At 52.4% G+C, this 461,373-nt stretch carries 379 protein-coding genes, 3 tRNA genes, 24 pseudogenes and 1 riboswitch (2 of these 407 only partly in view); of the genes and pseudogenes, 196 read left to right on the top strand and 210 right to left on the bottom strand.

Annotated features, from left to right (window positions below; all coding sequences use genetic code 11):
* Together murQ and tadA are read left to right on the top strand one after the other, a co-directional pair.
* Nucleotides 1-635 carry the 3' portion of an N-acetylmuramic acid 6-phosphate etherase gene (gene murQ, locus O1Q98_RS06645; protein ID WP_125260327.1) on the top strand. 319 nt of this gene lie to the left of the window's left edge, so 635 of the gene's 954 nt are visible here — the last part of the coding sequence; its start codon lies off the left edge, out of view; it ends in the stop codon at nucleotides 633-635.
* 39 nt (nucleotides 636-674) lie between these two features.
* Nucleotides 675-1,178 carry a tRNA adenosine(34) deaminase TadA gene (gene tadA, locus O1Q98_RS06640; RefSeq protein WP_125260326.1) on the top strand — a complete coding sequence of 168 codons (504 nt, stop codon included), beginning with the start codon at nucleotides 675-677 and terminating at the stop codon, nucleotides 1,176-1,178.
* 17 nt (nucleotides 1,179-1,195) lie between these two features.
* On the opposite strand, the gene mltF is transcribed toward tadA, so the two are convergent.
* A complete protein-coding gene (gene mltF / locus O1Q98_RS06635) occupies nucleotides 1,196-2,653 on the bottom strand; it encodes a membrane-bound lytic murein transglycosylase MltF (RefSeq protein ID WP_125260325.1) in 1,458 nt (485 codons plus the stop codon).
* A gap of 273 nt (nucleotides 2,654-2,926) precedes the next feature.
* Here mltF and purL point away from each other — a divergent pair, with 273 nt between their 5' ends.
* The 5 genes from purL (at nucleotide 2,927) to glnB (ending at nucleotide 11,686) form a co-directional block, all read left to right on the top strand.
* Nucleotides 2,927-6,814 carry a phosphoribosylformylglycinamidine synthase gene (purL, locus tag O1Q98_RS06630; protein WP_205744280.1) on the top strand — a complete coding sequence of 1,296 codons (3,888 nt, stop codon included), beginning with the start codon at nucleotides 2,927-2,929 and terminating at the stop codon, nucleotides 6,812-6,814.
* A gap of 901 nt (nucleotides 6,815-7,715) precedes the next feature.
* Entirely contained in the window at nucleotides 7,716-9,155 is a 1,440-nt protein-coding gene (locus O1Q98_RS06625; protein WP_125260324.1) for a sensor histidine kinase, read from the top strand.
* A complete protein-coding gene (gene qseG, locus O1Q98_RS06620; RefSeq protein ID WP_125260323.1) occupies nucleotides 9,152-9,928 on the top strand; it encodes a two-component system QseEF-associated lipoprotein QseG in 777 nt (258 codons plus the stop codon). Before O1Q98_RS06625 ends, qseG begins: the two co-directional genes overlap by 4 nt.
* On the top strand, nucleotides 9,925-11,262 hold the full coding sequence (gene glrR / locus O1Q98_RS06615; RefSeq protein WP_125260322.1) for a two-component system response regulator GlrR: 1,338 nt from the start codon (nucleotides 9,925-9,927) through the stop codon (nucleotides 11,260-11,262). Before qseG ends, glrR begins: the two co-directional genes overlap by 4 nt.
* 85 nt (nucleotides 11,263-11,347) lie before the next feature.
* The gene (gene glnB, locus O1Q98_RS06610) at nucleotides 11,348-11,686 is read left to right on the top strand and encodes a nitrogen regulatory protein P-II (protein WP_125260321.1); all 339 of its coding nucleotides are present in this window, start codon (nucleotides 11,348-11,350) and stop codon (nucleotides 11,684-11,686) included.
* Between the two features lie 303 nt (nucleotides 11,687-11,989).
* Here the strand turns inward: glnB and pemA are convergent, their stop codons facing one another.
* From pemA to hmpA, 5 genes are all read right to left on the bottom strand, one after another.
* Nucleotides 11,990-13,090: a pectinesterase PemA gene (gene pemA / locus O1Q98_RS06605; protein WP_125260320.1), complete on the bottom strand. Its 1,101-nt coding sequence runs from the start codon at nucleotides 13,088-13,090 to the stop codon at nucleotides 11,990-11,992.
* Nucleotides 13,091-13,172: 82 nt separating this feature from the next.
* Nucleotides 13,173-14,831, bottom strand: a complete 1,659-nt coding sequence (gene paeY / locus O1Q98_RS06600) for a pectin acetylesterase PaeY (RefSeq protein ID WP_125260319.1) — start codon at nucleotides 14,829-14,831, stop codon at nucleotides 13,173-13,175.
* An 86-nt stretch (nucleotides 14,832-14,917) separates the two neighbouring features.
* Nucleotides 14,918-16,075, bottom strand: coding sequence for a polysaccharide lyase (locus tag O1Q98_RS06595; protein ID WP_125260318.1), 1,158 nt, complete (start codon nucleotides 16,073-16,075; stop codon nucleotides 14,918-14,920).
* Nucleotides 16,076-16,653: 578 nt separating this feature from the next.
* A complete protein-coding gene (locus tag O1Q98_RS06590) occupies nucleotides 16,654-17,829 on the bottom strand; it encodes a polysaccharide lyase (RefSeq protein WP_333482124.1) in 1,176 nt (391 codons plus the stop codon).
* Between the two features lie 588 nt (nucleotides 17,830-18,417).
* Entirely contained in the window at nucleotides 18,418-19,596 is a 1,179-nt protein-coding gene (hmpA, locus tag O1Q98_RS06585; protein ID WP_125260316.1) for an NO-inducible flavohemoprotein, read from the bottom strand.
* A gap of 341 nt (nucleotides 19,597-19,937) precedes the next feature.
* Here hmpA and glyA point away from each other — a divergent pair, with 341 nt between their 5' ends.
* The 5 genes from glyA (at nucleotide 19,938) to O1Q98_RS06560 (ending at nucleotide 25,502) form a co-directional block, all read left to right on the top strand.
* The gene (glyA, locus tag O1Q98_RS06580; protein ID WP_125260315.1) at nucleotides 19,938-21,191 is read left to right on the top strand and encodes a serine hydroxymethyltransferase; all 1,254 of its coding nucleotides are present in this window, start codon (nucleotides 19,938-19,940) and stop codon (nucleotides 21,189-21,191) included.
* A gap of 122 nt (nucleotides 21,192-21,313) precedes the next feature.
* Nucleotides 21,314-22,468 (top strand): 3-phenylpropionate MFS transporter, encoded by a 1,155-nt coding sequence (locus O1Q98_RS06575; protein WP_125260314.1) that lies wholly within the window; start codon nucleotides 21,314-21,316, stop codon nucleotides 22,466-22,468.
* A 42-nt stretch (nucleotides 22,469-22,510) separates the two neighbouring features.
* Nucleotides 22,511-23,176, top strand: a complete 666-nt coding sequence (locus tag O1Q98_RS06570; protein WP_125260313.1) for a DUF1007 family protein — start codon at nucleotides 22,511-22,513, stop codon at nucleotides 23,174-23,176.
* Nucleotides 23,167-24,210 carry a nickel/cobalt transporter gene (locus O1Q98_RS06565; RefSeq protein ID WP_125260312.1) on the top strand — a complete coding sequence of 348 codons (1,044 nt, stop codon included), beginning with the start codon at nucleotides 23,167-23,169 and terminating at the stop codon, nucleotides 24,208-24,210. The genes O1Q98_RS06570 and O1Q98_RS06565 overlap by 10 nt, the downstream gene beginning before the upstream one ends.
* 170 nt (nucleotides 24,211-24,380) lie before the next feature.
* The gene (locus tag O1Q98_RS06560; protein WP_125260311.1) at nucleotides 24,381-25,502 is read left to right on the top strand and encodes an ABC transporter substrate-binding protein; all 1,122 of its coding nucleotides are present in this window, start codon (nucleotides 24,381-24,383) and stop codon (nucleotides 25,500-25,502) included.
* A gap of 142 nt (nucleotides 25,503-25,644) precedes the next feature.
* Here the strand turns inward: O1Q98_RS06560 and O1Q98_RS06555 are convergent, their stop codons facing one another.
* The 4 genes from O1Q98_RS06555 to suhB form a co-directional block, all read right to left on the bottom strand.
* Nucleotides 25,645-26,433: an ABC transporter ATP-binding protein gene (locus tag O1Q98_RS06555; protein WP_125260310.1), complete on the bottom strand. Its 789-nt coding sequence runs from the start codon at nucleotides 26,431-26,433 to the stop codon at nucleotides 25,645-25,647.
* Nucleotides 26,430-27,512: a FecCD family ABC transporter permease gene (locus tag O1Q98_RS06550; RefSeq protein WP_125260309.1), complete on the bottom strand. Its 1,083-nt coding sequence runs from the start codon at nucleotides 27,510-27,512 to the stop codon at nucleotides 26,430-26,432. Before O1Q98_RS06550 ends, O1Q98_RS06555 begins: the two co-directional genes overlap by 4 nt.
* 9 nt (nucleotides 27,513-27,521) lie before the next feature.
* Nucleotides 27,522-28,646: an ABC transporter substrate-binding protein gene (locus tag O1Q98_RS06545; protein ID WP_125260308.1), complete on the bottom strand. Its 1,125-nt coding sequence runs from the start codon at nucleotides 28,644-28,646 to the stop codon at nucleotides 27,522-27,524.
* 165 nt (nucleotides 28,647-28,811) lie between these two features.
* Entirely contained in the window at nucleotides 28,812-29,615 is an 804-nt protein-coding gene (suhB, locus tag O1Q98_RS06540) for an inositol-1-monophosphatase (RefSeq protein ID WP_125260307.1), read from the bottom strand.
* Nucleotides 29,616-29,745: 130 nt separating this feature from the next.
* Between suhB and trmJ the strand changes: the two genes are divergently transcribed.
* The 11 genes from trmJ (at nucleotide 29,746) to sseB (ending at nucleotide 38,886) form a co-directional block, all read left to right on the top strand.
* Nucleotides 29,746-30,483: a tRNA (cytosine(32)/uridine(32)-2'-O)-methyltransferase TrmJ gene (gene trmJ, locus O1Q98_RS06535; protein WP_125260306.1), complete on the top strand. Its 738-nt coding sequence runs from the start codon at nucleotides 29,746-29,748 to the stop codon at nucleotides 30,481-30,483.
* Between the two features lie 149 nt (nucleotides 30,484-30,632).
* Nucleotides 30,633-31,127 (top strand): Fe-S cluster assembly transcriptional regulator IscR, encoded by a 495-nt coding sequence (gene iscR / locus O1Q98_RS06530; protein ID WP_125260305.1) that lies wholly within the window; start codon nucleotides 30,633-30,635, stop codon nucleotides 31,125-31,127.
* Nucleotides 31,128-31,205: 78 nt separating this feature from the next.
* Nucleotides 31,206-32,420: an IscS subfamily cysteine desulfurase gene (locus O1Q98_RS06525; RefSeq protein ID WP_125260304.1), complete on the top strand. Its 1,215-nt coding sequence runs from the start codon at nucleotides 31,206-31,208 to the stop codon at nucleotides 32,418-32,420.
* A gap of 24 nt (nucleotides 32,421-32,444) precedes the next feature.
* Nucleotides 32,445-32,831: a Fe-S cluster assembly scaffold IscU gene (gene iscU, locus O1Q98_RS06520; RefSeq protein ID WP_125260303.1), complete on the top strand. Its 387-nt coding sequence runs from the start codon at nucleotides 32,445-32,447 to the stop codon at nucleotides 32,829-32,831.
* A gap of 26 nt (nucleotides 32,832-32,857) precedes the next feature.
* A complete protein-coding gene (gene iscA / locus O1Q98_RS06515; protein WP_125260302.1) occupies nucleotides 32,858-33,181 on the top strand; it encodes an iron-sulfur cluster assembly protein IscA in 324 nt (107 codons plus the stop codon).
* Between the two features lie 251 nt (nucleotides 33,182-33,432).
* Entirely contained in the window at nucleotides 33,433-33,951 is a 519-nt protein-coding gene (hscB, locus tag O1Q98_RS06510; RefSeq protein WP_125260301.1) for a co-chaperone HscB, read from the top strand.
* Nucleotides 33,952-34,144: 193 nt separating this feature from the next.
* Nucleotides 34,145-35,995 (top strand): Fe-S protein assembly chaperone HscA, encoded by a 1,851-nt coding sequence (hscA, locus tag O1Q98_RS06505; protein ID WP_125260300.1) that lies wholly within the window; start codon nucleotides 34,145-34,147, stop codon nucleotides 35,993-35,995.
* 1 nt (nucleotide 35,996) lies between these two features.
* Nucleotides 35,997-36,332, top strand: a complete 336-nt coding sequence (gene fdx, locus O1Q98_RS06500) for an ISC system 2Fe-2S type ferredoxin (protein WP_035343545.1) — start codon at nucleotides 35,997-35,999, stop codon at nucleotides 36,330-36,332.
* Nucleotides 36,333-36,344: 12 nt separating this feature from the next.
* Nucleotides 36,345-36,545, top strand: a complete 201-nt coding sequence (gene iscX, locus O1Q98_RS06495; protein WP_125260299.1) for a Fe-S cluster assembly protein IscX — start codon at nucleotides 36,345-36,347, stop codon at nucleotides 36,543-36,545.
* A 99-nt stretch (nucleotides 36,546-36,644) separates the two neighbouring features.
* Entirely contained in the window at nucleotides 36,645-37,940 is a 1,296-nt protein-coding gene (gene pepB, locus O1Q98_RS06490; RefSeq protein WP_125260298.1) for an aminopeptidase PepB, read from the top strand.
* A 148-nt stretch (nucleotides 37,941-38,088) separates the two neighbouring features.
* The gene (gene sseB / locus O1Q98_RS06485; protein WP_125260297.1) at nucleotides 38,089-38,886 is read left to right on the top strand and encodes an enhanced serine sensitivity protein SseB; all 798 of its coding nucleotides are present in this window, start codon (nucleotides 38,089-38,091) and stop codon (nucleotides 38,884-38,886) included.
* A 40-nt stretch (nucleotides 38,887-38,926) separates the two neighbouring features.
* Here the strand turns inward: sseB and sseA are convergent, their stop codons facing one another.
* Nucleotides 38,927-39,778 (bottom strand): 3-mercaptopyruvate sulfurtransferase, encoded by an 852-nt coding sequence (gene sseA / locus O1Q98_RS06480; RefSeq protein ID WP_125260296.1) that lies wholly within the window; start codon nucleotides 39,776-39,778, stop codon nucleotides 38,927-38,929.
* 390 nt (nucleotides 39,779-40,168) lie between these two features.
* On the opposite strand from sseA, the gene ndk reads away from it, so the two are divergent.
* The 10 genes from ndk to O1Q98_RS06430 all read left to right on the top strand — a co-directional run bounded on the left by ndk (nucleotide 40,169) and on the right by O1Q98_RS06430 (nucleotide 50,243).
* Nucleotides 40,169-40,600: a nucleoside-diphosphate kinase gene (gene ndk / locus O1Q98_RS06475; protein WP_125260390.1), complete on the top strand. Its 432-nt coding sequence runs from the start codon at nucleotides 40,169-40,171 to the stop codon at nucleotides 40,598-40,600.
* Between the two features lie 177 nt (nucleotides 40,601-40,777).
* Nucleotides 40,778-41,956, top strand: a complete 1,179-nt coding sequence (rlmN, locus tag O1Q98_RS06470; protein WP_205744279.1) for a dual-specificity RNA methyltransferase RlmN — start codon at nucleotides 40,778-40,780, stop codon at nucleotides 41,954-41,956.
* Nucleotides 41,957-42,178: 222 nt separating this feature from the next.
* Nucleotides 42,179-42,937 (top strand): type IV pilus biogenesis/stability protein PilW, encoded by a 759-nt coding sequence (gene pilW, locus O1Q98_RS06465; protein WP_269975705.1) that lies wholly within the window; start codon nucleotides 42,179-42,181, stop codon nucleotides 42,935-42,937.
* Entirely contained in the window at nucleotides 42,927-43,889 is a 963-nt protein-coding gene (gene rodZ, locus O1Q98_RS06460; protein WP_125260295.1) for a cytoskeleton protein RodZ, read from the top strand. Before pilW ends, rodZ begins: the two co-directional genes overlap by 11 nt.
* Before the next feature lie 32 nt (nucleotides 43,890-43,921).
* Nucleotides 43,922-45,043: a flavodoxin-dependent (E)-4-hydroxy-3-methylbut-2-enyl-diphosphate synthase gene (gene ispG / locus O1Q98_RS06455; protein ID WP_125260294.1), complete on the top strand. Its 1,122-nt coding sequence runs from the start codon at nucleotides 43,922-43,924 to the stop codon at nucleotides 45,041-45,043.
* Between the two features lie 170 nt (nucleotides 45,044-45,213).
* Entirely contained in the window at nucleotides 45,214-46,488 is a 1,275-nt protein-coding gene (gene hisS, locus O1Q98_RS06450; RefSeq protein ID WP_125260293.1) for a histidine--tRNA ligase, read from the top strand.
* A 13-nt stretch (nucleotides 46,489-46,501) separates the two neighbouring features.
* Nucleotides 46,502-47,122 carry a YfgM family protein gene (locus O1Q98_RS06445; RefSeq protein ID WP_125260292.1) on the top strand — a complete coding sequence of 207 codons (621 nt, stop codon included), beginning with the start codon at nucleotides 46,502-46,504 and terminating at the stop codon, nucleotides 47,120-47,122.
* Between the two features lie 10 nt (nucleotides 47,123-47,132).
* Nucleotides 47,133-48,314 carry an outer membrane protein assembly factor BamB gene (gene bamB / locus O1Q98_RS06440; RefSeq protein ID WP_125260291.1) on the top strand — a complete coding sequence of 394 codons (1,182 nt, stop codon included), beginning with the start codon at nucleotides 47,133-47,135 and terminating at the stop codon, nucleotides 48,312-48,314.
* 130 nt (nucleotides 48,315-48,444) lie between these two features.
* A complete protein-coding gene (gene der / locus O1Q98_RS06435) occupies nucleotides 48,445-49,938 on the top strand; it encodes a ribosome biogenesis GTPase Der (protein WP_125260290.1) in 1,494 nt (497 codons plus the stop codon).
* 68 nt (nucleotides 49,939-50,006) lie between these two features.
* Nucleotides 50,007-50,243 (top strand): zinc ribbon domain-containing protein, encoded by a 237-nt coding sequence (locus O1Q98_RS06430; RefSeq protein ID WP_125260289.1) that lies wholly within the window; start codon nucleotides 50,007-50,009, stop codon nucleotides 50,241-50,243.
* A 108-nt stretch (nucleotides 50,244-50,351) separates the two neighbouring features.
* Here O1Q98_RS06430 and O1Q98_RS06425 read toward each other — a convergent pair whose 3' ends face one another.
* Nucleotides 50,352-51,401, bottom strand: coding sequence for a M4 family metallopeptidase (locus tag O1Q98_RS06425; protein WP_125260288.1), 1,050 nt, complete (start codon nucleotides 51,399-51,401; stop codon nucleotides 50,352-50,354).
* A 108-nt stretch (nucleotides 51,402-51,509) separates the two neighbouring features.
* Nucleotides 51,510-52,895, bottom strand: a complete 1,386-nt coding sequence (gene xseA / locus O1Q98_RS06420; RefSeq protein WP_125260287.1) for an exodeoxyribonuclease VII large subunit — start codon at nucleotides 52,893-52,895, stop codon at nucleotides 51,510-51,512.
* A 172-nt stretch (nucleotides 52,896-53,067) separates the two neighbouring features.
* Between xseA and guaB the strand changes: the two are divergent.
* Both guaB and guaA read left to right on the top strand, forming a co-directional pair.
* Nucleotides 53,068-54,532 (top strand): annotated as a pseudogene (gene guaB, locus O1Q98_RS06415) (IMP dehydrogenase).
* Between the two features lie 92 nt (nucleotides 54,533-54,624).
* On the top strand, nucleotides 54,625-56,202 hold the full coding sequence (gene guaA / locus O1Q98_RS06410; RefSeq protein WP_125260285.1) for a glutamine-hydrolyzing GMP synthase: 1,578 nt from the start codon (nucleotides 54,625-54,627) through the stop codon (nucleotides 56,200-56,202).
* A 449-nt stretch (nucleotides 56,203-56,651) separates the two neighbouring features.
* Here guaA and O1Q98_RS06405 read toward each other — a convergent pair.
* From O1Q98_RS06405 to O1Q98_RS06375, 7 genes and pseudogenes are all read right to left on the bottom strand, one after another.
* Nucleotides 56,652-57,584: pseudogene (locus O1Q98_RS06405) on the bottom strand (IS5 family transposase).
* A gap of 167 nt (nucleotides 57,585-57,751) precedes the next feature.
* Nucleotides 57,752-58,075, bottom strand: a complete 324-nt coding sequence (locus tag O1Q98_RS06400) for a PTS sugar transporter subunit IIB (RefSeq protein WP_125260209.1) — start codon at nucleotides 58,073-58,075, stop codon at nucleotides 57,752-57,754.
* Between the two features lie 133 nt (nucleotides 58,076-58,208).
* Nucleotides 58,209-60,266 carry a beta-galactosidase gene (locus O1Q98_RS06395; RefSeq protein ID WP_125260210.1) on the bottom strand — a complete coding sequence of 686 codons (2,058 nt, stop codon included), beginning with the start codon at nucleotides 60,264-60,266 and terminating at the stop codon, nucleotides 58,209-58,211.
* A gap of 228 nt (nucleotides 60,267-60,494) precedes the next feature.
* On the bottom strand, nucleotides 60,495-61,694 hold the full coding sequence (locus O1Q98_RS06390; RefSeq protein ID WP_125260211.1) for a glycoside hydrolase family 53 protein: 1,200 nt from the start codon (nucleotides 61,692-61,694) through the stop codon (nucleotides 60,495-60,497).
* A gap of 5 nt (nucleotides 61,695-61,699) precedes the next feature.
* Nucleotides 61,700-62,590 carry a sugar ABC transporter permease gene (locus O1Q98_RS06385; RefSeq protein WP_125260212.1) on the bottom strand — a complete coding sequence of 297 codons (891 nt, stop codon included), beginning with the start codon at nucleotides 62,588-62,590 and terminating at the stop codon, nucleotides 61,700-61,702.
* A 10-nt stretch (nucleotides 62,591-62,600) separates the two neighbouring features.
* Complete coding sequence (locus O1Q98_RS06380; RefSeq protein ID WP_125260271.1) at nucleotides 62,601-63,908, bottom strand: carbohydrate ABC transporter permease; 1,308 nt, start codon at nucleotides 63,906-63,908, stop codon at nucleotides 62,601-62,603.
* 129 nt (nucleotides 63,909-64,037) lie between these two features.
* Nucleotides 64,038-65,270 carry an extracellular solute-binding protein gene (locus O1Q98_RS06375; RefSeq protein ID WP_125260213.1) on the bottom strand — a complete coding sequence of 411 codons (1,233 nt, stop codon included), beginning with the start codon at nucleotides 65,268-65,270 and terminating at the stop codon, nucleotides 64,038-64,040.
* Between the two features lie 359 nt (nucleotides 65,271-65,629).
* Between O1Q98_RS06375 and O1Q98_RS06370 the strand changes: the two are divergent.
* The 3 genes and pseudogenes from O1Q98_RS06370 to O1Q98_RS06360 all read left to right on the top strand — a co-directional run bounded on the left by O1Q98_RS06370 (nucleotide 65,630) and on the right by O1Q98_RS06360 (nucleotide 69,968).
* A pseudogene (locus O1Q98_RS06370) lies at nucleotides 65,630-66,741 on the top strand (ABC transporter ATP-binding protein).
* Between the two features lie 469 nt (nucleotides 66,742-67,210).
* Nucleotides 67,211-68,383, top strand: a complete 1,173-nt coding sequence (locus O1Q98_RS06365) for an aspartyl protease family protein (RefSeq protein ID WP_164513016.1) — start codon at nucleotides 67,211-67,213, stop codon at nucleotides 68,381-68,383.
* Between the two features lie 544 nt (nucleotides 68,384-68,927).
* A complete protein-coding gene (locus tag O1Q98_RS06360; RefSeq protein ID WP_125260216.1) occupies nucleotides 68,928-69,968 on the top strand; it encodes a pectate lyase in 1,041 nt (346 codons plus the stop codon).
* A 139-nt stretch (nucleotides 69,969-70,107) separates the two neighbouring features.
* Here O1Q98_RS06360 and O1Q98_RS06355 read toward each other — a convergent pair whose 3' ends face one another.
* From O1Q98_RS06355 to hutH, 3 genes and pseudogenes are all read right to left on the bottom strand, one after another.
* Entirely contained in the window at nucleotides 70,108-71,190 is a 1,083-nt protein-coding gene (locus O1Q98_RS06355) for an iron-containing alcohol dehydrogenase family protein (RefSeq protein WP_125260272.1), read from the bottom strand.
* A gap of 399 nt (nucleotides 71,191-71,589) precedes the next feature.
* Nucleotides 71,590-73,282, bottom strand: a pseudogene (gene hutU, locus O1Q98_RS06350) (urocanate hydratase).
* Nucleotides 73,283-73,295: 13 nt separating this feature from the next.
* Nucleotides 73,296-74,852 (bottom strand): histidine ammonia-lyase, encoded by a 1,557-nt coding sequence (gene hutH, locus O1Q98_RS06345; RefSeq protein WP_125260218.1) that lies wholly within the window; start codon nucleotides 74,850-74,852, stop codon nucleotides 73,296-73,298.
* Nucleotides 74,853-75,202: 350 nt separating this feature from the next.
* On the opposite strand from hutH, the gene O1Q98_RS06340 reads away from it, so the two are divergent.
* Nucleotides 75,203-75,349: a hypothetical protein gene (locus tag O1Q98_RS06340; RefSeq protein WP_269975703.1), complete on the top strand. Its 147-nt coding sequence runs from the start codon at nucleotides 75,203-75,205 to the stop codon at nucleotides 75,347-75,349.
* Nucleotides 75,350-75,418: 69 nt separating this feature from the next.
* Here O1Q98_RS06340 and O1Q98_RS06335 read toward each other — a convergent pair whose 3' ends face one another.
* On the bottom strand, nucleotides 75,419-76,183 hold the full coding sequence (locus tag O1Q98_RS06335; protein ID WP_125260219.1) for a YkgJ family cysteine cluster protein: 765 nt from the start codon (nucleotides 76,181-76,183) through the stop codon (nucleotides 75,419-75,421).
* A gap of 281 nt (nucleotides 76,184-76,464) precedes the next feature.
* On the opposite strand from O1Q98_RS06335, the gene hutC reads away from it, so the two are divergent.
* Nucleotides 76,465-77,232, top strand: a complete 768-nt coding sequence (hutC, locus tag O1Q98_RS06330; protein WP_240632808.1) for a histidine utilization repressor — start codon at nucleotides 76,465-76,467, stop codon at nucleotides 77,230-77,232.
* A gap of 207 nt (nucleotides 77,233-77,439) precedes the next feature.
* Here the strand turns inward: hutC and O1Q98_RS06325 are convergent, their stop codons facing one another.
* Nucleotides 77,440-78,804: a formimidoylglutamate deiminase gene (locus tag O1Q98_RS06325; protein ID WP_125260221.1), complete on the bottom strand. Its 1,365-nt coding sequence runs from the start codon at nucleotides 78,802-78,804 to the stop codon at nucleotides 77,440-77,442.
* Between the two features lie 253 nt (nucleotides 78,805-79,057).
* On the opposite strand from O1Q98_RS06325, the gene hutI reads away from it, so the two are divergent.
* A complete protein-coding gene (hutI, locus tag O1Q98_RS06320; RefSeq protein WP_125260222.1) occupies nucleotides 79,058-80,272 on the top strand; it encodes an imidazolonepropionase in 1,215 nt (404 codons plus the stop codon).
* Nucleotides 80,269-81,072, top strand: coding sequence for an N-formylglutamate deformylase (gene hutG, locus O1Q98_RS06315; protein ID WP_125260223.1), 804 nt, complete (start codon nucleotides 80,269-80,271; stop codon nucleotides 81,070-81,072). Before hutI ends, hutG begins: the two co-directional genes overlap by 4 nt.
* Before the next feature lie 33 nt (nucleotides 81,073-81,105).
* On the opposite strand, the gene O1Q98_RS06310 is transcribed toward hutG, so the two are convergent.
* Nucleotides 81,106-83,070, bottom strand: coding sequence for a methyl-accepting chemotaxis protein (locus O1Q98_RS06310; RefSeq protein ID WP_125260224.1), 1,965 nt, complete (start codon nucleotides 83,068-83,070; stop codon nucleotides 81,106-81,108).
* Between the two features lie 475 nt (nucleotides 83,071-83,545).
* Between O1Q98_RS06310 and folD the strand changes: the two genes are divergently transcribed.
* Complete coding sequence (gene folD, locus O1Q98_RS06305; protein ID WP_125260225.1) at nucleotides 83,546-84,415, top strand: bifunctional methylenetetrahydrofolate dehydrogenase/methenyltetrahydrofolate cyclohydrolase FolD; 870 nt, start codon at nucleotides 83,546-83,548, stop codon at nucleotides 84,413-84,415.
* A 3-nt stretch (nucleotides 84,416-84,418) separates the two neighbouring features.
* The gene (ybcJ, locus tag O1Q98_RS06300; protein WP_125260226.1) at nucleotides 84,419-84,631 is read left to right on the top strand and encodes a ribosome-associated protein YbcJ; all 213 of its coding nucleotides are present in this window, start codon (nucleotides 84,419-84,421) and stop codon (nucleotides 84,629-84,631) included.
* 171 nt (nucleotides 84,632-84,802) lie between these two features.
* On the opposite strand, the gene cysS is transcribed toward ybcJ, so the two are convergent.
* Both cysS and O1Q98_RS06290 read right to left on the bottom strand, forming a co-directional pair.
* Nucleotides 84,803-86,188 (bottom strand): cysteine--tRNA ligase, encoded by a 1,386-nt coding sequence (gene cysS / locus O1Q98_RS06295; RefSeq protein ID WP_125260227.1) that lies wholly within the window; start codon nucleotides 86,186-86,188, stop codon nucleotides 84,803-84,805.
* 264 nt (nucleotides 86,189-86,452) lie between these two features.
* Nucleotides 86,453-86,876: pseudogene (locus O1Q98_RS06290) on the bottom strand (DoxX family protein).
* A gap of 342 nt (nucleotides 86,877-87,218) precedes the next feature.
* Between O1Q98_RS06290 and ppiB the strand changes: the two are divergent.
* The 6 genes from ppiB to O1Q98_RS06260 all read left to right on the top strand — a co-directional run bounded on the left by ppiB (nucleotide 87,219) and on the right by O1Q98_RS06260 (nucleotide 93,658).
* Complete coding sequence (gene ppiB / locus O1Q98_RS06285) at nucleotides 87,219-87,713, top strand: peptidylprolyl isomerase B (RefSeq protein WP_125260228.1); 495 nt, start codon at nucleotides 87,219-87,221, stop codon at nucleotides 87,711-87,713.
* A 9-nt stretch (nucleotides 87,714-87,722) separates the two neighbouring features.
* Nucleotides 87,723-88,499 (top strand): UDP-2,3-diacylglucosamine diphosphatase, encoded by a 777-nt coding sequence (lpxH, locus tag O1Q98_RS06280; protein ID WP_125260229.1) that lies wholly within the window; start codon nucleotides 87,723-87,725, stop codon nucleotides 88,497-88,499.
* A gap of 210 nt (nucleotides 88,500-88,709) precedes the next feature.
* Nucleotides 88,710-89,219 carry a 5-(carboxyamino)imidazole ribonucleotide mutase gene (gene purE / locus O1Q98_RS06275; protein WP_125260230.1) on the top strand — a complete coding sequence of 170 codons (510 nt, stop codon included), beginning with the start codon at nucleotides 88,710-88,712 and terminating at the stop codon, nucleotides 89,217-89,219.
* Nucleotides 89,216-90,286, top strand: a complete 1,071-nt coding sequence (gene purK, locus O1Q98_RS06270; RefSeq protein WP_125260231.1) for a 5-(carboxyamino)imidazole ribonucleotide synthase — start codon at nucleotides 89,216-89,218, stop codon at nucleotides 90,284-90,286. The genes purE and purK overlap by 4 nt, the downstream gene beginning before the upstream one ends.
* Nucleotides 90,287-90,945: 659 nt before the next feature.
* Nucleotides 90,946-92,229, top strand: a complete 1,284-nt coding sequence (locus tag O1Q98_RS06265) for an HAAAP family serine/threonine permease (RefSeq protein ID WP_125260232.1) — start codon at nucleotides 90,946-90,948, stop codon at nucleotides 92,227-92,229.
* Nucleotides 92,230-92,287: 58 nt separating this feature from the next.
* Nucleotides 92,288-93,658, top strand: coding sequence for an L-serine ammonia-lyase (locus O1Q98_RS06260; protein ID WP_125260233.1), 1,371 nt, complete (start codon nucleotides 92,288-92,290; stop codon nucleotides 93,656-93,658).
* A 101-nt stretch (nucleotides 93,659-93,759) separates the two neighbouring features.
* Here O1Q98_RS06260 and O1Q98_RS06255 read toward each other — a convergent pair whose 3' ends face one another.
* The 5 genes from O1Q98_RS06255 to O1Q98_RS06235 form a co-directional block, all read right to left on the bottom strand.
* Nucleotides 93,760-94,209, bottom strand: coding sequence for a helix-turn-helix domain-containing protein (locus O1Q98_RS06255; protein WP_125260234.1), 450 nt, complete (start codon nucleotides 94,207-94,209; stop codon nucleotides 93,760-93,762).
* Nucleotides 94,210-94,426: 217 nt separating this feature from the next.
* On the bottom strand, nucleotides 94,427-94,993 hold the full coding sequence (locus O1Q98_RS06250) for a YolA family protein (protein WP_125260235.1): 567 nt from the start codon (nucleotides 94,991-94,993) through the stop codon (nucleotides 94,427-94,429).
* A gap of 222 nt (nucleotides 94,994-95,215) precedes the next feature.
* Nucleotides 95,216-96,025, bottom strand: a complete 810-nt coding sequence (gene pstB, locus O1Q98_RS06245; protein WP_125260236.1) for a phosphate ABC transporter ATP-binding protein PstB — start codon at nucleotides 96,023-96,025, stop codon at nucleotides 95,216-95,218.
* 101 nt (nucleotides 96,026-96,126) lie between these two features.
* Nucleotides 96,127-97,773, bottom strand: coding sequence for a phosphate ABC transporter permease PstA (gene pstA / locus O1Q98_RS06240; protein WP_125260237.1), 1,647 nt, complete (start codon nucleotides 97,771-97,773; stop codon nucleotides 96,127-96,129).
* Nucleotides 97,770-99,941 carry an ABC transporter permease subunit gene (locus O1Q98_RS06235; protein WP_125260238.1) on the bottom strand — a complete coding sequence of 724 codons (2,172 nt, stop codon included), beginning with the start codon at nucleotides 99,939-99,941 and terminating at the stop codon, nucleotides 97,770-97,772. Before O1Q98_RS06235 ends, pstA begins: the two co-directional genes overlap by 4 nt.
* Nucleotides 99,942-100,213: 272 nt before the next feature.
* On the opposite strand from O1Q98_RS06235, the gene ppk1 reads away from it, so the two are divergent.
* From ppk1 to O1Q98_RS06220, 3 genes are all read left to right on the top strand, one after another.
* Nucleotides 100,214-102,283, top strand: a complete 2,070-nt coding sequence (ppk1, locus tag O1Q98_RS06230) for a polyphosphate kinase 1 (protein WP_125260239.1) — start codon at nucleotides 100,214-100,216, stop codon at nucleotides 102,281-102,283.
* 4 nt (nucleotides 102,284-102,287) lie between these two features.
* The gene (gene ppx / locus O1Q98_RS06225; protein ID WP_125260240.1) at nucleotides 102,288-103,817 is read left to right on the top strand and encodes an exopolyphosphatase; all 1,530 of its coding nucleotides are present in this window, start codon (nucleotides 102,288-102,290) and stop codon (nucleotides 103,815-103,817) included.
* Between the two features lie 212 nt (nucleotides 103,818-104,029).
* Entirely contained in the window at nucleotides 104,030-104,248 is a 219-nt protein-coding gene (locus O1Q98_RS06220) for a YfgG family protein (protein WP_125260241.1), read from the top strand.
* Between the two features lie 160 nt (nucleotides 104,249-104,408).
* Here the strand turns inward: O1Q98_RS06220 and O1Q98_RS06215 are convergent, their stop codons facing one another.
* Nucleotides 104,409-104,837: a universal stress protein gene (locus O1Q98_RS06215; protein ID WP_125260242.1), complete on the bottom strand. Its 429-nt coding sequence runs from the start codon at nucleotides 104,835-104,837 to the stop codon at nucleotides 104,409-104,411.
* Nucleotides 104,838-105,049: 212 nt separating this feature from the next.
* On the opposite strand from O1Q98_RS06215, the gene O1Q98_RS06210 reads away from it, so the two are divergent.
* Nucleotides 105,050-105,415: a DUF4186 domain-containing protein gene (locus O1Q98_RS06210; protein WP_125260243.1), complete on the top strand. Its 366-nt coding sequence runs from the start codon at nucleotides 105,050-105,052 to the stop codon at nucleotides 105,413-105,415.
* 108 nt (nucleotides 105,416-105,523) lie between these two features.
* Here O1Q98_RS06210 and O1Q98_RS06205 read toward each other — a convergent pair.
* Nucleotides 105,524-105,611, bottom strand: a tRNA-Ser gene (locus tag O1Q98_RS06205).
* Between the two features lie 227 nt (nucleotides 105,612-105,838).
* Between O1Q98_RS06205 and yccA the strand changes: the two genes are divergently transcribed.
* Complete coding sequence (gene yccA / locus O1Q98_RS06200; RefSeq protein ID WP_125260244.1) at nucleotides 105,839-106,507, top strand: FtsH protease modulator YccA; 669 nt, start codon at nucleotides 105,839-105,841, stop codon at nucleotides 106,505-106,507.
* 154 nt (nucleotides 106,508-106,661) lie between these two features.
* The gene (tusE, locus tag O1Q98_RS06195; protein WP_125260245.1) at nucleotides 106,662-106,991 is read left to right on the top strand and encodes a sulfurtransferase TusE; all 330 of its coding nucleotides are present in this window, start codon (nucleotides 106,662-106,664) and stop codon (nucleotides 106,989-106,991) included.
* 67 nt (nucleotides 106,992-107,058) lie between these two features.
* Here tusE and yccX read toward each other — a convergent pair whose 3' ends face one another.
* On the bottom strand, nucleotides 107,059-107,337 hold the full coding sequence (gene yccX, locus O1Q98_RS06190) for an acylphosphatase (protein ID WP_125260246.1): 279 nt from the start codon (nucleotides 107,335-107,337) through the stop codon (nucleotides 107,059-107,061).
* Nucleotides 107,338-107,562: 225 nt separating this feature from the next.
* Here yccX and hspQ point away from each other — a divergent pair, with 225 nt between their 5' ends.
* Nucleotides 107,563-107,871 carry a heat shock protein HspQ gene (gene hspQ, locus O1Q98_RS06185; protein ID WP_125260247.1) on the top strand — a complete coding sequence of 103 codons (309 nt, stop codon included), beginning with the start codon at nucleotides 107,563-107,565 and terminating at the stop codon, nucleotides 107,869-107,871.
* A 76-nt stretch (nucleotides 107,872-107,947) separates the two neighbouring features.
* Here hspQ and O1Q98_RS06180 read toward each other — a convergent pair whose 3' ends face one another.
* Nucleotides 107,948-108,361, bottom strand: a complete 414-nt coding sequence (locus tag O1Q98_RS06180; protein WP_125260248.1) for a CoA-binding protein — start codon at nucleotides 108,359-108,361, stop codon at nucleotides 107,948-107,950.
* A gap of 239 nt (nucleotides 108,362-108,600) precedes the next feature.
* Between O1Q98_RS06180 and O1Q98_RS06175 the strand changes: the two genes are divergently transcribed.
* Together O1Q98_RS06175 and O1Q98_RS06170 are read left to right on the top strand one after the other, a co-directional pair.
* On the top strand, nucleotides 108,601-109,245 hold the full coding sequence (locus O1Q98_RS06175) for a DUF2057 family protein (RefSeq protein WP_125260249.1): 645 nt from the start codon (nucleotides 108,601-108,603) through the stop codon (nucleotides 109,243-109,245).
* A gap of 150 nt (nucleotides 109,246-109,395) precedes the next feature.
* Nucleotides 109,396-109,854: a methylglyoxal synthase gene (locus O1Q98_RS06170; protein ID WP_125260250.1), complete on the top strand. Its 459-nt coding sequence runs from the start codon at nucleotides 109,396-109,398 to the stop codon at nucleotides 109,852-109,854.
* Between the two features lie 134 nt (nucleotides 109,855-109,988).
* Here O1Q98_RS06170 and helD read toward each other — a convergent pair whose 3' ends face one another.
* Complete coding sequence (gene helD, locus O1Q98_RS06165) at nucleotides 109,989-112,046, bottom strand: DNA helicase IV (RefSeq protein WP_125260273.1); 2,058 nt, start codon at nucleotides 112,044-112,046, stop codon at nucleotides 109,989-109,991.
* A 156-nt stretch (nucleotides 112,047-112,202) separates the two neighbouring features.
* On the opposite strand from helD, the gene O1Q98_RS06160 reads away from it, so the two are divergent.
* Nucleotides 112,203-112,649: a YccF domain-containing protein gene (locus O1Q98_RS06160; protein WP_125260251.1), complete on the top strand. Its 447-nt coding sequence runs from the start codon at nucleotides 112,203-112,205 to the stop codon at nucleotides 112,647-112,649.
* Nucleotides 112,650-112,664: 15 nt separating this feature from the next.
* Complete coding sequence (gene yccS, locus O1Q98_RS06155) at nucleotides 112,665-114,881, top strand: YccS family putative transporter (RefSeq protein WP_125260252.1); 2,217 nt, start codon at nucleotides 112,665-112,667, stop codon at nucleotides 114,879-114,881.
* 23 nt (nucleotides 114,882-114,904) lie between these two features.
* On the opposite strand, the gene O1Q98_RS06150 is transcribed toward yccS, so the two are convergent.
* The gene (locus O1Q98_RS06150; RefSeq protein ID WP_125260253.1) at nucleotides 114,905-115,546 is read right to left on the bottom strand and encodes a TfoX/Sxy family DNA transformation protein; all 642 of its coding nucleotides are present in this window, start codon (nucleotides 115,544-115,546) and stop codon (nucleotides 114,905-114,907) included.
* A 218-nt stretch (nucleotides 115,547-115,764) separates the two neighbouring features.
* Between O1Q98_RS06150 and sulA the strand changes: the two genes are divergently transcribed.
* The 12 genes from sulA to trhP all read left to right on the top strand — a co-directional run bounded on the left by sulA (nucleotide 115,765) and on the right by trhP (nucleotide 134,317).
* Entirely contained in the window at nucleotides 115,765-116,259 is a 495-nt protein-coding gene (sulA, locus tag O1Q98_RS06145; protein ID WP_125260254.1) for an SOS-induced cell division inhibitor SulA, read from the top strand.
* Nucleotides 116,260-116,623: 364 nt separating this feature from the next.
* Nucleotides 116,624-117,688 (top strand): porin OmpA, encoded by a 1,065-nt coding sequence (gene ompA / locus O1Q98_RS06140; RefSeq protein WP_125260255.1) that lies wholly within the window; start codon nucleotides 116,624-116,626, stop codon nucleotides 117,686-117,688.
* 357 nt (nucleotides 117,689-118,045) lie between these two features.
* A complete protein-coding gene (locus O1Q98_RS06135; protein ID WP_125260256.1) occupies nucleotides 118,046-119,227 on the top strand; it encodes a NupC/NupG family nucleoside CNT transporter in 1,182 nt (393 codons plus the stop codon).
* Nucleotides 119,228-119,448: 221 nt separating this feature from the next.
* Nucleotides 119,449-120,690, top strand: coding sequence for an MdtA/MuxA family multidrug efflux RND transporter periplasmic adaptor subunit (locus O1Q98_RS06130; protein ID WP_125260257.1), 1,242 nt, complete (start codon nucleotides 119,449-119,451; stop codon nucleotides 120,688-120,690).
* A 20-nt stretch (nucleotides 120,691-120,710) separates the two neighbouring features.
* Nucleotides 120,711-123,839 carry an MdtB/MuxB family multidrug efflux RND transporter permease subunit gene (locus O1Q98_RS06125; protein ID WP_125260274.1) on the top strand — a complete coding sequence of 1,043 codons (3,129 nt, stop codon included), beginning with the start codon at nucleotides 120,711-120,713 and terminating at the stop codon, nucleotides 123,837-123,839.
* Nucleotides 123,836-126,922, top strand: coding sequence for a multidrug efflux RND transporter permease subunit MdtC (mdtC, locus tag O1Q98_RS06120; protein ID WP_125260258.1), 3,087 nt, complete (start codon nucleotides 123,836-123,838; stop codon nucleotides 126,920-126,922). Before O1Q98_RS06125 ends, mdtC begins: the two co-directional genes overlap by 4 nt.
* A gap of 138 nt (nucleotides 126,923-127,060) precedes the next feature.
* Nucleotides 127,061-128,476: a multidrug transporter subunit MdtD gene (gene mdtD, locus O1Q98_RS06115; protein ID WP_125260259.1), complete on the top strand. Its 1,416-nt coding sequence runs from the start codon at nucleotides 127,061-127,063 to the stop codon at nucleotides 128,474-128,476.
* Nucleotides 128,476-129,843, top strand: coding sequence for an envelope stress sensor histidine kinase BaeS (gene baeS / locus O1Q98_RS06110; protein ID WP_125260275.1), 1,368 nt, complete (start codon nucleotides 128,476-128,478; stop codon nucleotides 129,841-129,843). The genes mdtD and baeS overlap by 1 nt, the downstream gene beginning before the upstream one ends.
* A gap of 5 nt (nucleotides 129,844-129,848) precedes the next feature.
* Nucleotides 129,849-130,586: an envelope stress response regulator BaeR gene (baeR, locus tag O1Q98_RS06105; protein WP_125260260.1), complete on the top strand. Its 738-nt coding sequence runs from the start codon at nucleotides 129,849-129,851 to the stop codon at nucleotides 130,584-130,586.
* Nucleotides 130,587-130,712: 126 nt separating this feature from the next.
* Complete coding sequence (locus tag O1Q98_RS06100; RefSeq protein WP_125260261.1) at nucleotides 130,713-131,675, top strand: glutathione S-transferase family protein; 963 nt, start codon at nucleotides 130,713-130,715, stop codon at nucleotides 131,673-131,675.
* Between the two features lie 302 nt (nucleotides 131,676-131,977).
* A complete protein-coding gene (locus tag O1Q98_RS06095) occupies nucleotides 131,978-132,709 on the top strand; it encodes an LbetaH domain-containing protein (RefSeq protein WP_125260262.1) in 732 nt (243 codons plus the stop codon).
* A gap of 231 nt (nucleotides 132,710-132,940) precedes the next feature.
* Complete coding sequence (trhP, locus tag O1Q98_RS06090; protein WP_125260263.1) at nucleotides 132,941-134,317, top strand: prephenate-dependent tRNA uridine(34) hydroxylase TrhP; 1,377 nt, start codon at nucleotides 132,941-132,943, stop codon at nucleotides 134,315-134,317.
* A gap of 214 nt (nucleotides 134,318-134,531) precedes the next feature.
* Here trhP and psiE read toward each other — a convergent pair whose 3' ends face one another.
* The 8 genes and pseudogenes from psiE to O1Q98_RS19770 form a co-directional block, all read right to left on the bottom strand.
* On the bottom strand, nucleotides 134,532-134,939 hold the full coding sequence (psiE, locus tag O1Q98_RS06085; protein ID WP_125260264.1) for a phosphate-starvation-inducible protein PsiE: 408 nt from the start codon (nucleotides 134,937-134,939) through the stop codon (nucleotides 134,532-134,534).
* Nucleotides 134,940-135,168: 229 nt separating this feature from the next.
* Nucleotides 135,169-135,972 (bottom strand): bifunctional hydroxymethylpyrimidine kinase/phosphomethylpyrimidine kinase, encoded by an 804-nt coding sequence (thiD, locus tag O1Q98_RS06080; RefSeq protein WP_125260276.1) that lies wholly within the window; start codon nucleotides 135,970-135,972, stop codon nucleotides 135,169-135,171.
* Entirely contained in the window at nucleotides 135,972-136,100 is a 129-nt protein-coding gene (locus O1Q98_RS06075; protein WP_269975704.1) for a hypothetical protein, read from the bottom strand. Before O1Q98_RS06075 ends, thiD begins: the two co-directional genes overlap by 1 nt.
* A 35-nt stretch (nucleotides 136,101-136,135) precedes the next feature.
* A riboswitch (TPP riboswitch) is annotated at nucleotides 136,136-136,239 on the bottom strand.
* Between the two features lie 77 nt (nucleotides 136,240-136,316).
* The gene (locus O1Q98_RS06070) at nucleotides 136,317-136,796 is read right to left on the bottom strand and encodes a VOC family protein (RefSeq protein WP_125260265.1); all 480 of its coding nucleotides are present in this window, start codon (nucleotides 136,794-136,796) and stop codon (nucleotides 136,317-136,319) included.
* 165 nt (nucleotides 136,797-136,961) lie between these two features.
* Nucleotides 136,962-137,981 carry a DUF2891 domain-containing protein gene (locus O1Q98_RS06065; protein ID WP_125260266.1) on the bottom strand — a complete coding sequence of 340 codons (1,020 nt, stop codon included), beginning with the start codon at nucleotides 137,979-137,981 and terminating at the stop codon, nucleotides 136,962-136,964.
* Nucleotides 137,982-138,073: 92 nt separating this feature from the next.
* Nucleotides 138,074-139,060, bottom strand: coding sequence for a DUF979 domain-containing protein (locus tag O1Q98_RS06060; protein WP_125260267.1), 987 nt, complete (start codon nucleotides 139,058-139,060; stop codon nucleotides 138,074-138,076).
* A complete protein-coding gene (locus tag O1Q98_RS06055; RefSeq protein ID WP_125260268.1) occupies nucleotides 139,057-139,779 on the bottom strand; it encodes a DUF969 domain-containing protein in 723 nt (240 codons plus the stop codon). The genes O1Q98_RS06060 and O1Q98_RS06055 overlap by 4 nt, the downstream gene beginning before the upstream one ends.
* Before the next feature lie 356 nt (nucleotides 139,780-140,135).
* Nucleotides 140,136-140,285 (bottom strand): annotated as a pseudogene (locus O1Q98_RS19770) (transposase); the annotation flags it as partial.
* A 588-nt stretch (nucleotides 140,286-140,873) separates the two neighbouring features.
* Between O1Q98_RS19770 and O1Q98_RS06045 the strand changes: the two are divergent.
* Entirely contained in the window at nucleotides 140,874-141,344 is a 471-nt protein-coding gene (locus O1Q98_RS06045) for a hypothetical protein (protein ID WP_125260269.1), read from the top strand.
* 86 nt (nucleotides 141,345-141,430) lie between these two features.
* The gene (locus O1Q98_RS06040) at nucleotides 141,431-142,300 is read left to right on the top strand and encodes a hypothetical protein (RefSeq protein ID WP_125260270.1); all 870 of its coding nucleotides are present in this window, start codon (nucleotides 141,431-141,433) and stop codon (nucleotides 142,298-142,300) included.
* A gap of 132 nt (nucleotides 142,301-142,432) precedes the next feature.
* Here the strand turns inward: O1Q98_RS06040 and O1Q98_RS06035 are convergent.
* A pseudogene (locus O1Q98_RS06035) lies at nucleotides 142,433-142,567 on the bottom strand (integrase core domain-containing protein); the annotation flags it as partial.
* A 163-nt stretch (nucleotides 142,568-142,730) separates the two neighbouring features.
* Here O1Q98_RS06035 and O1Q98_RS06030 point away from each other — a divergent pair.
* Nucleotides 142,731-143,839, top strand: a pseudogene (locus tag O1Q98_RS06030) (IS3-like element ISKpn20 family transposase).
* 295 nt (nucleotides 143,840-144,134) lie between these two features.
* Here O1Q98_RS06030 and O1Q98_RS06025 read toward each other — a convergent pair.
* The 8 genes from O1Q98_RS06025 to O1Q98_RS05990 form a co-directional block, all read right to left on the bottom strand.
* A complete protein-coding gene (locus O1Q98_RS06025; RefSeq protein WP_278143204.1) occupies nucleotides 144,135-144,566 on the bottom strand; it encodes a hypothetical protein in 432 nt (143 codons plus the stop codon).
* A gap of 58 nt (nucleotides 144,567-144,624) precedes the next feature.
* Nucleotides 144,625-145,392, bottom strand: a complete 768-nt coding sequence (locus O1Q98_RS06020) for a DUF3750 domain-containing protein (protein WP_125260278.1) — start codon at nucleotides 145,390-145,392, stop codon at nucleotides 144,625-144,627.
* Nucleotides 145,393-145,512: 120 nt separating this feature from the next.
* Nucleotides 145,513-147,012, bottom strand: a complete 1,500-nt coding sequence (locus tag O1Q98_RS06015) for an alginate lyase family protein (protein WP_240632813.1) — start codon at nucleotides 147,010-147,012, stop codon at nucleotides 145,513-145,515.
* A 686-nt stretch (nucleotides 147,013-147,698) separates the two neighbouring features.
* Nucleotides 147,699-148,769, bottom strand: coding sequence for a phenylacetate--CoA ligase family protein (locus tag O1Q98_RS06010; RefSeq protein WP_125260280.1), 1,071 nt, complete (start codon nucleotides 148,767-148,769; stop codon nucleotides 147,699-147,701).
* Nucleotides 148,757-149,926, bottom strand: a complete 1,170-nt coding sequence (locus O1Q98_RS06005; RefSeq protein WP_125260281.1) for an MFS transporter — start codon at nucleotides 149,924-149,926, stop codon at nucleotides 148,757-148,759. The genes O1Q98_RS06010 and O1Q98_RS06005 overlap by 13 nt, the downstream gene beginning before the upstream one ends.
* Complete coding sequence (locus tag O1Q98_RS06000) at nucleotides 149,919-150,881, bottom strand: ATP-grasp domain-containing protein (protein WP_125260282.1); 963 nt, start codon at nucleotides 150,879-150,881, stop codon at nucleotides 149,919-149,921. Before O1Q98_RS06000 ends, O1Q98_RS06005 begins: the two co-directional genes overlap by 8 nt.
* A complete protein-coding gene (locus O1Q98_RS05995) occupies nucleotides 150,878-151,837 on the bottom strand; it encodes a methyltransferase (RefSeq protein WP_125260283.1) in 960 nt (319 codons plus the stop codon). Before O1Q98_RS05995 ends, O1Q98_RS06000 begins: the two co-directional genes overlap by 4 nt.
* Nucleotides 151,831-153,063, bottom strand: a complete 1,233-nt coding sequence (locus O1Q98_RS05990) for an aminotransferase class I/II-fold pyridoxal phosphate-dependent enzyme (RefSeq protein WP_125260284.1) — start codon at nucleotides 153,061-153,063, stop codon at nucleotides 151,831-151,833. The genes O1Q98_RS05995 and O1Q98_RS05990 overlap by 7 nt, the downstream gene beginning before the upstream one ends.
* A gap of 454 nt (nucleotides 153,064-153,517) precedes the next feature.
* On the opposite strand from O1Q98_RS05990, the gene O1Q98_RS05985 reads away from it, so the two are divergent.
* Nucleotides 153,518-153,706 (top strand): hypothetical protein, encoded by a 189-nt coding sequence (locus O1Q98_RS05985; RefSeq protein ID WP_164513020.1) that lies wholly within the window; start codon nucleotides 153,518-153,520, stop codon nucleotides 153,704-153,706.
* 60 nt (nucleotides 153,707-153,766) lie between these two features.
* Nucleotides 153,767-154,690, top strand: a complete 924-nt coding sequence (locus O1Q98_RS05980; RefSeq protein ID WP_125261335.1) for an IS5 family transposase — start codon at nucleotides 153,767-153,769, stop codon at nucleotides 154,688-154,690.
* Nucleotides 154,691-154,882: 192 nt separating this feature from the next.
* Here O1Q98_RS05980 and O1Q98_RS05975 read toward each other — a convergent pair whose 3' ends face one another.
* On the bottom strand, nucleotides 154,883-156,103 hold the full coding sequence (locus O1Q98_RS05975; protein WP_240632806.1) for a maltoporin: 1,221 nt from the start codon (nucleotides 156,101-156,103) through the stop codon (nucleotides 154,883-154,885).
* Between the two features lie 316 nt (nucleotides 156,104-156,419).
* Between O1Q98_RS05975 and O1Q98_RS05970 the strand changes: the two genes are divergently transcribed.
* Nucleotides 156,420-157,493 carry a LacI family DNA-binding transcriptional regulator gene (locus tag O1Q98_RS05970; RefSeq protein WP_125260207.1) on the top strand — a complete coding sequence of 358 codons (1,074 nt, stop codon included), beginning with the start codon at nucleotides 156,420-156,422 and terminating at the stop codon, nucleotides 157,491-157,493.
* 174 nt (nucleotides 157,494-157,667) lie between these two features.
* Here O1Q98_RS05970 and O1Q98_RS05965 read toward each other — a convergent pair whose 3' ends face one another.
* From O1Q98_RS05965 to O1Q98_RS05950, 4 genes and pseudogenes are all read right to left on the bottom strand, one after another.
* A complete protein-coding gene (locus O1Q98_RS05965; protein WP_125260206.1) occupies nucleotides 157,668-157,856 on the bottom strand; it encodes a YjfB family protein in 189 nt (62 codons plus the stop codon).
* 261 nt (nucleotides 157,857-158,117) lie between these two features.
* On the bottom strand, nucleotides 158,118-159,239 hold the full coding sequence (locus tag O1Q98_RS05960) for a ribosomal protein uL16 3-hydroxylase (protein WP_125260205.1): 1,122 nt from the start codon (nucleotides 159,237-159,239) through the stop codon (nucleotides 158,118-158,120).
* Between the two features lie 109 nt (nucleotides 159,240-159,348).
* Nucleotides 159,349-160,456 (bottom strand): annotated as a pseudogene (locus O1Q98_RS05955) (IS3 family transposase).
* A gap of 197 nt (nucleotides 160,457-160,653) precedes the next feature.
* The gene (locus O1Q98_RS05950) at nucleotides 160,654-161,805 is read right to left on the bottom strand and encodes a hypothetical protein (RefSeq protein ID WP_125260058.1); all 1,152 of its coding nucleotides are present in this window, start codon (nucleotides 161,803-161,805) and stop codon (nucleotides 160,654-160,656) included.
* A gap of 229 nt (nucleotides 161,806-162,034) precedes the next feature.
* On the opposite strand from O1Q98_RS05950, the gene O1Q98_RS05945 reads away from it, so the two are divergent.
* Nucleotides 162,035-162,580, top strand: a complete 546-nt coding sequence (locus O1Q98_RS05945; protein ID WP_125260059.1) for an NADPH-dependent FMN reductase — start codon at nucleotides 162,035-162,037, stop codon at nucleotides 162,578-162,580.
* A gap of 75 nt (nucleotides 162,581-162,655) precedes the next feature.
* Here the strand turns inward: O1Q98_RS05945 and cobA are convergent, their stop codons facing one another.
* From cobA to fdhE, 8 genes are all read right to left on the bottom strand, one after another.
* A complete protein-coding gene (cobA, locus tag O1Q98_RS05940) occupies nucleotides 162,656-163,486 on the bottom strand; it encodes a uroporphyrinogen-III C-methyltransferase (RefSeq protein ID WP_125260060.1) in 831 nt (276 codons plus the stop codon).
* Nucleotides 163,487-163,512: 26 nt separating this feature from the next.
* Nucleotides 163,513-166,161 carry a nitrate reductase gene (locus tag O1Q98_RS05935; protein ID WP_125260061.1) on the bottom strand — a complete coding sequence of 883 codons (2,649 nt, stop codon included), beginning with the start codon at nucleotides 166,159-166,161 and terminating at the stop codon, nucleotides 163,513-163,515.
* The gene (gene nirB, locus O1Q98_RS05930; RefSeq protein WP_125260062.1) at nucleotides 166,158-170,321 is read right to left on the bottom strand and encodes a nitrite reductase large subunit NirB; all 4,164 of its coding nucleotides are present in this window, start codon (nucleotides 170,319-170,321) and stop codon (nucleotides 166,158-166,160) included. Before nirB ends, O1Q98_RS05935 begins: the two co-directional genes overlap by 4 nt.
* Before the next feature lie 12 nt (nucleotides 170,322-170,333).
* The gene (locus tag O1Q98_RS05925; protein ID WP_125260063.1) at nucleotides 170,334-171,128 is read right to left on the bottom strand and encodes an ABC transporter ATP-binding protein; all 795 of its coding nucleotides are present in this window, start codon (nucleotides 171,126-171,128) and stop codon (nucleotides 170,334-170,336) included.
* 10 nt (nucleotides 171,129-171,138) lie between these two features.
* On the bottom strand, nucleotides 171,139-172,080 hold the full coding sequence (ntrB, locus tag O1Q98_RS05920; protein ID WP_125260064.1) for a nitrate ABC transporter permease: 942 nt from the start codon (nucleotides 172,078-172,080) through the stop codon (nucleotides 171,139-171,141).
* Nucleotides 172,081-172,092: 12 nt separating this feature from the next.
* On the bottom strand, nucleotides 172,093-173,403 hold the full coding sequence (locus O1Q98_RS05915) for an ABC transporter substrate-binding protein (RefSeq protein ID WP_125260065.1): 1,311 nt from the start codon (nucleotides 173,401-173,403) through the stop codon (nucleotides 172,093-172,095).
* A gap of 503 nt (nucleotides 173,404-173,906) precedes the next feature.
* Nucleotides 173,907-175,193, bottom strand: a complete 1,287-nt coding sequence (locus tag O1Q98_RS05910; RefSeq protein ID WP_125260066.1) for a nitrate regulatory protein — start codon at nucleotides 175,191-175,193, stop codon at nucleotides 173,907-173,909.
* Nucleotides 175,194-175,504: 311 nt separating this feature from the next.
* On the bottom strand, nucleotides 175,505-176,431 hold the full coding sequence (gene fdhE / locus O1Q98_RS05905) for a formate dehydrogenase accessory protein FdhE (protein ID WP_125260067.1): 927 nt from the start codon (nucleotides 176,429-176,431) through the stop codon (nucleotides 175,505-175,507).
* Nucleotides 176,432-176,852: 421 nt separating this feature from the next.
* Here fdhE and O1Q98_RS05900 point away from each other — a divergent pair, with 421 nt between their 5' ends.
* Both O1Q98_RS05900 and O1Q98_RS05895 read left to right on the top strand, forming a co-directional pair.
* Nucleotides 176,853-178,163 (top strand): MFS transporter, encoded by a 1,311-nt coding sequence (locus O1Q98_RS05900; RefSeq protein WP_125260068.1) that lies wholly within the window; start codon nucleotides 176,853-176,855, stop codon nucleotides 178,161-178,163.
* Between the two features lie 313 nt (nucleotides 178,164-178,476).
* Nucleotides 178,477-180,174: a methyl-accepting chemotaxis protein gene (locus O1Q98_RS05895; RefSeq protein WP_125260069.1), complete on the top strand. Its 1,698-nt coding sequence runs from the start codon at nucleotides 178,477-178,479 to the stop codon at nucleotides 180,172-180,174.
* Between the two features lie 114 nt (nucleotides 180,175-180,288).
* Here the strand turns inward: O1Q98_RS05895 and fdoI are convergent, their stop codons facing one another.
* From fdoI to O1Q98_RS05800, 19 genes are all read right to left on the bottom strand, one after another.
* On the bottom strand, nucleotides 180,289-180,924 hold the full coding sequence (fdoI, locus tag O1Q98_RS05890; RefSeq protein WP_125260070.1) for a formate dehydrogenase cytochrome b556 subunit: 636 nt from the start codon (nucleotides 180,922-180,924) through the stop codon (nucleotides 180,289-180,291).
* Nucleotides 180,911-181,810: a formate dehydrogenase subunit beta gene (gene fdxH / locus O1Q98_RS05885; RefSeq protein ID WP_125260071.1), complete on the bottom strand. Its 900-nt coding sequence runs from the start codon at nucleotides 181,808-181,810 to the stop codon at nucleotides 180,911-180,913. Before fdxH ends, fdoI begins: the two co-directional genes overlap by 14 nt.
* A 15-nt stretch (nucleotides 181,811-181,825) precedes the next feature.
* Nucleotides 181,826-184,876, bottom strand: coding sequence for a formate dehydrogenase-N subunit alpha (gene fdnG / locus O1Q98_RS05880; RefSeq protein ID WP_125260072.1), 3,051 nt, complete (start codon nucleotides 184,874-184,876; stop codon nucleotides 181,826-181,828).
* Nucleotides 184,877-185,549: 673 nt separating this feature from the next.
* On the bottom strand, nucleotides 185,550-186,941 hold the full coding sequence (locus tag O1Q98_RS05875) for an aminotransferase-like domain-containing protein (protein WP_278143694.1): 1,392 nt from the start codon (nucleotides 186,939-186,941) through the stop codon (nucleotides 185,550-185,552).
* A 70-nt stretch (nucleotides 186,942-187,011) separates the two neighbouring features.
* Nucleotides 187,012-187,743: a glutamine amidotransferase gene (locus O1Q98_RS05870; protein ID WP_125260074.1), complete on the bottom strand. Its 732-nt coding sequence runs from the start codon at nucleotides 187,741-187,743 to the stop codon at nucleotides 187,012-187,014.
* A gap of 125 nt (nucleotides 187,744-187,868) precedes the next feature.
* Nucleotides 187,869-188,378 carry a YlaC family protein gene (locus O1Q98_RS05865; protein ID WP_125260075.1) on the bottom strand — a complete coding sequence of 170 codons (510 nt, stop codon included), beginning with the start codon at nucleotides 188,376-188,378 and terminating at the stop codon, nucleotides 187,869-187,871.
* Nucleotides 188,379-188,499: 121 nt separating this feature from the next.
* Nucleotides 188,500-190,812, bottom strand: coding sequence for a carbamoyltransferase HypF (gene hypF, locus O1Q98_RS05860; RefSeq protein WP_125260076.1), 2,313 nt, complete (start codon nucleotides 190,810-190,812; stop codon nucleotides 188,500-188,502).
* 368 nt (nucleotides 190,813-191,180) lie between these two features.
* The gene (hypE, locus tag O1Q98_RS05855; RefSeq protein WP_125260190.1) at nucleotides 191,181-192,209 is read right to left on the bottom strand and encodes a hydrogenase expression/formation protein HypE; all 1,029 of its coding nucleotides are present in this window, start codon (nucleotides 192,207-192,209) and stop codon (nucleotides 191,181-191,183) included.
* Nucleotides 192,209-193,324 carry a hydrogenase formation protein HypD gene (hypD, locus tag O1Q98_RS05850; protein WP_125260077.1) on the bottom strand — a complete coding sequence of 372 codons (1,116 nt, stop codon included), beginning with the start codon at nucleotides 193,322-193,324 and terminating at the stop codon, nucleotides 192,209-192,211. The genes hypE and hypD overlap by 1 nt, the downstream gene beginning before the upstream one ends.
* Complete coding sequence (gene hybG, locus O1Q98_RS05845; protein WP_125260191.1) at nucleotides 193,308-193,598, bottom strand: hydrogenase maturation factor HybG; 291 nt, start codon at nucleotides 193,596-193,598, stop codon at nucleotides 193,308-193,310. Before hybG ends, hypD begins: the two co-directional genes overlap by 17 nt.
* 2 nt (nucleotides 193,599-193,600) lie before the next feature.
* Nucleotides 193,601-194,875: a hydrogenase nickel incorporation protein HypB gene (gene hypB / locus O1Q98_RS05840; RefSeq protein WP_125260078.1), complete on the bottom strand. Its 1,275-nt coding sequence runs from the start codon at nucleotides 194,873-194,875 to the stop codon at nucleotides 193,601-193,603.
* 64 nt (nucleotides 194,876-194,939) lie between these two features.
* Entirely contained in the window at nucleotides 194,940-195,281 is a 342-nt protein-coding gene (hypA, locus tag O1Q98_RS05835) for a hydrogenase maturation nickel metallochaperone HypA (protein WP_125260079.1), read from the bottom strand.
* A complete protein-coding gene (hybE, locus tag O1Q98_RS05830; RefSeq protein ID WP_416232424.1) occupies nucleotides 195,274-195,783 on the bottom strand; it encodes a hydrogenase-2 assembly chaperone in 510 nt (169 codons plus the stop codon). The genes hypA and hybE overlap by 8 nt, the downstream gene beginning before the upstream one ends.
* Nucleotides 195,784-195,829: 46 nt before the next feature.
* Nucleotides 195,830-196,330: a HyaD/HybD family hydrogenase maturation endopeptidase gene (locus O1Q98_RS05825; protein ID WP_125260081.1), complete on the bottom strand. Its 501-nt coding sequence runs from the start codon at nucleotides 196,328-196,330 to the stop codon at nucleotides 195,830-195,832.
* Nucleotides 196,330-198,036: a hydrogenase 2 large subunit gene (gene hybC, locus O1Q98_RS05820; protein ID WP_125260082.1), complete on the bottom strand. Its 1,707-nt coding sequence runs from the start codon at nucleotides 198,034-198,036 to the stop codon at nucleotides 196,330-196,332. Before hybC ends, O1Q98_RS05825 begins: the two co-directional genes overlap by 1 nt.
* The gene (hybB, locus tag O1Q98_RS05815; protein ID WP_125260083.1) at nucleotides 198,014-199,213 is read right to left on the bottom strand and encodes a Ni/Fe-hydrogenase cytochrome b subunit; all 1,200 of its coding nucleotides are present in this window, start codon (nucleotides 199,211-199,213) and stop codon (nucleotides 198,014-198,016) included. The genes hybC and hybB overlap by 23 nt, the downstream gene beginning before the upstream one ends.
* Complete coding sequence (hybA, locus tag O1Q98_RS05810; protein WP_125260084.1) at nucleotides 199,200-200,216, bottom strand: hydrogenase 2 operon protein HybA; 1,017 nt, start codon at nucleotides 200,214-200,216, stop codon at nucleotides 199,200-199,202. The genes hybB and hybA overlap by 14 nt, the downstream gene beginning before the upstream one ends.
* Before the next feature lie 3 nt (nucleotides 200,217-200,219).
* Nucleotides 200,220-201,347 (bottom strand): hydrogenase 2 small subunit, encoded by a 1,128-nt coding sequence (gene hybO / locus O1Q98_RS05805; RefSeq protein WP_125260085.1) that lies wholly within the window; start codon nucleotides 201,345-201,347, stop codon nucleotides 200,220-200,222.
* Nucleotides 201,348-201,889: 542 nt separating this feature from the next.
* On the bottom strand, nucleotides 201,890-203,482 hold the full coding sequence (locus tag O1Q98_RS05800) for an ABC-F family ATPase (RefSeq protein WP_125260086.1): 1,593 nt from the start codon (nucleotides 203,480-203,482) through the stop codon (nucleotides 201,890-201,892).
* 197 nt (nucleotides 203,483-203,679) lie between these two features.
* Here O1Q98_RS05800 and O1Q98_RS05795 point away from each other — a divergent pair, with 197 nt between their 5' ends.
* Nucleotides 203,680-204,561 carry a PhzF family phenazine biosynthesis protein gene (locus O1Q98_RS05795; protein WP_125260087.1) on the top strand — a complete coding sequence of 294 codons (882 nt, stop codon included), beginning with the start codon at nucleotides 203,680-203,682 and terminating at the stop codon, nucleotides 204,559-204,561.
* A 566-nt stretch (nucleotides 204,562-205,127) separates the two neighbouring features.
* Here O1Q98_RS05795 and nuoN read toward each other — a convergent pair.
* The 14 genes and pseudogenes from nuoN to lrhA all read right to left on the bottom strand — a co-directional run bounded on the left by nuoN (nucleotide 205,128) and on the right by lrhA (nucleotide 221,817).
* Nucleotides 205,128-206,585, bottom strand: coding sequence for an NADH-quinone oxidoreductase subunit NuoN (nuoN, locus tag O1Q98_RS05790; RefSeq protein ID WP_125260088.1), 1,458 nt, complete (start codon nucleotides 206,583-206,585; stop codon nucleotides 205,128-205,130).
* A 6-nt stretch (nucleotides 206,586-206,591) separates the two neighbouring features.
* Nucleotides 206,592-208,128: pseudogene (nuoM, locus tag O1Q98_RS05785) on the bottom strand (NADH-quinone oxidoreductase subunit M).
* A gap of 92 nt (nucleotides 208,129-208,220) precedes the next feature.
* Nucleotides 208,221-210,071, bottom strand: a complete 1,851-nt coding sequence (gene nuoL / locus O1Q98_RS05780) for an NADH-quinone oxidoreductase subunit L (protein WP_125260090.1) — start codon at nucleotides 210,069-210,071, stop codon at nucleotides 208,221-208,223.
* A complete protein-coding gene (gene nuoK, locus O1Q98_RS05775; RefSeq protein ID WP_125260091.1) occupies nucleotides 210,068-210,370 on the bottom strand; it encodes an NADH-quinone oxidoreductase subunit NuoK in 303 nt (100 codons plus the stop codon). Before nuoK ends, nuoL begins: the two co-directional genes overlap by 4 nt.
* Entirely contained in the window at nucleotides 210,367-210,918 is a 552-nt protein-coding gene (gene nuoJ / locus O1Q98_RS05770) for an NADH-quinone oxidoreductase subunit J (RefSeq protein WP_125260092.1), read from the bottom strand. Before nuoJ ends, nuoK begins: the two co-directional genes overlap by 4 nt.
* 10 nt (nucleotides 210,919-210,928) lie before the next feature.
* Nucleotides 210,929-211,471, bottom strand: a complete 543-nt coding sequence (gene nuoI / locus O1Q98_RS05765) for an NADH-quinone oxidoreductase subunit NuoI (RefSeq protein WP_012769140.1) — start codon at nucleotides 211,469-211,471, stop codon at nucleotides 210,929-210,931.
* Between the two features lie 16 nt (nucleotides 211,472-211,487).
* Nucleotides 211,488-212,462, bottom strand: a complete 975-nt coding sequence (nuoH, locus tag O1Q98_RS05760) for an NADH-quinone oxidoreductase subunit NuoH (protein ID WP_125260093.1) — start codon at nucleotides 212,460-212,462, stop codon at nucleotides 211,488-211,490.
* Nucleotides 212,459-215,185, bottom strand: a complete 2,727-nt coding sequence (gene nuoG / locus O1Q98_RS05755) for an NADH-quinone oxidoreductase subunit NuoG (RefSeq protein WP_125260094.1) — start codon at nucleotides 215,183-215,185, stop codon at nucleotides 212,459-212,461. Before nuoG ends, nuoH begins: the two co-directional genes overlap by 4 nt.
* A gap of 113 nt (nucleotides 215,186-215,298) precedes the next feature.
* Entirely contained in the window at nucleotides 215,299-216,648 is a 1,350-nt protein-coding gene (gene nuoF, locus O1Q98_RS05750) for an NADH-quinone oxidoreductase subunit NuoF (RefSeq protein ID WP_125260095.1), read from the bottom strand.
* On the bottom strand, nucleotides 216,645-217,175 hold the full coding sequence (gene nuoE, locus O1Q98_RS05745) for an NADH-quinone oxidoreductase subunit NuoE (protein ID WP_205744275.1): 531 nt from the start codon (nucleotides 217,173-217,175) through the stop codon (nucleotides 216,645-216,647). The genes nuoF and nuoE overlap by 4 nt, the downstream gene beginning before the upstream one ends.
* Nucleotides 217,176-217,177: 2 nt before the next feature.
* Nucleotides 217,178-218,977 carry an NADH-quinone oxidoreductase subunit C/D gene (gene nuoC / locus O1Q98_RS05740; RefSeq protein ID WP_125260096.1) on the bottom strand — a complete coding sequence of 600 codons (1,800 nt, stop codon included), beginning with the start codon at nucleotides 218,975-218,977 and terminating at the stop codon, nucleotides 217,178-217,180.
* A gap of 115 nt (nucleotides 218,978-219,092) precedes the next feature.
* A complete protein-coding gene (locus O1Q98_RS05735) occupies nucleotides 219,093-219,767 on the bottom strand; it encodes a NuoB/complex I 20 kDa subunit family protein (RefSeq protein ID WP_125260097.1) in 675 nt (224 codons plus the stop codon).
* 18 nt (nucleotides 219,768-219,785) lie between these two features.
* Nucleotides 219,786-220,226, bottom strand: a complete 441-nt coding sequence (locus O1Q98_RS05730) for an NADH-quinone oxidoreductase subunit A (protein WP_125260098.1) — start codon at nucleotides 220,224-220,226, stop codon at nucleotides 219,786-219,788.
* 640 nt (nucleotides 220,227-220,866) lie between these two features.
* The gene (gene lrhA / locus O1Q98_RS05725; protein WP_125260099.1) at nucleotides 220,867-221,817 is read right to left on the bottom strand and encodes a transcriptional regulator LrhA; all 951 of its coding nucleotides are present in this window, start codon (nucleotides 221,815-221,817) and stop codon (nucleotides 220,867-220,869) included.
* Nucleotides 221,818-223,130: 1,313 nt separating this feature from the next.
* Between lrhA and O1Q98_RS05720 the strand changes: the two are divergent.
* Nucleotides 223,131-224,349: pseudogene (locus O1Q98_RS05720) on the top strand (pyridoxal phosphate-dependent aminotransferase).
* Nucleotides 224,350-224,415: 66 nt separating this feature from the next.
* A complete protein-coding gene (gene yfbR / locus O1Q98_RS05715) occupies nucleotides 224,416-225,015 on the top strand; it encodes a 5'-deoxynucleotidase (RefSeq protein WP_125260101.1) in 600 nt (199 codons plus the stop codon).
* 29 nt (nucleotides 225,016-225,044) lie between these two features.
* Here the strand turns inward: yfbR and O1Q98_RS05710 are convergent, their stop codons facing one another.
* The 4 genes from O1Q98_RS05710 to yfbV form a co-directional block, all read right to left on the bottom strand.
* On the bottom strand, nucleotides 225,045-226,877 hold the full coding sequence (locus O1Q98_RS05710) for an SLC13 family permease (RefSeq protein WP_125260102.1): 1,833 nt from the start codon (nucleotides 226,875-226,877) through the stop codon (nucleotides 225,045-225,047).
* Nucleotides 226,878-227,038: 161 nt separating this feature from the next.
* Nucleotides 227,039-227,695, bottom strand: a complete 657-nt coding sequence (locus O1Q98_RS05705; RefSeq protein ID WP_125260103.1) for a sugar phosphatase — start codon at nucleotides 227,693-227,695, stop codon at nucleotides 227,039-227,041.
* A 55-nt stretch (nucleotides 227,696-227,750) separates the two neighbouring features.
* Nucleotides 227,751-228,245: a YfbU family protein gene (locus O1Q98_RS05700; RefSeq protein WP_125260104.1), complete on the bottom strand. Its 495-nt coding sequence runs from the start codon at nucleotides 228,243-228,245 to the stop codon at nucleotides 227,751-227,753.
* A 136-nt stretch (nucleotides 228,246-228,381) separates the two neighbouring features.
* The gene (gene yfbV, locus O1Q98_RS05695) at nucleotides 228,382-228,837 is read right to left on the bottom strand and encodes a terminus macrodomain insulation protein YfbV (protein ID WP_205744276.1); all 456 of its coding nucleotides are present in this window, start codon (nucleotides 228,835-228,837) and stop codon (nucleotides 228,382-228,384) included.
* A 173-nt stretch (nucleotides 228,838-229,010) separates the two neighbouring features.
* Between yfbV and O1Q98_RS05690 the strand changes: the two genes are divergently transcribed.
* The 3 genes from O1Q98_RS05690 (at nucleotide 229,011) to pta (ending at nucleotide 232,913) form a co-directional block, all read left to right on the top strand.
* Complete coding sequence (locus O1Q98_RS05690) at nucleotides 229,011-229,346, top strand: hypothetical protein (protein ID WP_125260105.1); 336 nt, start codon at nucleotides 229,011-229,013, stop codon at nucleotides 229,344-229,346.
* Nucleotides 229,347-229,432: 86 nt separating this feature from the next.
* Nucleotides 229,433-230,635, top strand: coding sequence for an acetate kinase (gene ackA, locus O1Q98_RS05685; protein ID WP_125260106.1), 1,203 nt, complete (start codon nucleotides 229,433-229,435; stop codon nucleotides 230,633-230,635).
* 136 nt (nucleotides 230,636-230,771) lie between these two features.
* Entirely contained in the window at nucleotides 230,772-232,913 is a 2,142-nt protein-coding gene (gene pta / locus O1Q98_RS05680) for a phosphate acetyltransferase (RefSeq protein ID WP_125260107.1), read from the top strand.
* Between the two features lie 129 nt (nucleotides 232,914-233,042).
* Here pta and yfcD read toward each other — a convergent pair whose 3' ends face one another.
* Both yfcD and yfcE read right to left on the bottom strand, forming a co-directional pair.
* Nucleotides 233,043-233,666, bottom strand: coding sequence for an NUDIX hydrolase YfcD (gene yfcD / locus O1Q98_RS05675; protein ID WP_125260108.1), 624 nt, complete (start codon nucleotides 233,664-233,666; stop codon nucleotides 233,043-233,045).
* 91 nt (nucleotides 233,667-233,757) lie between these two features.
* Entirely contained in the window at nucleotides 233,758-234,309 is a 552-nt protein-coding gene (gene yfcE / locus O1Q98_RS05670; protein WP_125260109.1) for a phosphodiesterase, read from the bottom strand.
* 333 nt (nucleotides 234,310-234,642) lie between these two features.
* Between yfcE and yfcG the strand changes: the two genes are divergently transcribed.
* Together yfcG and O1Q98_RS05660 are read left to right on the top strand one after the other, a co-directional pair.
* Nucleotides 234,643-235,272, top strand: a complete 630-nt coding sequence (yfcG, locus tag O1Q98_RS05665) for a GSH-dependent disulfide bond oxidoreductase (protein WP_125260110.1) — start codon at nucleotides 234,643-234,645, stop codon at nucleotides 235,270-235,272.
* A gap of 263 nt (nucleotides 235,273-235,535) precedes the next feature.
* Nucleotides 235,536-236,444, top strand: a complete 909-nt coding sequence (locus O1Q98_RS05660; protein ID WP_125260111.1) for a TIGR01777 family oxidoreductase — start codon at nucleotides 235,536-235,538, stop codon at nucleotides 236,442-236,444.
* A gap of 99 nt (nucleotides 236,445-236,543) precedes the next feature.
* Here O1Q98_RS05660 and hisP read toward each other — a convergent pair whose 3' ends face one another.
* The 14 genes and pseudogenes from hisP to pdxB all read right to left on the bottom strand — a co-directional run bounded on the left by hisP (nucleotide 236,544) and on the right by pdxB (nucleotide 250,198).
* On the bottom strand, nucleotides 236,544-237,317 hold the full coding sequence (gene hisP, locus O1Q98_RS05655; RefSeq protein ID WP_125260112.1) for a histidine ABC transporter ATP-binding protein HisP: 774 nt from the start codon (nucleotides 237,315-237,317) through the stop codon (nucleotides 236,544-236,546).
* 22 nt (nucleotides 237,318-237,339) lie between these two features.
* Nucleotides 237,340-238,053: an ABC transporter permease gene (locus tag O1Q98_RS05650; RefSeq protein ID WP_125260113.1), complete on the bottom strand. Its 714-nt coding sequence runs from the start codon at nucleotides 238,051-238,053 to the stop codon at nucleotides 237,340-237,342.
* Nucleotides 238,046-238,736, bottom strand: a pseudogene (locus tag O1Q98_RS05645) (histidine ABC transporter permease HisQ). Before O1Q98_RS05645 ends, O1Q98_RS05650 begins: the two are co-directional and overlap by 8 nt.
* A gap of 71 nt (nucleotides 238,737-238,807) precedes the next feature.
* Nucleotides 238,808-239,587, bottom strand: coding sequence for a lysine/arginine/ornithine ABC transporter substrate-binding protein (locus O1Q98_RS05640; protein ID WP_125260115.1), 780 nt, complete (start codon nucleotides 239,585-239,587; stop codon nucleotides 238,808-238,810).
* A gap of 399 nt (nucleotides 239,588-239,986) precedes the next feature.
* On the bottom strand, nucleotides 239,987-240,556 hold the full coding sequence (locus tag O1Q98_RS05635) for a UbiX family flavin prenyltransferase (protein WP_125260116.1): 570 nt from the start codon (nucleotides 240,554-240,556) through the stop codon (nucleotides 239,987-239,989).
* A gap of 165 nt (nucleotides 240,557-240,721) precedes the next feature.
* Nucleotides 240,722-242,239, bottom strand: coding sequence for an amidophosphoribosyltransferase (gene purF / locus O1Q98_RS05630; RefSeq protein WP_125260117.1), 1,518 nt, complete (start codon nucleotides 242,237-242,239; stop codon nucleotides 240,722-240,724).
* Nucleotides 242,240-242,269: 30 nt separating this feature from the next.
* Nucleotides 242,270-242,761, bottom strand: a complete 492-nt coding sequence (gene cvpA / locus O1Q98_RS05625; RefSeq protein ID WP_125260118.1) for a colicin V production protein — start codon at nucleotides 242,759-242,761, stop codon at nucleotides 242,270-242,272.
* 211 nt (nucleotides 242,762-242,972) lie between these two features.
* Nucleotides 242,973-243,896 (bottom strand): cell division protein DedD, encoded by a 924-nt coding sequence (dedD, locus tag O1Q98_RS05620; RefSeq protein ID WP_125260119.1) that lies wholly within the window; start codon nucleotides 243,894-243,896, stop codon nucleotides 242,973-242,975.
* On the bottom strand, nucleotides 243,886-245,172 hold the full coding sequence (folC, locus tag O1Q98_RS05615; protein WP_125260120.1) for a bifunctional tetrahydrofolate synthase/dihydrofolate synthase: 1,287 nt from the start codon (nucleotides 245,170-245,172) through the stop codon (nucleotides 243,886-243,888). Before folC ends, dedD begins: the two co-directional genes overlap by 11 nt.
* Before the next feature lie 79 nt (nucleotides 245,173-245,251).
* Nucleotides 245,252-246,160, bottom strand: coding sequence for an acetyl-CoA carboxylase, carboxyltransferase subunit beta (gene accD, locus O1Q98_RS05610; protein WP_125260121.1), 909 nt, complete (start codon nucleotides 246,158-246,160; stop codon nucleotides 245,252-245,254).
* A gap of 233 nt (nucleotides 246,161-246,393) precedes the next feature.
* Nucleotides 246,394-247,056, bottom strand: a complete 663-nt coding sequence (locus O1Q98_RS05605; protein WP_125260194.1) for a DedA family protein — start codon at nucleotides 247,054-247,056, stop codon at nucleotides 246,394-246,396.
* Nucleotides 247,057-247,133: 77 nt separating this feature from the next.
* A complete protein-coding gene (truA, locus tag O1Q98_RS05600; protein WP_125260123.1) occupies nucleotides 247,134-247,967 on the bottom strand; it encodes a tRNA pseudouridine(38-40) synthase TruA in 834 nt (277 codons plus the stop codon).
* The gene (locus tag O1Q98_RS05595) at nucleotides 247,967-248,977 is read right to left on the bottom strand and encodes an aspartate-semialdehyde dehydrogenase (protein WP_125260124.1); all 1,011 of its coding nucleotides are present in this window, start codon (nucleotides 248,975-248,977) and stop codon (nucleotides 247,967-247,969) included. The genes truA and O1Q98_RS05595 overlap by 1 nt, the downstream gene beginning before the upstream one ends.
* Before the next feature lie 81 nt (nucleotides 248,978-249,058).
* Nucleotides 249,059-250,198 (bottom strand): 4-phosphoerythronate dehydrogenase PdxB, encoded by a 1,140-nt coding sequence (pdxB, locus tag O1Q98_RS05590; RefSeq protein WP_125260125.1) that lies wholly within the window; start codon nucleotides 250,196-250,198, stop codon nucleotides 249,059-249,061.
* 239 nt (nucleotides 250,199-250,437) lie between these two features.
* On the opposite strand from pdxB, the gene flk reads away from it, so the two are divergent.
* Nucleotides 250,438-251,721, top strand: coding sequence for a flagella biosynthesis regulator Flk (gene flk / locus O1Q98_RS05585; protein ID WP_125260126.1), 1,284 nt, complete (start codon nucleotides 250,438-250,440; stop codon nucleotides 251,719-251,721).
* 109 nt (nucleotides 251,722-251,830) lie between these two features.
* Here the strand turns inward: flk and fabB are convergent, their stop codons facing one another.
* Entirely contained in the window at nucleotides 251,831-253,051 is a 1,221-nt protein-coding gene (gene fabB, locus O1Q98_RS05580) for a beta-ketoacyl-ACP synthase I (protein WP_125260127.1), read from the bottom strand.
* Between the two features lie 159 nt (nucleotides 253,052-253,210).
* Between fabB and mnmC the strand changes: the two genes are divergently transcribed.
* The 4 genes from mnmC to O1Q98_RS05560 all read left to right on the top strand — a co-directional run bounded on the left by mnmC (nucleotide 253,211) and on the right by O1Q98_RS05560 (nucleotide 257,362).
* Complete coding sequence (mnmC, locus tag O1Q98_RS05575; RefSeq protein ID WP_125260128.1) at nucleotides 253,211-255,265, top strand: bifunctional tRNA (5-methylaminomethyl-2-thiouridine)(34)-methyltransferase MnmC2/FAD-dependent 5-carboxymethylaminomethyl-2-thiouridine(34) oxidoreductase MnmC1; 2,055 nt, start codon at nucleotides 253,211-253,213, stop codon at nucleotides 255,263-255,265.
* A gap of 143 nt (nucleotides 255,266-255,408) precedes the next feature.
* Nucleotides 255,409-256,242 (top strand): AraC family transcriptional regulator, encoded by an 834-nt coding sequence (locus tag O1Q98_RS05570; protein ID WP_125260129.1) that lies wholly within the window; start codon nucleotides 255,409-255,411, stop codon nucleotides 256,240-256,242.
* 80 nt (nucleotides 256,243-256,322) lie between these two features.
* Nucleotides 256,323-257,051 carry an AzlC family ABC transporter permease gene (locus tag O1Q98_RS05565; RefSeq protein WP_125260130.1) on the top strand — a complete coding sequence of 243 codons (729 nt, stop codon included), beginning with the start codon at nucleotides 256,323-256,325 and terminating at the stop codon, nucleotides 257,049-257,051.
* Nucleotides 257,048-257,362: an AzlD domain-containing protein gene (locus O1Q98_RS05560; RefSeq protein ID WP_125260131.1), complete on the top strand. Its 315-nt coding sequence runs from the start codon at nucleotides 257,048-257,050 to the stop codon at nucleotides 257,360-257,362. Before O1Q98_RS05565 ends, O1Q98_RS05560 begins: the two co-directional genes overlap by 4 nt.
* A gap of 115 nt (nucleotides 257,363-257,477) precedes the next feature.
* Here the strand turns inward: O1Q98_RS05560 and O1Q98_RS05555 are convergent, their stop codons facing one another.
* From O1Q98_RS05555 to O1Q98_RS05540, 4 genes are all read right to left on the bottom strand, one after another.
* Complete coding sequence (locus tag O1Q98_RS05555; protein ID WP_125260132.1) at nucleotides 257,478-257,903, bottom strand: organic hydroperoxide resistance protein; 426 nt, start codon at nucleotides 257,901-257,903, stop codon at nucleotides 257,478-257,480.
* 69 nt (nucleotides 257,904-257,972) lie between these two features.
* A complete protein-coding gene (locus tag O1Q98_RS05550; RefSeq protein ID WP_125260133.1) occupies nucleotides 257,973-258,602 on the bottom strand; it encodes a glutathione S-transferase family protein in 630 nt (209 codons plus the stop codon).
* Between the two features lie 26 nt (nucleotides 258,603-258,628).
* A complete protein-coding gene (locus tag O1Q98_RS05545; protein WP_125260134.1) occupies nucleotides 258,629-259,306 on the bottom strand; it encodes a type 1 glutamine amidotransferase domain-containing protein in 678 nt (225 codons plus the stop codon).
* 40 nt (nucleotides 259,307-259,346) lie between these two features.
* Nucleotides 259,347-260,765, bottom strand: a complete 1,419-nt coding sequence (locus O1Q98_RS05540) for a coniferyl aldehyde dehydrogenase (protein ID WP_125260135.1) — start codon at nucleotides 260,763-260,765, stop codon at nucleotides 259,347-259,349.
* 277 nt (nucleotides 260,766-261,042) lie between these two features.
* Here O1Q98_RS05540 and O1Q98_RS05535 point away from each other — a divergent pair, with 277 nt between their 5' ends.
* Nucleotides 261,043-261,948, top strand: a complete 906-nt coding sequence (locus tag O1Q98_RS05535; RefSeq protein WP_125260136.1) for a LysR family transcriptional regulator — start codon at nucleotides 261,043-261,045, stop codon at nucleotides 261,946-261,948.
* 94 nt (nucleotides 261,949-262,042) lie between these two features.
* On the opposite strand, the gene O1Q98_RS05530 is transcribed toward O1Q98_RS05535, so the two are convergent.
* The 6 genes from O1Q98_RS05530 to prmB form a co-directional block, all read right to left on the bottom strand.
* Nucleotides 262,043-262,318 (bottom strand): YfcL family protein, encoded by a 276-nt coding sequence (locus O1Q98_RS05530; RefSeq protein WP_125260137.1) that lies wholly within the window; start codon nucleotides 262,316-262,318, stop codon nucleotides 262,043-262,045.
* 53 nt (nucleotides 262,319-262,371) lie between these two features.
* Complete coding sequence (locus O1Q98_RS05525) at nucleotides 262,372-262,950, bottom strand: elongation factor P hydroxylase (protein ID WP_125260138.1); 579 nt, start codon at nucleotides 262,948-262,950, stop codon at nucleotides 262,372-262,374.
* On the bottom strand, nucleotides 262,950-263,750 hold the full coding sequence (locus tag O1Q98_RS05520) for a sulfite exporter TauE/SafE family protein (protein WP_125260139.1): 801 nt from the start codon (nucleotides 263,748-263,750) through the stop codon (nucleotides 262,950-262,952). Before O1Q98_RS05520 ends, O1Q98_RS05525 begins: the two co-directional genes overlap by 1 nt.
* 3 nt (nucleotides 263,751-263,753) lie before the next feature.
* Nucleotides 263,754-264,584 carry a penicillin-insensitive murein endopeptidase gene (gene mepA / locus O1Q98_RS05515; protein ID WP_125260140.1) on the bottom strand — a complete coding sequence of 277 codons (831 nt, stop codon included), beginning with the start codon at nucleotides 264,582-264,584 and terminating at the stop codon, nucleotides 263,754-263,756.
* Between the two features lie 149 nt (nucleotides 264,585-264,733).
* On the bottom strand, nucleotides 264,734-265,819 hold the full coding sequence (gene aroC / locus O1Q98_RS05510) for a chorismate synthase (protein WP_125260141.1): 1,086 nt from the start codon (nucleotides 265,817-265,819) through the stop codon (nucleotides 264,734-264,736).
* Nucleotides 265,820-265,950: 131 nt separating this feature from the next.
* The gene (gene prmB / locus O1Q98_RS05505) at nucleotides 265,951-266,883 is read right to left on the bottom strand and encodes a 50S ribosomal protein L3 N(5)-glutamine methyltransferase (protein ID WP_125260142.1); all 933 of its coding nucleotides are present in this window, start codon (nucleotides 266,881-266,883) and stop codon (nucleotides 265,951-265,953) included.
* A gap of 188 nt (nucleotides 266,884-267,071) precedes the next feature.
* On the opposite strand from prmB, the gene smrB reads away from it, so the two are divergent.
* The gene (gene smrB, locus O1Q98_RS05500) at nucleotides 267,072-267,623 is read left to right on the top strand and encodes an endonuclease SmrB (RefSeq protein ID WP_125260143.1); all 552 of its coding nucleotides are present in this window, start codon (nucleotides 267,072-267,074) and stop codon (nucleotides 267,621-267,623) included.
* 85 nt (nucleotides 267,624-267,708) lie between these two features.
* On the opposite strand, the gene sixA is transcribed toward smrB, so the two are convergent.
* From sixA to O1Q98_RS05480, 4 genes are all read right to left on the bottom strand, one after another.
* Nucleotides 267,709-268,230: a phosphohistidine phosphatase SixA gene (gene sixA / locus O1Q98_RS05495; RefSeq protein WP_125260144.1), complete on the bottom strand. Its 522-nt coding sequence runs from the start codon at nucleotides 268,228-268,230 to the stop codon at nucleotides 267,709-267,711.
* Nucleotides 268,231-268,945: 715 nt separating this feature from the next.
* Entirely contained in the window at nucleotides 268,946-271,138 is a 2,193-nt protein-coding gene (fadJ, locus tag O1Q98_RS05490) for a fatty acid oxidation complex subunit alpha FadJ (protein ID WP_125260145.1), read from the bottom strand.
* On the bottom strand, nucleotides 271,135-272,451 hold the full coding sequence (gene fadI, locus O1Q98_RS05485) for an acetyl-CoA C-acyltransferase FadI (protein ID WP_416232425.1): 1,317 nt from the start codon (nucleotides 272,449-272,451) through the stop codon (nucleotides 271,135-271,137). The genes fadJ and fadI overlap by 4 nt, the downstream gene beginning before the upstream one ends.
* Before the next feature lie 227 nt (nucleotides 272,452-272,678).
* Entirely contained in the window at nucleotides 272,679-272,975 is a 297-nt protein-coding gene (locus tag O1Q98_RS05480) for a YfcZ/YiiS family protein (RefSeq protein WP_125260147.1), read from the bottom strand.
* Nucleotides 272,976-273,354: 379 nt separating this feature from the next.
* Here O1Q98_RS05480 and fadL point away from each other — a divergent pair.
* Nucleotides 273,355-274,620: pseudogene (gene fadL / locus O1Q98_RS05475) on the top strand (long-chain fatty acid transporter FadL).
* Nucleotides 274,621-274,722: 102 nt separating this feature from the next.
* Here the strand turns inward: fadL and mlaA are convergent.
* On the bottom strand, nucleotides 274,723-275,484 hold the full coding sequence (gene mlaA, locus O1Q98_RS05470; RefSeq protein WP_125260148.1) for a phospholipid-binding lipoprotein MlaA: 762 nt from the start codon (nucleotides 275,482-275,484) through the stop codon (nucleotides 274,723-274,725).
* A 401-nt stretch (nucleotides 275,485-275,885) separates the two neighbouring features.
* Here mlaA and O1Q98_RS05465 point away from each other — a divergent pair.
* Nucleotides 275,886-275,960: transfer RNA gene (locus O1Q98_RS05465), tRNA-Arg, on the top strand.
* A 162-nt stretch (nucleotides 275,961-276,122) separates the two neighbouring features.
* On the top strand, nucleotides 276,123-277,298 hold the full coding sequence (locus tag O1Q98_RS05460; RefSeq protein WP_125260149.1) for a tyrosine-type recombinase/integrase: 1,176 nt from the start codon (nucleotides 276,123-276,125) through the stop codon (nucleotides 277,296-277,298).
* Here O1Q98_RS05460 and O1Q98_RS05455 read toward each other — a convergent pair.
* From O1Q98_RS05455 to O1Q98_RS05395, 13 genes and pseudogenes are all read right to left on the bottom strand, one after another.
* Entirely contained in the window at nucleotides 277,279-278,613 is a 1,335-nt protein-coding gene (locus tag O1Q98_RS05455) for a reverse transcriptase domain-containing protein (protein ID WP_125260150.1), read from the bottom strand. The two genes, O1Q98_RS05460 and O1Q98_RS05455, sit on opposite strands and share 20 nt — an antisense overlap.
* Nucleotides 278,613-279,176, bottom strand: a complete 564-nt coding sequence (locus tag O1Q98_RS05450; RefSeq protein ID WP_125260151.1) for an SLATT domain-containing protein — start codon at nucleotides 279,174-279,176, stop codon at nucleotides 278,613-278,615. Before O1Q98_RS05450 ends, O1Q98_RS05455 begins: the two co-directional genes overlap by 1 nt.
* Nucleotides 279,177-279,742: 566 nt before the next feature.
* Complete coding sequence (locus O1Q98_RS05445; RefSeq protein WP_125260152.1) at nucleotides 279,743-280,069, bottom strand: Ogr/Delta-like zinc finger protein; 327 nt, start codon at nucleotides 280,067-280,069, stop codon at nucleotides 279,743-279,745.
* A 303-nt stretch (nucleotides 280,070-280,372) separates the two neighbouring features.
* Complete coding sequence (locus O1Q98_RS05440; protein WP_125260153.1) at nucleotides 280,373-283,075, bottom strand: DUF927 domain-containing protein; 2,703 nt, start codon at nucleotides 283,073-283,075, stop codon at nucleotides 280,373-280,375.
* Entirely contained in the window at nucleotides 283,050-283,301 is a 252-nt protein-coding gene (locus tag O1Q98_RS05435) for a hypothetical protein (RefSeq protein ID WP_125260154.1), read from the bottom strand. Before O1Q98_RS05435 ends, O1Q98_RS05440 begins: the two co-directional genes overlap by 26 nt.
* Nucleotides 283,294-283,485, bottom strand: a complete 192-nt coding sequence (locus O1Q98_RS05430) for a hypothetical protein (RefSeq protein ID WP_125260155.1) — start codon at nucleotides 283,483-283,485, stop codon at nucleotides 283,294-283,296. Before O1Q98_RS05430 ends, O1Q98_RS05435 begins: the two co-directional genes overlap by 8 nt.
* A complete protein-coding gene (locus O1Q98_RS05425) occupies nucleotides 283,478-283,675 on the bottom strand; it encodes a host cell division inhibitor Icd-like protein (protein WP_019844048.1) in 198 nt (65 codons plus the stop codon). Before O1Q98_RS05425 ends, O1Q98_RS05430 begins: the two co-directional genes overlap by 8 nt.
* Before the next feature lie 113 nt (nucleotides 283,676-283,788).
* Nucleotides 283,789-284,031 (bottom strand): annotated as a pseudogene (locus O1Q98_RS05420) (ash family protein); the annotation flags it as partial.
* Between the two features lie 88 nt (nucleotides 284,032-284,119).
* Complete coding sequence (locus O1Q98_RS05415) at nucleotides 284,120-284,629, bottom strand: GPO family capsid scaffolding protein (protein WP_125260156.1); 510 nt, start codon at nucleotides 284,627-284,629, stop codon at nucleotides 284,120-284,122.
* 7 nt (nucleotides 284,630-284,636) lie between these two features.
* Nucleotides 284,637-285,635: a P2 family phage major capsid protein gene (locus O1Q98_RS05410; protein ID WP_019844051.1), complete on the bottom strand. Its 999-nt coding sequence runs from the start codon at nucleotides 285,633-285,635 to the stop codon at nucleotides 284,637-284,639.
* A 35-nt stretch (nucleotides 285,636-285,670) separates the two neighbouring features.
* Nucleotides 285,671-286,528, bottom strand: a complete 858-nt coding sequence (locus tag O1Q98_RS05405; RefSeq protein ID WP_240632799.1) for a hypothetical protein — start codon at nucleotides 286,526-286,528, stop codon at nucleotides 285,671-285,673.
* Between the two features lie 27 nt (nucleotides 286,529-286,555).
* Nucleotides 286,556-286,744 (bottom strand): helix-turn-helix transcriptional regulator, encoded by a 189-nt coding sequence (locus tag O1Q98_RS05400; RefSeq protein WP_278143142.1) that lies wholly within the window; start codon nucleotides 286,742-286,744, stop codon nucleotides 286,556-286,558.
* A gap of 788 nt (nucleotides 286,745-287,532) precedes the next feature.
* Nucleotides 287,533-288,324: an NPP1 family protein gene (locus O1Q98_RS05395; protein WP_125260157.1), complete on the bottom strand. Its 792-nt coding sequence runs from the start codon at nucleotides 288,322-288,324 to the stop codon at nucleotides 287,533-287,535.
* Between the two features lie 800 nt (nucleotides 288,325-289,124).
* Between O1Q98_RS05395 and O1Q98_RS05390 the strand changes: the two genes are divergently transcribed.
* Nucleotides 289,125-289,934 carry a 5'-nucleotidase, lipoprotein e(P4) family gene (locus O1Q98_RS05390; RefSeq protein ID WP_125260158.1) on the top strand — a complete coding sequence of 270 codons (810 nt, stop codon included), beginning with the start codon at nucleotides 289,125-289,127 and terminating at the stop codon, nucleotides 289,932-289,934.
* 121 nt (nucleotides 289,935-290,055) lie between these two features.
* On the opposite strand, the gene O1Q98_RS05385 is transcribed toward O1Q98_RS05390, so the two are convergent.
* Complete coding sequence (locus O1Q98_RS05385) at nucleotides 290,056-291,948, bottom strand: Svx/AvrXca family virulence/avirulence protein (RefSeq protein WP_125260159.1); 1,893 nt, start codon at nucleotides 291,946-291,948, stop codon at nucleotides 290,056-290,058.
* A gap of 140 nt (nucleotides 291,949-292,088) precedes the next feature.
* Nucleotides 292,089-293,945, bottom strand: a complete 1,857-nt coding sequence (locus tag O1Q98_RS05380) for an Svx/AvrXca family virulence/avirulence protein (protein ID WP_125260160.1) — start codon at nucleotides 293,943-293,945, stop codon at nucleotides 292,089-292,091.
* 526 nt (nucleotides 293,946-294,471) lie between these two features.
* Between O1Q98_RS05380 and fepB the strand changes: the two genes are divergently transcribed.
* Nucleotides 294,472-295,533: a Fe2+-enterobactin ABC transporter substrate-binding protein gene (gene fepB, locus O1Q98_RS05375; RefSeq protein ID WP_416232423.1), complete on the top strand. Its 1,062-nt coding sequence runs from the start codon at nucleotides 294,472-294,474 to the stop codon at nucleotides 295,531-295,533.
* A 20-nt stretch (nucleotides 295,534-295,553) separates the two neighbouring features.
* Here the strand turns inward: fepB and entS are convergent, their stop codons facing one another.
* Entirely contained in the window at nucleotides 295,554-296,822 is a 1,269-nt protein-coding gene (gene entS, locus O1Q98_RS05370; protein ID WP_125260161.1) for an enterobactin transporter EntS, read from the bottom strand.
* A 229-nt stretch (nucleotides 296,823-297,051) separates the two neighbouring features.
* On the opposite strand from entS, the gene fepD reads away from it, so the two are divergent.
* The 3 genes from fepD (at nucleotide 297,052) to O1Q98_RS05355 (ending at nucleotide 300,025) form a co-directional block, all read left to right on the top strand.
* The gene (gene fepD, locus O1Q98_RS05365; protein WP_125260162.1) at nucleotides 297,052-298,080 is read left to right on the top strand and encodes a Fe(3+)-siderophore ABC transporter permease; all 1,029 of its coding nucleotides are present in this window, start codon (nucleotides 297,052-297,054) and stop codon (nucleotides 298,078-298,080) included.
* 11 nt (nucleotides 298,081-298,091) lie between these two features.
* The gene (fepG, locus tag O1Q98_RS05360) at nucleotides 298,092-299,141 is read left to right on the top strand and encodes an iron-enterobactin ABC transporter permease (RefSeq protein WP_125260163.1); all 1,050 of its coding nucleotides are present in this window, start codon (nucleotides 298,092-298,094) and stop codon (nucleotides 299,139-299,141) included.
* 86 nt (nucleotides 299,142-299,227) lie between these two features.
* Nucleotides 299,228-300,025 (top strand): ABC transporter ATP-binding protein, encoded by a 798-nt coding sequence (locus tag O1Q98_RS05355; protein ID WP_125260164.1) that lies wholly within the window; start codon nucleotides 299,228-299,230, stop codon nucleotides 300,023-300,025.
* Nucleotides 300,026-300,177: 152 nt separating this feature from the next.
* Here O1Q98_RS05355 and O1Q98_RS05350 read toward each other — a convergent pair whose 3' ends face one another.
* Genes O1Q98_RS05350 through fes form a run of 3 tightly spaced genes read right to left on the bottom strand, consistent with a single transcriptional unit; the run spans nucleotide 300,178 to nucleotide 310,368 of the window.
* A complete protein-coding gene (locus tag O1Q98_RS05350; RefSeq protein ID WP_125260165.1) occupies nucleotides 300,178-308,724 on the bottom strand; it encodes an amino acid adenylation domain-containing protein in 8,547 nt (2,848 codons plus the stop codon).
* A 49-nt stretch (nucleotides 308,725-308,773) separates the two neighbouring features.
* On the bottom strand, nucleotides 308,774-309,010 hold the full coding sequence (locus tag O1Q98_RS05345; protein ID WP_125260166.1) for an MbtH family protein: 237 nt from the start codon (nucleotides 309,008-309,010) through the stop codon (nucleotides 308,774-308,776).
* On the bottom strand, nucleotides 309,007-310,368 hold the full coding sequence (gene fes, locus O1Q98_RS05340) for an enterochelin esterase (RefSeq protein ID WP_240632801.1): 1,362 nt from the start codon (nucleotides 310,366-310,368) through the stop codon (nucleotides 309,007-309,009). Before fes ends, O1Q98_RS05345 begins: the two co-directional genes overlap by 4 nt.
* 291 nt (nucleotides 310,369-310,659) lie before the next feature.
* Here fes and O1Q98_RS05335 point away from each other — a divergent pair, with 291 nt between their 5' ends.
* The 6 genes from O1Q98_RS05335 to O1Q98_RS05310 all read left to right on the top strand — a co-directional run bounded on the left by O1Q98_RS05335 (nucleotide 310,660) and on the right by O1Q98_RS05310 (nucleotide 317,895).
* Nucleotides 310,660-312,885, top strand: coding sequence for a TonB-dependent siderophore receptor (locus O1Q98_RS05335; RefSeq protein WP_125260167.1), 2,226 nt, complete (start codon nucleotides 310,660-310,662; stop codon nucleotides 312,883-312,885).
* Nucleotides 312,886-312,987: 102 nt separating this feature from the next.
* Nucleotides 312,988-314,196, top strand: a complete 1,209-nt coding sequence (locus O1Q98_RS05330) for an isochorismate synthase (protein ID WP_125260168.1) — start codon at nucleotides 312,988-312,990, stop codon at nucleotides 314,194-314,196.
* Nucleotides 314,193-315,821 carry a (2,3-dihydroxybenzoyl)adenylate synthase gene (locus tag O1Q98_RS05325; protein ID WP_125260169.1) on the top strand — a complete coding sequence of 543 codons (1,629 nt, stop codon included), beginning with the start codon at nucleotides 314,193-314,195 and terminating at the stop codon, nucleotides 315,819-315,821. The genes O1Q98_RS05330 and O1Q98_RS05325 overlap by 4 nt, the downstream gene beginning before the upstream one ends.
* 3 nt (nucleotides 315,822-315,824) lie before the next feature.
* A complete protein-coding gene (locus O1Q98_RS05320) occupies nucleotides 315,825-316,700 on the top strand; it encodes an isochorismatase family protein (protein ID WP_278143136.1) in 876 nt (291 codons plus the stop codon).
* A complete protein-coding gene (dhbA, locus tag O1Q98_RS05315) occupies nucleotides 316,697-317,455 on the top strand; it encodes a 2,3-dihydro-2,3-dihydroxybenzoate dehydrogenase (RefSeq protein ID WP_125260171.1) in 759 nt (252 codons plus the stop codon). Before O1Q98_RS05320 ends, dhbA begins: the two co-directional genes overlap by 4 nt.
* Nucleotides 317,455-317,895, top strand: a complete 441-nt coding sequence (locus O1Q98_RS05310; protein ID WP_125260172.1) for a hotdog fold thioesterase — start codon at nucleotides 317,455-317,457, stop codon at nucleotides 317,893-317,895. The genes dhbA and O1Q98_RS05310 overlap by 1 nt, the downstream gene beginning before the upstream one ends.
* A gap of 171 nt (nucleotides 317,896-318,066) precedes the next feature.
* Here the strand turns inward: O1Q98_RS05310 and O1Q98_RS05305 are convergent, their stop codons facing one another.
* Nucleotides 318,067-318,642, bottom strand: coding sequence for an RBBP9/YdeN family alpha/beta hydrolase (locus O1Q98_RS05305; RefSeq protein ID WP_125260173.1), 576 nt, complete (start codon nucleotides 318,640-318,642; stop codon nucleotides 318,067-318,069).
* 502 nt (nucleotides 318,643-319,144) lie between these two features.
* On the opposite strand from O1Q98_RS05305, the gene ypdK reads away from it, so the two are divergent.
* Complete coding sequence (ypdK, locus tag O1Q98_RS19765) at nucleotides 319,145-319,204, top strand: membrane protein YpdK (RefSeq protein WP_099048981.1); 60 nt, start codon at nucleotides 319,145-319,147, stop codon at nucleotides 319,202-319,204.
* Between the two features lie 259 nt (nucleotides 319,205-319,463).
* Here ypdK and O1Q98_RS05300 read toward each other — a convergent pair whose 3' ends face one another.
* The 12 genes from O1Q98_RS05300 to gspC all read right to left on the bottom strand — a co-directional run bounded on the left by O1Q98_RS05300 (nucleotide 319,464) and on the right by gspC (nucleotide 331,103).
* Entirely contained in the window at nucleotides 319,464-320,315 is an 852-nt protein-coding gene (locus O1Q98_RS05300; protein ID WP_125260174.1) for a prepilin peptidase, read from the bottom strand.
* A 189-nt stretch (nucleotides 320,316-320,504) separates the two neighbouring features.
* Nucleotides 320,505-320,993, bottom strand: coding sequence for a type II secretion system protein GspM (gene gspM / locus O1Q98_RS05295; protein WP_125260175.1), 489 nt, complete (start codon nucleotides 320,991-320,993; stop codon nucleotides 320,505-320,507).
* Entirely contained in the window at nucleotides 320,990-322,192 is a 1,203-nt protein-coding gene (gspL, locus tag O1Q98_RS05290; protein WP_125260176.1) for a type II secretion system protein GspL, read from the bottom strand. Before gspL ends, gspM begins: the two co-directional genes overlap by 4 nt.
* A complete protein-coding gene (gene gspK / locus O1Q98_RS05285; RefSeq protein WP_125260177.1) occupies nucleotides 322,189-323,277 on the bottom strand; it encodes a type II secretion system minor pseudopilin GspK in 1,089 nt (362 codons plus the stop codon). The genes gspL and gspK overlap by 4 nt, the downstream gene beginning before the upstream one ends.
* Complete coding sequence (gene gspJ / locus O1Q98_RS05280; RefSeq protein WP_125260198.1) at nucleotides 323,274-323,969, bottom strand: type II secretion system minor pseudopilin GspJ; 696 nt, start codon at nucleotides 323,967-323,969, stop codon at nucleotides 323,274-323,276. The genes gspK and gspJ overlap by 4 nt, the downstream gene beginning before the upstream one ends.
* A gap of 32 nt (nucleotides 323,970-324,001) precedes the next feature.
* Nucleotides 324,002-324,379 carry a type II secretion system minor pseudopilin GspI gene (gspI, locus tag O1Q98_RS05275; protein ID WP_125260178.1) on the bottom strand — a complete coding sequence of 126 codons (378 nt, stop codon included), beginning with the start codon at nucleotides 324,377-324,379 and terminating at the stop codon, nucleotides 324,002-324,004.
* A 13-nt stretch (nucleotides 324,380-324,392) separates the two neighbouring features.
* Nucleotides 324,393-324,932: a type II secretion system minor pseudopilin GspH gene (gene gspH / locus O1Q98_RS05270; RefSeq protein WP_125260179.1), complete on the bottom strand. Its 540-nt coding sequence runs from the start codon at nucleotides 324,930-324,932 to the stop codon at nucleotides 324,393-324,395.
* A 2-nt stretch (nucleotides 324,933-324,934) separates the two neighbouring features.
* Nucleotides 324,935-325,387, bottom strand: coding sequence for a type II secretion system major pseudopilin GspG (gene gspG / locus O1Q98_RS05265; protein ID WP_125260180.1), 453 nt, complete (start codon nucleotides 325,385-325,387; stop codon nucleotides 324,935-324,937).
* 33 nt (nucleotides 325,388-325,420) lie between these two features.
* A complete protein-coding gene (gene gspF, locus O1Q98_RS05260) occupies nucleotides 325,421-326,647 on the bottom strand; it encodes a type II secretion system inner membrane protein GspF (protein ID WP_125260181.1) in 1,227 nt (408 codons plus the stop codon).
* Nucleotide 326,648: 1 nt separating this feature from the next.
* A complete protein-coding gene (gspE, locus tag O1Q98_RS05255) occupies nucleotides 326,649-328,145 on the bottom strand; it encodes a type II secretion system ATPase GspE (RefSeq protein WP_125260182.1) in 1,497 nt (498 codons plus the stop codon).
* On the bottom strand, nucleotides 328,142-330,283 hold the full coding sequence (gspD, locus tag O1Q98_RS05250) for a type II secretion system secretin GspD (RefSeq protein WP_125260183.1): 2,142 nt from the start codon (nucleotides 330,281-330,283) through the stop codon (nucleotides 328,142-328,144). Before gspD ends, gspE begins: the two co-directional genes overlap by 4 nt.
* 1 nt (nucleotide 330,284) lies before the next feature.
* Nucleotides 330,285-331,103: a type II secretion system protein GspC gene (gspC, locus tag O1Q98_RS05245; RefSeq protein WP_125260184.1), complete on the bottom strand. Its 819-nt coding sequence runs from the start codon at nucleotides 331,101-331,103 to the stop codon at nucleotides 330,285-330,287.
* 1,177 nt (nucleotides 331,104-332,280) lie between these two features.
* Between gspC and gspB the strand changes: the two genes are divergently transcribed.
* Nucleotides 332,281-332,931: a type II secretion system assembly factor GspB gene (gene gspB, locus O1Q98_RS05240; RefSeq protein WP_125260185.1), complete on the top strand. Its 651-nt coding sequence runs from the start codon at nucleotides 332,281-332,283 to the stop codon at nucleotides 332,929-332,931.
* Nucleotides 332,932-333,014: 83 nt separating this feature from the next.
* Here the strand turns inward: gspB and gspS are convergent, their stop codons facing one another.
* Nucleotides 333,015-333,368: a type II secretion system pilot lipoprotein GspS gene (gene gspS, locus O1Q98_RS05235; protein WP_240632802.1), complete on the bottom strand. Its 354-nt coding sequence runs from the start codon at nucleotides 333,366-333,368 to the stop codon at nucleotides 333,015-333,017.
* A 218-nt stretch (nucleotides 333,369-333,586) separates the two neighbouring features.
* Nucleotides 333,587-334,810 carry an alanine transaminase gene (gene alaC, locus O1Q98_RS05230; RefSeq protein ID WP_125260187.1) on the bottom strand — a complete coding sequence of 408 codons (1,224 nt, stop codon included), beginning with the start codon at nucleotides 334,808-334,810 and terminating at the stop codon, nucleotides 333,587-333,589.
* A gap of 361 nt (nucleotides 334,811-335,171) precedes the next feature.
* Here alaC and O1Q98_RS05225 point away from each other — a divergent pair, with 361 nt between their 5' ends.
* Complete coding sequence (locus O1Q98_RS05225) at nucleotides 335,172-336,032, top strand: D-amino-acid transaminase (protein ID WP_125260188.1); 861 nt, start codon at nucleotides 335,172-335,174, stop codon at nucleotides 336,030-336,032.
* 72 nt (nucleotides 336,033-336,104) lie between these two features.
* Here the strand turns inward: O1Q98_RS05225 and O1Q98_RS05220 are convergent, their stop codons facing one another.
* Nucleotides 336,105-338,546 (bottom strand): DUF3772 domain-containing protein, encoded by a 2,442-nt coding sequence (locus O1Q98_RS05220; protein WP_125260189.1) that lies wholly within the window; start codon nucleotides 338,544-338,546, stop codon nucleotides 336,105-336,107.
* A 378-nt stretch (nucleotides 338,547-338,924) separates the two neighbouring features.
* On the opposite strand from O1Q98_RS05220, the gene O1Q98_RS05215 reads away from it, so the two are divergent.
* The 3 genes and pseudogenes from O1Q98_RS05215 (at nucleotide 338,925) to O1Q98_RS05205 (ending at nucleotide 340,972) form a co-directional block, all read left to right on the top strand.
* Nucleotides 338,925-339,001, top strand: a tRNA-Arg gene (locus tag O1Q98_RS05215).
* A 177-nt stretch (nucleotides 339,002-339,178) separates the two neighbouring features.
* Nucleotides 339,179-339,793 (top strand): annotated as a pseudogene (locus O1Q98_RS05210) (tyrosine-type recombinase/integrase); the annotation flags it as partial.
* A gap of 71 nt (nucleotides 339,794-339,864) precedes the next feature.
* Nucleotides 339,865-340,972, top strand: a pseudogene (locus tag O1Q98_RS05205) (IS3-like element ISKpn20 family transposase).
* Between the two features lie 11 nt (nucleotides 340,973-340,983).
* Here the strand turns inward: O1Q98_RS05205 and O1Q98_RS05200 are convergent.
* The 9 genes from O1Q98_RS05200 to O1Q98_RS05160 form a co-directional block, all read right to left on the bottom strand.
* Nucleotides 340,984-342,375, bottom strand: coding sequence for a sigma factor-like helix-turn-helix DNA-binding protein (locus tag O1Q98_RS05200; protein ID WP_125258096.1), 1,392 nt, complete (start codon nucleotides 342,373-342,375; stop codon nucleotides 340,984-340,986).
* 425 nt (nucleotides 342,376-342,800) lie between these two features.
* Nucleotides 342,801-343,397, bottom strand: a complete 597-nt coding sequence (locus tag O1Q98_RS05195; protein ID WP_125258097.1) for a hypothetical protein — start codon at nucleotides 343,395-343,397, stop codon at nucleotides 342,801-342,803.
* A gap of 156 nt (nucleotides 343,398-343,553) precedes the next feature.
* A complete protein-coding gene (locus O1Q98_RS05190; RefSeq protein ID WP_164512940.1) occupies nucleotides 343,554-345,464 on the bottom strand; it encodes a UvrD-helicase domain-containing protein in 1,911 nt (636 codons plus the stop codon).
* Complete coding sequence (locus tag O1Q98_RS05185; RefSeq protein WP_125258098.1) at nucleotides 345,451-347,748, bottom strand: AAA family ATPase; 2,298 nt, start codon at nucleotides 347,746-347,748, stop codon at nucleotides 345,451-345,453. Before O1Q98_RS05185 ends, O1Q98_RS05190 begins: the two co-directional genes overlap by 14 nt.
* Nucleotides 347,749-348,198: 450 nt before the next feature.
* On the bottom strand, nucleotides 348,199-348,810 hold the full coding sequence (locus tag O1Q98_RS05180; RefSeq protein WP_125258099.1) for an inovirus Gp2 family protein: 612 nt from the start codon (nucleotides 348,808-348,810) through the stop codon (nucleotides 348,199-348,201).
* Nucleotides 348,811-349,180: 370 nt separating this feature from the next.
* Nucleotides 349,181-349,558 carry a putative zinc ribbon protein gene (locus tag O1Q98_RS05175; protein WP_125258100.1) on the bottom strand — a complete coding sequence of 126 codons (378 nt, stop codon included), beginning with the start codon at nucleotides 349,556-349,558 and terminating at the stop codon, nucleotides 349,181-349,183.
* A gap of 9 nt (nucleotides 349,559-349,567) precedes the next feature.
* Nucleotides 349,568-350,101: a secretoglobin family protein gene (locus O1Q98_RS05170; RefSeq protein ID WP_125258101.1), complete on the bottom strand. Its 534-nt coding sequence runs from the start codon at nucleotides 350,099-350,101 to the stop codon at nucleotides 349,568-349,570.
* 105 nt (nucleotides 350,102-350,206) lie between these two features.
* On the bottom strand, nucleotides 350,207-350,419 hold the full coding sequence (locus O1Q98_RS05165) for a helix-turn-helix transcriptional regulator (protein WP_039503053.1): 213 nt from the start codon (nucleotides 350,417-350,419) through the stop codon (nucleotides 350,207-350,209).
* A 116-nt stretch (nucleotides 350,420-350,535) separates the two neighbouring features.
* Nucleotides 350,536-351,165 (bottom strand): inovirus Gp2 family protein, encoded by a 630-nt coding sequence (locus O1Q98_RS05160; RefSeq protein ID WP_125258102.1) that lies wholly within the window; start codon nucleotides 351,163-351,165, stop codon nucleotides 350,536-350,538.
* A 742-nt stretch (nucleotides 351,166-351,907) separates the two neighbouring features.
* Here O1Q98_RS05160 and O1Q98_RS05155 point away from each other — a divergent pair.
* The 9 genes and pseudogenes from O1Q98_RS05155 (at nucleotide 351,908) to vapC (ending at nucleotide 357,584) form a co-directional block, all read left to right on the top strand.
* Complete coding sequence (locus O1Q98_RS05155; RefSeq protein WP_278143113.1) at nucleotides 351,908-352,735, top strand: CopG family ribbon-helix-helix protein; 828 nt, start codon at nucleotides 351,908-351,910, stop codon at nucleotides 352,733-352,735.
* 133 nt (nucleotides 352,736-352,868) lie between these two features.
* Entirely contained in the window at nucleotides 352,869-353,735 is an 867-nt protein-coding gene (locus O1Q98_RS05150; RefSeq protein ID WP_125258104.1) for a GTPase family protein, read from the top strand.
* A gap of 97 nt (nucleotides 353,736-353,832) precedes the next feature.
* On the top strand, nucleotides 353,833-354,654 hold the full coding sequence (locus tag O1Q98_RS05145) for a DUF932 domain-containing protein (RefSeq protein ID WP_125258105.1): 822 nt from the start codon (nucleotides 353,833-353,835) through the stop codon (nucleotides 354,652-354,654).
* 30 nt (nucleotides 354,655-354,684) lie between these two features.
* Nucleotides 354,685-355,158: a RadC family protein gene (radC, locus tag O1Q98_RS05140; RefSeq protein WP_278143110.1), complete on the top strand. Its 474-nt coding sequence runs from the start codon at nucleotides 354,685-354,687 to the stop codon at nucleotides 355,156-355,158.
* A pseudogene (locus tag O1Q98_RS05135) lies at nucleotides 355,158-355,558 on the top strand (type IV toxin-antitoxin system YeeU family antitoxin). Before radC ends, O1Q98_RS05135 begins: the two are co-directional and overlap by 1 nt.
* A 25-nt stretch (nucleotides 355,559-355,583) precedes the next feature.
* Entirely contained in the window at nucleotides 355,584-355,904 is a 321-nt protein-coding gene (locus O1Q98_RS05130; protein ID WP_125258109.1) for a TA system toxin CbtA family protein, read from the top strand.
* A 118-nt stretch (nucleotides 355,905-356,022) separates the two neighbouring features.
* On the top strand, nucleotides 356,023-356,856 hold the full coding sequence (locus O1Q98_RS05125) for a DUF4942 domain-containing protein (RefSeq protein ID WP_278143107.1): 834 nt from the start codon (nucleotides 356,023-356,025) through the stop codon (nucleotides 356,854-356,856).
* A 93-nt stretch (nucleotides 356,857-356,949) separates the two neighbouring features.
* Entirely contained in the window at nucleotides 356,950-357,180 is a 231-nt protein-coding gene (gene vapB / locus O1Q98_RS05120; protein ID WP_125258111.1) for a type II toxin-antitoxin system VapB family antitoxin, read from the top strand.
* Nucleotides 357,180-357,584, top strand: a complete 405-nt coding sequence (gene vapC, locus O1Q98_RS05115) for a type II toxin-antitoxin system tRNA(fMet)-specific endonuclease VapC (RefSeq protein ID WP_125258112.1) — start codon at nucleotides 357,180-357,182, stop codon at nucleotides 357,582-357,584. Before vapB ends, vapC begins: the two co-directional genes overlap by 1 nt.
* 370 nt (nucleotides 357,585-357,954) lie before the next feature.
* Here vapC and O1Q98_RS05110 read toward each other — a convergent pair whose 3' ends face one another.
* Nucleotides 357,955-358,896, bottom strand: a complete 942-nt coding sequence (locus tag O1Q98_RS05110; RefSeq protein WP_125258122.1) for a carbon-nitrogen hydrolase family protein — start codon at nucleotides 358,894-358,896, stop codon at nucleotides 357,955-357,957.
* An 85-nt stretch (nucleotides 358,897-358,981) separates the two neighbouring features.
* Between O1Q98_RS05110 and O1Q98_RS05105 the strand changes: the two genes are divergently transcribed.
* The 4 genes from O1Q98_RS05105 to O1Q98_RS05090 all read left to right on the top strand — a co-directional run bounded on the left by O1Q98_RS05105 (nucleotide 358,982) and on the right by O1Q98_RS05090 (nucleotide 362,912).
* The gene (locus O1Q98_RS05105) at nucleotides 358,982-359,917 is read left to right on the top strand and encodes a LysR family transcriptional regulator (RefSeq protein WP_125258113.1); all 936 of its coding nucleotides are present in this window, start codon (nucleotides 358,982-358,984) and stop codon (nucleotides 359,915-359,917) included.
* A gap of 446 nt (nucleotides 359,918-360,363) precedes the next feature.
* Nucleotides 360,364-361,653, top strand: a complete 1,290-nt coding sequence (locus tag O1Q98_RS05100; RefSeq protein ID WP_125258114.1) for an arsenic transporter — start codon at nucleotides 360,364-360,366, stop codon at nucleotides 361,651-361,653.
* A 12-nt stretch (nucleotides 361,654-361,665) separates the two neighbouring features.
* A complete protein-coding gene (gene arsC / locus O1Q98_RS05095; protein WP_125258115.1) occupies nucleotides 361,666-362,091 on the top strand; it encodes a glutaredoxin-dependent arsenate reductase in 426 nt (141 codons plus the stop codon).
* 419 nt (nucleotides 362,092-362,510) lie between these two features.
* Nucleotides 362,511-362,912 (top strand): hypothetical protein, encoded by a 402-nt coding sequence (locus O1Q98_RS05090; RefSeq protein WP_125258116.1) that lies wholly within the window; start codon nucleotides 362,511-362,513, stop codon nucleotides 362,910-362,912.
* Nucleotides 362,913-363,090: 178 nt separating this feature from the next.
* Here the strand turns inward: O1Q98_RS05090 and O1Q98_RS05085 are convergent, their stop codons facing one another.
* Nucleotides 363,091-364,191, bottom strand: coding sequence for an MFS transporter (locus O1Q98_RS05085; RefSeq protein ID WP_240632700.1), 1,101 nt, complete (start codon nucleotides 364,189-364,191; stop codon nucleotides 363,091-363,093).
* Nucleotides 364,192-364,865: 674 nt separating this feature from the next.
* On the opposite strand from O1Q98_RS05085, the gene O1Q98_RS05080 reads away from it, so the two are divergent.
* Complete coding sequence (locus tag O1Q98_RS05080; RefSeq protein WP_125258117.1) at nucleotides 364,866-365,765, top strand: AraC family transcriptional regulator; 900 nt, start codon at nucleotides 364,866-364,868, stop codon at nucleotides 365,763-365,765.
* Nucleotides 365,766-365,914: 149 nt separating this feature from the next.
* Entirely contained in the window at nucleotides 365,915-366,829 is a 915-nt protein-coding gene (locus O1Q98_RS05075) for a LysR family transcriptional regulator (protein ID WP_125258118.1), read from the top strand.
* Between the two features lie 510 nt (nucleotides 366,830-367,339).
* Here the strand turns inward: O1Q98_RS05075 and O1Q98_RS05070 are convergent.
* Both O1Q98_RS05070 and O1Q98_RS05065 read right to left on the bottom strand, forming a co-directional pair.
* Entirely contained in the window at nucleotides 367,340-368,896 is a 1,557-nt protein-coding gene (locus tag O1Q98_RS05070; protein ID WP_125258119.1) for a diguanylate cyclase, read from the bottom strand.
* A gap of 354 nt (nucleotides 368,897-369,250) precedes the next feature.
* A complete protein-coding gene (locus O1Q98_RS05065; RefSeq protein ID WP_125258120.1) occupies nucleotides 369,251-369,649 on the bottom strand; it encodes an H-NS family histone-like protein in 399 nt (132 codons plus the stop codon).
* A gap of 442 nt (nucleotides 369,650-370,091) precedes the next feature.
* Here O1Q98_RS05065 and cspE point away from each other — a divergent pair, with 442 nt between their 5' ends.
* The 14 genes from cspE (at nucleotide 370,092) to O1Q98_RS04995 (ending at nucleotide 384,270) form a co-directional block, all read left to right on the top strand.
* On the top strand, nucleotides 370,092-370,304 hold the full coding sequence (gene cspE, locus O1Q98_RS05060; RefSeq protein WP_125258121.1) for a transcription antiterminator/RNA stability regulator CspE: 213 nt from the start codon (nucleotides 370,092-370,094) through the stop codon (nucleotides 370,302-370,304).
* 11 nt (nucleotides 370,305-370,315) lie between these two features.
* Nucleotides 370,316-370,519, top strand: coding sequence for a cold shock small protein YmcF (gene ymcF / locus O1Q98_RS05055; RefSeq protein WP_240632701.1), 204 nt, complete (start codon nucleotides 370,316-370,318; stop codon nucleotides 370,517-370,519).
* A gap of 141 nt (nucleotides 370,520-370,660) precedes the next feature.
* Nucleotides 370,661-371,769, top strand: a protein-coding gene (locus tag O1Q98_RS05050; RefSeq protein WP_423201725.1) for an IS3-like element ISKpn20 family transposase whose coding sequence is annotated in 2 segments (ribosomal slippage) — nucleotides 370,661-370,976 and nucleotides 370,976-371,769 — 1,110 coding nt in all. Because the reading frame shifts where the segments join, the coding sequence is not laid out codon by codon here.
* Between the two features lie 21 nt (nucleotides 371,770-371,790).
* On the top strand, nucleotides 371,791-372,666 hold the full coding sequence (locus O1Q98_RS05045; RefSeq protein ID WP_125260053.1) for a hypothetical protein: 876 nt from the start codon (nucleotides 371,791-371,793) through the stop codon (nucleotides 372,664-372,666).
* A 98-nt stretch (nucleotides 372,667-372,764) separates the two neighbouring features.
* Nucleotides 372,765-374,018, top strand: a complete 1,254-nt coding sequence (locus O1Q98_RS05040; protein ID WP_125260052.1) for a hypothetical protein — start codon at nucleotides 372,765-372,767, stop codon at nucleotides 374,016-374,018.
* Between the two features lie 172 nt (nucleotides 374,019-374,190).
* Nucleotides 374,191-375,495 (top strand): hypothetical protein, encoded by a 1,305-nt coding sequence (locus tag O1Q98_RS05035; RefSeq protein WP_125260051.1) that lies wholly within the window; start codon nucleotides 374,191-374,193, stop codon nucleotides 375,493-375,495.
* Between the two features lie 160 nt (nucleotides 375,496-375,655).
* Nucleotides 375,656-376,552, top strand: a complete 897-nt coding sequence (locus O1Q98_RS05030; protein ID WP_125260050.1) for a hypothetical protein — start codon at nucleotides 375,656-375,658, stop codon at nucleotides 376,550-376,552.
* Between the two features lie 99 nt (nucleotides 376,553-376,651).
* Nucleotides 376,652-377,902: a hypothetical protein gene (locus O1Q98_RS05025; RefSeq protein ID WP_125260049.1), complete on the top strand. Its 1,251-nt coding sequence runs from the start codon at nucleotides 376,652-376,654 to the stop codon at nucleotides 377,900-377,902.
* 175 nt (nucleotides 377,903-378,077) lie between these two features.
* Nucleotides 378,078-379,412: a hypothetical protein gene (locus O1Q98_RS05020; RefSeq protein WP_125260048.1), complete on the top strand. Its 1,335-nt coding sequence runs from the start codon at nucleotides 378,078-378,080 to the stop codon at nucleotides 379,410-379,412.
* A 63-nt stretch (nucleotides 379,413-379,475) separates the two neighbouring features.
* A complete protein-coding gene (locus tag O1Q98_RS05015; RefSeq protein ID WP_278143096.1) occupies nucleotides 379,476-380,066 on the top strand; it encodes a hypothetical protein in 591 nt (196 codons plus the stop codon).
* Between the two features lie 13 nt (nucleotides 380,067-380,079).
* Nucleotides 380,080-380,433, top strand: coding sequence for a hypothetical protein (locus tag O1Q98_RS05010; protein ID WP_278143094.1), 354 nt, complete (start codon nucleotides 380,080-380,082; stop codon nucleotides 380,431-380,433).
* Between the two features lie 107 nt (nucleotides 380,434-380,540).
* Nucleotides 380,541-381,764, top strand: a complete 1,224-nt coding sequence (locus tag O1Q98_RS05005; protein ID WP_125260046.1) for a hypothetical protein — start codon at nucleotides 380,541-380,543, stop codon at nucleotides 381,762-381,764.
* Between the two features lie 99 nt (nucleotides 381,765-381,863).
* Complete coding sequence (locus tag O1Q98_RS05000) at nucleotides 381,864-383,054, top strand: hypothetical protein (RefSeq protein ID WP_125260045.1); 1,191 nt, start codon at nucleotides 381,864-381,866, stop codon at nucleotides 383,052-383,054.
* Nucleotides 383,055-383,115: 61 nt separating this feature from the next.
* A complete protein-coding gene (locus tag O1Q98_RS04995; RefSeq protein ID WP_125260044.1) occupies nucleotides 383,116-384,270 on the top strand; it encodes a hypothetical protein in 1,155 nt (384 codons plus the stop codon).
* Between the two features lie 146 nt (nucleotides 384,271-384,416).
* Here O1Q98_RS04995 and O1Q98_RS04990 read toward each other — a convergent pair whose 3' ends face one another.
* Both O1Q98_RS04990 and O1Q98_RS04985 read right to left on the bottom strand, forming a co-directional pair.
* Nucleotides 384,417-385,193: a transporter substrate-binding domain-containing protein gene (locus O1Q98_RS04990; RefSeq protein ID WP_125260043.1), complete on the bottom strand. Its 777-nt coding sequence runs from the start codon at nucleotides 385,191-385,193 to the stop codon at nucleotides 384,417-384,419.
* A gap of 74 nt (nucleotides 385,194-385,267) precedes the next feature.
* A pseudogene (locus O1Q98_RS04985) lies at nucleotides 385,268-386,444 on the bottom strand (methionine aminotransferase).
* Nucleotides 386,445-386,866: 422 nt separating this feature from the next.
* Between O1Q98_RS04985 and O1Q98_RS04980 the strand changes: the two are divergent.
* Nucleotides 386,867-387,754, top strand: a complete 888-nt coding sequence (locus tag O1Q98_RS04980; protein WP_125260041.1) for a LysR substrate-binding domain-containing protein — start codon at nucleotides 386,867-386,869, stop codon at nucleotides 387,752-387,754.
* Here the strand turns inward: O1Q98_RS04980 and O1Q98_RS04975 are convergent.
* Nucleotides 387,745-388,776, bottom strand: a complete 1,032-nt coding sequence (locus tag O1Q98_RS04975) for a S66 family peptidase (protein WP_125260040.1) — start codon at nucleotides 388,774-388,776, stop codon at nucleotides 387,745-387,747. The genes O1Q98_RS04980 and O1Q98_RS04975 overlap by 10 nt on opposite strands.
* A gap of 361 nt (nucleotides 388,777-389,137) precedes the next feature.
* Here O1Q98_RS04975 and O1Q98_RS04970 point away from each other — a divergent pair, with 361 nt between their 5' ends.
* Nucleotides 389,138-390,739: a methyl-accepting chemotaxis protein gene (locus O1Q98_RS04970; protein WP_125260039.1), complete on the top strand. Its 1,602-nt coding sequence runs from the start codon at nucleotides 389,138-389,140 to the stop codon at nucleotides 390,737-390,739.
* Nucleotides 390,740-390,775: 36 nt separating this feature from the next.
* Here O1Q98_RS04970 and ggt read toward each other — a convergent pair whose 3' ends face one another.
* The 6 genes and pseudogenes from ggt to O1Q98_RS04940 all read right to left on the bottom strand — a co-directional run bounded on the left by ggt (nucleotide 390,776) and on the right by O1Q98_RS04940 (nucleotide 395,861).
* On the bottom strand, nucleotides 390,776-392,539 hold the full coding sequence (ggt, locus tag O1Q98_RS04965) for a gamma-glutamyltransferase (protein WP_125260038.1): 1,764 nt from the start codon (nucleotides 392,537-392,539) through the stop codon (nucleotides 390,776-390,778).
* A 224-nt stretch (nucleotides 392,540-392,763) separates the two neighbouring features.
* Nucleotides 392,764-394,032 (bottom strand): glycosyltransferase, encoded by a 1,269-nt coding sequence (locus O1Q98_RS04960; protein ID WP_125260037.1) that lies wholly within the window; start codon nucleotides 394,030-394,032, stop codon nucleotides 392,764-392,766.
* 421 nt (nucleotides 394,033-394,453) lie between these two features.
* Nucleotides 394,454-394,789: an Rz1-like lysis system protein LysC gene (lysC, locus tag O1Q98_RS04955; protein ID WP_240632786.1), complete on the bottom strand. Its 336-nt coding sequence runs from the start codon at nucleotides 394,787-394,789 to the stop codon at nucleotides 394,454-394,456.
* Nucleotides 394,719-395,039 (bottom strand): annotated as a pseudogene (gene lysB, locus O1Q98_RS04950) (Rz-like lysis system protein LysB); the annotation flags it as partial. The pseudogene lysB and the gene lysC, both read right to left, overlap by 71 nt.
* A gap of 29 nt (nucleotides 395,040-395,068) precedes the next feature.
* A complete protein-coding gene (locus O1Q98_RS04945; protein ID WP_125260057.1) occupies nucleotides 395,069-395,560 on the bottom strand; it encodes a glycoside hydrolase family 24 protein in 492 nt (163 codons plus the stop codon).
* Entirely contained in the window at nucleotides 395,547-395,861 is a 315-nt protein-coding gene (locus tag O1Q98_RS04940; RefSeq protein ID WP_125260035.1) for a phage holin family protein, read from the bottom strand. The genes O1Q98_RS04945 and O1Q98_RS04940 overlap by 14 nt, the downstream gene beginning before the upstream one ends.
* A gap of 699 nt (nucleotides 395,862-396,560) precedes the next feature.
* Between O1Q98_RS04940 and O1Q98_RS04935 the strand changes: the two genes are divergently transcribed.
* A complete protein-coding gene (locus O1Q98_RS04935; RefSeq protein ID WP_125260034.1) occupies nucleotides 396,561-397,847 on the top strand; it encodes a right-handed parallel beta-helix repeat-containing protein in 1,287 nt (428 codons plus the stop codon).
* Nucleotides 397,848-397,961: 114 nt separating this feature from the next.
* Here the strand turns inward: O1Q98_RS04935 and O1Q98_RS04930 are convergent, their stop codons facing one another.
* From O1Q98_RS04930 to O1Q98_RS04915, 4 genes are all read right to left on the bottom strand, one after another.
* Nucleotides 397,962-398,564, bottom strand: coding sequence for a cellulose-binding domain-containing protein (locus O1Q98_RS04930; protein ID WP_278143084.1), 603 nt, complete (start codon nucleotides 398,562-398,564; stop codon nucleotides 397,962-397,964).
* A complete protein-coding gene (locus O1Q98_RS04925) occupies nucleotides 398,557-399,306 on the bottom strand; it encodes a glycoside hydrolase family 5 protein (protein ID WP_278143081.1) in 750 nt (249 codons plus the stop codon). Before O1Q98_RS04925 ends, O1Q98_RS04930 begins: the two co-directional genes overlap by 8 nt.
* Nucleotides 399,307-399,785: 479 nt before the next feature.
* On the bottom strand, nucleotides 399,786-400,163 hold the full coding sequence (locus tag O1Q98_RS04920; RefSeq protein ID WP_125260032.1) for a cytochrome b562: 378 nt from the start codon (nucleotides 400,161-400,163) through the stop codon (nucleotides 399,786-399,788).
* A gap of 231 nt (nucleotides 400,164-400,394) precedes the next feature.
* Nucleotides 400,395-401,846, bottom strand: coding sequence for an EmmdR/YeeO family multidrug/toxin efflux MATE transporter (locus tag O1Q98_RS04915; RefSeq protein WP_125260031.1), 1,452 nt, complete (start codon nucleotides 401,844-401,846; stop codon nucleotides 400,395-400,397).
* Nucleotides 401,847-402,136: 290 nt separating this feature from the next.
* Between O1Q98_RS04915 and dsrB the strand changes: the two genes are divergently transcribed.
* Nucleotides 402,137-402,346: a protein DsrB gene (gene dsrB / locus O1Q98_RS04910; RefSeq protein WP_125260030.1), complete on the top strand. Its 210-nt coding sequence runs from the start codon at nucleotides 402,137-402,139 to the stop codon at nucleotides 402,344-402,346.
* Nucleotides 402,347-402,380: 34 nt separating this feature from the next.
* Here dsrB and O1Q98_RS04905 read toward each other — a convergent pair whose 3' ends face one another.
* Nucleotides 402,381-404,114: a methyl-accepting chemotaxis protein gene (locus O1Q98_RS04905; RefSeq protein ID WP_269975700.1), complete on the bottom strand. Its 1,734-nt coding sequence runs from the start codon at nucleotides 404,112-404,114 to the stop codon at nucleotides 402,381-402,383.
* Between the two features lie 1,232 nt (nucleotides 404,115-405,346).
* Between O1Q98_RS04905 and flhD the strand changes: the two genes are divergently transcribed.
* The 14 genes from flhD (at nucleotide 405,347) to O1Q98_RS04835 (ending at nucleotide 420,472) form a co-directional block, all read left to right on the top strand.
* A complete protein-coding gene (flhD, locus tag O1Q98_RS04900) occupies nucleotides 405,347-405,697 on the top strand; it encodes a flagellar transcriptional regulator FlhD (RefSeq protein ID WP_016940930.1) in 351 nt (116 codons plus the stop codon).
* Between the two features lie 2 nt (nucleotides 405,698-405,699).
* Nucleotides 405,700-406,278, top strand: a complete 579-nt coding sequence (gene flhC, locus O1Q98_RS04895) for a flagellar transcriptional regulator FlhC (protein ID WP_125260056.1) — start codon at nucleotides 405,700-405,702, stop codon at nucleotides 406,276-406,278.
* A 133-nt stretch (nucleotides 406,279-406,411) separates the two neighbouring features.
* On the top strand, nucleotides 406,412-407,299 hold the full coding sequence (gene motA / locus O1Q98_RS04890) for a flagellar motor stator protein MotA (protein WP_125260028.1): 888 nt from the start codon (nucleotides 406,412-406,414) through the stop codon (nucleotides 407,297-407,299).
* The gene (gene motB / locus O1Q98_RS04885) at nucleotides 407,296-408,450 is read left to right on the top strand and encodes a flagellar motor protein MotB (RefSeq protein WP_125260027.1); all 1,155 of its coding nucleotides are present in this window, start codon (nucleotides 407,296-407,298) and stop codon (nucleotides 408,448-408,450) included. The genes motA and motB overlap by 4 nt, the downstream gene beginning before the upstream one ends.
* Nucleotides 408,451-408,461: 11 nt before the next feature.
* Complete coding sequence (gene cheA / locus O1Q98_RS04880; RefSeq protein WP_125260055.1) at nucleotides 408,462-410,513, top strand: chemotaxis protein CheA; 2,052 nt, start codon at nucleotides 408,462-408,464, stop codon at nucleotides 410,511-410,513.
* A gap of 39 nt (nucleotides 410,514-410,552) precedes the next feature.
* On the top strand, nucleotides 410,553-411,050 hold the full coding sequence (gene cheW / locus O1Q98_RS04875; RefSeq protein WP_013318523.1) for a chemotaxis protein CheW: 498 nt from the start codon (nucleotides 410,553-410,555) through the stop codon (nucleotides 411,048-411,050).
* Nucleotides 411,051-411,166: 116 nt separating this feature from the next.
* Complete coding sequence (locus tag O1Q98_RS04870; RefSeq protein ID WP_125260026.1) at nucleotides 411,167-412,858, top strand: methyl-accepting chemotaxis protein; 1,692 nt, start codon at nucleotides 411,167-411,169, stop codon at nucleotides 412,856-412,858.
* Between the two features lie 721 nt (nucleotides 412,859-413,579).
* Nucleotides 413,580-414,452: a protein-glutamate O-methyltransferase CheR gene (gene cheR / locus O1Q98_RS04865; RefSeq protein WP_125260025.1), complete on the top strand. Its 873-nt coding sequence runs from the start codon at nucleotides 413,580-413,582 to the stop codon at nucleotides 414,450-414,452.
* On the top strand, nucleotides 414,452-415,504 hold the full coding sequence (locus tag O1Q98_RS04860) for a protein-glutamate methylesterase/protein-glutamine glutaminase (protein ID WP_125260024.1): 1,053 nt from the start codon (nucleotides 414,452-414,454) through the stop codon (nucleotides 415,502-415,504). Before cheR ends, O1Q98_RS04860 begins: the two co-directional genes overlap by 1 nt.
* Before the next feature lie 34 nt (nucleotides 415,505-415,538).
* Complete coding sequence (cheY, locus tag O1Q98_RS04855; RefSeq protein WP_035343013.1) at nucleotides 415,539-415,928, top strand: chemotaxis response regulator CheY; 390 nt, start codon at nucleotides 415,539-415,541, stop codon at nucleotides 415,926-415,928.
* Between the two features lie 9 nt (nucleotides 415,929-415,937).
* A complete protein-coding gene (cheZ, locus tag O1Q98_RS04850) occupies nucleotides 415,938-416,582 on the top strand; it encodes a protein phosphatase CheZ (RefSeq protein WP_125260023.1) in 645 nt (214 codons plus the stop codon).
* A 230-nt stretch (nucleotides 416,583-416,812) separates the two neighbouring features.
* Nucleotides 416,813-417,964, top strand: a complete 1,152-nt coding sequence (gene flhB / locus O1Q98_RS04845; RefSeq protein WP_125260022.1) for a flagellar biosynthesis protein FlhB — start codon at nucleotides 416,813-416,815, stop codon at nucleotides 417,962-417,964.
* Nucleotides 417,957-420,044 (top strand): flagellar biosynthesis protein FlhA, encoded by a 2,088-nt coding sequence (flhA, locus tag O1Q98_RS04840; protein WP_125260021.1) that lies wholly within the window; start codon nucleotides 417,957-417,959, stop codon nucleotides 420,042-420,044. The genes flhB and flhA overlap by 8 nt, the downstream gene beginning before the upstream one ends.
* On the top strand, nucleotides 420,044-420,472 hold the full coding sequence (locus O1Q98_RS04835; RefSeq protein ID WP_125260020.1) for a flagellar protein FlhE: 429 nt from the start codon (nucleotides 420,044-420,046) through the stop codon (nucleotides 420,470-420,472). Before flhA ends, O1Q98_RS04835 begins: the two co-directional genes overlap by 1 nt.
* Nucleotides 420,473-420,566: 94 nt before the next feature.
* Here O1Q98_RS04835 and O1Q98_RS04830 read toward each other — a convergent pair whose 3' ends face one another.
* The 3 genes and pseudogenes from O1Q98_RS04830 to flgA all read right to left on the bottom strand — a co-directional run bounded on the left by O1Q98_RS04830 (nucleotide 420,567) and on the right by flgA (nucleotide 422,123).
* Nucleotides 420,567-421,004 (bottom strand): flagella synthesis protein FlgN, encoded by a 438-nt coding sequence (locus tag O1Q98_RS04830; RefSeq protein ID WP_125260019.1) that lies wholly within the window; start codon nucleotides 421,002-421,004, stop codon nucleotides 420,567-420,569.
* Nucleotides 421,005-421,008: 4 nt separating this feature from the next.
* On the bottom strand, nucleotides 421,009-421,308 hold the full coding sequence (flgM, locus tag O1Q98_RS04825) for a flagellar biosynthesis anti-sigma factor FlgM (RefSeq protein WP_125260018.1): 300 nt from the start codon (nucleotides 421,306-421,308) through the stop codon (nucleotides 421,009-421,011).
* 145 nt (nucleotides 421,309-421,453) lie between these two features.
* Nucleotides 421,454-422,123 (bottom strand): annotated as a pseudogene (gene flgA, locus O1Q98_RS04820) (flagellar basal body P-ring formation chaperone FlgA).
* A 165-nt stretch (nucleotides 422,124-422,288) separates the two neighbouring features.
* Between flgA and flgB the strand changes: the two are divergent.
* From flgB to O1Q98_RS04760, 12 genes are all read left to right on the top strand, one after another.
* On the top strand, nucleotides 422,289-422,708 hold the full coding sequence (gene flgB, locus O1Q98_RS04815; protein WP_125260016.1) for a flagellar basal body rod protein FlgB: 420 nt from the start codon (nucleotides 422,289-422,291) through the stop codon (nucleotides 422,706-422,708).
* A 33-nt stretch (nucleotides 422,709-422,741) separates the two neighbouring features.
* Nucleotides 422,742-423,146: a flagellar basal body rod protein FlgC gene (flgC, locus tag O1Q98_RS04810; RefSeq protein WP_125260015.1), complete on the top strand. Its 405-nt coding sequence runs from the start codon at nucleotides 422,742-422,744 to the stop codon at nucleotides 423,144-423,146.
* A 12-nt stretch (nucleotides 423,147-423,158) separates the two neighbouring features.
* On the top strand, nucleotides 423,159-423,827 hold the full coding sequence (flgD, locus tag O1Q98_RS04805; RefSeq protein ID WP_125260014.1) for a flagellar hook assembly protein FlgD: 669 nt from the start codon (nucleotides 423,159-423,161) through the stop codon (nucleotides 423,825-423,827).
* A 67-nt stretch (nucleotides 423,828-423,894) separates the two neighbouring features.
* Nucleotides 423,895-425,094, top strand: a complete 1,200-nt coding sequence (flgE, locus tag O1Q98_RS04800) for a flagellar hook protein FlgE (RefSeq protein WP_125260013.1) — start codon at nucleotides 423,895-423,897, stop codon at nucleotides 425,092-425,094.
* A 21-nt stretch (nucleotides 425,095-425,115) separates the two neighbouring features.
* Nucleotides 425,116-425,871, top strand: a complete 756-nt coding sequence (locus tag O1Q98_RS04795; RefSeq protein ID WP_125260012.1) for a flagellar basal body rod protein FlgF — start codon at nucleotides 425,116-425,118, stop codon at nucleotides 425,869-425,871.
* A 26-nt stretch (nucleotides 425,872-425,897) separates the two neighbouring features.
* On the top strand, nucleotides 425,898-426,680 hold the full coding sequence (gene flgG / locus O1Q98_RS04790; RefSeq protein WP_125260011.1) for a flagellar basal-body rod protein FlgG: 783 nt from the start codon (nucleotides 425,898-425,900) through the stop codon (nucleotides 426,678-426,680).
* A 133-nt stretch (nucleotides 426,681-426,813) separates the two neighbouring features.
* Nucleotides 426,814-427,530 carry a flagellar basal body L-ring protein FlgH gene (locus O1Q98_RS04785; protein ID WP_164513012.1) on the top strand — a complete coding sequence of 239 codons (717 nt, stop codon included), beginning with the start codon at nucleotides 426,814-426,816 and terminating at the stop codon, nucleotides 427,528-427,530.
* A gap of 16 nt (nucleotides 427,531-427,546) precedes the next feature.
* Nucleotides 427,547-428,656: a flagellar basal body P-ring protein FlgI gene (locus tag O1Q98_RS04780; RefSeq protein WP_125260054.1), complete on the top strand. Its 1,110-nt coding sequence runs from the start codon at nucleotides 427,547-427,549 to the stop codon at nucleotides 428,654-428,656.
* Nucleotides 428,656-429,612, top strand: coding sequence for a flagellar assembly peptidoglycan hydrolase FlgJ (flgJ, locus tag O1Q98_RS04775; protein ID WP_125260009.1), 957 nt, complete (start codon nucleotides 428,656-428,658; stop codon nucleotides 429,610-429,612). Before O1Q98_RS04780 ends, flgJ begins: the two co-directional genes overlap by 1 nt.
* A 127-nt stretch (nucleotides 429,613-429,739) precedes the next feature.
* A complete protein-coding gene (gene flgK, locus O1Q98_RS04770) occupies nucleotides 429,740-431,659 on the top strand; it encodes a flagellar hook-associated protein FlgK (protein WP_125260008.1) in 1,920 nt (639 codons plus the stop codon).
* A 33-nt stretch (nucleotides 431,660-431,692) separates the two neighbouring features.
* Nucleotides 431,693-432,622 (top strand): flagellar hook-associated protein FlgL, encoded by a 930-nt coding sequence (gene flgL / locus O1Q98_RS04765; protein ID WP_125260007.1) that lies wholly within the window; start codon nucleotides 431,693-431,695, stop codon nucleotides 432,620-432,622.
* 525 nt (nucleotides 432,623-433,147) lie between these two features.
* A protein-coding gene (locus O1Q98_RS04760; protein WP_125260399.1) for an IS3 family transposase occupies nucleotides 433,148-434,268 on the top strand; the annotation gives its coding sequence in 2 pieces (ribosomal slippage) (nucleotides 433,148-433,406 and nucleotides 433,406-434,268; 1,122 coding nt in all).
* Nucleotides 434,269-434,626: 358 nt separating this feature from the next.
* On the opposite strand, the gene fliE is transcribed toward O1Q98_RS04760, so the two are convergent.
* Entirely contained in the window at nucleotides 434,627-434,950 is a 324-nt protein-coding gene (fliE, locus tag O1Q98_RS04755) for a flagellar hook-basal body complex protein FliE (RefSeq protein WP_125258963.1), read from the bottom strand.
* 346 nt (nucleotides 434,951-435,296) lie between these two features.
* Here fliE and fliF point away from each other — a divergent pair, with 346 nt between their 5' ends.
* The 17 genes and pseudogenes from fliF to O1Q98_RS04670 all read left to right on the top strand — a co-directional run bounded on the left by fliF (nucleotide 435,297) and on the right by O1Q98_RS04670 (nucleotide 448,170).
* On the top strand, nucleotides 435,297-436,997 hold the full coding sequence (gene fliF, locus O1Q98_RS04750) for a flagellar basal-body MS-ring/collar protein FliF (protein WP_125258964.1): 1,701 nt from the start codon (nucleotides 435,297-435,299) through the stop codon (nucleotides 436,995-436,997).
* Complete coding sequence (gene fliG, locus O1Q98_RS04745) at nucleotides 436,994-437,986, top strand: flagellar motor switch protein FliG (protein WP_125258965.1); 993 nt, start codon at nucleotides 436,994-436,996, stop codon at nucleotides 437,984-437,986. Before fliF ends, fliG begins: the two co-directional genes overlap by 4 nt.
* On the top strand, nucleotides 437,961-438,719 hold the full coding sequence (fliH, locus tag O1Q98_RS04740; RefSeq protein WP_416232411.1) for a flagellar assembly protein FliH: 759 nt from the start codon (nucleotides 437,961-437,963) through the stop codon (nucleotides 438,717-438,719). The genes fliG and fliH overlap by 26 nt, the downstream gene beginning before the upstream one ends.
* Entirely contained in the window at nucleotides 438,719-440,089 is a 1,371-nt protein-coding gene (fliI, locus tag O1Q98_RS04735) for a flagellar protein export ATPase FliI (RefSeq protein WP_125258966.1), read from the top strand. The genes fliH and fliI overlap by 1 nt, the downstream gene beginning before the upstream one ends.
* An 8-nt stretch (nucleotides 440,090-440,097) precedes the next feature.
* Nucleotides 440,098-440,538, top strand: coding sequence for a flagellar export protein FliJ (gene fliJ / locus O1Q98_RS04730; protein WP_125258967.1), 441 nt, complete (start codon nucleotides 440,098-440,100; stop codon nucleotides 440,536-440,538).
* Nucleotides 440,539-440,540: 2 nt separating this feature from the next.
* Nucleotides 440,541-441,902, top strand: a complete 1,362-nt coding sequence (locus O1Q98_RS04725; RefSeq protein ID WP_125258968.1) for a flagellar hook-length control protein FliK — start codon at nucleotides 440,541-440,543, stop codon at nucleotides 441,900-441,902.
* 132 nt (nucleotides 441,903-442,034) lie between these two features.
* Nucleotides 442,035-442,523, top strand: coding sequence for a flagellar basal body-associated protein FliL (gene fliL / locus O1Q98_RS04720; protein ID WP_125258969.1), 489 nt, complete (start codon nucleotides 442,035-442,037; stop codon nucleotides 442,521-442,523).
* Between the two features lie 5 nt (nucleotides 442,524-442,528).
* Nucleotides 442,529-443,545 (top strand): flagellar motor switch protein FliM, encoded by a 1,017-nt coding sequence (gene fliM / locus O1Q98_RS04715; RefSeq protein ID WP_125258970.1) that lies wholly within the window; start codon nucleotides 442,529-442,531, stop codon nucleotides 443,543-443,545.
* Nucleotides 443,538-443,957, top strand: coding sequence for a flagellar motor switch protein FliN (gene fliN, locus O1Q98_RS04710; protein ID WP_035340947.1), 420 nt, complete (start codon nucleotides 443,538-443,540; stop codon nucleotides 443,955-443,957). The genes fliM and fliN overlap by 8 nt, the downstream gene beginning before the upstream one ends.
* Nucleotides 443,957-444,382: a flagellar biosynthetic protein FliO gene (gene fliO, locus O1Q98_RS04705; protein ID WP_125258971.1), complete on the top strand. Its 426-nt coding sequence runs from the start codon at nucleotides 443,957-443,959 to the stop codon at nucleotides 444,380-444,382. The genes fliN and fliO overlap by 1 nt, the downstream gene beginning before the upstream one ends.
* Nucleotides 444,383-444,447: 65 nt before the next feature.
* Nucleotides 444,448-444,927: pseudogene (locus O1Q98_RS04700) on the top strand (flagellar type III secretion system pore protein FliP); the annotation flags it as partial.
* 72 nt (nucleotides 444,928-444,999) lie between these two features.
* Nucleotides 445,000-446,107, top strand: a pseudogene (locus O1Q98_RS04695) (IS3-like element ISKpn20 family transposase).
* 16 nt (nucleotides 446,108-446,123) lie between these two features.
* Nucleotides 446,124-446,354 (top strand): annotated as a pseudogene (gene fliP, locus O1Q98_RS04690) (flagellar type III secretion system pore protein FliP); the annotation flags it as partial.
* A 72-nt stretch (nucleotides 446,355-446,426) separates the two neighbouring features.
* On the top strand, nucleotides 446,427-446,696 hold the full coding sequence (fliQ, locus tag O1Q98_RS04685; RefSeq protein ID WP_125258973.1) for a flagellar biosynthesis protein FliQ: 270 nt from the start codon (nucleotides 446,427-446,429) through the stop codon (nucleotides 446,694-446,696).
* A 2-nt stretch (nucleotides 446,697-446,698) separates the two neighbouring features.
* The gene (gene fliR / locus O1Q98_RS04680; protein WP_125258974.1) at nucleotides 446,699-447,475 is read left to right on the top strand and encodes a flagellar biosynthetic protein FliR; all 777 of its coding nucleotides are present in this window, start codon (nucleotides 446,699-446,701) and stop codon (nucleotides 447,473-447,475) included.
* Between the two features lie 132 nt (nucleotides 447,476-447,607).
* On the top strand, nucleotides 447,608-447,742 hold the full coding sequence (locus tag O1Q98_RS04675; RefSeq protein ID WP_269975650.1) for a hypothetical protein: 135 nt from the start codon (nucleotides 447,608-447,610) through the stop codon (nucleotides 447,740-447,742).
* Between the two features lie 92 nt (nucleotides 447,743-447,834).
* A complete protein-coding gene (locus tag O1Q98_RS04670) occupies nucleotides 447,835-448,170 on the top strand; it encodes a hypothetical protein (protein WP_125258975.1) in 336 nt (111 codons plus the stop codon).
* A gap of 57 nt (nucleotides 448,171-448,227) precedes the next feature.
* Here the strand turns inward: O1Q98_RS04670 and O1Q98_RS04665 are convergent, their stop codons facing one another.
* The 3 genes from O1Q98_RS04665 to O1Q98_RS04655 form a co-directional block, all read right to left on the bottom strand.
* Nucleotides 448,228-449,685 (bottom strand): AMP nucleosidase, encoded by a 1,458-nt coding sequence (locus tag O1Q98_RS04665; protein ID WP_125258976.1) that lies wholly within the window; start codon nucleotides 449,683-449,685, stop codon nucleotides 448,228-448,230.
* A 292-nt stretch (nucleotides 449,686-449,977) separates the two neighbouring features.
* Nucleotides 449,978-451,120 carry a metallophosphoesterase family protein gene (locus O1Q98_RS04660; RefSeq protein WP_125258977.1) on the bottom strand — a complete coding sequence of 381 codons (1,143 nt, stop codon included), beginning with the start codon at nucleotides 451,118-451,120 and terminating at the stop codon, nucleotides 449,978-449,980.
* Between the two features lie 105 nt (nucleotides 451,121-451,225).
* A complete protein-coding gene (locus tag O1Q98_RS04655) occupies nucleotides 451,226-453,118 on the bottom strand; it encodes an alpha-galactosidase (RefSeq protein WP_125258978.1) in 1,893 nt (630 codons plus the stop codon).
* A gap of 382 nt (nucleotides 453,119-453,500) precedes the next feature.
* Between O1Q98_RS04655 and O1Q98_RS04650 the strand changes: the two genes are divergently transcribed.
* Both O1Q98_RS04650 and O1Q98_RS04645 read left to right on the top strand, forming a co-directional pair.
* Nucleotides 453,501-454,661, top strand: coding sequence for a M20 aminoacylase family protein (locus O1Q98_RS04650; RefSeq protein WP_125258979.1), 1,161 nt, complete (start codon nucleotides 453,501-453,503; stop codon nucleotides 454,659-454,661).
* 534 nt (nucleotides 454,662-455,195) lie between these two features.
* Nucleotides 455,196-456,128 carry a DKNYY domain-containing protein gene (locus O1Q98_RS04645; RefSeq protein ID WP_125258980.1) on the top strand — a complete coding sequence of 311 codons (933 nt, stop codon included), beginning with the start codon at nucleotides 455,196-455,198 and terminating at the stop codon, nucleotides 456,126-456,128.
* Between the two features lie 151 nt (nucleotides 456,129-456,279).
* Here the strand turns inward: O1Q98_RS04645 and O1Q98_RS04640 are convergent.
* From O1Q98_RS04640 to dgcN, 3 genes and pseudogenes are all read right to left on the bottom strand, one after another.
* Nucleotides 456,280-457,141, bottom strand: a pseudogene (locus O1Q98_RS04640) (D-amino-acid transaminase).
* Entirely contained in the window at nucleotides 457,141-458,151 is a 1,011-nt protein-coding gene (gene dgcA, locus O1Q98_RS04635; RefSeq protein ID WP_125258982.1) for an N-acetyl-D-Glu racemase DgcA, read from the bottom strand. The pseudogene O1Q98_RS04640 and the gene dgcA overlap by 1 nt, the downstream one beginning before the upstream one ends.
* An 11-nt stretch (nucleotides 458,152-458,162) precedes the next feature.
* A complete protein-coding gene (dgcN, locus tag O1Q98_RS04630) occupies nucleotides 458,163-459,155 on the bottom strand; it encodes an N-acetyltransferase DgcN (protein WP_125258983.1) in 993 nt (330 codons plus the stop codon).
* An 870-nt stretch (nucleotides 459,156-460,025) separates the two neighbouring features.
* Between dgcN and O1Q98_RS04625 the strand changes: the two genes are divergently transcribed.
* Nucleotides 460,026-461,373, top strand: the 5' portion of a protein-coding gene (locus O1Q98_RS04625; protein ID WP_125258984.1) for a sensor domain-containing diguanylate cyclase. Its footprint extends 221 nt past the window's final position; 1,348 of the gene's 1,569 nt are visible here — the first part of the coding sequence; its start codon is at nucleotides 460,026-460,028; its stop codon lies beyond the right edge, outside the window.

Genomic DNA, 461,373 nt, shown 5'->3' with positions numbered 1-461,373 from the left:
TTGTGGGGCTCATTGCAGGCGGGCCTGGCGCGTTATCAAAAGCGGTCGAGGGCGCTGAGGATTCGGCCTCTCTTGGGGAAGCTGATTTGGTGGCGCTGAATCTTAATTCGCACGATATGGTGATAGGTCTGGCAGCCTCTGGCCGCACGCCTTATGTGATTGGCGGTTTGCGTTATGCTCGTCGTCTGGGGTGCCGTACGGCGGCAATTTCCTGTAACCCGCAAGCACCGATTGCGCAGGAGGCCGACATTGCTATTTCGCCAGAAGTGGGTGCAGAAGTGCTCACCGGCTCAACCCGCCTGAAATCTGGAACCGCGCAGAAGCTGGTCTTAAACATGATTTCTACCGGTGCAATGGTGCGTCTGGGTAAGGTTTATCAAAACCTGATGGTGGACATGAAAGCCACCAACGTAAAGCTGATGGATCGCGCCTGTCGCATTGTCATGGATGCCACAGGAATAGACCGTCACCGCGCAGAACAGTATCTGGCGCAAACCGATTATGACGTCAAACCGGCGATTGTGATGGTGATAATGGGTTGTGATGCGCTTCAGGCCAGACAGCGGTTACAAGCCAGTAATGGCTATCTGCGCGAAGCGCTACGTGATGAGAACGCTGGGGATGAGAACGCGTGAGGTTTGTGATGCGCAGTGCAGGAGGAGTCAAAAGACATCATGAGTGAGCCAATGAACGATGATTTTTGGATGCGGCATGCTCTGATGCTGGCGCAGCGCGCCTGGGATGAGGGCGAAGTGCCGGTAGGCGCAGTGCTGGTGCAAGGGGATCGCATTCTCGGTGAAGGGTGGAATCGCCCGATTGGCCGTCATGATCCAACGGCCCACGCTGAAATTATGGCCCTACAGCAAGGGGGCGCAGTATTGCAAAACTATCGCCTGTTGGAGACGACGCTCTATATTACGCTTGAGCCTTGCGTGATGTGTGCTGGCGCGATGATCCATAGCCGGATTAGCCGTCTGGTCTATGGTGCCGCAGATGCAAAAACCGGTGCGGCCGGGTCACTGGTGGATATTTTGCGCCATCCGGGGATGAACCATCATATCGAGATTACCACTGGGGTCTTGGCGGAAGAGTGTGCCTCGCTACTCAGCCGTTTTTTCAAAATGCGCCGACAACAGCAACGCGAGGCGCGACGGGCGGCGCGCGAGTCAGCCGGTTGATTCCGTTAGGTGAGGTTTCAGTTGGGTGAGTGAGCAATGAGCCTGTCCGGTGGCACGGCCGGATAGGCGCTGGCCGTCAGTTGTTCCTGACGAGTGCGACTCTCTTTTTCAGACAAGTAACCGACCAGACTGACCATATAACGGCGGATATTCTCCACATAGTTATACGCTTCCTGACCACGCGCATAACCATTAGCGGTTTGGCTGTAATAGCGTTTTTGACTCAACATCGGCAGCCTCATTTTGACATCCGCCCAACTGTCTGGATTACCTTGTTGTTTTTCCGTCAATTTTCGCGCATCCATCATGTGGGCATATCCCATATTATAGGCCGCCAGTGCAAACCAAATGCGCTCATCCGGTGGAATGGAAGAGGGAACTTGCTGCACCATTTGGGCGAGGTATTTTGCGCCGCCACGGATACTCTCTTGCGGGTCAAGCCTGTCGTTGACATCCAAACTTTCAGCGGTATTCCGGGTTAACATCATCAACCCGCGCACGCCGGTTGGCGAGGTGGCCAGCGGGTTCCAGTGCGACTCCTGATAGGAGATGGCCGCCAGCAATTTCCAGTCTATTTCTCGGGCATATTTTTCAAATAACGGCCTAAAAACCGGCAGAGTGTTATCTATCGCACTTAAAAACACTGTGGTGTCCACATAATCAAAGCCGCCGACATGACCAAGGTATTTCTCTTCCAGCCTCGCCAGCGATCCGTCTTCGGCAGACTGGCTGAAAAAATCCAGCAACGCGGCGGTAACGCTATCATCGCGCCCCTGGCGGAGATACCAGGTAACGGGCTCTTCGTCACTGAGATCAAACGCAACGGCCAATTGCGGGTGGATACGTTGCATCAGGCCAATCGTAATGGAGTCTGCGATGGTGTAATCCAGTTTTCCTTCTGCGACCTGTTTGAGCAATTCCTGCTCTGACCGATCGGTGGTCAGTTCCCAATTCAATTGAGGATATTGCTGCGTTTTTAAATCGCGCAAGGTGGTGGCGTGGGCGGAGCCGGACAGTATCGTTAAGCTACCTTGAAGCTTATCCAAAGAGCCGGGGCGCGGCGTCCCCATGCGATAGACCAACTGCTGAGAGACTGAATAGTACGCCGGCCCCGCGCGAAAACGGCTTAACCGTTCACGGTTGTAAATCAGGCCTGCGGCCAGTAAATCAGCTTCGTCACGTGCCAGATCGTTAAACAGGTCATCGACATTTTGCCGCACCGATACCACCAGCTTTACGCCGAGGTAATCGGCGAAACGTTTGGCCAGTTCATAATCGAGTCCGGTGGGGGAGCCTTCGTTGCGGGTATAGGTCAACGGAGATATCACGGTGCTGATTCGTAGTTCACCGCGAGAAAGAATCTGCTTTAGCTGATCGTCTGAATGGCTGCGCCAGGGAATGTTTGGCCACAGCGCCAGCGTTAACAGCAAAGCGATAACCCCGATGAAAAAATAATTTATCGTTAAACGCTTCAATGAGTTGTCTCTCGGCGGCCTGTTGGCCTGTCTGTCTGTTTCGGCAGTTTTTTATGCGTTCTTTCCCAGAGCCGAGGCATTTTGCTTAACAAACCGCCAGTGTGCAACTGTTATTGGTTTGGCTACTGTTTAAGCGCACGTTTTCCGCAAAGTTTAACTATCGCTACGCAAACGGTTTCGTCACGCTTGACTATTCTCTATAATAGCGCGCGTTTCCCCCCTGTAGCGCCCTGACGCACTGTCTCCGGTGCCTCGAAGACGAGAGAAATTTAGATGATGGAAATCTTGCGTGGTTCACCCGCCCTATCGGCTTTTCGTATCAATAAACTGTTGACCCGGTGTAAGGAATACCATCTGCCCGTCAGCGACATTTACGCCGAATACGTCCATTTTGCCGATGTGAACGCTCCGCTAAACCATGAAGAACAATCACGGCTGAGTCGCTTGCTAAAATATGGCCCGTCGTTGGCAGAGCATGAACCCGGCGGTCGCCTGATTCTGGTTACTCCACGTCCCGGCACCATTTCTCCCTGGTCTTCAAAAGCCACGGATATCGCACATAATTGCGGTTTGCAGAAAATCCGCCGTTTGGAGCGTGGGCTGGCGTTTTATATCCATGCGCCGACCCTAAGCGATGTGCAGTGGCGAGATGTAGCCGCGCTATTGCATGATCGCATGATGGAATGTGTGTTTGATGACATGCAGCAGGCAAATCTGCTGTTCTCCCAACATCAGCCGGCACCGCTTAAACGCGTCGAAATTTTGCTTGAAGGCCGCACCGCGCTGGAAGCGGCGAATCTACGTCTGGGGCTGGCGCTGGCAGAGGATGAAATCGATTATCTGCTGGAAGCATTTACGACATTAGGGCGTAACCCGACGGATATCGAACTCTATATGTTTGCTCAGGCAAACTCGGAGCATTGCCGCCACAAGATTTTTAACGCGGATTGGATTATTAACGGTGAAAAACAGCCCAAATCACTGTTTAAAATGATCAAAAATACGTTCGAGCACACGCCGGAGCATGTGTTGTCTGCCTATAAAGATAACGCAGCGGTGATGGAAGGATCGGCCGTTGGCCGCTTCTTCGCCAACCCTCAGGGTGTGTATGAATATCATCAGGAAGATGCGCATATTCTGATGAAAGTGGAAACGCATAACCACCCAACGGCAATTTCACCGTGGCCGGGCGCGGCAACGGGCTCAGGCGGTGAGATTCGTGATGAAGGCGCGACCGGGCGCGGGGCGAAACCTAAAGCCGGGTTGGTCGGTTTCTCGGTGTCTAACCTGCGTATTCCCGATTTTATTCAACCCTGGGAGCAGGATTTTGGGAAGCCGGATCGCATTGTGAGCGCGCTGGATATCATGATGGATGGGCCGCTTGGCGGCGCGGCATTTAATAACGAATTCGGCCGCCCGGCGTTGACCGGGTACTTCCGCACCTATGAAGAAGTGGTCGATAGCCATAACGGTGTAGAAGTGCGCGGTTATCACAAGCCGATTATGCTGGCTGGCGGTATCGGTAATATTCGCAGTGAACATGTGCAGAAAGGTGAAATTAGCATCGGTGCCAAGCTGATTGTGCTGGGCGGCCCGGCGATGAATATTGGTCTCGGTGGTGGGGCGGCGTCATCGATGGCGTCCGGTCAGTCTGATGCGGATCTGGATTTTGCCTCCGTACAGCGTGACAACCCGGAAATGGAGCGCCGTTGCCAGGAAGTTATCGATCGCTGCTGGCAGTTAGGCGAGCAGAACCCCATTCTGTTTATTCATGATGTGGGCGCAGGCGGGCTGTCTAATGCGATGCCGGAACTGGTGAGCGATGGTGGTCGCGGTGGCCGCTTTGAACTGCGTGATATCCTCAATGATGAGCCGGGTATGAGCCCGCTGGAAGTGTGGTGCAATGAGTCGCAGGAGCGCTACGTACTGGCGGTTGCGCCGGAGCAACTCTCTCTATTTGATGCTATCTGTCGCCGCGAGCGCGCACCTTATGCGGTGATTGGCGAGGCCACGGAAGAGCAGCATCTCACGCTTAACGACCGTCACTTTAACAACAAACCTATCGACCTGCCGCTCGATGTCCTGTTGGGTAAAACGCCTAAAATGCTGCGCGATGTCGAGCGCAAAGACGTAGTGGGCACACCACTTAATCGTGACGGGATCTATCTGGCAGAGGCCGTTGAGCGCGTTCTGCACTTACCGGTTGTTGCGGAAAAAACCTTCCTGATTACTATTGGCGACCGTTCTGTTACCGGTATGGTGGCCCGCGATCAAATGGTCGGCCCTTGGCAGGTGCCTGTTGCTGACTGCGCTGTGACCACTGCAAGCCTGGACAGTTATTACGGCGAAGCGATGTCGATTGGCGAACGTGCCCCGGTTGCGCTGCGTAACTTTGCGGCATCTGCACGTCTGGCTGTTGGTGAGGCGCTGACCAATATTGCGGCGACGCAGATTGGCGATCTGAAACGGGTGAAACTGTCCGCCAACTGGATGGCCGCAGCGGGTCATCCAGGGGAAGACGCCGGGCTGTATGAAGCGGTACGTGCCATTGGTGAAGAGCTCTGCCCGGCGTTGGGACTCACTATCCCGGTGGGAAAAGATTCCATGTCGATGAAAACCCGCTGGCAGGAAAAAGGTGAAGAGAAAGCCATTACCGCGCCTTTGTCTTTGGTGATTTCGGCGTTTGCCCGCGTTGAGGATGTGCGCCATACCGTGACGCCAGAGCTGCGTACCGACAAAGATAACGTTCTGTTGATGATTGATTTGGGGGCAGGGCACCACGCGCTTGGGGCGACAGCCTTGGCACAGGTCTATCGCCAGTTAGGGCGCAAAACGGCCGATGTTCGCAGCCCGGCTCAACTGGCGGGTTTCTTCAATGCCATGCAGGCGCTGGTTGCGAAGCAGGCGCTGCTGGCCTACCACGACCGTTCGGATGGCGGCTTGGTAGTGACATTGGCTGAGATGGCATTTGCCGGGCATTGTGGCCTGAACGTTGACATCAGCTCGATGGGTGAAGACGCGCTGGCGGTACTGTTTAACGAGGAATTAGGCGCTGTTATCCAAATCGAAGCGTCCCGTCGCAATGAAGTCGAAGAGATTCTGGCAGAGCATGGTCTGGCGGCGTGTGTGCATTACCTCGGTAAGGCTGAGGCTGGCAACCATTTCGTTATCCATAGTGGTAAAGACGTGGTGTATCACGAAAGCCGTACCACGCTGCGTAGCTGGTGGGCGGAAACCACCTGGCAGATGCAGCGCCTGCGTGATAACCCACAGTGTGCCGATCAGGAACATCAGGCGAAGTCGGATGATAATGATCCCGGCCTTAATGTCGCACTGACGTTTGATTTGCAGGAAGATATCGCCGCACCGTTCATTAGCCGCCAGGCCCGTCCGAAAGTGGCCGTGCTGCGTGAGCAGGGCGTTAACTCCCATGTAGAAATGGCGGCGGCGTTCCATCGTGCAGGGTTTGATGCCATTGATGTGCATATGAGTGACTTACTGGCCGGGCGTCGTGATTTACAAGACTTCCAGGCGCTGGTTGCCTGCGGCGGTTTCTCGTACGGCGACGTATTGGGGGCAGGTGAAGGCTGGGCAAAATCCATCCTGTTCAACGAGCGGGTTCGCGATGAGTTCTCCGCTTTCTTCCTGCGTCCGCAAACGCTGGCGCTGGGCGTCTGCAACGGTTGTCAGATGATGTCGAATTTACGCGAACTTATCCCAGGGGCCGAGCATTGGCCGCGTTTTGTGCGCAATAAATCCGATCGCTTTGAAGCGCGTTTTAGTTTGGTTGAAGTGGCTAAGAGCGCGTCTCTGCTGCTGCAAGATATGGCCGGTTCACGTATGCCGATTGCGGTATCACACGGCGAAGGCCGCGTGGAAGTGCGTGATGAGAGCCACCTGGCGGCGCTGGAACAGCATCATCTGGTGGCATTACGTTATGTGAATAACTACGGTCAGGTCACTCAGGATTATCCGGCGAACCCGAATGGATCGCCGAACGGTATTACAGCGGTAACGAGCACAGATGGCCGTGTCACCGTAATGATGCCGCATCCTGAACGCGTGTTCCGTACCGTCAGTAATTCATGGCATCCGCAGGAGTGGGGTGAGGACAGCCCATGGATGCGAATCTTCCGTAATGCGCGCCGTCAGTTAGGTTGAAAGGTTAACCGCCTATTGCATACGCCACGTAATAATGCGTGCATACGTTACCGGTGAGGTTTGCCTGTGCGACACATCATCAAGGCATGATGATGTGTCATCCTCCTTGCTAGATGTGTCTAAACGTTGTCCGGGCGCGTTTACGATGGCGTTTGCGGTGATGGCCGTATCCGGTTGATTTAACCCTGATACGGCCACGTATGTCTTGCGTGATGACCCTGCGATTGTGCTGTCTCTAATTAGCGACATTACCGTACTTAAATGTCTCCAAAAGGTGACATTTAATTTCTTGATTTTCATTCGATTTAATCTGCTCTTCTGGCAGTGTCTTCTTTTGGCGACATAATCGCAGAGGCGTACGGCGGCGAGGTAAGCGTGGGGTGAAGAACTGGCCGACCAGATGCGTTGCTTTTGAGTATTTTCCATTAAAGATCATCTTGTTAAAATTATTCTTTAATGTTGGCATAATTTGTGCATAATATAGCGCGCTGCTCATTCAACTGGTTATGTTTGCATTGTGCTGTTGACGCTTTGCCCATAACGCCTGGAATGATGCCAAAAGATAAGGTGCCTATCGTCCAGCTTTTTGATAACTGCCTCAGGGCTTTATCACACATCGGGCGACACGTTGAGTGAGGCACCACCTATTCAGAGACCCGGCCAGACATCAGTGTGGCCGGGTTTTTTTTCGCGCGCGCAGCCCCATGTATTATGCGCAGTCTGCGTCTTCTCTGTACGTCATGCCTCATCGTGGTGCAAATCCGTTATGGTTGCAGCGAGAAATGCGGCAGGGTGCGCAGCGCTTGCCAATATTCTCTTCGGGGTCTTGTTGAGGTGGCGGCTAACCTGCGTACAATGGCTCGCTATCTTACGTGCTATGCATACACTGACAGGTAACGACATGATTTCGTTAAAAACATGGCGGATTTTCCCCCGATCTTTGCGCCAGTTGGTTGTGATGGCTTTTCTGCTGGTCTTGTTGCCTTTATTGGTGCTGGCCTACCAGGCATATGAAAGCTTGGATCATCTCAGTGAGCAGGCGGCGGGTATCAATACAACCACGCTGGCTGACGCCCGACGCAGTGAGGCGATGACAGGCATCGCCGTCAGTATGGAACGCAGTTACCGGCAATTTTGTGTGCTGGGCGATCAAACACTGGCGCAGCTTTATCAAAACCAGCGTAAGCAATATGCCCAGATGCTTGATGCACATGCGGCAATTCTACCCACGCCTGAGTATTACCGGAATTTACAACAGTATCTGGCGACGTTATCTGACATTCATTGCCAGAATACCGGCCCTGACCCGGCTGCTACCGCTGCGCTGGATGCCTTTTCTCGTACCAATGCACAAATGGTGCAGGCGACAAGAGACGTCATTTTTTCCCGTGGACAGCAGTTACAGCAGAATATTGCTGAACGTGGCCGTTTTTTTGGCTGGCAGGCGCTGGTGCTCTTTTTAGTCAGCGTGTTGTTAGTCATGCTGTTTACCCGCATGATTATCGGCCCGGTAAAGGGGGTTGAGCGCATGATTAATCGGCTCGGTGAGGGAAAGGTGCCTGGGCACCTCAGCCAATTTAGGGGGCCGACGGAAATTCGCTCGTTAGCCCAGCGTATTTTGTGGCTGAGTGAGCGATTGTCCTGGCTGGAGGCGCAGCGACATGAGTTTTTACGTCATCTTTCACATGAGTTGAAAACACCGCTGGCCAGTTTGCGTGAGGGGGCGGCCCTGCTGGCTGACGAGGTCGTGGGGGCGTTAACCGCCGACCAAAAAGAGGTGGTGGCGATTTTGGATAGCAGTAGCCGCCATCTGCAACAACTGATTGAGCAACTGTTAGACTATAACCGTAAGCTTGCGGATGCCCCGGCGGGACTTGAGCCGGTTGATATTGAAGACATTGTAACGATGGTGGTGGCTGCCCATAGTTTGCCTGCCCGATCCAAATGGATGCAAACGCACCTGCAATTAGATGCGAAGACGTGCCGCGCGGAAACGACGTTGCTGATGCGGGTAATGGATAATCTCTACTCCAATGCGGTGCACTATGGTCGGGAATCCGGTAACATTTGGGTCCGCAGTCACCAGGCCGCTGGGCGTGTATATATTGACGTTGCTAATAGCGGGACGCCGATTCCTGATTCAGATAAGAATTTGATTTTTGAGCCTTTTTATCAAGGTTCCCATCAGCGTAAAGGGGCGGTAAAAGGCAGTGGGTTGGGGCTGAGTATTGCTCAGGACTGCATTCGCCGCATGCAGGGCGAGTTAAAGCTGGTGACGGTGGAGTATGCCGATGTCTGCTTTCGTATCGAATTACCTTTGAATATTGAGACTTCACCATGATTGCACGGTTTCCTGCCTTTGTATGGTATCACGCGCTGGTCAGGCTGCTGATGAAGAGGCGCACAGCGCTGCGTCTCTTGCCGTTACTGACGTTGTCGATGGGGCTGGTTGGGTGTGTTGCACAGCCGGGATCGCCACGTGTAGAGCGCCGTGGGGTTGAGGTTGTCAATCCACCCAAAGAGCAGGTTGCAGATTATCGTACTATGCCATGCGAACGTTTGTGGCAACTGCATAATAGTGAAGCGATGAATAATGGTTTGTATTGGCTGCGAGCGATGGATTGCGCTGCCCGCATGACGCCGGTTCAGGCTCGTGAACAAATCCTGCTGGTGGGTGAAAACGATTGGAGCGGGTTATTTCGCCAGGCTATTTTGCTGGATAACGCGGGTACCACTGTACAGGAACGTCATCAAATTATTGACCAACTTAACCGCCACCGGCTGAATGTGCCGTCAACATTGTTGCCGCTGTTTCAGGTCTGGCTGGACAAACAGAATCTGATGATAACGCTTGATGATGAGCGCCAGCGTTTTTTGCGCATGCAGGAGAGCAGTGACAAGCAACTGGATGTGATGCGTGAACAGCAAGCACAATTACAGTCTCAATTGGAAACCACTTCGCGTAAGCTGGAAAACCTGACCGATATTGAGCGTCAACTCTCGTCTCGAAAAACCGTGTCGGGCGATTTGCCAGATGAAGGGCGCAGGCCCGTGAAGAATAGTGAGAGCGATGCGCCTGCGACAGCGGTGAAAAAAGGAATGAAAAGCGAATGACCACCCGAAAGTCTGCCAGCTTATTGTTAGTCGATGATGACCCTAGTTTGTTGAAATTACTGGGTATGCGTTTAACCAGTGAAGGGTTTAGCGTCACGACGGCAACCAGTGGTCAAGAAGCGCTACGATTGCTAGCGCGCGAAAAAATAGATTTGATCATCAGTGATTTGCGTATGGACGAAATGGACGGTTTAGCGTTGTTTGCTGAAGTCCAACGCAATCAGCCCGGCATTCCTGTGATTATTCTGACGGCCCATGGCTCTATTCCTGAGGCGGTTGCTGCAACGCAAAAAGGCGTATTTGGTTTTCTGACGAAGCCGGTTGATCGCGATGCTCTCTATCAGGCGATCGACGATGCGTTAAAATTATCGCCTCCGACGAGCGATGAGCACTGGCGTGCGGCGATTGTGACGCGAAGCCCCATCATGTTGCGTTTGCTTGATCAAGCCAAAATGGTGGCACAATCTGATGTCAGTGTGTTGATTAATGGTCAAAGCGGTACAGGAAAAGAGGTACTGGCGCAGGCGATTCATGCCGCGAGTCCAAGGGCCCGCCAGCCATTTATCGCGATTAACTGTGGTGCGCTGCCTGAACCGTTACTGGAGTCAGAGCTGTTTGGTCATGCCAAAGGCGCGTTTACAGGGGCGGTGAGCCAGCGAGAAGGGTTATTTCAGGCAGCGGAAGGGGGCACGCTGTTTCTTGATGAAATTGGTGACATGCCTTTGGCCTTGCAGGTGAAGTTACTGCGTGTATTGCAAGAGCGTAAGGTCAGGCCGTTGGGAAGTAATCGCGATATCGATATTAATGTGCGAATTATTTCTGCCACACATCGTGATTTGCCCAAAGCGATGGAGAAAGGCGAATTTCGTGAAGATCTCTACTATCGGTTAAATGTGGTTAGCCTGAAATTACCCGCATTGCATGAGCGTGCTGAAGATATTCCCTTGTTAGCTAATCACTTGTTGCGAGAGGCGGCCACACGCCATAAGCCGTTTGTACGCAGTTTTTCAACGGATGCCATGAAGCGGCTGATGGCTGCAAGCTGGCCTGGAAATGTGCGGCAGTTAGTCAATGTGATAGAGCAATGCGTTGCTCTGACAACCTCTCCGGTTATTGGCGATACGTTAGTTGGGCAGGCATTAGAAGGTGAGAATACTGCGTTACCAACATTTGTCGAAGCGCGTAATCAATTTGAATTAAACTACCTGCGCAAATTGCTACAGATAGCCAAAGGTAATGTGACGCAGGCGGCGCGTATGGCTGGGCGTAATCGTACCGAATTTTATAAGCTGCTTGCGCGTCATGAGCTGGACGCTAACGATTTTAAAGCATAGTGTTAATATATTGTGAATTGCATGATGGGCTATAACGTCACTGTACGGGGCTAGCCTATGACTGAGTGATAATTAGGATTTCACCATGAAAAAGATTGATGCGATTATTAAACCCTTCAAGCTGGATGATGTGCGAGAAGCGCTGGCGGAAGTCGGCATTACGGGGATGACAGTCACTGAGGTTAAGGGGTTTGGCCGTCAGAAAGGCCATACAGAACTGTACCGTGGTGCGGAATACATGGTGGATTTCCTGCCGAAAGTGAAAATAGAAATTGTGGTGTCCGATGATATTGTGGATACCTGCGTGGAAACCATTATGCATACCGCCCAGACCGGGAAAATTGGCGACGGCAAGATTTTTGTGTTTGATGTTGCCCGCGTGATTCGTATCCGTACCGGAGAAGAAGACGAGGAAGCTATCTGACCGTTTGTCGGGTAGCACGCAGGTGATTCCTGCACAGTTGAAAAAGCTCATGAATATCATGGGCTTTTTTTGTGGTGGGGAGAGCGGTGCTGGCTAACCGGTTTTGCGTGCATTCTCTTGGCTGGATAATCACAGATAAAATAAGGGAGGTGCAATGGCACCTCCCTGTTTATTACACCACTTTATGAACCTCGTTTTATGCGCCTCGTTTTCTGCACTGTTATGCATTTAGCGACGTATTAACGACATTCACCTCACGCGGGTTGAGTTGTTATCAGCCCGTATTTCCGCATGCAACGGTGATTAAGGCAGCGTTGGCGTCCAGTCACCCAATACTTTGCTCTGCGTATATTCCGCTGCCTGAGCGTCGCTTAATTGGCGACGAGCTGTACTCACCGCCGCTCCCGCACCATAGGATTTGTATTCAAAAAAGCGCGAGTCTTCAGGTAAGAAGTAGATAGTGTTGCCGTTTTTGTCTTTACCAGACATTTTATCCCAACCATAAATATGGTTATCCATGCTGGTATTCAGGAATACCGTCTGTCCGATAGCATTCGGATCGGCATAGCGACCATCAGAGAATGTGGTTGTAGGATGCCAGGGGCGTCCCAGACCGTAGCTTTTGGCTGATACGGCGTCACTTTCTTTGACTACGCGGCTGTTGGCGATAACTAAACCATACTTCTGATTGATATTGGTGCTAGGGGCAGTCAAATAGCCTGAGACATTACCGCTTTTTACATCCGCGCGATAGCGGGCAACCAGATCGCAATTGTTGATAAATGCCGTGCCGTCGCCAAAGATGAAGTCAACCGTACCGCTAATACGGCAATCAGAGAAGAAGCTACGACCGCCGGAGACATACAGCGTATCCTGATAGCCGACTAGGCTGATGTCTTTAAAATAGACCTTGTCACTGCCTTTCGTGACATACAGCGCGACGGCCTGCGTATCTTTTATCTTGGTGCTGTCGCTGTCGCTTTTGGCCTGATTTGCCGGGAAATCGAAGTCGTTGCGGATAGTTAATGACTGAGCGCTAAAGTCTTTAGCTGTAATCGTCACGGTGCTGCTGCCCGCAGTGCCCCATTTGGTGCCGTCAGATTTCAGTGTCCCTGCGGCTGTGCTGGCAGCGATGATCGTGCCACTGCGACTTTCCCCTTGCAGATGCAGGTTGTTGCGCGTAATGGTGAGGCGTTCGTTGTAGATACCGTTTTTCACCAGAATAACGAACGGTGTACTACCGGCCGGCGCGCTGGCAATTGCATCCGCGATGGTTTTGAAAGCCTTGCTGTCGCTGGATGACTTCGATACGACGGCATTGTACGTGGTGGCTGCCTGTGCCTGATGCACGCTGGCGGCGACAATCAATGACAGCGCCAGAGCGCCAGAGAGCGTTTTGATCATACACATATTCCTTTAATGGTAGAGTGACAGTGTCCGGTGCGTTATGCACAAGTAACGTCCTAAAAATCCTTGCGTGATGCCGCTATTTTCTCTCAATCGTACGCAATTTATCCGTCAGGCTACGTAGTGCCGCTGTTGCCCGAATTTGCCCGGCAACGATCGCGGCTACGGCCTCCGCGCCTTTTTGCTGAAAGTGGGTGGTATCGGGTTTATCAAGACTGCCGGCTTGATCGAGATAATAAGGGTAACGGGTCGGGTCTACTGCCAACCAGTATTGTTGCCATTGCTGCCCACCATTCTGATTAGCCAGCGAAAGCGTCTCTGTTTCTACATCCAGAAGCGGAATATTATTTTTGCTGGCGGTATCCCGGATGGTTTGAGTGTAGTCACCAATAAATGCGTAGCCACCGGCTTGATTTTGTTTCGTCAGATGGCTGTGAACGGCAGGAGTACCATTTTTTCCGTCAGCCGTTTTAACCCGAGCGGTAGGCGTGAGTAATACCGGGATAAGCTTATGCGACTTGGCATAGCGAATATAGCGCTCCAGTGACAGCTGGAACGACATGTCCGATTTCCCTGCCGGGTACTGAGGGTTGCCGTTCGCATCATTTGGATAGGTACACAGATTGGCAACATCTGCCGCGCCTCGTACCGCTTTCTTACTATCGCAGTTTTGGTCATTGTGTCCCATGCCGATAAATAAATAATCGCCGGGGCGCATAAACGGTTCCATCTGGCGGAACCATCCTTCGTAATAGAAATCGCGAGAGCTTCGCCCGGAGCGTGCGCCATTCACAATCGCCACACTGCTATCTGGCCGGAATTGCTGCTCAAACACCTGCCCCCATCCCATGCGAGGAAAACGGCCTTTCTCGTAGGTGGCAGCGGTTGAATCGCTCACGATAAATATGCGGGTACGCGCTTGCTCAAGCGCTTTGCGCTGTTGGCTGGCGCTGTCGAAATCCAGCACTTCATAACTTCCGGTCGGATTCAAACCGACAATTGGCCGAAAAGCGATATCCGTGAGCACCGCATGGCCCGCTAACCCGGTGTTATTGTCGTAATTACGCGCATGGTTAATCAGTTGCAGCACTCGGTTAAATGCAGGCGTCAGCGCGTCAGCATAGCTGAGAGGATCGAATGGGCCGGTAATCCCCGCCTGTTTTAATGCATCATCAAAGCCTAAGTGGAATTCGTGATAGGCCGTCTCCCAGGCAGATATCGTCACCGGGGACAGGCTTTCTGCGTCAATAAACTGTTGAGGGCCTATATAGCCTGCTGATATCGCTATGTCTGAGGTAATGCGATCGGTTAATGGGTTGATGTTAATACGGTTCTCAGAGCCGCTACGCAATGTGGTGGCCAGCGCGCTTAGGCATACAGCCCGCAATTGATTACTGCTAAGACAGTTTTGTCCACCTGCTTCTGTTGCAGAGAAACGTAACGGTGCAACCATGGAGGAAACGTCGGCGTAGAAACGCCCTTGAATATCCGTTTTGATTGTCCGCTGTGTACCGCGTTGGTCTTTAATGACCACTGTTGCCGGGAAACGGATATCGCGATAGGCCACTCTACCGCGTATTTGCGTGTTTTGCGCTAAAGTGACGATGTCAAAAGTCGGTTGAGCCGGAGCGGTGGTTATTGTCGGTGTGGTGCCCTCTGCCTGAACCAGCGTTGCTGGCAGGTAACACAATGATATGAGTAAGAGTGCATTGGTTGCGATACTCTTTTGTTTGCTCATGACGTCTCTCTCAATCTACACCGGGTGGTTAATGTGATGAAAAAACGGCCACTGTTATCAGTGGCCGGCGTGTATGACAGGTAAGATTACAGTTTGCCGTAACCCGCGCTGCTGACGATGCTGTTAGCCAGGCTGCTAGTCATCGTTTGAGCGCTATATTTGTACGGCAGAGTCGGTTTGTAAGCGGTCAGGCCACAGGTATCCAGTTTGGTGGTTGTGGAACCATTCACCAGAGAGCCTTTATCGGAGAATACCTTGCTGTTGAAGGCTTTCACGATGCTGCACTCAGGGTTCTGACCGTCAATGCTCTTCAGGTTAGAGAGAGTAAATGAGTTAGATTCAGACAGAATGCTGCCGCTGGTGCCCAGACCGAAGCTGTACAGGTACGGATAGACGCTGTGTTTTACATCACCCAGATAGACGTTGTTATAAGCATGGATGCTACCAAAGCGTACGCGTGGGGTACGTTCAGTTACACGATCAAACACGTTGTTGTGGAAGGTCACGCGCAGTTTGCCGGAGTCTTGTGAACCGTTAGTGTCGCTGTGGCCGATCAGGATAGTTTTGTCATGCAGTTCAAAGCGGCTGTTAGAGACGGTGACATAGTCAGAGCCTTTTTTGATATCCAGCGCGCCGTCATGCTGAACGTATTTTTCGCCATTTTTTGTGGTGTATTTGTCATCAGTGAAGCTACCATCACTGATGGTTACATGGTCAACCCAAACGTTAGTGGAGCTGTCGATAACTGCTGCATCCCACTCAGCGTTCCAGCCGTCACCGGTTTCATATTTCGGTGCGATGTCAACCGGTGTTTCAATATACAGGTTGCGCAGAATAACGTTGCTCACACCTTTGATAACCAGAGAACCGTTGGTGAATTTACCGTTACTGCCATCACCGATGATGGTGGTGTTGGACGGAATGCTGATCTGGCTACGTGCTTTCTGGTCGGCTGAGTCTTTATAAGCCTGACCGCCGCTGATATCAATCGGCCCGGTGATTTTGATGATTTTGGGTGATGCATCAGTGCCATTCAGCGCTTTTTTAAAGTCAGCGATAGTTTTTACTGGAACGATGGTTGCCGCTTTCGCGCCCCCGGTAGTACCACCGTTTTGCGTCGCCCAGCCAGTCGTTGCCGCATCTTTTTCTCCTGCCGCATAAGCGGTGGAGGCCATCAGCGCTGCTGTGACGACAGCGGCCAGTAAACTTTTGGTTCCGATAGAATGTACACGCGTGTTTTTCATAAACAGTGTCCTTGCGCTAAAAGCGCTTGTCCAATTAGCGGTGATTGAAAAATGTTTCTTCAAAAAATGAAATGCCATTTTAATAGATGGCAAGGTGGATTTTTAAGCATTTCGGGGTGACTGTTTTGTGACCTAAATCTCGTTATTTAAATAGTCATGTATAATTTTATTTAAAGTGTGATCGAACCCGGTAACTTTTGATTACAGTTATTGAATTAATTTTTATATTAATTTCAAAGAATTGAAATGGTGTTTTGGTCTGCCATAAGTAAAAAAATTAACAAATCATTCGATATTTTTTAAATAAATATTTATTAATGTGAAAGCCTGACCCGATATATCCTGATGTCACCGATATTTCCGCGAAGGTATTTGGGGTGTTACGTTGTATTGCTAAAAACGTTATACCAATAAAGGCTATAGCCGACAAAAAATTATCGATACCTAAGGTATTAGTGAGGCATGAAGGCAATTTGCGATAGGGCAGTATGAATAATTAAATCCATCCTTGATATATCGAATAAAAAACGGCTGCGTAATGCAGCCGTAAAATGAGAAATACGCTGAAAGCGGTGTGATTACAGTTTGCCTGAACCTGCATTGTCCGTAATTGACTGAGCCAGATTGCTGGTCATCGGCTGAACGGTGTAAACGTAAGGGATCTTGCTGGTATATGCGCTAAACCCACAGCCAGATAAGTCAACGGCGCTGCCATTAAACGTTGAGCCACTGTCAGAGAATATTGAGCCATTGAATTTCTTAACGACTTTACAGGCTTTGCTGGCGCTGAGGTTAGCAATGGTGAAGCTGTTACCTTCAGACAGTACGCTACCGCTTGTGCCAATACCGAAGCTATAAAGATAACGATAGACCGGATCTTTCGCGTCGCCCTTAAATACGTTGTTAAAGCTATGGATGCTGCCGTAACGGACACGCGGCGCACGCTCGGTCACTCGGCTAAAGACGTTGTTAAACAGTGTTACGCGCAGTTTGCCTTTGTCCTGAGCAGAGTTGGTATCGCTGTGGCCAATCAACATGGTTTTATCGTGCTGATCGATCACGCTGTTGGAAATGGTGACGTAATCAGAACCGCGTTTGATGTCGAGCGCGCCATCATGCTGCACATAGGTTTCGCCATCTTTCGTCGTGTACATATCATCGGTGAAAGAACCGTCGCTGATAGTGACATGATCAACCCATACGTGATGCGCGCCGTTGGTGATGTTCATCGCATCCCATTCGGCATTCCAGCCGTCGCCCGATTCATAATGGGGTTCAACATCAATTGGGGTTTGGATATACACGTTACGGACGATGACGTTATTGGTGCCGTCGGTACCATCAACAATCAGCGAGCCGTTGATGAATTTGGCATCAGTACCAAGGCCAAAAATCGTGGTATTGGCTGGAATCAGGATTTGGCTGCGGGCTTTCTGATCGGCAAAATCGGCGTAAGGCTTGCCACCGCTGATATCGATAGTGCCTTTGATTTGAATGATTTTTGCCGTGGTGCCAGCGCTCAATGCGTTGGTGAATTCGCTGATATTGGTAACAACCGAGATATTATCGTTAGTCGCCGCCGCACCACCGGTGGTTGTGCCATTTTGTGAGGCCCAGCCGATAGTTGGCGCAGCATCTCGTGCTTTCGCGTTAAGCAGCTCGGCGGCAGACGCGCCAGAAGCCATCGCCCCGGCAACGATCAGCGCCAGACATGTTTTACCTGCCAAAGAACATCCAGAGAATTTGTTCATCATCATTTTCCTTACTATAAGTCCTTGAGTCCTGGGTGGGTTGTTGAAAATAAATGCGTTATTGACGCTGTTATATTTTGATAACAGCTTTGCTTGTCTTTTCAATACCTTTTTGCCTATGCCTGTTTTAATGCTGAATGCGATAGCGGTGTTCTCAGGCATTTTTGCAAATAAAACGGGCGAATGAGCGTGTTCTATACCACCGCTGATTTTATATAAAATGAAAAACCTTATTTTTATATAAAACGCTATGCCGTGGCCGCCAATAAATACAGTTTGTCTGTCTTTGTTTCAATTTAATATTTTAATGAAACGATGTTTTAAGTGTAACATTGTGTTATTACCTTTTCCTTTTCTATATTTTGTTTTTTTGAAGTTCGTCAAGAATGTTTATAAAAACATTCATCATGTCAATGTATTGTGTATAGCGTGACATATTGCTATTTCTGAATTTTTTCCTGTAGATGAACAATAGAATAACCGCATTAGGTGGCGTGATAGGGTAACGACGGTTTTCATGTGGCGGGGTAGAAGATAATCCGGGCTATTGGCATAGCCCGGGCGTGCGCGGTGAAGAAATGCTATGGGCGTTTATTCAAGAATTTTATGTGGGCCGAAAGATTCATAGTGAATCTGTGAGCGGGGGACGCCTTGTTCGAGCAATTGCCGAACAGCAAATTGCATAAAGGCTACCGGCCCGCAGAGGTAGCAGTGCATGTCAGCGACAGGCAGCTTGACCGGTATGTCTGTTAACGCCATCAGGCCAGGGAAGAGGGACGCGTTGGGCGCAGCAGGCATATCACGATACCAGACGTATTGGTGCAGTTGCGGCAGAGCGATGCCGGTCACTTCGTTGGCAAAGGCATGGCTTTGCTTATTTTCACAGGCATGCAACCAAAAAATATCCGCCTGATGCTGCTGCTGTTTTAGAGCGTGCAGCATACTGAGCATCGGCGTCAGGCCGACGCCTGCTGAAATCAGTGCCACAGGAGTGGTGCCGGGAATGTCGAGAAAGAAATCACCGTGCGGTGCAGCCAGGTCGATAATATCACCTTCACGAATACTATCATGCAGATAGCCGGAAACCGTACCTTGCGCTTCGCGCTTAACGGCAATGCGATAGGTGTGCCCATTCGGTGCATGAGTCAGTGAATATTGACGAATTTCCTGATTGGCAAAGCGCGCATCGCGCAAATAAACGGCAATATATTGCCCTGGGCGGAAGTTGACAACCGCGCCGCCGTCCAGCGGTTCCAGAGTAAAACTTGTTATCACGCTGCTCTCTGTTTGCCTGGACACAACGCGAAAAGGCCGCGTTCCCTGCCATCCGCCGTTCTGAGCCGCACTGTGCTGATAAATAGCGCTTTCACGTTGGATAAAAACGTCTGCCAGCACCTGATAGGCTTTTCCCCATGCTTCCAGCACCGGTTGGCCTGGATTAAACATCTCATCAAGCGTTGCAAGTAAGTGTGTTCCGACAATTTGGTACTGCTCTGGCTGGATGTTAAAACTGGCGTGTTTTTGTGCAATGCGCTCTACGGCAGGCAATAGCGCAGGCAAATCTTCTATATGCGTAGCATAAGCGCAAATGGCGTTAAATAGGGCTTCACGCTGATCGCCATTACGCTGATTACTCATGTTAAAAATGTCTTTCAGCTCGGGGTTATGGTGAAACATACGTTGATAAAAGTGAGCCGTTAACGCAGGGCCGGTTGCAGCCAGCAGGGGAATAGTCGATTTGATAGTGGCGATGGTTTGTTGATCCAACATGGCTAACCTCATTTTATGGGTGGCTTATAAGTTGTATTTATAATGCATGTTATTGGATGGTAGGCCATCTGTAAATCTTTTCCAGGTGCACCCGGTGTAAAATTATGCTGATATGGCCGGGTGAGAGATGAAGAAATCGCAGGTTGCAGATGAGAAAATATCAGCCAGAATCATGCGGGATCTCTTGGTGAAAAGCCTTGTATTAGCTGAAGCTAATCGTTTGCGTAAAAACCTCTGTCAAGCCCTATCATCGCCACTCCAAAACGGTTTACACTATGTACCCACGGCCCTCTGGGGTGACTTTTCATAAAGAAGCAAGTTAGCTGAGTCAGGAGATGCGGATGTTAAAGCGTGAAATGAACATTGCCGATTACGATGCCGAGCTATGGCAAGCAATGCAGCAAGAAGTGGTGCGTCAGGAAGAGCACATTGAACTGATTGCATCAGAAAACTATACCAGCCCACGCGTCATGCAGGCTCAAGGGTCTCAGCTGACCAACAAATATGCCGAAGGGTATCCGGGCAAACGTTACTACGGCGGTTGCGAGTATGTTGATGTGGTTGAGCAATTGGCTATCGATCGCGCTAAAGAATTGTTCGGTGCCGACTATGCCAACGTCCAGCCGCATTCAGGCTCGCAGGCTAACTTTGCCGTGTACACCGCGCTGTTGCAGCCGGGCGATACCATTCTGGGGATGAACCTGGCCCACGGTGGCCACCTGACTCACGGTTCTCCGGTTAACTTGTCGGGCAAACTGTATAACGTCGTGCCTTATGGCATTGATGAAACCGGTAAGATCAACTACGACGAGATGGCCGAGCTGGCCCGTACTCACAAGCCGAAAATGATTGTCGGCGGTTTTTCTGCCTATTCCGGTATTGTTGACTGGGCGAAAATGCGCGAAATCGCTGACAGCATCGGTGCTTACCTGTTTGTTGATATGGCGCACGTTGCGGGTCTGGTTGCCGCTGGTGTTTATCCGAACCCGGTTCCACACGCCCACATCGTGACCACCACCACGCATAAAACGCTGGCGGGCCCGCGTGGCGGCCTGATTCTGGCGCAAGGTGGCGATGAAGAACTGTACAAAAAACTGAACTCAGCGGTATTCCCGGGCGGTCAGGGCGGCCCGTTGATGCACGTCATCGCCGGTAAAGCTGTTGCACTGAAAGAAGCCATGGAACCGGAGTTCAAAGCTTACCAGCAACAAGTGGCGAAAAATGCCAAAGCCATGGTAGAGGTGTTCCTGTCTCGTGGGTTTAACGTGGTGTCTGGCGGTACAGATAACCACTTGTTCCTGCTTGATTTGGTCAGTAAAAACCTGACTGGTAAAGAGGCGGATGCCGCGCTGGGCCGTGCCAACATTACCGTTAACAAAAACAGCGTGCCGAACGATCCGAAGAGCCCGTTTGTGACCTCTGGTATCCGTATCGGTACACCGGCGGCGACGCGTCGTGGTTTCAAAGAAGCCGAAGTGCGTGAACTGGCCGGTTGGATTTGTGATGTGCTGGATAGCATCAATGACGAAGCTGTGATTGAGCGTACCAAGCAGAAAGTGCTGGAAATTTGCGCCCGCTTCCCAGTTTATGCCTGATAGTTGTCGGTTACTGTCCGCTTATACGCTAACGCCAGCCTTCGGGCTGGCGTTTTCTTTTGCGACTTATCGTTGCGTCAGCAAAAGCCGTCTGACAGAGTAATGAGCAATAAGGGGGCAACATGGTTCTGCAATCAACATACTGGCTGGCACTTGGCTATTTTACCTATTTTTTCAGTTACGGCGTTTTCCTGCCTTTTTGGGGCGGCTGGCTTAAGGGCGAAGGTTTATCCGCTGAAGCTATCGGCGGCTTACTGGGAATAGGGCTGGCTGCACGTTTTATTGGGAGTCTGTTTATTACGCCGTTGGTGAATGACCCGGCGCGTTTGATTACCGCATTACGTGTGCTGGCGCTGTTATCGCTATTGACGGTTATCGGTTTTTGGTTCGGTAGCACCTGGCTTTGGCTGGTACTGGTGATGACCGGTTTTAACCTGTTCTTTGCGCCCTTGATGCCATTAAGCGATGCGCTGGCGGCGACCTGGCAAAAGCAAATCACACTCGATTATGGCCGGGTGAGGCTCTGGGGATCGATCGCGTTTGTTATTGGCTCTGCCGTCACCGGGCAGATGGTTTCCGTATGGGGGCATCCGGTGATTTTACTGGTACTGACGCTTGGTGTGTTGTCCATGCTGCTTGGCATGCTATTGCAACCCCATGTCATGCCGGGAGGACATAAGCGCGTACACGCGGCAGTGCAGCAGCCTGCTACGCCCTGGCTTATTTTGTTACGGGAGTCTGCCGTCTGGCGTTTATTGCTGTGTGTGGCGTTGTTACAGGGCGCGCATGCGGCTTACTACGGTTTTAGCGTCATTTACTGGCAACAGGCAGGGTACTCCGCTGCGGTTATTGGCTATTTGTGGTCACTTGGCGTGGTGGCTGAAATTATCGTGTTCGCGCTGAGTCGGCGGTTATTTCGTCGCTGGAGCGCATCCGGTTTGTTGCTGCTCTCTGCCGTGTGCGGTGTGGTGCGCTGGGGGTTGATGGGATATACCGTGTCGCTTCCCTGGCTGATAGTGATGCAGATTCTGCATTGTGGAACATTTACGGTTTGTCATCTGGCGGTCATGAAGTTTATTTCCGCCCGTCATGATGCCGATGTACTGCGGTTACAGGCCGCTTATTCGGCATTAGCCAGTGGGGGAGCCATCGCGGTTATGACGGTACTGTCTGGGGTTCTGTTTGAGTATCTTCAGGGCGGAACGTTTTGGGTGATGGCGGCATTATCGCTGCCGGTATGGGTATTGCGCCCCGTGGTGAAGGCACAAAGGGGGTAAACCGCGTGCTGTCGGCGATAGGTTAAACAGGTGAGACAAGAAATGTTACATTATAACAATTCGGGCTTTTCATTACGTTGGGTAAGCTATCTCTTGCTTGTCACTGGCGTGCTATGGGGGCCTCAGGCGCTGGCGCATCCACACAGCTTCATTGACATGAAAACGACCATTGAAGGGAGTAATGAGCAGATAACCGGGTTACGTATGACCTGGATAATGGACCCTATCACCTCAGCGGATTTACTGTATGACGCCGTGAATGCGAATAACACATCCGAAGTCTGGAAGAAATTGGCGGCGGAGGTGATGGCAAATGTGCTGGGGCAGCACTATTTCACGGATGTCTATCGTGAGGGCAAGGCCGTCAAATACCAGCCGATGCCAACGGAGTATCATTTGTCGCGTGAAGGTAACAAAGCGGTTTTAGCATTTGTTTTGCCGTTGGCCCACCCGCAGTCCCTCACCGGAGCACCGTTGCAAATTTCAACCTATGATCCGAGCTATTTTGTTGATATGTCTTATAAAGATGATAGTGCTATTCAACTCTCCCCGGCATTGAGCGGCCGTTGTAAAACGACGCTTGTCACACCAAAGCCGGATGCCTCACTTCAATCTTATGCTCAGGCGCTGGATAAAGATGCCCGACCGGCCAAAACGATTGAACTCGGCAAACAATTTGCCCAACGGGTAACGCTGCAATGCCAGTGATGTTGCCGTCGCGCTTGTACCGATACGCCCGGTTTATTTGGCCGCTGCTGCTGTGCTTCGCGCTGCTTGCGCTTGTCGTGTGGTTACTGGTGGCTTTCTGGCCGACAATTCTATTGCAATGTATGGCGTGGCAACGCGCGTTGCACCAGCAGATGGCCGAGCTATTGCAACATGTTCATGCCGATCCTCATCAGGCGGGTTGGACATTAATGGGGTTTAGTCTGGTCTATGGCGTTATCCATGCCGTTGGGCCGGGACATGGCAAAATGGTGATTACAACCTATCTGGCTACCCATCCTTCGCGGCTCAAAAGCAGCCTGCAACTGACCTGCGCAGCCGCCTTGCTGCAAGGCGGTATGGCGATTGGTTTAGTTACGTTAGTTTTGACGGTATTGCAATTATCCAGTCGGGTACTTCATGCCAGCAGTTTTTGGGTGGAGAAAAGCAGTTTTGTTTTGGTGATGGTATTGGGTGGGTGGCTGTGTCTGCGTGCGATGCGCCGCTTACTGGCGTTGTGCGCGCGTCGTCCCAAACTGCATATTCACCGGTTCATGCCGCTTGCAAGCGCGCATCCTGCCCGTGCGGTGACGGCTGCCGTGAGTTTACCGCGTCATGAGGCTGCGTGTGGCTGTGGTCATCAGCATGTACCAACCGCGCAGGCGCTCCATCAGGGCGATGGCTGGCGCACCCGAGCCATGGTGGTCTTGACGATGGGGTTACGCCCGTGCTCCGGGGCCATCATGGTGTTGCTGTTTGCCAAAGTGTTGAACGTGTTTGCCTGGGGAATGGCTTGCGCACTGGCGATGGCGTGTGGGACTGCGCTGACAGTTTCTTTGTTAGGCGTTGCGGTGCAGTGTTGTCGTCAGCTGTTTGAGCGCTTGAGCCAACATCGCACCCCCTCTCGCTGGCAACCGGTTATGTGGTCACTGCTGTCTTTGGCGGGGGGGATTATCCTGACGCTAGTGGGTCTGGCCCTCTATCTGACGACGCAGCCCGAGATGATGGGCGGCATTCGTCCTATCCTCGGCCAGTGACGGCCTGGCTATTCTGCTCTGTTTTCTCTGTCATTGATGATGGGCGCGTTTTTTCATCAAGATCTGATGCTTGAATGCAAAAAAGATTGCTCGAATCTGTGCGCAACTTTATTATTCACTTTGAATGATAATAACTCTCATTATCCATAAGAGACGCAGGGAATTAGAGAATGAAGAAATGGTTGTATGCCGTTGGCATGGTGTTTGGTCTGGCTTCAGCCGTGAAAGCCGCTCCGATAGTCATTAATGACGTGAGCGGCAGAACGGTAGAAATTAAATCAGAAGTCAAACGCATTATTTTGGGGGAAGGGCGGCAGATTTATTTACTGGCGGCATTTGATACTGAAGCGCCGTTCCAGCGCGTCGTCGGCTGGCGTGATGATTTGCCAAAAGCCGATTATGACGGCTATATCGCCTATGAAAATAAATATCCGCAGATCAAAAAACTGCCCACGTTCGGCGGTGCGAAAGACGGCACATTTAACGTTGAGCAGGCTGTAAACCTGAAGCCAGATTTGGTGCTGATGAATCTTGAGGCCAAAGCCGCGACCGATGAAGCCAAGCTTATCGAGAAGCTCAATGGGTTGGGTATTCCGGTCGTCTTTATCGATTTTCGTGAAAAACCGTTTGAGAATGCCGAGAAGAGCATCCGCATCATGGGGCAGTTGCTGGGAAAACCTGAGCGAGCCAATGACATTATCCAGTTCCGTCGTCAACAGATTGAGCTGGTGACAGAACGCCTGAAACACTATCAGGGGTCTCGCCCTAAAGTGATGATTGACCGTGCTGGCGGCTATGATGAAGAGTGCTGCATGTCATTTGGCGATGAAAACTTTGGCAAAATGGTTGAAGCGGCGGGGGGGACTAACATTGCCAAAGGGATTATTCCTGGTACGTTTGGCACCTTGAATCCCGAGCAGATTATCAGCGCGCGCCCTGACGTGGTGATTGTGACCGGGGCGAACTGGAAAAATTACAATACCGCTAACGGCTGGGTTGGCGTGGGCCCCGGTGCCGATGCAGCACAAGCGTTGCAACGTTTGCAGAAACTGATGACCCGTTCAGCCTTTAAAACCTTGCCGGTAGCCAGCAACGGTAATGCCCATGCCATCTGGCATCAGTTCTATGACAGTCCGTATCAGTTTGTGGCGATTCAGGTTATCGCAAAGTGGTTGCACCCTGACTTGTTTAAAGACATCGACCCAGATGCAACTTTCCGCACCTTCCATGAAAAATTCCTGCCGTTGCCGTACCAGCCGGGATATTGGGTGACGCTGCCAGCCAAACCCTGACAACACATCATGGCATCGCGACGTAGCAATAACGGCGTGATGTCATATAGCAAATAACAAATAGCAAATAGCAAAAAGCCCCGCTCTGGTAAGATGAGCGGGGCTTTTTTATGGCGGTTTGCTTTATGGCGGTTTGTGCTAATCAGAACGTGGGTTCGGCAACCAGCCCGTCAATCATCACTTGCGGTATACCGCGTGAGCAGCGTTCAATTCGCCCACGCACGCCGTAAACCTGCGCCAGACTCTGCTCGCTGATGACTTCGGCCGGCTCGCCATCGGCAATCAGCCTACCGTCTTTTAGCATCAGTACATGATCGCCGTGGCGCAGTGCGATGTTGATATCATGCACAACGACCACGGTGACGATATCGCGCTTGCGCGTTTCCTGACGTACCAAGTCCATGACGTGAAATTGATAATTCAGGTCGAGTGCGCTGAGGGGTTCATCAAGTAATAGCAATGACGGCTGGCGAATAAGCGATTGCGCCAGACCAACCAGCTGTTTCTGCCCGCCGGAGAGCTGATCAAGGTAGCTCATGGCCAGATGCTCGATACCCAACTGGCGCAGCAGCGTCATCACATCCTGCTCACTATCAGGGTGGTGCGCACCGCTGGCGCGCTGGGCGACGATAATTGATTCCAGCACGTGTAGATGCACGCCCGCCGGGAGCGATTGCGGCAGATACACCACTTTCTCGGCGCGCTTGGCGAACGGCAACTGCATCAGGTTATCGTCATCAAGCAGTAAATCGCCCTGGGCCTCACCTAAGCCCGCCAGCGCCCGTAGCAGGGTTGATTTACCGCTGCCGTTTGGCCCTAACAAAACCGTTATCTTGCCGCGAGGCAGCAGCGGAACAGACAATTGGTTAATGACGCGGCGTTTCGGATAACCGGCTGAAAACGTGGCGATAGATAAACCGTGACGGCTCATACGTTCCCCCGGTTGCGTAAAATAATGCTCAGGAAAAACGGCACGCCAACCAACGATGTGACGATACCCACAGGAATGATGACGCCCGGCAGTAAGTTTTTCGAAGCAACGGACGCCAGTGACAACACGAGTGCGCCGGTCAGGGCGCTGGCCGGTAAATAAAAGCGATGATCTTCGCCGAAAATAAGCCGCGCGATGTGTGGAGCAACCAGCCCGATAAAACCGATTGGGCCGACGAAGGCCACGGACAGCGCGGATAGCAGACTAATGCGCAGCAGTGTAGCCAGCCGCAGGCGGCGTACATTAATACCGAAGCTGATCGCGCGGTCTTCCCCTAAACGCAGTGCCGTCAGTTTCCATGCGCTCATCATCGACAGCGGCATCACAATCGCCAATACCAGTAGCAGTATCCCGAGTTTTTCCCAGGAAGAGCGTGCCAGACTGCCCATCGTCCAGAACACCAGCCCTTGTAACGTATCTTCGTTAGCGATGAATTGCAGAATCGAAACCAGCGCGTTAAAGGTAAACACCAGCGCGATACCAAACAGCACCACACCGGAAGTTGCCACCTTAGTCCAGCGGGTAATCCCGTCTAGCAACAAGGCGGCCAGCAGCGCGAAGACAAAGGCGTTAGCAGAAATAAACCATTGCGCCGGAACCCCGGGGATACCGATACCCAGGACAATCGCCAGCGCGGCACCAAACGCCGCCGCAGAGGAAACCCCAAGCGTAAATGGACTGGCCAGCGGGTTGTTGAGGATAGTTTGCATTTCCGCACCCGCTAACCCCAACGCCAGGCCAACCACCACCGCCATCAACGCATACGGTAGACGAATGTCCCAGACGATAACCCGGCTACCGGCATCGGCATTGGCCGGGTCCGTCAGGGTTTGCCACAGCACATGTAACGGCAAGCCCGAAGGGCCGAGCACAAAATCCAGCAGTAGCGACGCCACAATCGCCACCGCCAACAGGCCCATAATCATCAGGCGATGGCGAATAACATGGCGATAGCGGCTTATCGCGCTGTTTTCAGCCGTGCTGACACGGCTGAGGGAAGGTTCAGTGGTTACGCTCATGGATGATGATTACTCGGCCAGTTTGCGGGCAAAAATAAAGTTGCTGTCAGGCAATGTGGTGAAATGACGGACAATGTAGTGGTAAGTATCATCCGGGTTCAGGCTGGCAAACGCTTTTGGATAAACGGCTTTGGCCAGGTATTCCATGCCAACGATATTGTAAGGGTGATTATAGAAGTGGTGATAAACACCGTAGATTTGCCCTGACTTGATAGCCGGCACCTGATCAACACCCGTGCGGCTTAACAGCGCCTTGGCTTTATCCTGAATATCATCTGTGCTGGCACCATAGCCGAACGGCAGAATTTTACTGGCGCCGTTACCGCGTTTAGAACCGGTCATGATGTAAGCGTCCGGTTTTTCACTGATCACTTTTTCCAGCGATACAAACCCGGTAGCGCCTGGCAGCAGTTCTGAACCAATATTTTTCGCGCCAACCGCTTCCAGTAAACCGCCCCAACCATTGTGCGCGTGGCTAAAGCAACAGGCTTCGCTGTTACCGGCGATAGGTTCAATAAAGACTTTGGGTTTGCTGGTTTGCGCCGCCGTGGTTTTCTGGATATCGGCAAAATGCTGGCGATAAAAATCAGTATAAGCCTTGGCGTTATCTTCCCGATTGAGCACTTTACCAAGCAAATCAACGCTCACGGCGGTATTTTTTGCCGGGTCGATTTCGTAGTCAACAAACAACAGCGGAATGCCTAACGATTTTAGCTTGTTAACAACGCCGTTGCTTTCAAGCGACACCTTGGCGCGCAACTGCGCTACCATCAAATCCGGTTTTTTCGCCAGAATACTTTCCAGTTCGATATCGCCTTTGTCGCCAAAGCCCATATCCAGAATACCATCAGCCTGAGGCCATTTCCCTTTCAGCAATTCCCAGGTCGCGCTGTCTTGTTTTTTCGGCAAATTATTCCAGGCAATGACGCGGCTGAACGGATTATCCCGGTCGAGCAACGCCAGCGACATAATATCGCGCCCATCCTGTAACACGATACGCTGTGGTTCTTGTTGGATGGTAACGTTCTGGCCGTCAATGTCTGTCAGTGTAAGGGGATATTGGGTGGCAAAGCCGTTACAAGAGAGAGTGAGTGAGGTTGCCAATACCAGACGATGCCATGATTTTTTTAGCATAATTTTTCCTGCCATGAACCGCTATCGCGGGGGAAGCCCGCAGCAAATGAATGAGTTTAATAATTATTATCATATAAACTTAGGCATTTACTCAATAGGGAAGAGTTGTAAGGAAAAATAACAGTATGGGCATGTCACATCAGGCGACATGCCCATAAGGCGGGATTAGCGTTTTAACGCGTCACTCAATTGATCGCGGATGGTGGACAGCAGCGCTTTCACCACACGTGGATTGCCAGCAACAATGTTGCCAGAAGAGAATGAGTTATGGCCGCCGATGAAGTCGGTAACGATGCCACCGGCCTCACGCACCAGCAATTCACCTCCGGCAAAATCCCACGGTTTGAGGCCGATTTCAAAGAAGCCATCGACACGACCGGCTGCAACGTAAGCCAAATCCAGTGCGGCAGAACCGGTGCGACGGAAATCCGCGCACTGGCTAAACAGCGCTTCCAGCATGCGTAAATAACTGGCGCTGTGCTGTTTTTGTTTGAACGGGAAACCGGTAGCCAGAATCGTGCCGTCCAAATCGCGAGCGTTGCTGCCGCGCAGACGATAACCATTTAACTGCGCACCCTGACCACGGGTAGCGGTAAACAGTTCGTTACGCATAGGATCGTAGACAACGGCGACTTCTGTGCGGCCTTTGACGCGCACAGCGATGGAAACAGCAAAATGGGGAAGACGTTTAATAAAGTTAGATGTGCCATCCAGTGGATCGATAATCCATTGAACGTCATTATCTTCACCGGCCAGCTCGCCGCACTCTTCACCGATAATGGTGTGCTGCGGGTAGGCTTTGCGGATTACCTCGATAATCAGACGTTCTGCATCGCGATCAACGTTAGTGACAAAATCATTACTGCCTTTTTGACTGGCTTCGACGGCGTCAGGTGTTTCGTAGTTTTTAGCTATTAAATTACCGCCTTTACGCGCAGCGCGCACGGCGATGTTAAGCATCGGATGCATGGTATCGTCCACAAGAATGTTAAAGAACAGAAAACGGCGCGCAGTATAGCAGATTACGTCAGCAAGAGAAAACAGCAAAGTTTGTGTTAATATGCTGCGATATTTTTTCACTTCGCATGACAGAGTCCACATGTTAGAGAATATACGCATTGTGCTGGTGGAGACGTCCCATACCGGCAATATGGGATCGACAGCCAGGGCAATGAAAACCATGGGGTTAACGAACCTCTGGCTGGTCAACCCGCTGGTAAAACCCGACTCACAGGCGATTTCCCTGTCTGCCGGTGCCAGTGATGTCATTGGTAACGCGACGATTGTCGATACGCTCGATCAGGCGCTGGAAGGCTGTGGTCTGGTGATTGGCACCAGCGCACGCTCCCGCACGCTTCCCTGGCCGATGCTGGAACCGCGTGAATGCGGCGAGCGCAGTATTCAGGAAGTGCAGCATGCACCGGTGGCGCTGGTTTTTGGCCGTGAGCGCGTTGGGTTAACTAACGATGAGTTGCAGAAATGCCACTATCATGTCGCGATTCCAGCCAACCCTGAGTACAGTTCGCTGAATCTCGCGATGGCGGTGCAAATTTTGGCTTACGAAATTCGCGTCGCCTGGCTTGACTGGCAGCAGCAAGGGCAGCCGCCGCATGAAGAAAGCCCTTATCCATTGGTTGATGACCTCGAGCGTTTTTATCAACATTTGGAAGAGACACTGCTGCAAACCGGTTTTATTCGTCAGACCCATCAGGGGCAGGTGATGAATAAGCTGCGTCGATTGTTCACCCGCGCGCGCCCAGAAACACAGGAACTCAATATCTTACGTGGGGTATTGAGCGCCATCGGTAAAGCCGCTCCGCCAGAGGATAGCCACTGATCCGGTTGAGTGAAAAATAGTTGAGTTATTTACTCGGTTAAATAGTTGACTAAAATACTCGGGAATGTCAGACTCATCTTCGTGCTATGTATACTTGACTCATCATACTTGTCTTAATAATACATGTTTATCTTACGGATACCACTAACATGAGACTGACATCGAAAGGCCGCTATGCCGTTACCGCCATGCTGGATGTGGCGTTGCACTCAAAAGAAGGCCCGGTTCCGCTGGCTGATATCTCTGAACGTCAGGGTATTTCGCTTTCTTATCTGGAGCAGCTGTTTTCACGCCTGCGTAAACATGGCCTGGTTGCCAGCGTTCGTGGTCCGGGTGGTGGCTATCTGTTAGGTAAAGATGCCGCGCAAATCGCCATCGGTTCAGTGATTTCGGCCGTTGACGAATCTGTTGATGCTACCCGTTGTCAGGGTAAAGAGGGCTGTCAGGGTGGCGATCGCTGTTTGACGCATACCCTGTGGCGTGATTTGAGTGAGCGTATCAGCGAATTCCTCAATAACATTACGCTGGATGAGCTGGTCAATAACAAAGAAGTGTTGGACGTCGCGGATCGTCAGGATGCTGACACGCGCCGTACTGCTAATGGTCGCATACAAGAAACCATCAACGTCAACTTGCGTGCCTGAACGAAGTCTTGCGTGCCGAACGAAATAAAGAACAAAACGCCTTGAACGTTTTGATGTGATGTACGGAGTTTAAGAGCAATGAAGTTACCCATTTATCTGGATTATTCTGCTACTACGCCGGTTGACCCGCGTGTAGCGGAAAAAATGATGCAGTGTCTAACGCTGGATGGCACTTTTGGCAACCCGGCTTCCCGTTCCCACCGTTTTGGCTGGCAGGCGGAAGAGGCGGTTGATATCGCACGTAATCAGATAGCCGAACTGGTTGGTGCCGATCCGCGTGAGATAGTCTTCACGTCTGGAGCGACCGAGTCTGATAACTTGGCTATCAAGGGTGTGGCCAATTTCTATCAGAAGAAAGGCAAACACATCATCACCAGCAAAACTGAACACAAAGCCGTGTTGGATACTTGCCGCCAGTTAGAGCGTGAAGGCTTTGAGGTGACGTATCTGGCGCCACAGCGTAACGGCATTATCTCGTTGACTGAGCTGGAAGCGGCTATGCGTGAAGACACAATTCTTGTGTCTATTATGCATGTTAACAATGAGATAGGTGTGGTGCAGGACATTGCCACTATCGGTGAAATGTGCCGTAGCCGTGGCATTGTTTTCCATGTTGATGCGACCCAGAGCGTTGGTAAACTGCCTATTGATCTCAGCCAACTGAAAGTTGATCTGATGTCTTTCTCCGGCCACAAAATTTATGGCCCGAAAGGGATTGGCGCGCTCTATGTTCGCCGTAAACCACGCATACGTATTGAAGCGCAAATGCATGGCGGTGGTCACGAACGCGGCATGCGTTCAGGAACCTTGCCTGTACACCAAATTGTGGGAATGGGCGAAGCGTATCGCATTGCCAGGGACGAAATGGCGCAAGAATCTGCGCGTTTGCGTGCCCTTCGCGATCGGTTGTGGCATGGCATCAACGATATTGAAGAAGTGTACCTGAATGGTGATCTGGAACAGGGCGTGCCAAACATTCTCAACGTCAGCTTCAACTATGTTGAAGGCGAATCGTTGATCATGGCACTAAAAGATCTGGCAGTTTCTTCCGGTTCGGCCTGTACCTCAGCCAGCCTGGAACCTTCCTATGTGTTGCGAGCGCTGGGAATGAGCGATGAACTGGCCCACAGTTCAATTCGTTTCTCACTGGGTCGCTTCACCACTGAAGAAGAAATTGACTACACCATCGATCTGGTTCGTAAATCCATTGGCCGTCTGCGTGATCTTTCCCCACTGTGGGAGATGTTCAAATCCGGCGTGGATATCAACAGCATCGAATGGGCGCATCATTAATTCGCAAGAATCAGGACACATATTATGGCTTACAGCGAAAAAGTAATTGATCACTATGAAAATCCGCGCAATGTCGGTTCGTTCGACTCATCCGATCCGAATATCGGTAGCGGCATGGTGGGAGCGCCAGCATGTGGCGACGTAATGAAGTTACAGATCAAAGTGAACGAGCAGGGCATCATTGAAGATGCGCGTTTTAAGACTTACGGCTGTGGTTCGGCGATTGCTTCAAGCTCACTGGTGACGGAGTGGGTGAAAGGGAAAAGCCTGAACGAAGCGGAATCCATCAAAAACACACAAATTGCTGAAGAACTAGAATTACCGCCAGTGAAGATTCACTGCTCTATTCTGGCTGAAGATGCTATCAAAGCAGCGATTGCCGATTATAAAAGCAAACGCAGCGACAAATAACAGACAGACGAATTAGAGGTTTTGGTATGTCGATTACCCTGAGCGACAGCGCTGCGCAACGCGTCAACGCCTTTATGGCCAACCGTGGCAAAGGCGTCGGCCTGCGTCTGGGTGTGAGAACGTCCGGCTGTTCCGGTATGGCGTATGTACTGGAATTTGTTGATGAATTAAACGCTGATGATGTGGTGTTTGAAGACAAAGGCGTGAAGGTCATTATTGATGGTAAGAGTCTGGTCTATCTTGATGGCACGCAGTTGGATTTCGTCAAGGAAGGTCTGAACGAAGGCTTTAAATTCAATAACCCGAACGTTTCCAGCGAGTGTGGTTGCGGCGAAAGCTTTAATGTTTAACCGCAAGAATATCTAACCGCACGAATGTTTAATCGCACGGATTGATCACTGACGTTTTGCCGTGCCAGCCTCGCTGTTTTCACGACGGTGAAGCTGGTTTGACGGCTGGTAAACGTAACGTGTTGACACGATGTTCGCTGCGTTATTTGCATTTGCGCTGTTGGGGCGGTACAGATGCTGTGCCGCTTTATACAGCGTTGAAAGATAACGTGGCGGGCTCGCCTCGCTTGTCTGTAAACCCAGAGCGCATTATGGATTATTTTACTTTATTCGGGCTGCCAATTCGCTACAACGTGGATGGCAGCCTGCTTGCTTCCCGCTTTCAGGAATTGCAACGCCAGTTCCACCCTGACCGATTCGCTTCAAGCCCGGAGCGCGAGCGAATGCTGGCATTACAGCAGGCTGCGACTATCAATAACGCATATCAAACGCTGAAACATCCACTGAAACGCGCAGAGTATATGCTATCTTTGCACGGTTTTGATTTAGGTAATGAACAGCATACGTTGCATGATACTGCTTTTCTGATGGCGCAAATGGAACTACGCGAAGAGCTGGATGATATCGAACGTCGCCCTGATGCCGAGGCTGCGCTATCGGCGTTTGAGAAGCGCCTGCAAGCCATGATACGCGAACGCAGCGAACAGATGCAGTCAGCGCTTGATGCAATGGATTGGCCAAATGCAGCCGATATGGTGCGTAAACTGCGCTTTTTTGATCGGCTTCGTCAACAAGTTGAACAACTTGAAGAGCAGTGGCTGGAGCGATAAGTGTGCGCGCAGTGATGCTCTGAGTCATGCAACCGTTGCCGAATAAGCGATATACCATACAAAACGATTTACTATACAAGACATTACGCCAATATCATTTACGCCAATACAGTTTGGCGAAAGCCTGTTGATGTGACACCACCCCGGTGGACATGCGATAGACAGGCTTTCTGCTAATGGATGGAAGCTCAATATGGCCTTATTACAAATCAGCGAACCCGGGCTGAGTGCCGCCCCGCATCAGCATCGTCTGGCGGTGGGAATTGATCTGGGCACGACGCACTCTCTGGTCGCGACGGTGCGTAGCGGTGAAGCTCAAACTTTGCCTGACCATGACGGGCGTCATTTGTTGCCATCGGTCGTGCATTACGGCGCGGACGGGCAGCAGGTGGGCTGGCAGGCGCGTCAGCAGGCGGTGGTCGATCCGGTGAACACCATCAGTTCGGTTAAACGATTAATGGGGCGCTCGCTGGCTGACATTCAACAGCGCTATCCTCATCTGCCCTATCAGTTTGACGCCAGCGACAATGGCTCGCCGGTATTGCAGACTGCAGCCGGCCCGCGTAACCCGATTCAGGTGTCAGCCGATATTCTGACCGCGCTGACCGAGCGTGCCGAGGCGGCACTCAACGGCTTGCCTGATGGCGTTGTGATTACGGTTCCCGCTTATTTTGATGATGCCCAACGCCAGGGCACAAAAGACGCTGCGCGGCTGGCCGGGCTGCATGTGCTGCGCTTGCTCAATGAGCCGACGGCGGCGGCGATAGCGTACGGTCTGGACTCTGGTCAGGAAGGGGTCATTGCGGTTTATGACCTGGGTGGCGGTACGTTTGATATTTCGATTTTACGTCTAAGCCGTGGGGTGTTCGAAGTGCTGGCCACTGGCGGTGATTCAGCGCTTGGCGGCGATGACTTTGATAATCTGGTGGTTGAGTGGATTCGTGAGCAGGCCGGGATTACCGAGCGTGGCGATCATCAGCTACAGCAAGCGCTGCTCAATACGGCCATAGACACGAAAATTGCGCTAAGTGATGCCCCGCGCGTAGCGATAGCTGTCGCTGGCTGGCAAGGCGAAATGAGCCGTGAACAGTTCAATGCATTAATCGCGCCGCTGGTAAAACGTACCTTGCTGTCTTGCCGTCGCACGTTAAAAGATGCCGGTGTCGATGCCGATGAGGTCAAAGAGGTGGTGATGGTCGGTGGCTCGACCCGTGTGCCGCTGGTACGTGAGCAGGTCGGCGAATTCTTTGGTCGCACACCGCTTACTGCCATTGACCCAGACAGAGTAGTGGCTATCGGCGCGGCGATTCAGGCTGATATTTTGGTGGGGAATAAGCCTGACAGCGAGATGCTGCTGCTGGATGTGATTCCACTCTCTCTTGGATTGGAAACCATGGGCGGGCTGGTGGAAAAAGTGATTCCCCGCAACACCACGATTCCAGTGGCGCGGGCTCAGGAATTCACCACCTTCAAAGACGGGCAGACCGCCATGATGATTCACGTTTTACAAGGTGAACGTGAGTTGGTGCAAGACTGTCGTTCTTTGGGGCGTTTTACTTTGCGCGGTATTCCTGCGATGCCGGCAGGCGGCGCGCACATCAGAGTGACATTTCAGGTTGATGCGGATGGGCTACTGAGCGTGACGGCGATGGAGAAATCCACCGGTGTGGAAGCGTCGATTACCGTCAAACCCTCCTATGGATTGAGCGATGATGAAATCGCCACCATGATTAAAGATTCGATGCAGAATGCGCAGCATGATGTCGGCGCACGTATGCTGGCGGAGCAACGGGTGGAGGCTGCCCGGGTGCTGGAAAGCCTTGGCAGCGCGCTGGCATCAGATGCTGCATTATTAAGTGAACAAGAGCGGGCGGCGATTGATGCTGCCAGCCTGCAACTACAGCAGGCCGCACAGGGAACGGATGCTTCAGCCATTGAAGCAGCGATTAAAACATTAGACCAACAAACCCAGGAATTTGCGGCCCGTCGTATGGATGAGTCCATTCGGCGTGCGCTGGCGGGTCATTCTGTGGACGAGGTATAACATGCCCAAGATTGTTTTTCTGCCGCATCAGGATTTGTGTCCGCAAGGCGCGGTGCTGGAAGCGAAGCGTGGTGAAACCATTCTGGATGTCGCACTGCGCAATGGTATTGAAATTGAGCACGCGTGTGAAAAATCCTGCGCTTGTACAACCTGCCACTGTATTGTCCGCGAAGGATTTGATTCATTGGCGGAAAGTACCGAAGATGAAGATGATATGCTGGATAAAGCCTGGGGTCTGGAGCCGGAAAGCCGTCTGGGATGTCAGGCGCGCGTTACCGATGAAGATCTGGTGGTAGAGATTCCTCGCTACACCATTAACCATGCACGCGAACATTAATCGGAGTCATCTATGGGACTGAAATGGACTGATAGCCGCGAAATCGGTGAAGCGCTGTACGATCTTTATCCTGAGATTGACCCGAAAACGGTACGTTTTACCGATCTGCACCGCTGGATTTGTGAACTGGATGAGTTTGACGATGAGCCAGAAGCATCAAACGAAAAAATTCTCGAAGCTATCCTGTTAGTGTGGCTTGACGAAGCGGAGTAAATCGGGTGAACGGGGCTACCTTGCGGTGGCCCGTTTTCTCTTTTTTATCATAGCGATAATGGGTTAGTGCAACATAAGCAGACCCTTTATGGAGTAGATATGACAACTGAAGCGATGCTGATTACCCTTTCTCATCAGCCAGCGGACGCCCGCTGGGGTGAAAAAGCCGCATTAACGGCGAATGAGCAGGGGTTCACTATTCACCTGTCTGGCGAAAAACCGCAGGCCATCATTCAGCGTGCCGCCCGTAAACTGGATGGGCAGGGGATTCGGCATGTCAAACTGGCAGGAGAAGGCTGGAACCTGGAGCATAGCTGGGCTTTCTGGCAGGGGTTCCGTGGGCCGAAAGGCAAGCGCACTGTGGAGTGGGCAACGCTGGCGGATGATCAACAGCAAGAGCTGCAACACCGTTTGAAGATTGTTGATTGGGTGCGCGACACCATCAATTTGCCTGCCGAGGATCTTGGCCCTGAGCAGCTGGCCACTCGCGCGATTGACTTGCTGTGCAGCGTTGCAGGCGAAGCCATCTCTTACCGCATCACCAAAGGTGAAGACTTACGCGAGCAAAACTATAGCGGGTTGCATACTGTCGGGCGTGGTTCTGAGCGTCAACCTGTCTTGCTGGCGCTTGATTTTAACCCCACCGGCAAGGCGGATGCGCCGGTACTGGCGTGTCTGGTCGGTAAAGGCATTACGTTCGATTCCGGTGGCTATAGCCTGAAAGGAAGTAGCTTCATGGACTCCATGAAGTCTGATATGGGCGGTGCGGCGCTGGTAACGGGCGCACTGGCGCTGGCCGCCGCACGCGGGCTGAAACAGCGGGTCAAACTGTATCTGTGCTGTGCGGACAATATGGTCAGTGGCAATGCGTTCCGCCTGGGTGACATCATCCGTTATCGCAACGGAAAAACCGTAGAAGTCATGAACACGGATGCCGAAGGGCGACTGGTGCTGGCTGATGGGCTGATCGATGCGTCTGAGCAAAACCCACAGTGGTTGATTGATTGTGCGACGCTGACCGGTGCAGCCAAAACCGCGCTCGGCAACGATTATCACGCACTGTTCAGCTTCGATGATGCGATGATTGACTCTCTGATGCAAAGCGCGCGTCGCGAAGGCGAACCCTTCTGGCGCTTGCCGCTGGAAGAGTTCCATCGCCAGCATTTACCATCGAATTTCGCCGAGTTGAATAACGTCGCAGGTGCGGCCCACACTGCCGGTGCCAGCACAGCGGCGGCGTTCCTGTCGCATTTTGTGAAACATTATCAGCAAGGTTGGCTGCACATTGACTGTTCGGCGACTTATCGCAAGTCGGCGGTGGAACAATGGGCGGCAGGCGCGACGGGAGTTGGCGTACGTACGCTGGCGGATTTCTTGTTGAGCAAGGCGGGTTAATTCCCACGCCTGTTATCACAGTGAACAGGGCACTCATGTGCCCTGTTGTTTTATCTGACGGATGCGCCGGATGCCAGGCGGCGGCCAGCAAACGTATGCGGCCTGCTCATTCGTCCTGGCATTGGCGTAATCGATGATGAGGAATACGATGGAGTTTTCACCCCAAAACCGACTGGAAGAGGTACTGGTGCAGGCGACTTCGGAACCCGCGCACCGGCCTGAGTTTTTTCGAGAATTGCTGGAGGCGACGGTGTATGTACTGGGTCGCAGCGAAGAGGAGATTTTAACGGAACCCCGTTTGCTGGCTGGTAGCGCTTTACAGTTACAACACTGGGAAAAGCCGGATGGCAGCTCTGCGATTGTGTTTTTCTCTTCGCTGGCGGCCTTGCAGCAGGCAGTGGACAGCGAACAGGCGTTTCTGGCGTTGCCTACCCGGACTCTGTTTGAAACTACCCGAGGCGCCACGTTATTTCTCAACCCGAAGTTACCCTACGGTAAAGAGTTTTTACCCCAGGAAATTGACCATCTGCTCGCCAGCGAATCAGGTAATAGTCTGGCGCAACAGCAAATTCTTGATGGTGATGTGGCGTTAAAAATTAGCGTACCCGAAGCGCTGCCCGCGCAAATGACCCACTCGTTGACGGAGCTGTTTAAGAAGCACGGTTACGTGAAGCGCGCGTTTATCGCACATATTCAGGAGCCTGATGAAACCGAACCACATTGGCTGATAGGGCTTGATGCGCAGGGGGATGCGCTAGAGACGCTGATTCAGGAGGCGGGATTGGTTGCAACAGATACTCAGCCGGATGACCGACCGGTGGACTTATGCGTTGTCAGCGAAAATGAACCGGGTATCAGCCATTTTCTGATTCGCCATACCACGCCGTTTTATGAGCGTAAGTGGGGAAGTTTCCTGCGCGATTTTAAAAATAACGCACCAGCGTAAATAGGGGCACAGGGATTATCTCTGTGCCCACAATCAGTGATTATGCCGTTGCGATGGGGAGATCATGGCGAGCGCCCCATTCGCTCCATGAACCATCGTACAGCGAGACGCTGGGAGCATTAAGAGCGTATAGCGCCAATATCACGACCGAGGCCGTAACGCCGGAACCACAGCTGGCGATAATCGGTCGTTGAATATCCACCCCAGCCTGTTCGAATAGGGTTGCCAATTCATGGTTGGGTTTGAGTGCGCCATCGGCGACCAGCACATTCCAGGGAACGTTGAAACTGCCGGGAATGTGGCCGCGCCGCAGCCCCTCGCGGGGTTCATCCGTTTGTCCGAAAAAGCGCGCTGCCGCGCGTGCATCAACGATTTGCTCATTACCGTTTTGGCTAACGGCCAGCACCTCATCCTGTGAGCGTATTGCGCCGTGGGGATAGGGTTGTACCTGAAAAGTTGCTGAAGGGAGGGCGACATCGCCTTGTTGCAGGGGGAAACCTTGCTGCTTCCAGCCTGCCAATCCCCCGCTAAGGAGGGAAACTCTTTGCGCCCCGGCCAGCGTTAACATCCACCAGGCGCGTGGCGCGGAAAAGAGATTGCCTTCGTCGTAAATGATCAGATGTCGGTGTTCACTGAGGCCGAGCTGACTCAGCGCGCGGGCGAAGGTGGCGGCATCAGGCATCATATGTGGCAGCGATGTTTGCTGCTCGGAAAGCCGCTCAATATCAAAAAACACGGCATCCGGCAGGTGTGCAGCCCGGTACTCCGCATAAATATCTCGCGTTTCATCGCCAACTGGCAGCATGCGTGCGTCAACGAGCTGAATATCTTCATCATCAAGATGAGCATTCAACCAGGATGCACTGACAAATAAATCGGCTGATGTAGGCATAAAATCTCCCTTGAGCAGTAAGGCGGTTGTATTCAGTCTGGGGTAGAGGGTCATCAGAATACGCGACTTTGCCATATTCTGGCTGTGTGGTGGCTAAACATTTCTGATGTGAACGCAAGTATTGGCGCAGCATTGCGCTCAGGCCGTCATCACGATTGTTATTGTGTTATGAGCAATCGGGATAATTTTTTTTACGAAAATGTTATTTCCCCGGTGGGAAAGTTGCAGGTGTGCCCCTATAATCTGCGCCACCTTACTGAGGCGCAGAGAGAGTCGCTGCTTGTCTGGTGGATACGCATTACCGAACGCACAGGCGTGGGTAGTCGTCAGTCATCAACGTTCGCGCTCTATAACTTCTGCCATTCTCGAACACTGTTGGATGAGAAAACTATGACGATAGAACGTACCTTTTCCATTATTAAGCCGAATGCTGTTGCTAAAAACGCCATTGGCGCGATTTATGCCCGTTTCGAAAGCGCAGGTTTCACTATCATTGCCTCTAAAATGCTGCACTTAAGCCGCGAGCAGGCCGAAGGTTTTTACGCCGAACATCAAGGCAAACCGTTTTTCGATGGCCTGGTCGATTTCATGACTTCCGGCCCTATCATGGTACAGGTGTTGCAGGCAGAAAATGCTGTGCAGCGTAACCGCGATATCATGGGTGCAACCAATCCGGCGAATGCGCTGGCGGGTACGCTGCGTGCCGATTATGCAGACAGCTTTACGGCAAACGCGGTGCACGGGTCTGATTCTGTTGAATCAGCCGAGCGTGAAATTGCGTATTTCTTTAGCGCCGACGAAATTTTTCCGCGCAGCCGTTAATTCAGTGCCCAATCCTGCGCATTCAGTAAAAAATGCGGCTGAAGTAGCGCGGAGATTATAAAATTTGTACAATGCCGCGCCCCGGTTGAGCATGGCTCTGCCGGGGCGTTTCTTTCTGTTATTATCCATCATCCTTTCGCGCCACAACGTGTAACAACGAGGCCATGAGTCAACGCTATGTCAGAGCAAACTGTATCTCCTGCAATCGCCGTGTCCGATGCGATTACTGCTGCCCGTAGCGGCAATCAAAAAATCAACCTGTTGGATTTCAATCGTCAGCAAATGCGCGCGTTTTTTGCCGAACTGGGCGAAAAACCCTTCCGTGCCGATCAGGTGATGAAATGGATTTATCACTACTGCTGTGATGATTTTAACCAAATGACCGACATCAATAAGGTGCTGCGCGGTAAGTTACAAGAAATAGCGGAAATCCGTGCGCCAGACGTGGTGGATGAGCAGCGCTCCTCTGATGGTACGATCAAATGGGCCATTTTAGTCGATGGTCAACGGGTCGAGACGGTATACATCCCAGAGGAAGAGCGCGCCACGCTGTGCGTCTCATCTCAGGTCGGCTGCGCGTTGGAGTGCAAATTTTGCTCAACGGCACAGCAGGGGTTTAACCGAAATCTGCGGGTGTCCGAGATTATCGGCCAGGTGTGGCGTGCGGCTAAAATTATCGGCGCGGCCAAAGTCACCGGTCAGCGTCCTATTACCAATGTCGTGATGATGGGCATGGGAGAGCCGCTACTGAATCTGACCAATGTGGTGCCAGCGATGGAGATCATGTTGGATGATTTCGGTTTTGGCCTCTCTAAGCGCCGGGTGACGCTCTCTACCTCTGGCGTGGTGCCTGCGTTGGATAAGTTGGGTGACATGATTGATGTGGCATTGGCGATATCCTTGCACGCGCCGACGGATGAAATCCGTAATGAAATCATGCCTATCAATAAAAAATATAACATCGAAACCTTCCTGGCGGCTGTGCGACGTTACCTAGATAAATCCAATGCGAATCAGGGACGAGTGACCGTGGAGTATGTGATGCTAGATCACATCAATGACGGAACCGAGCATGCTCATCAACTGGCCGAGTGCCTGAAAGATACGCCATGTAAAATCAACCTGATTCCCTGGAACCCCTTCCCCGGCGCGCCATACGGTCGTAGCTCGAATAGCCGTGTTGACAGATTTTCCAAAGTGCTCATGGAGTATGGTTTTACCACCATTGTGCGTAAGACGCGTGGCGATGATATTGATGCCGCCTGCGGTCAGTTAGCCGGTGAAGTGGTAGACCGAACTAAACGCACGCTCAAGAAAAAAATGCAACGCGATACAATTGCAGTAAAAAGCGTCTGAAACCGATGCCAAATCAGCCTGCTTTCCCATGAAAGCAGGTGATTATTCCCCCTATGGGGCTTATCATACCGCTATGTTTCGGAGTCGGCCTTTCAGTGGGTATCTGCGAGTATCAGCAGACGGCCGCCTGAAAGACTCGGACTGCTGCTAAAACATCGCGTGTGAAACTGCGCTATGCTGTAGCGGCCTCAATCTGCCAGGATGGCATGAAGGGGAGTCAGAATGATAGGGATGTCGTGGCGCGTCGTGCGTTTTAGCCTCGTGAGCGTTGTCTTGATGGCGGCAGGATGTGCGCCGTTCTCATCGACGCCAGCAGGAGCGGGAGCAGCGCAAACGCGCTTACAACTGGGCCTGGAGTATCTGGCTCGCGATCAGGTTGAAGCAGCGCGCGATAATTTGCAGAAAGCAGAACGTCTGGCCCCAACCGATATACCGGTACAACTGGGCATCGCGCTTTATGAGCAGCATGTGGGCGATAATCAGGCAGCGGAAAAACGTTATCAGCACCTGTTGCAGCGCTCGCCCGCAAACGGCAGCGTATTAAATAATTACGGTGCGTTTCTCTGCCGTTTAGGGCAGTATGTAGCGGCGCAACGGCAGTTCGATGCGGCAGCGCAACTTGCTGATTACCATCATGTTGCTGATGCGCTTGAGAATGCAGGGTATTGTTTTCTCAACGCCGGGCGTACAACAGACGCAGCGCAATGGCTTGGTCGTGCGTTGCGATATGAACCGGGTAAAGGAAAACGGCTGCTGGCAGAAGCACGCAGTCGTTTTGATGCCGGGTATTATTGTCAGGCGCAGATGCTCCTGAAGGTTTATCAGCCACGGTTTGCGGCCAGCCCCGAAAGCCTGTGGTTACAGATTCGTTTCGCCGCGCAGGCTAAAAAGCATGACGATGTTGAACGTTATGGCAGGCAGCTGGCGCGAAGTTTTCCACAATCCAAACAGTACCAGCAGTTCTTAGCTAATGAATACTGAAGCCACCCAAGATAATACTGTAGCAACAATAGTGACCCCCGGTGAGCGTTTACGTGATGCGCGTGAGCGTTTAGGACTGACGCAACAGGTTGTTGCAGAGCGGTTGTGCCTAAAGTTATCGACCGTTCGAGAAATAGAGGAAGATAATACTCCTGCTGGCCTTGCGCCTACGTTCCTGCGCGGTTACATCCGTTCTTATGCCCGTCTAGTTCATCTTCCTGAAGAAGAACTGTTGCCGATGCTGGAAAAGCAGGTCGTGCCTAGCCGTGTGGCGAATGTTGCGCCGATGCAGAGTTTGGCGTTGGGCAAAAGCCGTAAAAGGCGCGATGGCTGGTTGATGTTATTTACCTGGCTTATCCTGATTGGGGTGTTAGGGCTGACGGTTGCCTGGTGGTGGCAGAATCATCAAGCCCAGCAGCAGGAAATCAACTCGATGGTGGATCACGCAAACGATCCGCAGAGCCGCAAAAGCGCGCAAGCCGCAGAAGATGTCGAGCCTGTTGATACCGATGACAATGCCCAGGTTGATGCGCCAGCGGCGGGTAATAATGCCGTGGCGACAAATGCGCCAGTGGCATCACCGGTAACGCCTTCTTCTGCCACAGCGCCATCTGCACCAACGGCGGCTGCCTCAGCCGCACCACAGCCTCTGTTAGATCAAGCTGCGACTACGCCAGCCAGTACGGTTGCTCAGGCAACCAACGAGCCCGGTGCTATCTCCTTGCGCTTCAATGCCGATTGCTGGCTGGAAGTGGTTGATGCGACAGGCAAGAAATTATTAAGCGGCGTACAACGTGGCGGATCGGCGCTGAGTTTATCTGGTCAGGCACCTTACCGTTTGAAGATTGGTGCCCCTGGTGCCGTACAGATTGATTTTCAGGGTAAACCGGTAGATCTAAGCCGTTTTGTGAAAAGTCATCAGGTAGCACGTTTGACGTTAACGGCTGAGTGATCTGTCGTACTGGCCATTGTGGAGAAGATGTCATGCATAATCCAGCGCCCATCAACCGCCGAAAATCAACCCGAATCTATGTTGGTAATGTACCGATCGGTGACGGCGCACCGATAGCGGTGCAATCCATGACCAACACCCGCACTACTGATGTTGAAGCCACCGTCAGGCAGATAAAAGCACTAGAGCGGGTAGGGGTGGATATTGTGCGCGTTTCCGTGCCGACCATGGATGCCGCCGAGGCTTTTCGGCTTATCAAACAGCAGGTCAATGTCCCGCTGGTGGCCGATATTCATTTTGATTACCGTATTGCGCTGAAAGTCGCGGAATACGGTGTCGATTGCCTGCGTATTAACCCCGGCAACATTGGCAACGAAGAGCGTATTCGCTCCGTTGTCGATTGTGCGCGCGATAAAAACATCCCGATTCGCATCGGCGTGAATGCCGGGTCGTTAGAAAAAGATTTGCAGGAAAAATATGGTGAGCCGACGCCGCAAGCGCTGCTCGAGTCGGCGATGCGCCATGTCGATATTCTGGATCGCTTGAATTTTCAGACATTTAAAGTCAGTGTCAAGGCATCGGATGTGTTCCTTGCCGTCGAGTCTTATCGCTTGCTGGCCGCCCAGATTCAACAGCCATTACACCTTGGTATTACCGAAGCCGGTGGTGCACGTAGCGGTGCGGTGAAATCAGCTATTGGGCTCGGATTGCTGCTTTCTGAAGGTATTGGCGATACGCTGCGCGTGTCACTGGCCGCAGACCCTGTAGAAGAAGTCAAAGTCGGGTTTGATATTCTGAAATCGCTACGTATTCGCTCCCGTGGTATCAACTTTATCGCCTGCCCAACCTGTTCTCGTCAGGAGTTTGACGTGATAGGCACCGTCAACGCGCTGGAGCAGCGTCTGGAAGACATCATTACACCGATGGATGTATCGATTATCGGCTGTGTTGTGAACGGGCCTGGGGAAGCGCTGGTATCAACACTTGGCGTCACCGGTGGTAACAAGAAAAGCGGTTTCTATGAAGATGGCGTGCGGCAAAAAGAGCGCTTTGACAACGATGATATGATAGCGCAACTGGAAGCGAAGATTCGCGCTAAAGCCGCAATGCTGGACGAGACGCAGCGTATTGCGGTCAATGTTGTAGAGAAATGAAGGCACTGCATAGGTGACGTGCCGAGCGTGCCGGTATCGGCTACAGGGCATGATACAGACGGCAGTACATTGAAGAGACGCGATGGTTGCTCCTATAATCGGGTCTATTTTTTGAAAACACATCATTATGTCGAAAATACACCATTTCGAATAACACATAGAGAATTGACGTGGCAAAGAATATTCAAGCCATCCGTGGCATGAACGACTATCTCCCGGCTGAAACGGCATTGTGGCAGCGTATTGAGGACAACCTGAAACAGGTGCTCCGTGGTTACGGTTATAACGAAATCCGTTTACCGATAGTGGAGCAGACCTCGCTGTTTAAACGCGCGATTGGCGAAGTAACCGACGTGGTCGAAAAAGAGATGTACACGTTTGAAGATCGCAATGGCGACAGCCTGACGCTACGCCCGGAAGGAACTGCAGGGTGTGTACGCGCCGGTATTGAACATGGCATTTTGTATAATCAGGAGCAGCGTCTTTGGTATATCGGGCCCATGTTCCGTCATGAGCGCCCCCAGAAAGGACGTTATCGCCAGTTTCATCAGCTTGGGTGTGAGGTGTTCGGTTTAAAAGGGCCGGATATTGATGCGGAGTTGATTTTGATGACGGCGCGCTGGTGGCGAGCGCTGGGCATTGATCAGCATGTTAGTCTGGAGCTCAACTCGATTGGTTCTCTCGAGGCGCGAGCTCGCTACCGCGAGGCGTTAATTGCTTTTCTCGAACAGCATAAAGATAATCTTGATGAAGACTGCCTGCGCCGAATGTACACCAACCCCCTGCGTGTACTCGACTCTAAAAATGCCCAGGTGCAGGCTTTACTGAATAATGCCCCGGTGCTGACAGATTATCTTGATGATGAGTCCCGCTCACATTTCAATGAATTGTGTGAACTTTTGACCCTCTCCGGTATCCCATATAAGGTCAACTCACGACTGGTTCGCGGGTTGGACTATTACAACCGCACGGTGTTTGAGTGGGTAACGACCAGTCTTGGTTCTCAGGGGACTGTGTGTGGTGGCGGTCGTTACGATGGTATGGTGGAGCAGTTAGGCGGCTCTGCTACACCAGCTGTAGGGTTTGCCATGGGGCTTGAGCGCCTGGTTCTGTTGGTGCAAACCGTTAATCCGACCTTTGCTGCGCAACCGGGTGTGGATGTCTACCTGATTTCATCAGGCAACGGCACTCAGCATGCTGCCATTCAACTGGCGGAGAAAGTGCGTGATGCGTTGCCCCAGCTAAAACTGATGACGAATTACGGTGGCGGTAACTTCAAAAAACAGTTCGCCCGTGCTGATAAGAGCGGTGCTCGCGTGGCGCTGGTACTGGGAGAAAATGAAGTCGCAGCCGGACAGGTCGTAGTGAAAAATCTGGTCACAGGCGAGCAGGAAACCGTGGCTCAAGCAGATGTAGCGGCGCGCCTCGTGGCGTTACTGGATTAAGGAGAAAGTCTGCGTGGAAGTCTATACCACTGAAAACGAACAGATTGATGCACTTCGCCGTTTCTTCATAGAGAACGGAAAAGCATTGGCTATCGGCGTTGTCTTAGGCATTGGCGCACTGGTTGGCTGGCGTTTATGGCAGAACCACCAGGAGAACAGCACGATGGCCGCGTCTGCTGCATATCAGCAGGTTACGGAGTCGTTGTCTGGCGGCACCGCTGAAGGGATAGCATCGGCAGAGCAGTTTGCCGCAGGCGATCATGGTAATTACGGCGCGTTCGCCGCGCTTGCTCTGGCTCATCAGTTTGTTGAGAAAAACGATGTCGCCAAGGCAGAGCAGCAATTGCGTCAGGCCCAAGGGTTGACGAAAGATGGCGACTTGCAGGCATTAATCGCGCTTCGGTTGGCCCGTGTTCAGTTACAGCAAAAAAAACCGGACGATGCGCTAAAGACGCTAGAGGCTATCAAGTCTGAAGGCTGGCTGGCTATGGTGTCGGATGTGCGTGGCGATGTGCTGGTAAGCAAAGGCGACAGCCAGGGCGCACGCGATGCGTACAATAAAGCCATGGCAGCGAAACCCTCCCAGGGATTGCAATCCCTGTTACGTATCAAACTGAATAATCTGCCCAGCTAAGAGGGACTTCATGCAATTGCGTAAAACACTGTTGGTCGGACTGGTTGCTGTCACTCTGCTGAGCGGCTGTTCGCTGTTTGATCGTGAGGAAGATGTTGTCAAAATGTCGCCTCTGCCGCAGGTGAACAATCAGTTTACGCCAACCAAAGTCTGGAGCCGTTCTGTGGGCGGTGGCGTTGGCGAGTTTTACTCGAACTTGCGCCCGGCATGGCAGGACAATCGTGTCTATGCGGCCGATAGACGTGGTACGGTGAAAGCGCTTGATCTCAACAGCGGCGAAGAAAAATGGCGGGCTGATTTATCACAAAAAACCAGTCTGCTGTCCAGCAATACACCGGCCTTGTTATCAGGCGGTGTTTCCGTTTCCGGCAACCATGTCTACGTAGGTAGCGAACGGGCGCAATTGTTTGCGTTAAATGCGGATGATGGCTCTGTGCTCTGGCAAACAAAAGTAGCCGGAGAAGTGTTATCACGCCCGGTGGTCAGCGATGGTGTGGTGCTTGTGCATACCAGCAATGGCATGTTACAGGCACTTGGCGAGTCAGATGGCACCATTAAGTGGACGGTTAATCTTGACATGCCAGCGCTCTCCTTGCGCGGTGAGTCGGCACCGGTTGCCGCGTTCGGTGCGGCTATTGTCGGTGGCGATAATGGCCGAGTCAGCGCGGTGATGATTAATCAGGGGCAGCTGATTTGGCAGCAACGTATTTCTCAGCCTAACGGTGCAACCGAAATCGCACGCCTGAATGACGTTGATACCACGCCGGTAGTTTCGGGTGATGTAGTTTATGCGCTTGGGTATAACGGCAATCTGACCGCGCTTGACCTGCGCTCGGGTCAGATAAGCTGGAAGCGTGAAATTGGCTCGGTGAATGATTTTATCGTTGATGGTTCGCGCATTTATCTGGTGGATCAGGACGATCGTATCGTGGCGTTGAATACCAGCGGTGGTGTGGTTGTCTGGAAGCAGGGTGATTTATTGCACCGCAATCTGACGGCGCCAGTGCTGTATAACGGCTATCTGGTGGCGGGGGATGCCGAAGGTTATCTCCACTGGATTGACACCACTGATGGGCGCTTTGTTTCCCAGCAGAAAGTGGACAGCTCGGGCCTGCTGAGTAAACCAGTAGTGGCCAGCGATAAACTGCTGGTACAAGCGAAAGGCGGTGAGGTTTACGCCTTTACTCGTTAACCCTTTCTGTATTCGGGCAGCCCGCTGCCCTGATAACGGCTCCTGATATTATCAGGGGCCGTTTCGTCTTTTATCATCAGCAGAGGAATCTGCTGTAACAAGTTGAATTATAAGCAATGAGGTTGTAACAATGATACCTGTCGTCGCGCTTGTCGGGCGCCCGAATGTGGGTAAATCCACGCTGTTTAACCGCCTGACGCGCACCCGTGACGCATTGGTGGCGGATTTCCCTGGGCTGACGCGTGACCGCAAGTATGGTCGTGCTGAAGTTGAGGGTAATGAGTTCATCATCATCGATACCGGTGGTATTGATGGTACTGAAGATGGTGTTGAAACCCGAATGGCTGCACAGTCGCTATTGGCGATTGAAGAGGCTGATATCGTGTTGTTTTTGGTGGATGCCCGCGATGGCTTAATGCCTGCTGACCACGCGATTGCCCAGCATCTGCGTACCCGTGAAAAAGATACGTTTTTGGTCGCGAACAAAATCGATGGTATTGATATCGATACGGGGATCGCCGATTTCTACTCGCTCGGCCTGGGTGATGTCTATCCTATTGCCGCATCTCATGGCCGGGGTGTGACCGCGTTGCTGGAGAAGGTACTGTTGCCATTTGCAACAGACCCGCAAGAAGAAGCCCGAGAGCTGACTGAAGAAGAAGCGAATGCGGCTTATTGGGCGGAGCAACTTGGCGAGCATGCAGAAAACGAGGGTGAGGAACCGCAAGATGAAGCCCCGAATTTAGAAGGGCTGCCTATCAAGCTTGCTATTGTCGGGCGGCCAAATGTTGGCAAATCGACGCTGACTAACCGCATCCTCGGTGAAGACCGGGTGGTGGTCTATGATATGCCCGGTACCACTCGCGACAGTATTTATATCCCGATGGAGCGCGATGGGCGTGATTATGTTTTGATTGATACCGCTGGGGTACGTAAGCGCGGAAAAATCACTGATACAGTTGAGAAATTCTCGGTTATCAAGACATTACAGGCGATCGAAGATGCCAACGTGGTGTTGCTGGTCATTGATGCCCGCGAGGGGATTTCCGATCAGGACTTGTCGCTGCTGGGCTTTATCCTCAATTCAGGGCGTTCATTGGCCATCGTCGTGAACAAATGGGATGGCTTATCGCAGGAAGTAAAAGAACAGGTCAAAGAAACACTCGATCTACGTCTTGGCTTTATTGACTTCGCACGCATTCACTTTATTTCAGCACTGCATGGCAGCGGTGTAGGAAACCTGTTTGAGTCGGTAAATGAAGCGTATGAATGTTCGACGCGTCGCGTCGGCACCGCAATGTTGACCCGTATTATGCAAATGGCGGTGGACGATCATCAGCCGCCGCTGGTTCGCGGCCGTCGCGTTAAATTGAAGTATGCACATGCAGGCGGCTATAACCCGCCGATCGTGGTCATCCACGGTAATCAGGTGAAAGATCTTCCCGATTCCTATAAACGTTATCTGATGAATTACTACCGGCGCTCCCTGGATGTGATGGGGACACCGATTCGCATTCAGTTTAAAGAAGGGGAAAACCCGTTTGCCAATAAGCGCAATATGCTGACGCCGAATCAGATGCGTAAACGTAAACGCCTGATGCAGCATATTAAGAAAAGCAAATAATCACTTATTGCAGAGTGACTCGAAGGCGGGAGAAATCCCGCCTTATTGTCGAGTAAAATAGGGAAAACATGATGTTAAGCGAGACCTATTGCCCGGCATGCCAGCAGCCTATGAGCGAAGTGGCCGAGGCGCAGTATCGGTGTGAGGGCTGCAAACGTCAGTATCAGCGGGCGTTGCTGTGCCCTGATTGCGCACAGCCGTTGCAGGTATTGGCTGGCTGTGGCTCAAAAAGCTATTGGTGTGCTAACGGGCATGGCTTGATATCACGCACGCGAATACACGTTCATTATCAGGATCTGGCATAACCGCAATAAGGCGCTGGCCGCATGTGCTGTGAGCCAGGCCATTTTCTGATGTGTACCGCCTGGAGAAACCTTCATGGTATTCGCATTGGATTTGCAAGCGGCCTTCCATTACTCCAGCTCATGCTCGTGCAGGATACCTGTGTCAATCCCTACCTGATGCCAGGAGCGAAGCACGGCTTCTGCAACGGCGGCATTAAAGCGCTTTTTCGCATGTTCAACCGTAAAGCGGGCAAAAATAGAGAAGTCAGCATTTTGCGGCAACGCTTTATCACACATTGCGTCATACCAAATATGACCCGTTTTTTCCCAGGCGTACCCTCCCAACGCAATCGCTGCGAGATAAAACGCCCGGTTCGGGATCCCTGAGTTCAGATGCACGCCACCGTTATCTTCACGGGTGTTGACGAAGTCACGCATGTGGGCGGGTTGCGGGTCGGTGCCGAGGAGGAGATCGTCATAGGCCGTGCCGGGGCGGGAGAGTGAACGTAACCCTTTACCATCAATCTCATCACTTAATAGGCCTTCTCCGATGATCCAGTCAGCCTGCTGTACTTTCTGATTGTGATGATATTGTTTGATCATTGAGCCGAACACATCCGCCAGCGATTCGCTCAACGCACCAGACTGGCGAAAATAGAGCAAACTGCTCTCGCTTTCGATAACGCCGTGCGACATCTCGTGGGCGATGACATCCAACGATGAGGTAAATCGATTAAATATTTTTCCGTCGCCGTCACCAAACACCATCTGCCTGCCGTCCCAGAACGCATTTTGGTAGTTCTTTCCGTAATGAATGCTACCAATAAGCGGCAGTCCTTTGTTATCCAATGAGTTACGGCCAAATATCTTCCAGAAAAAATCATGCACGATGCCCAGGGCGGTATAGGCTTCTTCTGCCGCAACATCGCCATTGCCGGGTTCACCCTCTTTTCTGACAAGGTTGCCGGGCAACGTTTGCTGGTGGCCAGCATCGTGAATTTCACGTAAGACCTGTGTGTCACTACGTTCTTCATGGGTCTCTGGGTGGGCGACCGCTGTTACCATTAGCGATTGGACGTGCATCAAAGTCTGTTGTGCGCACCGACGCTCTTCATCGGACCCGTTGTTGATAATACGATGCAATATATAGGGCGGAATGATGCTACGAGCGAACTTCATACTTCATCTCCTTATGTCTGGCTCAAATATGGGTTGCAACATATTATCAACATTGTTTTACCCTAATTGATGTACCACATTGATGACACGATAAGTATAGCCTAATCACTAAATATTTTTTATGCGCCTCGTTGAACGAGACTTGGTGGTTTCTTTTTTTATTTCAATCACCTGGCTTTCGACCCAACCATCATGCAGACGGGTTTTTAGTTTATCGCCCGGCGATATTTGCGCCGTTTTTTTCATCACCTGGCCATCAATGGTGGTGGTGACACTATAACCACGAGCCAGTGTCGCCAGAGGGCTTACTGCCTCCAGGTGTGAACAGGCCTCGCCAAAACGTTGTTTATACTCGTTAATCTGTTTTTCCAACGCGCGTTGTAGTCGATAATGGCACTGCTGTATATGCTGCTGTGCCCGGTGTACGCGAGGCTGTGGGGACTGTTGCATCAGGCGTTGATCAAAACGCTGCTGCTGCCGTTTTTGTAACAACAACTGGTGTTGAATGGCATCCTTCAACCGCTGTTTCATGCGGATAAGCTGCGTTTGCTGGCGCGCCAGGCGCAGTTGTGGATGCTGCTGATGTAACCGATGTTGTAAGCGAGCCAAGCGTTGCTGACGTTGCGCCAGATAGTAGTCGAAAGCCATCTCTAGCCGCTGGCGCTGCGCCTGAAGCTGTCTGAACAGTTCTTGCCGATCGCGACTGACCAATTCTGCAGCCGCAGAGGGGGTTGGCGCGCGTAAATCTGCTACAAAATCGGCGATGGTCACATCGGTTTCATGACCGACCGCGCTGACAATCGGGATGCGACTGGCGAAAATGGCATTGGCAACGTGCTCATTATTGAAGCTCCATAAATCCTCTAGCGAGCCGCCGCCGCGCCCAACGATAAGCACATCACATTCATTACGCCGGTTAGCCAGCTCTATCGCCCGAACGATTTGTGCCGGGGCCTCATGTCCTTGCACTGCCGTAGGATAAATAATTACCGGCAGTGACGGGTCTCGCCGCTTTAGAATATGGAGTATGTCATGCAGCGCCGCGCCGCTGGCTGAGGTAATCACACCAACCTGACGTGCCGGTTTTGGCAGCGGCTGCTTGTGCTGCACATCAAATAGCCCTTGCGCGGATAAGCGTTGTTTCAACTGTTCGAACTGCTGCTGTAGCGCGCCGTCGCCCGCTGGATGCATACTTTCAGCCAAGAGTTGATAGTCGCCACGCGGCTCGTAAAGCGTGAGTGTGGCGCGTACCAACACTTGTAAGCCATTCTGCACCTGAAAGGTGACACGCCGGTTACTGTTACGAAACATCGCGCAACGCACCTGGGCGCGTTCATCTTTTAACGTAAAGTACCAGTGACCCGAAGAGGGCTGAGAGAGGTTGGAGATTTCACCGGAAAGCCAGATCTGACCCATTTCTGCTTCCAGTAACTGTTTTACCGTCTGATTTAGGCGGCTGACGGTAAAAATAGCCGATGAAGGCAATGCGGACATTGTGACCCAGATCAAATAGAAAAACAGAGAGTTAATCAATCGATATTACCGGGCATCTGGGGGTTCGCAAGCATTTTTGTAAAAAAATACTGGAGGCAATCGATTTCGGCCTGTATAATGCCACGGCAATATTTTATCTAAAACCCATCCCAATTTCCGGTGAGATATTGCCATGCTACGTATCGTTAAAGAAGCCCTGACCTTCGATGATGTCCTTCTCGTTCCAGCCCACTCCACTGTTCTGCCCAACACGGCCGATTTGAGTACCCAACTAACCCAGCGTATTCGGCTGAATATTCCTATGCTGTCTGCGGCGATGGACACCGTAACAGAGTCTGGCCTGGCTATTGCACTGGCCCAGGAAGGCGGTATCGGTTTTATTCATAAAAATATGTCTATCGAACGGCAGGCTGAAGAAGTCAGCCGCGTGAAGCGTCATGAAAGCGGCGTGGTCGTTGATCCGCAAACTGTGACGCCTGAGAGTACGCTGCGCCAGGTAAAAGCCCTGACTGAACGCAATGGTTTTGCCGGTTATCCGGTTGTCACCAGCGGCAATGAACTGGTGGGGATTATTACTGGCCGTGATGTGCGCTTTGTCACCGATTTGGATCGTCCGGTCAGTGCGGTGATGACGCCGAAGGAACGTCTGGTCACGGTAAAAGAAGTGGGAAGCCCGCGATGTGGTATTGCAAAGAATGCATGAACGCCGCATCGAAAAAGCGCTGGTGGTAGACGATCAGTTCCGTCTGGTCGGGATGATCACCGTAAAAGATTTCCAGAAAGCCGAGCGTAAACCCAATGCTTGTAAAGACGAACATGGTCGTTTGCGCGTTGGGGCGGCGGTTGGCGCGGGTGCTGGTAACGAAGAGCGTATCGATGCGCTGGTGGCGGCGGGCGTCGATGTACTGCTCATCGATTCCTCACACGGCCACTCCGAAGGGGTGTTGCAGCGTATTCGTGAAACACGCGCCAAATACCCTGATTTGCAGATAATCGGCGGTAACGTCGCAACAGGCGCAGGCGCTCGCGCGCTGGCAGAAGCTGGCGTTAGCGCGGTTAAAGTAGGTATTGGCCCGGGTTCTATCTGTACGACGCGTATCGTTACCGGTGTCGGTGTGCCGCAGATTACCGCTATCGCTGATGCGGTTGAAGCGCTGGAAGGCACCGGGATTCCGGTCATTGCCGATGGCGGTATTCGTTTCTCCGGCGACATCGCCAAAGCCATTGCAGCAGGGGCCGCTTGCGTGATGGTGGGGTCAATGCTGGCCGGTACGGAAGAGTCTCCAGGGGAGATTGAACTGTATCAAGGCCGTGCATTCAAATCTTACCGTGGTATGGGCTCGTTGGGCGCGATGTCCAAAGGCTCGTCCGATCGTTACTTCCAGACAGATAACGCCGCCGACAAGCTGGTGCCGGAAGGTATCGAAGGCCGCGTGGCTTACAAAGGCCGCCTGAAAGAGATCGTTCATCAGCAAATGGGGGGCTTGCGCTCCTGTATGGGGCTGACCGGTTGCCCGACCATTGATGCGCTGCGTACCCAGGCGCAATTTGTGCGCATCAGCGGTGCAGGCATTCAGGAAAGTCACGTGCACGATGTCACCATCACTAAAGAATCGCCGAATTACCGCATGGGTTAAGCGCGTTACCGGCTGATTTAATACAACGAACCCGGTAAACTCGCCGGGTTCAATTTTTCTTTCGCTTCTATCCGTAGTGGAATACGCCTCTCATGACAGAAAACATTCATCAACATCGCATTCTTATTCTGGATTTCGGCTCGCAATATACACAACTGGTAGCCCGCCGCGTGCGTGAACTGGGCGTATACTGTGAACTGTGGGCATGGGATGTCACTGAAGCGCAGATTCGCGAGTTCAACCCGAATGGCATCATCCTTTCCGGCGGCCCGGAAAGTACCACCGAGTTCAATAGCCCGCGCGCGCCGGAATATGTTTTCCAGGCTGGCGTACCTGTGCTTGGCGTCTGCTACGGTATGCAGACCATGGCGATGCAGTTAGGCGGTAAGGTAGAAGGTTCCAGCGAGCGCGAGTTTGGTTATGCGCAGGTAGAGGTGAAAACCGACAGCGCGCTCGTTCGTGATATTCAGGATGCCGTCAGCACCAGCGGTGCGCCGCTACTGGATGTGTGGATGAGCCATGGCGATAAAGTCACTGCGATCCCGGCTGACTTTGTCACCGTTGCCAGCACCGATACCTGCCCTTACGCCATCATGGCGAACGAAGAAAAACGTTTTTACGGCGTGCAGTTCCACCCGGAAGTGACCCACACGCGCCAGGGGCAGCGTCTGCTCGAGCGTTTTGTGCGTGACATTTGCCAGTGTGAAGCGCTCTGGACGCCGGCCAAAATCATTGACGATGCGGTTGAGCGTATTCGCCAGCAGGTAGGTGACGATAAGGTTATCCTTGGCTTGTCCGGCGGGGTGGATTCCTCTGTGACGGCATTGTTGCTGCATCGCGCTATTGGTGAACGCCTGACATGCGTGTTTGTGGATAATGGTTTGCTGCGCCTGAACGAAGCCGAGCAGGTCATGGAAATGTTCGGCGACCAGTTCGGCCTGAATATTGTGCATGTTCCAGCGGAAAATCGTTTCCTGTCTGCACTGGCCGGCATTAGCGACCCGGAAGCCAAGCGTAAAACCATTGGCCGTGTTTTCATCGAGGTGTTTGATGAAGAAGCCGGCAAACTGACCGATGTAAAATGGCTGGCGCAAGGCACTATCTACCCGGACGTGATTGAATCGGCGGCGTCTGCCACCGGCAAAGCGCACGTTATCAAGTCTCACCATAATGTCGGCGGCTTGCCTGATGATATGGCATTGGGGCTGGTTGAGCCGCTCAAAGAGCTGTTTAAAGACGAAGTGCGCAAAATTGGTCTGGAACTGGGCCTGCCGTACAACATGCTCTACCGTCACCCGTTCCCGGGGCCGGGCCTTGGCGTGCGCGTATTGGGCGAAGTGAAAAAAGAGTATTGCGACCTGCTGCGCCGTGCTGATGCAATTTTCATTGAGGAACTGCACAAAGCCGAGCTGTACGACAAAGTCAGCCAGGCTTTTACCGTGTTCCTGCCGGTTCGTTCGGTTGGCGTGATGGGCGATGGCCGTAAGTATGACTGGGTTGTCTCACTGCGTGCTGTTGAAACCATCGATTTCATGACCGCGCACTGGGCGCACCTGCCGTATGATTTCCTTGGCCGTGTCTCCAATCGCATCATCAACGAAGTCAACGGCATCTCCCGCGTGGTGTATGACGTGTCTGGGAAACCGCCAGCTACGATTGAGTGGGAATAATCCCGAATCCCCTGTCCCGCATCTGGCTATGCCCGATGCGGGAGCATTTCCTCCAGCAATTTTCAACAAGACTCCGCAACTTGCATATTTTAAAGGGACGATCGTGCTTCACAGGAAGCGCATACCCTCGTTCCTCGCTGTTACCGTCAAACTTTGACTAATTCGGGAGAGGAGGCAACGTGTGTGGGGAGATATTGTCAGGCCGTTTCCAATCAGACTTCGTTATAAAAATTGTCACCTTCATACCATGGGCGATTTTCTAAAAGAAGCCACACAATTTCATTTTTCACCTCCGCTATTTTACCGCTTCATCGTTACGAACGTTTACGTTTTTTTTCGGGCGGGGGAAATAGGCTGATATTCCTTTAACCGGACAGAATAGCGTTCAATAATGGCTTTGTTGAATAAATCAGAGTTAGTCGACGGGATAGCTCTCGTCGGTTAACCCGTTATGCGATCCGGACGCTGTGCGGCATCCCCAACAACGTCATCCGGTTCAGTGCCTTGACCATTGCCATCGCTTCACCCACCTGCGCGTCATAGTCACGCAGGCTCAGATGGCTCCCCAGCAGGGTTTTAATGCGGAACATCGCCGTTTCTGCTACCGACCGCCGGTGGTAGCCCACTTACTTCCAGACGTCATTACTGCCGCTTAAGTACTGATTTGCCACAGCGTGGTTACGCTCATGGTACTTGTCCGGCCAGTATTGCGCCCCGCTTCGTGGTGGGATAAGTGGCCTTATTTTTTTCCGAAGTAACGCATCATGGCTGTAGCGCGTGTCATAAGCGCCGTCTGCCGAAGCTTCCCTGATTTTCCGGTGGGTCTGCTGAATCAACCCTGGCAGGGCCTGCGCATCGGTCGTGCCGCTGAGCGATAAATCGGCACAAACAATCTCGTGCGTCGCACTGTCTGCGGCCAGATGAAGCTTGCGCCATACCCTGCGTCGGTCAGCCCCATGCTGCCTGACTTTCCATTCACCTTCGCCCAAGACCTTGAGGCCAGTAGCATCGATGACCAGATGTGAGATTTCACCACGGGTTGGCGTTTTTATGCTGATGCTAACACTTTTTGCCCGTTTGCTGACCAGAGAGTAGTCCGGGCATCGAAGAGGCAGCGCCATGAGCGTAAAAATTGAGTCAACGAAGCCCTGTAACGCCCGTAGCGAAAGGTTAAACACGCGCTTCATCATCAGAACCGTGGTGATCGCCATATCGGTGTAGTGAAGCGGTCGGCCACGCCCCTCAGGCTGCGTACGGTCAGTCCATGCAGCAATGGCAGACTCATCAAGCCAGACCGTCATTAAACCGCGCTGCCGGAGAGCGTTATTGTAGGCTGACCAGTTGGTGATTTTAAACTTTTTGCTTTGCCATGGAAACCCGATGCTGAAACGACTGTAGCGATCAGATCCGCCAAACACTTAAAAGTTCGATTTATTCAACAAAGCCTAAAAGAATCATAAAAAAACTGGCGGGGAGAGATTCTCGCCCGCCCGATATCACTGTGTTATTCGTGTATGTCGAAAATAATTGTAACGATTATTTTAGCGCTTTATTCTCCTCCCCCATCACGAGAGAAGTGCTCCGTTAATAATTGACGTAGCGCATCGGATTGCTGACCAAATATCGCATGGACTTGCTGGCCGAGAATAATCACGCCCAATGCGCCTTCCTGCTGTAGCCCCTGTGAATCAACCAGTTTGAGGTTTTTCACCGTGACGCGCAGGCGGGTAATGCAGGCATCAACCTGTTCGATATTCGCCTGACCGCCAAAGCCATGCAGCAGGCGCTGAATATGCTGTTTCTCGGCCTCCGTAAACGCCGGGGCGGGTTTAGGCTGGCTAAAGTAACGGGTAAAGGCACGCAGCTTAATCATGGAGACACTCCTTGGCATGGTGTGATGAAGTCATAATGTGTGAAGTCATGGTGTGATGAAGTCATCGTGTGATAACGCAAATAGGATTGATAACGCCTGACGCGGGCGGCCAGGCGTGGTGAAGAAAGGGCAATCAGGCGAGACGGCGATGGAGCACCCGGCATCCCCAGGCGCTGAGGGCAATATCCGTCACCGGTTCACCGGTCAATTTATCGCAATAACCGACCGGCACCGCCACAGACTGCGGCTGGGCGCTGTAGTTACCGATAAAAATAAACTCCTCATCAGGGTGGCAGCGGCGCTGGGCGCTGACGCCCGGCGGCAACGCCACATCCAGCGCGCGCGGCAGCGCCAGCTCGCGGATAAGGGCGCTGAAGACATCGCGCTGGAATGCCAGATCGTTGCGTGACGTGACATACCAGGCTTTGCCTTCGCCGACATGATTGACGGTGACAGCCGGGCGACCGGCATAAAAATCATCGCAATAACTGGCTTGCGCCACCGCGCCTTCCAGATGAATAAGTTCACACAAATGGCGTGCCTGATAGGGCCCTTTGAGCCCCAGCGTGTTGCCAGCAACGCCCAGCACGCGGTTAAATTCCCCCTCCGCCAGGCAGTCAATCTCCTCAGCCCAGATGCCGAAAAGCGCGCGCAGCGGGCCGGGAAAACCGCCTAAATGACACAGGTCGCTTTCATTAACAATGCCGCTCCAGTAGGTCATCACCACCTGCCCGCCCTGACGCACAAACGCCTCCAGCCGTTCGGCAAAGCCGGGACGCACCATGTAGAGCATTGGCGCTATCAGTAGCCGGTAAGCGCTGAAATCCCCATCGGCGTTAATCACATCCACCGCCACGCCCTGCTCCCAAAATGGCCGGTAGTGTTCTGCCAGCGTTTTTTCATACTCCAGCCCGAGATTGCGCGGCCCTTGTGCATCATCCATTGCCCAGCGGCTCTCCCAGTCAAACAGGATAGCCACCTGCGCCTCAACCCGGCTGCCTGCGACATCGCCAAGTTTCGCGAGCATATCGCCAAGCGCCGCCACCTCGCGCCCGACGCGGGTATCGACATGCCCGACGTGATCGACCACCGCACCGTGGAATTTCTCTACCGAGCCCCGGCTTTTACGCCACTGGAAATACTGCACCGCGTCCGCACCATGCGCCACCGCCTGTAGCGAAGACAGAATATGCATGCCGGGTTTCTTCAGCTTACTCAGCGGCTGCCAGTTAGTGGTGCCGGGCGTAGACTCCATCAGGACAAACGGCTGCCCCTGTTTTAGCGAACGCATCAGGTCATGGTACATGGCGGTATAGCAGGCAAGCGTGGCGTCGTCTTTATCACGGTGCCACATCGGGTAACTGTCCCAGGAGATAAAATCCAGCACGCGCGACAACTGCCAGTAATCGTAGTCGTAGAAATACTCCATAAAGTTGGTGGTGGCCGGTAACGCCGGATTCACCCGTTTTAATGGCGCTATCTCCTCGGCGCAAAAATCCGTCGCCTGCGCCGTATTAAAACGCCGCCAGTCAAGGTTCAGGCCATGAATAGAAACCTCGCCGTGTGGCGCGGGCGATTCAATTTGTGACCAATCGCTATACGTGTGGCTCCAGAAATCGCTCCACCAGGCGTGATTAAGGGCGTCCAGTGTGACATAACGCGCCTGTAACCAGTGGCGAAACGCCTGCTGGCAGCGCTCGCAATGGCACTCACCGCTATATTCATTAGAGATATGCCAGCCAATCACCGCCGGGTGATGGCCATAACGTTCTGCCAGTAGGGTATTGATCTGCCGCACTTTATCGCGGTACACCGGCGATGAAAGGCAATGGTTATGGCGACCGCCATGTAACGCGTGTACCCTGTCGCGCCCCACCCGCAGTACCTGCGGGTAACGCTGCGACAGCCAGGCCGGGCGTGCGCCGCTCGGGGTCGCCAGAAACACGGATACGCCACGCTGATGCAATTTATCCAGCAGCGTATCGAGCCAGTCAAAATGGTATTGCCCCTCTTGCGGTTCGAGCTTTGACCAGCTGAAAATACCGACTGACATGACATTGCATTTCACCTGCTGCATCATCGCGATATCATCATCAATCACATCGGGATAATTCATCCATTGCTCTGGATTATAATCCGCGCCATGCAATAGCCCTTCAACCTTTGCAAACAAAGGCGGAAATCGTTTCATAGAACATCCTTAAGACATTATTCTTTGCGGTATATACCCGTCATCCTTCACGGTGCAGGTGCGTTGGCTTTCCTCGCTCCCCCAGTCACTGACTTGAGTAATTTCCTGGGGGTTCGCTGTGTCGCTGCCTTCCTGCCACTCGAATTATTTAGGGTATATTTATTGAATTTCAGGGTGCGGCGGCACGCTTATTCCTGGCACCGAATAAAATAAAAACCCGCTTTATGTTTATTTAAATATTTTAATAGAGGGCAACACCTCACCCTGACAATTAAATAGCGCCTGATTTTCACGGGCATTGCCTACTTTCCAATTATCATTGATGTAATTCATGCCAGCCTGTGTCGCCCAGGTATTTCCCGGCACCGTAATCCAGGTCGGCTCCCAATAAAACACGCCTTTGCCGCGCCGGTTGGGTACATCAATCACGCTTTGCATCAAATCACGCATGAAATCCGCCTGCCCCTGCACCGTCGCCGGGTAGCCGCCGTCTTTGGCCTCTTTGGCCGCGAAGCTGTTTTCTGCATTATCGCAATTCGCCAGGGTGTAGCCGTAAGCGGCCTCGACCACAATCACGTCTTTGTTATAGCGCTGGCTGATGTCATCCATATTGGTTTTCAGCGCGCTGATGGGGCCATTCCAATAGGTATACATCGACAGGCCAATCACATCGAAGGGCACGCCACGCTTGGTGATTTCATCAAACCACCAGCGGAAGGTGTCATTTTTCGTGCCTTCCGCCAGATGCAGCATGATTTTTACCTGGCCCGGTGAGCTCAGGTTCTCGCGTAAACCGGTAATCGCAGCATTGAGTAACCCGGCCAGCCGGTCAAACTCACCGCCACCCTGCCCCCAACTTTTCCCCTCCGGCCACAGAATGCCGCCATTGGCCTCATTGCCAATCTGTACCATATCCGGCAATACCCCTTCGCGCTTAAAGCGAGCGATGGTGTCGCGGGTGTAATCATGTACGGCGGTTTTGAGCGCCTCGTAAGGGAGGTTCGCCCAGGCTTTCGGCTTAAACTGTTTACCGGGGTCAGTCCAGAAATCGCTGTAGTGAAAATCAAGCAGCAACTTCATGCCCTGCGCCTTGGCGCGTTTAGCCAGCACCAACGTTGTGGCAAGGTCATTGTCACCGCCGCCATACGGGTTTCCGGCTGCGTCTTTGGGGTCAACCCACAACCGCAGGCGGATATAATTCACGCCGTTTTTCTTCAGCACGGCTATCGGGTCTGCCCGCTGGTGATTCTCGTCATAAAACACCGCGCCCTGCCGCTCCACTTCCAGCAGCGTAGAAATATCCGCCCCTTTGATAAAACCGGCCGGCGTATTGCGCAGCGGTTTAATCACCACCGATTCCGCTGCCATCAGCGGTGAGGTGGCAAGGGCAAGAGAAACAGCCAGTAATGCGGGTATCATCTTTTTCATGGTGATCATCCTTTGGTACTGCCCGAGGTCAGGCCGGAGACAAAATATTTCTGCAACATCAGGTACAGCAGGGCTATCGGCACCGCAATCAGCACCGCCCCGGCCGCATACGTGGTGTAGCTGGCGCCCATTTTTTGCGCCACCAGGTTATACAGGCCGATGGGCAGCGTGTATTTATCCGGGGTGCGCAAAATGGTGCTGGCGAGAATGAAATCCCCCAGCGGGCCGGTGAACGAGAACAGCGCCACCACCGCAATAATCGGTTTCGACAGCGGCATGATGATTTCAATAAAAATGCGGAAATTCCCGGCCCCATCCATACGAGCCGACTCATCCAAATCGCGGGGGATAGCGTCGAGATAGCCCTTCATCAGGTAAGTATTCATCGGGATCATGCCGCCGACATACACCAGCACCAGCGCCAGATGGCTATTGATAAGCCCCAGCAGTTGCGACAACACAAAAATGGCAATCAGCGCGGAAAATTGCGGGATCATCTGCAACAGCAGAAACAGCATCAGCCCGTTCTGCCGCCCTTTGAAGCGAAAGCGAGAAAAAGCATAGGCGGTAAAACTGACGCTTATCAGCGTCAGCACCATGGTCAGGAAGCTGATTTTCATCGAGTTCCAGTACCAGCTCAGGTAGTTAACCTGGCCGTTAAACAGGTCGGCATAATGCTGAAACGACAGGTTTTCTGGAATGATGGCGGTACTGAGCAGGCTGTTACCGGCATTGAGCGACGCGCCCACCGTCCAGACCAGCGGATAGATAATGATGACGGACACCATCATGATGACCAGCCAGGACAGCGTCAGCCGAATCGCTTTTTCACGCCGGATGCTGCCTTGATGTCGCCGAATAGACGAGCCCTGAGCGCTGGATTGAGATCTGAACATCGCGTTCTCCTTAAGCCATGTCATCATTTTTAAACGCGCGGCTGGCACGGAACTGCCACAGCGCCACCCCAACCACAAACACCGACAGCAAAATGGTGATAGTGGCGGCAATCGCATACTGCGATGACGACATCGTCAGCTTATAAATCCACGACACCAGAATATCCGTGCCTCCGGCATTCGAGCCTGCCACCGCCGGGCCGCCGTTGTTAAACAGGTAGATGATGTTGAAATTGTTAAAATTGAAGGTGTATTGGGTGATGATGATCGGCGCAATCGAATACAGCACCAGCGGCAGCGTAATGGTGCGCAACTTCGTCCAGTTGCTCGCGCCATCCATCGTGGCAGCTTCATACAAATCATCGGGAATGGCTTGCAACACACCGGTGGTCATGGCGAACACGAACGGAAAACCAAGCCAGGTTTGCATCATAATCAGCGCGGTTTTCGTCCAGAACGGGTCGGTCAGCCAGGCCTTGGGGCTGATGCCCAGCGCAGCCAGAATCGCATTATTGATAACGCCGAACGAGTCGTTAAACATCCCGGCGAACACCAAAATGGTGACAAACCCCGGCACCGCCCAGGGCAGAATAAAAATCGTGCGGATAAGCGGCTTAAAGCGCAAATCCTTCTGATTCACCAGAATCGCCAGCATCACCCCCACCGTGCATTGCAGCGTGGTGGCAAGCAACGTCCACACCACCGTCCACTGCAACACATCAAAGAACGTCGAGCGCCAGATGCTCAGGGTAAAAATGCTGACAAAATTCTTCACGCCAACCCACTCCACCAGTTTGGCCGGCGGGGTGTGGTAGAGGTTGTAGTTGGTAAACGCAATGGCAAAACCGAACAGAATCGGGAAAATCACCACAAACACCAGCAGGATAAAGCCCGGCGTAATCATCAGGTAAGGGAAGCCGTCACTGAGCAGTAAACGGTACTGCTGGCGCACGCTATGTAGCGCCAGCCCCGCATCGCGCCGCTTGCCATTGCGCCACGCATCGCGCCATGACAGTGCGTAAATCAGCACGCCAAATGCGATGATAATCAGGCTGATTATCCCCTCAGCCAGCAGGAAGATAGAGTTATCGCGCGGCACCTCTTCTCCCAGCGTATACACGCCCCAAAGCCCGGTGTGCAGAAAATCCTGGAAGACGCCCAGATAGCTGCCGAGCAGCACCAGAAACACCATCCCTTTCGCCCACTGACGATGGTAAAACTGCCCGCCGCCGGGCACGACTGCGCACAGCAGCGCCATCCAGGCGTGACGACTGCAATGCTTCTCCCCCGATAGGGGTTCGCCGGAACTGATAATCACACGCTGCTCCTTCTCATCACGGGAGGCGGCCCTCCCGTCTGCTATCGCCTGTTGCATGAGCGCATGGCGTTTGCCGACATCACCGTGGCTGGCATGGCGGCAAACCGCGCTCGTCAACCCGAGGCTCGCTTACTGGTTGCTGGCCTGCATCGCCTCGACCTGCATTTTGATTTGCTTAACGGCGTTATCGAGCGCGGCCTGTGGCTCTTGCTTACCCGTCAGGCTCAACTCCAGCGCGGCGTTGGCGGGGCTCCAGACTTCGCCCATTTCGGGAATGCCCGGCATCGGCACCGCTCTGGCAGACTGCACCGCCACGGCGCTGGCTTTCTCATCGTTTTTGATAAGGGGGTCGTCAATCATGCTTTTTTGCGGCGGAATTTCGCCGGTACGCTGGTAGCGCACCTTGACGTAGTTCGGCTGGTTGATGAACTGCATAAACTGCTGCGCCAGCGCTTTATCCTTGCTCCAGGTCGATACCACATAGCCTTTCACACCGAGAAACGAGCTCATCGGCTTGCCATCAGGCAGCGTCGGCAATGGCACGACGCCATAATGAATTCCGGCGGCTTCATAGGGCTGGAACGCCCAGGGGCCATTAATCACCGCCGCCGCTTTTTTCTCGGTAAACAGTGAATCGATGGCATTGAGCCCGTTATCACCGAGGATCCCTGACGGAAACAGCTTGTCGGCGTAAAATTTACGCAACAGCGTCACCGCTTCAACCGCGCCTGGTTTATTCAGGCCAATATCCAGCGGATTCAGCCCGCCTTTGTCGTTTTTGCCGAAAATGTACCCGCCCATCGGCCCGATAGCGCCCCAGCTGTAATAAATCTGATCAAACTTCGCCAGCAGGCCAAAGCGGTTTTGCGCCTGCTGCTGGCGCGAAAAGTCATACCACTCTTGCAGGCTGGTGGGCAGCTTCGTGACCAGCGCTTTGTTGTAGATAAGCACCAGCGTTTCCACCGCCTTGGGCAGGCCGTAGGTCTGGTTGTTCATGCGAAATGCGGCGATAGAGGCGTCGGTAAAGCTCTGCTGCGTCGCGTTATCTATCGTCAGCGGCGCTATCAGCCCCTGCACCATCGCGCCGCCGAGTTGATCGTTAGGGATAACCAGCACATCCGGGCCAATACCCGAAGGGCCATCGAGTCGCAGTTTCTCCAGTTGCTGGGCAAAGGGCATCTCCAGCACGTTCACTTTCACGTTGTACTGTTTTTCAAAATCAGCAATCGCATCCTTAATGCCATCGGACTTGCGGATATCTTCCCACACCGTCAGTTGTCCGGCGGCCTGAAGAGGAAAGGCCAACAGTGAGCTGGTGGCCGTGGCAGAGAACAGCAGGGCGGTAAGTAACTTGGTTTTCATTATCGACCTCTTGTGAAGGTATAACATTTTTATTTTTAAAAACCGGTGATAACACCTGAGATAATACATCATTGCCGCTATGACTGGGGGTTTTACCGCTCGTTTTTCGTCAATGATGATGTTATACGCTACGCTAATCATGGGGATGTGACGACAGGAAAGTGACTATTGTGTGATCACAATTGCAGAAATGAAACACAGCGGTATGGCGCTAAAAACAAGGTCGTTATAGTCGCTTTAAGGCAACAGCACTGTCAGTCGTCAAGAAAAAATTGTTATACGTAATACACTGACAGACCAACACGCCACGCGACCCGGTATCAGGTCACTGAATAGCACGCCCGGCAGAGGAAGAACGCATGTCCAGCATACGCTTGAAAAATGTCACCAAACGCTTTGGTAATACGGAAACGCTGCACAATATCAATCTGGATATCGAGGCCGGTGAGTTCGCGGTTTTTGTCGGCCCCTCGGGCTGCGGTAAATCGACCTTGCTGCGCATGATTGCCGGGCTTGAAGAGATAAGCGATGGCCACATTCTTATCGATAACGCCATCATGAATGACGTTGCTCCGGCGCACCGTGGCGTGGCCATGGTGTTCCAGTCTTACGCGCTCTACCCACACATGACCGTTGCCGAAAACATGGGCTACGGACTGAAAGTGAACAAGGTGCCCAAAGATCGCATTCGTCATCAGGTCGAGATGGTGGCCAAAACGCTGCAACTGTCGCACCTGCTTGATCGCAAACCCAAACAGCTTTCCGGCGGCCAGCGCCAGCGCGTTGCAATTGTGGCCGCGCCATCGTGCGTAACCCAAAAGTGTTTATGTTCGATGAACCGCTCTCCAACCTCGATGCCGAACTGCGGGTGGATATGCGCCTGCACATCGCACGGCTGCATCAGGAATTAAAAACGACGATGGTCTATGTCACTCACGATCAGGTCGAAGCCATGACGCTGGCCGATAAAATCGTGGTGATGAATGACGGCAAAGTGGAGCAATGCGGCTCGCCGATGGCGCTGTATTACAACCCGATGAATCGCTTTGTCGCCGGGTTTATCGGCTCGCCTAAAATGAATTTCCTGCCCGCGACCGTCGTCGCCTGGCAACCGGGCCAGTTGCAGCTCGCACTGACCACGGAAAAAATCGTCACGCTGAATATCGACACCTCGCCGCGCCAGGCCGGTGAGAGCATCACGCTGGGCATTCGCCCGGAACACCTCAATACATCCGGCACACAGCAGGCCACGCTGGATTTTCAGTGCGAAGTGGTTGAACGGCTCGGCAATAACACCTATCTGTTTGGCCAGTGCTATGGGCTGGATGGCGTGAAAATTTTGCTCCCCGGCGATGTGCAATTTAGCCCCTGGCAGGCGATTACCCTGGGTTTCGAGGCGCGCCACTGCATGATTTTTGATGCACACGGGCGGCGCGTCAGCGCAGACACGCCGGTGCCGGGGCTGCACTGATAGCCGACTGAGACGGGCAACCCGGCGGGCCGTGTTGCCTGCGGCATAACGACATAAGCAATAAGGGATTAAGGGATAAGGGAAGCGCAAGGAAGCCGCCGTAAACGGGCATGGATGCCAATTTACGGTATGTTCAAATTATGGCGCGCTTGAATTACGGTATGTTTGAATTACGGTATGTTTAAATTACGGTATATTTAATGTGACAGAGCGGCTATCCGGCGGGTCTCTTTCGGGCTACCCCCCTATAAAAACAAGAAACTCATTTTATTTATCATTATTCAACAGATTCTCCATCGCCTATCAACCGGTGCCACAATATATCCCCAACACACCAGAAAAGCCTGATAAAAATAAAATAAATTGACGCATAAGGAATTCATTAGCGAGAATTCCATTTATCATTTCACTATCAGATCAGCAATATTTAATGCCTATCCGTTATGTTAAACACAATAAAAATCAGGCTTTGACTCTATTATTAAGTCTTGCGATTTCAGGATGTTCCACGCCCCACCCCAACACCCAAACCGCCGTATCGCCCCGGCAACAATCGGCAATTCTCGAACAGCATATTGATGAGTCATTGATTATCCCGGTAGTCATCAACCATCAGGTTTTTCATTTTCTGGTTGATACCGGTGCCAGTTTTACCACCCTTGACAGCCGTCTTGCCAGCAAAATAACCAGGCCGCTATTAGCCACAGAAATCGCAGCGATTTATCGGGAAGGATTAACGCATATCAATACGGTCTATGGTCGCATCACACCTGAAAGCAACACCATTGTTAAGCCGATTCCATTTTCAATTGACACAGAAGACATTCGTGATAATGATATCTGGCTGGCTATCGACTTATCGCTATTTTCCCAGTCAATCGGCACCAGAATTGATGGTATTATTGGTATTGATACTTTCCGCAAATTTAACTGGCTGGTGAACAATCGGCAACAGCGGTTATTCATTAGCAAAGACGCGCCCGGCGCCGCCGCCTATCAAAAATGTACGGCATACGATAATCGCTATAATAAAATGCCGGTGCTCTGGTTTGATGTGGATGACTATGAATTGGCGCTGCACGTTGACACCGGCGCAGACGACAATAATATCTACATTGACGTCATCACCGCGCTGGAAAAAATAAAAGGGAAAGGTTCAGTCATCGCGAATAGCGTCAATACACCGGTCGTTGAAGCCAGCGGCATAGTGGCACAAAACAGTTACCTGTTAAAAGGCATAACGTTTACCGGCATGCCGCTTGGCGAAATAAATGCCAGTGTTAATCAGAACCAGCATGCTGCCGTCGGGATGGAATTCCTCTCCCGTTTCGATCGCTATGCTTTTATCCCCTCCCGCATGATGTTCTGCTACGATGCCCGCAGCCTTGAAAAACAAGAAATCAGAGAGCAGCGTTATATTGCCATTCGCTATCATGACGAACAGATTGAGGTATTCTATAACCAGGATGATGCGCTTAAAAAAACCGGGCTGCGCAACGGTGATATTTTGCTTAAAGTGAATGATGTGGCCTATGCACCTGCACAGATTCACCTTGTCAGGAAAATATTGAAACAAACACCGAAGGGTAAACTAAAGATGACTATCCTGCGAGATAATAAGCCGCGCGATATTTATCTTTAATACTCTCCTCAATACTTTCCTCAATACTCACCTCGCTAATGCCATCCTCACCCATGGCATCATTGCCAGCACTAGCGTTGTATTTAACAAGTTTTTAATTTTTCATTAACGCGAAATTATCATCACCACCGGGCAGATTGTGCTAGGAGTCTGGCGAGATATCTGCCCTGTTTCTTTACGAGCTGTTTCTTTACGAGCTGTTTTTCCGTCTTATTTCTTTCCATCCTATGTCGTTACGCTCTATTCCTTTGTGCCATAAACCTCATGATTAGAGTAAAAACGAATAAGGAAACCCGCTACCCACGATAATAAATAATCGCCACCGATTATTATTCAATGATATTAGGTTTATTGCCTTAGATAAATAAAACAAACGAAATAATCAACTGGCTATTTCAAAGCAAATTTTGTGATTTATTTCTATTACGTTTTTTATTTTTTGATCTATAGTAAAACGGATACTGTCAGGAAGTACCCGCTTTTATTTATTTTTCTCTCTCAATTGAATGAGAGTCAATATCTGTGGGATTTACAAGGAGATTGTATGTTTAAGTATGTATTGCCTCTGCTTGCACTCACGCTGTCTGCACCTTCTTTTGCTGCCAAAACCACGTTGATGTTGTCGCAAAAAGACAGCGTCAATTATCTCGGCTGGTCAACGGAAGAAGGTAACGTCGCGCGTCAGGAAGTTTACCGTGGTACAACCTCTAACGCCGATTTGCGCGAGCGCATTGCGGTATTGGATGCTGACACCCGTACCTTTCAGGACACCGGCACAAACAGCGGCATTAATTACTGGTACTGGGTGGATGTGGTAGGCACAACCCAAGAGCAAAGCCCGTCTAATGCTGTCACCACCGCACCGCAAAAAGGCCTGCTGCGCGCGGCACAAGCAGCCTCCGAGTGTAAACCCGGCGCGACGTTTGAGAACCGCAATGTGGACTGTGGCGGTGTCACCATCGGTACCAGTTGCCCGAATGACAGCGACAAACAAAAACCGCTGATCATTTTGAAAAATGCCTCAGTGAAAAACCTGCGCATTTCCGCCTCCGGCGGCGCTGACGGTATCCACTGTGAAAGCGGCAACTGCACCATCGAAAACGTGATTTGGGAAGACGTCTGTGAAGATGCCGCCACCAATAACGGCAAAACCATGACCATCATCGGCGGGATCGCGCATAACGCCAACGGCGGTTACGGCGGCAAGCCGGACAAAGTGTTGCAGCAGAACGCCAAAAACAGCACCACCGTGGTGAAAGGCAACTTCACCCTGACCGGCGAACACGGCAAACTGTGGCGCTCCTGCGGTGACTGCACCAACAACGGCGGCCCGCGTTTCCTGAGCGTTGACGGCCTGATTGTTAACGGCACCATCGGCAGTATTGCTGGCGTTAACCGCAACTACGGTGATGTGGCAACACTCAAGAACATCAAAATCAAAGACTATAAAGCAGGCAAACCGAAAGTTTGCGAAGAGTACATCGGCGTCGAGAAAGGTAACGGCGAGAGCAAGAAGTACAAAGAAGAGGATCAATGGAACACCGCCAACTGCAAAGTTAGCCGTTCGGATGTGACGAAACTCTGATAGTCAAGAATCGGCCAGTTATACCCTGTCCGATTAAACAACCGGGATTTCCTGACGTATCACCTTGATTTTTCTTCAACAGGCCGGGCATAAGCCCGGCCTGTACTATTGCTATAACGAGACTGTTACAACGAAACCGTTATGACGACACCGCCAGCGCTTCAACGCGCTGCATCGCCTGGTGTAACAACTCAGCGGTAACGGTAAACGGCATATTGGCCATATCGGGCGCGGCAACGGCGGCATCAATAATCGCCGAGCGTTCAGCAGGCGTCAGATCGGGGCAAATGGCGGCCAGCGTCAAGGGCACCGCACAGGCTTGCGCCAGTGCGATGGCGGCGCGCAGTTCATCATCGCTGCGTTGCTCTAACGCCAACAGGCATAAATTACCAAACCCGACCAACAGGCCGTGACCAAATTCGCGGGTTTTGTCACACACGGTAAAACCTTCATATAGGGCGTGAGCCGCCGCTGCATGCGCCCCGCTCGCCATCAATGAGGTCAGCCCGGCGAACAGAAAAATAGCATCCAGCACCTGATCCAGCGCGTCATTATGCTGGCCTTGCGCCACCGCCTCACACGCCGAAGCGCCATAGCGTTCAATCAGTTGAAAGCAGATTTGGCTATTCGCGCGCGATGAGGCAACAAACCCGCGCGTATCCGCGCCGCTCTCAATAGCACGAAATTCATACCACTTCGCCAGCGTATCGCCAAGGCCCGCCGCCAGCCAGCGCAATGGCGCTCGCGCCAGCAGCGCACTGTCGATAACCACCGCAGCCGGAGCAACCGGTAAGTGATAGAGGTCGTGAAAGTGGCCATCATCATGGTAGCGCACCGACAGCGGCGTCACAGCGGCACAGGTGGCGGCGATGGTCGGTAACGTCACCACCGCAATGCCGCACTGAAACGCCACCGCTTTACACGTGTCCAGCGCCTTACCGCCACCGACGGCCAACAGCACGTCACTGCCGGTTTCATGGACTCGGGCGCAGAGTCGCTCAATCTGGCTGACGCTACACTGCTCCCCCGTCCACTCCTGTGCGGTGAGCGTTAATCCCGCCAGTTCGAGTTGTTCGATAATCAGCGTCTGAACGCTGTCCAGCGCTTGATGCCCCCCGGCCACCAATACCCGGCTCCCCAGCCGCGCGCATATCGCACCTAATTGCTGGCTAACGCCAGCCCCGCGCACAACCGTGGCGGGAAAGAAAACCTGCTGCATGATAATTCCCTGACTGATGACGTAATAACAACAGCGATACCTCACCTGGGCACAACGGTGCAATGAACCGGCGCGGCCAGGCGGTGCCGCTTAACATAGCAAGAGGGTGGTACGGCCTGTCTCTGGCAAAGCATTACTATAAAAGGGGGCAACCGGTCTCATAGGATTATCTTATCCACACCCAATCCGACGCCGCGCCAAACAGCGATATTGTCTTGTCAATGGGGAAGTGTGTTGGGTCAGTGAAGAATCTCGTGCGGGATAAACGGTGTCATGTCTTTGCAGCGTCATCGCACGCACGACAAGGAGAGGGGCAAGCGCCACCTCTCCTTGACCTCTGGCTGGTGGCTAAACTATGGCTAAACTATGGCTAAACTATAAACCCTGACGGGCCCGCGTGTTCTATTTCACCAGCGGTAAATTCAACCGATGCGTTGCTGCACAGGTGGTAGCCGCCTCGTAACCGGCGTCGGCGTGGCGCATTACGCCGGTGGCCGGGTCGTTCCATAGCACCCGCGCCAGCCGGGCATCCGCCTGTTCGCTGCCGTCGCAGACAATCACCATACCGGCATGCTGGGAAAAGCCCATGCCGACGCCGCCGCCGTGGTGCAAACTCACCCAGGTCGCCCCGCCCGCCGTGTTCAGCAGCGCGTTGAGTAGCGGCCAGTCGGATACTGCGTCCGAGCCGTCCTGCATCGCTTCCGTTTCCCGGTTAGGCGACGCCACCGAGCCGCAGTCCAGATGGTCGCGGCCAATCACCACCGGCGCACTCAGCTCACCGTTACGCACCATCTCGTTGAAGGCAAGCCCGGCCAGATGGCGCTCGCCCAGCCCCAGCCAGCAGATACGCGCAGGCAGCCCCTGAAAGGCGATGCGCTCGCGCGCCATGTCCAGCCAACGGTGCAGGTGATGATTCTCCGGGAACAGCGCTTTCAGTTTGGCGTCGGTTTTGTAGATATCTTCCGGGTCGCCAGACAGCGCCACCCAGCGGAACGGCCCTTTGCCTTCGCAAAACAGCGGGCGGATATACGCAGGCACAAACCCCGGAAAATCAAAGGCGTTGCGTACCCCTTCATCAAACGCGCGCTGGCGAATATTGTTGCCATAATCCACGGTGGGCACGCCCATATGATGAAAATCCAGCATCGCCTGCACATGCACCGCCATGGACGCGTTGGCCGCATTCACCACCGCCTGCGGGTTGCTGATGCGCTCTTGTTGCCAGCGCGCCACGCTCCAGCCTGCGGGCAGGTAGCCGTTGAGCGGGTCGTGCGCCGAGGTTTGATCGGTGACGATATCCGGTTTCATGCCGCCCGCGTTGGCGCGCTTCACCAGCTCCGGCAGCACCTCGGCGGCGTTGCCGAGCAAACCGACCGAGAGCGCCTTTTTCTGCGCACAGGCTTCACCAATCATCGCCAGCGCCTCATCAAGCGTGTCGGCTTTAACGTCGAGATAGCGGGTACGCAAGCGAAAATCGATGCGGGACTCCTGACACTCGACCGCCAGCACGCAGGCACCGGCCAGCACCCCGGCCAGCGGCTGCGCGCCGCCCATGCCGCCAAGACCGGCGGTGAGTATCCACTTACCGCGCAGATCGCCCTGATAATGCTGGCGGCCCGCTTCGGCGAAGGTTTCATACGTGCCCTGCACGATGCCCTGCGCGCCAATATAAATCCACGATCCGGCGGTCATCTGGCCGTACATCATCAGCCCGGCTTTATCGAGCGCATGGAAGTGCTCCCAGTTCGCCCAGTGCGGCACCAGATTGGAGTTGGCTATCAAAACGCGCGGGGCATCGACATGCGTGCGAAACACCCCGACCGGTTTGCCCGATTGCACCAGCAGCGTTTCATCGGCTTGCAGTTGGCGCAGGCTGGTCAAGGATCGCGTCGAAGCACGCCCAGTTGCGCGCCGCTTTGCCGATGCCGCCGTACACCACCAGATCCTGCGGACGCTCGGCCACGTCCGGGTCAAGGTTGTTTTGGATCATGCGCCAGGCGGCTTCTATCAGCCAGTTTTCACAATGCAGTTCGCTGCCGTGCGGCGCGCGCACGATACGGGCAACAGCAGACGTCGTTGAAGAAGAGGTGGTCATGGCAGATTCCTTATCAAACAGCAGCCGGTTCAGCGGCATGGCTGGGTAACAATGCGCAGAGAACAGGCGGCCAGCATTCACCCGCCGCCCATTGGCGCATGCGCTCAATATCGCTTGCCAGCAAGCGGTCGCTATCCAAAAACGCGACCCGTTCACGAATGCGCGTCAGTTCCTCCTCCAGCAATAGCGAACTGTGCAACGGACGGTGAAAATCGATGCCTTGCGCGGCCGCCATCGCCTCAATACCCACCACGGTCGCCGTGTTAAAACACATCTCCCCAAGACGGCGCGCGGCGTAAGTCGCCATTGAGACGTGATCCTCCTGATTAGCCGACGTCGGCAGGCTGTCAACGCTGCCGGGGTGAGCCAGCGATTTATTCTCCGAGGCCAGCGCAGCAGCCGTCACCTGCGCAATCATAAAGCCGGAGTTCACGCCGCCGTCATTAACCAAAAACGGCGGCAGCCCGGAAAGGGAACTATCCAGCAGCAATGCCATACGGCGCTCGGAAATCGCCCCGATTTCCGCCACCGCCAGCGCGATGATGTCGGCGGCGAACGCCACCGGTTCGGCATGAAAATTCCCACCGGAAATCACCTCGTCCTCCAGCGGGAACACCAGCGGATTATCCGATGCGGCATTGGCCTCGATAGCCAGTATCTCAGCGGCATGACGCAAATTATCCAGGCAGGCGCCCATCACCTGGGGTATACAGCGAATCGAGTACGGGTCTTGCACCCGGCCACAGTGGGCGTGTGACTGCAAAATGCCACTCCCGGCCAGTAAGTTGCTGACCGCCGCCGCAACCGCAATCTGGCCGCGCTGACCGCGCGCCTGATGAATGCGGTCATCAAACGGTTTTACCGACCCTTTAATCGCCTCCAGCGACAAGGCCCCGGCCACCAGTGCCGCCGCAAACACATGTTCCGCCTCAAAAAGCCCGCGCAGCGCCAGCGCGGTAGAAACCTGCGTGCCATTTAACAGCGCCAGCCCCTCTTTGGGCTCCAGCACCAATGGCGCGACCCCGGCGTAATCCAGCGCCTCACGCGCCGAGACGTATTCGCCATTCACCCGCGCCTGTCCTTCGCCCAGCAGCAGCAACGACAGGTGCGCCAGCGGCGCTAAATCACCGCTCGCGCCCACCGAGCCCTTCTCGGGAATACAGGGCATGACGCCTGCGTTGAACAACGCCAGCAGCGTCTCAATCACCAACAGACGGACACCGGAATGGCCGCGAGCCAGGCTGATGATTTTGGTCGCCATCACTAAACGCACCACGTCATCGGGCAACAGCTTGCCAATGCCTACGCTGTGTGAAAGCACCAGATTACGCTGCAATTCAGCCAATCGCTGCGGTGCGATACGCGTTTGAGCCAACTTGCCAAAGCCGGTGTTGATGCCATAGACCACCCGGTCTTGACCGAGAATATGTTGTACCGTCTGTTGCGCCGCCCGTACCGCTGCACGCGATGGCTCATCCAGCGTTAGCATGACGCCGCCGTGATACATCACACGTAACGTCGCCAGACTGACGGCCCCCGGCGTCAGGCAAATGCATTGGGTTTGTGCCATATATCTCATCCTGTATAGACAAGTAAAACAAAAAGTGCGCCACAGCGATGGATGCCGCATCCTGTATCGTCCATGCCGCAGTCCGGGTGCTGTCACGCCAGATAACGTGCGGTTCAGCGTCAGCCATGTGCGCTGCCGCGCGGCGTGATGCCACCCAAACGCTGGCGTGATGTTTAAGGGTATAGTCGCTTGGCGCGGGAAAATCCACCGCGATACCGCCCGGTCTTCATCCGGCGGATACGACAGCGCCGCGCGCGCCACAGCGATGCGGGGCGAAAGCTACTCACTACTCATTAATCACTACTCACCGCCCGCCGTCGGCACCTAACTTGTCTATACAAGCAAGAGGCATGCCAGCAGCGGGCTCCAGCGCGATGCCGGCCAACAGGGGGACAGTCGGTGAGGGATTGACCAGCAAGCGCGAAGATAGCGCATTAAAGGGCGACAGCGGCACCCATTTGGTGCGCGCTGCCCGGCGTTCATCACGCCTGTTTTAGCATTTTTAGCATCGCCGCCGGGCGGGAAGGCGGGGTGTTGCAGGGGGACGTTGCAGGGTATTTTGCCCGTCAAGCGGCACTCAGGGCGATAAACCCATACAGTTGCGCAGGCCCGGTCAACGCCTGAGCGCCAGCCTGAGCCATCAATGCCAGCACCTCATCATTAGAGACATGGAATTGCCAGGCACGGCTAACGGCGGCGTCGGCGTGCTCTTGCGGGGTAAACTGCCCGGCCAGCGTTAACGCAGACATAAACGCAGACATATCCGGCAGATAGGCAGTAAAACCGTCGCCTTTTAACGCGCTGGTGTTGATGCCAAGCCAGTGGCAGATGGACGCCTTAATATTAATATCATCCCGGTCAGCCTGTCGGGAGCGTTCAATCAGCGCCTGCATCTCTTTATCAACCAGCTTATCGGAAACGATTAACGCCGCCCCTTGCAGCCAAGACTCCGGCGGGCAATCTTTGCTGATTTGCCGAAACGGAATGTGCGGATTGATCTCCATTGGATAAATACGACAAACCAGCGGGCGGTGCTCATAATCCCGGCAGCGCAATTCGTCATCCAGATAACGACACGGGCCTGGGTTATAAGCCGCGAAGGTAATGGCGATGTGGGCGCGAGTCTCGCCACTCATCACGTCGCAAGAGCGTGCCTGCGCGTGCTGGCGCTGTTCTGGCGCAATACCCAATCCATTTTGTAAAAACCCCTCAACCAGCACGATGATTTGCCCGCCATCCTGCCCCCATCGGGTGGCCTCCGCCAGCGTCAGGGGGACATGATGGCCCGTACAGCACTTGCCGCACCCCACACAAGAAAAAACAGTATCCATTGATGCATCACTCTTGTCTAAGCGCCGTCAATTCACCTCACTGACAGCGCGGCCTGATACCCTCAGCGCGGGCACAAAAACGGTTCGCCCAATATACTCAATGTCGCCACTGAACATCAGGGTTTCGTAAATATAAAATCAGGATTCTGTAAGCACTTCGCCGAATGCATCATACCGATGGCTCCTGGCATCAAGCCACACCATATGTGCGGTTTTCCAGGGTGCGGTTTTCTATACAGGGCCGGGCGTTGTTCGTTACACTGCGTTGATTGATGCAAAACATGTTCGAGGATAGTGATGTGATAGAGCAGCAAACCGCCGCCCAACTCGCTGCCGCGATGAGTGACACCCCGGCACCGATTTACCTGCGCGTCAAGCAGGCGATTATCAGCCAAATTCGCAGCGGAGTCTGGCAATCACACCAGCGCGTGCCCTCAGAAAGTGAGCTGGTCAATGAACTTGGCGTCAGCCGTATGACCATCAATCGGGCGCTGCGTGAGCTGACCAGCGAAGGGTTTCTGATGCGGATGCAAGGGGTCGGCACCTTTGTCGCGGAACAAAAAGCGCACACCGCTTTACTGGAAGTACATAATATTGCTGATGAAATTGCCGCGCGCGGCCACCACCATCGCTGCCGGGTGCTGTTGCTGGCAACGCACCACGCCGACAGCGAGCAGGCCATGCTGTTAGATATCGCGCCCGGCATGCCCGTGTTTCTCTCACATATCGTGCATTACGAAAACGATGTGCCGGTACAACTCGAACAGCGCTACGTCAATCCCTCACTGGCGCCAGACTACCTGCAACACGATTTCGCCAACGACACGCCACACAGTTATCTCAGCCGCGTCGCCCCGCTGACCGCAGGCGAACATCGGGTCGAGGCGGTGAGCGCCAATGCCGAACAGCGTGAATTACTGGCGCTTGGCGAGCAGGAACCCTGCCTGGTTATTCACCGCCGTACCTGGCACGGCTCCAGGGTGGTCACTGCCGCACGGCTGTTTTATCCGGGCTCTCGTTACCAATTGTTTGGCCGGTTTAGCGGCTAACTGGCCACAAAAGCCACAAAAGCCACAAAAAACGCAGGCGTATCCTCACGTTCACCGCAACGATAAAACGGGCCGGGCATGGTAAACCGGACACAGGGAAACCGGGAAACCCGATAGCTTGCCGACCTACCCGGTTATTTTCCCTGTGGCACGTTCGGCGACGGTGAGGACGCACCTCATCTGTCACCTCATCTGTCACCTCACCTGTCACCACACCTCTTGTAGCGACTGCATCAGCGTAATAAAACGGGCGTCATACTCCTCATCAAGCGCATGGCGGCCCTCCTCAATTACCGGTTTGCCTGCCACCCAGACATCCCGAATCTGTTGCCGGTCGCCAGCAAACAGCCAGCGATTTAGCAGTTGTTCATCGGCTATCCCCGACAGCATCGCGTCTTCACGCAAGACCAGCCAGTCGGCGCGCCAGCCTTCACTCAGTTGGCCGACCGGCACCCGACAGGCCTGCGCGCCACCGGCCAGCGCCTGCTGGTAAAGCACCTGCCCCACCACCGGTTGCTGCACCAGCGCAATACGATTGCGCGCGCGATCGCGCAGCCGCTGTCCATATTCCAGCCAGCGTAACTCCTCTTGCACACTGAGCGAGACATGGCTATCAGAGCCTATCCCCCAGCGGCCGCCCAGCGCCACATAACGATCCTGCGGGAAAATACCATCGCCAAGATTCGCCTCCGTGGTCGGGCATAGCCCCGCGACCGCCAGGCTACCCGCCAGTCGGCGCAATTCGTCATCATCCAGATGGGTGGCATGCACCAGACACCAGCGCGCATCGATTGCAAAACGGTTAAAGAGCCATTGCACCGGACGTTCACCGCAAAAGCGCAGACACTCTTCCACCTCCTGCTGCTGCTCGGCGATATGGATATGCACCGGCAGGCTGCTGTCTGTCGCTTCCAGCACATCCTCCATCTGGTTTTGGCTCACGGCACGCAGTGAATGAAAACACACGCCGTGGTTGAGCAACGGATAGGGTTGCACCAGTGCCGCCAGTGTCTGCTGCTGTTGCAGATAGCTATCGACATCCTGAATAAAGCGCGCCTGACCAGGCGTGGCCGGACGAGCGCCAAAGCCGCTGTAATGGTAGAGCACCGGCAGCAGTGTTTGCCCCATCCCCACCCGCTGCGCGGCCGCCAGCATATGGCGCAACATGTCATGCTGGCGATACGGTTTACCCTGCGGGTCATGGTGCAGGTAGTGGAATTCCGCCACCTGGGTGTATCCGCCTTTGAGCATGTCGATGTACAACCGGGTGGCGATAACCCCCACCTGCTCTGGCGTCAGGCTCGCCACCAGCCGATACATCCGCTCACGCCAGCTCCAGAAACTGTCCGGCGTGTGTCCGGCCACTTCCGTCAAGCCAGCCATCGCGCGCTGAAAAGCATGAGAGTGCAAATTGGCCATTCCCGGCAGCACAATGCCAGGCAAACGCTGGGCCCCTTGCGCCGACGCTCCGGCTGTCACCGACTGTAAATACCCTTGTTCATCAACGCTCAAGCGCACATCACGCGCGATGCCCTGCGGCAAGAGTGCGCGGGCGGCAAAATAATCGGCCATGACAAAGTCCTGTTAAACGTGAAGAAGCCTCTTGTATAGGCATAGCTATACGCCAAAGTGGGTGCCAGTCGGCATAAGGTTTTGTTATCTCTTATCGCCGCACCGTTGTCGCCATTGAACTGAAACCGCGCGCCGCCGCCACACAGAACACAGAACACAGAATAAGTAATGACAATGTCGCCAGCGCTTGCTGAAAATCGGCGCAGGCGTATAACTTGTCTATACAAGACGAGGGCAGCGGAGGCAAGAGCCGATGGCAACAGAGTGCGACAGTGTGTGGCTGGGGGCGGCGTTGGTCACGCTGCGCGACGGGCGTTATAACACGATAGACGATGGCGCAATCGCCGTCAGGGCCGGGAAAATTATCTGGCTGGGGCCGCGCCAGCAATTGCCTGATTTTAGCGCCGCCCACACCACCGATTTCGGCGGCGGCATCATTACCCCTGGCTTGATTGATTGCCACACGCATCTGGTGTTCGGCGGCAGCCGCAGCGCAGAGTTCGAGCAACGGCTTAATGGCGCCAGCTATGCCGAGATTGCCGCTGCCGGCGGCGGCATTCTTGCCACCGTCAACGCGACGCGTCAGGCCTCATCAGCACGCCTTTTTGATGAGGCGCACGCACGTCTTCGCCCACTGCTGGCCGAAGGCGTCACCACCGTTGAAATAAAATCCGGCTATGGGTTAGATATCGATAACGAGCTGAAAATGCTGAAAGTTATCCGTGAACTGGGGATGCGCCTGCCGGTACAGGTGGTGGCGACCTGTCTTGCCGCCCATGCTATCCCACCGGAATATTCTCAGCATCCGCAGGCGTGGATAAACGCCGTATGCCAAACGCTGCTGCCGCAGGTGGCTCACGGCCAATGGGCCGATGCCGTGGATGCGTTTTGCGAGCATTTGGCTTTTACGCCAGCGCAGGTCGAACAGGTCTTTGTGGCCGCGCGCGCACTCGGCTTACCGGTCAAACTGCATGCCGAGCAACTCTCGTCACTGCATGGCAGTTTGCTCGCCGCACGGTTTGGCGCACTCTCAGCCGATCATCTGGAGTACGCCACCGAGCAGGATGTGGCGGCGATGGCAAACGCCGGTACGGTCGCGGTATTACTGCCGGGAGCCTATTATCTGCTGCGCGAAACACAGCGCCCGCCGGTAGCGCTGTTGCGCCGCTATGGTGTACCGATGGCGGTTGCCAGCGATTGTAATCCGGGAACCTCACCGGCGCTGTCGCTCCGTCTCATGCTGAATCTGGCCTGTACCCTGTTCGGCCTGACGCCGGAAGAGGCGCTGGCAGGCGTTACCGTACACGCAGCCCGGGCTCTGGGGCTCAGTGATACACACGGCTCACTGGCCTGCGGCAACGTGGCTGACTTTGTTCACTGGCCGCTGGCTCACCCGGCGGAACTGGTTTATTGGCTGGGCGGCCAGCTTCCCTGCACCACGATTTTTCGCGGAGAAATACGCACATGACGCCATACACTTTTCTTGCTGGCGATAGCCCGCTATTGCTGAGTATTCCCCACGCGGGCACCGGGCTTACCCCCGAGGTCGCCGAGGCTCTCAGCCCGGCGGCACAGGCTTTACCGGATACCGACTGGCACATTCCCACGCTGTATGCATTTGCCAAAACGCTGGGTGCCAGCATACTTATCGGCCATTACTCACGTCTGGTGATTGATCTTAACCGGCCCGCCGATGACCAGCCTCTTTACAGCTCGGCCACGACGGGGCTGTTTCCTGATGTGTTGTTTGATGGCACCGCCGCATTTTTACCGGGTAAAACACCGTCTGCGGCGTTACGTCAGCGCTATTTGCAGCAGATTTGGCAGCCCTACCATCACAAGCTTCAGCACGAGCTGGCACGCATCAAACAGCAATATGGCTATGCCTTGCTGTTTGATGCCCACTCGATAGCGTCACGCATTCCGCGTTTATTTGATGGCCGGTTGCCGGATTTAAACCTCGGCAGCAATAGCGGCCTGAGTTGCCCGCCCTGGCTTGAAGCGGCATTGGTGGCGGTGTGTCAGTCGCAGTCGCGCTGGAGTTGGGTACTAAACGGGCGGTTTCGGGGCGGTTATATCACCCGGGCATACGGCCTGCCGGAACAGCATCAGCATGCCATACAGCTGGAGCTGGCACAGTGCAACTACATGGACGAGCAGCCACCGTTTTGCTGGCAGCCTGACAAAGCGCAAACGCTGCAACCCATGCTGGCGCAATTAGTGCAAACCTTGATGGCAACGGCGGAGCATCACTACCGTATCGGTTGATGCCCGCCGTGCCGGGTGACGTGGCAATGAATCTTAATACCTGCCCGCACGCCCTAGCGCCAATGGCTGAGACGCCCGGCCAGCCGTCGGCGCTGGCGTGTCGGAGACCACAAACTTATCGACCGTCTGTTTCATCTGATCGGCCTGCTGGTCAAGCAATTGGCTGGCGCTGGCGGCTTGCGAGACCAGCGCGGCATTTTGTTGCGTCACCTGCTCTAACTGGTTCAACGCCAGATGGACTTGTGAAACGCCTAACGCCTGCTCATTCGCAGCGGTCGCAATATCGCCAACAAAGTGCCTGACCTGCGTGGCGCTCGACATAATATGCTGCATGGTGTCGCTACTGCGCGCCACCAGCGTCACGCCCGTTTGCACCTGCTCGACGCTTGCAGCAATCAGTTCCCTGATGCGTTGTGATTCAGCGGCGCTGCGCTGCGCCAGATTACGTACCTCTGTGGCGACAACGGCAAAACCGCGCCCCTGCTCGCCCGCTCGCGCGGCCTCTACCGAGGCGTTGAGCGCTAACAGGTTGGTCTGAAACGCTATCGCATCAATTGCGCCGGTTATCTGCGACATCTGCTCGCTGGATTGGCGAATCAACGCCATCGCGTCACGGGCTTGCAGCGTCACGTTATCAGCCACGTTTATCTGCGCCTCCATGCTGGTCATCAATTCAGCCGCCTGATTCGCATAATCAGCCGTTTGCTTCACGGCGATGGTAATCTGCTCCATGCTGCTGGCAGTCTCCACCAGCGATGCCGCTTGTTCGTCAGTGCGCTGCGCCAGATCCTGATTGCCTTGCGTAATGTCGTGGCTGGCTTGCCCCACCCAATCGGCGCTCTGTTTAATGGTGACGACAATGTCTTCAATATTTTCCAGCGCGCGGTTATAAGCCCGATTTAACTGCGAGAGCTCATCATTGCCCGGCACCGTCAGCCGACAGGTTAAATCATTGCCCATGTCGTCAATGGTTTTTAATGTCGAGGTAATCTGGCGATAGATATTACGCGCCACCCATACCGCCAGCAGCAGGGCCAGCAGCACCGCGACCGATGCGCCGCCAATATAGCCATAGCCGCTCATGCGGGCTTGCTGCTCCAGACGAGCAGACCACCCCAACAGATCGGCCGACACGCTATCTTCAATCCCTTTTAATCTGTCGATACGCAGGCTCTGCTGTTTAAACCACTCATTGGCATCAATACCAAAACCACCGCTGGCAGCTTTGGCAAAAGCGGTATCACGCATTTTCAGCGCCGTTTGCACCGAAGGGTCATTCGCGATGTCCTGCATTTGCTGGCGCTGTAGCGGTTCGGCAAACTGGTTAAACGCCGTGGCATAAGCCATTTCCATACCAACCAGTTGACTAAACCGTTCGTACTGCCCGGGCGCAAAGCCGTCAACCGCAAACACTTCTGACAGCAACGCGCGCATGACACCGGCCTGCTCTTTCAAACTCAACAGGTTGTAGTACGCCACGACACGTGTAATCAGCCCGCCGTCTGTCACCTGATGGCTCATATCACCCACCACGCCAATCAGATCGCTGATGCTGGCCGTATACTGCCCGACCGCCTGAGTTGCCGGAATGGAGAACCCCTCTATTTGGGTACGCAGTGATGGCACCCCCTGCAAGCGCGGTTGTAAACGCTGCAAACGCGGCGCGAGCTCGCCGCCCGATGAAACCGACGACGCGCTCTGCCAGAACGCCGCCAGCGCTTTATCGGTCACGCCACGCTGCTCACGCAGCTGTTCGGCGAATTTTTGACCTTTACTGCCAATGTAACCGGCACTCATACCGCGTTCGCGCTGCAACTCATGTACAGCATTACCCGCGCGTTGAGCCAGGATGAGTTGCGTCGCAAACTGCGCCATGTCCTGTTCAACATGACGCCGCTCCAGCGCGCCCAGCGCTGCAAACCACAACAATGCGAACAAAAGCGGCATCAATGCCAGCGCAAATTTATAACGGATGGAAAGAGAGGAAAATCCAAGCATGTATCACCCCTGTTTTGCCCCAGAATGGGGAAATTCCAATAACGGCCACTATCGTCAAGCGGTTAACGGGCCATTAGGTCACTTAATGTTTTATCGTCACGAAAAGGCGAGAACTGTACCCCTTTAAAAGGAAACTGACATTTCATCTAAAGGAGTACATCCGTCTAAATGACAGGCAGTTACCACCATTTCAAGTATAGTTACCCGATTGCGCCTATTCGGAAAAATTCGCGACATGGCATCAATCGCACGTCGTCCGCCACATCTTTTTTGTCGCCTGTTTATCGATTGCTGGAAACGGCACGCATCAAGTCACAGGGCAATCGGGTGTTAAAATACGCGTTCAGACGGCGCTGGCAGCCCGGTCATTCAAACAAACCGCGTAATTAATCACGAGACAAAGCCTGACAGCCCGCACAGCTTCTGCCAAAATAGGCGCCATTCCCCTCGCATTAAAATGATGGATTTTCTGTACATGGTTGCAAAAATTATTGATGGTAAAACGATTGCGCAGCAGGTAAAAGACGAAGTTGCTGCTCGCGTCACCCAGCGCCTGGCTGAAGGAAAACGCGCGCCCGGACTGGCGGTTGTGCTGGTTGGTGATAACCCGGCGTCACAGATTTATGTCGCCAGCAAACGCAAAGTGTGTGAAGAAGTCGGGTTTGTTTCCCGCTCTTATGACTTTCCGGCGAGCACCACTGAACCCGAGTTACTGGCCTTGATCGATGAGCTGAATGCCGATGCCGCCATCGATGGCATTCTGGTGCAATTGCCTCTGCCTGCGGGAATCGATAACACCAAAGTGATTGAGCGCATTGCCGCCGATAAAGACGTGGATGGTTTCCACCCTTATAACGTTGGCCGCCTGTGCCAGCGCGCGCCGCTGCTGCGCCCTTGCACGCCACGCGGCATCGTAACGCTGCTTGAGCGTTACAACATCAATATGTTCGGCCTGAATGCGGTTGTGGTCGGCGCATCCAATATTGTTGGCCGCCCGATGAGTATGGAACTGCTGTTGGCGGGATGCACCACGACCGTCACCCACCGTTTTACCAAAGACCTGCGTCACCATGTCGAGCATGCCGATCTGCTGGTGGTGGCGGTCGGTAAGCCTGGGTTTATTCCCGGTGAGTGGATCAAACCCGGCGCTATCGTTATTGATGTCGGCATCAACCGGCTGGAAAATGGCAAAGTGGTGGGCGACGTTAAATTCGATGAAGCGCAGCAGCGCGCAGGGTATATTACACCGGTTCCCGGCGGTGTCGGCCCGATGACGGTCGCCACGCTGATTCAAAACACCTTGCAAGCATGCGAGGAATATCACGATACCTCTACTCAGGCCTAATACATGAGCATTTTTCACCTCGACAAACACCCGCACGTTGAACTGTGCGATCTGCTGAAATTACAGGGCTGGAGCGACAGCGGCGCTAGCGCCAAACTGGCGATAGCCGCAGGCGGTGTGACGGTTGACGGCCAGACCGAAACGCGCAAGCGCTGTAAAATCATCGCCGGTCAGGTGGTGCGTTTTAATGGACAAAGCGTGACCGTTCAGGCGTAACGCCGCACTCTGTCAGTGACAGCATGCCGTCACTGACAACCGTCAGAAACGTAAAAAGGCCCGTAAACGGGCCTTTTTATGCACTTTTTGTTCTTAATACGCTAAATACAGATTCTTGTTATGAGGCGAAGACCGGTAAGGCAGAACATGCATCACCTGGATATCATCGCCTTATTTACGCCGCCAGATAGTCCCCTGCGCACCGTCTTCCAGCACAATGCCCATTTCCGTCAATCGGTTACGCGCAGCATCTGCCAGCGCCCAGTCTTTCGCCTGACGTGCGTCATTACGCTGCTTAATTAGCGCCTCAATCTCTTTGACTTCGCCGTCATCAGCCTGAGCGCCTTGCTGCAAGAACGCTTCCGGCTCTTGTGCCAGCAAGCCGAGTACGCCAGCCAACTGGCGCAATGCCGCCGCGAGGCCACTGGCTGCCGCGACATCTTCCGTTTTCAGACGGTTGACTTCGCGCGCCATATCAAACAACACCGAATAGGCTTCCGGCGTATTGAAATCGTCATCCATCGCCGTGCGGAAACGGCGCTCAAATTCCTCGCCACCCGCCGCTGCTGACGTGACGTCGGTGCCGCGTAACGCAGTATATAAGCGCTCCAGCGAGGCGCGCGCCTGCCGGAGATTCTCTTCGGTGTAGTTCAGTTGACTGCGATAATGGCCAGAAATCAGGAAATAACGAATAGTTTCCGCATCATAGTGCTGTAGCACATCGCGCACCGTGAAGAAATTGTTCAGCGATTTGGACATTTTCTCCCGGTCAACCATCACCATGCCGGAGTGCATCCAGTAGTTGACGTAATCCCCGCCATGCGCGCAGGTAGACTGGGCAATTTCATTTTCATGATGCGGGAACATCAAATCCGATCCGCCGCCGTGAATATCAAAATGCTCGCCCAGTTGTTTGCAGTTCATCGCTGAACACTCGATATGCCACCCCGGGCGGCCATTGCCCCACGGTGACGGCCAGCTCGGTTCACCCGCCTTGGACATTTTCCACAGCACAAAATCCATCGGATTGCGCTTCACTTCGGTGATTTCAACCCGGGCGCCTGCCTTCAGTTGTTCCAGATCCTGACGGGAGAGCACGCCGTAGCCGGGCGCGCTATCAACACTGAACATCACATCGCCGTTTTGCGCGACATAAGCGTGGCGACGGGCAATCAGCTTCTCCACCAGTTCGATGATGTCGGTAATATGGTGGGTGGCGCGCGGCTCTTCATCCGGCGGCAGAATATTCAGCGCATTAAAATCGGTGTGCATTTCTGCAATCATGCGCCCGGTGAGTTGATCGATAGTTTCACCGTTTTCCGTTGCACGCTTGATAATTTTATCGTCGATATCAGTGATATTGCGCACGTACTTCACGTCATAGCCCAGATAACGCAGGTAGCGTGATACCACGTCAAATGCCACAAATGTACGGCCATGACCAATATGACACAGGTCGTAAACGGTTATCCCGCACACATACATGCCAACTTTGCCAGCGTGAATGGGTTTGAATTCCTCTTTTTGACGACTCAGGGTATTAAAGATCTTTAGCATCAGGGCATTCCATGGTGTTCACAAGCCAGGGGGTCGCAGGACGGGGTCATCGCAGGAAAGTGCGCAAAACGGTCTGCGGTACGCATCATTAATAAAATCAGTGCTTATCCGGTTTTCGGATCCAGCTGCGTATTGAAACCTGAACCCTGCGCTATTGCAAGCAAACGAACCGATTATTCGGCCATCATCGGCTATTCGTCATGCCATTGACGTAAACGTAAAAACCCGGCAATTGCCGGGTTTTTCATCGAGAGAGACGCCGTTTTAGCGCCAGCGCGGATTACTCATCACAGAGTATTTACCGCTGCCCAGCAGAGCAATGGCAATACCCGCAAAGAAATACACCGCAACACCCTCAATGCCCCAGGCACCGGTTTGTATCCAGCGTGAAAATCGCTTCAGGATGCGCCAACAGGAAGGCGACCAGCATGGTAAAGGAGAAAGACAGTGCCGCCGGGCGAGTCAGAATCCCCAGAATCATCAGAACCGGTGTAATCACCTCACCGACAAACACGCCATAGGCGATAAACCCCGGCAAGCCATGAGCAGCCAGCATTCCTTGAATAGCGCCGACACCTGCGATGAGTTTATGAACACCGTGAAACAACATCAGAATACTGAATGCCAGTCGCAAAACCAGCTTGCCGCCGTCCGGGTTGTCTAACAGCTGATTAATCCGGTCTAACATAATTTACCTACCTGTATAGTGAATATTGAATGAACAGTGCGTTAACGAGAGTGACTATCAACCGCAGTTAGAATAAATTTAGAAAGTAAAAAAACCTATCGAAATGAAAGCAATTATTGATTTAACGCAATAAAAATGTATTTCAAATAAATTCAAGTAAATAGATATATTTAAAGAGTAAATTTGAAATAAAATCGCCTGTCGCTAACAGCGAACGACCTCCCCCACCTCCCCCATGCTGACTCAACCATTCACTTATGTTATAAGAGCGCTCTTGGCGGCTTCGCGCCTCGGTGAACATCACTCATTATTCTGTGTATTGGCTTACAGTAAGGTTCATTTATGATTACGTTTCATACCAACCACGGCGACATCGTGATTAACACGTTTGCGGATAAAGCACCGCTTACTGTAGAAAACTTTTTGAACTACTGCCGCAGCGGTTTTTACGACAACACCATTTTCCACCGTGTTATCAACGGCTTCATGATTCAGGGCGGCGGTTTTGAACCGGGCATGAAACAGAAAGACACTCAGGCTCCCGTCAAGAACGAAGCGAACAATGGTCTGGCAAACAATCGCGGCACGCTGGCAATGGCGCGTACCGCCGATCCACACTCAGCAACGGCTCAGTTCTTCATCAACGTCGTGGATAATGATTTCCTGAATTTCAAATCAGAAAGCATGAACGGCTGGGGTTACTGCGTATTTGCCGAAGTGGTAGAAGGCCTGGATGTGGTTGACAAAATCAAGGCTGTGGCAACCGGTCGTAGCGGCATGCACCAGGATGTGCCGAAAGAAGATGTGGTTGTCACCCATGTCACCGTTAGCGAGTAATTCGGTTGCATGACCACGCTATTTATTAGCGATCTGCATCTTAGCGAACATGAACCGGCGATCACCGCCGGTTTTCTGCGTTTTCTGCGTGAAGACGCACCGGGCGCCGACGCGCTGTATATTCTCGGCGATCTGTTCGACGCCTGGATAGGCGACGACGATCCGGCCGAACTGCACCGCACCGTCGCCAACGCGCTACATGACCTGACACAACGCGGTACCCCTTGCTACTTTGTCCATGGCAATCGGGACTTTTTACTCGGTAAGCACTTCGCCCGTCGCAGCGGTTTACAGCTATTGCCGACGGAAACCGTGATAACCCTGTATGGCCGCCGCACGCTGTTAATGCACGGCGACACGCTGTGTACTGACGATCAGGCTTATCAACGCTTTCGCCGTAAAGTTCATAACCCGTTGATTCAATTTATTTTCAGGCTGTTACCCCTGTCATTGCGTCTGGGCATAGCCGCCCGCATGCGCGCAGCCAGCCAGCAGGCGAATCAACACAAGCCCATGGCAATCATGGATGTGAACGATGCGGAGGTGATAGCGCGCTTACAGCACCATCATGCGACATTACTTATCCACGGCCACACCCATCGCCCGGCCATTCACCACGTTGATGTTAATGTTAATGTTAATGTTAATGTTAATGTTAATGTTGATGGCGCAGGCCTCACCGCCGAACGAGCCGTGCTGGGCGCCTGGCATCACCAGGGGTCGGTTTTACAGGTCAATCACGCCGGGCTTCAGCTCACGACTTTCCCACTGGCATCGAAGATTTAGCGCATTTTTTACCGAAAGAAGCCCTTTTCATCGCTACGCAACCGTTTTCCTCCCCTCTGGGTCATGGTATGCTCTACGCCCTCGCGACCTGTGGCTTGGCTGGCAGGTCGCCGTTGCGCCACGCAAGACCGCATCACGTACGATGAGCGCCTCGTCCTATCGTCGTTGATCAATCACCATCGTCATGCAGACCACAGGAGCACTACAGGCATGTCATCCAACGCTGCCCCGGCGAAAATCGCTATTGTTATGGGTTCAAAGAGTGACTGGGCCACTATGCAGTTTGCCGCAGACATTCTTACGACGCTAAACCTGCCTTATCATGTCGAAGTCGTCTCCGCACACCGTACACCGGATAAACTGTTTCGCTTTGCTGAACAGGCTGATGAAAACGGCTTTGATGTCATTATCGCTGGCGCTGGCGGCGCGGCACACCTGCCGGGCATGCTGGCAGCGAAAACCTTGGTGCCGGTGCTGGGTGTACCGGTGCAAAGCGCGGCATTAAGCGGCGTTGACAGCCTTTACTCGATAGTCCAAATGCCGCGCGGTATTCCGGTCGGTACATTGGCTATCGGTAAAGCCGGTGCAGCCAACGCGGCCCTGCTGGCCGCACAGATTCTGGCGCGCCATGACCGCGACCTGGCCACGCGCCTTGCTGCCTGGCGTCAGGCACAAACCGACGAAGTGCTCACGCATCCAGACCCGAGGGAAGAAGCATGAAACCGGTTTGTGTGTTGGGCAACGGCCAGCTAGGTCGTATGTTACGTCAGGCCGGTGAACCGCTCGGTATTGCGGTTTACCCCGTCGGGCTGGATGCCGAGCCGGAGTCAGTTCCGGTAGCGCACAGCATTATCACCGCTGAAATCGAGCGTTGGCCTGAAACCGCATTAACCCGCCAACTGGCGCAGCACGCGGCCTTCGTCAACCGCGATATCTTCCCGCGACTGGCCGATCGCTATAGCCAAAAACAGCTGCTGGATACGCTCAATCTGGCGACCGCGCCCTGGCAGTTACTGGCATCGGCATCAGAGTGGCCTCCGGTGTTTGCCGCGCTTGGCGAGCTGGCCATCGTGAAACGCCGCGTCGGGGGTTATGATGGGCGCGGCCAGTGGCGTATCCGCCCCGGTGAAGAACACAGCCTGCCTGCCGACTGTTACGGTGAGTGCATTGTTGAGCAGGGGATCGCGTTTTCTGGCGAAGTCTCGCTGGTTGGCGCACGCAGCGCCCAGGGCCAGTGCGTGTTCTATCCACTGACCCATAACCTGCATGAAGACGGCATTCTGCGCACCAGCGTGGCGCTGCCTGAGCCGGATAGCGCTTTACAGCAGCAGGCCGAACAGATGCTGTCAGCCATCATGAATCACCTCAATTACGTCGGTGTGATGGCGATGGAGTGTTTTGTGGTTGGCGATAGTCTGCTTATCAATGAACTGGCTCCCCGGGTACACAATAGCGGCCACTGGACGCAAAACGGCGCGTCCATCAGCCAGTTCGAACTGCACCTGCGGGCGATTCTCGACCTGCCGCTGCCTGCGCCTGTGGTTGCCAGCCCATCTGTGATGGTGAACCTGATTGGGACTGAGCTAAATCTCGAATGGTTAACGCTGCCCTTGATTCACCTGCACTGGTATGAAAAAGAGGTGCGGGCGGGGCGCAAAGTCGGCCACCTGAACCTGAATCACCCGGATAAGGCCGCGTTACGTGCCACACTCAAGCAACTGGCCCCCCTGTTGCCAGCGGTGTATCAGTCTGGCCTGGCCTGGGCCGCAACGCATCTGGACGATTAACCCTCGCCCTTTCCTCGGGCAGCTCGCCTGCCCGATTATTACCCGCCAGATATGCCACTGCATGGCGTTTTTCTTTATGTGATCAATGATGTTACACCCTAAATAATTCGAGTTGCGGGAAGGCGACGACGCAGCGAATCCCCAGGAGCTTACTCAAGTCAGTGACCGGGGTGAGCGAGGAAAGGCAACGCACCTGCAACGTGAAGTATGACGGGTATATAAATGTTCTTATACTACCTTCGTGAGTGTTAATCTCCCTTTTTATTGCCACGCCATTCTATGAATTTATTTTCTCCATGAATCAGTTGTGCTGTTTTTTCCACAGGCGTATTTTATTTATCAAATAGAATATTTCCTCTCATCATTTATTCCATGCCTTAAATTAACGCATCAAAAAAGATACCACTGATAGATAAATTATTTAAAGCATCAATAGTGATATTTTATTTTTTCTGGTATAATGATAAAATATTTTACTTCCGTTCATTTCTGTGATCGCCTCACTATTATTCCCCAATGTTCAGGATATAAAATGCCGCCACAATAAACATGACAACAATTCACATGATGTCTTGTGTGGCACCTGCGAATTATCTCTGTATTGGTCTGTGGCCGGTACGGTATTTTTTATACTCTGTGTTCACCTAGGAGAAACATTCATGAGCACAATCCAAGATAGCAGCCAGGTACTGGAGCAAAGTTCAGGCTGGCGTAAAACAGATACCGTCTGGATGCTTGGTCTTTATGGCACAGCAATTGGCGCTGGTGTATTATTTCTACCCATCAATGCCGGTATCGGTGGCTTAATTCCTTTAATTATCATGGCAATAATTGCTTTCCCGATGACGTATTTCTCTCATCGCGCATTATGCCGTTTTGTCTTATCCGGTAAGAAAAACGGTGAAGATATTACCGAAGTCGTTGAGGAACATTTTGGTACAGGTGCGGGAAAATTAATCACGCTGCTTTATTTCTTCGCGATTTACCCTATTCTGCTGGTTTACAGCGTCGCCATCACTAATACGGTTGATAGTTTCATTACTCATCAATTGCATTTACCCTCGCCGCCTCGCGCCATTTTGTCTTTAGTTCTTATTCTTGGCCTGATGTTTATTGTACGCTTCGGCGAGGCCATGATTGTAAAAGCCATGAGTGTATTAGTTTATCCATTTGTGGCCGTATTAATGATGCTGGCGTTGTATTTAGTTCCGCATTGGAACACAACGGTTTTTCATAATATTTCGCTGACAAACAGCACCACCGGTAATGGCTTGCTGGCGACCTTATGGCTGGCTATCCCGGTGATGGTTTTCTCCTTTAACCACTCTCCGATTATTTCCTCATTTGCTGTCGCTAAACGCCGTGAATATGGTGAAAATGCCGAGAAAAAATGCTCTCGCATTCTGGCTTGTAGCCACATTATGATGGTGCTGACCGTGATGTTCTTTGTGTTCAGCTGTGTACTCGCGCTTTCTCCGTCTGATTTGATGGAAGCCAAATCACAGAACATTTCCATCCTTTCTTATCTGGCAAACCATTTTAACAACCCGGTGATGGGCTATATGGCTCCGGTCATCGCGACTATCGCCATTTCCAAATCCTTCCTTGGTCACTATCTGGGTGCCGGGGAAGGTCTTAACGGCATGATGATAAAAATGCTGCGCAGCCGGGGTAAAACCGTTCCGGTAGCCAGGCTGAACCGCATTACCGCGCTGTTTATGCTGCTGACCACATGGCTGGTTGCCACGCTGAACCCAAGCATTTTAGGCATGATAGAAACACTGGGCGGCCCGGTTATTGCGTGCCTGCTGTTCCTGATGCCGATGTACGCCATTCGTAAAGTACCGGCTATGCGTCAATACAGCGGCGCACTGAGTAATGTGTTTGTCACCCTGCTGGGCCTGATTGCCATCACCGCGATTGTCTACACCCTGTTCGAGTAATCTCTGTTTGTCTTTGGTGCAGGCGCTTGCCGCCTGCACTATCTGAAAGGAACCCCCTATGGTCAGCGTATTTGATATTTTCAAAATTGGTATCGGCCCTTCCAGCTCCCATACCGTTGGCCCGATGAAAGCTGGCAATATGTTCACCGACGATTTGCTCAAGCAATCCCTGATGCCGTTGGTCGATAGCCTTGTTGTTGATGTTTATGGCTCGCTGGCACTGACAGGAAAAGGCCACCATACCGATATCGCCATTATCATGGGGCTGGCAGGCAACCTGCCCGATAGCGTAGATATCGATGCTATTCCGGCATTTATTCAGCAGGTACAGCACTCTCAGCGTCTGCCGTTATTGAATGGCCGTTATGAGGTCAACTTTCCGCTGGAGCACGCACTGCGTTTTCAACCAGAAAATCTGCCGCTGCACGAAAACGGTATGACGATCAGCGCACTTGATGCCGACCAGAAGGTTGTGTATAGCAAAACCTACTATTCGATTGGTGGCGGCTTTGTCGTTGATCAGGAACATTTTGGCCAGAATATGACGCAAGAAGAGCAAGCGCCCTGGCCATTCTATTCAGCCCGACAGTTGTTGCAGCACTGTCATGATAACTGCCTGTCGCTCTCGGCCGTGGTCATGAAAAACGAAATCGCCATGCATGGCCGCGACGCGCTTGAAGCCTACTTCTCGACCGTCTGGCAAACCATGCAGAGCGCCATACACCGGGGGATGAACACCGAAGGCGTGTTGCCCGGCCCCCTGCGTGTGCCGCGCCGTGCTTCTGCGCTCCATCGTCTGCTGTTTACCAATGGCCGTTTTTCTAATGACCCGATGGATGCGATGGATTGGGTCAACATGTTTGCGATGGCGGTTTCTGAAGAGAACGCCGCTGGGGGCCGGGTCGTGACTGCGCCAACAAACGGCGCCTGCGGCATTATTCCTGCGGTACTGGCCTACTACGACCGTTTTATTCAGCCGGTCACGCCGGATACCTGCCTGCGTTACTTTTTAGCGGCGGGGGCCATTGGCGTCCTGTTTAAAACCAATGCCTCGATTTCCGGTGCGGAAGTGGGCTGCCAGGGTGAAGTGGGCGTGGCCTGTTCCATGGCGGCCGCCGGCCTTGCCGAACTGCTTGGCGCTAACCCGGAACAAGTGTGTATTGCCGCAGAAATCGGCATGGAGCATAACCTGGGTCTCACCTGCGATCCGGTAGCGGGTCAGGTGCAAGTGCCCTGTATTGAGCGAAATGCGATTGCCTCGGTCAAAGCGATTAACGCCGCCCGTATGGCAATTCGCCGCGCCAGCGAGCCGCGCGTCTCGCTGGATAAAGTGATTGAAACCATGTACGAAACCGGCAAAGACATGAATGCGAAGTACCGTGAAACGTCTCGCGGCGGGCTGGCAATCAAAGTAGTGCAGTGCGAATAAAGCAGTGCAGTGCGCATAAGGGCGGCGACCCGTCCACCATCACACAGACGCCGGGGTAATACCCGGCGTTTTTTCATCTCGAATCACGGCCTAATCAAGACCTACTTGGGCAGTTTTTTCTCATTGTCCGGCCATGACCAGATAAGGTTGTTTTCTGCGGCCGACACATACCAGTCAAGTGCGCTGGCAACCGGCTTTGGCATCGTATCAGAGAGTGCGACGGCGGGTGCGGCAGGCGTCTCGCCGGTTTTTTTACGAATGCGCACCGGTGGACGCGGTTGCCCGCCGTTTAACCGGGCATGGAAATTCTCCACTTCCGTATCAAACAAAACGCCTTCCAACTGGTGCAACCGATTTAACCCACGCAGAATAGCCAGCAGGCTGCTAAGAGTGATGGATTCGCCCATTTCAGCGCGTTTGATGGTGGCAATACCAAGGCCTGCCCGCTCGGCCAAATCCACCTGTGATAACCGTTGCTGAATGCGGGCATCTTTAATGCGCCGACACAGCTCGGTGATAATGTCGCCTTCGCTCATGGTGCTGAATCTCATAATGCCTACCGCCATATGCGTGAATAAAAACAGTGGCTATTTTATCACCTCAAAGATAAATCTCACGGATAATTAATGACGCTCGTTAATTATTTTGATCCAACACATAAAATATCGTCACACACATTGCTGAACGTGCTGTCAGTTCGTAAGTTTTAGTCAATGCATCTGCGGTGTGAAAAACACAGGCAGCGCTAACGCCGCCTGTGGAAATGCCTTACTGAATATTGAGCGAGGTACTCAATGTACGGTTAGGGAAATTAATTGACGTTGATTGATAACGGAATACCACCGATGACAAATTGTCAGCATTGAAATAAGCCATCCAGCCAGAAACGATAGTACCTGCCGGGCAGCTTTCAGTATAACGGCCATTCACGATACACACCGCACTCACCTGATACGGGCTGGTTTGCCCACCGTTGACCCAGCCAATACGATTGCCCCCGTACCCCGTTTCCAGCACCGCAATACGCAATATACCGCCGGTGTAACCGCTCAACGAGAAGGTGCCTGACGGCACGGCCTGCCAGCCGCCTTTTTGTGCCGAATAGACTGAATAGACACGCACCGAACTTAATGCCGGGGCCGGGGCGCGCAGCGGGCCGTGTTCAACAGCTGTCGTATTCTGTTCTGAACGCGCATACAGCGGGTTATCAGCCAACGGCGAGTCGAGCGCCGTGATGACGGTCTGCACTGGCTCCTCAACAGATTGTGCATAAGCCGGTGACAGTACCGCGACAACCATGCCCAGAGTAAAACCTATTTTTGTAGATATTCTCATCCTGAGTTATTCCATTAAAATATGCAGCCTATTGCTGCAAAAAATAGCTTAGTCCAAACTAAAAAAATCGCATAAAAAAATAAAAATAAAAAACAAGCATCAAGAATAATAAACAAAAAGAAAAATGAAATAATTACAACGCAAACCATAAAAAACAAAAAACGAATTAATAAACCAAGGTTAATATTAAAACCCCCGCAATACAGTTGCGGAGATTTTTAATTAGCCAAACCGCCCGGTAATATAATCCTCTGTTCGGCGTTCTGCCGGAGCGGTAAATAAACGGTCTGTCTCGTTATATTCAATTAACCGCCCATGATGAATAAACGCCGTATAATCAGAGACTCGCGCAGCTTGCTGCATATTATGCGTCACCAAAACCAGCGTAAAACGATGTTTGAGCGCGCCCATCAGTTCTTCGATGACCAGTGTGGAAATAGGGTCGAGCGCCGAGGTTGGTTCATCTAACAACAGCACCTCCGGTTCAATGGCAATCGCTCTGGCAATCACCAGCCGCTGTTGTTGGCCACTGGAGAGCGTCAGCGCGTTATCTCCCAGCCGGTCTTTAACCTCATGCCATAACGCCGCCGCTCGCAACGCGCTTTCCACCGTTTCATCCAACAAACGCCGCGCTTTCACTCCTTGCAGGCGCAAACCATAAATCACATTTTCATAGATAGATTTAGGAAACGGATTGGGGCGCTGGAACACCATCCCCACACGCCGACGCAATGTAGAAACGTCAAGCGCCGGGTCGTTAATGCGCATGCCCTGCAACCGGATATCCCCCTCGATGCGGCAATGGTCAACCAGGTCATTCATGCGATTAAAACAGCGCAGCAGTGTTGACTTACCACACCCTGACGGGCCGATTAACGCCGTCACCCGGTGTTTAGGAATACGTAAGGAGATGTCGCACAGCGCCTGTTTATCGCCGTAATACAAATTTAACCCCTCCACCGCAAGCGCGGTATGCTCATCCGGCAGGTGATGAACATCCATCACTGGCTGTGGTTCTCGTGGTTTCAGCATGCCCTTATCTCTCTATTGTCCGGTTTCATCCTATTGTCCGGTTTCATCGCTCCGGTTTCCTCTGTCTGGTTTCAGCGCCCGGTTATCCCATTGGCGCTTAATCAGAGCGACATTGCCCGATATTTTTCACGCAACACGTGACGAATGCCGATCGCCGCCAAATTCAGCGCCACGACGATAAGCACCAGCAGCAACGCCGTGATGTACACCAACGGGCGGGCGGCTTCCACATCCGGGCTCTGAAAAGCCAGATCATAGATCTGAAACCCTAAATGCATAAATTTTCGCTCCAAATGGAGGTAGGGGAACGCGGCATCCACCGGCAGCGCAGGCACTGATTTCACCACGCCAACCAGCATCAACGGGGCCGTCTCTCCCGCCGCACGCGCAATCGCCAGTATCAATCCGGTCATCATTGAGGGCACGGCCATTGGCAGCACCACACGCCAGAGCGTCTCCGCGCGCGTCGCTCCCAGCGCCAGTGAGCCATGTCGCAACGCCAGAGGAATGCGTGATAACCCCTCTTCGGTTGATACAATCACCACCGGTAACGTCAGCAGGGCCAACGTTAACGACGCCCACAGCAATCCAGGCGTCCCCAACGTTGGGCTCGGCAACGATTGGGCATAAAACCATTGATCCAGCGTGCCGCCAACCAAATAGACAAAGAAGCCTAAACCGAAGACCCCGTAAACAATCGATGGCACCCCCGCCAGATTCGCCACCGCAATTCGAACCCAGCGGGTCAGGCTGTTATTATCAGCATATTCATGCAGGTACACCGCTGCTACCACGCCAAGCGGCATCACGATGACCGACATCAGCATGACCAGCAGCACCGTGCCGAAAATGGCCGGAAACAGTTGCCCGGGGCTACTGTCGTCTGGCGCAAAACGCGTCAGCATCGTCACCAGCACATCGGCGGCCTGACGCGCTTTCTCTGTCATGGATAACTGGTTGGGATACCAGGCTCGTTCAATCATGCTGACCGGGATGACATGCTTGCCCCCCTGCGCATCGCGCAACACCAGCGCCGTGCGGTTGATATCCGCATTCAGCGCCAGTAATTGCTGGTTAAGCACATCAAACTGGTGCTCAAGTTCGCTGCGCCCAGCCTTCAGCCGAGCCTGCGCCTGAGAGTCCAGCCGATGCTCGCGCTGTAATCGCACTTCTTGCTGGCGTAAGTCATCAAAACGCGCATTTAACCGGCTCATGTCGTTAATGCGCATCTCTTGCGCCTGGGCCATCCATTCATGCACCCGCACAATGCGTTGCTGTAAAACGGCGGATAAATTCTCCGACACCAGCGGTTGCCCGTCTTCTGTCATGCCATCAAGATAGCCATAGGCCATGCCATTGGTTGCGCGGCGCACCGCGAGTACCTCTATCGGCTGGCGCATGTCGGTAATGGTGTGCGAGAGAAATGACTGAAAACTTTGGCCATACAGCTCACGAAAGCCCGTCTTCATCAGATAGCGCGTTGCACCGTCTGGCGGCGCATGGGCTATACCTGCATCCAGCAATTGCTGGTGAGTCAATGGGTAGGCGTCGTAACGCTCACCCAGCCACGCACGTTCACTGCCTTGCCTATCGCTCTGAGTCAGCAACCACACCGGTTGCGGCCACAGGTAACGGGCGCTCTGGCTTATCAACAGGCTGAAAACCGCAGCTATCGCCACCAGACTAAAGGTAATGGCCGATGCGGTTAACCACACCCAGGGCGTCCCTGTCGCCAGCCAGCGCTTCATGACATCTCTCCTTCATCCCGATAGCGCCGCCGCAGGCGCTGGCGAATCACTTCTGCCAGTGAATTGACTAAAAAGGTAAACACAAACAGCACCAATGCGGCTAAAAACAACACGCGATAGTGAGCGCTGGCTATCGCTGCCTCCGGCATTTCAATAGCGATATTCGCCGCAAGCGATCGCAATCCTTGCAGCAGATTATTGTCAACCGCCGGTGTATTGCCGCTCGCCATCAACACAATCATGGTCTCGCCGACCGCGCGGCCAAAACTCAACATCAGCACCGCAAAAATCCCCGAGCTGGCCGATGGCAGCACCACCCGCCACAGTGTCTGCCAGGCGCTGGCCCCAAGCGCCAGTGAGCCCTGAGTCAATCGCGCAGGCACACTGAACAGAGCATCTTCAGCAAGGGAAAAGATAAGCGGGATCAGGGCAAAACCGAGTGCAATACCGGCCACCAGCGTATTACGCTGACTAAAATCCTCACCTAACCATTGCCACAGCGGTTGGCCAAGCACGCGTAACTCAAGCCATGGGCCAAGCCAGCCTGCCAGCGCCAACATCAGCACCATAGCGGGAATCAGCCATAGCGCATCCCACCCCGGGCGATGGCCGCGCCACCGTGACGGTAATTGCTCCAGTAACCAGCCGGCCCCCAGCACCATCGCGCCCCATAAAAAAGGGATCAGTAACAGGGCGCTCAGGTACGTCGCCATATAAGGCGCTAACCACAGCGCGGCAATTAAGCCAATCACCACCGTCGGCAAGGCTCCCATTATCTCCATCACCGGTTTTATCCAGCGACGCAGCGACGCAGACATAAAACAGGCCGTATAGATAGCGCCAGCCAATGCCAGCGGGGTGGCAAACACCATTGCGCACAATGCCGCTTTAAACGTTCCGGTCAATAAAGGAACCAGACTAAACTTGGCCTGATAACTGTCATCGGCGGCGGTCGGCTGCCATACGTAGTCGGGCGCCGGATAATTTTCATACCACAGCCGCTGCCATAATCCACGCCAGCCAAGCTCCGGGTAGGCATTATCAAGTTGATAAGGCTGTAAGGCCGTTGCCGTTTCCAGCAGCAATGCCCGCCCCTGCATTGAAAACGCGGCCGCCTGCGCACCGGCCGCCAGACGGGTATTTAACAATGCGTCAGCGGGTTTACTGGCAAACAGGGCAAAGCGGCCTTGGGCATCCAGCGTGGCAAACACCCGGCGGCGCGGCTCAAAAATCAACCGCGCATCGGGGGCCGCCGCCGCAAAAGCACGCGCCTGCCCCAGACGCGGCCCTTGCGCGCCGGGCATGGCAAACCACTGGCTGAGACGGCCATCGGCATCATGGAGCAGCAGTGAGTGGCCGCCTGCGAGTAAAGACAACGACCACGGTGCTCGTCCGTCAAGGGAAACGCTATCAACCACAGTAAGCCCTTGCTCACCGTGCTGCCACTGCGTGAGATGATTGCCGGACAGACTATACAGGGTGCGGCCATCCGGCGTCAGTTGCAGTTGCTCTATCGCCTCTGTAGCGGCAGTCTGCCAGAACGCCATTTCGCCACCGGCACTCAGGCGATAAAGGCGTAGTGTGCCGCCCTCTTCTGCACGCGCCAGCCATAACTCGTCGGACATCTCGGCCACCGCGAGCGGCAGTGAGCCAGATGAAGAGGAAAACGCCGCCGAGGGTGCAACGCCCAGCGCTTGCTCGCCAAACGGATAACGCCATTGCGGTGTGGCCTGCGCGGAGAGCGGCATTTCCGGGCGCACGACCTGAAATCGGCCATCGGCCAGAGCTAAAACGATAAGTGGGTGCTCACCTGCACTGACGGCGGCCTGTATCACCGGCGATGAGGTTAACCGCACCCGGCTGACCGTCTGGCCCCGCGCAAGCGCAATAAACTCGCCATAGCCGGAGGCCGTGATGCGGTAAGCCCATTGCGCGTTATCACTGATGCCTAACGTCCGCGTCGGCTCTTCGGCATTCACCGACACCGGCATTAGCGGGCGTATCGCGGGTGGCGAGAAGAGCGGCGCGACCACATACAGCAGGTAACAAAAAATGGCGAGCAGTGCGAGCAATACCAGCCAGGCGCTCGCCACCACCATCCGCCGCGTCAGACTATCCAGCCACACCCGTCGTTTATCCCGATACGCTAAATCGTCTGTGTTTGCCATGGGTAGCCGTTGTTCCTGCTCTATCGTGAAAGATCAGCCCCTGTGATGCGCCATCAAAGGGGGTGTAGAACGTCTTGCCTTGTGTTTCCAGACGGTTAACTATCAGGCCGACATTCAATTTACCGTCAATAACGGGGTAACATATGTTGCCTTTCCCCCCGTAATATGACAATGGTAAGTCGATACGCGCATTCGCTTTCACCGTCATGTGCGCGCCATAATAAATGTGGATAGTAGCTACACTTAAGTCAAAATAGTGTAACGGAGCGATAATGAGTCAGGACAAACTCTATATAGACAAAGAGTTGAGTTGGTTGTCTTTTAACGAACGCGTGTTACAGGAGGCCGCAGATAAAGCCAATCCATTAATCGAACGCATGCGGTTTCTCGGTATCTATTCCAACAACCTGGACGAATTCTACAAAGTCCGTTTTGCCGACCTCAAACGCCGTATCCTGATTAACGAAGAACAAGGCTCTGATGGCGCGCTGCGTCATCTGTTAAACAACATTCAGGCCCGCGTGCTGAAAACCGATCAGCTGTTTGACAATCTCTATAACGAGCTGCTGCTGGAGATGGCCCGCAACCAGATTTTCCTAGTCAATGAGCGTCAGGTTTCCCCTAACCAGCAAATCTGGCTACGCGACTATTTCCGGCAAAATCTGCGCCCCCATATCACCCCGATTCTCCTCTTACCGGAAACCAATCTGGTCGAGTTTCTAAAAGACGATTACACCTATCTGGCCGTTGAGATCATTCGTGGTGATAAAATCGATTATGCGCTGCTGGAAATCCCTTCCGATAAAGTGCCGCGCTTTGTTGACCTGCCACCGGAAGCGCCGCATAGACGCAAGACTATGATCCTCATCGACAATATCCTGCGCTATTGTCTGGACGATATCTTCCGTGGCTTTTTCGATTTCGATACGCTCAACGCCTACTCGATGAAAATGACCCGTGATGCCGAATACGATTTGGTCACGGAGATGGAGTCAAGCCTGCTGGAACTGATGTCATCCAGCCTGAAACAGCGTTTGACTGCCAAGCCGGTGCGTTTTGTTTATCAACGTGATATGCCGGATGCCATGGTGGAGTGCCTGCTGCACAAGCTTGGCATCTCATCCTATGATTCGGTCATTCCCGGCGGTCGTTACCACAATTTCAAAGACTTCATCGGTTTTCCCAATATTGGCCGGGCCAATCTGGTCAATAAACCGCTGCCGCGCTTGCGGCATCACTGGTTCAGCCAGTTTCGCAATGGGTTTGACGCCATTCGCCACCGCGATGTACTGCTCTATTACCCCTATCATACGTTCGAGCACGTTCTGGAGTTATTGCGTCAGGCCTCGTTTGACCCCAGCGTTTTATCGATAAAAATCAATATTTATCGTGTCGCGAAAGATTCACGCATCATCAATTCGATGATTCACGCCGCCCATAATGGCAAGAAAGTGACCGTGGTGGTGGAGTTGCAGGCGCGCTTTGATGAAGAAGCCAACATCCACTGGGCCAAGCGGCTAACGCAGGCTGGCGTGCATGTCATCTTTTCTGTGCCGGGGTTAAAAATCCATGCCAAACTGTTCCTTATCTCGCGTAGAGAGGGGGACAATGTGGTGCGTTATGCCCACATCGGCACGGGTAATTTCAATGAAAAAACCGCCCGACTGTATACTGACTACTCCTTGCTAACCGCCGATGAGCGTATTACCAACGAGGTACGGCGGGTATTCAACTTCATTGAAAACCCTTACCGACCGGTGAGCTTTGACCATTTGCTGGTTTCACCGCAAAACTCCCGCGACCGGTTGTATCAACTTATCGATAACGAAATTGATAACGCCCTTGCAGGCAAGGAAGCCAGAATCACGTTAAAAGTGAATAATTTGGTTGATAAAGGGTTGGTGGATAGGCTGTATGCCGCCTCGGGTGCCGGGGTGAAAATCAATCTATTAGTGCGCGGCATGTGCTCTCTGATTCCAGAACTTCCAGGGATCAGCGATAATATTCGCGTCATCAGTATTCTCGACCGCTACCTTGAGCACGATCGTGTCTATGTGTTCCACAATGGCGGTGATCATAAGGTCTTTCTTTCTTCCGCTGACTGGATGACGCGCAATATCGATTACCGTATTGAAGTCGCCGTGGAAGTGCTGGATCTTCGTCTGAAGGGAAGGGTGCTGGACATTCTGGATATCTTGTTCAGTGATACGGTAAAAGCCCGTGTGGTCGACAAGGAAATGAGCAATCGCTATGTCACCCGGGGTAATCGGCGCAAGGTTCGCGCCCAGACAGCCATCTATGACTATATCAAGGCGCTTGAGCAACCCGGAGAACAGGCCTGACCCAATGCCTTTAACAAACGAATATACCGAACAACCCCAGGAATTTGCCGCCATTGACCTGGGTTCAAACAGCTTTCACATGGTCGTCGCCCGTGTGGTGAACGGTGCGCTGCAAGTATTAAGCCGCCTGAAGCAACGCGTTCACCTCGCTGACGGTCTGGATAGCCAGAATTACTTAAGCGAGGAATCTATCCAGCGTGGGCTGGGTTGTCTGGCGCTCTTCGCCGAACGCTTGCAAGGTTTCCCGGCCACCAATGTGTCCATTGTCGGCACCCATGCGCTGCGTCAGGCGGCAAATGCACAGGATTTTTTACGCCGCGCGGCAAAAATCATTCCTTATCCCATTGAAATTATTTCCGGTCATGAAGAAGCACGCTTAATCTTCATGGGCGTAGAGCACACCCAACCGGAGAAAGGCCGCAAGTTGGTTATCGATATCGGCGGGGGCTCAACCGAGCTTGTCATCGGCGAGGATTTCGAGCCCATGCTCGTCGAAAGCCGCCGGATGGGATGCGTCAGCTTCGCCCAGCAATTTTTTCCTAATGGCGAGATAACCGAAGCCAATTTTCGTCGCGCGCGCCTGGCGGCGGCCCAAAAACTGGAAACGCTGGCCTGGGAATACCGTATCTACGGCTGGGATTACGCGCTGGGCGCTTCTGGCACCATTAAAGCGACCTGCGAAATTCTGGTCGCAATGGGAGAAAAAGACGGCTTTATTACACCCGAGCGGCTGGAAATGCTGCGTGAGCGTATTCTGCAATTCAAAAACTTTCGCGCGCTGAGTCTGCCGGGCCTGACGGAAGATCGTCAAACGGTGCTGGTGCCGGGTTTTGCCATTCTTTGTGGCGTGTTTGATGCGCTGGCCATCAAAGAACTCCGGTTATCAGACGGTGCCTTACGCGAAGGGGTGCTGTATGAAATGGAAGGACGCTTTCGCCATCAGGATATTCGTATTCGCACGGCACAAAGTCTGGCCAGCCATTACAACATTGACCGAGAACAGGCCAAGCGCGTTCGGGAAACCGCCGAGTTGCTTTACAACCAATGGGCACAGCAAAACGCGTCGCTGGTACACCCACAGTTAGAAGCGCTACTGAAATGGGCCGCCATGTTACATGAGGTCGGTTTAGGAATTAACCATAGTGGCATGCATCGCCATTCGGCCTACATTCTGCAAAACACCAATCTGCCGGGGTTTAATCAGGAACAACAACAGTTACTGGCCCTGATGGTGCGCCTGCACCGCAAAGCGGTCAGGCTGGAAGAGTTGCCGCGCTTTAACCTGTTTAAAAAGAAGCAGTATTTGCCGATGGTGCAATTACTGCGCCTGGCCACATTGCTAAACAATCAGCGCCAGGCAACGACCACGCCAAAAACGCTGCGTCTCGTTGCTGGCGAAAGTAGCTGGACGCTGTTTTTCCCTGCCGGTTTCTTTAACCAAAATACGCTGGTCTTGCTTGATTTGGAGCGGGAGCAGCAATATTGGGAGGATGTCAGCGGCTGGAAACTCGTTATCGAAGAGGAAGCGACCTAACCTGTAACATCCCGCCCGGTCGTACTGCCACAGGATGGCCGGGCACCGTTTTGATACCGATTTTTCTGTGCCGCTCGTCACATACTTCATACAAACCGCACATCCGGCCACATTGTTGTGCGCTTTTTTCCCCTGCCAGATTGACCCCTTCCCCCGCTTGTGCCTAAATAAAATACAGCGACTGTTCGCGAAACACGGAGAAACCACTGGTTATGACAACACTGACCCATAAACGACGCATTGCTTTACGTCAGCGACGACGGCCCGGTACGCGCATTGCTCGTACTGTATTGATGATAAGTTTTTTGATCCTGTTTGGCCGTTTCGCCTATTCCGCTATTGGCGCATTTTTCCACCACCAAAGCCAGTCATCGCCCCGCGTTGAGCAACCGGCTATCGTCGCACCGGTCGCTCCCCCGCAACGCGAATAGCCCGCCTCGGCTACTGCAAACACACCTCGCTCACACCACAAATCGGCGTGATTTGCATTAATGTGCCCAAACAACTTAATCAAAAGCACGTTACGGCGTTGCCTGCGCGATGGGTTATATCCAGCACAGTGCCAGTGGCAAAACCGCATCGTCTCCCGTCTTACCTCACCACCAATACCGAGGTTGGCGCATGACGAACGATCGCCGCTGCGTTCGATCCCAGCAGGTAGGTTTTTACATTAGGCCGACGTGAGCCAATCACTATCAAATCGGCGTCAATTTCCTTTGCCAGCGCGAGAACCTCGTCCCGGGGAATACCAAAGCTGATGCTGTGAGAGAGGCGTTCAGCGGGTAAATCGATGGTTTTCAGCAGTGCATGTAACCTGCCGTCCGCCTTGATAACCGCTTCATTCTCGAACTCTTTGATACCAAAAGAATAAGCCGACATAAACGCCGAAGCATCTGGAAGTACATGGAACAAATGCACCGTAGCCTGCGAGGGTTTAGCCAGCGCAACCGCATGTAATAACGCCTTTTGTGTCAGTTCCTCTTCTTCAATATCCACCGGGACTAAAATGGTGTTGTACATGATGACCTCCTTGCGTAATACGCATATTGCTATAGTCAAAGCGTAGTCCGTTTCGGTGTGCCAGGCGCCCGATTTTTACCCCGTTTGTGAGGTATATCGATATTCAAGTCACAATATTCGTAATAAAATACAATAAGTTATAAAAATATTGAATGGATGAGACAGCAAGCATAGTCTTAAACGTCATCACGTTCTATCAGGCTATTTCTGCTATGTCCGCCTTTGACTCGCTGTTTTCACGCTTATCGCGCTCTCGTTTTCGCCAGCGTTTTCAGTTAGGCGCAAAGGAGCGAGCATACTGTATTAACAAGGGCAAAGCGGTGATTGCAGCCCACGCCGCTGACTTTATTGCACAGCGCCTGATGCCTGCCACCCCCGTGAATGATGGTAAACAGACGCCCATGCGTGGGCATCCGGTTTTTATCGCCCAACACGCCACGGCCACTTGCTGTCGTCGCTGCCTGGAGAAATGGCACGGCATCCCACAGCACGCTGCATTAACCCTGAAACAGAAAGACTATATTGTGAATGTGATTCTGTATTGGCTGGAGCGTGAGCTGTCATCATCAGCACAATGATTCACTAGAAAGAGACTTGAAAGGCGACGTAGCGCTAGCCACAAACACAAGAGAGGAATATCGCGCATAAACGAAAGCGGGCCAGCATTTGCTGACCCGTTAGAATTTTGGCGGAGGAGTAGAGATTCGAACTCTAGAACGCTTTCGCGTCGCCGGTTTTCAAGACCGGTGCCTTCAACCACTCGGCCACTCCTCCGCAACGACGCGAACTATAAACAGTACGATGAATGTTGTAAAGCGCCATATTGCTCAACTGCCGCAAAAACAGCCAAAGTGCATGCAAGCGCGCACAAAACCATCATTTATGTCAAATTTTACGCTATATGATGAGTAAAGAAGGGTAAAACGGCTTTAATAACATATGGCAACTATCTATCTTTAAAATCACAACAATGGCCCCTAAATCACAGAGAGTCGTTATTTATGGATCGTATCATTACTTCTACCTCTACGCGCACAGGCGCCTCATCGCTACTGAGTAGTCACAAGGTTCTGCGTAATACCTATTTTCTGTTATCGATGACACTGGGGTTTTCCGCTGTCACCGCGACGCTCAGTACCCTGCTGAAGCTGCCTTCTCCTGGCTTAATTCTGACGTTGGTCGGCTTCTACGGTTTGATGTTTCTCACTTATCGTCTGGCCGAACGCCCTGCCGGTATTCTGGCGACGTTTGCCCTGACGGGCTTTATGGGATACACCCTTGGCCCGATGTTAAGTGCGCTTATCGCCGCAGGCGCTAGCGACATTATTATGCTGGCTCTTGGCGGCACCGCGCTGGTGTTCTTTTGTTGTTCCGCCTATGTGCTGACGACCCGCAAAGACATGTCTTTCCTGTCTGGCATGCTAATGGCCGGGTTTGTCGTGTTACTCGTTGCGACACTGGCAAACCTGTTCCTTAATCTGCCTGGCTTGCATCTGGCCATCAGTGCGATGTTTATTCTGTTTTCTGCCGGCGCGATTTTGTGGGAAACCAGCAATATTATTCATGGCGGTGAAACTAATTACATTCGTGCCACCGTTAGTTTGTATGTTTCCATCTACAATTTATTTGTCAGCTTATTGAGTCTGCTTGGCATGTCGCGCAGCGAATAGCACCACACCAACGCAGCAATAACGAATGCATGCAAAGGCACCTTGCGGTGCCTTTTTTCATTTTGCTTGCGCATCGCTTGCCAGATCACCCATTCCATTTGTTAAAATACCCGCCGACTAAACGCTAAGACGCATCACGTGGTACTGAGGCAATATGTTTGTATTTGAAGGCCGGGATATTGAAACGGATACTCAGGGATACCTGAAAAACAGCAATGACTGGCAAGAAGCAATGGCACCACTATTGGCTGAACAGGAAGGCATTGCACTGAGTGAAGCGCATTGGGAAGTTGTGCGGTTCGTACGCGCTTTCTACCTTGAATTCAATACCTCGCCAGCCATTCGCATGTTGGTTAAAGCGATGGCGCAGAAATATGGTGAAGAGAAAGGCAATAGCCGCTATCTCTATCGTCTTTTTCCCAAAGGGCCAGCCAAGCAAGCCACAAAAATTGCCGGACTCCCTAAACCCGTAAAGTGTATTTAATGCTCATCCCTATTCAGCCTCTCGTTATGGATGACGTACAGGCTCAGGTTTAGTAACGAATTCAGGTTTAGTAACGAATAGAGAAGGACGCAAACGCTATCAATGGATGAGGTTCTATCAGGACATTATCTACTCTGGCGTGCTGCGGCCCGCCGCGTTTTAACCATTCGATGAACTGCGCTATCGCCAGAGTTTCACCGCTGGCAACAAACTCGACGCTGCCATCATCGCAGTTATACACATAACCGGTGATACCGAGTTCTCGGGCACGTAGCTGGGTGTGATAGCGAAAGCCTACGCCTTGAACCAAACCATGGACCCACCCTTTTACGGAAACTATCGACATCGCGCTCTCCTGCTCCCATGGCCAAATAGACCAAAAAATCGCCATAACATGCGTGCTTTTTGCGCGTATTTTTACCGCAAACTACCTATGATTATTATAGCGCAACCGGGTATAACACTTGACTGGATAACGCCGCTGCCAATGAGCAGGATAGCGCATCTGACAACTTGAAAACTGCCGAAGGTGCCCCATTTAACGGGTGTAACACGTTTCTCAGGAGGTTATATGATTAACTGTAAATTTGCTATCGGACAGCAGATTCGTCATAAGCTACTGGGATTCCCCGGCGTCATTATCGATATCGACCCAGAGTATTCTCTGGCCAAGCCGAAATGGGAAGAGCTGTCCGCTAGCGATACACTGCGTAGTGCGCCTTGGTATCACGTCGTGATGGAGGATCAGTTTGGCCGCCCGATTCACACATATCTGGCGGAAGAGCAGCTCGTCAACGCAGTGGCTGACGCGCTTGAGCACCCATCGCTGGATGCTCTGGCGCAAACCATTAAACGCCACGCGCCGCGCCTCTTACATTAACAACGTGCTGTATGTCTTCCTGTCACACCCATGCGCGACACACGGTGGCAGGAAACAGCGCCCAGGAAAGGGAAGGCTATTTTTCCAGCCCCAGTCTGGGAATTTCAATTTTAGGGCAGCGATCCATGATCACTGCCAGCCCGGCACTGTGCGCTAATACAGCGGCGGCTTCGTTAATCACACCTATCTGTAACCAAAGCGCTTTTGCCCCCATGGCAATAGCCGCCTGCGCCACGTCAAAAACCGCATCAGATTGGCGAAAGACATCCACCATATCCACCGGTTCGGGAATGTCATCAAGAGAAGCATACGCCGTTTGCCCAAGGACATCGCGCCCCGCCAGACGAGGGCTCACGGGGATCACGCGATAACCTTGTTCGACCAGATACGCCATCACGCTATAGCTTGGTCGGTCTGGTTTATCGCTGGCACCGACAACTGCGATGGTCTTTACTGAATTTAGTAAATTTTTCAGTTCGTTATCTTGCATGATTTTCCCTCCAATTTACCCCGTCAGACGTTACCCACTCCCGGCACAGCACGCTTGGGCACACGCGATATCACGTAACATATCCGGCAGGCCGCTGCCATTTTGCCTATGACATCACACTATTCGATTCCTCTTCCCCCAGTGCGCCTGAACAATAACCAAATATTTCATTTTTAAAATTTTGACACATTCTGAGCATTACTTAACAATACCATCATGAAATCCGCCACGGGGCCGCTATGAAAATTATTTCCGTTCTCGCCACCACGCTGTGGTTATTACTGCTGAGTGAACAGGCGATGGCGACCACGCTCAAGCTCCAGCCTGATATTGAATTAATCATGGTGGACGGAAAAAGGGTTTCTAGCTTATTACTCAACGGTGCTGGCAGCCTGGAATTAGAAAAAGGCTACCACCAGCTCGTTTTCCAGGTGTTACGCTCGGTTTCGTCATCGGCCACCGAGAAGCAGCTCTATCGTTCTCCAACGCTTATCGTGGTATTTGACGCCCGTTATTTAACCGAAGTAGCCATTCATTTGCCGGTATTGGACTCGCGGGAAGCGCAAGAGCGTTTTAGCCAGTCACCGGACTATCAACTGCTGGACAGTAAAAATCTACCGATCCCTATACGCATGGATGTATTGCGCGTTGATGAGGCAACACCCAGCCGAGAAATAGAAAAGCGCATGGCCGATTATAATCAGTCTGGCCAGACCGCTTCAGTGAGCGCATTTGCCTTTTCTACCAATCCGCCAACCGTCGCCCTCTCCCCAACGACCTCTCACCCGTTGGACCCATTAGGTATTATGCAATACTGGTTTAAACAGGCGGATAAAGAAACGCGCCAGCGTTTTCTTGAATGGGCCCAGCAAGAAAATCGATAAGCCATTATCGAGCAAATGATTCAGCATGCTGATTTAACAGGCAAAAAACACCGTTTTTGGAAAGATGCTCGCATTTTTTCAGTCTGTCACTTTTCTCTGAAACAGTGTTTCCGTAATCTGTAGCAACCTCACTGTTTTAAGGATGCCACCATGGAGTACACCACCCGCACAATCGAAGTGCATAAGCACATCGCTTTGGTTGCGCACGATCACTGCAAAGAATCATTGTTGGAATGGGTTGCCGCGAATAAAAGCCAACTGGCAGAACACCACTTGTATGCGACAGGTACAACCGGAAACCTGATTCAGTTGCATACAGGTCTGCCGGTCAGGAGCATGCTGAGTGGCCCTATGGGGGGTGATCAGCAGGTGGGCGCCTTGATTTCCGAGGGGAAAATCGACATGCTGATTTTTTTCTGGGACCCACTGAACGCAGTGCCACATGACCCCGACGTCAAAGCATTGCTGCGTCTGGCGACCGTCTGGAACATACCGGTTGCAACCAATCGCTCCACGGCTGATTTTCTGATCAACTCAGCGTTATTCAGTCAGGCACTTACCGTTACTATTCCTGATTACCAGCGCTATCTTCAAGGGCGCCTGAAGTAAGCCTCTCGCCTCACAGCCAGCGCATGGGGTCAACAACCTGCGCTGGCTGTGACAATCCTTTTATTCTCGGCCACATTGCTCACATGCGAGGGGTGATTCAATCGCTATCAACGCCTAATCAGAACACCTCTTTTTTATCCCGCCTTACGCTGCACCGGCACACCCAATTGATGCAATTCATCGACAAAGACCGAAGGCGCATCGCTATCAAACAATAACCAAACCTGATGTTTCGCTCGCGTCAGCGCAACATACAACAGCCTGCGTTCTTCCGCATCGGGAAACGGTTCTGGCTGTGCCAGTAATACGGCGTCTATAACCGATTCGTACATTGGCGCAGGAAAGCCCTCCCGCCCCTCACAAAGCCCCAGCACAATCACATACTCGGCTTGCTGCCCTTTACTGGCATGAATCGTCATAAAATCCAGCTGTAAATGCGGCCAACGGGTTTTCGCCTTTTGCAGCAAAGCGGGGCGCAGATGCTGATACCGCGCCAAAATCAGAATACGTTCACTGGCCGTGACATAACCGCTCATTTTATCCAGTAATGCATCTAACTGATGCTGCTCTAATAGAACGACTGATTTTTTATTGCCACGATTCAAACTGTTAAGGGATTTCTTTATTTGCAGCGGATTTTGTTGGATAAACCGATTCGCGATATCGGCAATCCGCTGATTAAAACGATATGTCGTATCAAGCATACACCGCGCGCCCTCGCCTGCCAGATGCGTAAAGGCGTCGGTCAATGACGAAGCCGCACCGCTAAAACGATAGATAGCCTGCCAGTCATCGCCAACGGCAAACAGCGATGAGTCCGGTGATTGCTTTCGTAAAGCATCAAGCAACCGGGCTCGCTGTGGAGAGATATCCTGAAACTCATCGATCAAGATATGTTGCCACGGGCTAACAAAACGCCCTTTATTCAGATAATTTACCGCCTGATGGATAAGCCCGGAAAAATCCATAGCACCTTCTTCTTTCAGCGCCTTTTTCCAGGCTTTCAGCAAAGGAGCCATCAAACGCAAATGCTGCTGTAACGCCGGGCGAGTCTCCTCATCAGCCAATGCCAGCAACTCGCTTTGTGTACCGCCATGCATGCGAAGAAGCTCTAGCCAGCGCTCCAGGCGGCTGACAACACGAGCAGAAATCGTTTCATCATGCCAAAAATCACCCTCAGGCAATGCGGATTGCCACTCTTCGCTTAACCAGCGATGCCACCCTTTTGCCTGTGCCTTTTTTTCATCGCATTGCTGTTGCCAGTGTTGTAGCAAAAAGGCACGCCGATACTCAGACTGTGTTTCCAGCTTGCTGATAGTCGGAACATTGCGCCCACACTGCTGAATAATATGCAGCGCCAGCGCGTGAAAGGTTTTGGCCTGAAGATCATCCGTCTGTAGGCGTTCATGAATGCGCTCATTCATTTCCTGCGCCGCCTGTCGGCCAAAGGCTAATAGCAGAATCTGCTGAGGCAATACCCCATTTTGCTGCATGAGCCACGCGGCTCGCGCCACTAAAACGGAGGTTTTACCGCTACCGGCCCCAGCCAAAACCAGCACTCCACGCTCGCCATTGACCACGGCATGGCACTGACCAGGATTGAGCGGTGAGCGCTCAACCGTTTCGAAAAATGCTTTCCGACGAGAAATGACGGCATCCGCCCATTGCTGATTAGCGCGTTGGCGCAGGCTTTCGCCGTGTTCAAGCAGGTTCAGGCAACGCTGATAATACTCTCGGCAATGCGCAAACTCCTCAAGACGCTCTAGCGGCAGAGGCAATGCCGCCAGACCAGCACGTATATTTTGCTGTAACGCAGCAAGCGAAGATTGCTCAAACCAACGATCCTCGTTCATCTGGTGAGAAATCGCCTCAGCCAGTGGTTGCAGCACCGCCGTACACACCTCACTCATCTGCTGGCTCCAGCTCTGCCAGGCTTTAAAAACATGACGGAAAAAGTGCTGCGTTTCCTGCCACGGCGTGCCATGCAAGCGAACCACCTGATTATCAGGCAGTTCAAACTCAAGCTCGCCCCAAATCAACCCTTTCTTACAACGGACAGCCAGTAACTGATTAAAAGGAATGACATATTCATGTTTGTCACCACTCACCTGAACACCGGCATTGAGCAGTTGCGCACGATTATAGGGATGCTGTGCCAGATGCTTCCCCAATACTGTTGATTTCAGTTCCATCAGCTCTGCACCATTTTTCTGTGAAGATGCTTCAAAGTTGTAGTTTAACCGTTCTGCGACCACACGCTCTAGCCGGAAAAACACGTTACAATAACCTGACACATCGTGGGATAATTCGATCCCCCCATTTTTTGCCCGAGCTGGAGCCGTCAGAGCATGCGTAGCGCACTCAATATCATCAATTTTGTGCTGGGAGGTTTCTTCACGACACTTGCCTGGTTAGTGGCAACGATCATCAGTATTGTTCTGGTATTCACGCTGCCTTTGACGCGCTCATGCTGGGAAATTACAAAACTCTCCTTATTCCCCTATGGCAACGAAGCCATCCATGTGGCTGAGTTACGCCCTGACCAAACAAGCACGTTACTCAATGCAGGTGGAACGTTGCTCAATATATTCTGGGTTCTGCTCTTCGGCTGGTGGCTCTGCCTGTCACATATTCTCAGCGGGATAGCCCAGTGCATGACGATAATCGGCATTCCTGTCGGAATCGCGAACTTCAAAATAGCCGCCATTGCACTCTGGCCTGTTGGACGCCGCGTGGTGTCGATTGAAGAAGCACAGGCCGCCAGACAGGCGAACGCTCGTCGGCGTTACCCGTAATCAGGGCTATTTATCATGGTGCAATCTTTCATCAATACTGGCGTAAAGCGCTTTTTCTACAACAGCAGTTGGCTTTACAACTTACGTATTCTGGTCGCGCTGACAGGCACTGCCGTGGTTCCCTGGTGGCTTGGCGTGACAACCAGCACTATCCCGCTAACGCTCGGCGTTGTCGCCGCCGCATTAACCGATCTGGATGACCGTTTATCAGGAAGAGTATTTAACCTATTAATTACATTAGCTTGTTTCTTTCTTGCCTCAGTATCCATTGAGTTACTGTATCCCTACCCTTGGCTATTTATTATTGGATTAGCCCTCTCCACCTGGAGTTTTATCCTGTTAGGGTCGCTGGGGCAGCGTTATGCCACTATCGCGTTTGGCGCATTATTGATAGCGATTTACACCATGCTTGGGGTGTCGCTTTACAGCAGTTGGTATCAACAACCGTTTTTATTGCTCGTGGGCGCACTGTGGTACAACTTGCTAACCCTGTTGGGGCACGTCATCTTTCCAATCCGGCCATTGCAGGACAATCTGGCTCGCTGCTACCAGCAACTGGCACACTATCTGGAGGTCAAATCCAATCTGTTCGACCCCGATATCGAAGATAATGACCAACCGCTCATCGATGTGGCGATGGCAAATAGCCAACTCGTTGAGACGCTCAATCAGGCAAAAGCCTCACTGCTTACGCGATTGCGGGGCGATCGCGGTCAGCGCGGCACTCGCCGTACCCTGCACTATTATTTTGTCGCGCAGGATATTCACGAACGCGCCAGCTCTGCACATATTCAGTACGACCAGTTGCGCCATGCTCTGCGCTATACCGATGTCCCTTTTCGCTTTCAGCGCCTGCTGTTTATTCTGTCTCAGGCGTGCTTACAGGTTTGCCAATCGATTTTATTACAACAAAAATATCAGCATGACCATCGCATCGAACGGGCGTTTTTCCATCTTGATGCGGCGCTTAATCGTCTGGAGGCACAAGGTGAAGATGTCTTGTCAGTCAAAGCATTACGCCATCTTTTAAACAATTTGCGGGCGATTGAAGCGCAATTGGTCAACATTCAATCAGAGCAAATTCTGGAACGGAACAACCATCGTCTCTCTACAGAAAATCGGCTGTCTGAAGACAAAATTACCGGTTGGAGCGATGTCTGGCTGCGCATTTGTCGGCATCTTACGCCGCAATCGGCACTGTTTCGTCATGCGGTAAGAATGTCTTTAGTGCTGTGTACCGGTTACAGCATTATACAACTGACCGGCCTGCAACACGGTTACTGGATTTTGCTCACCAGCCTGTTTGTTTGCCAGCCTAACTACAGCGCAACGCGGCGGCGTCTCGCATTACGTATTATCGGCACGATCGGTGGCGTGTTATGTGGCGTTCCCCTACTGTATATCGTTCCATCACAAGAGGGGCAGTTAGCGTTGATAGTCATGAGTGGTGTGCTGTTTTTTGCCCTTAGAACGGTGCAATACGCACAAGCGACACTGTTTATTACGCTGCTGGTATTGATGTGCTTTAACCTGTTGGGCGAGGGGCTTGAGGTTGCGATTCCACGCGTTGTCGATACCTTGCTCGGTTGTGCTATCGCCTGGGCTGCGGTGAGTTTTATCTGGCCGGACTGGAAGTTTCGCCGTCTGGATGCGGTTATCAATAAAGCCGTCGAGCATGATTGCCGCTATCTTGATGCCATTATGGTGCAATATCATCAGGGTAAGGACAACAGCCTACCTTATCGTATTGCCCGCCGGGACGCCCACAACAGCGATGCAGAACTGGCATCGGTAGTATCAAACATGTCTGCCGAGCCTCACACCCAAGCCGACACATTGGAGCAGGCCTTCCGCCTAATGTGCCTGAACCATACCCTGCTCGGCTATATCTCAACGCTCGGCGCTCACCGCGCACGCATTGGCTCTGCCGATACGCTCCTGTTGCTCAACGATGCCGTCTGCTATGTGGGCGATGCCTTACACCAGAAGGCTCAGGAGCAAAGCCACTATGCGGCAGCATTAACGAAAGAGTTAGATGCGCTGAATAAGCGCATCCAGGCGCAATCGCCAGAAAAAAACAGCCATGAGCAGCTTGTGTTGCAACAAATTCGCTTAATCACAGGCTTGTTACCTGAACTGACGCAATTAAAAAAGCAGCTCATTGACCATGCGCATCACGCTACAGCAGCCACGTTATCTTCATCATCTTCATCGCCGCCAGCAGACAGGTAACACTAACCACAGCAGACGCCTCATCAAGGCTCATGACGCGCGATGGCGCGTACTGAGCGATATGATGGCGTATGCTGTTCAAACCATTCAATCAGTTCGCTACGCACGCCTTGAGGTAGGGCCGCCTGGTGAACACCACAAATTGCCCCGGCTAACGCCAGCAGCACATTCACACTCAAATGCTGACTCACAGACCTCAATTTGAGATAGCTGGTTTTCGCACCTAAACGGTGTAACTCATCAATATTCTTGATCCCCACTTTCCAGAGTAACCGCTCCAGATCGTGATTGATATTCGGCAAATCCTTCAGTCGAATACGACTGGCTCTGGCAGCTTTATCATGCCTGGCCCCCTGTAAAGACTGCATTCCTAATTCCAGTAGTGCTGTTTCATCTCGCCACAGCGTTTCACCAACCAGATAATAATTCAACGGCACAGGGATACCTCGTTTGGTATACACCAGCTTTGCTATCTGCCGGCCAAGAAAAAAATCTTCATTGTCCGGTGCCGCACGTAAATAGAGCTCACCACCGGATACCAGAGCAAAAATAACGCCATCAGCAGCAATGCTGTAACCACCGAATTGAGAACGCGAGAGAATGTTACCCAATGGCGCAAAGACGCGTTTCGCTTGCAAAATCCTTTTTTCACATAGGTTTTTCATTACTTATTCCTTGTATTGAAAGTTTTAACCTTATTTTTAAATGCATCCACATTCTTAACAATTAATTAAACACAGCCGCACAACATCTTCAAAGACAAAATGTGTTATCGCGGCAATGACATACTGATTATGCGAGACGCTTTCAGAAATTCTGATTGATCTTTGCCCACACAACAGATACTGTATTTACATACAGTATCACTGTGAGATCAACACTTATGCAGACTCAACTCATTCGTACCACGAGCGTTTGTCATGCTTCATCCCCTGCCCATAGCACAGTGACAACGGCAAACTCAGGTGGGTTTATCAGCGAAATTGTTTACAGTGATGGTCATACGCTATTAACGCCGCTGTTACTGCCGCTCTTACAGCAACTTGGGGCGCAATCACGCTGGTTACTTTGGTTGTCACCACAACAAAAACTGAGCCGCCTGTGGTTGCAGCAGGCGGGCCTACCGCTGGAAAAAATGGTCGAGCTTTATCGCGTTAAATCCATATCGATTGTTGACGCAATGGAGAGAGCGTTGATGACGGGCAACTATAGCGCGGTGCTGTGTTGGTTAGACAACGAGCTGGATAATGAACAAAAAGTGCGGTTACAAAACGCTGCTTTGCATGGAAATACCTATGGGTTCATCCTGCGTTCAGAGGAAAAAACAATCGTAAGACACTTTTCCACACTGAGAATTCACTCTGGATTGTATCATTAAGTGAATATTGGGATTTTTCTTACCCACAACCCCTGTTCTGAGCATCATCCCTGAAAATACAGCGCCCGCGCTGTAATCACGAAGTTTTAATATCAGGGTATTTCAGAATAATCAGATAAAATCGCTGATTAATTGTTAGTAGTTATGTATGAATGGCCGGTTTTTTCAAGGAGCCTGTCACATCATACTTGTAACTTTCTCCCCACGTTGTAGACTTTAGCACGCTGGAGTTGCCCTTCATCATAACGTCAGTTGACTGGCAGTAGTTATTACACCGAGGGCAATGTCTCCGTGAAAGGATTTTAACCAAAGGCGGATTAGCGTTCAGCGCTAATTGCCGATTTGGATGATAATGAGGCGTAAAATGAAAAAAACAGCTATCGCGATTGCAGTGGCACTGGCTGGCTTTGCTACCGTAGCACAAGCCGCACCGAACGATAACACTTGGTACGCAGGTGGTAAACTGGGTTGGTCCCAGTATCACGATACCAACCTGACTGGCAATGGCTACAATGTCACCAACCCGTCCAAAAATCAGTTGGGCGCTGGTGCATTTGGTGGCTATCAGGCAAACCAGTACCTGGGTTTTGAAATGGGCTATGACTGGCTGGGTCGTATGAAATACGCCGAAGGCAACCATGGCAGTTTCAAAGCTCAGGGCGTTCAGTTGGCAGCCAAATTGAGCTACCCGATTGTTGACGATCTCGACGTCTATACCCGTCTGGGTGGTTTTGTATGGCGCGCTGACAGCAAAGACAGCACTGGCCCAAGCAACCACGATACCGGTGTTTCTCCGCTGGCCGCAGTCGGTGTTGAATACGCAGTCACCAAAAACTGGGCTACCCGTCTGGACTATCAGTGGGTGAACAACATCGGCGACTCAGCAACCGTTGGTGGTCGTCCTGATAATGGCCTGTTGAGCGTTGGCGTTTCTTACCGTTTCGGTCAGGAAACTGCTGCCCCAGCTCCGGCTCCTGTTGCTGCACCGGCTCCGGTTGCCGCTCCAGCGCCAGTAGTACAGACCAAGCGTTTCACGCTGAAATCTGACGTGCTGTTTAACTTCAACAAAGCAACGCTGAAACCGGAAGGCCAGCGCTCACTGGATCAGCTGTACACCCAGTTAAGCACTCTGGATCCGAAAGATGGCTCTGTTGTCGTTATGGGCTTTACTGACCGTCTGGGTTCTGATCAGTACAACCTGACTCTGTCTACCAAACGCGCACAGACTGTTGTTGATTACCTGGTACACAAAGGTATTCCTTCTAACAAGATCTCCGCTCGTGGTATGGGCAAAGCCAACCCGGTTTCTGGCTCTAGCTGCGCTAACACCAAAGCTCGCGCTGCACTGATCGACTGCCTGGCACCCGATCGTCGCGTTGAAATCGAAGTTAAAGGCATCAAAGACGTAGTGACTCAGCCTCAGGCTTAATCACGCTGATACGTCATTACTGTCTTAAAGGGACTGCTTGCCTGCTGTGTTAAAACAGCCGGTTCTCTTAGAGAAAGTCAGTGCCTTTTAACAAAAACAGCCCTTTTTTTAGGGCTGTTTTTTTATTGTCTGATATATATTGCCAAACCCTGAGCACGCCCGGCTGAAAATACGCTCAATCAGCCTGTGTTATAGCGACAATCACTCAGGCAGAAGTGAATGCTATGAGACCTGTGCTTCAGTTTAGGTTAATTTCCAAGATATAATTCAGTTTTTGCGCCTTACATCTCATTTTAAGCGCAATCGTTACATAAAATGACGACCAAAAATCGGCCCCTATCATAATTTGGAGCAAACATGTCCAACATTCTGCAATTTATTCTGGCTCTGATTGTTGTCGCCGGCTTGTCACTGCTGGTGTGCCGCGATCGCAAAAGCATTCGCATCCGGTATATTATTCAGCTTCTAGTTATCGAAATTCTGCTCGCTTACTTCTTCCTCTACTCAAGCGCCGGTCTGGGCTTTGTTCAGGGCTTTGCAGGCTTATTTGATAAACTGCTGGCTTTCGCTGGTGAAGGTACAGGGTTTGTCTTTGGGAATATCGGCAATAATGGTTTCGTCTTCTTCCTGAAAGTGCTGTGCCCAATCGTCTTCATTTCTGCCTTGATTGGGATTTTGCAACACATCAAACTGTTACCACTGGTTATCCGCCTGATTGGTACCGTGCTCTCCAAAATCAACGGCATGGGTAAGCTGGAATCCTTTAATGCGGTAAGCTCACTGATCCTCGGTCAGTCTGAAAACTTCATCGCTTATAAAGATATCCTGGGTCAGATGTCCGAAAAACGCATGTACACCATGGCGGCAACCGCGATGTCTACGGTATCTATGTCGATTGTCGGTGCCTACATGTCCATGCTGGAGGCCAAATATGTTGTTGCCGCGCTGGTACTCAATATGTTTAGCACCTTCATCGTCCTGTCACTGATTAACCCCTACCAGACAAGTGAAGAGAAAGAGCTGCACTTAAACGATCTGCACGAAGGACAGAGTTTCTTCGAAATGCTGGGTGAATATATTCTGGCAGGCTTTAAAGTTGCGATTATCGTCGCGGCGATGCTGATTGGTTTTATCGCCCTGATTGCCGCCATCAACGCACTGTTTAGCGCAGTATTCGGTCTGAGCTTCCAGGAAATTCTGGGTTATGTGTTCTATCCGTTTGCCTGGATTGTGGGCGTACCGAAGGCAGAAGCGTTGCAGGTCGGTAGCATCATGGCAACCAAACTGGTTTCTAACGAATTTGTAGCCATGATAGAAATGCAGAAAATCGCGGCACAGTTATCACCGCGTAGCGTTGGCATTCTGTCAGTCTTTCTGGTGTCATTCGCGAACTTTGCCTCTATCGGTATTGTGGCTGGTGCTATCAAAGGCCTTAACGAGATGCAGGGCAACACCGTTTCTCGCTTTGGTCTAAAACTTGTTTATGGTTCTACGCTGGTCAGTTTGCTGTCTGCTGCGGTAGCAGGTCTGGTGCTGTAATACCCGGCCCTCGCCAATGCGTGATGACACGTAACGCCATAAAATGGTGTTCTCTATCCCCGATGTGCCTTACATCGGGGATTTTTTTCTACAAACCCTGACATATCTTCCACATTTCCTCCATCTTTTGTCCTTCAGTTGATGTTTAAACTAGTATCATAATATTCAGTGTTTCATGGGCTTATGTTTGCCTGTGCTGATGGGAGGTTCCTTTTACTATTATGAACGCCACACGCTTATTTCGTTTACTCATACTGGCTGCCGCTATCGTTGCAGCATTTTTTATCTGGCGGCATGTCAAACCATCAGAAGAACCGGCAAGCGGGGCGACAACAGCACAGCAAACAACACGCCAGGGGCAAAACCGTAGTGGAGGCGGTCGCCGGGGCTCTTCAGCGCCACCGCCGGTGCAAGCAGCCCTCTCCTCTTCGTCATCCGTACCCTATTACTTATCTGCGCTGGGGACGGTCACGGCCGCTAACACAGTAACCGTGCATAGCCGTGTGAGCGGCCAACTGATGGCTCTCCACTTTCAGGAGGGGCAACAAGTTAAAGCCGGTGATTTACTGGCAGAAATTGACCCCCGTCCGTTCGAGGTGGCGCTGACCCAGGCGCAAGGCCAGTTAGCGAAAGATCAGGCCCTGCTGGTCAACGCCCGGCAAGACCTGTCACGCTATCAACAGTTATCAAAAACCGGCCTGGTCTCCCGCCAGCAGTTGGACACACAGGAATCGCTGGTACGCCAATACGAAGCGACGGTGAAATCGGATCAAGGCTCGGTTGCCAGCGCACAGTTGCAGCTCGACTACAGCCGAATTACCGCACCGTTTAGTGGTCGCGTTGGCTTACGCCAGATGGATATCGGCAACTACGTCACCAGCACCGATAATTTGCTAGTGCTGACGCAAACTCACCCTATCGATACGGTATTTACCATACCGGAAAGCGATATCGCCACCGTCCTGAAAGCGCAGAAATCGGGCCAACCAATACCGGTAGAAGCCTGGGATCGCGCCAATCGCCAACTGCTCTCCCAGGGGCGTTTACTCAGTATGGATAACCAGATAGACACCACCACGGGCACCGTCAAACTGAAAGCCCGCTTTGACAATAATGATGACACGCTGTTTCCCAACCAGTTTGTCAACATCAAAATGAAAGTGGATACGCTGCAAAACGTGGTCATCGCCCCCTCATCGGCTATCCAAATGGGTAACGAAGGCCACTTTGTCTGGGTACTCAACGATAAAGATCAGGTCAGTAAACACATTATTACCACCAGCATTCAATATGGGCCGCAAACGGTTGTCACCAGCGGCTTGAATGCCGGTGAACGGGTGATAACCGACGGTATCGACAGGTTGACAGAAGGTGCCCGCGTTGAAGTCTTGGCTCCCGCGACAGCAGCGCCGCAGGCTACGGCTGGCGGTGAAAAACATCAGCGTAATGCGGAGAAATCCTGATGCAGGAGACGACGACGCCGATGCAAGACCCCACGCCGGTTACGGGGGGCGGCCCCTCTCGCCTGTTTATTCTCAGGCCGATTGCGACCACGCTACTGATGGTGGCGATTTTACTTGCCGGGATTGTCGGCTACCGCGCCTTGCCGGTTTCCGCGTTACCTGAAGTCGATTATCCAACCATACAGGTGGTCACACTGTATCCAGGCGCGAGCCCGGACGTCATGACCTCGGCGGTGACAGCGCCGTTGGAGCATCAATTTGGCAGTATGTCTGGCCTGAAACAAATGTCGAGCCAGAGTGCGGGCGGCGCATCGGTCATCACCCTGCAATTTCAGCTCTCGCTCTCGCTGGATGTCGCCGAGCAGGATGTGCAGGCGGCCATTAATGCCGCAACGAATTTATTGCCAAGCGATCTGCCCTTTCCGCCAACTTACAGTAAGGTCAATCCTGCCGATCCGCCGATTATGACGCTGGCGGTCACGTCAACGGCGCTGCCGATGACGCAAGTACAAGACATGATAGAAACGCGCATTGCGCAAAAAATCGCTCAGGTTGAGGGGGTTGGGCTGGTGGCACTGGCTGGAGGGCAGCGTCCTTCAGTGCGCGTGAAACTCAATCCCGGCGCATTGGCCGCCAATGGACTTAGCAGTGAGAATGTACGCACGGCGATCACGGCGGCTAACGTCAACACGCCAAAAGGCAGCTTTGATGGCCCATCACGCTCTGTCACCTTATCGGCAAACGATCAGATGCGTTCGTTGGATGATTACCGCCGGCTCATTATTAGCTGGAAAAACGGCGCGCCAGTGCGCTTGCAAGATGTCGCTGACGTTGAGCAAGAGCCGGAGAATACCCGATTAGCCGCCTGGTCTAATCAAAATCAAGCCATCATCTTGAATATTCAGCGCCAGCCCGGCGCTAACGTTATCGCGACAGCAGACCATATCCGCAGCCTGCTGCCCGCGTTAAAAGCCAGTATGCCAAAGTCAGTGGACATTAACCTGCTGACCGATCGCACCACCACCATCCGCGCCTCGGTAGACGACGTACAGTTCGAGTTACTGCTGGCCATCGCGTTGGTGGTGATGGTGATTTACCTGTTCTTGCGTAATGCGGTCGCAACACTGATCCCAAGCATTGCCGTGCCGCTGTCGCTGGTCGGAACCTTTGCGGCCATATATTTTCTTGGTTTTTCCATCAATAACCTGACGTTGATGGCACTCACTATCGCCACCGGTTTTGTGGTTGATGATGCGATAGTGGTTATCGAGAACATCGCCCGTTATATCGAAAAAGGGGAAAAACCGTTACAGGCCGCGCTAAAAGGGGCGGGAGAAATCGGTTTTACTATCATTTCGTTGACCTTCTCGCTGATTGCCGTACTCATCCCGTTGCTGTTTATGGGCGATATTATTGGCAGATTGTTCCGTGAATTCGCCGTCACACTGGCAGTTTCTATCCTCATCTCGGCAGTCGTCTCACTGACGCTGACACCAATGATGTGCGCCCGTCTGCTCAGTCATCAGGCGCTCACACATCAAAACCGCTTTACACGCGCCAGCGAGCGCTTTTTCGATGCCGTAATAGCCCTTTACGGTCGCGGCCTGACACGGGTATTAAGCCACCCTTGGGTGACGCTTGGCGTTGCCATTGGTACGCTGGCTCTGACCGTTATTCTCTATATCGTTATCCCGAAAGGCTTTTTCCCGATTCAGGACAACGGCATCATTCAAGGGACGGTGCAAGCCTCACAAACCATCTCTTTTAGCGGCATGGTGGATAAGCAACAGCAAGTCAGCCGACTGATTCTAAAAGACCCGGCAGTTGAGAGTGTGTCGTCATTCATTGGCGTCGATGGCACGAATCCATCGCTCAACAGTGGCCGGTTGCAAATCAATCTAAAATCGCTGGAAGATCGCCACGAGCGCATTCAGGAAGTGATAGACCGGTTGCAACAGCAAACAGCGGCAATACCGGGTGTTAGGCTCTATCTGCAACCGGTGCAAGATCTGACTATCGACACACAAGTGAGCCGAACACAGTACCAGTTTACCTTGCAAACCATGTCGCTTGATGAACTCAGCACCTGGGTGCCCAAACTCACGGCTGAATTACAAAAGCTGCCGCAAGTGCAGGATGTCAGCAGCGACTGGCAAGAAGGCGGTGCCGTTGGCTATGTCAAAGTGAATCGGGACAGCGCCAGCCGTCTTGGTATCACCATGTCACAGATAGACAGTGCGCTTTACAATGCGTTCGGGCAGCGGCTTATCTCCACGATTTACACGCAGTCAAACCAATATCGCGTGGTGTTGGAACAACAGCATGACCACAATGATGGTCTGGCATCGCTTGATGCTATCCGCTTGATCAACAGCACCGGCGGCACCGTTCCCCTTAGCAGTATCGCCACGATTGAAGAGCGGCAAGGGCCGCTGTCGATAAACCATATCGATCAGTTCCCCTCCACCACGATTTCATTCAATGTGGCACCCGGCTATGCGCTGGGCGATGCGGTGACAGCGATTACACAAGCCCAGCAACAGATGCAATTGCCAAGCGATATCATCACCCGTTTCCAGGGCAGTACGCTGGCATTCCAGTCTGCGTTAACCAGCACTATCTGGCTGGTGGTCGCCGCGATTGTCGCGATGTATATCGTGCTTGGCGTATTGTATGAAAGCTTTATTCATCCGGTGACTATCCTTTCTACCTTGCCTACCGCCGGAGTCGGTGCGCTGTTGGCATTAATGCTGGCGGGTAGCGATCTGAATATTATCGCTATTATCGGCATCATCCTGCTGATTGGTATCGTGAAGAAAAACGCCATCATGATGATAGATTTTGCGCTGGCGGCAGAGCGTGAGCAGGGGATGCCGCCCTATCAGGCGATTTATCAGGCGTGTCTGCTGCGTTTTCGTCCCATCCTGATGACGACGATGGCTGCACTACTCAGTGCCGTCCCGCTGATGTTTAGTACCGGCGTGGGCGCCGAGCTACGTCGTCCACTCGGAGTCTGTATGGTGGGCGGATTGGTGATGAGCCAGGTCTTGACCCTCTTTACCACCCCGGTGATTTACCTGTTATTTGACCGGCTGGCACACCGTTTACGCCGCCGTCAGGCACAAAAACAGGAAGGGGAAATACAGTGAAGTTTTTCGCGCTGTTTATCCACCGTCCGGTTGCCACGACGCTACTGGCACTGGCGATAGCCTTGTGCGGTCTGCTCGGTTATCAATTACTGCCGGTTTCACCGCTGCCGCAGGTCGATTACCCGGTGATTTCCGTCTCCGCGTCGCTGCCTGGCGCATCGCCAGAAACCATGGCGTCGTCGGTGGCTACGCCGCTTGAGCGCTCGCTGGGGCGCATTGCGGGCATAAACGAAATGACGTCGATGAGCTCCCTCGGCAGCACCCGCATCATTTTGCAATTTGCCCTGGAGCGGGATATCAATGGCGCGGCCCGCGATGTGCAGGCCGCCATTAACGCAGCCCAGAGCCTGTTGCCGAGTAGCATGCCAAGCCGCCCTTATTATCGCAAAGTCAATCCGTCAGACGCGCCAGTGGTGATAATGACATTGACCTCAGATACCTATAGCCCCGGCCAGCTCTATGACTACGCCTCGACTCAAATCGCCCAGCGGGTGTCGCAAATCGAGGGGGTGGGCGATGTCACCATCGGCGGCAGCTCACTGCCTGCGGTGCGGGTATCGCTTAATCCTCAGGCTCTGTTTAATCAAGGGGTAGCGCTCGACGAAGTACGCCAGTCGATAGCGCAGGCGAACGTGCGCCAACCGGTCGGCAGCGTTGATAGTGCCAGTAAGCACTACCAGCTTCAGACAAATGATGCGCTGAAGACGGCAGATGCATATAAATCACTGATTATTCACTACAATAATGGAGCTGCGGTACGCTTGAGCGACGTAGCGACGGTGAAAGACTCGGTACAGAATGTGCTTAACGCCGGGATGACCAACGCCAAGCCTGCGATTCTGGTACTGATTCGCCGCGCACCGGATGCCAATATCATCGCAACGGTCGATGCCATTCGCGCCTCAATGCCGGAACTGCAAGCGATGGTGCCAGCCGCCATCACGCTGGATATCGCGCAAGACCGCTCTCCAACCATTCGTGCCTCGCTGCGTGATGTGGAACGCTCACTGACCATTGCAGTGTCGCTGGTTATTCTGGTTGTGTTTTTATTCTTACGCTCCGCTCGCGCAACCTTGATCCCGGCCATCGCCGTGCCGGTATCGCTAATTGGCACCTTTTCCGCTATGTACCTGTGCGGCTTTAGCCTCAATAACCTGTCACTTATGGCCCTTACCGTAGCGACCGGCTTTGTGGTGGATGACGCGATTGTGGTGCTGGAAAATATCTCGCGCCACGTCGAGGCGGGGATGAAACCCTTACAGGCTTCATTACAAGGGGTGCGAGAGGTTGGTTTCACCGTGGTCTCCATGAGCCTGTCGCTGATTGCCGTATTTATTCCGCTGCTGTTTATGAGCGGTTTGCCGGGCCGACTGTTTCGGGAGTTCTCCATCACCCTGTCAGTCGCGATTCTTATCTCGCTGCTGGTATCGATTACGCTAACACCAATGATGTGCGCGCGATTGCTGCGAGCCCATGGGCCGCGCACTCAGCCTCGCACCCGGGGCTTTAACCGTCTGTTACTGGGGTTACAGCAAGGGTATGGCCGCACATTACGTTGGGTACTAAACCATACACGCTGGGTCATGCTGGTATTACTTGGCACGATTAGCCTGAGCGTCTGGCTCTATATCACTATTCCCAAAACGTTTTTCCCGGAACAAGACACCGGGCGATTGATGGGGTTTATTCAAGCCGACCAGAGCATCTCATTTCAGGCCATGAAGCAAAAGCTTCAGGATTTTATGACTATCGTACGGGCCGATCCGGCGGTTGAGAACGTGACCGGTTTCACCGGAGGGATGCGCACGAATAGCGGCTCGATGTTCATTAGTCTCAAACCGCTTTCACAGCGCGATGCCAGTGCGCAGCAAGTCATTACCCGGCTACGAGCCAAGCTTGCCAATGAGCCGGGGGCCAACCTGTATCTGATGGCGGTGCAGGACGTGCGTATCGGTGGGCGTGAGTCCAATGCCGGGTATCAGTATTCCCTGTTGTCTGATGACCTGACGGTGCTACGCACCTGGGAGCCCAAAATTCGTGAAGCCCTGACGAAGCTGCCAGAGCTGGCGGATGTCAGTTCCGATCAGCAAGACAAAGGGGCAGAGCTGATGATGGAATATGATAGAGATGCGATGGCCCGTCTGGGGATTAATGTATCCAGCGTCAACGCGTTGTTGAATAACGCTTTTGGTCAACGGCAAATCTCCACCATTTATCAGCCGATGAACCAGTATAAAGTGGTGATGGAGGTTGACCCGGCCTACACCCAAGACCCCACCTCGCTCGATAAGATGTTTGTCATCAATAATAACGATAAACCGATCCCGTTATCGTTTTTTGCCCGCTGGCGTCCGGCCAATACGCCGCTTGCGGTTAACCATCAGGGGCTGTCCGCCGCTGCCACACTTTCGTTTAACTTACCGGAAGGGGCCAGCCTGTCGGATGCCACGGCCGCCATTGAACGCACCATGACCTCACTGGGCGTGCCGCCTTCGATTCGCGGCCAGTTTGCCGGTACGGCGCTCGCCTTTCAGCAATCGCAGCATTCACAAATGGTGCTGATTATCGCCGCGATTATTACGGTCTACATCGTCTTGGGTATTTTGTATGAGAATGTGGCGCACCCGCTCACCATTCTCTCAACGCTGCCTTCTGCCGGTGTCGGCGCTTTACTGGCATTGGAGCTTTTTAACAAACCCTTTAGCCTGATTGCGCTGATAGGCATCCTGCTGTTGATTGGTATCGTGAAGAAAAACGCCATCATGATGGTGGATTTTGCGCTGGTGGCGCAGCGAGATGGCAAGTTATCGGCGCAGGAGGCTATTTTTCGCGCCTGCATGCTGCGCTTTCGCCCGATTATGATGACGACCATGGCCGCGCTGTTTGGCGCACTACCGCTGGTGCTGGGCAGCGGCGATGGCTCTGAGTTGCGCCAGCCGCTGGGTATTACTATTGTCGGGGGACTGGTGATGAGCCAGTTACTGACCATCTATACCACACCGGTGGTGTACCTGTTCTTTGATGGTCTCAGCCAGCGTTTGCGCAGAACAAAAAACCGCGAACAACGTGAACCATCGGCATGATGCGATGAGAAATGATCGGTTGGCTGGTACGCTCATTCAATCAGGCTTTGCGGCAATATCGCGCGCCGTCATCCAATATGCGCCGGGGCTCCCCCGGCCTGTTCAGGGAGCCATGCCTTCCCGGGAGTTGCCTGTAGCATGACCACACAACCGCCGGCCTCCGTGCGCTGGCAATTATGGATTGTCGCGTTCGGTTTTTTCATGCAGACGCTGGATACCACCATCGTCAACACCGCCCTGCCCTCCATGGCAGCGAGCCTCAATGAAAGCCCGCTGAGTATGCACTCCGTGATTGTCGCTTATGTGTTGACAGTCGCCATGGTGCTGCCAGCCAGCGGCTGGCTGGCCGACCGGCTCGGTGTGCGTAATATCTTCTTTTCCGCCATTGTGTTGTTTAGTCTGGGCTCGTTACTCTGCGCCCGTTCACAAACACTGGATGCGTTACTGTTTTCCCGCGTCATTCAGGGCATTGGCGGCGCGATGATGGTGCCGATTGGCCGCCTGACGGTGATGAAACTGGTGCCGCGCGATCAATACATGGCCGCCATGACATTCGTGACGCTGCCTGGGCAAATCGGGCCATTGATGGGGCCGACGCTCGGTGGATTTCTGGTGCAATATGCCAGTTGGCACTGGATCTTCCTGATTAATATCCCGGTCGGCGTGATAGGTGCCCTCGCCACCTGGTTATTGATGCCCAATTTTACCCTGCCTGCGCGTCGTTTTGATCTACCGGGTTTTCTTTATCTGGTCATGGCGATGGGCAGCCTGACGCTGGCGCTTGATGGGCAAAAAAGCCTTGGTTTATCTACGCTTGCGTTATCCGTACTGGTATTCATCGGGTTACTGGCATTGCTGGCCTACTGGCTGCATGCAAGAGAAAACGAGCGCGCGTTGTTCAATCTGCGCTTGTTTGACACGCACAGCTTTAGCATCGGGTTGGTTGGCGGCTGGCTGGCGCGTATCGGCAGCGGTATGTTGCCATTCATGACGCCGGTATTTTTACAACTCGGCCTCGGTTATTCACCGTTCCATGCCGGTATGATGATGATCCCCCTGGTGCTCGGTAATATGGGCATGAAACGGCTGGTCGTGATGACTGTTAACCGCTTCGGCTATCGCAACGTCTTGGTGGCTTCTACGCTGGTGTTGGCACTGGCGACACTGCTGTTTGCATTGGTGGCGATGATGAGCTGGCAGTGGATGATGCCGGTGGTGCTGCTACTGGTCGGCATGGTAAACGGCATCCGGTTTTCGACCATGAACACGCTGACACTCAAAGACCTGCCCGACACGCTAGCCAGCGGTGGCAATAGTCTGCTGTCGATGTCGATGCAGCTTTCAACCAGTATGGGCGTCACACTCGCGGGTATGTTACTGGGCTTTTTTGCCCAGACACACCTGGTAGCAGGCGCAGAACACACTCACGACGTCTTTCTTTATACCTATCTCTGTATGGCCGCAGTGATGGCTTTCCCGGCGCTGATTTTTATCCGGGCACCGCAAGACATCGTCCCCCAGACCACGCTGACACGCACTTCCCGAGGTCAATGATGCGATTCGGTATTACGGCCAGAATGTTTCTGGCTATCTTTTCTACCTGCATGCTGGTGCTGATCATCATGCATTTTGGCGTCCGTCTCAGTTTTGAGAAGGGCTTTATCGACTACATTCGCCACGGCAATGAGCAGCGTGCGGTACAAATTAAAGAGCTGCTGGAAGAACAATACCAGTTGCACGGCAACTGGGAATTTCTGCGTAGCCGGGATCAAGGCATTTTTTCGATGATCCGCACACTGGATCAAAACAGCAATGAGGCATTACAGGGCTGGCGTACTCGTTTTTGGGTACTCGATAACAATCGTAATCGGCTGCTCGGCCCGCCGGTGCCGCTCCCTGCCGATAGCACTACGCTGCCGCTGATTGTGCAGCAGCACACCGTAGGCTTTATTGTCAGCGCACCGGTCGAAGGGCTCACCCGCAGTGCCGATATCAATTTCGACAGGCAGCAACAGCGAACCAGTTGGCTGATAGTGGCCTTCACCACCTTGCTGGCCGCCGTTGTGACCTGGCGATTATCTCGCGGTTTGCTGGCCCCGGTGAAACGGCTGGTCAATGGTATCCATCAGCTGGCAGGCGGGGATTTTAGCACTCGGGTCCGTGGCAATGAACGCGATGAACTGGGACGGCTGGCGCAAGATTTTAACCAACTGGCATCGGCACTGGAGAAGAACGAACAGTCTCGCCGGGCATTTATGGCTGATATTTCCCATGAATTACGCACCCCGCTGGCGGTATTGCGTGGTGAGCTCGAAGCGCTGCAAGATGGCGTGCGCAAGCCCGATACAGCCGCATTCAGCTCATTACAGGCAGAAGTGGTCATGCTGGCAAAACTGGTGGATGACCTGCATCAATTGTCATTGTCCGACCTCGGTGCGCTGGCTTATCGTAAAAGCGCAGTAAATGTCTCTACCCTGCTGCAAGTGGCCGTTGCTGCGTTTAACGAACGTTTTCAGCATAAACAGATAGCGCTTCACACCCACTTGCATCCACAAGCCGTCGTCTTTGGCGACCCGGATCGCCTAAGCCAGCTCTTTAATAATTTTCTGGAAAATAGCCTGCGCTATACCGATGAAGGCGGCAGATTAACCGTAGAGACAGAGCTACGTCCGCAGTGGCTGGTTATCCACTGGCATGACAGCGCGCCCGGTATTACCGATGAGCAGCTATCACTCATTTTTGAGCGGTTCTACCGTGCAGAAAGCTCGCGCAACCGCGCCAGCGGAGGCTCTGGGCTCGGGCTTGCCATTTGCGCCAACATCGTTGAGGCGCACGAAGGGCGGCTGTATGCTGGCCACTCACCACTCGGCGGCGTACACCTCACCGTCGAGCTACCTTTACACCTCTACCAGAACAGGTAACTAACATGACTGCATCGTCGTTTGTCTCAACCGGTGATGACCCCTTGCCGGTACTGATAGTAGAAGATGAACCCAAACTTGGGCAGTTGCTGGTGGATTATCTGCAAGCCTCAGGTTATGCCACCCACTGGTTAACGCAGGGTGAAGAGGTTGAACCTTGGGTGCGCGAACATCCCTGCCAACTCATTCTGCTGGACTTAATGCTGCCAGGCCGTGATGGGTTAACGCTCTGCCGTGCAATCCGTGGCTTTTCCAACGTTCCTATTATTATGGTAACAGCACGCAGCGATGAGATTGACCGGCTACTGGGGCTGGAAATTGGCGCGGATGATTATATTTGTAAACCCTACAGCCCACGCGAAGTGGTTGCACGGGTGAAAACCTTGCTACGCCGTTGCCGCTGGCAACATGAACCGAAAGCCAATGATGCCGTGTCTGCGTTACTGATAGACCAGCATCGTTATCAGGCAAGCTATCTGGGTCGGCAGCTCGATTTAACGCCAGCCGAATTCCGGCTGTTAAAAACGCTCTCAGCCGAACCGGGACGCGTCTTTTCACGCGAGCAGCTGCTCGATCACCTGTATGACGATTATCGGGTGGTAACGGATAGAACGATCGACAGCCACATTAAGAACCTGCGGCGTAAGCTTGAGATGTTTGACCAGGAAACCTCGTTCATTCGCACCGTTTACGGTATGGGCTATCGCTGGGAAGCCGCCGCCAGCCAGGAAACGCCGGAATAGACCAATCTGGCGAGTCGGCAAGCGCTCATCAAAGATACTGTCTGACTCGGTTAAAAATTTGCAATTTCCAGTTCGTTTCCAACTGCTAGCATAGTCATCAATATAATAACCATGATGGGGATGAGTATGTCGGGATTAGTGGATGGCAAATGGGTTGACGGCGATGTCGCGGCTGAAGAGATCAAAGGCGGGGCGTTTCATCGTCAGGAAACCCGGTTTCGTGATACCGAGCTCGCCCCCGAAGCAGGGCGCTACCACCTGTTTGTCTCGTATTTGTGCCCGTGGGCATCACGCACGCTGATTTTTCGCAACCTAAAAGGGTTACAACACGTGGTGCACTTATCGGTGGCGGAACCACGTATTGGCGATCAGGGCTGGGAATTCAGCATACCGCAAGATGCGGGTGATAACATCGGGCCGGTACGTTACCTGCATCAGCTTTATACCGCCAGCAATGCGCACTACACCGGCAAAGTCTCCGTACCGGTATTGTGGGACAGGCAAGAAGGCCGCATCGTCAATAATGAATCAGCAGAGATTATTCGCCTTTTTAATCAAGCATTTAATGCACTGACCGGCAACACGCTGGACTTTTATCCCCCCGCATTGCAACCGGTCATCGACCAGTGGAACAGCCTGATTTATGACCATATCAATAATGGCGTGTATAAAACCGGGTTTGCCAAAACACAGGAACACTATGAACAGGCTGTCGTTAATCTGTTTAACGCATTAGAGACTGTAGAGGCCCACCTTGGGCAGCACCGTTATCTGGCCGGTGATACGCTAACGGAAGCAGACTGGCGGCTGTTTGTGACACTGATTCGTTTTGATGCGGCGTACCACGGCGCATTTAAATGCAACCTGCGTCGTCTGGAGGATTACCCGCAGCTTACCGGGTATCTGCGCGAGCTCTATCAGTGGCCCGGGGTAAAAGAGACGGTCAACATCGGGCATATCAAAGCCGGTTATTATGGTATTCGCTGGCTGAACCCGACAGAAATTATCCCTAAAGGCCCGATATTGGATTTTGAGCAACCACACGGGCGTGAGCGCGTTGGCCCTTCTGCCGGGGTGCGCTTTTCTTAACCCACGTTCCTTTTATTCGCTTTATTCGCCTGATACACCCAACACACGGTGACAAAATAGTATCACCGCGTGTTGGTTTCACACGCAGAGACACCCGCCACCTATTTCCCCTCTTCCTACACCCACAGCGCGCTCGCACCCTTTATCACACTCTTGATCGCATTCTTGATGATAACCATTGCGCAGAGCCGCTCGGCGGTGGCTCGAAAGTGATGACTTTTTGTTAATCTATCGCTTATTATTATTTCAATTTATTAGAAAAAATTGCGCCACCAAACCAAGAATTTATTCAAAGGAAGATGATGAATATTTCAACTGATGATGATTGCCTGGGGTTTGACACAACCTGTGCACTTGCTAAACATTTGAAAGTCATAAGATACAGTGATGGTTTTTTTAGCTCAATTCCACATGACTTCTTCCAAAACTGGCTTGGAGAGCAATCTGATATTGGTTTATTTCACATAGGTAAAGGCTCTGGAGTAGGGGTCGGTTCAGTAGTGAAATATGATTCAGGCGCTCAAAACTTAAGAATTGGCAGGTTTGTTGCGGGAGGCTGCCGGTTAAAGTTCATTTTAAACGGGCAGCATGAAATGCGAACCATCTCGACAGCCATGTTTTCTCTGTTTAGTGAAGAGCTCCAAAACCCGTTACAACCCCAATATCAAGACTCGATTGTTAAAAATGACGTCTGGATCGGTGATGAAACGATGATGTTGGGCGGCGGCATTATTGAAAATGGATGCGTTATTGGCGCTCGCTCGTTACTGCCGCCAAACTTCAGAAGTGAAGCCTACGGTATTTATGCAGGGACACCGGCAAAACTCATTCGCTTTCGTTTTTCAGAAAAAATTCGTGAAGCGTTATTAGATCTCGCCTGGTGGGATATGCCTGAATTATTTGGGTGGATAAAACAGCATATGCAGTTTTTTTTAGTCGATCTTACTGATGATGAGGCAAAAAGCCTTGATGTTATCTGCGAGCTCAAAGAGGAAAAACAGCGCTGGTTAGCCACACACGCAACGCCCAAATAATCTCTCGCCACATGCGTGCTGGCCCCTACACCATCAAGGCCAGCACCTGTTACGCCTGCTTCAACACCTATACCAGCCTCAACGCTTACGCCAGCCTCAACACCCACACTTTTTCTATGCACTTTTCGCTTGCTGACTGCTGATTTTTACCGCCATTGGCGCTAGAATCTGCCGCCTTTAACTGCTCCCGAGCGGGAGCAGCCTGACCTGTGATCAGACTCGAGAGAAACCATGTTCAAACCAGAATTACTGTCTCCGGCCGGTACGTTAAAAAATATGCGTTACGCTTTTGCGTACGGCGCAGATGCAATTTATGCCGGTCAGCCCCGTTATAGCCTGCGAGTACGCAATAACGAGTTCAACCATCAAACACTGGCGCAAGCCATCAGTGAAGCGCATTCGCTGGGGAAAAAGTTTTATGTGGTGGTGAACATCGCGCCTCATAACGCCAAGTTGAAAACCTTCTTACGTGATTTACAGCCTGTTGTCGATATGCAGCCCGATGCGCTCATCATGTCTGATCCTGGGCTCATTATGCTGGTACGTGAGAACTTCCCACAGATGCCAATTCACCTGTCGGTGCAGGCTAATGCGGTAAACTGGGCGACGGTGAAATTCTGGCAGCAAATGGGATTAAGCCGGGTGATTCTCTCGCGTGAGTTATCGCTTGAAGAGATTGAAGAAATCCGCGCTCAGGTGCCGGAAATGGAACTGGAAATTTTCGTGCATGGCGCGCTGTGTATGGCCTATTCCGGGCGCTGCCTGCTCTCGGGTTATATTAACAAGCGCGATCCAAACCAGGGCACCTGCACCAATGCCTGCCGGTGGGAATATAAAGTGCAGGAAGGCAAAGAGGATGATACCGGCAATATCGTCCATATTCATGAGCCTATCGCGATTACAGAAGTCGGGAGCACCGCTGTTCAGCCCACACTCGGTATCGGCGCACCGACGGATAAAGTGTTCATGCTAGAAGAGAGCCAGCGACCAGGCGAGTACATGAGTGCGTTTGAAGATGAACACGGCACTTACATCATGAACTCTCGCGATCTGCGCGCGATTCAGCACGTCGAACGGTTAACCAAAATGGGCGTTCACTCCCTGAAAATCGAGGGGCGCACCAAATCGTTCTACTACTGTGCGCGTACAGCGCAGGTTTATCGTCAGGCTATCGATGATGCTGCGGCAGGCAAACCGTTTGACCCGACACTGCTACAGACGCTGGAAGGGCTGGCGCACCGTGGTTATACCGAAGGTTTCCTGCGCCGCCACGTCCATGAAGACTACCAGACTTACGAATACGGTTACTCCGTCTCCGATCGTCAGCAGTTTGTGGGTGAGTTCACCGGCCAGCGTCGCGACGGCCTGGCGGAAGTCGCCGTTAAAAACAAGTTTGCCTGCGGCGATAGCGTGGAAATGATGACACCGGGCGGCAATATCCAGTTTACCGTGACAACGTTGCTGAACAAAAAAGGTCAACCGGTTGATGTCGCCCCGGGAGACGGCCACATTGTGTATTTACCGGTGCCTGATGACATCGCGCTGGAATACGCGTTATTACTGCGTAATTTGCCGGGAACGAACACCCGACAACCGCATGCCAAATGAGAAAAGTAACAGAAACGAAGGTAATGTGACATTTTTTAGAATCTGGTCACATCAATCGCGCGTCCAACTGGTTACTATTTCAGCGCTGAGAAAATACAGAACAAAAAATAAGCGTAGTGACATCGTCCTACATTAGGAACCACCTCCTTAGGCCAGCTCAATCTCCCTTGAGCTGGCCCTTTTCTTTGTGTCAAACGGCTTGTGTCAAACGGCTTTATTCCCGTTTCAGGCGCGAACTGTTCACCAGATACAGCGTGATAACCAAAATCAGGATCGCCCCAGAATAGGTGAAAGTATCGGCCGGATTGTTATGATCAACAATAATCAGGCGCACAATCGCCGTAATGCCGATATAAACAAAATAGCGTAGCGGGAAGTGATAGCCTGATAAAAAATACTTCACGATCAGCGCCAAAAATTCAAAATAGAGAAAATAAATCACCAGGCTCTCAATCAGCATGTAAGACGATTCTTTCTCATTACTGACCAACAAAACCGTTGCCAGATGCCAGGTTTCCTTGCCAAGGAAAACCACCAGAATCACCGCCAGCACCAACAACCCGACATTGAGTATGGTCTGTAATCCCTTGGCTACCATCACTGCTCGTGCAGAACCTGCCATATAACGCCCTCTCCCCGTAATGGCCAAAAGCAGCCCCGTAAAACAGGGGCCTGCGACATTGAAAAGCCGCCAATGCGCTGTGCTTTAGCAACAGCAGCGGCAATAACATGATGAAGATCACAAATTACTCAGCCTGTGTCTGGCTGTCTATGCAATCTTCCTCAACCGATATCGAATTTTCTTATCTCAGACGGTTCCTATCCCAGACCATTCCTATCTCAGACAGCGCCTACCACCAGCGGTGAAAATGGTGTACCGGGCCAATGCCCTGCCCAACAGCCAGCGAGTCCGCCTGCTCAAGCGCGCCTTGCAGATAACCTTTAGCCGCCGAGAGCGTCTGTAACCAATCATCATGACGAGGACGCAATGCAGCCAGCGCCGCAGAGAGCGTGCATCCGGTGCCATGCGTATGACGGGTATGCACGCGTACACCGCTGACCCTTATCGGCTCGGCGTGTGGCAGTAGCAGCCAGTCTGGGCTATCAGGTTGATTAAGATGACCGCCTTTCATCAGCACGGCCTGGCAGCCCATCGCCAACAGCGCCTCACCTTGACGGCGCATCTCCTGTTCGTCCTGTGCAACCCGACAGCGCAACAGCGCTGCCGCCTCCGGCAAGTTAGGCGTAATCAGCGATACCCGTGGCAGCAAAAGCTGGCGCAGAGCCTCAATCGCCTCATCGGTCAGCAGAGGGTCGCCACTTTTCGCCAGCATGACCGTATCGAGCACCACATAGGGCAATGGGTAGCGCTGCAATGCCTGAGCAACCACCTCCACTATCGCGCAGTGCGACAACATACCGATTTTGGCGCTGTCGATACGCACATCACTGAGTACGGAGTCCAGTTGCGCGGCCACAAATGCAGGTTCAATACGATAAACCGACTGCACGCCGCGTGTATTCTGTGCCACCAATGCCGTGATAACGCTCGTGCCGTAAGCCGAAAGCGCCGAAAACGTTTTCAAATCGGCCTGAATTCCCGCCCCGCCGCTCGGGTCAGTTCCGGCAATGGAGAGCGCATTAATACGGGTTATCATCGGCACACCTCCACCGTTGAGATGGCGACATTAACGTGACGACGACGGAAAAACGCAGGCGGTAGCAAACCAACAGGAGCAAAGGCACGCGCCGTTGGCGCGCGAAAGACAGGCAGAGCGAGCATAAACCTCCCAACCGGCGTGGCAGAAGGCGGTAGCCAATGGGATACCGTGACTTCCCTACGCTGGCATTATCCAGTTCAGGTCATACGGGTATTTCTCAGCCGTGTGCGTTGCACGCGCACGGCACCCCGAGTCAACGACGCCATTATTGGGAAGCCGGGTGGCAAAGGTCAAGATGAAAAAACGCCATGTCTCGCCCTGTCACACGGCTCACCATATCAAGAGACCAGCACCAGCGGGGACGCAGGCGGTGGATAATCAACGCCTTGCCATGAAAACCGCATCGGGCAACAACGACGCTCTCCCCTCATGCCGGGGCGACACATCACGGCCACCGTATAACCATCCGGGTCGCGCACAAAAGCAGCATATTCACCCGGATGGCTCGCCACCGGCTTGCCGGATATCGCATTCTCTACGCCTCCGGCAGCAAGGGCTGCGCTGAAAAACGCATCCACCGCCGCTTTTGACGGCGCGCTAAAGGCAATATGCAGCGCCGCAGGCCGACACACTTCGCCCTGAAATAGCCAAAACGTCACGCCCGAACTCGCAGCCAGACCATCACCGCTCAACAAAGCAAAACTGACGGCAAATTTCATATCCTTAACGTGCTCATACCCCAGCGGTTGTAGCGCCTGTTGGTAAAAATGCAGGCTGCGACGTAAATCAGACACCGGGATACTCAACTGTTCAAGCATACTTATTCTCCTGGCTACGCCTGTGGTCATGCCCTGCCCGATACCGTAGTACAGGAAACAGATCCACTCCTTAACACTCAACATAGTCAGGTTGACGGAGGAAAATCCTGATCCAGATCGAAAAAATTACGATTATTTATTCATGAAAAATGATTTTTTATTGAATTAACCCGGCGTATTTAGCCTCGGTTCGAGCGCCAGCATCGCAAAGCTTGCCAGCCAGTGCCCGCCGCTATAGTGGCTACCTACCACATGGTTGATGCTCGCCGCCAGATGTCGCCCGGCGCTCTCCAGCAACAGCGCACGGCGAGCATCGGATGAGGGCAATTGCCCGACAATACGTTGCATGCACCAGGCGCGGCTGAGGTTTAACCCATCCAGATGGGCGATTTTCGGGTCGGTACGATCGCTCAATTGGGCTGGATGCAACAAGGTGGAGGTGTCTGACAAATCGGGCAGAAAACGCGTAAACCACTCCGGGAATGCCGTCCCCATCACCTGGCTCATCAACAACGCCTCACTCAACGCCCCCGATAAATAGTCATCACCGGCGGGCTCATAGCGTGCAGGATAGTCGTAATCCGAGGCGTAATAACGCACAGCCGCATCACGCAAGGATTGCGCCAACGCCTTATCGTCCACCGCATTGGCATATTCAAGCGACAAACTCAATGCAAACGCCGTGTTGTAATGCGTGCCGACCCGAATCGGATAGGTAAGTTTATCGAGATAGTCCAGTAGCCGCTGACGCAGGTCATCAACCAGCGGTTGCAGGCAAGAGAGCCAGCGGGCCGCCGCCGGGTGCGCCGAGTATGTTAATTCGCCCGCCAGTGCCAACAGCCAGGCATAACCATAAGGCCGCTCAAACGACGAACGCATCGGCGCGTGAAAGTAGGCCCGCTCCACCGCCATATTCGGCACGGTGAAATGCTCATCAAATAGCCGGGTGATGTCGTCATAGCAGGGCAGTGACGGAAAATGGCGCAGACAACGCAGCAATAGCCAGTAGCCATGCACCGCCGAGTGCCAGTCAAAGCAGCCATAAAACACCGGATGCAGTTGCCGTGGGGTTGTGGCATCGTCATCGCTATTGAGCAAATGCATAATGTGATTCGGATATTCCTGACGTAAATACCGTAATGGCATACGGGCAAACGCCTCGGCCTGCGAGAGAGTCAGTGGCATAGTTACTCCTTACAACCCGGCGCAATACACCGGGGAATGCCGGAAACAGAGCAACGCCGTTCTCTGCCATGGTACGGCAGAGCCCAGCGCAATTAACGAAACGCCAGCCAGTACATCAGCAGGATATTGACCAGCAACAGCGCCAGCGCCGTTGGGATCTGCACCTTGATAACCTGATATTTATCCTTCAGTTCCAGCAACGCGGCAGGCACAATATTGAAGTTGGCAGCCATCGGCGTCATCAGCGTGCCGCAGTAACCAGCATACATGCCGATGGCCAGTAACGGCGCGGGGTCAGCATGCTGTTGCACAATGAGAAAGGGCAACGCAATACCTGCGCTCATAACCGGAAAGGCGGCAAACGCATTCCCCATCACCATGGTAAACAGCGCCATGCCAAGACCATAAATCACCACCAGCATGAAGCGGTTATCCGGGTTGACGAGTTTGCTGACAATATGACCAACGGCATCCCCTGTTTTCGCAGCAACAAACACGCCGCCCAACATGGCGAGCATCTGCGGCAAAATAATCGCCCAGCCAATCGTATCGACCAGTCGTCGGGATTGGCGAATCGCGTGGAGCGGCGAGCCTTTGGTAAGTCCCCAGCCGGTCAGTATCGCCAGTACGCAGGCAAGGCATAACGCCGCCAGCGTCAGCTGTTTTTGGTCCAGCAGGTAACTGCCGCCAACGGCGACGCCTTTCAGTAACAGAGTCCCTGTCACCGTTATCACCGGTATTAACAGCGCGGGTAAAAACAACCGGTTTTTCAATCGGGAAGCGCTGGCCTGACGCGCATCGTCCGATGACATGTCATACCGCCCCATGGCCACCTGACCGGTACCGGCTAATAACGCAATGGCGATGACCATCACCCCGATACTGCGATAAGCCAGCGATTTGCCCAACAGCTCAATCATGACATCGCCAAACAGGAATACCGCCCCAAACAAAAACCAGAACAGCGCCGTGCTATAACGCTTCGGATTCCCCTTATCACGCAGGGTCATCACCACCAAAATCATGACGATAAACCCTATCAGGTAATACACCCGGTTGATGGTTAATAACGTATTCATGGCTGTGTCCCCGCATTTTTCACCTGTTGTTGCCAGGCGACAACGTCACGGCGAATGCTGGCATCAAGCCGGGTGAGGCGAAACAGGTGAATAACCAATGCGGCCAGCGCAGTTGGAATTGCCCACAGGCCGATATGCAGCGGTTCAATACCGCTGATGCCATTCTCGCGCAAGAAGGCATCAATCAGCAGCACTGCGCCGAAAGCGATAAAAATGTCCTCGCCGAAGAAAACGGCAATATTGTCACAGGCAGCGGCATGCGCTTTGATTTTATCGCGAATGTACGCCGGCAGCTCACCGTACTGGTTCAGCGCCGCGCCTTCCGCCATCGGTGCCAGCAGCGGGCGCACCGTCTGGGCATGGCCGCCAAGCGACATCAACCCCAGAGCCGCCGTACCTTCGCGTACTAAAAAATAGACCATCAATATGCGAGCCGAGGTAACGCTTGCTATCCGCGCAACCCAGGATTGTGCGCGCTCCTTCAGGCCATAATACTCAAGCAGCCCAATCACCGGCAGAATCAAAATAAATGTCGCCAGCGAACGACTGTTTAGAAACTTCTCGCCAAACGTTTCCAATAAAACCCCAATATCCATACCGACGGCGATACCTGTGGTTAACCCAGCAACCACGACCACCAGTAATGGGTTAAAACGCAGGGCGAAGCCAATCACGACTATCGGTATCCCGACCAGCGGGACGAGTGTGCTGCTGTCCATCACATCTCCTTATATCTCATTCTATAAATCATTTTATTTATTCTTTTAAGGAATATATTAGGTTAAAAAATGAGTCAATGGCTTTGTCGCCGAGCGCGGCAATAATCGGTATCGATATGTTACGTTGCCCCTGCCCTGCTCAGGCCACGGCAGGCACACGTCGTTAGAGAGAAGCGAGTCATCACACTCGATATCATCAAATACCGTCATCGGTATTCTTTCCCGGCTGATATGTACTCCGGCAATTCACCAGCAAGACGCGGCGCACCATAGCGCTGTTTTGCCATCAGCGAATGCGTTACGAACAGCCTCATACACATGTGGCGGAACTGTTGACGTGGGTTTATCTGACAATGACGCCTGCGCCAGTTGCAGAGCTGGGATTCATACCGGCTAGCGGCGGCGACACCGATGCGTTCAGCGAGTTTCAGGGCTTCATCGCGGAATTCGGGTGTGTACTGTTTACGGGCCGTTTTGCTGGTGATGCGGGTTTTGTCATGAGTAATCACCTCTTATTTGAGCGTTTACCCACTTAGTTGCCTGTCCAATAATGATAGGTAGGATCAGATTAGACTGACAACAGGGACAATAAACATCAACGCTGGCCATGAGAAAACCTTAAAAGCGAGCATGATATATCACAATCAATTAATTGGATGCATTACCAAAAAATGATCACAATAATAATCACAGTGATCATATTATTAAAAAACACCCATTAAAAAATAACAGTCGAACTATAGAGGTGTATGATATATATCATGAACAATCAGAATTGTTATAGACAAACAACGTTCGACACACTTTAACGCTCATCTTTAGACTTATTTTTTATAAACATAAAATTTCACTTTTCTTATTCCGTTAATAATGGATAGTGAATGCGGAATTCGTATAGGGCACCCAACCGATCCGTAATACACTGGCTGGAAGGAAATCGTCATACAGGAACCGTTAACAAAGTACCAGATCTGCTGACACAATGACTGAACATTTATTGGCCCATAATAAGGTAGTCAAGAGACTGACATCCTGATGTCGAGAGCAGAAAATAGCTGTAATAAGTAAAAACATAAGGATATCCAGGAGAGATCATGCAGAAGGAATTCGTTTCTTTGTCCCTACTAATTGCTGCAAGTGTAGCAGCGTTTCCTTTGATGGCCACCACTGGCAGTATCAGTAGCACAGAAGCAGCGCAAATAAGATTTGTTTATTCTGATGGCTCAAGCACCCCTGCATTGAACCAGTTTTATGCGAGTGCAACAAAGTTTCCTTCTGGAACGTCGAGCAAAACCAAGAAGCTGACTCAGGTAATTTATAGCGTAACGTCCTATCCCACTGCATATACTGAAAGTGTCGACATATGTTATTACTTGCCTTATCAGACATCACCAACAAAATGTATTGTTGTACCTAAAGGTATATCTGGAACAACCCCCCAATTCAATGAATTACGTTTTGATCACGGCGTACGAATTCAAATTCAGCACAAACTCACGGGAAAACCCGGAGAGAACCTACACCCATCACAAAAAGAGAGTATTACCTGGGAATATGCTTACTAACCTGATTAATTATTCACATCGTTCTAATTGACGGTGGCGAGATATTTCAAGCTTCCTTTAAAAACAGGCAAGGGAAAATTTCCATTATGATTATCAATACATCCACAGCGACATATGCTCAGATGAAAAATGCACCAGGCGACGACCAAAAAACAGTTCCCTCCTTGTCTGCCCAGGTAAATAGCGCACAGGATGCGATATTATCGACCAAACAGACCCAAATAAGTGGTAAAGGGCTGATGATGTCTCGCTTATTTGGTGGTACAGATACCATCCCGTCAGTTCAGACACAATTAACCGAAACTACGATGCAGATGTCCTCTGTTAACTTCCTCACCAATGAGGATCGCAGTATGTTGTCCGAGCTGTACGCTCAGACTCAACAGCAAGGAACAGACCTGGGGTATGTGGACGCTCTGGCGAGAGATCTGGGTGACTATCGTATGTTTGGGGGCGTAAGTGCCAACGTCAATAACGGAGGAATATATGATACCAGTGGGCACATGCAGACGTTTAAATTTACCGAAACGGATACTGCAACAGCCACACGCATACTAAACGGTGATGGAATTGCTAAAACATCGCTGGATTCGGGATTTTTACGCTATGTACTCGATCCTGGCTTTTCGTTCGATCATCGAACAAATTTTGAATTCCTGGAAGAAGTTGTGAACACGTTCGGTCAGGGTACTGTAAATGAAGGCCAGCCTTTCTCCGGTAAATTCTCTGTCTATGCACAGACTGGAAATCAAAACTTTATTGTTGAAACCTCCAGCGAGATTACGCTGCATTCTAAGGAACCGGACTTTCGAAATGTCGATGGAGTATTCTTCGTCACCGAAACCGGGTTAAAGAATGGATTTAGCCTGATCGACGGAAATCCTGTTCAGGGGCTTCCAATGATGCTGCTGGATCTTCTTAAGACAGGTAACACTATCTGGAATAGTATAAAATAGCCGTGCTCGATGCTGATTTCTAACAACATGCCAAGAACTCAACTAAGATAGCGCTAATCTGCTGCTGTAAGCCCACCCGTTTTAGTTCCATGCACGTTTTGAGGTTTCAGGGTCTTCAGTTATCAGCCAGTATTAGTATTCCTCCGGTATCAGGTTATTCAGGGATTTATGAGGCCGCTCGCTGTTGTCTTCCATCAGCCAGCGCGCTGTGATTTCCCGTGCTTCATTCAATGTTCTGAACAGATAAAAATCCAGTATCGCTGTCCGCGTAGCATCTGAAACAGCTTCTTAAAACCATATCGTGGGTAGCGCTCCGCCATCTCAGTCAACGCCTGAATCACCGGCTCATCACGCCGGGTGGTAATCCCCCCGAAAAACCAGTGCATGCATAAGTAGAATTTTCTCCTAACCTGAATGCAGGGGGATTTCTATGAAACGATCACGTTTTACTGACAGTCAGATCATCACCATTCTCAAACAGGCTGAGGCGGGTACGCCGGTTCCTGAACTGTGCCGGGAGCATGGCATCAGCAGTGCCAGTTTTTATAAATGGCGCTCAAAGTTTGGCGGGATGGATGCTGCACTGATGAGCCGACTGAAAGAGCTTGAAGAAGAAAATCGCCGACTAAAAAAAATGTATGCTGAAGAGCGTCTGAAGGCCGAAATTATTCAGGAAGCGATGGCAAAAAAGTGGTGAAGCCATCAGACCGGAAGCAGATGGCTCTGCATGCAGTTGAACACCGGGGATCAGTATCCGTCTGGCCTGTCAGCTCTTTGTCGTCAGCGAATGTTGCTACCGATACAGGCGCTTACTGAGTCAGGAAAATCAACGGATTGCTGACTGGCTGGTGCGCATCACGGACAGCCAGCGAAACTGGGGCTTTCGGCCTGTGTTACCTGTATCTGCGCAACGTGAAAGGCTTTGTCTGGAACCACAAGAGAATTTACCGGATTTACTGCGAACTGTCGCTGAATATGCGGATAAAACCTAAAAAACGGTTGAAACGTGAAAAGCCGGAACCACTGAGGGTCCCCACTGGCAGTAACGAGAGTTGGTCAATGGATTTTATGCATGATCAGTTGTCAGATGGTCGCTCCGTTCGTCTGCTGAATATTATTGATGATTTCAATCGCGAGGCCCTGGCAATAGAGGTCGATTTTTCCCTTCCGGCCAGTCGGGTAGTCAGAACTCTCGAACAACTGATTGAATGGAAAGGGAAACCGGCATCGATTCGATGTGACAACGGACCAGAATATGCAGGTAACACTCTGATAGTATGGGCTGAACGACAAAATATCATCCTCAATTTTATTCAGCCGGGGAAGCCACAACAGAATGCGTATATTGAGCGTTATAACCGGACAGTGCGTTATGACTGGCTGGGGCACTATCTGTTTTATTCGCTGAGTGAGTTACAGGAATACGCCACACAATGGCAATGGTTCTATAATCACGAACGACCGAATATGGCACTGAATGGCTTCACACCAATGCAGCATATTCAGCGCTTATCTGATTCTACTTATCTGCCCGGTTAAAAATGGGGGGATTACCGGGTATCGGGCGGATAAAAATAGACCGTCCTGCTCAACGATAACGTCCTGTATGCCTGGCGGAGGCTCATCGCAAACTGTTTCCGGTTGTCATAGCTGGCTTCAGAAATGCCGGCTTCACGGCAGGCACACGTCGTTAGAGAGAAAGGAATGAACACAGCACGCGCAGCATAAAAGAAACGCCGCAGGTGGCGGCAACAATCGATGGGGAAAGAACGAGAAAGGATAACAGGCGATAAACCTCATCACCCGGCGACCGTGCCGGGCTGCATGCTGGTCGTTACGGCAAATGATCTACCGTCGCGCCATTGGCATTACGGTACGTTTTTCTGCCGCTGCTGTCCGTGGTGGCACTCCCGATTATCTTGCCGTTTCTGTCACGGTAGGTGGTGTTGCCCGTCACACTCGTTGACGCAGACCCCACAATGCCACCATTCGGGTCTCGGTATGTCGTTTCACCACTATTACTGGTGTGAGCACTCCCGACAATAGACCCGTTAGCATTCCGGTAGGTGGTGTTTCCACTGGTCGTATCCGTCGATGCCGACCCAACCGTCCTGCCGTTTTGATCCCGATAAGTTGTATTGCCCATACTATCGGTTGTGGCATTCATTCCCTGATAACCAACAACGCGCTTCGCTTGCGCGCTGACATAAACCGGTGAACACATCAGTAAAGATAACGCCATAACACACGCTTTTTGTTTCAACATCAGCAGTTCTCTCGTCAGGCCAGAAAACGGATTAAACCACCATCACAGGGTAGACGCCCTACTCATCCACTGCGCTGTACCCGAGGCGGCCAATAAACGGCAAACGCAATGCCGGAGGGTTTAAGTCTACGCCAAGGTTCACCCCCAACACATTGACCTCAACCCCTTCTTCCAGGCCGAGATTAAAGCCGAGCATCCCCAATAATGACACCTGTACGCCTTTGCCAGATGAAGAGAGCCCGACCGGGTTCGTTAGCGCGCGGAAATCTTTGCCAATCGCATTAGCCGGCAAATCCAACTGCAACTCCGGTACTTCGCGGCCAATATGCGCCATAAACGTGTTGCTGTTAGGCCCAGGCCAAGCATGGTAGGTATGCGGCCAGGGGTAACTTTTCACCGCTTGTTCAATTTTCGGGATCATGGCCTCAGCCGCCTTGCCCCGGTGAGTAACCAGAACATGGGGCAGCGAGCCGAACCAGTAGCCATCAGGCACGGGCGTAGAATTACGGCGCACCACATCGCCTTCGCCCCAGGCGATGACTTCATAACGCTGATACTGCGTCTCACCGGCTTTTTTGATGATAATCCACGGATGCACCGCCACCAGGCCGCGCCAGCCATAGGTGGCGGCGGTATACACCTGCACGATGGCCGTCTGGCTGTTGGCAACCGGGTCAGGAGCCAGTTTGGCTGAATCACGCCGTGCAGACAAATAATCCTTCCCGCCCATTTGCTCTGCGCTGTGTGCCGCGCGTATCACACTTTGACCAAATGAAAAGATCAATACGCCGCTCATCATCAGGCCGGCCACCTTGAGGAATTTCATCGATGCGGGTCACTCCATGATTATCGTGAGAAGAGATAATCATCTCTTTGATTTTTATGATGCTATCCCAGCCACAACACCGTGATACGAGCCATAACGCGATGGCTCGTCTCTCAGGCATTAATTGATGACGCCCAGCTCTGTTGGGTTAGGGTAGAGAATTGTCCAGCGGACGCTATCATCATTCACGCTGGTTGCCGTTGCGGAAACCTGATATGTCTCGGCATTCATGACAATATAACGTCCATTAGACAGCGCCTGCAATGTGCCGCTGCCATTTCCCGAGTCGTTATAGGCAAATGACTCACTGTTTGTTACCGCATCTGCCGTTGCCAGTACCGTGCCGTCAGCCGCGACTGACAGATATTTCCCGGTTTGCATCGAACGAAAAGCAAATCTATTTTTTGCCAGATATACAGCCTGAAAACCATTTGTCACCGATGGGCTTATCCCATTGACAACCGCAGGAGAGGACGTATTTATTACAGATACCAGTGCGCCACTGTTATCTGCATTGATATATTTCTTTACCGATTGCAGCACAACATACATGTTATTTGATACCGCAAGTGTATTGCCTGCCAGCACGCCCTCATAAGACGGATGATCAAAATAAAACTTCCCTATTGGCATTCTGCCGATCACCTCTCGGGTATAAGAAAGTTTCTCTTTATCAACGCCTGCTGCCGTAAATAAATTCAGGATACCCTGATAAATGGGACGGAATTCACCACGAAAACGCGAAGACACCGTCACCCCGGGTATCCATGAATAACCTCTGCGCATATCATCAAGCGTATATCCTTTTCCTGGAATCGGGGTATAAGGAACATCATAGCCAAGATTATATTTAGCAATATATTCAGCGGCCTTCACCAGAGGATAACTATTATCGGGATAACTCACCAGATCTGCGCCTGTTTGCTGATATTGACGCTGGTTATAACCCATCTGAGCAGCCATAATCAATAACCCCAGGCCGCCTTGGGCATGAGCCTGGTCGCGGCCACTTTCCTGTAACTGGCCGCTATCATTCTGGACATAATGAATGACTGAACCATTACCCTCGCCGTTTTTAAAATAATTCACGGCATCATTATAAATAACCGAATCATTTAACCAAATGCCCAGACTCAAATTAAATACCGTATCGGCGGCATCCCAGTTACCGTTCGCCCATCCCCCATTGACCTGACCATAGGTGCGGGTGAGCGGGTAAAATACCGTCGTCATCATCGCACTAAAGCGCTCAATATCCGCAGCCGCCCAACCACTCTCGCTATAACGCAGAATTTCCGCCGCATTCAGTAATTTATAGCCATAGAGACTGGCTGCAAGCTGCGCATCGTTTCCTTTAATAGACTGTAAAGTCGAAGACCAGCCATTAAGGATTTTAATTGCTGCGCTGGCATAAGCCGGGTCTCGTGTGATTGACCACTCAATGGCGAGAAATAATGCCGCCGAAGCACTGGTTTGTAATTCACCGTTCCCTGAGCTGCCATAAACAGGGTCATTCCTGTACACCACACTCTTCGGTGTAACCGAATAGCCGGCCCCGGCCAGATAATGCGTTTGTAATATCTTCCAATCCCGAAACCAAGGGTCTTTTTTATTATTCACGCCTGCGCTCATTTTATTGAGATCGGCAGACGTATACAGCATACCGGGGTGCAGGAAAGTTGAATCATTCGTTACCGCATAACTGAATACCGCCCCCATCAGGCATATCACCACCACGATGAAGGTTGAAACCTCCTGCCATACTGTTTTATATAACGATACATTCATACATTTTTTCCTTTTCATACTTTTCTCCTTTTCATCGTTTTTTCCTTTCCATAATTGCTTCCTTTCTATTTATGAAGGATATTGCTCCCCCCCTGCTACAGAATAAAACATCACAGGCTGATTTTTAACGCGCCTATACCTATTCTGATATTAGTCATAGCTACAGAGCGAAAGCAACACATGTATAAAATGCAAATAACGTAACGACACTATACCCAATCTATCAGGAATCATTTATGAGCGATATGCCTCAAAATCATATCATTATCGCAGGGTAACGCCCCCGAAAAACCGATAGTGCTGAGGTGCTCCGGTATTGGCAACGTTATCTGGCTGGTGGTCGGCATGGCTTTAAACGGCTATGCCACAAAATCAAGCCATTGAATCTCTCTTTAATACGTTTATTTTAACTGATGGACTGCTGCCACACCGCCAGATAATCAATATGCTACACACCACAGTAAAATAATAAAAATGACATTCAAAAACCATTCCACAATAAAAATCGATACCATCAATTATTTAATCGATATTTTCACAGCCCCTTCAATATCAGGAATACTATTTGATAGGATAAATTTTTTTATCTTTTGCGTCACTTCAGATTTTAAAAAATGGTTCCTGTCTGTAATAACAACATCAAAATAAACAGATTTACCAATCAACTCTTTTATCAGAGGTGATGAATTTAGTGACTCATAAAGATGGCTCGGCAAGATCTCCAGGCTATTGGAAATCATCAGCACCAGGCTCATATCCTTCCTTTCACTGTATATTTCGATAAGTTGCAAATCGTCTTCCGTTACTTGCTCACCCGAGACAGCCGCAAGAACTCGGACAAATTCAAAGATAGAAATAGATGTTCCGAGAATATTTCTGGATGTAGGCACTCGGCCATGTAAATGCAAAATATTCCCTCTGTAGCCACAAGAACATAAGATATCCTGCTCAAGCTCTCCAACATCACTCATGTTATGATCATATAAATGATTTTGTCCTGGATAACGTACAGTAACACTAAGTTCACGGTTAGAAGGGTTACGAGATAACTCAACATGTTCATAAATATGGTATTCATTACCAGATAATGATGAACACTGAAATCCTATAGGGCCAGTTTCCTGAGATGTGTAAGCAAGAGGCTTAATACAAGCCTTTGGCAGAAAGGTATGAACTTTATCAACCAATGAATCAGAAAACATTTCCCCAAGATAGAAGATATTTCTCAAGGAGGAAAGTTGATTTCTATTGTCAGAATATAAAATACGTTCAAAAAAACTCGGGAGGCAAATTATTGTATCAATAGAAAATCTATCTATTGACTCACATAGAGAATCAATGTCAACAATAGATGCAAAAGGATAATATTTCACCTGAAGTAAGCGACAAATCTCATGCGCAAAAAGAAAACCGCCCCAAAGATTACCCGCCCCCAAACAGTTAGCTACAGAAGAAACAGATAGATCCCTAAACAAAGGTGATAAAGCTTTAGCCGCCGTGCTGGTAACAAACTGATAATTATCCCAAGGGTGTTCGACAATTCGAGAATTTTCGGTAGTCCCACCAGTAGCAAATACTATGACTGACATTGCGCTTCCTTTTTGCTGGCTATTTTGATGAAAAACAATGAAGTAACCGATGAACAAAAAACCACGAAAAATATAAATTCAGAGGCATACTCTGATATATTTTCAATGGCAAGCCCAGTGATCCATGACCCAAAAGCTGAACCCGCATTTGACAAGATAACTATATAACTAAACATTACGCCAGAAGGGATATCCGAGTTAATACCTGAAGCCGTAACATAAATCTCAGGAATAACTATAGACTCATAAATGCTGTAAGCAATCAAAGCAATAACTGCTGTATAGAGAGAGCCCAGTAGATAAATAGAAGATAAAGCCCCACATATTATAATAATGTTTGAAATCCAGTAGTCATTCAATGGCTTAAACTTTGAAAAAATGGCCTGCCAAAGGCAGATAGTGATACCAACAATTGAGAAAAAAACTCCAGAGTATTCTTTAAGATCTGGTATTACCTTGCCAATAAGTGTCGTGGACGTTATAAACACCCCCATAATAACAAAGCAAAAGAAGGATGCAAGCAAGATACTCTGCACGGCTTTAGCCATATTACCACGGAATGCGTAAAAAAGACCAACCAGTGGAGATCTTGATACCGGTTTCTTATTACTCGCCAGGGGTGGGTACGTAATGTTGAGTGCAAATATCGCCATAATTACACTGCATAGAATAACTGTTAATATAATTTCATTCATGAAGTTATATTTATCTGAAAAAGAAGCTAAAGAAGGAGCAACAAAAACAGCTGTATTCTGGAATAATGAAAAAACATTCATTGCCTTTTTAACATGCTCTCTAGGCAAACTTTCTGTAAGCACCTCTCTAAAAAAAGGTTTTGATATAGCCTTGGATATGGATAAAAATAAAAAAAATAGCAACCATGAGATCAGCGACAAAGATATATAGAGAGATAAGAATGCAATAGCCCTCAATAAAAGCGATGAGAAGATAAGTAATTTCCTTGGCAAATGTTCTAAGTACCCGGCAATGGCAAACATTAGTACACTTTCCAGTATAATGGCACCAGCCAGACATACACCAACACTAGCAGCACTTATCTCTGGGGATATCCCTAGTAATGGAAGAGAAAAAAAGAAAGAGAATTCGGCAAAAAAAACTGCCAAATAAATAAAATAGCTTACCTTAAAATTATTCATAGTATTTATTTACTGTTTTTGCTAAATGATCGAAAACTTCTTTTCTTATACCATCAGGAAGTGTTGTTAGACCGGTTTCGGCTGTGGACATCTCATTAAAATAAAACCCAGATTTATTCATTAACCAATCTATAGCTAACATAGTACATCCTGATATTTCAGCTATCTTTATTGATAAATGATGAATTTGTTGAAAATATGGCTCATGAACATATTCATCCATAAATTCATTCGCTGATAACGTTAACTGCTCACCACCAAGGGCAACATTACCAATATAACCATCTCCTCGTGGGATACGGAATTTTACAAATGCCAGTTTTGTTGCAGTAAAGAAAAAGCGGACATCTCTGGCATCAGCAAGGTAAGGCGTCATGAAATACTCAACGGAAGACGTGGAGATTAAGTTTCCGGTACTCACCGCATGCTGTAAATTGGAGGATTTAATAACACCAAACCCCATACCGGTTCCTGTAGGCTTAAAAATATACTCGCCACTGTAGTGAGAAGTAAAACGTTGAATAGCCGGAACGACATGGCGATGATATCCAAGCATAGTGAATGGAAGAATTGGTGCACCATGAACTGAAGCTAATGTCATTTGAGCGACCTTATTCCACTCAAGAGCTTCAATCCCTGCAATACTCTCATTTAATAAGCATAGGCCTTTAGCACGAAGATAATGTCTCAGTGTTGATGCGATTGCTCTACCCTGAGTATTTAGATTAGCTTGTGAAATAATGAAAGCAGATCTAACCTCATCCAAAATATTACCATTATACATTAAATTTGTTTCGCCGTTTGGCAGGGTGTTAATAATACAATCTTCCAGCGCGATAAAACTAAAATCAATTCTTCGATTCTTCAACTCAATGGTAAATTGAGCATAAGACCCCTCTATTTCATCAACGTTACTATATTCCTCTCGTGCAACCACCCAGTATAAATTCATCATTTTCTCTTCCTCAATACCATAATTGATGGTGGTAGTGATGTTGATATTGTTTTTTCTATCATAAAACCAGCTAATTCTGATAGAGTTTCATATTCGTGATAAAAACGCTCTTTTCCCATAAAAAGGGCATCCATTAATAAATCCAAGGTTTTCCCCTTACAATTATCATTTTCTTTGATTATTTCAATTACAAACAATCTGGCATCATCATTCATGGCATGATGACAATTTTTCAGGATTTTTAATGCTTTTTCATCGTTCCAATCATGGATGATATTTTTTAAGATATAAATATCTTTACCACAGACTATGCGTTGAAAAAAATCGGCATTAACATATTCTATACCATCTTCAGTTCTACTATTTTCAGAAAAAAGATCAAGAACAGTTGCCGATTTTAGGTTGTACTTCTGATGAAGTTTCTTCATCAGTATCCCTTTGCCGCCCCCAACATCAACAACTTCAGACGTTTCATTGCAATCAATATATTCGACGATTTCAGAAGAGAGGGCATCTGTAATTTTTTCCATCAATTTATCAAAGGTATTTTTTAAATCTGAATTACAGCTAAGATGCGAAAAAAATGGTCTTCCATGTGTTTTTTCAAAGGCTGGCACTAAGGCATGTGAAGTGATAGAAGAGGGATAATCTGGCCACATGCTCCAATAATCCCTACCTAGCTCACATAATATCCACAATGTCTCAAGACTGTTATCATCGGCCAGGGTTGCAGCATCTTCACTGAGTGAATATCGAAAATCATTTAATCGCACAATGCCAAATTCAATCATGATATCAAGTAAACGGGAAAGACGATCGCTATCTAATTCAGCATGAGACGATAACTCATACAGAGTTAACGAATTCGCTTTCCCTAGAAATATTGGAATCCTCAGTTTAACAAATGTATGTAGTGCAACAGATTGCCGATAAGCAGTTATTATTTTTATTAGCATTTTCTATCACTTATTAATGCATTAACTGAATCTGAAAATCGTATAATTTCTTCCTTTGAGTGCGCAGCAGAAATAGCTACCCGAATAATACTTTGTGATTTTGCTACCGTCGGGTACATCGCTGCTGTAACCAAGAAACCCTGAGCCCGAAGACTTGCAGATGTATTGATAGCTTCATTCTCACATCCGATATGAATTGTGCGAATTGGGCTTATTTTCTCTTTCACCTCTACATTAGACACTGAACTGTCAAATATATGAATATTTTCTTTCAATGTTGCTTGTAGCTCGGTAATTTCATGAGAAAGATGTATATTTGCTGAAGCCACACATGCTGCAATACCAGGTAATGAAGGAGGGCCACTAAAAATGTAATTTAAAGCATATTTCTTTATGGCTGAGACAGCTTGTGAATTATAAAATGATGCAGCACCGCCATGAGAGCCAAACGCTTTTGAAAGTGACGACAACAAAATAAGGTTGTCACTGAACTCACCTAACTCATGCAAAGTATACCCACAGCCATGTCTACCGATTATTGATGTTCCATGCGCATCATCAACATAGAAATACCCCTCAAATTCCTTTGCTAATCGAGTTAATTCAATAACATTATTACTCCCTCCCATTGATCCTAAAGAATCTGAAATGAGAATGGGGGTTTTTCCTTCAGCCCTGCATTTTATTAATGCATTATGAATTAACTCTTGATCAGAAAAATCAACTCGTTCAAAACTACCAAACTGTTCTAAAATACCTCTAAGTATTTGGATGGACGCATGTGTTGTTTTATCTACGATCCAATTTATTCCTTTTTCACTAATGCTATATCCAGGCAGCTCACCTGAGCCAAGAACGGGGAGTACCGCCAAATGAGCAGCACCGACTGAATTAAATACAACTGTGTGTGAATTACAAAATAGTGTATTTAATTTATCTTCAAGAATATCAAAAATATCACATTTCGCACGAGTTCGCGCAGCTGCATATTGCACTCCAAATTTATCTATAGATTCTTTTACGGCATTGATTAATGCAGGGTGACGCTCTAAACCCAGATAAGAACATGACATAAAATCCACATATTCTTTACCCTCACCACAAATAATTCCTCGGCCTTTTGTCCGTGAGGTTATTGTTAGATCATTTATTTCTCTCTTCCATATCTGCTCTTGGTGGGGCCGACTTGACTGTATGCGATCTGACAACCAATTTCGTGAATCCATGAAAACTCTCTCATTCCATTAATATTATAATAATTAAAACACTCACAATAAAAACATACACCAATGAAAATTAATTTTATGTGAGGACGCAATAGACATTATATTTAATTAATAAAAAAACTCAATAGCAAACGATTGCATTGTTAATCACAATATTTTTATTAAAAAAATTAATATAGTGCTATTCATTTATTTTTATATTATCAGTGTGATAACGATATAAAAATAAATATAATTATTGGAGTTAAGATATAATATAACTCTATTGTATTAATATTTTAAAATTATTGATCATTGGTTAATGTAGCGTTAATTTATATATTGCAATTATATTTATATAATCCGGTACTATTTGAACTCAAAAAGGCTTTGGTGTGACCGGTTACGACGGCCCTGATAATGCCTGGGTACAGCGGCCCCTGAACCTATTCGCACTGGAGGAAATCATGTCCGTATGCTGAAATTCACTGCGAAAGCCAAAAAGTCCCGCTATAAAAGCAGTTATCATGGCGTACTATTTAAAAAAGGAACAAAAGCAGTTATTCCCCTCAGGTCGAATGAAAAAACCAGTCAGGATAAATGGTGCATGTGTAATGTCACGCAGTATAAAGCACGTTATATTATTGAAGGCTTTGTTGAATAAATCGAACTTTTAAGTGTTTGGCGGATCTGATCGCTACAGTCGTTTCAGCATCGGGTTTCCATGGCAAAGCAAAAGTTTAAAATCACCAACTGGTCAGCCTACAATAACGCTCTCCGGCAGCGCGGTTTAATGACGGTCTGGCTTGATGAGTCTGCCATTGCTGCATGGACTGACCGTACGCAGCCTGAGGGGCGTGGCCGACCGCTTCACTACACCGATATGGCGATCACCACGGTTCTGATGATGAAGCGCGTGTTTAACCTTTCGCTACGGGCGTTACAGGGCTTCGTTGACTCAATTTTTACGCTCATGGCGCTGCCTCTTCGATGCCCGGACTACTCTCTGGTCAGCAAACGGGCAAAAAGTGTTAGCATCAGCATAAAAACGCCAACCCGTGGTGAAATCTCACATCTGGTCATCGATGCTACTGGCCTCAAGGTCTTGGGCGAAGGTGAATGGAAAGTCAGGCAGCATGGGGCTGACCGACGCAGGGTATGGCGCAAGCTTCATCTGGCCGCAGACAGTGCGACGCACGAGATTGTTTGTGCCGATTTATCGCTCAGCGGCACGACCGATGCGCAGGCCCTGCCAGGGTTGATTCAGCAGACCCACCGGAAAATCAGGGAAGCTTCGGCAGACGGCGCTTATGACACGCGCTACAGCCATGATGCGTTACTTCGGAAAAAAATAAGGCCACTTATCCCACCACGAAGCGGGGCGCAATACTGGCCGGACAAGTACCATGAGCGTAACCACGCTGTGGCAAATCAGTACTTAAGCGGCAGTAATGACGTCTGGAAAAAGAAAGTGGGCTACCACCGGCGGTCGGTAGCAGAAACGGCGATGTTCCGCATTAAAACCCTGCTGGGGAGCCATCTGAGCCTGCGTGACTATGACGCGCAGGTGGGTGAAGCGATGGCAATGGTCAAGGCACTGAACCGGATGACGTTGTTGGGGATGCCGCACAGCGTCCGGATCGCATAACGGGTTAACCGACGAGAGCTATCCCGTCGACTAACTCTGATTTATTCAACAAAGCCATTCTTTTAGCGAAAAAAAGAGGATAACCATAAAGCGTTATCCTCGAATCACAGCGAATCAATAATCCCTATAAAAATAATGATGAAGATGATATTTCAGAGCGTGCGGTTATGCGTTCAGTGTATACGCCCGGTATTACCACCAGGCTTCGACTTGCACCCCGGCATTCCAGGTATTATTGGCGGTGCCGCTTTTAAAGGGTTTGCCGTCCTGACTGTCATTCAGATACGAGGTATAAAAGCGCAGTTCCGGGCGCGACATAAACGCAGGGCCGGCGGCCAATGCCACGGCCAGGGTATATTTCTGCCCGCTTTGCTTAAATGAGGTGCCGTTTTTGAAGTTATCTTTTTGGGTGAATGCCCCGACTTCGCCAATGCCGCGCACATAATCGGTAAACTGATATTGCATGCGCCCGACCAGTGACAACAACCGAGTGGTATCAGTCGCTTCATTAATCTGGTTGGCCGAGCCCCAGGTCAGCACATGATTGAACGAGAGCCGGTCAGTCAGCGGGATAAGTCCGGTATTAATCACGCGATAACCGGTTGCGCTGTTGACCTGATTCCACATGTCATACCAGCCGCCGCCTTGTGACACCATATTTTGCGCCAGGCCTTTGTTGGCGTACTGCAAGACGACTTTGTTATAGCCGCCCAGCATATCCTGGCTGATTTCGCCGGTCAGCATCACGCCGTTATCTGCGTCATACAGGCCGCCGAACTCTTTTTGTTTTTTGGTGACGTTGGGCATGGCGTAATCAATACCAAACTCCGTCCAGGCTCCCTTCCAGGGTTTCAGCCCGGCATAGCGCACATCGGCATAGTTAATATTGACGTTACTGTTGCCATTAATCCTGTCATCAACCGCATTGGCATCGCCCCGCAGCCAGGCGACCGACAACGCGCCGGGGCCAAGGCTGTAGTTTTCCAGCCCGGCACCGGAGCCGGAAATATTCCAGTATTTGGTGTCGATAATATGCAGGTCGTGGCGCTGATAATAGCGTTTCCCGCCCCAGATAACCGCGTTACGGTCGCCGGGAACCAGCCCTTTGACTTGTAAATTTAACTGGCGTAAGCCGAACTGAGCATCATTACCGAGGGTGCTTTCATTATCGTTAGAACCATCAGATACCATGCTGACCATGCTATCAACATAGAAACTGACATCGTCTTTTTTATACACCTCAGAGCCTAACTCCACTTCGCCATAGGTATCGTTTTCGTTACCCAGCCGGCCAATTTTGTTTTTCTGCCATTGCGCCATGCCACCATCGTTTGACACCCCGACGCCACCGCGTAAATAGCCATGGAAATCAACGGGAATATTGGCGGCGAGCAGCGGCCCACAGGCCAGCATCGTAGTGAGAGCGGTAGGGACTGTCAGGCGTTTGATGTTCATGATCACCTCATGTTGTTTGTTGTTATGTACTACGTTCACATTTACCGCTCAATAAAATGCCTAAACGTAAAACTCGGCAATGCGTTCGTTTGTTTGTTGTGATTTAGTGCAAACAAATCATTTTGTTTTGTAAAAACTGGTGAGCTTCGTCACGGGTTTTTCTTTTGTGAACGTAATACTTTTTATTGGATTGGTCAGACTGTGCGGTAGCCCATGGGTTTTTCCCAGGGCCTGCTGTTACAATTCACACAAAACCACGACGGGAAAGCCGACCATGAAGTCGAAAAGCGCTACGTTAGAAGATGTTGCACGCCATGCTGGCGTTTCTTATCAAACCGTATCTCGGGTGCTGAATAAATCGGCCAATGTCTCTGAAGCCACGCGCCGCAAGGTTGAGCAGGCAATTGAGTTGCTACGCTATGTGCCAAACCGGTTGGCCCAGCAACTGGTGGGTAAACAGAGTATGACCATTGGGCTGGTGACGACCTCGCTGGCGTTACATGCGCCGTCACAGGTGGCCGCTGCCGTAAAACGGTATGCCAATACGGAAGGTTATCAGGTGTTGATCTCGATGATTGATGAGAACGTCAATCATGGCATTCAGGATTCTATCAATGAACTCAAGTCGCAGCGGGTTGATAAGGTCATCATCAATGTGCCGCTGGAAACCGATGAAGCAGAGCGAATTGCGACGGATAACGACGATATTCTGTGCCTTTTTCTCGATGTTGACCCCTACAGTTCCGTGTTTAATGTGTCGTTCAATCCAGCGGATGGCACGCGAGCCAGCGTAAAATATCTCTATGAACTGGGGCACCGCGACATGGCTTTACTGGCCGGGCCGGCAGGTTCGGTGTCGGCGCGACTGCGGTTGAAAAACTGGCTGGAAACGCTTGAAGGGTATGGGCTTGCGCCTGTCAGCGTATTACACGGCAACTGGGATGCGCAAAGCGGTTATGCCTGTGCGTTACAGATGCTGCGCGAGACGCCGCAGTTTAGCGCGGTACTGGTGGCGAACGATCAAATGGCGTTGGGAGTATTAAGCGCGTTTCATCAAAACCAGCAAACTATTCCTGGCCAGAAATCGGTGATTGGCTATGACGGGACGTATGAAAGCTCGTTTTTCCATCCGGCGTTGACCACCGTATCGCTCGATCTCGACTTGCAGGGAAAAGAAGCCGTGCAGCGGCTGCTGGGTGCCAGTGACAGCGATATGCAGCGTTCTTCTTCTATTTTACCAGCCCGGCTGGTGGTGCGTAATTCTACCGGCCCGCGTAGTGACGAACAGCGTGATTTACAGCAAATTGCCGAGCAGCTACGGCTGTTAGCCCAGCGCCTGAGCCAGTAATCATTCATTGCCTGGTGAAAGAGGCATGTCGTCTCGAGTCGAGGCTGTCTTGAGTAAAGAATAAAAAATAAAAAATAAAAAATAAAAAGAACCCCGGACGTTGGGCGACCGGGGTTCTGCATATGTCATTCCGGCACAAACCTATACAGGCAGCACAGGTGCTGCCGGCGTAAGTTATGCGGTGGTGTTAATGTTGCGCCCAACCGCCGGATTTGCCGGTAACGGCGGGATGGACTGGATAAGGCTCTCAACGGTATTTTTCTGATTATCCAATGACTTTTTCAACACCTGGGTGCCGACTTCACCGCTCAACTGCATGTTGTTCAGGCCAGAGGAAAGGGCGGCTATTTGTGATACATCCATCGTAGTTATCCTGTGTTAGAGGCTAAAAACATACCGATATGTCAGGCAGCGCGGACAAGCGGCTGAGACACACGCCCATCGGTTAGAGGAGCGTGGGTACAGAGAGATACTGACATACTCTGCCAGTATCTCTCTGGTATCGGTCAGGTTTGTTCAATCTTTAGTCTAGCCAACCGATGTGGTTAACGCTGTGTGCGTCATCACATCAGTTGCGCGATGCGTTTTGCCGCGCACAATCAATAATCGATGCGGCGTTATCGGTTATTCGTCGAAAAACCAATACCCCTGATTAACCAGTTCGGTTAATTGCGCCATGAACGCCGGGTTATGTAACGCCTCGCCCAGCTCATTTTGGCTAATTAACGTATAACGACACAGTGCATCAGCGCCTTTGTCATCGGCCATGTTCATCGGCTCGCTGTTGACGAAAAAACGCTCGCTTACGTTCAGCACCCGCAAGCCGTTTAACCGGATAAGCGTTTCCCCCGCGAGCAGGGCTTCGGTGATTTCTGCTGGCTCATAAGGCGGATTGGCGGGCGCGATATCCAATTCATGGCGAGGCGTGGTGGCAAAACGGCCAAACCATTGTTTGAAGGCTTCCGGTTGGTTGATGACATCCATCATCATGGCACGCAGCCGCTCCAGTTCGTATTCTTCTACCCGCCCCGGATGCTCCCGGCAGGTTAAATCGGGGTCGCTATAGTGCTCGCCGCCCAGGTCGTGCTCAAGTGCATAATCGGCAAAGCTGCTGATTAAGTCGCGCCCGTTGGGGCCGCGAAAACCGACGGAGTAGTTCAGCGCCGTTTCTAGCGTCTGCCCATCGTGTGGGAAACCTGGCGGAATGTAGAGAATATCACCGGGTGCTAACTCTTCATCAATAATCGGTGTGAACGGGTCAACATGCAGCAGGGCCGGGTGAGGGCAGAACTGGCGCATCGGCAGCTTATCGCCAACACGCCAGCGGCGACGCCCCATCCCTTGAATAATGAAGACATCGTATTGGTCAATATGCGGGCCGACACCGCCGCCCGGCACCGAAAAGGAGATCATCAAATCATCTAAGCGCCAGTCGGGTAATACCCGAAACGGGCGCACCAGTTTCGCGCTGGGTTCATGCCAATGATTCACGGCCTGAGCCAGCAGTGACCAGCCGGTTTCCCCCAGATGATCAAACGCTTCGAAGGGCCCATTCCAGGCCTGCCACTGACCTTTGTGATAACTCACCAAACGGCTATCGACTTCGGCTTCCATCGCCAATCCGGCCAGTTCATCCGGTGTAATAGGATCAACAAAATTAGCCAATGCATTTTTTAATACAACAGGTTGTTTTTGCCAGTATTTTTCTAAAAACTCAGGCCAATCGAATTTCAGTTGATATTCCATGCTTTCATACCCGTGGGGAGAGACAGACTTGATTATAAGAACCCACGCTTATGCCGCTTTGTCATTGGTCAAGGTCAAGCGCTATGGCAGATAGGTAATCCCCCCATTTTTAACCGGGCAGATAAGTAGAATCAGATAAGCGCTGAATATGCTGCATTGGTGTGAAGCCATTCAGTGCCATATTCGGTCGTTCGTGATTATAGAACCATTGCCATTGTGTGGCGTATTCCTGTAACTCACTCAGCGAATAAAACAGATAGTGCCCCAGCCAGTCATAACGCACTGTCCGGTTATAACGCTCAATATACGCATTCTGTTGTGGCTTCCCCGGCTGAATAAAATTGAGGATGATATTTTGTCGTTCAGCCCATACTATCAGAGTGTTACCTGCATATTCTGGTCCGTTGTCACATCGAATCGATGCCGGTTTCCCTTTCCATTCAATCAGTTGTTCGAGAGTTCTGACTACCCGACTGGCCGGAAGGGAAAAATCGACCTCTATTGCCAGGGCCTCGCGATTGAAATCATCAATAATATTCAGCAGACGAACGGAGCGACCATCTGACAACTGATCATGCATAAAATCCATTGACCAACTCTCGTTACTGCCAGTGGGGACCCTCAGTGGTTCCGGCTTTTCACGTTTCAACCGTTTTTTAGGTTTTATCCGCATATTCAGCGACAGTTCGCAGTAAATCCGGTAAATTCTCTTGTGGTTCCAGACAAAGCCTTTCACGTTGCGCAGATACAGGTAACACAGGCCGAAGCCCCAGTTTCGCTGGCTGTCCGTGATGCGCACCAGCCAGTCAGCAATCCGTTGATTTTCCTGACTCAGTAAGCGCCTGTATCGGTAGCAACATTCGCTGACGACAAAGAGCTGACAGGCCAGACGGATACTGATCCCCGGTGTTCAACTGCTTGTAGAGACATCTGCTTCCGGTCTCATGGCTTCAGAACTTTTTTGCCATCGCTTCGTGAATATTTTCGGCCTTCAGACGCTCTTCAGCATACATTTTTTTTAGTCGGCGATTTTCTTCTTCAAGCTCTTTCAGTCGGCTCATCAGTGCAGCATCCATCCCGCCAAACTTTGAGCGCCATTTATAAAAACTGGCACTGCTGATGCCATGCTCCCGGCACAGTTCAGGAACCGGCGTACCCGCCTCAGCCTGTTTGAGAATGGTGATGATCTGACTGTCAGTAAAACGTGATCGTTTCATAGAAATCCCCCTGCATTCAGGTTAGGAGAAAATTCTACTTATGCATGCACTGGTTTTTCGGGGGGATTACCGTATTACGTCACCCCATCAAAATTGAAGAAAGCCGGTACGTGATGAACCTGACCGGTGCCAGCGTCAAAAAACGCCTGCCTGACACGCCTGTTTATTGCCAGACATCACCGGGCAGCCAGTTACAGTCAAGGCAACCGCATGTCCTGCAAGCGACCACGATGTTGATTGACCACCGGCCACGGCAACACTTCCCAGCCGCTGTGATTACAGGCATCCATCATGTTCGGCATCATCGGTTGAAACACGATCCCGTTGCGGGTGAGATACCAGGGGGCATAAGTCCAAATATCCGCAGACGTATAATTACAACCATCAAACACGCCGTTGACTTTCCCGTTATTGCGCATCTGTACCGGGTATAGCCTATCGAATTGTTTCTTTAACCAGACAGGCAGGGTGTCGTCCCGGTAGTTATCCGTAATGTCATGTTCATCCGGTATCGGCGGCTCTCCCACCCACAAGAGATCGGCCAGTGACAGCAAGGCGGTATCGCTGACACGAAACGTGCGGGCATAAACATCGGTCGAAGGATGGGCGGAGCCTGGGCAGAGATGTAAATTGGTGGCGATGTAGCTGACGACACTCGCTGACAGTAAGCCGATTTTCACCTTAAACACATCCTCGGTGCTACACCTGTTCGACTGCGTCATCTGCCAAAAATCGGCGCGTAACTGGGCATTCAACTGTTCACGTTGTTCAGCCGGATACCCCGATACCACCTGAAACATGGAAGAATCGGTTAACGGGTCTTGCCACCACTCCACCTGATAGTCGCCAATGCGCCCTTGCTTGACCATTTTCAACTCATTGCCTTGCTGGAAGAGAAAGTCATACAGGGATAAGGCATAGAGCGACTGCATAAAGGGCGACAGCGTAATCGCAGCGGCAGGCGCTAACGGCGCAGCCGGTGTCAACACCGCCGCAACCGGTGCCGCATGCCCGTCGCGCCACTCGCCTTTCCAGCCTTGCTCGCCGAGCGGTTGTAAGGCTAATTGCTGCTCAACAAACGGCTCATTGTCTGTGCCATCCTCATCGTCAATGACAGTCAGCACCAGCGTTCCTTTCTGCGCCAGATCGCCCACAAGAGAATGCATCACATGGGCGCCGGGAGAAAAGTAACGCCCCTCTGCCTTGCCATTGGTGCCGATATCCAGTTCCACCACCACAGGCGCGATGCCGAGCGTACCGCGATACACCACAGGGTTGGCCTGCGCCACGCCCACCAGACAAACACTACCCAGCACCATCATCCTTGCGGCTAACGTTAATAAATTCATATTAAATAAATAGATAGGAAATAAAGCAGACACTATAACGGAAATAGATTAATTTCCGTAATCAAAAAAGAGCACGCGATAACGCCACGCCTGTAGACATTCGCCATCGGCCCGCGAATGGCATTTTCCCCGCCAGCTTCTATGCTATGACAAGGCTGGCGACATCATCAGGCTTTATTGTGGCTGTGGCTGTCCCGGCAAGTGACTTTCATAACAAAAGGATAACATCATGAGTCATATCAAACTGTTAGGTATTTCTGGCAGCCTGCGTCAAGCATCTGCCAACCGGGGGCTGCTGCGCGCGGCACAATCGGTCTTGCCTTCGCATGTCACACTGGAGATTGCCGACTTACTGGATGTGCCTTTTTATAACGCCGACCTGACAAGCGTTCCTGAATCGGTACAACGCATCGCCCAACAAGCGCGTGATGCCTCAGGCTTCGTGTTTGCCTGCACCGAATACAACTACTCCCTTGCCCCGGCGCTGAAAAATATTCTCGATTGGTTATCCCGCCTGCCCGATAGCAGCGAACTGCTGCACGGTAAACCGGCGGCATTGATGGGGGCTGGCGGTGGTATGGGCACCTCGCGGGCGCAATATCACCTGCGCCAAAGCTGCGTTTACCTGAACATTCACCCGCTCAATAAGCCGGAAGTGTTTGCCAATGCCTTCGCCGGTGGGTTTGACGCGCAGGGCAACCTGACCGATGAGGCCATCACCACGCTGATTGCCGAGCAAATGGATGCGCTGGTGGATATCATCACCAGCAAATAACGCGTATTCGATAGATCCGATGGATTCGATGGCGTTGTCCGCGCGCTTTGCCGCCCGCCTGCGGGCGGCAGCGCCTCACGCCGCGACGGTGCCCACGTTCATCATCGCGTCGGCTGTCACCGTTAACGCCGGGTGGCGACAAAAACGCACCACGTCCCCCACCACCAGCAAACTGGGCGATTGCGGCTGATAACGCGCCATCAGTGCAGGCAAGGTCGCCAGCGTCGCCGTCAGCAAACGCTGCGTCGGTTGCGTACCACGCTCAATAATCGCCAGCGGCGTACTGGCAGGCAAGCCGTGTGCGATTAATTTCTGGCACAGGCGGCTGGCATGACTCAGCCCCATATAAAACACCAGCGTTTGCTGGCCTGCTCCCAGCGTCTCCCAATCCAGTTGCGGCTCGCCGTCACGGGCGTGGCCGGTGATAAAACGCACCGACTGGGCGCACTCCCGGTGTGTAAGCGGCAGGCCCACCGCCGCCGCGCAACCGGTCGCCGCCGTAATACCCGGCACCACGTGGCAACGCACCCCCTGCTGGTGCAGGTAATCCATCTCTTCGCCACCGCGCCCAAAAATAAACGGATCGCCGCCTTTTAAGCGCACCACCCGCTGCCCGGCGTGCGCCAGCTCCATCAGCAACTGATTAATGCGCGGTTGCGCCAGTGTGTGATTGCCCTGCTGCTTGCCAACATCAATACGCAAGGTTTCCGGCTGCACCAGCGCCATAATTTCGGCGGAGATCAGCCGGTCATGCACCACCACATCCGCCTGCTGAATCGCCCGCAGCGCCTTGATAGTCAATAATTCGGCATCGCCGGGACCGGCACCCACCAGCCAGACGTCGCCTGCCAGTAACGGCTGGCGTTGGTGCCCGTGCGCCATCAGGGTGTTCACAGTAGGGTTCATGTTGTCACTCCTTATCCGGGCGCGGCTTAACCCGCCCGGCGTAATGTATCCGGCGCCGCATACTGTTGCAGCAACGCCTTGATTTCAGGGATGCACGAACCGCAGTTGGTTCCACACTGCAACTGCTCACCCAGTTGCGCCACACTGTGGCAGCCCTGACGAATAGCCTGAATAATGCGCAGCTCACCCACCGTGAAGCAGCTGCAAATGGTCGCCCCCTGCGCTATTTCCCCCTGTGGCGCACACCCCGCCAGTAGCGCCAGTCTGTCCGATGAGAGCTGCGGCGGCTCGGCAAACGCCGCCAGAATCACCTCACGCGCCAGTTGCGGACGATGTGCGCTCACATAAAGCGCCACGGCGACCTGCTCGCCACGCCAGCCAATGGCGTGAAACAACCGGTCGTCGCCCTGCGCCTGCTGAAATTCAACGTCGCTCAGGTGATAGTGCCGGGTCAGCCAGTCAAGCCAGTGTTCCGGCGTCTGTTCACCGGCTATCACGTAGTGCGAGACGTCATCAGCAGTAATCCGGCTCCAGTAGCCGCAGTCCGGTGTTGCCACCTCGCCGCGCACAAACAGCTCGCCGAACCAGACGGCGGGCCAGCGCTGAATGCGCACCCGCGACTGTTTGCTTTCCGGCTGCCCGGAGTCAGGGTCAGTCACCGCTGCCACCAGGCTATCGACACGCGCCTGTATGCTGAATTGGCGATTCCAGTGCATGGGCACAAAAATACTGCCGGGTTGCTGACCGCGCTGGATTTGCGCCCGCGCCAGCATCCAGCCGGACGGCGCACTGATGCGCACCAGCTCGCCCTCATGCACACCGGCATTGAGCGCATCCTGCGGGTGCAAATCACAGTAGGGCTCAGACGCATGCTGCATCAGGCGCGCTGCCTTGCCGGTGCGGGTCATGGTGTGCCACTGGTCGCGCACCCGGCCAGTATTCAGCACCAGCGGATAGGCCGCTGAGGGCGGGTTGACCGGCAACTGTGGCGTGATGGCCAACAGCCTCGCCTGGCCGTCCGGGTGCCAACAGCGCCCGTCGGTATACAACCGCGCCGTCCCGTCGCGGGCGCTGGCCGTCACCGGCCACTGTATTGGCGCAAGGTGTTGCCATTGCGCATCGCTGAGGTGTGCCAATGCGCCGATGTTAAACGCCCGCTGCCCCTCATTTTCAAACCCGGATAACGCCGCATGCTCGCGGAAAATTTGCGCCGGATGGCGGTAATCAAACGCCGTGCCAAACCCCATGCGCGTTGCCACCTGCGACACCATCCACCAGTCGGCTTTCGCCTCGCCCGGCGCGGGCAGGAACGCGCGCTGGCGGGAAATACGCCGTTCGGAGTTAGTGACGGTGCCCTCTTTTTCTCCCCACGCCAGCGCTGGCAGCAAAATGTCGGCGCACGCGGTAGTGTCCGTGTGGCGCATCACATCGGAGACGATCACCAGCGGGCAGCGCAACAGCGCCTGCCGCACCCGGTCAGCTTCCGGCATCGACACTACCGGGTTGGTGCCCATTATCCACACCGCCTTGACCTCGCCGGTTTCGATAGCGCGGAACAGATCGACTGCCATCAGCCCCGGTGCCGAGGCCACCCGGTCGCTGCCCCAGAAACGGCCAACCCGCGCCACCTCTTGCGGGCTAAAGCCCATGTGCGCCGCCAGTTGGTTCGCCAGCCCGCCCACTTCGCGGCCCCCCATGGCGTTCGGCTGACCGGTAATCGAAAACGGGCCGCAGCCCGCACGACCTATCCGGCCACTGAACAGATGCACGTTGATAATGGCGTTGCATTTGTCGCTGCCGGACGCCGACTGGTTAATGCCCTGCGAATAGAGCGTCACCACCTTGTCGGTCTCGCTAAACCACTGGTAGAAGCAGGCCACGTCTTCGTGCCGTAACCGGCAGAAGTCCGCTACCCGCTCTGGCGTCCACACCTCGGCGGCCGCCAGCGCCGCGTCCACGCCACTCAGTTCGCCGGGAACCGGGGTGTTCCGCTGCGCCAGGGCGCGCAGCAGCCCGTTGAACAACCCGGCATCACTGCCAGGCGCCAGCGGCAGGTGTAAATCCGCCGCGTCACAGGTGGCGGTGCGCCGTGGGTCAATCACCACCACCCGCATATTGGGGCGCTGGCGTTTAGCCTGCATCAGCCGCTGATACACCACCGGATGCGCCCAGGCGGTATTGGCGCCAACCAGCACCACCAGATCCGCCTGCTCGATGTCCTCGTAGTTACCCGGCACCGCATCGGCACCCAGCGCCCGTTTGTAACCAATAACTGCCGAAGCCATGCACAGGCGGGAATTGGTGTCCATGTTGGCGCTGCCGATGAAGCCTTTCATCAGCTTGTTGGCGACGTAATAGTCCTCAGTCAGTAATTGCCCCGAGCCGTAAAACGCCACCGCCTGCGGGCCGTGCTGCGCGATGATATCGCCGAGCGATTGCGCAACCTTATCCAGCGCTTGCTCCCAACGGACGCGGTGCCCGTCTACCAGCGGCCATAACAGGCGGCCCTTCAGACTCAGCGTCTCACCGAGCGCCGAACCCTTGACGCACAACCGCCCCTGATTAGCCGGGTGCTGGCTGTCGCCATCGATAGTCACCCGTCCATCCGGCTGTGTGGTCGCCATTACCCCGCAACCCACGCCGCAATAAGGACAGGTAGTGCGCCAGCTCGTCATAACGCCTCCGCCATATCCGCCGCCACCACGCTCATCGGCTCATCCGCCACCCAGATGCAGTCTTGCACCAGGCGCACCGGCCAGACGCGCACCCGCAGTTGGCTGTCATCCGGGCTGATACCGTCACACAGGCGCAAGCGTTTTTTGTACAACGGCGAAATCACCACCGGCTCGCCCGCCACATCACCAATCAGGCCGCGCGACAGCACGTTGGCACCGCTGCCCGGCTCCTGATTATCAAGCGCGAACACGCGTGCCGCCTGCCCCGGTTGCGCCGCAGGCAAATGGAACAGCGCCACCTGACGATGCCCGACGCGCGCCGCCATGCCCGAATTGGCCGGAATATCGCTCAGAAATCCGACGCACTGCCAGCCATCAGAACTGAGGGTTTCGGATACGGCGATCGGTTTTTTCTCCTCTACACGTGCAGGGCGAATCTGGCCGCGCTCCGGCACCATCACCACCGCTTCATCCGGGCTGTCGCTGTTAAGGAAGGCGCGGAATAAGGCGCGGTGTTCCTCATGCGCCAGTGTGGTTTGCCACTCGCACTGGTAGCTGTCGATAACATGGCGCATCTCGCTTTCCAGTTCGGCGGCAAGGCCCAGACTGTCGTCGATCACCACCTGACGCAGGTAGTCAACCCCGCCTTCCAGGTTATCCAGCCACACGCTGGTGCGCTGGAGCCGGTCTGCGGTACGGATGTAAAACATCAGCAGGCGGTCGATGAAGCGGAACAGCGTCTCGGTATCCAGATCGCTGGCAAACAGGTCGGCATGACGCGGTTTCATGCCGCCATTGCCGCACACATACAGGTTCCAGCCCTTGTCGGTGGCAATCACGCCGATGTCTTTACCCTGCGCTTCGGCGCATTCGCGGGTACAACCGGACACCGCCATCTTGAGCTTGTGCGGCGAGCGCAAGCCCTTGTAACGGTGCTCCAGCGCAATCGCCAGCCCGGTGGAATCCTGCACACCATAGCGGCACCAGGTGGAGCCGACGCAGGACTTCACGGTACGCAGCGACTTGCCGTAGGCATGGCCGGTTTCAAAACCCGCGTCGATCAACTCCTGCCAGATAGCGGGCAGTTGCTCCAGCCGCGCACCGAACAGGTCAACGCGCTGGCCGCCGGTGATTTTAGTGTACAGGTGGTAGCGTTCCGCCACCTGACCGATGGCAATCAAGCCTTTTGGGGTTATCTCGCCGCCGGGAATGCGCGGCACCACCGAGTAGGTGCCGTCTTTCTGGATGTTGGCCAGAAAACGGTCATTGGTATCCTGCAACGGTACGTGTTCCGGTTGCAGCACATAGTCGTTCCAGCACGAGGCCAGCATTGAGCCGACTAACGGCTTACAAATTTCACAGCCCAGCCCGTGACCGTGACGCGCCACCAGCTCGCCAAAACTGCGAATACGGTTAACGCGAATCAGGTGGTACAGTTCCTGACGCGAATAAGCGAAGTGTTCGCAGATGTCTTTTTTCACCTCGACGCCCGATTGCTGCAACCGGTACTCCATCACCTGCTTGAGCAGCGGCACACAGCCGCCGCAGCCGGTGCCAGCCTTGGTGCAGGCTTTCAGCGACGCCAGATCGGTGCAACCGTTGTCTACCGCCGCAAAAATATCCGCTTTGCTGACGTTGTGGCAGGAGCAAATCTGCGCGCTGTCCGGCAATGCCGCCACGCCCAACCCTTTTGGTGCGGCACCGTCCAGCGCGGGCAGAATCAGGCTCTCCGGGTGCGCGGGTAACGTCATGTCGTTGAGTTTCATCTGCAACAGCGTGCTGTAATCGCAGCTGTCGCCCACCAGCACCGCCCCCAGCAGCCGTTTGCCGTCTGCCGAGACAATGATTTTTTTGTAGACCTGATTCGGCTCATCGTTCCACTGGTAGCTCAGGCTGCCTTCGGTCGCGCCGTGCGCATCGCCGATTGACGCCACATCCACCCCCAACAGCTTGAGCTTGGTGCTCATGTCCGCACCGCTAAACACCTGTTGCGACGATTCTTGTTGCGCCGACGGGGCCAATTGGGCCGCGACGGTGCGCGCCATTTGGTAGCCCGGCGCCACCAGCCCGAAAATCTGCCCTTGCCAGACCGCGCACTCGCCGATAGCGAAAATAGCCTCATCCGAGGTCTGGCAATGATCGTTAATGACGATACCGCCGCGCGTGCCTATCTGAAGCCCGGCCTCACTCGCCAGCCGAACGCGCGGGCGGATACCGGCGGAAAACAGCACCAGGTCAGTTTCCAGCGAAGTGCCATCGGCAAAGTTCATGCGATGGCGCGCCTGCTCGCCTGCGGTGATGGAAAGCGTTTGTTTGCTGGTGTGGACATGCAGGCCCAACGCTTCGATTTTACGCCGCAGCAACTGAGCGCCGCCGTCATCGAGTTGCACTGCCATCAGCCGGGGCGCGAACTCCACCACATGGGTCTCCAGCCCTAACTGGCGCAGTGCGTTAGCCGCTTCCAGCCCCAGCAGGCCGCCGCCCACCACCACGCCGCTGCGCGATCCGCGCGCTTCGGTGGCAATGGCATCGAGATTATCCAGCGTGCGATACACCAGACAGCCGGGGCGATCATTACCGTCGATAGGCGGCACAAACGCATAGGAGCCGGTGGCCAGCACCAGGCGATCGTACGGGGTTTCCTGACCATTGGCGTCACGCACGCAGCGGCGCTGGCGATCGATAGCCGTCACCTGACAGCCGGTGCGTAGCTCAATACCGCTCTGCTCGAAAAAACCGTCACTGACCATGGAGAGCGACTCGGCGCTACGTCCGGCAAAATACTCGGACAAATGCACCCGGTCATAGGCCGGGTAGCGCTCTTCGCCAAACACCACCACGTGATATTGCTGGTGCAAGCCGCGCTCCACCAGTTGCTCCAAAAAGTGGTGGCCAACCATGCCGTGCCCCACAACCACTAATACCGGTTTACTCATAACAGAAATCCTTACGGCTTCAGGCCGAGTGTCTGTTTCAGGAAAAGAAAGACCAAATAAAAGCGACGTCGGTGCGACTGGCTGCCTGGCCTCCATGGCCGCCAGCAGTTGCGGGCTGTCGCTGACGTGTCCGAACAACAGCGCACCGCATAACCGATCGTCGCGGAATATCAGGCGGCGATAATGGCCGCCGAGCGGGTCTGACAGCGTGTGAAGCCGGTCGCCGGGCTGCGGGTGCAGCTCGCCTGCACTCACCACGTCAATGCCGGTCACTTTCAGGCGTGTGGCGAGTGGCGCGGGCAGGTAATCTGCCACCGGCTGCCCCGCGAGTCTGGCGGCCAGCACATCGGCCTGCGCCAGACAAGGGGCCACCAGCCCCACTGTCTCCCCGTTCACTTCAGCGCATTCACCGAACGCGCTGATGAAGTCATCGCGGGTACGTAACTGGCCGTCCACCACAATGCCGCGCCCGCACAACAGGCCGCTGTCGCGAGCCAGCTCACACACCGGCTGAGTACCGGTCGCCACCACCACCAGACCGGCGGGAAGACGCCTGCCGTCGGCCAGCGCGACGGCCTCAACCTGGCCTACCCCTTCCAGCGACTGGATCTGCACACCGGTCAGGCAACGGATGCCGCGCCCGCGCAGCCGGGTAGCCAGTAACTCACTGGCGGTGGCATCAAGTTGCCGCTCCATCAATTGGGGGTGGCGATGCACTAACGTCACCTCGGCCCCGTGCAGGCGCAGCGCGGCGGCGGCCTCAATGCCCAACACCCCGCCGCCCATCACCACCACCGGCGTGCCTTGCCGCACCGCCGCCCACATGCGCTCGACGTCATCCAGTGTGCGAAAGCCGGTTACGCCCGGCAGGTCGATACCCGGCCACGGCGGCATAAACGGACGTGAACCGGTCGCCAGCACCAGTTGGTCATAGAACAGTCGGCGGCGATCGGTGATGACCGCGCGCGCAGCCCTGTCGATACGCACGACCGACTCGCCGCTCAGTAGCGTCACGTCCATCGCCTCGGGCGCGGGCTCCAGTTGCGTCTCCTCAAACGTTTTTTCGCCCCCCAGCACCGAGGAGAGCAGCACGCGGTTATAGCTGGCGCGCGGCTCACGATCGATGAGGGTGATGCGGTAGCGTTGCGCGGCAAGCTGCCCCAGTTTTTTTACCAGCCGGGCGCTGGACAGGCCGTTACCGATGATGACCAGATGTGCGCTCATCGCTCCCTCCCGTCAGGCCGCGTGCGGCTGTTTCTCGTAGAGGAAATGCAGCACCTGCTGGCGGTACTGGTGATAGCGCGGGTCATCCGCCAGCGCCACGCGAGAACGCGGGCGCTCCAGTGCCACCGCCATGATTTCCCCGACGGTGGCGGCCGGGCCGTTGGTCATCATCAGCACCCTGTCGGACAGCAGCACCGCTTCATCCACGTCGTGGGTAATCAGCACGATGGTGGTGTTCAGGCGTTGCTGGATTTCCATCACCGCATCCTGCAAATGCGCGCGGGTCAGCGCATCCAGCGCGCCGAACGGCTCGTCCATCAGCAATACTTTGGGTTTCATCGCCAGCGCGCGGGCAATGCCGACGCGCTGTTTCATGCCGCCGGAAATTTCGTGCGGGCGCTTGTTCAGCGCATGCCCCATGTGTACCAGTTCCAGGTTATGCACAATCCACTCGTGCATTTCGGCCTGACGCATCTGGCCGCGAAACACCTGTTTTACCGCCAGCGCCACGTTGTCGTAGGTGGTAAGCCACGGCAGCAGCGAATGGTTCTGAAATACCACCGCCCGCTCCGGCCCTGGGCCGTCGATTTCACGGTTATCACACAACAGGCCGCCCTGCGTCGGCAGCGTCAGCCCGGCAATCAGGTTAAGCAGCGTTGATTTGCCGCAGCCGGAATGGCCAATCAGGCTCAGGGTTTCGCCGGTGTGAATATCAAAGCTCACGTTATCGAGCGCCACGAACGAACCGCTGGCGGTGGAGAAACGCTGGCTGACCTGCTGAATACGAATAATCGGTTGATGTCGCATCGGTTTCTCCTTAACGGGTTTCATAGCTGAAACGTTTGGCCAGTAACATCAGCCCGTGTTCAAGTACCAGCCCAACCACGCCAATCACCAGGATTGCGATGATGATGTTGGGCACGTTGAGGTTGTTCCACTCGTTCCAAATCCAAAAACCGATGCCGATGCCGCCGGTCAGCATTTCCGCTGCCACGATAACCAGCCAGGCGATACCGATAGACAAGCGCACCCCGGTCAGCACGCTCGGCAATACCGCAGGCAGCAGGATTTTGCGCATGATGGTGAACTCAGACAGCTTCAACACGCGTGCCACATTCAGGTAATCCTGCGGGATCTGGCGCACCCCTTCGGCGGTGTTGAGGATCATCGGCCAGATAGAGCAGATGAAAATCGTCCAACTGGAGGCCGGTTCAGCGCGCTGGAACAGCAACAAACCGATGGGCAGCCACGCCAGCGGGCTGACCGGGCGCAGCAGCGAAATCACCGGGTTGAACATCGCCGCCATAAAGCGGAAGCGGCCAATCAGGAAACCGGCGGGAATGCCCACCAGCGCCGCCAGACCGAACCCGATGCCGACGCGCTTGAGAGATGCCAGCACATTCCAGCCAATGCCTTTGTCGTTCGGGCCCGCCACATAAAACGGGTCGGCAAAAATGCTCTGTGCCGCCAGCCAGGTCTGCCACGGCGTCGGGAACCCTTTGCTGCTCAACGCCGCGATTTGCCAAAGCGCCAACAGTAACAACATGCCGATGCCACCCGGCAGCAGCCGGGATGCCATCAGGCTCAGGCGCGGCTGCCAGGCGGCGCGCGGCGCGATGACCGCCGGTTTATCCGCTGGCGGTATGCTTGCCGCTTCGGGTAACGTCACCACGACGGCATCACTGGCGGCACTGGCGGCGCTGGTTTTTTCCGGTTCAGCGTCAGGGACGATCGAAAGAATCTGGGCTTGCGTTTTCATGGTCGCTCTCCGTTACTTTTTCACGCTGACGTTCGCGCTGACGTTCACACTAAAGCTGTTGGCATAACCGGCCGGATCGCTGCCGTCCCACCGCTTACCGTCCATCAATACGCTGCTGCGCATCTCACTGGATGGCAGCGGTACATTGCCGACCGCGCTGGCGGCCTGTTTGTAGATATCGATGCGGTTGACCTGACGGGCCAGCGCCTGATAGTCCGGCTCCTGCGCCAGCAGGCCCCAGCGTTTGTGCTGGGTGAGGAACCACATGCCGTCAGACAGATACGGAAAGTTCACTTCGCCGTCGTGGTAGAAGCGCATCGCGTGCGCGTCCTGCCAGTGTTTCCCGACACCGTTGTCGTATTGCCCCAGCATGCGCCCGATAATCGTCTCCTCCTGGGTATTGACGTAGGCCCGCCCGGCGATGACGCGCGCGGTTTCGCGCCGGTTATCGTCCGAGCTGTCAATCCAGCGCGAGGCCTCCAGCACGGCGGCTATCAAAGCACGCGCCGTATTGGGATTGGCGTTAACCCATTGCGCACTGGTGCCAAGCACCTTCTCCGGGTGATCCGGCCAGATCTCCTGCGAGGTGGCGGCGGTAAAACCGAGGCCATCGGCAATGGCGCGCTGGTTCCAGGGCTCGCCAACGCAAAAACCGCTCATGTTGCCTATCTTCATGTTCACCACCATTTGCGGCGGTGGCACCACTACGGTACGCACGTCATCAAACGGATTGATGCCAGCGGCACCCAGCCAGTAATAGAGCCACATGGCATGGGTGCCGGTGGGAAACGTCTGGGCGAAGGTGTATGTGCCCGCCGGACTGGCTGATATGAATTTTTTCAGGCTGGCACCATCCGTCACGCCCGCCTCGCGCAACGCGTTGGACAGGGTGATCGCCTGGCCGTTGTTATTGAGCGTCATCAGCGCCGCCATGTTGTGCTGCGGCCCCGACGCACCGGCCTGCAAGCCATACAACAACCCATAGAGCACGTGGGCGGCGTCCAGTTCACCCGACACCAGCTTGTCGCGCACCGCCGCCCAGCTCGCTTCCTTACTCGGCACAAGGGTAATACCGTATTTCTTGTCAAACCCTTTGACCGAGGCCATCACTACCGAGGCGCAATCGGTCAGTGGAATAAAGCCAACGCGCACCTCTTTTTGCTCCGGGGCGTCAGAACCGGCCGCCCAGGCGCTGTTCATTACTCCCGGCATGCCCGGCAACAACATCGCGCCGCCCAGTGCGGCACTCCCGACCAAAAACTGGCGCCGGGAAAACGCCGGTGTTTGGTTACTGGTTTTCTTATCGGTTGTGGAATCACTCATCAACGACACCTCGGCAACCCGCCCTGCGGCGGTAAAAACAAAAAGGCGCCCATAAGCCATGCGAAAAAATCGCACGCTTATGGGCGCCTTTGCCCAGCGTCTTTCCGTACCGCCATTGGCACGGAAAAGCGCAGTGAATTGTTACCGGAGATGAAGCAAGGTGTGTGCCAACCTGTCAGAGATCCCTGTGACCTGACAACACATTGAGTCAACCGTCCATGCTGTGTCGAATAACCGACCTGTCCCGATGGGGCTATTTTGCTCGCCGCAGGCGCGGCAAATATTGAGCTGGATCAATTCAGCCGGGATATCTAACCGAGAGACGACACCGGCAATCAGCGTGCCGAATGTCCGTCTCGCGGCGTAACCCGCACTGACAACTGCACCGTTATCTGGCAGGTTGCGCACATTTTATGTGCATATTATGTGGTGTACACATTATGTGATGTACACACCTCTTATAGACACATCCCGCCGGGATAAGCGCCGGGTCGGTTCATCGGTCAGGGTGCCTGAAAGACATCCGCCACCGCCAGCATCGCGGTGGCTATCTCGATAAGCTTCTTATTTTGGTTCATTGCCATGCGGCGCAGAGTTTTATACGCCTCTTCTTCGCTCAAGCCTCGGTGTTGCATTAACAGCCCTTTGGCGCGGTCGATTTGACGGCGTTCATCGAGCGTCGCGCGCATCGCCGCCAGCTCATGATCGAGCGCCTGTAAGCGCCGCGCCTGCTGCTGCACCAGCGATAATAGCGAGCGCCCCAGCTGTGGCCGCATGCCATCGCTATCAAGCCAGCCGTTTTGCGCATCGACGCCCTCATTCTTCTCGGAGCGTGCGATAAACACCGAATAACTGTGCTCCTCGCCCTGATGAGCCGCCATCAGGCTGGCGACATCCGCTTGCTGATCGAGACAGGCTTGCTCGGCGGCGGCAATGCGCTCACGGCACAGTTGCATCAGCGCCTGTGCGAGGCTGTCTTCAATGTGCTTCATCGCATCGATACGCGCGGTCGCCAGCGCAAACCAGTGCAAACCGCCGTCCGGCGACAGGTTATCCGGCACGCGTGTGCAGGCGAGGCGACGCAGGCGCTCAAATTCCCGGTCGGTTGCCAGAGTCTGCCAGCTTTCGCGACTGCTCTCATCGGCAAAATTAACGAAGGTATCGAAGCAACGCTCCTGGCGCTCAATCAAATCCAGCAACGCGTGCTGCACGCTGGCGGGAAACTCACCGGCGGCAAACGCCGCCGCGCCGACCGCCCGCTCCTGCCCGGCCAGCTCTTTGCCCTGCATGAAACTGAACATCGCCACCAGCGCACGCGCGATAACCGGTTCGGCGGCGGTATCCGACACCTCAAACACCAGCGCCAGTAAATGGCGGATGGCGTCGTTAAATAGCGCCATCACCGCTGACTGTGCCAACACCCGCTGTTGCATCTGCTGGCGCATCGACGGCAACAGCCCAAGGGTATAGACCACGCTGGCAGCACGGCTGAACAACCGGCTGGCCTGCGGCAACAGCCCGGCGCGCTGCGCCAGGTCATCAAGCTGTGCCATAAACTGCGCTTCGGCCTGTTGAACGTCCTGTTCACGCTGCGACAACTCATCGGCACACAGCCGCCCGTCCGAGCACAGGAACAGATTGGACGTGCCACGCTCCCGTTGCAGCATATGCACCAGTTGGCTGATGCGCCCCACCAGTTCGCCGCTTTGCAGCAAACCGCGCAGGCTGTTTAGCTCACACTGGCGCGATGCCATCAGGAAACGAATTGTCGTTGAAGGGTCCGCTATCATTCTCTCTGCTCTCCACACGGCATGCGCTATCCTCATGCCGCCCTACCATGATGAAGGGGTTTTTCCATGCAAAACCCTTGCCTTATCAGGCGCTGACCTGAAAACCCACAGACCATTTTAGCAGAGTGAAAAGCGCAGCCCTGAACGGTCATCTCAAGCGGCTGACGCCGGCGCAAAACAGAAAGAGTTGGCCATCATGCATTAATCAGCGGTGGGCACGGCAAGTGGCGGGTCGTGATAACCCCGCGCGTTACGGCTGCGGTGTTATCTGACCGCGCACGCCGGACAATCTCGCCCGGCGCGCGGCAGCGTTAGTGACTCTCATTGGGGAACAGGAACGGGTTAATGCTGCTGCGGGCAAAACCTTCTTCTTCCATTTTGACATCCAGCACCAGCGAGGCCAGATCGTCTGCCACGGCATCGACCTGATGATCTTTCTCCTGATACAACAGTTTCAGGTAGGTGCCACAATCACCACAGCTTTCTGCTTTGATAGCGGCCTTTTCATCATCCAGCGACCAGTAGTGCAATTGACCAGACTGCTCGCAGTTGCTGCATTTCACGCGCACCATGTGCCACTCACTTTCACACAGATTGCAGTGCAGGTAGCGCAGCCCGCTGCTGGTGCCAATTTGAATAACACCGGATACCGGCATACTGCCGCAGACCGGGCAAAACTGGCGATGTTCGCCGGTTTCTGCCTTGGCAGCGGCCGGGAGCTGGGTTGCCATTTGCGCCCAGTACAATGAGAGAGCCGCCCAGACAAACGGCGCTTTATCGTTAATTTGTTCGCTGAATTGCTGGTTTAACAACGCTTGCGCCAGCGTTTCCCACTCTTGCGCCGACATTTTTTCCAGATTCTCAAGCGTACTCAGCACCTGGCCGGTGGCAGAGGGTTTGAGCTCTTCAATCAACGCCTGCAACAAAACATGCCAGTGAGGGTCTCGCTTAAACGTGGTGATATCCAGCGGGGGGCGGCCATTGTTTTGCGCCAGCGCCGGAACCAAATCCTGATGCAGGGGGTGATCATGCCAGACTTTATGTTGCGCTTCGGTCACGGTGGCCGCAAAACGTAAGTAAGCGTCCAGCGGATGGTTTTCCGCCAGTTGGCGCAGCCGCTCGGCCCGCAGCCGGTACAGACTTTTTTGATTGGCAAACAACACCGCTGGGATAGTCCCGATAGTCGAAGGCTTTGCGCTATCTGCCAGTTGTTCTTGCGGCACAATACGAATACTCATCAGGTTATGCGTCCTGTTTATCGAGAATAATGAAAAAACACCACGGCCATCGCTGACCAGGCCATATCATGTCATGAGATATGCATGTCATTTATGCATGTCATTAAAGATGCATGTTAACAGGTTATACCGCGCAATCGCACAACCCGGCGTGATTTTCCCTGCGGCAAGTGGGGGTTCGCCGTGTGGACGCTCCGCGCGCGCTGGCCACGGCTGGTCAGGAAAACCGCCGGTAACAGGATGGACACAACCCGCGCCCCGTCGCACAATGGGCGCTGCCGTTTATCGCTAACACCTGCACAAGCCAGCGCGATTAAACACCGGCACCCCGGTTGATTGCCTGCACCACACACTGGCATGACGATAATAAAACACAACGATTTTAGCGTCCGTAACGCACTCTCTCGCCGGAGACAACACCATGACGACCGCTTTCTCTCACGAACCACAGCTTGCACCTGCCGTTTCTTCATCGGCTTATCGCAAAATTACCTGGCGTCTTATCCCGTTTTTATGTCTGTGTTATCTCGCCGCCTACCTTGATCGCATCAATATTGGATTAGCCAAACTGCAAATGGCCAGCCAGCTTGCCTTGAGCGACATGGCATTCGGGCTGGGCGCCGGTCTATTTTTTCTGGGCTATATCCTCTTTGAAGTCCCCAGCAATCTGATACTGCAACGGGTGGGCGCACGCCTGTGGATTGCGCGGATCATGATAACCTGGGGCATCTTGTCCACAGCGACATTGCTCGTTACCACGCCTGTTCAGTTCTATGTTCTACGTTTTCTGCTGGGCGCGGCGGAAGCCGGTTTCTTACCCGGCGTACTCTATTATTTAACCCACTGGTTTCCCTCGTGGCGGCGCGGGCGCATTATTGCGTTATTCATGATTGGCCTGCCGTTATCGAGCATCATTGGCGGCCCGCTATCGGGCTGGATTATGGCGCATTTCGACGCACAGCTTGGCTTACACGGCTGGCAATGGATGTTTTTACTCGAAGGGCTGCCAAGCGTCTTGCTCGGCATGATGGCGCTCTGGCTTTTGCCGGATAACGTCAATCAGGCACGCTGGCTCAATGAGCAAGACCGGGCCCAGGTTCGCGCAGACCTGATGCTGGACGCGCATCAGGCTCCGGCCATCAAACACCGCTTTCGCGATGGATTCTTTAACCTGAAAGTCTGGATGCTGGGCGGTATCGACTTTTCTATTCTCTTGTGTGCCTATGCCATGGGGTTCTGGCTGCCGACCTTTATTAAGCAGGCCGGTGTTGTTGACATCGGTTTGATAGGCTGGCTGACGGCCATTCCCAGTGTGGCGGCACTGGTCGGCATGCTGGCGCTCGGCACCAGTTCCGACAGATTACGGGAGCGGCGCTGGCATATCATCATACCGTTCTGGCTGGGGGCCGCCGCTATCGTGGTGAGCACCTTTTTCAGCCATAATCTGGTGATGACCGTGCTGCTGTTTTCACTGGCGCAAGCCGCTGTCATCGGTACGGTGCCGGTATTCTTCAGCCTGCCCGCCACATTTCTCACCGGCACCGCTGCGGCAACCGGCTTCGCACTGGCCTGTTCACTGGCCAATATCGCCGGGCTGGTCAGTAACACCATCATGGGCTTTGCCATGCAATTAACCGGCAGCGGCAACGGCGCGCTGTGGTTTTTTGCCGTGTGCCTGTTGCTCAGTTCTCTGTTGGTCATCGCGCTTCCGGCTAAACTGGTCAATCGCTGAGGCCTGATATACGCCAGCCCTCCTCGCTGGGGGCGGGCGTCTCGCCACGTTTCAGCACGCTGCTTTTGTCTCGCGCGCGTAAAAACCGCGCTATACCGCACGCGTTTTCCCGCCGATTTATTATTATTTTTTTCTGTGACTCCCTGCACACGAGAAAAAAGTTATTAATGAAAATAAGAATACTCCGATATATTTTATCGACTGCATTTAAGGCGCATGAAGCTGCCCACGTTTCATAACAATAAATCCAAATTGCTTTTACCTAACCGTCAAATATCAAGGAAAGTTAAAAAGCAACACTCAGGAAAACAATATGACTTATATTAGAAACATAACGATACGCAAAGCGCTCCTCTCTATTTTCTTTATTTTCTTATTACTTTGGAGTGCAGTTTCTTTTATGGAGCTTTATTCTCTCAATCAAGTCAACGCGTTACTGCAATCAAACCAGGAACAACAAAAAAATTCCGACCTGATGTCTCATGGCACAGAGGCCTATTTCCGTACGTCAATGCGTTTATTTATGGCTGCCGATTTGTTGCAATCTGGTGACAAAGAAAGCGCGCAAAAATTATCAAAATCAGCGGCAGAGGTACTCAATATTAGTATTGAAAACCTGAACGCATTTACCCGTTCAACCCATGACGGCATTCCGAAAGATATTCAGGATAATGTGATTGATAACTGGAAACGAATTAATACCGAAACGGTAAAAATAGCCGCGCTTTTAGAAAAGGGAGAACTGGAACAATTCCGCACTATTATGCGCACCACGATGCCGCCCATCAGTATCGCTTTTAGTAAAGCCAGTGAACAATACCTGAAACAATTAGATCAACAAGACCAAAATAACGACAGTACGATTAATTCTATTATCTCTACCTGCAAACAAGTATTGGTCTGCGCATTGGCTTTAGGTGTGCTGATTGTTTTCCTGACTGACCGCTATCTGGTTGCTAACCTGATAACGCCGCTGCACCATATCCGCGAACATTTTAAAACCATTGCCGATGGCAAATTGCACCACACGATTGAGGATTTTGGCCGCAATGATGTGGGCCAGTTAATTCCCTACTTGCGTGATATGCAAGAGAGCCTGACGCGTACCGTCAGCCTGATTCGCAACAGTGCCCATGCCATTTATCAAGGCGCGAGCGAAATTAGCACCGGCAATAATGATTTATCGGCCCGGACAGAGCATCAGGCCTCGGCGCTGGAGCAAACCGCCGCCAGCATGGAACAGCTGGGCGCTACCGTGAAGCAGAATGCCGATAATATCACGCAAGCCAATCGACGTGCGCAGGATGCCTCACACATGGCTAAAAACGGCGGTAATCTGGTCGATAACGTGATAACGACCATGAATGACATTACGCAAAGCTCGCGCAAAATTGCTGATATCACCAATGTGATCAATGGCATCGCGTTTCAGACTAACATTCTGGCGCTTAACGCGGCAGTAGAAGCGGCACGGGCCGGTGAACAAGGGCGCGGCTTCGCTGTGGTGGCAGGCGAAGTGCGCAGCCTGGCGCAACGTAGCTCACAGGCGGCCAAAGAAATCGAAGGGCTGATTAACGAATCGGTTGAGCGAATCAATACCGGCTCCGGGCAAGTGGCGCTAACCGGGCAGACCATTCACGATATCGTCCGCGCCGTCACGCAAGTCACCGATTTGATGGCGGAAATCGCCTCGGCGTCGGTAGAGCAGGAGCGTGGTATTAGCCAAATTGCTCAGGCTGTTACCGAGATGGATAGCGTCACGCAGCAGAATGCGGCGCTGGTGCAGGAATCGGCGGCGGCGGCCACGTCGCTGGAAAGTCAGGCGCGTGAACTGACTTCCGCCGTTGAGGTGTTTGAGATCGCCACCAACAGCAGTGCCTTGCCGCAGGCGCGCCACTCCCGCGCATCGGCAATGGCGGCATTACCCACCGCCGCTGGCTCACACGCCATTGGCAGAAAAGCGCCTTCGTCTGCTTCTACCAATGCCAACGATGACTGGCAATCCTTCTAATCCTTCTGACGGGTAGATAGCGTAATAAAAAAACCGCACCGGCAAGCGTTGCCGGTGCGGTTTATCCCCCTGAGACCTGCCTCGCTTAAGTCAGCACAGGCAGGTACAGCGGCCTCAGTGTTGTTTTTCCTGCTGTTTGGCCTGTAACTCACGATACCAGCGTGGATGGTGTTTTTTCGCCCAGGCGCTGGATACCCAGCCTTCTACCATCGCCGTAATGGTGCCTTTCACCCACAGTGCCGCATACACATGCACCATGATAGTCAGAATCAGCCCTACTGCCGAAACCGAATGCACCACCAGCGCCGCGCGGATAATCGCAATCGAGAAAGAAGGCGCGAAATAGGGCCGCCAGATAACCACGCCACTGGCCAGCAGCAACAGCAGGCTGGTTATCGCCAGCCAAAACACGCATTTCTGCCCGAAGTTATAGCGCCCGGTGTCGCCGACTTCTTCATTGCGCGCAATCTTATGGATGTTTTTCGCCCATTCGATGTCATCGCGCTGAATCAGGTTATGTTTCCAGTAGCGCAGGAACATCAGCATAAACGCCAGAAACATCACCACGCCGACGAACGGATGCAGAATACGCGCCAGTTGCGGCGTGCCCAGTACGTTCATCAACCAGTTGAATGACGGAAAGAAAAAGCCCAAACCACTGAGCGCGGCGAACACAAAACAGAATGCCACAATCCAGTGATTGATGCGCTCAGGGGCGCTATAACGCTGAATCCGATTACTCTTTTTCATGTTGTTTGCCCTCGTGCGCCTCTTCTTCGTCGTCTACCCGGTTCGGGCCGATACCTACATAGTGGAATACACTGGCGGCGAATGTTGCGGCAAAACCGATAGCGGCCAGCGGCTTCCAGATCCCTTTCCAGAAGGTCACTGCCGGGCTAATGCTCGGGTTCGCCGGCAGGCCGTTGTACAGTTGCGGCCGGTCTGCGTGGTGCAGCACATACATCACATGCGTGCCCCCCACCCCAGCCGGGTCGTACAAACCGGCATTGTTGTAACCACGGCTATTCAGGTCTTTTACCCGTTCAGCCGCCAGCACTTTCATTTCCTCTTTGGTACCGAAGTGGATGGCCCCGGTCGGGCAGGTCTTCACGCAAGAAGGTTCCTGACCCACTTCGACCCGGTCAACGCACAGGGTACATTTGTAGACTTTGTTATCGTCTTTATTCATACGCGGCACATCGAACGGGCAACCGGCAATACAGTAGCCACAGCCGATACAATGCTCAGATTGAAAATCGACGATGCCGTTGGCGTACTGGATAATCGCCCCTTCCGACGGGCAGGCTTTCAGGCAGCCTGGGTCGGCGCAGTGCATACAGCCATCCTTACGGATAAGCCACTCCAGTTTGCCGTTCTCCTCCACTTCAGAAAAACGCATTACCGTCCACGACTTGGCGCTCAGGTCGGTCGGGTTATCATAGACCCCGACGTTATGGCCTACGTCGTCGCGGATATCGTTCCACTCCGAGCAGGCGACCTGACAGGCTTTACAGCCAATGCAGGTGGTGACATCGATAAGCTTGGCCACCTGCTCTTTGTGATTACGCGCCTGCGGCGACGGCGTGAGTGAGTTCGTCGCGGAGCGACGAATAATATCTTGTGATTGCATTGCCATAGTGTTTCTCCGCGACTACGCCTTTTCCACGTTCACCAGAAACGCCTTGTACTCAGGGGTCTGGCTGTTGGCATCCCCGACATGCGGCGTCAGTATGTTGGCCATAAACCCTTTCTGGGTGGTGCCCTCAAAACCCCAGTGACAAGGCACACCAATGGTTTCTATCGGCTTGCCCTGGATGGTCAGCGTGCGGATACGCTTGGTGACGACCGCTTTCGCCTTGATGTAGCCGCGCTTGCTGCTGACTTTCACCACATCACCGGCCTTGATGCCTTTTTGTTTCGCCAGCGCCTCGCCGATTTCCACAAACTGTTCGGGTTGCACAATGGCGTTCAGACGCGCATGTTTTGTCCAGTGACGGAACAGCTCGGTTATCGAGTAGGTGGTGGCCACAAACGGGAACTCCTCTACCGTCCCCATTCGCGGGCGGTCGGCATCGAGAATACGGGCGGCCGGGTTCACCTGCACTTTGCTGTAAACCGGGTTGGATTTCAGCGGTGACTCCAGCGGCTCGTAGTGCGCCGGGAACGGCCCTTCCGCCATCTTGTCGATAGCAAACAGGCGGCCCATCCCCTCGGCATTCATGATAAACGGCCCGGTGGCGCTGCCCGGTGGTACGGTAACAGCAAAATCGGCAACGTCGATGCCCGTCCACTTCTGGCCGTTCCAGCGGATAAGCTCGCGTTTTTCATCCCACGGTTTCCCTTGCGGGTCAGCCGAGGCGCGGTTGTAGAGAATGCGGCGGTTCTGCGGCCAGCACCATGCCCAGCCCGGCGTACAGCCAAGCCCTGATGGGTCGGCGTTGTCGCGGCGCGCCATCTGGTTGCCCGCCTCCGTCCACGACCCGGCATAAATCCAGCAGAAGCTGGCGGTGGTGCCATCATCGCGTAACACGGAGAAATCCGGCAGCTGTTGGCCTTTTTTCAACAGCAGGTTGCCCTTGTCATCATACAAATCGGCCAGCGCGCGACCATTGGCCTCGCGGGTTATCTCCTCTGCAGACGGGTCTTCCGGCTCCAGATAATCCCAGCTCATATTCAGCACGGGTTCGGGGTTCGCGCCCCCTTCTTTGGCGTAAAGTTCACGCAGGCGCAGGAATAGCCCGGCCAGAATCACGCCATCCTGACGCGCTTCTCCTTGCGGCTCGGCCCCTTTGTAGTGCCATTGCAGCCAGCGGCCCGAGTTGACGATGGAGCCGTTCTCTTCGGCAAAACAGCTCGATGGCAGGCGGAACACCTCGGTTTGAATGGCTGACGGGTCAACATCATTCAGTTCGCCGAGGTTCTGCCAGAAGTTAGAGGTCTCTGTCGCCAGCGGGTCGATGACCACCATGTATTTCAGTTTTTTCAACGCATCGCGCGCTTTGTTGGAGTCAGCAAAGGCGGCCATCGGGTTGAACCCCTGTACGATGTAACCGTTGACTTTGCCATCGAGCATCATGCGTGAATAGGCCAGCGCATCGTAGCTTTTATCCCACTTCGGCAACCAGTGATAACCCCACTCATTGTCTTTGGTGGCGTTATCGCCCCAGAAACTTTTCATCATGCTGACGAAAAACTTCGGTGTGTTCTTCCAGTAGTTGACCTGATCGGCCAGCAACGCTTTCGGGGTTATCTGGTCAAGATACTCTTTCAGCGAGGTCTGTTTTTCCGATGGCAACGGCATGTAGCCCGGCAGGTTGAGCGACAACAGCCCTAAATCGGTGTAACCCTGAATATTGGAGTGGCCGCGCAGCGCATTCACGCCGCCGCCCGCCATCCCGACGTTACCCAACAGCAGCTGAATCATGGCGGCGGTGCGGATAATCTGGGCACCCGCAGTGTGCTGCGTCCAGCCCAGCGCATACATAATGGTCGCGGTGCGATCCGGCACACAGGTCGAGGCCAGTTGCTCGCAGATAGTCAAAAACTCCTGCTTTGGCGTACCGCAAACGTTCGTCACCAGATCCGGGGTATAGCGGCTGGCGTGCTCCCTGAGCAAATTCCAGACGCAGCGCGGGTGCGTTAAGGTGTCATCGCGTTTGGCAAAACCGTTTTCATCCAGCTCATACTGCCAACTGGTGCGGTCATAGCGGCGCTCTTTTTCGTTGTAACCGCTAAAAATCCCCTCATCAAACTGGTAGTCCTCACGGACTATCAGGCTGGCGTTGGTGTAGGCCTGCACATACGGCATCTGCACCTTGCCATGGGAGAGTAGGTAATTCACCACCCCGAGCAGGAAGGTGATGTCTGAACCGGCGCGAATAGGCGAGTACATGTCGGCAACGGCGGCCGAACGGTTAAAGCGCGGGTCAACCACAATCAGCTTCGCACCGTTGTGGATCTTGGCTTCTACCGCCCACTTAAACCCGACCGGATGCGCTTCTGCCGGGTTGCCGCCCATCACCAGAATCACATTGGCGTTTTTGATATCGACCCAGTTATTGGTCATGGCGCCGCGCCCAAAGGTCGGTGCCAGTGCCGCAACCGTCGGGCCGTGGCACAGGCGAGCCTGGGTGTCCAGCCCGATAATGCCGAGCGCCCGCGCGAATTTTTGATCCAGAATGCCGGTTTCATTGCTGGCAGCCGAGGAGCACAGCATACCGGTAGTGAGCCAGCGGTTGACCGTCACGCCAGCGGCGTTTTTCTCAATGAAATTGGCGTCGCGGTCTTTTTTCATCAGACGGGCGATGCGATCCAGCGCTTCATCCCAACTGATGCGCTGCCATTTATTGGAGCCCGGCGCACGGTATTCCGGGTATTTCAGACGCTGATCGCTGTGGATAAAATCAATCAGCCCCGCCCCTTTCGGGCACAGTGAACCACGGCTGACCGGATGATCCGGGTCGCCTTCGATATGGTAAATGGCGGGTTTGGCATTTTTAGCACCATCACCCAGGCTATACATCAAAATGCCACAGCCGACGGAACAGTAGGTGCAGTTATTCCGGGTTTCTCTGGCGCGCAATAATTTATATTGGCGGGTTTCAGCGAATGCCGCACTGGGAGAAAACCCCAGAGCCGTGACGGTTGTTCCAGCCATTCCGCCCGCACATATTTTAAAAAACTGTCTTCTGCTGACCTGCATGGGAGATTCCTCGCACGACATCACTCAGAGCCATACCCTCATCACGTCAAATTGCTGGTGTAATCCAGCCGCTGATATTGATAAGCCGCTGGCAATTGACTGCAACGCCGCCTTCCTGCCACTTGGATGATGGAGGGTATACATCGTATTGGTGTATTAATGCTTTATTGGTATGAATGATTGTTGGGTTTTTTCACACAAAACCACACTACACGTATGTATTATGCGCTGGCAAATAAAAAGCGCCAAGCAATTATCTCAATAACAACAAATCCGTCACACTTCATTATAGAAAAGGTTTTTTTTAACGTTAACACCGGCTTATGTAGAATAATTCTCATTAACATCAGACTATCAGCCGCCTTATCGTTATGCATTTTTTTACATATCGATTGTATTGCGACATTGATTGCAATGAGAAAATATTAAATTAATATTAACAATTGATCCGGTATTCACTCGCTGTTTTCATCCCGTGTCGGCCTGATAAAAAATAAGCGCTGCCATCACCGCGTTATAAATAAATACCGCGATAGATAAAAAAGAATTAAAGAAAAATAAAGAGAAATACAATAACGGTATATGCGCTCGCTATTTAAAATAACGAACTGACTGTATTAACGCGATAAGTGGAAAAATACGCTTACGGATAGGTGTGACGGGTAACGCTGTGTCAGCCCTGCGCTAACGCCTGACGTAATAACTCCGCCAGTTTCCGCACCGCCTGTTCGGTTTTGCTCTGCCATTCAAACGAGGCATTAATGCGGAAATAACGATCGAATCTATCATCAGTGGTAAACATTCGTCCTGGCGCAAGGCTAATGCCCTGAGCCAACGCCTGCTGATATAGTGTGATGCTGTTGCTGCCTTCCGGCAGCCCCAGCCAGATAAAATAACCGCCCTCAGCATAATAAATATCCACTTCAGCCGGGAAGCACGCTTTCATTGCCTGATACAGGCGTTGCTTACGCTGCGCTAGCGTGCGCCGCAACCGCCGCAGATGGCTGTCATAATTGCTGGTTGCCAGATAATCGGCTATCGCCAGTTGCATCGGCGCGCTGGTGGCAAGCGTGCTCATTAATTGCAACCGTTGAATACCTTCAGCCGAGTGCCCCGCCGCAACCCAGCCAACGCGAAATCCGGCCACCAGATTTTTAGAAAACGAGGCGCAGTGCAACATACGCCCATCGCTATCCAGCGCTTTGACCGGCAGCGGCCGGTGCTTGCCGCTGTAGAGCTCACCATAGACATCATCTTCAATCAGCGCGACCTGATAGGTGCGCAACAACGCAGCCAGTTGCTGCTTTTTCTGCCAGGACAAAGTGTAACCCAGCGGGTTGTGAAAATTGGTCATCAGCCAGCAGGCACGGATGGGATAGTGCTGCAAAGCCTGTTCGAGCGCGGCCAAATCAATGCCGGTATGCGGGTCGGCGGCAATGGTAATCGCTTTAAGTTGCAGCCGCTCTATCGCCTGTAGTGCGCCATAAAACGCAGGCGACTCGATAACAACATAATCCCCTGGCCGGGTCAGCCATTGCAGGCACAAATTGAGCGACTCCAGCGCCCCGCTGGTGATGACAATTTCATCAGGTGACACCGCGATACCTTGCAGCGCATAGCGCTGGGCTATCTGCTTGCGCAGTTGCTCGTTGCCGGGCGGCAGGCTGTCAACCGCGCTCTCCGGTTGCATGCGCCGTGCTACCTGCGCCAATGAACGCGTTAACTGGCGCTGGGGAAACAGGCGCGGATCGGGAAAGGCTGAACCAAAGGGCACCACCGCAGGGGAGCGGCTGGCGCGCAATACATCGAAAATAAAGTCATTCACATCGACCTTTTCAGCCAGTTGTACCGCCTCGCCACAGGCAAGCGGCGTCGCCGGGCGTACAATATTCGGCGCAACGTAATAACCTGACTGGGGGCGGGAAACGATCCGCCCCTCACTCTCCAACAGTTGGTAAGTATGCAGCACCGTCATCAGGCTCAGGCCGCAATGCGCCGCTTTCTCACGCAGCGAAGGCAACTTCTCCCCAGGCCGCCAGAGACCGGAATGCAATTGCTCACGCATTTGATGGGCTAACTGCTCAAATTTAGCCTGCTTTGCACGGCCCACCGCCATCTCTCCGGCCTTGCCCGGATTAACGGGAAAGGGCGTGCTGCACAAAATCACGCAGCAGCCGACGCGCCCACACCGGCTCTTCGTTCGCCACCAGTTCCGGCAGCGCGCTGTGACGCAGACAGGCGTTCATGACTGCGGCATCCATCTCGGGGTGAAACTGAAAAGAGAGGGTGTGTGGCGCATAGCGGATTATCTGGCAGCCGTCGAGCTCCGAGGCAGCCAAGACCTGTGCGCCTGCCGGAGGGGTTATCACCGACTGGAGATGGCTCAGATACGCGCTAAACTGCGCGGGCAGCGCCGCCAGTAACCTATCCTCTGCCGCTTGTTCATGCAGCGTTACCGTTTTCAGCCCCATCTCTCGCCCGTTCGGGTTATCCGCCACCTCGCCACCCAGCGCATGCGCCAACAACTGGTGCCCATAACAAATACCGAGCAAGGGCCGCCCCATGCCGACACGTTCGCGCACCCACTGTGCGGTGCGCTCACTCCACGAAAGCTTATCCGTCACCATTGACCAGGAGCCGCTAATGATGGCCGCATCATGCTCTTGCGCTGGCGGTAAGGCATCACCGGCATCGGGCCGTACCACCTGCAAATGCCCCCCGGTGTATGCCAACTCCTCTGCCAGCGCCTGGCTAAACCAGTCGGCCTGTTGTCCCACGGTACGGGCGATAGGTTCAGGAGGCTCGCCCATCTGAACAATCAGCAAAGAGCGGGCGGGTGTGGTGGCGGTGGCGTCTGGCATGGTCATGGCGTGGGTTAACCTCTGGAGAAAACGAAATGAACCATGACCCTATCATGCCGCGCCCGCCGCTGTCATCGCTCGAGCGTCGCGAGAACCGCTCTAGCGATAGCCTATCGGACAGGCCGGTTACTCTAGGCCGTTGGGCGAGGGGATATCAGCCCGGTTTTTTCAGGCGGTGCGGTGTATTTGGCCTGTGAAAAAACGTCATAAAAATAGAGCGCCCCTTTCGTCTGCCACAACCGCTTGATGCGCGCTTTGACGGCGGTCTCGACGTTAGGGCTATTGAGAATGGCCTCAAGCGTGGCGCGGGAAACATGGCGGCTGTTGTACCATTCGCCGTTGTAGCACACCCGCAAATCCAGTTGGTCTATGTCTTCGTAACGGTAGCGGGGGTTGATATCCATTGACATCGCCAGCGACATCGCCACTAAAAAAAGCGTGAACCCCATGACATAAGGCAGGCCGAAATACGGCGCGTACCAGAGTATCATCGCCACCGGGATATAACTGACCAGCATACCGCCGAACAGATACGGGTGGCCGCGCATAAACTGTCGGCTGAAACGCACGCGGTTGTCGCGCCGCTCCTCACGGTTAAGCCGTTCAATTTCCTCACAAAGCAGGCGCTCTATCTCCTCCATGCCGTTCTCCACGCTGATGATGACACGAGCGGCACGTTAGCATGCGCCATTGCGCTATAACAGATACAGTTTGGTTAGAAAAAACTATAACAGTTTGTCATGCCGGTTTTCGCCCTGCCCGTTATCCGTGCGGCCACTGGCTGGCGGCAATTAACGCTTGTCCCAGCGACAGGCCGCCGTCGCCTGCCGGCAGACGTTCAGGCAACAAAAATTGCATTCCAGCCAGCCGTTGACGCAGCAAACGCACCAGCAAGCGGTTATGCATCACCCCGCCACAACACACCACCGTATTTAACTGATGCGCCCGTGCCGCCTGCCGTACCAGTTCAGCCAGCCCATCGGCCAGCGCCACATGAAACGCCAGCGCCCGCGCCGCCGGTGACGCCGTATACGCCAGCCACTGCTGCCAGAATGTCGCCAGGTCGAGGTGCTGACCACGCAGCGGCATCGTCACCGGGAACGCGGCTGTGGTGGCATCCTGAACCGGGTGCTGGCGCGCCAGCGCTTCCAGCCAGCAAGCAGCCTCGCCCTCCCAACTCTGCTCACCGGCAAAACCGCAGGCGGCGGCAACGGCATCAAATAAACGCCCGGCGGAAGAGGCCAGAGGCGCATTGAGCCCACGGGTAATCGCCTGCGTCAGTAGCGTAATGGCCGCCGTCGGGATAACCCGGGCTTCGTCATACTGCTGCCAGTGCGGCACAAACGCCTGCCACTGCGCCAGCAGGTTGCGCCACGGCTGGCGCGCAGCCATATCGCCGCCCGGTAGCGCCACCGCCGGTAAGCCGCCCAGATACTGGCAACGGGCGTAATCTACCCGCAGGCACTCTGCCCCCCACCAGCGCGACTCGCCGCCATAACCAATGCCATCCAGCGCCAGGCCAATCACCGCGCCGCCGTCGCGTGGCCACTGATGCTCGGCCAGACAAGCCACAATATGCGCGTGGTGGTGCAACACGCTGATGCAGGGAATAGCCTGCTGTTGCGCCAGTTGCTGCCCGAGCTGGTGGCTGAGATAACCGGGGTGTGCGTCAACCACAATCGCCTGCGGCGTGAAACGGTAGATATCGGTAAACAGCGCCTGCGCCTGCTGGTATTGCTGCATCACCCGCTCTTCGGTCAAATCCCCCAGATGCTGGCTGAGAATGGCGCTTTGCCCACGCAGCAGGCAAAAGGTGTTTTTCAAATCCGCACCCATTGCCAGTAGCGCAGGCACATCATCAAACCCCGGCGGCAGCGGCAGCGCATCCGGTACATACCCGCGCGCACGCCGGATAACACTTGCGTGCCCGTCATCAAGCCGTACCACCGAATCATCCGCACGCTGCACGATGTCTCTGTCATGCATGAGCCAAAGATCGGCTATCCCGGCAAGCGTCGTTAATGCCTCGCCGTTATCCAGCGCGGGCGGTTGACCATTGGCATTACCCGAGGTCATCACCAGCGGTCGTCCGGTCGCCGCCAGCAACAGATGCTGCAACGGGTTGGCGGGCAACATAAAGCCCACTTCATCAAGCCCCGGGGCAATCGCATCGGCCAGCCCACTGTCCGGGCGCAACGCCAGCAACACAATCGGTGCCGCCGGGCTTTGCAGTAACCGTAATGCCGCCTGGGTATCCGCAACCGTGCTATAACGCGCCAACGCCTCCGCCTGATGCAGCATCACCGCCAGTGGTTTAGACGGGCGACGCTTGCGCGCGCGCAAGCGGGCAACGGCCTGCTCGCTGCTGGCATCACAGGCAAGATGAAAGCCGCCAATCCCTTTCAGTGCCACAATTTGCCCATCGCCTAATGCAGCTGCCGCCTGCGCAATGGCGTCACGGCCACTCGCCCGCGTGCCGGTGCTGTCACACAACCACACCTGCGGGCCACACACCGGGCAGGCATTCGGCTGGGCGTGAAAGCGTCTATCCGCCGGGTGTTGATACTCTTGCTGGCAATCCGGGCACAGCGGAAAAGCGGCCATTGAGGTATAAGGGCGGTCATAGGGCATCTGGCGGATGATGGTAAAACGCGGGCCGCAGTGCGTGCAGTTGATAAAGGGGTAGCCATAGCGACGGTTTTTCGGGTCGAACAGCTCCTGACGGCACGGCTCGCAGGTGGCGGCATCCGGCACGATATGGGTATCCATCGCACCGCTGCCGCTGTGTTCAATGACAAAATCATCCGGGCTCTGCGCCCAGTGATAAGGCTGACAGGCCAGCGCGTCAATCTGCGCCAGCGGCGGGCATTCGGCGTACAGTGCGCTAATGAAATCCGCCTCGGCGCTCGCAGGCCACAGTCGGACTAACACCCCTGCGCCGTCATTTAACACGCTGCCTTTCGCTCCCAGGCGGTGCGCAATTTGCCAGACATAAGGGCGAAACCCCACCCCCTGCACTTTGCCCTTAACGCGAATCTCAATGCCGGATGTCGTCTGTACATTAATCGCTGACATAGGTAAGAACCTGTACCTGGGATCTCCAGGATGGAGTTTTTGCAGCAAAGACGCGAAAGTTCATTTTTTCTGCGTCAAAAACTGTGCTGAGGTGGGTGACTTCGCCGGGTGAGCCGCATGGATGCGGCGAAAGCCTGTGCCGTGCCGGGAGCACGTCACAGGCGGCCCGAACAGCGAAGGCGAACGCCGAAGGTACCGCGCAGCGGCACAGTTTAGCGACCAGCCAGAGGTCAAGGAGAGGCGGCGTTTGAGCCTCTCCTTGTCGTGCGTGCGATGAAAGAACAGAGAAACCATATGGCTTATCGCGCACGAAATCCCTCACTATCTTGCCAATAAAAATAGTTCGGCTGTTTATCAACAGCTGCTTGTCAGCAAATCCTTGGCATCGGTTCGCTGTGGGGTAAATCCAGCAGGCGGGAGGTGCCAAACACCCCGCACAGCCGCACCTGTTTTTGCTCGGTGACGTGGCCAATCACCGCCGCATCACGCCCGAGCGGATGGCTGCGTAGCGCATCCAGCACGGCATTTTCCGCCTCGGGTGAAACCACCAGCACCAGTTTGCCTTCGTTGGCAAAATTCAGCGCCTCCAGCCCCAATAATTCACAGATGCCGCGCACTTGCGCTTTGACCGGCAGCGCCGCTTCGTTAACCGACATCCCGCAGCCGCTGGCTTCGGCAAATTCATGCAGAATCGCCGTGACGCCGCCGCGCGTGGCGTCACGCAGCGCCCGCACGCCGTCAATGTGGCGCAGCGGCGCAATCAGTGGCGTCAGTACGGCGCAATCGCTGTGCAGGCTCGCTTCGAGACCCAGGTTCTCACGCAGGTTCAGGATAGTTGCGCCGTGGTCGCCAAGCGTGCCGCTCACCATCAGCCGGTCGCCGGGGCGAATTTCACTGGCGGCCCAATTCACCTGCGGCGCAATCACGCCAATCCCGGCGGTATTGATAAAGATTTTGTCTGCCGCCCCGCGCGGCACCACTTTGGTATCGCCGGTGACTATCTGGATACCGGCATCGCGGGCGGTCTGCGCCATCGAGTTAACAATGCGCCACAGCGTTTCGCCCGCAAGCCCTTCTTCCAGAATAAACCCGCAGGAGAGATAGCGCGGTGTCGCGCCGCTGACCGCCAGGTCGTTGGCGGTACCGCACACCGCCAGCTTACCGATATCGCCGCCGGGAAATTCAATCGGGTCAATGACGTAGCTGTCGGTGGTGAACGCCAGCCGGTCGCCTTGCGCACTCAGCTCTGCCAGCGGCAGGCGCGCCTGATCTTCACGCGCGGCCAGCAATGGGTTATCAAATATCGGCAGAAACAGGCTTTCAATCAGCTGTTGCATCGCCCGCCCGCCGCTGCCGTGCGCCAGGGTTATCTCTTTTGGCAATAAACTGTGCTTCATCATGCGCACTCCCGTCGATACTGATAATAAGCCGCACACGCCCCTTCGGATGACACCATTAGCGCGCCAATGGCATTCTGCGGCGTACAGCGTGCGCCAAACAGCGGGCAGTCGCCCGGTTTACAGCGCCCGGTTAAAACATCGCCACAGCGTGATAGCGGCTCATCCGCCACCTGCTGCTGTTGCGGATTAAAACGGCGCTCGGCGTCAAATTCCGCATACTCTTCACGCAATTGCATCCCCGAGTTAGCGATGTCGCCAAGCCCGCGCCACTCGCTGTGGGCCTTGGTTGTAAACACCTCCGCCATCGCCTGTTGCGCCAGCACGTTGCCGCTGTCGGGCACAATACGGCGATACTGGTTTTCCACCGCACAGCGGTCATCATGTAACTGCTGCACCAGCATCAGCAACGCCTGTAAAATATCGAGCGGTTCAAACCCCGTCACCACAAACGGTTTATGGAATTGTTCACATAACGGCTGATACGGGTGTGAACCAATCACCATGCTGACATGCCCCGGAGCCAGAAAGCCGTCGATGCGCAGATCCGGCTGCTCCAGCAGGCTTTGTAATGTCGGGATGATGGTAATGTGCTGACAGAACAGCGAAAAATTGTGTACCCCACGGCGTTTCGCCTGTTGCAATGTCAGCGCGCTGCCGGGCATGGTGGTTTCAAACCCCAGCCCGAAAAATACCACCTGCCGGTCGGGGTGTTGCTGCGCCAGTGCCAGCGCATCGAGCGGCGAGTAGACCACGCGCACGTCTGCGCCGTGGCGTCGGGCATCCAGCAAGGAGCCGTTGCGCCCCGGTACACGCATCGCGTCGCCAAAGGTACAGAAAATCACGTCGGGGCGCGCGGCAATCTCCAGGCAGGCATCAATGCGCCCCATGGGTAACACGCATACCGGGCACCCCGGCCCGTGTACAAATTCAATTTCTGCCGGTAACAACCGGTCAATGCCAAATTTGAAAATGGCATGGGTGTGCCCGCCGCACACCTCCATCAATTGCAATGGCCGGGTTTTCAATTCTGGCATGTCATCCACCAGCGCCTGAATCCGTTGCAACAGCGCTTTGGCTAATTCGGGGTCACGAAATTCATCCACGTACTGCATAGACTGCTCCGGTTTGCCTGACTTCATCGAGCTCCAGCCCGACGGCCTGCATCGACTGGAGGGCGGCCAGGGTTTCTTGCGCTTCCTGCTCATCGAGCAGACTCATGGCAAAGCCGACGTGTACCAACACCCATTGCCCCACCAGACTTTCCGGCGAGCCCTCACAGACCAGCGCGATATTCACCTCACGCTGCACACCGCAGACATCCACCCGCGCCGGATAATGCAGATCCGGCCCGACCGCGACCACTTTACCGGGAACGCCCAGACACATAATCAGCCCTCCGCCAACGGCAACGACGGCTGTGCCGATGCGTGCAACAGGGCGGTCAACTGTTTTTCCAGCCATGCCAGCCAGCTTTCCATCCCCTCGCCGGTACGCGCCGATAGCGCAATTACCTCAATGTGCGGGTTGACGCGACGCGCGTTGGCCACGCAGGTTTCCACATCAAAATCGAGGTAGGGAAGCAAGTCTATCTTGTTGATAATCATCAGGGACGCGGCAGCAAACATGTGTGGATATTTCAGCGGTTTGTCTTCACCTTCGGTGACGGACAGCACCGCTATTTTGTGGCGCTCGCCCAGGTCAAACCCCGCCGGGCACACCAGATTGCCGACGTTTTCAATAAACAACAGGCTACCGGTGGGCAACGGCAGGCGGTGCATGGCGTCATGCACCATTTGCGCATCGAGATGGCACCCCTTGCCGGTGTTGACCTGAATCGCCGGGACGCCGGTCGCACGGATACGCTCGGCATCGTTGGTGGTCTGCTGATCGCCTTCAATCACCGCACAGGGCAGGTTTTTTCCTATCAGATGCAGGGTGTTGGTCAGTAGCGTGGTCTTGCCCGACCCAGGGCTGGAAACCAGATTCAGCGCCAGAATATGCGCGTCATCAAAGTGCTCGCGGTTATGCGCGGCAAGCTGGTTATTCTTGCTCAACACATCCATTTCAATCTGCAACAAGCGCTGCTGGCCAATGCCCGGCGCGTGTGTGCCCGCCGCGCCTTGTCCATAATGTAAGTCTTGATCCTGCTCTACCGGCTGGAAAGGCGCGTCATGCCGTGCCGGGCGAGCCTGTGCATGGTCATGGTCATGGTCATGGTCATGGTCATGGTCATGGTCATGAATATGATGATCGTGCCGGTCGTGGTGGTGATCACCGGAATGGGCATGATGAGAATGCGGCTGCGCTACGCCATGATAGTGGTGATGAACATCACCGTGGTGATAGTAGTAATGGTGGTGATGAATAATCACACCCGGCGCAGCCGACGGTGCCCCGTTCTCATGATGATGTTCATGACCATGGTGATGCGTGTTGTCATGCCCGTGTTCATGGTTGTGGTCATGGTCATGATTGTGGTCATGGTCGTGTTCGTGATCATGGCGGTGCACATGATGATGGTGATGACCATGAGACAGGCTGTGACTATTGCCGTGGGTATGTTCATGAGAATGAGCGTGGGTATGGGAGTGGGGGTGTGAATGCGCTGCTTCATCACCTTCAATCCGGCGTTCTCCTTCGCCACAACCGCATGTGGTACACATTGCTATAACTCCTTCGGTCAAACCAGACCGCGTTGAACGGATGACTCGCGCCGAACGCCGCGAGCTACTCAATCGCCAGTTGCTTTAATTGCAGGCTGTCGCCGCTGTCAACACGCAAATTGAGGCTGCCGCAATGCGGGCAGCCGCTGTCATGGCTGACGACCTCTACCACCTGGCTGCACTCCCAACACCAGGCCTGCGCCGGGCGTATCGACACGTGCAACTGGCAATCCTCAGCCAATGTCTGACGACAAACCGACTCAAAACAAAACCGCAGCGCGCTCTCTTCAATACAGGACAGCGCGCCAATCTCCAGCCATACGCCCGTCACCCGGCTGGCACCGTGCTGACGAGCTTGCTGTTCAATCAATTCCAGCGCGTTATAGCACATGGATATCTCATGCATGACCACCACTCCGATAACGACCAAACAGCGCCCGACGGCCAAGATTTTGCGGCGCATCGGCATCGCGCACCGGTAGCGCCAGCGCCATGCGTACACTTTGCTGCGCCAATTGCAGCGCCTGCTCTGCATCCAGTGACGGGTCAAGCGGCGACATCAGCGAACAAGACAGATACTGCTGCCCGCTATCGCTTTCGCTCACCACAAACGTCACATCGCCACAGGGTAGCGCCAGCGCCAGACGCGTAGAGACCTCACGGCGCGGCCACTGCTGTTCGGGCCCCGGCAACACCAGCAGACTCATCATCCACGGCGTTAGCAGGCAACCGATCCACTGCTGTTCAAACAACGTAAAACCACAGGCCCGCACCGCAATACCCTGACGATAAAACGGCAATGACTGCATACGCTCTTGCGCGATACGACTGAATTCACTATCCAGCCAGGCCTCAGGGCTCTGATCATGCCCCGCAATCCATACCAATTCTTTGCGCTCATCGGGTATTCGCGACGGATTATTGCTATTGCCACCGGCCGGGGGCGAAAAAACGTCACTCACCGCACACCTCCTGCGTCGCGCGCTCCGTTACCGTTACACCGCTGTGACGCAATGCCGCAATGATGTGCGCCAGCGCAGGCTCCAGGGCTCGGGTCACGGTATCGGACAAGCCGATACCGGAATCCAATGTCTGTGGCACAACCCCCACCAGCGTCAGCTGGCGGGGAAACTCGCCGGTCAGTTGCAGCGCCATCAGCACATCGGCCAACCCTAACTGGTGCGGGGAAATCTTGCGGGTAAACAACGCCGGGACTTCCCGGTCACGCAGCACCGTCACGCTGCCCGGCTCCTGACCGGTCAGCACCGCATCCGCCACAATTAAATGGTCGCGTCCGGCCATGCACTCCATCAGCTCCATGCCGCAGGTGCCGCCATCAACGATATCGACCGTCGGCGTCAGAACGTACTGCTGTTCCAGTCGCTCCACCAGCCGCACCCCGACCCCTTCATCACTGAGCAGAATATTGCCAATCCCCAACACCAGTATGTTCATCACAGCACCTTCACCCGGGTGACTTCGTTGCCGTTAACGGTATCCACCACATGTACCGCACAGGACATGCACGGGTCGAACGAGTGGATAGTGCGCACCACTTCCAGCGGTTTATGCGGGTCAGCCACCGGCGTACCCACCAGCGACTGCTCATACGGGCCAGGCTTATCGTCACCGTTGCGTGGGCAAGACGTCCAGGTGGACGGCACCACCGCCTGATAGTTGGTTATCTTGCCGTTTTTGAACACGATCCAGTGCGACAGCATGCCGCGCGGCATTTCCCCAAATCCGACGCCGTGAAACTCGGTATCGGGTGAGAAATCCGGCTTGATGAAGGTTTGGTGGTCGCCTCTGCCGATGTTGTCCACCAGCGCCTGCCACTGCTGTGCCAGCGTATCTTTCAGCACACAGCAATGCACGGTGCGGCCAATCACCCGGCCTAATGTGGAGTGCAGGTGTTTTTCTTCCAGTTGGCGACCGCTTAACGCCTGATAAGCCGTTTTTATCGCGCCAAAATGTGCCTGAGTGCCGCTGTGTTTCGCCGCCAGACTGCAAAGCAGCCATGCCAGCGGGCCGACTTCGACGGTTTTGCCGTAGAAGGTTGGCGATTTCACCCATGAGTATTTGCCGTCTTCATGCCAGCCGGTGTAGTTCGGGCGCGTCAAACCCTCCCACGGGGCCAGCGGCTGATCGTCCTGATACCAGGCGTGCTTACCGCTCTCGCGAATACCGTCTATCAGGAATGTGTCGCTATGGCTGGTAATGGGGCGATAGCTCGACAGGTCGCTATTTTCGATATAGCCGCCCGGCAACAGGAAACTGCCGTTCTTGTTGTCGGTCGGTAACTCCGGCACGCTCAGGTAATGGTCAGCGCCGCGCCCAAGCGTCAGCCATTGCGGGTAATGCGCGGCAATGACGGCGCAATCGACTTTGTAGACCTGCTCGATAAAATCGCCCAGCCGGTCGATAAAGCTTTTCACATACATCAGGCGTTCAAGGTTAAGCACGCCCGGCGCATCGAGATTTATCGGGTTGGCAACCCCGCCGACCGCCAGATTCTGAATGTGCGGTGATTTACCGCCGAGGATCGCCACAATACGGTTAGCATCGCGCTGGCATTCCAGCGCCTGCAAATAGTGAGCGACGGCGATCAGGTTTACCTCCGGCGGCAGTGACATCGCCGGGTGCCCCCAGTAACCGTTGGCAAAAATCCCCAACTGGCCGCTGGCCACCAGATCGTTCAGTTTCTGCTGTACGCGGGTGAACTCTTCGGCGCTGTTCAACGGCCAGTGAGAAAGCCCCTTTAACATCGCCGCCGCTTTTTGCGGGTCAGCTTTCAGCGCGGAGGTGACATCCACCCAGTCCAGCGCCGACAACTGATAAAAATGCACGATATGGTCGTGAATACTGTGCGCCGCCAGAATCAGGTTACGGATGTGCTGCGCATTCACCGGCACATTCAGACCCAGCGCGTTTTCCACCGCACGTACCGAGGCGATGGCATGTACCGTGGTGCATACGCCGCAAATGCGCTGCACGATCATCCAGGCGTCGCGCGGGTCACGCCCTTTGACGATTTCTTCCATACCGCGCCACATGGTGCCGGATGACCAGGCCTTGGTGACTTTGCCGTTTTCTATTTCGCAGTCAATGCGCAGATGCCCTTCGATACGGGTAATGGGATCAATGGTGATGCGTTGGCTCATGCTTTACCTCAGCCTGATGATGCGTGTGTTCGCCTGTGAGCGCGGGCAGTACCGGCAGCAGACGGATTAACAAGATGTAGGCGCAGACCTCAATGGCGACAAAGCCGATAGAGATAAGGATTTCCTGCGCTTTGGGAAAATAGTGGTAGCCATTGCCTGGGTTAAACGCCAGCAGCGAGTAGCTAAGACGCCACAGCGCCGCGCCAAACAACATGCAGAGTGCGCTGACAAACAGCCAGCGGGCATTCTGGCGGCAGCGTGATTGCTGAAGCACCACCAGCGGCACCAGCATCAGCGCCATTTCGCACCAGAACATCAGCGCAAAGCGATCGCCGGCAAACAACAGCGCCGTTTTCTGATGCCAGACGATTTCCCCCACTCGCACCAGCAAAAACAGCAACACCAGCACGCGCGTCAGCACCGTCAGCTTGCGAAACAGCGCTTGCTCATCCGGCCCGCGCCCCTTCAGCCCTGCCTGCACCAGCGAGCCTTCGAAAATCACTATCGAAAAGCCCATGATGAACGCCGTCAGCAGTGACAACAGCGGCAGCAGTTCATAGCTCTGCCACAGCGGATGCACTTTGTAACCGGCGGAAATCATCAGCGATCCCATCGAAGACTGGTGCATGGTCGGTAATAGCGCACCCAACGCAATGATGAAAAACATCACCTTGTTGAGCCGTTTTAACGCCACGTTCCAGCCGAAGCGCTCAAAGACCACCGGCGCAAATTCCAGCGCCATCACGCCGATATAAATCGTCATGCACACGGCGGTTTCAAACAGCACCGAGTTGGTGTTGAAATAACCGGGGATGTAGAAGTAAGGCAGGTTCCAGTAGCGCCCCACGTCAATGGTGATAGACAAGCCACCGAGGGAATAACCGAACAGGCTGGCAAGCAGCGCCGGTCGTACCAACGGGTGATACTCTCCCCGGTTAAACACGTACACCGCCCAGGCCAACGCCCAGCCGCCGCAGGCAAAGCCGGTGCCGACCAGCAGGTCAAACGCAATCCAGATCCCCCACGGGTAGCCGCCGTTAAGATCCGCCACCGAGCCGATACCGAGAAACAGACGCTTCACGATAAGGATCGCGCAAATTGCGACCAGCGGAGCCAGCAGCATCACCGGCCAACTCACCAGCCGCCCACCCAATGGACTTGCTTTATGCGCCGTCATGGGGTTTCTCCTCTGAGTGATTCTCCGCTGCCCGTTCAGCACGGGTATTACGGTGTACCAACACCGACAGACCCGCTAACACCGCCAGCGGCAGCACCATGCCTTTGTACAACGTGTGCTGGATGTGTTCTGAACGCGCCCCGGTAGAGAGCGGGTCGAGCGCAGGCATTTCCAGATTCTGATAAGGCACACCGGCCAGCACCAGCACCTGGGTGCCCCCGGCCTCTTTTTCACCGTACACATAGCGCTCATAGCTTGGCACCGTGTGCAGATAGGTGTCTTTGGTGCCTAGCGTCTGGCGCGGGTAGGCATACTCATCGCCCGGCTGCAAGGCCAGCCGCCGTTTCGCCTCGTCCAACAGCTGTTCCCGCGTGCCATAAATCACCGCCCCGGTAGGACAAACCTCAACGCACCCCGGCATACCGCCTTTATCAAGCCGCGCCAGCTCGGGCTGGTTGCACAGCTCGCACTTGTGGATTTTGCCAAGCGCATTCTCATAGTCGTACTTCGGCACGTTGAACGGGCACGCCACCATGCAGTAGCGGCAACCGGTACAGATGCTGGCGTCGTAATGCACCACGCCGGTTTTCGGGTCTTTCTTCAGCGCCGACACCGGGCATACCGACACACAGTTAGGATCAACGCAGTGCATACACTGTTTTTTGATGTAGGCGTAACCGTCCTTCACCTGATCCTTGTTTTTACCCTCGCCGCTGCTCCATACCTGAATGATGTTGTTGGTATAGGGGCTGAGTTTGTCGTTATTCGACCACGTCGCGGCACCACCGGCATACACCGTACTGTCCGGTTTATAGTCGAGCTTGTTGAGCTGCTGGCATTTACTGACGCACGCCTGACACCCGACACACAGTGTCGAGTCATATAACATGCCAAGCGCACCGGGGATCGGCGCGCGATTTGTCGCCGCTGCCTGTGTCGAGAGCGGTGCCCCCGCCAATAGCGCCCCGGCGGAGGCCAGCTTGAAAAAATGGCGTCTGTTCACCGCTTAACCCTCCCGGGATGAATTTCCGCAATCCTGCTGTTTTTGCTGACGGCCCAACTCGCGTACCGCCATCAGGCTAACCCCGGCGACTGCGCCCAGCACACCTCCGATAAGCCCGGTGGCGCTGGCAGAGCTGTTTCCGCCTTCAGGGCTATTCACCGCAGGTTTTTCCACTCGCGGCGTCGGGTTTTCTACGTTGGCCAGCTGGAAAATCCCTTTGGTAAAACCGATGCCTTTTTCATTGCAGCCATAGCAAGGGTGGCCGATACCGACCGGCCAGATACCGCCGCCGACGTCGCAAAACTCAAGCGTCGAGCAGTTGCCGTAGGTTTCCGGGCCTTTACATCCCAAATGGTAGAGACACCAGCCCTGCCGATGCCCTTCATCACCAAATTCTTTGGCAAAACGACCGGCGTCAAAATGCGGGCGACGTTCACAGTTTTCGTGAATCAGGCGGGCATACGCGAAATTCGGGCGGTTCTGGCTATCGAGCGCAGGCGCGCGCTGATAGGTGATGACATGAGCGACGGTCGCCAGAAAGTTATGCGGATTCGGCGGGCAGCCTGGAATATTGATGATGGTTTTTCCCGGCAGAACCTCCTGCAAACTGGCCGCGCCAGTCGGGTTGGCCCCGCTTGCCGGCACGCCGCCCCAGGCAGAGCAGGAGCCGATAGCAATAATCGCCGCCGCATGCTCTGCTGCCGCACGAATATGCTCAACAATCGGTTTACCGGCCACCATGCAGTAAATACCGCCATCTTTGAGCGGAATAGACCCATCCACCACCAGCACATATTTCCCTTTATAGCGCTCAATAGCCCGGTGTTTATTCTCCTCGGCCTGCTCACCAAAAGCGGCGGACAGCACCTCGTGATATTCCAGCGAAATGGTATTCAGCAGCAGGGTTTCAATGGTCGGGTGGGTCGAGCGCAACAAGGACTCCGTACAACCGGTACATTCCTGTGCGCCAATCCAAATCACCGGCGGACGCTGGGGAGACGTCAGTGATTGGGCCATTTCCGCTGCCGCTGCATCTTTTAACCCCATGGTGGCGGCCAGTGCGGCACATAGCTTCATAAAATCACGGCGATTAATACCGTGATGGGAAAGCATCATATTTTCCCCATTCATTCTTTATTATTCTCCTGTAGCAAGGTCGGAGTAACACAATTACGTGCTGGCATAGGATAATGAGTGAAATAACATTACCGACTTGATCTTTATCAAGTGGTCTGGGGATAGGCACATTATTTATGTGCCTTATGTGACGTTATCCGCAGCGGGATTTTTTTGAAATCTTTCGCAGCCCGGAGGAAATGAGAAAATATCTCAATGCGTTCCAAAGGCATATTTTCTGTGATCTAAAATAGCTTAATCGATTTAAGTGTGCGTTATATCTCTTATAATAAAAATATTATCTTATTGATTTTAAATATTTTTTAATTTAATCCTTTCGCTATAAATAAGATTTATTTTCTTTTTCCTCTTCACGCCACTTTGATTAAATAATATAATTACTTTACATACTTTACTTTTAAAACGAGCCGCTTGAGATAAAGCCGCTGCCGGATTCATACTATTCAGATTATTGAAGTTATTGTCCGCTATTTTTTTTGATTATAAAAAAACAGCCGTTTTAAACGGCTGTTCTCTTTTCGAACGATGAAATAAATTTATTCAATTCCACGACTGCGCAGGTAATCTTCATAGTTACCGCTAAAGTCAACCACTTTGCCCGGCGTCAGTTCGATAACGCGGGTTGCCAATGAACTGACGAATTCCCGGTCATGGGAGACAAACAGCAGCGTGCCCTGATACATCTCCAGCGCCATGTTGAGTGACTCGATGGATTCCATATCCAAATGGTTGGTGGGTTCATCCATGATAAGAATATTCGGCTTTTGCATCATCAGCTTGCCAAACAGCATGCGGCCTTTCTCACCACCAGAGAGCACCTTCACTTTCTTGCGGATGTCATCTTGCGAGAACAGTAACCGGCCCAGCACGCTGCGCACCGCCTGTTCATCATCACTCTCTTGCTTCCACTGGCTCATCCAGTCAAACACCGAGAGATCGCCATCAAATTCGTATTCGTGATCCTGTGCGTAATAGCCGATGCTGGCATTCTCTGACCATTTCATCGTCCCGGCATCCGGCGTTAGCTCACCGACCAGCGTTTTCAGCAAGGTGGATTTACCGATACCGTTGGTGCCGAGAATAGCCACCTTCTCACCGACCTCTATCAGCATTTTCAGGCCGCTAAACAGCGGGCCGTTATCAAAGCCTTTGCTCAGGCCGTCCAGCTCCAGCGCATTACGAAACAGTTTTTTATCCTGTTCAAAGCGAATGAACGGGTTTTGACGGCTGGAAGCTTTCACTTCCTCAAGCTGGATTTTCTCTATCTGACGGGCACGCGATGTTGCCTGACGAGATTTGGACGCGTTAGCGCTAAAGCGGCTGACAAATGACTGCAACTCGGCAATCTGCGCTTTCTTTTTCGCGTTATCTGACAACAGGCGTTCGCGCGACTGTGTTGCTGCCGTCATGTATTCATCGTAGTTGCCAGGATAAATACGCAACTCGCCGTAATCCAAATCGGCCATATGGGTACAGACCATATTCAGGAAGTGGCGGTCATGGGAAATGATAATCATGGTGCTGTTACGTTCATTCAGCACCTGCTCCAGCCAACGAATGGTATCAATGTCCAGGTTGTTGGTGGGTTCGTCCAGCAGCAGTATATCCGGGTTGGAAAACAGCGCTTGCGCCAGCAGCACACGCAGTTTCCAGCCGGGGGCGACTTCGCTCATCGGGCCATAATGCAGATCCTGCGCAATACCAACGCCCAGCAGCAACTCACCGGCGCGCGCTTCGGCGCTATAGCCATCCATTTCACCGTATTTCACTTCCAGGTCGGCGACCCGGTAGCCATCCTCTTCGCTCATGTCACTCAGCGCATAGATGCGATCGCGCTCTTCCTTGACTTGCCACAATTCGGTATGGCCCATGATGACGGTATCCAGCACCGTATATTGCTCAAAAGCAAACTGATCCTGGCGCAACTTACCAAGGCGCTCATTAGGATCAAGCGCGACGTTTCCCGTCGTCGGCGCCAAATCGCCTCCCAAAATTTTCATAAAGGTAGACTTACCGCAGCCATTTGCGCCAATCAAACCGTAGCGATTACCACCACCAAATTTGACGGAAATGTTTTCAAACAATGGCTTACTGCCAAATTGCATCGTAATGTTGTTAGTTACCAGCACCGCATTTACTCAGTTAACAATGTGATTTGGCGCGCATTATGCCATAAGCCGGTGCGAGAATCCCGGTGAATATCGAACACTTTTCAACCAAAAAAGAAATGCAAGAATCTTACTCCCTCTGATACCGGCCAGGACAAGACAGCCCTCTCCTAAGCCGCCATAATAGCAGCTGATTTTATTTGCCCAGGGAAGTCATGATGCCAACACCACGCCGCTTCAAACAGGTTGATGTATTCAGTCAACAAGCCTGTAAAGGAAACCCGCTTGCCGTCATTCTCGATGCCGATGGCCTTGATGACGAAGCGATGCAAGCTATCGCTCGCTGGACAAATCTGTCAGAAACCACCTTTGTTCTTACGCCCGATGACCCACAGGCCGACTATCGCGTGCGTATTTTTACGCCAGCGCAAGAGCTGCCTTTCGCCGGGCACCCGACGTTAGGCACGGCTCATGCCTTGCTGGAAGCAGGACTGGTTCCGCATGTTCCCCATCAGCTTATCCAGCAATGTGGTATCGGGCTGGTGCCGATTGCGCGCCATGATAACGGCCAATTGGCATTCCGCGCGCCGGATGCCCTCTTATCGATGCCGGATATTGGCCAACCGGGGCTGACTGGCGATGCCATTGGCAGCCACTTTCATCACACCGCTCACCCCGTGGTCAGGGTTGATATGGGCATTCGCTGGCTAACCGTTCCGATGCAAAGCGCTCAAGCCTGCCTGCAGGCAACGCCTGACTCAACATTACTGCAACAATTACTGGAAAAGACCCAGTGTGATGGGGTTGCGTTGTACGGCCCGCATGAAAGCCATCATGAGCTGGATTACGAAGTCCGAGCATTCTTTATCGCTGGTGAAACGCTGGTAGAAGACCCCGTGACAGGTAGCGCTAACGCCTGTATAGCCCGAGTGCTGCAACATCAGCCGTTGCCGGAATGCGCCTCTCCCCTTCTTGGCTATCTGGTACGACAAGGCACGATGCTCTATCGGGACGGCCGCATCAGCGTGACTTATGTGGATGGCTACCCCTGGATTGGCGGGCACAGTAATACATTGATTAACGGACACATTACGCTATGACAGTCTCTGCCGGTCACGTGACTGACGTTCATCCTCAGAAAGGTCAATTATCGCCAGATCGTTATGATCGATAAATTAATGTGACTTTCATCACGAAAAAGTTGAAATCGCGTTTCTGATCTACTACTATAAAAACCGTGACGAACATCACATTAAATCACCTGATTAACACTAACGGAGAATACACATGAACGCATTCACTGGCTTTTTCAAAAAACTGGCAGACATCTATGTTACCTACTGCGAACGCATCGGCTCTATCATCAGCCCGTTTTAATATGAGCGCCGTAGACTAAAAGCCGCCATCAGGTTGTACATGGCGGCTTTAGTTTTTCTCCCATCCCGCCACCTTCCATCCCATCTATCATCGCGTTTTCACCCTAATTACCGTCCGTTTCTCTGTAGCCTCTTGCGCATTTCCCCCTTGTGACACACATCGTTCTGCTTATCAGTTAATCGTGCCGTTTATTATTAACCGTTGCGCCCCGTATTTCTCAACGCCGCAATTGCAGCCATAAAAAAAGCCGCGAACATGTCGCGGCTTTTAGCTGGAACAAAGAAGGGCATTACATCAACGGCTGCGCCAGTTGCACCAGCGAAATCAGCGGTTGTGGATAGAGGCCCAGCAGCAAGACTAATACCGAGGAAATCAGCACGACAACGCCACCCGCCGTCAACGCCCAGTTATTCGGCGTATCACGGTTTAGGGTTTGCGGCGCGCTCAAATACAGGCTCACCAACACACGCAGGTAGTAGTACAAACCAATGGCACTGCCTACCACCACAGCGGCACTAAGCCACCACAGGTGTGCGCTCACGCCAACCGCCAGCACATAGAATTTGCCGAAAAAGCCGAGCGTCATCGGGATACCCGCCAGTGATAACATCATCACCGTCATCACCGCAGACAAAATCGGCTTATGCCAAAACAGGCCACGGTAAGAGAACAGCGAATCGGCATCCGGGCCGCGATAAGGGCTCGACATCAGGCTGACAACACCAAAGGCACCAAGGCTGCTGAACAAATAACCCGCCAGATACACACCGATGGTTTCCAGCGCTAACTGGTGAGTCTGTACCGCAATCAGCGCAACCAGCAGATACCCGAGATGCGCGATAGACGAGTAACCCAGCAGACGCTTGATGTTGCTCTGCGCGACGGCCATCAGGTTGCCAAACAGAATAGAGGCAAAGGCTATTACGGCTAATGTGGTGCGTACCGATTCGCTATCCACCAACGGCGCATAGAGAAACAAACGCATTACTGCACCGAAAATGGCAATTTTGCTGGCTGTGGCCAAAAAAGTCGAAACCGGCGCAGGCGCTCCCTGATACACATCGGGCGTCCACAAATGGAACGGAACCAGCGACAATTTAAAGCCTAAGCCGACCAGCATCATACCGAGCCCCGCCAGCAATAGCGGTGCATGCAACTGGTGATCACTCAGGCTTTTACCGAGACTGGCAAAACTGAGGTTGCCAGAATCGGCATAGACCAGCGCCATACCAAACAGCAGGAACGAAGACGCAGCAGCGGACAGCAACATGTACTTGATAGCCGCTTCCAGCGAACGCTTTTGGCGAAACGCATAGCCAACCATACCGAATAACGGCAGAGAGATAAGCTCGATACCGATGAAGAACGCCGCCAGATGATTGGCGCTGGCTAACAGAATGCCGCCCATCGCAGCAATCAACACCAGCAGGTAGAACTCATCTTTGTTATCGGGATACCCTTCAAGCCACGGATAGGCAAAGGTACTGGTTGCCAGACTCGCCGCTAACACCAACCCGGTATAAAACATGGAAAAACCATCGACCCGGATAAGCGGTGTGACATCTGTCGGCCCAACCTGGCCGACCAGATATAACGAGAGCAGCGCAATATTCAGGCCGATAACCGTCAGTGTTGCGTTGATAAAATGGTTGCGTCGCCACGCAATGCACAGCATCACCACCACGACTGTTAATCCAACGATTAACAGTGGCGATATCGCGATTAGTTGTTGAGGAGTTATTGTCATGGCGAATTACAGCCCTGTCGTTGAAGTTGTTGAACCCTGAACCGCTGACGCAAACCAATGCTGGATATTTGCCATCGCTGCACCAGAGGTGTCCAGAATCGGTTGGGGATAAACACCCAGCAATACCAGCAACACCACCAGAAGCAGAATCAGAAACAGTTCACGGACGGTCATATTCTGCAACGGTGTTTCTGACTTCGGTGCGCCGTAGAAGGCACGCTGCATCATCACTAATGAATAGACCGAAGCAAAAACCAAACCAAATGTCGCAATCACCGTGATAACCGGAACGACAGGATAGCTGCCGAACAGGATCATGAATTCGCCGACAAAGTTCCCCGTACCCGGCATACCGAGTGTTGCCACAGCAAAAAACAGTGACAGTGCAGGCAGATAGCGAATCCGGCTCCACAAGCCGCCCATCTGACGCAAATCACGGGTATGCAGACGCTCATATAACTGGCCGCAGATAATAAACAGCCCCGCAGCTGACAGACCGTGGGCAATCATCTGCACAACCGCACCCTGGTAGGCCAGTTGGCTGCCGGAATAAATGGCAATCATCACAAAGCCCATATGCGACACCGAGGTGTAGGCAATCAGGCGTTTGATATCGGTCTGTTTGAACGCCATCCAGGCACCGTAGAAGATACCGATGACGCCAAGCCACATGGCAACTGGCGCAAAGTGGTGCGAAGCATTCGGAAACAGCGGCAAGCTAAAACGCAACAGACCATAAGCGGCGGTTTTCAGCAAAATCCCCGCCAGGTCAACAGAGCCGGCTGTCGGCGCCTGGCTGTGAGCATCCGGCAACCAGCCGTGCAACGGCACCAACGGCATTTTCACCGCGAAAGCGATGAAGAAACCGAGCATCAGCGCGTACTCAAGACCGAACGACATCGGCGTTTTCAGCAAACGGGCGTAATCAAACGTCCATTCGCCGGTGGCACCATGATGGACAAACACCAGCGCCAGAATAGCAATCAGCATCACCAGACCACTGGCCTGTGTGTAGATAAAGAACTTGGTCGCTGCGGCGATACGGGTCTTCCCGTCAGAACCTTTGTGTCCCCACAGTGCTATCAGGAAGTACATCGGCACCAACATCATTTCCCAGAAAAAGAAGAACAGGAACATGTCGATAGCCAGGAACACACCGATAACACCGCCAAGTATCCACAGCAGGTTCAGGTGGAAAAAGCCCTGATAGCGCTGAATTTCACGCCAGGAACAGAGAATAGCCAGCACCCCTAACAGGCTGGTCAGCACGACCATCAGCAAAGACAGGCCGTCCAGCGCCAGGTGAATGGAAATACCAAAGCGCGGGATCCAGTTGAGAATGAATTCAGACTGCCACTGGGGCAAACCTGTTGGCGTCGCCAGCGAATAGCCGCCTTGCAGCCACAACTGCAATGACAGCACCAGAGTCAACCCCATGGAAATCAGCGCCACCCAGCGCGGCACGCGAGAGCCGTAAGCGCTCAAGCTGCCAACACAGCAGGCCACCGATAAAGGGGATAAGAATCAGCCAAGGTAGTAGCATGGCGTTTTGTGTCCCTAATTTAAAGAAAACGAAAAACTTGCTGCTTGCGGGGCAAGCCATTCAGCCGCCCCGCGCCTGTGCATACCGTCTCGTTAGACCAGCAACAACAGCGCCAGTACCACAACGGCACCCACGCCCATTGATGCAACATACCAACGCACCTGACCGTTTTCGCTAACGACCAGCGCGCGATTGCCAAGGCGCGTCAACAGCGCCGGAAGGCTCATCATGGCATTGAGCGGGTCACGTTGTATTAGCGCAGCAACTGCCAGATACGGTTTGACAAACACCTTGTCATACAGCCAGTCAAATCCCCAGGCATGGAACCACCAGGTCGAGAAGAAACGGCCTGGCGCGCTGTTGGCGATAGCCGTTACCAACTGGCGTTTACCTAGCCACAGTGCAGCTGCCAGTAAGATACCGGCGATAGCGACGATGCCTGAGGTGATTTCAAGCGTCATCACCTGGCCGTGCTCAAGCTCCGTTGTCGCTGGCAGGACGCCATGCAGCGGCGGCACAATCATGGCACCGACGAAGGTGGACAACACCAACAGCACCAGTAATGGCAGATGATGTGAAATGCCTTTGCCTGCATGGGCTTTGGTTTTCGCTTCACCATGGAACACAATGAAAATCATGCGGAAAGTATAGAGCGACGTCATGAACGCGCCAACCAACCCTGCGATGACCAGATTCAGATGGCCGTTCGCCCACGCTCCCGCCAGAATTTCATCTTTACTGAAGAAGCCTGCCGTCACCAGCGGTAATGCCGCAAGCGCCGCGCCCCCCACCAGGAAACAGACATACACCAGCGGAATGGTTTTACGTAAACCACCCATTTTGAAAATGTTCTGCTCGTGGTGACAAGCCAGAATCACCGAACCGGATGACAGGAACAGTAACGCTTTAAAGAAAGCATGCGTCATCAAATGGAAGATAGCGGCATCCCACGCCTGCACACCCAGCGCCAAAAACATGTAACCAATCTGGCTCATGGTGGAGTAGGCCAACACTCGCTTGATGTCGGTTTGTACCAAGGCAGCAAAACCGGCCAACAGCAGCGTCACCGCACCAACATTCGCGACCAGATGCAATACATCCGGTGCCAGCAGGAACAAGCCGTGCGTACGGGCTATCAAATAGACACCCGCCGTCACCATTGTTGCGGCATGAATCAACGCGGAAACCGGCGTCGGGCCCGCCATTGCATCAGCAAGCCAGGTCTGCAACGGCAACTGGGCTGATTTACCAACCGCACCACCCAGCAACATTAATGTTGCCCAGGTGATAGCAGGCGATCCTTCAGCCAGATGCTGTGGCGCCAACACCATCAGCTCGCGGAAATTCAGCGTACCCAGCTCACGGTAAAGGATGAACAGCGCAAACGCCAGAAACACATCGCCCACACGGGTGACGATAAATGCCTTCATCGCTGCCGCACCGTTATTCGGATTGGTGTAATAGAAACCAATCAACAGATAACTGCACAGCCCTACCCCTTCCCAGCCGAGATACATCAACAGCAGGTTATCGGCCAACACGAGCACCACCATGCTGGCGATAAACAGGTTGGTGTAGGCAAAGAAACGGGAATAGCCCTCTTCACCACGCATGTACCATGAGGCAAACAGGTGAATGAAGAAGCCGACACCGGTGACAACGGACAGCATAGTCAGCGATAAGCCATCCAGCGCCAGCGTCACGCCAATGTCAAACTTGCCAACCGTCATCCAGCTCCACAAATGCTGGGTAAAGAATGTCACGCCGCCCGACTGGTGATGGTTTAGAAAATCAACCACCGCACCGCCTGTTACCAGCGCCGCCAACCCGACTGAGCCCACCCCGATAGTCGCAGACACATTTTCCGACCAGCGGCCTCGGGAGAAAGCCAGTAACAGAAATCCGATTAGCGGAAATAGAATAGTTAAGTAGAGTAGGTTCATCCGCGCATCTCACTGACAGTATCAATATTCAGGGTCTGACGGCGACGATACAACTGGAGCAACAGCGCCAGGCCAATACTGGCTTCTGCTGCGGCCAGCGTAATGGCCAGAATGTACATCACCTGACCATCCGATTGTCCCCAGTAACTACCGGCAACGACAAAAGCGAGCGCAGCAGCATTAATCATGATTTCCAGACAGATCAGCATAAACAGCAAGTTACGACGAATGATCAGCCCAGTCAGACCCAACACAAAGAGGACGGCTGCAAGGAGCAAGCCATGTTGTAGTGGAATCATGCGCGTTCCTCCGTGGTTTTCTTATCGGCATCCTGATCTTTTGCGATCAGCTCGCCACGTTTATCCTCACGGCCAACGTGGAAAGCGACAACCAGACCGGCCAGCAACAGCATTGATGCCAGTTCAACCGCCAGCACATAAGGGCCGAACAGACTTATCCCCACGGCCTTGGCATCAATCATATTGCCAACAATAGACTGGTCGCTCAGGCTGATAATGCCTTTCACAATCACAGCCAGCAGCACCAGAGAAAGCACACCAGGGCCAAGCCAGACACTCGGTTTGAGCCACAGTTTTTCCTGCTCATCCACCGAGGTGCCAAGGTTTAGCATCATCACGACGAACACAAACAGCACCATAATGGCACCGGCGTAGACGATTATCTCCAGCGCACCGGCGAAATACGCCCCCAGCGAAAAGAACACACCAGCTACCGCCAGCAATGAAACGATCAGATACAGTAATGCATGTACCGGATTGGTATGGGTAATGACGCGTAGTGTCGCCAGTACCGCCACAATCGCAGTCGCATAAAAAGCGAATTCCATGCTTGGCTCCTTAGGGCAACAGGCCTTTAACGTCAATGGGTTTGGCTTCGTTTTCGGCTTCGCCTTTCTCTTTCCCATCAACAGCCATACCGGCCATCCGGTAGAAGTTATATTCCGGATATTTACCCGGCCCCGAGATCAGCAGATCTTCTTTTTCGTACACCAGATCCTGGCGCTTGAACTCACCCATTTCAAAATCAGGGGTCAGCTGAATTGCCGTGGTCGGGCAGGCTTCTTCACACATGCCGCAAAAAATACAGCGGGAGAAGTTGATACGGAAAAACTCAGGATACCAACGGCCATCCTTCATTTCCGCCTTCTGCAACGAAATACACCCTACCGGACAGGCCACCGCACACAGGTTGCAGGCAACGCAGCGCTCCTGCCCATCTGGGTCACGGGTCAGTACAATACGGCCACGAAAACGCGGCGGCGGATTGACCGGCTCTTCCGGGTACATTTTGGTTTCGCGCTTTTTAAACGCATTGGAACCCACCATACAGATACTGCGTACCTGGGTGCCGAAACCAATCAAAAGCTCTTTCAGTGTCATGGTTTATTCACCCTCATTAAGCGTTGTACAGAATGACCGCAGCGGTTGCCAGCAGGTTCAGCAGCGTCAGCGGCAGGCAAATACGCCAGCCAAACGACATCACCTGGTCATAACGCGGACGAGGCAGCGAAGCACGGATCAAAATGAACATCATCATGAAGAATGCCGTCTTGAGTGCAAACCAAATAAACGGCGGCAACAGCGGCCCATGCCAGCCACCGAAGAACAGTGTGACGATAAGCGCTGACACCGTCACAATCCCGATGTACTCACCAACGAAGAACAGGCCAAACTTCATCCCGGCATATTCGATGTGATAACCATCAGCCAGTTCCTGTTCTGCTTCCGGTTGGTCAAACGGGTGACGGTGACAAACGGCCACACCCGCAATCGCAAAGGTGATGAAACCAAAGAACTGCGGCACCACGTTCCATACGCTTGACTGTGCATTCACGATGTCGGCCATATTGAACGAACCCGCTTGTGCCACCACGCCCATCAGAGACAAACCGAGGAACACTTCGTAGCTCAACGTCTGGGCAGAAGCACGTACGGCACCGAGCAGCGAGTATTTGTTATTACTTGACCAGCCAGCGAACAATACGGCATACACCGCCAATCCCGCCATCATCAGGAAAAACAGCACCCCGATATTCAGGTTGACCACCTGCCAGGTGGGACTGACCGGGACAATCGCAAACGACAGCAACAGTGAAGTAAAGGCAATTACCGGAGCCAAAATAAAGATAACTTTATCGACAAACGGCGGTGTCCAGTCCTCTTTAAAGAACATCTTGAGCATGTCCGCCACCAATTGCAGCGAACCGCCCCAACCTACACGGTTCGGCCCGTAACGGCCCTGGAACAGCGCCAGCAAACGGCGCTCCCCCATACTCATCAGCGCACCGCAGCTCACCACCACCAGCAAAATCACGATGGCTTTGCCAACGGTGGCCAGAATATCCAACACGTCTGGAGTCAACCAACTCATTGCGCAACCTCCCGCAGCATTTCAACGGTCACGCCCGCCAGCACCGGAGCGACGCCCGGGAAGCCAAGTGGCAAACCGACCTGCCCCTGACGCAGCGCATCACTCACACGCACAGGTAAACGTAACATCTGCCCGCCACACGTGATGTCCAGCAGTGCGCCAGCATGGATACCCAGTAACTCGGCATCTGCCTGATTTACAACGGCACATGCCTGCGGCATGCGCTGCTGAATAACCGCCGAGCGCTGTGACAACTCATCGCTGCCAAACAGGTTATAGTAAGGTGCAACTTGCCACTGCCCCTGCTGTGGTGCAAACGCAGCTGGGATCTGGCTGAAGTATGCCAATGAACTCTCACCCGCTTCGATAAGGCGCACACCAGGATCGCCATGGCGTAAATGCCCACCGACTTCGTCCTGGAACTTATTCCACGCCTGCGGCGAGTTCCAGCCGGGCGCCCAGGCGAACGGCACTTGCTGACGATCGGCAAGCGGACTGTTGTTACCTTCCATGGAGAAGGCAAACATAGTGTCTTTATCTTGCGGCTGGCGAGGCTCATGTACGCTGATATTGGCGCGCATGGAGGTGCGGCCACTGTAACGATGCGGTTCACGCGCCAATTTCTGGCCTTTGATGCGGAATGACGCATCAGGCGCAGCCTCTTTGATAGCCGCTAAATGCGGCAACGCGTTCACACAGGCATCAATCACATTATCAAGCTGTGTCCAGTCAACCTGGCGGCTGTGATAGGTAATAAACAGCGAATGTAACCAGCGCCAGCTCTCCAGCATCACCACGCTATTGTCATAGTAGGTGGGGTCATAAACCTGGAAGAAGCGTTGCGCCCGGCCTTCATGATTAATCAGCGTACCGTCGCTCTCTGCAAAGCTGGCTGCGGAAAGGACCAGACCGGCCTTCTCCATAATGGCAGTACGCTGATGATCCAGCACCACCAAATTCGTTGCTTTAGCCAGTGCAGCATCAACACGAGCCGCTGGCGCATGGCGGTACAGATCGTTTTCCAGCACGACAACGCTGTCAGCGTCACCGGTTTCTAATTGCGACAGCGCATCATCCAGAGATCCACCGCCCATCATGGCGACGCCCATGCTGTTGGCAGACGCCGCGACAAAGGTGATACCTACCTCAGCACCACGCCCTTTCAACGCTTTGGCAACGTTGGCAGCAGCGGCAATCACATCGTCACTGCCCGCCTGAGAGCCGGAAATAATCAGCGGTTTACGCGCGCCAGCCAGCGCCTGAACGATAATGTCAACCTTCTGACTCAGTTCCGCAGGCAAATCGCTGACCGCAGGTGCGCTATTATCCAACGCATGCGCAATAGCAAAACCAAGACGGGCTTGATCCACCACCGGTGCGCGATAACTCCATGCTGCAATGTCATCAAGCCGCGTGCTGTCAACATTGGTAACAAACAACGGATGCTTGGCATGCTGACCGATATTCAGGATGGCCGCTATCTGCCAGTCAGCCACTTTTTGGGCCGCCGCCATTTCGCGCGCCTTGCCTTTCACCGCCTGGCGAACCGCCAGAGCGATACGCGCGCCGGTTTGCGTTAAATCTTCGCCCAACACCAGTACGGCATCATAACTTTCAATTTCGCGCAGTGACGGAGTATGCACGCCGCTTTCTTTCAATACCTTCAGCATCAGTTGCAGGCGCTGCTGTTCAGCCTGGGCAATACCGGTATAGAAATTGTCTGCGCCAACGAGCTCACGCAATGCAAAGTTACTTTCCACACTGGCACGCGGCGAACCGATACCGATGACTTTTTTCGCCTGACGCAGCACATCCGCTGCACCCTGCAATGCCTGTTCAGCATTAAGCGCGATCCAGTCGGCACCGCGACGTTGCAACGGCTGACGAGGCCGGTCTTTCAAATTGACATAGCCGTAACCGAAACGACCGCGATCGCACAGGAAATAGTGGTTTACGCTGCCGTTATAACGGTTTTCCACCCGACGCAGTTCACCATACCGCTCACCGGGGCTGGTGTTACAGCCAACGCTGCATTGTTGGCAGATACTGGGAGCAAACTGCATGTCCCACTTACGGTTATAACGCTCAGAGTGGGTTTTATCGGTAAAGACGCCGGTCGGACACACTTCAACCAGGTTGCCGGAAAACTCGCTTTCCAGCACGCCATCTTCCGGGCGGCCGAAATAGACGTTATCGTGCGCGCCGTATACGCCTAAATCCTTGCCATCGGCATAATCTTTGTAATAGCGCACGCAGCGATAACAGGCGATACAACGGTTCATCTCATGGGAGATAAACGGCCCGAGATCCTGATTGTGATGGGTACGTTTGGTAAAACGATAGCGACGGAAATTATGCCCCGTCATTACCGTCATATCCTGCAAATGACAGTTGCCGCCTTCCTCACAAACCGGGCAATCGTGCGGGTGATTTGTCATCAAAAATTCCACAATGGTCTTGCGGAATTGTTTTGCTTCCTCGTCATCAATAGCGATGAAGGTGCCATTCGATGCCGGTGTCATACAGGACATGACCAGACGACCACGGGTATCTTCCGCGTTCTGGTACTGCTTGACCGCACACAAGCGACAAGCGCCGACGCTTCCCAGCGCCGGATGCCAGCAAAAGTAGGGAATATCAAGCCCCAAAGACAGACACGCCTGTAGCAGGTTGTCCGCTCCGTCTACTTCATATTCTTTGCCGTCTACATGAATCGTTGCCATAGTCAGCATGCTTCCATAACAGCCCGCCTCAGGCGGGCACTAATCAAAAATTCTGTCTGCGGGATAACTCGGCTCACCTCCGGCATGATGCTCAACATGTCGGAGCAGCATCATTACCAGCGCTCTTTAAGCAGGTTTGGCTGAATACCCGCTATCGGTTTAGCGTTACTCACCACCTGTCTGGCAATACCGGCTTCGAACTCATCCCGAAAATATTTAATGGCACTTTGCAGCGGTTCGACAGCACCCGGCGCATGCGCACAGAAGGTATTGCCTGGCCCCAGGAAGCGACACAGTTGTTCCAGTGTTTCAATATCGCCAGGCTGCCCTTCACCACGCTCCAGTGCGCGCAGAATTTTCACGCTCCAGGGCAATCCGTCGCGGCACGGCGTACACCAACCACAGGATTCACGGGCAAAAAATTCTTCCAGATTGCGCGTCAGCGATACCATGTTAATTTCGTTATCGACCGCCATCGCCAGCGCAGTACCCAGACGGCTACCCGCTTTACCGATGTTTTCAAAATCCATCGGCAAATCCAGATGGGCATCGGTCAGAAAATCCGTCCCGGCGCCACCAGGCTGCCAGGCTTTGAGCGTCAAACCATCGCGCATGCCGCCGGCATAATCTTCGAGAATCTCCCGTGCAGTCGTGCCGAAGGGCAGTTCCCACAGACCAGGATTGTTGACGCGCCCGGAGAAACCCATCAGTTTAGTGCCCGCATCCTTGCTCTTGCCCGCCGACAACCCCTGATACCACTCCACGCCGTGCTCAATAATCGCAGGCACATTGCACAGTGTTTCAACGTTATTCACGCAGGTGGGTTTCCCCCACACACCGGCAGAGGCGGGGAAAGGCGGTTTGGAGCGCGGATTCGCGCGACGGCCTTCCAGCGAGTTAATCAGTGCGGTTTCTTCACCACAGATATAACGACCAGCACCGGTATGCACGAACAGCTCGAAGTCAAAACCGGTTCCCATAATATTTTTGCCCAGCAAACCGGCTTCGGTCGCTTCGGCAATCGCCCGGCGCAAATTAGCCGCCGCTTCAATGTATTCGCCACGCAGGAAGATATACCCACGATACGCTTTGAGCGCATAAGCGCCGATCAGCATTCCCTCGACCAGCAGATGCGGCAATTGCTCCATGAGTAAGCGGTCTTTATAGGTACCAGGCTCCATCTCATCGGCATTGCACAGCAGGTAACGGATGTTCATGCTTTCGTCTTTCGGCATCAGGCTCCACTTTAATCCCGTGGAAAAACCCGCACCGCCGCGCCCGCGTAGCCCCGCATCTTTCACCAGCGTAACCACGTCGTCCTGCGCCATGCCCATTAGCGCTTTTTTCGCGCCAGCATACCCGTTTTTACTGCGGTATTCGTCCAACCAAACCGGTTGTTTATCCGCACGCAAACGCCAGGTTAAAGGATGCTGTTCAGCCGTCAGAACAATGTTTTTACTCATTGATATTGCTCCAGTAGCGAATCGAGATCGTCAGGCTTCAGGTGACTGTGAGTATCTTCGTCGATCATCATCGTCGGCCCTTTATCACAGTTACCCAGACAACAGGTTGGCAATAGCGTGAAACGGCCATCAAATGTCGTCTGCCCCGGCTTAATATTGAGCTTGCGCTCAAGCGCAGCCTGTATCCCCTGATACCCCGTGATATGGCATACCACGCTGTCGCAGTAACGAATGACATGGCGCCCCACCGGCTGGCGGAAAATCTGGCTGTAAAATGTTGCGACACCTTCCACATCACTGGCTGGAATGCCAAGAATGTGTGAAATCGCCTCGATAGCACCATCAGGCACCCAGCCACGGTGTTTTTGTACAATTTTCAGCGCTTCAATGGACGCCGCACGCGCATCTTCGTAATGGTGTTTTTCATGCTCGATGGCATCGCGCTCTGTGTCACTTAACACAAAGATATCGCTGGCGGCCTGTGCCGGAGCATCGATTGGCTCTTGAGTGTTGTTATGTTCGTGCATAATTAGCGGTCCACATCTGACATGACAAAATCAATACTGCCGAGGTACACAATAAGGTCGGACACCAGGCAGCCACGGATCACCGAAGGAATCTGTTGCAGATGCGGGAAACTCGGTGTGCGAATACGGGTTCGATAGCTCATGGTGCTGCCATCGCTGGTCAGGTAGTAGCTGTTGATCCCTTTGGTTGCTTCTACCATCTGGAATGCCTCGTTAGCAGGCATCACCGGCCCCCAGGAAACCTGCAGGAAGTGGTTTATCAGGGTTTCGATGTGCTGCAACGTGCGTTCTTTTGGCGGCGGCGTCGTCAGAGGATGATCGGCTTTAAACGGCCCTGCTGGCATATTCTTTAAGCATTGCTCAAGAATCCGCATGCTCTGGCGCAGCTCTTCGACCTTCAACATTACCCGGCTATAGCAATCACTGATGCCATCACCGATCGGCACTTCAAAGTCAAAGTTTTCATAACCGGAATAAGGCCGCCATTTGCGCACGTCAAATGCCACGCCGGTAGCGCGCAAACCTGCGCCGGTGACGCCCCACTCCAACGCTTCTTTCGCGTTATAGGCAGCAACACCCTGAGAACGGCCTTTCAGGATACTGTTCTTCAATGCCGCTTTAATGTAGGTGTCAAGGCGCGCTGGCATCCAATCAAGGAATTCGCGCAGCAAACGCTCCCAACCGCGCGGCAGATCGTGGGCGACACCGCCGATACGGAACCACGCCGGATGCATACGATAACCAGTAATGGCTTCCACCAAATCATAAATTTTCTGGCGATCGGTAAAGGCAAAGAACACCGGCGTCATAGCACCGACGTCCTGAATAAACGTACTGATGTACAGCAGGTGACTGTTAATACGAAACAGTTCAGAGAGCATGACGCGAATCACTTTCACTCGCTCAGGCACTTCAATTCCTGCCAGTTTTTCTACCGCCAGCACATACGGCATTTCATTCACACAACCGCCGAGGTATTCAATACGGTCGGTGTAGGGGATATAGCTATGCCAGGACTGGCGTTCCCCCATTTTTTCTGCGCCGCGATGGTGATAGCCGACATCCGGGATACAATCGACAATCTCTTCGCCATTGAGCTGCAAAATAATGCGGAAAGCACCGTGGGCTGAAGGATGGTTAGGCCCCAGGTTGAGGAACATGAAGTCCTCATTGTTGGTGCCTCGCTGCATGCCCCACTCTTCTGGTTTGAATGTCAGCGACTCCATTTCCATGTCTTCGCGCTGTTTCGTCAGCACGAACGGATCGAACTCCGTCGCACGCGCGGGGAAATCTTTGCGCAGCGGATGGCCTTCCCAGGTCTGCGGCATCATGATGCGCGTCAGGTGGGGATGCCCTTTGAAGGTGATGCCGAACATATCCCAGACTTCGCGCTCATACCAGTTCGCGTTGGGAAACAGCTTTGTCAGCGTCGGCAGGTTGAGATCGTGTTCTGATAACGCCACCTTCAGCATGATGTCGCGATTGCGCTCAATAGAAATCAGGTGGTAGAAAACCGTGAAATCAGCATCAGGCAAGCCCTGACGATGCGTGCGCAAACGCTCATCCACACCGTGCAGGTCAAACAACATCACATAAGGTTTAGGCTGCTTTTTCAGGAAAGCGACCACATCAAGAAATTGCTCACGTTTCACCCATACCACCGGCAATCCTGTACGGGTTGCCTGTACGGTAAACGCTTGCGCGCCAAAACGGTTACACAGCTCGCCAACGACCGGATCATCGAGATGATCCCGGGTTTGCCATACAGGCAGAGCGGCATCGTGCGTCGTTAAATCTGTCATAAATTATGTCACCACAGTGAATGTGCTATTTCTGTGACGGATAATGGCTGCACACGATTTATCGTGATATGAATTTACCGTGCTATTTCAGCCATTATAGCCCTTCACTCACAGGTCAAATTTCGTCTGGAGAACGCAGGTTCGTTACCGCTATTCGTTCACCACGTTTACGCTCACGCTCAGACTGCATGTTCGCGCGGTAAACGCCCTGATCTCCTACCACCCATGACAGAGGGCGACGTTCTTTGCCGATGGATTCTTTCAACAGCAACAGGGCTTGCATATATGCTTCTGGCCGAGGTGGACATCCTGGAATATAGACGTCTACAGGCAGAAACTTATCAACCCCTTGTACAACAGAGTAAATATCGTACATACCGCCGGAATTCGCACAGGCACCCATGGAGATAACCCACTTTGGTGCCAGCATCTGGTCATACAAACGTTGAATGACCGGTGCCATTTTCAAAAATGGCGTCCCCGCCACCACCATAAAGTCAGCCTGACGCGGTGAGGCACGGATAACTTCCGAACCAAAGCGCGCAACGTCATGCACAGAAGTGAATGACGTCGCCATTTCTACATAGCAGCAGGAAAGGCCAAAGTTGTATGGCCACAGCGAATTGCTGCGTCCCCAGTTGACCATGCTGTGCAACGATTGCTCAAGGTTGCCCAGGAAGACACTGCGGTTAACATGCTGCTCAAGCGGATCGCTGGCGATCTCTTGCTTCTGGAGAGGGTAACGGTCGTTCTCACCGTCCGGATCAATGCGGGTGAGCGTATAATCCATCTTCTTAATGCCTCGCTATTACTGCTGATGAGTGTTAGTGGGAGCCACGACACCGGATTTCACGACTTGTCGCTTAGAACGCGTAGGCGTCCAATCCAACGCACCGATACGAACCAGATAAACTAGCCCAGCCAACAGCACCAAAATGAAAATCGTAGCCTCGATGAAGCCAACCCAACCGCTTTCCCGGACAGAGACTGACCAGGCGTACAGGTAAAGGGCTTCAACGTCGAAAATAACGAAAAACATGGCGACCAAATAAAATTTGGCAGAGAGGCGCAGCCGCGCAGAACCAACGGACGCAATACCCGATTCATAAGGAATGTTTTTATGTCGGGCACGGGCGCGGCCTCCAAGCAGGAAACCACCAAGCAGCATAAAGGCGCACAGGCCTAAAGCAACGATGACAAATAGCGCGAAAGCCCAGTGATGGGCGAGGACTTCTGTAGTTGTTGACATACTCTTGCTTACTCATCAAAAGTGATCTGACACCTGCTCTTTTTATTGGCAGTTCGTCGCCACATCGATTAAAAGGAAGGATTTTTCGCCACAAAAACACCACAACGTATAAGGTTAAATGGCGGTTTAATGCGGCCTGATTCCCTGTTATGTAACCTTATTTTCAACGCCACTAAAAATAACAGCACATTACTTTACATGCACGTCATTTCGTTAACATTTTGTGTGCAACACCTGCCGACTAAATCGAGTCAGTCAACGATTTCATGTTAACAAATTCAGTAGCGTAAAACCCTTGTTGGCACATTGACTATATCATTTTCGGCAAGAATTCCTGTTCCCCCATAGGGTTAATAGGGGTATTTTTTGATCCAGAACACACTTTTTTCATTTATGTTATTAAAAAAACCGTTTCTATTGCTCATCTGTTAACCTTACCTACATCGCAACAGGCATTTAAAAAAAAAGAAAAACAGTTTTAATAAAAAAGAAACCAAATGATTGCCGCGACAGATCCAAGCCGAAGGCAGCACAATCATTAAAGATAGAATGCACAGAGAAAGTGGACGGGTAAAAACGCGTAAATTGAGGGGAAACGGACAGGTAATGAATAGCGGGGTGGCCCCCGCTACCTTATAACTTATATAACATCTTTTAATGATTCATCTGCCGGTGGTTCACGCGTGTCATTTTCTGCGCTTACGCCAACAGGCATCAGATTCGAGCGGGTGCCGGACTCAATTGCACTGAAAATCGCATTTGTCAGTTCATTATCCTGTTCGGGATTACGGCATAAGTAATAACGCGTATCCGGTAACTTAGGTAATCCCTCTTCTTCACCCAACACACGCAGCTCCGGGCTCATCATCTCAACCGAGCGCACGGTCACGCCAAGCCCGGCTTTTACTGCCGCCCGCACCGCAGAGAGCGTTGAGGCGACGTAAGAAATCTTCCATGGAATCCCCGCAGCGGTAAGATTATCAAGCGCCAGCGAGCGAAACGGGCTTGGCTCATCAAGCACCACCAGCGAAACCGTTTCCCCAGCCTGATATTGATAATCCGCCGCGCAGTACCACAGCGTTGGCGATGTGCGCAACAACACATGTGGGAGATCGCTGCTATTGGCCGTTGTAATGACCAGATCAATTTTCCCCTGTTGCAACATCTCCGCCATTTCTGCACTGCGCTTGATGCTGACCGCTATCGACAGTTTAGGAAACACCGTTGTCACACGTTGTAAGATGAATGGCAGAATGGTGTCAGCCGTATCATCAGAGGCACCGATAGTCAGTGTGCCCTGAATATCGCTATACATCAGCGATGCGCAAGCTTCATCATTGAATTGCAGGATTTTTCTGGCATATCCCAGAAACTGGATACCATGTTCCGTCAGCAGTTTATTTCGCCCATGACGAGCAAATAATTCCTTACCAATCAATTGCTCCAGACGCTGCATCTGCTGGCTGACCGCCGACTGGGTTCTGCACACCGCCACCGCAGCAGCAGCAAAGGTGTTCAAATCCGCAACGGCGACGAACGTTCTCAACAGATCGAGATCCAGGTTGAGGACTGGGCGACTTGTATTTGTCATACGGTTCTTCACTTATCTATTTTAATTTTTAACAAACATACCTGGTGTTGATGTAGATGCGCCGACAAGGCCGACACACAATAAAAAACAGTATCGCAGACGGACGGCTACGGCAAAAGACCCTCTATATTCCCTCGCCCTAATCGTTTCTCTCCCTCAGCCTCCTTATTTTAAGTATCTTATTACGTAATCAAATTTGCAAAAAGAACCTTCTTATTTATTTTAGATGATAAAATAAAATTTCCAAAAAAACCAGCCACTCCATTCGGCTCTCAATTCAGGGCCAAAAGATATAAGATCATGATTGCGCTTACATTCCAAAACCTGCCATTAAAATATATGACATCTCTTATTTTTTACTTTTTACGCATGCTTTGTGCATTCCTGATTGTTTATTTGCTTAAAAAAAACGTTCCCCATCAAATCTTGCCCATCTGATATTGTGAAAAGGGAAAATTGAAACCTTGTTTTAATTATAAGGCCGCAAACATAGGTTATGGCTGACAGCACCGAGATAGAACCTGTCGATTTGGCGGGGGAACACGGATGAGAAAAGGCTGAGACGATATAGGCAAATCCATTTAATACAGTAGGTTACTATCAAGCCGTGACCTTTTATTTAGTGTAAATTAAATTAAGTTTTTGTAAAAAAACAAATAAATTGCAGGCGTATTATTTGTAACACAAACCTTCAGAATGAAGAAGAATGATACTTTTCTTATAAAACAACACGTTTATAAACAATTCATATTCTCTATACCATTTAAACGATAACGCCACACCGAAAACACCTATTTAAAAAATAGGTTTTACTTTCCGAAGCTATATTTTCTTCGCATTTAATTTCCTTCGACAGCAAAGTGCGCGCCTTCTTTTTCAAATGGCACCTTTCCCCCTTGGTGACGATTAACCCTGTTTTAAAAATAGTTTTTATAATCGCTATCCCAAAAAGCATTTTATGATACCGGTTTCATACCTCAAATCAGCGTTAAAAAATGTCGTCCACGATTCCCAGGATTATTCTCCGCCACTGAAAACAGACACGGTTCGTCCTGTTTTACCCCACAGGATTTAGATAATTTTCCCGATAATGTGCCACTTCTGCGAGGTTGCGCGCAAAAAACGAGCAAAGAAATGTAATGAAAGATACAAATTGAATACATTTAAACAACACACTGGCTATTGTCGCTCACGCACATTTTGCTTTGTTGATGCGATGGTTGTGATCCTTCAAAACGCACAGCGGGAAGAGTACATTAAGCACTGTTCTGCGATGACTCATCAGAAGTGTGCTCCTGTAAAAGGTTTGTTAAATGTCACCAATAGAAAAATCGAAAAAACTGGAAAACGTTTGTTACGATATTCGTGGCCCGGTACTGAAAGAAGCAAAACGACTTGAAGAAGAAGGTAATAAAGTCCTCAAACTGAATATCGGCAACCCCGCCCCTTTCGGCTTTGATGCACCGGATGAGATTTTGGTCGATGTCATCCGTAATCTTCCTACCGCACAAGGATACTGTGACTCCAAAGGGCTTTATTCCGCCCGTAAAGCCATCGTCCAGCATTATCAGGCACGCGATATGCGTGATTTGACGCTGGAGGATGTTTACATCGGCAACGGGGTCTCTGAACTAATCGTCCAGTCTATGCAGGCGTTATTGAATACCGGCGATGAGATGTTGGTTCCTGCGCCAGACTACCCTCTCTGGACGGCTGCCGTCTCGCTCTCAAGCGGCCACGCTGTAACACTACCGTTGTGATGAAGAGGCCGGTTGGTTTCCCGATCTGGATGATATTCGCAGCAAAATCACCCCGCGTACGCGCGGTATCGTGATAATTAACCCGAATAACCCTACAGGCGCGGTCTACAGCAAAGAGTTGCTGTTAGAGATTGTAGAAATTGCTCGTCAGCATCAGCTCATCATTTTCGCCGATGAAATTTACGACAAAATTCTCTACGACCACGCCCAGCACCATTCGATTGCTGCCCTCGCGCCAGACCTGCTCACCGTTACGTTTAACGGCTTATCAAAAACCTACCGTGTCGCCGGCTTCCGGCAGGGATGGATGGTGCTCAATGGCCCGAAAAAACACGCCCGGGGTTACATTGAAGGTCTGGAGATGCTCGCTTCAATGCGGCTATGCGCTAATGTGCCGATGCAGCATGCCATTCAGACAGCATTAGGGGGGTATCAAAGTATCAGCGAGTTTATTCACCCCGGTGGACGGCTATACGAGCAGCGCAACCGCGCCTGGGAGTTGATTAACCAGATTCCGGGCGTATCGTGCGTGAAGCCGGACGGCGCGCTCTATATGTTCCCTCGAATTGATACCAAACGCTTTAATATCCATGATGACCAGAAAATGGTATTGGATCTGCTACTGCAAGAAAAAGTGCTTCTGGTTCAAGGCACTGCGTTTAACTGGCCGGAGCCGGATCATCTGCGAATCGTCACGCTGCCTCGCGTTGACGAGCTGGAGATGGCTATCAACAAATTTGGCCGTTTTCTGGAAGGTTATCGCCAGTTGTAATCCTGTTGGGTATCTGGCTATGCCAGATACCCCCTTCTTCGTGCCGGTTATTACCGAGAGAAACCTATGGTGCAGAGTCATTTTTTTGCTCACTTATCCCGTCTTAAATTGATCAGCCGCTGGCCGCTGATGCGCAATGTACGAACGGAGAACGTCTCTGAGCACAGTTTGCAGGTTGCGTTTGTCGCTCATGCCCTGGCGGTGATAAAAAATCGTAAGTTCAACGGCAATCTTAATGTTGGCCGCATTGCGCTACTGGCTATGTACCATGACGCCAGCGAAGTCATCACCGGCGATATGCCAACTCCCATCAAGTATTACAATGCGCAAATCGCACATGAGTACAAAAAAATCGAGAAAATCGCTCGCCAAAACCTGATTGCGATGCTGCCAGAGGAATTACAGGCCGACTTCGGCCCGTTACTGGACGAATCGCAAGCCAGTGAAGACGAGCATGCCATCGTAAAACAGGCCGATGCGCTGTGCGCTTATCTGAAATGTCTGGAAGAGTTATCAGCCGGAAACAATGAATTTTTGCTCGCAAAAGCACGGCTGGAGAGCACGCTGAAGCAGCGCCAAAGCCCGGAAATGGATTATTTTATGACCGTATTCATTCCGAGCTTTAGCCTGTCATTGGATGAGATAAGTCAGGGCTCCCCGCTGTAAACCCCACCGAAATTCGCCCGTTTCTCGCGTTAAAAGGGGTATAACCAGGGCACCATGACAACGCTCACCCCCATAACCAAAAGGGTGAAGGGAACGCCAACCCGCACAAAATCACTAAATCGGTATCCCCCGGGAGCCAGCACCAACGTGTTCACGGGCGATGATACCGGCGTCATAAAGGCCGCAGACGCGGCAATCGCAATGATAATGGCAAAGGGATAAGGAGAAACCTGCATGCGCTCTGCGGCGGCAAGTGCAATCGGTGCCATTAATACCGCCGTGGCAGTGTTAGAAATAAACAAGCCGATGAGAGCACACAGCACAAACAGGCATACCAGCATCATTTTGGGGCCTGCATTCCCGGCGATATCCATCAACCCTTCCACTACGAGCGCGACCCCTCCGGTTTGCTGGAGCGCCAACGCAAACGGCATCATACCGACAATTAAAATTAAACTTGGCCAATGTACCGCTCGATAGGCGCTGTCCATATCAATACAACGAAACTGCCCCATCAGCAGGCAGGCAATCAAGGCGGCAATCGGATTGGGGATCTCGTCAGTCAGCATCATCGCAACCATCAGCGCAAGGCAGAACAGCGCGTGCGGAGCCTGATTACTGGCAGGTGCCACCTCATCAACTTCAGCGGGAAGATTTAACACGATAAAGTGTTGTTTATGTTGATGAAGCTGGCGAATATTTCGCCAGTCGCCAATGACCAGCAGAATATCGCCGAGTTTCAGCGCTTCATCAGCCAGAGTGCCAGCCATGGCCTCGCCTTCACGGCGTATTCCGACCACCGTCAGGCCGTAACGGCTGCGAAAAGCGACATCCCGTAGCGTTTTACCCAATAAGCCTGAGTCGGGGATAAGTAACACTTCGGCCATACCGACATCGCGCGACTGTTCAGAAAAATACTCGCCGCGTAGCACCATCGGCTCTAAACGTTGCGTGGCGCAGAACTCGCGTAAATCAACCTCGGATGCCGACATATCTATCAGCAACACATCATTTAAGCGCAGTTCGCTGTTACCACTGACGCTGACCATAATGCGACGAAACTTCTGCCAACGCTCAATCCCTATCACATTCGCGCCATAGCGTTGTCGCAGTTGTAGGTCGTCAAGCCGCTGGCCGATTAAAGGCGATGCGCTACGAATAGCCAAACGTCGCGCACGCCCGGTCAGCCGATATTCACGGATCAAATCGCGAAAGGTTTTACGCTTCCACCGCTCTTTATGCGTTTCACTTTCAGGTGTCGTTAGCCAAAAGCGGGCGAGCAGCATATAAGCCACGCCAACGAACAACACGACGACACCAATAGGCGTAACGCTAAAAAAACTTAATCCTGCCATGCCAGACCGCATCAATTCACTGCTCACCACCATATTCGGCGGCGTTGCCACCAGCGTCATCATGCCGCTTATCAAACCAGCGAATGCTAATGGCATCATCAACCGTGCGGGGGCAGTTTTCATTCGGGCCGCCACATTGAGCACCACCGGAATAAAAATGGCCACAATTCCGGTCGAGCTCATAAATGCCCCGAGTAGCGCTACCGTCACCATCAGTAAAATCAGCATGCGGGTTTCACTTTGTCCGGCAACCCGCATTAACCAATCCCCCACCTGATAGGCCACCCCTGTTCTGACCAGCCCCTCACCCATGATAAATAATGCGGCTATCAGCAGTACATTTGGGTCGCTAAAACCGATTAATGCTTGCTGCAACGTTAACGTGCCACTGAGCACAAAAGCGATAATCACCAACAATGCCACCACATCCATGCGCAATTTACCCGTGGCAAACAGCACTACCGCAACCAATAACAGTACGATCACCCAGATAAGCGAACTGTTCACTCACACGCTCCTTTCATTAATTATTTTTATGATTTTGTCGTATTTATCAGAGATTTTAACTGCGGATATTTATGCCCGATAACCGTCGGGCCCTATCAGAATGCCATAAAAAAACCCTGCCGAAGCAGGGTTCTGATCATACTAAATGCCTTTTTACTTTCTCATTTTTCAAGCCAGACAATCTGGCCTTGCGGCAAACGAGAAACCTGTAATTGCTCCAGAGATGCTAATACGGCATCCACCTCACTGAGGCGGGCCGTGTCTGATGGCGCGTTGACGGCTATCACCTGGCATCCCGCATCGAGGCCTGAAACGAGGCCAGCAGGCGCATCCTCTACCACGACGCAGGCCTGCGGCGGCAAACCAAGGCGCTGTGCGCCGAGTAAATACGCATCAGGGCAGGGTTTGCCACGCGCCACCTGTTCTGCGGTAACAAATTCACGCGGCATCGGTAATCCGGCCGCACGGTGGCGGGCATGGGCGATAGGTACCGTACCAGACGTCACAATCGCCCAGGGAATATCCAATTCATCAAGCCTTGCCAGCAGTGCCTGAGCCCCCGGCATAGCCACAATACCGTCAGTATCCGTGGCTTCAACCTGCTCCAGCGCAACAAACTCGCGCTGGATGGTCTCTTCGTCTGCACCGGCCAGAAAATGCCGCAATGAGGTGATGGCCTGTTTCCCGTGGATAAAATCCAGCACTGCTTGTGGATCGATATCGTGGTCACGAGCCCAGTTGCACCAGGCGCGCTCAACTGCGGGTAAAGAATCAACCAGCGTACCATCGAGATCAAACAAAAAGCCTTTACACTCCACGAAAACCTCTTCTTTAACTTATCTCACCTGAAACAGCGGCACACTGGCAACGGCATCAGGCATTAACAATTTGCGCAATCTCGACTGCGCTTAAATGGTATTGGCGCGGGCAAGATTGCCACACCGCCAACATGCGCAGGTATTTATCCCACATTTTGGTCTGAGAATTAAAGCCGTGTGTGCCGGAATCAAAATGCGGATAACGCCCTTCAACATGCACCATAAAACGGACATAGCCGAGATAGCGGGCTTCGGTTGCCGCATCAAACCCTAAAAAGGCAACGCGGCGTTCGTCCATGTCTGGTTTCTCTTTCAAATTCCCCCAGGAAACCTGCAAGGCATGATGCATTTCCATGATATTGATAATAGTACGGCACACCTCTTCGCTCAGATCGCCAAATTCACGATCTAACTCACGCATCTGCAAGCCATAACCGCGTTCGATGATCGTTTGCAACCGGCGATAACGCTCGGCGTTATCCGGATCCATCATCGTCATCATCTTATATTGGTTAGACAGGATAAGTCTCTGAGCATTGGTCATTTCCATCGTGCACTCCTGAATCTGATTCCAGCTAAAGGGATATTGACAGCAGAATCGCACACAGACGGGCGTGTGTTTCTTGATTTAAAACAGCATCCCATAGAAAAAACGTTAGCGCCTTTATGCCAAAACAGGGTCTACATCAAAGATCGTCCAGAAACGTGCGATCGAGCTGCTTAAAAGCACGGTTCAGCACGTCTGCCAGCATTTGATACGTCGGCTCGCCTTGCACCGGCACCAGAGCCATTCCCGACTCCAGCAGCTTATTACGAATGTCATGAAACCAGTGTAATAAGGATGGCGGAAGCGGAGTAACAGCGCGCCGCCCCAGCCACCATAGCCCCTGCATCGGCAGACTCAAGGCAAACAGCGCTGTCGCGATGCTCGGCCCTAATTGCCCGCCCAGCGCTATTTGCCAGGTTAGTGTGAATACCGCCAACGGCGGCATGATACGAATAGAGAAGCGGGTCGCTCGCGAGACGCGATTTTCAGGAAACACAGGCGCCAGGCGCTTATCCACAGGCCAGGTTTTCATGTAGTGCTGCCCCTGATGGAACACACTCAGCCACCCCGTCTTACCCGGAGGAGTCATCGCCATATTTACCTCAACTTCACGAATAAAAAATAAAATTTTTGTACAAACCACCAACTACAATTGACAAGCTTAAAATATATTTTGTGTTTAATGATTCCTGTCGGTATCCTAAAACGGCCTTTTTGGCCGTGATATACACGCGCGCGGCGCGCATGCATACACAAAGCATACAGGGTATGACGCCCGTTTGGGTCACTGTTGACGCTATTGGCTGTTCTGGCTCGGTTTCCCCCGACTATCACGGTTCACACCTGAACAGGGTATGGGGTTGCCTGAATACCGTTTCGCTCCTTACCGGCAAACCGTTGTGCCCGGTAAGACGAGCCCTGGTGGGCAGTACGCAGTGGACACCGGGGATATCCGCTGTTGCTGCTTGTTTTATCACGGACTGTTTTATCACCGATATTTTATCAACCGATGTGGCAGCAACGAATCAGGCGTTTGATGCCAGCAGCATCAGCAACATTGGTATTTTTTTCACTATCATGCCGGGCAAAATTCATCTGGCATGATGTTAATCATAAATGTCGTTCACCTTCTGCGCTACGCTGATGTGGTATGACATTTTTTTAACCATGTATAACAAGTAGGTACTTCCATGTCGAGTAAGTTAGTACTGGTTCTTAACTGCGGTAGTTCTTCTCTGAAGTTCGCCATCATTGATGCCATCAACGGAGATGAATACCTGTCTGGTCTGGCCGAGTGTTTCAATCTGCCCGAAGCGCGCATCAAATGGAAAATCGATGGCGGCAAACAGGAAGCCGCACTGGGTGCCGGTGCCGCCCACAGCGAAGCACTGAGTTTCATCGTTAACACTATTCTTAGCCAGAAACCTGAGCTCTCTGCACAGTTGGTTGCGATTGGTCATCGTATCGTTCACGGTGGCGAGAAATTCACTCAGTCCGCCATCATCAATGATGACGTGCTGCAAGGCATCAAAGATGCCATCCCGTTTGCACCGCTGCACAACCCGGCTCACCTGATCGGCATTGAAGAAGCGCTGAAAGAATTCCCGCATCTGGCTGACAAGAATGTCGCTGTTTTTGACACCGCATTCCACCAGACCATGCCGGAAGAAGCCTACCTGTACGCCCTGCCGTACTCGTTATACAAAGATCAGCACATTCGTCGCTATGGCGCACACGGCACCAGCCATTTCTATGTGTCGCGTGAAGCAGCGAAGCTCCTTGGCAAATCAATTGATGATCTGAACGTTATCACCTGCCATCTGGGTAACGGTGGTTCAGTTACTGCTATCCGTAACGGTAAATGCGTTGATACATCCATGGGCCTCACGCCGCTGGAAGGTCTGGTGATGGGCACCCGTAGTGGCGATATCGACCCGGCTGTCGTATTCCACCTGCACGATGCCATGGGCATGAGCGTAGCAGACATCAACAAACTGCTGACCAAAGAATCCGGTCTGCTGGGCCTGACCGAAGTCACCAGCGATTGCCGTTATGTTGAAGATAACTACGAAACCAAAGAAGACGCCAAACGCGCCATGAACGTGTACTGCCACCGTCTGGCGAAGTACATCGGTTCTTACTGCGCGCTGATGGAAGGCCGTCTGGACGCCGTTATCTTCACCGGCGGTATCGGTGAAAATGCGGCAATGGTGCGCGAACTGACGCTGAAACAGCTTGGTCTGATGGGCCTTGATGTTGATCACGAGCGTAACCTGGCCGCTCGCTTCGGCAAAGGTGGCAACATTGCGAAAGACGGTTGCCGCCCGGCGCTGGTCATTCCGACTAACGAAGAGTTAGTGATCGCACAAGACGCGCTGCGTCTTACCGCTTGATAACACTGCATTATCACTCCGTCAGCTTAGGCTGACGGAGTTGTTTTGGGCCATGTTATTTACAAGGCTGTATTTATTGAACCGCGCCTGATGGCGTGTTTTTGCGTAACGAGCAACCGTAAACAGAGGTTAAGCCGTGTCCCGTATAATCATGTTGATTCCTACTGGCACCAGCGTAGGTCTGACCAGCGTCAGCCTGGGTGTCATTCGTTCCATGGAACAGAAAGGCGTGCGCCTGAGCGTCTTTAAACCTATCGCCCAGCCGCGCGCGGGTGAAAGCGCCCCTGACCAAACCACCACCATCGTGCGCGCCACGTCTGCTATTCCGGCGGCTGAACCGCTGAAGATGAGCTACGTGGAGTCGATGTTAAGCAGCAACCAGCAGGATGTGCTGTTAGAAGAGATCATCGCGCGCTACCACGAAAACACCAAAGATGCAGAAGTGGTGCTGGTGGAAGGTCTGGTGCCGACCCGCAAACACCAGTTTGCCAATGCCTTGAACTATGAAATTGCCAAAACCCTGAACGCGGAAATCGTCTTCGTTCTGGCGCTGGGTAATGACTCTCCGGCGCAGTTGAAAGAGCGTATCGACATCGCGCGTTCAAGCTTTGGCGGCAGCAAAAACAAAAACATCACCGGCGTTATCATCAACAAATTGAACGCACCGGTTGATGAGCAGGGTCGTACTCGTCCCGATCTGTCAGAAATCTTTGACGATTCAACCAAAGCCAGCGTCGCCAATATCGATCCGAAATTGCTGTTTGCCAACAGTCCGCTGCCGATTCTGGGCTGTGTACCGTGGAGCTTTGAGCTCATCGCAACCCGCGCTATCGACATGGCAAATCACCTGAATGCCCGCATTATCAATGCCGGTGATATTCAGACCCGTCGCGTAAAATCCGTCACCTTCTGTGCCCGCAGCATTCCGCACATGCTGGAACATTTCCGCCCAGGTTCATTGCTGGTGACATCGGCAGATCGCCCGGACGTACTGGTCGCAGCCTGCCTGGCAGCCATGAACGGCGTTGAAATCGGCGCCCTGCTGCTGACCGGCGGCTACAATATTGACCCGGCCATCAGCAAACTGTGTGAACGCGCTTTCCAGACCGGTCTGCCGGTATTTATGGTCGACACGAACACCTGGCAGACGTCGTTGAACCTGCAAAGCTTCAATTTAGAGCTGCCTGCCGATGACCACGAACGTGTGGAAAAAGTGCAGGAATATGTGGCTCGCCACATCGACGCCCAGTGGATCGATTCCCTGACGGCGACGTCCGAGCGCTCACGTCGCTTGTCACCGCCAGCGTTCCGTTACCAGTTGACCGAACTGGCGCGCCAGGCCAGCAAACGCATCGTGCTGCCAGAAGGCGACGAACCGCGTACTGTCAAAGCGGCCGCTATCTGTGCTGAACGCGGTATCGCGCAGTGTGTGCTGTTGGGCAACCCGGATGAAATCCAGCGCGTCGCCGCCGCACAAGGCGTTGAACTGGGTAAAGGCATCGAAATTGTCGATCCGGTCGAAGCCCGTGAGCGCTATGTCCCGCGTTTGGTTGAACTGCGTAAGAGCAAAGGGATGACCGAAGTGGTCGCCCGCGAACAGCTCGAAGACAACGTGGTACTGGGCACACTGATGCTGGAACAAGGCGAAGTCGATGGCCTGGTATCAGGTGCGGTACACACGACAGCGAATACCATTCGCCCGCCGTTGCAGCTCATCAAAACTGCGCCGGGCAGCTCACTGGTTTCCTCGGTATTCTTCATGCTGCTGCCTGAGCAGGTGCTGGTATACGGCGACTGCGCCATCAACCCAGACCCGACGGCTGAACAGCTGGCCGAAATCGCTATCCAGTCTGCCGACTCGGCTGCCGCTTTTGGCATCGACCCGCGTGTGGCGATGATCTCCTACTCTACCGGTAACTCGGGTGCTGGTAGCGATGTAGACAAAGTACGCGAAGCCACCCGTCTGGCGCAGGAAAAACGCCCGGATCTGGTGATTGACGGCCCGTTACAGTATGACGCCGCCATCATGGCTGACGTCGCACTGTCCAAAGCGCCGAACTCACCGGTTGCGGGTAAAGCGACCGTGTTCGTCTTCCCGGATCTGAACACCGGTAATACCACCTATAAAGCCGTACAGCGTTCTGCTGACCTGATCTCCATCGGGCCAATGCTGCAAGGTATGCGTAAACCGGTTAACGACCTGTCTCGTGGCGCGTTGGTCGATGATATCGTCTACACCGTGGCCCTGACCGCTATTCAGGCGACCCAGATTGCCTGATGCCGCTTGTCACCGACAGGTCTGTTGGCCTGCCGGTGACTGTTGCTCTGTTGATGGAGCAATTGGCGCAATTAAAGCAAAACGCCAGCGAACGCTGGCGTTTTTTTTTATCCGCGATGACCATTATCATCACTGCGATGATTTTTCCGTCTCACTCTGTGGCTGGGTCTCTGGCGTGTCCGTCGGCTGCTCCTGCTGACTGCGCGGCGCGACACGCGCTGTCTTGGTGTAATCATGGCTACCGCTATTACGGCTTAACCACAGCGACAGCGCCTTTAATGAATCAGGGGTAAATTCATCACACCGGGCCGTTATCTCCTCCGGCGCAAGCCAGCTCACTTCATCTATCTCTTCCGCCTGCAATGCAAAAGGCCCGTGGCTAACGCAGCTAAATAGCGCCCCCCACACCCGGCAGTCATCGCTCTCATAATAGAACAGGCCATGCTCGGCAAACGGCACACCGGCAATCCCCAGCTCTTCTTCTGCTTCACGTCGTGCCGACTCCAGCAAATTCTCGCCACTTTGCACCACGCCACCGGCAGTCGCATCCAGCCAGCCGGGATAGAAATCCTTGGTTTCAGTACGGCGCTGCACCAGGATTTTCCCCATACCATCATGGACGACAATATAGGTTGCACGGTGACGCAGGCGCTGGGCGCGCATCTGCTGGCGGCTTGACTGTGCGATAACCTGATTATTTTCATCAACGATATCGACCCATTCCGTGCCTGCCGTCTCTCTTTGCTCCACCATCCTCTGAGGCCCTTTCGTCATGCGCTGTTACACGCTTTCGTGTTTAACATTTTGGAATAATTGACGTTGTGTAAACATTACCGGATTTAAATTAGTGGCTAATTGCAACCTGTGCAAGAGGCTGCCCCCCTTGCAAGGGCAACACATAAAGCACGCCGCTATCTAACAGGCCATAACTGGCCGGGTAGCCGCCTTTCGGCAAGCTTACCGAGCCGGGATTAAAGCAGTAGATATCGTCGCGTCGTTCGGCCACAGGAATGTGCGTATGCCCATAAACCAGCACATCCCCGGCTTGCAGCGGCGGGCGTTTTTCCGGGTGATAAAGATGGCCGTGCGTCAGAAAGAGCCGATGGTCTGCCAACAAGACGTGTTGCCAGGGAGCGGTAATCGGAAACTGTAACAGCATCTGGTCAACTTCGCTGTCGCAATTACCGCGCACAGCGACAATGCGCGATGCATAGCGATTGAGTAGCGTGGCGACGTCAGCGGGTTGATAGCCCTCCGGCAGTGGATTACGCGGCCCGTGGTTAAGAAAATCCCCCAACAAAATCAGCCAATCGGCACCTTGCTGGTCGAAATGGGCAAGCAACTGTTGAGTCGCAGGTAAGGAACCATGCAAATCTGAGGCAAACATCAGTTTCATGATGCAATTCCGGTGCGTGAGAAAAATCAGTCCGTTTATAGTATCAAAACAACCCATAAAATCGGCCACATTTCTATGGCGCATTTCAGCCGGAACCTCGGTGCTATCACCCTCCCGCCCGTTATCGACTTTCTTTTCGCCGCATGAGTCTCACTGCCGCCGATAAACACTATCTTTATGATAGTAAAAGAATAGCCATAACGGTTATTTATGCCATGGGCAGGAAAGTGCTAGGCTCGCAACAGCATCAGACGCGGATTCAGGTGCCACATCCGCAATACCAGCCCATGCTATGCCATGGCTAAACGACTCATACCTATGGAGAGATGATTCATGATTGATGTGTATTACGCCGCCACCCCTAACGGCCACAAAATCACCCTGTTTCTGGAAGAAGCCAATCTACCTTATCAACTGCATCGCGTTGATATCAGCGCAGGCGATCAGTTTAAACCTGATTTTCTGGCTATCTCGCCAAACAACAAAATCCCCGCGATTGTTGACCGGCAACCACAGGATGGCGGCGCGCCGATTAGCCTGTTTGAGTCCGGCGCGATTTTGCTGTACTTAGCAGAGAAGAGTGGGCAGTTTTTGAGCCAGGATGTGCGCGAACGTACCGCCACGCTGCAATGGTTATTCTGGCAGGTCGCCGGGTTTGGGCCAATGCTCGGGCAGAACCACCATTTCAATCACTACGCGCCACAACCGGTGCCTTATGCTATCGAGCGCTATCAAAAAGAGACTGAGCGCTTGTATACGGTGCTCAATACACAGCTCCAGCAGGTAAGCTGGCTTGCCGGCGAGCATTACAGCATTGCGGATATCGCCACCTATCCCTGGGTCGTTTCCCATGCCAGGCAGCGTATTGATTTAGCGGCATTCCCAGCGGTGAAACAGTGGTTTGAACGCATTCAGGCGCGTCCAGCAACACAGCGTGCTTACCAGTTAGCCACCCCGGTTTAATTCACACTCATCAGATAGCCCGCAGGGCGCAATGACGGGCAGCACGCCAGCGTGACTGGCGTGTTGCTCTACGCCATAGCCTCTGTTATTGAACGATAACTCGTTTGTTTTTCTGGTAAAAAGACCGCGAGATGTGGTTAATATCACCCGCAAATACCAAGGGATCATCTATGCTGGAAGAAAGCGGTCAGGCACAGGTGGAAGCGATACCCTCTTGCCCCTGACCATTCAGCGATAACCCAACAGACAAAGCGAGGCGCGCTATGAAGCTACTGATCACCGGGGGAACCGGCCTGATTGGCCGTCATCTGATTGCACGTTTGTTGTCGCTGTCGCATCAGGTTACGGTCGTCACTCGCTCACCTGAGCGGGCGCGACGACTGTTGGGCAATCAAGCCGATTACTGGCCTGGCCTTGATGGGCGACATTCGCTCGATGGCTTCGACGGCGTGATTAATCTGGCTGGTGAACCTATTGCCGACAAGCGCTGGACGCGAGTGCAAAAAGAGCGGCTTTGCCAAAGCCGTTGGGACATCACTCAGCAATTGGCGCAATTGATTCGCCAAAGCGCCACGCCGCCTGCGGTATTTTTGTCCGGCTCGGCGGTCGGCTATTACGGCGATCAAGGGCAGGCACTGGTCACAGAAGATGAACCGCCTCATCATGATTTTACCCATGAGCTCTGCGCGCGCTGGGAAGCATTGGCGCTGGAGGCTGAAAGCGACAAAACCCGCGTGTGTCTGTTACGTACCGGTATTGTGCTATCCCGTGACGGCGGCGCGTTGGCCAAAATGCTGCCGGTCTTCCGTCTGGGGTTAGGTGGGCCTATTGGTTCAGGCAGGCAGTACCTTCCCTGGATTCATATCGATGATATGACCAATGCGATTTTATACTTGCTGGATAACCCAATTTTGCGCGGCCCGTTTAACATGGTGTCGCCTTATCCGGCGCGCAACGAAAAATTCTCCGCCATGCTGGCGAATGCGCTAAATCGACCGGGGTTTATGCGCACGCCAGGCTGGGTGCTGCAACTGCTGATGGGCGAAGCCGCCACACTGCTGTTGGGAGGGCAACGCGCCATCCCGCAGCGGCTGGAAAAAGCTGGCTTCGGTTTTCGCTTTTTCGAGCTTGAAGAGGCCATCGACAATTTATTGCATCCTCGCGCCGGTTAACCTCATCCGGGCCTAAAACAGAGGCCGCATGATGAATGTCTTGCGGGCGAGGAAGGCATATCTCTCAACAGGTCTCAGCAGGGGGTGCATCCGGCTGGGTTATTTCAACGCCCCAGACAGAAACTGTTGCAGACGGGGGCTCTTCGGGTGATTAAACAACTCCTCCGGCGGCCCCTCTTCTTCCACTACGCCCTGATGCAGGAAAATCACATGGCTTGACACATGTCGGGCGAACTCCATTTCATGCGTGACGACCACCATTGTTTTCCCCTCTTCAGCCAGTTGCTGCATGATACGCAGTACCTCGCCAACCAGCTCAGGGTCAAGCGCAGACGTCGGTTCATCAAACAACAGCACGTCCGGCTCCATTGCCAGCGCGCGGGCAATCGACACACGCTGTTGCTGCCCACCAGAGAGATCGGCCGGATATTTTTCCTGCGACACGCCGGTTATCCCCACTTTGTTGAGATAAAACTCCGCCCGTTTACGCGCTTCTTCCTTGCTTAACCCCAGCACCTGCACCGGCGCTTCCATCACGTTTTCCAGCGCCGTCATGAAGCTCCACAGGTTAAAGTGTTGAAACACCATCGTCAGGCGGGTACGCAACAGCTGCAACTGCTTTTTATCAAACACTTTGAGTTGGCCGTCTTTATCCCGCACCATGTGAATTTCCTGACCGTTCACATGGATAGAACCTTCACAGGGTTTTTCCAAAAAGTTAATACACCGCAACAGCGTACTCTTACCCGACCCTGATGAACCAATAATAGAAATAACGTCCCCGGCTTTAGCCGCCAATGAAATGCCTTTTAGCACCTCATGCTGACCATAACGCTTACGTAATTCCGTCACCATCAGCTTATTATTCTGCATGCTTTCTTTGTTCCTGCTTGATTTAGTGAGAACGGGTATGAAGGTGCCGCAACCAGCGGCGCTCGGCTTTTCTAAACAGCGCTATCAGCACGAATGACACCACCAGATAAATCACTGCGGCAATACCAAAGGCGTAAAACGGCTGGTAAGTTGCCGCATTAATATCACGCGCCACTTTAAGCAAATCCGGCACGGTGACGGTAAAGGCCAGCGCGGTGGAGTGCAGCATCAAGATAACTTCGTTACTGTAGGCAGGCAGCGCGATACGCAGCGCACCGGGCAAAATAATGCAACGATACTGCTTGAAACGTGAAAAACCGTAGGCCCGCGCCGCCTCGATTTCACCGTGCGGCACCGAGCGGATCGCCCCGGCAAAGATTTCAGTGGTGTAGGCACAGGTGTTGAGCGCCAGCGCCAGAATGGCACAATTCAGGCCGCTGCGGAAAAAGGCATTGAGCAAATCGGTGCCACGGACAAACTCAAGGCTATAAACACCGGAGTAGAACACCAGTAATTGCACATACAGTGGGGTGCCACGAAAGATATAGGTAAAGACCCAGACCGGCAACCAATAGCGGCGACGGGGCGAAACGCGCGCCACCGCCAGAAAAACAGCCATTACCCCACCCATCGAGACAGAGGCAATCAGCAGCCACAGCGTCATGGCAAGCCCGGTGAGGCGATAACCATCGCTCCACAGCAGCGCCTGCCCATATTGTTGCAAGATCTCACTCATAGTTCACTTTCCGCACACCCTGTGAGTAGCGTTTTTCCAGCCACCACAGCACCCCGTTAGACAAGGTGGTAAAAACCAAATAGAGCACACCGGCAACCATCGCGAAGAAAAAAGGATGATGAGCCCCCTTCCCTGCCAGTTGCGTTGCTTTAATCACGTCACTCAAACCAAGTAACGACACCAGCGCCGTCGCTTTAAGAATCACCTGCCAGTTGTTACCAATCCCCGGCAGAGCAAAGCGCATCATCGAGGGAAACATAATGCGGCGGAACACCTTAAGCGGCGTAAAACCAAATGCGACGGCCGCCTCGATTTGCCCTTTGGGCACCGCCAGATAAGCCCCCCGAAAGGTTTCTGTGAAATAGGCACCGTAGATGAACCCCAGGGTCAATACCCCGGCGACCAGCGGATCAATATCAATTTGATCCATCCCCAACGTTTCGGTCAGGCTGTTCAGGGCCATTTGCAAACCGTAGAAAATCAATAACATCAATACCAAATCCGGCACCGCCTCGAATCAGTGTGGTGTAACCGGAAAAGCACCCGGATAACAACCGGTTAGAGGAGAGCTTGGCTGCCGCCCCGACCAAACCGATAACCAGTGCCAACAACAATGAACATAACGCCAGTTGCAGCGTCATGCGCGCGCCATCCATGATTAATTCGCTATAGCCATACAGCATGACATCAATCCGCTCAAAAAAGGCTTATCTCTGCCAGTCCGACGGGGCTGGCAGAGGCTAATCAGGAAGGCTTATTCGCCATACACATTGAAATCAAAATACTTCTGCGCCAGCTTGTCGTAAGTGCCATCTTTACGCATCGCCGCAAACGCTTTATCCAACGCCGCCTTCAGCTCGGTTTCATTTTTACGCAGCCCCATACCGGTGCCCACGCCAAACAGCTTGTCATCTTTCACCGCTGGCCCGGCAAACGCATAATCTTTACCCGCCGCCTGTTTCAGGAAACCTTCGCTGCCCGCAACCTCATCCTGGAATGCGGCGTCAATACGCCCGGCGGTCAGATCTGCATAGATAAGATCCTGATTTTGATAAGCGACAATCTCCACCCCTTTCGGCTGCCAGTATTGGTTGGCATACGCTTCCTGAGTAGAGGCCTGCAATACGCCGACGCGTTTTCCTTTCAGGGCATCCAGTGACGGCAACACTGGCGAGCCTTTTTTCGCAATCAGGCGGGCATTAGCGGCGTATAACTTGTCGCTAAACGCGATTTCCTGCTGGCGTTTTTCCGTAATCGATAACGAAGAGATGATGGCATCAATTTTTTTGGCTTTCAGCGACGGGATCAGGGCATCGAAATCGCTTTCAACAAAGGTGCAATTGGCCTGAATGCGTTTACACAGCTCTTTTGCCAAATCGATATCAAACCCTACCAGTTGACCGGCAGCATCTTTCGATTCAAACGGAGCATAAGTCGGGTCTGTACCAATTTTGATATTTTTCGGCACATCGGCGAAGGCACTCCCCGCCGCCAGCGCCAGTGCAAGGGGCAAAAGTTTTAACATTTTCTTCATCGCATTACCCTTAATTTATGATTGTGTTTGCCTAAGTGATATGGAAAAACCGACGGTAATCCGCCGTGATGAATAGCATCGTTGCGGTGTATTCATGCACATTGGTACTTATGTACATTGTTTGCGAAACTCTGCAAAGTTTATGCCATCAAACATATGCATTTTTGCATAAAATCATGCACAGTGATCATGATAATCACATCAATATAATCAATGAATTATCTCAATCAACAGTAAATTGGTGGATTATTCGGCTGACTGCCATTGAATGAATTGCACCTATTTTGTGCATAACCATGCACCAAAAAAGACGAACGCTACAAAAAGGTGCAAACCGATGATACTGAAAAATCGTCCAACCCGTCGGGGTAATACAATTATATTTTACAAATCAATAATTTATTCATCACACCAACGGGTAAACAGATCGCTCGGCAATGCGATATCAAACTGATCCAGCACCCGATTCACCGTCTGATCGACAATGTCCTGCACAGTTTGTGGGCGATGATAGAATGCGGGCACCGGCGGCATAATCACGGCACCGATTTCCGCTGCGGCATTCATCAGGCGCAGGTGGCCGAGATGTAACGGGGTTTCGCGCACGCATAACACCAGCGGTCGGCGTTCTTTTAATACCACATCGGCCGCGCGCGTCAGCAGGCTGTCGGTATAACTCTGTGCAATACCGGACAGCGTTTTGATAGAACATGGCAGGATAGCCATGCCTGCGGTATGAAATGAACCGGAGGAGATACTCGCGGCAATATCGCGCGAGTCATGCACCACATCGGCCAAAGCCTGAACATCGCGCACGCTGAGATCGGTCTCAAGCGACAGCGTTTGCCGGGCGGCCGGGCTCATCACCAGATGCGTTTCAATATCAGCAACTGGCTGGAGCACCTGTAACAACCTGACGCCATAAATAACACCGCTAGCCCCGGAAATACCGACAATCAATCGCTTCATCGCCACCTCTATATCATGCGGCCCTAACCGGGCGGCACCTCATTTGAGCGCTGACTTTGCCGCATCATCCACTCATTGGCAAGCGTAAACCTGCATATTCAGACTACCGAATCCACAAACAAAAAGGGGAGCCGCAGCTCCCCTTATCGTGACTATTGTCAACCATCAGCCTTCGTTATGCAGTTCCAGATCTTCAACCTCATTCTGGCTGCGTAACGCTTTGGCATCGTCATTGCGTAACCCTTCCAGATAATCCAGATAGCCTTGATCGACATCTTTAGTGACATAAATGCCATTAAACACCGAACATTCAAACTGCACGATTTCCGGGTTATCTTCACGCACGGCTTCGATAAGATCCGGCAGATCCTGGAAAATTAACGCATCTGCGCCGATTATCTGGCGGATCTCTTCCACTTCACGGCCATGTGCAATCAGTTCATTGACACTTGGCATATCAATACCGTACACATTCGGGAAACGAATTTCCGGTGCGGCTGAGGCCAGATAGACATTGCGGGCACCGGCTTCACGCGCCATCTCTACAATTTGCTGAGACGTGGTGCCGCGCACAATCGAGTCATCCACCAGCAGTACATTTTTGCCACGGAACTCCGCACGGTTGGCGTTAAGTTTGCGCCGCACCGATTTAATTCGGGTTTGCTGACCAGGCATGATAAAGGTGCGACCGACATAACGGTTTTTCACAAACCCCTGACGGTAAGGCTTATTGATGATGCGCGCGATTTCCAGCGCGATATCGCAGGAAGTTTCAGGAATAGGGATAACCACATCAATATCCATATCCTCCCACTGACGGGCAATTTTCTCCCCCAGCTTCTGCCCCATACGCACCCGGGCGCTGTAGACAGAAATTTTATCAATAAACGAGTCGGGGCGAGCAAAGTACACGTATTCAAACAAGCACGGGTGACTTTTCGGGTTCTCGGCGCACTGGCGGGTAAATAACTGGCCGTTCTCGGTGATGTATACCGCTTCTCCCGGTGCAACATCGCGCAGGAACTCAAAGCCCAGCGTATCGAGCGCCACGCTTTCTGACGCAACTATATATTCATTACGGCCATCTTCCAGCGAACGCTTACCAATCACCAGAGGACGAATACCGTTAGGGTCGCGAAACGCCACCATGCCGTGGCCGATTATCATGCCTATACAGGCATATGCACCGCGAATTTGCTGATGAACAGCGGCGACAGCGGCAAAAATGTTGTCGGCTTCCAATGGATAGTGCTGGAATCTATCCAACTCTTTGGCAAACACGTTGAGCAAAATCTCAGAATCCGACGAGGTATTCACATGGCGGCGGCCTTCTTCAAACAACTTCTGGCGCAGCTCATGGGCATTGGTCAAATTACCGTTATGCGCAAGCGTAATGCCAAACGGCGAGTTTACGTAGAAAGGCTGTGCCTCTGAAGCGCTGGAGCTGCCTGCCGTCGGGTAACGGACATGGCCGATACCCATATTTCCCTGCAACCGCTGCATGTGCCGGGCTTCAAACACATCCTTCACCAGGCCATTCGCTTTGCGCAGGCGAAAGTAGTTGGCATCATTAATGGTGACGATGCCTGCGGCATCCTGCCCACGGTGCTGTAACACCGTTAACGCGTCATAAATCGACTGGTTGACCGGTGTAAAACCGGCGATACCGACAATACCGCACATGTGGTCTTTTCCTCATCAGCGTTGCCACCGCTAGACGTGCCGTGGCAAGAAACTCGACGTGCTTTGCAGGTAGTCAAAAAACCACCTGATAATATAACTAAACTGCGGAATTAACTGAGATTGCTTCCAGTCGGCACTCTGTGAAAAACCGGTAAAGGTATCCAGAAAGAACAGCAGTGCAGAAACGATCAACACACCGCGCAGCGCACCAAAACAGATGCCCAGTACCCTGTCGGTGCCCGACAACCCGGTGCGTTCAACCAGCGAACCAATCACATAGTTAACAACCGCACCCACAATCAATGTCGCAATAAACAGAATGGCAATGGCGATACCGTTGCGCACCAGCTCATCACTGAAACGCGTGAAATAACCGGCAAGATAGACATAGTAGTGGCTGGCGATGAAAAACGCCGCCCCCCAGGTAATCAGCGACAGCGCTTCACGAACGAACCCTCGGATAAGACTGACCAAAGCCGAGAACCCGATAATACCGATAATGACGTAATCAACCCAAACCATGAACTATCCTAATTATGAACGATGACAGTTATCGCGCCGTTCATCCTGTTCGCGGCGCATTCTAACAGAAAAAGAAAACGTTTGCGTAGCGTATTACCGCCGATTTTTTTGACCAGTAAAGAAATAAAAAAAACCGCCCGCCACCTTACAGATAGCGAGCGGTGCCGTTTCTCAGGGCCAGAGGACGAGCGCCGCGTCCCACGACGGGCGGTTAGTGTGCATTATAAGCGCGCACCTGGCCGCTCAACCCGCTCAGTTGCTGCAAATCACCCAATGCTGATTGCAATTTTTGCTTTGATGCATCCGGCCCAACGTAAATTCGGGTTATCTGCCCGGCGACCGGCGTGGAAGGCACCGTATACGCGCGGTAGCCGGACAAACGCAGCTTGGCGACAACTTCATTCACTTTGTCTGCGTTTTTTAATGCGCCCAGTTGTACCACGAACGCCTGTCCAGCCGGTGATGACTCCTGAGCCGCCGGTTTATTTTCCACCGGCTTAGTCTCTGCAAGCTTATTTTCTGCAAACTTAGTCTCTGCCAGTTTACTGTCTGCGGCTTTGTTTTCTGCACTCTTCGTTTCTGGCGCTTTTACCGGAGTCTCTGCGCTACGCGTCTCCGGTTTCGCCGCTATCGCGCGCGTATCAGCCGGTTTATTTTCCATCAGCTTCGGCTCAGGCCTGGCGCGCGTATCCGGCTTCTTGACTTCCGGTTTCGCCTCCGCCTTCACGTCCGGTTTCACCGGCTGTGCTTTCAGGGCTGGTGGTGCTATCGACGCCACAGGCTGGCGTTCGCTGATAATCGGTGCCGGGGTCGGCTGTAGAGGACGCGAAGGCGCAGGCGGCGTGGCGTTACGGACATTCTGCTGTCGCGATGTTGGCGGCGATTCCTCTTCCTCATCGTTGCCTTGCTGCACAGCGGCGGCGGCCCCCTCAGGCGGTTGCGACGGTAGCGACTGGCTTACCGGCGGCAGTGATTCCGCCTCCAGCGCATCGCCGGGTTTAGGCACCAGAGGGATCGCCGCAAACTCATCCTCATAGTGCTTTTTTTTACCATCAAGCAACCCCGGCAGCACAATGACGCCAAGCGCCACCAATACCACGGTACCCGCCAGACGATTTTGGAATTTACTCGCCATGCGTCCCACTCTCCTCTAATGCCGCCATGACATGCGCGACAGTATGGAAAGAACCGCAAACAATCACGACATCCTCTGGCGCGGAATCTTGCATCGCCCGACGCCAGGCAGAAGCGACATCTGAAAATAGCGTCACCGTCGATACGATGTCACACGCCGCCAGATGCTGTGCCAGCTGTTCAGCACGCGTACCACGCGGCCCTTCCAGCGGAGCGCAATACCACGCATCAATAAGCGGCTTAAGGTGCTGCAACGTACCGGGAATGTCTTTATCCGCCAGCATACCAAGCACCGCCCGGATTTGCCCCTGCGCAGGCAATGCCGCAAGCCGCGTTGCCAGATAATCGGCAGCGTGAGGATTATGGGCCACATCCAGAATCAGTAACGGGCGCTGTTGCACGATTTGAAAGCGTCCGGGCAGCGTTGCCTGCTGAAGCCCCTGGCGAAGGGTGTCGATATCCGGCATCAAGCCACTGGCCTGTAGCGCGGCCAACGCGGTCGCGGCATTAGCCAATGGAACATGCGGCAGCGGTAAGTCATCATAGCGTACGCACTCGTTCTGCCAGCACCAGCGGTCAGCACCGACGCTAAATTGCCAGTCAACATCCCGACGCATTAGCTGTGCGCCCTTCTCTTGCGCCACCATCGCGATTGATGCAGGCATCGCCGGTTCGCCCACGATTGCAGGTTTACCGCGACGAAAGATACCGGCCTTCTCGCGGCCAATACTTTCACAATCGTTGCCCAACCAGTCGGTGTGATCCAGCGCAATACTGGTGACAACCGCCACATCGGCATCGACAATATTGGTCGCATCCAGACGCCCGCCGAGGCCGACCTCGAGTATGACCACATCCAACTGCGACTGTTTGAATAACCACAGCGCCGCCAGTGTACCGAACTCAAAATAGGTCAGCGAGATATCGCCACGTCCGGCGTCTATCGCGGCAAACGCTTGTGTATGCAATGACTCGGGCAGCTCACGTCCGTCAATACGCACCCGTTCGGTGTAACGCAGCAGGTGCGGCGAACTGTAGACGCCAACGCGTAGCCCGGCCGCACGCAGAATGGATTCAAGGGTACAGCAGGTTGTGCCTTTACCATTCGTGCCCGCCACGGTGAATACCCGGGGAGCCGGTTGCAGCAACTCAAGCCGTTCTGCAACCCGATGAATGCGATCTAACCCCAGTTCTATCGCCTGGCTATGCAGATGTTCAAGATAATGAAGCCACGCGGCCAAAGGCGACGTGGCTTGAGGTGTCTGAAGATTATCCATGAGTCCCATTCACTGACTTACGGTTGATAGCCATCGGGAACAGGGCAACCACGCCGCCGTGTTCCCGGAGCATCATTGATTAGGCTTCACTTTGTGGTTCAGCAGACGACGGGCGCGCACCAGCAGATTCCTGTGGTTCCGGGCGATTCGTCAACCGAGAGAGAATACTCGCCAGTTTGTAGCGCATATCCGCACGGCGCACAATCATATCAATCGCGCCTTTTTCCAGCAGGAATTCACTGCGCTGGAAGCCCGGCGGCAGCTTTTCACGCACCGTCTGTTCAATCACGCGCGGGCCGGCAAAACCGATCAACGCCTTGGGTTCGGCAATGTTTAAATCGCCTAACATCGCGAGGCTCGCGGATACACCGCCCATGGTCGGGTCAGTCAGCACCGAAATATACGGTAGGCCACGCTCACGCAGCTTCGCCAACGCCGCGCTGGTTTTCGCCATTTGCATCAGCGACATTAGCGCTTCCTGCATACGGGCACCGCCACTGGCTGAAAAACAAACCAGCGGGCAGTTATCTTCCAGCGCCTGCTCGACTGCACGCACAAAACGCGCGCCGACAACCGACGCCATCGAGCCCCCCATGAAAGAGAACTCGAAGGAAGCCGCAACCACCGGCATACCGTACAGCGTCCCTTTCATCACAATCAGCGCATCTTTCTCATCAGACTGTTTCTGAGCAGCGGCGATACGATCTTTGTACTTTTTGGAGTCTCTGAACTTCAGAACGTCTTTTGGCTCCAGCTCGCTGCCGAGCTCCACCATACCGTCCTTATCAAGGAACGCATGCAGTCTGGCCCGTGCGGATAAACGCATGTGATGGTCACATTTCGGGCAAACTTCCAGATTGCGCTCCAGTTCGGCACGGTAAAGCACCTGACCGCAACTGTCACATTTCGTCCAGACCCCCTCAGGAATATTCGCCTTACGGGTAGGGGTGACATTACTTTTATTAAGAATTCGTTCAATCCAGCTCATTGATAACCTTTCTGCTTGAACCTGGCACCAGCCAGTACGCTGCTACACGTTACCTCGTCCCTGGCAACGCCGCCAATAAAGCGATGTCTTAAATTCGGCATGTGACCGAAATCAGACCGTGGCATGAAGGCGGGCCAATACAGGCCCAGCCGTAAATGCTGCTCATTAAACCATAACGATCCGGGCGTGTGGATAAAAAACTGGTCAAACCGGATGTTAAAACAATTTTTCACTTACTTCATATTTTGCCGCGTCAGCGTGCGTTTATGCCGCCAAAACTCAATCAACCCGGGCAGGATGGAGATAAAAATAATCGCCACAATCAGCAACTTCAGGTTCTCCTGCACCACCGGCAAATCACCAAACAGGTATCCGGCATACGTAAACAGCAGCACCCACAATAGCGCGCCGGTGACGTTATATAACGCAAACTCACGATAGCGCATATGCCCCATACCGGCGACAAAGGGGGCGAATGTTCTCACAATCGGCACAAATCGCGCCAGAATTATCGTCTTGCCGCCATGACGCTCATAGAACTGATGGGTGCGATCCAGGTAGCTGCGCCGAAAAAGACGCGACTGCGGATTGCTAAATAGCTTTTCGCCGAACAAACGGCCAATCGTATAGTTAACCGCATCGCCCAATACTGCAGCGATGACCATCAGCGTGACCATCAGGTGAACATTCAAGTCATTACCCGGCAACGCCGCCAGCGCGCCAGCCACGAACAGCAGTGAGTCTCCAGGCAAAAACGGCGTCACCACCAATCCGGTTTCACAAAACAGGATTAAAAACAGAATGGCGTAAACCCAAACGCCGTATTGCGCCACCAGCTGCGCTAAATGCACATCGATGTGCAGGATAAAATCGATAATAAATCGCACAAAATCCAGCATAATTACGCCTTAATCGCTACAGAATTGTCTATTGGCATCGCAGGGTACCGAACGCTTGCGACCCATTGCGGCTGTTACCGCACATCATCAGGTAAAAATAACGGCCCCATCGTCGCTGAAGGGATGTCAAAGCGCGACGGGTAATCCACCGCGACCAGATATAACCCATCGGCTTTAGCGGTCGCTGCCGCCAGGGTTCTATCTTTCGCCGCCAGCAATTGCGCCATCCATGTTTCAGGCTGATTACCGCAGCCTATTTCCAGCAGGCTGCCGACAATATTACGCACCATATGGTGTACAAACGCATTGGCTTTGATATCCACCACGACATAATCCCCTTGCCGAACCACGCGCAGGTGCATCAGATTACGCCAGGGCGTGCGCGACTGGCACTGTACTGCCCGAAACGAGGTAAAATCATTCTCGCCGAGCAAACATTGGCCAGCGCGCTGCATGCGCTCGGCATCCAGCGGCAGGTAGTAATGCGTCACACCGTGCGACAAAATTGCCGGGCGAAACCGCTTGTTATAAATCACATAACGGTAGCGGCGCGCCGTGGCGCTGAAGCGGGCATGAAAATCCTCATCCACGGTTTTCACCCAACGCACGGCGATATCCGGCGGCAGGTTGGCGTTCACGCCCATCGTCCAGGCCGCGTCTTTACGTACCGCCTGGGTAGTAAAATGCACCACCTGACCGGTGGCGTGAACACCGGCATCGGTACGTCCCGCGCAAAATACGTCCACCGGCTCATTGGCAACCTGAGATAACGCCGCCTCCAGGCACCCCTGCACACTCTGCACTTCCGCCTGACGCTGCCAGCCATAGTAGCGCGCGCCGTCATACTCAATACCGAGGGCGATTTTAATCGGTGCGCGCTCACCCGCCTGTTGCTGCAACACCGTCATTAGCCGAAATACTCCTCTAACAGCCGTTCCGCAACCGCGACGGCCATCAGCGCTCCGCCAAAGCGGATATTGTCTGCGACCGACCAAAATTGCAGCAATTCAGGTATGCCATAATCATTACGCAGGCAACCGATGCTCAGTTGAACATTGCCAGAGGCATCGTCAACCTGTGTCGGGTAATCCCCGTCGTCACTCAGGACGATATCGTCGGCCTGCGCCAGCACGTCACGCGCTTCATCCGCTGACAGCGGGCGCAAAGCCTCCAGATGCACCACCTGAGCATGGCCGTAGAACACCGGCGACTGAACACAACTAACCGATATCGGCAACCCTTCGTCCTGTAACACTTTGCGCACCTGCTCAACCAAGCGTCGCTCTTCACGCACGCTGCCTTCGCCGTCAGCCAATAGCGGCAGAAGGTTAAACGCCAGTTGTTTCGGGAATAGTCCCGGTTCAGCAGGAATACCATTGAGTAAACGCGCACTCTGCCCGGCCAAATCATCCACAGCGGCTTTACCATGCGCAGAGACTGACAACAGGCTAGTAACGTGCAAACGCGCCAGTCCAGCCTGCTCGGTTAATGGTTTAATCGCCATCAATAGTTGACTGGTCAGGCTGTCAGCCACCGCGACGATATTGCGATTACGGTAATCCGCCAGCGCATGCGCGTTGACGCCCGGCACCACCAACGGGACATCGGGCTCCAGCGCAAACAGGCCGCTGCTATCCAACACAAGGCATCCGGCATTGCCCGCCTCTTCAGCATAGCGGGCGCTGGCATCGATACCGGCAACAAAAAAAGCCAACTGCGCCTGTGACCAGTCAAACGTCTCCGCGCTCTCCACCCGCACTGAACGGCCGTTGAAACGCAAGGTTTCACCCGCACTGTTTTCACTGGCCAGCGCATACAGCTCACCAACGGGAAACTCACGCTCCTGCAATAGCTCTAGCAATGCGGCGCCAACAGCACCGGTCGCGCCCAGCACAGCGACATTCCAGCCATTCGACATGTAATCGTTCTCTCCAACAAGAATAAATAGACCCGTCCAGACCAGCACAATGCCGTCCGACGAATGTGGATGAATATGTGCTTACGCAGATGGTGCATGCACCGAGGCTAAAAACCCTAAGCGGTTTAAGCGTTCCGCGCTGATGGCATCTGCACAGACGACATGCAGTGACGACCACTCACGCCGCTCCTGATAATTCTTGCGCAAACGGTCAAACTCACCGGGCAGATGGGCTACCTGGCGCAGCAAGGCATCATCGCGGCGCACATCATACACCAGATGCACCAGACGTTTGAGTTGGTGCTCATCCAGCGGCACCGTCAGGCGCACGGTGGCAATCTCAGGCTCGGGCAACAGTGACGAGAGCGCCACCTGCTGCGGCTGACCAATAAACTGGCTCCAGGCTTCAAACACCTGGGTCGTGCCGCGCGCTTTGCCCTCCAGCGTATACCCGGCAATGTGCGCGGTGCCGATATCAACACGCGCCAGCAATTCCACCGATAATGCAGGTTCCGGCTCCCACACATCCAGTACCACGCTGATGTTTTTCTGTTGCTGCAAGACGCGCAGCAGCGCGGCATTATCGACCACCGGGCCCCGGCAGGCGTTAATCAGAATCGTCCCCTCTTTTAGGCGAGAGAGCATCTGCTCGTCCACACAGTGCCAGGTTGCATAAGGGCCTTCTTTGAGTAACGGAGTGTGGAAGGTTAAGACATCCGCGCGCGCCACAACCTCATCCAGCGGTAAAAACGGCCCCGGCTCGCCACTATCTGCCCGTGGCGGATCGCATAACAGCGTGCGCACCCCCAATGCAGTCAGCCTATCATTGAGGCGCGAGCCGACATTACCGACCCCGACAATGCCAACGGTGCGATCGGTCAATGCAAAGCCATCGCGCTCCGCCAGCATCAGCAGCGCAGAAAAAACATACTCCACAACGGCAATCGCATTGCAGCCGGGCGCAGCGGAAAAACCAATGCCTTGCTGACGCAGAAACGCCTCATCCACATGATCGGTTCCCGCCGTTGCCGTACCGACGAATTTAACCGACTGCCCCGCCAGCAGTTCAGCGTTGACCTTGGTCACAGAACGCACCATCAGCGCATCGGCACCGCTCAACGCCTGCATTGGAATCGGTCGCCCCGGCACGGCGGTCACGTCGCCCAGTCGGCTAAACAACGCCTGAGCATAAGGCATATTTTCATCAACGAGGATTTTCACGTTCGCATTCCTGATAGCGCGCAAGCGATACCCACCGCGCTGCAATAAAATAAAAAGGGGGCGGTTATTCTGCCACAAAGCGTCTTGCGGTAACACTGACTATGACTACCCGTAGCCTGACGCCATTGCTATGATGGCAAATACGATGGCAAATATGTTCCGTTCTATCAGGCCCGTGCGCGATGCCATCGCCGCGCCAGAGACGGTCGTGGTCACGATCTCTTGTAAAGGATCACCGCATGCAACCTATCGGTAATACCGGCAGTCCCCCACCTGGCACAGAAAAAGCGCTGGATAACGCGCTGACAAAAACCGCAGCGCCACCCGAGGACGCGCCGCTGACGCTGGTACAGCGTACCGCACTGGAAAAACTGGTGATGCAGGTCGCGGCGCAGAGCGGTGCCAACCCGGCTGAAATTTGGGCGACAGTGCGGGCAGAGTTAGGGGCCAAAAACAATGCCGAGCTCTCGGCCAATCAGTTTGCCGCCGCCGAACAAGGGTTACAGAGTCGGTTAGCCAGCGTACAGAGCGCTCAGGATACCCGGCAACTGTTACAACAGCTTACCGGGTTATTGGCGCAGGGAAATAACCGACAGGCCGCCAGCGACTTTATCCGCCAGCAGTTCGGCCATACGGTTCTCAGTTCGCTAACGCCCTCGCAACTCAAACTGGTGGTGACGTTATTACAAAACGGCTCATTACCGCAGGCCGGCACGCCACTTTCTAATACGCTACTTTCTAGCTCACTACTTTCTGACTCACGGCTTTCCGGCACACCGCTTACCGATTCGCGCACCGCGCTCACGGGCAATACCGGCGGCGTAAACCCGCGACTCCCGCTTGAAACGCTCACAAACGCGGCTACGCCCGCCGGAGCGCAAAGCGCCTCGCCACTCCCGCCGCCGTTGCCGCAAAACCTGCAACAACTGGCAGCAGGGCGACAAAACAGCGCCCTGCCAGAGGCACGCTATAGTACACAGAGCGCGACATCTGGCCGGTTCTTAATGCCTGCTGAACATAACCTGCTCAACCAGCAGGTAGCGCGGCTGGTAGCGCTTACGGGCGAATCACCGGCAAAAGTCTGGCAAACGTTAATGACGATGCAGGGATTAAAAACCGGTGAGCCTATCCCTGCCAAAAACTTTCAGACATTGAGCCAGTTTTTGACGACCCAGAGTTTTCTATTACAACAACATGCGCCACAAACGCTGCACACCGTGCAGGCCGCGCTAAAACACCCGGCCGACTTTCAGGAGCAGCAACTGTTGCAAGACGTCGCCCGCACCCTGAACATCACGCCACCAACGCCGCTGACGCCAGCGCAAATCACCGAGGTTGTCACTTTTCTCTACCGCCGACGCCTGCAGGCGCTTCAGGAGACAGCCACAACGCCCGCCCAGCCGTTCATCAACCCAATCATTGCTGCATTGCCGTTCGAATGGCAGAAATTTGTCACCAAACCGATTGGTCTGGCGCTCACGGCCCTATTGGTGGTCGCGTTGCTGCTGTGGATAGTGCTGTAAAAAAGGGGAGTAACGAGGGGGAATAACGAGAGGAATGGCTGATACCAGGGCAAAAAAATACCGGAGCCGGGCTCCGGTATTCTGATAATTCAGCTGAGTCGTGTTTTTTTTACTGCGCGTATTTACGCATCACCAGCACGGCGTTGGTGCCGCCAAAACCAAAGCCGTTGGACATCACTGTCGTCAGCTCGCGCTCGGTCGGCTCCGTCACCACGTTCATGCCCACGGCTTGCTCGTCGAGTGTCTCGACGTTGATGCTCGGTGCAATGAAGCCATGCTCCAGCATCAGCAGCGAGTAAATCGCTTCCTGCACACCGGCTGCGCCAAGTGAGTGACCGGTCATCGCCTTGGTGGAAGAGATAGGCGGAACGTTGTCGCCAAACACCTGACGAATCGCCCACAGCTCTTTTACGTCACCGACCGGCGTTGAGGTGCCGTGGGTGTTGATGTAATCAACCGGCGTATCCACGTCTTGCAGCGCCAGCTTCATGCAGCGCACCGCGCCTTCGCCTGACGGTGCCACCATATCCGCGCCATCAGAGGTCGCGCCATAGCCGACCACTTCTGCGTAGATGTGCGCACCGCGCGCCAGCGCGTGCTCCAGCTCTTCCACCACCACCATACCGCCGCCGCCTGCGATGACGAAACCGTCGCGATCGGCATCATAGGTACGGGAAGCGCGCTCTGGCGTGTCGTTGTATTTGGTCGATAACGCGCCCATTGCATCAAACTCGCACGCCAGCTCCCAGCACAGCTCTTCGCCGCCACCGGCAAACACGATGTCCTGTTTGCCCATCTGAATCTGTTCAACCGCGTTACCGATACAGTGTGCAGAGGTTGCGCACGCTGAACTGATGGAGTAGTTAACACCATGAATTTTGAACGGTGTCGCCAGACAGGCAGACACACCGGACGCCATCGCTTTTGTCACCACATAGGGGCCGACGGCTTTCAGGCCGCGCGGACTGCGCATCGCATCAGCGCCAAACACCTGAAAACGCGGAGAGCCGCCACCAGAGCCGACAATCAACCCAACGCGCGGGTTGTTCTGGTATGTCTCTTCCGGCAGACCGGAATCTTTGACCGCTTCTTCCATACACAGATACGCGTAGATAGAGGCATCGCTCATGAAACGTACTACTTTACGTTCAATCAGACCTGCCGTATCCAGCTTAACGTTACCCCAGACGTGGCTACGCATACCGGAATCTTTCAGCTCTTCAGAGAAAGTAATGCCTGAGCGCCCTTCACGCAGGGATGCCAGCACTTCCTCTTTGTTATTACCGATACTGGACAGGATCCCCAGACCCGTAATCACCGCACGTTTCATTCAATACCTCATTGCGCTTGTAGACGTTGTATTTAGCACCGCACTTTAGCGTACAGATGTAAGCTGAACAAGTCCGATCAGACTAACTTTTCTCAAATTTGCGACTTAATAAACCGCCCGCTAAAATCGCGCCACCGCCTGAATAATGAGTTATTTGCCGTGACAACCCCCTCTATCCAGCATGCCGCACTGAGCTGGAACGCTCAGGGTACACCTGTATCGCAACAGTTTGATGACGTTTATTTCTCCAATCAGGATGGTATGGCGGAAACCCGCTATGTCTTCCTGCAAGGCAATCAGATTCCTGAGCGCTTCATCCATCATGACGCCGCCGTTTTCACCGTGGCGGAAACAGGTTTTGGCACCGGATTGAATTTCCTGACGTTATGGCAGGCCTTTGATCACTTTCACCAGCAACAGCCGGACGCCAGCCTGCAACGCCTGCATTTCATCAGCTTTGAAAAATTCCCGCTGTGCCAGCGCGATCTGGCGGCGGCACACGCACAGTGGCCGATGCTGTCGGCTGAGGCCGAAGAATTGCGCCAGCAATGGCCACAGCCGCTGCCGGGCTGCCATCGGCTGATTCTGGCGCGCGGGCGCATCACGCTGGATATCTGGTTTGGCGATGTCAATGCGCTGCTGCCAACGCTCGACCCCAGCCTAAACCGGCGTATTGATGCCTGGTTTCTCGACGGGTTTGCCCCGGCTAAAAACCCGGATATGTGGTCTGACACGCTTTTTGAGGCGATGGTGCGGCTATGTCGCCCCGGCGGTACGTTTGCTACCTTCACCGCCGCCGGATTTGTGCGTCGCGGGTTGCAACAGGCCGGTTTCGAGGTCAGAAAAAGCAAAGGATTTGGGCAGAAGCGAGAAATGTTATGCGGCACCGTGCGCCCCGGCGTGGACGCCGCACATCCCGCCCCCTGGTATGCCCGTGAGCCCGCCAGCCAGCCGCAGGACATTGCGGTTATCGGCGGCGGGATTGCCGCTGTGCTCACCGCGCTGGCACTGCTCAGGCGCGGAGCCCGCGTCACGCTGTATTGCAGCGATGATAACGTCGGTCAGGGCGCATCAGGCAACCGGCAAGGCGCACTCTACCCGTTGCTCAATGACCGTCACGATGCGCTGTCTGGCTTTTTTGCCACCGCGTTTGATTTTGCCCGCCGCTATTATGATGCGCTCAGTGCCCAAGGCGTCGTGTTCGAGCATGACTGGTGCGGCGTGAGCCAATTAGCCTTTGATGACAAAAGCGCGCGCAAAATCGCCCAGATTCTGGCGGGCAACTGGCCGTCGTCGCTGGTTTACCCGGCCGACAGTGCGCAGTTAAGCGCGCACTGTGGTATCGAGCTCCAGAGCGCTGGCGTGGTTTATCCGGCAGGCGGCTGGCTATGTCCGGCAGAATTGTGCGCCTCAGCGCTGGCGCTCGCCTGCCAGCAGGGGCTTCAGGCCCACCTATCCACGCCGATTGTCACACTGGATGCCAGCGATGACGGCTGGTTATTGACACAGGACAACGACACGGTCACTCGTCATGCCACGGTGGTGTTAGCCAATGGCCACCAGATAACGCGCTGGGCGCAAACCCGCCAGCTTCCCACCTATGCGGTGCGCGGGCAGGTCAGCCATGTACCTGAAACCGCTGCCTTATCGCCACTGCGCCAGGTATTGTGTTACGACGGCTACCTGACACCCGCCAGCCCGCGCCATCACACGCATTGTATCGGTGCCAGCTATCACCGGGGTGATACCGCCACCGATTATCGCGACACGGATCAACAGCAAAATCGCCAGCGGTTGATAGACTGCCTGCCTGATAGCCAGTGGACTGCCGGGATTGATATTAGCGCGCAGCAAGCGCGCTGTGGCGTGCGCTGTGCTATACGCGATCACCTGCCGCTTATTGGTCAGGCACCGGATTACGCACAAACCGAGGCCAGCTATCAAGACCTGCCCGCCCAGCGTGATGCAGGCGTTGAGGTGGCAAACGCCCCGGCATGGCCAAACCTGTACCTGATTGGCGCATTAGGGTCACGCGGCCTGTGTTCTGCGCCGCTGGCGGCGGAGATTCTGGCATCACAGATTTTCTCGGAACCCTTACCGCTGGACGCCAGCACGCTGGCGGCGTTGCACCCGCACCGCTTTTGGGTGAGAAAATGGCTCAAAGGTAAGGCTCCACAGGGTAAGGCTCTGCAAGGTAAGCCCCTGCAAAGGTAAGTCCCTGCAAAGGTAAAACGTTGCCGGGTAAACCAGTATAGTTAAAGACCACGTGGCTTCACGCTGTTGAGCGCGCGCCGAATGGCGCAATAACGCATGCGCATAACAGCAATTTTGTACCAACGCATTGTCGGGAGCGCTGTATGGGAACGTCTTCATCACGGGAAGAAGTGCAGTTTCACCATCTCAAGGAGTTGGGCGGGCTGGAAATGCTGCAAGCTCGCTACCATCGCCAGCGCTTTGCCCGCCATTCACACGAAAATTTCTGCGTTGGCGTCATTGAAGAAGGGGCGCAGCGTTTTTATCGCACCGGCGGTGAACATGTTGCGCCAACCGGCGATATTATTCTGGTCAATGCCGATGATATTCACACCGGCCATGCCGATGTTCCTGGCGGCTGGGCCTATCGCGCTATCTATCCGTCACCGGCATTGTTATGCCATCTGTCGCGTGACCTGCGCATACCGCAAGGCAGCACCCCCTGGTTTCCCGATGCCGTCGTGCATGACCCCGGTCTGTCAGCCCAGTTACGGCTGGCTTTTACCTTGCTATCACAGGCTGACAACAGCCTGTTCAAAGAGACGCTGCTGTTTTCTTCACTGAGCTGGCTGATGATGCGCTATAGCAAGACGCCAGCAGATGGTCGGGCCCTGGCGCAGGCGACGCCCGCCATTTTGCGCGCAAAGCGCTGGCTTGATGAGTGCCCGGAGCAAGATACCAGCCTGCTGCAACTGGCGCAGATGGCTGGCCTCAGCCCGTGGCATTTTCTCCGGCAATTCAAGTCACTCATCGGCATGCCGCCGCATGCTTACCTGATTCAGGCGCGCTTGCGTCAGGCTCGCTCATTGCTGATTAACGGTGTCAGCCTGTCAGACGTGGCCTCCCGCTGCGGCTTTTCCGACCAAAGCCATTTCAACCGCCATTTCAAACGCGCAATCGGCATCACGCCGGGGGAATTTGTCCGCACCCTTAAATAGCCGACTACGCGCAATTTCTTTCAATACCCTCGCACAACCGGTGGCTATCCTTCGGGCAATAAACCTGAAGGAGGGTTGTTATGCCAGACTCATCACTTAATCTGTTATTACACCAAAACACGCCGGACTCCGCATCGCGCCGGTTTCTGCACGGCAGTCTCGCCATGTTGCCGCTTTGCCTGTCCGTGATCCCCTGGGGCATTCTGGCCGGTTCAATGGCGGTGCAAGCCGGGCTACCTTTCTGGCAAGCGCTGGGAATGTCAGCGATTATCTTCGCCGGAGCCGCGCAACTGGTCACGCTCGGGCTGGTGATGTCCGGCAGCAGCACCCTGACCATTTTGTTAACGGTGATGGTGATAACGGCCCAGCACCTGATTTACGGCCTGACGTTACGGCCATTCATCGCCCCTCTTCACGCACGTTATCGCCTGTTGCTGGGTTTTTTACTCACCGATGAGTTGTTTGCCCTTACGGTGACGGCCAAATCCCGCCTGACGACGGCGTATCTCATCGGCGCGGGCCTGACGTTTTATCTGTGCTGGGTGTTGTGCAGTCTGGCCGGCGTGATGATGGCCAACGCCATCCCGCATCTTGAACGCTACCACCTTGATTTTTCTATTATTGCCACTTTCATTACGCTGATTGTCCCGATGGTGAAACGCCTGTCGATACTAACAGGCACGCTGTTTTCACTGTTTATGTCGATGGGGCTGGCCTATTGGTATATTGAGGGGACGCTGGTGATTGCCGGTCTTGGCGGAATGGCGGTCTGTGTTCTGACCGCACGACTGCGAGGTGAAAGCGCATGAGCTGGGGATTACTACTGCTGTTGGCGTTAGTGGTGTTTTGCTATCGCGCGGTATTTCTGGAGCCCGGCATCCCGGTTCGGTTAGCGCCACTGGTGCGCGAAGCGCTCAACTACTCAGCCCCGTGCCTGCTCACCGCCATATGCGGCCCGATTATTTTGCTACAGCAGCAGACGCTGCGGCCTTTTCCTGAAAACCCCTATTTATGGGGTGCCATCGCCAGTGTGGTGATAGCCTGGTGGATTCGCCAGACCTTGCTGGCGGTGGTGGCAAGTCTGGGTGTCTTTTACCTGCTTTGCCTGGGCTTGCTGTAGCGGGAAGGCAGACGGCGAGCGCGTTAAAACGCTATACCCAGTGACAGACAAACGCCCGGGATGTACTGAAACATCACCGGGCGTTGTTGCCGATAACGGGTTATCCGCCAGCGGCTTACAGCACCGTCAACGTCACGTCGATATTGCCGCGAGTCGCGTTGGAGTAAGGGCAAACCTGATGCGCTTTTTCAACCAGCGCCTCGGCCTGTGCCTTGTCCATACCCGGAATGGTAATACGCAATTCGACTTCAATACCAAAACCACTACCTGACTGGCCGATCCCCACCAGGCCTTCTACCACCGTCGCGGCAGGCACCAGCACCTTCTCTTTCGATGCCACCAGCTTCAGCGCGCCAGTAAAACAAGCGGCATAACCGGCGGCAAACAACTGTTCGGGGTTAGTGCCGGAACCGCCCAGGCCACCCAGTTCACGGGGGGTACTAAATTTTAAATCCAGATGCGTGTCATCTGACGTCGCATGTCCGTCACGACCACCCGTTACCGAGGCCTGTGCGCGATAAAGCACTTTTTCAACCGCCATACTGTGACTCCTTCAATTGGGTTAGATACCGCATGTATATCATCTGACATCAATCAAACCGGGCTCCCGTTATGCGGGAAGGGCATCCAGTTGTTGTGCCTTTTGCCAGCTTGGGATAGCGGCCATCCGCTGCGTATAACGCAAAATATGCGGGTATTGCTGACCAAGGTTAAACCGCGCTATCACCAGGCTCACCACGAAACCGAGCATAAAATCAGCACCACTCAGACGTTGACCGACAATAAACTCCCGTGAAGCCAGATAGTCATTGAGGTAGGAAAACACTTTGCTGAATTCCACCTCGGCATAACCATCGAGAAAATTCAGCGTCTGACCGGTATTTTTCTCAAACTGATTAAAGACTTTCAGTAATACAGGCAACATGGCCGAGCTTTCTGCAAAATGAACCCATTGCAGATACTCTACATAACTCGCATCCTGCTCATCGGGTGCCAAATGCGGCGCATATTTTTTGATGATGTACTCAACAATCGCGCCCGATTCGGCAATCACTTTGCCATCAATTTCCACCACCGGTGATTTCCCCAGCGGGTGAATCGCCTTGAGCGCGGCTGGAGCCAAATGCGTGTTTGCATCACGCTGATAACGCACTATCTCGTAAGGTAACTGCGCTTCTTCCAGCAACCAGAGAATGCGCATAGAACGCGAGTCATTCAGGTGATGTAGTCTGATGTCCATTGTGCCTGTTTCCTTTTCTCAGCCGATTACGCCAGTTGTTTTAACAATGCCTTGGCAACCACTTCTGAACTGGCTGGGTTCTGGCCAGTAACCAGTTTGCCATCTTCAACCAGGTAGGGGTGCCAATCCGGGCCTTTCGAGTACACGCCACCCAGTTTCTGGAACTCGTCTTCAATCAGGAACGGCACCACATCGGTTAACTCCACGGCCGCTTCTTCCGAGTTGGTGAAGCCGGTCACACGACGGCCTTTAATCAACGGCTCGCCATTCGCCGCTTTCACATGGCGCAAGACACCCGGTGCGTGGCAAACGAAACCAATCGGTTTTCCGGCGCGTTCAAAGGCTTCAATCAGTGCAATAGAGGTCTGCGATTCCGCCAGATCCCACAGCGGGCCATGTCCACCCGGATAAAACACCGTGTCAAAATCTTCCATACGCACGCTATCGAGCGTTACGGTGGTTGCCAATGCCTGCTGTGCCGCCGGGTCAGCCTTGAAGCGATGGGTCAACTCCGTCTGGAACTCTGGCAAATCGCTTTTCGGGTCTAACGGCGGTTGCCCGCCAGCCGGTGATGCCAGCACTACCTCAGCGCCTGCATCTTTAAACACATAATACGGGGCCGCGAACTCTTCCAGCCAAAAACCGGTTTTCTTGCCTGTGTTGCCTAACTGATCGTGAGATGTTAATACCATTAATACTTTCATTGTCATTCTCCTTGAGTCACCCCTGTCGGGTGACGTCACATTAGCCGTTAAGAAACGCTTCAAGCTGGGATAATTTGTCATTATAGGGCGCACGCAAACGCAGGTTTAACGTTCCCTCTTCATTTTGCACCACCACCGGTTTGGCATGGCTGAAACGGCGGAAACCGTGAATGCCGTGATAAGCGCCCATACCGGATGCGCCAACTCCACCAAAGGGCAGTGCTTCAATACTTGCATGTGTCATCACATCATTGATGACCAGCGCACCGGATGTGGTGCGTTCAGCAAACGCTGTTTGCTGCGCCGCTTGTTGGCCAAAGTAGTACGCGGCCAGCGGGCGCGGATGCGCATTGATATAGGCAATCGCTTCATCCAGTGAGGCCGTCGTGCGTATCGGCAGCAACGGGCCAAAAATCTCTTCCTGCATAATCTGCATATCATCGGTGACATTCAGCACCAGATGCGGCGCAATTTTGCGTGAACCCGCATCAAAATCCGGCTCGCCTTGAGGGGCCAGGCTCACCAGCGTCGCGCCACGGCTGGCTGCATCATTCAGCAGGCCGATTAAGCGTTCGTAATGGCGCGCGGTAATAATCGATGTGTAGTCCGGGTTACGCTGCAACGTTGGGAACGCCCCGGCCATAAAGGTTTTGCTGGCATGAATAAAGTCATCGATTTTTTCCTGCGCCAGCATCACATAGTCTGGCGACAGGCAAATCTGCCCGGCATTGAAGGTTTTCACCGTTAATGTCCGTTGCGCAGCCAGGCCGATATCCGCATCGTTATCGATAACCACCGGCGACTTACCGCCCAGTTCCAGTGTGACCGGCACCAGATTATCGGCGGCGGCGCGCATCACATGGCGACCAACGCCGGAGCTACCGGTAAACACCAAATGATCAAACGGCAAACTGCTGAACGCGGCACCGACAGCGGCATCGCCCAACACCACTTCCAGTTCGAGCGGGTCAAAATAACGGGCAATCAGCTCGGCCAGCAGTTCTGAGGTAGCGGGCGTTAACTCAGAAGGCTTCAGCATCGCGGTATTACCCGCAGAGAAAACCCCTGCCAGCGGCGCAAACGCCAGATTAATCGGGAAATTCCACGGGCTTATCACGCCAACCACGCCAAGCGGCTGTTGCTGTATCCAGGCCTGCATACCGGGCATCGGACTCTCAACGCGCTCCGGTTGCATCCACTGCGCCACATGCTCGGCTGAATGCTCAAGCGCCCGCACGGTGGTCGCCATATCGGCGACCAGCGACTGATACACGCTACGATGACCAAAATCCGCATCCATCGCCTGGCTCAGTGACACATAGTTTTCACGGATAAGCCGTGCGCTACGAATCAATCTGTCGCGACGCAACGCCGCATCAGCCGGGCCATGCGCGATATGAGCGTTTTTCATGGTCTGTAATATCGCTTTTAAATCATTATGCGTTTGCGCTAAAGGCATGGTGATGATTCCTTAAAATTACCTGCAACGTTCACTCAACACAGCTGGAATGCCACAGGCCCGTAACCTGTCTTGACCCTGCTCATGGCCTGATGAAACGATAGACCATATCCTGTGTTGCCAGCATCATTTCGATATAAATTTTCCTTTATATCTTGCAAGCCACCTTCTTAACCGCAGGCAGTTATGCTTTGATGGAGTGCACTTTACCGGTGTTAATCGCTTGTGACCAACTAGCATACTTAGGTATAGGTATAAAAATAATTATGGGTAAGCTATGTCTATTGCCAGACTGAGAACCTTTATTGAGGTATACCGCCAGCGCTCTATCAGCGGCGCTGCGCGAACGCTAAACCTGACGCAACCCGCCGTATCACAGCATATTGCCGGTCTGGAGATGTCAATTGGCCGCCCGCTATTCGAGCGGCAAACCCGTGGCGTTACTCCCACATCCGTCGCCGATGAGCTGGCGGCAGACATTGGCGACAGGCTAGATGAGGCGGAAAGTGCCCTTGCCTCGGCAAGAACGCGCTCATTGGAACTGGCCGGTGCATTGCAAATCATCGGTCATGCCGATTTTCTTGCCGAAGTGGTCGCCAAACAGTTATTGCCTCTGCTGGAGGTAGGAGTGCGCATCAGGATGCAAACCGGAGATTACGACGCCATCGTCCAGGGGCTGATTGAAGGGTATTGCGATTTGGGAATTTCCGCCGCGCCCTCACAAGACAAGCGCCTGAAAAGCGAGTTGATGCTCACCGACGAAATCATGGCGGTTGCCGCCCCTTCGGTCGTCAAGCGGCTGATGAACGCACCGGATACGCTGGCCGCGATGCAAATCGAACCGGTACTGGCCTACAGCCTGACCATGCCGCTGATTGACAACTGGTTTAGCGCCAACCGCGTACAGGCTCCCACGCTGCTCCCGGCGATGGTCGGCCAGGATTTACGCGCGCTGTGCAGCCTGTTGCGTGAAGGGTTCGGCTGGAGCGCTCTGCCTGCCTACCTTTGCACGCCGTATATCGAACGCGGGGAGTTGCAAGAGATCCCAGCGCCTATCGCCCGCGCCAGCCGCAGTTATTACCTGCTCTGGCAGCCCAGCGCACTGCGTCAGCCGCGCGTTGCCCATGCGCGTCAGGCATTGCTGTTTCGGTTACGCAAAGCCGCAGCGTTACCTGCATCGTAATATTCAGTTAACCGGCAGAACGCGACGCTTGCCTGCCGCCGCCGGAAGAATCACGCACAGAAAAAAACACCCCTTAACGGGGTGTCTGGCGGGCTTATTGCTGTGCTTGTTGGTATAGCGAATCCCACATCTGCGTGACCAGGGCCTGGTCGGGCGGGGAGAGTTCGCCGTTGTCGATGGCCTGACGCACGCTTTCCTGCACCCGATAGTTAAGCGCCTGGGTGGTCTGCTCGCCATGCGCTTGTGCTTGCGCGACGGCAAGCGTCAGGTGGCCACGCAGGTAGCCGCTGGCAAACAGCTCGTCATCGCTGGCATGTTCTACCATGTTGTCAATCAGCGTCAGGATACGCGCCTCAAAATCTGCGATCATTGGTGATCCTTAAGTTATGTTGCCGGTTTTTGTTCTTGCCTTACGACCCGTGATTACAGGTCTTGCGGGTAAGGAAAATCTGCCGCCGTCTGCGGCGCGGTGTGATAGAAATCCTGCAACGCTTTGATAAAACGCGCCGGTCGCTCCGGCACGCCCTGTTGCAGGTAAATCATCACTTGCGCATGAACCCGGCGCTGGAAATCGATGCGGTCAGGTTCGACATCCCCCTCAAGGTTGTCGCAACTGACATTAAACGGGAACCCGGCTGCAACGCAGAACATCCACTCCAGCGCCTGTGGTTTTATCTCTACCACTTCGAATTGGCGCTGGGTTTGCGCATCGCGCCCATCCGGGCAGTACCAGTAGCCGAAATCCACCTGTTGACGCCGCGCCGCACCCGCAATACACCAATGCGAAATCTCATGCATGGCGCTGGCGTAAAAACCATGGGCAAACACGATACGGTGATAGGGCGTATCGGCATCGGCGGGCAGATAAATCGGCTCCTCTTCCCCTTTGACTAATCGGGTCTGGTACTGTTCGCTAAAGCATTGATTAAAAACCGTAATCAACTGCTCATAATGATGTGAAACGGTAGTCTGAACCGGGGTATTTTTCGTCAATGTTGTCATTAGAATAGCTGTCCCAGCCAGCGGGCTATGTCGCTGCCATGGTTGTCGTGAATCAATTTAATACTCATCAGGGCTGACATAATAACCAGCATCGGGCGAATCAACTTCTGGCCGCGCGTCAGCACCATTTTGGCCCCCAGTCGCGCGCCAATAATCTGCCCGACCAGCATCACCAATCCGATGCCCCACACCACTTGCCCGCCGAGAATGAAAAACAGCAGGCTGCCGAAGTTAGAGGTAAAGTTAAGCACTTTGGCATGAGCGGTCGCTTTCGACAGGTTAAAGCCCAGCAGCATGACATACGCCAGCGCATAAAAAGAACCGGCACCGGGCCCAAAGAAGCCATCATAAAAACCGACGCTCGCCCCACCCAACAGTGAAAACACCAGCATCCCTACCCGCGCGTGGCGATCGCCTTCGCCAATTTTCGGCATCAGCAAGAAATAGAGGCCGATACCGATGACCAGCACCGGCAGCAATCGACGTAGAAAATCAGCGTGGATTTGCTGAATCAGCCAGGCGCCAAACACCGCGCCAATAAACGTCAGCGGTACGGCCAGTCGCAACACCTTCATATCCACCGCGCGGCGGCGAATAAAATAGAGGCTGGCGGAAAACGAGCCGCCTACCGCCTGCAATTTATTGGTGGCCAATACCTGTGCCGGAGATAACCCGGCGGCCAGCAATACCGGAATCGACAGCAAACCGCCGCCACCGGCAATCGAGTCAACAAAACCGGCAATCACACTGGCGAGAAACAGCAAGATCAGAATATCTGGCCCAACGACAAACCATTCCATGAGTTATTCCGCAGTAAAGTGTCTGTTTAATAGTGCCTGACAGGATGGCGGCAGCGGTGGCGGCGTGGTTTTAGCCGGCGTGCCCGCCCCCGGTTTATGCGGCTGGAACCAACTGTTTAATTCTGCGCCACACCCATCACCCGCAGGCGGCGTATCCTGCTCTTGGCACTCGAGACTGTCTGCCGGGCAACGCAGCCGGACATGCATATGCGCACGATGGGCAAACCAGGGACGCACTTTATGCAACCAGTTACGATCGCTACCGGCATCCAGACAGAGCTGCTTTTTGATAGCCGGGTTAACAAAGATGCGCGTTACGTCGCTATCCTGCGCCGCCGTTTTCACCAGTTTCATCACATCTGGCGACCACAGGCGCGGGTTCACGTTCTTACCATCAGCCTGAACCAAATCAAGCGGTTGCGGCTCCAGTAATTGCTGTTGACTCCAGCGCTGACGCGGCAATTGCAGCCAGATATCGACGTCCAGACCCGATTGGTGGCTGGCATGACCGCTGCTAAAGCGCCCACCGGCCGGCATCCCCATATCGCCAATCAGTACCGTACCGCCGCTACTGCGGTGAACATTCTCACTTAATCTTTTGATAAACGACAATAAATCCGGGTGGCCAAAATAGCGTCGCTGATCAACGCGCATCACCTGATAATCCGGTGACTGCAAGGCCAGCGGTTGTGCGCCGATAATGCAGCCATTGGCAAATCCGCCAATCGCCTGCGGCGAACCCGCGACCGGGTGGGTGATTTCCTGCCACGGTGTTTTTGCCAGCGCTGCGCTACTCAGCAGCAAGGCGGCTATCCCAATCCAGTTTATTTTCATTGATATTGACGATATTGACTCTGTTGATATTGACTCGTTGATAGTGACGATGCTTACGCGGTTTCGAATGTTGCCTATCCGTATTCGGGCAGGCAACATTCGCGCAGACAACAGCCTGTGCGACCGATTGCCTGCCGTCAGTCAGCGTATTACCAACGCGGCACCGATGAGCGCACATCTCCGCACTGCGCCCGCTGGCGCAACAGATGATCCATCAACACGATGGCCATCATCGCTTCTGCGATAGGCACAGCACGAATGCCGACGCACGGGTCGTGACGGCCGCGCGTGATCATTTCGGTTGCCTGGCCATCACGAGTAATCGTGCGTCCGGGCACAGTAATGCTGGAGGTCGGTTTGAGTGCCAGATGTGCCACAATCGACTGCCCGCTGCTAATACCGCCTAAAATACCACCGGCGTGATTGCTCAAAAAACCTGCGGGCGTGAGCTCATCGCGGTTTTCACTGCCGCGCTTATTGACCACGGCAAAACCATCGCCAATTTCTACCCCTTTCACCGCATTGATACTCATCAAGGCGTGGGCAATATCGGCATCCAGACGGTCAAAGACCGGCTCACCGAGGCCCGTCGGTACAGAATCCGCCACAACCGTGACTTTCGCGCCGATGGAGTCCCCTTCTTTTTTCAGCGCGCGCATCAGTTCATCCAACGCGTCGAGTTTATCCGGGTCGGGGCAGAAAAACGGGTTTTGCTCAACCTGAGCCCAGTCTTTCAACGTGCAGGTCACATCGCCCATCTGCGACAAATAACCCCGGATTTGCACGCCATGCTGCTGTTGCAGGTATTTTTTAGCGATTGCACCGGCCGCCACACGCATCGCCGTTTCGCGAGCCGAAGAACGACCGCCGCCACGGTAATCGCGCAAGCCATATTTTTGCTCATAGGTGTAATCGGCGTGCCCCGGACGAAACAGGTCTTTAATCGCGCTGTAATCCTGCGAACGCTGATCGGTATTCTCGATAAGCAAACCAATGCTGGTGCCCGTCGTCACCCCTTCAAACACGCCAGACAGGATACGAACCTGATCCGGTTCGCGGCGCTGCGTGGTATAACGCGAGGTGCCGGGACGCCGACGGTCTAAATCGTGCTGTAAATCAGCTTCGGTCAGGGCAATTCCCGGCGGTACGCCATCCACCACGCATCCCAGCGCAATACCGTGGGACTCACCAAACGTGGTGACACGGAAAAACTGACCAATACTATTTCCTGCCATCACAACTCCTTAGCATTCAACAAGTTCAGCCACGGGTTGCAAACGCTTTGCACACCCGAAAACCTCATCTTCACTGACGTCGTTTGCGAGAACGACGTCATCTAACGGTAATAATCAATTAACGGAGATAATCAATTACGATACAGACTAAAATGTTCGGCACACGCCAGCAGTTGATCGCGGGTCAGCATAAACACCCCATCGCCGCCGTTATCAAACTCCAGCCAGGTGAAAGGGATATCCGGGTATTGATCCATCAGATGCACCATGCTGTTGCCCACTTCGCAAATCAGCACCCCGTCGTCGCTCAGATAGTCCGGCGCATCGGCCAGAATACGGCGCACCAGTTTCAGGCCGTCGCTGCCTGCCGCCAGCCCGAGTTCCGGTTCAAATCGGTACTCTTGCGGCAAATCAGACATGTCTTCTTCATCCACATACGGCGGGTTCGTGACAATCAGGTCATAGCGCAAGGCGGGCAGCGAATTGAACAAGTCTGAGCGGATCGGCGTGACGTTATACTCCATACCGTGCTGCTGGATGTTCTGCTCTGTTACCGCCAGCGCATCCGCAGAAATGTCTACCGCATCGACTTCCGCTTCAGGGAACGCCTGAGCGCAGGCAATGGCAATACACCCGCTGCCGGTACACAAATCCAGAATATGCTGCGGGTTGGCCGCTATCAGTGACGCGAAACGCTGGTGGATCAGCTCGCCAATCGGTGAGCGCGGCACCAGTACCCGCTCATCTACGTAGAACTCCAGTCCGCAGAACCAGGCTTTATTCGTCAGATAAGCGACAGGGATACGCTCATTCACACGGCGGATAACCCGCTCGACGATGCGATGACGCTCGCTCGCAATCAACCGTGCATGGTACATATCTTCAGGGATATCAATAGGTAAAAACAGGCTTGGCAACACCAGTTGCAGCGCTTCATCCCAAGGGTTGTCTGTACCGTGCCCGTAATAGATGCCCGCTGCGTTAAAACGGCTTACCGCCCAACGCAACATATCCTGAATGGTGTGCAGATCGTTGACTGCCTCATCGACGAAAATTTTGTCCAAGTTTGTCCTCCGCAGACGGCTCTCTGTGTGAGAGCGGTAGTGTGCCACGAAGACGCCGACAAATCAGCAGATATCACCGTCGATGGGCGCTCGGCCACGGGCGGTGAACGCGGTTTTTTTTAGTAACCCGCAGGGAAAAAGGTAGACTATCAGCACAAGACACCACGACATGACAGAGTGATGCACGCATGAAAAAGAAATTTATGCTGGATGAGGAAGCCCAGACATTGTTTCGCACCTCGGTGGCCGGAGCAAGTCAACTACGTCAGGATACTTACGTCCACCGCCCGGCGCGCCATAAAACCAGCACGCTGCCCGCACGACGTATCCTCCAGGAGCAGGTGGACGCCAGTTTCTACTTCTCTGACGAATTCCAGCCGCTGTTGGAAAACGATGGCCCGATGCGTTATGTGCGCCCCGGTGCCAGCCACTATGAGCTGAAGAAACTGCGCCGGGGCGATTACTCACCCGAGCTGTTTCTTGACCTGCATGGGCTCACGCAGTTAGAGGCAAAGCAGGAACTGGGTGCGCTGCTGGCCGCCTGCCAGCGCGAGCACGTTTATTGCGCCTGTGTGATGCACGGCCACGGCAAGCACATACTGAAACAGCAAACCCCATTGTGGCTGGCACAACACCCTGATGTCCTGGCCTTTCACCAGGCACCGAAAGAATTTGGCGGCGATGCCGCGCTGCTGGTACTGGTTGCCCAAGAGAGTGACGATGACACCGACGCCATATAGCGCGGTGTCAACAGCCCGCATGGTATCAACAGCTAGCGTGGTATCAACAATGCGGTGAATGGCGTCAGCCGTGTGAGGATGGGCGCTATTTCGCAGCCTGCTGTTTCGCGGCCAGTTGTTTTGCAGCCAGTTGTTTCGCGGCAAGCTGTGTTGGGCCAATCTGCCAGCAATATTCGCCCATGCCGGATTGGTCATTCACCTGGATACTGGCAACAGCAGACGTAGCAAACATCGGCGGCGTCTGTGCGGGGCACAACTCGGCCACCAGATAGCCCACCAGCGGCAGATGGGATATCAACAACACCCCTTGCACCCCTTGTTGCGCTAGCGCATACAAATAATCACGCACCTGCCCGGCGTCACCGCCTGGTGTCAATTCAGACAGACATTCGCTTTGCGGCAGTGAGAGTTGCTCTGCTACCACCTGTAGCGTCTGTTGCGCCCGCACATAAGGGCTTACCAACACTTTATCAATCGCAATCGATTGACTGTGAAGCCAGGCGGCCATCAACCGGGACTCATCTTCCCCCCGGAGACTCAAAGGCCGCACAGCATCACTGGCTGCGTCAGGTACAGCATCACCGTGGCGCATGATCAAAACTTGCATATTACACCGCTATTTTGATGAAAAAAGGGCAATAAAACCCTGAGGATAACGTCAGATTAACCGAACCGGCTCAATACCGTTTTGCGGCAGGTCACAACCTGGTATCAGGTGTCGATTGATACCACTGATGGTGTTTTGACCAACATAAAGCGCATGGTTTTACCCCAATTGCGATTGAATCGCAACCTGATTGATGAGCATTCACCCACATGGGAGCTCTGAGTAGGCGATTTCCGTCGGCAACGTCGCGATTTTCAGCCTATTCCCCTTGACGACAGCAAGGATAAAATCAAAACAACCACGTCATTTTGTGCTGTCAAATTGAGATTGCTGCTATTTTTACGATGGTTTACACCATGAGAAAATGGATTTTTAGATAAAAGCATCAGGTTTATTGCCAATACAATATAAAACACCCCTGATTTTATTTTGCAACTGCATTTCCACTCTTTCGCGGTTTCACCCCGCGAAAGGATGGAAAAAAACGCTGCGCTCACTATAGTGAAAGAGGCTTATCCATAAGGGGTAAGTCCCGCTGAAATGCGGCAAATAAAAAAATAGTCTACCGCGTTATTATGCCCAACATTCAGGGAAACAGAATCTGGGCACCGTCAGAAGGATACCCGTAAAATCGCTCGTTCGATTGATGCCATCGTGAGCGCTTACCGCCGCGTTTACTACCGTAGCACTGACTACCACAGCGCTTCTCGCGTAGTTACTCGGCCTCGTCATCAAATATGTCCCCTTTCGCTGCGCGGTCTGTCAACCCCTGCGCTGGCGCAAAGCGCGCGCCATATTTCGCCTGTAGTGTGTGCAGCGTCGCCACCACCGTTTTCGGGCTCAGACTATTCATGTAGTGAAACGGGCCGCCCAGAAATGGCGGAAATCCAATGCCCATCACCGCCCCCATATCGCCATCGCCAGAACAGCGAATCACCTGTTCGTCCAGGCAATGCGCCGCTTCATTAAGCATCATCATCACGCACCGTTGCACAATCATCGCCGGATCAAGGTGCGCTTTGGGTGTCACCCCCAGCAAGCGATAGAGCTGTGGATCGGCTTCACGCGCAGGCGCGCGCCACATGCCGCGCAGCCGTGCATAACGCGGTGCGGTATAGCGGTAAAAACCACGGTGATTTTTACGGCCTTTGCGCCCATCACGCGCCATTGCATCGAGCACCGGCGGCGCAGAGAAGCGCTCGCCCAACGCATCAGCCAGTACCGGCACAATCTTCATTGCCACATCGATACCGACCTCATCGAGCAGCGCAAAAGGCCCAATCGGGAAGCCAAAACGCACCAGCGCCTGGTCTATCGATTCAACCGGTTCGCCTTCGAGCAAACAGCGTGCCGCCTCGTTCAGATAAGGTGCCAGAATACGATTGACATAAAAACCGGCTTTGTCCGCCACGATGATTGCGGTTTTTCCCTGTTTTTTCACCAGCGCCAACGCCGTGGCCAGCGTGTGCGCACTGGTTTGCGCCGTGGCAATCACCTCTACCAGCGGCATTTTTGCCACCGGGCTGAAATAATGCAGGCCGATAACCTGTTCTGGCCGTGTCGAGACAGAGGCAATCTGATGAATCGGCAGCGACGATGTATTGGTCGCAAAGACCGCACTGGGCGATGTTATCGCCTCAATGTCACGCACCACCTGCTGTTTAAGCGCCAGCTCCTCCGGCACGGCTTCAATCACCACATCCGCTCGCTCAAACCCGCGATAATCGGTACCGCCGCTAAGACGGCTCATTTGCTGACGCTGTTGCGCCGGCGTGATTTGCCGCCGCTGCACCTGACGTTGCAACTGCTGCCAGCCATCGTGTAGCACCTGGCTCACGCCGGGCAGATGGATGTCTTTAATCCGTACCGGCAGTTGCCCCTTAAACGCACTGACGACGGCAATACCGCTGCCCATCAACCCGCCGCCCACGACGCCAACCTGCCGTAGCCTGTTTGCGGGGGTAGCGGTGGCCGTATTTTTTTTCAGCCGCTGCTGAATAAAGAACAACCGGCGTAATGCCCGTGATGGCGGCGACATCACCAAGTGCCCAAACGCCGCCGCTTCCTGCTGATAGCCTGCGGTTTCACCGTGTTCCAGCCCGGCACGCACCGCTGCCAGAATCTGCCCGATTGCCGGATAATGGCCCTGCGCCTTCGCCTGCGCAATGCGCTCCACCCGCTGGAAAAACCAACGTCGCAGGTAGGGCAGCATCAGTAATCGGTGACGCCAGCTGGCGCTGGCAACTGGCCTCTTACCCTGACGAATCTGACGTATCGCGGCGTCAATGAGCACGTCGGTCGGGACAACCTCATCCACGATGCCGATGCGCCGCGCCTGCATCGGGCGCACGTGTCGGCCAGTTAAAATCAGCTCCAGCGCACGGTCTACGCCGATAAGCCGCGTCAAACGCTGCGTGCCCCCAGCGCCTGGCAGCAATCCCAGTTGCACTTCAGGCAACCCCAAACGCGTACTGTCGTCATCGCTACACACGCGATAATCACAGGCCAGCGCCAGCTCAAGCCCCCCGCCAAGGCAATCGCCGTTAATCGCGGCGACCACCGGAAACGGCAATGCCGCCAGCGCAGCAAGCACCTGCTGGCCAGTTTGCGCCAACTGCTCTGCGGCCTTGGCATTTTCACAGGCAGCCAGCATGCCAATATCAGCGCCGACAATAAATGAAGCCGGTTTGCCTGAGACGATAATCGCCCCGTTCACCGGTGGATACGCCTGAAGTTGCGCCAGAATTCCGCTCATCTGCATGGCAAACTCGGCTCTCAGGGTGTTCACGGTCTCGCCGGGCACATCGATGGTTATCACGGCAATGTTGTCCGAACGCATCGCTAACGCTAACGCCTGCGGCTCGCTGCCGCCAGCGTGCCAGGCATCTGGCCTCGTATCTGTCTTCATGGCTGGCTCTCCAGTACCATTGCCGCGCCTAACCCACCGGCGGCACATGCCGTTACCAACCCCAGCCCGCCGCCGCGACGGCGTAACTCATGCAGGGTTTGCGTTATCATTCGCGCGCCTGTCGCCGCAAACGGATGACCATAGGCTATCGACCCGCCCCGTACATTGAACCGGCCCATGTCAACCTCGCCAAGCGGCGCGCGGCGCTGCAAAACATCACGCGCAAACTGGCTGCTGGAAAACAGCTGCACGTTCGCCAGTGTCTGAGCCGCAAACGCTTCATGCATATCAATCAACGTCAGATCGCCCAGGCCAATACCGGCTCTGTCGAGCGCCAGCGGCGTTGCATAAGCCGGGCCTGCCAGCATGTCCTGATGCACATCAATGGCGCAAAATGCGTAACTGCGCAGATAACCAAGCGGTGTTAATCCCAGCGCTGTCGCGCGTGATTCGTTCATCAGCAATATTGCCGCAGCTCCGTCGGTCAGGGGCGAACTATTGCCTGGCGTCACGCTACCATAACGGCGATCAAACGACGGTTTTAGACGAGAATAGCGTGCGAGGTCGCTATCGCGGCGAAAGGTATTGTCTTCAGAAATCGCGTGTTGATAAGGCGGCACCCAGGTCGTCATCACCTCATCGCGCAGCGCGCCCTCATCCCATGCCTGTGCCGCCAGCTGGTGCGAGCGATGGGCAAAGGCATCCTGACTTTCCCGGCTGATGCCATAACGCTTGGCCATCTGCTCTGCGCAATCGCCCATGCGCAACCCGGTAGAGTATTCCGCGACTGACGGCGCTACTGGCAGTAAATCCTTTGGCCGTAAACGCGCCAACAGCGCCAATCGGCCATGCAGCGTTTTCACCTTTGAGATGTCCAACAAGGTACGCGCCAGCGCTTTGCTCACACCGACAGGGAGCACGGAGGCCGAATCCGCCCCACCGGCAATGCCGGTGTGAATCGCGCCGGTCAGAATACTTTGCGCGACATTGGCAACCGCCTGGAAACTGGTGGCGCAAGCGCGCGACACGCTATAGGCATCAGTGTGAGCGCTCAGGTTGCTGGCCAGCACGATTTCACGCGCGATATTGGGCGCTTCCGGCATTTGAATGACTTGCCCAAACACCAACTGTTCAACCTGCTCGGGCGCTATACCGCTTCGAATAAGCAGCTCGTTCACCACCACCGTGCCAAGTTCTAATGCCGGTACGCCGTGAAAGGCTGTCGCCTGACGGACAAACGGGGTGCGCAGCCCCGCGATAATCGCAACGCGCTCACCGCGCGGGGTCAGCAGCGGCATGGCCTCTTGCCTCATCATAAGCTCATCTCGTTTTCAGTAGCGTTGACGTGCCAAACAGATTTGCACTCAATTGTTAACCTGAAGATAACATTATGCAAACAAGAGAGAAGCAAAGAGAGAACTGCACCACACTGGTAGTGAGTAAGAACGGGGCGGTGAGTGAGAACGGGGCAATAAGAATGATGCGGCCAACCAGAAATGTCAGCCGCAGAAGCAGGTTTACCGCAACCGCCGCATAGCGATTAGCGCAGACCCAGTTGGAAAATCAGGGTTTCAGCCTGGCAGCTAAAGGTAAAGTCCATATCAAGCTGGACGCCGCCTTCAACATCACTAAACCGGGTGCTAATCGCACACGGCTCAGATTCAACGGCACGTGCTTTTTGCGTCAACTGGTCAACCATCTGTTCAGCGCTGTCTCTGTCGCTAAATACGTGGCAGTAAGACGCTGTACAATCAGTATTGTCCATCACGGTTCCCACATCCACACAGCAACAGGCTGCGGTTTCTTCCGCACTGCATTTGTTTATCGCGTTTGTCATGGCAAAACTCCTTGGCAACGACAGCAACTTCTGATTAAGAAGTACACCATCTACTTTATTCTGTGCACATTTTACCTCTCCCGACCACGCCTCACTAGCACTTACTGAATTCAGGGACATTGCGTGACAAAAATCACATTTTAATGTTTTTTTTCAATGAAATACGCTAATGACAACGCGGCAAATGGCGATATTTGTTAACCAAGTCTGATTTTTGAATCATTTTTGCAACAAACACAAAACCAATGGGAAACATTTTATTGTTTTACTTTTATACTTTTTGAAACTGGTCTGATTTGTCAGTCCCCTAACCCCCCCTACAATGCGCGTCCCTTGTTACACGCTTAACAAAACACAAACGTTCAGTGAGGTCTTGGTCATGAGCCAGAAAGTCCTGTTAGAAAAAACATCACTTGCTGTGGCGCTGGCGCTGATGGCATCAAATGCGAACGCTGCGGGTTTCCAGTTGAATTAGTTTTCCTCATCCGGCCTGGGACGCGCTTTCTCTGGTGAAAGCGCTATCGCAGATAACGCCACGTCCGGTAGCCGCAACCCGGCCACCATGACCCTGTTCGATCGCCCGTCGTTCTCAGGCGGAGTCACGTACATCAATCCCGATATTAATCTGCGCGGTGCCAGTTCCAGCGGGAAGGACGCCAACGCTGACAATATTGCGCCGCACGCCTGGGTGCCGAACCTGCATTTCATTATGCCGCTCAACGAGCGCTGGGCAGTAGGCGCTTCCGCTACCACTAACTTTGGTCTGGCGACCGAGTTTAGCGACACGTTCAATGCGGGCTCCATCGGCGGCAAAACGGACTTGAAAACCTCCAACCTCAACCTGAGCGCCGCCTACCGTCTCAATGAGCAATTTAGCGTTGGGCTGGGTGTTAATGCCGTCTACGCCGATGCCAAAATTGTGCGTACTGCGGGGGAATTAGCGCCGGTACTGAACGTCAACCGCAGCGCTGAAATTACCCATCTGGACGGCAAAGAGTGGGGTTATGGCTGGAACGCCGGTCTGTTGTATGAGCTGGATAAAAACAACCGCTTTGGCCTGAGCTACCGCTCCAAGGTCGATATCGATTTCAAAGGCGCTTTCCGTAGCGCCATGGCAGTACCGCGCGGCACCAGCGGCGTCACCATCCCCGGCGACCTGACGCTGAATCTGCCGGAAATGTGGGAGTTATCCGCCTATCACCGCGTCGCGCCTAAGTGGGCGGTACATTACAGCTTTGCCTATACCAGTTGGAGCGCATTTCAGGAGCTGCGCGCGACCGGCAGCAACGGCCAGACGCTCTTCCAGAAAGATGAACATTTCCGCGATGCTTACCGCATCGCACTGGGCACCACCTATTACTACGACGATAACTGGACGTTCCGCACCGGTATCGCCTTTGACGACAGCCCGGTGCCAGCGGACAAACGCACCATTTCGATTCCCGATCAAGACAGGTTATGGTTGAGTGCCGGTACCACCTATGCCTTTAACAAGGATGCATCCGTCGATGTCGGCGTCTCTTATATGCATGGGCAAAAAGTGACTATTCATGAAGCCGGTGTAGCGCCAAATTTGCCAAGCTATAACTTCACCTCAAAAGGCCAGGCGTGGCTGTATGGCGTGAACGTCAACTACCGCTTCTGATCCCCATCGAACCGCAAAAAATAGGGCTGCACACAGGCAGCCCTTATTGTATACGGTGATAAAACCACGATACCGCCAGCCCACCGCTGGTCATGCTATGCGTTATTTTCCTGCATCAATCTCATCGAGACTGCTTTCAATCGACTTGGCATTCGGGTTTGCCACCGGTGCCGATTTTCCATCATTGGCAAGAAAATCATGCCGCTGGAAGTAGGCATCGCGCATCATCAAATACGGATCGGAGGAGTTACGCAGCAGGGCGTCTGAATCCAGCAGGTTCGCACGGGTCTCCAGCCCTTCCACCATCCACTTACCAGCCGTCATCCAGAACGTCAGGTAGCTCAATGGCGGATAGAGCGTATCAACCACACCGCCGCCGTCTTCACGCAGCGTCGCGCTTCCGTAAGCGGGCAAGACCAGATAAGGGCCGTACCCCATACCATAGTGACCGAGTGTGCTGCCAAAACGATGCGGATCTTCCTTCGCAAGCTTAGGATTAGCCATCGTAGCCACATCGATCAACCCGCCCATACCTAACAAGGTGTTCAGGAAGAAGCGGTTGAAATGAATCATTGCCTGATAGGGTTTCCCCTCAGCAAAGTAATTCACCATGGTCGCCGGTTCAGACAGGTTGACGAAAAAATTGGTCAAACCATTGCGGGCGGGTTGCGGCAAATAATTACGCCAGGCTACCGCTGCCGGGCGCACGACGTAAGGATCAAGCAGGTTGTAGTTGAAGCTGAACATGGTTCGGTTGAACCCTTCCAGCGGATCCGAGCGCTGCTCTGGCGGCGAGTTTTTAGAACTGGCGCACCCCACAAGCAATACACTCACCAGGGCAATACCCGTCAGACGAAAATTCATAACCTTCTCTCCCTGCCGAACTTTCATGCAGTCTGCACAGATTGCTGCCTGGCCGCCAGCGTACACAACCACATGTCATTATTTTAATACACCGGGCACGATATCGCCCGCCACACCAGCCACTCAATAACACCAACGCCCCTTAGCTACACGCTAAAAAACGGCGTTGAGAAACGGGCACGATTATACCGGATGCGGATACTGCGGCAATCAATGGCAGAGCGCCAGCGCCAATTGTGCGCCACCACAGCATAACCGCTAACACCGTCTGCAATATCGCTACCGCACCGCAAATAGCGGCTTGTACCAAGGATTTTAAGGCAAAATTGGTGGCGGAGTGAGCAAACGCACCAGTAAAGACTTATGGCCGCAATGAAATCTGGTATAATCAGCGCCGCTACGTCCCCGTAGTTAAATGGATATAACGAGCCCCTCCTAAGGGCTAGTTACAGGTTCGATTCCTGTCGGGGACGCCACCACCCCGTCTCACACCTTCTCAGCAAGTCTAAAAATCCTTTAAAAACAATCAAAAAGAAAAAATCCCTGTCCTACACCATCCAACCAAAGCCTATAGAAGCTCTGCCATTGTGTGTATAAAATTGTGTATATGACAGGTTCGATCTTTTTTCTATACACATATGTTGCTGACTGACATCAAAATCAAAAAGGCCAAACCCCAGGATAAACCCTATACCCTCAACGACGGCAATGGGCTGTCTTTACTGATCGACAGCACCGGTACTAAAGGCTGGCGTTTCCGCTACCGGTTTGCCGGAAAGCCAAAGCTCATTTCGTTTGGCACCTATGACAACATATCCCTTGCTGAAGCGCGGAAGAAGCGAGATGAAGCTAAAGCGATGTTAGCCAACGGCATCAACCCCAGCGATGCCCGCAGGTCGGAAAAATTGTCGCTTCAGTTCTCTACAGAAAATACCTTCGAGGCCATAGCAAGAGAATGGCACGCTTCGAAACTATCAACCTGGTCAGAAGGGTATGCCAAAGAAGTGATACGCTATTTGGAAAAGGAAGTTTTTCCGTTCCTGGGTAAACGCCCGATAGACCAAATCACGCCACTTGAACTCTTGGCTGTTCTGCAAAAAATCGAAAAACGCGGGGCATTAGAGCAAGCCAGCAAGATCCGCCGCCGGTGTGGTGAAGTCTTCCGCTATGCGGTCGTGACCGGACGTACAAGGTACAACCCGGCACCTGATCTAGCCAGCGCCATGAATAAGCCTCAAAGCCAACACTTCCCGTTCCTGACCGAAAGTGAGCTACCTGAGTTTGTCGCTGCGCTAAACAATTACACCGGCAGTAAGATAACTAAATACGCCACACAGCTTTTGATGCTGACCGGCGTAAGAACCATTGAACTGCGTGCCGCAAAATGGGGTGAATTTGATTTAGATAATGCGTTGTGGGAAATCCCGAAAGAGCGCATGAAAAAACGACGCCCGCACCTGGTGCCGCTGTCTACACAGGCAATCGCTATCCTGAAAGAGTTAAAGACACTAACCGGTTACTATGAATTCGTTTTCCCAGGAAGAAACGACACCAGAAAACCGATAAGCGATGCCACTATCAACAAAGTGATAAAAAACCTGGGTTATCACGGACGTTTAACCGGTCATGGTTTTCGCCACACCATGAGTACGATTTTGCATGAACACGGATTTAACAGCGCATGGATTGAAATGCAGCTTGCGCATGTTGATAAAAACTCCATCCGTGGAACTTATAATCATGCGCAGTATTTAGAAGGCCGTAGCAGAATGCTGCGTTGGTATTCTGATTTTATTAATAACCAGCATCTTTAACATCAGTTTCAATATCTTTGACTTGCCTAGATATTCTTTTATTAAAATGATACTCAATTTCTTCATCCTCCATATTTTTCACGCTTTTATTAAAATAATGAGTCAATACGTATGCTTTTTGATCTAAGTCATACTTATCGAAATTGGGAATGTAATTAGTCTCACGTCGATTATGCTTAATCTGATAAAAAGTTCTCACAAACGACTTTAACTTTAAATTAACACAAAATCTTTTACATAACCTTTCCAAAAAAGCATCTAATTCATGTAGCAAAACTTCATCTTCAATCTCTGAAAAGAAGTACATCCACCCTTTTGATTTATTTAGAAATATACAACCTGTAACCCTTAAATTAATTCGCCACTCTAAAAATTTAGGATTCTTTAGTTTCGAGTGCTTATAACCTGTAAATATAGCTAATAGCGACTCCCGTAGATTCTCAACAGACCCTTTTCTAGCCGTAATTTTCTTGCCGAGAAAATAATACCCTAAATATCCGAACTCATCCCTATTCAGATAGCCAACACTAGATTTTTCTGGATTTTTTCTAGGATCGTAAATATTTAGCCCCAAGCGTCTGAAGCGAGATATCAGACTATCCGTTATCGTTGGAGCAACTGATGAGTCACAAAGAATCATTATATCATCGACATATCTATAATATTTAACCCCCGGATTATTACGAAAATGGTTATCAATATTTAGTAAATAAATAGCCGCAAGTATATTGGAAATCGATAATCCTTGTGGGACTCCTCGCTCTGAAAGCAAATCATCATGTTTTGGTTTAGATACTGTTGCTGAGCTAATAGCACTTTGTATCAAAGATAATATTCGCTCATCTCGAATTTTTGCTCGTAGTCTACTTATTAATTTATCATGAATCACTGAAGGGTAAAAATTAGCCACGTCAAATTTCATGAAGTAATTATATTTATTTTCACTCATGACGTTTTTTAGACTTAAAACCATATTTTGTGGTAAATCAAAGACTAAATTTTCTTGATAAACTTCTTGTAAAAAATCACAAATTGCGCGAAATGCAATCTTATCTCGTATAGTAGGTATAGATATTTCCCTAGGGGCTTTTCCTCTACCTTTACTAATAAGTTTTAATTTGTATTTATTAAACTTATAATTCCCAGCAAGACATTTTCGCCGAATTGTTTTTATTTCTTCTTTTTGAAATCTCAAAAATACCTCATGTGTCATATTATCCACACCACAGGCAGAGGATAAAGACACAACATCTTTATAAATTCTTTGGAGGTTTTTAGTTCTAAAGTGTTTTTTAAAAACATCAAATGCACTCATTAAGCCCCTCGCAAAGAGATTAAAATCACAAAAGGGAAAATAAATAGTAATATAAAAACAGTCACATTACGAAAAATGTAAAACCAAACTTGAATTTTATGCCAGTAAGATGGAGTCTTAGTTAATAGTGTTTTATCGCTAGTATTACTATACTCATCAACTATTGCTTTGATGAAGTCTCTTTCAAGATGATTTTCTGATGCTGCCAGTATTGATTGATACTCTTTATCTAACTCAATAACATTTTCACAACTTAGGGAGGTTGTGTGTATTACACTAAGCTTTTCATAACATTGTTTAATAAGCATCGCCCGCCCTTTATAATTCATATTATTGATGAATAGGGTAAGCGCAAGAATTAACACAGATAAAGCGACCATAATAACTGATTCATTATCATTAGTTGGAGGCTTCACAAGTGAATAAATCGAGTAAGATACTAAAAAAGAAGAATACCAAAGTAATAAAAATTGAGAGTAATAATCCAAATTCAACAGTCTACGCTCAGATTTAATTTTAGCCTTACGCGTCCACCATATTTTATCAGAGAAAGCATTAGTCATTATTAGTCCTTAAAAGAGTGAGACGCCTTAGGTAGTAATCGTGTAACGCCTGTAAACAGACTAGTAGAACTAGAGGACAAGCCTCCCAAAATTAGTTGCACCCAGCAGGCTGGATGATCGCAAAGCGATACGTCTCGAACAAAAGAATACTACTGTTTTTCATTTAAAAAAACCTGAAACAGACAAAATCGGCACTACACCGCACCCGCCTGCGGTTTTCGTAGTCATGAAATTTTTCAGTTTTCCTTTTCTACAAACCATAGCGCCAGCCCGTGCGGTGCCTGGGCTATCAGCGTACACAGCCCGACTGAAATGATTGAAACACATTTCAGCATTTTTCAGTTTTCAGGCTTTTTGGGGGAAGGGAAATACCATACAAATTGGAGATTATCTACATGACTGGAAAGGATATTTTTTATTTTGCGTGGATTTTTCGGCAACGAAGGGATCACGATAAAACCAGCCAACGCTCCGGCAATCCCTTGCCGGATGCGGCTTACACGCGAATGGCAATATTCAGCACACTGAAAAACGTGAACGGTGAGAACACAGAGACAAGGAGCCTATCAGCGCCGACTTTGCGCCGTGGCGCTCACCGGCCCTTGCGGTCTACTCACCTTTTGGTCGTCATCCTGTGCCTGGCTTAACAGGTCGATCATTTCCTGGCGTTTGTCTGGTGCGATGGCATCAATCATGTTTTTCATCAGTCGGCCATGTGTCAACGCACTGGGGCTTAAGGTATGTGAAAAGGTCATGTTCATCACAAACGTGTGACCGCATTCCATATTGCTACAGGCGCAGTAGATATCGGCAATCTGTGGATGTTTGCGATTGGTCTTTCGCACCACCGCCAGCGAACTACATTCAGGACAATACACGCGCATTACTCTCATCAGTTCCTCACCTTTTCTTCACCTACCGCCCGCCAGGAAAAAAGCCCTTACGAGCGGCCATTCCAATTGTCTGTCTCTTCTCTGCGCGTGGTAACAGCGGTAACACTGGTAACAGCCTTGATATATCTAACTTTTCTCTGTTACCTCTGTCTTATTCCTGCTGGTAACGCTGGTAACAAACTTGTAAGTGTTACCACTGTTACCAGTGACTATGCCTTACTGGTAACAGGTTTCCCCCTTGTCCTGCCTGTCTGTTACCAGTGTTACCTCTGTTACCTCAGAAAAATAAGATACGCGCGAGAATTACCCTAAAACGCTGCTGTTAAACTGGTACACCCGCTTGACGCCTATTTCTGGCAGGCGGATGTTTTTCTGTGTCCGGCTGGCATCATCCGGTAAGTCCAGATACCCCGCCCTGGCACACAACTGCGCCACCTTTTTGGCATCAAACCCCTGACAGATTTCTTTCCAGCCAGATGGCAGCACATAGAAAAGCGTGACGGCTTCTTTGCTGTGGCCACCTTTCACCACCTGACGAAACCCCACCATATTGGACGGGCGACTTTGCTCGTTATGCCAGTCAGCAAAACGGCTAAACTGGTTGCGCGTCATAAAGGTTTTCACCTGCTCCAGTGCGGCCGCTTCTTCCTGATTGGCTGCATGACCACGATCAGCCATCCACGCCGCCAGGCAGCTTTTGGCCGCCTGCAATGCTTCCCCGGCAGGCCAACCGGTTATACCGGCTTGGGTTGCCAGCTCTCCGGCCATTGCCACCAGCGCAAAGCGCGTGACCGCCCTGCCCACCTGATTACCGGCATCCTGCGGCGTCATCTCGCGGGTGTAGGTCTTTAACAGGCTTTTGGCTTTGGTCGTCATACCGGGCAAATCCGCCGTCAGGTGATGCAGCCAGGCACGAAACGCCGTGCCGTGGTATTGCGTTACCGCCTGCTCTAAATGCTCGGCCAGCGCCTTGCCTCCGGCAAAACCGTGCAATGTTTCAAATACGCCGTATTTACCGGAATCACTGGGGATTTGTACCATCCGCACTTCAACCCCGGCATAGGTTCGCTCCCCGGCATTGGCGGCATGTTCCACTAGCGATAATTCTCCGGTAGACAAAAACAGCAGACACCAACGGCTGGTTTCCCTGACACTGCCGTCCGTTCTGGCCCGCGCTTTGCCCTGGCCGTTCGCCAGCATATAGGCGATATTTCCGGCTTCGCGCCCGTCCACTTCGCGGATTTCATCCAGCATCAGGGCGGCATCATTACGGCGGCTGGCGGTGCCTTCCAGCGCGTTGCCCGTCGCTCGCCAGGTATGCCAGTAATCCGCGCCGCCACAGACTGACGCTGCTACTTTCATGGTGGTGGTTTTGCCGTCCGTTGATTCCCCTTTCAGGTGATAACCACCGCCGCCGACACCGGCCAGTTTCAGCAGTGGTGCAGCAAAAGCCAGGCTAACTGCAAATGCAACACGGGCATTACCCACGCAATACCGTGCGACCTGTTCACGCCAGTCCGCCAGTGATCCGGCAGTACGAAAATCACGCCCCTGAACACAGGCCGTTTGCAGGATCACCGTATCCGCCTCATCGCCGATCACTTCGTCCTGCAACACGTATACCGCACCATGCCAGCCAGTTTTGTCTACACAGGTCACTTTGCGGTCAGGCTTGCACAACGAGATATATTCCATCAGGTGCGCCCGCGCCTGGCCGTTAGTGTTGATGTACGACAGCCCATTAACCAGCAGCACCCGGCGTAACTCTTCCCCGCTGCCGCCCAGCATTTCCATCGGCATCGCCCATTTTCTCTGGATGCCGTTGGTATCTTCCCACTCCAACAAGCGGCCGTAGTTGCTGCCGTCAATGTCACAGGTAATGGCTGTTACCCGCAGCGGGCTGCATATCTTGATATTACGAATTTCCACATCGCCATCGGACTTGTTCACCTGCTTGTCAAACCACAGATATTCCTGGGTAAGCCGGAACCCCTGCGGCAGACGGGTTTTACCTTTGCCATAAAGCACCATTTCCTCCCGAAAGGCTTCTTTGGCCCGTTCCGGGCCATGCTCCTGTCGAAAGTCATCCCAATCAGCTTTATGGCGCGTAGGGGGAAGTGTCACCCAGCCATCGACCGCTTTCGCAGCCTTCTCCGCCCACTGCCTGCCGGTGTTTTCTTTACCATCAATCAGATCATTGTCACCGGCAATCACCAGCCGAACCTCCGGCCAGCGCAACCGGAACGCCTGCGCCACATTCAGCAGATTACTGGCGGCCACCGCCGCCACGGTGATCCCCTCCGTCATTGCGGCCACGGTTAACGCTGTGGCGTAGCCTTCGGTGATTGTCACCTGCTCTGGCATGGCTTCCGGCACCGGCTGAACAGCAATAAATCCCCCGCTCAGTACCGAATTTGGCAACAGCCGCTTATCCCCCGAAGGGCTAATCAGTTGAGCACCGATAATCTGCCCGTGGATATCGCTCACCGGCAACAGCAGCGAACCGGTAGGAAAGGCCACACCGCCGCTACGTTGCTCATGGCTAATCAGGGGCAAAGACAGCCCCGTTAACCCTTTACTGGTGAGATATACACTGTCGCCGGGTGTACTCTGCGCCCGCAAATGCCGGTAAGTCGCCTGAAACAGACGGCGCTTTTCGCCATCGTCAGTATCCTTTCTGGCGGGCGAATCAGCAGGCTGTTGCACCACCAGTAACGACAGCACGGCAGCCACAGCATCAGCCGCAGTTTTCGCGTCATAGCCATTGACCCGTTGCACCAGGTCTAAGCCGTCACCATGACCGCACTGATTACAGAACCAGGTGCCGCGCCCCTGTTTATCATCAAACCGAAAACGATCAGACCCGCCGCATGTTGGGCAGGCTCCATGCCTGCCATTTCCCGGTACGCTTATCCCTAATGCCGGTAAAATCTGCCCCCAGCGGCCATTGGCCGCCTTTACTGTCGATGACAATTGATGTTTATGCGTCACACGCCCCCCCTTCATCCGGCGATAGCGCTTCTGACATAAACGCATTATTGCTAACAGCATCATTGAGCTGTTCATGCACACATTCAAAGACCGCTGCCACGCTTTCTACATTGAGGGGTTGCGTCACCATACCGTCACGATCACGCAATAGATCCGCCATTAATCCGGCAACCAGCATCTCCCTTTGAACTGTTTCATCACCACACTGGGTGTGGGCACATGGAAAATTAGCGTTATTCATAGGTATCCTCCGGGTTATCTGGCTCCGGGGATTCATTAAGGCGATATAACAGGTTCAGGCGTTCAGCCAGAATAAATATCAGGATCTCTCGCACTTCCAGCTGATCCAGTTCAATCAGGGCATAGGCCAGCGCACGACATTGATCAAGCACCTCATCCAGTTCCAGCGGGGTATCATCAAACATGGCGACCTCCGATAACCGGCAAACGCCCTGCAAAGGCAAGAACATAATCACGCGCCAGTAAACGGCGGGCACACTGTTCATTGGGAGCCACCACGCTTTCACGGTGTGGTACGGCATCAATATCTGAACGGCGTACAGCCAGGAATAGAAAGACAAATTCAGGGTGAGTTTGGGTAGGGGTCGCAACCATAAAGGTAGCCTCCTGTAACTGGGTAAAATACCCACCACCTGAGTTCCTACACTGCGGGTGGTGGACTGAGCAGGGGTAGGAATACCGGCGTTACAGGAAACCGGCCAGCCCGAAGGCTGCCCTGCCCAGCCCACCATTGATTCTGCATGGCAAAAAGCCATTTTCGATAGGTGTGCAAAAGCATCGACAATAAAAAAGACGCATGGCGCGTCTGGTGTCGCCTGTAAACGTTTCGGGTTCCTACGCCCGGTTGCCGATTTTGCGGCAACGGGAAAACTATACCCCCCGTTTTCTGGTGACAGCAAGCGGTTTTTATCCGAACTCCTACGATTGACGGGAAACGTTATCGCGTACATAGTCCTTCCTGTTCTCATGGATGAGACACTCCTGATATGACAGAAACACCCGGTGCAACCACCGCACCGGGTGTTTTTTGGCCCCGCCTCAGCCACCGGAAATAGCAGCAAACCAGCCAGATGGCGACAAAGAAAAATGACAAGGAATAGGCTGACTACAGTGGATCGGTTTCCCCCGACGCGAGAAATACGCTCGATTACGACTAAAACTCAGCCGGGATGTTCCTCCACTGGCTGGGCTGTCAGTAACAGCCAACCCACTGAGATAAAAACGCCCTTCTGACGGAAAATCCTCAGCGACTTCAATCGAGCAAAACAGTTTTTGCCCGTTCTCGTTGTAGCGCACCAATCTGGCCGTTGGCCGGATACGCACATATAAGCGCATCTCCCCCTGATGGATTTCATGCCGGGCCGCCAGCACTTCCCCCAGGTTATCCGCATCACGCCGGTGCTCTTCCCAAATCAACGCGGTATAGCGCTTGGGATCGTAGGTTTGTGCCATATCGATAAGCCATTCCGGCTCAATGTAACGCCCGTCAATCGTTGCCCCTTGCGTGGCAACACAAAACCACCCCGTACTTAACTGTGAATCGTTCATCCCGTCCTCACTGCACTAACGTCACGGCGTTTTCATCAGCAGCGGCATATAAGTACCCATCCCCCAGCGCATAACCTTCATTACGCAAATAGCTATGCTCATAAACCTTGCGGTCATCGATAAAGGCCGCTCGGAAATAACGGGTATTCATCTGCGTGTAGACGTGTAAATTGTCCAGAGTGGTGACAGCCAGGCGTTTTCCCGGCATAAACGGCGGTACAAAGGCAAAGCGCCCGGCTACAGAGCTGGTCGCCATCTGTGCAGCAGCCGTATCAGCAGGTTTGTCTGCCATCATGAACAGTCGTAACCGTTCCATTGCCGCCAGTTCTGCCCCGACCAACACCACCAAGCGCGGATCATCCCGAAAACCTTCTGGAATTTTTTCAGTGATTAAATGGTTTGCCAGTGCATCCAGATGGGGGAAATGCCCTCCCGGCCCCAACGTAAAGGCATCCGTCAGAACCTGAGAACCGCCGTTGAACTGCTTGGCCAGCGCGTGCCAGCCTAGGTTGACATCCTGACCTCTGGGATATTTTTCGGGGCGGGTTTCCGGTGAAATAAAGGCACCATTAAAGCCGATGCGCAGGATATCCAATGCCATCACACGATCGAAGAAATCAGATACCACACGGGTAAAGTGTTCAATGCCTCCCAAATTGGCAATGGCAGACATCTGGTGATAACTGAGCGACGCGCACGTATCCGTTTCAACCAAAACATAAGGGGTGCCATTCACTGCCAGCGGTTTGTTAAAACGCCCGTTAAGACTGCGCCCGGTATGCAGGCTATTATCACCGAGCGTAATCGCCTGCCCGGCCCCGTCATCCACATCAAGCAAGGTAATGCCCTGCATCATCCAGCCCGATTCCATCAGCGCGATACGCAACTGTTTCTCAGCACCAGCCGAAATAGTAAAGCTGCCTTTTTCTTTATTAATAAATTGCACACCACGGGTAAAATTTCGATGAAACTCCCCCGCCAATGCCGGAGCATTAACGTGAATCATGGTTATTTCCTTTTTAAATGGAGTGATAAACTTGGTTAGATATCGCTTTTCATTAACCTTTGCTTTTTAGAAAAAGCAACTTTCCCAGGCAACATGGAATCTACATAATCGGCAACCGGCATTAATTGACGAAATAGCTCACCATCAGCACTGTAATAACACCGGCATAATTCTGCTTTTTCAACACCGTGGTGATTTAACTCATATTTATCCGTAGGAGTACGGCAATGGTTTACTACTTTCTGAATAGCCGACTGTAATGCATCCATTGTTTTCCAGGCACTAATATGTGATTTTTCTTCCAACCCACAGGGGTGTAATGAAACCTGATAGGTATAAGCGGGCAACTCGATAATCGGTAGTTGTTCCATTACCTTATTTCTCAGCCCCTTGATACGCTTACTCAACATATCCTCAACCACCGGACGCAACAGCCCTAATAATCCCAGTCGAGCATTTAATACTAACCTGGCTCGTTCAGCGTTATCTTTCGCCCGTAATGCCTTATCCTGTGTTTGCCTTAATGCTTCTTTAAGTGACATACGCCATTTAGCTGCATCAAAAGCCCCCTGGCTAAGATTGGTGAGCAGACTCTCACACTGTACTTTTTCACGTTCGGCTTCCTGGCTTGCTTGGCGTGCCGCGTCGCAGATAGCCGTACCGCGCTCAACCAATGCGTTAATTTCTTCAGCGTCGCACCGATACCAGGACGCACCATAGCCGGTCAGCACTTCAAACTCAGCTAACAATCGTTCCATTTTGAATAAACGGTAAATCTCAATCACCCGAATAGCAAAACCACCATCACCGTGATCAGTTTCAAAAGGGATCGAAACATACGCCGCAATAATATTCATTGATGGGCTATGCTTACAAAAAGGAATTTTTTTCATTTCATGCTCTTTCTATTCTTCAAACTATCATTCAATCCAATCATTAACCTCATGCTCCACCCACGCTACAGAGTTTTCTCCAATAGACACATTCAGTGGAAACAATCCTTCTTTCATTCGGCGGTAAAGTGTTGAACGCGGCAACCCTGTTTTTGATATCACATCCTTCAGACGGATTAATCGCACATCATTATTTTCATTAATAGATAAACTCATACATTCCCTTCCTCAAAACAAATACAATTAGACCATGTGAGAAAATCTCAGATTAGGTAAGAACCGGTTGGATAGATATAGAGTTACATCTTAATGCCACCATGTAAATATGCAGGATTTGTAACAGCGGCGTGTGAAAAAGAATAACAGATCTTATTATTTTTGTTCTTACCACTCCTCACCTGTATTCACCATTATTCACCTATATTCAACAATTTGAAGCTCACGAAATAATCTTTTGTAAAGAAATGAAAATAACAAGAGAAATAGACAGAGTGCAGCCATGTCCTAATTCAGTAAGGCAGAATAAAATTTATCATAAATGCGTATAACTACATGTATAAAACAAAATAAAAAACAAGAAAATACTTAAAATTCAATATTTTATTTATTAAATTCCATTCCTGTCGGGGACGCCATCGACCCGTCTCACACCTTCTCAGCAAGTCTAAAAATCCTTTAAAAACAAGCAAAAAGAAAAAACCCCTGTCCTATACCATCCAACCAAAGCCTATAGAAGCCCGGCCATTGTGTGTATAAAATTGTGTATATGACAGGTTCTGTCTTTTTTCTATACACCGTCTTTTTATACCCTGTCTTTTTATACACCGTCTCATACGGCAGAGCACGGCCAATGTCCGTCGGCAAACTGCGCGTTGCCTCTTGTCGATGTCGTGAATAAGGAATAAGGCTGAGAGGATGTTATCTGATCGGGCGCGTAAATGTGGCGACTCGTTTTAAAATACAGGTAAGAGCAAATAGCCGAGCCAGGCCCGGCTAAAGCGGCTTTATTTAGAACTGTCGATACTGGCCTGCGTAAAGGCCGGATAATCGCCAGGCTTACCGGCATTGAGATTGGAAAGAAAGTTGCTGTCTTTCATTGGAATATCAGCTGATTCATAATTAAAAGAATTCAATTTATTACGCATTTCCTGATTGCTGATGCCATCACCATGAATGGAATACCAGCTAACGATATCAGGTGTGACGAACGTATTGTAAGGGTTTTCCGCCTGTTCACCGAAATCGGCAAAACGGAATGCATGCGTCAGCGCGCCGTCTTTATGGTAAACAAACTTCAAATGGCCGCTTTGCTTATCGATATTCGAGGCAGCCGTTGTCGTCAATTTACCGTGAGCGCTGAAACTCCCGTGCGTGACCGCACCGTTTTTTGTCCAGACGGCGGCATATTCCCAGTCATGACGATGGCCGCTATTTACGCCAGCCAGTATTTGATCTTTCAGAAAATACAGCGCATAAAAATGACCGCAATAACGATTGCCGCCGTTGTTAATACACGCATAGCGGTGCAACGTATTTGATTTATCCAAGAAGGTCTTCCAGCGACATGCACCGGTCAGGCTCCCCGTCGGTTTCTGGCCGCCATTTTGTTGCCCGCTGCGGCTCACCCCTGCGCTCGGCAGGCAACCATCGGTATCAAAATCAAATACGGGCGCAATAGCGGCAGCATTCACCCCCGCTGGCAACGCCTGATCTAATTTATCAAAATCATCAGCATTCGCGGAAAACATGACCCAGAAAGGAAGGGTGGCCAGAACAGCGGTTTTCTTTAAAAACATATCATCTCCTGTTTCTGTTTTACTTACATTGGGCATCATTGCCCATAAGTGCTTTTTACGGCAAAGAAAGCGTATTCTTTATGTGATGGGAAATATTTGCACAAAACAGACATCAAAATATAAAAACATCTTAGTCATCAGATTAATAAAAAAACAATCAAAAAATAAGATAAAAAAGGCATAACCACCCTGACAGCCGTTTATTTTTAAAATAACCGACCGTTTCTCCAGCCAATAATGCAAATTTGCATCAAGATTTAGATATCGCCGCTAATATATCAATAAAAATTCACGCAATTGAAATATTTTCTTTTTAAATAATTGGTTAAATCTTCTTTTATTCTTCATATTGTAAAAAACCCTGATGTCATAAAACCGAGAAACCCCTTAAAAAATAAATAGCAGATGCATTATTTACGCTGCGCCATTATTGGTATTAAAAATAAAATATCTTCAGCGGGCTCAACCTTCCGACCTTTTGCTGTTAATGACGCAACACAACGCGGGCCATTCCCACCAACCGCTATTGACGCCGAGCACTATTGACACCAGGCGCGATGGCAGGAGGCCGCGCGCTGAGACTCCTGATGGATGACAAGCATTCGTTGTGACAAGTATTCATCATGACAAACATTAATCGTGACAAACATTAAAAAAGTAAGAACAAATTCAACCAGCGTATTTACTCATCAGGCCATTCCTGATTCGATGACAAACCGCATCAGGCCATACACACAGGTTACAGACAGGCTTACCATCGCGGCAGGCTCTGACTCCTCCGTCAATCACAAGGATATTTCATGAAAAAACTGACGTTCGCTGCCAGTGCGCTGGCGGCTGCACTGGCGTTAACCGGTTGTACCACTACGCATCAGCCGGACGCACAGGCTGCGCTTTCTCATCAGTCGGTTCTTGCGCTTAACTGGTTTCAGCAATCGGGTGAATACCAGGCATTGTGCTATCAAGCCTTTAATTCAGCCCGCGTAGCATTCGACGCCGCTCAAACCGCAGCAGGCAAGAAAAAAGTGGTGGTGGTCGATATAGATGAAACCATGCTGGATAACAGCGCATACAGCGGCTGGCAGGCTAAACAAGGCCAACCGTTTAGCCCGGCAAGCTGGACCCGCTGGTCACATGCAAGCCAGGCGCGGGCGATCCCCGGTGCGGTAGAGTTCGCCCGTTACGTCAACAGTCATGGCGGCCAGGTGCTGTATGTGTCCAACCGGCTGGAAAGCGAAGCGGCAGACACCCAAGAGAACATGCGTAAACTCGGTTTTCCAAACGTGAATGATCAGACGCTGTGGCTGAGTAAGGGAAATAGCAACAAGCAGGCGCGCTTTGATGAAATCAGCGCAAAAGGCAACCAGATTGTGCTGTATGTCGGCGATAATCTGAATGATTTCGGCGCAGCGACTTACCACAAATTGAACGATGAGCGCCGGGCATTCGTCAGCGCTAACCGGGCCAAATTCGGCACTCAGTTTATTGTGTTGCCAAATCCGCTCTACGGCGACTGGGAAAGCGGGCTGGACAAAGACTACAACAAGCTGTCGCCAGAGCAGAAACTGCGGGTGCGTGAACAGCAGTTGCGCGCCTGGAGCGGGCAGTAATTGACGCTTCGCCGCCCCTCTGCCACAGACAACACCGCTCGGCCATAAACAACGGGGCTTGCGCCCCGTTGTTTATACCCCGATGGTCAGCCGATAAACGGCGACCAGCCCTGCATACCGCCTATTTTGCGTAAGCCGGGCGTTCGGTGACTTCCGGAACGGCCTCGCTCAGGTCAGCACCGGCCTGTTTGTCTCGGCTCTCTGCATTGGTCAAATAGCCATAGAAAACCCCGCGCGATATCGCCATATTCGCTTCTTGCGCATCGATATCTCCGCGCAGTTGCGCATTCCCGGACACCACCAGCCCGGGAACCGTTAACCCGAGCGGCCAGAGTGCGGTATTGGCCTGCGCGTTATCTTTAATCACCGCATCACCCTGAACCACCGTCAGGCCGCTGATGCGGGCGTTATCCGATACCGTGCCACCGATGACCATCGCATGGTCTTCAATGCGGGCGTTACCTAACACGCTGCCGCCCAGCACTTTGGCATACGGCCCGACATACGCGGTGTCATCCACCTGTGCGCCTTCGGCAACCCAGCCGCCACCGTTACGATGGCGGTGGCCATTAGCCGTCGGCGTTGGTGCATTCGGTTGACTGCCATCGGCCCAGGCATTGGTCAGATCCACCGTCCAAGGGTAGCGATACACGCCGTAGTAAGCCTGATCCCATTTAATTTTGTGCATCTCTGTCGGTGTCCCCATCACCACCAGATAGATATTTTCACCTTTCTTGATAGAGAAATTATTAACGGTGTTACTGGCACCACGCTGTAACGCACTGTAACGCGCCTTACCTGATGCATTGACCGCCACCAGACCCCAGCGCCAGTCGGAATCAGGCGACACCAGTGCAACCGGATCGTTTTTAAGGCCGGGGAAGCGATTGACCGCCGCCACATTCTGGACAACACCGTTGAATTTCACGCTGATCCGGCTGGCACCACTGTCTGGTATTAGTCGCACCACGTTGTAACCCCAGCGCTGCGGTGCCTGCTCGTAGAGTACGCCAAAACGACGCGCGCCTGAGGTATTGCTGATAGGATCAAGCATTGCGACACGCAGAAGTCGATGTGAGTTGCCGCCATTTGGCTCGAAGGCGTCATAGCCGCCCACGATGCGGCGATAAACCGCGCCCTGGTTATAGCCATCCGGGTCAGTATAGTCCCAGCCAACATTACGCAATGCCCAGTCGCCAAAGAAATCGTTCAGCTCAGACTGGCTCCAGCCCATGTTACTTTTCAGCACACTAAACGGATCGGCCGTCGCCTGCCCAGGATCGCCTGATTTCGGCGCTTTCGCCCACAAATCATTGACGGCTTTATAGCCGTAACGGTTTTTCAGGTTTTCCAGGAACATCCAGCCGCCATAGCGGGTACGCGTGTTGCCAAGATACAAATGCGGCGTATTAATCGCTTCTTCCACCCGGTCAGTCTGAGTATGGTGAAGATCATCCAGTTGGTGAGTCATCCAGTCAGCGTGGGCCTCCCAGAACCACCCCATATAATTGATACTGCCCGGCGCAGTGGCCTGAAAACCGCCGGTCTGACCTTGCAGCGCATGTGCCAGCTCATGTGCTATCGCCCATCCGATCGACCATGTGTTCTTCAGCTCTTCCGTGCCAATCCACATTGCCATACTGCCATTCGACGCCAAGCCACCGGTCAACGCAAACGTCGGGTCGAGGTGGACGTTAGCTTTGAGTTTCACCTTACTGTTGCAATAAGGCTCTGGGAACTTAATCTGATTAACGTACTTGTCCCAGGCTTGCTCTAACCGCTTTGCCGCTGCCTCAACGTCTTGCGTATTCAGTTTGCCCGCATCGCTGTCTTTCCAGCGAAAAGCAAAATGCGCGCTCTGATATTTCACGGCGGGCATACCTGTCACAGACGTATCGGCCTGCCAGTTACCTGCGATGCAGGTTTCATCGGCGAACGCCGGAGTCAATGTAAACAAGCCACCGAGAATCAACGCACCTTTGACCATCCGGGTCACAGTCCTGATATGTACCATCACGTCATCCTTTAACTGAGTTCTTCACTGTGCTGACCGCGCGTTACTCCTGATTTACGCCGCAGCACACGATGTCCCTGACGAAAAGGGAACCGGCTACCCGATTCCCTTTTCATGTTGATACTGTCTTTAGTCGGTTATTATTTAGCGTAAGCCGGGCGTTCGGTGACTTCCGGCACGGCCTCGCTCAGGCTGGCACCGGATTGCGTGTCTTTCACCGCATCGGCATCAATGAAACCGTAGAACACGCCGCGCGATGCCGAAGCACCACGGATTTCCGCATCGCCCCGGAATTGCGCCGTACCCGAGACCACCACGCCCGTTTCAAACGCTCCCGGGCCTTTAAAGACGGTATTCACCTGGGCGTTGTCTTTGATAACCGTGTCACCCTGAACCACTGTCAGGCCACTGACGCGGGCATTGCCAGACACCGTGCCGCTTAATACCGTGGCATGGTCTTCAATGCGGGCATAGTCGAGCACTTTGCCGCCAATCACGCGCGCATAAGGGCCGACATACGCCGTAGACGCCACTTCCGCGCCAGCGGCTACCCAACCACCGCCATTGCTGTGACGACGCCCATTGGCCGTCGGGGTCGGAGCGTTTGGCTGCGCGCCTTCCGGCCAGGCATTGGTCACATCCACCGTCCAGGGGTAGCGATACAGCGAGTAATACGGCTGATCCCAGGTTATCTGATGCATTTGCGACGGTGTCCCCATCACCACCAGATACAGCCCTTTATCGTTAGATTTCACCGCGAAATTGCTGAGTTTGGCCGCCGCACCGCGCTGTAATGCGCTGTAGCGTGCTTTACCAGCTGAGTCGATCGCCACCACCCCCCAGCGCCAGTCGGAGTCTGGCTGCGTCAGGGAAGCGGGTTCGTTTTTCAGCCCCGGCAAGCGGTTAACCGCAGGCACGCTTTGCACAATCCCCTGGAATGACACGGTGACTTTGGTCGCTCCGCTGTCTGGCAGCAGGCGCACGATGTTATAGCCCCAACGCTGAGGCGCCTGATCAAACGGTACAGCAAAACGACGCACGCCTGATGCGCTCACCGGCTCCAGCGACGTGGTGCGCAGCAGTTGATCGGCCGTTTGCTGTGACGGCGTTACCGCGCCATATCCGCCATAGGTACGGCGATAGAAACTCCCGCGATCATAGCCATCCGGGTCGGTGTAATCCCAGTTCACATTGCGCAGCGCCCACTCGCCAAAGAAGTCATTCAACTGCGACTGGCTCCAGCCCATGTTGTTTTTCAGCACGCTGAACGGATCGGTAGTGTTCTGCTCTGCGCTGCCGACTTTCGGTGCCTTGGCCCAGAGATCGTTAACGGCGCTATAACCGTAACGGTTTTTCAAATGCTCCATGAACTGCCAGTTGCAGTAACGATCGCGGGTCGAACCGAGATACATATGCGGGTAGTTGACCAGCATGTCAGAGCAATGCGCCGAGGTGCCACGGTATTCATCTAGCTGATGCGCCATCCAGTTCGCGTGAGATTCCCAAATCCAGCCAACAAAGTTTTGATTGCCGTAAGACTGGTAGCTACCGGTTTGCCCCTGCAACGCATGGGTGAACTCATGCGCCAGTCCCCAGTGATCCAGCAGTGTACCGGGGCCTATCCACATCCCCATGGTGTTACCATCAGCCACACCGCCGGTGAGACCAAATGAGGGGTCGATGTGAATATTCGCCTTGTACTTGGTGGTGGCATTGCAATAAGGCTGCGGGAATTTGATCTGGTTGATGAACTTATCCCAAATCAACTCCAGTTGTTTACCTGCGGCTACCACATCAGCCTGTTTGACCTGATTACTGCTCCAGCGAAAGGCAAAATGGTCTGTTTGATACTGTACTGCGGGCATATCTCTGACATTACTGGCTTGCCAATTCCCTGCCACACAGGTTTCATCAGCATATGCAGCATTCGCTGCCAGCAGGCTACCCGCCGCCAGCAAGCAGCGCCCCAGAGAAAGCGATTTTTTTATCTGCGACATAAGTCCGTTTTCCGAGCATGATAATAATGAGGTAACGCCTTCTTACGTTTCAGTGTTCTTATTGTTCCAAGGTTCTTACGTTCCAAGGTTTTTACTTTCCAACGTTTTTACCTTCCAATACGGGAAAGCTTCCCACTTAGACGTAAAAAGGCAGCCAGAGGTCTTCATGACCCTTCGACTATCGCCCCGTTTCTTTACCGTAATGGCTGAACCCTATTGTCGTGTTCATGGGGGATAGCCATCCATACATGAGATGGATTCATTAATAATATTACACTTCCAAACACAGTGATACGAATGCCTGACGCCTTGCTGACAAAAGCAGACACATTACATTCATTTGTTTTTAATAAAAAAACAGATGAAATCGACTAAACAGAAAAACTCAGCAGATCTCACCAGTAATTTTTGATTAAAAAAATCATTAGTATGAATTCATCATCACACAGACAATGTTGTTTATGAGACGCATTATCGATAACCTTATGCGACGGTATTTCTCTTTTTTATTCACTAAGGTCATCGTATGCAGGCATCAGACAGGCGTATGCCGGAAACACGCGTTACATCATTGCTCTCTGGCTGGTATCACACCGGGTGGCGGCGTTTGTGCCTGCTGGCGCTCGTGATACTCAGCGGATGCGACGCCCCGCCAACCGCCCCGCCCCCCGCTCGCGCCAGTCAGGTATCTGAAGGCTGGCCGCGCACGCTGCAAACACCGAAAGGCCCGCTCACACTGACGCAACCGCCGCGCCGGATTGTCTCCACCAGCGTGACGTTAAGCGGCACCCTGTTGGCGATTAATGCCCCCTTAATCGGTTCTGGCGCTACCAGCCCCAATACCGCCGTTTCCGATGAGCTGGGCTTTTTTCGTCAATGGAGCGAACAGGCTAAAGCGAGGGGGGTGAAAGCGCTGTATATCACTGAGCCAAATGCCGAGGCGATTGCCGCAGCCGCGCCCGATCTCATTATCATCTCCGCTACCGGCGGCGACTCCGCGCTCAAACTCTACGACCAGTTATCTGGCGTTGCGCCAACGCTGGTGGTGGATTACGGCGATAAAAGCTGGCAACAGTTAGCGGAATATCTGGGGTATGCCACGAGCCATGACAGCGATGCCAAACGCGTGATAAGCCATTTTGAACAGCGGGTGTTGCAGGTTAAACAAGCGATTGTCTTACCGCCGCAGCCGGTATCCGCACTGGTGTATTACGAAGATGGGCGCGGCGTTAACCTGTGGACGCGAGCTTCTGCACAAGGGCAGCTACTCTCGGAGCTGGGTTTTCAACTGGCGGCCCTGCCGGATAATCTGCCCACCGAAACCCGGATGGGGAAACGGCAGGATATCGTGCAGATTTCGGGAGAGAACATGGCCGCCAGCCTCAACGGTCAATCACTGTTGCTGTTTGCTAACGATGACAATACCGTTAACCGGCTTATCGCCAACCCGTTTCTCAGCCATCTTGAGCCGGTTATGCAACGGCGCATCTGGGCGATGGGCGCGGATACCTTCCGCCTCGATTATTACAGCGCCAACAATATGTTGACGCAAATTGAGCGGTCTTTTGCCCCGCCGACAGCCCAGTAATTCGGTTGCCGTTTTGCCCGCTACGCGGCGCTATCGCCAGGCTGGGGGTCTTCCACCTCAGCCTGACCAAAACCGCTGTGGCGCAATGGCCGAACCAGCAAAGACAGCAGCGCCGTTATCGCTATCGCCGCACCGGCAAACGACAGAATGCTCATCGCCGGTGCCAGCAGTTTCCCCATCACGCCCAGCGCCAGCGCGCCGCCAGAATCGCCGCACACATCTTGCGCGCTGCCAAGGCTGTTCACCCTGCCAAGCAGCGCATCCGGCGTGTGGCTTTGAATCAACGTAAACTGCAACAAAGAGGCAATCGCATTGCAATAGCCGTAGCCAACCAATGCCAGCAATGCCGGTAACAGGTGGTTAAACAGGCCGAGTGAGGCAACCGCCAAAAACGCCCCTAGCGCACAGCCAAGTAATATTTGGCCGGGCCGCTTTACGTGCGGCACCCAGCCGCTGGTGAACGCCCCCAACATGGCACCGAGCGGCACCGCTGAATACATTAAGCCAACGGCGGATGGCCCAGCCTGATACGCCTCGGCCGCCAGCGCCGGAAACAGCACCCGCATGGCTCCGACCATACTGAGCAACATGCCCACGCACACCACGCTTCCCACCACCGGATGCGAGCAAACAAAGCGCAAGCCGCCCATCAGCGCCTCTATCGGGTGTTCAGGCTCTCCCGGTGCCGGGCGCATCACCGGCAGGCGCACCAGCGGAATCAGGGTAGCGAGCGTCCCCACCGCAGCGACAGCAAAGTTCCAGCCAACACCACCGGCAACAATGATCACCCCGCCCAGCGCAGGTGAGAGGATAGCGCCGAGTCGCACCGTCAGCATGGTCAGCGCACCTGCGGCGGGCAGGTTCTCCCGGCCCACTAGGTGCGGAATGACCGCCATTAATGCCGTCATCCCCAGTGCGCCAAAAAAGCCATCCCAGGCGGACAACACATACAGCGCCAACAGCGATGGGCTGTCATAAAAGGCATTCAGACTCAGGGCGACAAAACCGATGCCGCACGTGCCACGGGCAAACAGAATGAGCTTGCGGCGATCAAAGCGATCGGCTAACACGCCGCCCACCATCAGCCCGATGAACATGCCCACGCCATCGAGCGCGACAGCCACGCCGACCTGCAACGTTGATCCGGTTAATGCCTGAATTTGTACCGGTACGCCGACGGTTAGCATACCGAGTGCAAACACCGACAGCAGGCGGGCGAAGAAAATCGCGCGAAAATGCGCATTGTGCCGCAACAAGCTGAAATCAAGGAAGAAGGAGGACTTAGCCATGAATATTCGTCGAATCCCTGTGTTGATGAAAGGAGCGTGGTTAGCCGCCCGCCCAGAATGTTTTTGCTGGCGAACAGCGCGATGAGCCGTGGCTGGCGTTATCCGGCGTAAGATCGGGGTGAGATCAAGGTGTCGGCGAATTAACGCCATCTCCGTCTAGCCACGCCACCACATTAATGATAATAATAATCATATGCATTTTTAAATAAAGTATTTCTTATCAATCTCTATGTCTGAATATGACTCGACGGCACGAATGCCCGGCAGATCCGCTGCCCGCTTGCGCCGCCTCAGCGGGGTATTTCCCTGCCTGCTGTTACTGATTGTTATCTGTTTCGCCAGCCTGATGTTCGGTGCCCGCGCCATTGCGCCAGAGGTCGTCTGGCAGAGTTTGACCGGCTATCTGCAAGGGCCGGACAGCACCATTATTTTGCAGGCTCGCTGGCCGCGCACGCTGGCCGGAGTCCTGGTTGGTATGGCGCTGGGCGCAGCGGGTGCGGTGATGCAGGCGCTGACCCGTAATCCGCTTGCCGACCCCGGCATTCTCGGCGTCAACGCAGGAGCAAGCTTCGCCATCGTGCTGGGAATTAGCGTTTTTGGCATCACCGATATGGCGTCATGGCTCGGTTTTGCCTGGCTTGGCGTACTCGCAGCCGGTTTAATGGTGTGGGTCATCGGCACCTTATGCGGCGGGCGCGTTAATCCGGCGCGCCTGACGCTCGCTGGCGTCGCCATCAGCGCTGTCCTCTCCGGTTTTACCTCGTCACTCACGCTACTTAACCCGCAGGCCTTCGACCAGCTACGCCTGTGGGAAGCCGGTACGCTGGATATTCGCTCACTTCGCAACATCATGTGGGTCGCGCCTGCCATCCTGTTGGGCTGTGCGCTGGCGCTGTTGACTGCGCGCTCGCTCAATACCCTGAGCATGGGGGACGACCTCGCCAGCGCGCTCGGCACCCGGGTAGGGCAAACTCGCCTGATGGCGATGCTGGCGGTGATGCTGCTGTGTGGCTCGGCAACCGCGCTGGCAGGCCCGATTGGGTTTGTCGGCCTGATGGTGCCGCACCTTGCCCGCCGTATGGCCGGGTCAGACCAACGCTGGGTTCTGCTCTACTCCATGCTCATGGCCCCATTACTGCTGCTCAGTGCCGATATCGTTGGCCGCCTTCTCGTGGCCGGAGAGCTACGCGTGTCTATCGTGACGGCCTTTCTCGGCGCGCCGGTATTAATCTGGCTGGTTCGTCGGCGTCCGTCATAGGAAAACCCATCATGATCTTTCGGATAAACGTGAATCAAACGCTGCTGCTGGGCTCGCCCGGCGGCGCTATCAATGCCCGACTGTCACTGCGCACGCTGTGGGTTGGCGTATTACTGTGTTTCGCCTGCCTGCTGTTGCTTACGCTTGCCATTAGCCTCGGTACGTTGCCGCTATCGGCGCTTACCGTATGGCAGGCATTTGCCGGACAAGGGGATGCCGCCACCGTGACTATCGTCACCCAGTGGCGTGCGCCGCGCGCGCTGATGGCGCTGCTGCTTGGCGCAGGCTTAGGCGTGAGCGGCGCCATATTTCAGTCGCTGACCCGCAACCCGCTCGGCAGCCCGGATGTGGTGGGCTTTAATACCGGCGCGCATACCGGCGCACTCATCACGCTGATTCTGTTGCAAGGCAGCGGCTATCAGGTCGCGGTCGGTGCGGTGCTAGGCGGGCTTGCCAGCGCGCTGGCGGTCTACCTGCTGGCGTGGCGACGCGGTATCAACGGCTTTCGCTTGATCATTATCGGCATCGCCATCAGCGCGGTGCTCTCTGCATTTAATACCTGGCTGATGATAACCGGCGCGCTGGAAACGGTGATGTCGGCCGCCCTGTGGGGAGCCGGTTCACTCAACGGCATGACCTGGGGTAAAGCGGCGCCGGGGCTGTGGTGTATTCCCATCGCACTGCTGGCGGTGCAGTTTCTCGCCAGCCGCCTGCGGTTACTGGAAATGGGCGACGACAGCGCCCGGGCGCTCGGTGTGCATGCCGAAGCCAGCCGGTTATGGCTGATGCTATGCGGCATTGTGCTGATTGCCGTCGTCACCGCCTGCGCCGGGCCGGTGTCGTTTATTGCGCTGGCGGCCCCGCAAATCGCCCGCCGCCTTAGCCGGGCCAGCGCGGTTCCGCTGTGCATTAGCGCGCTGACCGGCGGGTTGTTATTACTGGCCGCCGATATCACCGCCCAGCACCTGTTTACCGCCAGACAGTTGCCGGTGGGCTCTGTCACGGTATGCGTCGGCGGGGTTTATCTTCTCTGGCTGCTTATCCGCGAGGCGCGTCGCTAATCCGCCATGCGCCCTTGCTACGTGCGGTATGTTTTATGCGCGACACCGTCTAACGCCCTGTATAACGTCTATAAAGAGTAATTCAGATGACACACCTTTTGTGCGCCGAGCACCTGACACTGGGTTATGAGCACCGCATTATCGCCCGCGACCTGAATGTGGCGATCCCGAGCGGTAAATTTAGCGTCATTATCGGCCCTAACGCCTGCGGTAAATCGACCTTACTGCGCGCGCTGTGCCGCTTATTAACGCCATTGGCCGGTGATGTGCTGCTTGATGGCACCAGCATCCACCGTATTGCCACCAAAACACTGGCTCGCCAGCTAGGGTTGCTGCCCCAACAGGCGATTGTGCCGGATAACATCACGGTGATGGATCTGGTGGCCCGTGGGCGTTACCCGCACCAGACGCTACTGCGTCAGTGGAGCGAGGCCGACCAGCGCGCCGTTACCACCGCGATGGCCGCCACCCACGTCAGCGAGCTGGCAGATTGCCCGGTCGATACCTTGTCCGGCGGGCAGCGCCAGCGCGTCTGGATAGCGATGGTACTGGCCCAGCAAACGCCGCTGCTCCTGCTCGATGAACCCACCACCTGGCTGGATATCGCCCATCAAATCGAGTTACTGGATCTGTTTCGTGAACTGAACCAACAACACGATCGCACGCTGGTGGCGGTGCTGCATGATTTGAACCAGGCCTGCCGGTATGCCGACCATCTGATTGTGATGCGCGCAGGCGCAGTGATGGCGCAAGGCGCTCCGGCTGACATCATGACCCCTGAGCTGGTGCAGGCGGTCTTTGGTATGGGCTCTATCATTATCGATGACCCGGTTTCCCACACGCCGCTGATCGTGCCCTGCGGCCGTTACCATCCCGCGCCATAAACAGCGATAAGCCGCAATAAAAAAGCCGCCGGGCGAACCCGGCGGCCAGACAGATGAATAACCCGCACGAATAATCCGCATGGCGGCCGGTAATCACACCGACCGCCATACCGCTCATTCACTAACGTCACTCACTGACGTCACTCATACATTCACACCCCGTCACGGCGATGCAGCAACCGGTTCAGCAGCGGACCCAGTTCCACCAGCGAGGCCGGTGAGAGAATATCGGCATGGTCGCAGGGCTGGGGATATTGCACCAGCGAGCCGACATACGGCGCCCAGGTCGCAGCGATGTCCATGCCCTGCGGCACTGTGCGCGTTGCCACAAACAGCGTGGCTTCGCCGTCATAGCGCCACGAGCGCGCCGTTGACAGCAAACGCACCGCATCCTGATAGTTAGCGACGATATTGCCAAACATCGCCGCCCGCTCCGCGCGCAATTGCGGGTCGTTTTCGGCCTCGGTATCAGCCATAAACCCGGCCTGCTCGCGTTCAACCTCCTCACGGGCATCGGCTTCATCCGGTGCGCGCCAGTCCTGTCCTTCCGGCGGATAGGTATCCAGCAGGCCTAAAAACGCCACCTGTTCACCGGCCTGCTGCAAGCGGGCGGCAATACCGTGCGCCAGCGTGCCGCCCAGTGAGTACCCCAGCAAATAATAGGGCCCCTGCGGTTGGTGATGCCGGATGGTCGCCAGATGGCGCTCACACATGGCATCGAGGCTGTCACACTGCGCTATCCCGCCCTCTGGCCGGGGCGACTGCAACCCGATAATCGGATAATCGCCGTCCAGATAACGCAACAGGCCGCTATATTGCCAGGCAAAACCAGACGCCGGATGCAGGCAAAACAGCACCGGCCCGCGCCCGGCTCGCAACGGCAGGGTTTCGCCGTTACCATCCGAGACGCGCTGATCCGGGTTATCCTCCAGCAACAGCGCAATGCGCTCAACCGTGCGGGCCGCCATGATCTGCCCGACAGACACCGTGCGCGGTGCGTGGCGGCGGAGATCGGCTGCCAGGCGCATCGCCAACAGCGAATGGCCGCCCAGCGCGAAAAAGTCATCGCCCAGAGAGACGGCCTCGCAGGCCAATAATTCGCAAAACAGCGCGGCAACCGCACGTTGTGACGGCGTATTGGGCGCTTGCCCCTGAGCCTGACGAACAACCGGCGCAGGCAGCGCTTTACGGTCAAGCTTGCCGTTTGCACTGAGCGGGAAAGCCTCCATTAGCACATAATGCGCGGGCACCATGTGCGCCGGTAACTGCTGCGCCAGCGCCTGTTGTATGCGCTCGGGCGTTAGCGCTGTCTGGGGCTGCGCCACCAGCCAGGCCACCAGTTGACGGGCATCCGCACCGTGCCATTGCCCGGCATCCCCCAGCGCACAGGCCCCGACGACGGCCTGCGCCACGCCGGGTTGCGCCAGTAACACCTGCTCAATTTCACCCAGTTCGATACGCTGCCCGCGAATTTTCAACTGGTCATCGCTGCGCCCGAGGTATTCCACCGCGCCATCGTCCAGCCAGCGGGCGATATCTCCGGTGCGATACATGCGCTCGCCGCAGGCGAACGGGTCAGCCACAAACCGGCTGGCGGTGAGCGACGGGCGGCGTAAGTAGCCCTGCGCCAGTTGCACACCGCACAGGTACAAGTCACCCGGTACGCCGGGCGGTACCGGTCGCAGGGCGCTATCGAGAATGCGCAGGCGGGTGTTCCACACCGGTCGCCCAATCGGAATACCCGGCAAGGCGCAATGCTCCAGCGCCGCACCAAACGCTGGCTGCCAGGTCACATCCACCGCCGCTTCCGTCGGGCCATACAAATTGTGCAACTCACTGCCCAACAGCGACTGATAACTTAACGCCAGCTCGCGAGACAAGGCTTCGCCGCTACAGAACACGCGGCGCAGGCTGGCACACCCGATGCTCTCACGCGGCCAGCGCTCCAGCGTACTGACCCAGGCGGCCAGCATCGACGGCACAAAATGCAGTGTGGTGACGCCATAGTCATCAATCAACTGGCGTATTGCCTGCGGGTCGCGGTGCGCCTGCGGCGGGGCCATCACCAGCCGGGCACCGGTCATCAACGGCCAGAAAAACTCCCAGACCGACACATCAAAACTGCATGGCGTTTTCTGCAACACCACATCATCCGCCTGTAGCGGGTACTGATGCTGCATCCACGCTAGCCGGTTAACAATCGCCTGATGCCCGACCACCACGCCTTTTGGCCGCCCGGTCGAGCCGGAGGTGTAAAGCACATACGCCGCCTGCTCAGGTTGTACCACAACCGGTGCATGACGCGGTTGCAGGCGCTCATCGGCAAGGGTGTCTAACAGCAGCAGCGGTGCCAGCGCGCTAAAGCGCGCCTGCTCCGCCTTTTCGGTGATGATAAGCCGGGGCGTGGCATCCTCCACCATCAACGCCAGCCGGTCGTCCGGGTAGCCGGTGTCCAGCGGCAGCCAGGCTGCGCCTATTTCCACGATGGCATACAGCGCCAGACTCAAGCGCACCGAGCGCGGCAACGCCACCGCCACGATATCGCCGGGCTGAACCCCCGCGTCTATCAGCCGGTCGGCCAGCAGCCGGGTTTGTAAACGCACCTGCCGGTAGCGCAATTGGTGTTCGGCATCGACCAGCGCAATCCCATCGGGCGTGCGCTCGGCCTGCCTGACCAGCGCCTGAGGCAAGGTGCCGGGCGGCAGCGCCCATTCGGTCTGATTGGTCGCCTCCAGCAGCGCCTGCTCCTGCGGCAACAGCCAGTCCCAGTCCGATAACGCACGCTCTGGCGTCTCAATCAGTTGTGTCAGCACGCGCAACAAGCGCTGTGCCAGTTGCTGTGGCTGCGTTACGCTGGCGCGATATTCCATCAACAGTTGCAGGCGCTGGCCGGGCAGCACCAAAAGCGTCAGCGGATAATGGGTATAGCCACGGTTAGTGACCGCTTCACAGCGCAGCGCCTGGCCGGGCTGACTCAACGCCGCGCCATCCGGGTAGTTTTCCACCACCAGCAGCGTGTCAAACAGCGTGCCTCTTGCGGCAATGTGCTGAATCTCGCCAAGGCCGATATCGTCATGTTCCACTAGCTGGATTTGCTGCGCCTGTAATTCAGCCAGCTGCGCCAGTAACGGGCGGTCAGCCTCAAAACGCACCCGCACCGGTAAGGTGTTGCTAAACAGCCCGACATGCTGCTCGATGCCGTCAATCTGGCCAAACCGCCCGGACACCGGTGAACCAAACACCACATCATCCGCCCCGCTACAGGCACTGAGCAGTAACCCCCACACGCCCTGCATCACGGTATTGAGCGTCAGACCTGACTGGCGACACAGCGCCAGCAACCGTTGCTCTTGTGCGGGCGGCAGCGACAACGCCAGTTCACGGACCTCACCGGTATGCGGGCCATCGCCAAACAGCAAGGTTGGCCGCGCCTCGGCCAGTACCTCGCGCCAGCGCTGGCGCGAGGCCTGTGCATCGCGGGCCGCCAGCTGGCGAATAATGTGGTGGTAAGGCACCGATGGCGGCGTCAGCGCCGCCGGGCCCTGATACAGCGCGGTAAACAGCGCGTGCAGGAAAACCGGCGTAGACCAGCCATCCACCACCAGATGGTGAGCATTCAAAAACAGCGTATGGCGCTCGCCGTCAGCATGGCTGACCAGTAACGCATGTAACAGCGAAGACGGCTGATGGAGCAAATCACGCGCCAGCTCCGCCTGTTCCAGTTGCCGCAGGCACGCCTGCTCCTCGTCGGCGCTCATGGCCGCGAGCGTGCGGCTTTCCAGCGGCCAGTAGCACGTATCATGGCGCAACAGCGGCAACAGCTGTAACGGCTGCGGCGTCAATGCGGTGTCAAAACGCGCGGCGAGCTGCGGGTACTGGCGCACCACGGCTTCCAGCGCCTGACGCAATTGTGGAACCGCCAGCGGGCCGCGCAGCGACAGGCGGGTGAGTGAGTTGTAACTGCCACGGCTGTCGGCCACCTGCGTCTGGAACAGCAGCCCCTGCTGCAACGGCAGTACCGGCAACACCGTCGCCAGCGGCCCGTAGTGCTGGCGCAGCGTATCGAGCGTGCTATCGCTGACCTCCGCCAGCGCCACTTCAGCGGCGACACAGGTATCGTACGGCGCATCCTGCGCGGCGCAATCGCGCCACTGCGCCAGCGCCGCCACCATATACTGATGCAGCGCGTCGATATCCTCGGGTGTGAACACCGCCTGCGCAAAGCCCCAGTGGATCGCCAGTTGCGGTTCCGCTCCCTGCTCATCAACAAAAATATTGATATCCAGCGGGTGCGACAGCGGCATATCCGGTGACTGGGTCACGGCAAAGGCATCGTGGAAATGGCGCGGGCTTTGCCGGGGTGCCCAGAGGCCGTCTTGTGCGTCAAAGCGCCCGAGGTAGTTGAACAGCACGTCTGGCGCTGCGTGTTCAAGGTTTGCCAGTTGAGGGCCGCTGTGCGCATCAAGATAGCGCAGCATGCCATAGCCGATGCCATAGTCAGGCACGGCGCGCAAGGCGCGTTTTACCTGACGTATCTGCGCCGCCTGTTCATGCGGCGATTGCGCTGCCGGTTCAATCAGCACCGGATATTCAGCCGTCAGCCAGCCGACGGTGCGGCTGGGGTCAAGCCCATCGAGACTGTCGCTGCGCCCGTGGGATTCCAGCATCAGGCGCAGCGGCTGCACGCCAAAATGCTGCTGGCAGGCCGAGACGAACGCCGCCAGCAACACCTCATCAACCCGCGCCTGAAAGCACGCTGGCAACGTAGTCAGCACCGCCCGCGTTAGCCCGGCATCCATGGTGCGACGTTGCTGCTGGCGTGAGCGTTCACGATCGCGCGCCGGGTCAAACGCCACGCGGCCCAGCCGCGCCAGCGCCGGACTCATCACCGCCTGCCAGAAAGGTAACTCGGCGCGGCGCGCCGCAACCTGAGCTTTCAGGCTGGCAGACCAGTCGTATAACGAGCAACTTTCTGCCGGCAGCTCGCACGCGTGTCCGGCCATCGCCGCCAGTGCCGCCTGGCGCAGCTCCGGCAACAGAATGCGCCATGACACGCCATCCACCACCAGATGGTGTGCCGCCAGCACCAATGCGCTCGCCGCTCCCGCGCGCTGTAACAACACGGCATATGCCATGACGCCAGACGCCGGGTCAAGCCGGGCGACGGCGTGCTCAAACGCTTCATCCGCACACTGCTCCAGCGTTTGCGCTGGCGCAACCTGCCATACCGTTTGCGCTATCGCAGGCTCGGCGGATGCGTCAATCACCAGTTGCCCGTCACGAAGAACCGCACACAACGCCGGGTGAGCCTGCGCCAGCGCACGGCACGCCTGTGCCAGATGTTCCGCTTGCAGTGCAGGCGGCAATGACACGAACACACCGTGGGCGAAAAGCGTGTTCAACCCCGTCTGGCGGGCAAAGCTGTGTACCATCGGCAGGCCATCCAGCACGCCCGTGCGTTGGCTGATACTGGCGGCGGGCTGCGTGTCAAGCGGTTGCAGCGCCTGCGCCATCCGCGCCGGTGTGCGTTCGGCAAAAATCGTTTTCGGGCGTAACACCCACCCTTCCCGACGCAAGAGCGTGCCAAGCCCCATGGCAGAAATACTGTCGCCGCCGAGGGCGAAGAAATCCGCCTCGGCGCTGACGGCGGTAAGTTTCAGTAACCGGGCAATCGCCTGGCAAATCATCTGCTCGTGCGCAGTTTCTGGCGCGCGGCCAACGGCTTCCTGCGCCGGTTCAGGTTTAGGCAGCGCCTGACGGTCGATTTTGCCGTTTACCGTCAGCGGCAGTTCGGCCATCACCATCAGTACCGATGGCAGCATGTAATCCGGCAGGTGTTGCGCCAGTTGCTCTAGCAGGCGAGCGGCGATGTCTGGCCGTTGTCGCTCGGCGGCATCAGGCAGCGAGCAGTAACCAATCAGCCGGTGCGTCGCGCCTAACGGTTCGGCAATCACCACCGCACTGCTGACCAGCTCCAGCGCCACCAGTGCGTTTTCGACCTCGCCCAGTTCAACGCGAAAGCCGCGAATTTTAATTTGGTGATCGCTGCGGCCAATGAACGTCAGGTGCCCGTCATGACGCCAGCGCATCACGTCGCCGGTGCGGTACATCACCGCGCCGGGAATAAACGGACAGGCGACAAAGCGGCTGGCGGTTAAATCCGGCCGATGCAGATACCCGCGCGCCAGCCCCGGCCCGGCGATATACAGCTCCCCCGCCACGCCGACCGGCACCGGTTGCAGCGCGTTATCCAGTAGCCAAACGCGGGTATTGGCGACCGGCTGGCCCAGCACCGGTTGGTCAGCCTGCGTCACCCGTGCGCCCAGCGTATCAATGGTGTATTCAGACGGCCCGTAATAGTTATGGATCTCCATTTGCGGATGCTGGCGCATCAGTTGCCACAGCCTCGGCGTGGCGGCTTCACCGCCTATCATCACAAACGCAGGCTGATGGTTATCGGCTTCCAGCAGGCCGCTGTCGATCATTTGGGTGAAAAACGACGGCGTGATATCCAACAGGTCAATTGGCGTGTGCGTGAAATGCTGCACCAATGCCCAGGCGTCTTTGCGCAATTCCTCATCGAAAATGTGTAACTCGCTGCCCATCATCATGCAAAACAGCGGTTCCCAGGAAGAGTCGAACGAGAACGAGGCGGTATGCCCGGCGCGCAGGCGGCGGCCATGCTGTTTGGCAAAGCGCGCCATCGCCGGCCCAAACAGGAAACTGGAGTGGGACATCATCAGGTTCAGCAACCCGGCGTGGGTGCTCATCACCCCTTTGGGCTTACCGGTCGAACCCGAGGTATAAATCATGTAAGCCAGATGCTCACCGCGCAGCGGTGTGCGCCGCTGTTCATCCGTCACCCGCTCACCAGACAAGCGAGCGCAGGCCGCCTGCCAGGGTGCATCGTCCAGGCATTGCACCGATAGGCCATCGGGAATTTGCGCGCGAACACGCTGGTGCGTGAGCACCTGCACCGGCTGTGCATCCTCACACATCAGCGCCAGCCGCTCTTTGGGGTAGTCGAGATCCAGCGGCATGTAAGCCGCCCCGCTCGCCAGTACCCCAAAGATAGCCACCACGGAGTCGAGCGAGCGCGGCACGGCAATAGCGACCACATCGCCAGTCCCGATGCCTTGCGCCATCAGCCAACGCGCCAGTTGCATCGCACGGGCGGACAATTGGCGATAGCTTAAGCGCCTCTCGCCGCACACCGCCGCCAGCGCATCGGGCTGCTGCATCACCTGCTGTTGCAGGCAATCGAGCACGGTATGCAGCGACGCAGGCAACGTCAATTGCGGGCCGCGCCCCCAGCTGTCAATATTTCGCCACTCTTGCTCATCGAGCAGCGGCAGCGTGCGAATATCGCTATCCGGCTGTTGCACCAGACGGGTTATCATTTGCGCTAAACGCCGGGCGTGCGCCTGCAATGCGCTTGCGTCATACCGCGTCGGGTTGGCCACCAGCGTCAGGTGCAGTTGGCCGCCCTGCATCTCTATCGTGAATTCCAGGTCATCTACCGGCCCCATCGCCAGTACATGCGGTGTGACCGGCGTATCGCCCAGCGTCATCTCGGCGTGATAAACCTTAACGTTAATCACCGGGCCATACAGCGCCTCGCTGCCGCCCACCAGCCCCAGATCGCGCCGCAGTTGTTCGGCATCATAGCGCTGGTGGCGACGCACTCGCTGAATTTCCGCCTGCACGTCCCGCACCACGTCGGTCAGCGTCATCCCGGCCTGACACTGCACTTGTAACGGCAGCACATTCACCACCGGCCCGGTGGCACTGAGCGCCACCGACCCCATCCGGCGCATGAAAGGAAAGCCAACCGACAGGCGCGTTTCACCGCTCATGCGATGCAAATAGACCATCAGCGCGGCCATCAGCACATCCGTTGCCTGCACCCGTGCGCCCAGCTGTTGCGCCAGCGACATCAACGGTGCGGCAGGCAGCGTCAATGCGTGATGCAGATGGCGGGTCGATGCGTCCGGCGCGTCAACCCGGTCTGTCGCCAGCGACACCGGCGTCGGTAAATCACGGGCGTGCTGTTGCCAAAATTCGCCAGCGCGCTGGTTCTCGGGCGAGCCTTGCCACGCCTGATATTCCTCAACCACCTCGGCAAACCCGGTAAACGGCGACGGCGGTGGCGTTTCGCCACGCAAGCGGGCGTTGTAAATCGCCACGATGCGTTGCGTCAGCGCCTCAAAACTAAAGCCGTCCAGCATCAAATGGTGAAAACGCTGATACCAAAACCAGCGTTCAGGGTCAGCCGACACCCGCATGATGACCTGTCGATAAAGCGGCGAGTCGCCATCGGCTGGCAGCGCAGCGGCGAGATCCGCGTGCATCAGGGCAAAAGCGGCGCGCTCGCCGTCCTCAGCCGCGCTCAAATCAAGCACCTCTGCGGCTATCGTAGCAGTACGGTGGCCCGCCGCAGGCAGCCACTGCACCGGCTCACCTTGCGCATTCAGGCCAAAGCGCGCCTGTACGGTGTCGGCCTCCGCCAACCCGTCGTCAATTGCCAGACACAGGCAGGCGGCATCAATCGGGCCATGCAATTCCAGCGCATGGGCTACGGTAAATATATTCGGTTCATTGGCGAGTTGTTCCGCCATCCAGATACCGGGCTGGGCCGCTACAAGCGGCAGTTCGCGATACGCCGCGTCTGGCGCGGGCGTTAAACATGATTCTGACACGTTATTTTCCTTACTCCCTCAACACACACCACGCTGACCGTCTGTTGGCTCAGGCTTCATTCGCTTGCAGGACTAACGGGCGCATGTCCTGCCAGTGCGTTTCGATGTACTCGATACAGGCCGCGCGCGAATGCGGGCCAAACACGGCCTGCCATCCTGCGGGCACGGCGGCAAACACCGGCCACAGGCTGTATTGCTGTTGTGCGTTGATAAGCACCTGAAATGTCAGCCTGTCATCATCAAAGGGATTACATTGATCAACGGGATTAGATTGTTCCTGACTCATGCTTGCTCCTGATTCATGGGGGTTAGGTCGTGTGGCAGGAAAGCCGGGAGGGTGGATGCGCCGTCGTTTAGCAGCCAGCACAGGCCGTCGATCAGCCCGCCGCGCCAGCACAGCGTGTCATGCCCACCGGCGTACTCTCGCCAGTAAAGGCGATGCCCGGCGGCAGACAATGCATGGCGCATCTGTTGGTTAACAAACGCGATATCCGCTTCACGTCGCCCCGCTTCCTGAAAGATAACCAGCGGCCTGGCAGTACGCCCGCCCTGGCGAACCTGATGGATTAATTGCCCCGGCGTCAGTGTGTTACGCTTGGCAAAATCGGTGATAAAGCGCACCTCCGGCCACCAAAATGAGCCGGATTGCGTGAGAATTCGCCCAAACCGCTCAGGCCAGTTCAGCCCGGCATAGAGCGCGGCCAATCCGCCATAGCTTTGTCCAGCCACCACGGTGCGGTCAGGGTCATCGCTAAATGGCGTTATCTGCGCCGCTTGCACTAATAACTCCTGCTGTAACGCCAGCCAAAACTCGGCGCAGCAGGGCAATTCGCGGCTGCGGGTCGGCATGTCGATGGCGTCAATCAACAGCCATACCGCCGGTGGCAGCACACCGGCGGCGGTTTGCGCATCCAACACGGCAAACACCGGTTTTTCCACCGCCCACTTCTGCCCGTCGAGCAATATCGCCAGCGGACGCTGCGCAGGCTCTTGGCTGTTGCCGGTGGTATAGAGCCAGACCCGGCGCTGGTTGCCAAGCCGCTGGCTATGCCAGATAAACGTCGTCAACCGGCTGGTATCCGGCGCGAGCGACTGTGCGTTATCCACCGCCTGCCAGGCCGGTTGCGGCAAGGCGTTGGGCATCTGCGCCAGTGAAAGCTGCGCTCCCCACGGTTGATAGCGGTTCAGCGGGTCAGCTATCGCCGCCTCAGACACGGCACGCCACCATGCCCGTTGCTGCTGCTCACGCTGTTGGGCATCGGCACTGAATCGCGGTGGGCACTGCGCTGCCGACACCGGAATCAGCGAATAGCTACCTCGCCAGTCATGCTCAAGCACCACCGACCAGTACCACACATCTGTGGCGGCCAGACGCGTCAGGCTCTGCGGGTCAATACTGTGGTGATCGGTAACGCCATTGACATCGGCATACACCCGCACGGTCTGGGAGTGCCGCTCATCCCCTTGCGGATCGCGCCAGAAAAAGGTGGCCGTGACCCGGGATGCATCCAACGCTTCCACCAGCGGCGTGCCAAAGACAGCGAGTTGCCGCCACCATGCTTCACTCCCAACCTCGCGGGATGACAGCAGTGCCGCAGTAAAACCTACCGGCAGTACAGCTGATGCCCCCATGCTCTGGCTCATCCTGTTACATCCTTACATTTGTTTAACAAAATTTATGCATTACTTTAAACAATGACAAAAACTCACGTTTATACAAATCATATTGAGAACTATTTACATTTGCAATAAGATGCAGTCCTCGATGTCAGCCAGAGCATATCGGAGTGAGCTCCGACAAAAATCAGTTTTGATAATCATCAACACATTGATTTTAAATTAAACAACTTCAAAACCCAGGATGAAGAGCCCGGCCGACAACGAGGGGATTGGTAACGCATAAAAAATGATGTTTTCTACAGGAGGGGTTCGCTGATGCTACGCACCAGGAAGAAACAATTAATAAAACTAACGTCTTGGCAAAAAAACAGAAACCGTATGCCGGTTGTTTTTGCATCCACATTATCCACATTGTTGCTGGCAACGTCTGCCAATGCAGCGGAAAACAGCGCCAGCAGTGAGACCATGGTGGTGGAAGCACGCTCAGGCGAAAGCACAACTGCGCCAATGAAAGGCATGGTGGCGAAAGAGAGCGCATCCGGTACGAAAACCAGCGCGCCTCTCATCAAAACACCGCAATCGATAACCGTTGTGACGCGTGACCAGATGGATGCCCAGGCGGTTTCTTCCGTTTCCGATGCCCTTAATTACTCCAGCGGGGTCGTCACGAATTATCGCGGTTCATCCAACCGAAACGATGAGGTGATCTCACGCGGCTTTCGCTATGCACCCAAATTTCTTGATGGGTTGAGCTATGGACTAAGTGGGCAAGGTTCGGCGATGGGGAAAATCGACCCGTGGCTGCTTGAGCGCGTTGAACTGGTACATGGCCCGGCCTCCGTCCTGTACGGGCAGGTCAACCCCGGCGGGCTTATCAGCATGACCAGCAAACGCCCCACGGCGGAAGACATCCACAAAGTCCAGTTCAGCACAGGCAACCAGCATCTGGGCGAAGCCGCATTTGATTTTGGTGGCGCACTCAACGATGACAAAACCCTGCTGTACCGCCTGAACGGTATTGGCAGCACCCGTAATGAATTTGTCAATGATTACAAGCAGCAGCGTGTGGCCATCGCCCCAGCGCTGACCTGGCTGCCTAACAGCGATACCAGTTTTACGCTGTTGACCAGCTACCAAAATGACCCCAAAGCGGGGTTCCGCAACTTCTTACCAGCCTACGGGACAGTGTGGGAAACGAAGGCGGGCTATATTCCTTATGATTTGAACGTTAGCGATCCCAGTTACAATCAATCAAAACGGGAACAAGGATCTATCGGCTATAGCCTTGATCACTCTTTCAATGATGTTTTCTCTTTCCAGCAAAATGTTCGCTATTCGCAGTTGCGGGAGAAATATAAATATCTGGTCTACACCACTGGTGGCAATACAACCAACACCACCATTTCGCGCAGACCACAGAAAGAAGAGAATGATATTGGCGAATTCGCTATCGATAACCAGTTGAAAGCTGCGTTTTCTACCGGTTCGGTTAACCATACCGTATTAAGCGGCATGGACTACAAATGGATGACGCTCAACAGGAAATTATGGCTTGACCGCAGCAGTGACTACCCGTTTGATTGGGCAAAGCCAAATTACAATCTCTCCGTCAACGACAGTATGTTGACAACACTGTCTACTGATGAGCGTAAGAAGCTCAATCAGTTCGGGGTCTATATTCAGGATCAGCTCGAATGGGAGCGCTGGAATTTACTGCTATCCGGCCGTCATGACTGGAGCCGCAGTAGCACGAATGACTATACCGAAAAAGCCATCACTGAACGTGACGACGGTAAATTTACCGGTCGCGCCGGTTTGTTATATGCGTTCGACAATGGAATTTCCCCTTATGTCAGCTACAGCACGTCCTTTGAGCCTGACTTAGGTTCTGGCGTCCCTGGCAGCCCGGCATTTAAACCAACCACCGGTGAACAAAAAGAGATTGGGGTAAAATTCCAGCCTAAAGGCAGCAATACCCTGTTAAGTGTGTCTCTGTTTGATATTACGCAGAAAAACATCAGCGCCTCACGTTATTTCCCAGAATATAAACGTAGTTACAGCGAGCAACTGGGTAAAGTCAGCTCCAAAGGGCTGGAAACGGAACTCCACACTCAGTTAACCCCGGCTATCAGCCTGATGGCGGCCTACACCTACACCGATGCCGTTATCAAAGACAGTGTTACTGCCAATCAGGTTAACAAATCGCCATCGTCTATTCCGCGTCATACCGCCTCAGCCTGGGGCAGCTATAACGTCCAGAGCGGCGTGCTGAAAGGCACCACATTCGGTACGGGTGTGCGCTATGTCGGCACCACCTATGGCGACAATGCCGAGAGTTTCAAAGTACCGGCTTACACCCTGTATGACGCCATGGCCCGTTACGACTTGGGCGAAGCCTCCGCGAGGCTCAAAGGCACCACAGTGCAGTTAAACGTCAATAACCTGACCAATAAGCACTATGTCGCCTCATGCAACAACACAGAAGCCTGCTTCTACGGCAGCGGGCGCACGGTTGTCGCCACAGTTAACTACAGTTGGTAACACGCTATCGCACATCACACCATCACAGGGCGAAACGGCCCTGTGATGGCCGCATCACCCATGGCCCAAACTATCATTCCCCCACGACAAAAGGAGCGACCTGTGCCAAATCTTGCCAACTCGTCGTCCTCGTTGGATGCGCATCAACTCCAGCCTGACGATTTTCTGTTTTTGTCACCTGAACATCATCCTAATGCCCATGCCAGCCTATATGCACGCGGGTGTTATGCGGCGTTCTCACCCATTCTGGAACCCTCTTGCGATACAGAGCCTGCCTTTACGCAGCAGTTGGCCACACAATTTCGTGCCGCACGCCGCGATGGTATCGCCAATCCGGTACTGGTTGGCGCCATCCCGTTTGACAAACGTCAACCGGCCCGGCTGTTTATCCCGCAGCATACCCAGTGGTTTGCACGCGATACCCTGACCGATGACATGAGCGCCATCCCTGCGCTTAACGCAACGCAGATTCGTGAGATACCGGAGAAAGCGCTGTTTTGCCAGATGGTTAGCGACGGTGTGGCGGCAACGCGCAGCGGCGAGCTTGATAAAATCGTGCTGTCGCGCTTGCTGGATATCGATACCGCACAACCGCTGAACTCAATGCGCTTGTTGCTGCAACTCAATCGGCAAAACCCCTGGAGCTATAATTTCCACGTCCCATTGGATCAAGGGGCAGCGCTGATTGGCGCAAGCCCTGAACTGCTGCTGCATAAGCAGGGGGAACAGGTGCTGACCCAGCCACTGGCCGGTTCCGCCCGTCGCAGCACCGACCCGCAAGAAGATAATCTCTTACGGCGTACCCTGATGGCGTCGGCCAAAGACCGCCACGAACACCGGCTGGTGATCGATGAGATTCGCCGGGTATTAGCCCCCTATTGCACGACGCTGGATATTCCCGACTCGCCAACCTTACTGAGCACGCCGGTGTTGTGGCATTTAGCAAGCCGCATTCAGGGTTCACTCAACGCCACGTCGCTTAATGCGCTCACCCTCGCCTGCCTGCTGCACCCGACACCGGCGCTGTGCGGCGTCCCTTATGATGCGGCCAGAACACGCATCGCCGAGCTTGAGCCGTTTAACCGTGGCTTATTCGGCGGCATTGTCGGCTGGTGCGATGAGCACGGCCAGGGGCAATGGGTGGTGACGATTCGCTGCGGCGAAGTGCAGGGCCAACGCGTCAGGCTGTTTGCCGGAGCCGGTATCGTGCCGGACTCGCAGCCGCTGTCAGAATGGCATGAAACCGGTGTCAAATTGAGCACCATGCTGCGCGCATTTGGGCTGCGTCAAAATCAGGAGTGTGCAGCATGATGGTTGAATTCACCCGCTGGCCTGCCGAGCTAGAAGCGCGTTACCGCAAGCTGGGCTACTGGCTCGACTTACCGCTGTGCGATATTCTCACCCGCCACGCCGCAAGCGACGCCATCGCAGTCATCGATGGCGAGCGAAGCTTGAGTTACCGGCAAATGAACCAGCAGGTGGCTCAACTGGCCAGCGCTCTGCAACGCCGGGGGCTTAAACCGGGGCAGACCGCGCTGGTTCAGCTCGGCAACGTGGCCGAATTCTATCTGGTGTTCTTCGCCCTACTGCGCGCCGGTATTGTGCCGGTCAATGCCCTGTTCAACCATCAAGGCAGCGAACTGTGCGCCTACGCCGACCAAATCGCTCCGGCGCTGCTGATTGCCGACCGCAACCATCCGCTGTTCGCCGACGATAGCTTTATCGATGAATTGCGCCAGCGCTGCCCATCGTTACAGCACGTCGTTATGCATAATGGGGCAGAGTGCGCGCAGAGCCTGTCATCGCTTTTGCAAACAGACGACGCGCCGCTGCCTGCGACCGGCACCCCGGCAGATGAAGTGGCCTTCTTTCAGCTCTCGGGCGGCAGCACCGGCACGCCAAAGCTGATTCCACGCACCCACAACGATTACTACTACAGTATTCGCGCAAGCGCAGAGATCTGCCAGGTCAGCGCGCACACGCGTTTTCTGTGTGCCCTGCCAGCGGCGCATAATTACCCGCTCAGTTCACCGGGATCGCTCGGCGTATTTTACGCCGGCGGCACCGTGGTTATGGCAAGCGACCCCAGCCCGGAGCACTGCTTCGCGCTGATAGCACGCCATCACATCACCCTAACGGCGCTGGTGCCACCGGCAGTCATTGTCTGGCTGGAGGCGGCAGCGTTATCCGACCATCGCCAGGCGCTCTCTAGCCTGCAAGTGCTGCAAGTCGGCGGCGCACGCCTTAGCGAAGCCGTCGCGCGACGTATTCCCGCCGAGCTGGGCTGTCGGCTCCAGCAAGTCTTCGGTATGGCGGAAGGGTTGGTGAATTACACCCGTCTGGATGACGACGACACCCTCTGCTTTACCACTCAGGGTCGCCCTATCAGCGACGATGATGAAGTCTGGGTAGCCGATGCCAACGGCAATCCGCTGGCATACGGCGAAGCGGGCCGCCTGATGACACGCGGGCCTTACACGTTTCGCGGCTACTACCGCAGCCCGGCGCATAACCAACAGGTCTTTGATGCCAATGGCTTTTATTGCTCCGGCGATGTGGTGATTCAACGCGCCGACGGCTATCTACAGGTCGTTGGCCGCGAAAAAGATCAGATCAATCGCGGTGGCGAGAAAATCGCCGCAGAAGAGATAGAGAACCTGCTACTGCGCCACCCGCATGTTCTTAACGCCGCGCTGGTTGCTGTACCTGACCCGGTCATGGGTGAGAAAAGCTGGGCCTTTGTTGTCACGCGAGAGCCGCTGAAAAGCGTCGCGCTACGGCGTCATCTGCGCGAACAGGGCATCGCCGACTACAAACTGCCCGACCGGTTCGAACAGCTGTCCACGCTGCCGGAAACCGCCGTGGGCAAAATTGATAAACAACGGTTGCGCCAGCTGGCGCAGCAATCGCTAACCGCCGCGAACGCAGGAGAATAAATCATGGCTATTCCGATGCTTAACAGTTACCCGCTTCCCACCAAGGCCGAGTTGCCGGTCAACAAAGTCAAGTGGCAGGTTGAATCACACCGCGCTGCCCTGCTGATTCACGATATGCAAAATTATTTCCTGAACTTTTGGGAAACCGGCAGCCCGCTGACGGCACAACTGATTGCCAATATCGTGCGTATCCGCCAGCTTTGCCATCAGCTTGGCATCCCGGTGTTCTATACCGCGCAGCCGAATGCGCAAAGCGATAAAGACCGGGCGTTGCTCAATGATATGTGGGGGCCGGGGCTCAACCGCCACCCGGAACAGCAACAAATTACCGCCGCACTCACGCCAGAGCCGCACGATACGGTACTGGTCAAGTGGCGCTACAGCGCATTTCACCGCTCCGATCTGGAGCAACGCCTGCACGCCACTGGCCGCGACCAGCTCATTATCTGCGGGGTTTACGCTCACATCGGTTGCCTGACCACCGCCACCGACGCCTTTATGCGTGATATCCAACCGTTCATGGTAGCCGATGCGCTGGCCGACTTTTCACGCGAAGAGCACATGATGGCGTTACGCTACACCGCCGGGCGCAGCGGGCGCGTCCTCAACAGTGAGCAGCTATTAACCGAATTGACAGCACAGCCGGATAACAGCCTGAGCCGCCTGCGCGCCGAATTACTGCCGTTGTTGGATGGCGATGCCGACCCAACGGACGACGATAACCTGCTCGATTACGGGCTGCTGGATTCGGTCAGCATCATGTCGCTGGTGACACGCTGGCGACAGCAAGGCCATGATGTCGATTTCGTCACGCTGGTGAAAAAACCGACCTTACGCCACTGGCAACAGTACCTCACGCCGGTGCGGGAGGAGGCATGAGCATTAACGCGGATTTCAGCGGCAAACAGGTGTGGATAACCGGGGCCGGACGCGGCATCGGGTATGATATTGCCTGCCGCTTCCTTGACGCGGGCGCGAACGTCACCGGCTTTGACCTCGCGTTTCCCGGCAACGCACCGGCCTTTCGCGCCATCGAAATGGATATCGGCGATGCGGCGGCGGTGGCCGATGTCTGTACCACCCTGCTGGCGCACACGCCCCGACTGGATGTATTGGTCAATGGCGCGGGCATTTTGCGCATGGGGGCAACCGAAGCGCTCAGTCAGGCCGACTGGCAAGACTGTCTGCGGATTAACGCAGGGGGCGCTTTCCACCTGTTTCAGGCGTTGATCCCACAGTTTCAGCAGCAACGCGCGGGGGCCATCATCACGATAGGCTCGAATGCCGCCCATGTTCCCCGGGTCGGCATGGCCGCTTACTGCGCCTCAAAAGCGGCGCTGCGCAGCCTGTGCCTGACTGCCGGACTGGAGCTGGCACCTTACGGCGTGCGCTGTAATCTGGTCTCACCTGGCTCAACCGACACCCCGATGCAACGTAGCCTGTGGCACGCGGCTGATGCCGAACAGCACACCATCGCCGGTTTTCCCAATCAGTTTAAGTTGGGTATTCCTCTTGGCAAAATAGCCCGCCCACGGGAGATAACCGATACGGTGCTGTTTCTGGCCAGTGAGTCAGCCAGCCACATCACTTTGCAGGATATTGTTATCGACGGTGGCGCAACGCTGGGTGCCTGATGAACAAAGAACACACCAAGGGTGTTATCTGGCAGCGTGAGGCGTCGCTGGACACGCTCAACCAGATGGCGGGCGCAAGCCTGCTCTCTCATCTGGGTATTCGCTTTACTGGCATAACGGCACACAGCCTTGAGGCAACAATGCCGGTGGATGAGCGCACCCGCCAGCCATTCGGCCTGTTGCACGGCGGTGCGGCGGTAGCGCTGGCAGAATCGCTCGGCTCGATGGCGAGTTGGTTATGTAGCAAGCCGGGAGCCAGCGTGGTCGGCACGGAAATCAATGCCAGTCATCTGCGGGCGGTCACGGAGGGCGACGTGCGCGGCATTTGCCAGCCGCTGCATCTGGGAAAACGCTCGCAGGTATGGCAAACCGAGATTGTTGATAGCGGTGGCCGCTGCTGCTGTATCGCCCGGCTCACCACCACTATCATGCAGCCATAATCGCGCGATAGACCATTGAGCAAGACGAGAGACCAATACGGGCTTTCCCTGAAAAAAGCGGCGCGTGCCTGACACAAACCGCTTTTTTATTCTGCTTGTTTTTACTCTGTTTGTTTTCATTCAGCTTACCGTTCACGCGGTAAGCGGCTTCGCTTGACGATGGGCGCGGCGTTATACTTTTTCGTCCAGTAGCCCTTCAGCAAAGCGCGCCAAACGCTGCAACCCATACTCCCATGGGCCAAACCCGGACTCGGCATTAATGTGGCCGCCTTCGCCAACATCAACCAAATCACTTCCCCAGGCATTCGCCCAATATTCCGCGCGGGAAAACGACATCAACGGGTCATTATGGCTGGCAAACGCCAGGCTCGGCACAGACAGCGGCGTGGCATGAATGCGATCTTCTATTTCAAAACGCATCGGTTCGGCGGGGGCGACCAGCATGACACCGGCAATACCCGGCGTATTCTGTTGCACCATCTGACAGGCGGCAAGCGCGCCAAAGCTGTGTCCTATCAGCACCACCGGTCTGTCACAGGTTGATAGCTCGCGCCGGATGGCCAGCACCCAGCGATCCAGATGAGGCTGATACCACTCCTTTTGGCGAATGCGACGCCAATAGGGAAAACGACGTTCCCAATAGCTCTGCCAGTGATCATCATCACTGTCACGCAATCCCGGCACCAGCACCATAGTCAGGCGAGCATCAACCGCCGCCAGCCGATTATCCACTTCTGTTGTCTGCATCAGGTTCTGTGTCTCCCTGTTGATTGTCTGCCAGGGGGATGACGCGCACCCCACATCCCTTCATTACATTTTTATAACAATATCGTTCTGGTTTACAGCCTACCACGGCATGGCCGATTTGTATTCTGCTTCAGCATCTCAATGAGAGGGCGGGACAAGCACCATGAAATGTTGCGAAAATGCGGAGAAAAGGCAGCTTAATAGCGACACCGGGCGCGCTGATGCCGTGTTCAGCACGATGCAGGCGTATTGACCAGATATAAATGCTATTCGCCAGATATTTAACCTTTGGCCTATTGAATTCAGCCCCTGCTCCGGCGTAGATTGAGCACCGATTCCACTATCGGCTGTAACGCTTCTGGATTTGCCCGACAAATGCAAAGCGGGCACAACGATAGCAGGCAGGACGGCAACGATAATGCCGTTCTAAAACGCTAAACAGCGCAATTGGGATCATTGCTGGCGTGACAACGCAGGAGAGAAATCAGTGAAATACTTATTCATGGGCGTTTCATTTATTTTGTTTTTATGGGTAGGCACTTTTTTACTGATGCTGGAATAATCCTGACGATATTTCCTCATCGCTTTTAAGCCGCAGCATCTGACAAACATAATCATAAAATTCTATCAGGCACACACGAAAGACGAATAAACGACAGGCTGACGGCTCCCCGTCAGCCTGTTTTTTCTTTTTATGACTGGAATGTTATGACCGGAATGTTATGTTCAGAATGCTATATCCAGAATATCCGGCCCGAAATAGCGGCCATCGGCACAGGGCCTGCGCAATACGCAACAGCGCAGACTGCGCGCCATCACCTTCACAGGTGAACGTGACTCAACGCATTCACTGTCAGCGCCACGCCTCCCGCCAACGCAAGCCAAGGGCCAAACGCTAGCGGTTGTTGCATACTCGTGCGGCGCAACACTCGCCACGCCAGTGTTATCAACAGCCCGGCCAGCGACGCTATCAACACCACATTCGGCAATGCTTGCCACCCAACCCAGGCACCGAGCGCCGACAATAGTTTAAAATCACCGTGGCCTAATGCATCGCGCCCGGTTAACAGACGAAACCCCCAATAAATCGACCAGAGCGATAAATACCCTGCCATCGCGCCGATCACTGCCTCGCTGAGAGGCACAAAGGTGTCAGACAAGTTAAACAGCAGGCCCAGCCATAACAGAGGGAGTGTTAATACATCCGGCAGTAGCTGGGTTCGCGCATCAATAATCGCCAACACCAACAACAGGCTAAAACCGATGAGCGCGCCGAGCAGCGCAATACCGGGCGGCCAGAGCACACCGGCTAACACAAACAACAGCCCCGTCAGGCATTCGGTTAGCGGGTAAAGACCGGATATTTCACCGCCGCAGCAGCGCGCGCGACCACGCAGCCATAACCAACTGACGAGCGGAATATTATCGCGCGCCTTTACGCGCTGGTGGCAGTGCGGACAAGATGACGGCGGCCAGATAAGATCATAGCGGCCGCTTGACGCCCCCACCGGCATACCAAGCTGAAAACGCGCTTCTTGCTGCCAGCGGCGATCCAGCATGTGGGGTAAACGGTAAATGACGACATTCAGAAAGCTGCCAATGATAAACCCGAGCAGCAATAAGGCTACCAGCCAGGCGCGCGGAAACGCACTGGCGAAAGCGAACAGATCCATGGCGTTCTCCCCCATTCCATCCCTGAGCGTTCGCTATGCTGGCATAAGCAGATGGCCTACGCCAGCGCATCAAGGGATCGCAATGCGCTTTTGCGTACAGGCTCGCAGATAAACATTGCCGACATCAGCATGACCAGCATCAACATTACCGGCATCAACATTTCGGCATCGCCCACACGCTGGCGCGTTTTACAGCGTACGCTCTAGCGACAGACGCGTGACTTCCACCATGCCAGGGCTATTGGGCACCGATGACACATCCAGACCCTGAGTGGTCACACCGTTTTTTTGCTCCAGTTCAGCCAGCCAGTGCAACAGGTTATTAAAATCACTGCGCGCCAGCGTCACCGATACCTGAGACGCCTGGGGCTGAATGCGCAGTACCGTAATGCCATAACGCGACGCGCTTTGCGGCACCAATACCGTCAGGCTGATATCTCGCCCGGCAATTTGTCGCCGCGCCCCGTCAGACGGCGGTAAACGCGGAGCCTGCTGTTGCATCCAGCGAACGGTTTGGCGCTCTCTGTCAACCGTCATCTGCCATTGACGCGCCATCTCCTGCCACGGCACCCAGCATAAATAATAGAGCAGGCATAACATCACCAGTGCGCTGCAAGATAAGGTCATTAACCGCTCACGCGGACTCATTATCTGCCAGCGACGACGTAACTCATTCATGGCTGACTCCTTAGCACCAGTTGACCTTCGACATGATCCTTCTCTTGCTTCATCTCACCGGGTGGTATTTGGAAATAGGCTTGCGCTTGTTGTCTGAACTGCTCCATTTGCGCGTAGGATGTTGCGCGCAGGCTTAAGCGCAGCTCATCACGGCTACGTTCGTAAGAGAGCGACTGAAGCGAAACCCCTTCGTTTTGCGCCACCAGTTGTTGTAGCCGGTTCATTTGCTCCGTCAGCGCAAACCCGCTGCTGCCATTGCTGGCCTCCTGCAAGTGGCGCTGCATTTGTGCGCGCGGGTTAGAGACTTGCTTCTCTTCAGGAAAGAGCTTGCGATAGACGCGCACACTCTCCTGACGCCAGTAATCAGCCTGACGGTATAGTTGATAGTGCGTCCAGACCGATTCGCCTAACACCAGCAACAGCCAGGCAGCCAGGGCAATCAGCACACTGCGCCAGGGCAAAATGGCCTGCTGCCAGGGTTTGACCGGCGTAAACTCCGCCTGACGCAAATCCATGCTTAACGGTAAACTCGCTTGCGCGGCCAGCGTGAGCAAACCGGTGACGGGCTGTGGCTGCCAGGTTAATGCCGAGGCCGGAACCGGGCTATAGCAATGCACAGCCGGTAACGGCTGGAAACCGGCCAGCAGTGTCTGATACCAACTGGACTCAGCGGCCATCGCCACGCCGGAATCCTGACGAAACAGCCACACATTTTGATGATGGATAGCGCTCCAGGCGCTGTCTGTACGCGGCAGCACCAGCGCATCCGGCAATACGGTTTCAAGCGTCACGCCAAGCTCGGCACACTGCGCAAGCCAGGCCTGCAGACGCGATTTCTGCACCACCGCAACCATCGCCGTTTCGCCGTGTATGTCCATCACCGCAAAATGCAGTTGTTCGATATCACTGGCAACCTGCTCCTCCAGCATAAACGGAATAGCCTGTAGCAACTGGCGACGGGACTGACGCGGCAATGATAACGAATGAAATGTCACTTCTGTTGACGGCACCAGCACCCGCGCCGATATCACCGGATAGTCCGCCAGCACCGCGTGTAACTGCGCTAATGTGCCTTGCCCTTCGGTTAATACCTGATGGCGGTTGACTGACCAAATCAGCCACTCCATTTCATCGCAGGCATCGGCGCTCAGACGTAAAATCAGTTGCTGCTTACCGCTGACATTTTCTGTCCTGTTCATGGGTTCACCGTCCTATATCCCCCGTACTGACGCTGTACCACCTCGATCTGCGCACCTCGATGAAACAGACTGCGTTGATAGAATTCACTGTCATCTACCCGTATTTGAATGTCGGCAAAGAACCAATCGCTTTTGACTGCTAACACTTGCTGCACGCCATTTTTAGCGTTTCCTGCCAACCCGGATGCCCCGATAAAATCATTGAGATTGCGCCATCCTTGCGGCGGACGCTGCGTTAACAGACGCTCGGCATCATCAAGACTGAGTTCCCCTCTGAATAACGCCGATAACAAAGGCGCACGATCCGGCGTCAGGGTGTTGACGTTAATCACCAGTTTATCGACCGGTAAAACGCACACATATGGCAATAACCGTCGATATAACGCGGCGTCAACCCCAAGTACGGCGCGCAGCTCGCTGATATCCGTCATGCGCTGATTGCCCGGATGGAAATTCGCATAACTGTCATCTTCCGCGCCGTTCATCAGCGGTTCCGAGTCCTCATCAAGCCAGTCACGCACCGCATCTGTAACCTGATCGGCCTGTTTAGGGTCTTCGCCTAACACCAGCAATAACTGCCGAAACACCTGTGCGGCGTAAGGCCCATGCTCATCGCCGCCCACTTTCGGCGCAGAGGCCGTCTCGCCTCGATTGGCCGAGTTCTTTACGCTGTTCTGCGAAGAGGAACTGCTGCCCCCGGATGACGAGCCGTTACTTCCACCGTTATTAACCGTCGCCGCCTTTGGCGGCGGGCTGAGTGCATTTAAGTTAAGGCACGCCTGACCATCTTGAATCTGCGCGCGGATCTCGCTGCCATCCGCCATCTGCTGATGATCGACTCTCGACCACGCCTGGCCAAGAAACGTGCTCTCAGGCGAATCCAGCGCATCGCGTTGCAATGTGCTGGCCATCAATGCCTCTGCACCAAGCGCATACCAACGCGCCTGTGTGCGGTTAAGTAAATTACTGGTTCGCTGCCATGCCTTACCGCTACGCTCGGTAATCGAGGCCGCCACCGTCACCATCAGCGACAGCATCAACATCACGATTAACAGCGCAACGCCGCGTTGCTGACGCCGCCTCATGCATCACCTCCGCTGTTATCATCCGCCGCTGGCGCGCTGGACTCATCTGACGCAGGCGTATCGGTACTCTCCGCAGGCGTTTGCTCACCGCTGCCTTGGCCCTCGTCCTTATTGGTGCCCGGCCCTTTAGCTTGCGCAGGCTGATAGCGCGGGGTGACGATAAACATACGCGTTATCTCACCGTAATCGCGCAGTGTCACCACGACGGCGATACCTTGCGGCAGAACGGCAGGATCGTCCCAGTTATCCTGCCAACCGTTCTTACCAAAAAAACGCAACACGAAACCGGTCACGTTTGTGATAAGTGGTCGAACGGCAGCTTCCTGAGTAGAAAGCGGCTCCGATGAGTCATAAAAAAGGCGTTCCAGCACATCACCACGCAGCCGATACCCTACCCGCTGTAGCTCAGAGCGAGGCAATATGCCCAATGGATTCAACCAGCCGCCGCGAATAAAGCTAACAGCCCAATCGGTGCTGCCCAATTGATAACGTTCAGCGTAGAAACCCAGCTCATAGCCCTGACTGCGGCGCGGCACAATCTGCGAGAAATCGCGCTCTAGCAGGGAAAACGCGCGCTGTAATTCAGACAGTCGCGCCTCTTTGCGCGCTGAAGCCTCATCATTACGTATCACCCCATTCATCACTTGCGAGGCAGCCAGACTAAGGGCGGCAAAAATCGCCAGCGCCAGCATCACCTCTAACAGGGTAAACCCGTGGCTGCGCCTCACCGTACCGGCTCCCCTGGATTAACCTGATAGCTGCGCAACACGGCATCGGCCACCCGACTGTCCCGGTCATGACGCACTTCGACGTCTACGGCCCGCACCGACGGATCGCCCGTTGCAACGCCCTGAATACGCCAAAACCAACTGGAACCGGCGAAATTGACTTCGCCCTCCACCCATTGCGTTTGCGGCCACTGTTTTTCCAGCCGCATCGCCGCCTGCTGGTTTTCAGCTATCCACAGCGCAAGGGTTTTCTCCTCAAGCCGACTCAGGCTATTTGCCTGCTGTGCGGTGGTTTTCAGCACCGTGAGCCCCGCCAGCGCAAAAATCACCAACGCTACCATCACTTCAAGCAACGTCATTCCCTGTTGTTTCATGCGCAGACAGCCCTTAATGTTCCGATTCCTGCGAGGTTTGCACCCGCCCGTTGGTATCCACCTGAAGCCAGGCGGTGTCATTACCATTGCGCAGACCTAGACGAAACGGCGTGACCTCGCCACCGGGCAGAATCAAAATGTGCGGATCGCCATTGCCGGGGGAAAATCCCGTCCCCTCGCCCGACGCAGCCACCTGCGTCGTCAACTCAATCTGGAAGCTGGCGGGCAGTTCGCTGGGCGATGACATCCGATACGGTTGCCAGGGTATCCAGACATAACGCAAACGTTGCTGATCCTCCGGCGAATTCTCCACCACCTGACGTTGTAGCAAGGCGTATTGCCAGCGGTGGGGCTGGATATAAATCCCCAGAATATGGTCATTCATCTGACTATCCTCCACCGCATACTGCAATTGCGCCTTAAAACGGGCAATTTGCCATTCACTGCTTTGCTGTTTTGGCGCAGGGATTGCCATCATCACCAGCGTGGCAGCCACGCCCGCCAGCAACACCACCAGCATGATTTCCAGTAGCGTAAATCCCCGCTGCCGCACAGTTACTGATTCCCGCTTGCGTTGCCGTGGGCGCCGTTGCCTACATTCCAGTTGCCAATATCATCATCGGTTTCAGGCATACCGTCAGGGCCATAAGAGAACACGTCAATCTTGCCGTGACGTCCAGGGCTCACCAATTGATACTCAGCGCCCCACGGATCTTGCGGAAGACGGCGGATATAGCCATCCTGCGGGTAGTTACGCGCTTCCGGCGGCGTGGTGGGCTTCTTCACCAGTGCCGCCAACCCTTGCTCGGTCGTCGGATAGCGGCTGTTATCGAGCTTGTACATATCCAGTGCGCTTTCCAGCGCAACTATGTCGCTAATGGCTTTCTGCTTGTCGGCTTTTTCTTTGTTGCCCATCAGGTTGGGGACAACCAGGCTTGCCAATACGCCAAGAATGACGATGACCACCATAATCTCCAACAGGGTAAAACCTCGCTGACGTCGTTCCATCTTTTGTTACCTCAATTAACGTATCAATCTTTGCTACATACTCATCATGGTGTTCAATTGCAGGATCGGCTGAAGGATAGCCAGCACGATGAACAACACGATCCCCGCCATACTGACGACCAGTAACGGTTCAAATAACCCTAATGCCAGCGTCATTTGGGCGCTGAATTCTCTATCCTGATTATCGGCTGCCCGGGTCAACATACTGTCGAGCTCGCCGCTGCGCTCACCGCTGGCTATCATGTGGCGCATCATCGGCGGAAACAGCGCCGTCTGCTCTAACGCTTTATGCAGACTCACCCCTTCGCGCACGGCGTCTGTCGCCTGCCCGAGCCGGAAACGCGCATAGTCATTAGTCAACACGTCGCCGCTAATGCGCATGGCCTGAAGCAGTGGCACTGCGCTGGAGTTCAGAATACTCAGTGTGCGAGCATAACGAGCGGTATTCAGACCGCGCGCAATTCGCCCGATTAACGGCAACACTAACAGGCGTCGATGAAAGACCAGTCGGTACTTATCCTGACGTAGCAAGACCCGTGCGGCCATCACCACCAATACCAGTAACAGCACCACCCAAGGGCCAAAGGTTCTGACTGCATCGCTGACGCTCATCAAAAGGCGGGTTGAAAACGGCAGGGCCTGCTTCATGTGAATAAACTGCTCAACAACCTTAGGCACCACCGCCGACAACAAAATCGACACGACGGAAATCGCCACCAGCGTCAGCACACAGGGGTAAATCATCGCTTGCTGAATGCGGCTGCGCATCTGCTGGCGCTGTTCGGTGTAATCCGCTAATCGGTTGAGCACCGCATCCAGATGGCCCGAGGCTTCCCCGGCGGCCACCATCGCACAGTACAAACGCTCAAAGCTGCCGGGGAAATTCCCCATGGCCTCAGCCAGAGAATGCCCCTCGACCACTTTGGCTCGCACGGCTGCCATTAACCCGCTGAGTTTGGGTTTTTCACTCTGTTTTGCCACCGCATCAAGCGCCTCTTCCAGCGGCAACGCCGCTGCAACCAACGTGGCTAACTGGCGCGTTAACAATGCCAGATCGCTCGCGCTGATGCGGTAAGAACGACGCAAAGACAGCGAAAGCCCTGAACGGGTGTTGACCTCGCCCCGCTGCTCTGAAATTTGAACCGGTATCAGCCCCTTTTCACGCAACAATTGGCGGGCATGGCGCGCAGAGTCGGCCTCCTGCATCCCCTGACTCTTTTTTCCCTGAGCATTCAATGCCTGATACTGGAACAGCGCCATGTCATTCCTCTTTTGTTACCCGAACCACCTCTTCCCAGGTGGTGACGCCCGCCAGAACCTTATCCAGGCCATCCTGACGAATTGTTACCCGTTTTTCTCCCAACATACGGGCAATCCCTAACTCACTTTCGCCACGATGAATAGCGGTACGCACCGTATCATCGATAATCAACAGCTCATGGATACCTGTTCGGCCACGGTAGCCTGTGTAATTACACTTCTCACACCCGCCGGGGTGATACAGCGTCGTCGCCACAGGCAAGCCGGTTTGCTCCGCCTGTTCAGCATCAATCGTGTACGGCTGACGGCAGTCAGGGCATAGTGTGCGCACCAGTCGCTGGGCTAACACCCCCAGCAGAGACGTGGAGAGTAAAAAGGGCTCGACGCCCATATCCTGCAACCGCGACAACGCCCCAAGCGCACTATTGGTGTGCAAAGTGGACAAAACCAAATGCCCGGTCAGCGAGGCCTGCACCGCAATTTGCGCCGTTTCGCCATCACGGATCTCGCCCACCAACACCACATCCGGGTCTTGACGCAGAATTGCGCGTAGACCACGGGCAAACGTCATATCCACTTTCGGGTTAACCTGTGTTTGCCCGATGCCTTCAAGTTCATATTCAATCGGGTCTTCGACCGTCATGATATTACGCTCGGCTGAATTCAGGCGGCTTAACGCCGCATACAGCGTGGTACTTTTCCCTGAACCGGTCGGGCCCGTCACCAAAATAATGCCATGCGGTCGATGGATGAGCGTATCCAGTTTGCGGCGGTTATGTTCAGCCATCCCCAGCGTTTCCAGATCCAGCCGCACGCTGTTTTTGTCGAGAAGACGCAACACCACGCGTTCGCCATAGTTGGAAGGCAGCGTAGAAACGCGCACATCAATAGCGCGGCCACCGATGCGAAGCGCCATTCGACCATCCTGAGGAACACGCTTTTCCGCAATATCCAGCTTTGCCATCACCTTGATACGCGATACCAGCAAGGAAGCCAGTTGCCGCTGCGGACGCAGAATCTCACGCAATACCCCATCAATACGAAACCGAATCAGCAAATGACGCTCAAAGGTTTCAATATGAATATCCGACGCTTTGTGTTTGATAGCTTCCGTCAGCATCGCATTGATAAGACGAATAATCGGCGCGTCATCCTCTGCATCCAACAGATCATCGCTATCCGGCAGTTCCTCTGCCAGAGTATAAAAATCGATATCGTTGCCGATATCTTCCATCAACCGACGCGCCTCTTCAGAATCACGCTGATAGCGCATCACCAATTGCCGCTCAAACTCATCCGGGCTGACCTGTGTAATGGCAAGCTCACGTCCTGCCACGCGCCGCGCCTCCAGTAGTGCAGGCGCAGGTGTGTGTGGCACGCAGACGACTTCAGCCACCTCTGCGGCATCATTCTGCAAGAGCAGAATTTGCTGGGCGCGGGCAAACGCGAACGGCAATACCGGCCTTAACTCAGCCGTGTTGATGGGCTGATCGCTCATCGGCCCTCCGGCTGATAAAACGCGGCAATAGATGATTGCACCTGACGGAAGGTATAGCTGCCGCCGCCCGGCAAACGCACCGTATTGCTATCCAGTACACTGTTGCCCTCACCGCGTTGCTGCTGCTGCTCATTGTTAAAGCTGCGGTATTTGCTGACAGAGGCATCCTGGAACTGCTTGGGATCGCGAATAATCGTTGGGCGCAGGAACAACATCAGATTTCGTTTGTCCACTTTTTGGCTCTTCGAGCGGAACAGGTTGCCCAGCACGGGAATATCGCCTAATAACGGCACTTTGTTATTGGTTTCAACCGTGCTCTTATCGAGTAAACCGCCGACCACAACCGTTTCACCGTTTGTCACCATCACCGCGTTATTCACCGTGCGGGTATTAAACGTCGCACCCAGCGAGCTATTGGTGCTGCTGGCCGTGTCTGCCACACTGGACACTTCCTGCTCAATTTGCAGCAGCACCGAATCACCTTCATTGATCTGCGGTTTCACACGCAATTTAATGCCCACCGTCTTACGCTCAACGGTGTTAAAAATATTGTTCCCAGACCCTACCGTCGTTTGTGAACCGGTCAACACCGGCACTTCCTGCCCAACATTAAAGGTCGCTTCCATGTTATCCAGCGTGACGATACTCGGCGTGGCGAGCACATCGTTTTTGGTATCCTGCGACAAAGCGGTTAACAGCATTGACCAGTTACCCCGGTAAAAACCAGCGGCAATGCCGTTAAAGCTGCCCAGCGCGCTGGCGTAACTGGTCGTCAGAGTGCCGTCGCTGCGGTACTGATCGGTTCCGATAACCGCTGTTGAAATCGGAATACCAGTATTGGTGAACTGGGTCATCCCCGCCCGCTTATTCGCCCACTGGATTCCCAGATTCAGCCCGTCAGCATCCTGAATTTCAGCGATAATCGCTTCAACCAACACCTGCGGACGGCGGATATCGAGTTGATTAATCACCTGCTCCAGATCGCGCATGATATCGGGCGGCGCGGTGATAATGAGTGAGTTGGTCTGATCATGCGCGCGAACAATCACTTCCTTACCTTGAATGGTAATGGTGCGCCCGCCGGAGCTATTGGCTGAACCAAACGCCGAGCCAAACCCCATGCTGGAACTTGATGATGAGGATGAAGAACTGCCCGACGAGTTAGAGGAACTGGTTGTGCTGCTGTTATTGCTGTTGCTTAAACTGCTGCCAGTACGGGACGATGCGGAACGGGATGATCCAGACGAACCGTTGCGATTGCCGCTGGTTCCGTTACCCGCCAGCACCTCGATAAGATCCAACGCCTTAGCGTATTTCAGGTAGATAACTTTGGTGCCACCCTGCACCACCTGCTTGCGGTCCAGTTGGCGGATCATCTCGACTGCACGGTTACGCGCATTCTCTTCGCCACTGACCACCACCGAGTTGGTGCGCTCATCGGCAACCACATTCGCCACCATCGTACTTGGTAATGCATTTTTTTCATCATTCTTACCAAGTTCGTTAATTAATTTCGCCACATCTTCTGCCGAAGCATGTGTCAACGGCACCGTCACCATTTCACGGTCGCCGGTTTTATCAACAGTCGCGACGATTTCCACCAACCGTTTAATAACCGCCGCTCGTCCGGTCATCAACAAGACGTTCGAGGGCTCATAGTGCACCACGGTTCCCGCGCCAGCATTATCGTTTAACTGGCGTAACAATGGCGCCAGATCGCGAGCCGTCACATTGCTCAGTGGCACCACGCGAGTGACCAGCTCATCGCCGACACCGGGTTGCTCATTATTGGCTAATGGAATGGAGGAGGATTTTGCGTCTTTAGAGCGGATAACTTTTAATACGCCGTTATCCATCGGCACGACAGAAAAGCCATACACATCGAGGACGCTAAGAAAGAACTGATAATATTGATCTTCGTTCATCATATCGTAGCTGCGAACACTGATGGTGCCGCGTACGGTCGGATCAATGATCACCGTTTTGTTCAGGTTTTTACTGACGGTATTAATAAATTCTTGAATATCCGTCCCTTTGAAACTGGCGGAAAACTCAGCCGACCAGCTATATGTAGAGCCGAGCAGGAGAACGGTAAACCCCAGCCACCCCCAGCGTTTTTTTATCCTTTTGCCAAGCACGTTACTCTTCTCCCCCAAATTCCATATAAATATCCTGCCGTTGGCCATCCCGCTCCACGGTCAGGGTAAAGTTGTGCACATCAGCCATACGCTCCATGGCTTTTTTTGCTTGTTCCTCATCATGTAAATCAAGGCCATTCAGCGCGACAGCCAGGTCATTGTCCTGAAGCCCGACACGGTAAAACGAATCGCTCTTCGGCCCAGGATTCAGCCGATAACCTTGCAACTTGTTATCATTAATAATGGGGGAAAATGACACGTAATCGCTCATGGTTGTTGACGCACGCTGTTGCAGTTGCTCTTTGAGCGTCGCGCCTGGTGCGCCGTCCGAGCCCCCCTCTTCCTGACCATACAAGCCCAGCACCTCATAACGCCCCTGATATTGCAATACCACTTTATCCGTGCGAATTGACACAATTTTGGCGTTATAACCGGGCACCTCTTCATTGACGCCACGGCTGAATTGCTCGTTATCTTTGCTGATAATCGCAATAGAACGGGATTCGTCATTACCGACCATGACGCCAGTCAGCGAAAGATTCAACGTTGAAGGGGGGAGATCCGTCATCTGAGACGCATCCAGCGCACTGGGTTTGCCTTTATCGGGTGACAGGCCAAACAGTGTGAAATCATTCAAGGTCACGGGCTGCTGCCGCGCCTGAGCAGGCGTTATCTGCACACTGGCTATCGGCGTGTTATCAGGCAAGCCGACACGCCAGAAGATCATCGCCAGTTGTTGGCAAATCAACAGCATCAGAAGATAAAACAAGACCCGTCTGATAACAGACGGCGATAACGGTGGCAATTTCGCGATATTCATCTGCAAACATTATCCCTATGTGTTCGCCGATTATCCTTGCCGCATTCATCACGCGGCATAAGGGCCATACAACACCATATTTTTATCTACAAAAACATGGCATATCAATTTGTTACTGTGCTGACATCACGCGGATATTCCTTTGCTTTCGCTGGCGACACAGATGACCGGATAACTCCATTCACCTGTCTGACACACCATCAAACCGCAGAACATAACACCATGACATCCGCTAACCATGACGACTGCACCAGCGGTAAACGCCGCGTCAGCGCCAGCTTTTGGCCTGCCTAATCGTATTACCGGCAGACAGGCATCCTGTTTCCTGTTATGCCAGACGATTTGTCGCGCCGATGGCGCCGGGTAAGGGCTAAAAGCGCTCAACAATGTAACGCAGGTATAGGGCGAACAATCATCGGTTCAGCCACATTTTTTCCCACTATTTTTCAGTTTTCAGCAACGAAAAATGTTTCACAACGAAGCACACACCTAACAAACAAACCGGCCTGAACATAAAATACTTCGCGGCAACGCAACGAAAAACATTCAAGGAAACAAAATAATTACATTCTAGTTACATCGTTCCAATTACATCGATGCACAATAGCGTGTGATGCAATTAGCGGTAATATAACGCAGCATCGCAAGAAGCTATATTCCACACGATATACACATCACTCCACACCACGACTCACGTCCATACGCAAAGACGTTGCTGCGGCTAATATCCGGTGCATCACTCACACCGCTTTTTACGAGTTTCGGTAAGCAGCGTAACAGATTTCTGATATCGCTGTCTTACCTGTGGTAGCAAATTGTGAGTGTTGATAAGCGTCGTACTGATGATATATTTCCTCACAATTCAACGCTGGCCTCATCTGAGTTTGTTTTAGACATCGTGCCAACCAAAAAGAAACATCACTAAACCGACAGTAAAACGCCGTTTCATTAAACCATATCCCTGAGTTTTTTTTGCGACCAGGCTCAAAATTTTACTGGCATTAGTGAGCAGCGTAATAGAATGTTGTTGAAATGGCATTCAGGTCACATAAACAGGATTAAGCGTTGATTATTCCTTCTCTTTTCCTGAAAAATGAGGCAACGGATGGCTATTCCGTTGCCCTTGTTGTCATGCGTCTGGGAGAGACGCGAGGCTTTATAACGTTTGAGGTAAAACGTGAAAAATACACCGGAAGTTACCACATCATATCCAGCGCATTATCGCATTCCCGGTTACTTGCTCGTTGTTTATGCCGCACTGGTATTTGGATTAGGCTGGTTTTGTCACCAACGCTGGGCAGACATTCACGCCGTCTCACCCGCGCCTTTACCGGTTGCGGCTCAGACATCAATGGCTACCGGTACGACCGCAGCACATACCGTAACGCTTACCAATGGATGGTTGCAGCCTGGCGCAATGGCGCTGGCAACCACCGCCCCCTCATCCTCGACGGATACCCAAGAACCCGCTAGCGAGCCCGTGACCACGGCGGCACCGGTAGGCTGGCAAACGGCTAAAGTCGGCGAGTTGCCTTACATCGCGTTTAGCGCCCACGTTTATACTTCTGAGGTTGATAAACGCAGCGTGACGCTCAATGGCGAGCGCTACCATGAAGGCGACACGCCCTATCCAGGGCTAATTATTGAGCAGATTGAACAGGATATGGTAATTCTGAGTTTTAATGGCGAGCCATTTATTCTGGATTCGCTGCAAGACTGGCCGGGAGGAAAGCCGGATACCGAGTCCGCAGCGGCCAGCGATGAGCCGCGCGAGGATAAACCGGCGCTGAAAACCCCGAAAACGACCAACACAGCCAAACGGGATTAGCACGTAACGCTATAGAAAAGCTCACGGTCAGCGATACAACTGCGTGCTGTAATTCAGCCACAGTTGTATCAGCGCCTTCAGGTTTAACGCGTGGTGCGCATGGCGTCAATAAATGGCGCTATTGAGCGATTAAATGCAGAGCATTGCGTTGTTTTAGGCGTGCCATCTTTTACCAACCCCTGATATAAACTCTCACTTAATTGGGGTAATGACGTATAGCGGCGCGTATCCCAGCCTTTTTGCCCGGCCACTTTCATCGCGGTTTTAAGAAAAACCCCGTCGTCCGGCAAATCACTACGCTCACACTGTACGCGAAGGTATTTACTGGCCGCCACTAATGACGCCAGTTGGTTCATTTGCTCATTAACCGGTACGCTGGCAGCGGCTGAGGTTGTGCCCGTTTTCGTCGGCGCAGTCTGGCACGCAGCTACCCCCAAACAGCAGGCCGCCAGAAGAAGCGTTCTGGGTGAAAATAAGGCGTTGAATGAAGATAAAGATTTTAACGAAGATAATGGCATGACTCGACTCGTCTTATTGATTAAGTTCCATCTCAGGAATAGTTAGCAAACCACGCTCCCTTTGCCGCCACAAGCGGCGGCAAAGGATGGCGTGATCAAAGCATCAGAAAAATATTTCTGCAAGCATGTCAGATAACTTACTCTGCTTTTTTCGCTGCGGCTAACAGCCCATCCGCCCGGAACATCGCTTTAATACCTCGAACGGCCTGACGAATACGATCCTGATTTTCTATCAATGCAAAGCGAACGTGGGTATCACCATAATCACCAAAACCGATCCCAGGTGAGACACAGACTTTAGCCTCAGCCAGCAATCGCTTGGCAAACTCAAGCGATCCTAAATGGGCATACGCATCAGGGATTTTGGCCCATACGTACATTGATGCCTTCGGTTCATCGACCATCCAGCCCGCTTCATGTAGCCCTCGCACCAACACATTTCGACGCTGGCGGTACTGTTCAGCAATATCGCGTACACACTGTTGATCGCCTTCCAGTGCCGCAATCGCCGCCACTTGCAGCGGCGTAAACGTTCCATAGTCGTGATAACTCTTAATACGCGCCAGCGCACTCACCAGCTCAGGGTTGCCGACCATAAAACCGATACGCCACCCCGCCATGTTGTAGCTCTTAGAGAGGGTAAAGAACTCAACGGCAATATCTTTAGCGCCGGGCACCTGCATGATTGATGGCGCTTGCCAGCCATCATAAACAATATCGGCATAGGCCAGATCGTGAACGACCAGAACGCCATACTGTTTCGCCAGCGCCACGACGCGCTCGAAAAAGTCTAACTCCACGCATTGGGCGGTTGGGTTTGAGGGAAAGCCTAAAATCATCATTTTAGGTTTAGGGATACTCTCCCTGATGGCCCGCTCAAGCTCGGTGAAAAAATCAATGCCATCCACTAATGGCACCGAGCGCACCTGTGCTCCCGCAATAACGGCACCATAGATATGGATGGGGTAACTTGGGTTTGGCACCAGCACCGTATCACCGTGGTCCAGTGTTGCCAGCATCAAATGCGCCAGGCCCTCTTTAGAGCCGATCGTAACGATAGCCTCACTTTCCGGGTCAATATCGACTTGATAGCGCTCGGCATACCAGCGGGAAATCGCCCGGCGAAGACGTGGAATACCGCGCGATGTGGAGTAGCCATGCGTGTCCTCTCGTTGTGCGACAACACAGAGCTTCTCAACAATATGGGCAGGCGTAGGGCCATCTGGGTTGCCCATACTGAAATCGATGATGTCCTCGCCACGGCGACGAGCCGCCATTTTTAGTTCAGCGGTGATATTAAAAACATAAGGGGGAAGACGATCAATACGCGAAAAACGGCGTGGAGAGTTAAAATCAGCCATAAAATCCTCAAGATAACGTGAGCGCCCGGACCGTCCGAGCGACGCATGACTCGCGAAGCGAGTCGTTCTTCACCCTATCCCAGTTCGCCCATACTGTCGATAGCGCCGTACCATTTTTATCAACGCCATTTGTTAGCTCAATGCCGTTATTTTTAGCTGTTTCACCCTGTTGCATAAAAGACGGCAACAGACGCTTTCACCCGATAACCTAAATCGGTATCTTGGTGCGCCATAATGCCATCTAACAACCTCTATACCGTCTACCGTCGGCGACAGCCCGTAACAGCGTTGTCCACTATCACATTTCCCTATCTCTCAGCCTCATTATGGCTTGGGAAATACATCAGTAAGGAGTGCTGCCATGCAGCGTATTGTTTATTTAAATGGCCAATATTTGGCTGAATCACAGGCTAATATTTCAATCTTTGATCGTGGTTTCTTGTTTGCCGACGCAGTTTATGAGGTAACGAGCGTAATTAATGGCGGCCTGATCGATATCGACGCCCATTTGGTTCGTCTGCAACGATCTTGCCGTGAGCTGTCACTCACCCTACCCGTCTCGGTGGAGGAATTAACGGCTATCCATCAGCAATTAATTACCCAAAATAAGCTGCATGAAGGCGCGATTTATCTGCAAATTAGCCGTGGTAATGCCGGTGACAGGGATTTCTATTTCCCACCATCGGATATCAAACCGACGTTGGTTCTGTTTACACAAGCACGTGCGATTATTGCAAACCCTAAAGCAGACACCGGCTTATCGGTTGTCACCTGCCCAGACATTCGCTGGCACCGTCGTGACATTAAAACGGTCAGTCTGCTGGCGGCAAGCCTGGCCAAAGAGTATGCCCATGCACATCAGGCGGATGATGCGTTATTCGTCGAAAACGGCTTCATTACGGAAGGCTCATCCTGTAACTGCTATATGGTTCAGGCAGATAATACCGTTATCACCCGTCCACTCAGCCAGGATATTTTGCACGGCATCACTCGCCAGTCATTACTCAAGTTGGCTACTGAGCATCAGATCTGCATAGAAGAGCGCCCCTTCACCCCTGAAGAGGCGCGCAATGCACAAGAAATGTTTATCACCTCAGCGACATCCCTTGTGTTGCCCGTTGTCAGTATTGATGGCCAACCTATTGCGGATGGAAAACCAGGGCCAATAACGCGCCGCCTGCGCGACATTTACATTGAAATGGCTCAGGCCCAAACTCGCTAATTTCAGGCCAAACCGTCACCGGCATATAACCCCGCCACGCTCTGCGGGGTTGACAGCCCGGGCAGACTCCCATTAGGAACGCGACACATCCGCTTGCAGCGCCGCTATATCAACATTACTTTCCAATACCATTTTTTGTGGCACAGCCAGAGGGATACTCTCCCCTCTTAAACGTTTAATAATGTCAAACAACAGGTCACTCTTCGCTGATGACACCATTCGCGGGCTAGTAACATATCCCGTCACACTTAACACCATGCCGTTTGGTGTTAACTGGCTAAACATCACTGACGGTGCCGGCGTCTCCAGTATTTTTTCATGCTCATGATAAGCCGTGAGCAGAATGCCTTTGACTTTTTCCGGGTCAATATCTAAAGGAAAGGTTAATGCTAATGTCGCCACGCCATGAGGATTCCCCATAGTAATATTGCGTACGTTTTGTGAGATAAACTGAGAATTAGGAACGATAACCGTAGATCGGTCTCCCAGTTGAATTTCTGTCGCACGAACATTAATACGCCGAATATCGCCTTCTACTCCACTGATATTCACCAAATCACCCACTTTTACCGGGCGTTCAGTGAGCAAAATCAAGCCGGAAATAAAATTCTTCACGATTTCCTGCAAGCCAAAACCAATACCTACCGATAACGCACTAACAATCCAGGCCAGTTTGCTCCACTCAATGCCCAGGGTGGCAAGCGTCAATAAAATAATCAGGATATAACCGATATTGGAAAACAGCGTCACCAACGAGGCTTTTATCCCTGCTTCCAGCGTGGTTTTAGGCAAGAACTCGTGTTCAAGCCAACGCCGGGAGACTCGTAAACTGTAAATACCAACGCCAAGCAAAATCACCGCATTCACTAAATGCGAGGGAACAATACTCAGAGACTCAAGCCCCTTGCCTCCCCATATCTCAACGGCTTTTTGCACCAATTCGACCGGAGTTGTCGAGCCAAACGCGCCATTCAGTAAGGAAACAATCGACATCAGGACTAACAACACCTTCAAGACCGCAGACAGAATAGCTGCCGCCTGATCAAGATGACGATCATCCAAATTTAGTGTGCGCTTAATTTGCCTGCCGCTGGCAAACGCCGGGGAAAATAAACTTTCGCTCACGTCTTCAACAAAAATCGTTGATAAATACAGTAACGAAATGACCATCCCTACCCAAATCAACTCATAAGTCAGGAAGCGGGCCAGCGAAATATAACCAATCAATAACGACACCAGTACGGCAAATGTCGTCAGCAATACGGCTAAATGAATAACACCAGATAGCGTTGAACGCGCTTCCGGTGTTTCTCCTGCGTCTACCATTCGCTTTCTAATCTGGTTACTGCGCAGTGCAATCGCACCAGAAGTCAGCATCAGAAACAAAGACGACAAACCATTACCAACGATGGTGACACCCACGGAAATTCCGCTGGTGGTGTTGATCTGCTCGAGGACGCCAAAGACAAATAAAAAACTGGTCGCGATAAGCGCAAAAGGCTCCAGCGCCTGAGCGACCGGGTTGGCAATGGCAGGCAACCGCCACGAAGGCCGCTTATTGGAAAGAAAAGCTCGACTGAGCCCCGATATCATGGAACAGAACACGACCAACCGCACCAGGCTATCCATAAAAGCAGCAGCGCGATCGCTGGCATCGCCATGACGGGTAAAGACATAGTCAACCAATAACGCAGCGCCCCCCACCATCAATACCGTGGAAAACACCACAGCAATAGCCAGAAAACTGCGCCGTAATCGTCCTTCAGGCAACAGATGAATACCGGCCCAGGCCAGATACTTCTCCAGCAAACGCCGACCAATCACACTCAGCGCTGTCGCCAACAGTAAAAAAAATGCCGAACCATAACGCCATTCTGCTTGCCAGGCCGCCCAGAATGACTCTTTGAGGTCATCTCTTAAATCAGTCAGCCGCTGTATATCCTCCGCCGTTGTTTTCAGTATAGGAGACCAAAAGCGGCCGCTGAGGATACTACCGGAGTTGAGTGCCAACTGATTTTTTAATGCGTTACGACGCAGGGCCAGAATCTGTGTCGACAGATTTTCCGCCCCGTTTTTAATCGACTGCACCTGATTTAATTGCGCATCCAGCTTCTGCTTTTGTTGATTCAGCGTCGTGCGCTTACGCGTCACCTCGGCGGTTTCACTCACCGCAGCCTGAGGCAGGGGCGCAGGCCCCAATACATCCAGTTGAGCCTGCAGTTGAGCCCGCATTGGCGTCATTACCCCTGCGAGTTTATCCGCATTGGCAACCAACTCTCGCGTCGTATCATTCAGCGCATTCAGCTTTGCATCTGCTGTTGTACCTGAAACTTGCTGCTTAATAGCATCAAGCTGTTTTTGCAATTTAACCAGTTCAGCATCGACATTGACTTTTTCTGCCGCCTGCTCCTGCCCTTCTGGTTCAGGATCGGTTGCCGCAATCCCCAATGGGCTAAAAACCAGTAACGCTATCAGCCATAGCCAGCCATAAGACTTCAATAACCCTTTATGCATAACGCTCCACATACCTTTTTATACGGCTGCCAGCCACAGTTTATCTCTCAACACCACCACGCCACACGACGATAAAAGCGCCAAATCAAGAACCGTTTTCTCGACCATAGACCCAGTGGCGAATAACTTACTCACCTACGGGGGCGAAATTCAAACACTATTGACTGAATCGCTCAATATAGGAATCCACTTCCCAAATATCGATTATTTCACTGCGACGAGAAAAGACAGAAAAGACTGTTCAGGGATTCGCCGACTGACACGAATCCCACGCCAATTCATTGACTCAAAAAGGATGACCGGTATAATCCAGCGCACACGACTGTGTTGCTGTATCAATCTGCTTTACAGCGTGTTTCTTCTGCGTTTGCTATCAACGCGCCCTTAGCTCAGTTGGATAGAGCAACGGCCTTCTAAGCCGTAGGTCACAGGTTCGAATCCTGTAGGGCGTACCATCTTAACTTCTCCCAGACTCTACCGAATTCAACAAAACCCCGTTATATTCATTGATACCACTAGGATTTTCTGTCGCTGAGCTCCACTGAGGTCAACCCAGCATACTGGAAATCAAGTCGATGTTGGGGGCCTCTATGGGGGCTCTTCTTGTTCAATGACTATTAGGGGCCCCCACCATGCCACTTAATGCCCGACAGATAGAAACCGCCAAGCCACAAGATAAAGAATACAAACTTACTGACGGCGCAGGTCTTTATCTTCTGATAAAGCCGAATGGAGCCAAATATTGGCGTTTGAAGTACCGAGTTGCAGGAAAAGAGAAAAAATTATCTATCGGCGTTTATCCCGATATCTCGCTGGCAGAAGCGAGACTAAAACGGGAAGAGGCTCGAAAAATCATCGCATCAGGTGGCGATCCTAGTGAACAAAAGCAGGTCGAAAGACAGGCAAAGAAAATCAATATTGATAACACCTTCAAAGCAATTGCTCTCGAATGGCACGAATATAAGCGCCCAAACTGGTCGAAAGGCTACGCAGAAGACCTGATGGAAGCCTTTGAGAATGACATCTTCCCTGATATCGGTAAACGCCCTGTTGCTGAGGTTAAACCGCTGGAGATGCTAACCACACTGCGCAAACTGGAAAAACGCGGTGTACTCGACAAGTTGCGTAAAATCCGCCAAGCCTGTAATCAGGTGTTTCGCTACGCCATTGTCACTGGCAGAGCGGAAAACAACCCAGCGTCAGAATTGGCAAGCGCTCTTCCCCCGCCCAAAGCTACGCACTACCCTGGTAATCCCCCCGAAAAACCAGTGCATGCATAAGTAGAATTTTCTCCTAACCTGAATGCAGGGGGATTTCTATGAAACGATCACGTTTTACTGACAGTCAGATCATCACCATTCTCAAACAGGCTGAGGCGGGTACGCCGGTTCCTGAACTGTGCCGGGAGCATGGCATCAGCAGTGCCAGTTTTTATAAATGGCGCTCAAAGTTTGGCGGGATGGATGCTGCACTGATGAGCCGACTGAAAGAGCTTGAAGAAGAAAATCGCCGACTAAAAAAAATGTATGCTGAAGAGCGTCTGAAGGCCGAAATTATTCAGGAAGCGATGGCAAAAAAGTGGTGAAGCCATCAGACCGGAAGCAGATGGCTCTGCATGCAGTTGAACACCGGGGATCAGTATCCGTCTGGCCTGTCAGCTCTTTGTCGTCAGCGAATGTTGCTACCGATACAGGCGCTTACTGAGTCAGGAAAATCAACGGATTGCTGACTGGCTGGTGCGCATCACGGACAGCCAGCGAAACTGGGGCTTCGGCCTGTGTTACCTGTATCTGCGCAACGTGAAAGGCTTTGTCTGGAACCACAAGAGAATTTACCGGATTTACTGCGAACTGTCGCTGAATATGCGGATAAAACCTAAAAAACGGTTGAAACGTGAAAAGCCGGAACCACTGAGGGTCCCCACTGGCAGTAACGAGAGTTGGTCAATGGATTTTATGCATGATCAGTTGTCAGATGGTCGCTCCGTTCGTCTGCTGAATATTATTGATGATTTCAATCGCGAGGCCCTGGCAATAGAGGTCGATTTTTCCCTTCCGGCCAGTCGGGTAGTCAGAACTCTCGAACAACTGATTGAATGGAAAGGGAAACCGGCATCGATTCGATGTGACAACGGACCAGAATATGCAGGTAACACTCTGATAGTATGGGCTGAACGACAAAATATCATCCTCAATTTTATTCAGCCGGGGAAGCCACAACAGAATGCGTATATTGAGCGTTATAACCGGACAGTGCGTTATGACTGGCTGGGGCACTATCTGTTTTATTCGCTGAGTGAGTTACAGGAATACGCCACACAATGGCAATGGTTCTATAATCACGAACGACCGAATATGGCACTGAATGGCTTCACACCAATGCAGCATATTCAGCGCTTATCTGATTCTACTTATCTGCCCGGTTAAAAATGGGGGGATTACCGGATGACGTGTTCTTCAAGTTGCTGTAACGTGTGTCGATCGCTTACAACCAACCATCCCCACCCTCGCGCGTGCGCCCATGCCCGACCCGCATTGGCTTTTGCACGGTTGATGCTTAAGGCCATGCTGTCGGTAGGCTTAACTTCAACAAGGAGGCACCGACCATCAACGGTCGCAACGAGCAGGTCTGGATAGTACTTTCGGAGTTTGTCTTTAAAACTGTACGATATAGCAACGGGTTGTTCCTGATAAAAGGAAACCTGATCGCTACGCTCCAACTGCGTCATGATATTGAGTTCAAGTCCGGACTCGTACTGGACGGTGCGTGCGAGCTTCTGTGAGTAAAAATGGCCGGCGATATCCGAATCATTGACTATTCGCTGCGAAGAGAGCTGTGCTGCTGGCGGCGGCGGAGCGATGACTGTGGGCCAGTCTGTATGGTTTAACCAGCCGCTGAGCTCAGATTCAACTCTCTCTTTCGCAGCCCGACTCCGGTCCAGCTCGCGTAACTTTGCCAACTTTGCCTTTTGTAGCAGTGAAATATCGGAGAAGAATCCCACGATTTCCTCTCTCTTAACCTTCTGAATACCCGCAGTGCAGAGAATAAACTTCGCGGCCAGTCCGGATGACGTCATAAAATCACGGTGAACGATACGATGTACCCATATCGCGATTTCATACGAGGAATTGCTGACTGCGTTAATGAGCTTTTTAAGGGCAGCACCGGGGGTTCCCTCATAGCGAGACTTACCCGCTAGCCGCTTGAAGGCTCGTTCCTGAAGTTGTCTCACTCTTTCACGGGAAACGCCGCATTTGGCAGCGATCTCAGCGAGTGTATGAGGATGCTCATCCGTGCCGAGACGCATGAGAAGAATATCCCGATCGCGTTCCTTAGATAAACTCTCCACAGCAGCACTGACCAGCATGATGACATCAGACTCACTGGCTACATAATCCAGAAATTCCGTACTGGGGACGAAATCTGTTATTTGCTTTTCATCTGGTGTTTTACCGCTCGCTCCCGACACCACGGGACATGACAAAGCGGCGTGCTCGCCCCCCCCTGTGTCCTGTTTTTTCTCCGTTTTTTTTTCAGCGGCAGCAGACGGACACAGGGCATTGATAAGACATGCCCGTTCTTGACTTTGTGTTTCGTTGAAATAGCGCGCCAGATCACTCGCTGAACCAACATTGTTGTTCTGGCAAAATTCGGAGGGGAGCAAACGCTTAATCGCGCCATGTATCCCTCCAGACGTACGCTGATGACGTTCGGTGAGCTCATTTAACGTGAGACCCTGCTCTATTGCCAGGATCAGTTGCTGAAACTCTTCTTTACTCCACGGAGCTCCGTGGCGCGCAGGAAAGTTTTTGGTGGAGGTTTCAGACATAGCTTTAGCGTTGTACTCCCTATTTCTTCGTTACGAACTGCCTCGCTGTGAGCGCATGACATCCATTTACGGTGATGATGGTAGCAACTTCAAGCTGTGACAGAAAACAGCCGTGCCGACATTAGCGCGCCCTAAATGCGCTCCCCGTGGCATAGCCCAATTATTGGATCTCTATCCCTTACCACGTTATTGCTCCCTCAGCACCCGTTTTGTTCGTAAGCCATGCTTTCGGCTGACACTCCAGAATAAATACCATCCTGATAGCTAGTGGATTAATGGTACCTCATCTTTGATCTAGTGCAGAGGCACAGAAATCCACTTTGAGCGATCAGCGAACTTAGTTTAAGAACTACGTATATGCTCTCTGGTTTGCTAATGATAAAGAAACAACATAATTGTTTCGAGGCCAATGATCGGTTAGTAAATTAGCATGCTCCGCTCTTCTGACATCCATTTATAGGTACCAAGTCACCAATAGGCTCTGACCTGTCTGTTGAAATAAGCTGTAGCACTCCCGCGTTGTATCGACCGTGAGTGCCTGAAAAAGGAATCTTTTTTCCCTCGTAAAACAAACCATCATAAATGATCTGCTTCTCCCCGCTAATTTGCGGAATAAGCGCTACAGTAACCCTGCTACTTGAGCAATAAACTTCAGTAATAACATTGTTTTGCCAGTATTCAAAATTAAGACCAGATGGCGCACTGGATGTCATCCCTCCTGACTTTCGGCACTCCTCACCTGGTATTGAGACACCTGTCGTCTCTTTTCCTCCAACGTTTCCACCTGAAGGTGGGATATAGAATGTGACAGAAAAATGATAATCGTGATGTTCAGGGAGAGGATAAAACATGCCATAAATCTGAAACCATACTGAGCTCATTACAGGTATAACATTCTGGGAAACAATATTCCGATATGCTTCCATCACCGCATCACTTGTGCTTGTAAGTATAGTAGTCGTGATGAAAACGGCGGCTATATAGAGTCGTGCCCGCAACCCTTTTTTATTTTTAACTTTCATCAGCTTTGATATTCCATCAAAATCTTATTCCATAGATTATAATAAAGAGAACTCAGCAACGTACCAAACGCAATTGCTCATGACTGACCATTTTATTCCGTTTCAGCTATCCAACTTTCTATCGTATAGCGGCATAAACAACCTAAAAACTGTTTATCACAATCGCTCAATCTCATCGACAGTGAACCAGTGGTTACGAACAGCCGCAGCGATAAAAGCATCAGGATTTTCGGTATAAGCGACCAGAGCCAAGCTTTTTTTTGCGCGAGTACACGTGACATACAAGAGGCGGCGCGTGCGTATGATTCCGCTATCCGTCGCATCAGAAAGATGTTTGCGGTCCGTATCCAATAAAGGTTTGGCCTCGAATAATTTGTCATATGAAAATAAAAACCCACGCGCATCGCTGTCATCTAGGATCACTAGCACACGTTCAAACTCAAGGCCTTTCACGCCCTGGTGGGTTCCGAACGGCCCACGATCACTTACATACTCTGAGAATGGGATAGTCTGGTTGTACGGAGTTTCTAAAAATTCTCGCCAAGCCTCTAGACTCGAAGGTGACTGCCCAACTGACTCCTCTTCGCTATCTGGCTCATCATCATCGTTGATCTGCTCGTTCTCCTCCATTGTGATATCACCGAGGACAAAGGGGCGCAATGCCGATGGGATTTCGAATAACTGGTGCTCAGCAATGCATTTCAACACTGAGAGGAAGGTAGTACTGGATTGTTCAGTGTTGAGGGCAAGCAGCGCATCCACAGCAGAGCGTATCGGTTGTAGCGGATCTTCTGGAGTAGGGCTATTGGCAATGACTACACGCTTAAGAAGCGGAGATGTTGCTCGCAGATGGGCCATAACCGCGAATCTGTCATCGGCACGCGCCGCAGCGATGAGTGGAGCAACACGTTCAGTGAACAACCTAATGCCAGCTAACTCACCGGTTCGTAGCCCTGTCGACAAACGAGAATCCCGATCCAAGGCTTGGAACATGTCAAGGAAACCACATCTTGATGCCGCCATGTGGTGTTCTAGAGTGAGTGATTTGATCGCAGCTCCGTTGCGCCAATCAGAATCGTTGCATAGAGTTGCCATCCGCTCACGGACATGCAGCTCAAATTCTGGTTTGTCTAAAATATCATTGGGTGCGACGAAAAGACGGACAAAGCCAACTTCACTGTCATCACGCGCCACCTGGCTTTGGCTATCAATCGGTGCTCGCAACACGTTGCCTAGCGCAATGACACGCTGAGGCGAGCGATGGTTCAAACGTTTGACCGGACGCGCCCAATCCTCTGGTACGAGGCGTTCCAACTCGGGATGGCCGTCAAGGAAGATCCGCTGCATGGTATCACCGAACAACCCCAGACCGAATTTTCCTTTGTTCGTAGTTGCGAGCGTAAAGAATGCTTCAAGTAATCCCTTATTAGTATCCTGGCTCTCGTCGATAAGCAGAAAAGGATATTTGTTGACAAGAACTGCCTGCATTGATGGTTTTGTCTCAATGAATGAAGCCGTTATCTTTAGTACCTCAGTATGCGATAGTGAATCCTGACCATAATTGTCGCCGTTAGGGTTGTAGGTGAAACGTCTTGGCACACTGAGCCATTCAAGACGTCGCATTATTGAAGCAATCGCGCGTTCGCGATCCATAGATGCTTTACCGGCACGCCCTTTCGCTTGCTTCTCGCGTAGTTCAGCAAGATTGGTCGGGAGCGTGTTGAGAAGCCATTCTTGGATATCCCTATGGTAGGTTTCAATATGCCGCCAGCAAAAACTGTGGATCGTCGAAATCGGAAATAAAGAATCCTCACCAACACGTTCAGCGATCTCATCGGCCGCCGCATTCGTATACGTGATCACCGCAATTTTCTTGCCCAAACGTCGAAACAACGCGCCATGCTCGGTGCGAAACGTATCAAGCGCATTTTTCAACGAACGTGTTTTTCCAGAACCAGCACTTGCATAGAGGAAAAAACTTCTAGGGGCGGAAGGATTTAGGCAAGCACGAATTTGCGTGTCAGCTCCGTCGTCAAAATCAGGTGGTGCCGTCTCAATCGTTATCATGAACTGGCCCCGCCTTGATTTCGTTATTCATTACATCGTTACCAACAGCGCTTTCAAACCATTTAAGACCGGCAGCGATATAGCTCGGTGGTTTCAATGCCTTGGGATCTTCGAGCATCAAACAATCGAGCGCAAACGCCGCCTTCTCAGCAGTTTTTAGCAAATCGAACAGTTCATTTTCAAGATCATCACCCGCGAGATCTTGTGTCACTATTTCACAGATCTTTTTTGATGTGACTGAGCCTTCGACATTCGCCACCGTGGCAAGGTTTTCAATGATCAGCGCATCCTCAAATGTCCGGGGTATGATCAAAGTATCCCCATCAGATGGAACCTTAACAGGCTTTTGGTAGGCGACGTAAAGTTCATAGCCACTGCCCGTCGTCGATGCATGCCCCTCTGGAGGCAATGCGATTAGTTCGTCGATCGAAACCTTTCCGGGATGCCACTCTTTCAGCACAGAGTTTGCTGTCTGTTGCTCTTTACCTTGTTCGGGACGTGCTGATTTCCAGCGCGTCGTTCCATTACCATTCTTGTCAGTTATCTTGACTGCCATCGTCGCGTCAAGATCGCTGATAATCAACGTCGCAACACCGAGCACATCTACCAGATCGCGAAATTTATGCGCGTGGCTACCACCGAGTTCAAGTAATGTAATATAGCGCCTTGATAGTTCTGGGAAATGATGACGAATGAAGTGAGGTACAAGAATACGCTCAGCCTGCCCTTCAACAAATATGACCCCATCAGCAAAAAAAAGATCGCAATGCGTAGCCTTGAGATACCGTTTTACAAAGCGCTTAGTTTCATCACCATTACCGAAAATATGTGAAAGATTAGCGACCGTTGTTGTTGGTGTTTCTCCCTTGCTCGCAGCAGGTCGACGACGGAAATACCGCAAATTGGCGAAATCCGCTTCATGAGCGACATGACTCGAATGGGTACTAACAATCAGTTGGGTGCAATAGGTATCGCTATCACCAAGATCGTCATGTTTCCTGAGGAGACCATATGCTTTGTTAATGAAGACCTGCTGAACCTGAGCATGAAGATGTGCCTCGGGCTCTTCAACGAGCACGAGGTGCAGAGGCTGAATCTCATGTGACACATCCGAACCTTCGAGGAGGCCAGCCTTTTTGACTCGCATCCATTCGTCACGGAACCCCATCAGCATAAACACCATGGCGATCAAGTTCTGATAACCAAGCCCAGAATAGTCTTCTGGAAGTTTGAGCGTCTTGGTTCCATCGCCCAAGGGGTCAGCAACTTGATACTGTACCGAGGAGCCATGTTTCATCCCATCCGTCGCACGAAGAAGCGTCGAGATTTTTAGTTTGGGGTTATTCATGCCGGGATAACCCAAGTCTTCGAGTTCTTCAAAGGCTGCGGCGAATCCGGCTTCCAGACGGGCGTCAAAACTACGCTCAGCAGCTTGGATCGCTCCCAGTGCCTCGTAGTCTTTTTCCGAAGGCGTTTTCGACGGGTCGAGATGGCGATCGTAATAAGAACGAAGCTGGTCTGATAGACGGCGCTTGAATCTGCGATTAGCAGTCTCGCTCTTATCTTCACCACCATCCTTGCTCCCAGCATCGGCGAAGTCACGCTGTGCGGCAATTTCATCGATCTTGATAAGGTTTTTAAATGGAGGATGGTCGAACGCAAGCACATTCGCTGGCAGTATTTGTGGTGTCGCAAGGCCATCATGCCCTGGCATCGTTACCGCAGTTGGGTCGAGAGGATAGGCCACGAGTTCAAGATGTGCCCGTAACCTACGGTCTAGAAACTCAGTCAGGCTGCCCGGCCATAACGCGATCTTGGTTCTTTTTCCATCCGGTCCAGATACTGATGCATCCCGCGCAGCTGAACGCTGTATGAGATACTCAGTTTTGAGTTCGTCTAGGTCTTTAACCCGATAAGAAAGCCGCACACCCAGCATGCCGCCGGACCAATCCAACGTAGGGAGAATATTCACAACATGTTGGATCTCGCTAAGCGGTACATCAAGCCATACATCGAGTGAAGGAAGAAGCGCATTAAGATCGACTGTTGGCTCCCTATCTACCTCCCACTCATCACCCAAGAGATCAATTTTTGTCCAGTTGGCAATCGTTACATCACGTAGTGCCAGACTGTTCGGTGAAAGTAGAAAAATGCGTAGTGCCAGCATTGCCGAAGTTTTGCCACTATTATTAGCGCCAACAAGAATCGTCGTTTTCTTATCGAAGTTTAAATGCATGCACTTCAGTTTTCGAAAATTCGTAATTTCAACGAATTTAATTCGCACATTAACTCCCTATCCCCTGCAATGGAGAATTAGATATTAAGTCCTTGCGTTCGCTCTGAATCGAATAGCTAACATATGGGACGATTATATAGCGCGATAGAGAGTAAATATTGCTCTTCTCTCTGCTCCCCAAAGCGCTAGTGCATCATCGACGTCGATCCCCATTACTGCACATTAAAGAGTAGTTTTGCCAATACGCGATTGAAGGACACTCAACTTATAATGCATAGGAAAATTAGTAACGCTTTCGTTTTTTGCACTCTCTACATGCCATAAGACTTGATGTCACCGCAGGCAGGATAGGCTGGGTGATAATGTTCGTTTCAGTCAGATGAATCCTGTTTACACCAGCATAACAGAATTCATCAATAACGAGGATGCGTAAGCATTTTTACACATACCAACATTTTACTTCACGATCAGAAACACAGTTTTGAATCATTGAACTCATCAACGCTGACTGCACCCAAACGACCGTTCTTCCCTGCAATACGATTTGGTTCGCTCTTTGGCGAAGTAGCTAACCCTGAACGTCAGTCGATCATAAATCGTTCGATAATCTTCAGCGTTGATATCCAGATAATAGAGAGGGTTTTCAGGGAAGTGTACCAGTGTTCGATAGTCGGGTCGGTTACTCAGGCCTAACCCACTCAGCCATGCGGCCTGTATCAACGATGCTAACCCCGTACCGCTTTCGTCATAACTTCCAAGACAATTAAAGGTATCGTTGTTAACGAACAAGACCACATGATAATGCGACTTCTGATTTTCCTCTCCAACTTCGCGTACCCAGAGATGACGCAGGTGGCTGGAATAGGTTCGTTTCCCTTGTTTCTGCTTACTCCGATATCGCGCTTCAATCTTTGCATCCAGTGATTCAATGAAACGGGACATCAAGCCCTGACGTGCATTGCATTCATCATCTGGCAGGTGTAAATCTACCCGTATTGCCATGGTGCGCGGATGCTCGTCCACTGCGTTATTTATCACGCTAATCATGCGTGACAGATAAGCCTCATTGAACGGAGCCTGGCTCTGATCGATACGAATGTTATTTATCATGGTTTTCACTTATAAGATTGGGCAGAGCCTTACCCGTAGTGGGCTAATGAATGAGTTAATAATGTGTGGGGATACTGCTGTAACAGCAGTAAGAGGGATCACAGTGATATGTGAATGACTACCTTCTTGGTAACCGAGTGGATAGATAATTTAATTATATCAGACAGTTAATAATACCAATCCGTCATCAAGCACACCCGATTGATACCTGTGGCGTATGGTGTTACACGAGAAAATCAGGTTAATTTTTACTCCGAAGTTATCCTGCTCATACTATGGCCTGTTAACGTACCAAAACGTCTGAAGACGATTCGGTACGTGTTATGTTTGAGAAGCCTCTGTAGAGCCTGTATTTCAGCCTTTCAGGCAATTATATTTCCCTGCTGTAAATACCTGTCTTGCACAGTGAACACTGTTTCTTTCCCCGGTAGTGGCTACCACACATTGTGCATCGCCAGTGTGTAACCCGCTGAACGGGTGTTAGCTGTGCAATAAGCCTTTGCAGTTGCTTCATACTGGAGGATGTTTGATCCTCTGAGACAAGGTAAGCGCAATGTACTAGCGCTTCGGGATCACCAGCAGGAATGACATGCTCAAACCATGCAGGCGACATTACCGTTGCAGGATGAAATATCAACGGACACTGGCAGTGGTGGCAGCACCACTCATCGTCAGCAGAATCGACCTGACGGGCTGCCACGATTTCACCGGTATTCCTCTGCACAATATGGCATTTTTCTATACGCATAACCCACCTTCACAGTGGCCGAGTGGCATCAATGTAATCCTTTGTCAGCGCTGCCAACTCTCGGTAAGTTTTTTGTCGTGCCGATATCCACTGTTTTAACTCGTCAGCATTAGACAAGTGTAGTGAATACCATTTATCCAAATCGCTGCCAGTGGTGAAATCACACCAGCACAACAGTATTAGGGCATGACGCATCTCCGGTTGCGTATGCAATCGGAATAGCATTTTTAATTGTTCTGCCAGCTTTCTTTTTCCCAACCGGCAACATTCACTGAATAGCACGCCTGGAAGCAAGGGGTAATCAATATGCTTAATCAGTTGGGGAGTAATATTGCAATCTACTACCTGCTCTGTGCGTATAACCTGGAGCAGACATTGTGGAATGACAATAACGGATATGCTGCCATCTTTTTGCTGGCATGATGCAATCGTCAGCTTGTGCCACAGTGTTATCGACTGTTGAAATAATCCATGGCACAGGTTTAGTCGGGTAAAATCATCAAGCCAAGTTTGATAATGGTTAAGTAGTGGAGTCTTTTTCATCGTTATTTCCCTTCAATGCTGGATTTCAGGCAGCAGAAAACCGTCGCTGGCGCGGATAATGGTGATAGCTGACTAAAAAGGTGTTATTAGTGGATAAAAGGCGGGTTAGCGCTGTTTTCGGGATTTGGCAATGCTCTCTTGTAGCCAGGCCTCAACCTCACTCCTTAGCCAACGGGAACTCCGGCCAAATTTAACGGGCGCAGGGAAATCACCATCCTGAATCAACTTATAAAACCACTTATCCGTCATCTCAGTGAGGGCGGTGATAAATTTCATATCGATAAACTGATCTTCCAGTAAGGTCGGTTGCGTTGCCATGTTGGTATTCTCCATTGGTAAATAGATACCAGAGTCGGAGATTTTGCTTACCTGCCGACTCCGCCATACCAACTGGTCACGCTGTAAAAAAGATCTTCGGTGCAGGAAAATCTCCGTCAGCGCTGGCTGCAACCAAAAGCCCGGAGATGGTCCTCGTGGTGCTTGGTTGCGTTTTTTGCCATATACCTGAGCCGAAACATCAGGCTGGAATAGGCACGCTCACTCTCTTCGCTGTTTACATCGAGCCAGTAGCAGGGGTTCTCAGGAAAATGCACCAGTGAACGGGCCAGTGGGGTGTCCGCAACTTTCATTCCCAATGCCCGGTTCCAGGCCGCAATGATCATCGTTGCCAGATTGGTGTCATCTGACAGGTAGTGCCCCGGTGACTGGTAAGTATCTTTATTCAGTAACAGCACCACATGGTAATGGGGTTTGTTACCAAACCAGTCAAATTCACGGCACCAGATATAGCGCAAATCAGTTTGGTGCACCCGAATGCCTGACTGCATTTTTCGATACCTTTGTGCTTCGAGCTGAGACGCTAATGACGCCATAAAGCGGCTGATAACGTTATTGCGTATTGCCATGCCCGATATATGGTCCCTGTCAGGAATGTGTAAATCTATTCTCAGCGCCAGTGTGCGGGGGTGTGCCCTTAGCGCTTTGTGAAGAGTTTCCTCGATTCGGGCGACATAATGACGACATAGCGGCCCATAGGTTTCATCAACAATGATTTCTCTGTTCATCTCTCATCACTTCTTTGGGTTAAAGACATAGTGAGCGGAGATGATGTAAAAATATTATCAGGAGACTGTTCTGGTAAATGCGTGAGGGATTGGTATTGTCTTAGGGTATTATTCGAATACTGTTTTTGATATGAAGTGAAGAATGGCCGTATATATATTACCAATCCGACAATTATGATTACTCCCTTTTATCTCCCCGGTTCAATAAAAGCCTTATCAGATGCACCACGGTTAGCAGATAATCTGGAGATAAATTTTCGGATGGTTACTCTGAAGTTAAGGATTGCACGGTGTTTTTATTTTTCCAGCTGTCATGATATTACGACGGTTGCCGGTTTTTGACTCCGTGCATTCGCCCCTAATCACTGCCCATATGGTGAAAACCGTCAATGACGGTTCATGTGGATAATCGGCTGACCGGCATACCTGACCACACCTCGCCACCATACTGGCACTTGCCCGTTCTCTCTGCTTACCGAGAGGCGATTTTCTCCGCATGAAGTCTTCCGTGCGCTTAACGCGTAACGCCCGGCCACGACCTCTTCGTGATGCCTCCCGTTGTTTCTGAGTATCAAAATGCTAATCTTGCAATATTTTGTTTTTAATTTATTTTTAGTTAAGGTTAATAACCTATTCTTGTTGGTGGTGCCCACATACGGCAGTGCGGAAATCACCCTGGCTGCTTTCGGGTGAACGCCTTGAGTCGTGGGTGATAGGGAAAACGGTGGGAGAACGTTTTACGATGGAAAAGCACACCAGGATTTGTTCGTTCAGTATCAGGAAAACCACGCTGGAGGCATTGGATGAGTACGTCGCTGCCCGTGGTAAACGATCGCGATCCGAGCTTGTCAGTGAATTGCTTGATTTTGCCATTGACCAGAAAAGGCACCCGCATGATGAAGACGATATTCCCAGCGATGGCATCATTCCTGAAAAAATAAGCATTAAATGGTATGAGTCTCTGTATTTTAACTCGCTACGGGATTATTTTTATTCCGGTGATTGCTGGTTTGAAATTAGTCTTGGCAGCGTTAGAATTTTTCAGGAAAACGCAGAGTATGATGACCTCACTGTCAAAATTGACGAGTTTTACGAAAGAATTATAAATGATATAAATATGAAGGTTGGCGAGGGGTCTTATTTTGCGCGTAAATTTATTAATGAAATAAAGGGTGATGGCGTAAAAATTCTAGCTGTAAGAATAAGTGGCAAAAAGAAACATGTTGAAGGCGTGGGGGAGGTCTGCGATTTCATATATGCTGTCACGCTGGTCAATGTCAAAGAAAATATAGATTCAAAAGATTATTTTTATCTGGATTATCACGCTATTCAGGTATTGGATGTGAGGGAAATTGGCCGGGCACCACTGAGTACGTTGGTGAGGAAAAAGAATAAACAGTTAGCACCAGGCTATCTCTACTGGATGCCCATCACGATTTTTCAAAACAAGATGCTTGTTATGGGCGTGAGAAGACGAGCTTTATCTGACCAGGCCATTGCGCTCGTGAAAAGCGATGATGTGATAATGGTAACAAACCAGGCAATACGCGTAAAAAAGAACAGAAAATAATACCGGGCTTCAACAGTGACGGTGAACCCAGGCCCTGCTTTAAAATATTTTCAGACAGATATCATCTCCCCGAACCTTCCCCTTAACGGCAGCGCCTCACGGTGCTGCCGTTTGTGTTTACCGAGGACATGATATGAATCATCAGGATGGGCCTGCGCCGTTGCGTCAGGCGTTGTCGGGGTTGCCGGAGTGGGTGACAGCGCAAATCTGGCGGCATATCCGGCAGTTGACCCACTACGAGCCGGTTATCGGCATTATGGGCAAGACCGGTGCGGGCAAGAGCAGCCTGTGTAATGCGTTGTTTGCCGGTGAGGTGTCGCCGGTCAGTGATGTGTCGGCCTGTACCCGTGGGCCGTTGCGCTTGCGCCTGAACGTGGGTGAGCGTTGCATGACGCTGGTAGACCTGCCTGGAGTCGGTGAAAGTGAACGGCGTGATGCGGAGTATGCCACGATGTATCGCCAGCAACTTCCGCATCTCGATCTGGTGCTGTGGCTGGTTAAGGCCGATGACCGGGCGCTGGCGGTGGACGAGCATTTTTACCATCAGGTGATTGGCGAAGCCTGGCGGCACAAGGTGCTGTTTGTGGTCAGTCAGGCGGACAAGATTGAACCCACTGAGGGCGGCATGAAGGCGTTGTCTGCCAAACAACGGCAGAGCCTTGCGCGCAAAATCACCCTGTTGCACACCCTGTTTTTGCCGGTGCACCCGGTCTGCGCGGTTTCGGTGCGGCTGCGCTGGGGGCTGTCGCACATGGCGGCGCTGATGGTGGCAAGCCTGCCGTGCGAAGCCAGCAGCCCGCTGGTCACACAGCTACAGACTCCCCTTCGTAGCGAACGTGTCACTCAAAAAGCCCGCTATGATTTTGCCGATACGGTGGGCAGCACACTCGATACCGTCAGCCGTCTGCCGCTGATACCGGCCACGGTGCGCACGCTTATACAGACGCTGCGCGATACCGTGGTGTCCGTGGCCCGCACTTTGTGGGCGGTGTTCTTCTGAGCCGTTAATTCTGCATTACCCATCTGTTTTCGTTTTCCGAGCCCGGTCGCCTGTGCGTCCGGGCTTTTTATTTTCAGCCATCTTAAGGAGTTCCGTTATGACCCGTCTGGCCTCGCGCTTTGGCGCAGCAAACCTGATCCGCCGTGACCGTCCGTTAACCCGCGAAGCGCTGTTTCGCACCGTACCCAGTGTGTTCAGTGAGGAAAAGCATGAATCCCGCAGCGACCGATACACTTACATTCCGACGATTACCCTTCTGGATAATTTGCAACGTGAAGGCTTCCAGCCGTTCTTTGCCTGCCAGACCCGCGTGCGCGACGACAGCCGCCGCGAGCACACCAAACACATGCTGCGCCTGCGTCGGGAAGGGCAAATCACCGGCCATCAGGTGCCGGAAATCATCCTGCTCAACAGCCATGACGGCTCCAGCAGCTACCAGATGCTGCCGGGGCTGTTCCGGCAGGTGTGCCAGAACGGGCTGATTTGCGGCGAAAGTTTTGGTGAGGTGCGGGTGCCCCATAAAGGCGATGTGGTGGGCCGGGTGATTGAAGGCGCGTATGAGGTGCTGGATACCTTTGAGCGCATCGAGGAAAAGCGCGACGCCATGCAGTCGTTGCTGTTACCGCCTCCGGCGCAATCCGCGCTGGCAAACGCCGCCCTGACATACCGTTTTGGTGAGGCGCATCAGCCGGTGACTGCAGCGCAAATCTTGACGCCGCGCCGCTGGCAGGACGACCGGCAAGACCTGTGGACTACCTTTCAGCGTATTCAGGAGAACCTGATAAAGGGCGGGCTGCCCGGTCGCACCCCGCAGGGAAAACGGGCCCGCACCCGTGCCGTCAGCAGTATCGACAACGATGTGCGGCTCAACCGGGCGCTGTGGGTGCTGGCGGAGTCGCTGCTGCAACATGCCGACTAAATCCTGTTTGTGTTTTCAGGGAGACCCCCGATGAATCAACCGGTTTCACCGACCCCGTTTACCGAACATGAGCAGCGCATCATCCGCCGGGCCCAGCGCCTGCTGGAGCGCCACCTGCGCCAGCCGGGCGAGCCGTTTACCGCCTCCTCCTATACCCGAATGTGGCTGCAACTGCATCTGGCTCCGCTGGAACGGGAGGTGTTCATGGTGCTGTTTCTTGATAACCAGCATCGCCTGATAGACCGGGAAATCATGGCGCTGGGCAGCATTAATCATGTCGAGATTCCCATCAGAGAAATCGTCAAGGCGGCCCTGCGCCACAACGCGGCGGCGGTGATCCTGGCACACAACCACCCGTCCGGCCATGCCGAACCGAGCACGCCAGACCGGGCGCTCACCGAACGGCTGAAAAGCGCTCTTGAGCTGGTGGATATCCGCACGCTGGATCATCTGGTCATTGGCGGCAATCAGGTGGTGTCGTTCGCTGAACGCGGCTGGCTGTAATGCCTTTCGCTGTCATTCCATTAACCTGTCAGGAGAAAAGTACCTTGTCATTATCGGATGCCCTGGAATGGGGACTTGAACACACTCTGAAACCGCGCTTTGGAGCCCGGCTGGTACAGGAAGGGTGTCACCTGCATTTTCTCGCCGACCGTGCCGGTGTGACCGGCACCTTCAGTGCAACCGTGGCCTGCCATCTGGAACACCGTTTCCCACTGCTGGTGAGACAACTGGAGCAAAAGCTTGTGACCGGTGAGCTCATCCCCGCCGACAGCAACGCGTCACGCTGCATGACGGCGTACTGACCTGCGAGGCCGATACACTGGGCAGTGCGGGCTACGTCTATATCACGATTTACCCGACCACGGCGGCCACACCGGCAACCGCATTCCCTTCACCTTAAGCGTTTATCTTAAGAGAGCCTATCCATGCAAACACCATCCCCATCCCCGGCGCGGGAGGCATCGTCATGCCTGTCACCTGTGAGTGTCTGGCAACAGTTATTAACTTACCTGCTGGACAAGCACTACGGGCTGACGCTCAACGACACGCCGTTTTGTGAAGAAGCCGAGATCCAGGCCCACCTCGACGCCGGAATTTCGCTGCCGGACGCCGTGAACTTTCTGGTGGAGCGCTATGAGCTGGTGCGCATCGACCGCAGCGGTTTTAGCTGGCAGGAGCAACAACCGTTTCTGAACGCGGTCGATATTCTCCGCGCCAGACGCGCCACCGGCCTGCTCAAACCATAAAGACTGCGAGCCGCTTTCCAGTCACACAACGCCAAACCGATTTCTCTTTCTCCCCCGATGCATAATACGCCAGCCGTTACCAGCTGGCGTATTGGCTGTGATGTATGGACAACACACTATGCAAACTGAACCCGAGGTGTTAACCGACCACACCGAGCTGATTGGCTCGACCAACATTGCGCGTATCGTCACTGGACGTGATGCCGCGCTGCAACAGATAGAACAGCTTCTGACCCAGTTACAGGCCATTTCAACGCTAACGGCGACTATCGGTGGTGGCACCGCTGAAGACTGGGCATTGAAGCCAGGGCATCGCTACGATTGCTGGCTGACAGAAACGCCTGACAAGGCGATGCCAGCCATTATTCGCACGCTGGACAGCCATATCTGGCGCGACCTGATGCTGAAATCCGGCATGTTGTCATTGATGGACGCACAAGCCCGCAGCCAGTGGCATAAGAATCTGGACGAGGGCGACCTGCCGACCATCAGCGAAGCCAATATTCTCAGCACGTTTGAACAACTTCACCAGAGCAAGCGGGAGGTATTCGAACGCGGGGTGATTAACGTATTCAAAGGGTTATCGTGGGATTACAAAACCAACCATCCTTGCTACTTCGGTAAGAAAATCATCATCAGTAATCTGGTGACGTACCACCGTTGGGGCTTTGGCCTGAACTGGGGCTGGCGACGCGATCAACTGGCCGATCTGGAGCGGATGCTGTCCTTGCTGGATGGCAAACCCATTCCTGATAACCGGGGTGATGTGACTATCCGGCTGATGAACCATATTCGTGATAATCCTCATCAGCAAGAATACGAAGATACGTATTTTAGTGTGCGTTACTTTCAGAAAGGCACCGGGCATCTCATCTTTAAACGCCCTGACTTAATCGATCAGATGAACGACATTATTGCCAAACATTATCCGGGGATGTTAGCGGCGAGGTGATTAACCAATCATACTAGATGTGTATATCCCATTGACATATCCCATCAATATTCTATGCTATCGATAGCACAAAATTTCTCCAAGGAGACTGCCATGGAAAAAACCACAGTATTTAAAAGCAATCGCAGCCAGGCGGTACGGCTCCCTAAAGCTGTTGCGTTACCCGATGATGTTAGGCATGTCGATATTGTCGCCATTGGCCGCACGCGTATCATTACTCCGGCAGGCGAAAGCTGGGACAATTGGTTTGATGAAGCGGGCGTGACACCGGATTTCATGAGCACCAGAGAGCAACCGGATGAACAGATCAGGGACGATTTTTGATGTTGAAATACCTGCTTGATACCAACATTTGCATTTACACCATAAAGAACAAGCCGCAAGAGGTCAGAGAGGCGTTCCAGCGTTATTACGGGCAATTTGCGATCAGTTCTATCACGTTGATGGAGCTTATCTATGGCGCGGAAAAGTCGGCTAATCCAGAAAAGAATCTGGCGGTAATAGAAGGATTTTCCGCACGTCTGGACATCCAGTCCTATGGGTTTGATGCTGCCGTACATACCGGTCAAATTCGTGCCGAGCTGGCGAAACAAGGAACCCCCATAGGCCCGTATGATGCCATGTTAGCCGGTCACGCGCGATCCGCAGGTTTAATACTGATAACAAACAATGTACGCGAATTTGAGCGTGTACCTGGGCTACGAGTGGAAAACTGGGTAAGCCGATAAGCTGTATGCTGCCCTCCCCCAAAACAGGATATAATCCACCCTCTACTGCGGATAACCCGCAAAAAATCCAGCCAGAAAGGTTTGGGGGCCCATTTGGGGGCCTCTACGTTTTTCGAACTGGTGGAAATCCTTTTATTTCAATATAGATACGTGGTTAATTCGAATCCTGTAGGGGACCACCAGGATTTTCTGTCGCTGAATTCCACCGAGGTCAACCCGGCCTACCGGAAATCACGTCGATGTTGGGGGCCGCGATGAGGGCTCTTCTTGTTCAATGACTATTAGGGCACCCACAATATCACTTAATGCCCGGCAGATAGAAACCGCCAGGCCACAAGATAAAGCCTACAAACTGTAGTGGATAACAAAGTCAGGACACCGGGGCGGGGTCAGTCCAGAACTGGACGGTCTGTTTCATACGTTCATCGACTGACAACGAGAACACATCGGGGCGAGAATAATGGCCAACGACATCGAAGTCATAGCGCGCCCGAACCAGATAATCGGTATCGATAGTGGCTACCACCAAACCGGTTTGGCCGGTCAATGGGCCAGCCAGGACATCACCCAGCGGCCCAATGATGACACTGCCCCCACGTATGAGTGGCCGGTCGTTATCCCAATGTGGCACCTCAATACCCAGCGCTTGGGGAGACGGCTGCACCTGGCAAGCGCTAATAACAAAACAACGACCTTCGTGGGCGATGTGCCGCATTGAAGCCTGCCATACGTCACGTTCATCGACCGTGGGGGCACACCAAATCTCAACCCCTTTGGCATACATAGCCATGCGCAACAGTGGCATGTGATTTTCCCAACAGATAGCCGCCCCGATCTTGCCCGCTTTTGTTTGTAAAACAGGAAGAGTCGAGCCATCACCCTGCCCCCAAATCAGGCGCTCTGTACCTGTTGGCATAAGCTTTCGGTGTTTGGCCACCAGACCTGCTTCAGGCTGAAAGAATAGTGCGGTGCAATACAGGGTATTGCCGTCACGCTCGATAGCGCCAACTACCAAGGCTGCCTGGGTTCGCTGCGACAACTCGGCCAGCGCTTGCGTTTCGGGACCAGGTACATCAACGGCGTTTTGATAGTAGTTAGCGAACGCTTCCCTTCCTTCAGGTAAGCGATAACCTAAGCGAGTACCAAAGATCTCTCCTTTGGGATACCCCCCCAAGAGAGCTTCTGGCATGACGACAACGCTTGCCCCTGAGGCTTTGATTTCCGATTCGAAGGCAAGAATATTGGCTAGCGTTTCAGCTTTGCCATGTGGGGAAGAACCCAGTTGAAGTGCTGCAACGATTGTTGAGGGCATGTGGCATCCTTTGTCGTGCTGAGTAGGTTGCGCCATCTTCTCGCCTGCCACATTATGAATCAACCGAGCAAACTTCTTATCTGATATGAATAATATGAATATTAAGGATATTGATCTCAACCTGCTAAAGGTATTCGAAGCCTTACATGAAGAGGGAGGGGCAAGTCGCGCTTCGCTCCGGCTCGGCTTGACGCAATCAGCCGTAAGCGCGGCGCTGAGACGCTTGCGGGTGGTCTATCAGGACCCACTGTTTCAGCGAACCGGACGCGGGCTCATGCCTACACGCCGGGCGAATGAACTCAAGCCGTTGATTAGTGAGGCGTTGAATCGATGCCGTCAAAGCCTGGCCATCATTACCTCTAACACCGCCTATCATGACCGCACAGTAACCATCGGACTCTCCGACGATTACGAAATCGCTATTGGCCGTGATCTCATGGAGCGTGTAGCAACCCAGGCTCCGGGTATGCGGCTGATTTTCCGGCAGACCCACAGCCAGATTGCAGGGGAAATGCTGATGAGCCGGACGTTGGATCTGGCCATTGCTTCTGGCGGCTTCTCATCACGCACGCTTGGCCGACACGTGCTGGGGACGGGGAGCTATGCCTGCTTAATCGCCCCGTCACCCGGTAGGCCAGCCATCTCGGCATTGAGTTTTGACGAGTATGTTGGTCGCAAGCACTTGCTGATATCTTCTGGGGGAGTCACCGGAATCGTGGATGAGGTACTGACTGTGGTTGGACAGGAGCGGCATTTCGCCGCCTCGACGACCCACTTTGCCGCAGTGCCCTTCTTGCTAAAGGGAGAAGATATGGTGGCCACACTACCGACCCATGCGGCTCATGCAATTGAGCAATTTGGTTCGTTGCGCGTCATTCCCTGCCCCCTCGCTTTACCCAGTTATTCCGTCGAGCTGGGGTGGCGTACTGATGCCTTACGTGACCCCGCCGTGGCATTGCTAAAACAGTGCGTACTTGAGACCTTTGCATCTCTGAATTGGTTGAACCGGGAGCCACGCTAAACGTATTTTTCCTCATGCCAAACCTGGAGTGCTTTTAAATTAATTTATCAATTGAATTAACAACCTGAGAAATCTCATTGGGATTCATTCATTTACCGCCCTCCTGCGGCTCGAATTATTCAACATGCTGTGGGTTGTGCATCCTGAATCCCCCCTAAACCTGAAGCGGCAAATTTACTGGCCGATATTGAATGTGCGCAGAGTCGCGAGAATGGATTATCAATCACCATTTTTCGATTGCGGATGCTCACGGCGGCTTTGCTCGCAAGCATGGCAGGCGCGGCTTCCGCGTGCGGTCATTAAGCGTCGGCGCACTAAAAGTACGGTGGGTTTTCTGGCACTGGCAACAGCCAGTGTCAGAATCAAAAAGCGTAGAAAGCAAAGAACCGATGAGCGCATTTTTTGGCGATATACAGGGCGGCTGAGTCGCCCTGACTGGAGGCGTTATGTTACTGGCAGGCGCAATTTTTGTCCTGACTATTGTGTTGGTTATCTGGCAGCCGAAGGGGTTAGGGATCGGCTGGAGCGCGACGTTGGGCGCGATACTGGCTTTGATTTCAGGGGGTGTACACATTAGCGATATTGCCGTGGTGTGGAATATCGTCTGGAACGCCACGGCAACCTTTATTGCCGTTATCATCATCAGTTTACTGCTTGATGAGTCAGGCTTTTTCGAATGGGCAGCGCTGCACGTTTCTCGCTGGGGTAATGGCCGTGGCCGTTTGCTTTTTACCTATATCGTTTTGCTCGGCGCGGCGGTAGCGGCGCTGTTTGCCAACGATGGTGCAGCACTCATTCTGACACCGATCGTTATCGCCATGCTGCTGGCATTAGGGTTTAGTCACCGCACGACGCTGGCATTCGTGATGGCCGCCGGGTTTATTGCCGATACGGCCAGCCTGCCGCTCATTGTGTCAAATCTGGTCAATATTGTTTCAGCAGACTTCTTTAGTCTGGGATTCACGCAATACGCATCCGTCATGGTGCCGGTGAATATTGCCGCCATCATCGCGACGCTTGTGATGCTACACCTGTTCTTTCGCAAAGATATTCCGCCAACCTACGAGCTGGCCCTTTTGAAATCACCGGCAAATGCGATTAAAGATCAGGCCACGTTTAGAACCGGTTGGATAGTGTTGTTGCTCCTGCTGGCTGGTTTTTTTGTCCTCGAACCACTCGGTATTCCTGTTAGCGCGATTGCAGCCGTTGGCGCTGTCATTCTGTTTGTGGTTGCAAGGCGCGGTCATGCCATTAACACCGGCAACGTGCTGCGTGGTGCGCCCTGGCAAATTGTTATTTTCTCACTCGGAATGTATCTGGTGGTTTATGGCCTGCGCAACGCGGGGTTAACCGACTCTCTCTCTGGCGCGCTGAATGCACTGGCGGATAAAGGACTCTGGGCGGCGACGCTTGGCACCGGCTTTTTGACAGCTTTTCTCTCTTCTATCATGAACAATATGCCTACAGTGCTGGTTGGCGCATTGTCTATTGATGGCAGCACCGCGTCAGGCGTGATTAAAGACGCGATGATTTATGCAAATGTTATTGGTTGCGACCTGGGGCCCAAAATCACACCGATTGGTAGCCTGGCAACACTGCTCTGGCTGCACGTACTCTCACAGAAAAATATAACGATAACCTGGGGTGATTATTTCCGCACCGGTATTATCATGACGCTGCCCGTGTTATTTGTCACGCTGGCTGCGCTGGCGCTACGCCTCTCTTTCACTGTGTAATGAGATACAGATATGAGTAACATCACTATTTATCACAACCCGGCCTGCGGTACATCGCGTAACACACTGGCGATGATTCGCAACAGCGGCACTGAGCCCACCATCATTCATTACCTTGATAATCCGCCATCACACGATGAATTAGTAAAACTCATTGCCGATATGGGGATAAGCGTGCGGGCGCTGTTGCGTACAAACGTCGAACCGTATGAAGCGCTGGGGCTCGCAGAAGATCAATTCACTGACGCTCAGTTAATCGACTTTATGCTGCGCCACCCCATCCTGATTAACCGCCCAATCGTAGTCACACCGCTTGGAACGCGCCTGTGCCGCCCATCCGAGGTGGTGTTGGATATCCTTCCTGATGCGCAAAAAGGTACATTCGCTAAAGAAGATGGCGAGAAAGTCGTCGATGATGCAGGAAAACGCCTGAAATAAACAGCAAGGCACGGATGCCGTTTACCCATCGGTTGATAACCCGGGCTAATCCCTCGTGGCTGCCGCCATAATACGTCGCACGATGCGGCGGCGTCAGCGGCAGTTCTTCTTTAAGCCGCGCAACCAGATCGGGATTCGAGATGAATGGCTGGCCGATGAGAATCAACATCAACGTACCCGTGTAAGCCTGACGAAATTGGTGCAAGTACGATGCAGAAATATCAGCGCCACCTGAGCTGAAATAGTAGCAAACCCTCAACCACGGGGTCATTTTACCAGAAATAACCCATCTGTTTATCAACGGTATATAGACTGCACTTGACTCGTAGGGTTAAATCGTCTGTTCAAATAGTGCGTGCCGTTTTAGGCCGACACTATAATAAAAAATACTTATACCCACCATGACCGAGATGCCATCCATGCGAAAGTGTATTCTTGTTGTTGCCATGATCACTTTATTAACGGGTTGTATAACAAAATCACATGAGCCCGACCCATTACAAATTCAGCTTGCAAATTATGGAACGCTGCCCAAAGATTATCAGAAGCGTGTTAAAGATATTTTCTATTATCGATTAAAAGACCCCTACTCAGCTCATTATAAGTTTCAGGAACCTTACAAAGGTTACTCATGGATAATGAATGTTCCCGTCGAGAAAGAGCAATTAATGTTTGGCTGGATTATCCCTGTATCAATTAATGGCAAAAATGATTTTGGTGCCTATGCGGGTGCAATCAAAATCAACGTGGTCTACTCAAATGGTCAGTATCACGATCTCTCGACTATAAAAGAAAAAATAAGAATTGTACGCGTGCCATAAATCAGGCGATTAACGTATCAAAACGCCGCCCAAGGTATTATGCCCAATAAATACCGGGCGCTGATGGCCTGACAATCACGCTATCGCCATCAAGATGTACGGTGGCGATAGATATTCATATACGCTGTGCGTTGGCTGGCAACAGAAGAGGCATAATCATATGGCAATACATGGATTATTAACCCAAAAGAGGAGCTGCTCTTGTAACAGTTTTCTGGGTTACGCTTGCTAAATACGCGGCTATTAATAACAAAATCAGGCCTAATACCAATGGGCCACTGCCACCAACCTTATCAAAAATAACGCCGCCGAATGCCGCGCCCAATGTTATCGCCCCTTGTATCACCGCAACCATCAATCCCCCGCCGGCTTCCGCATCATCCGGTAACGATTGACTTAACCATAATCCCCATGCAACGGGGGCAGGCGTTGAAACCAGGCCCCAGAAAGTCAGTAATACGCTGGTGGCTAAAAACGATGCACCCACAGCTATCAATATTCCGGCAAGTAACGCCATCGTTAAGGGGATGACAACCAAATAAAAAAACAGGTGATGTTGCAATAAATTACCGATAAGCCAGGTACCAATAAGTCCACCGCCACCCACCAGCAGTAGTACGAATGATAATTGCGTCACTGACAGATGAGTTATATCTTCGAGAAAAGGCCGTAAATAAGTCAATACCGCAAACTGCCCCATAAAGAAAAAAAGAATCGCGCTCATGCCAAATGCCACTGAGGGTATACGCAACAGTTGCAATGGATTAGCCGATGCCTGTCTGTTTTTATTTCCCGGCAACGAAGGAATAGCACGCCATTGCCATATCACAGAAATAACAGCCAGAGGCACAACAATAAAAAAAGCCCCTCGCCAGCCGATATACTGGCCTAAAAAACTACCCAGCGGTGCGGCAATGGTTGCAGCCAGCGCATTACCGCCGTTGATTAACGCCAACCCCTTTGCAACCGCATGGGTTGGCACAAGACGCATCACTGTTGCGGTAGACATTGACCAAAAGCCGCCGATTGCGACGCCTAATAACGCGCGCCCCGCCATAAACATCATGCTATTGGTTGAAAATGTCACCATCGCCCCGGATAGGGTTAATAAAAACGTAAAACCAAGCAAGACTTTTTTACGATCCAGATGGCCTGTGATGGGCGTATTAAGCAAGCTCGTTATCACGGCGAAAAAACCCGAGACGGAAATAGCCTGCCCCGCCTGGCCTTGACTCATCGCCAGTTCGTGCGCAATCGGTGTCAAAAGACTGACGGGCATAAACTCTGATGCAATCAAGACCACAACGCCCAACGCCATCGAAAACACGGCCCCCCATATCGGACGATGGGATAGTCTGTCACGTATTATTACTGATTCTGCAACGCTCATTTATTCACCTTATTATCAAACGATAAGCAGATAATACGCCATAGACAGCCCATGGATTAGATAGGGTAATCTTTATGGACTTGTGAATAATATTCATCAATACTCTTGGTGTATTGATATTACGCTGATTACAGCGTTAAAACGATGCACCGTATTTATAGCAAAAAACGCATAAAAATAAGAAAAAATAGAAATGGAAATATATAGAAATAAAAAATGGCCGCGAGGCGGCCAAAAGACACAGCAATGCGCAACTAACAAATTGATTGGGATTAACATGGAACAAAAATACATTTCCACACAAGAGCGTCGAGCCAATCATCACGGATATAACCCGATGGCCTGATACTCATCAGGCCGAAAAATACGCGAGGTATCAGGCGCATCATCAACACCTACAATCTATAGCGTTATCATCCGCTAGCCACTGATTCGATAGATAGCACAATACGCTGGAATTCTTGCCTGATCGTATGAATCGGCTGTTAAAGAATAGGCGGGATATAGCGGGCAAGATACCATATAGCCTGATTCAAGACCGATTAGCGTAAGGGTTGCGTTTTATGTCAGAAAATCCAGAAATGATGCTACGCCACTGTCTTGCAAAGCTCATTAGCAAACATCTGGTCGATGAAGGTGATACCAATACCGATATTCAGGGATTGTCATTATTTCGTCGCGATATACCTGAAAAACCGTCTTTCTGCATGGTTGAACCCAGTGTGGTACTGGTTGTGCAAGGCGTCAAACAGATAATCGCCGGTGGCGAAACATACCGCTATGACACATCCCGCTTTCTTTTGACCTCACTGGATCTTCCCGCAACCTCACAGGCGATAACGGCCAGCCGCGAATCACCCTGCCTTGGGCTGGTACTCAAGCTGGATATGCAAATGATTTCTGAAATTGCCCATAGCAGCGGTCATGGCATTTCTGCGCGCACGCAGCCACGCAAAGGTATTGAAACCGGCTCAGTCACGCAGGCGTTGCTTGAGCCATTCTTACGTTTGCTCGCTTTATTAGATGAGCCTGATGCCATTGCTATCCTCAGCCCATTATTCAAAAAAGAAATTCACTACCGGCTTATTAAAAGTGACCAGGCACAGCGGTTGTGTGAAATTGCCTCTGTTGAGTCACATGGCTATCGCATTGCCAAAGCCATCGACTGGTTAAAAATGAATTACACCAACACAATAAAAATTAATGAATTGGCGGCCAGCGTACAAATGAGCAGGCCGACATTTCACCACCATTTCCGGCAACTGACATCCATGAGTCCGCTGCAATATCAGAAATGGCTGAGGCTTAATGAAGCAAAGCGTTTGATGCTAAATGAACAACTTGATGCCGCCACCGCATCCTATCGCGTCGGTTACGAAAGCCCTTCGCAATTTAGCCGTGAATACAGCCGGTTATTTGGTGCGCCGCCCAGAAAAGACATTGATAGCCTCAAAGGAAAATAATCAGTGACTAACGCGAGCCGCTGTCTGTTCGGTTTGGATATCTCACCACAGATTAGAAACATGCCGGGAAAGATGCTTGATTAAGAACCTCTGTGGGGCGTTCTTTAACGCGACATGTATTTCCGCCTACATCACTGGGTTGTGTCACCATGAATGATATTCTGGCGTTTCTTGCGGTAGCAAAAGAGCAAAGTTTTACGCGGGCGGCCACGAAAATTGGCGTCAGCGCGTCTGCATTGAGTCATACAATTCGAAATCTTGAAGAGCGTTTGGGCGTGCGGTTATTAACCCGTACCACGCGAAATGTTGCGCCTACCGATGCCGGAGAACGGCTCATGAAAACCGTTGGGCCGTTGTTTGAGCAAATCAGTACGGAAATTGAAAAAGTATGTGAATTACGCGATAAACCGGCAGGCACAATAAGAATTACCTGCTCTGACGATGCCGCCGAGCAGGTTTTGCGCCCGGTATTGCCCGCATTTTTTGCTGAATACCCTGATATTAATGTCGAAGTGAGTATTGATTACGGATTTACCAATATCGTAGAACAGCGTTTCGATGCCGGTATTCGGCTCGGCGAATCTGTTAGTAAAGAGATGATTGCCGTTAGATTAGGGCCAGACTGGCGTCTGTCGGTTGTCGGCGCACCGGCCTATTTCCAAAAATACCCTATCCCGCGCCATCCACACGACCTGACCACACACAAATGTCTTAATATACGCCATTCATTTGGCGGCAGCGTCTACGCCTGGGAGTTTGAAAAAGAGGGCCGTAGCATGACGGTTCGGGTAAATGGTCAACTGACGGCAAACAGTAATATTCATCTTCTCAATGGCGCGCTTGATGGAATAGGCCTGGCTTATATTCCCGACTTTATGGCACAGCCCTATCTTGATGATGGTCGCCTGATTGAAGTGCTGGCAGACTGGAGTCCATATTTTTCTGGCTTTCACCTTTATTATCCCAATCGCCGCAATACCTCGGCGGCATTTACGGCATTTATCGATGCGGTTAGATATAAAAAGAGGGCCTCACGCCTATCTGCGCCACCTCATCAACCGTGACAATAAACGCCTCACTATATATACTCACTATATATAGGTAACACCGATTATAGATTGTTGCTCTCCCCTGCGATTTTTTTATTATTACATCCAGCCATGCCCGTTCCATGGAATATCCAAACTGTGCTGGCACAGTAAGCGTATCCGATGCCTTCACGCTCGATGAGTTAACTGGACTGCCACCACGCCCATGTCTTTTTTCGATTTTCCGTTGATGTGGGTTGCAGTGAACATGCACACTCGCTCTATTATTCGCAAAATGTGTATAACACAGCCAGTCATCCCAAAAAATGGGTGATAATACCTGATGCAGATCATATTGATTTATATGATAAGACCGATAAAATCCCGTTCGATCGTCTGGAGCAGTTTTTTAAACATAATCTAAAATAGCGCCGCCTGACGCGTTGTTCACACCCTCGTGCTCGTCGTATTCCGTACAGTCATATCAACGGGCACAATAACCGTGGCAACCGTAGCGCGGGGAAATAATCATCTTGCCCGATGATGTTAAGACGCAGCCTGTATCTCTACTGTACTAAAGACTTTTTTATCTTCCGTCAGAATGTGTTCGATGCACAACTCATAGACAAGAAACTGTGAAATAGCGTCAAGCTCCAGATTCCCTCTTGAAAATAAATTCACCAGATAATCTAAGCGCGCAATCAAGTCGCGATGTCGCTGATGATGCTCTGCTCTGTCCAGTGATGCGTGATCACCTGAGAGTGTTCCTTCCTCGAGAGTGAAGTGTGATAACATCGCTTCACGCAACCGGGCAATATAATTCAATAATTGAGCTTTACTATAATCACGCTGCGCATACAACGCCCACTCGTTGGTCAGGCTGATCAATTTAAAATGATCGTTATCGATATCATCAACGCCCATCGACAAATGATCAGACCAGACAATCGAAGGGATATTTTTATCAAAAAGAATAGGGGCGTCGAATAACACCTTATTCTTACCCGTTATTTTTGCATCATATAATGCGCTATCCGCACGGTTAAACCAGCTACTCCATGTATCGGTACTCAGACAAAGAGAGACACCGATACTGACACTCACCGCTCGGTCAGGAAGAGCAACCTGATGATTCACCGCTTCACATAAGCGGTTGGCAATATTGTACAGACCAGAAAGCCCGGTATTAGGGAAAATCACCACCAGCTCTTCGCCGCCCCAGCGTCCGATAACATCCGTATCCCGCAACTGCTCCTGACACACGCGAGAAACCTTCACCAGGATCTGATCGCCAACAACGTGCCCATAGACATCATTAACTTGTTTAAAATTATCAATATCAATGATCGCCAGAGCAACAGGCGTACCATAACGCTTCAGCCGGCCCATTTCATAAGCGGCAACCTCATCGATTTTACGCCGATTCCACAGTCCGGTTAATCCATCTTTCAGGATGAGCTCCATATTTAAGTAATCGGTTCGCTCTTTTGTCATCAAAATAAAACCAACAGAAAAGCAAATCACCGTAATCAATACAGAGACGTACAACACCATTTGTGAGATGTCGCCTGAATAGAGACCTTTTATATCTTGTGAACGTAATAACGCAAAAAAGACCCGATACGTCAGTATCAGCATGTTGGCCAGAACAGCGAAAAGAATCAGATATTTTCCTCGCCCCTTAATCTGACGCCAGAAACGAGAAAGCGCATACAGAACCATTAACTCAATGCAAACATAAGCCGATGAGTTATAGATGATACGGGCATCTTTGCTGTCTTTATAAAAAAATGAAATGAACGTCACATATGCAATCAGAAACAGTTGTGTTTTAGACGGCGGTGGGATTTTTAGAAACTTATAAATCCCTGCCATCCACATAGAAATACTGATGGCAATACAGGTCTCACCGGCCCAAACGAACAGGCTGCCGTAACTTGCGGCACTAATGAAAAGGAGATAGCCAATGCCGTGCGCTATATTAGCGAAAGAAACATGATACAGGCCGGATATTCTTTCAGACGCCGATGCCAGTGAAATCGTCACCCCAAAAGTAAAATTAATGACAACAATAAGTAAGAAAATTGTTTTAATATCTAACATCAATCCCTACCCTAGCATTAAAAAGAGGTTGAAATCATTAATTATTTTAATGTAATGAACAAGACAAGATATTTCAGTCTATAAGGTTTACAGAAAAATGACTATGGTCAGGAGTAAAAGATTATTGCAACCAAATATTATTTTTAAGGAATGCATCTGGGGGTAAAATTACAGCGGTGAAAATTTCATGGGTTATGATAACCGGGGTTTTTATCTATTCGCGTATTCGCACCAGCTGCCATGATGAAAGTGGCGTGCGAAACATTCACATACTGAATGGTTTTTCTGTGCTGTCGGTTTAATGGTATTACAGAAAATGAATCCCCTTTGTTTAAGTACAAAGGGGAAACCGTATTAGATCTCGAAATCAGCCAGCGCTTTACCGCTATCAAGGGCTTCTTTGATAGCTTTCGGTGTACGGCCCTGACCTGTCCATGTCTGTTCATTGCCATTTTCATCAACATACTTATATTTAGCCGGACGCGGAGTACGTTTAGATTTGGCCGGTGTGGACTTCACACTTTCCAGCAATTCTGAAGGATCAATCCCATCTTCCAGTAATTGCGCTCTCAGTGCTTCAATTTTAGCCTGACGTTCTGCATTTTGCTGCTGGGTGCTGGCTTCTTCTTCACGGCGGTCTTCTACAATCGCAGTCAGTTTTTCCAGCATCTCTTCCAATGTCGCCAAATCGATTTCACGAGCCTGGGCACGAAGAGTACGAATGTTATTTAATACCTTAAGAGCTTCAGTCATTGTCAGTCGTCCTGATGTGTATGGTTATAACGCTACATTTATATATTATGATAAATCAAGAAAGTTAGACAGGTATCAATAATTAATGAAATAAGATTTTCACTTCATTCACACTTGTCTGCATTTCTCCACATGCTAAGTCAGCTTATCTGTTGCAAAAGCATCCAGAGACCGTAAACAGTGAGAGAAGCATATAATCGCCGCTCTTCTTTTTTAACACAAGTAGCCAACATTAATAATTCTTGCATAAGATAAAAATCTGTGCGTTAATGCGTCCGTCGGTTTGATATACAGACACCGTTAAAAGCAGTTTACTAAAGCAGTTCTCACTTCTAAGAGTTATCCCTGATACCCCTTCTTTTTGAGCTTCCTCTTTACGTTATGATTTTAATCTGTAACTCAGGCCATATTCGCTAAAGAAATCAATGAGAAGGTTGTAAACATGTCTAATAAAATGACTGGTTTGGTAAAATGGTTTAATGCTGATAAAGGCTTCGGATTTATCTCCCCACTGGATGGTTCTAAAGACGTCTTTGTCCACTTTTCTGCTATTCAAAGTAACGATTACCGTACGCTGAATGAAGGGCAGAAAGTCGAGTTTGCGGTAGAAAGCAGCGCCAAAGGCCCCTGTGCTGCCAATGTCGTTATTCTCTAAAGGATATAACTATTATTTTGAATTCTTATTTTAAATGCCCATGTTGTCAGGGCTCTCAATACAGAACATCCTCCTTTGATGTTTCAGCACAGAATCCATACGGTGCAAAATGTATCTTTTGTAAATCCGTGATGGTGATGACGGCCAGCGCGACACTATTATGCCGTCCCCCTATTACAAAAATGAGCAGACCGAATAGCGCCGTGCTGGGTTGATTTTTTAGTACCGCACAGGTTGATGAAAGACAAAGCACACGCTTTGTCTTTTTTTATTTATTCGTCTATCGGTAATCCCCCCGAAAAACCAGTGCATGCATAAGTAGAATTTTCTCCTAACCTGAATGCAGGGGGATTTCTATGAAACGATCACGTTTTACTGACAGTCAGATCATCACCATTCTCAAACAGGCTGAGGCGGGTACGCCGGTTCCTGAACTGTGCCGGGAGCATGGCATCAGCAGTGCCAGTTTTTATAAATGGCGCTCAAAGTTTGGCGGGATGGATGCTGCACTGATGAGCCGACTGAAAGAGCTTGAAGAAGAAAATCGCCGACTAAAAAAAATGTATGCTGAAGAGCGTCTGAAGGCCGAAATTATTCAGGAAGCGATGGCAAAAAAAGTTTTGAATCCATCAGACCGGAAGCAGATGGCTCTGCATGCAGTTGAACACCGGGGATCAGTATCCGTCTGGCCTGTCAGCTCTTTGTCGTCAGCGAATGTTGCTACCGATACAGGCGCTTACTGAGTCAGGAAAATCAACGGATTGCTGACTGGCTGGTGCGCATCACGGACAGCCAGCGAAACTGGGGCTTCGGCCTGTGTTACCTGTATCTGCGCAACGTGAAAGGCTTTGTCTGGAACCACAAGAGAATTTACCGGATTTACTGCGAACTGTCGCTGAATATGCGGATAAAACCTAAAAAACGGTTGAAACGTGAAAAGCCGGAACCACTGAGGGTCCCCACTGGCAGTAACGAGAGTTGGTCAATGGATTTTATGCATGATCAGTTGTCAGATGGTCGCTCCGTTCGTCTGCTGAATATTATTGATGATTTCAATCGCGAGGCCCTGGCAATAGAGGTCGATTTTTCCCTTCCGGCCAGTCGGGTAGTCAGAACTCTCGAACAACTGATTGAATGGAAAGGGAAACCGGCATCGATTCGATGTGACAACGGACCAGAATATGCAGGTAACACTCTGATAGTATGGGCTGAACGACAAAATATCATCCTCAATTTTATTCAGCCGGGGAAGCCACAACAGAATGCGTATATTGAGCGTTATAACCGGACAGTGCGTTATGACTGGCTGGGGCACTATCTGTTTTATTCGCTGAGTGAGTTACAGGAATACGCCACACAATGGCAATGGTTCTATAATCACGAACGACCGAATATGGCACTGAATGGCTTCACACCAATGCAGCATATTCAGCGCTTATCTGATTCTACTTATCTGCCCGGTTAAAAATGGGGGGATTACCATACCATGGTACTCGCAAAAAAACTCAGGGTAGCGGCAGTGTGTCTGGCGCTGGTGTCGGGTGTGGCGGCGGCTGAGTCGTCGGCTCCCCCGAAACAGGCTTCGCCATTTAAACAGTGGCTGTATTGGTCACAGCCAGACGACTATCTGCGTTACACCAATACCGATCTGACCACGGTCAAACAGGAAAATATCAATGGCTTTGATGTGGTCTGGTGGCGTGACCCGCTAACAGGCAACACCTACCCGCAGATAACCAGTGGATACAACGCCAATACGCGCACTCAGCTTAATAATGTCCTGAACGCCGCGATGTACACCATGCCCAGTAAAAAAGGTTACTGCTCCGAGGATTCAATCGGCAAGGCGACCCATGAGTTTTCACTGATATGGGTCTCGCCGATGGTCATCAGCTACCAAATCAAAGAGGTGTTGGACTGTGGAGCGGAGGGCAAACAGGTGCTGTTCAGCACCCAAAGTATTGCCACCGAGAATGTCAAACCCTTGTCTATTCATGATGTATTGGCCTTACGTGATATTCGGCCCCTGCCGCTGATACGCAACGAATTAGCGGGTTTTGACCAGGAGGTGCATAAGGTTCTGCTACTGAGAGATTGGCTTGAAGAACGGTTCAGTGAGCGTTATCCGCAGTGTGGTTACTTTTTTTATGTCGATGAGGGTAGTCAGTGGAGCGATGATGTGTGGGCACTGACGCCGCAGGGGATCCGCTTTTATCCCACTTCGCAGGTTTACGATTTTCATCTGCGCGCTGTTGATAATGACGATATCAGGAAAACCTGCCGCACTGAGCAGGTCGTGGTGTTGCCGTGGAGCCTGTTACAGGCGAATCCGGGGCCGCTGACCAAGACGGTGATGCCATAACGGTGCGAAACCGTGGTGCTGGCTGTGTTCTCGTTGCGTTATCGTTAAAAATCATGACTAAACAATATGTTATAAATACCAAAGGCGGGGCTGGATGAATGAAAAGTATCACGATAAAAGCACTGATACTGGGGGGGCTTGCCCTGGCGCAGGCGGCGTGGGCCGATGTCTATCGTGGCACAATAGGTAAGGAAAAGGTGGTGATGGAGCTTATCATGGGTGACATGATGGGCGATGGGCGCTTTTTCACCGAACGGGAGCATAAAAGCCGTAGACTGATAATCTGGCCTGATAACTTACGGAACGAAGACACCGAACCGATGGACGATTTTTTGATTGTGGTGCCGGATGTCCCCACCAGGCCTGATGGTGGGGAGAGTTCGTTAAGTGAGGATGAGCTGCTACAGGTTGCACATATGGTGCTGTTAATTAAGCCTGCCGGGCAGCGCCTGCAAGGGGTATGGCGTGAGCCGAATGGCACGCGCCTGCCGGTTGATCTGGTGCGCATCAGCGAGGACGATGTCGCGAGCGATAACGCTGTGCCCGTTATGCAGGGGCTAAAAACAGTCTCGCTGTATGACTACCTGTTATTACCGCATGATATGCCGGAGTTTCTGGGCGAAAAGGACATCGGGCCATACCGTGTCGCCTGGTGGCAGCATCGCGCCACCGGGGTGAAAACCTTTCAACTGGTGAGCGGGTATCCAGCCCAGACGATGGCGGCGCTGAACCAGACGTTGCAACAGCGCTGGTGGCAAACCGTGCTGGGCCCGAAAATCTGCGAGAATAGTGACGGCACGTTGAATCAGCGTATTCAGATAACCCTGTTGTCCGCTTCGTTGGTCAGCTATGTCGAGCAATTACATGATAGTCAGTGTAAAGCCTCTATCACGGCTGAAGCGGGGGCCGCTGAAGCGAGTAAAGAAAACGACAAATTACAGACGCAGGCTATCAGGTCCTACACCCTTTCGACCCGCACCCACAAACCGGTTAGCTTGTCGCAGTTGTTCTCCATCGGCGAGACCAATGCGGCAGGCGAGTATCAACTGCTGTATGCCGATTTTGACCGGGCGTTGCCGAGATGGCTGACGATGCAGTTGCAGGCGTTGTACCACGATAAGCTGGCGGCCTCGCCCGACCCGACGGCCCCTCTGCTGGCAAAAGAGTGGCAGGAGGTGTCGAGGAACTGGTTTGCTACCGAGCAGGGGCTGCGCGTTTACGCCCGTCTGCCATACGATGTGTTTGGCGAGACCGGCCAGATAACCGGCCCGCAATGGACGGTGTTGCCCTGGTCATTTGTAAACAGCCACCCGGCGGTGAATGTGCCGGATGCCGAGCGCAATCTGCCCTGACGATCGCCGCAGCCGGGGGAGACCCGGCTGCGGTACACCCTGATGCCGGTGGCGTGCGGCGCATCACATCCTCGCCGTCAGGCTGTTTCTGCCACGGGCGTTGCGCTACCCGGTATTTATATTCATTAATTCTGCTATAGTGTCGTTCTTCTTTTTTATTCGTTTACTTAACATGAACTTATTAGCGAAAGCAGCCCGAGGGCTGGCATTAACCGTGAGCCTGATGGCGAGTTATAGTCAGGTTGCGCTGGCGGAGACTGACGCGGTAGAAGACGGCATTTTTGGTCAGACACTGTCGGTATCTCATCGGGTCTATGAAGGGCAGATAGCGGGGCAGCCGGTTGTTATCGAGTTGGTGATAGAGGGCTGGGACGTGATGTCCGGGCGCTATTTTTTCCCCTCGGAACGCATTTCCCGCCCTATTCTGATATCGAATGACGGCACGAAAGAGCTGAGTGATGATGCTGAACCTGTCAAACTCAAGCTGGGGCGCTACGCTGACGAGGCAAACGCCGGTGCCGAGCCCATCCTGCTGCTGCGCAGCAATAGCGAGTCTGGCACCTTGTCCGGCGAGTTGCGCGCAGACAAAGGGGCGGTGCAAAAGGTGGTGTTATCGCCACTGGAATGGGATAAGAACACCGCCGGTCAGCCCTCTGCGTTTATGAAAACGCTCCATGAGAGCCTGTACGCTTACGACTGGTTTTTTTATCGTGACGCGGAACCCACCAGGGTTAACCAAACGCAAACAGGCGGTATTACCGTGACGTGGTGGCAAGACCCGGTCAGCCAGTTTTCACTGTTTCAGGTGGAGTCCGGTTACACGCCGGAGCAGCGCGAGCGCGTGAATCGCTATTTGCGCACCGTCTACTGGGATACGCTTTCGCAGATGAGCCTGTGCCGCAGGCAAGACGGGTTGAAAACCCAAATCAATTTGCTGTCAGCCAATGCGATGAGCTACACCCTGACCGGAAAATATCAATGTCAGGGCGATGAGCAAGCGCAGATCAAACTGTTTACCCATACCTTAAGCCTGCGGGAGCATGAGGGGGAGAAAGCCCAGGCAGCATTCGACGAGCTGCGCTTATCCGACGTGCTTTGGATCGATAGTTTGCCGGTGCCGGTTATCAACGATGCGCATGAGAGCGGCGATGATGACGGTGAAGAACAGCTGGAAAATAGTCTCCCCGGCTGGTTAAAAGAGCAGTTTAGCGCACTCTATCCGGCCAAAATGACCAAAGGCGCGCCGGGTGCCTGTGATTACACCGAGACGGAAACCTGGTCGCACAAACGCTGGTTTCCTCTTGGCAGCGCCGGGCGCTGGGCGGTGATGCGCTGGTCGCTGACGCCACAGGGCATTTTGTTTAAACCAATCAAACCTGATGGCAGCGGCGTGTGTGATAACGAAGACTGGTCGGTGCTGCCCTGGCGTGTGGTGAACCGCTATCCCGGTCGTATTCAATATCTGTCATTGCCTTAATGAAAGGCTCTGGCGCGGCTTTCTCGCACCTGTGTGCGGAGCAGCCATGAGGCGGATGCCAGCGTGGGCTGGCAGGTTGGGCCGTGGTGTTGCGGTGGCGGCCTTTGTCAGGCGAGCCTTTACGGGCAGTGCCTTTGCATTTTTTATTTACTGACTGAACATGACACGATTTCACACACTCACAGCACGCTGGGCGGCGGGTATCGGGCTTTTGGTGGGCTGTTTTTTCACCGCCTCGGCGGTTGCCGACAAGCCTGCCCCTTCGTCACAGGCTTCCCCTTTCCGGCAGTGGCTCTATTGGTCAGATACCAAGGCGTATGAAAAAGCGACCGGCGCGGATTTGAGCGTAGTCAGGCAGGAGACGCGCAATGGTTTTGGCATTAGCTGGTGGCGCGAGCCGAAAAGCGGGGTGACGTATCCGCAAATCACCAGCGGATACACCGCCAATACGCGCACTCAGCTTAATAATGTCCTGAATGCCGCGATGCACACCATGTTATTCGAGAAAAAAGGCGACTGCTCCGAGGGGGCAACCGGAAAGGCGAGCCATGAATTGTCACTGATATGGGTTTCGCCGAAGGTCATCAGCTACCAAATCAAAGCGGTGTTGGACTGCGGGGCGGAAGGCAAACAGGTACTGTTCAGCACCCGTAACATTGCCACCGAGACGGTGAAACGCTTGTCGATTGATGACGTGCTGCTCGTGCGTGATATTCCTGCCTCAGCACTGCTACGTAACCAATTGATTGAGATAGACCACCGTGTCCCCGCACTCACACACTGGCTTCAACAGCAGTTCCAGGCCCGCTATTCGCAGTGTAGCTATTTTTTTGACAGCGGAGAGGAGGAGGAGTTTGTTGTGTGGAGCGATGATGTGTGGGCGCTGACGCCGCAGGGTATCCGCTTTTATCCCGCCTTGCAGGATTCCGGTTTTCATCTGCGTGCTACCGATAAAGATGATGTCGAGCAAACGTGCCGTAGTGAGGAGGCCGTGGTGTTGCCGTGGAGCCTGTTACAGGCCAATCCGGGGCCGCTGACCAAGACGGTGATGCCATAACGGCGGGAAGCCGTGACGATGGCTGCGGTCATCAGTGCATTACCGTTAAAAACCATGACTAAACAATACGTTATAAATACCAATGGCGGGGCTGGATGAATGAAAGGTATCACGATAAAAGCACTGATACTGGGGGGGCTTGCCCTGGCGCAGGCGGCGTGGGCCGATGTCTATCGTGGCACAATAGGCAAGGAAAAGGTGGTGATGGAGCTTATCACCGGTGACATGATGGCCACCGGGCGCTTTTTCACCGAACGGGAGCATAAAGACCGTAAGCTGAGAGCCTGGGTTGATTTTGTGTCTGTTGGGGATACCGAGAAGACCCTTGAGTCGCTGGTTATCGTACCCGATGTGCAGGATAAGCGCGGTGAGTCAGTGAGTTCGTTCAGTGGTGACGAGCTGAGTAAAATGACGAATATGGTGCTGTTGCCTAATGATGCCGAGCAGCGCCTGAAAGGCGTGTGGCGTGAGCCGAACGGCACGCGCCTGCCGGTTAATCTGGTACGCATCAGCCAGAACGATGTCGCGAGCGATAGCGCCTTACCCATCATGCGCGGGCTGAAGGATGTTTCGCTGTATGACTACCTGTTATTGCAGGCGGAGCCGCCGGAGTTTTTGGGCGAAAGGGACATGGGGGAATACCGTATCGCCTGGTGGCAGAACCGCACCACCAGGGTGAAAACCTTTCAACTGGTGAGCGGGTATCCTGCCGAGAAGATGGTGGCGCTGAACCAGACGTTACAGCAGCGCTGGTGGAAAACTGTGCTGAATCAACAGGTGTGTGTGGATAACGGCGGCACCCTGATACAACGCATCCAGATAACCTTGTTGTCTGCCTCGCTGGTCAGTTATGTCGAACAGGTACACCACAGTGATTGTGGGGCCACCATCGCGTATGACGATGTGCCTGCTGCGTTCAGAGACGATCAACAAAAAGAGCAAGTGTTTATCGTCAGGCCCTACACCCTTTCCACGCGCACCGGCAAACCGGTCAACTTGTCGCAGTTGTTCTCCATCGGTGAGACCAATGCGGCAGGCGAGTATCAACTGCTGTATGCCGATTTTGACCGGGCGTTGCCGAAATGGCTGATGGGCCAGTTGCAAGCGTTGAACCGCGACGCGCTGGCGGCATTGCCTTATCCTGCCGATTTTTCACCTGAACGATGGTCTGGGGTGTCGGATAACTGGTTCGCCACGGCTCAGGGGCTGCGTTTCTATGCTAATCCTGACGACGGGCTGTTTGGCAACATTACCCATCTCACCCACTATCAATGGGCGGTGTTGCCCTGGTCATTTGTGAACAGTCATCCGGCCGCGAATGTGCCGGATGCCGAGCGCAATCTGCCCTGACGCCCGCCGCAGCCGGGGAAGACCCGGCTGCGGTACGCCCTGATGCCGGTGTCGGATGCTACGTAGTCAATCATCGTCGCTACGGCGTTTCCGGCCCGGAGTATTCTGCCAGGCCGTAGGCATACTCATTAATTCTGTTATAGTGTCGCTCTTCTTTCTTATTCGTTTACTTAACATGAACTTATTCGCGAAAGCAGCCCGAGGGCTGGCACTGGTTTTGAGCCTGATGGTTCTCGACAGTCAGGCGGCGATCCCCGTAGATCACTTTTTATATGAAGGGAAAATCGATGACAAACCCATCATCATGGAGATAAACAAATGGGTAGATAGTTTTTATTCTGGGCGTTATTTTTTCCCTGCAGAGCATCGTTCCAGACCCATTTTTGATGCCACTCCTGCCGGTAGCGATAATGATACGATGACCGGATTCAAGCTTATCCATGATGCGGGTGAAGGGGGCGAGAAAACCGAGCAGATACTGACGATTACCGAATGGACTGATAATGGGTTGATTGCCGAATATCGGGATAAGAGCGGCGCACCGATAAAGGTGGTGTTATCAGAGATTGAGCGAGCGCCGAGTGATGAAACGATGTCCCGCGCCTCGCCGTTTATGCAAGTGCTGTATCTGAATGAGCAACAGATCGCTCGTGCCTCACCGTTTATGCAAACCCTCCATCAACATCTGTATGACTACGACAGGCTTTTTTATCAAAATGCCGAGCCGATAAAGGTTAAAACCGAGGAGATAGCAGGTATCACCGTGTCATGGTGGCAAGACCCTGTGACCCGGTTTTCACTGTTTCAGGTGGAATCCGGCTACCCGCCAGAGCAACGCGATAAACTGAATGCGTCTTTGCGACTCGCTTACTGGGAGACGCTGCGCATGATGAGCTTCTGTTATGTGCCGCCAGGGCAGACGCTACAAACCAAAATCACCTTACTGTCGCCCCATGCCATGAGCTTTATCCTGAGCGGGAAATACCAGTGTAACGACGATAAGCTGCCGAAACTGAAAATGTATCCCTACACGCTTTATACCGCCATGCCTCAAGGCAGTAGTTCGATGAATACGGCGACTTTGGCATATGAGGATGAGCTGCGCCTGTCCGATCTTCTGTGGGTTGATAAATTGCCCGTGCCGATAAAATTAGATGACGCTGAGTATTATGAATATGATCGGGATTCTAGCGGTGAGTATGAATTAAAACAGCAGCTTCCCGGGTGGTTAATCGCACAATTCACCACACTGTATCCGGCCAAAATGACCAAAGGCGCACCGGGTGAGTGTGATTATACCGCCACTGAAACCTGGTCTAACGACGGCATCTATGGCAGCTACTCGTCGAAAAACCTCAACATGTACTGGTCACTTACCCCGCAGGGGATTTTGTTTAAACCGATCAGGCCGGACAACAGCGGGGTGTGTAACGACGAGGACTGGTCAGTGCTGCCCTGGAATGTGGTGAACAGCCACCCGGGTCGTATTCAATATTTGATGCTGCCCTAAGGCATCAAAACCCGTTAACACCATGTAATTCCATTTTATAAAAATAAAGACAGAGGTTGGCGAATGAAAGGGAGTGTGCTGAAGGCTCTGGTACTCGGGCTGCTGGCTCTGGCACAGAGTGTGTGGGCTGAGGTGTATCGCGGCACCATCGGGAAGGATAACGTTGTCATGGAGATTAACCGGCTCAATGGCAGGATGAGCGGGCGCTTTTTTAACGACAACGAGCATCAAAACCGAGAGCTGACGGTTTGGGGCAAGACGTTAACCCTTGATGAGGGCAACAGCCATGACCTGCTGATTGTGCTGCCAGAGAAAACGGGCAATGCGTTAAGTGATAACGAATTGAACCAGCGGGCGCATATGGTGCTGTTGGTGAACACAGATGAGGCTAACGCGCGCCTGCAAGGAGTATGGCGTCAGCCGGATGGCAGGCGTATGCCCGTCTCGCTGGTGCCGGTGACGCGAGAGGAGCTGGCCGGTGGCCGCATTGCGCCAATGACTCAGGGGTTGCTGGAGTCATCGGTGTATGACTATCTGCTCTTGCAGGATAATCGGGCCGAGTTTCTGGGGGAAAGAGACATGTGGGGCTACCGTGTGGCCTGGTGGCAGCACCATGACACGGAGGTCAAAACCTTTCAACTGGTAGGGGGATGATCCGGCACAGAGTATGGCGGCGATAAACCGCGCGTTACAGCAGCAGTGGTGGCAGACGATACAGTATTATAAGGTGTGCGGTAAGAATAGTGACCCTATCGTGCCGCGCCTGCAGATAACGCAGATGACAGCATCGCGAATCAGTTATGTCGTTAAAATCCCCGCGCTGATAGGCAAGACGCAGCAAGCGATAGAGATGTGCAAAAAAATCTACCCCGATAAGGATGTGCCGGAGCCGATATTGAGGACAGAAGAGACTTATAGCGAGTTTACTCCTGATTTGGATTCAGTGCTCCGTTGGCACGCCTTCTCACCCCTGAGCGGTAAAGCGGTGAATATCCAACAGGAGGAGCGTGAGCGCCCCTAAACATGGCACCGCGTATCGGTACTTTTTTCAGGTTTATTGCGCGAGCAGGTTATCGAGCGAGCAAAATATTAAGCGAAATCGTGTATGAGCGAGAGCGTATCCACCTTATGAAATACTTTCATGTTATTGCCTGTGTCCTGACGATGGGGCTGGCGGGGGCGGCGCAGGCCGCTCCGGTGTTGTACAGCGGCACGCAAGGGAGCTCGCCGCTGGTGCTTGAGCTGGATATCCAGCCCGACGGACGGGTAGAAAGCCGTTACTTTGTGTTGCCTGAACGCCTCACCCACCACCTGAATGGTAAACGTAACAAACAGGGCAAGATAACGCTGGATACCAATGTCGATGACATCGGCAGCGGTGATGACGAGTCGGATGCGGTTGAAAACGCCCTCGTGATGACATTGCAGGCCGGTGAGAATCAGAACCTGAAAGGGGAGTTGCGTCAGGGCTCACAGGCTGCCATACCGGTGGCGCTTACGCCTGTCAGCGCGCCTGACCCGGCGACGCTGTCACCGTTTATGCGCTCGCTGGCCGGCCTCTCGCTCTATGATTACCTGTTCCATAAAGAAGTGGAGCCGGTGGTGGTGAAACAGGACAGTTTCAATGGTTATAACCTAACGTGGTGGCGTGACCCCGGTACGTCACTCACCGTCTTCCAGTTGACCTCAGGCTACCCGGCTGAACGTCTTGATGCGTTGAATGCGACGCTGCGTGATAATTTCTGGCGCGCGGTGTTGGATATTGTCCCGCAGTGCGAAAATTCGCAGGATGTTCTGAACATTACCTTATTGTCAGATAACGCCATCAGCTATGTGGCCTCCGGGTTGCGAAGCTGCCTCGGCGCGGCGCATCCCTATCTTGATGTCTCGCCCCGAACACTGCGCGTCAGCGATGCCTCGAATGTGCCGTCACTCGCTGACCTGCTCTGGGTGGCTGACGGGCCGATACCGGATAAAGACGCCATCCCGGATAGCTACTTACAAGACACGTTACCCAACTGGCTGATGGCGCAATTCACCCGGCTCTACCCGCAACAGATGAAAGCGGCGCAGGAAGCGCAGCCGGGCAACCATACCGCACCTGATGCCAGCAACAGTCGCGATGACAGCGCCGATGACAGTGCCGATGAGAATAACGAGACCTCCGAATGCGATTACAGCACGGCGGATGTCTGGGCAGGAGCCGCCTGGAGCCTGACGCCAAAAGGTATCGCCTTTCATACCCTCACACCGAATCTGTTAGCGCGCTGTCAGGGCTCTGGCTGGGAAGTGCTGCCGTGGGACGTGGTGAAGCAGCACCCCGGGAGGCTGAAGGACATGCCGCTGCCTTAATACGATGTGATGCTATGTGATGTGCCTCAGCCGAACCAGAAAACAGGGTTTGCGCTGAGGTTTTTCTTTTCCGACGGTTTCCTTTGGGCGTGTATTTAAATGACTTTTTTCGTCAACTTTATTCGAGTCACCGTGTTTTTTATCAGTATGGCCGTTGCCACTCAGGGGGCTCATGCCGAGACGGTGGCAGACCAGACCGAATCACAATTGTTTACCGGCACGCTGGGTGACAGGCCCATTGTGCTGGAGTTGAGCATTAAGGCTGATAGCGATGTAAGAGGCCGCTATTTCTATCGCCGTTATCGGCGCGATCGCGAAGTATCAGGAGAGCGGCACGCTGATGGCCAACTCGTCCTGAAGGAAGAAGTGAACAACTACTACCTTATCTCGGATATGGAACTGCCGACGCTGACCTTACGTCCCACTCCAGAACAGGGCTGGCGCGGAGAGTGGCGTACCAGTAGCGGAGAAAAGGCGGAAGTCATGCTATATCCGTTAAACGTCGCCATGCCGATGGCCCAGAGACCGGCGTTTATGCAAAACCTTTACCGTCTCTCCCATTATGATTATGTGCGTAGTCAGGGTATGGAGCCGCGACTTATCAATAAAACGACGGTTAACGGTTATGACGTGGAAGAGTGGCAAGACCCGATCAGTGGCGCGCAGACCGTGCAATTGGTTTCTGGCTACACCCCGGAGCAGCGCGACCACCTAAATGACAACCTAATAGCGGTGCTGTGGGAACAGGCTGAGATTTTTCACCGCTGTGCGATGATCAGTAACAGTATGGGATACTCTGCGACGGAATTTTCATTACGTCTGCTGTCGCCTGCCGTCATCAGCTATACCGTTCAGGAAAGGAATATGTGTTCAGATATCGGGCAAGGGGTGTTTGCCATGAGCGGTATTACGCTACGCAGCCGTGATGCAAAACCGCTGGTACTAAAGGATATTCTATGGGATGAGCAGTCCCCTTCCTCTTCGGCAACTTCTCAAGGCGATAACGATTCCCCGGGCGATGAGTTTACGCAATGGTTGCTTGAACAGTTCAATGCGCGTTATCCCACGCAAATGAATGACGCGTTCCTGGTCGATGGCGAGGCATGCCAGTACGGTGATGAGGATTCATGGGAGTTGATGGGATGGTATTTAACTCCCGAGGGCGTTCATTTTCTGCCAGGGTCTGTCGTAAGAGCGAAACCTGAGTGCTATAAGCCTGACTGGTCGGTACTGCCGTGGGAGGTGGTGAAACAGCACCCCGGGCGGCTGAAGGACATACCGCTGCCATAACCGGTTAACCGCAGTGTAGATAACGATTTTTATCTGTCTGATATTTAAGTGGTATAAAAATATGCAGAAATATTTAGCGCATTGGCTGCGTCTCGCATGGCTCTTGGGGGTGGTGCTGTTTGCGACCAGCGCAATAGCCGATGAAGAAGTGGTATACCAAGGGAAGCTTGGGCATAACGATATTGTTATGGCGCTGACTTTCTCTGAGAGCGGTATTGCTGGCCGCTATTTTTATCGCCAGTACCGCAAAGATTTGCCCTTGACAGGTGAGTGGAAAAAACCGGGCGAGGTGGTGTTGTGGGAGGGGGTGCCAGAATCGTATAAGCAGACGCATGTGGGCCAGCCAATGATAACACTGCGTGCCGATGGCAAGACGCAGTGGCAGGGAGAATGGCGTAACAGCAAAGGCAAACAGTACCCGATCGCGTTGTCTGCTTTGCCTGTCACCTTGCCAGTAGGGGCCTCTGCGTTTAAGCCATCGTTATTCCGGTTATCATCTTATGAATATCTGCGTCAGGTTCATACTGAGCTCGAAATAACCAAAAAAGAGACGATAAGCGGGCATGAGATTGAATGGTTTCGGGAACCGGGATCTGATATTCAAACCTTTCAGATTGTATCCGGTTACAGCGACGAACAGCGGCAACGTCTCAACCAGATATTACAAACCATGTTATGGAAAAATGTCATTGATTATCATAAATGTATGATGGTAAGCCAGTATCGGGGACAGGCAATGTCAACACTGGAGATTCAGTTATTATCACCCGCCATCATGAGCATTACGGATACGGCAAGCTATATCTGCGATAGTGGCCATAGTGTGGGGGTATCGCCTATTGCATGGCGTGTTAGCGATGGTCAACCGCTGGCGCTCAGTGACATCCTTTGGGTAGGAGAGGGCGAGATACCTGAACAGTCACAGTCTGGGGATAGCCCATATCCTGATGAGGTATTTTCCACCTGGCTGGTTGCCCAATTAAGCCATTACTATCCAGAGTCGATGCGGGTACCGGTGGATGCGGATAACTGTGATTACAGCCAACCCGATATCTGGAGTGACAGACACTGGGCGCTGACACCTAAAGGTATTTTGTTTTACCCCATGTTTTCGACGGCGGAGCAAGCATGTGGCATAGGGGAGTCCTGGCCGGTTATTCCGTGGGAGGTGGTGAAACAGCACCCCGGGCGGCTGAAGGACATACCGCTGCCTTGATGCTTGCCTTGTGATAGTGGCATCGTTCTGACGGGTCGCTCGCGTTGCCATGAACAGAACAACCGGGCCCGCGCCATTGATGTTTGGTGCGGGCCCTGTCGTTTGGTGTTTAGCTTTTATCGTTCAACCGATAAGGCGCAGATCGATTACTGCACCCGCACATCAAAGCCGGGGAAATATTTCTTCGCCAGTGTGTCAAGGGTGCCATCCTCTTTCACTTTTTTGATGGCGCTATCCAGTTCGGTTTTAAGCGTGCTGTCACCTTTACGCAGGCCAAAGCCGATGCCGCTGCCTAAAATGGCGGCGTCATCCACGGCACCGCCAATAAAGGCAAAACCTTTGCCTTCCGGCTTATCAAGGAAACCGGACTGACCGGCCGCCGCCATCACCAGCGTGGCATCAAGACGGCCAGCGGCTAAATCGTCATACACCAGATTCTGGTCTTTATACGAGGTGACGGTGACGCCCTGCGACTCCCAATGCGCCTTGGCATACACCTCCTGAATCGAGCCTTGCAGTACGCCAATGTTTTTGCCTTTCAGCGCCTCTGCGGTGGGGGCTAACCCGCTGTTTGGTTTGCCGAGCAGTTGCGTTGGAATACGGTAGATAGGCTGGGTGAAATCAATGGCTTGCTTGCGCTTTTCGGTGATGTTCATCGCTGAGTTAATCGCATCAAATTTTTTCGCCTGAAGCGCCGGAATTAACGCATCAAATGACGCCTCGCTCCAGCTACACTTAAAATTACCCGCTTTACAGATAGCGTTACCCAGGTCGATATCAAACCCTTCCAGTTGCCCTTTGGCATTTTTGCTTTCAAACGGCGGGTATTCGGCTTCCACGCCGAAACGTAATTCCGTTTGCGCCAGTGCAGCAGCAGAAGACAGCAAACCGAGCGACAACATCAATAGGCTTATTTTTTTCATAGCGACAACGATCTCCGGTCAATCAATCAGTAGTTTTAATCTTGCTGTCATCATGGCACCCCGTAGGGTGTCGCTTAACGTTTGCCGGGCGTCACCTGACACAGGGCATGAGCGCCAGCCAGCAGCGTGGCATCGTCTTTGGAGAACGACAAACGAATTAATTTATGGTCTGTGTCATCGGCATAAAAGGCCGACAGCGGAATGGTGGCAACGCCGTGGTCGATAATTAACCGTTTCACCATCTCGCTGTCGCGCTCGTCGCTAAAGTGGGCGAAGCTTGCCAGCATGAAGAATGACCCGGACGAAGGCAACAGCTCAAACGGGCTGGATTGTAACGCACTGGCGAGCAAGTCGCGTTTGTGTTGATAAAACCTCACCCAGTGAAAGGTAGGTCGCCGGGTCTGCCATGTACTCGGCAAGCGCGTACTGCATTGGCGTATCAGCGGCGAACATCATGAACTGATGCACTTTTAGGATCTCATCCATCAGCGCGGCCGGAGCCAGGCAGTAGCCTACTCGCCAGCCGGTGACATGAAAAGTTTTGCCAAACGAGCTGACAATAACGCTGCGCGCCGCCAATTCAGGGTGGCTTGCCATGCTATGGTGGCGCTGGCCATCAAACACCACATGTTCATACACCTCATCAGATAAAATCACGATATCGGTGTGGCGGGTCAGCCGCGCCAGTTGCGCGACATCATCCGCACTGAGCACCTGGCCGCTGGGGTTATGCGGTGAATTGATGACTATCATGCGTGTTCGCGGCGTGATGGCGGCCTGCACCTCATCCCAGTTGATGGAGAACGTTGGCACGTCCAGTTTCAATGCCACTGGCGTCGCGCCCTGTAACCGAACAATCGGCGCGTAGCTATCAAAGGAGGGTTCGAAATAAATCACTTCATCACCGGGGTGCACCAGAGCGGAAATGGCGCAATAGAGCCCTTCGCTGGCGCTGGCGGTGATCGTAACTTCCTGTGCCACATCATAGTGTTGGCCGTAGAGACGTTTGACTTTCTCTGCCACCACCTCTTTGAGCGAAACCAGCCCGGTCATTGGCGCATATTGATTATGGCCGTCATGCATTGCGCGGGTGACGCCTGCGATAAGGTGCTCAGAGCAAGGAAAGCTCGGCGCGCCTTGTGACAGATTAATCGCCTGATGCTCGCTGGAGAGTTGACCAATGACGGTGAAAATGGTGGTTCCGACGTCAGGCAGTTTGGAACTTAACCTGACCGGGGTGGTAATCGGCATCGCTTTCTCCGCTATGAATCTCAACTGTTGAGGTGAATAAAATGAATAACTATGCAGATATTAGACGTGGCTGCCGTCGGCGTCACAATCGAAATCTTATCATGATAGTCATGAGAAAAATGCATAGCTGAGGGCGGGAGTGTTACCATGGTGAATCGCCGTAACCGTGCCATAAGATTGCACGATGACAGATAAATTGTGGCAGATAAATAAAGGCCCGTTACCCGGCTCTCAGCCCGCTTTATCGAACGGGGATTCGCTTAAACACAACCCTGGCATCGAAGCGTCAGGCCGAAACCGTTAACGCGGCTACTGAGGTTTTTTGCATAGTTATGTCTTTTGGCTGCTGTTGTTGCCGTGTCATGCACGCCAACCGGCGATGCTGTCACCCGGTAGGCGCAGCCTGTTATCGAGAAACGTATATGAGTAAACGTATTCCACCGTTTAATGCCCTGCATGCTTTTGTGGTGACGGCGCGGCACCTTAATTTTACCCGTGCGGCGCAAGAGCTGTTTGTCACCCAAGGCGCGGTGAGCCGCCAGATTGCCTCGCTGGAGGCATGGCTTGGCTGCACCTTGTTTCAGCGCCATGCCCGAGGTTTACGCCTGACGGCACAAGGCAGCCAGCTGTTACCGACGCTGCGCGATATTTTCGAGCAACTCACGCAGGTGACAGACAGGGTGCGCGAGCGCCGGGCGATTCGCATGAAAGCGCCAACCTGTGCCATGCGCTGGCTGGTGCCGCACTTGATGCAATTAGAGCAGCAGCACCCTGATCTGTCGGTTGCCTTGACCACCACCACCGAGCACGGCGTGGATTTTCGTCACGAGGAGTTTGATGTGGCGGTGGTGTTTGCCGCAGCCGGGGCGCCGGCGCAGCATGATGGCAAGCTATTTGACGAGGTGCTCTCACCAGTGATAGCGCCCCATCTGTTATCCGCCGGGCAAACGACGCTGACGCTATCAGAACTGGCGTCATTAACATTGTTGCACCCCACGCAGGATCAGCGAGACTGGGCGCTCTGGTTCAATGCTCAGGGCGCGCGCGAGCAGGGAATACGTCGCCATCAGCATTTTGACACCATGGATTTGGCTATTAGCGCCGCGATTCAAGGGTTTGGCGTCGCAATAGCCGATGTGACGTTGGTGGCGGAAGATGTGCGCCGCCAGCGGCTGGTGAGGCCTTTTGGCCAGACGGTGGCAACCGGTGCCGCCTACTATCTGGTACACCGCCCGGCGGCGACAACCGCGCCAGTTTTGACGGCGTTTATCGACGCGTTTTTACGCGACCTTGCGCTTTCTCAGCGGTGAGCCAACCAAGGTGAATCCAGCGTCAGGCGCTGATTGTCAAAATCGACAGTCACCGTGATACCTAATGGCAGCGTGAGCATCGGATGGGTATGGCAGCAGTCAAAATCAGCCAGTACCGGCAGCGGGTCGCCATTGAGCACTTCGCGCAGCACGGCGAGGGGCGAGCGTCCGCTGCCTTTATCATCGAACAGTTCGTGCTTGCCCAGCACCACGGCCGCCACTCGCTCAAACACACCGCAGAGTTTCAGGTGGGCAAATGAGCGCTCTACCGTGGCAATGTCCTTCATGCTGTCTTCCAGCAGCAGAATATCGCCCGGCTGGATGTCGGGCATAAATGGGCTGCCCCAGATCCCGGCCATGGTGTTGAGGTTGCCACCGATAAGCCGCCCCTGATAAACCCCGGTGCCATCAAAATGCCAGCGATTTGGCTGTGTGAGCTTCGCACGAGATTGCTGACTCCATTCAAGCCGTTCATCACTCCAGCTGTCCGGCATTGGGCAGACGTAACCTTGCGGCGATGAGCGCGTCAGGGTGGCGAAACTGGCAAAGGTTTGCTCAACCAACGGTGGAAACTCACCGAAGGACGCCACCAGAGCCGGGCCGTAAAATGTTACCAGCCCGGTTTGACGATAAATTCCCAGCAGTAGGGCGGTGACATCGGAGTAGCCGATGATGATTTTCGGGTCACGACGCAGCGCGTCATAATCCAGATAAGGCAGCAGCGCATTACTGTTACAGCCGCCGATGGTTGACATAATGCAGCGAATATCAGGGTTACGGATGAGCGCGTTGAGTTCATCAGCCCGTTCAATAATGCGGCCAGAGCGGTAATAATCGTGTTTACCGGTCAGCGCACCGGCATGCAGCCGATAACCCTTTGCGTGCAGAAACGCGCGGGCGCGCTCAAAACGGGCCGGTGCGAAATGAGTGGCGGGGGCGGAGGGCGAAAAAAAACCAATAGTATCCCCCGCGTGCAGCGGCGCAGGCAATAACGGTGCGGGCAGTAACGGCGTCGGTCGCATAAGATGTTTTCTCCATAAAACTTAATAAGCACGGTGGATGAAATGAGCAATAAGATAAAAAATAATTTTCGATACATTTTTATAAATCGCTACACATGCCGGTGCAAGTAACATTTCTCTGGCGGGAAAGGCTTATCACCCCACAGTTTCTTCTTTTGAAATGGCATTTCATTTTATTTTGTGCGCATACATGGGAAGTTGCACAACCTTCTGTACTCATTTGCTTTTCTATATAGTTCCCTGCGTTTTTATATGGACTATCCCGTTCATGCGTCGCGTACGCTCACTGAATCTACCCTGAGCAGGCAGTCTGGGCGCGGTATAACAACAGATAACATCATTCAGAACAGGATTTAGATTAATGAAAATTTCGACTCGGCTATGGAGTTTCACCGGGATGCTGTCGTTTGGCATTCTCATCATGGGGGCGATCGGTATGTTTACTGCTGAAAAAGCCAACCAGTCACTGAAAACCGTGTATGAAGATCGCACCGTGGTGTTATCGCAATTAGAACAACTCGAGTGGCTGGTGCAGCGTAACCGGGTCTTGGTGATGGATATGCTGTTACTCCCCCAGGCGGCCAACAAGCAGCACCGTATTGAAGAGCTTACCAAAAATCAAAGTCAACTTGACGTGGTGTGGAAAGCCTATCGTGCGACCTACCTGACGCCGGATGAAAAAGCCTTGGGCGACCAGTTTGCCGAGAACTTACAGCGCTACAACCGCGATGGGTTACAGCCAATTCAGACGGCGATTATGGCCGGGCAAACAGACCAGGCGATGCGGCTTTACGATGAAAAAGTCAGCCCGATGGAACAGCAGGGACATAAGTTGCTCAATCAACTGGTGAAGTTGCAGGTGGATGTCGCGCAGCAGGAATACACCGATTCAGTGCAACGCTATGTTTGGCTCAGAGGGCTGGCGATTAGCGCGGTGATGCTCGGCATTATTGGCGCAATTCTTTTTGGCTGGATGATGGTGCGCGGCATTGTGCGCAGCCTGTCACAGGCGCAGGCTGCCGCTGAAGCTGTCGCCGATGGCGACCTCACCTATCCGATTCACATTCGTGGCCGGGATGAAATCACCGTGGTGCTCAACGCGCTCTTTCACATGCAACAGAGCTTAAGCCGCATTGTGACGCAGGTACGTCATGGTGCGGAATCCGTCGGCGTGGCCAGCAGTGAAATCGCTCATGGCAACCACGATTTATCTTCCCGCACAGAATCGCAGGCCAGTGCGCTTGAACAGACGGCCGCATCGATGGAGCAGTTGGCCGCGACGGTAAAACAGAACGCGGATAATGCACGGCAGGCTAACCAGTTAGCACAAACGGCAAGTCAGGTTGCAGAGCAGGGCGGTACGGTAGTGACCCGCGTGGTCGATACCATGCGAGAGATTAACGATAGCGCTCAACGCATTGCCGATATTATTGGCGTGATAGACGGTATTGCGTTTCAAACTAACATTCTGGCGCTCAATGCCGCCGTTGAAGCCGCGCGCGCGGGTGAACAAGGGCGGGGTTTCTCGGTGGTTGCCGGTGAGGTGCGGGCGCTGGCGCAACGCAGCGCCGAATCCGCTCGCGAAATCAAGACGCTTATCTCCACCAGCGTCGAGCGTATCGAAAGCGGCAGTACGCTGGCTGATAATGCTGGCCACACTATGCAGCAAGTTGTTGATAGCATTCGCAATGTAACCGATATTATGGGTGAGATCAGCGCGGCAAGCGGTGAGCAGAGTACCGGCGTTTCGCAGGTTGGCGGAGCGGTGGTCAGCATGGAGCGCAGTACGCAGCAAAATGCCGCACTGGTTGAAGAGATGGCGGCGGCCGCCAGTAGTTTGAACGCTCAGGCGGCGGAATTGGTTCAGGCCGTTGGCGTATTTCGCCTTGATAACCACAGGCCCGGCTCGAAACCGGGCCTGGAGCATCAGGCGGCTGAATGGCAGCTTGAGTACAATCGCTAATGATTAACCGCGAATGACTAACCGCTAATCACTAAATCAGTAACCGATGGCTGCACCGGCAGGGCGACGAGAATCGTTAGCACCATACAGATAACCTTCACGTACCTTGCCGGACACCGCAGAGTCGTTGCCGGAATTGGCGGGAATGACGCCCTCCATGCCCGGCAATCCCACCATGATAAGCTCCGCCGCCCCCCAGGGCGTTTGCTCGACCATTTTGTAGCCGCGCTCTTTGAGTAGCGCCAGCGTATCGGCCGAGAGCCCCCGTTGTTCGTAGTACACCTCATCAGGCAGCCACTGGTGGTGGATGCGAGCGGCGTCCACGGCTTCTTGCGGTAACATGCCAAAGTCGAGAATGTTGAGTGCGCTTTGTAACGTGATGCTGATAATGCGTGAGCCGCCCGGCGAGCCTAAAACCAGCAGCGTTTTACCGTCTTTTGTCACCAATGATGGACTCATCGACGAGAGCGGGCGTTTTCCGGGCGCGATGGCGTTACGCTCGCCTTGCACCAGGCCGTACAGATTTTTCTCGCCCACCTTCACCGTGAAATCATCCATTTCATCATTCAGGAAAAAGCCGGTGCCGGGAGCCATTACCACCGCACCAAAGCGCCCGTTGACGGTATAGGTGGTGGAAACCGCATTCCCCTGACTATCAACAATCGAGTAATGGGTGGTTTCGGGTTTCTCATGCGGCTCCATGCCCGGTTTGACCTGCTCGGATGGCGTAGCGCGGGTTGCGTCAATTTTTTTACGAATTTCAGCAGCATACGCTTTGCTTAACAGGCGTTCGGTCGGGTTATTGATAAACGCCGGATCGCCGAGATAGGTGTTTCTGTCCATATAGGCATGGCGCATAGCCTCTGTCATCACATGAATCGCCTGGGCGGAATTAAAGCCCATACTCTTGAGGTCATAACCCTCAAGAATGTTGAGCGTTTCACACAGCGTTATCCCACCGGAGCTAGGCGGTGGCGCGGAGATAAACTGATAGCCGCGATAATTGCAGGTAATCGGCTGGCTTTCGGTGACGCGGTAGTTGGCAAAGTCGGCCGCGGTTAAAATCCCGCCGCCTTTTTTCGCCGCCTCTTCGATGCGCTGCGGCAGGCTACCGTGATAGAACGCCTGTGGCCCGTTATCTGAAATGGTCTGTAATGTTGCAGCCAGGTCGGTTTGCACCAGTTTGTCGCCCGGTTGCAGTGCAGAGCCGTCTGGCCGTAAAAAGATGCTGGCCGCTTGCGGGTCTTGCTTAAAGCGTTTGACGGTGGTGTCGAGAATGTCGGTATCGCCTCGGGTGAGGATGAACCCTTCGCGGGCGAGTTTGATGGCGGGCGCCATCACCTGAGCGCGGGTCAGCTTACCGTATTTCTCACGCGCAGTTTCCAGCCCCAGTACGGTGCCGGGCACACCGGCAGCCAGATAACCGTATAAACTGGCGTCTTTTTTGACTTTGCCATCGGCATCCAGATACATCGTCGCAGAGGCAGCGGCCGGTGCCGTTTCACGGAAGTTGATAAACGTATCTTTGCCATCGGCCAGATGGATAGTCATAAAACCGCCGCCGCCGATATTGCCGCAACAAGGGTTGACTACCGCTTGCGCATATCCGACGGCAACGGCGGCATCAATCGCGTTACCGCCCATTTTGAGTATGTCGATACCGGCTTGTGAAGCCAGATATTGTGATGTCACTACCATACCGTTTTGAGCCTCAACTGCCGGGGCGGACACGGCATGTACCGCGCCGCTAACCAGCAGCGCGCTTAAACTCAATGGCAGCAGCCAGACTCTGGATGCCATAACTCCCCCTTGTCGTCTTCTAGAATGCATGGTGTATGAGATCGCTGTGTATCAGATCATTGTGTATGAAATTATTGATGTTTGTGTTCGCTATGCCATTCTCTAGCATGTTGTGTGCCACTCTTGTATAGCATAAACCGGGTGTATAGCATAAACCGGGCGCGGTAAGGGCGATGTTCTCTGCGCTTTGATGCCAGACGAGCGTCTGGCATCGAAACGGGGCGTTAATGTCGAGTCAGGTGGCGGCGATAGGCCTCGTCTACAACCGCGACAATGTGTGTGTTAACGCGTCCGGCATCAGGAACCAACTGACGAATCCGATGACAATTTTTTGCGATATCAGGGTCAGTGAGCAAACGCGCCAGCACGCTATCCAGGTTAGTCAGTTGATGCGTCGCTAACCCTATGCCACACCCCATGGCCGCGACGCGTCGGGCATTATCGAACTGATCAAACGCACTGGGAATAATCAGCTGTGGCAAGCCTGCGGCAAACGCCTGAGCGGTCGTGCCGATGCCACCGTGGTGAATAATGGCGCGAAAGCGTGATAAATACCGATGCAGGTTGATGTGAGGAAGAACACGGACGCCGTCATCATCGTTGGCCTGAGTGTCGAGAGTCTGGTCAATTATCAGGCATTGATAGCCGCGTGCGCGAATGTGTCTTACCAGCGCGGTTATCAGTGTCGGTTGGGTGTGCAGCGCCCAGCTAGGCATAACAATAACCGTGGGTTTGCGTGCAATGAAGGTGTCCAGCGGGTTGTCTGCATCCTCTGCGTCATCTGGTGCGTCATCCAGTAAATTAAACCGTGCGAAGCCGACTTGCCGGACATGCGCAGGCCAGTCGGGGTGAGGATGGGCAAACCATTCAGGAAACAGGCACAACAGCGCGGCGTCGGTTTGATGCGTCCAGCGGGTTAATATGCGTTCTACAGGCGACAGCCCGTACTGATGCCGCAGCCGATTAAAGGAAGAAGCAAGCGGGCTATCAAGCACATATTTCTCAATGATCGCAAGGCAGGCGCGGCGAAAGGACAACGGCAGAAAGCGCACCCAGTGTAACTGCTTATGGTGCGGTGGATCATAACGGGAAACAAACGTTGAAGGGGTGACACGCACGGGAATGACGCAGCAACCGTGTGTTTCACCCAGCATTTTGGCGCTGAAAGACCACAGCGAGGTGAGAATAATGGAGGTGCTATCGACGTGGGGAGCCAGCGCGGTATAAACGGCTGGCTGTTGTGCATTCATGAATTCGGCCATTTGACGAAACGCCGATTGCTGTTGCCAGAGTTGCGGAGAATTTACCGCGTGCAGATAATCCTCTATCGTACCGGCGGCGATAAAATCAAGCCCGCGCGCGTTGGCGATGTGTTCAAAATAGGGGTTAGTACAAAGGCAAACCTCATATCCCGCTCTTTTTAGCACCTCGCCTATCGCAATAAACGGATAGACATCTCCGGCAGAACCCAGTGTGGATAGAAATATTTTCATCAGTCCCTCCTTGGTAATGAAAATAAAGATGAAATCCCTCATCTTTACCGTTATTTCGAATGTATTTAGGCGTGCTGAATCTGTTGGATTAACATGAAAGGCTGTGTCATCTATGGTTTTAAATTCACGGTGCGTGATGGTGAGTATAAAATGGTGACGGATTGTTTGTATAGATAGATATTGCCCAATATGTATTAGGGATAATATTAATCACCGTAGTGTGTTTTAATTTCAAAAAAACATTATTACCCTATTTTTATTTCTGGTTGGGTAATTTCACCCAATAGAATTTATTCTGACTATTATTATTTTTCGGCTGGAAATAGCTGGGTATGGCGGCGCAGTAACATGACACCGGCGAATTACGCCTCGTGATACACCGTTGCCCGGTACGACAACGGTGTGTGAGGGGCATTTCGTTTCAGAGGGGGCTTTTTCCTTGTGATGGTGTGGTGGAATCCGACGGTAGGGACGGGCCTGTCATGATAGGTGTGCCTGGAGCATCGGTGCTGATACGACGCTGGCAGGCGATGATGATATCGACCTGTTCTGCGCATATCGCTAATGCGGCTTCGGTTTCATCCAGTTGGTTGCCGAGATCACCGTTGGTTTGCAGGTTGGATGCCGGGAAGCGGCAAGGCGTTATTCTCGGACAGCCATTGACGATAAGCGTTGGCGCCGGAGAGGGCGGGGCGCTGGTGCAACCGAATAATGTCGTTAGGCAAAGCAGTATCGGCCCAGCGCTTAAGTGCGTCATTTTCACGTTGTAATCCCACGATATAGTGTTGTCGTTCAGAGAGTGCCGCCTGAATGTCGGCGGCGTTCTCCCGTAATTTCGCTTGCTCAATGCTATTTTGTTCCGCCTGAGCCGCCAGCGCGGTGAGTTGATGCGTACGCGCTTCGAGGTCGGCGCTCTGTAGTGTTAGCGTTTGGGCTTGCTGTTCATTGAGTTGCTGTGCGTGGTGCAGCCGCCAAGACTGCACACCGATAGCCAGGCTCAACAGCATGAATAAGGCAATCAGGAGTAAATTGCTTTTCATGCCAGTTTCCCGCCCGCTTGCTGATAAACGGTAAGCAGACGTTCACTGCGGTGCTCGCGCTGGCCGTACCCGGCACCAGGCAGTGACGCCCAAATGTTGTTACAGCGCGCTATTGCATCGGAAATTCGCCCTTGAACAATGTCATCCAGCGCCCGCCGTTCGCGGATAAGCTGGATGGCCAGCAAATCCTGGGACTCAGGGCTAAAGTCAGGTAAGCGCAACAACTGCTTGTACGTAGGCCAATAGCGGTAGAGCTGCTGGTAGCGACCAGAGGCGGTTGAGCGTTGTCCCTGCCGGTTGAAGGGTTTACCGGGGCGGCCAGTGGCAAACGGGTGATCATGATAATCAGTGAAGATCTCCGGTTTGCCATCAACACCGGTGACTATCACATCATAGCCACGGTTACGCGTCAGTGGGTGGGTGGCGGTGCCTTCTGAAAAAGCCAACATATCCAGAAACGCCGACAGATTGGGGTTATCCGCGTGCATCATCATGCTGCTCCTGTTGCCGTTTTTTGCCTAATTGACGAATGCGACGTTGGATCAACAGCTCAATGGTTTGATAGCCTGCAATACCCAATGCGGCACCAATGCCATTGATGGCGACCGGGGAGAGATCGGGGAATTGCACCAGCGCGATTCCCGCCATCATGGAGACAAATCCTCCCAGCATGACTCTGCCGATAAATAAACGCAGTGTGACGGGTTCACTGCTTGCGAGGACTTTGCCGACGGCAATCAGGGTGCCGATGATAAATAGCGATACAATGCTTTTGTCTGTTTCGTTCATATTTGTGTCCAATATTGATAGATGAGGAAGAGTCACTACGGGGATGACAGGTGTGTACAAACTGCCTTACGTTGTGCCCGCTATTACATCAGCAGTGGGTATCACCATGACAGCGCGGGGTGATGGGCTACTTATCAACAAACAGGGGGAATGAAAACAGTTTGTATAAATTTTGTGATTGGATTGTTTTTCTATTTCTTTTTTCTGTTGTTTATTTTTTAGAAACAGAGTTTCAATTTGCTTTGGCTATATTTTTTATTATTTAATTCCGCCGGGAATGTGAATTTCAGTGAAAATAAACTTTTATCCCTTTTGCGTTATGACGGTGTTTGTATTGATAAGTGAGTGGATTTTTTTTCGATGAAGAGGTGAAAAATAATAGGGCGGCCGGACGTTTTCTCTTAGTTAAGCATAAAATTTTCTATGTAGAGTTAAATAATGGGGTTTTGTTTTTAAAATATAATTTTTGCTAGTGTGAGCTATCTTCAAAATACGGTATGTTTTATATCCATCGGCATTTTTATTGTTTGCAGTTGTAGTATGATTTATATCCCCCAACTCTTGGGGGGTAGACCGCGCGAGTGACGAAGCAAAAATAGCAACATCGTGTGTTAAGTCATTTTGATACAGCATGGCTAATTTGTAATGTGCGTCACTGATGTGTAAATGCGATGGATAAACAACATTGTGAGGAAAAGGATGAAATATTTAAACTGTGTTGTAGGTACAGGATTGACCGCCTGTTTTTTGTTAAGCGCCGCCCCGGTTATGGCAGCGGATTGCAGTTCTGATTTGACCAGTGGTGTGAGCACTAAGCGCATCTATTATGTTGCGCCTAATGGTACCAGCAGTAATAACGGCAACAGCTTTAATACCGCGATGAGTTTTACTGCTGCGATGTCAGCGGTTAATCCCGGTGAGATGATTTTACTGAAACCAGGGACGTACAGTATTCCTTATACCCAGGGTAAAGGGAATACCATTACATTTAATAAATCAGGTAAAGACGGTGCGCCAATTTATGTTGTCACCGCGAATTGTGGTCGCGCTGTTTTTGACTTCTCATTCCCTGATAGCCAATGGGTTCAGGCATCTTACGGCTTCTATGTAACGGGTGATTATTGGTATTTTAAAGGCGTTGAAGTGACCCGTGCGGGGTATCAAGGCGTTTATATGATTGGCAGTCATAATACGTTTGAAAACTCAGCCTTCCATCACAACCGTAATACCGGGCTTGAAATTAATAACGGTGGCTCATACAACACGGTCATCAATTCCGATGCTTATCGAAATTATGATCCGAAAAAGAATGGCAGTATGGCCGATGGCTTTGGGCCTAAACAGAAGCAGGGCCCAGGCAACCGCTTCGTAGGCTGCCGTGCCTATGAAAACTCGGATGATGGTTTTGACCTGTTTGACAGCCCACAAAAAGTGATTATTGAAAACAGCTGGGCATTCCGTAATGGTATAAATTACTGGAAGGACACCGCATTTGCTGGCAACGGTAATGGCTTTAAACTCGGCGGTTTGCAGGCGGTGGGTAATCATCGTATTACTCGTTCCGTTGCATTTGACAACGTCATGAAAGGTTTTGACCAGAATAATAATGCCGGTGGTGTGACGGCTATTAATAATACATCGTACAACAATGGCATAAACTATGGCTTTGGTAGTAATCTTGCTTCAGGGCAACAGCACTACTTCCATAATAATATTTCTTTATCAGGTAAAAATGCTGATTCGGTTCTTAATGCCAATCAACAAAATAATACCTGGAATAATAAAGCATTATTGGCAACCCAGTCCGACTTTGTCAGCCTGGATCTCTCTCTGGCCACGGTGGCTCGTGATTCGGATGGCACATTACCCGAGACAGGGTTATTCCGTTTGAACTCAGGCTCTAAACTGATTAATGCCGGTTTGAAAGAAGAGGGGATTAATTATTCCGGGAGCGCACCTGATTTGGGGGCGTTTGAGCGTAACTAACCGTTATCGCAAAATAAGTCAGGGCTGCGACGCAGCCCTGTTTTTTGTCTGATAATTTATCCATCTGGCGATAGCAGGTGAATGACAAACCCGGTGCCAGACGGATAGCGCATATCAGTTACAGGTACCGACTAACGACCATGAACCATCGCTGCCCGGTGTGGATGACGTATACCAGTTAGCGACATAGCGTTTGCCTTGATAGACAATTGATTCACCAGCCTCGTTATGGGTTGGTGCGCCGCCTGACCAATCTTTGCTAACCCAGTTGGGATAGATATTGACGTTTGCACAACTGGCGCTGTCTGTGTTGGTCGTGTCTGGGCTCGTTACCGGGGTGTCGGTTACTGGCGTTGCCGGTTCGGCGGTGCCGGTCGTTGCTGTGTTATCTGTGGTCGTCGAGCTGTCTGTTGCAGAACTGTCTGTTGTGCTGCTATCCGTGCTATCAGCACTGTTGGCGCTGGCGTTACTGGTTTTATAAGGCCAGCTTTGAATAATCGATTTTACTTTTTTACCGGAGTCCGTCAGGGTGGTCGAGCCCGGATAGTAAGTCGATGCGCCTTCATTTTTATCATTCAATGCCCAGTTGGCATTACTGATATTATTATCTCGCATGAATGTCACCCAGGCATCCGTTTCGCTTTGATTGACCCCGCCATTACCATCAGCATTGACGGCCCCCCATTCGGTAACGAATAAGGCAATACCATTATTCAATTGCTTTTCTGGCTTTATTACGTAATGACTCACCATGCGAACCCGCATAGAAATGCAGTGTATAGGCAATATTCTTGGCATTGATGGGGTTTAATGATGCTTCATCAACATCTTGTGACCAGGTTGGCGTGCCAACAATGATAAGGTTATCCGGGTCGATGGCGCGAATGGCGGAAACGACGGCTTCGGCATAGGGTTTAATGGTGTTATTCCATGAAACTTGTAATGGTTCATTGTAAATTTCATAAATAACATTCGGTTTATTACCATACTTTCGCGCCATATCCTGAAAGAAACTGATCGCTTCGCTACGATTATTCTCAGCGGTATGGGTGTGCCAATCAATAATTACATACATATTATTGGCGATGGCAGCATTGACAACTTTTTCAACTTTGGCTTTGTTGCCTGCGGGGTCTTGCAGATATCCACCACTTTCTTGTACCCCCATGGCGGCGCGGACAATACTCGAACCAAAGTTCTTTTTCAGCGAGGCAACGGTATCCGCCGTATAAAATTTCTCTCCCCCCCAGCCATTATTACTCCAGAACAAACTATTACCAGAAAAGCTCTTTACCGTATTACCGGCATAAATCTTGTTGCCGCTAACCGATAACGGTTCAACGCTGGCCCAACTATTTGCCGACAAACAGCTTAAACTTAAGCCAAAATAGATAAAGGGCAGCGCTATTTTCTTTGCAAGAGAGTTGTTTCTGTTCGGTTTTTTATTCAAAAGAGGCATAAATGAATCTCCATTTCATATTACGGACGTGTAGTGCTTGGAATTCATGTCACACATAAGCGTGTTAATAGAAGTTACAGACGGGCATTCTAACGTTGAAAATCTCAACATGAATACTCGCTGAAACATATAGGTTATAGTGTATTTTTTGTGGTAGATCCAGTTGCTTTTCTTCAGGCGCATTTTTTTGCCAATCAGGTGATGAAAAATAATTTTTTCAGGAAAAGGTGTTTCCCAATAAATGTTGTGGAGAGGTTTAATTAACAGGCGGAAAATTAAATCATAATTGGCAGCCGCGCGTTGGCGTGCTGTCTGCCGTGAGTTAATTATTCTGCGAATAAATCATTCTTGGGTTGTCATTATCGTATTCAGACGTAATTCTATTAAGTGTATTCTGCGCTTAAATAAAAGAGCAGCGATGGCCTCTCGCTGCTCTAATAGAACCTATTGCAATAAAATAGGAAGTGACAGCGTCGGAATTATACGCCCAGTTTTTTATGGTATTCCGCGCGGGTTTTCTTTAACTCATCGGTTGCTGCTTTCGCTTCTTGCAGTTTACCTGCATCGACCAGCGCAATGGCGGCGTCTATCTGTTTGATGAGTTTGTCCAGACCTTCATTAAAAACCTTGCTGTCTGGGCCTTTGTTCGCGTCCGGGTCTGCTTTGGCTTTTGTCGCATGGACTTTCAAGTTCAGCAGTTCCGTCTTCAATGTGGCTGCATCGTTGGCGCCAGCAGCACCTTTATAGCTTTTTGCCATAGCGCCCATTTCATCTTTCACGGCAGCCTGACCCGCTAAAGGTAATGCCAGTGTTGAGGCTGCAAGCGCCAGACCAATAGCCATAATCGTTTTCTTCATTGCTCACTCCTGTTAGTTAGCCTGATGGCGGGGTTACATCCATTATTGTTTCCGGCAGTATTCATGAGCGTTTATCTGCGGTCAAATAGATTTTCATGGCGGTGAGAATGAGAAATATTAAAGTTTCATAGCCGGTAAATGTTGCCTAATCAAATAATTAGATGGATTTATAGATTCGGGGCAAACTGGTCGTTGCCCCGGTTGTCAGACGTCGGGTGACGAAAGGGCAGGTCAGTGTTTGCCGGTTTTGTCAGCGGAGGATTTGACGCGGGTATAGCGCCATAGCCACTTCCCGCTGATCATACGGCGATAAAACAGCGCGCCTCTGACTATCCAATCAAAGAACATACCCATCCAAACGCCGATAACGCCGAACCCTAGCATGATGCCAAGGATATACCCGGCTACCACCCGGCAGCCCCACATGCCTGCCAAAGCGACCCACATAGTATAGCTGGCGTCTTTCGCGCCTTTCAGACCCGCTGGTAGCACCCAGGAGGCCGCCCATATCGGCATAAATAGTGCGTTAAGCCAGATAAGGTGTTTTACAACGACGATAACGTCCGCTTCGTGAGTATACAACGCCGCCATCCATCCGGCCGAGGGAATAGAGAGTAGCGCCAGCGCGCACAGTCCGATGTTGGAAAGCCAAAAAATATATTTCAACACCCTTTCCGGCTGCATAATTTGGCCTTTACCAAGGCGCGACCCCACAATGATGGTTGCCGTTGAGCCCAGCGCGTTACCGGGCAGATTGATTAATGCCACGATGGAGAAGGCAATAAAATTACCGGCAATGACCTCGGTTCCCATACCGGCGACGAATCGTTGGGTGATCAGTTTCCCGATATTGAACATGACCGACTCGATACTGGCAGGGATGCCAATACTTAACACTTCGTACAGAATTGCGGCCGTGAACGGGCGAAAATAGTTGCTAAAAGGGATAAGCAGTGCGCCGTTGAATCCTTTCATTAAGGTGAAGATGACACAGGCTGCACCGATGTACCGTGAGAGGGTGATCCCAAGGCCCGCGCCAATAAAACCCAATCCTTGCCAGCTTGCGACGCCATAAATCAGCACCCCGCTCAACAGGATGTTAAGAATATTCATGCCAATATTGATTATCATCGGCAGTCGGGTGTTGCCTGCGCCACGCAGTGCGCCACACCCCGCCAGAGTGATAGCCAGTGCCGGATAACCCCACACCGTCAGGCGTAAAAATGTCAGCGCCAGCGATTTCACCGTGGGTTCGGCGCTATAGGCAATCAGGTCAATAATGCTCTGCCCGGCAAATTCGACGACCCCTACCAGTAAAAATGAGGCCAGTACCAACAGAGAAATCGATTGTCTGGCGGCTTGTCTGGCCTGCTTGCGGTTGCGTTGGCCAAGACTGAATGCGACCACGACTGCTGTGCCTAATGCTACTGCGGTAAAAAACGCGATGATCAGCATATTGAAGCTATCAGCCAGACCAACCGCTGCCATCGCTTCTTTTCCCAGCCAACTGACTAACAATGTGCTAAAAATGCCCATAAGGACAACACACAGGCCCTCAATAAAAATGGGCACGGCTAGCGGTAGTATTTCACGCCAGAAAAGTACCCGATTTGAGGCACGCAGTTGGCGTAGGGTGTTTTTTCGTAGCATACACAGCAGGTTTCTGGCTGTATTCAAAATCATGTTACCTGTTCTGGTCTTAGTATGAGGGGCAATAACGAACGAGGTTGCCTCAAACCGCTGACACATCGCGGTATTGAATGCTTACCAAACTATTCACGATGGTGATTATAAAAGACCTGCCTGTGAAGACAGCGTGGTGATATCAGAAAAAGTACAATTCAGATGGAATGGTGTTTTAAAAACCTTGAGCGATATTTTACTCTGCCAATAGTACCAATTTTTTATAAAATTTCGGGCGAGCGGTATACCCGAGGGTATATCAGCATATTCACGTATAGGTGAGGTGAGCGTTGAACGTCGGTGATGCAGTAACGGTAAAAACAGATGGTGAAGTACGGCGCTCTGGCGTCATTTTGGCCGTTGAACCCTTCCAGGAAGGTGTAATGTATTTGGTGGCATTGCCAGCGTATCCCGACGGCGTGTGGTTTTTTAACGAATCTAACAGCGCCGAGGGGATTTTTGTTGAGCCGATTTTAACCACTGGATCGCGACCAGGCTGATGCAACCGGACATGCTGCATCAGCCGCGAGTCAATTAGAACGTTTCCCAGTTATCGCTTCCTGCTCTGGCTTTAGGTTTAGCCAGAGACGGGGTGACTAATCCGGGTTTGGATAATGCCCCTCTTGATGATGGCGCTGATGCCAAAGCCTGATAAGCGCGGCTATCGGCCACCAGTTTAAATGCAGACACAGCTTGCGTCAGCACCCGGGCCTGGTCTTCCAGTGACGCAGCGGCAGCGCTGGCCTGTTGCACCAGGGAGGCGTTTTGCTGCGTTACGCTGTCCATCTCGGAAATAGCCTGACCAACCTGAGTAATACCGCGACTTTGCTCATCGGAAGCCGAGGCTATCTCGTTCATAATATCCGTCACGCTGGTAACAGCCTGGACAATATCATGCATCGTCTGACCGGCTTTATCGACCAATGCAGAGCCGCTGTTGACCAGGGAGACGGATTCAGAAATGAGCCCTTCAATTTCTTTTGCCGCCTGGGCGCTACGCTGGGCAAGGCTGCGAACTTCACCGGCAACCACAGCAAACCCTCGGCCTTGCTCCCCTGCGCGAGCAGCTTCAACCGCCGCGTTCAATGCCAGAATATTGGTCTGGAAAGCAATGCTGTTAATGACGTTGGTGATTTCAGAAATTTTCCGTGAGCTGCCGGAAATACTGTTCATGGTATTAACGACATTTTCGACAATTTCACCGCCTTGTTTTGCCTTACCGGAGGCATTGGAAGCAAGCTGGCTGGCATGATGCGCATTGTCCGAGTTTTGTTTAACGGTAGCGGTCAATTGCTCCATGCTGGCTGCCGTTTGTTCAATTGCAGCGGCCTGTTGCTCGGTACGAGATGACAAATCGGTATTACCCGCAGTGATTTCTGTCGTCCCTTGATAGATGGAGTCGGCACTGTCGCGAACCGTAGCAACTGTGTGTACCAACGAGGCCTGCATTTGTTGAATATTTTGCCCGAGGATACCGATTTCATTTTTACCGTATGTTTCATCAGGCTGGGTCAAATCGCCCTGTGCGATGTGCTGGATGCGCTGAACCAGACGATTCATCGGCTTAATGAGCGCTCCACGCAAGAACAAGAACGTCATCAGTGTCATAATCACAGCGATGATAAAGCTGGCTGCCATCAGGGTATATCCCAACATGGCCTGATGCTGTGCATCGTTATTCAGATTCTTGGCGCGTTCGGTACGAAACGCTATCGCTTTTAACAAGGGTTTGTTATACGCCTCATCAAGTACGCGAACCTCTTCGGACTCGTGATTTAATATCTCTTCAAAATAACCATCTTTGGCAGCTTTTAGCATCGGCATAATGCCTTTTTCGACATACTCGCTATAAGCTTTATTAAGCTCAGGCTCCAATGCTGCATCCGTCTCCGTTCTGACCGAGCGATTTTCATAAACGTTAAACGCATCCTTCGACATGGCAATACGTTGCTCTGCCTGTTTCAGGTTGCTATTGAACACTTCGGTATCGCCGACGCGAACCGCTGCGCCAGCCTGGATGATTAATAAACGTGCTGTTCTAAGATGGTTGGAGCTGTTTGACAACCCCAAGCGGATATCGATTTCTTGCGTAACGTAATCCAGGCTTTGGTTAGAGCGCACCAGGAAATAGCTGGCTGTGCCAATAGCCAAGGCAAACAAGAGCATGATACCGCCCAGAATGATGACAAATAGTGGCACCAGGCCAAGATTACCCAATATACCGGTTTTACCCTGTTGTTCAGATTTTGACATCATTTTCATATCCATTCGCTCATTTTCAGGATGAAGTACATGTACATAAACCGTACTACATGCAGGTGTCGTTTGTGCAGGTGTAGTTTGGATGCGCTGATTTATGGAAACCACGACTGTGCCAATCGCATTTAATACCACGATACTCTAACATCGTCATATAATGTGAAACATTCATGAATTTCAATGCGATTTTGATCACGAATCTGGTTGTGAACGCCTCTCTTTACGGGGTTTTTCTGTCGTAATAATGTGACGAGTAACGGTTATTTTTAGTCATTACTTTTGCATCTGTATTAGCGACCTACACAATGCGGCTATTACAGAAAGTGTCCTGCCGATATTTAACGCAATCAGTGGTTAAACCAAAATTTGTTTTTCTGGTTAGTTCAACGATTCGATTCAACGGTATTGTTTATCTTTTAACGTATAAAACCCGATAATCGCGTGCTGGCAACAACATATGTCTATTGTGTGAGCACGTAGTTTGCTAACGCGAATCGTTAACCATGAGGAGAGTGCCTGCCTTGGCGATCCGCTAGCGGGTTACGCATCGTCGAATGGGCAGGTAAACAGTCATATTTTTAGTCGCTATATAATAAGCATAATGAGAACGGTTCTTTTTGGGCTGGTACACCCTCTTTGTTGATGTCGAGGAAGTGATGAAATGGCATCGCTACGTAATAGTTACCTATGTAATAAAATTAGATATCTTAATGTAAAGGCGTGCGGTTGTGCGTTATGATGTGCAGCTTATATTTTATATTTTCATTTATTATCAATGGTTTGTGAGTTATTGATGATGTAAGCCATTGTTGGACGCTGTTTTTTACCGTGATTTGGCTTGTTTTGTGTTCAGAAAAATTTCATTGCTAAACAAAAAGCCGTGAAATATCGTGATTTGTGACTTTCGTTTTTGTGATTGCTATCACATAATTATCAAAATGCTGAGGTGCCTGCGTTGTATGATTTAGGGCGAAGGCGGTAGAGTGACGGGGGATTAAGATTAATCCTACCGTTCTGTGTGGGCATAGAACAGATAAAGGGATTGATCTGGGTTTATGAAGAGACGGAGTCTCAAACGCATTAGTGTGGATGCTATATTTTTCGTCATATTAGAAGATTATAAGGTAGTAGAATTATCTGGCACCGATAGTTTTCATGCCACCTATGGAGAGTGATTGTTTAGCGGGTGAGCGTTTTATCACCTAATGTATGTTTGAAACATAGCCTGTCGGGATGGGAATATGGGTACCTCTGAATTGCTAAAACACATTTATGACATAAATTTGTCTTATTTGTTACTAGCTCAACGATTAATTAATGACGAAAAAGCGTCAGCGATGTTCCGTTTGGGCATCAATGAAGAAATGGCCGACGCATTGATGCAGTTGACGTTGCCGCAGATGGTTAAATTGGCTGAAACTAATCAGCTAATCTGCCATTTCCGCTTTAGTGATCACAATACGATCAAACTATTAACACAGGAATCCCGTGTTGATGATCTGCAACAGATCCACACCGGTATTCTGCTATCGAGTCATTTATTACAAGAGCTGTCTTCAAAAGAAGAGAGCCTGCCTAAGAAAAGGGCATAATGATGGCGGAAAAAAGTATTGTTCAGGAAGCGAAAGACATTCAGCTAGCGATGGAGTTGATATCGCTGGGCGCTCGTCTGCAAATGCTGGAGAGCGAAACGCAGCTAAGTCGCGGTCGCTTAATCAAGCTATATAAAGAATTACGCGGGAGTCCTCCGCCGAAAGGGATGTTGCCGTTTTCAACCGACTGGTTCATGACATGGGAGCAGAATATCCACTCTTCCATGTTTTATAATGCCTATCTTTTTTTGTTTAAAAATGGTCATTGCAGTGGCGTTGAGGCCGTTATTAAAGCTTACCGACTATATCTTGAACAGTGCTCGCCTCAAAGCGAAGCGCCATTGCTGGCATTGACCCGTGCCTGGACATTGGTGCGTTTTGTTGATAGCGGCATGCTGCAACTGTCTGCGTGCAATTGCTGTAAGGGGATGTTTATTACCCATGCCCATCAGCCGAAAAATAGTTTTGTTTGTAGTTTATGCCAGCCACCCTCCAGAGCTGTAAAAAGACGTAAACTTTCGCCGAATGTTGCCGATATGATACCTCAACTGTTGGATGAACAGGTTAAGCATGCAGTCTGAGCCTGATGGCGATTTTGTGGTTCTGTCATCGTGCGTCAATTGCCCGATGGCAGTATTCCCTCCAAATAAGTCGTTGGTAAGACCGCATTTGTAACTCTCTCCGCCACCCTTTTACTATCTATAAGGAATTCTTGTGCTGGTTATATTGGGTTATCTTGTCACTATAGGCTCAATACTTGGCGGTTATCTCACCGTTGGTGGCGAGTTAGGGGCACTGTATCAGCCTTCGGAATTGTTGATTATCGGTGGTGCGGCCGTAGGAGCGTTTATCGTTGGTAACAACGGTAAAGCGATTAAGGCAACGATGAAATCGTTACCGATATTGCTGCAAGGCTCAAAATACACGAAAGCGGTTTATATGGATCTGATGGCGGTGCTGTTTCGCTTAATGGCCAAATCGCGTCAGCAAGGTATGCTTTCGTTGGAATTTGATATTGATAATCCGAAAGAGAGTGAAATCTTTTCTGCCTATCCACGCATTCTGGCTGATAACTATATTGTAGAATTTGTGACCGATTATTTGCGTTTAATGGTCAGTGGTAACATGAATGCGTTTGAAATTGAAACGCTCATGGATGAAGAAATCGAAACGGTCGAACATGAGGTTGAGGTGCCTGCAACTAGCTTGAACCTGATGGGGGATGGCTTACCGGCTTTTGGTATCGTTGCGGCCGTTATGGGGGTTGTACACTCTCTGGCATTTGTCGATCGTCCTGCGGCAGAGTTGGGCATGATGATTGCCCATGCAATGGTGGGGACTTTCCTTGGTATTTTGTTGGCCTATGGGTTTGTTTCTCCGCTGGCATCGTTGCTGCGTCAAAAAAATGCAGAAAAACTCAAAGTGCTTCAGTGTATCAAAGTAACCCTATTATCTAGCCTTAATGGCTATGCACCTCAGATAGCCGTTGAGTTTGGTCGTAAAACGCTTTATTCGACAGTGCGTCCTTCATTTACCGAAATGGAAGAGCATATCCGTAATGTGAAGGCTCCGGCACAGCAGGCATCGGAAAATGACGCATGAAACATCAACATCCGATTATTCGAAAAAAACGTAAATCAGGACATGCTGCACATCATGGCGGCTCATGGAAAATAGCTTATGCTGACTTCATGACTGCCATGATGGCGCTTTTTTTGGTGATGTGGTTGATTGCCATTTCCTCGCCCTCGCAGTTAGCGCAAATTGCTGAGTATTTCCGTACGCCATTAAAAATTGCTATTACGTCTGGCCCTAAAATGAGTGATGCATCTAATCCAATACCAGGCGGCGGTTCAGATCCAACACAGCAAGAGGGCGATGTGAAACGTCAGATCGATACCATGGATGGACGCCTCGAAGAAATTAAGCTCAATAAATTACGCGAACGTCTTGATCAACTGATTGAAGCTGACCCTCGTCTCAAAGCGCTGCGCCCACATTTGCTGATCGAAATGGTTGATGAAGGGTTACGTATTCAAATTATTGATAGTAACAATCGACCTATGTTTAAGACCGGTAGCGCTCAAGTTGAACCTTATATGAGTGATATTTTGAGAGCTATCGCGCCAATTTTGAATGATATTCCTAATAAAATCAGTTTATCGGGCCATACTGATGATGCGAAGTATGCAATGGGAGAGCGCGGTTATAGTAACTGGGAGTTATCTGCTGACCGTGCTAATTCTTCCCGCCGCGAGTTGATTGCTGGTGGGTTAGCTGATGGCAAGGTACTGCGCGTTGTAGGTATGGCTGACACGATGAATCTGAAGCAGGCTAAAGGGGGCAGCGATGCCATTAACCGGCGCATTAGTTTAGTCGTTCTGAACAAACAGGCTCAGGAAAATATTGAACGTGAAAATGCTGAAAGCAGCGCAGTAAACATTGATAAAATAGAAAATTTACAAAATATGGGTATGGAGAAAACCAAACCTGCAGCCGCTCCGGTTGAGAGTGGAAGCAGTACGGCAGTGCCTACACCCGAAAATAATGGGACGCCTGTATCTGGCTCGACTGTGGCTCCTGCTCAGGCACCCGCACCGGCGGCGCCGACATCAGGGGCGAATGGGGTAAACGGCTCATCGTCAAATGGCACATCGACGACAGGCCGGAAACAGCCTACGACAGCATTGCCAGCCGCACCTGATAGTCAGGCGACACCTTCTTCAACAAGCCGCGATTCACAGCAGAGGTGACCCACGTGAGCATGGACATGAGTGCTTTCTATCAAACGTTCTTTGATGAAGCAGATGAATTGTTGGCGGACATGGAGCAGCATTTATTGCAACTTGATCCGTTGGCACCCGATACGGAACAGATGAATGCCATATTCCGCGCTGCTCATTCGATTAAAGGGGGGGCGGGGACATTCGGCTTTACGATATTGCAGGAAACCACTCATATATTGGAAAACCTGCTGGATGGTGCCAGACGCGGTGAAATGCGGTTGAGCACCGATATTATCAACCTGTTTTTGGAAACCAAAGATATCATGCAGGATCAGTTGGATGCTTACAAAACTGCGCAGGAGCCCAACGCTGAGAGCTTTGAGTATATCTGTCAGGCGCTGCGTCAGCTTGCTCTGGAGTCCAAAGAAAGTGGTGCTACCGGAGCTGCCCCTGCCAAGGTAGAGGTTGAAAATACGGTTTCTTCCGCTCCCGCCCAGACAACTTCTGCCGCTAGTGGTGATTCTGGTTTAAGAATCGCGCTGACGGGGTTGAAGGAGTCAGATATTCCTCAACTACTTGAGGAGTTGGGCAATCTGGGAACAGTCAAAGATTCTGTGCAAACCAGCAACAGTGTTGAATTGACACTGGAAACCTCCGCCAGTGAGGATGACATCAGCGCTGTACTGTGTTTTGTTCTGGAGCCAGAGCAGATCAGTTTTAAAACGCCCGCAGATAATATGGCAGCGCCAGTAGCGGCTGCGCCAGCCACACCTGCTGTTGTTGAGCCTGCGCCTGTCGTTCAGCCAGAGCCTGCTGCGCCGGTTACGCCAGCTCAGGCAGCTCCTGCGCCTGTCGCCAAGCCTAATGCAGCTAATGATGCGGCTAAAGGCAGGGCAAAAACTGGTGATACCAGCATTCGTGTGGCCGTTGAGAAGGTTGACCAGCTCATCAACCTGGTAGGGGAGTTGGTTATTACCCAATCGATGTTGGCCCAGCGTTCGAGTGCTCTTGACCCCGTAGCTCATGGCGACTTGCTGAATAGCATGGGGCAACTAGAACGCAATGCGCGCGATCTACAAGAGTCCGTCATGTCGATTCGAATGATGCCGATGGAATATGTCTTTAGCCGCTTCCCTCGTTTGGTTCGCGATTTGGCGGCGAAATTGGGCAAAGAAGTTGAATTGACATTGTTAGGAAGTTCGACTGAACTAGATAAGAGCTTGATTGAGCGTATCATCGACCCGCTGACTCACTTGGTGCGTAATAGCCTTGACCATGGTATCGAATCGCCGGAGAAACGTATCGAGTCCGGCAAATCTGCTGTGGGTAATCTGACGCTGTCGGCAGAACATCAGGGCGGTAACATCTGCATTGAGGTTATTGATGATGGTGCGGGCCTAAATCGTGAGCGTATTTTGGCTAAGGCGTTATCACAAGGGATGGCAGTGAGCGAAAGCATGTCTGACGAAGAAGTTGGCATGTTGATTTTTGCTCCTGGCTTTTCTACTGCGGAAAAAGTAACCGATGTATCTGGTCGTGGCGTTGGTATGGACGTAGTGAAGCGGAATATTCAGGAAATGGGTGGCCATGTTGAAATCCACTTCCAAAAAGGAAAAGGAACAACCATCCGTATTCTGCTGCCATTGACACTGGCTATTCTGGATGGCATGTCGGTAAAAGTGAATGATGAAGTGTTTATCCTGCCGTTGAATGCGGTTATGGAATCCCTGCAACCACAATCGGAAGATCTCTATCCGCTGGCGGGAGGCGAGCGAGTGTTGCAGGTACGTGGCGAATATTTGCCACTGGTTGAGCTGTATCAGGTATTTGATGTCGCCGGAGCGAAAACGGATGCAACGCAAGGAATCGTCGTCATTTTACAAAGTGCAGGCCGCCGTTATGCTCTGCTGGTTGATCAGTTAATTGGTCAGCACCAGGTTGTGGTAAAAAACCTGGAGAGCAATTACCGCAAAGTGCCGGGTGTTTCCGCCGCGACGATTCTGGGTGATGGCAGCGTAGCATTGATTGTTGATGTTTCTGCGTTGCAAGCGCTTTATCGGGAAAAGCGTGTGGTCGAAACCGCAGCTTAACAACGTTTACAGCTATAGATTATTAAAAAGGTGAGAAACATGACTGGACTTGCGAATGTGACAAAGCTAGCAGGCGAGACAGTAGGGCAAGAATTTTTGATTTTTACGCTGGGTGATGAAGAATATGGCGTAGATATTTTAAAGGTTCAGGAAATTCGCGGCTATGATCAGGTTACGCGAATTGCTAATACACCTTCTTTCATCAAAGGTGTGACTAACCTCCGTGGCGTTATCGTTCCTATTGTGGATTTGCGTATCAAGTTCATGCAGCAGGAAGTTGATTATGACGATAACACGGTAGTGATTGTCTTGAATTTAGGGCAGCGCGTTGTTGGTATTGTGGTTGATGGCGTATCAGATGTGCTGTCTCTTACCGCAGATCAAATTCGTCCTGCACCTGAGTTTGCGGTTACGCTGTCAACTGAATATCTAACCGGCTTGGGTTCACTTGGTGAGAGGATGTTAATCCTCGTCGATATCGAGAAACTACTCAGTAGTGAAGAAATGGCGTTAGTAGACAGCGTCATGAAAGTCTGATAAATCAGCAATCAAGGGCCACTTCGGTGGCCCCTATCATTTGGTACCCTCAAATTTATAATCGTAGATTTATAAAGGTGCTAACGCATCATTGATTTTTGTTATAAAGGCTTAATATGCTGAATCGTGTAAAGGTTGTAACAGGGCTCATTATTGTTCTCGGGCTATTTATTTTTCTGCAAGTTATTTCCGGTGGGTTGTTTTTTAATGCGCTTAAATCGGATCGTGATATTTTTACAACGACCCGCGTAATTAATCAGCAGAAATCAGAGCTGGAGTCTACCTGGTCATATTTATTACAGACTCGTAATACGCTCAACCGTGCGGGCACTCGCTATGCGATGGATGCCGCAGGTGGCGTTTCAGGCGGCGTTTCAGCTAAAGAATTGATTGAATTAGCTAAAAAACAGTTGGTTATTGCCAACACGCATTTTGCTAATTATGAAAAAATTCCTTATACCAGCAAGCAGGATCCTGCTGTCGCTCAAGTCATAAAAGAAAATTATACTGCGCTCAATAATGCGTTAAGCGATCTGATTGTTTTCATTTCTAATGGCCGCCTGAAAGAGTTTTTTGACCAGCCCACTCAAAGTTTCCAGGACAAGTTTGAAAAGGCCTATTACTCTTATAAAGACTCTTATGACAAAGTGTATGCTGATGCGGTTGAAGAGAATAATTCAGCCTATTCAACGGCGCTGTGGTTACTGGTAAGCGTTGCTATATTGGTTGTTGTGATATCGCTGATTGTATGGGTGGGTATCAATCGTTCGTTAATTCATCCATTGCATAATCTGATTGAGCATATCCGCCATATGGCGCGGGGCGATTTGACGTCTCGTATTGATTTTCATGGGACGAATGAGATGGGCATGCTTGCCGACAGCCTACGTCACATGCAAACCGAATTTGTGACAACGGTAAGCGCGGTACGCCAGGGTGCAGAAGCTATTGACACCGGTGCTTCGGAAATTAGCGCGGGCAATAACGATCTGTCATCAAGAACTGAACAACAAGCTGCTGCGCTGGAAGAAACTGCGGCCAGCATGGAACAACTCACGTCGACGGTAAAACTGAACGCCGACAACGCACGTCAGGCGAGCCAGCTTGCACGCAGTGCTTCTGAAACTGCGCAAAAAGGCGGCAAGGTTGTCGATAATGTAGTGAAGACCATGCATAACATTGCCGGTAGCTCGCAGAAAATTGCTGATATTACCAGCGTAATTGACGGTATTGCTTTCCAAACCAATATTCTGGCGCTGAATGCTGCGGTTGAAGCAGCACGTGCTGGCGAGCAGGGGCGCGGTTTTGCGGTGGTTGCTGGAGAAGTTCGTAGTCTTGCGCAGCGCAGCGCCCAGGCAGCCAAAGAGATAAAATCGTTAATTGATGACTCCGTTAGTAAGGTTCAGGAAGGCTCGGTGTTGGTAGAAAGTGCCGGTGAGACCATGGGTGAGATTGTGAGTGCTGTTACCCGTGTTACCGATATCATGGGGGAGATCGCTTCTGCATCGGAAGAGCAGAGTCGTGGTATCGATCAGGTTGGTCAGGCTGTCACAGAGATGGATCGTGTTACTCAGCAGAATGCGGCGTTGGTAGAAGAGTCAGCATCGGCGGCTATTGCTCTGGAAGAACAGGTTCGTATTTTGAATCAGGCCGTCGCCGTCTTCCGATTGTCGGAAGAGAATAATAAACCTCGGCGAGTTGCTGCTCCGGTTAGTGCATCATCCAGACCGGCCTTACTGCCCACATCAACCGCCAAGGGTAAGTCTGTCAAGCATGAGAAAAGCGCAGACAATTGGGAAAAATTCTAACGATCTGATCGAGTAATATCATTAACCGGGCAAGGTTGCTGTTGGTTGCTTCGCTCGGTTAATACTGAATATAGACGTGAATTGTTACCTTCTTTGATGCCAATATCTGTGCGGATTTTCACCTGATAGTGTTTGTGTTAGTAGTTTTTCAAGCATGATGACGACTATGTCACGGAATGAAAAAAACAACTGGTAGAATCTATATTGAAGCACCTTACTTAAGATATTTTTAAGGGTTTATGTGGTTTGATAGCATATGCATCACGCCGTTAACCCTGAGCATTTTGAGACAAGGTTAGCAGATTTAGGTTTTGTTACCGTTATTGCACATCTTGAGTTAAAGAAAGGTTTAACGCAGCCGATTGTTATATGTGATGCGTGCAGCGTAAGTGTGTAGTAGCGGTTGCCAGTTGGTTTGAGAAAGCGCGTCGTTTTGATCATTGGAAATGACGCGGAATCTTGGACTAAAGTGCTGGATAAAGCATTGGTGTCATCAGTGGTAACACTGAGATAAATGCAAAAGAAACCCTATGACAACGTTACAGCCATTTCTATGCTGGATACTGGTCGATTAGTTTGACCAGCCAATTGTATTATGAAGCGACATCCTCTTGCATTGTGGAATGATGTCTTGGATTAACGTGTGAAACCTGCAATAGCTGTAATGGGAAGTCTGATTGAAAAACAATAAAATCATCTATCCATTTTCGGGCGGTCAGATATGAAGAATACACCATCGCCAAATCGTTCAGGTTCTACATCCATTTTGAGTCAGATGGTTGAACGGTTACCGCTGTCTGATGTTCATTTTCGGCGTATCAGCCAGCTTATTTATCAGCGTGCTGGTATCGTGCTGGCAGATCATAAGCGAGAAATGGTTTATAACCGTCTTGTCAGGCGGTTGCGTTTATTGGGCATTAATGACTTTGGGCAATATCTGGCCTTACTTGAGTCCGACCAAAATAGCGCTGAGTGGCAGGCATTTATCAATGCACTTACCACTAATCTAACCGCTTTCTTTCGTGAAGCTCACCATTTTCCCATCCTTGCCGACCATGCACGTAAACGTCAGGGAGGGTACAGCATTTGGTGCGCTGCCGCTTCTACCGGTGAAGAACCTTATTCTTTGGCCATGACGTTGGCTGAAGTATATGGAGATCGTGCATCTAATTGCCAAATCACAGCAACAGATATTGATACCCAGGTTTTGGAAAAAGCATCAGCAGGGGTTTACAGACAAGAAGATCTGCGTTCCCTTTCTCCACAGCAAATGCAGCGTTTCTTTTTACGAGGAACCGGGCCGCATAGTGGACTAGTGCGTGTTCGACCAGAATTAGCTAGTATGATTCATTTTCAGCAAGTGAATTTACTCGCGCCAGAGTGGTCTTTACCCGCACCTTTTGATGCTATTTTCTGTCGCAACGTAATGATTTATTTTGATAAAGAAACACAAGAACGTATTTTACGTCGTTTTGTTCCGCTGCTAAAACCGGGCGGTTTATTATTTGCCGGGCACTCAGAGAACTTCAGTCAGATCAGTCGGGAATTTTACCTGCGCGGACAGACTGTATACGGGCTGGCTAAGGAAAGATAATGAGCAAAATAAAAGTATTATGTGTTGATGATTCCGCATTAATGCGCCAGATCATGACTGAAATCATTAACAGCCATCCTGACATGGAGGTGGTGGCAACTGCGCCTGATCCTTTAGTGGCCCGAGATTTAATCAAGAAATTTAATCCGCAGGTGTTGACGCTAGATGTGGAAATGCCGCGTATGGACGGGTTAGATTTTCTTGAAAAGCTTATGCGTTTGCGTCCAATGCCGGTTGTTATGGTGTCATCGTTGACGGGGAAAGGGTCTGAAATTACCCTGCGAGCTCTTGAGTTGGGGGCAATCGACTTTGTTACGAAGCCGCAGCTAGGCATCCGTGAAGGGATGTTGGCGTACAGTGAGCTGATTGCAGAAAAAATTCGTATGGCAGCTAAAGCCCGCCTGCCGCAGCGTAGCGCGTCGCCAGCACCTACCATATTGATCCCCAGTACGCCTTTACTGAGTAGTGAAAAATTGATTGCGATTGGCGCATCAACGGGTGGTACAGAGGCTATCAGGCATGTTTTGCAACCTTTACCGCCAACCAGTCCTGCTCTTTTGATTACTCAACACATGCCGCCGGGTTTTACGAAGTCTTTCGCAGAGCGTCTTAATAAGCTATGCCAGATCACAGTGAAAGAAGCGGAAGATGGTGAGCGTGTTCTGCCTGGTCACGCCTATATTGCGCCTGGCGCTCGCCATTTGGAGCTCTCGCGTAGCGGTGCAAACTATCAGGTAAAACTGCATGATGGTCAGCCGGTTAATCGTCATCGTCCTTCTGTTGACGTACTGTTCCACTCTGTTGCACAGTACGCCGGACGAAATGCAGTGGGAGTTATCTTAACTGGCATGGGAAATGACGGGGCCGCAGGAATGCTGGAGCTTCATAAAGCGGGGGCTTATACCATCGCGCAAAATGAAGCCAGTTGTGTCGTATTCGGTATGCCTCGAGAAGCTATTGCACTCGGTGGTGTCGATGAGGTGGTGGACTTGCACCAGGTGAGTCAGCGAATGCTGGCACAAGTTTCTGCCGGACAGGCATTACGTATATAGCAGCTCCAGGTGAGCAATAATATTAGGAGTAGGTATGGCTGATAAAGAACTCAGATTTTTAGTAGTGGATGATTTTTCGACAATGCGTCGCATTGTCCGAAATCTACTAAAAGAACTGGGCTTCAACAATGTGGAAGAAGCGGAAGATGGCTCTGATGCTCTGAACAAGCTTCGTTCAGGCAGTTTCGATTTCGTCATTTCTGACTGGAACATGCCTAATATGGACGGACTGGAACTGTTGCAGGCTATTCGCGCCGATGGCGCGCTTTCCAAACTCCCAGTGCTGATGGTAACCGCTGAAGCAAAGAAAGAGAATATTATTGCTGCAGCACAGGCTGGTGCCAGTGGTTATGTTGTTAAACCATTTACTGCCGCGACGCTTGAAGAAAAACTGAGTAAGATTTTCGAAAAGCTTGGTATGTAAGGAGATGCCATGAATCCACATCCGATGCCCATTAATGATCATGCATCTGCCACAGAGATTATTTCTCGTATCGGGCAGTTAACGCGTATGCTGCGTGATAGCCTGAAAGAGCTTGGCTTAGATCATGCTATTGCGGAAGCGGCGGAAGCCATCCCAGATGCTCGTGATCGTCTTGACTATGTTGTACAGATGACCGCTCAGGCGGCAGAGCGTGCGTTAAGTTGTGTTGAGGCCGCGCAACCTCGACAGAATCAAATGGAAGAAGAAGCCAAATCCCTGAAAGGCCGTTGGGATCAATGGTTTGAAAATCCTATTGAGCTTGCTGAAGCACGAGAACTGGTAACGGATACTCGTAGCTACCTTGAATCGGTTCCCGATCATACGTCGTTTACCAATGCTCAGTTGCTGGAAATCATGATGGCTCAGGATTTCCAGGATTTAACTGGGCAAGTCATCAAGCGTATGATGGATGTCGTTCAGGAGATCGAAAAACAATTGTTGATGGTATTGCTGGAAAATATTCCAGAAAAACCATCAGAAGCTCGTCGTGCAAACGAAGGCCTGCTAAACGGCCCTCAGGTTGATAAAACAGCGACAGGTATTGTCTCTAACCAAGACCAGGTTGACGATTTGCTGGATAGCTTGGGCTTCTGATTTAACCTCGACACCCATTGCACTGTTGAATGGGCATCGTGGCGTAAAGTATGTGGATTTTTACGATCGGGATGTTCCCGATCGTAAATTCCTGCATCTCACCTGCGTAATGAAATAAATAGCCGCTTATTTTCTTCTTTTTTCTACCCATAACGATAGCCAGATTTTGTCATGCTAGCGCTGTGTAATTTTCGTGTCCGTATGCACCCGCATTAACAGGAGCAGCTGCAGTGGCAGATGATAGTGATCTGGAGAAAACAGAAGCTCCCACACCCCAACGAACGGAGAAAGCTCGCGAAGAGGGGCAGATCCCCCGATCGAGGGAACTGACATCGCTTTTCATGTTGATTGCCGGGTTGGCCATTTTGTGGGGAACTGGTGCCAACATGGCTAGAAAATTGTCTGAAATGTTGGCGAAAGGGCTGATATTTGACCATAACCTCATCAGCGATGAGCGTTTATTTATTTCTCATATAGGAACACTCATTGAGCAGGTTGTTTTTGCGCTCATTCCTCTTCTTTTCGGCCTTGTGGTTGTCGCATTAGCGGCTCCTATTCTGCTTGGCGGGCTTATTTTTAGCACTAAATCCATCAGTTTTGATTTCGGAAAAATGAACCCGTTATCTGGACTAAAACGCATGTTTTCAACGCATGTGGTTGCAGAATTATTTAAAGCGATTTTAAAAGCGGTGATTGTTGGGTGCATAACGTGTTGGTTTCTTTGGCACAGTTGGAACGACATGCTGCACCTTGTTTCTGAACCGCTGGCGAATGCCATAAAGGATGCGCTGAATATTGCGTTGCTCTGTTGCTTTTGGGTTATCCTAGGCCTCTTTCCTATGGTTGCTTTTGACGTATTTTGGCAGATATGGAGCCATATCAAACGATTGCGCATGAGCAAGCAGGAAATTCGTGATGAATACAAAGAGCATGAGGGCGATCCTCATATCAAGGGGCGCATTAGGCAACAGCAGCGTGCTATCGCTCAACGCCGGATGATGGCGGATGTGCCGAAAGCAGATGTTATCGTTACTAACCCAACGCATTATGCGGTTGCGTTAAAATATGACGATAAAAAAATGCAGGCACCGAAAGTGCTGGCTAAAGGAACGAATTTAATCGCTTTACGTATTCGTGAATTGGGTACCGAGCATCGTATCCCGATTCTTGAGGCACCGCCGTTAGCGCGCGCGCTTTATCGCCATACAGAAATTGGGCAGCAAATTCCTACCGGATTGTATGCTGCCGTTGCTGAGGTACTGTCGTGGGTCTATCAACTTAAACGTTGGAAACGAGAAGGCGGCTTGATTCCGCGTAAACCTAAAAACTTACCTGTGCCGGATGCACTGGATTTTGCTAAAGAGAAAACAACCGATGGCTAACTTGGCCTCTTGGCTTCGCCTACCAGGCAATATGAAAGGTTCACAGTGGCAGGCTCTCGCTGGGCCTATTTTGATCTTGCTTATCCTATCAATGATGGTTTTGCCGTTACCGCCATTCATTCTGGATTTGCTGTTTACCTTTAATATTGCGCTTTCCATTATGGTTCTGCTGGTCGCAATGTTCACCCAGCGTACACTGGATTTTGCCGCATTCCCGACGATATTGCTGTTCTCTACATTATTACGATTATCGCTCAACGTTGCCTCAACCCGTATTATTTTAATGGAAGGGCATACTGGTGCGGCGGCGGCAGGGCGTGTTGTTGAAGCCTTTGGCCATTTTCTGGTCGGCGGTAATTTTGCAATTGGTATCGTGGTGTTCATCATCCTGGTGTTAATCAACTTCATGGTTATCACCAAGGGTGCCGGTCGTATTGCGGAAGTTGGTGCCCGTTTTACATTGGATGGCATGCCTGGCAAGCAAATGGCGATTGATGCTGATCTCAACGCCGGCTTGATTGGTGAGGACGAAGCGAAAAAGCGTCGTTCTGAGGTTACTCAGGAAGCGGACTTTTATGGCTCAATGGATGGTGCCAGTAAGTTTGTGCGTGGTGATGCGATAGCGGGCCTCATGATCATGGCGATTAACGTCATTGGCGGCCTTTTGGTTGGTGTGGTTCAACATGACATGGTGTTAGGTCAGGCGGTAGAAAACTATACGCTGTTGACCATCGGTGATGGTTTGGTCGCCCAAATCCCCGCATTGGTTATCTCTACTGCCGCTGGTGTTATCGTTACGCGCGTGGGCACGAATCAGGATGTCGGGCAGCAAATGGTAACACAGCTGTTCAATAACCCTCGAGTCATGATCCTCAGTGCCGCAGTCCTGGGATTGATTGGTTTAGTCCCAGGTATGCCTAACTTTGTCTTTTTACTTTTTACCGGCATTTTATTGGGTTTAGCCTGGTGGATGAAAAAAGGTGAGAGCCGAGCTGAATTTGAGTCGGCACAAACCGCATCGGCTGTACCTACAGCGCCACCGATAGTAGAAGCCAGTTGGTCAGACGTGCAATTAGAAGACCCATTAGGCATGGAAGTGGGATATCGACTCATACCCATGGTGGATTTCCAGCAAAATGGCGAGCTTTTGGGGCGTATACGGAGTATCCGTAAAAAATTCGCCCAAGAAATGGGGTTCCTGCCTCCTGTTGTGCATATTCGCGATAATCTGGACTTACAGCCTGCAAGCTATCGTATCTTAATGAAAGGCGTTGAGATTGGCAGTGGTGAGGCCCATCCTGGACGCTGGATGGCGATTAACCCCGGCAATGCGGTTGGTACGTTGGCTGGCGATGCGACTAAAGATCCCGCTTTCGGGCTGCCAGCCGTTTGGATAGACACGTCTTTGAAAGAACAGGCGCAGATCCAAGGGTATACTGTTGTTGAGGCCAGTACGGTCGTTGCAACCCACTTAAACCATTTACTGAGCCTGCATGCAAGCGAGCTATTTGGTCGTCAGGAAGCGCAGCAACTGATGGATCGTGTTTCGCAAGAGATGCCTAAATTAACAGAAGACTTTATCCCGGGCGTGGTCACATTAACGACGTTGCATAAAGTGTTGCAGAATTTGTTAAGTGAACAGGTTTCTATCCGCGATATGCGCACTGTGATTGAAACATTGTCAGAGCACGCTCCGGTGCAAAATGACCCTTACGAATTGACGACCGCCGTGCGTATCGCTCTCGGTCGCGCAATTACTCAACAATGGTTTCCTGGTGATACAGAATTGCAGGTTATCGGCCTTGATAGCGCACTAGAGCGATTATTATTGCAGGCCTTGCAAGGCGGCGGTGGGCTGGAACCGGGATTGAGTGACCGACTGCTCACTCAGGCACAGCAGGCGTTGCAGCGCCAGGAAATTCTGGGGGCGCCTCCCGTCTTGCTAGTCAATCATGCATTGAGGGGGCTGTTATCGCGCTTTCTTCGTCGCAGTCTGCCACAGGTTGCCGTGTTATCTAATCTTGAAATCACGGATAGCCGCCAGATAAGAATGACATCAATGATTGGTGAGTCGTCTTGATGAAGATCTCAGCTATCCGGTGGATAGGTGTTGGGGGCGCACTATGTGGCCTCCTTATCGGTAATGTGTATGCGCAGCAAGGAGGATGGAGTGCCAGTGTTACTGGTCCATCCTTTGGCTATAGAGGGGCGCAGTTGTCATCGTCTGCTCTTTTGCCTCCAACCAGCTTGCAAGTGCCTGCCGACGGCACGGTGACGTCTGTCCATTGGCGATATCAATTGGCGCAGGCTGCACCGATAGATCTCGACGTACAGCTCTGTGCAGCTAATCGCTGTACTCGCTTGGATAGTGGCAGTGGACAAACGTATGCTCTACAAGGTATTCCTGCAAACAGTACGTTTCAGATGGTCTTTTCTGTCCCGGGAAGTGGGAGAATGGCGACGCCTGTAGAGGTGCTCACGAGTGAGATATCTGTAAATTATCGCTGATGTGTTTAGCTGTACTTCTTACTTATAAGAAGGCTAAACGACATGAAAATACAACAAAGATACAACTAAACAGTGGGTTCGATGGGACTGTCGGTTAGATGCTAATCCTTCGTCCAGAGATACTGCTGGTACGCGGTTGTCCGTCTGCACCATAAACGGTTTGAGCATGTTTATCTTTCAGTAGAGCCAGTGCTTTTTCGTTATGGTCGAGATGATAGCTAAGTAGCATACCGTTATGACGGTTTTTATCGCGTAACTTTTCGCCTAAAACGGCAACTTGCTGCCACACCTCTGCGAGGGCTGTATTGTCTTCATAAGGTGACTGGACTCTCAGCACTCTTTCGCCCTGAAGCCGAATTTTGTCCAATTGGGCTAAAGAAGAAAGTAAGGCATTTTTTTTATCGGTGACGACTTGTAGTGCAGTCCCATCAATTCTGCCAGCACAAAGCAATAACTGCTCATCCGCTAAAACCGCCTCTAGATCACGCAAGGCCAGCAGAATTTGGTTCAGAAGCTTTACAAGTTTTTCCATAAAATTAGTCGCCTGCGATTAAGTCCTGTGCATTCTTAATGATGGCGTCAGCAATTTTACCAACATTCATCTTTAACGAGCCGTCACGAATAGCCTGTTTCAGGGTTTCAACGCGTTGCATGTCGATATCCTGAGAGGATGGTTGCATCAGTTTTGATTGTGCATCACTCAGTTTCACCTGAGTACCGGTAACACCGCTTTGCTGCTCGATGTCATCTTTACGCTTGATTTTTACTCCATCACCGCTGTCCCGGCTTTGGACTTGGCTGACGGGTTTGATTGACTGTGTCCGATCAATACTCATAGCTATGTACTCGCATCATAAAAGGCTGAAGCAAAAGATGATACTCTAATTGATTGCTTTATAACCCAAAACTGTATTGAGCTATTCATGTATCATCAGCGTCGATGTACATCATATCGGCACCTATTGCCATTACTTTAGCAAATTATTGTGAGATCAGGATCATTCCATCGCTTGTTGCAACACCGGATACAACCTGCCCTGATGCTGTACGAGCCCTGGCATTTTGGCCAACTGCAGCATTATTGATAGCTTTACACGTCACTGCGAGCACTAAATCCGTCCCCTTGCGCCAGAATTTGGACATTTTGACCTGCCTGAATAACCCAAGATTTGCGAATCATAGCTTGAGTGATGGGCTGACCGGGTACGATATCTCTTAATGCCACGGCACCTTCAGCCTCAGACAAGGCGATCAGCGTCTTAGGCGGCAACAGGTCTAAGCGGCCACGGATGAGTCGAATATCAGTGCCGGTGAGCGTTTTACCTCGGCTCACAGGGAGTGCGGCGGCAATATATTTTCCGATAACCTGTACTTCAACCTGCACAAAGCGTCGCTCTTGGTTACAGCGAACAGAAACAGAGAGGTTGCCCCACATTCTGCTATTCCCTGGAAGGGATATCTGCGGGGTGTCGCAGGTAGGCCATTGTTCTTGTGGCGATTTGACAACCACCGTAACGGTATTATCTGTATTTTTGAAGTTTTCAGAAAAAAAACGAGAAAGTTGAGCAGATAACTCGACTGCGTTGGATGACATGGGCGCGAATAGCGTACTCAGTATCAATAAGTATATGTATTTTTTGATAAACTGCATAAACCTGAAATTCTCCCACCCATACTGATTTCACCTTACCAGTTTAACGGTACTTGCTTACAGTTAAGGCAATAAATAGCGTTGCATTCTATGCCTATTCTAACGATGATTTTTACCGGATGAGAATTATGCTACCAGCACTAAATTTTAAATTGCGGAGGGAGCATGCTCGACAAATTAGATGCCGCCTTACGGTTTCAACAAGAGGCGCTAAATCTTCGTGCTCAACGTCAAGAGATTTTAGCGGCCAATATAGCGAATGCTGACACTCCGGGCTATCAGGCTCGAGATATCGATTTTGCGAGTGAGTTAAGCAAAGTGATGGAGCAGGGGCGCGTATCAAATCAGTCGGTTTCCCTGAAGCTGACTTCTACTCGGCATATTCCTGCGCAAAATGTACAAGCACCGGATCTCGACTTACTTTATCGCGTTCCAACGCAGCCCGCTCTTGATGGTAATACGGTCGATATGGATCGCGAGCGTACGAATTTTGCGGATAACAGTCTCAAATACCAGAGTAGTTTGACGCTGATCGGTGGTCAAATCAAAGGGATGATGTCAGTGCTTCAGTCTGGTTCGTCATGACCGTATTGGCGTTGAATATAGGGTTAATGTCTCATGTCGTTACTTAATATTTTTGATATTTCCGGTTCTGCACTATCAGCACAGTCTCAGCGCCTTAACGTTAGTGCAAGTAATTTGGCTAACGCAGATAGCGTGACTGGGCCTGACGGTCAGCCTTATCGGGCAAAGCAAGTTGTTTTTGAAGTCGATGCCGCGCCAGGCCAGGCTACTGGTGGCGTGAAGGTGGCTAAAGTCGTAGACGATCCTTCACCTGAAAAATTAGTTTTTCAGCCGGGCAATCCTTTGGCCGATGCTAAAGGTTACGTTCGTATGCCTAATGTGGATCCTGTTAATGAAATGGTTAATACCATTTCAGCGTCTCGAAGCTATCAGGCTAATGTGGAAGTATTAAATACGACCAAGTCAATGATGCTCAAAACATTAACCGTCGGTCAGTAATTGGGAGAATTCATGGCTACCACCTCTTCTGTTAGTGGTGTTCAAAGTACATCGACCACCTCATCATCATCCATAAGTGGCAGTTCCAGTGCTGACCTACAGAATAGTTTTTTGACATTGTTGGTTGCGCAGTTAAAAAATCAGGACCCGACTAACCCGATGGATAACAACCAACTGGTTTCACAGTTGGCACAGTTAAATACGGTAAGCGGTATTGAGAAATTAAATACCACGTTGGGGTCTATATCGACTCAAATCAATAGCACTCAATCTGTTCAGGCTGCGTCCTTGATTGGTAGAGGTGTATTGGTTCCCGGATCATCGGTTTTAGTGGGAAATTCGACGACCACTCCGTTTGGCGTTGAACTTGAGAGTGCCGCTGAAAATGTGGCGGTCAGTATTACTGATAGCACCGGCAAGGTGGTTCGCAGTATAGATTTGGGAGCATTAAGCGCGGGTGTTCACGCTTATTCATGGGATGGCAAAGCCTCTGATGGCAGCGCGGCTCCAGATGGTTCCTATACGATTTCTGTATCGGCAACAGCAAATGGTACACAGAAGACTGTTCAGGGGCTGAACTACGCCTACGTCAACGGCGTGGTAAACAGTAGTAGCGGAGCATTGTTAGATCTTGGTCTGAAAGGCCAGTCTACGCTGGATAGTGTACGCCAGATTCTGTAGTGGTTACGAATAAGCACATCACTTTTTATAGTGAATAACACTTCATTAATGTATTCAGGAGAGCACTATGAGCTTTTCTCAGGCGGTTAGTGGGTTAAACGCCGCTTCAAATAATCTGGATGTGATTGGTAACAATATTGCCAACTCTGCCACCGTAGGTTTTAAGGCTAGCAATATCTCTTTCGCGGATATGTACGCGGGTTCTAATGTGGGGTTAGGGACCAAGGTTGCTTCCGTGCTACAGGATTTTACTAATGGCTCTATTAACAGCTCATCACGCTCGTTGGATGTTGCCATTAACGGTAGCGGGTTCTATCGTTTGTTAGACAGTAACGGTAGCGCAGTTTACAGCCGTAATGGTCAGTTTACCCTGGATAGCAGCCGTAACATTGTTAACTCACAGGGGTTAAAATTGACAGGCTATCCGGCTACCGGAACGCCTCCTGCCATCCAGCAAGGTGCCAGTCCTGTTGCGCTGACCATCCCAGAAACAACGATGTCGGCAAAGTCAACGACGACAGCTTCCATCATTGCGAACTTAAACTCATCCGATGGTACCAAAACCTGGAATGCAACGGATCCGACCAATACTTCAAACTATAAAGGTTCTATCACTACCTATGATAGTTTAGGTAACGCGCATAACTTCGCGTTGTATTTTGTGAAAACTGCAGCTAATAGCTGGGATGTCTATGCACAGGATACCAGCATTACAGGTGCCGGTTTCCAGGGGCCAACGACGTTATCGTTTAACAGTAGTGGCGCGTTGACCACAACCACGCCAGCAACGATTTCGATGGCGAGCTTGAATGGTTCTGCCGCCAGTACGTTTACGCTGGCTTTTACCGGTACAGTCCAGCAAAACAGTGGTTCGAACAGTACGAAAACGCCGACGCAGGATGGCTATGCCCCTGGCGAATTGACCGGCTATAGCATCAGTAATGATGGTACGGTAATTGGCTCGTATTCTAACTCGAAAACACAGTTGCTCGGGCAGATTGCACTGGCGAGCTTTGCTAACCCCGAAGGTCTATCGCCCCAGGGTGATAATGTCTGGGCTGCAACCAGTAATTCAGGGCAGGCAGTGGTGGGAATGGCTGGCACGGGGAACCTGGGTAAACTGGTCGGTAAAGCCACGGAAAGTTCTAACGTTGATATGAGTAAAGAGCTGGTAAATATGATTGTTGCCCAGCGTAATTACCAGTCCAACGCGCAAACGATTAAAACCCAAGACCAGATTCTCAACACCTTGGTTAACTTGCGTTAATTATTGTAACGGGGATATTGCATGGATCACGCTATCTATACAGCGATGGGCGCAGCGAGTCAGACGCTGGAGCAGCAGGCCATTACATCAAATAACATGGCTAACGCCTCGACGCCGGGTTTTCGTGCTCAGTTGGCTGCGATGCGTGCTGTGCCTATCCAGGGAAGCACGAATGAAACGCGTACACTTGTGCTCTCCTCGACGCCAGGGGTAGATACCACCCCTGGCTCTATGGATTACACTGGGCGCTCAATGGATGTCGCACTATCACAAGATGGCTGGCTGGCTGTGCGTACAGCTGATGGCAACGAGGCCTATACCCGTAATGGGAATATGGAGATCAATGCCAATGGTCAGTTGACCATTAAAGGCAACGTTGTGATGGGGGACGGTGGGCCTATTGATGTACCCCCTCAGACTCAACTGACTATTGGCCCTGATGGTACAATCAATGCGCTTAACCCCAGCGATGCAGCCAACACAGTCACACAGATTGGTCGCTTGAAACTGGTAAAAGCGACGTCAAGCGAGATTGCGCGGGGTGATGATGGCTTCTTTCGTGTTTCGCCTTCCGCGCAGCAGCAGCGGGGGGCGGTATTGCAGAACGATGCCACAATTCGTGTAATGCCCGGCGTGTTGGAAGGCAGTAATGTGAATACGGTTGAGTCAATGGTTGAAATGATTTCCAATGCGCGCCGTTTTGAAATGCAGATGAAAGTTATTAGCAATGTTGATGATAATACCCAACGTGCTAACCAGATACTTGCGATGAATTAAGTGCCCTTGCGCACAGGAGTGACTCGATGATCCGTTCTTTATGGATTGCCAAAACCGGTCTGAATGCTCAACAAACCAATATGGATGTCATATCCAACAACCTGGCGAACGTGAGTACTAATGGTTTTAAACGCCAGCGAGCTGTGTTTGAAGATTTAATGTATCAGACCATTCGTCAGCCAGGGGCGCAGTCTTCGGAGCAAAGTACCTTACCATCAGGTTTACAGCTTGGTACGGGTGCTCGGCCTGTTGCGACTGAACGTATTCATACTCAAGGGAGTATGACAGAAACCGGCAATGCGAAAGATTTAGCCATTAATGGCGCTGGTTTTTTCCAGGTATTGATGCCTGATGGCACTACGGCATACACACGCGATGGTTCCTTTCAATTGGATGCCAATGGTCAGTTGGTAACATCCAGTGGTTTCCAGGTTCAGCCTGCGATTACTATCCCTGCTAACGCGACTAACATAACGGTAGGACGCGACGGCGTAGTTTCCGTCACGCAGCAAGGGCAGACGGCAGCGGTGCAGGTCGGGCAGTTGAATTTGGCCATGTTTATCAACGAAGCTGGGCTGCAAAACCTGGGTGAAAACTTGTATGCTGAAACAGCCAGCTCAGGTACAGCAACACAGAGTACGCCAGGCCTGAATGGTGCGGGCACTGTGTTACAGAAGTATGTTGAAACATCGAACGTCAATGTTGCAGAAGAGCTGGTTTCGATGATTCAGACTCAGCGTGCATATGAAATAAACAGTAAAGCAATTTCCTCCACGGACCAGATGTTGCAAAAACTCACTCAGTTGTAATATTGCTTGCCTGTTTGTCAGGGTGGTTCTTTTCTGATGCGCTGTATTGCACCGCATATCAGTAAAATAGAAGAGCCACCCTGTTCCAATTTTTGGATAAATTATTGAAAGTAAGGCGATATCCGTAGTGATGATGAATACAAAGTCGGTTGCGGTATTGCAGCCATGTCGGCCACGTTTGCTGGCATACCTGATGATGTTAACGCTATCCGGCTGCGCCTATGTCCCTCATGACAAGGTTGTAACCGGGCCAACAACCGCGCAGCCTTCACAGCCTTTACAGGCTATTCCTAACGGTTCCATTTTTCAGACAGGTCAGGCAATGAATTATGGGTATCAGCCCATGTTTGAAGACCGTCGGCCACGTAATGTGGGTGATACACTTACCATCGTGTTGCAGGAAAACGTCAGTGCCAGTAAGAACTCCTCAGCCAATGCGAGTCGTGATGCTTCGGGATCGTTTGGCATGACGACAACGCCAAGACTATTAGATGGCCCATTGGGGAATAATCGTGCGGCGTTCAATGCAACAGGAAAAGATGACTTCACGGGGAAAGGTGGTGCTAATGCCAATAACACCTTTACCGGTACGATAACTGTTACCGTAGGTCAGGTGTTGACCAACGGCAACTTACACGTTGTCGGCGAAAAGCAGATTGCTGTTAATCAGGGAACGGAATTTATCCGTTTCTCTGGGGTGGTTAACCCGAGAACAATCAGTGGTAACAATACCGTGCCGTCAACCCAGGTGGCGGATGCACGTATGGAATATGTAGGCAATGGTTACATTAATGAAGCTCAAACCATGGGTTGGTTGCAGCGATTCTTCCTTAATGTTTCACCATTCTAAATTGATGAGGCACATCATGCGGATCTCTTCGCTTTTTACTCTCTTTTTTGCATTGCTGGCTGTAGTGGTGATGCCAGTATCCGCTGAACGTATCCGCGATTTGGTGACTATTCAGGGGGTTCGTGATAACGCCCTTATAGGTTACGGGCTGGTGGTAGGGCTGGATGGGACTGGCGACCAGACGACACAAACGCCGTTTACTACCCAAAGCCTGAACAACATGTTATCTCAGTTAGGCATCACGGTACCTGCTGGCACAAATATGCAATTGAAAAATGTGGCTGCAGTCATGGTGACTGCTAAGTTACCGCCATTTGCGCGTGCGGGACAGGCGGTGGATATCGTTGTCTCATCGATGGGGAACGCCAAGAGCTTGCGTGGTGGTACCTTGCTGATGACGCCTTTAAAGGGTGTTGATAACCAGGTTTATGCTATTGCTCAGGGGAACGTTTTGATTGGTGGAGCGGGCGCTTCAGCAGGCGGTAGCAGTGTACAGGTTAATCAGTTGGCCGGCGGTCGTATCACTGGGGGCGCAATTATTGAACGCGAGTTGCCGAGCACTTTTGGTACAGGTAACACCATCATGCTGCAACTCAATCAGGATGATTTCACTATGGCGCAAAGCATCAGTGATGCTATCAACCGCTCTGGACGTGGCGGTTCAGCCGCGCCGTTGGACTCTCGCACTATTCGCGTGGTTGTACCTGCCGGCAACAGTTCACAGGTTCGTTTTCTGGCTGACATGCAAAATATCGAGGTCAACGTTGGCACACTGGATGCCAAAGTGATCATTAACTCCCGCACCGGGTCGGTGGTCATGAACCGTAATGTGCAACTCGATAATTGTGCGGTGGCCCAAGGGAATTTATCCGTCACGATCAATCAGCAAAATGTCGTCAGCCAACCCAATACGCCGCTAGCGGGAGGACAAACAGTCGTCACTCCTCAGACGGAGATCTCCATGCGTCAGGAAGGCGGAGCATTACAGCGTGTGAACTCCAGTGCCAATCTTAACAGTGTGGTTAGAGCGCTGAACGCACTGGGTGCGACGCCCATGGATCTGATGTCTATTTTGCAGGCAATGGAAAGCGCGGGTTGCCTGAGAGCAAAACTGGAAATTATCTAATGAGCGACATGAAGACGTTTAATCGTCCTGCTTACGATACGCAATCACTTAGCGCACTCAAACGGGATGTATCCAGTCAGCCTCAAAACCGAGAAGGTATTCGTGCGGTGGCGAGGCAAATGGAGGGCGTCTTCGTGCAGATGATGATGAAAAGTATGCGTGATGCCTTACCGCAGGATGGTCTGTTTAACAGCGATCAGACCCGGATGTTGACGTCCATGTACGATCAACAACTGGCGCAACAGATGTCATCTGGCAAGGGGTTGGGCTTGGCCGCAATGATTGAAAAACAGATGGGCGGTCAGGGAGTTGCTGGTAACGAAGCCCAGTCCGCTTCTGTTGCTCCGTTTAAGGCGGACAGTCAGTTAGCCCGCACGATGCCGGCATTTGCTCTGGAGCAAATGGTGCGTAAGGCTATGCCGACTTTGCCAGAAAAGCCGACTGCGATGCCTGTCAGCAGCGCGGAGTTCATTTCTCGCCTTTCGACACCTGCGATGTTGGTTAGCCAGCAAAGTGGAATTCCTCATCACCTGATTATGGCGCAAGCCGCCCTCGAGTCAGGCTGGGGACAGCGAGAAATACCGACGGCTGATGGCAGGCCAAGTCATAATATTTTTGGTATTAAAGCGGGCTCTGGATGGAATGGACCGGTGACTGAAATCACGACGACCGAGTATGAGCAAGGCGTAGCTAAGAAAGTTAAAGCGGCATTCCGTGTTTATGGTTCTTATCTGGAAGCATTAAACGATTATGCACGGTTACTCACCCAGAACCCACGCTATGCAGCCGTTTCTGCTGCGAACTCCGCTGAACAAGCGGCAGTCGCATTGCAGCAGGCAGGCTACGCGACCGATCCCGGGTATGCGAAGAAACTGGTGAGCATGATTCAACAAATGAAGCATTCAGGAGAAAAAGCCGTTCAGGCGTACACGCGTGATTTGAGTGGAATTTTCTAAAACCTCTCAAGTTTTCTACCTGCTTGCCGATAGCTATACAAGCTAATTTAATAACGACGATATTGTTGTGCCCGGTAAAAGGCGTTTTGTCTTATCTGTGCATGAGGAAGAGTAAAAGGAATCCAGCATGGCTAACTTGATCAATACTGCAATGAGTGGTTTGAGTGCTGCGCAAGCCGCACTGAGTACTGTGAGTAACAACATCAGTAATCAGGCAGTAACCGGGTATAGCCGTCAGGATGCACTGCTGGTTCAGAATAATGGCACTACAACATCAGCAGGCTATATTGGCAACGGCGTCAACGTTGTCAGTATCAACCGTGATTACAACGATTTTATTGCCAAACAGTTGCGGTCAGCGCAAACGACCAGCAGTGCGACTACGTCCTATTACGAACAGATCTCTAAAATTGATAACTTGTTATCAAGCAGCTCTTCAAGTCTGTCGGCAACCCTTCAGGATTTTTTTAAGAATTTGCAAAACCTGACCAGTAATTCAGGTGACTCTTCGGTGAGACAAACTGTATTGGGGAAGGCGTCCTCGCTGGTCAATCAGTTTAAAGTTACCGATCAGTATCTTAGGGATATGGATAGTAATATTAATGGTGAAATTACTATTACGGTTTCGCAGGTTAATACATACGCCAAACAAATAGCAGACATTAACGATCAAATTATTCGCTTGAAAGGCGCTAACAACGGCGCAGAACCAAACGATCTCTTGGACCAAAGGGATGTATTAGTCAATGAGTTGAATAAATTGGTTGGTGTTGATGTCGCCGTTCAGGATGGCAATGTTTACAACATTTCCTTGAAGAATGGGTTGAACTTAGTTCAGGGCAAATCTTACAACACGCTTGTGGCCAGCGTATCCAGTACCGATCCTACGCGAACGACCGTTTCTTATAATGATGCTATCGCGGGCCAAAGCGAAGTGAATGAAAACGTCATTACCGGGGGAGCACTTGGCGGTTTACTTAACTTTCGCAGCACTACGCTCGATAGTGCTCGTAACCAGTTAGGGCAAATAGCGTTGGCTTTTGCTGATGCATTCAACCAGCAGCATCGCTCGGGTTTTGATTTGAATAATGCGCAAGGGGGCGACTTTTTTGGTATCGGTTCTTCCGTTACGTTAAAAAGTGCCCAAAATACCTCTAGCGCGGAAGTTTTTTCGTCGTACATTAATAACACTTACTCAATGCAGTATAACGGTTCTTCATGGAATGTGACTCGTGCTGATGGAACAACAGCGACCGCGACACTTTCTGGGTCTGCATTGAAGTTTGATGGTTTTAGCATCGACATTTCGGGTTCTGCTGCATCTGGCGATACATTTAGCTTCAAGGTTACGCCAGGCAGTTCGGCTATTAAACAAACAGCCCCTAGTTCAACATCAGCAGCCTCGCTGACACGAAACGACAGCAATTATATTAAGGCTAGTGATTACACGGTTAAGTTTGTAGGACCCGCATCAAGTGATTGGTCTATTACTCGCTTGTCTGATGGGGCAGACCTGTCTTCTTCTGCGACATATACCGCAGCCAGCGGTTCTACTCCAGCTAGTTTGATTTTTGATGGCATGAAGCTTGATATCTCAGGAACGCCGGCATCGAAAGATGTATTTACTGTGAAAGGTGTTCGTGATGTTGTCATCGATATGTCAGTGAAAGTAACGGACTCCTCTAAAATTGCTGCTGCGGGCTCATCACTGACATCGGCGAATGGCGGGGTTAGCGATAATACTAATGCGAAAGCATTATTAAACTTGCAGACAGTGAGAGTTGTTGAAAACAAATCCAGCGTCAGTCAGGCGTATGCTGGTTTAGTCGGTGATATTGGTAATAAAACCAGCACTGCTAAGGTGACAGACACTTCACAAAAGAATGTGGTCAAGCAGTTAACTGTAGAACAACAATCGGTCTCTGGTGTTAGCCTTGACGAAGAATACGGCGATTTAATTCGTTACCAGCAGTATTACATGGCAAATGCTAAGGTAATCCAGACGGCATCATCAGTGTTTGATGCTCTGTTAGCGATCAGAAGTTAAGTTTGTGACGAAAAATAGTTAAGGAATTAAGTTATGAGACTCAGTACTAGTATTGTTTTTCAGCAGGGTATGCAGGGCGTCACGGACGGATTATCTACCTTCAGTAAAACAGGGCAGCAACTAGCAAGTAATACTCGTGTATTAACGCCTTCTGATGATCCTATTGCTGCTTCCAAGGCGGTGATGGTCAATCAAGCTCAGGCTCAAAACGAGCAATACACGCTTGCTCGCACATTTGCCCAAAATGGCATGAACAGTGAACTTTCTGTATTAACTAATGTTGTGACTGCATTAACGACAACCAGCACTACTTTGATAAGTGCAGATGGTACTAAGAATGATAATGACCGCCAGCTTATTGCTACCTCATTACGTGGCTTAAAAGCACAACTGCTCAATTTGGCAAATAGCACCGATGGCAATGGTAACTTTATTTTTGGTGGTTATAAAACAGACTCTGAGCCATTTTCAAAGGATGCAGCAGGTACAGTAAGTTATGTGGGGGGAACGGAGGCTATTTCCCAGCAGGTTGACGCCAATCGAGTGATGACGGTTGGACATGTTGGGACTCAGGTCTTTAATAACGCAAGCGGAACTGCAGATATATTTAGCGCTCTTGATACTGCAATTAGTGCGCTTGAGACTCCATTGTCTGGTGCCTCATCAACGGTTCAGGATGCGAACGCAGCCTCAATGAAGGCTGCGAATGAGAGCATTAAAAATGCATTGACGAACGTATCTTCCGCACAGGCTACACTGGGTGTGCAACTACAGGAAGTTGACACTTTAAATGATATTGGTACTGAGCGCACAAATGCTAACAAACAGACGTTAAGCGATCTGATTGATATCGATTTAACTGCAACTATTTCAGCCTATATGATGCAAAAGCAGTCTTTGCAGGCATCATTCACGGCTTTTAATGATATGCAGCAATTATCGTTGTTCCAGATTAATAAGTAATATGGAATAACGCCGTATTTGGGTACGCTTAAACCGGGCGTATTCTCTTTGGCATGGTGCTCTTTGAGAGGCAGCATGCCTTTTTTTATTTTATGTAAAAAAACAGTCTTGGCTAAATGCTACTAGTCCTGTCGCAACCTGCTGTTGAAGGACGCCACCGTGGCATTGTCCATCGGTGTTCCCGGTCGGGAAAGATCAATGCGAATACCCCGTTTGTAAACCCATTTTTCCTGCAAATTCAGAGCCATTGTCGGTTTTCAGCAACGGAGGCAACGGGCGAGGACTGGCGATATGGTTCAGCATCTCAGAGACCTCCGCTGAACGAAGGTGTCCCACATGTATCCCAAGGCGCCCAAGGCGCTTGCGCGCGTAGAAAGCGATAACAGGTAAGCAGGCCTAATCGACGTCCGTCAAACAAGGCATCAGAGACAAGATCTATACACCATAAGCGGCATGACCTGCTCCCCATTGATTAATACACCGCGATGTTAGTAATGTCTTCATAAGCCACATGAGGACATCCCCATGAAGAAGCGTTTTTCCGATGAACAGATCATCAGTATCCTCCGCGAGGCTGAAGTCGGCGTTTCAGCCCGGGAGCTCTGCCGTAAGCACGCCATTTCCGACGCCACGTTTTATACCTGGCGTAAGAAGTATGGCGGCATGGAGGTGCCTGAGGTTAAGCGCCTGAAGTCACTTGAGGAAGAGAACGCCAGACTCAAGAAGCTGCTCGCCGAGGCCATGCTGGATAAGGAGGCGCTTCAGGTGGCTCTTGGGCGAAAGTACTGACGACAGACCAGAAGCGCGAAGTCGTGGTGTTGATGTGTGATGCGACCGGTCTGTCGCAACGTCGTGCCTGCAGACTCACAGGTTTGTCCCTGTCGACCTGCCGCTATGACGCTCAGCGTCCGGCGGCTGATGCCAATTTATCAGGGCGCATTACTGAACTGGCACTGGAGCGCAGGCGTTTTGGCTACCGCCGCATATGGCAGTTACTGCGCCGTGAAGGGCTTCTGGTTAATCACAAGCGCGTGTACCGCCTTTATCATCTGAACGGGCTGGTCGTTAAACGCAGACGTCGTCGTAAAGGGCTTGCAACAGAACGTCTGCCGCTGCTCCGCCCGGCGGCGCCCAACATGACCTGGTCGATGGATTTCGTCATGGATGCGCTGGCTACCGGTCGCAGGATCAAGTGCCTTACCTGCGTCGATGACTTCACAAAGGAATGCCTGACGGTCACTGTTGCCTTCGGGATTTCAGGCGTGCAGGTCACGCGTATTCTGGACAGCATTGCGCTGTTTCGCGGCTATCCGGCTACGATAAGAACCGATCAGGGCCCGGAGTTTACCTGCCGCGCGCTCGAACAGTGGGCCTTTGAGCATGGAGTGGAGTTGCGACTTATCCAGCCCGGCAAGCCGACACAGAACGGATTTATTGAGAGTTTTAACGGACGCTTTCGCGATGAATGCCTGAATGAACACGGGTTCAGCGACGTCAGTCATGCCAGGAAAACCATCAGCGAATGGCGTCAGGATTATAACGAATGTCGCCCGCACTCCACGCTGAATTATCAGACGCCGTCTGAATTTGCAGCGAGCTGGAGAAAGGGTAATTCTGAGAGTGAAGGAGCCGACATTACTAACTGAGTTTTGTATTTAATCCCGGGGGCAGGTCAGGCAGGCCTCCGGTACTGGCGTATCCAATTAAGCCTGTTTCAGGGCAAACACAATCTGTTCTTCGGTGAATTGCGACTTGTTCATCGGGACAACCTCCGTTCAGGAGGCATTACTTATCATGCCGGAATTCTGTTTCTGAATGGAGCAGGATGTTGGGTCAGGGTCACTTTCGCGATGAATGTCTGAATGAGCACTGTTTCAGCGATATTTCTTGGATTACCTTAACGTGGAGTGGCCGCCATACAGCCATAATAGGCGGCTTCGGAAGTAGGCTTCGTCGTGAGGGCTGGATTTGTTTACTGTTCTTCAGCAGCCCACGCGATAGATACTAAATAGACATATTCATCACTTCTTGATAGGCAGATACCAGTTTATTTCGTACCTGGACGCCCATCTGTAAGGAGATGGAAGCCTTTTGGTTATCAATCATCACATCATTCAATGCAATACCCGGTTTTCCCAATGTAAACGCTTCCGCCTGCGTCTGCGCTTGAACGCGAGTGTCGTTGATTTTATCAAGGGCGGCTTTTAATTCGTCGGCGAAGCCGGAAGGCGCTGCAAGCCCGGTAGAAAGCGGATTCACTCCGCCAGAGGCTTTGGTAGCGGTAACTTGCATTTGCTGCAATACTGCATCAATACCTTGAATAGACATGTTTGACCTTAACCCTTTTTGACTAAAGATTTCGCTACCAAATACAGCGTTTGAGGAAAAAAATAGATACACTCACGCGTCAGTAAGAAAGAACAGCATGGTGGAGCGGCCTATTCCATACATACCTCTTTACGAGTTCAATACGCTACCATATCCCTAAGAGGGTAAATCGCATAAATGAGATTAAAAATGCTGGCTTATCGACCCATCAATTTCCACGTAACGGAAAATAATGGCATGCCGGTAAATCTAGGCGATGAGTTTTTATGATTGCGCAATCAGGGAGTTCTGTTTTGTTACGTTACAACGTTACCTATATCGTTCAGCAACCAGGCAGAGAGAGAGTATGAACGCCTTAACATCCGGAGCAGCAACCGGTGGGAAAAGCTTTGGCGAAATACTCAACCGTTTGCGTACTAACCCTAGAATTCCTTTGCTAATTGCTTCAGCAGCCACCATTGCAATTGTTGTGGCATTATCGCTTTGGGCTCGTAGCCCTGATTATCGCGTGCTTTACACTAACCTCAGTGAACGTGATGGCGGCAGCGTTGTTTCTGAACTGGGTAAGATGAACATCCCGTACCGCTTTACAGAAAGTGGTGCCGCCATCATGATTCCGGCGGATAAGGTTTATGAAACCCGGTTAAGACTCGCGCAACAAGGTTTGCCTAAAGGTGGCGCGGTCGGGTTTGAATTGCTCGATCAAGAAAAATTCGGCATCAGTCAGTTCAGTGAGCAGATAAATTATCAGCGCGCATTGGAAGGCGAGCTTGCTCGTACCATGGAAACACTTGGGCCGATTCAAAACGCGCGTGTCCATCTGGCTATTCCTAAACCCTCGTTATTCGTCCGCGAGCAGAAATCCCCGTCTGCGGCGGTTACCATTACTCTTCAGCCTGGACGTGCTCTGGACGACAGCCAGATCAATGCGATTGCTTATTTGGTATCAAGCAGCGTTGCTGGCTTGCCTGCTGATAAGGTCACTATTGTTGATCAAACAGGTAAATTGCTGACTCAAAATGATGGGTCGGGCAGAGACCTCAATGCAGCGCAGTTAAAATACACAAATGAAATAGAAAATAACTACCAGCGCCGAATTGAGGCGATCCTTTTGCCTGTAGTTGGCGCAGGAAACGTCCATGCGCAGGTAACAGCTCAGATTGATTTTGCCAGTCGTGAGCAGACGGATGAGCAATACCAACCTAATCAGCCGCCTAATCAGGCAGCTGTACGTTCGCAACAGGTAAGTCAGAGCGATCAGCGTGGTGGCCCTAACGTTGGCGGTGTACCGGGCGCGCTATCAAATACGCCCACTCCGGCGCCAACTGCTCCGATTTCTACGCCCCCTGCGGCAAACGCCAACGCGAATGGCAATACAACGGCAACAGGTACGAATACCCAGACATCCACCACGGGCAGCTCGGCTAGTCAAACGTTAAACAGCCGTCACGATCAGACAATAAACTACGAAGTCGATCGTACTATCCGCCATACCAAGCAAAATACAGGTAATGTTCAGCGCCTGTCGGTGGCTGTGGTTGTAAACTACACAGCAGGTACGGATGGTAAACCCGCAGCAATGAGCGATGAACAGCTCAAAAAAATTGAAGCGTTGGTTCGTGAGGCAATGGGCTTCTCAAACGATCGCGGTGACTCATTAAATGTTGTAAATACTCCCTTTACCATTACGGACAGTGCTGCGGGTCAGTTACCTTTCTGGCAGAAGCAAGCCTTCTTTGACCTGTTGATTGAAGTAGGTCGCTGGTTGCTCGTACTGATTGTTGGCTGGATTCTGTATCGCAAATTGGTTCGTCCACAGCTACAACGGCGCGCTGCGCTGCAAGAAGCTGCTGTGGCGGCAGCCTCTTTACGTGGACAAGATGATGGCGTCAGCGTGACCATCAACAATATTGAAATGGAGCAACAAAGGAAATCCGAACAGCGCGTTCATACTGAGATGCACAGCCAGCGTATTCGTGAACTGGCAGAAAATGATCCTCGCGTTGTCGCCTTGGTAATCCGCCACTGGATGAGTAATGAACTATGAGTCTGACAGGTACAGAAAAGAGCGCCGTGTTACTGATGACCATCGGTGAAGACCGTGCGGCAGAGGTTTTTACACACCTTTCAACCCGAGAGGTGCAACATCTCAGTACCGCGATGGCGAACATGAAACAAGTATCTCAGACAGAGTTGCTTGAGGTGCTGCGTGAGTTTGATGTAGAAGCCGAACAATACGCCGCGCTGGGTATTAATGCCGGTGAATATCTGCGCTCTGTACTCGTCAAAGCATTGGGTGAGGAACGTGCTTCAAGCTTGCTGGAGGATATTCTCGAGAGCAAAGAAACCTCTTCGGGGATGGAAACGCTCAACTTCATGGAGCCTCAGAGTGCCGCTGACCTTATCCGTGATGAGCATCCACAGATTATTGCGACAATCCTTGTCCATCTTAAACGCGCGCAGGCGGCGGATATTCTGGCCCACTTTGATGAGCGTATGCGTAACGATGTCATGCTACGTATCGCCACGTTTGGCGGCGTACAGCCTTCGGCATTGGCTGAATTGACCGAAGTGCTCAACGGGCTTCTGGATGGTCAAAACCTGAAACGCAGTAAGATGGGTGGTGTGCGTACTGCGGCTGAAATCATTAACTTGATGAAAACGCAGCACGAAGAAGCCGTTATTGATGCCGTGCGCGAATTTGACGGCGAACTGGCGCAGAAAATCATCGACGAAATGTTCCTGTTCGAAAATCTGGTCGAAGTGGACGATCGCAGTATCCAGCGCCTGCTTCAGGAAGTGGAGTCCGAGTCTCTGCTTATTGCACTGAAGGGTGCAGAACAGCCATTGCGCGAGAAATTCCTGCGCAACATGTCGCAGCGTGCAGCAGAAATCTTGCGCGACGACCTGGCAACTCGCGGCCCGGTACGTATGTCTCAGGTAGAAAACGAACAGAAAGCCATTTTGCTCATTGTACGTCGTCTGGCAGACAGCGGCGAAATGATTATCGGTGGTGGCGATGACGCGTTTGTCTAATTATTCCAATAATCTTGACTGGCAACTCTGGAAGCTTGATGACTTATCAGCACCATCGTCGCCGTCTGTGAATGAAAAACCATCGTCGGCCTCATCGTCTTTACCGGCGCGAGCAGAAGGCAGTGATGGCGATGAATTCTTTTCCATGACTGACTTCCAGCAGCCTGAAGATGACCTTGCAACTTTGCGTGAGCAAGTGTTGCAACAAGCCAGAGAAACAGGATTCAACGAAGGGAAGCAGCAAGGTTACGCCGCAGGCTATCAAGACGGCCATCATGCGGGTATGCAGCAGGGGTTGCAGGATGCAGCACAGCAGCAGCAACCCGTTATTGCACAAATGCAGCAGATGGTTAATGAATTCCAGCAAACACTGGACGCGCTTGATAGCGTTATCGTCTCTCGGCTGATGCAACTTGCGCTAACCGCAGCAAAACAGGTTCTTGGCCAGGCCCCTATCTGTGACGGTACTGCGCTGATGAGTCAAATACAGCAATTGATTCAACAAGAGCCGATGTTTAGTGGTAAACCTCAACTGCGTGTGCACCCTGCCGATTTAGCGCGTATTGAGCAACATCTGGGCCCAACGTTGAGCATTCATGGCTGGCGCTTATTGGCTGATAACCAATTACATCCTGGCGGATGCAAAGTCAGTGCTGAAGAGGGCGATCTTGATGCAAGTCTCGCGACTCGTTGGCACGAGCTCTGTCGGCTGGCAGCCCCAGGAGAACTCTGATGACGGTGCGCCTCTCTCGTTGGCTTTCTTCTATCGATTCATTTGAGAAGCGTATTGCGAATACGCCATCAATACGACGTTACGGACGCCTGACGCGTGCAACTGGCCTGGTGCTTGAGGCAACAGGTCTGCATATGCCATTAGGCTCAACTTGCCTGATTGAGCGTCAAAATGGTAATCAAATCGAAGAAGTAGAAAGCGAGGTAGTCGGCTTTAACGGTCAAAAACTGTTTTTGATGCCACTTGAAGAGGTCGAAGGCATCATCCCTGGCGCTCGGGTTTATGAGCGGGTGGGGATTTCCGGTGGAAATCAGGGTAAACAATTACCGTTGGGCCCAGCGCTGCTTGGGCGAGTATTGGATGGTGCTGCCAAACCGCTTGACGGTTTACCCACACCGGATACGGGCTATACCGCACCGCTGATGTCCACGCCCTTTAACCCATTACAGCGTACGCCGATTGAGTATGTCCTGGATGTTGGCGTAAGGGCGATTAACGCATTGCTGACCGTTGGTCGCGGCCAGCGTATGGGTTTATTTGCTGGCTCTGGGGTTGGTAAAAGTGTGCTGCTGGGTATGATGGCCCGCTATACGCAAGCCGATGTTATCGTTGTCGGCCTTATTGGTGAGCGTGGCCGGGAAGTAAAAGATTTTATTGAAAATATCCTAGGCACAGAGGGGCTGGCGCGTTCGGTCGTTATCGCTGCGCCTGCGGATGTATCGCCCCTATTGCGTATGCAAGGTGCCGCTTATGCCACGCGTATCGCGGAAGACTTCCGCGATCGCGGCCATCACGTGCTCTTGATTATGGACTCATTAACACGTTATGCGATGGCACAGCGTGAAATTGCATTGGCTATCGGTGAGCCCCCAGCGACCAAAGGCTATCCACCTTCTGTATTTGCTAAACTGCCCGCTTTAGTTGAACGCGCGGGTAACGGTATTTCTGGCGGCGGGTCGATAACCGCGTTCTATACTGTATTAACAGAAGGCGACGACCAACAGGACCCGATTGCAGACTCGGCGCGCGCAATTTTGGACGGCCATATCGTTCTGTCTCGGCAATTGGCTGAGTCTGGGCACTACCCGGCGATTGATATCGAAGCCTCGATTAGCCGTGCAATGACGGCATTGATAGATGAAAACCACTATTCTGCTGTAAGGCAGTTTAAGCAGTCGTTATCCAGCTATCAGCGTAATCGTGATTTGATTAATGTGGGTGCTTACGCATCCGGTAGCGATCCGCTACTTGATCGTGCTATACAGCTTTATCCGCATATGCAGGCCTTTTTACAACAAGGTATGTTTGAGCGAAGCTCATTTGAGGATTCCTGTCAGGCACTGAACAACATTTTCCCGTATAATCGGTAGGAGTGCGCATGAGAGCTCAGTCTACCTTCATCATGCTGCGTGATTTAGCCCAGAAAGAAGTCGATACGGCAACAACGCAGTTGGGACACGTGCAAAAAGCCTATCTACAGGCAGAAGAACAACTTAACATGCTATTGGGTTATCATGATGATTATCGCCAGCGCCTTAATGAGTCGATGTCTGAAGGGATGGCCAATACCGCGTGGCAGAACTATCAGCAATTTATTTTGACGCTGGAAAAAGCCATTGAGCAACATCGCCATCATTTATTAAATTGGTCATCCCGGTTAAATCAGGCAACCAAGACATGGCAGGAAAAGCAGCAGCGCTTGAATGCGTTTACTACGTTGCAGCAGCGTGAACAGACCCGGCTGCAGGCGCATGAGAATCGCCAAGAGCAAAAGCGGATGGATGAGTTCGCCCAACGAGCATCAATGAGGAAAACATAATTATGAACTTGCCAGCAATGACTGCGACGACTGTCACTAATACAACTGATGCAAGCGCAACCACGCCTCAGAGCAGTTCTTTACTGGCGCTGTTGGGTAACGATGCCGCTCTACCTGAAAATTTTGTTCAACTGTTATCGCAAAAATTATCGGCATTACAATCATCACGTAAAGTTGCCGTCAGCGATCAGGAGAGCGCCGAATTTAAAGATGCATTGGCGAAAAGCGGCATTGATGCAAACAGTGAAGAGTTAAATTCGATTCTGACCGCACTAACGAGCGGAACGTTGACCGTTTCCGACCTGCAGGCAGATCATTCGCTGGAGTCTTTACTCGCGAAATCACAGAAAAAAGCCGACGTTAAAGACGAGAAAACCGTCAATAATGATGCTCTGGCTATGCAGGCGCTGTTTGCGATGATACCACAGCAAACGATAGCGAAAGCGCCAGCTGTCGAAGCGGGTAATATGTTGTCAGACGGATTGGCGACGTTCGGCACGGTGAAAAATGGCGCTTCAGATAATAATGCGCTGCTCAATTCGCTGTTATCCGGGAAAAATGCCCTTTCTCAGACAGACGTGTCACTTGATGCATCCGATAAGTCTGGCGGCTTACTTGTACCATCTGCTCTGAGTACAAGTGCGGCGACTGCCAGCACAGCGGTTGTGCCTTCGCCAGCCAAGGGCTCATCGGCGGTATTAGGCGAGAATACTTTTAACGCATTGAGCGATAATAATCTGCTCTCCTCACGTAAAGATGACAGTATCAGCAACCCTACGGCAGCATCAGCGCCTGCAGATGCAACGCTTTCTTCATCGATGCAAACGCTATCATCGCTGTTTGCGAATAATGCCGCACCGACGCAACCAGCTGCGCAGCATCTCACCAGCCAGATTACTGCTCCGGTAGGGACGCAGCAGTGGAATGATGCGCTGGGCCAACAAGTGGTGATGTTTACCCGCAATGGCCAGCAAACGGCTGAACTTAAACTTCATCCCGAAGAGTTGGGTTCGCTGCATATCATGCTGAAAATTGAGGATAATCAGGCTCAAATCCATTTAGTATCAGGAAGTAGTCAGGTGCGTTCTGCTCTGGAGTCGGCGTTACCTCACTTACGCAATGCTATGGCTGAAAGTGGTATTAATCTTGGCCAAAGTAGTGTTGGCGCTGATGCGGGGAGCTGGCAGCAATCACAACAGCAGTTGGCCGGGAATACCGGGGGCAATGGCAGCAACAATGCGTCATCTTACCAACAGCAGTTTGGGCAATCTGAACGCACAACTGAATCGGTGAGTGCACTGCCTGTTCCTGCGACATTGCAGTCAATCGCGACAGGGCGCAATGGCGTGGATATATTTGCCTAATAAACAAGTTAACGCTTTTTTTATTGTTTATTCACTGTATTGACATGATGAATAGACGGGATAATCGTGATATCACGTATTTGTTTAATGCTGAAATAGTCATTAAATACTGATAAATAACAGGATATATCATTGGCTACGTCTAATAAGAAAGCTCAGTCGGGCGGTAAAAAGCGGTCCATCTGGCTGATACTCTTGATTGTTATCGCTCTGGCAGCGACTGCCGCAGCGGGTATCGGCTGGTGGTTATTGGGTCATAAACAAGCGGATACAGCATCTCATGAGCCGCCGCCGCCGCCCGCGCCGGTGTTCATGCCTCTGGATACGTTTACTGTTAACCTGCTGTCTGCGGATAATAATCCAGACAGAGTATTGTATGTAGGCATTACATTGCGTTTGCCGGATGACGCCACCCGTGCACGCCTAACTAACTATCTGCCTGAGATTCGCAGCCGTCTGATTATGCTGTTTTCACGCCAAAGCTCATCAGTACTGGCTACAGAACAAGGTAAACAAAAGCTGGTTGAAGAGATCAAGCAGGTATTAAGCCCACCGCTGGTTCCTGGTCAACCTAACCAGGTCGTCAGCGATGTCCTGTTCACTGCTTTCATTTTGCGGTAATCACTATGGGTGACAGTATTCTTTCGCAGGCAGAAATTGACGCCCTGCTAAACGGTGACAGTGGCGACAGTAGCGCTGATGCTAATAACGCTGCGTCGCAAAAAGATGGGGATGTCAAACCCTATGATCCCAATACACAACGCCGCGTTATACGTGAGCGTTTACAGGCACTGGAAATTATTAATGAGCGCTTTGCTCGCCAGTTCCGTATGGGGTTGTTCAACCTGCTCCGTCGTAGCCCTGACATTACCGTTGGTGCCATTAAAATTCAGCCGTATCATGAGTTTGCGCGTAACCTTCCCGTTCCGACCAACCTTAACTTGATACACCTTAAACCCTTGCGCGGTACTGCACTGTTTGTGTTTTCGCCAAGTCTGGTTTTTATTGCGGTAGATAACTTGTTTGGTGGTGATGGTCGCTTCCCCACCAAAGTTGAAGGGCGTGAATTTACCCATACCGAGCAGCGCGTTGTTCGGCGTATGCTGAAGCTGGCACTGGAATCCTATAGTGATGCCTGGAATGCCATTTACAAGCTGGATGTCGAATATGTTCGTTCTGAGATGCAGGTCAAATTCACCAACATCACTACATCGCCGAACGATATCGTTGTGACAACACCATTTCATCTGGAGATTGGTACATTAACCGGTGAATTCAGCATCTGTATTCCGTTCTCGATGATTGAACCATTACGCGAGCTATTGGCTAACCCGCCGCTGGAAAACTCGCAACAGGAAGATCAGCATTGGCGTGAAACCCTGGCAAAACAGGTACAGCATTCAGAGCTGGAGCTGGTGGCTAATTTTGTTGATATTCCGGTTCGATTGTCAAAAGTATTAAAACTCAAGCCTGGCGATATTTTGCCGATTGATAAACCCGAACGACTGGTCGCTCACGTTGATGGTGTTCCGGTACTGACTTGCCATTACGGTACATTGAACGGCCAGTATGCCTTGCGCGTTGAACATTTGATAAACCCTATTTTAAATTCGCTGAATGACGAGGAACCGCTCAATGAGTGACATCAAGAAACCGTCCGAAGAAACGGATTCCGTGGACGATCTGTGGGCTGATGCATTTAACGAGCAACAGTCAGCAGAAAAAGAAAAAAGCGCGCCCGCCACCGACGATATATTCAAAAGCTTTGACGTGCAGGATAAGCAAGGTTCAATGCAGGACATCGACCTGATTTTGGATATACCGGTTAAACTGACGGTAGAGCTCGGGCGCACCAAGATGACAATTAAAGAACTGTTGCGCTTATCGCAGGGTTCTGTGGTGGCGTTGGATGGTCTTGCCGGTGAACCGCTGGATATCATGATCAATGGTTATTTGATAGCGCAGGGGGAAGTCGTCGTCGTTTCTGATAAGTATGGTGTACGCATCACGGATATCATCACACCATCAGAACGTATGCGCAGGTTAGGGCGTTAATGGCAGTAGCCAGTTCAGCGACATCCACAACCTTGTCAACCATTCAGCAGCCCCCAGCGGCTGCTGAATCTGTTATTTCTGGCGGTGCGCTTGTCTCTCAGGTTGGTACGGCACTGTGCGGTGTCTTACTCCTGATTTTGTTGGTAGCCTGGGTGGTGCGAAAACTTGGCCTGGCTCCACAAACGAAACATAACAATGTGTTAAAGGTGGTATCGTCCTGTTCGGTAGGTCAGCGAGAACGCGTTGTTGTCGTTGAGATTGAGGGCAACTGGCTTGTTCTGGGTGTCACATCACAGCAGATAACCCCGCTTCATACCTTACCTGCACAGCCCCTTGACACGATCAGCACGACAGAAAAGATAGCATCCGCTGATTTTCTCCAATTTCTCAAGAAAGCGACAAAACGCCCGGAAAAAAACGAATGAGTACCCCACTGTTTCGGCGCTCTTTTTTTGCGTGTCTGCGTCTACTACGCTATCCGATTGCCGTCATGTTACTGTTGGTCACGCAACAGGCATTAGCCCAATTACCAGGTATCGTCACTCAGCCGCTGCCTAATGGCGGCCAGACATGGTCTTTGCCAGTCCAAACGCTGGTTTTCATCACATCGCTAAGTTTCATTCCCGCCGTATTACTGATGATGACCAGCTTTACGCGCATCATCATTGTGTTGAGTTTGTTGCGTAACGCCTTGGGTACCCCCACGGCACCGCCCAACCAGGTCTTGTTGGGATTAAGTCTGTTTTTGACATTCTTTGTGATGTCGCCTGTACTGACCCGTGTTTATGATGAGGCGTACAAGCCGTTTAGCGAAGATAAGATCAGCATGGAAGTGGCTATCGATAAAGGCGCGCAACCTTTACGTGAGTTTATGTTACGCCAGACGCGAGAGGCTGATTTGGCCCTGTTTACCCGTCTGGCGCAAATTCCTTCATTGCAAGGGCCTGAAGCTGTGCCAATGCGTGTCCTTGGGTAATCCCCCCGAAAAACCAGTGCATGCATAAGTAGAATTTTCTCCTAACCTGAATGCAGGGGGATTTCTATGAAACGATCACGTTTTACTGACAGTCAGATCATCACCATTCTCAAACAGGCTGAGGCGGGTACGCCGGTTCCTGAACTGTGCCGGGAGCATGGCATCAGCAGTGCCAGTTTTTATAAATGGCGCTCAAAGTTTGGCGGGATGGATGCTGCACTGATGAGCCGACTGAAAGAGCTTGAAGAAGAAAATCGCCGACTAAAAAAAATGTATGCTGAAGAGCGTCTGAAGGCCGAAATTATTCAGGAAGCGATGGCAAAAAAGTGGTGAAGCCATCAGACCGGAAGCAGATGGCTCTGCATGCAGTTGAACACCGGGGATCAGTATCCGTCTGGCCTGTCAGCTCTTTGTCGTCAGCGAATGTTGCTACCGATACAGGCGCTTACTGAGTCAGGAAAATCAACGGATTGCTGACTGGCTGGTGCGCATCACGGACAGCCAGCGAAACTGGGGCTTCGGCCTGTGTTACCTGTATCTGCGCAACGTGAAAGGCTTTGTCTGGAACCACAAGAGAATTTACCGGATTTACTGCGAACTGTCGCTGAATATGCGGATAAAACCTAAAAAACGGTTGAAACGTGAAAAGCCGGAACCACTGAGGGTCCCCACTGGCAGTAACGAGAGTTGGTCAATGGATTTTATGCATGATCAGTTGTCAGATGGTCGCTCCGTTCGTCTGCTGAATATTATTGATGATTTCAATCGCGAGGCCCTGGCAATAGAGGTCGATTTTTCCCTTCCGGCCAGTCGGGTAGTCAGAACTCTCGAACAACTGATTGAATGGAAAGGGAAACCGGCATCGATTCGATGTGACAACGGACCAGAATATGCAGGTAACACTCTGATAGTATGGGCTGAACGACAAAATATCATCCTCAATTTTATTCAGCCGGGGAAGCCACAACAGAATGCGTATATTGAGCGTTATAACCGGACAGTGCGTTATGACTGGCTGGGGCACTATCTGTTTTATTCGCTGAGTGAGTTACAGGAATACGCCACACAATGGCAATGGTTCTATAATCACGAACGACCGAATATGGCACTGAATGGCTTCACACCAATGCAGCATATTCAGCGCTTATCTGATTCTACTTATCTGCCCGGTTAAAAATGGGGGGATTACCCTTGTACCCGCTTATGTCACCAGTGAATTGAAGACTGCATTCCAAATCGGTTTTACCATCTTCATTCCATTTTTACTGATAGACCTGGTCGTCGCGAGTGTATTGATGGCTCTGGGGATGATGATGGTGCCTCCCGCAACCATTTCGCTACCATTCAAATTAATGCTGTTTGTCCTGGTTGATGGTTGGCAACTGCTGTTAGGGTCATTGGCTCAGAGTTTCTATACCTAGGTGTATTACAGTAGTTAAGTAAAATCATACAGTTGTATTAGATACGCGTTTACACCATTAAGGAATGCGGGTATGACACCTGAATCTGTGATGGCTTTAGGCTACGAAGCGATGAAAGTCGCGCTGATGCTGGCTGGGCCGCCGCTGTTGGCTTCACTGGTCAGCGGCTTGATAATCAGCATGCTACAAGCGGCGACACAAATTAACGAAATGACACTGTCTTTCATTCCCAAAGTGCTGACGGTATTTTTCACTCTGGTGATATCCGGCCCCTGGATGCTGAGTGTTATTCTGGATTATATGCGTACCATGCTCAGTCAGTTTCCCCATATGCTTGGATAATTATGGTTACGCTCGGTAGCATTGACATGATTGGCTGGTTTAACCAATTTTTCTGGCCATTAGTCAGAATACTGGCGTTAATCAGCACAGCCCCTATCTTCAGTGAACGCGCTATCGCACGCCGGGTGAAAATCGGCATGGGGGTTTTAATCACCCTCGTGGTTGCGCCAACTATTCCCGCGTCCCCCATACCCGTGTTTTCTGCCTCCGGCATCTGGATGCTGTTTCAGCAAATACTTATCGGCGTCGCACTGGGGCTGGTCATGCAATTAGCGTTTGCCGCTATCCGGCTGGCCGGGGAAATTATTGGTTTGCAGATGGGGCTCTCTTTCGCCACATTTTTTGACCCAAGTGGCGGCCCTAACATGCCTGTCGTGTCACGATTTATGAACTTACTGGCGCTGTTATTGTTTTTGAGTATGAATGGCCATCTGTGGCTTATCTCTATGCTGGTCGATAGTTTTCACACGTTGCCAATCAGTGCCGCCCCGATCCATAGTAATGTCTTCCTGGCTATAGCCGAGGCTGGCGGGAAAATTTTCATCAATGGTCTGACACTGGCGCTCCCTTTAATTACACTGTTGCTGACCATCAACATGGCCTTGGGCTTATTAAGCCGCCTGGCCCCTCAGCTCACCATTTTTGCCATTGGCTTTCCTATCACGTTATTCAGCGGTATTAGCGCGCTGGGTTTCCTTATCTTTCTTATCTCTCCCTATACTGAACGACTTTTTGGCGAAACATACGATGCGATTGCCGACCTGTTGAGCCGGTTTTAGTCTGTAAGCCAAATGCATCTCTCTCGTTGAACGAGACGAATGAAACGCCGTCGCTGCCGGCATTCTGCTCTCCTGGCTCTGCTATACCCGAACGTCAGGCCTATTGCATGAGGGGGTATAAGGCAGAGCCATATGGGAAGTCGGCCAGGAGAGCGCCAATACGATTTCTATACCCCTTATGGGGATGAAGCGGTACTGCTTTATTTCCCACGGGTACTACCCACATTCTCCCTGCGTCGCGTTTACCTGATCCATGGTTGGGCGTAGTGTGATGACCGGACTGGCATCAGCCAACGCGAAGGCTATAAGGCCGTTGGCTGATGTCGTTACTATCGTGATTGGAGGGCATCAGGTAAGCCATGAGCAATCCCTTTACAGCGGCATGGAGTCGCAATGGCAATTTACTCTGCCACGGCCACTGGATTATTCGTTATGAGCAGAATGAGTTTATTTTGCCGGAGCCTTATCGCGAACAACATCTGGGTACGATGGGGATTTATTCCGTCATAGACCCGGAAGATGAGTTGTACCGCGATGGGTTGGATGAAGACGACTGGATTCTGGAGAACGTAGAGTGGCTGGCGGACTGTTTTGAGCAACATCAGGTGCCGATTGAAGAGTGTTATTTTCGCTTTTTCTATCAGGCGGTGAACCCGCATGACTGGCGCTGTACCAGTTGTGCGGGTTGCATGTGATGCGTGTGCTAAGGTGAGGGCTCAGGTGTCGTTGTGCCGACATCTGGCCGATACATGCTAACGGAAAGGCGGTTCGTTAAAGGTACGCAGTTTGCGCGAGTGCAAATGCTCTGCCTCCGCGCGTAGCAGGTCAACGGCGCGAATCCCGATTTGCAGATGTTCGGATATGGCACCTTCATAGAACCGGTTCGCCTGACCCGGCAGCTTTATCTCACCGTGCAGTGGTTTATCCGAAACACACAGTAGCGTGCCGTAGGGCACCCGGAAGCGATAACCTTGCGCAGCAATGGTGGCGCTTTCCATATCGACCGCCACCGCCCGGCTCAGGTTAAAGCGCAGCGCTGATGCGTGATAGCGCAACTCCCAGTTGCGATCGTCGGTGGTGACGACCGTACCGGTACGCAGGCGTTGTTTCACCTCTTCGCCCGGCATTCCGCTGACTTGCTTGGTCGCGTCGTACAGCGCGCGCTGTACTTCGGCAATGCTCGGAATCGGTATATCCGGTGGTAATACCGAGTCGAGCACGTGATCGTCGCGCAGGTAGGCATGGGCCAGCACATAATCCCCGATAGACTGGCTTTCGCGCAGACCGCCACAATGGCCAATCATCAGCCAGGCGTGCGGGCGTAGCACCGCCAGGTGATCGCAAATGGTTTTGGCATTTGACGGGCCTACGCCGATGTTTAGCAACGTAATGCCACGCCCTTCACGTGAAATCAGGTGATAGGCGGGCATCTGATGATTTTTCCAGGCGAGGTCTGATACCGCCTGTTGTGGGTTGTCGCTATCGGCGGTAATCAGTGCGCCGCCCGCACACGCCAGCGCCTGATAAGGGCTTTCGGGGTCAGCGATTTGATCGCAGGCCCAACGCACGAACTCGTCGACATAACGGGTATAGTTGGTAAATAAAACGAAAGGCTGAAAATGCTCGGCCTGTGTCCCCGTATAGTGACGCAGGCGCGCCAGCGAAAAATCGGTACGCAACGCATCAAAGTGTGAGAGCGGGGTATGATCCAGATGCTCGATCAGGCCATCAGCGGTTTCGTCGCCAATTTGCGAGAGCGATGGTGTCGGGAAATGTTGCGCCAGTGCCGCGCTCATCGAGCGTTCAAGCCCCAGATTGGCACCATCGATGACATAAGGGTAAGGAATTTCCTGCGTAGACGGCGTCACTTCAATGGTGGCCGAATATTCGTTTTCCAATATCGCCAGTTGTTCGGCCAAATAGCTACGAAACAGGTGGGGACGTGTAATCGTCGTGCAATAGCTGCCGCTATGGGTTAATCGCCCGTAGGCGCGAGTTTTATTATGCTTTTGCGATAGCCCATCCCAGCTAATACGTAATTGTGGGTAGACAAATAACCCCTTAGCGCGTTCAGACGCATCCGGTGGTATGCCTTGAGTAATAAAATCGCTGATTGCGTGACGTAATGCGCTGACAGCGCCATCGTACAGCGCTTCCAGTTTGTCTAACGCTGCATTGGCGGATAGGCCCGTGCCGGGTGCATGACTCATTGTTACTCCTTTTGGCGATGCAATAACCGATATCACTTTCTTCGCGCATTGTGACATACCCGATATCCCGACACGATGGGAGAAACACGAAATAGTCTTTTGTTGTGGCACGCTAAATGTGCGTGCGAGAGGCGTACGGAGCAAAGCAACGCAGTGAGAGGTCATCATGGCTGACTCCAGACATTGACTCCTTATCATGCGTAGGAAACGTCAATATCTGGAGGGGAAATGACATGAATAGTAAACGCTTAATAGGGGAGCATCAGGCATCTGCTTTACATTTCATATTCAATTACTCAATCGCTTTTCTTTTATAAAAATCCCACTGATACGTTGGCCATAATTGCCTTAAGCCAAAATGCGCCTGACTTTCGGTGATATCATCGCCACCGTTATTTTTTTTGGCAATTTCCGCCCAGGGGTACTCCTCAGAGAGCGCATTGTTGATACATTCATCCGTTTTTTCTTTTAAAAGATAATTAACGGTTTGGTTATCAATGCGTATGTCATATTCCGGGTAATGTTTATTTTTCAGGAAATTCCAGGCTTCAAACAGCACGGTATCATCACCGATTCTCATAATAAAACCATATCCTTTCTCAATTAAGCCGTTTTCTGTTCGGTTAAATGAAGGGGTTTCTACCAGTGTGCCATATGTTCTTTGTATGGCTTCTAACACACCAAAGCCATTATGAATATGGCCTGATATGATAAAGGTGTCAGGGTGGCGAGATAGAATTCCCTTTATTTTCTTATCCTGCTCGCCGAATCCGCCAAACAGATTGGCTCGCCAATGTGTATCGTCTAATGATTGGTGTACGATAACAAATTTCTTTTTACCCTGTGTGTTTTCATTCAGTTTTTCCTCGAGCCATTTCAATGTGTTTTTATCGAAGAATGCCTGATCCTTTAATCCCCTGTCAGTGTTTAATGCGATAAAGTGATGCCCATCAATCCATTCATCAAAACAAGCATGGCCAGGAACATGTTTCACCCATTGAGCGTTAAGCTGCACGTATTTTTCCATGACGTGTTTATAGTACGGATTTGATGCCTTCGGGTCTTTTACCCATGTGTCGCTGTCGGGCCCACGGACATCATGATTTCCTAGAATGACGATAGCCTTTTTATTATTAAAGTAGCGAATTGTGGCGCTAACCGTTTTTTCTATGAAATTAAGATCTTCTCCAATGTCGCCGGGAATGATAATGGCATTGATGTTATGATGTTGCGTCATATTCTGTAGTGCTGACTCAAACTCATTTAATAACTTATCATTACTAATATGTAAGTCACTGACTATGACAATCGATGTTTGATAATTTGCCGTACTCTCTCCCTCGGTTGTGCAAGACAGCGTGGTTTTTGACATTGCCGGTAATGCATTGGCTACAGATAAAAATGCAGCAGATTTGATAAATGTTCTTCTCTTCATTTCTCTCTCCATGCGTGATGATATTCTCAATATGGATGGCGACATATGAGAATAAATAGTTTAAACAGCATGATGCGATTAACAGTTACCTATTGTTTGGGGTGGCTATTTTTTTATCGGGATTGCCTCATAAATGACGGTTTCCAGTGGTTTCAAGGTGATGACCAGCGCTGTTTTATAGTCACCCGGTATGCTGGGATTACTGCCATAGACTGATTTCATTTTAAAGGAGGTGGCTTCCCCATTAGGGATTTCGAAATCCCTGGTGAGGTTCAGGTAGTATGTTTGCGGTTTGTCTGATGGATTACGTAGCGCAAGTATTGACTTACTTTTATTCCACGACGCCCAGCCGTACACGTCAAGTGCCGTTGGATCGCCCCCAACCCAATGCGTATCGACCAGCACGCTCGCGTTATTGTGTGACCATTGCGCAGCTTGTGCCAGGGTGTCCCATTTGGCCTCATTTAGCATTGATGGCGTAATATATAGCTCTTGCAATTGAGTCCCTGTTGCAAAATAACTCCAGACCTGGTCGGCGAAGTCATGGTCTGTTTGCGTTTTTTCCAACCCATAATACGCATTCTGAGCACTAATTATTCCGTGGTACATTAATGAATTGAGCGGGAACAATGGCCCTTTACGTACAATGGATCGGTATGTTTCTGCATCACGGTATGTCATCCACTGTTGCACCGGCGTACCCGGGCCATATACGTTAATGTCATCGCCCTGACGCCAGATAGCATCGGCATAAAAGAGCCACGAGGGGCTGGCATAGGTTCCCGTCGTTAGATTAATAAATACATCTTTATTAGCACTACGCATATTATGCAATAAAGCTACAGAGGCATCGAAATCGGAAGCAAACTGACTGCCTTTAATATAGGTGTCCGCATTGCCCATGCCATCAAGCTTGAACGAAGTAATGTGCTCACTCTCGATGAGCTTAATAATCTGTGCATTAAAGTTTTTAAAATAGTTAGGCCCTGAAAGTGCGAATTTATTATCAACGGTCTCAAAACCATATTCTTTGGCATGGGATACACGAATATCACGCGGTTTGTTATATCCACCCCATGGTGAAAGCCATAAACCAATCGAGCTATGTACATTACGTGCCTTTGCTCTGACTTTGCTAAAACCGTCCTTAAATGCCGGGCCAAATAACCACTTGCCGGTGCGGTCATCCCACCCGTCATCTAATAAAAATGCATCGAGCGGTACGCCACGTGCAGTAATAAAGTGTTTATTCCATTCATCGATCCGCCCTAATACATCTTGTTCGGTGTAGGTCGTGAAGAAACCAATATCCATCCAGCTGTTGTAATGTAAATAAGGTTTATAGGGGCGGGGGCGAACAGCATCAATAAATTGGTTTACGCTACGGCGCAGTTGGTTTTTTTCTGCAAATGTCCCGAAGTATGCCGTATAACGCACGGGAGTGCCTGGCTGAATGGGGGTTTTCAATTCAACATTGAACTGTGTTGTTCCCTCGTAGGCATACGTATTAATAATCGGTTTATCAGGTATCATAAAAAATGCGTCGGCAATAATCGGCGAGCTATTAATTACGCCATCTACATAAGGTGCCTGAGATTGTTTCTTTGTTGGAAATAACGTAATTTTAGCAACATCCTGCGCCTTTCCTATGGCCGTCATCGTATAGTCAATACTGACGTATTTTCCTTTAAGCAGATTAAGCGCTACCGTGACGTTGATGTCAGGGTGGCTATATTCTACCTTAATGACATCATCTTTTTTCTCAACCTGCCTAATTGTAAAGTCAGCGGCATGAAGCACTTTTTCATCGGCTAGTGTTAAAAAGAACAGTTCTTGCGGTGATAACTGACGCCTCGATTGTATGTCTTTAATGGTGGTAATGGCGCTGACATCATCAAAAGAAATAGCCATTCTCTCGTTATTCAGCGAGTGATTGGCCGCAGAGGCATACTGGGAAATAAGTAATGCTAATAGTGAGAGAGTCATGACGTTTTTCATACGCGATATCCTGTTTCAGGTTTAAGCGATAGCCCAACTGCATTATCTTTCGTTTAATTTCTTTTTGAACCCTACAAGAAAGGTAGTGAAGTCTCAATGCGACAAAAAGAAACAAATCGAAAATTGTGACCTGAGGCAGAGAAACAAAAGGAGGGTCTGGCGAGGTGCCAGGCCAGTGATGATAGTGCAGTTTGCCGATACTGAGACGATTGCGATGATGTCAAGCATTGGCTTATGCCAAAACCTTCTTGATGCGCTGTCATAGGATCTTTGCCTGTGTAGAGCGCGAGAGGTAGAGTAAATGACGCCTGCGTAGCGGGGATGCAGAGAGATGACGAGCAGTCGGTATTCCGATTGTACGGTGACTGAGGGGAGAAGACCGATGGAGATTGTACCGACGCTGGTTGCGCAGGCTGTTACATGGCGGCGTCAGTTACACGCTAACCCGGAGCTTGGCTATCACGAGCATCAAACGGCCAGTCTGGTCGCTTCGTTATTGCGAGATTTTGGTTTTCAGGTGCATTGTGGCCTGGCTGGAACCGGCGTGGTAGGCACCCTGGAGAATGGCGTCGGGCCGACTATCGGGCTGCGGGCAGATATGGATGCCTTGCCGATAACTGAGCTTAATGCGCTGCCTCATCAGTCGTGTCGTCGCGGCGTGATGCATGCTTGTGGTCATGATGGCCATACCGCCATGTTGCTGGCGGCCGCGCGCTATTTGAGTGAAACCCGCCGTTTTCAAGGCACGCTGCGCGTCGTTTTTCAGCCAGCGGAAGAGAACCTTGGCGGCGCGCGCCGTATGGTTGAGGAAGGGCTGTTTGGCCGCTTTCCGATGGATGAAATTTACGCGCTGCACAATTGGCCGGGGCTGCCGCTGGGGTCGCTGGCGGTCAGTGAGGGAGCGATGATGGCGTCACTGGATGCCTTCGACATTACCCTGACAGGGAAAAGCTGCCATGCTGCGATGCCGGAAAACGGTGCTGACCCGATAGTGGCTGCCGCACAGCTAATTTTGTCTCTACAGACGATCCCTTCGCGGCGGTTGTCTGCCCAGTCGTCGGCGGTGATTAGCATTACTCAAATCGCCGGTGGTGAAGCTATCAACGCGATCCCTGAGAAGGTGGTACTGCGTGGTACGTTACGCTGTTTACAGCCGGATGTCCGTGAGCGGGTCAGGGCGTTGATAGCCCAGCAGGTTGAACAACTGCCTGAGCTGCTTGGCGTATCTGGCACGATGGTGTATCACCCCGGTTATCCGGTAACGCAGAATGACCCCGAAGCGGCGCAATGGGTTCGAGATATCGCCAGCGCCACGCTTGGCAAGGATCGCGTGCAGTGGGGCGTCAATCCGTCGATGGCATCAGAAGATTTTGCCTGCCTGCTTGAACACTGTCGTGGCGCTTATTTTTGGCTGGGGGTTGACGGAGAAACGCCGTCCCATCCTCTGCATAACGCCCATTATGACTTCAATGATGCGGCGCTAGAGTACGGTATCCGTTGCTGGGTCGCGCTGGTTGAAAAGCGTCTACCTTTATCGGCCTGACGATATTGCGAGGCCGGAGAGTGCCCGGCTGAGAACGGCTTATCGTCGGTTATCGCCGGATTTGGCGCGGGGCTGGTGCGAGTCAAACGCTGTAATCAGCGTCGCAACATAGCAACATAGCAACATAATATGTGCATCGGCTTTTCTGTCGTATTTTTCCCTTGTTTATTTCCTTTCATCGTTTATTGCCCTGCGTCTTGTTGATTTCCCGTCTTTGCGTATAGACGCAGCGAAACGCCGCCCCGTTCGCCGTAGCCCTGGGTTGTGCCGGTCACGCCGGTTAGTGAGGCGGTGAGAGGCAATGCCTGCTCACTGCGGTGAAAGGCGAAGTCTGTGGCAATTATCAAGTAATATCGCCTCGTCATGCATGACGACAGCCGTGCGGCACAGTATCGTATGGGCGTGATGGCACACCATCATGTTCAGGAGACCGCCACGCCAGCTGATGAAAGGAAAAGACGTCGGCAGCGGGCGGTTGTGGTCAAAAAACAATACGCAACTCCCGAGAGGGAGCGGATAACGAGGATCAATAGGATGAAGTGGAACGGATATCTCGCGGTAGTGCTGGGGATAACGGCATTATCTTCTCAGGCAGAGGTCAAGCCGCCTTATCAGGTTGAACAAGGGCGCGTGGTGTTCCGCGCCTCGGTAAATGCTGACCCACAGGTGTTGGCTGGCGCCCGGGCAGATAATTTTAAGGTGTTGCAAAAAGGGGATGCGATGGCACTGGCGGCGTCGGGGTCGCAGTATTACTGCAATCAACAGCCCTTGCCCAAAGGCTTTAAGCCGGAAAGCGCCCAATTGTACGGCGAGCATTTTTTACTCACCAACGTGGGCTCTTATGTTGACTGCGCGCCCATGAAACAGACGATAGATGCGGCGAGCTTTGAGGCACTGACGTTTCCTTTCTTTCGCGATAAAAATCACATCTGGCTGCCTGATGGTGAAATACTCGATGGTGTCGATGTGGCGAGCTTCAAGGTTATTGCCAGCAATCAGGCCGTCGATAAGAAAAATTATTACTTCGTGGCAAACGAAATCAGCGTCGTACCCTACCAGAAGGGCACCCCGGTGGCTGGTGACTGCTATGGCTGGGCAACGATTGATGGCGTGGTTCATTATCAGGGAGAAGCGCGCCCGGATGTCGATGCCGCCAGTTTTCAGTGCCTGACGTTCGATACCGCGCTGGATAACGCGCGCTTTTATAAGTTTGGCAAAATCGGTACTGCGTTACCGGATGGCGTCAAGGCGGCGGCGATTAAACCGGTGGCAGAGAGTGAAAATCTGGCGAGCGACGGCCAACGCGTCTGGTTTTTAGGGGTGGACACCGTGCTGCTTGACGGGCTTGGTGTGTCCAATCTGAGCATTAAACTGGATAGCAATGATTACACCATTAGCGATGGCAAAACCCGTTGGCAGTGCGATTCGGCCAAAGTCAGCGGCCAGCCGCTATGCCATAAGCTGTGACGTAACCCCATGTGAGTACGATTGACGCCGGACGGCTGTGTCATCAGGCACGGCGTCTGGCGAAGGTTCTGCGTTAAGAGCACCTTGAGACATGGCCGCTTGCGGTATACACCGTGATACCGCAAGCCTTGTTTATCACAGGTTTTGCTTATCAGGCGCGGGTTTGCTGGCGAATCATCTCAAGGTAGATCTCGCGCAGTTTGCGCGCAACCGGCCCGGGTTCTCCGTTACCAATCGCTTTGCCATCAATGGCTATCACCGGCCAGACAAACGTGGTCGCCGAGCTGATAAAGGCTTCTTTGGCGCAATACGCTTCTTGTGGCGTGAAGGGGCGCTCTTCTACCGTCAGATGATGATCGGCTGCCAGTTGCAGCAGCGCGCGGCGGGTAATGCCATGCAAAATGTCGTGACTCAGCGGGCGGGTGATGACATGGTCATATGGCATCAACGATATAGCAGTTGCTGGAACTGCCTTCGGTCACATAACCATCCTCAACCAGCCAGGCGTCATCGGCATTTTTTTCATGCGCCCAGGCTTTTGCCATACAAGCCATCAGCAGGCTGACCGTTTTGATATCGCGCCGATGCCAGCGCAAGTCCGGGCAGGTAATAGCGCGAATACCGTGACGGGCATGCGGATGGTCGATAAGCGAGCGAGCCTGGGTAAAGAGCACCAGCGTGGGGGTGGCGTTGGTCGGCAGCGCGAAGTCCCTGTCCCCCGTGTTGCCCCGGCTGAGTTGCAAATAAATGCCGCCTTCCTCAAGCTGGTTTTTTTCAATCAACGCCAGATGAATGGCACGCAGCTCCGCCGTACTGACAGGCAGCGGTAAATTCAGCTCGGTGCATGAGCGGGCGAGCCGCGCCATGTGGCCGTCAAATTCAGCCAGCCTGCCGTTGATGACCGCTGTCACTTCATACACCGCATCGGCAAACAGAAAACCGCGATCGAACACCGAAACCGAGGCCTGCGCTTCGGGCATGTAGCAACCATTAACATAAACAATACGTGACATTAGGCGACTCCGGTTAAACAAGGACGGGGCTGACCCCATAAACCCTCTTCAGGTAAATACAATTGACTGTCTCGCCAGACAAGGCCGCCGACGCGGTCATCGGCAAGCAGTAGCGGGCCGTCGAGATCGACGGTTTGCACGCCTTGCGCGACCAGTGTCGCTGGTGCCATCGATAGCGATGTACTGACCATGCAGCCCACCATGATGCCAAACCCCTGAGCCTGTGCCGCCTGACGCAGCAGCAGCGCCTCGGTCAACCCGCCGGTTTTATCCAGCTTGATGTTGATATGTTCGTAACGCGATGACAGGCCGGGCAGCGATTGGCGGTCATGGCAGGATTCATCAGCGCATAACGCAATCGGATGGGGTAATTCCGCCAGCGCAGCATCGTCACTGGCGGGCAGCGGTTGTTCAATCAGGCTGACGCCAAGGCGCAGCAGTTCCGGCACCAGTTTTAGGTATAAATCCGGCGTCCACCCCTCGTTGGCATCGACAATCAGTTTGGCCGTCGGCGCGCGTTCACGCACGGCTGCCACGCGTTCAATGTCACTGGCATCGGCCAGTTTGAGCTTTAGCAATGGGCGATGAGCATGGCGTCGGGCGGCCTCGGCCATCTTTTCAGGGCTATCCAGCGAGAGGGTGAACGCGCTCATCAGCGGCCTGGGGCGAGGCAGGCCAGCCAGTTGCCATACCGGTGTGCTGCGCTGCTGACAGGCCAAATCCCACAGCGCGCAATCCAGTGCGTTACGCGCCGCGCCCGCAGGCAGGCAGTGTTGCAATGCCTGGCAATCAAGGCCTTCGCGTACCGCCGCGTGCTGTGCCCAGAGCTGTGCTGCAACGCCGTCAATACTTTCACCGTAACGAGCGTAAGGGACGCTTTCGCCATGCCCTTCATAATGCCCGTCGCGTATCGTCACCTTGATGACATCAGCGTGGGTCTTGCTGCCGCGTGAGACGCGAAAGGTTTCTTTGAGCGCCCAGCGCTCATGAGTCACGAACAGTTCAGCCATGATGGTGCCCGTTAGAGTTGGTCAATAATGCGCTCAACGCCCTGGCGAAGCGGGTCAACCACCGGCAGCCCGAGCTGTTTTTCCAGTTCGGTCATGTACGCCAGCGCCTGTTCTTCCGGCATCTGTGCGCTGTTAATCGACACACCGACAAAGCGGGCATGAGGATTGGTCAGGCGCGCCATCGTCAGGTTCAGGTCAAGGCAGGCCCGCAGGTCGGGCAGCGGATAGTCAACACCGCGCATATGGGTGCGAGTGGGCTCGTGGCACAGCACAAGCGCATCGGGCTGTGCGCCGTGAATAATACCGGTGGTCACGCCGGCATAGGAGGGGTGAAACAGCGAGCCCTGACCCTCTATCACATCCCAGTGCGCTGCGTCATTGTCCGGGGAGAGGGCTTCAACTGCGCCAGCAATAAAATCAGAAACCACGGCATCAATACTGACGCCCGCGCCGGAAATCAGAACGCCCGTCTGTCCGGTGGCGCGAAATGTCGCGCTGTGACCTCGCGCCAACAGAGCTTTTTCAATTGCCAACGCGGTATACATTTTACCGCAGGAGCAATCGGTACCGACCGGCAGCAGACGTTTGCCGCTGCGTTTACGTCCGCTGGCAACCGGGAACGCCTGTGTCGGATGACGCACATCAAACAGCGAGCGGCCAAGCTGCGCTGCCAGCGACTGAATTTCCGGCACATCGGCCAGTTTGTTGTGCAAACCGGCGGCTAAATCCATCCCGCACTCCAGCGCCTGGCGTAATACCGCTATCCAGGCCTCAGAAATAATACCGCCACGGTTCGCCACCCCGATGACCAGCGTGCGCGCTCCGCCAGCCGCTGCCGCGTGAATATCCATATTCGGCAGGCCGCAGTCGGCCTGGCATCCCGCCATCCGATATTGCCCTACACAATATTCCGGGTGCCATTGTTGAATACCCATCGCCACCTTGGCGGCTAATTGGTCGTGTGCATCACCGAGAAACAGCAAATAAGGCTTCTTAATATCCATGGCGGGCTCCATAACTATGCTCCATAACTATGATCAATAATTATAAACGTGGTTAATACTCTGAGCGTGCTATTGCATTTTTGGTCAAATAAATAAATGAATTCTTCGCTGGGAAGATACATTATCTTGCTTGCTGCTTTTCTCATTCTGTTTATCTGATATGCGTTGATGACCGATATTACCAATCGGTTTTATATTGTCAATAACCCTATTTATTTAGTGTTTTATGCTATCTATTAGTATGTATTTTCATTTATTAACTTATATTTATTGTATTTAAGGTTTTTTATTTCATTTATTTTTGCTGTTTTTATCTCTGGTGGTTTTTTATAAAAAGAGCGGTTTTTTTATTTTTTAAATTAACTATTTTGGTGCGCTGCGCGCTATTTTGGTGCTCTGTAAAATAATTCGGAATGTATTTCTTGTATATTACGGCCTGTTGTTAATTGAATGCGAGAGAATGTATTTAGCGGGTTAAATTCATGAGTGGTGATGGGGCAGAACATCGCCATGTCACGCGGTGATTGCCAAATACATGCGCCAATATAGGGCGTGCATCAATCGGCCCTGCTGACGGCTTCACGGTATGATGGCGGTGAAGAAAGTGGAATGTGCGTTGCTCATCACACATTTGCTGAGAGTATTCCTTCTAAACACGCTGAAACCGGCCATGGCGGTTATAGTGACTGACGTGTAGGTGATGCCTGATGATGCAGCGAGCCGCGCCGCTGCCAGGGCAAGCCACTATTCCCTGTTTTTTGCCTGTTTCCTGTCTGTTCTCTGGCATTGCTGGGGCCATTTTTTGTGCGTTCTGATGCAGGCTGGCACGCGGGGCACGGGGTTGTCACCGGTCTTTTATTGTGGGTTTGCATGCCAATTTATCGTCATTTTTTCTTGCGTCTGTGTCGTTCTCTGCGTGTGTTTCGTCTGGCGTTGCTACAGGCATCGCCGGGCCTGACTATGATGGTGTTTTTGATAGTGTGCAGCCTTATTTTTGTCGTCAGCAGTATCTGGACGTTTTGGGGCTCCTACCAGCGGGCGTTGGATGATGCGGAAAAAAACGCCATCAACTTATCGGTAGCGATGTCTCGTCAGGCCCAAGACACGTTTGCCCCGATTGAGGTGGCGATGGATGGGATGTTAAAGGGCCTGTCTCACATCGGAATGCTGGACTCAACCCGCGTAAAAAGTGTGTTAGATAGCCACCGGGCCGTGTTGCCGCAATTGGTTGGACTATATTTATTTGATGAGAAAGGCAACCTTATCGCCTCTACCAGTAATGGGCCGCTATATATTTATAATGCATCCCGGCGGGAGTATTTCTCTTTTTTAAAGCAAAATGACACCCCATCATTATATATCGCTAAAGTCGCTGTCAGTAATATTTCCCATAAACGCGTTATTCCGGTGGCTAAACGGGTCAATGGCCCTAACGGTGAATTCAAGGGCGTTTTTCTCGCCTCTGTCGATCATAATTACTTTGGTAATTTCTACAGTTACTTCAATCTGGATTATAACGGCGTCTTATCGCTCATGAATACGGATGGTCATGCAATTTATCTTTACCCACATTTAGACCAATATATTAATAGTGATTTTTCCAGCGGCGGATTATTTGAAAAATCACGCCTTGAGCACGGCAGTGGTAGTGGAACCTGGCGCACCACGCTGGATGGTCGGGTACGTATTCTTGCTTATGTAAAGCTACAGCGTTATCCGTTAATTGTTGCCGCAAGTCTGGATAAGGCGGCGATACAGCAGCGCTGGCTTGCGGATAATATGCCTGCCATCCTGCTCAATATTTTAGTGCTGTTTGCGATTGGCTTTCCCGGCAGTATTGTGCTGCGACAGGTGCGGCAAACGGTGCGAGCCAGCGATGATATTAGCCGGTTGCATCAGGAGATGACGGATAAAAATAAAGCGCTGCAACAGCTGGCGCTGCTTGACCCCCTGACCAAACTGGCCAACCGGCGTCGTTTTGATCGTTATCTGACGCAGGCGTTGCTCAACGCCCAGCAGGAAGACTTGCCGATGACGCTTATCATGCTGGATGTGGATTTTTTCAAACGTTACAACGACACCTATGGCCATGTGCAGGGCGATCATTGTCTGATGCAAATCGGGGCGGTACTCGCAGAGATGCCGCTGCCCGACCACGCGCTGGTTGCCCGTTATGGCGGTGAGGAGTTCGCTATTATTCTGCCAGGGTTATCCGGTG

Source organism: Dickeya lacustris (genome assembly GCF_029635795.1).
In the GTDB taxonomy this organism is placed as follows: domain Bacteria; phylum Pseudomonadota; class Gammaproteobacteria; order Enterobacterales; family Enterobacteriaceae; genus Dickeya; species Dickeya lacustris.
The sequence above is the reverse complement of the archived record's forward strand: the minus strand, read 5'-3'. Positions and strand labels throughout refer to the sequence as shown.

What these genes read in the sequence shown, in the direction of transcription:
- tadA (WP_125260326.1), top strand. Translation starts at nt 675, where the DNA reads ATGAGTGAGCCAATGAACGATGATTTTTGGATGCGGCATGCTCTGATG.
- purL (WP_205744280.1), top strand. Translation starts at nt 2,927, where the DNA reads ATGATGGAAATCTTGCGTGGTTCACCCGCCCTATCGGCTTTTCGTATC.
- O1Q98_RS06625 (WP_125260324.1), top strand. Translation starts at nt 7,716, where the DNA reads ATGATTTCGTTAAAAACATGGCGGATTTTCCCCCGATCTTTGCGCCAG.
- qseG (WP_125260323.1), top strand. Translation starts at nt 9,152, where the DNA reads ATGATTGCACGGTTTCCTGCCTTTGTATGGTATCACGCGCTGGTCAGG.
- glrR (WP_125260322.1), top strand. Translation starts at nt 9,925, where the DNA reads ATGACCACCCGAAAGTCTGCCAGCTTATTGTTAGTCGATGATGACCCT.
- glnB (WP_125260321.1), top strand. Translation starts at nt 11,348, where the DNA reads ATGAAAAAGATTGATGCGATTATTAAACCCTTCAAGCTGGATGATGTG.
- pemA (WP_125260320.1), bottom strand. Translation starts at nt 13,090, where the DNA reads ATGATCAAAACGCTCTCTGGCGCTCTGGCGCTGTCATTGATTGTCGCC.
- paeY (WP_125260319.1), bottom strand. Translation starts at nt 14,831, where the DNA reads ATGAGCAAACAAAAGAGTATCGCAACCAATGCACTCTTACTCATATCA.
- O1Q98_RS06595 (WP_125260318.1), bottom strand. Translation starts at nt 16,075, where the DNA reads ATGAAAAACACGCGTGTACATTCTATCGGAACCAAAAGTTTACTGGCC.
- O1Q98_RS06590 (WP_333482124.1), bottom strand. Translation starts at nt 17,829, where the DNA reads ATGATGAACAAATTCTCTGGATGTTCTTTGGCAGGTAAAACATGTCTG.
- hmpA (WP_125260316.1), bottom strand. Translation starts at nt 19,596, where the DNA reads ATGTTGGATCAACAAACCATCGCCACTATCAAATCGACTATTCCCCTG.
- glyA (WP_125260315.1), top strand. Translation starts at nt 19,938, where the DNA reads ATGTTAAAGCGTGAAATGAACATTGCCGATTACGATGCCGAGCTATGG.
- O1Q98_RS06575 (WP_125260314.1), top strand. Translation starts at nt 21,314, where the DNA reads ATGGTTCTGCAATCAACATACTGGCTGGCACTTGGCTATTTTACCTAT.
- O1Q98_RS06570 (WP_125260313.1), top strand. Translation starts at nt 22,511, where the DNA reads ATGTTACATTATAACAATTCGGGCTTTTCATTACGTTGGGTAAGCTAT.
- O1Q98_RS06565 (WP_125260312.1), top strand. Translation starts at nt 23,167, where the DNA reads ATGCCAGTGATGTTGCCGTCGCGCTTGTACCGATACGCCCGGTTTATT.
- O1Q98_RS06560 (WP_125260311.1), top strand. Translation starts at nt 24,381, where the DNA reads ATGAAGAAATGGTTGTATGCCGTTGGCATGGTGTTTGGTCTGGCTTCA.
- O1Q98_RS06555 (WP_125260310.1), bottom strand. Translation starts at nt 26,433, where the DNA reads ATGAGCCGTCACGGTTTATCTATCGCCACGTTTTCAGCCGGTTATCCG.
- O1Q98_RS06550 (WP_125260309.1), bottom strand. Translation starts at nt 27,512, where the DNA reads ATGAGCGTAACCACTGAACCTTCCCTCAGCCGTGTCAGCACGGCTGAA.
- O1Q98_RS06545 (WP_125260308.1), bottom strand. Translation starts at nt 28,646, where the DNA reads ATGCTAAAAAAATCATGGCATCGTCTGGTATTGGCAACCTCACTCACT.
- suhB (WP_125260307.1), bottom strand. Translation starts at nt 29,615, where the DNA reads ATGCATCCGATGCTTAACATCGCCGTGCGCGCTGCGCGTAAAGGCGGT.
- trmJ (WP_125260306.1), top strand. Translation starts at nt 29,746, where the DNA reads ATGTTAGAGAATATACGCATTGTGCTGGTGGAGACGTCCCATACCGGC.
- iscR (WP_125260305.1), top strand. Translation starts at nt 30,633, where the DNA reads ATGAGACTGACATCGAAAGGCCGCTATGCCGTTACCGCCATGCTGGAT.
- O1Q98_RS06525 (WP_125260304.1), top strand. Translation starts at nt 31,206, where the DNA reads ATGAAGTTACCCATTTATCTGGATTATTCTGCTACTACGCCGGTTGAC.
- iscU (WP_125260303.1), top strand. Translation starts at nt 32,445, where the DNA reads ATGGCTTACAGCGAAAAAGTAATTGATCACTATGAAAATCCGCGCAAT.
- iscA (WP_125260302.1), top strand. Translation starts at nt 32,858, where the DNA reads ATGTCGATTACCCTGAGCGACAGCGCTGCGCAACGCGTCAACGCCTTT.
- hscB (WP_125260301.1), top strand. Translation starts at nt 33,433, where the DNA reads ATGGATTATTTTACTTTATTCGGGCTGCCAATTCGCTACAACGTGGAT.
- hscA (WP_125260300.1), top strand. Translation starts at nt 34,145, where the DNA reads ATGGCCTTATTACAAATCAGCGAACCCGGGCTGAGTGCCGCCCCGCAT.
- fdx (WP_035343545.1), top strand. Translation starts at nt 35,997, where the DNA reads ATGCCCAAGATTGTTTTTCTGCCGCATCAGGATTTGTGTCCGCAAGGC.
- iscX (WP_125260299.1), top strand. Translation starts at nt 36,345, where the DNA reads ATGGGACTGAAATGGACTGATAGCCGCGAAATCGGTGAAGCGCTGTAC.
- pepB (WP_125260298.1), top strand. Translation starts at nt 36,645, where the DNA reads ATGACAACTGAAGCGATGCTGATTACCCTTTCTCATCAGCCAGCGGAC.
- sseB (WP_125260297.1), top strand. Translation starts at nt 38,089, where the DNA reads ATGGAGTTTTCACCCCAAAACCGACTGGAAGAGGTACTGGTGCAGGCG.
- sseA (WP_125260296.1), bottom strand. Translation starts at nt 39,778, where the DNA reads ATGCCTACATCAGCCGATTTATTTGTCAGTGCATCCTGGTTGAATGCT.
- ndk (WP_125260390.1), top strand. Translation starts at nt 40,169, where the DNA reads ATGACGATAGAACGTACCTTTTCCATTATTAAGCCGAATGCTGTTGCT.
- rlmN (WP_205744279.1), top strand. Translation starts at nt 40,778, where the DNA reads ATGTCAGAGCAAACTGTATCTCCTGCAATCGCCGTGTCCGATGCGATT.
- pilW (WP_269975705.1), top strand. Translation starts at nt 42,179, where the DNA reads ATGATAGGGATGTCGTGGCGCGTCGTGCGTTTTAGCCTCGTGAGCGTT.
- rodZ (WP_125260295.1), top strand. Translation starts at nt 42,927, where the DNA reads ATGAATACTGAAGCCACCCAAGATAATACTGTAGCAACAATAGTGACC.
- ispG (WP_125260294.1), top strand. Translation starts at nt 43,922, where the DNA reads ATGCATAATCCAGCGCCCATCAACCGCCGAAAATCAACCCGAATCTAT.
- bamB (WP_125260291.1), top strand. Translation starts at nt 47,133, where the DNA reads ATGCAATTGCGTAAAACACTGTTGGTCGGACTGGTTGCTGTCACTCTG.
- der (WP_125260290.1), top strand. Translation starts at nt 48,445, where the DNA reads ATGATACCTGTCGTCGCGCTTGTCGGGCGCCCGAATGTGGGTAAATCC.
- O1Q98_RS06430 (WP_125260289.1), top strand. Translation starts at nt 50,007, where the DNA reads ATGATGTTAAGCGAGACCTATTGCCCGGCATGCCAGCAGCCTATGAGC.
- O1Q98_RS06425 (WP_125260288.1), bottom strand. Translation starts at nt 51,401, where the DNA reads ATGAAGTTCGCTCGTAGCATCATTCCGCCCTATATATTGCATCGTATT.
- xseA (WP_125260287.1), bottom strand. Translation starts at nt 52,895, where the DNA reads ATGTCCGCATTGCCTTCATCGGCTATTTTTACCGTCAGCCGCCTAAAT.
- guaA (WP_125260285.1), top strand. Translation starts at nt 54,625, where the DNA reads ATGACAGAAAACATTCATCAACATCGCATTCTTATTCTGGATTTCGGC.
- O1Q98_RS06400 (WP_125260209.1), bottom strand. Translation starts at nt 58,075, where the DNA reads ATGATTAAGCTGCGTGCCTTTACCCGTTACTTTAGCCAGCCTAAACCC.
- O1Q98_RS06395 (WP_125260210.1), bottom strand. Translation starts at nt 60,266, where the DNA reads ATGAAACGATTTCCGCCTTTGTTTGCAAAGGTTGAAGGGCTATTGCAT.
- O1Q98_RS06390 (WP_125260211.1), bottom strand. Translation starts at nt 61,694, where the DNA reads ATGAAAAAGATGATACCCGCATTACTGGCTGTTTCTCTTGCCCTTGCC.
- O1Q98_RS06385 (WP_125260212.1), bottom strand. Translation starts at nt 62,590, where the DNA reads ATGTTCAGATCTCAATCCAGCGCTCAGGGCTCGTCTATTCGGCGACAT.
- O1Q98_RS06375 (WP_125260213.1), bottom strand. Translation starts at nt 65,270, where the DNA reads ATGAAAACCAAGTTACTTACCGCCCTGCTGTTCTCTGCCACGGCCACC.
- O1Q98_RS06360 (WP_125260216.1), top strand. Translation starts at nt 68,928, where the DNA reads ATGTTTAAGTATGTATTGCCTCTGCTTGCACTCACGCTGTCTGCACCT.
- hutH (WP_125260218.1), bottom strand. Translation starts at nt 74,852, where the DNA reads ATGGCACAAACCCAATGCATTTGCCTGACGCCGGGGGCCGTCAGTCTG.
- O1Q98_RS06340 (WP_269975703.1), top strand. Translation starts at nt 75,203, where the DNA reads ATGCCAGCAGCGGGCTCCAGCGCGATGCCGGCCAACAGGGGGACAGTC.
- O1Q98_RS06335 (WP_125260219.1), bottom strand. Translation starts at nt 76,183, where the DNA reads ATGGATACTGTTTTTTCTTGTGTGGGGTGCGGCAAGTGCTGTACGGGC.
- hutC (WP_240632808.1), top strand. Translation starts at nt 76,465, where the DNA reads ATGTTCGAGGATAGTGATGTGATAGAGCAGCAAACCGCCGCCCAACTC.
- O1Q98_RS06325 (WP_125260221.1), bottom strand. Translation starts at nt 78,804, where the DNA reads ATGGCCGATTATTTTGCCGCCCGCGCACTCTTGCCGCAGGGCATCGCG.
- hutI (WP_125260222.1), top strand. Translation starts at nt 79,058, where the DNA reads ATGGCAACAGAGTGCGACAGTGTGTGGCTGGGGGCGGCGTTGGTCACG.
- hutG (WP_125260223.1), top strand. Translation starts at nt 80,269, where the DNA reads ATGACGCCATACACTTTTCTTGCTGGCGATAGCCCGCTATTGCTGAGT.
- O1Q98_RS06310 (WP_125260224.1), bottom strand. Translation starts at nt 83,070, where the DNA reads ATGCTTGGATTTTCCTCTCTTTCCATCCGTTATAAATTTGCGCTGGCA.
- folD (WP_125260225.1), top strand. Translation starts at nt 83,546, where the DNA reads ATGGTTGCAAAAATTATTGATGGTAAAACGATTGCGCAGCAGGTAAAA.
- ybcJ (WP_125260226.1), top strand. Translation starts at nt 84,419, where the DNA reads ATGAGCATTTTTCACCTCGACAAACACCCGCACGTTGAACTGTGCGAT.
- cysS (WP_125260227.1), bottom strand. Translation starts at nt 86,188, where the DNA reads ATGCTAAAGATCTTTAATACCCTGAGTCGTCAAAAAGAGGAATTCAAA.
- ppiB (WP_125260228.1), top strand. Translation starts at nt 87,219, where the DNA reads ATGATTACGTTTCATACCAACCACGGCGACATCGTGATTAACACGTTT.
- lpxH (WP_125260229.1), top strand. Translation starts at nt 87,723, where the DNA reads ATGACCACGCTATTTATTAGCGATCTGCATCTTAGCGAACATGAACCG.
- purE (WP_125260230.1), top strand. Translation starts at nt 88,710, where the DNA reads ATGTCATCCAACGCTGCCCCGGCGAAAATCGCTATTGTTATGGGTTCA.
- purK (WP_125260231.1), top strand. Translation starts at nt 89,216, where the DNA reads ATGAAACCGGTTTGTGTGTTGGGCAACGGCCAGCTAGGTCGTATGTTA.
- O1Q98_RS06265 (WP_125260232.1), top strand. Translation starts at nt 90,946, where the DNA reads ATGAGCACAATCCAAGATAGCAGCCAGGTACTGGAGCAAAGTTCAGGC.
- O1Q98_RS06260 (WP_125260233.1), top strand. Translation starts at nt 92,288, where the DNA reads ATGGTCAGCGTATTTGATATTTTCAAAATTGGTATCGGCCCTTCCAGC.
- O1Q98_RS06255 (WP_125260234.1), bottom strand. Translation starts at nt 94,209, where the DNA reads ATGAGATTCAGCACCATGAGCGAAGGCGACATTATCACCGAGCTGTGT.
- O1Q98_RS06250 (WP_125260235.1), bottom strand. Translation starts at nt 94,993, where the DNA reads ATGAGAATATCTACAAAAATAGGTTTTACTCTGGGCATGGTTGTCGCG.
- pstB (WP_125260236.1), bottom strand. Translation starts at nt 96,025, where the DNA reads ATGCTGAAACCACGAGAACCACAGCCAGTGATGGATGTTCATCACCTG.
- pstA (WP_125260237.1), bottom strand. Translation starts at nt 97,773, where the DNA reads ATGAAGCGCTGGCTGGCGACAGGGACGCCCTGGGTGTGGTTAACCGCA.
- O1Q98_RS06235 (WP_125260238.1), bottom strand. Translation starts at nt 99,941, where the DNA reads ATGGCAAACACAGACGATTTAGCGTATCGGGATAAACGACGGGTGTGG.
- ppk1 (WP_125260239.1), top strand. Translation starts at nt 100,214, where the DNA reads ATGAGTCAGGACAAACTCTATATAGACAAAGAGTTGAGTTGGTTGTCT.
- ppx (WP_125260240.1), top strand. Translation starts at nt 102,288, where the DNA reads ATGCCTTTAACAAACGAATATACCGAACAACCCCAGGAATTTGCCGCC.
- O1Q98_RS06220 (WP_125260241.1), top strand. Translation starts at nt 104,030, where the DNA reads ATGACAACACTGACCCATAAACGACGCATTGCTTTACGTCAGCGACGA.
- O1Q98_RS06215 (WP_125260242.1), bottom strand. Translation starts at nt 104,837, where the DNA reads ATGTACAACACCATTTTAGTCCCGGTGGATATTGAAGAAGAGGAACTG.
- O1Q98_RS06210 (WP_125260243.1), top strand. Translation starts at nt 105,050, where the DNA reads ATGTCCGCCTTTGACTCGCTGTTTTCACGCTTATCGCGCTCTCGTTTT.
- yccA (WP_125260244.1), top strand. Translation starts at nt 105,839, where the DNA reads ATGGATCGTATCATTACTTCTACCTCTACGCGCACAGGCGCCTCATCG.
- tusE (WP_125260245.1), top strand. Translation starts at nt 106,662, where the DNA reads ATGTTTGTATTTGAAGGCCGGGATATTGAAACGGATACTCAGGGATAC.
- yccX (WP_125260246.1), bottom strand. Translation starts at nt 107,337, where the DNA reads ATGTCGATAGTTTCCGTAAAAGGGTGGGTCCATGGTTTGGTTCAAGGC.
- hspQ (WP_125260247.1), top strand. Translation starts at nt 107,563, where the DNA reads ATGATTAACTGTAAATTTGCTATCGGACAGCAGATTCGTCATAAGCTA.
- O1Q98_RS06180 (WP_125260248.1), bottom strand. Translation starts at nt 108,361, where the DNA reads ATGCAAGATAACGAACTGAAAAATTTACTAAATTCAGTAAAGACCATC.
- O1Q98_RS06175 (WP_125260249.1), top strand. Translation starts at nt 108,601, where the DNA reads ATGAAAATTATTTCCGTTCTCGCCACCACGCTGTGGTTATTACTGCTG.
- O1Q98_RS06170 (WP_125260250.1), top strand. Translation starts at nt 109,396, where the DNA reads ATGGAGTACACCACCCGCACAATCGAAGTGCATAAGCACATCGCTTTG.
- helD (WP_125260273.1), bottom strand. Translation starts at nt 112,046, where the DNA reads ATGGAACTGAAATCAACAGTATTGGGGAAGCATCTGGCACAGCATCCC.
- O1Q98_RS06160 (WP_125260251.1), top strand. Translation starts at nt 112,203, where the DNA reads ATGCGTAGCGCACTCAATATCATCAATTTTGTGCTGGGAGGTTTCTTC.
- yccS (WP_125260252.1), top strand. Translation starts at nt 112,665, where the DNA reads ATGGTGCAATCTTTCATCAATACTGGCGTAAAGCGCTTTTTCTACAAC.
- O1Q98_RS06150 (WP_125260253.1), bottom strand. Translation starts at nt 115,546, where the DNA reads ATGAAAAACCTATGTGAAAAAAGGATTTTGCAAGCGAAACGCGTCTTT.
- sulA (WP_125260254.1), top strand. Translation starts at nt 115,765, where the DNA reads ATGCAGACTCAACTCATTCGTACCACGAGCGTTTGTCATGCTTCATCC.
- ompA (WP_125260255.1), top strand. Translation starts at nt 116,624, where the DNA reads ATGAAAAAAACAGCTATCGCGATTGCAGTGGCACTGGCTGGCTTTGCT.
- O1Q98_RS06135 (WP_125260256.1), top strand. Translation starts at nt 118,046, where the DNA reads ATGTCCAACATTCTGCAATTTATTCTGGCTCTGATTGTTGTCGCCGGC.
- O1Q98_RS06130 (WP_125260257.1), top strand. Translation starts at nt 119,449, where the DNA reads ATGAACGCCACACGCTTATTTCGTTTACTCATACTGGCTGCCGCTATC.
- O1Q98_RS06125 (WP_125260274.1), top strand. Translation starts at nt 120,711, where the DNA reads ATGCAAGACCCCACGCCGGTTACGGGGGGCGGCCCCTCTCGCCTGTTT.
- mdtD (WP_125260259.1), top strand. Translation starts at nt 127,061, where the DNA reads ATGACCACACAACCGCCGGCCTCCGTGCGCTGGCAATTATGGATTGTC.
- baeS (WP_125260275.1), top strand. Translation starts at nt 128,476, where the DNA reads ATGCGATTCGGTATTACGGCCAGAATGTTTCTGGCTATCTTTTCTACC.
- baeR (WP_125260260.1), top strand. Translation starts at nt 129,849, where the DNA reads ATGACTGCATCGTCGTTTGTCTCAACCGGTGATGACCCCTTGCCGGTA.
- O1Q98_RS06100 (WP_125260261.1), top strand. Translation starts at nt 130,713, where the DNA reads ATGTCGGGATTAGTGGATGGCAAATGGGTTGACGGCGATGTCGCGGCT.
- O1Q98_RS06095 (WP_125260262.1), top strand. Translation starts at nt 131,978, where the DNA reads ATGAATATTTCAACTGATGATGATTGCCTGGGGTTTGACACAACCTGT.
- trhP (WP_125260263.1), top strand. Translation starts at nt 132,941, where the DNA reads ATGTTCAAACCAGAATTACTGTCTCCGGCCGGTACGTTAAAAAATATG.
- psiE (WP_125260264.1), bottom strand. Translation starts at nt 134,939, where the DNA reads ATGGCAGGTTCTGCACGAGCAGTGATGGTAGCCAAGGGATTACAGACC.
- O1Q98_RS06075 (WP_269975704.1), bottom strand. Translation starts at nt 136,100, where the DNA reads ATGCTCGCTCTGCCTGTCTTTCGCGCGCCAACGGCGCGTGCCTTTGCT.
- O1Q98_RS06070 (WP_125260265.1), bottom strand. Translation starts at nt 136,796, where the DNA reads ATGCTTGAACAGTTGAGTATCCCGGTGTCTGATTTACGTCGCAGCCTG.
- O1Q98_RS06065 (WP_125260266.1), bottom strand. Translation starts at nt 137,981, where the DNA reads ATGCCACTGACTCTCTCGCAGGCCGAGGCGTTTGCCCGTATGCCATTA.
- O1Q98_RS06060 (WP_125260267.1), bottom strand. Translation starts at nt 139,060, where the DNA reads ATGAATACGTTATTAACCATCAACCGGGTGTATTACCTGATAGGGTTT.
- O1Q98_RS06055 (WP_125260268.1), bottom strand. Translation starts at nt 139,779, where the DNA reads ATGGACAGCAGCACACTCGTCCCGCTGGTCGGGATACCGATAGTCGTG.
- O1Q98_RS06045 (WP_125260269.1), top strand. Translation starts at nt 140,874, where the DNA reads ATGCAGAAGGAATTCGTTTCTTTGTCCCTACTAATTGCTGCAAGTGTA.
- O1Q98_RS06040 (WP_125260270.1), top strand. Translation starts at nt 141,431, where the DNA reads ATGATTATCAATACATCCACAGCGACATATGCTCAGATGAAAAATGCA.
- O1Q98_RS06025 (WP_278143204.1), bottom strand. Translation starts at nt 144,566, where the DNA reads ATGTTGAAACAAAAAGCGTGTGTTATGGCGTTATCTTTACTGATGTGT.
- O1Q98_RS06020 (WP_125260278.1), bottom strand. Translation starts at nt 145,392, where the DNA reads ATGAAATTCCTCAAGGTGGCCGGCCTGATGATGAGCGGCGTATTGATC.
- O1Q98_RS06010 (WP_125260280.1), bottom strand. Translation starts at nt 148,769, where the DNA reads ATGTCAGTCATAGTATTTGCTACTGGTGGGACTACCGAAAATTCTCGA.
- O1Q98_RS06005 (WP_125260281.1), bottom strand. Translation starts at nt 149,926, where the DNA reads ATGAATAATTTTAAGGTAAGCTATTTTATTTATTTGGCAGTTTTTTTT.
- O1Q98_RS06000 (WP_125260282.1), bottom strand. Translation starts at nt 150,881, where the DNA reads ATGATGAATTTATACTGGGTGGTTGCACGAGAGGAATATAGTAACGTT.
- O1Q98_RS05995 (WP_125260283.1), bottom strand. Translation starts at nt 151,837, where the DNA reads ATGCTAATAAAAATAATAACTGCTTATCGGCAATCTGTTGCACTACAT.
- O1Q98_RS05990 (WP_125260284.1), bottom strand. Translation starts at nt 153,063, where the DNA reads ATGGATTCACGAAATTGGTTGTCAGATCGCATACAGTCAAGTCGGCCC.
- O1Q98_RS05985 (WP_164513020.1), top strand. Translation starts at nt 153,518, where the DNA reads ATGCTGAAATTCACTGCGAAAGCCAAAAAGTCCCGCTATAAAAGCAGT.
- O1Q98_RS05980 (WP_125261335.1), top strand. Translation starts at nt 153,767, where the DNA reads ATGGCAAAGCAAAAGTTTAAAATCACCAACTGGTCAGCCTACAATAAC.
- O1Q98_RS05975 (WP_240632806.1), bottom strand. Translation starts at nt 156,103, where the DNA reads ATGCTGGCCTGTGGGCCGCTGCTCGCCGCCAATATTCCCGTTGATTTC.
- O1Q98_RS05970 (WP_125260207.1), top strand. Translation starts at nt 156,420, where the DNA reads ATGAAGTCGAAAAGCGCTACGTTAGAAGATGTTGCACGCCATGCTGGC.
- O1Q98_RS05965 (WP_125260206.1), bottom strand. Translation starts at nt 157,856, where the DNA reads ATGGATGTATCACAAATAGCCGCCCTTTCCTCTGGCCTGAACAACATG.
- O1Q98_RS05960 (WP_125260205.1), bottom strand. Translation starts at nt 159,239, where the DNA reads ATGGAATATCAACTGAAATTCGATTGGCCTGAGTTTTTAGAAAAATAC.
- O1Q98_RS05950 (WP_125260058.1), bottom strand. Translation starts at nt 161,805, where the DNA reads ATGAATTTATTAACGTTAGCCGCAAGGATGATGGTGCTGGGTAGTGTT.
- O1Q98_RS05945 (WP_125260059.1), top strand. Translation starts at nt 162,035, where the DNA reads ATGAGTCATATCAAACTGTTAGGTATTTCTGGCAGCCTGCGTCAAGCA.
- cobA (WP_125260060.1), bottom strand. Translation starts at nt 163,486, where the DNA reads ATGAACCCTACTGTGAACACCCTGATGGCGCACGGGCACCAACGCCAG.
- O1Q98_RS05935 (WP_125260061.1), bottom strand. Translation starts at nt 166,161, where the DNA reads ATGACGAGCTGGCGCACTACCTGTCCTTATTGCGGCGTGGGTTGCGGG.
- nirB (WP_125260062.1), bottom strand. Translation starts at nt 170,321, where the DNA reads ATGAGCGCACATCTGGTCATCATCGGTAACGGCCTGTCCAGCGCCCGG.
- O1Q98_RS05925 (WP_125260063.1), bottom strand. Translation starts at nt 171,128, where the DNA reads ATGCGACATCAACCGATTATTCGTATTCAGCAGGTCAGCCAGCGTTTC.
- ntrB (WP_125260064.1), bottom strand. Translation starts at nt 172,080, where the DNA reads ATGAAAACGCAAGCCCAGATTCTTTCGATCGTCCCTGACGCTGAACCG.
- O1Q98_RS05915 (WP_125260065.1), bottom strand. Translation starts at nt 173,403, where the DNA reads ATGAGTGATTCCACAACCGATAAGAAAACCAGTAACCAAACACCGGCG.
- O1Q98_RS05910 (WP_125260066.1), bottom strand. Translation starts at nt 175,193, where the DNA reads ATGATAGCGGACCCTTCAACGACAATTCGTTTCCTGATGGCATCGCGC.
- fdhE (WP_125260067.1), bottom strand. Translation starts at nt 176,431, where the DNA reads ATGAGTATTCGTATTGTGCCGCAAGAACAACTGGCAGATAGCGCAAAG.
- O1Q98_RS05900 (WP_125260068.1), top strand. Translation starts at nt 176,853, where the DNA reads ATGACGACCGCTTTCTCTCACGAACCACAGCTTGCACCTGCCGTTTCT.
- O1Q98_RS05895 (WP_125260069.1), top strand. Translation starts at nt 178,477, where the DNA reads ATGACTTATATTAGAAACATAACGATACGCAAAGCGCTCCTCTCTATT.
- fdoI (WP_125260070.1), bottom strand. Translation starts at nt 180,924, where the DNA reads ATGAAAAAGAGTAATCGGATTCAGCGTTATAGCGCCCCTGAGCGCATC.
- fdxH (WP_125260071.1), bottom strand. Translation starts at nt 181,810, where the DNA reads ATGGCAATGCAATCACAAGATATTATTCGTCGCTCCGCGACGAACTCA.
- fdnG (WP_125260072.1), bottom strand. Translation starts at nt 184,876, where the DNA reads ATGCAGGTCAGCAGAAGACAGTTTTTTAAAATATGTGCGGGCGGAATG.
- O1Q98_RS05875 (WP_278143694.1), bottom strand. Translation starts at nt 186,941, where the DNA reads ATGCGTGAGCAATTGCATTCCGGTCTCTGGCGGCCTGGGGAGAAGTTG.
- O1Q98_RS05870 (WP_125260074.1), bottom strand. Translation starts at nt 187,743, where the DNA reads ATGACCATGCCAGACGCCACCGCCACCACACCCGCCCGCTCTTTGCTG.
- O1Q98_RS05865 (WP_125260075.1), bottom strand. Translation starts at nt 188,378, where the DNA reads ATGGAGGAGATAGAGCGCCTGCTTTGTGAGGAAATTGAACGGCTTAAC.
- hypF (WP_125260076.1), bottom strand. Translation starts at nt 190,812, where the DNA reads ATGTCAGCGATTAATGTACAGACGACATCCGGCATTGAGATTCGCGTT.
- hypE (WP_125260190.1), bottom strand. Translation starts at nt 192,209, where the DNA reads ATGAAGCACAGTTTATTGCCAAAAGAGATAACCCTGGCGCACGGCAGC.
- hypD (WP_125260077.1), bottom strand. Translation starts at nt 193,324, where the DNA reads ATGCAGTACGTGGATGAATTTCGTGACCCCGAATTAGCCAAAGCGCTG.
- hybG (WP_125260191.1), bottom strand. Translation starts at nt 193,598, where the DNA reads ATGTGTCTGGGCGTTCCCGGTAAAGTGGTCGCGGTCGGGCCGGATCTG.
- hypB (WP_125260078.1), bottom strand. Translation starts at nt 194,875, where the DNA reads ATGTGTACCACATGCGGTTGTGGCGAAGGAGAACGCCGGATTGAAGGT.
- hypA (WP_125260079.1), bottom strand. Translation starts at nt 195,281, where the DNA reads ATGCATGAGATATCCATGTGCTATAACGCGCTGGAATTGATTGAACAG.
- O1Q98_RS05825 (WP_125260081.1), bottom strand. Translation starts at nt 196,330, where the DNA reads ATGAACATACTGGTGTTGGGGATTGGCAATATTCTGCTCAGTGATGAA.
- hybC (WP_125260082.1), bottom strand. Translation starts at nt 198,036, where the DNA reads ATGAGCCAACGCATCACCATTGATCCCATTACCCGTATCGAAGGGCAT.
- hybB (WP_125260083.1), bottom strand. Translation starts at nt 199,213, where the DNA reads ATGACGGCGCATAAAGCAAGTCCATTGGGTGGGCGGCTGGTGAGTTGG.
- hybO (WP_125260085.1), bottom strand. Translation starts at nt 201,347, where the DNA reads ATGAATGGGGAAAATATGATGCTTTCCCATCACGGTATTAATCGCCGT.
- O1Q98_RS05795 (WP_125260087.1), top strand. Translation starts at nt 203,680, where the DNA reads ATGCCAACACCACGCCGCTTCAAACAGGTTGATGTATTCAGTCAACAA.
- nuoN (WP_125260088.1), bottom strand. Translation starts at nt 206,585, where the DNA reads ATGACAATAACTCCTCAACAACTAATCGCGATATCGCCACTGTTAATC.
- nuoL (WP_125260090.1), bottom strand. Translation starts at nt 210,071, where the DNA reads ATGAACCTACTCTACTTAACTATTCTATTTCCGCTAATCGGATTTCTG.
- nuoK (WP_125260091.1), bottom strand. Translation starts at nt 210,370, where the DNA reads ATGATTCCACTACAACATGGCTTGCTCCTTGCAGCCGTCCTCTTTGTG.
- nuoJ (WP_125260092.1), bottom strand. Translation starts at nt 210,918, where the DNA reads ATGGAATTCGCTTTTTATGCGACTGCGATTGTGGCGGTACTGGCGACA.
- nuoI (WP_012769140.1), bottom strand. Translation starts at nt 211,471, where the DNA reads ATGACACTGAAAGAGCTTTTGATTGGTTTCGGCACCCAGGTACGCAGT.
- nuoH (WP_125260093.1), bottom strand. Translation starts at nt 212,462, where the DNA reads ATGAGTTGGTTGACTCCAGACGTGTTGGATATTCTGGCCACCGTTGGC.
- nuoG (WP_125260094.1), bottom strand. Translation starts at nt 215,185, where the DNA reads ATGGCAACGATTCATGTAGACGGCAAAGAATATGAAGTAGACGGAGCG.
- nuoF (WP_125260095.1), bottom strand. Translation starts at nt 216,648, where the DNA reads ATGAGTAAAAACATTGTTCTGACGGCTGAACAGCATCCTTTAACCTGG.
- nuoE (WP_205744275.1), bottom strand. Translation starts at nt 217,175, where the DNA reads ATGCACGAACATAACAACACTCAAGAGCCAATCGATGCTCCGGCACAG.
- nuoC (WP_125260096.1), bottom strand. Translation starts at nt 218,977, where the DNA reads ATGACAGATTTAACGACGCACGATGCCGCTCTGCCTGTATGGCAAACC.
- O1Q98_RS05735 (WP_125260097.1), bottom strand. Translation starts at nt 219,767, where the DNA reads ATGGATTATACGCTCACCCGCATTGATCCGGACGGTGAGAACGACCGT.
- O1Q98_RS05730 (WP_125260098.1), bottom strand. Translation starts at nt 220,226, where the DNA reads ATGTCAACAACTACAGAAGTCCTCGCCCATCACTGGGCTTTCGCGCTA.
- lrhA (WP_125260099.1), bottom strand. Translation starts at nt 221,817, where the DNA reads ATGACAAATACAAGTCGCCCAGTCCTCAACCTGGATCTCGATCTGTTG.
- yfbR (WP_125260101.1), top strand. Translation starts at nt 224,416, where the DNA reads ATGGTGCAGAGTCATTTTTTTGCTCACTTATCCCGTCTTAAATTGATC.
- O1Q98_RS05700 (WP_125260104.1), bottom strand. Translation starts at nt 228,245, where the DNA reads ATGGAAATGACCAATGCTCAGAGACTTATCCTGTCTAACCAATATAAG.
- yfbV (WP_205744276.1), bottom strand. Translation starts at nt 228,837, where the DNA reads ATGGCGATGACTCCTCCGGGTAAGACGGGGTGGCTGAGTGTGTTCCAT.
- O1Q98_RS05690 (WP_125260105.1), top strand. Translation starts at nt 229,011, where the DNA reads ATGACGCCCGTTTGGGTCACTGTTGACGCTATTGGCTGTTCTGGCTCG.
- ackA (WP_125260106.1), top strand. Translation starts at nt 229,433, where the DNA reads ATGTCGAGTAAGTTAGTACTGGTTCTTAACTGCGGTAGTTCTTCTCTG.
- yfcD (WP_125260108.1), bottom strand. Translation starts at nt 233,666, where the DNA reads ATGGTGGAGCAAAGAGAGACGGCAGGCACGGAATGGGTCGATATCGTT.
- yfcE (WP_125260109.1), bottom strand. Translation starts at nt 234,309, where the DNA reads ATGAAACTGATGTTTGCCTCAGATTTGCATGGTTCCTTACCTGCGACT.
- yfcG (WP_125260110.1), top strand. Translation starts at nt 234,643, where the DNA reads ATGATTGATGTGTATTACGCCGCCACCCCTAACGGCCACAAAATCACC.
- O1Q98_RS05660 (WP_125260111.1), top strand. Translation starts at nt 235,536, where the DNA reads ATGAAGCTACTGATCACCGGGGGAACCGGCCTGATTGGCCGTCATCTG.
- hisP (WP_125260112.1), bottom strand. Translation starts at nt 237,317, where the DNA reads ATGCAGAATAATAAGCTGATGGTGACGGAATTACGTAAGCGTTATGGT.
- O1Q98_RS05650 (WP_125260113.1), bottom strand. Translation starts at nt 238,053, where the DNA reads ATGAGTGAGATCTTGCAACAATATGGGCAGGCGCTGCTGTGGAGCGAT.
- O1Q98_RS05640 (WP_125260115.1), bottom strand. Translation starts at nt 239,587, where the DNA reads ATGAAGAAAATGTTAAAACTTTTGCCCCTTGCACTGGCGCTGGCGGCG.
- O1Q98_RS05635 (WP_125260116.1), bottom strand. Translation starts at nt 240,556, where the DNA reads ATGAAGCGATTGATTGTCGGTATTTCCGGGGCTAGCGGTGTTATTTAT.
- purF (WP_125260117.1), bottom strand. Translation starts at nt 242,239, where the DNA reads ATGTGCGGTATTGTCGGTATCGCCGGTTTTACACCGGTCAACCAGTCG.
- cvpA (WP_125260118.1), bottom strand. Translation starts at nt 242,761, where the DNA reads ATGGTTTGGGTTGATTACGTCATTATCGGTATTATCGGGTTCTCGGCT.
- dedD (WP_125260119.1), bottom strand. Translation starts at nt 243,896, where the DNA reads ATGGCGAGTAAATTCCAAAATCGTCTGGCGGGTACCGTGGTATTGGTG.
- folC (WP_125260120.1), bottom strand. Translation starts at nt 245,172, where the DNA reads ATGGATAATCTTCAGACACCTCAAGCCACGTCGCCTTTGGCCGCGTGG.
- accD (WP_125260121.1), bottom strand. Translation starts at nt 246,160, where the DNA reads ATGAGCTGGATTGAACGAATTCTTAATAAAAGTAATGTCACCCCTACC.
- truA (WP_125260123.1), bottom strand. Translation starts at nt 247,967, where the DNA reads ATGACGGTGTTGCAGCAACAGGCGGGTGAGCGCGCACCGATTAAAATC.
- O1Q98_RS05595 (WP_125260124.1), bottom strand. Translation starts at nt 248,977, where the DNA reads ATGTCGAATGGCTGGAATGTCGCTGTGCTGGGCGCGACCGGTGCTGTT.
- flk (WP_125260126.1), top strand. Translation starts at nt 250,438, where the DNA reads ATGCAACCTATCGGTAATACCGGCAGTCCCCCACCTGGCACAGAAAAA.
- fabB (WP_125260127.1), bottom strand. Translation starts at nt 253,051, where the DNA reads ATGAAACGTGCGGTGATTACGGGTCTGGGGATCCTGTCCAGTATCGGT.
- O1Q98_RS05570 (WP_125260129.1), top strand. Translation starts at nt 255,409, where the DNA reads ATGGGAACGTCTTCATCACGGGAAGAAGTGCAGTTTCACCATCTCAAG.
- O1Q98_RS05565 (WP_125260130.1), top strand. Translation starts at nt 256,323, where the DNA reads ATGCCAGACTCATCACTTAATCTGTTATTACACCAAAACACGCCGGAC.
- O1Q98_RS05560 (WP_125260131.1), top strand. Translation starts at nt 257,048, where the DNA reads ATGAGCTGGGGATTACTACTGCTGTTGGCGTTAGTGGTGTTTTGCTAT.
- O1Q98_RS05555 (WP_125260132.1), bottom strand. Translation starts at nt 257,903, where the DNA reads ATGGCGGTTGAAAAAGTGCTTTATCGCGCACAGGCCTCGGTAACGGGT.
- O1Q98_RS05550 (WP_125260133.1), bottom strand. Translation starts at nt 258,602, where the DNA reads ATGGACATCAGACTACATCACCTGAATGACTCGCGTTCTATGCGCATT.
- O1Q98_RS05545 (WP_125260134.1), bottom strand. Translation starts at nt 259,306, where the DNA reads ATGAAAGTATTAATGGTATTAACATCTCACGATCAGTTAGGCAACACA.
- O1Q98_RS05540 (WP_125260135.1), bottom strand. Translation starts at nt 260,765, where the DNA reads ATGCCTTTAGCGCAAACGCATAATGATTTAAAAGCGATATTACAGACC.
- O1Q98_RS05535 (WP_125260136.1), top strand. Translation starts at nt 261,043, where the DNA reads ATGTCTATTGCCAGACTGAGAACCTTTATTGAGGTATACCGCCAGCGC.
- O1Q98_RS05530 (WP_125260137.1), bottom strand. Translation starts at nt 262,318, where the DNA reads ATGATCGCAGATTTTGAGGCGCGTATCCTGACGCTGATTGACAACATG.
- O1Q98_RS05525 (WP_125260138.1), bottom strand. Translation starts at nt 262,950, where the DNA reads ATGACAACATTGACGAAAAATACCCCGGTTCAGACTACCGTTTCACAT.
- O1Q98_RS05520 (WP_125260139.1), bottom strand. Translation starts at nt 263,750, where the DNA reads ATGGAATGGTTTGTCGTTGGGCCAGATATTCTGATCTTGCTGTTTCTC.
- mepA (WP_125260140.1), bottom strand. Translation starts at nt 264,584, where the DNA reads ATGAAAATAAACTGGATTGGGATAGCCGCCTTGCTGCTGAGTAGCGCA.
- aroC (WP_125260141.1), bottom strand. Translation starts at nt 265,819, where the DNA reads ATGGCAGGAAATAGTATTGGTCAGTTTTTCCGTGTCACCACGTTTGGT.
- smrB (WP_125260143.1), top strand. Translation starts at nt 267,072, where the DNA reads ATGAAAAAGAAATTTATGCTGGATGAGGAAGCCCAGACATTGTTTCGC.
- sixA (WP_125260144.1), bottom strand. Translation starts at nt 268,230, where the DNA reads ATGCAAGTTTTGATCATGCGCCACGGTGATGCTGTACCTGACGCAGCC.
- fadJ (WP_125260145.1), bottom strand. Translation starts at nt 271,138, where the DNA reads ATGAAGACAGATACGAGGCCAGATGCCTGGCACGCTGGCGGCAGCGAG.
- fadI (WP_416232425.1), bottom strand. Translation starts at nt 272,451, where the DNA reads ATGAGGCAAGAGGCCATGCCGCTGCTGACCCCGCGCGGTGAGCGCGTT.
- O1Q98_RS05480 (WP_125260147.1), bottom strand. Translation starts at nt 272,975, where the DNA reads ATGACAAACGCGATAAACAAATGCAGTGCGGAAGAAACCGCAGCCTGT.
- mlaA (WP_125260148.1), bottom strand. Translation starts at nt 275,484, where the DNA reads ATGAATTTTCGTCTGACGGGTATTGCCCTGGTGAGTGTATTGCTTGTG.
- O1Q98_RS05460 (WP_125260149.1), top strand. Translation starts at nt 276,123, where the DNA reads ATGTTGCTGACTGACATCAAAATCAAAAAGGCCAAACCCCAGGATAAA.
- O1Q98_RS05455 (WP_125260150.1), bottom strand. Translation starts at nt 278,613, where the DNA reads ATGAGTGCATTTGATGTTTTTAAAAAACACTTTAGAACTAAAAACCTC.
- O1Q98_RS05450 (WP_125260151.1), bottom strand. Translation starts at nt 279,176, where the DNA reads ATGACTAATGCTTTCTCTGATAAAATATGGTGGACGCGTAAGGCTAAA.
- O1Q98_RS05445 (WP_125260152.1), bottom strand. Translation starts at nt 280,069, where the DNA reads ATGAGAGTAATGCGCGTGTATTGTCCTGAATGTAGTTCGCTGGCGGTG.
- O1Q98_RS05440 (WP_125260153.1), bottom strand. Translation starts at nt 283,075, where the DNA reads ATGAAGGGGGGGCGTGTGACGCATAAACATCAATTGTCATCGACAGTA.
- O1Q98_RS05435 (WP_125260154.1), bottom strand. Translation starts at nt 283,301, where the DNA reads ATGAATAACGCTAATTTTCCATGTGCCCACACCCAGTGTGGTGATGAA.
- O1Q98_RS05430 (WP_125260155.1), bottom strand. Translation starts at nt 283,485, where the DNA reads ATGTTTGATGATACCCCGCTGGAACTGGATGAGGTGCTTGATCAATGT.
- O1Q98_RS05425 (WP_019844048.1), bottom strand. Translation starts at nt 283,675, where the DNA reads ATGGTTGCGACCCCTACCCAAACTCACCCTGAATTTGTCTTTCTATTC.
- O1Q98_RS05415 (WP_125260156.1), bottom strand. Translation starts at nt 284,629, where the DNA reads ATGAACGATTCACAGTTAAGTACGGGGTGGTTTTGTGTTGCCACGCAA.
- O1Q98_RS05410 (WP_019844051.1), bottom strand. Translation starts at nt 285,635, where the DNA reads ATGATTCACGTTAATGCTCCGGCATTGGCGGGGGAGTTTCATCGAAAT.
- O1Q98_RS05405 (WP_240632799.1), bottom strand. Translation starts at nt 286,528, where the DNA reads ATGAAAAAAATTCCTTTTTGTAAGCATAGCCCATCAATGAATATTATT.
- O1Q98_RS05400 (WP_278143142.1), bottom strand. Translation starts at nt 286,744, where the DNA reads ATGAGTTTATCTATTAATGAAAATAATGATGTGCGATTAATCCGTCTG.
- O1Q98_RS05395 (WP_125260157.1), bottom strand. Translation starts at nt 288,324, where the DNA reads ATGTTTTTAAAGAAAACCGCTGTTCTGGCCACCCTTCCTTTCTGGGTC.
- O1Q98_RS05390 (WP_125260158.1), top strand. Translation starts at nt 289,125, where the DNA reads ATGAAAAAACTGACGTTCGCTGCCAGTGCGCTGGCGGCTGCACTGGCG.
- O1Q98_RS05385 (WP_125260159.1), bottom strand. Translation starts at nt 291,948, where the DNA reads ATGGTACATATCAGGACTGTGACCCGGATGGTCAAAGGTGCGTTGATT.
- O1Q98_RS05380 (WP_125260160.1), bottom strand. Translation starts at nt 293,945, where the DNA reads ATGTCGCAGATAAAAAAATCGCTTTCTCTGGGGCGCTGCTTGCTGGCG.
- fepB (WP_416232423.1), top strand. Translation starts at nt 294,472, where the DNA reads ATGCAGGCATCAGACAGGCGTATGCCGGAAACACGCGTTACATCATTG.
- entS (WP_125260161.1), bottom strand. Translation starts at nt 296,822, where the DNA reads ATGGCTAAGTCCTCCTTCTTCCTTGATTTCAGCTTGTTGCGGCACAAT.
- fepD (WP_125260162.1), top strand. Translation starts at nt 297,052, where the DNA reads ATGTCTGAATATGACTCGACGGCACGAATGCCCGGCAGATCCGCTGCC.
- fepG (WP_125260163.1), top strand. Translation starts at nt 298,092, where the DNA reads ATGATCTTTCGGATAAACGTGAATCAAACGCTGCTGCTGGGCTCGCCC.
- O1Q98_RS05355 (WP_125260164.1), top strand. Translation starts at nt 299,228, where the DNA reads ATGACACACCTTTTGTGCGCCGAGCACCTGACACTGGGTTATGAGCAC.
- O1Q98_RS05345 (WP_125260166.1), bottom strand. Translation starts at nt 309,010, where the DNA reads ATGAGTCAGGAACAATCTAATCCCGTTGATCAATGTAATCCCTTTGAT.
- fes (WP_240632801.1), bottom strand. Translation starts at nt 310,368, where the DNA reads ATGAGCCAGAGCATGGGGGCATCAGCTGTACTGCCGGTAGGTTTTACT.
- O1Q98_RS05335 (WP_125260167.1), top strand. Translation starts at nt 310,660, where the DNA reads ATGCTACGCACCAGGAAGAAACAATTAATAAAACTAACGTCTTGGCAA.
- O1Q98_RS05325 (WP_125260169.1), top strand. Translation starts at nt 314,193, where the DNA reads ATGATGGTTGAATTCACCCGCTGGCCTGCCGAGCTAGAAGCGCGTTAC.
- O1Q98_RS05320 (WP_278143136.1), top strand. Translation starts at nt 315,825, where the DNA reads ATGGCTATTCCGATGCTTAACAGTTACCCGCTTCCCACCAAGGCCGAG.
- dhbA (WP_125260171.1), top strand. Translation starts at nt 316,697, where the DNA reads ATGAGCATTAACGCGGATTTCAGCGGCAAACAGGTGTGGATAACCGGG.
- O1Q98_RS05310 (WP_125260172.1), top strand. Translation starts at nt 317,455, where the DNA reads ATGAACAAAGAACACACCAAGGGTGTTATCTGGCAGCGTGAGGCGTCG.
- O1Q98_RS05305 (WP_125260173.1), bottom strand. Translation starts at nt 318,642, where the DNA reads ATGCAGACAACAGAAGTGGATAATCGGCTGGCGGCGGTTGATGCTCGC.
- O1Q98_RS05300 (WP_125260174.1), bottom strand. Translation starts at nt 320,315, where the DNA reads ATGGATCTGTTCGCTTTCGCCAGTGCGTTTCCGCGCGCCTGGCTGGTA.
- gspM (WP_125260175.1), bottom strand. Translation starts at nt 320,993, where the DNA reads ATGAATGAGTTACGTCGTCGCTGGCAGATAATGAGTCCGCGTGAGCGG.
- gspL (WP_125260176.1), bottom strand. Translation starts at nt 322,192, where the DNA reads ATGAACAGGACAGAAAATGTCAGCGGTAAGCAGCAACTGATTTTACGT.
- gspK (WP_125260177.1), bottom strand. Translation starts at nt 323,277, where the DNA reads ATGAGGCGGCGTCAGCAACGCGGCGTTGCGCTGTTAATCGTGATGTTG.
- gspJ (WP_125260198.1), bottom strand. Translation starts at nt 323,969, where the DNA reads ATGCTGGCGCTGGCGATTTTTGCCGCCCTTAGTCTGGCTGCCTCGCAA.
- gspI (WP_125260178.1), bottom strand. Translation starts at nt 324,379, where the DNA reads ATGAAACAACAGGGAATGACGTTGCTTGAAGTGATGGTAGCGTTGGTG.
- gspG (WP_125260180.1), bottom strand. Translation starts at nt 325,387, where the DNA reads ATGGAACGACGTCAGCGAGGTTTTACCCTGTTGGAGATTATGGTGGTC.
- gspF (WP_125260181.1), bottom strand. Translation starts at nt 326,647, where the DNA reads ATGGCGCTGTTCCAGTATCAGGCATTGAATGCTCAGGGAAAAAAGAGT.
- gspE (WP_125260182.1), bottom strand. Translation starts at nt 328,145, where the DNA reads ATGAGCGATCAGCCCATCAACACGGCTGAGTTAAGGCCGGTATTGCCG.
- gspC (WP_125260184.1), bottom strand. Translation starts at nt 331,103, where the DNA reads ATGAATATCGCGAAATTGCCACCGTTATCGCCGTCTGTTATCAGACGG.
- alaC (WP_125260187.1), bottom strand. Translation starts at nt 334,810, where the DNA reads ATGGCTGATTTTAACTCTCCACGCCGTTTTTCGCGTATTGATCGTCTT.
- O1Q98_RS05225 (WP_125260188.1), top strand. Translation starts at nt 335,172, where the DNA reads ATGCAGCGTATTGTTTATTTAAATGGCCAATATTTGGCTGAATCACAG.
- O1Q98_RS05220 (WP_125260189.1), bottom strand. Translation starts at nt 338,546, where the DNA reads ATGCATAAAGGGTTATTGAAGTCTTATGGCTGGCTATGGCTGATAGCG.
- O1Q98_RS05200 (WP_125258096.1), bottom strand. Translation starts at nt 342,375, where the DNA reads ATGTCTGAAACCTCCACCAAAAACTTTCCTGCGCGCCACGGAGCTCCG.
- O1Q98_RS05195 (WP_125258097.1), bottom strand. Translation starts at nt 343,397, where the DNA reads ATGAAAGTTAAAAATAAAAAAGGGTTGCGGGCACGACTCTATATAGCC.
- O1Q98_RS05190 (WP_164512940.1), bottom strand. Translation starts at nt 345,464, where the DNA reads ATGATAACGATTGAGACGGCACCACCTGATTTTGACGACGGAGCTGAC.
- O1Q98_RS05180 (WP_125258099.1), bottom strand. Translation starts at nt 348,810, where the DNA reads ATGATAAATAACATTCGTATCGATCAGAGCCAGGCTCCGTTCAATGAG.
- O1Q98_RS05175 (WP_125258100.1), bottom strand. Translation starts at nt 349,558, where the DNA reads ATGCGTATAGAAAAATGCCATATTGTGCAGAGGAATACCGGTGAAATC.
- O1Q98_RS05170 (WP_125258101.1), bottom strand. Translation starts at nt 350,101, where the DNA reads ATGAAAAAGACTCCACTACTTAACCATTATCAAACTTGGCTTGATGAT.
- O1Q98_RS05165 (WP_039503053.1), bottom strand. Translation starts at nt 350,419, where the DNA reads ATGGCAACGCAACCGACCTTACTGGAAGATCAGTTTATCGATATGAAA.
- O1Q98_RS05160 (WP_125258102.1), bottom strand. Translation starts at nt 351,165, where the DNA reads ATGAACAGAGAAATCATTGTTGATGAAACCTATGGGCCGCTATGTCGT.
- O1Q98_RS05155 (WP_278143113.1), top strand. Translation starts at nt 351,908, where the DNA reads ATGGAAAAGCACACCAGGATTTGTTCGTTCAGTATCAGGAAAACCACG.
- O1Q98_RS05150 (WP_125258104.1), top strand. Translation starts at nt 352,869, where the DNA reads ATGAATCATCAGGATGGGCCTGCGCCGTTGCGTCAGGCGTTGTCGGGG.
- O1Q98_RS05145 (WP_125258105.1), top strand. Translation starts at nt 353,833, where the DNA reads ATGACCCGTCTGGCCTCGCGCTTTGGCGCAGCAAACCTGATCCGCCGT.
- radC (WP_278143110.1), top strand. Translation starts at nt 354,685, where the DNA reads ATGAATCAACCGGTTTCACCGACCCCGTTTACCGAACATGAGCAGCGC.
- O1Q98_RS05130 (WP_125258109.1), top strand. Translation starts at nt 355,584, where the DNA reads ATGCAAACACCATCCCCATCCCCGGCGCGGGAGGCATCGTCATGCCTG.
- O1Q98_RS05125 (WP_278143107.1), top strand. Translation starts at nt 356,023, where the DNA reads ATGCAAACTGAACCCGAGGTGTTAACCGACCACACCGAGCTGATTGGC.
- vapB (WP_125258111.1), top strand. Translation starts at nt 356,950, where the DNA reads ATGGAAAAAACCACAGTATTTAAAAGCAATCGCAGCCAGGCGGTACGG.
- vapC (WP_125258112.1), top strand. Translation starts at nt 357,180, where the DNA reads ATGTTGAAATACCTGCTTGATACCAACATTTGCATTTACACCATAAAG.
- O1Q98_RS05110 (WP_125258122.1), bottom strand. Translation starts at nt 358,896, where the DNA reads ATGCCCTCAACAATCGTTGCAGCACTTCAACTGGGTTCTTCCCCACAT.
- O1Q98_RS05105 (WP_125258113.1), top strand. Translation starts at nt 358,982, where the DNA reads ATGAATAATATGAATATTAAGGATATTGATCTCAACCTGCTAAAGGTA.
- O1Q98_RS05100 (WP_125258114.1), top strand. Translation starts at nt 360,364, where the DNA reads ATGTTACTGGCAGGCGCAATTTTTGTCCTGACTATTGTGTTGGTTATC.
- arsC (WP_125258115.1), top strand. Translation starts at nt 361,666, where the DNA reads ATGAGTAACATCACTATTTATCACAACCCGGCCTGCGGTACATCGCGT.
- O1Q98_RS05090 (WP_125258116.1), top strand. Translation starts at nt 362,511, where the DNA reads ATGCGAAAGTGTATTCTTGTTGTTGCCATGATCACTTTATTAACGGGT.
- O1Q98_RS05085 (WP_240632700.1), bottom strand. Translation starts at nt 364,191, where the DNA reads ATGCCCGTCAGTCTTTTGACACCGATTGCGCACGAACTGGCGATGAGT.
- O1Q98_RS05080 (WP_125258117.1), top strand. Translation starts at nt 364,866, where the DNA reads ATGTCAGAAAATCCAGAAATGATGCTACGCCACTGTCTTGCAAAGCTC.
- O1Q98_RS05075 (WP_125258118.1), top strand. Translation starts at nt 365,915, where the DNA reads ATGAATGATATTCTGGCGTTTCTTGCGGTAGCAAAAGAGCAAAGTTTT.
- O1Q98_RS05070 (WP_125258119.1), bottom strand. Translation starts at nt 368,896, where the DNA reads ATGTTAGATATTAAAACAATTTTCTTACTTATTGTTGTCATTAATTTT.
- O1Q98_RS05065 (WP_125258120.1), bottom strand. Translation starts at nt 369,649, where the DNA reads ATGACTGAAGCTCTTAAGGTATTAAATAACATTCGTACTCTTCGTGCC.
- cspE (WP_125258121.1), top strand. Translation starts at nt 370,092, where the DNA reads ATGTCTAATAAAATGACTGGTTTGGTAAAATGGTTTAATGCTGATAAA.
- O1Q98_RS05045 (WP_125260053.1), top strand. Translation starts at nt 371,791, where the DNA reads ATGGTACTCGCAAAAAAACTCAGGGTAGCGGCAGTGTGTCTGGCGCTG.
- O1Q98_RS05040 (WP_125260052.1), top strand. Translation starts at nt 372,765, where the DNA reads ATGAAAAGTATCACGATAAAAGCACTGATACTGGGGGGGCTTGCCCTG.
- O1Q98_RS05035 (WP_125260051.1), top strand. Translation starts at nt 374,191, where the DNA reads ATGAACTTATTAGCGAAAGCAGCCCGAGGGCTGGCATTAACCGTGAGC.
- O1Q98_RS05030 (WP_125260050.1), top strand. Translation starts at nt 375,656, where the DNA reads ATGACACGATTTCACACACTCACAGCACGCTGGGCGGCGGGTATCGGG.
- O1Q98_RS05025 (WP_125260049.1), top strand. Translation starts at nt 376,652, where the DNA reads ATGAAAGGTATCACGATAAAAGCACTGATACTGGGGGGGCTTGCCCTG.
- O1Q98_RS05020 (WP_125260048.1), top strand. Translation starts at nt 378,078, where the DNA reads ATGAACTTATTCGCGAAAGCAGCCCGAGGGCTGGCACTGGTTTTGAGC.
- O1Q98_RS05015 (WP_278143096.1), top strand. Translation starts at nt 379,476, where the DNA reads ATGAAAGGGAGTGTGCTGAAGGCTCTGGTACTCGGGCTGCTGGCTCTG.
- O1Q98_RS05010 (WP_278143094.1), top strand. Translation starts at nt 380,080, where the DNA reads ATGGCGGCGATAAACCGCGCGTTACAGCAGCAGTGGTGGCAGACGATA.
- O1Q98_RS05005 (WP_125260046.1), top strand. Translation starts at nt 380,541, where the DNA reads ATGAAATACTTTCATGTTATTGCCTGTGTCCTGACGATGGGGCTGGCG.
- O1Q98_RS05000 (WP_125260045.1), top strand. Translation starts at nt 381,864, where the DNA reads ATGACTTTTTTCGTCAACTTTATTCGAGTCACCGTGTTTTTTATCAGT.
- O1Q98_RS04995 (WP_125260044.1), top strand. Translation starts at nt 383,116, where the DNA reads ATGCAGAAATATTTAGCGCATTGGCTGCGTCTCGCATGGCTCTTGGGG.
- O1Q98_RS04990 (WP_125260043.1), bottom strand. Translation starts at nt 385,193, where the DNA reads ATGAAAAAAATAAGCCTATTGATGTTGTCGCTCGGTTTGCTGTCTTCT.
- O1Q98_RS04980 (WP_125260041.1), top strand. Translation starts at nt 386,867, where the DNA reads ATGAGTAAACGTATTCCACCGTTTAATGCCCTGCATGCTTTTGTGGTG.
- O1Q98_RS04975 (WP_125260040.1), bottom strand. Translation starts at nt 388,776, where the DNA reads ATGCGACCGACGCCGTTACTGCCCGCACCGTTATTGCCTGCGCCGCTG.
- O1Q98_RS04970 (WP_125260039.1), top strand. Translation starts at nt 389,138, where the DNA reads ATGAAAATTTCGACTCGGCTATGGAGTTTCACCGGGATGCTGTCGTTT.
- ggt (WP_125260038.1), bottom strand. Translation starts at nt 392,539, where the DNA reads ATGGCATCCAGAGTCTGGCTGCTGCCATTGAGTTTAAGCGCGCTGCTG.
- O1Q98_RS04960 (WP_125260037.1), bottom strand. Translation starts at nt 394,032, where the DNA reads ATGAAAATATTTCTATCCACACTGGGTTCTGCCGGAGATGTCTATCCG.
- lysC (WP_240632786.1), bottom strand. Translation starts at nt 394,789, where the DNA reads ATGACGCACTTAAGCGCTGGGCCGATACTGCTTTGCCTAACGACATTA.
- O1Q98_RS04945 (WP_125260057.1), bottom strand. Translation starts at nt 395,560, where the DNA reads ATGCACGCGGATAACCCCAATCTGTCGGCGTTTCTGGATATGTTGGCT.
- O1Q98_RS04940 (WP_125260035.1), bottom strand. Translation starts at nt 395,861, where the DNA reads ATGAACGAAACAGACAAAAGCATTGTATCGCTATTTATCATCGGCACC.
- O1Q98_RS04935 (WP_125260034.1), top strand. Translation starts at nt 396,561, where the DNA reads ATGAAATATTTAAACTGTGTTGTAGGTACAGGATTGACCGCCTGTTTT.
- O1Q98_RS04925 (WP_278143081.1), bottom strand. Translation starts at nt 399,306, where the DNA reads ATGCCTCTTTTGAATAAAAAACCGAACAGAAACAACTCTCTTGCAAAG.
- O1Q98_RS04920 (WP_125260032.1), bottom strand. Translation starts at nt 400,163, where the DNA reads ATGAAGAAAACGATTATGGCTATTGGTCTGGCGCTTGCAGCCTCAACA.
- O1Q98_RS04915 (WP_125260031.1), bottom strand. Translation starts at nt 401,846, where the DNA reads ATGATTTTGAATACAGCCAGAAACCTGCTGTGTATGCTACGAAAAAAC.
- O1Q98_RS04905 (WP_269975700.1), bottom strand. Translation starts at nt 404,114, where the DNA reads ATGGATATGAAAATGATGTCAAAATCTGAACAACAGGGTAAAACCGGT.
- flhD (WP_016940930.1), top strand. Translation starts at nt 405,347, where the DNA reads ATGGGTACCTCTGAATTGCTAAAACACATTTATGACATAAATTTGTCT.
- flhC (WP_125260056.1), top strand. Translation starts at nt 405,700, where the DNA reads ATGGCGGAAAAAAGTATTGTTCAGGAAGCGAAAGACATTCAGCTAGCG.
- motB (WP_125260027.1), top strand. Translation starts at nt 407,296, where the DNA reads ATGAAACATCAACATCCGATTATTCGAAAAAAACGTAAATCAGGACAT.
- cheA (WP_125260055.1), top strand. Translation starts at nt 408,462, where the DNA reads ATGGACATGAGTGCTTTCTATCAAACGTTCTTTGATGAAGCAGATGAA.
- cheW (WP_013318523.1), top strand. Translation starts at nt 410,553, where the DNA reads ATGACTGGACTTGCGAATGTGACAAAGCTAGCAGGCGAGACAGTAGGG.
- O1Q98_RS04870 (WP_125260026.1), top strand. Translation starts at nt 411,167, where the DNA reads ATGCTGAATCGTGTAAAGGTTGTAACAGGGCTCATTATTGTTCTCGGG.
- cheR (WP_125260025.1), top strand. Translation starts at nt 413,580, where the DNA reads ATGAAGAATACACCATCGCCAAATCGTTCAGGTTCTACATCCATTTTG.
- O1Q98_RS04860 (WP_125260024.1), top strand. Translation starts at nt 414,452, where the DNA reads ATGAGCAAAATAAAAGTATTATGTGTTGATGATTCCGCATTAATGCGC.
- cheY (WP_035343013.1), top strand. Translation starts at nt 415,539, where the DNA reads ATGGCTGATAAAGAACTCAGATTTTTAGTAGTGGATGATTTTTCGACA.
- cheZ (WP_125260023.1), top strand. Translation starts at nt 415,938, where the DNA reads ATGAATCCACATCCGATGCCCATTAATGATCATGCATCTGCCACAGAG.
- flhA (WP_125260021.1), top strand. Translation starts at nt 417,957, where the DNA reads ATGGCTAACTTGGCCTCTTGGCTTCGCCTACCAGGCAATATGAAAGGT.
- O1Q98_RS04835 (WP_125260020.1), top strand. Translation starts at nt 420,044, where the DNA reads ATGAAGATCTCAGCTATCCGGTGGATAGGTGTTGGGGGCGCACTATGT.
- O1Q98_RS04830 (WP_125260019.1), bottom strand. Translation starts at nt 421,004, where the DNA reads ATGGAAAAACTTGTAAAGCTTCTGAACCAAATTCTGCTGGCCTTGCGT.
- flgM (WP_125260018.1), bottom strand. Translation starts at nt 421,308, where the DNA reads ATGAGTATTGATCGGACACAGTCAATCAAACCCGTCAGCCAAGTCCAA.
- flgB (WP_125260016.1), top strand. Translation starts at nt 422,289, where the DNA reads ATGCTCGACAAATTAGATGCCGCCTTACGGTTTCAACAAGAGGCGCTA.
- flgC (WP_125260015.1), top strand. Translation starts at nt 422,742, where the DNA reads ATGTCGTTACTTAATATTTTTGATATTTCCGGTTCTGCACTATCAGCA.
- flgD (WP_125260014.1), top strand. Translation starts at nt 423,159, where the DNA reads ATGGCTACCACCTCTTCTGTTAGTGGTGTTCAAAGTACATCGACCACC.
- flgE (WP_125260013.1), top strand. Translation starts at nt 423,895, where the DNA reads ATGAGCTTTTCTCAGGCGGTTAGTGGGTTAAACGCCGCTTCAAATAAT.
- O1Q98_RS04795 (WP_125260012.1), top strand. Translation starts at nt 425,116, where the DNA reads ATGGATCACGCTATCTATACAGCGATGGGCGCAGCGAGTCAGACGCTG.
- flgG (WP_125260011.1), top strand. Translation starts at nt 425,898, where the DNA reads ATGATCCGTTCTTTATGGATTGCCAAAACCGGTCTGAATGCTCAACAA.
- O1Q98_RS04785 (WP_164513012.1), top strand. Translation starts at nt 426,814, where the DNA reads ATGAATACAAAGTCGGTTGCGGTATTGCAGCCATGTCGGCCACGTTTG.
- O1Q98_RS04780 (WP_125260054.1), top strand. Translation starts at nt 427,547, where the DNA reads ATGCGGATCTCTTCGCTTTTTACTCTCTTTTTTGCATTGCTGGCTGTA.
- flgJ (WP_125260009.1), top strand. Translation starts at nt 428,656, where the DNA reads ATGAGCGACATGAAGACGTTTAATCGTCCTGCTTACGATACGCAATCA.
- flgK (WP_125260008.1), top strand. Translation starts at nt 429,740, where the DNA reads ATGGCTAACTTGATCAATACTGCAATGAGTGGTTTGAGTGCTGCGCAA.
- flgL (WP_125260007.1), top strand. Translation starts at nt 431,693, where the DNA reads ATGAGACTCAGTACTAGTATTGTTTTTCAGCAGGGTATGCAGGGCGTC.
- fliE (WP_125258963.1), bottom strand. Translation starts at nt 434,950, where the DNA reads ATGTCTATTCAAGGTATTGATGCAGTATTGCAGCAAATGCAAGTTACC.
- fliF (WP_125258964.1), top strand. Translation starts at nt 435,297, where the DNA reads ATGAACGCCTTAACATCCGGAGCAGCAACCGGTGGGAAAAGCTTTGGC.
- fliG (WP_125258965.1), top strand. Translation starts at nt 436,994, where the DNA reads ATGAGTCTGACAGGTACAGAAAAGAGCGCCGTGTTACTGATGACCATC.
- fliI (WP_125258966.1), top strand. Translation starts at nt 438,719, where the DNA reads ATGACGGTGCGCCTCTCTCGTTGGCTTTCTTCTATCGATTCATTTGAG.
- fliJ (WP_125258967.1), top strand. Translation starts at nt 440,098, where the DNA reads ATGAGAGCTCAGTCTACCTTCATCATGCTGCGTGATTTAGCCCAGAAA.
- O1Q98_RS04725 (WP_125258968.1), top strand. Translation starts at nt 440,541, where the DNA reads ATGAACTTGCCAGCAATGACTGCGACGACTGTCACTAATACAACTGAT.
- fliM (WP_125258970.1), top strand. Translation starts at nt 442,529, where the DNA reads ATGGGTGACAGTATTCTTTCGCAGGCAGAAATTGACGCCCTGCTAAAC.
- fliN (WP_035340947.1), top strand. Translation starts at nt 443,538, where the DNA reads ATGAGTGACATCAAGAAACCGTCCGAAGAAACGGATTCCGTGGACGAT.
- fliO (WP_125258971.1), top strand. Translation starts at nt 443,957, where the DNA reads ATGGCAGTAGCCAGTTCAGCGACATCCACAACCTTGTCAACCATTCAG.
- fliQ (WP_125258973.1), top strand. Translation starts at nt 446,427, where the DNA reads ATGACACCTGAATCTGTGATGGCTTTAGGCTACGAAGCGATGAAAGTC.
- fliR (WP_125258974.1), top strand. Translation starts at nt 446,699, where the DNA reads ATGGTTACGCTCGGTAGCATTGACATGATTGGCTGGTTTAACCAATTT.
- O1Q98_RS04675 (WP_269975650.1), top strand. Translation starts at nt 447,608, where the DNA reads ATGGGAAGTCGGCCAGGAGAGCGCCAATACGATTTCTATACCCCTTAT.
- O1Q98_RS04670 (WP_125258975.1), top strand. Translation starts at nt 447,835, where the DNA reads ATGAGCAATCCCTTTACAGCGGCATGGAGTCGCAATGGCAATTTACTC.
- O1Q98_RS04665 (WP_125258976.1), bottom strand. Translation starts at nt 449,685, where the DNA reads ATGAGTCATGCACCCGGCACGGGCCTATCCGCCAATGCAGCGTTAGAC.
- O1Q98_RS04660 (WP_125258977.1), bottom strand. Translation starts at nt 451,120, where the DNA reads ATGAAGAGAAGAACATTTATCAAATCTGCTGCATTTTTATCTGTAGCC.
- O1Q98_RS04655 (WP_125258978.1), bottom strand. Translation starts at nt 453,118, where the DNA reads ATGAAAAACGTCATGACTCTCTCACTATTAGCATTACTTATTTCCCAG.
- O1Q98_RS04650 (WP_125258979.1), top strand. Translation starts at nt 453,501, where the DNA reads ATGGAGATTGTACCGACGCTGGTTGCGCAGGCTGTTACATGGCGGCGT.
- O1Q98_RS04645 (WP_125258980.1), top strand. Translation starts at nt 455,196, where the DNA reads ATGAAGTGGAACGGATATCTCGCGGTAGTGCTGGGGATAACGGCATTA.
- dgcA (WP_125258982.1), bottom strand. Translation starts at nt 458,151, where the DNA reads ATGGCTGAACTGTTCGTGACTCATGAGCGCTGGGCGCTCAAAGAAACC.
- dgcN (WP_125258983.1), bottom strand. Translation starts at nt 459,155, where the DNA reads ATGGATATTAAGAAGCCTTATTTGCTGTTTCTCGGTGATGCACACGAC.